The following is a 461373-nucleotide window of genomic DNA, read 5'->3' on the forward strand; positions in this document are numbered from 1 at the left end:
AATGCGCTGCCGCTTGTCAGGGGGCGTCATCACGCAGCAAGCGCGGGTAAAGCACATGGATCGTCGGCTTGTTCGGCAGGCTGCGCAGCGAAACGGTAAGGCTTGTCGCGCCGGTATCCACCACGGCAAAATCGTCCGCCATGCCGGTGACGAAGGCTTGCAATGTCCAGCCTTCGAACCAGTGCATCGGGATGACCACCGAGGATTTCAGCCGTTTGAGAATGGCGATCATGGTGGGCAGATCGACGGTCATGCCGCCATCGACCGCCGCCATCACCACGTCGAGCCGCCCAAGTGCGGCGAATTGTTCGGGCGTTGGTTCGTGATGCAGGTGCCCCAGATGCCCGATGCAAAGTCCGGCGACTTCGAAGATGAAGATCGAATTGCCGGAAGGTTCGACCCCACCCATGCCTGAGCGAATATTGGTCGGCACGTTGCGCACGGCCATGTCGCCGTGTTGCAGGCTGTGCCAGATGCCTTGGCCAAACGTCTCGCCCCAGCCCTTGAGCACATGGGGGATACGTGGATCAGGATCGGCGGTCCAATGGGTGCCGTGGGCGTGGTTCATGGTGACGATGTCGGGGACCAGATCGGTTTTGCCGATGAAGCCGGTGTAGTCGGTCACCGCCGCAATGCCGCCGGGTGACTGGATCAGGAAGGACGCATGGGCGAGGTAGCTGATGCGCACCGTGTGATCAGGCAGGGGATCGCGATAGCTGGCGCGGTGGAGGAAGGTGAGGCCGGGGGCCGCGTCGGCAATGGCAAGACAGTGCGACGCGGTGCGGGTCTGGGCATTGGCGGGGCTGATGCCAAACCCTGTGCTTATGCCGGTCAGCAGCAGGGTGAGGAGAAGGGCAAGACGTATCATGGCCCCAACTATAGCATAAAACGCCGTAGGGTGGGGTTTCACCCCACCCTTGCCCTCCAAACTTGCCCCGCCCACGCTTGGCTGGTCAATTTTCAGCCAACATCCGTGCGGCCGCGCCGATCGCTGCGCAGCGAGGCATAGAGCACATGGGTGCGCCAGCGCCCGTCGATCTGGAGATAGCTCTGCGCGACGCCTTCGTATTTGAAGCCGGTTTTCTCCAACAACCCGCGAGAGGCGGCGTTTTCGGGGAGGCAGGCGGCCTCGATCCGGCTGAGGTCCATGTGGCGGAAGGCGTGGTGCACCACGGCTTCGATGGCTTCGCGCATATAGCCCGCCCGCGCGAAGGGCTGTCCGACCCAGTAGCCCAGCGTGCCGGCCTGTGCCGGGCCGCGGCGGATGTTGTCGAGGGTGATCGCCCCGACCAGAGTGGCATCATCACGCCGCACAAGAAACAACGGCAGCGCCGTATCCGCCGAGATTGAACGCTGTGCCCAGTAGACGCGGTTGGTGAAGGCGCGGCGCGACAGGTGGTCATCGGCCCAGGCCGGTTCCCAAGGTTGGAGGAAATCGCAACTGTCGCGGCGCAGTCCGGTCCAGGCGTGGAAATCCGAATGCAGGGGTGCGCGCAGGGTCAGCCGGTCGGTTTCCAGCCGGATTTTCTTGCGGCCCCGTGACAGTATCACGCCGCGCGCCTTTCGTTGAGCGCCTCGAGGGTAGGCGCACTGGCGACCGGGCCATAGAGCGCGAGCGCCGCGCTTGCGCCGGTGACCATATGACCGGCGAAATCGCGCAGCTCGGACAGAGTCACCGCGTCGATCCGCGCGACGATCTCGTCAATCGAGGGGACGCGGTCCCAGAGCTGGATCATGCGGGCCAGACGTTCGGCCCGGTTCGAGGGGCTTTCCAGCCCCATCAGCAGCCCGGCTTTCATCTGCGCACGGGCGCGGTCAAGCTCGGCCATGCTCATGTCATCGGCGGCGCGGCGCATCTCGTCTATGGTAAGCTCGGCAAGATCGCCGACCTGTTCGCCCGAGGTGCCAGCATAGACAGTCATGAGGCCGGTGTCGGAATAGGCCCCGGCCTGTGCAAAGATCGTATAGCAGAGGCCGCGCTTTTCGCGCACCTCCTGAAACAGGCGCGAGGACATGCCGCCGCCAAGGGCGTTGGCATAGATTTGCGCGGTATAGATCGCCGGGTCGCGCACGTCGGGGGCTTCGAAGGCCAGAGCGAGGTGGGCTTGTTCCAGCGTTTTCTCGTGACGGATCTCTCCGCCGGAAAACCGTGCGGCGGTAAAGCTTGGGGCCGAAGAGGCGGCCATGTCGCCAAACAGTGCCTCGGCCTGTTTGACGATTGCGGCGTGATCAACGGCGCCAGCAGCGGCGAGGATCATCCGGTCGGCGCCATAGTGTTCCCCGATAAAGCCACGTAGGTCGCTTTGATCAAAACCGCGCACCCGGTCGGGCGGGCCGAGGATGGTGCGCCCGATGGGTTGATCGGGGTAGGCGCGTTCCTGCAGCCAGTCAAAGATCACATCGTCGGGCGTATCAAGCGCCTGTCCGATCTCTTGCAGGATCACGTGGCGTTCGACCTCGATCTCGCCCGGCTCTAACAGCGGGTCGCGCAGGATGTCACCGATCACGTCAATCGCAAGGCCCACATCCGCGCCCAGCACGCGGGCGTAATAGGCTGTCGCCTCGCGGCTGGTATAGGCGTTGACGTAGCCGCCAACGTCTTCGATGGCTTCGGCGATTTGCACGGCGCTGCGCCGTGTGGTGCCTTTGAACGCCATATGTTCAAGGAAATGGGCGATGCCATTTTGCTCGACACGCTCGTTGCGCCCACCTGCGGTGACCCAGATGCCGACCGAGGCCGATTGCAGGCCGGGCATATGTTCGGTGACGATGCGAAAGCCGTTGGGCAGGGTGGTGATGGTCTGGCTCAACGCTTTCTGCGCTCCTCGATCAGGGTTTCGATGGCGGTCAGGTCGTTTTCGACGCGGGTCACACGTTCGTCCCTGTCAAACAGGTCGGCCATATGCGGGGGCAGCGGCGGGTGAATGCCGGTGGCCGCTTTGACCGCATCGGGGAATTTCGCCGGATGGGCGGTGGCGAGCGTGATCATCGGCGTGGCCGGGTCGCGCTGTTCTTCGGCGACTTTGACGCCAACGGCGGAGTGCGGGCAGAGCAATTCGCCGGTTGTGTCCTTGAGGTGCGCGATGGTGGCGGAGGTTTCTTCCTCGGAGCAGCGGCCGGAGTCGTAGTTTTCGCGCAGGGCTTGCAAAGCGCCTTGGCTGACCGAGAAGCCGCCTTGTTTCAGCTCGTCCATCAGCTGAGCCACGGCGGATCCGTCACGGCCATAGGACTCGAACAGGGCGCGTTCGAAATTCGAGCTGACCTGAATGTCCATCGACGGGCTGATCGACGGGGTGACGCCATCGGGTTTGTAATCCGAGGTCGAGAGGCAGCGGTGCAGGATGTCGTTCTGGTTTGTGGCCACAACCAGCCGGTCGATCGGCAGGCCCATACGCTTGGCCAGATACCCGGCGAAGATGTCGCCGAAATTGCCGGTGGGCACTGTGAAGCTGACCTTGCGGTCGGGCGAGCCGAGCGAAACGGCAGAGGAGAAGTAATAGACCAGCTGCGCCAGAACGCGGGCGAAGTTGATCGAGTTCACCCCTGCCAGCCCGACGGCATCGCGGAACTCAAAATGGTTGAACATGTCTTTCACGCGCGCCTGACAATCGTCAAAATCGCCGGTGACGGCGAGGGCGTGGACATTGCTTTCCGAGGGGGTGGTCATCTGGCGGCGTTGCACGTCGCTGACCCGGCCATGGGGGTAGAGGATGAACACATCGACATTGTCGAGACCGCGGAACGCCTCGATCGCGGCAGAGCCGGTATCGCCGGAGGTCGCGCCGACGATGGTGACGCGTTTGCCGTTGCGTTCAAGCGCGGCTTGGAACAGCTGGCCGATGAGCTGCATCGCGAAGTCTTTGAACGCCAGCGTCGGCCCGTGGAACAGTTCGAGCAGGAAGTGGCCCGGTGCGAGTTGCACGAGCGGCGCATAGGCGGCGTGGTTGAACCCTTCATAAGCCTTGGCGATGATGGTGCGGAACTCATCATCGCTGAACGTGTCGCCAAGATAGGGGCGCATGATGCGAAAGGCGGTCTCTTGGTAGCTGAGGCCGCCGAGCGCTGCGATCTCATCACGGCTGAGCGTGGGGATGGTTTCGGGCAGGTAGAGCCCACCGTCACGCGCCAGCCCGGTGAGCATGGCGTCTTCAAAGCTGAGCACTGGTGCGGTGCCCCGTGTCGAGATGTATTTCATCCGCTTTTGCCTTTGTTCTGGCTGTCGTCATCAGAGCGGCGACGCCGCAGGAAGTAGGTGGTCATTACCACCCAGGTCAGCGCGAGGCCATACCAGGTGAGCACGTATTCCAAGTGGCGGTTGGGAATAGAGGATGTGTCCACCGGCAAGGGCGCGACGGAGGTGTCTTTGGGCGCGGTTTCGCGGGCGATGAGCAGAACGGGTTCGGTGCCGAGATGCTGGGCGAGGGCAGGCACATCGCGGGCATACCAGATATTGGCGGCGAGGTCTTTTTCGGGCGTGTAGCCATCCGTTTCATCGGGCCAGTGGAGGTTGCCGGTGATGGTCATTCGCGCGCCGGGGCGGGGGTGGATTTGCGGTTTGTCGGGATGAAGCCGCGATCAACGAGGATCTTGCGACCGTCCGTTTCAAACGCCTGAATGATGCGGAACCCGGCGCCGAAGTCGCGGGTGGAGACGAGGATATGCGTCTCAGGGCCGGTCAGTTGTCCGGTGGCGCTTACGGCGAGGAAGCGATCCGTTTCGGGGGCGGGCGTGGCCGGTACGGGCACGGGGGTCGCGCTGAGGCGGGCTTCGATCGCGGCGAGGTAGTCGGCCTTTTCCCCCATGCGCCGGAGTTGCCAATTGCCGAGCGAGACAAGCGCCACGAGGATCGCGGCGGCAAAGATCAAGAAGGGCAGGTTGCGGCGCATAGGGAGGCTCTTTGGTCAGAGTGCAGCGCGTTTGTAGGCGCGATTGCGGGGGAGGGAAGGGGGCGTTGGCTGATGTGATCGGCTTTGCCGCGTAGTCATAAGGTGGCTGCGCTTGCGGTGTAGAAGGCAGCCTTTGCACCAAAGCAAAACGCCCCGCCGGTTGGAGGAGCGTTTGCTTGCGGTTCGCATATCGGGCTGCTTAGCCGCCCCAGATGTAGATCGCGGCAAAGAGGAAGAGCCAGACCACATCAACGAAGTGCCAGTACCACGCCGCCGCCTCAAAGCCGACATGGCTTTGCTGGGTGAAGTGACCGGCCTGAAGCCGGAGCAGGCAGACCAGCAGGAAGATCGTGCCGATCAGAACGTGGAAGCCATGGAAGCCGGTCGCCATGAAGAAGGTCGCGCCATAGATGTTGCCGGCAAAGCCGAACTGCGCGTGGCTGTATTCATAGGCCTGCAGAATGGTGAAGAACACGCCCAGAACGACGGCGAGGATCAGACCCCATTTCATGTCGTTGCGGTTGTTTTCATGGGCCAGCGCGTGGTGCGCCCATGTTGCGGCCATGCCCGAGCACAGCAGGATCAGCGTGTTGATCAGCGGCAGGTGCCACGGGTCAAAGGTTTCGATCCCTGCGGGGGCCAGACGCTATCGACGATCGGGCTTTCCGGGCCCATCGGATACAATGCGTGTTTGAAGAAGGTCCAGAACCAAGCCGAGAAGAACATCACTTCGGAGATGATGAACAGCACAACGCCGTAGCGCAGGCCGATCTTGACCACTTCGGTGTGGTCGCCGGTGTTGGATTCGTGGACCACTTCGGCCCACCAGCCATACATGACGTAGAACACGAAGAGGAAGCCGAGGATCATGACCCATGGCGTTACGTCGTGGAAATAGAGCACCGACCCGAAGAGCAGGATGAACCCGGCCAGAGCGCCCAGCAGGGGCCAGGCCGACGGGGGCAGAATGTGATAGTCGTGATTTTTTTCGTGCGCCATTATTATCCCTCGTTGGAGGCTTGGTTGTTGTCGATTGGTTCGCGATCCTTGCGCTGCGCGGTTTTGTCATCGGCAGGCAGGTCGATTTCGTAGAAAGTATAGCTCAGCGTGATCGTATGCACGAATTTTGCGTCGCGGTCATCGACCATTTCGGGGTCGACATAGAAGGTCACGGGCATTTCGACCCGTTCGCCGGGCTGCAGAACCTGTTCGGTAAAGCAGAAACATTCGATCTTGTTGAAGAAATAGCCCGCCTCGTAGGGGGTCACGTTATAGCTGGCCTGACCGGCGATGGGGCGGTCGGTGGGGTTGTGCGCCTCGTAAAAGGCGAGGCCGGTTTCGCCGATGCGCAGCTCCATTTCCTTCTGCATGGGTTTGAATTCCCAGCCGAAGCCTTTGGCCTGTGAGGCGTCAAAGCGCACCTTGACCGTGCGTTCGAGGATCTTGTCGCTGGCGGAATCGGCGGTTTGCGGCACGCCGCCAAAGCCGGTGACGCGGCAGAACCAGTCGTAGAAGGGCACTGAGGCCCACGCCAGCGCGCCCATGACAAGAACGACACCGACCGTCATCGCGAGGGTCTTTTTCTTGGGGTCCATCTTGGTAGAGTCAGTGTTTTTAGGGTCTGTCGCCATCAGCTGTCTCCCTGTTGCGGTGCGCCCGCTTCGGGTTGGACGTTAAAATCGCCGCGCTTGGTTTTGACCAGCGTCAGGCCAAAGATCAGCGCAACAAAGCCGATCAGCACCAGCGCGAGGCCGACATTGCGGCCAAGGCGGCGTTTGTGAAGCTCGTGTTCGACTTTGATTGTCATGTGCTTACCAGCCTCCCATGCCATAGGTTTTGAGCATGGCCTCGGCCAGAATGGCGAGGAAATGACCGAACAGATAGAGAAGCGACAGGCCGAAGACCTTTTTTTCGGTGCGGTAGTCGTCGGCTTGGGCCTGAACCTCGTCGCGTTTCCAGATCGTCCAAGCGCCGTGCAGGAACAGGGTGTTGAGCACCAGCGCCGTGGCAAGATAGAGCGGCCCGCCGATCGAGGTGGCGGCAATGCCGAGCGCGATCGGGGTCAGCAGGATGGTGTAGACAAGGATATGCGTGCGGGTCGCGCGACGGCCATGGGTCACGGTCAGCATCGGCACGTTGGCTTTTTGATAGTCGGCCTTCATGAACAGCGCCAGCGCCCAGAAATGCGGCGGGGTCCACATGAAGATCAGGGTAAACATCAGCAGCGACTCGGGCGAGATGCCACCGGTGGCCACGGCCCAGCCGATCATTGGCGGGAAGGCCCCTGCGGCCCCACCGATCACGATGTTCTGAGGGGTCGAGCGTTTCAGCCACATCGAGTAGACGACCACGTAAAAGAAGATGGTAAAGGCAAGGATCGCCGCCGCCACCCAGTTGGTGGCAAGCCACAGCATCACCACCGAGAACACCGACAGGAACGTGCCAAAGCCAAGCGCTTCGCCTTCGGTGACGCGGCCCGACGGGATGGGGCGGCTTTGGGTGCGTTTCATCACGCGGTCGATGTCGGCATCCCACCACATGTTGAGCGCACCAGACGCCCCTCCGCCAAGCGCGATGAACAGGATCGCGGTGAAACCGATCAACGGGTGGACGCCTTGGGGGGCAGCAACAAGGCCAACGAAAGCCGTAAACACAACCAACGACATGACGCGCGGCTTCAGCAAGGCAAAGAAATCACGGAAACCTGCGTCGCCGGTGTTTGCCTGTGTTTGAATGCTGCTGTCGGTCATGCTGGTGTCGCTCATGGCTCGGGCTTTCCTGGCAGGTCCGGCCCCGCGTGGTGCAGGGCCGGGTCTTGGGCTTGGGTCAGTTTACGGCCGATACGTCAACGTATTCTTCGGTCGAGACAACTTGTGCGAGCCATTTGTCATAGGCGTCTTGGCTGACCACTTTGACCGTGATCGGCATATAGGCGTGGTCCTTGCCGCAAAGCTCGGAGCACTGACCAAAGTAGATGCCTTCCTTTTCGGCCTTGAACCAAAGCTGGGCCAAACGGCCGGGCACGGCGTCTTGCTTCACGCCAAAGGCGGGGATGGTCCAGGAGTGGATCACATCGTCGGCGGTGACGGTCATCACGACGACCTTGTTCACCGGCACAACAACCGAGGTGGTGGTGGCGAGCAGGAACTCGTCCTTGTTGAAACCGGCATCCACCAGCTTGGCGCGCATGGTGTCATCCAGCACGTAGGGTGTGACCTCGGCGTCCTTGGGGCGAACATCGGTGTCGAGGCTGGCCGGGTTGCCGATCATGTAGCTGTCGAAGCCGAAATCGTTTTCGGTATCGGTATACTCATAGCTCCAGTACCACTGGTGGCCGATGACCTTGATGTTGACTTCGCCCTCTGGGATTTCCTGTTGTTTGAACAGAACCGGAAGCGAGAACGCCCCGATAAACACCAGAATCACAATCGGCGCGAGGGTCCAGATGACCTCGACCGGAGTGTTGTGGGTGAAGGTCGCGGGGGTCGGGTTGGCGCGACGGTTGTAGCGCACGATGATGAACGCGATGAGAGCGAACACGAACACGCAGATGGCTGCGATGATGATGTTCAGCATGTGGTCGAGAAAGTGGATGTCGCGGGCCAGTTCGGTCGCTGCGGGCTGGAAGCCGAGCTTACCGTCTACTGGTTTGCCGATGGTTTCCAAGGCCGTTTGAGCCATGGCAGGCGCAGCAGCAACGGTGGCCAAGAAGGTCAGAAGGTGGGAGAAAAGTCGCATATGTCACCCTGATCGGTTTGAGTGGTCTTCGTTTCATTTGTCCGGGCGGCCCGCGTTTGGCGAATTACCCGTTGTTTTGCCGCGCTTGTGTAACCATATTCCGTGCAACGAAACAAGAATTCCACTTGCGGCAAACGGACGCTTTTTTTGACATAGATCAAATCGCCGGGGCATGGAAGAGAGGATGGAACCCGAATGACAGAGTTATCTTTCCGCCCGTTCGAGCAGGCGTTGGACCTTGAGAAATCCCTGAAGCTGTTGCGGCAGGCCACGGATGGCGCCGATGACGGCGAGATTTTTCTGGAACGTCGCCGGGGGGAATCGCTGGTTTTTGACGATGGTCGGGTGAAAGCGGCCAGCTATGACGCGAGCGAGGGATTCGGCCTGCGGGCGGTCAATGGCGACGTCGCGGGCTATGCTCATTCGACCGAAATTTCCGAGGCGGCACTGAGCCGGGCTGTGGACACCTGCCGCCTTGCCGTGGGGGCCGGCGGAGGCAGTATGGCCGATGGGCCGGCGGCCACGAACCGGCGGCTGTATGGTGATCTGGACCCGATTAGCGACGCGGAATTCCCTGTAAAGATTGAGGTTTTGCGCGAGATCGACGCCTTTGTGCGGGGCCTTGATCCGCGGGTGGTGCAGGTGTCGGCGGTGATCGCGGCCTCGTGCCAAGAGATTGAAATCCTGCGCCCTGATGGGGTTCATCTGCGCGATGTGCGGCCAATGACGCGGGTGAATGTGTCGGTGATTGTCGAACAGGACGGGCGGCGCGAAAGCGGCTCTGCCGGGGGCGGCGGGCGGCTTGGGCTTGCCGGATTGCTTGACCCGGAAGACTGGCAGGCCAAGGCGCGCGAAGCGTTGCGGGTGGCCTTGGTGAACCTTGATGCGGTGCCCGCTCCGGCGGGGGCGATGGACGTGGTTTTGGGGCCGGGATGGCCCGGCATCCTGCTGCATGAGGCGATTGGTCACGGGCTGGAAGGTGATTTCAATCGCAAGGGAAGCTCGGCTTTTGCCGGGCTGATGGGCGAGCGGATCGCCGCGCCGGGGGTGACTGTGCTGGATGACGGAACGATTCCCGACCGGCGCGGATCGCTGTCGTTTGATGACGAGGGCACGCCGAGTTCCAAGACGACCTTGATCGAGGATGGGATCCTCGTTGGCTTCATGCAGGACCGGCAGAACGCGCGGTTGATGGGGGTTGAGCCCACCGGCAACGGGCGGCGCGAGAGTTTTGCCCATGCGCCGATGCCGCGGATGACCAACACCTATATGCTGGGCGGTGAGGCCGAGCCGGGTGATCTTGTTTCGTCAATGAAGGATGGGATTTGGGCCGTGGGATTCGGCGGCGGGCAGGTTGATATCACCAATGGCAAGTTCGTGTTCTCCTGCACCGAGGCTTACCGTGTGGAAAACGGCAAGGTGGGTGCGCCGGTGAAAGGCGCGACGTTGATCGGAGATGGGGCGACCGCGCTGAACAATATTCGCGGGCTTGGCAATGACATGGCGCTTGATCCGGGCATGGGAAATTGCGGTAAGGCGGGACAATGGGTGCCGGTGGGGGTTGGCCAGCCGACCACCTTGATTGGCGGGCTGACTGTTGGCGGCTCGGTCTCGTAAGGATTGCCGTGAGGATAGGCGTGGGGATGTGCGTGTAAGGGGGTGATTGCACGTATAAGCCCCCGCTTTAGCTCCCTGATTTGTTGGTCATGCGAAGTGCTGTCAGCGCGAGATACAGCCCATCGGTCAACCCGCCGGGCGGGTAGGGGCCATAGTGGTTGGCGCCGACTGTAAAGCTGACCCCGATCCGGTTGCCCGGCACATCGCGGAACTTGAACATGAAATAGTCGGTCTGCGCATCAAGTGTTGCGCTGAGCATCTGGCGAAGGCGGTCCCGCGTCATTGCGCCGTCAAAGCCCTGTCCCCAATCAACATCGACACGGATCGCGGCGAGACCGTCGAAGTCATCACCCATTGCGGCGGCGGCGAGCGATTCTTTGGTGATGTGAAGCGGCTGCAGGTATGGATCGTTGGAATAAGTGCTCACCACCTTGAGGGACACGGCGGGCGCGGCGAGAAAGAGAATGACAAGCGCCGGGCGGATGAAGGCGTATTTGTCATTCATTGCAGCCACATCGCGCCAGTTTCGGATGGCACATGAATGGCACAGAGAGGCTTATAAAGGATTAACGCGGCGTGGCACCGGCGGTTGAGCGCCGCGCGCCTTGTATTAGAGCCCTTCGAAGTCGCACAGGGCGAGCACGTCCATTCCCATCGCTTCGAGCCGCTTGCGACCGCCCAATTCGGGCAGGTCGACGATAAAGGACGTGCCGACGATTTCACCGCCCAGACGTTCGATCAGCTTGATCCCGGCCTCGGCGGTGCCGCCGGTGGCCAGAAGGTCATCGACCAGCAGAATTTTCTCGCCCGGTTTGATGGCGTCGTCGTGAATTTCGACCACGGCTTCGCCGTATTCGAGGGTGTATTCTTCGGAAATCACCGGGCCGGGAAGCTTGCCCTTCTTGCGGATCGGGACGAAGCCGGTGGAGAGTTGGTGGGCAATCGCGCCGCCAAGGATGAAGCCGCGAGCCTCAAGCCCGACGACCTTGTCGATCTCGACACCGGCATAGGGGTGCAGCATCTGGTCAATCGCCATGCGAAAGCCGCGCGGGTCAGCAAACAGCGTGGTGACATCGCGGAACATGATGCCTTCGTGCGGGAAATCGACGATGGTGCGGATGTAGTCTTTGACGGTTTTCATATGTCTTCTCAGTTGGTTGCGCGGCGTAGCGTTGCGGTCATGACGCCCATCCCGATCAACGCGACACCGCCCGAGCGGGTCAGCCATGTAATGACATTTGGGCGTTTGATCGTGGCGCGGAGCCGGTCGGCCAGTAGCGCATAAGCCAGCGCGTTGAGCGCGGCAAGGGTGACGAAGGTGGCAATGAGGATGGTGAACTGCGGCAGGATCGGCGCGCCGGGGCGGATGAACTGGGGCACGAAGGCGACGAAGAAGGCGATGGATTTCGGGTTGAGCGCGGTGACGGCGCTGGCGTGCCAGAAGACCGAGCGCGCGCGAATTACATCAGGTGCATCAGGCGGCACGAGCCCTTGGGAGGGGCCGGCGCGCAGCAGTTTCAACCCCATCCAGACCAGATAGGCCGCGCCGATCCATTCCGTGGCCGTAAAGAGCGCGGCCGACGTGAGCACAAGAGCGCCAAGTCCGGCGAGAGAGGCGCTCATCGCGATCAGATCGCCAAGTGCGACGCCGGAAGCCGAGGCCACGGCCACGCGCCGCCCCTGAGAGAGCGCATAGCTGAGCACCAGCAGCACGGTCGGGCCGGGAATGAGCAGAAGGGCGGTCGAGGCGGCCACGAAGGTGAGCCAGAGGTCGAGAGGCATGGTAACTCTCCAATGGTTTCTCAGGAGTTAAGAACCCGTCCGGCGACGGCGTCAAGCTTGGTAACAAGCGCCGCGTCGCGCGCTTCGGGCGCGGTCAGAATGGCGAATTCGAGGGCGCGGTCGCAGCCATGCGGGCAGGGCGCACGATCAGCCCCGAGAAGGGCGGGGAGGCGGCGCACCATGTCGCGGCCCTTGTCGGCGTTGCCCATCAAAGTGGCAATGATTTCAGTCACATCGACTTCGCCATGCTCAGGGTGCCAGCTGTCGTAGTCGGTGACCATGGCGATAGAGGCATAGCAGAGCTCGGCTTCGCGGGCGAGTTTGGCTTCGGGCATGTTGGTCATGCCGATCACATCCGCGCCCCAATGTTCGCGATACATTTTGGATTCGGCCAGTGTGGAAAATTGCGGGCCTTCCATGGCGAGGTAGGTGCCGCCATTGTGCATGGTGATCCCGGCGTCGCGTCCGGCCTCTAGACAGGCGGCGGAGAGGCGCGGGCAGGTCGGGTGGGCGACGCTGACATGGGCGACGCAACCGGGGCCAAAGAAGCTTTTTTCGCGCGCGAAGGTTCGATCAATGAATTGATCTACAACAACAAAATCGCCCGGTGCCATGGCCTCGCGAAAGGAACCGCAGGCCGAAACCGAGATCACGTCAGTGACGCCAATGCGTTTGAGCGCGTCGATATTGGCGCGGTAGGGCACCGAGGTTGGCGTGTGCACATGGCCGCGCCCGTGACGCGGCAGGAAGGCCATTTTGACGCCGCCCAGAACCCCGGTCAGAACCTGATCCGACGGGGCGCCCCAAGGGGTTTCAACGGTGCTCCATTCAGCGCCTTCCAACCCGTCGATGTCATAAATGCCGGAGCCGCCGATCACGGCGATCATCGTTTCTGTCATGCTGCCCTCTTCTGCGCAAACCTAGGCGCATTAGTGCGGCGGGTGGGGGCAAAAGGCAAGGTGGCGTGCGGCGTGTTAACCGGGATGTGAGGGGCGCTGAAGGGGGGTGACTCTCGGCTGACATCCGGCTGACTCCCGGCTGCCGGGGGAGATGGCGTGGCGGGGGCGGCGAATCGTTAACTTTTGGCTGTAGATTTGCGACTTTTCGCGGATTTATTTTTCGGGTGGCTGAGCGCGGCATCCATCATGCGCCGGAAAGAGGGGCATTCGGAATGGCTGGGCGCGGAGCAATTGGCGACATGTTCGAGAATGTCGCTGAGCAGGGACAGCTGTTTGACCTGCGCGCGCAGCTTGTCCGACTGGGCCAGCAGGAGGTCACGGTCAAGGTCGAAGCGATCGTCACCCACAAAGGCGACGGCGATGTCATCGAGCGAGAAACCGGCGCTTTGCCCCATTGTGATGAGGGCGAGGCGGTCGAGGACGTTGGAGTCATATTGCCGCCGCAGACCTTTGCGGGCCAGCGACTCGATCAGCCCGCGCTCTTCATAATAGCGCAAGGTCGAGGCGGCGAAGCCGGAGCGGGCGCTGACTTGGGAAATATCGAGAAGTTTCATCTTGACCTCAAGTTGGCTTGAAGTGGCAGTTTGCGACGGTGAACAGGGCAACGCAAGCTAGGAGAGGCGCATGATCGGAATTTGGCAGAGCATTTGGCAGAGCAACGGGGAAGCAATTGTGCAAGCGGTGGGCGTGGGCATTGGGGCGACCGTGATCCTTGATGTTTTTGGCATGGTTCGGGCGCGGATGATGAAAGAACCGGCGCTTGATTGGGCCATGTTCGGGCGATGGTTGGGGCATGTTGTGCGCGGGCGTTTCGTGCATGAGGCCATTACCGCGTCGGCCCCGGTGCCGTTTGAGCGGCCATTGGGCTGGGCGTTTCATTACCTTGTCGGGATCGGCCTTGCGATTGGGTTTTTGGGGATCGTCGGGGCGGGGTGGTTCGCCGCGCCGGTGCTTTGGCCTGCGTTTACCTATGGGCTTGCCACGGTGATCTTGCCTTGGGTCACGACGCAACCGGGTCTTGGCATGGGGATTGCGGCGTCACGGCTTCCCAATCCGTGGGGGGCGCGGTGGCGCAGCGTAATGACCCACGCGGTCTTCGGGCTTGGCCTCTATCATGGGGCGCTGGTTTGGCGGGCAATACCGCTATAGAGCGGCCATAGAGCGGCCGGTTTCCTGTGCTGCAAGGCGGCTTGGAGCGAAACGCTCTGGTCAAACGCGGCGAGGAGCGCTAGACGCGCCCTTGAAATGCTGCACGCGCCAAGCGCGCGCCGAGCCATATAGCACAGCCACAGGACGCCCCATGAGAACCAGCTTTTTCGCACAGATCGCCAACCGTCTGGACTTTCCCGACTTGCGCCGAATGCCGAAGGAGCCGATGAATGCCACGCGCATCAGGATCGAGGTTTTGGCCGGTTTGACCGTTGCGTTGGCATTGGTGCCCGAGGCGGTGGCCTTTGCGTTTGTCGCGGATGTGCATCCGCTGGTCGGGCTTTATGCAGCGTTTATTGTCGGGCTGATCACGGCGATTTTCGGTGGCCGTCCGGGGATGATTTCGGGCGCGACGGGGGCCTTGGCCGTGGTGATGGTGGCGCTGGTGGCGTCGCATGGGGTTGAGTATCTGTTTGCCACGGTCGTTTTGATGGGCGTGCTACAGATCATTGCCGGGGTCATGCAGTGGGGCAAGTTTATCCGGCTGGTGCCGCATCCGGTGATGCTGGGCTTTGTCAACGGGCTGGCGATTGTGATTTTTCTGGCGCAGATGGGCCAGTTCAAGGTGCCGGGGACCATGGTGAACGACGGTCACGGGATGAGCGGGGGCGTATGGCTTTCGGGCACGCCCTTGGTGCTGATGCTGGGTCTTGTGGCGCTGACCATGCTGGTGATCTGGGTGATGCCGCGGATCACGCGGGCGGTGCCTGCGCCGCTGGCGGGGATTGCGATTGTGGCGCTGGTGGTGATCGTATCGGGGCTGGACGTGCCGCGGGTCAAGGATTTGGCCGAGATTAAGGGCGGTTTCCCGAGCTTTCATAACCCGTTTGGCGAGGGCATGGGGATTTACGGCAGCGCGCTTGCGCCGCTGACGCTTGAGACGTTTTACATCATCCTGCCCTATGCTGTGATCCTTGCGGCGATCGGGCTGATTGAGAGCTTGCTGACGCTGAACCTTGTCGGGGAAATCACCGGTGAGCGCGGCGGGGCGAGCAAGGAGTGCATCGCGCAGGGCGGGGCCAATGTGGTGACCGGATTTTTCGGTGGCATGGGCGGTTGCGCAATGATCGGGCAGTCGATGATCAACGTCAAATCCGGCGGGCGCACGCGGCTGTCGGGGATCGCGGCGGCGTTGTTTTTGCTGGCGTTTATCCTGATCGCGAGCCCGTTGATCGAGCAGATCCCGCTGGCGGCCTTGGTCGGGGTGATGTTCATGGTGGTGATCGGCACATTCGCGTGGCATTCGATCAAGACGCTGGCGCGGGTGCCGTTGAACGATGCGTTTGTGACGCTGTTGGTGACGGTGGTGACCGTGGCCTATGACCTTGCGATTGCCGTGGTGGTCGGGGTGATCGTTTCGGCGCTGTCTTATGCGTGGAACAACGCGCGGCGGATCCATGCCGTGACCCATGAGACCCCCGAAGGCGCGCGGGTTTACCAGATCCAAGGGCCGCTGTTTTTCGGGTCGGCCGAAGGGTTTGGCGAATTGTTCAACGTCAAAGATGACCCGGCGATGGTGATCGTTGATTTTCAGGACAGCCGCGTTGTTGATCAATCGGCGTTGCAGGCGATCGAGGCGATTGCGGGGAAATATGAGGCCGCCGGGAAGCGGCTTCAGCTGCGCCATCTCAGCCGCGATTGTCACCGGCTGCTGTCACGCGCCGGGCATCTGGTGGTGGATAGCGATGACGACCCCGATTACGAATTGGCGGTCAATTATTCGGTGCGCACAGGCATTTTGGGCGGGCATTGAGCCAGGTTTGAGGCGCTTTGTCCGGGTTTTGAGGGCTGGGGTTTTGAGGGCTGTTTTGTTGAGGGCCGGGCGTCCAAAACCCGGTATTTAAACCGTTACAATTGGATTTGTTCAGGTTTTGTAAGGGTTTTGCCGCCATCCTGCGCCCAAGGGCAATGCAGGCGGGCCGGAAACCATGCACGGGCTGATCAACCGAACGATCCAGAGCTTTGTGAGCGATACCTATGGTGACGCCGTATGGGCGCGCATCGGGCTTGCGGCGGATTTGGGCTTTGCCGACTTTGAGGCGATGCTGATCTATGAGGATGCTCTGACGTTTCGGGCGCTGGACGCCGTGAGTTGCGATCTTGGCAAGCCGCGTGATGAGGTGCTTGAGGATATTGGCACCTATCTTGTGAGCCACCCCAATGTAGAGGCGGTGCGGCGGTTGTTGCGCTTTGGCGGCGATGATTTCGTCGAATTCCTGCATTCGCTTGATGATCTTCCTGATTGGGCGCGGCTTGCTGTTTCCGATCTGGACCTGCCACAGCTGGATTTGCGCGAACATGCGCCGGATCGGTTTACCCTGACGGTAAACGCGCGCAGGGCGGGGTATGGGCATGTGTTGATCGGGGTGTTGCGGACGTTGGCGGATGATTACGGCGCGCTTGTTCTGCTGGATCATAATGGCGGGGATGGCGGGCGCGAGGTGATCACGATCACCCTTGTTGAGGCGGGGTTTGCCGAAGGGCGCGATTTTGAGCTGGGCGCGGGGAGCGCGGTGGTTGCGGAGCGAAGATCGGCGATGTCCGGCAAGAGTGCTGCGGCGCGGGGCCGGGCCGCATGAGCCGGGAGATGTCGAATACCGAACCCAAGGGTGGCCGTGTTGCGGAAGTGGAGCCGGAGGGTGGTCATGATGCGGGCGGGGGTGTGCTCCCCGCGGCGCAGATGAGCAGATGTCTTGATGTGATCTGTCCGATGCATGTGATTGTCGAGCCGACGGGGCATATTCGCCATGCGGGGCCGACCTTGCAGAAAATGCGCCCGATGGACCCGTTGGTGGGGCGGCAGTTTTTTGAGCTGTTCGAGCTGCGCCGACCGCGCGACGCGCGCAGCATGGCGGATCTTTTGGCGTCGAGCGGTGTGAAGCTGCGGTTGAAATTTCGCGATTCACCGGCGACCTCATTCAAGGGGGTTTTGGTGCCGTTGCCGGGCGAGGATGGGATGTTGATCAACCTGTCCTTTGGCATTTCGCTGTTGGAGGGTGTGAAGGAATACGCGTTGTCAGGTGCGGATTTTGCGGCGACCGATCTGGCGATCGAAATGCTCTATCTTGTGGAGGCGAAATCGGCGGCGATGGCGGCGTCACGGCAATTGAACGAACAACTGCAAAGCGCCAAGATCGCGGCAGAGGAGCAGGCCTATACCGATACGTTGACAGGGTTGAAGAACCGCCGGGCGATGGACCACATTCTGGGCCAGTTGATCGCGGCGCATCGTCCCTTTGCCTTGATGCATATCGACCTTGATTATTTCAAGGAGGTGAATGACACATTGGGCCATGCTGCGGGTGATTTCGTGTTGCAGAAGGTGGCGAAACTTATGGTCAGCGCAACCCGTCGCGAAGACAGTGTGGCGCGTGTTGGCGGCGACGAATTCGTTCTGATTTTTGACGGGCTGGTGAGGCCTGAACGGCTGGAAGCGGTGGCGTTGCGGATCATCGCAGAGCTGGAAATGCCGATTTCTTTTGGGGATCAGCTCTGTCAGGTTTCGGCCAGCGGCGGGTCTGTTTTGTCGGAAGATTATACGCGGCCGGACGCGGCGCAGATGCTGGCGGATGCGGATCTTGCGCTTTATGCCTCCAAACACAGGGGGCGGGGGTGCCACACGTTTTTCAAGCCGGACATGCGGGCGATGCAGCAAGAGGGTGATGTGGGGCCGGGACCGGAGCGGGGTGTTTCGGGAGTGGCGGCGCGACAGGCGTATGAAGGCGCAGGGGTGTCCAAGCCAGAGGCCGCAGATTTAAGCGTGTCAAAGGCGCAGAGCGCGGCGCATCGCTTGTCCGGGTTCAGGCATTGACCGGGGATTGCTTGGCGCGAGAGCGCCAGACATTGCCCAAGAGCGCCCGCGCGTCAGATTTTGGTGTCGCCGGTGGGGCAGGCGGCGGGTTTGCTCCCCCTCAGAGGTTGACCAGAGATTGTTCGACCACCGCTTCCATTGCGACATAGCTTGAGGTTGCGCTGACGAAGGGCAGGGCCGATATCTTCTCGCCCATGATGTGGCGGTATTCTTCGATATTGCGGGAGCGGACCTTGAGCAGGTAATCGAAACCGCCGGCAATCATATAGCATTCTTCGATCTCGGGGATGTCGCGGACCTTGGCGTTGAAACTGGACAAAGCGGCCTCACGGGTGTCGTTCAGGCGGACCTCGACATAGGTGACATGGGTGAGGCCGAGCTTGATCGGGGAGAGCATGGCGCGGTATCCGGTGATCAGCCCGCTGTCTTCGAGGTGTTTTACCCGTTGCGCCACAGGGGTTTTGGAGAGGCCGACCCGGCGGGCGAGTTCGGCCACGGGAATGCGGGCATCATGCAAGAGTTCGGAGAGAATCTTGCGATCTATTGCGTCGAGGTCTGCGTTCATGGCCTGTTTTCCGTGAAAATTTTAGTCGATTAGACCTATATATTAGGTGTTTAAAGGCGCACCGTCTATTTGCAATCGGGTATTTAGGTGGGAATGCATAAGGAGTGATGCCATGACCGCCGCCGATACCCGCCGTTTCACCCATGCCGCAAAATTCGCGCCCGAGGCCGAGGTTTTGGCTCGGCTAACGAAAGAGGCCGATCTTGGGCCAGAGGATCGGGGCGCGATCACCCAGCGTGCGGCGGAATTGGTGCGGCGTATCAGGGGCGAGGCGAAGCCGTCGCTGATGGAGCATTTTCTGGCGGAATACGGATTGTCGACCCGCGAGGGGGTTGCGTTGATGTGTCTGGCCGAGGCGATGCTGCGGGTGCCGGATGCCGAGACGATGGATGCGTTGATCGAGGACAAGGTGGCGCCGTCGGATTGGGGCAAGCATCTGGGGGAGGCGTCGTCATCGCTGGTGAATGCGTCGACCTGGGCATTGATGCTGACCGGGCGGGTGTTGGACGATCAGAAGCCGGGGATCGCGGGCGTTCTGCGCGGGGCGATCAAGCGGTTGGGCGAGCCGGTGATCCGCGTCGCCGTGGGGCAGGCGATGAAGCAGATGGGCCAGCAATTCGTGCTGGGCGAGAGCATCAGCGCGGCGCTGGAGCGGGCCGCCAAGATGGAGGCCAAGGGCTATACCTATAGCTATGATATGCTGGGTGAGGCGGCGATGACGCAGGCCGACGCGGCGCGCTATGCCAAGGCGTATAAGGATGCGATTGCGGGCATTGCCAAGGCGTGCACCAAGGGGGCGGTTGAGGCCAATCCGGGGATTTCGATCAAGCTGTCGGCGCTGCATCCGCGTTATGAAGTGGCGCAGGAGGCGCGGGTCATGGCGGAGCTGGTGCCGGTGGTGCGCGATCTGGCGCGGCAGGCCAAGGCGGCGGGCATGGGGCTTAACGTCGATGCCGAGGAGCAGGACCGGTTGGTGATATCGCTGAAGGTGATCGAGGCGGTTTTGTCGGACGCGGAGTTGGCCGGATGGGACGGCTTTGGCGTGGTGGTGCAGGCCTATGGCAAGCGCGCGGGCGCGGTGATTGATTGGCTGAATGAAACAGCCGAACGGTTGGACCGCAAGATCATGGTGCGGCTGGTCAAGGGCGCCTATTGGGACACCGAGATGAAGCTGGCGCAGGTTGAGGGGCTGGAGGATTTCACGCTGTTCACCTCGAAGGTGGCGACGGACGTGAGCTATATCGCCAACGCGCGGAAATTGTTGGATTATTCCGACCGGATTTACCCGCAATTTGCCACCCATAACGCGCATACTGTGGCCGCGATCCTTGAGATGGCCGGGGACCGGGCGTTTGAGTTTCAGCGGTTGCACGGGATGGGCGAGCGGCTGCATGACATTGTGCTGAGCGACACCAACGGGCGGTGCCGGATTTATGCGCCGGTGGGCGCGCATCGCGATTTGCTGGCCTATCTGGTGCGGCGGTTGTTGGAGAACGGGGCGAATTCGTCCTTCGTGCATCAGATCGTGGATGAGGGGGTCGACCCGATGGAGGTTGCCTCGGACCCGTTTGCAGAGTTGGAGCGCGCGCGCGCGCCGGAAGGGTTGCGCCACCCGGCGGATATTTTCGGGGGCGGGCGGATCAACGCGAAGGGCTTTGATTTGACCGACGAGGAGACCTTGGCGGCGATTGAAACGGCGCGGGAGGTGGCGCTGCCTGATGCCGCGCCGCTAACTTTGCGCGACGCGAGCGGTGCGGCGCGCGATGTGGTGAACCCGGCGACGGGTGCGCGGGTGGCGCAGGTGACGGAGGCGGACAGCGCCACCGTTGCGCGTGCGATCGAGGATGCCGCGCCGTGGGGCGCAAGCGCGAAAGAGCGGGCAGATGTGTTGCGGCGCGTCGCGGATCTTTACGAGGAAAACTATGGTGTGATCTTTGCGGCGCTGGCGCGAGAGGCGGGGAAATACCTGCCTGATGCGGTGGGTGAAATCCGCGAAGCGGTTGATTTCCTGCGCTATTATGCGGCGCAGGCCGAGGCGGGAGCACTTGAGGCGCGGGGCGTTATTGTGGCGATCAGCCCATGGAACTTCCCCTTGGCGATTTTCACCGGGCAGATCGCGGCGGCTTTGGCGGCGGGCAATGGTGTGTTGGCGAAACCGGCCGAGCAGACGCCGGTGATTTCGGCCATCGCCGTGCGTTTGATGCATGAAGCGGGCGTGCCGGTATCGGCGGTGCAGTTGCTGCCGGGGCGCGGCGAGGTGGTTGGTGCGGCGTTGACCCGTGCGCCGGAGGTGGCGGGCGTGGTCTTTACCGGATCGACCGGCACGGCCAAGCTGGTGCGCCGGTCGATGGCAGAACACATGGCGCCGGGCACGCCGCTGATCGCCGAAACCGGCGGCTTGAACGCGATGATCGTCGACAGCACCGCGTTGCCGGAACAGGCGGTGCGCGACATTGTCGCTTCGGCGTTTCAATCGGCGGGGCAACGGTGTTCGGCGCTGCGCTGTCTCTATGTTCAGGAGGACATTGCGCCGAACCTGATCGAGATGATCAAGGGGGCGATGGACGAGTTGAAGGTAGGCGACCCGTGGTTTTTACAAAATGACATCGGGCCGGTGATTGATGCCGAAGCGCGGGATGCGATTGCAGACTATATCGCCGTGGCGGCAGAGGAGGGGCGGGTCTTGCACCAGCTTGCCGCGCCGGAAACGGGCACGTTTATCGCGCCGGTGATGATTGGTGTCGCCGGGATCGAGGCGATGGAGCGCGAGATTTTCGGCCCCGTTTTGCATGTTGCGACCTATCGGGCCAAGGATTTGGGCAAGGTGATCGCGGCGGTGAATGCGACGGGCTATGGGCTGACCTTTGGTTTGCACACGCGGATTGATGACCGGGTGCAGGAGGTTTCTGACAGTCTTGAGGTTGGCAACCTATATGTGAACCGCAACCAGATTGGCGCGGTTGTGGGCAGCCAACCCTTTGGTGGAGAGGGGCTTTCCGGGACCGGACCGAAGGCGGGCGGGCCGAATTACGTGCCGCGGTTTGCTGTGGCTCCGGCCGGTGGTGCGGCGCAGGCATGGGACAAGGCGGCGGATCTAGAGGAGTTGCGGGCGCGGTTGAGCGCGGCGGCAGAAAAAGAGACGTTGTTGTCGGTCACAGAGATGCCGGGGCCAACCGGGGAGGCCAACACGTTGAGCCTTGTTAGCCGGGGGCCGGTGCTTTGCATGGGGCCGGGGGCAGAGGCGATGGCGGCACAGATCAAGGCGGTCGAGGCGTTGGGCGGTGTGGCCGTGGGCAGCGAGGGCGCGGTTCCGGCGGATGCGTTGAGCGAGTTGGCGCATATTCACGGTGTGGTCTGGTGGGGCGAGGAGGCGCGCGCGCTGGACTGTGCCTTGGCGGCGCGCGATGGGGCGCTCACGCCGTTGATAACCGGGATGCCGGTGCTGAACGACGTGGCGCATGAGCGGCATTTGTGCGTGGACACAACGGCGGCGGGTGGCAACGCGGCGTTGCTGGCGGGGTGAGCCTGCTTTGGGTTTGAGCCTGTTCCGGGGTTTCTGCAGCATCACGCAGAGGGTCCGGGGCGCTCCTGCGATGGGGTGCGCTTGGCTCAGACCGTGCTGAGCAGCAGGCTGGTTTCGCTGTTGGCGATGCCGTCGATCAGGCGGACCTCGTTCAAGACGCGGTCGAAATCGGTAAGGCTTTCGGCAGAAAGCTCGGCGACCAGATCCCATTTGCCATTGGTGGAGTGCAGGCGGCGCAGCTCGGGCAGGCCGCGCAGGCGGCGGATCACGGTGGTGGTGGAATGGCCTGCGACCTCGATCATCATGATGGCGTGAACGCCGTCGGGCCCGTGATCTTCGCGGGCGCGGATGGTGAAGCCGAGCACCGCGCCGCTATCAAGCAGCCGATCAAGCCGGTTTTGCACCGTAGCGCGGGACACGCCGAGGATTTCAGCCAGTTTCGAGATAGGCGCGCGCCCGTCCTCGCGCAGGATGGCGATGAGTCGTTTGTCGAGGTCGTCAAAGATGTGCATGGCGATATGCTAGGTATTCATGGGCAAAATGCCAAGTATTGATTGGTTCATATGGCAATTCTTGAGTGTTCAGTAGCAATCAAGGGCTGATAGTTTTTCCACAGCTAAGGCCGTCCCCCAAGTTGGGGTGAAGTGAAACGAGGGTCGGGCAGATGTGTTTCACGCGATCTTGAAAGGATGCGACCATGACCGAGATTTCCCTATTGGGCGCCCCGATTGAAGAGGGCGCAGGGCGGCGCGGCTGTGCCATGGGGCCGGCGGCCTATCGCACGGCGGGTATTGTCGAGGCGCTGTCGGCGTTGGGCCACGAGGTGCGCGATCTGGGCGATGCGGTGGCGGAAGAGACCGGACCGCTGAAGACAAAGCACGCGCATCTGAAGGCGTTGGAGCAGGTGGCGGGCTGGGCGCGGAGCCTGCATAGCCATGCTTATGAATTGGCCAAGGGATCAGCCCTGCCGATTTACCTTGGCGGCGATCACGCGCTGTCGCTTGGCACTGTGACGGGGCATGCGGCAGCGGCGGCAGAGCTTGGGCGGCCTCAGTTTGTTTTATGGCTGGATGCGCATGCGGATTTCAACACCTTGGCCAGTTCGCCAAGTGGAAATTTGCATGGCACGCCGCTTGCGTTTGCCTGTGGCTTGGAAGGGTTTGACCCGATTTTGGGGCGCAAGTTAGCGCATGCGGTGCGCCCGGAGAATGTGTGCATTCTGGGCCTGCGGTCGGTTGACGGCGAGGAGCGCGATTTGCTGCGGGCCTCAGGCGCAGTGGCGCATGACATGCGTGCGATTGATGAGAGCGGTATCCGGCCCTTGTTGCTCAACTTTATGGATCGGGTGATTGCGGAAAACGGGCTTTTGCACGTCAGTCTGGATGTGGATTTCATCGAGCCGGACATCGCACCCGCCGTGGGGACGACCGTGCCCGGTGGCGCGACCTTTCGCGAGGCGCATCATGTGATGGAATTGCTGCACGATAGCGGGCGGGTGACATCGCTTGATCTGGTGGAGTTGAACCCGTTTTTGGATGAGCGCGGACGCACGGCGCGTCTGATGGTGGAATTGACCGCGAGCCTGTTCGGGCAGCGGGTTCTGGATCGCAAGACGCGGAGTTTTTGAGATGAGCAAGGGAAAAGCCATGGTGTTGAAGCCTTCGGAGTTGGCCTATGTGCCGTTTGTGTCGGTCGAGAATATGATGGGGTTGGTGCATCACATCGGGATCGAGCCGATGTTGCGGGCTTTGGCCGATGAGATTGAGGCGGATTTCAAACGCTGGGAGTTGTTTGACAAGACGCCGCGCGTGGCGAGCCATTCCGAGGTTGGTGTGATCGAGTTGATGCCGACATCGGACGGGGAGATGTATGGGTTCAAATATGTGAACGGCCACCCCAAGAACACGCGCGAGGGGTTGCAGACGGTGACGGCCTTCGGGCTGTTGGCGGATGTGGACACCGGATACCCCAAGCTGCTGTCCGAGATGACATTGCTGACTGCGCTGCGCACGGCGGCGAGTTCGGCGATGGCGGCGAAATACCTTGCGCCCAAGGGGGCCAAGACGATGGCGATGATCGGCAATGGCGCGCAGGCCGAGTTCCAGTGTCTTGCGTTCAAGGCGATCTGCGGGATCGACACTGTGCGGCTGTATGACATTGACCCGGCGGCGACGGCAAAATGTGCGGCCAATCTGACCGGGTACGGTTTGGACATTGTGCCATGCCAGAGCGGCGAGGAGGCGATGGAGGGGGCCGAGATCATCACCACCTGCACCGCCGACAAGCAATATGCGACGATCCTGACCGACAACATGGTGGGCGATGGCGTGCATATCAACGCGATTGGCGGGGATTGTCCGGGTAAGACCGAGCTGCACCGCGATATTTTGCTGCGCTCGGATATTTTCGTGGAATACCCGCCGCAGACGCGGGTGGAGGGCGAAATTCAGCAGTTGGATGCGGATCACGCGGTGACCGAGCTGTGGCAGGTGATTGCCGGGAAGGCGCCGGGGCGGCGCGATGCGCGACAGATCACCCTGTTTGACTCGGTCGGTTTTGCGATCGAGGATTTCAGCGCGTTGCGGTTTGTGTTGAAGGCCATTCAGGGCACGGCGTTTTACACCGATCTGGATATGATCGCAGACCCGGATGACCCGCGCGATTTGTTCGGCATGCTGGGACGGGCGGGGTGACTTGGGCCGTTTGCTGTGCAGGGCTGTCGCCGAGCCGCGGGGGGCGTTCCAGCCCGTTGAGCGTGGCACTTTATCCCCACCAAAGCCTTGTAACCTGAAGAGCATGCGCCAAGCCTGACCAAATCGCCGCCCCGGGGGCGGGTCGGCGACAGCCCGGCACCTGCGGTGCTATTCGGGCTGGGCCCTGAACGGCTGCTACGTGCTTTTGCAGCGCGTAGGGGCGCATGACGCGTTACGGCGTCAGGATTTTTGCAACAGTTTTTGTCGCTGGTGATCACAATGGGCTTGGCCCAGCGAATCACCTTTGTTAACCTATCGTTAATAAAAAAGATAAAAGGCAGGCATACAGGCATGGGAACGGGCTTTAAGGGCACGTTTGTCATCTCCTGGTCGCAGACGGAAGTGGATGGTCTTAAGGCCGCCCCGGTGTTTGCATTGCGGGTTGGGGTCTCATGGCTCTGGCATGGGGACGCAGTGCGGGTTGATGGCCCGGGTGAGTTGTTGCGATTGGACGGGGCAGACGGAGAAAGCAATATCCGCAAGCGTGCGGCGCGTATGGTGCGCCGTTTGGTTGGTGCTGCCGTTTCGGGCACGAAACGGTTGGATGATGTCGAGATGGACTCGATCTTTCAGGACAACAGTTTTGTCGTCACCAATGGCTCGCAGAGTTATACCGTGACGTTGGTTGAAGTGGGGCCGGGGCAGCCGCCGCTTTTGATGTTTGTGGATGAGATACCGCCGAAGGGGCAAGCGCTTTGGGTGGTTCATCAGAGTTTTGAGCACAGTGAAGGCCACCCTCTAGAACCGGACGCGGGCGGGGTGATCTGTTTCACGCCTGGCACGCGTATTGAGACGCCGGACGGGCCGCGCGCGGTGGAGAGCCTTTGTGAAGGCGATATGGTTGCAACCAAGGACAACGGCGCGCAGGAGATCCAGTGGATCGGGGCGCGGCGGATGACCGGGGCGCGATTGTTCGCGATGCCGCGGCTTCGTCCGGTGCGTATTCGGGCCGGAGCGTTGGGTGTGGAACGCCCGGAAGAGGAGCTGATTGTCAGCCCGGAGCACCGGATGCTGGTCAAGGGGCATGTGGCGCGGGCGTTGTTCAACACGGATGAAGTGTTGGTGCGGGCCAAGGATTTGATTAACGATCGCAACGTGGTCGTGGACAGCCAGCTGCGCGAGGTGACTTATGTGCACCTGTTGTTGCCCGCGCATCAGATCGTCTGGGCCAATGGGGTGGAGACCGAGAGTTTTCATCCGGCGAACACCGCTTTGAGCACGTTGAGCGACGATGACCGGGCGAGGCTGCTTGCTGCTTTCCCCGAATTTGGCGCCAATCCGCAGGCTTATGGCGCCTCGGCGCGGCGCAATTTGTCGGCCAGCGAGGCGGCGATTTTCATGCATGATGTGGCGTGAGCGTTTGAAGGATTGAGCGCGGGCGCGCGCTCTCTGCTTGACCCCCAACCTGTCCTTCCCCTTGTGGGGAAGGAAGAATTTCGCGGGCCGACCCCCCAGATTTGCCGAGGGTTGTGCGCGGAGTGTCTGTTGGACCCTCCGGGGGGATATTTGCGGTCAGATGAAGGCGGGCGCTTTGAACGCTAAGCTGCGTCAGGTTGCGCGGTGCTTTGGTGGTTGACAGGGCGGCGCGGGGAGCTATAAGCGCGACTTCATTGGTGTTGGTGGCCCTCGCAAGGGGATGCCTGTCGGGCTTCGGCCAAAGGACAACGCCCTTTACACACGGCACGAGGCTTTCCGCCAACACGCCCCCACGGATTGAAGCGCAGATGCGATTTCAGCCCGAAGAATGGGGACAGGTTTTCGGAGCGAGCTGAAAAGCCACTATAAAGGAGATCAGCCGTGACAAAACGCACGTCTGCCAAGCACAAAATTGACCGCCGGATGGGTGAAAACATCTGGGGTCGTCCGAAATCCCCGGTTAACCGTCGTGAATATGGCCCCGGCCAGCATGGTCAGCGCCGTAAAGGCAAGCTGTCTGACTTTGGTTTGCAGCTGCGCGCCAAGCAGAAGCTGAAAGGCTATTACGGCGATCTGACCGAGAAGCAATTCCGCCGCATTTACGGTGAAGCCGAGCGTGTCAAAGGCGACACCGGTGAAAACCTGATCGGTCTGCTGGAGCGTCGTCTGGACGCCGTTGTTTACCGTGCCAAGTTCGTGGCGACCGTGTTTGCCGCGCGTCAGTTCGTGAACCACGGTCATGTTCTGGTTAACGGCCAGCGCGTGAACATCCCCTCGTACCGTGTGAAAGAGGGTGACGTTGTGGAAGTGCGCGAGAAGTCCAAGCAGATGGCCGTTCTGTTGGAAGCTGTTCAGCTGCCCGAGCGCGATGTGCCTGATTATGTCGAAGTGGACCATTCGAAGATGACCGCACGTTTCGTGCGCACGCCGCAGCTTGGCGATGTGCCGTATCCGGTCATGATGGAACCCAACCTCGTCGTGGAATTCTACGCGAAGAACTAATCTTCGCCAAATCCAATCCGAAAGGGCCGCGACGGGAAACCGCCGCGGCCTTTTTCATTTCTTTTTCATTTTGCGTCCATGGGTTAGAACCCTGCCAAAGGAGACAGGCCGATGTCGAAAATCGAACCGCAACCCGGGATCATGGAGATCGAGCTTTATGTTGGTGGCAAGGCGAGCCTTGCCGGGCATGAGCAGGTTCTGAAGCTGAGCTCGAACGAGAACCCGTTGGGCGCGCCGGCGAGTGCGAAGGCCGCGTTGGCCGAGGCGGCGGGGACGGCGCATCTTTATCCGTCGACCGATCACGCGGCGTTGCGCGAGGCGATTGGCGCGGTGCATGGGCTGGACCCGGAGCGGATCATTTGTGGGGTCGGTTCGGACGAGGTGTTGCAATTCGTGGTGCAGGCCTTTGCTGGCCCCGGCGACGAGGTGATCCATACCGAGCACGGGTTTTCGATGTATCCGATTCTGGCGCATATGGCGGGGGCGGTGCCGGTGTCTGTGCCCGAACGCGAGCGGGTGGTGGATGTGGATGCGATCCTGTCGGCGGTGAGCGAGCGCACGCGGGTGGTGTTCATCGCCAATCCGGGCAACCCGACCGGCACGGTGGTATCCGAGGCGGAGCTGGTGCGGTTGGCAGATGGCTTGCCAGAGCATGTGATTTTGGTGCTGGACGGGGCCTATGTTGAGTTCGCCGAGGGCTATGACGGTGGCGTAGGTTTGGCCAGCGCGCGGCCCAACGTGTTGATGACGCGGACCTTTTCCAAGATTTACGGGTTGGGCGGTTTGCGCATTGGGTGGGGATATGGCCCCAAGGCGATGATTGATGTGATGACGCGGATCCGCCAGCCCTTTAACCTGTCGGTCTTGCAGTTGGCCGCCGCGGAGGCGGCGGTGCGCGATCAGGAATGGGTGCAGGCGTGCGCGCGTTTGAACAGTGAACAGCGGGCGCGGTTGACCGGTGCGCTGCGCCAGTTGGGTGTGGCCTGTGATGACAGTCACGGTAACTTTGTGCTGGCGCGGTTTGGCAGCGAGGATCAGGCACATGCCGCCGATGCCGCCCTGCAGGAGGACGGGATCATTGTGCGGCGGGTCGCGGGCTATGGGTTTGCCGATGGCTTGCGGATTACCGTGGGCGACGCGGCGCAGACGGGCCGGGTGATTGTGGCGCTGACCAAATGGCGGGAGGCCGGAGCATGAGCGTGATTTACGAACGTGTGGCGTTGATCGGTTTGGGGTTGATTGCGGGGTCGATGGCTTTGGCGGCGAGTCGGTCCGGGGTGGTGGGCGAGATCACCGGCTATGCCCGCACCGAAGAGACCCGCGACACGGCGCGGCGGATCGGCTTGGTTGATGTGGTCTGCGATAGCGCGGCGGAGGCGGTCAAAGACGCCGATCTGGTGGTGCTTTGCGTGCCTGTGGGGGCGATGGCGACGGTGGCGGCGGAGATCGCGCCACACCTGAAGCCAGGCGCGACGGTGTCGGATGTCGGCTCGGTCAAGCAGGCGGTGGTCGAGGCGGTCGGCCCGCATTTGCCCGAGGGCGTGCATTTCGTGCCGGCGCACCCGATGGCGGGGACCGAACATTCCGGCCCGGAGGCGGGGTTTGCGGAGTTGTTTGACAACCGCTGGACCTTGATCGTGCCACAGGAGGGCGTTGACGAGGCTGCGGTTGAGCGGTTGGTTGCGTTCTGGCAGGCGCTGGGGGCGAACACCGAGCGGATGGAGGTGGCGCATCATGACCTTGTGTGTGCTGTGGTCAGCCATATTCCACATGCGATTGCCTATACGATGGTGGGGGTTGCGGATGATTTCAGCCGTGTGAGCGAGCAGGAAGTCATCGCATTCTCCGCCGCCGGTTTCCGTGATTTCACGCGCATCGCGGCGAGCGATCCGACCATGTGGCGGGATGTTTTTCTGAACAACAAACAGGCCACTTTGGAAATTCTGGGGCGCTTCACCGAGGAGCTTTTTGCGCTGCAACGTGCCATTCGGACCGGCGATGGCGATCATCTTTTTGATTATTTTACCCGAACGCGCGACATTCGACGTGGAATCATCGAGGCGGGTCAGGACACCGATGCGCCGGACTTTGGACGGGTAAAGGCGAAATAATGGGTAAAACGGTTTGTTTAGCGGGTCTGATTGCGGTGCTGTGGGGCACGTCGGTGGTGGCGCAGGCGCCGGATGCGTCGTTGCGCCCGGTGGCGCGGGGGCAGGGGGCTGTCGGTGTGAGCACGCCGGTTGCGGCTGAGGTTGTGACGCCGGTTGAAACGCAGGGCGCGGGTGCGCAGATCAAGACCGAGGACGGGCGCGCCGTGGTGGTGACCACCGAGACCACCAAAAAGCGCAAAGGCCTGTTTCAGAGCCTGCGCCCCAAGCCGCGCACCGAACGGGTCAGCGTGTTTGCGGGCAAGAAGAAACGCGCCCTGCGCAAGGGGATGGTCTGTGGTGATCTAGCGCTGCAAGGCAGCGTGGTTGGCCGGGTGCCGGGGCGCTTGGGGGGCTGTGGTGTCAAAAGCGCAATCAAGCTGCGTTCGGTCAGCGGCGTCGCGCTGTCGCAGCAATCGGTGATGGATTGCGGCACGGCGAAGGCGTTGAAACGATGGGTCGACAAGGGGTTGAAGCCGTCGATTGGCCGCAAGGGTGGCGGGGTGACCAAGATCCGGGTCGCGGCGCATTACGCCTGTCGTTATCGCAACAACAAGCGGGGCGGCAAAATCTCGGAGCACGGCAAAGGGCGGGCGATTGATATTTCGGCGTTTTACCTCAAGGACGGGTCCGAGGTGTCGGTGCTTAAACACTGGCGCGGGGGCTGGAAGGGCAAGGCGCTGCGCCAGATGCACCGGGCGGCTTGTGGCCCGTTTGGCACCGTGCTTGGCCCCAATGCGAACCGCTATCACCGGGACCACTTTCATTTCGATACAGCGCGCTATCGCTCGGGGTCTTATTGCAAGTGACGCCGCAAATGGGCTGCGACATGGCGTGTCGCGCATGTTAAGCCACCGATCTTTCACCTAGGGTAAGGCCCGAAACGAGGGGAAATGCGCAATGAGCAATGAAATCGCTTTGGCCTTTGACCACCCGGATGCGCGCTCGCGTGCGACGGGAGAGGGGCATCCGCTCGACCGAATTTCCCTGCGGGATCATACGGTTGAGGTTGAGATCGGCGCGTTCCAGAAAGAGCGCGGCACGACGCAGCGGATTTGTTTCAACATCGTGGTCGAGGTGCGTCCGCTGGACACCCGCGTGGACGACGATGTGGATCGCATCCTGAGCTATGACAAGGTCACCGAGGCGATTGCGTTTGAGTTGGCGGCGGAGCGGCTGAACCTGTTGGAGACGCTGGCGGAGCGGGTGGCCGAGCGGATCCTGTTGGAGCCACAGGCCGAGCGGGTGTTTGTACGGATCGAGAAGCTGGATCGTGGCCCCGGTGCCTTGGGCGTTGAGATTGTGCGGGGCAAAGGCGATCCGGTGGTTTTTGCCGCGCCGCCCGATCCGGGCGAAGCGCCGCATCCGCATGTCGTGTTTCTGTCGAACGAGGCGATCCGCTCACCTCTGTTGAGCGGCTGGCTGGATCAGCTGGAGGCGGGGGAGGCGCCGGTGCTGCTCTGTGTTGGGCCGCCGGATGCGGATGCGCCGCAGACGGGGCATGCGATGACCCAACGGCGGGTTGATCTGTTGGCGATTGAGCAAAACGCTTGGATGTTGGCGGCGCAGGACGACCGCTGTGTTGTGGTCGAGACGCGGACCGAGTTTGACTGGGCGATGAAGCATGACCAGATCAGCGTCTGGGCACCATCCAAGATCATTCTGGACGCGGTGGACGGCCCGTCGGTGAAGGCGGGCGATGCGGTCGCCCTTGCGGTTTGGTTTGCCGAGGCCATGGAGGCAGCGCGGTTTGGCGCGATTGGCGCGCCTTTGCCCGAAACCGAGGCGGAGTTTGTCATGCAGCAGGTCGATGTTGGTTGCGCAACGCTGTGAACGCTTGCCAAAACCGGGGGCTTGGCCCAAGGAGCGCTTATGGAAACCTACTATCGTCCGCTTGTTCAGACCGGTCCACGCCGCCCCGATGATGCCTTGCCGCTTGTCGGGGGCGCGTCGTGTTGGTTCAACACGGTTGAGGCAATCCGGCGGGAGGGGCCGTCAGAGTTTCTGAGCGCGGCGGATATTCCCGACGAAACGCGCCGCCGGTTGAGTGCGCCACGCACGCCGATTGCCGGGCTGAGCATGGATCAGGCGCGGATCATGGGCATTTTGAACGTGACGCCTGATAGTTTTTCGGACGGGGGCAAGCATAGCGGTCCGGCGGCGGCCTTGGCCCATGCCAAGCGGATGGTCAGCGAAGGCGCGGATATCATCGACGTGGGCGGCGAAAGCACCCGCCCCGGCGCCCAGACGGTGCCGGAAGAGGCCGAGATCGCCCGCACCGCGCCGGTGATTGCCGCCATCCGCTCAGGGCTGGAAGTGCCGATGTCGATTGACACGCGCAAGGCCGAAGTGGCGCGCGCCGCGCATGAGGCGGGCGCGATGCTGGTCAATGACGTGTCCGGTTTCACCTATGACAAGGCGCTGTCGCAATATTGCGTGGCCAATGATTTGCCGGTCTGTGTGATGCATGCACAGGGTGACCCCGAGACGATGCATCTTGATCCGCGCTATGACGATGTGTTGCTGGATGTGTATGATTTTCTGGCGGCGCAGGTGATTTTCCTGCGCGATCTGGGCATCCCGCGGGAGCGCATTGTGGTTGATCCGGGGATCGGGTTTGGCAAGACGTTAAAGCACAATCTGCGCATTCTGAGCGGGATCAGCCTGTTTCATGGCCTGGGCTGTCCGGTGCTTTTGGGGGCGTCGCGCAAGGGCTTTATTGGCACGCTGAGCGCGGCGTCAAACCCCGCGGAGCGGATGCCCGGTTCGGTTGCTGTGGCGCTGGGAGCGGTGGCGCAGGGGGTGCAGATCGTGCGGGTGCATGATGTCAGGGAAACCCGTCAGGCGTTGGCGCTTTGGACTGCGGTGGCGCGGGCTGGAGCTGCCTGAGAACGTGGTGCGGCGCGCGTGTTGTGGTAACGGGACCGTGAATTCAGGCCGTTTTGTGGCGATGGGCTAGGCGGGTATTCGCCGGTGCCGCGCGAGGCGGGCATTTTGTGTCGTATACTCGTGAAAGAATGTCGTTTACGCGCAGGTTTTATGACGGCGATCCTATAAGGAGACGCATCTAATTTAATTAACCATGCAAGTAATCTGGCCCTCAGAAGCCGTTGTTGTTCTATTGGAGATCGAGTTGAAATGCCGCTGAATGTTGCGCGTGAGATACAACGCGAAATAGCCTCGCTGCCGGTCGATTTTCGACTGGTTCAAATACGCGAGACCTTTGTGAGTGCGTTGGAAGATGCGGGTTATGACCTTGCCCGACAGGTCGACAGCAAGGTGTCTGCAGAGCTGTTCACCCTGATTGCCGAGATCGACCGGAGGCTGGCGTCGATTGATACGGTCGTGCAAAAGCAGCTGTGGCGCGCCCGACCCTGTTGAGCGGCGGCGTGTCATGGCGCGGGTGAGCGGCCAAACAGGCGACGCAGCGCGCCGAGTTGGCTGAGCCCGACACCGCAGAGGATGAACATCATCGCGGTGACGAGCGAGGTGGGCAGGGCATCGCCAAGGAAGCTGGCTCCGAACAGGACGGCAAAAAGCGGCACCAGATAATTCGTGAGGCTCATGAACACCGGCCCCGCGCTTCGGATGACGAGGATGCGCAGGAGGTTGGCCCCGGCTGTTGGCACGAGGCCGAGCAGAGCGAGGATGGCGAGCCCTTGGGGGCCGGGGTTGGGCGGCGCGCCGTGGGCGATGAGCGCTGCGGGCAACACCACGATGGCACCAAAGCCGAGCACCGCGAAGGTTAGCCCGAAGGCATCGACCGGGGGCAGGCGGCGGATCATGATGGATGAGATCGCATAGCAGGCCGCCGCCGCAAGGCAGGCCAGTCGCCCGGCGGCTTCAAGCGGTTCACCGGTTGAGGAGAACGCCTTGGGGCCGATCAGAAGGACGACGCCGACAAAGCCAAGCACGAAGCCTGCGCTGCGCCGCCATGTCATACGCTCGCCGGGGACGAGGAAATGCGCCAGCGGCAAAACGAAAAGCGCCACGGTGGCCATGGACACGCCGGTGTAGGCCGAGGTGACATGGAGTTGTCCCCAGCTGAGAAACATGAACGGCAGGGCAGAGGACAGCACCGACACCGCGATCAGGCGGGGCCAGTCGGTTTGGGCAGTGGTAAAGAGCCGTCCCCCCCGCAAGCGCCAGATTGCAAAGGTCAGCACGCCGGCAAAAACGATGCGGGCCGAGGCCACCCAAAACGGCGGGGTGCTGCGGAGGGCGAGGTTTTGAAACAGGAATGTCCCGCCCCAGACGATGCCGAGCGTCAGCACCATCAGCCAGCTTTTTAGTGTGATTTCAGGCGCGTCGCCCATTTCATGGCTCCTTTGTGCGCAATTGATCTGCCCGGCTTGGCCGGGTCAATCGCAATCGGTTTGGCGCCGATCGAAACATGGATGCGCGGGGTTTGAGAGGTTGCGGGGCGCAGATTGCGTCAATAGGATTTGATCAGCAAAACAGGGAGACGATCTATGAAGACGATACTTCTTTCGGGTGCATTGTTGTTGGCCGGGGCCGGGATGGCGGCGGCGGACATGTCGGTGAGCTTGCAAGGTGGCTGGACCGGGAAGGCCGTGCCCAAGGGCCAGCAATGCACGCTGCATGGGGGCAAGGGCGCGACGCCGCCGATGAAGGTGACGGGGTTGCCCGCCGGGACGGCTGCGATTTTGGTCGAATATGACGACAAATCCTATAGCCCGTTGTCCAGAAACGGTGGTCACGGGTCGTTGATCTATCCGGCGAAGGGGTCGAGCGCGACTTTGCCATCGGTGCCGGGCCTGACCAACAAGTTGCCGCATGGTGTGAAGGTTCACAAGAAGGCGCGCGGCACGGGCAAATACGCCTCGAAAGGGTATTTGCCGCCCTGTTCCGGGGGCAAGGGCAACAAGTATACCGCGACGCTGAAGGCGATTGGCGCCAACGGTAAAACGCTGGAGAAAAAGACGATCACCATCGGGCGGTATTGAGCCGGTCGCGGCGGGTTTTGGCCGCGTTAAGCCGCTGTGAAAAGCACAAGGCCCCGGTGCGATACCGGGGCCTTGTTTTGTTGAGGTAACGGATCGCAAGGGATCAGTTCTTTTCTTTGTCGACCATCTTGCCGGCGGAAATCCACGGCATCATGCCGCGCAGTTTTTCGCCGGTGGCTTCGATGCCGTGCTCGTCATTGATGCGGCGTGTCGCCTTGAAGGACGGCTGACCCACAGCGTTTTCGAGCATGAAATCACGCACGAATTTGCCCGACTGGATGTCTGTCAGAACGGCTTTCATCCGCGCCTTGGTTTCGTCGTAAGGCAGGATGCGCGGGCCGGAGACATATTCGCCGTATTCCGCCGTATTCGAGATCGAGTAGTTCATGTTGGCGATGCCGCCTTCATAGATCAGATCAACGATCAGCTTCACTTCGTGCAGGCATTCGAAATAGGCCATTTCCGGCGCATAGCCCGCTTCGACCAGCGTTTCAAAGCCCATGCGGATCAGCTCAACCAAGCCACCGCAGAGAACGGCCTGTTCACCGAAGAGGTCGGTTTCGCATTCTTCGCGGAAGTTGGTTTCGATGATGCCCGAGCGGCCGCCACCGATGGCGGAGCAATAGGACAGGCCGATTTCCAGCGCCTTACCCGACGCGTCATTGTCAACGGCCACGAGGCAGGGCACGCCGCCCCCTTTGACGTATTCGCCGCGCACGGTGTGACCGGGGCCTTTGGGGGCCATCATGATCACGTCAACGCCTGCTTTGGGTTCGATCAGGCCGAAGTGCACGTTCAGGCCGTGGGCGAAGGCAATCGCGGCGCCTTCGCGCAGGTTGTCGTGGACGTATTTCTTGTAGGTTTCGGCCTGAAGCTCATCGGGCATGGTGAACATGATGAGATCACACCAAGCGGCGGCTTCGGCGATGCCCATAACTTTGAGACCTTCGCCTTCGGCTTTCTTGGCCGAGGCGGAGCCTTCGCGCAGGGCGACGACGACATTCTTGGCACCGGAATCGCGCAGGTTGAGCGCGTGGGCGTGGCCTTGGGAGCCATAGCCGAGAATGGCAACTTTCATGTCTTTGATCAGGTTGATGTCGCAATCACGATCGTAATAAACGCGCATTTTGGCGCTCCTTTGCTTATGGGTGTTCGATTGTGGCCACCATAGCGGGGATGGGCGGAGGATTATTTCTGTTGTTGTTGAATCCTGCGCAAAGGTGAAATAGTTATTCGCCAAATTGAGGTTATCGGGAAAATCATGCTTGATGATGTGGATCGCCGTATCCTGCGCCAGATGCAGGCCGCGCCGGAGCTGAGCAATAGCGAGTTGGCCGAGCGGTGCGGCTTGTCACCGGCGAGCTGTTGGCGGCGGGTGGAGAAGATGCAGGCCGGTGGCGTGATCAAACGCCAAGAGGCGATCATCGACTGGACCGCTTTGGGCTATTCCGTCGAGGTGAGCCTGCGCGTGACGTTGGACAAGACCCAAACGCGGGCGTTTGACGAATTTATTGCGGCGGCGCGTGAGGTGCCGGAGGTGATCGAGATCCAGACCTTCCTTGGCCGGGTCGATGTGCGCCTGTCGGTGATCGCCAAGGACATGCCGCATTATCAGCAGGTGTATCGCGCCCGTATTCTGACCCTTCCGCATATCGCCGATATCGAGGCGTTGATGCATGTCGCGAAGATCAAGAGCGACGAAGTGTTGCCCGTATGAGTCGGGGCAGCATGAGGCGGGCCAGCATGACACGGGCTTATCTGAGGAGGCCAATATGAGCGCAGAAACGTTAACGGAGCTTGATGCGACCGACCGGGCGGTGCTGCGGGCCTTGCAAGAGGACGCAACGCAGAGCGCCGGGGCATTGGGGCGCAAGCTGGGTCTGACGCAACCGGCGACGTGGCGGCGGATCAGGCGGCTGAGCGATACCGGGGTGATCAAGGGGCGGCGACTGGTGCTGGATGCGGAAAAGCTGGGATTTGGGGTGACGGTTTTTCTGGGCGTCAAGCTGGCCACCAAGGGGCGCGTGTCATTGGAGGATTTCGAGCGGGCGGTCTCGGCCATTCCGGAAGTGCAGACGGTGGAGCATATCCTTGGGCTTTATGATTATCGCCTGCGGATCGTGGCGCGGGACATTCCCGATTTTGAGCGGATTTTGCGCCGCCGGATCATGACCTTGCCCGGAGCGGGGGATGTGGAGGCGAATGTGCTCTTGAGCGAAGAACGCTTGCAGGGGCCGATCGGGGGGTGAGGCCCGAGCGGGGGCTGTCAGGCGCGTTCAGGCGCTGCGAAGCAGGGCGCGGGCCTCGTGCTGTTTCAGGGTGTAGCGGCTTGTCGGGCCCATGCAGCGGCTGCTGTCGAGATTGGGAAAGAGATCGAGGATCTCGTCGCGCTCGTGCGGGGCGAGCACGTCGAGGGTCTGTTTGCCGGGAAAGAGGCTTTCTGCGGGGCAGGCCTCGGCGAACACGATGTGATGGGTGTCGAACAGGAAGTGGTAGTAGGTGATCGCGTCTGCGGGGGTGATGCGGATGGTGCTGTCATTGACCAGAAACTTGGCCGGGACGAGCACCTGCGGCTGCCCGAAGAGAAGCTCGGCATGGGGGCCGGTGAGCAGCATCCGGTGGTTTTGCGACACGCGCAGGTCGCGCGTATTGCCAAGCGCTCCGGCCCGGATGTGCACCGGCGCGTTGACGCCCCGGGCGGGCGTGTTGACGCCGCCGATCCAGCGGATCGCCTGTGGCCCGGCATCAAGCGTATTGACCAAATCGCCCGGTTGCAGTGTTTCGATCAGGCGCGGCCCCTGTGGCGTGTCGATCAGCGTGCCGCGGGCGAAGCAGACGGTGGCGAGCACGTTAAGCTCGCTTGAAAACAAGCCGTCGGAGTTTTCAGACCCGGTGATTTGCCCGTCACCATCGAGGTCGATGTCCTCGTTGGTGGGCACGCGGTAGGGGCCATTTTCCGCATTGATCGCGGCGAGCACGTCAATGCCGGCGACGAGGGCAAGTTCGTCCAGCACCGGCGCGCCGCTGTCCGAAGAGGTCAGGCCGGAGGCGTCGAATTCGAGGTAGCGGTCGCCCATGTTGTTGCGCCCGGTGTCGATATCGGCGCTGCCGGAATAGGAATAGAGCGGCACGTCGAGGTAGTAGTCGGACGCATTGGCATAGACCCACCGCCCCGGTGATCACCGAGTTGGCGTTGAGGGTGCCATCGGCGTTGGCGTTTTCCACGTGAAAGGCCACGATGGCGCCAGAGGAAAAGACCGCCTCGCCGTCATGGATCATCAATTCGCTGCCCGCGCGGGCGTTTGAATTTGTATGTGGGTCACCAATAATACTGAAACCGTTTAACAACAGAGTTGTATCGGCCATTTTCCTGCCCGGAGGGGTCGTTGCCCCATGGTTGCCTCGATTGTGCCGATCCTAGCCGCAGTGGCGGGGATTGGGACGCGCAAATGCGGGGCGGCGGTGATTTTGCGCCGGGGCGAGTCGGAAATACCACAGGAAAAGCGGATTGCTTTTGCGGCGCGGGGCTGTGAGAAGAAGGCTCGGTTTTATGAAAAGGAGACCAGCCATGGCCGCACTGCTTGATACCATTGATCCCGAGGGGATGCTGGAGTTTTCGGTGGTGTTCACCGACCGCTCGCTGAACCATATGTCGGCGGCGTTTCAGCAGGTGATGCGCGACATCTCGGGGATGTTGAAAGAGGTTTATAACGCCGATGGTGTGGCGTTGGTGCCGGGGGGCGGGATACCTATGGCATGGAAGCCGTGGCGCGCCAGTTTGGCCGCGATGCCCATGCGATGGTGGTGCGCAACGGGTGGTTCTCTTACCGCTGGAGCCAGATTTTCGATGCGGGCAATTTCACCGCCGAAACGACCGTGTTCAAGGCACGCCAGACCGGCAATGATGCGCGTGCGCCGTTTGCGCCTGCGCCGATTGCCGAGGTGACAGAGGCCATCCGCAGCGCCAAGCCTGACGTGGTGTTCGCGCCGCATGTTGAGACTTCGGCCGGGGTGATCCTGCCTGATGACTACATCACCGCGCTGGCGACAGCGGCGCATGAGGTGGGGGCATTGATGGTGCTGGATTGCATCGCCAGCGGCGCGGTCTGGGTTGATATGAAGGCGACCGGCGTAGATGTGTTGATCTCGGCGCCGCAAAAGGGGTGGTCGGCCTCGCCCTCGGCCGGGTTGGTGATGATGTCGGCGCGGGCGTTGGAGCGGTTGGAGAAGACCAGCTCGGACAGTTTTGCGATTGATCTCAAGAAGTGGCATTCGATCATGGCGGCCTATGAGAATGGCGGTCATGCCTATCACGCGACGATGCCGACAGATGCCTTGCGCGCGTTCCGCGATACAATGCTTGAGACGCGCGAGTATGGCTTTGAGCGCCTCAGCGAGGCGCAATGGGCGTTGGGCAATGGTGTGCGGGCGATGCTGGCGGAAAAGGGTGTTCAGTCGGTCGCCGCCGACGGGTTCGGCGCGCCGGGTGTGGTGGTGAGTTACACCAGCGATCCAGAGATCCAGAACGGCAAGAAATTCGCCGCCGAGGGGATGCAGATTGCCGCCGGTGTGCCGCTGCAATGTGACGAGCCGGAGGGGTTCAGCACGTTCCGGTTGGGGCTGTTTGGGTTGGACAAGCTTTATGATGTGCCCGCGACGCTGGAGCGGCTGAAGGCGGTGCTTGATAAGGTGTTGTGAGGCGGCGGTTGCCAGAGTCTTTCCGGCCCGGATAGCGCTTTGGCGCTGGGTGAGCACACGGCTACGGTCGGGTGCTCGCCCTAGGGGCGCGCCAGTCTAGTTGAGCCAGTCAGCCGAGCCAGTCAGCCGCGTGCGCCGAGGCCGAGTTGCATCATGGTTTTGCGCACTTGCGGCAGCGCGTAGATCGCGTTCAAACCCGCGGCGCGCAAATCACGCAAGGGGCGGCTTTCGATCATTGAGGCGCGGTTGAGGATGTCGATCCCCGTCACCCGCGCGCGCACCTCCATGTGGCGGCGGCGGTGGTAGGTGTCGAGCATCGCGGCATCGCCGAGGCTGTCCGGGTTGGCCTGTGCCAGATCCAGCAGCACCCGCATATCGCCAAGTGACATGTTCAGCCCCTGTGCCCCGATGGGTGGCACCACATGGGCGGCTTCGGCGACAAGGGCGAGGCGTTCGCCCGACATCCGCTCGGCGAGTTGCGAGATGATCGGCCAAGTGGTGCGCCGCGAGGCCAGCGTGAGCGGGCCGAAGAGCTGACAGGAGCGGGTGTTCATCTCGGTCTCGAACGCGGGCGTGTCGAGTGCGGCGAGGCGTTCCACCTCTGGCCCGCGCTCCATCCAGACGACGGCGGACGAGGGCAGCCCGTTATAATCGGGCAGCGGCACGAGGGTGAAGGGGCCGCCGGAGCGATGGATTTCGGTCGAGACATTGGCGTGCGGGATCGGGTGGGTCACGGCAAAGGCCAGCGCCTTTTGCCCGTAGCGGGTGGTTTTGACCGGGATGCCCGCCGCCCTGCGCATGGGCGAGGCGCGGCCATCGGCGGCGACAACAAGGCGGGCGGTTACTTTGGCTCCGTCCGAGAGGGTGACGCGGGCCTCATTCGTGCGGGTAAAGAGCGCGGTGGTGCCGGTGCCGGGGCGGAAGTCGACGTTGGGCAGTTCGGCCAGCCGGGCGACCATTTCACGGCGCAAGAGCCAGTTGGGCAGGTTCCAGCCAAACGGCTTTTCCGAGATGTCGGAGGCGTTGAAATCGCGGGTGGCGCGGGGTTCGGGGCGCTCTCCTCCGGCATCGACGATCCGCATGATTTGCAGGTCGGCGGCATGGGGGGCGAGGCGCTCCCAAAGGCCGGCGAAATCGAGCAATTGCTGTGCCGGTTGCAGGAAGGCGGTGGTGCGCAGGTCGGAGCCTTGCACGTCGCGTTCGGTGATCGGCGGGGTGGGATCGACGCAGAGCACGGAAAAGCCCGCCGTACCAAACACGGCTGCCGCCGTGAGGCCAGCCACGCCGCCGCCGGACACAAGGATATCAACGTCTGTTTTGGTCATGGTCAAAGGCTCCTTGACGCTCAAGGTAGTGCGGCTGTGCGGGGATTGCCAAGCGGCATCCTGTCTCGGGTTTAGCGGGTCAGGCGGGTGATGAATTCGGTGAGGTCGACCGTGTGGTGATGGATATGATCGCCTGTCCCGCGCTCGGGCGCGACATGGACGCAGCGCATGCCCAGATCGTGGGGCACGGCGAGGTTGCGGGCGTCATCCTCGAACATCGCGCCGAGCATCGGTTCAACGCCATCGCGCGCAAACACGGCGGCAAAGGCGCGGGCGTCGGGCTTGGGGTGGAAATCGGCATGTTCGACGCCATAGATCGCATCGAACACCCCGTTGAGCCCGCGCGCGGCGATTACCCGTTCGGCATAGGGCGCAGAGCCGTTGGTGTAGACGATCTTGCGTCCCGGCAGGGCAGAGATGCCGCGGCGCAATTCGGTATCGGGTTCGAGGTGGTCGAGCGAGATTTCGTGAACATGGGTCAGGTAGGGGGTCGGATCGACGTCATGTTCCTGCATCAGACCGGCCAGCGTGGTGCCATAGCGCTGCCAGTAATCCTTGCGCAGAAAATTGGCGTGGGCGCGGTCAACGCCGAGGGCGTCCATCACGTATTGCGTCATCTTGACCTCGATCTGATCGAACAGCCGCGCGTGGGGCGGATAGAGCGTATTATCGAGGTCAAAGACCCAGTGAGCGACATGAGTGAAATGGTGTTTTGGCATGGCCGGACCCTATGCCCGTGTGCCGGGCTGCGCAATGGCGTAAAGCCGGGCGAGGGGTTGATGCGCGGGGCATTTGGCGTTCTAGTCAGCCGGGACGAAAAGGGGACGACATGAAAGAGGCACGATCAGCGCAGAAAGACGCCTATTCGCTGTTGCTGGACGCGATTGACCTTGGCGAATTCAAGCCGGGGGATCGTTTGGTGGAAAGCGATCTGGCCGAGCGGTTCGGGGTGTCGCGCACGCCCATTCGCGAGGCGTTGCAGCGGTTGGAAACGCAGGCGTTGCTGACCCGCGACGGGCGCAGTTTGATCGTGGCGTCGCTGGATCACAATCAGCTGGCCGAGCTTTATGTGGTGCGCGCCGAGCTGGAGGGGCTGGCGGCGCGGTTGGCGGCGAAACATGCCACCGACGAGGAGGTGCGCGTGTTGCGCGACATGGTCGAGGAGGACCGCAAGCTGACCGGTGATCCACAGGCCTTGGCGCAGGCGAACCGGCGGTTCCACCGCCAGTTGCATCTGGCGTCGCACAACCGGTTCCTCAAGCAACAACTTGACCTTGTGCATCAGTCGATGGCGTTGATGGCGACCACATCTTTGGCCGTGGAGGGCCGGGGCAAGACCGCGCTGGGAGAGCATGATGCGATCGTGCGTGCCATTGAGGCCAAGGACGAAGACGGGGCGCAAGCCGCGCTCAAGGCGCATATTTCAAAGGCGTTCGTGACCCGGCTCAAGCTCGACGCGGGTGGTATGGAAAACTAGGCCTTCTGCGGGCGCGGCGGTGGGCGCGGCGGCAATGGCTGTGGCCGCGTTGGCAGGCCCGGTGTTGGGAGGGCCGGTCGCGCGGTTGGCGAGCGAATGGCCGTGCTGGGTCTTGTCCCAATAGAACGGCAGCGCGACCAGTTCGTATAGAGCCTTGTAGGCGGCGATGGCCCCCAGCGGATAATAGAAATGCATCGTCGGCACCCAGAGCAGCAGGTGCCGGTGTTTTGGCCCGGAAACGGCGGTGGCGTTGATCAGGATGCTGATCACTTCGATCATCAGGAAAAGCAGACCGAAGCTCAGCAACAGCTCACGCGGGAACAGCGGGTCGAACGGGTGGGGCAGGCCAAGCAGCACCAGCCAGAAGGACCACAGGAAGGGGGCCAGTATGAACTGCGAAAGGGCGGTGATAAAATGCGCCTGAAACCCCCAGAACCGGAGCGCGCCCATCTGGCGATAAAAGCGCAGCGGATTTCGCATGTGAACGAGGTAGGTCACCATGTAGCCCTTGAGCCATCGCGAGCGTTGGCGGACCCATGGCCAGACGCGGCAGTTGGCCTCTTCACTTGTGGTGGTTGAGATCACCTCGGTGCGATAGCCGTGACGGGCGAGGCGGAAGCCGAGATCGGCGTCTTCGGTGACGTTATGGGCGTCCCAACCGCCCAATTCTTCCAGAGCGGCGCGGCGGAAGAACAGCGTGGTGCCCCCCAGCGGGATCGCCAGCCCAAGGCGCGACATGCCCGGCAGCATGAGGCGGAACCACGCGGCATATTCGATGGTGAAACATCGCGAGAGCCAGTTCTGCTGGCTGTTGTAATAATCAAGCACGCCCTGAAGGCAGACCACGTCATCGGGCACCTGTTGGAACCGCTCGACCATGCGGGTGATCTGATCCGGGTCGGGGGCGTCTTCGGCGTCCCAGATGCCGATGATTTCGCCATCACAGAAGTCGAGGGCGTAGTTCATTGCGCGTGGCTTGGTCTTGGGCGCGCCTTCGGGGACTTTGACCACGCGCATCCACGGCGGCAGGGTGCAGGCGGCGATGGTGTCGCGGGTGAGGTGGTCGTTCTCTTCCAGCACGAGCACCACGTCGAGCAGCGGTTTGGGGTAGGTCAGCCGGGACAGGCGCGCCACGAGGTGACTGGCGATTTCGGTTTCCTTGAACAGCGGCACGAGCATGGAGACGCGCGGCAACGGGAGGGGTTGGGTGCTGCGTGAATGGTTCTGTGGCGGGCCGGTCGCGGGCAAGGGGGCGGGCGCGGGATCAGTCGCCTGTGCGGCGGTAGGATCGGGGGCCGACATATGGGCAAGATAGGCCGACAGGCGCAGTGCGGCGGCGACGATCAGCGTGAAGGTCGCCCAGAGCGCGAGGGCCGCGAACATATAGGCCGGTTGTAGAACCGTCAGCGCCAGAAGGGTCGCGACACCGAGCAGGGTGAGCGCGAGGCGTCGTCGCCCCGACGACTGCCATGTGCGGCAGCTTTCCGCTTCGGGAACGCGGGCGGAGGCCTGTTGGGTGAGCGTGTCACGATGGGTCTGGGCGAGGGCGGCCTGAATTTCGCAGGCCGGGGCGATGGCCAGTTCGGCCTTGGGGGCATCATCGCCCATGATGCTGAGAACATGGGTGAAATCGTCAAGATGCGAGGCGATGATACAGAGCGTGTCACCGCGCATTTTCCACGGCAGAACGCTTCGGTTGAGGCAGAGACGCAAGGGAATGGCGCCAACCAGCGCCGGGTCGGGCGGGTTGTTGAGGAGGTCCGCGCGGGGCAGGCCATGATAGCGCGAGAGGGCGCGGGCCATGTCCTGACTGCTGACGTGGCCTTCGGAGATCAGGATACGATCAAGGGTTCTGCGGCTGCGTGATTGCACCGCGCGGGCGTCGAGCAGATCGGAGGCCGAGACCATGTCGCAAGAGAGCAGATAGCGCGCGAACCCGTCGCCCGGAGTGTCTTCGCCAGAAGGTTGCAGTGCCTGATGCATGGTCATCCCTTCCCCTTGTGAAACGCCAGAGCGGCGGCTTGTCCCAAGGTTCAGGTTTGGTTCACACCAATTAAAATTTCGTTAAAAATCATGCGGTTTGGACGCGAAATTGTGGCGAAAATACGCCTTTTTGGTTAACCGGCGGTTAACAAATGCCTGTCAAAGGCAGGAAACGCGCCATGCGCCAGCAAGAGGGCGCGCGGCGCGTTCAAAGGGATCACCCCGCCCGCTTGGCCATTTCTGCGGCAAAACGCTCGAACAGATAGAAGCTGTCTTGCGGGCCGGGGGAGGCTTCGGGGTGGTATTGCACCGACCAAACCGGGCGGTCGAGCATGCGGATGCCGCAATTGCTACCATCGAAAAGTGAAACATGTGTTTCCTTGACGCCCGCGGGGAGGGATTGGCTGTCAACGGCGAAACCGTGGTTCATCGAGGTGATCTCGACCTTGCCGGTATCGAGATCCTTGACCGGGTGGTTGGCGCCGTGGTGGCCGTGGTTCATCTTGACCGTCTTGGCGCCGAGCGCCCGGGCGAGCATTTGGTGGCCGAGGCAGATGCCGAAAATCGGCAGGTCGGTGTCATCAAGAATGGTTTTGATCATCGGCACGGCATAAGCGCCGGTTGCCGCCGGATCGCCGGGGCCGTTGGAGAGAAACACGCCATCGGGATTATGGGCCAGCACCTCTTCGGCGGTGGCGGTGGCGGGCAATACGGTCACGTCACAGCCAACCGACGCAAGGCAGCGCAGGATGTTGCGTTTGGCGCCGTAATCCAGCGCGACGACCTTGTACTTTGCCGCTGTCTGGCGCGGGTAGCCATCGGCCAGGCCCAACGCATTTCGTCCCAGTTATAGGATTGCGCGCAGGTCACATCCTTGGCGAGATCCATGCCTTCGAGGCCTGCAAAGGCGCGAGCGGCGGCAACGAGGGCTTCGATGTCGAAGTTGCCTTCGGGGTCATGGGCCAGCGCCACATGCGGTGCGCCTTGCTGGCGGATGGCGCGGGTTAAACGCCGCGTATCGACGCCGCCGATCGCGATGCGCCCACGCGCGGCGAGCCATGTGCCGAGCGGTTCGGCGGCGCGCCAGTTTGACGGCTCGGTCGGGTCCATTTCACCACCATGCCATCGGCCACCGGATCGCCGGTTTCATCGTCCTGCGGGTTCACGCCGACATTGCCGATATGGGGGAAAGTGAAGGTGACGACCTGTCCGGCATAGGAGGGATCCGTCATGATTTCCTGATAGCCGGTCATTGCGGTGTTAAAGCAAAGCTCGGCCGTGGTGTGCCCAACCGCGCCAAAACCGTGGCCGTAAAAGACAGTCCCGTCTGCGAGGGCGAGGCAGGCGGTTGGGCGGGCATGGGTGTCGAGCGGCATGCTATTCTCTCCGGGGAAATTTGGCGGAACCTAGTGCCGCGCTTGGGAAGGGTCAAGGGGGCGCTTTGGCCCTTGTTCAATTGCGCCAAAGACTGCGCAAAATGGCGGCGCGGAGGCTTCCGTGGCGTCCGCCGGAGCGAGATTTCTTGCAAGGGGCGGGCGCATTGGCTATTTAACGAAATTCTTGCAAACCATGGGGATGGCAAAGATGGATCTGAGAGAGCGCGTTTCCAGCGCCCTGAAACAGGCGATGAAGGACAAGGCCGCGGATCGGCTTTCGACCTTGCGTTTGATCAATGCCGCGATCAAGGACCGCGATATTGCCGCGCGAGGCGAAGGCAATGAAGCGGGGGTTGATGGCGGTGAAATCCTTGCGATTCTTGGCAAAATGGTCAAGCAGCGGCAAGAGAGCGCGCGCGCCTATGAAGAGGGCAGCCGGCTTGACCTTGCCGAGCGGGAACGCAGCGAGATCAAGGTGATCGAGGAGTTTCTGCCCAAGAAGCTGTCGGATGAGGCCGTGGAAAAAGCCGTCGATGCGGCGATTGCCAAGGTCGAGGCCAGCTCGATCCGGGATATGGGCAAGGTGATGGGCGAGTTGAAATCGCAATACACCGGCCAGATGGATTTTGGCGCGGTTGGGCCGATGGTCAAGGATCGTCTCTGCGCCGGGTGAGGCTGTAGGGCGGTTTGACGTGGTTGATGTGGGGCGCGGGTTCGCAGGCTTGGCTTGAGTGGGGCAGCCCGCTAGGCCGCCGTTATAAATGGGGGGCCAACCCCCCACACCGCTGTAAAGGTGGGGGGCCAGCCCCACACACCCCCCGGGATATTTTCAGTCAGATGAAGCGATGGACGCGGCTTGTTGAGGGGCGGTCTGTGCTGGGTTTCGTGTGCGGCGGGGGGCTTGGGCCGTGGTGGAGCGTGGGCGCGGGTTAACCTTTGGGTTTGGCGTGGCAGATCGGGGGGTGACTCCCGGCTGACATCCGGCTGACTCTCGGCTGTCGGGGGACGCTGCCTATTTGTGGCTGGGGCGTTCGTTAACACAACGCACGCAAGGGCGCCGATGCGGGGCACCGTCACGGTGGTCTCAGACAGCGTTAACATTTGGTTGATACCTCCCTTTCCTGTCCGGGCGACGTGCGCCTTGGGACATGAGTGAATTCAGTCAACCAGCATCCCGGCCCCGTGGCGTGGACCCGTGGCGGATGTGGAAAGGGAACCCGAGATGAACAAGGCAATCACCGATGGCGTGGTCTTTATGCCGCCCGCATTTGCAAATGGGCTTGATGTCTGGTCGAGCCAGGACGGCACAGCGGGGCAGGACACCTATGATGGCGCGCTGAACGCGGCACTTGTGCCGGCGGATCAGGACTTTGGCGGCTGTCTGGAATTGCAAAAGACCGAGGTGACCCAGAAGCTGCGCTATATGGGGGAGACGCCGCTTTTGCCCGGGTGCTATTTGCGCATCACGGCGCGGGTGAAGGCGGTGAGTGGCAACCTGCCCAGCGTGCGTATCGCCGCATGGGCCGGGGGCGCGGGGGACGTGCATGTGGCGGGGCTGAGCGAGGTGGGAGCGAGCACGACGCTGAGCCAATATGGCGAGGTGGTCGAGGTCAGCGCGATTGTCGGCGCGGGGGCGCGTGGCGGGGTCGATATGGTCTGGGGCGCGGCGCCGCTTTATGGGCATTTCGGGTTGGATTTGACCGGGCCGAGCGGCGGCGTGGTGCGGATTGACGATCTTGTCATCGAAGACATCACCAGCGCGTTTTTGCGCGACATGATGCCATGGGTGGATGTGCGCGATTACGGTGCATTGGGTGACGGCGCGACCGACGATCTGGCGGCGTTCGAGGCGGCGGATGCGGATGCCGATGGGCGCATCGTTCTGGTGCCGGAGGGCGAGCATTTTCTAAGCGATTCCATGACCTTTGAGAGCCGTGTTACATTTCAGGGCACGGTGAGCATGCCGGATACGGCGATTTTTTCGATGACGCAGAATTTCGATCTTCCGGCCTATATCGAGGCGTTTGGCGATGAGGTTCTGGCGTTTGAGAAAGCGTTTCAGTCGTTGTTGAACGGCTCGGGGCATGAATCGCTTGATATGGGGGGCGCCGGGTCGAGCTTAAGGGGCCGATAGATTTGAGCGCGGCGGTGCCCAATCGGGTGAGTTATTCGACTCGCCGGGTCATCCGGAACGGGCAGTTTTATGCCAATGACAACGCCGCGTGGGATATCGATGTGGTGACTAGTCAGGCGAGCTATTCTCCGAGCAATGCCAAGGTGTTGAGCGGCGTTGTGAATGTGGCCAACATCGCCATCGGGTCGCTGGTTGAGGGCAGCGGTGTGGAGCGCGAGGTTTATGTGCGGGCCAAGAACGAGGCGACGCAGGAAATCACCCTGAATACCGAGCTTTATGACGCGGATGGGACGCAAACTTTTACCTTTCGCCGGTTCAAATATCTGCTGGATTTCAGCGGGTTCGAGCGAATTGATAAGATTGGGCTGGAAAGCATTGAATTTCAATGTAATTTCCGCTCCAGCGGGATCTGTCTTGCGCCGACCGGCGTGGCGTTTCGGATCAGCGATTGTTTTATCAGCCGGCCGCGGCGTCGCGGGATCACAAGCCCCGGCGAAGGCTGTCAGGGGCTGACGGTGGACCGCTGTCAATTCCTGAGCGAGGAAGGTGGGGTGCTGGCGCAGGATCGCGAGTCGCTCGTGCTGAACGCGCAAGGTAGCGACGTGAAGCTGCGCGATAACCGCTCGACCCGGTTCCGGCATTTTGCCATTCTGGGCGGCACCGGGTCGATCATCACGGGCAACCATTTCTATCAGGGGGACAATGCCGACGACGGGCTGCGCCTTGCCGGGATCGCGTTTACCACGACCAATTGCCGTGCGATTGTGAACGGCAACTATGTCGACAATTGTTTCATCGAGTGGACGAACGAGCATGACAGCGCGCCGGATTACAATTCGGAGCTGTCGTTCAGTCAGCTTAACATCAGCGACAACGTGTTTTTGGTGAGCCACGTTGCGCCGTGGTTTTCGTTCATCATTGTGAAACCTTATGGTGCTAATCATTACGTCAATCAGATGGTGGTGCAGGGCAACCTGTTCCGCACCATTGGCGGCAGCATCGACAAGGTTGAGAAGGTCGACACCAGCTTTGCCGATCTGGATCACGACCGGGCGGTGAATGTCACGTTTAGCGACAATATGTTCAAGCTGATCGAGCATGGGACGTATAATCCGCTTTTGGTGAACCATGAGGAGGCGACGTTGTCGACTGTGTGGACGGTGGATTGCGCGCCGAACCTGCCGTTCGGGGGCTTTGCGCGGAACGTGGAATCGGTGCAGCCGATTGGGCCGTTGAAGAATGCGGCGAATGTGAAACGCTTTGAGCAGCCGTATGTGAACCTGAAGGTCGGGCCGAACAGTGATCAGGTCGAGGTGGTGTTCGATCAGGCGGTCATTGGTGAAGTGGCGGTGAAAGTGCGGATGGATTGAGGGGACGTGGATAAGCGGCGCTTTGGGCCTTTGCGCATTGCCGGTTTGCGGGCGGGCGCTGTGCAGGTCGGGGCTGTGCAGGTGGGCGTTACTCAGGCTGGCGCTGTAAAGGTAGGCGCTGTGCAGGTCCGCGCGTCCCGGCTTTGGCGATTAGAAATCGCGCCAGAAGCCGAATTTCACCCCATAGCTGTCATCGCCGGTCAGCCCGGCGGTGACGCCAAGTTCGACATGCATCGTCGGGGTCACGCGCATTACCATTGAGGGGGCGAGACGGGCAAAGAACGGGTCGCGATGGCTCTTGCCGGTTTGCAGTTGCAGGATCGTCTTGAAGCGGTCGGAATGGGTGAGGCCAAAGGTGAAATCTGCCTTGTAGTCGACCTGTGAGGTGGTGAGGCGGTGTTCGCTGACCGCCTCGATCGAGATCCAGCCCGATCGCCCGTTCTTGCGCGAAAACCCGTGGCCATAAGAGCGGCCAGGGCGCAGCACCAATTCGCCTGCGATCTGTCCGAAGCCGAGCTCTGCGGCGATGAGGTGGCCGGGTGCCGGTTCGCGCAAGGGGGCGCGCAGGAAGACGATGGCCTTGGATTTGCCCGAGACGCCATGCCCGATATCGACCCCGAGTGTGAGGGTCCGGCCCAGCCCGTATTCACCATATGTGCTGGTATAAAGCGCATAAGGCCCGTTGATCGAGGTGCCCGAGACATAGGTTGAGACGGACAGGAAGCCGGTGCCTTTTTCGCGCGGCCATGCGCCGGCATGGGCGGGGGCGCCGGGACAGGCTGTGACGGCGATCAGGGCGGTGATGGCGGTGACGGTGGCGCGGGCCGTCAGGTGCTGCGCCAGGTGCCGCAAAGGGTGCCGCACTGGGCGCAGGGTTGCATTCATGAACTGGTAAAGGCGCTTCATGCCGCACTCTCGTATCGGGCCTTGGGGCCTCAACTATGGGTTAAACTTGGTAAACAACGGGTTAACGCGGGCAAAGTGACCGCGATGTGCCTTGTGGCTGCTTGCGGGAGGTTCCCCAGTGGCGGGTGATCCGCTAGGCTGGCTTTGGAGTTGCGCGGAGTGAAGGAGGTACGACATGCCGACAATAGCCAAGGACAGCCCGGTCCAGACGGTGATCACCACGTTTGAGATGACACCGGGCACGGCGCAGGATTTGATGGATGCGCTGAGTGCGGCCTATGCCGAGTTTATCTCAAAACAGCCGGGGTTCATCGGGGCGGGGCTGCATATCAATGACGCGCAGACGCGGATTGCCAATTATTCGCAATGGCAGCGGCGCGAGGATTTTCAGGCGATGCTGCGCAGTGACGAGATGCGCCAGCGCAACCGCAAGATTGCCGAGCTGTGTAAGAGCTTCGAGCCGGTGATGTATGAGGTGAGCGAGGCGTATGACTGAGCCCTTTGACATGACCTGAATCAAGGCGCGGGGGCGCGTTTTGCGCCATGCTCCTTTGCGAGAAGCGAAGGAGAAACGCGATGTATAAGAATATTCTGGTCCCGATTGCAGCAGATCACGACCCCAACACCGATGCGGCGCTGAAGGTGGCGCGGGCGTTGGCCGGAGAGGGCGCGACGATCACCGCGCTGACCGTGGTCGAGACGATGCCGGGCTATGTGGCGAGCCAGTTGCCCGAGGGGCAGTTTGAAAAGACCATGGCGGCCGTGACGAACGGGTTGAAAGAGGACCTTGCCGGGGCGGGGGATGTGGTGATCAAGGTGATCGAGGGGCATTCGGCCCGCAGCATTCTGGAGTTTGCCGCTAAGGCCAAGATTGACTGCATCGTCATGGCCTCGCATCGCCCGGACATCAGCGACTATTTCCTCGGCTCGACCGCATCGCGCGTGGTGCGCCATGCGCAATGTGCGGTGCATGTGCTGCGTTGATCCAGCAGGGCCGTAGGGCGGGGTGAAACCCCGCCCTACGGCGGCAAAGCGGAGGCCACGGGTTGCGAGACCGCGTGGCCTTTCCCATATCATCGGGGATAAAGCGACAAAGGAGCCGCGCCCGATGAAATGCCCGATTGACGGTGAAACCCTGCGCATGAGCGAACGCCACGGGGTTGAGATTGACTATTGCCCAAGCTGCCGTGGTGTGTGGCTTGACCGGGGTGAATTGGACAAGATCATCGACAAGGCGGTGGGCGATATGGCGTTGCCAGACCCGGAGCCAGTTCCTGAGCCAGAGCCGGTGCCGCAGCCAGCGCCCGAGGCCGCACCGGAGCCGCGCGTTTGGCAGGAACCTTACCGCGAGGCGCGCGCGCCTAAGGGCAAGCGGTACAAGGGCAAATATTCTGATGACGGGACGTATCGCAAGAAGAAGCGGCGCAAGTCTATTCTCGAAGAAATATTCGATTTCGACTGATGCGCCGCAAGTGGCGGCTATGACGCATTCCATTGAGTGAATGAATGGGGCAAGCTGGCGGGTGAACCCCTGTTGCGAAAGGAATGCCCCGATGTTGAGATCCACGCTTGTCTGTGTCGCCATGCTGGCCAGCCCTGTGCTGGCGGATGATCCGGTTCAAATCACCAAAGGGGTGATGTCGGTCACTGTTGAAACCGATGGCGGCGCAGTTGAGATTAGCCGCAATCAGGACACGGGCCATGTCATCAGCGGGGATTTCGCCCGCACATCAAGGCCTTGCCCGAACTTCTGTATTCAGCCGATGGTGCCCGCCGACGGGGTGACGACGATTGGCGAATTGGAGCTTCTGGACGCGCTTAAAGACCCCGATGTGATGGTAATCGACAGCCGCATTCGTCCGAATTTCGAGGGGGGGTCGATTCCCGGTGCGGTCAACATGCCCTATACCGAGATGGCCGACCGGCTGGGCGAGCTTGGCTGTGAGCCGGATTTCGACGGGTTTGAATGCCTGCCCGAGAAGATCAAGACGGTGGCGTTGTTTTGCAACGGGCCGTGGTGCGGGCAGTCACCGACCGCAATTCGGCGGATGATCAAGGCGGGCTTTCCGGCGGAGCGGATCATGTATTACCGGCAAGGGATGCAGGGCTGGCGGATGCTGGGCTTGACCGTGACGGGTGAGTGAAGAGGCGGGCGAGTGAAGACGGGCACTTTGACCGGCGGGATTTGACGGATGGCGCGGGCGGGCTATGGTAAGGGCATGGTGCTGCCGTTGATCTTGTTTTTGGCCTCGCTTCTGGTCGCCGGGTTTGCCTTTGTCACCCAAGGCGGGGTGTTGAGCGACGAGGTGTTGCTTGCGCTGCTCTCGGGCGCGGCGGCGTTGGTCTTGGCGTGGCGGGAATGGCGACGGGTGAGCCGGGGTTACATCGTAATCGACGGGTCGGACGTGATGGGTTGGGGCGATGCGCCGCGGCTTGCAACCGTGCGGCGGGTGGTCAAGGCATTGGAAGTGCAAGGTTTTGTGCCGGTCGTGTGGTTCGACGCCGATGTCGGGCAGAGCGATGCGGGCTTGGCGCGGGCGTTGGGCGTGGCGCGCAGGCAGGTGATGGTGGTGCCGGAGGGGCGCGCCGATGCGGCTTTGCTGGCCGGGGCCGAGGCGCTGGGCGCGCGGGTGGTGAGCAACGCACGCTATGGGGATTACACCGGCCGGTTCGAGTGGCTGGGGACCGAAGGGTTTCTTGTGCCGGGGCAGGTGGACGGGCGCGGGGTTGAACTGCGCTTTGCCTGACTCTGCAGGGCCTTTGACAATTTTAGGGAAATAAGACGCGGCTGGCTGGATTTGGGTGGCTGGCGACCTTGCTGGGGTGACCCTTGGGTATATGTCTGAGGGTGTGCCTTGCTGGGTGGCTGGCGGCCATGTCTGGCTTGCGATGCGTCTTGGGGGATTGATAGCGCGTGTCGGGGCGGGGTGTAAAGCAAAAAATGTAATGGAATCAAGTAGTTGAGTGTTTTTGTCAGGTAGTTTTCCGAGGGGAATACTCGGGTTTTGCTGTGCGGGAGGCGCCGTTGGGCCGCGCCCGACCTGGAGGGCGCATGCGGGCGGTTTGTGGTGGGCGGAGGCTCTGTTTGGGTGTGACGGTGGTTTGGTGGGGGAACGGTGCTAAAGCGCCCTCCTGGGGGAGGTCGGGCGGTGGCTGGCGGCGCCGGGCGGTGGGGGCGGGTCGCCTAAAATTCGAAATTTCTAAACTTCTAAAAAGGGGCGTGGCAAACGTCAGGTTTAGTTTATTAGTGGCTGGCCAAAATTGTGATACGTTGTAAAGATTAGAATTTGAAAGAAAGAGGTGAATGTGTTGGAGAATAGGAAAATTTTTCATATTGGAGAGTTGGCCATCAATGCTAACGACAAGAATAAAATACCTGATGAAGAACTGGCGTTTATCGCCACTCTGAGCTTTGCGGTGGATGAAGCTGCCGTTTTCAAAAAGTTACTTATACAAACATTCACGGATAAGCCCAAAGATGATGATTCCATTCAGCTTTTCATGATAAATCAATTTACTATAATGAGAGCATTGAACGCCAAAATTTTTGAATCTCTCAGAATATTCGAAGACTACAAGACGATACTTACACGATCGGTACAAAAAGACAGGGCCGATTTCTTAAGTAGATTCGATTCTGAGTATCAAAAAATAGTAAATGATAAGGCATACGAATTGGCAAGAACTATAAGAAATAATTCAACAAATCATTATTTGCAATCGATCACTAGATCGAACTTACCGCACGTTTCCGAAAATTCTGTTTTGAAGATGTACCTGCACAAAAGTGTTGGAAACTCTTTTCACCCATTAGGTGAAGAATACGTTTTCATAGCGGGTGTCGCGCGTGAACACGGCGGTAGGAATGAAGTAATTAGTGCTTTGGAGGGCTGGATTGATTGGGGGATTATGGCCAGTAAATTGGTAACGCGTTTGCACCAAGACTATCTGGTTTGGCTGCATAAATCTCATTTTCCAGAATGGAAACTACGAAAGAAAACTCCTTATCTTGACGAGAAGTTTGTTAAGAAAATTGGAACGGCTACTTTGCCTCTAGTTCTGCTAGAAGATTGAGAAAGACTAATCCTTGGGTGAGAGGGTGAGATTACCGCCCCCTCCGCTTCACATTCCCACCTCTTTGCCCCGGCCGTCCGGCCGTTGAGCGGCCTTTGGACTTTACGGCGGCCTCTGAGGCCTTTTCAACCGCATATTGCCGCGCGAGGGGGTCGTCGGCAATCGCCAGATCGACCGCCTCGAGCCGTTTGACCTCGTCGCGCAGGCGGGCGGCTTCTTCGAATTCGAGGTTCTCGGCGGCTTTGCGCATGTCGGTGCGCAGGCCTTCGAGAACGGTTTCGAGATTGGCGCCGTGCAGGGGTTTGTCGATCTTGGCCGTCACGCGGGACATGTCGGTGTCGCCTTGGTAGAGGCCGGACAGCACGTCTTCGACGTTCTTCTTGATCGTCGAGGGGGTGATGCCGTGTTCCTCGTTATAGGCGATCTGTTTGGCGCGGCGGCGGTCGGTTTCGCCAAGGGCGCGTTCCATCGAGCCGGTGATGCGGTCGGCGTACATGATGACGCGGCCTTCGGCGTTTCGCGCGGCGCGACCGATGGTTTGGATCAGCGAGGTTTCCGAGCGCAGGAAGCCTTCTTTGTCCGCATCCAGAATGGCGACGAGGCCGCATTCGGGAATGTCGAGCCCTTCGCGCAGCAGGTTGATGCCGATCAGCACGTCAAACGCGCCGAGGCGTAAATCGCGAAGGATTTCAATGCGTTCCAGCGTGTCGATGTCCGAGTGCATATAGCGCACGCGGATGCCCTGTTCGTGCAGATATTCGGTCAGATCCTCGGCCATGCGTTTGGTCAGCGTGGTGACGAGCACGCGCATGCCCTTTTCCGCGACGATGCGGATTTCGTCGAGGAGGTCATCGACCTGGGTTTCGACCGGGCGGATTTCGACCTGTGGGTCGATCAGGCCGGTGGGGCGGATCACCTGTTCGGCAAAGACGCCGCCGGCCTGTTCAAGCTCCCACGCCGAGGGGGTGGCAGAGACAAAGACGGATTGCGGGCGCATGGCGTCCCACTCCTCGAACTTGAGGGGGCGGTTGTCCATGCAGGACGGCAGGCGGAAGCCGTGTTCGGCCAGCGTGAATTTGCGCCGGTAGTCGCCCTTATACATGCCGCCGATCTGGGGCACGGAGACGTGGCTTTCATCGGCGAAAACGATGGCGTTGTCGGGAATGAATTCGAACAGGGTGGGGGGCGGCTCACCGGGGGCGCGGCCGGTGAGGTAGCGGGAGTAGTTCTCGATCCCGTTGCAGACGCCGGTGGCCTCTAGCATCTCGAGATCGAAATTGGTGCGCTGTTCGAGGCGTTGCGCTTCGAGCAGTTTGCCGTCATTCACCAGCTGGTCGAGGCGCTGTTTGAGCTCGGTCTTGATGTGCTGGATCGCTTGGGTCATCGTCGGTTTCGGGGTGACGTAATGCGAGTTGGCATAGATGCGGATATGCTCCATCGTGCCGGTTTTCTCGCCGGTGAGGGAGTCGAATTCGACAATGGATTCAAGCTCTTCCCCGAAGAAAGACAGCCGCCATGCGCGGTCTTCGAGGTGGGCGGGGAAGATTTCGAGACTGTCGCCGCGCACCCGGAACGAGCCGCGCTGGAAGGCTTGGTCATTGCGGCGGTATTGCTGGGCCACGAGGTCAGCGATGACGGCGCGTTGGTCATACATTGCGCCGACTTTCAAATCCTGTGTCATCGCGCCGTAGGTTTCGACCGAGCCGATGCCGTAGATACACGACACCGAGGCGACGATGATCACGTCGTCGCGTTCCAGAAGCGCACGCGTAGCGGAGTGGCGCATCCTGTCGATCTGTTCGTTGATCTGGCTTTCTTTCTCGATATAGGTGTCGGAGCGCGCGACATAGGCTTCGGGCTGGTAATAGTCATAGAAGCTGACGAAATATTCGACCGAGTTCTCGGGGAAAAAGCTCTTCATCTCGCCGTAAAGCTGGGCGGCGAGGGTTTTATTGGGGGCGAGGATGATGGCCGGGCGTTGGGTTTCTTCGATCACCTTGGCCATGGTGAAGGTTTTGCCCGTGCCGGTCGCGCCCAAGAGCACCTGATTGCGCTCGCCTTCGGTGATGCCTGCTGTCAGTTCGGCAATCGCGGTGGGTTGGTCCCCGGCGGCGGTGAATTCGGTGTGCATCACGATGCGCTTGCCGCCTTCGAGTTTTTCACGCGTTTTCACATCCTCGGCCGGGGCGTGCATCATGGGCATTGAGCTGTCGGTATGGACATGCGGCATGGGCGGACCTTTCGGGCGGTGGTTCAGCGGAGACAAGTCAGCAGGGGCGACTCGGGGGTGGGGTGGCGAGTGTGTCAGATTTGATCACTTTATGTTCCGGTTCAAGGGGGGGCGGGCCAATTGGGCGCGGCATGCTGACAGTAGGGTGTCAGGAGAGCGGCGCGCGGATCATCACGTTTTGCACCCGTTGGTAAAATTCGCTCTGCTCTGGCTTGGCAGGAGGCGATGGTTTGGCTTAACCTGAGGTAAGGATTGGTGAGAAGGGATTTTTTCATGAAGCGCAATTTGATCGGAGCACTGGGGTTGGTTGGGGCGATGATGCTGCCCGGACTGGTGCAGGCGCAGTCATTTATTCCCGACACCCGCTGTACTGTTGTGTTGGCGTCCAAGCCGAGCCGGAAAGAGGCGATTGCCGATGTAAAGCTGCGTTGGAACGACCGGGACACGGTGATTTATCGCAGCCAGAACGGCTGGTATGCGATCACATGGAAGATCATTCCCAAGGCCACGTCGGCGTCGCATTTGCAGCGGTTGAAGACCCGCGGAGAGGTGCCGGCGGATGCGTTGTGTTCCTCTGGCAAGAGCTATCTTGAGCAAGTGGGGCGCTATGCGGCGGAACGCCCGATGGCGGAACCTGTGCCGGGATCGGCGCGGGTGGCCAGCGGGCCAAGCAGCAGCGACGACACGGGCGGGCGCACGCCGCTGATGCCGGGGCGCAACAATTCTGCAGGCTCGCGCGTGCCGCAAGCGAGCGACGACGGCGGTGTGGCGCGCACCCCGAACCGCGCACCAAGGGCGAGCGACGATGGCGGGAGCCTGAATAAGCCAAAACCTGCGCCACGATCCAGCGACGATGGCGGCGGGTATAACAGCGCGCCAAAGCCCGCGCCGCGCGGGCCGGATTCAAGCGACGATATGGGCGGGCTGAACCCAGCCCCGGACCGGCGCGCCCCGACGGGTCGTGCCCCAGTTGCCGGGTCAAAGGATGATGACGGCGGACGGCAATTTGCCGGTGTGCCGCGCCGCACCCCGGAACGCGCCGAGCCGCCACGCCGCAATGGCGACGGCCCCAAGCCCGACTTCTCGCGCAGGAAGTCAACCGGCACGGGGTTTGTCGTTAGCCGGGGTGGGCATATCCTGACCAATGAGCATGTGATCGACAACTGTGGCGCGGTGAAGGTGAAGGGCAAACAGGCCGAAGTTATCGCCGCCAACGCCGAGTGGGATCTTGCGCTGATCAAAGTGTCGCCAAGCGATGTGGCCACGGTGGCAGAGTTCGCGCCGTCTCCGGCGCGGCTTAATTCCGATGTGACGGTTGTTGGCTTCCCGCTGACCGGATTGCTGAGCGGGCTGAACGTGACGCGCGGGGCGGTAAGTTCGGAAAAAGGGCTGCGCGGGGACGACCGGCGGATGCAGATTTCCGCGCCGGTTCAGCCGGGCAATTCGGGCGGGCCGGTGGTGGACCGGACGGGTGCGATTGTCGGCGTGGTGGTGTCCAAGCTGAACGCCAAATCGCTGGCGGACCGCTCGGGCGACATTGCCCAGAACGTCAATTTCGCCATTCGCGGGCGGCTGGCCAAGGAGTTCATGACAAGCAACAACGTACTGCCGCTTCTGAAGCAGGGGCAGGCGACAATGAACCCCGAAGACATCGCGCGCCAGACGTCGAGCTTTACGGTTCTGGTGTCTTGCTACTGATCGGGGCCTATGGGGGCTAGGGGCCTAAAGGCCGGGCAAGGGCCGGAAATTCGGCGCAATGCGGCACATTTGCGCCTTGTCGGCGGGGCGCTCTTGGGGTTAAACCAAGGGCATCAAACGGAGACCAGCCATGCCTGCACGTATCTTTCAGCCCGCACGCACAGCGATGTCCTCGGGCACCGCGAAAACCAAATATTGGGTTTTGGAACATGCGCCCGCCAGCGCGCGCAACATTGATCCGCTGATGGGGTGGACCTCATCCAGCGATACGCAGGCGCAGGTGCGGTTGAAATTCGACAGCAAGGAAGCCGCGTTGGATTATGCGGCTGAGCATGGGATCGAAGCGGTGGTCAGCGAGCCGCACAAGCGCAAGCCCATCATCCGGTCCGGCGGTTATGGTGAGAATTTTGCGACCAACCGGCGTGAGCCATGGTCGCACTAAATCTGACGCTCTAAGACAGTTTTTGCTTGGCCGTTTCGTTAGGTCTGCTGTTGTCGTGCCCGTTTTTGTCCTGCCCGCTTTTTCCTGCTCCGCTTTTGATATGCCCTGTCCCACGTTTTCCTGTGTCATGAGCCGGTCAGGTCGGCGCCTGTGCAGCAGACCGGGTGCAGTGTTCCCTAGCTTGGCGACAAAAACGCAGCTCTGCGGCCTGCTGGCCCTTGCCAAGTCGGGCGGCTTTGCTCAAATAGGGGCGCAAGCGGTCCCTTAGCTCAACTGGATAGAGCAGCTGACTTCTAATCAGCAGGTTGAGGGTTCGAGTCCTTCAGGGATCGCCATTCACAGGTTTGCGCCGGCTCTTTGAGCGTTGTGTCAAAGCAAGCGCCGTGGCGGTGAGCGCGGCGAGGCAGAGCAGCGATTTTGTGGTCGTTTCCATCGTGCCGGTGATCAGCAGCGCGTGGGCGATTGTGCCCGTGACGATCAGCACAGCGAGCGAGAGGTGGATGGCGCGCCAGAGTGCGGGGCGCAGGCGACGGCGGAGGACTGCAAGGGCGCCAGCGGCGAAAACGGCCCACATAGCGGTGACGCCAAACCCCGAGAATGGCGTTGGCGAGCGGAACAGGAGCGCGTCGATCACGTCAGGCGGGCTGGTTCGCCAGAGCGCGGCGACATGGACCACCACCGCAGAGATCAGGCCAGCGCCAGCCCAGCGGTGCACGCGCCGAGCGCGCAGCGGGTGCAGGCCGGGCAATAGCCCCGCCGCGAGCAGCGGTTGCACCACCACAAGCGCCAGCGCGACGATGCCGGCAAAGCCACCGAGGATATAGACCGGCTGACGATAGGCGAGCAGGGGGCTGATCGCGGCGCCGGCAATGGCCGCGGCGATCACGCCGATGAGCAACGCCCAGACAAGCAGGGTGCGCGCAGTTGGTTTGGCGCGGCGCGTCACCCGCGATCAGGCCGGTTTCAGGACGAAATGCGCTTCGAGGCTGGTGTCGCGCGGGCTGGACATCACCGGGCGTAGGAACACCGTTTCGAAGGCATCGCTGTCATAGGCAAGATGCCCGTGTGCTTGGCCGAACGCCGGGACGATCTGGGGCATTTCAAGGCGAAACACGCCGTTTTCGTCGCTAAGCGTGGCGCCGTGGCTGTGTTTGTCGCGCTCGTTGCCTTCGGTGGTATGGGCCCAGATCTGGATCCGCTGACCGGCGAGGGGGCGCCGTCACCTGCGCGGCGCACGGTGCCGCTCATCCAGAAGCCGCCGCTGCCGATCCGCTTCACGATCGGAGCGCCGGGCAGGTAGTTGTTGGCGCCGCCGCGCATGGAGGCCGTGGGTGCGAGGGTTTTGGCGCGGGCCGGGATGCGCAGGCCGGAGGCAAGCGTAACCAACCCGCCAGCGGCCGTTGCAAGCGCGGCGCGGCGGGTGATGTGGGGGCGCTTGGGTGCGGGCGTGATGGGGCGGCGTTGCATTGGCGGCTCTCCTTTGCGGTTGGGCGGCGGTCGGGCTGGTGGTCGGGCGGCGGGTGGGCTGGCGGTCAGGGTGGTGATCGGGCGGTGTTTGCCGTCTTCAAGATAAGCAAAACCGCGCGCTCCATAAAGCACCTGCACGGCTTTGTGATAGGGCCGCGCGGTGTTTGGCCGGTGCGGGGCCGCGCGATTATGCGCAGGGGGTGGCGTTGTTCGCGTCTAGCCCGTCGGGGCCGCAGAACTGTTGATAGAGCAGCGCGATAAGGGTGCGCGTGCAGTCATCCGCGAGGCTGTAATAGACGGTTTTACCGCTCCGCCGGGTGTTCACCAGACGCTTTTCACGCAGGCGGGCGAGCATCTGGCTTACCGCGGCCTGGCGACAATCGAGCAGGGTTTCCAGCTCGCCCACAGATTTCTCGCCGGAGCCGAGATGGCACAAAATCATCAGCCGCCCCTCATGGGCCAGCGTTTTGAGGTATGCGGCGGCTTGTTCCGCATTGCGGGCCATTTCCGCGGGTGGGGCGGCGGTGGTGGTTGCGTCCAACGCGCTGTCCTCGTTTTGATCCATTCCAACTTTAGCATATGGCGCGGGACAAGGCGAGTTCAAGCGTTGAGGCGGGTTTGGCGCTAGTCGGGTATCGCCGGTGCGCCACCTTGGAAGTTGTTGCCGCCTTTATAGTCGCAGGGCGCTTCCTGCATCTCAAGGTGCAGCCCGGTGCCGGTGTAGGGGTGGGCGCGGGCCAAATCCTCGTCAACGTCGATGCCAAGGCCGGGTGTGGTGGGGGGCGTGATGAAGCCATCCTCAACCGTGATCGCGCCTTTGATCAGGTCGTGATGGAAGGGGGTTTCGATGCTTTCGGCCATGAGGATGTTGGGGATCGACGCGGCGAGTTGGATGTTTGCCGCCCACTCCACGGGGCCTGCATAGAGATGCGGGGCCATTTGGGCGTTGAAGGCTTCGGCGATGGCGGCGACTTTCTTCATCTCCCAGATGCCCCCGGCGCGGCCAAGGGCGGGTTGCAGGATCTCAGCGGCACCGGCGCGCAGGACGGCGGCGAATTCGGCCTTGGTGGTCAGCCGTTCGCCGGTGGCGACGGGGATGCGCAGGTTGCGAGCGACACGGGCCATGTCGTCGATATTGTCGGGCGGGGTGGGCTCTTCGAACCAGAGCGGCGAATAGGGCTCAAGCGCCTGTCCCAAGCGGATTGCACCGGCGGTGTTGAACTGTCCGTGGGTGCCAAAGAGCAGATCGGCGCGGTCGCCAACCGCCTCGCGGATCGCTTTGCAAAAGGCAACCGAGGTGGAAATGTCGGACATGGCGGGCATATGGCCACCGCGCATGGTATAGGGGCCGGCGGGGTCGAATTTAACGGCGGTGTAGCCTTTCTCGACCATCGCCAGAGCCGAAACGGCGGCGGCGTCCGGGTCGGTCCAGAACGTAGCCAAATCCTGCCCCGGTTGCGGGTAGAGATAGGTGTAGGCGCGGATACGCTCGTTCATGCGCCCGCCGATCAGGGCATGCACAGGGCGGTCGCGATCCTTGCCCAGAATGTCCCAACAGGCGATCTCAAGGCCGGAAAACGCGCCCATAACGGTGAGATCCGGGCGCTGGGTAAAGCCCGAAGAATAGGCGCGGCGGAACATCAGTTCGATGTCTTCCGGCGATTGGCCCTGCATGTGGCGTGCGAAGACATCTTCGATCACAGCGCGCATCGCTTCGGGGCCGACGGAGGAGGCATAGCATTCGCCCCAGCCGGTGATCCCGGTATCGGTGCCCAGTTTAACGAGGATCCAATAGCGCCCCCCCAGCCGGGCGCAGGCGGCGCAGTGATGATTATGTCAAGATCAGTCAGCTTCATGGCGCAAGGTGCCCCTTACGATGTGTCAGCGCCCACACTCGCCCGCGGGGCAAACGAAACACAAGCCCTCCCGCGTCAGAAGCTGTGCATAAAACGTCACCCCGCCCCCCGGCACACGCCCCACCCACCCACCCGCGTGCGCCGGGGGCTATGCGTTCAGGCTGAGGGGACTTGATGTGCAGCACGGGTTGAGTTCAGTGTTCTTTGGAGAAAGATGAGAGGCCGCATTAGGGCGCAAACCTGTTGTTTCTTTAATGGCTCAAATACCCATATTCTACGCCTGCCTTCCCCGGAACGCTGGCCCATGGCGTATAACAACAGCCAAAACCGGAAGGGCCGAGCGAAGCGAGGCCCCCCCTGGCGACGCACGAAGTGCGGCGCAAAACCTTCTACGGCATCGAACGTAAATTAGAACAGGATCACGTTGCGCCGCGCGGCGCCGGATTTCGTATCGGTGATCGCCTCGTTGATTTGCTCCAAGGTCCAGCGATTTGAGATCAACTCGTCAAGTTTGAGTCGCCCTTGTTGGTAGAGGTCAATCATCCAAGGGATATCGCGCCGGATCACCACGTCGCCCATTTTGGTGCCGATCATACCTTGGCCGACGGCGGCCATCATCACGGGCGAATAGGTGGACATTGCATCCGAATGCGGCATCCCCACCATCAGCACTTTGCCACCGCGACCGAGATAACGGGGCGCTTCGTCATAGGCTTTGATCGCGCCAACGGTGACGAACACAGCATCCGCGCCGCGCCCCATTGCTTTGATCGCATGACGCCACGGGCTTTTCTCGGTGGCGAGCACACCGTCGGTCGCGCCGAATTCCATCGCGTCTGCCAGCTTCTCTTCGGTCATGTCGACGGCGACGATGCGGCGCGCGCCGGCGATGCGGGCGCCTTGGATCGTGTTGAGCCCAACGCCGCCCGCGCCAATCACCACGACGTCTTGGCCGGCGCGCAGCCCGGCGGCATTAACCACCGCACCCACCCCGGTGATGACCCCGCACGACAGCAGAGAAGCCACGTCTTTTTCCATCTCCGAAGGCAGTTTGACCACTTGGCTTTGATCCACCACCACCCGCTCGGCAAAGCCGCCACAGGCCATGGCCTGATGCAGTTTCGAGCCGTCGGGCATGGTCAGCGGCCCCTTGTCGCCATCATAGGGCGTTTCGCAATTCGTCGGTTTGCCGCCCGAGCAGGAGGTGCAAGTGCCGCAAGCGCGGATCAGCGTGACCAGCACGTCGTCGCCGACTGCAAAGTCGCGCACCCCTGTGCCCACCGCCGAGACCCGGCCCGCCGCTTCGTGGCCATAGACCGCAGGGAGCGAGCCGCCCCATGCCCCTTCGGCAAAGGAGATGTCGGAGTGGCAGATGGCCACGGCGTCGAGTGTGATCTCGACCTCGCCCATTTCGGGCGCGCGCAGCTCGACCATTTCGATGCTGAGTGGTGCGCCAAATTCGTGGCAGACGGCGGCTTTGATGGCGGTCATATTGGTGGTTCCCTGTGCGGTCCGTTTGCACAAACCTGCGCCGGAGACTCACCCCCGCGCAAGTCTCAAAAGCGACATTTTATGGCTCTGACGGCGCGGAATTGCGTAAATAAACGAGAACGCAGGCCAGCATCAGCCCTGCGGCCAGCAGGAACGGTGCGCCGGGCAGGTAGAGCGCGGTGTCGGCCTTGGTAAAGAACGCGAAGGTTTGGGTCATGGCCAGCGGCGCGAGGATCATCGCCAGCGAGGTGACCGAGGCGAGCACACCTTGCAATTCACCTTGGGCATCATCGCGCACGGCGCGTGACATGCTGGCCTGCAACGCGGGCAGGGCGAGCGCGCCGAGCGCGGCCACGGGGATGAAGGTGATCAGCAAGAGGCCATTGCCGATAAAGGCGAGGACGACGAGCGAGAAGATTTCGATCCAGAGGCCGAAGATCACGCTGCCGCGTTCGCCCATGCGCGCAATGGCCGGGCGCACGGCAAAGGCCATGACAAGCGCGTAAAAACCGCCATAGACCCCAAGCGAGACACCGATCATTGCCTCGCTCCAGCCGAATTTTTCGGTCAGGAAATAGGCCCAGACCGCCGGATAGACCGCTGTTGCGACCTGAAACAGGAAATAGACCGTGATCAGCCCGCGCAGCCCCGCCAGACGGGTCACGGCAAGAAGCGCGCCAAACGGGTTGGCACGGCGCCATTCAAAGGCGCGGCGGATCTTGTCGGTGACGGTTTCGCTGAGCACAGCGAAGCCCAGCAGCGCATTGGTCAGCGCTAGCGCCCCGGCCGCCCAGAAAGGCGCGCGCGTGCCGTATTCGGCCAGCACCCCGCCCAGCACCGGCCCAAGCACAAAGCCGATCCCGAAGCCGGCCGCGACCAGCCCGAACCGCGCCGCTTTTTCATGCGGGGCAGAGATGTCGGCCATATAGGCATTGGCGGTGGAATGTGTCGCCGCCGTGATGCCGCCGATCATCCGCATCACCAGCAGCAGCCACATCGAGTGCGCCAGCGCCATGACCACATAATCCGCCGCCATAGCCAGCAGCGAGACCAGCAACACCGGCCGCCGTCCGTAGCGGTCTGACAAAGCGCCGAGGATCGGGCCGAACAGGAACTGCATCACCGCAAAAGCGGTGGAGAGCACGCCGCCCCACACCGCCGCCTGCGCAACAGAGCCACCGTCGATTTCCGCGATCAGGGCGGGCATGACCGGCATGATCAGCCCGATCCCCATGGCGTCGATCATCACGGTAAGCACGATAAAGAGGATCGGCAGGCGTTGGGACATAAGCAGGCGATCTTGTGTTGTGAGAAATTCAGTTAAGCAATGAGATAGCCTTGGCCAAGGCTCGGGAAAAGCGCAAGGGTTCTGTGACCTTGGGTCATTTATGACGGGGTGGGGTATGGAAAGGGCGCCGGGCGCAGGAGGCGCGCGTTGCGCGGAGGCGCAATATCAGCCGGTGATCCGGTCCAGAAGTGCGGCCAGCCCGGCGGGGTCGGCAAAGAAGGGTGAATGGCCCGTGGGCATGGAAAACACGTCTTCCTGTGGCCAGTCAGCCGTCATGGTGACCTGATGTTCTGGCGGGATCGTTTGATCATCGGTGCAGCGGATATAGCTGCGCGGCACGGAGCGGTATGCGGCCCCCAGCGGACAGGGTGTTGTCTGGGGCAGGATCGCCTGTGCACAGAGGCGCGTGTTAGCATAGGCGGTCGTGCCGTCGGGGCAATCGTGGTAGAAGGCTTTTTCGGTCTGTGTCGGGTCGATACGAAAGCTGGCGCGGTCTTCGGAGCGGATGATCGCGGGCAAAAGCGGCTGATAGGGGGCCTGTTTGCGCATATCGGCCAGCGTCAGATCGCCGTGGGGCACATAGGCGCAGAGATAGACCAGCCGCGCGATCTTGTCCGGGGCCTGTTCGGCGGCGAGTGAGATCGGATAGCCCGCCATAGAGTGGCCGACCAGAGTGACGGGCGTGTCGATCGCGGCGAGGATCGCATCGGTATAGGACTGCAACGTGATGTCAGAGATCGGGGTGAGGTCTCCGCCATGGCCGGGCAGGTCAATCGCGCGGGCCGAGTGGCCAAGCGCGTCGAGCGCCGGAACAAGGTCGCGCCAGCACCAAGCGCCGTGACAGGAGCCATGAATCAACAGAAAATCGGTCATCTTTTCACTTCGCGATAAACGTTATGCGGGATCATGACGTAAGGTAAACAACTTTGCAACGCGACACATTAGGCGCCGGACGGCGGTGTTTCGGTTGCGCCGATATGGCCGGTATCGCGCAGGAAATCGGTGAGCGCGGCGGCGAAAGCGGCTGGTTGATCGACGCAAGGCAGGTGTCCGGCGCGGCGGATCAGCTGGAAGCGGGAGCCGGGGATCAGGTTTGTGGTTTCGCGCACGAGGTCGGGCGGGGTGGCGCCATCTTCGCTTGCTGCGATGCCGAGCGTTGGCAGGCGCAGGCCCGATGTGGGGGTGTAGAAATCGGTGCCGGAAATGGCGGCCATGGCCCCGCAGTAGCCTTCGGTCGGCTGGCGGGTGAACATGTCGCGCCAATGTTGCAGATCGCCCGAGCGGCGGAAATCACGCGAGAACCAGCGCTCCATCGTGGCGTCGGCAATGGCGTCGATCCCCTTGGCGCGGACGGTGGCGATACGGTCGTCCCACATGCTGGCGAGGCCGATCTTGGCCGCCGTGTTCGACAGCACCAAAGCGCGGATCAGATCGAGCCGTTTGACGGCGAGCCCCTGTGCGATCATGCCGCCAATCGACAGGCCGACAAAGGCGCAATCGGTGATTGCGAGGTGATCGAGGAGCGCTTCGGCGTCGCGCACCAGCGTGCCCATCGCATAGGGGGCAGGCGGACAGGACGAGCCGCCATGCCCGCGCATGTCATAGCGCAGGATGCGCAGCCCTGCCGGTAGCAGCGGCAGAACCGCATCCCAGAGCGAAAGGTCAGTGCCGAGAGAGTTGGAGAAGACGATGGTGGGTCCGCTCTCGGCCCCGTCGAGGCGATAGTGCAGCGTCACATCGGCGAGGTCGAGCAGGGGCATGGGTGGGGGTCCTTGGGGTCGGTTAGGTCAGTCAGTCGGATCAGTCGGATCAGTCGATGGTGCCATGCGGGGCGGGCAGGGGAAAGAGCAGGTCGTAGCCCCAGTTAAACCCCAGTGCATAGAAGAAATAGAAGGCCGTGAAGGAGAGGTCCATCACCAGCGCGTCGATCCATGAAAGGTCAAGTGACCACATGATAAACGGCAGCAGCACCAGCATCAGACCGATTTCAAACAGCGCAGCATGCAGCACACGGATGCGCGGGGTTTTGCGCACGTCGCCGCGAATGCGCAGCATGGCGTGATCAAAGCCTAGGTTGAACTGATAGGTCCAGATCGTCGCCAGAGTGGCGCTGACCAAAGCGACGACGCCGATATCGCCAAGCGGGTGGGCAAACACCCAAGAGGCCAGTGGCGTCACGATCGCGAGGCCGATCAGTTCAAAGGAAATAGCGTGACGAAGGCGGTCGTTGCGGCTGCGCATGGGGCGTCCCTGTTCGTAATGTCGGGTCGTCCCGAGGTGCAGTCCCAAGGCCCGGGGTTCGGGGCTGGGGAAGAAGGCTCTGGGAGAGGTCGTCCTCTCTTGGGGCTCAAGATAGGGCCACAGGCGGGCGGGTCAAGGTGGATGATCGCTCAATGTGCCCGTGCAGCGGGGCTGCGGCGAGTGCGTGGCGGCGTGATGGGGGGGCTTGCCGTGTGTTTGCGCGACCTCAGGCCGCGGCGGTTGCGCGTTTGTGGTCTGCCTTGATCATGTCGGCGCATTTTTCGCCGATCATGATGGTCGGCGCGTTGGTGTTGCCCGAGACCAGCATCGGCATGACCGACGCATCGGCAACGCGCAGCCCGTCCACGCCGCGCACCTTGAGCGCGGGATCGACCACCGCCATATCATCGCCCCCCATTTTGCAGGTGCCGACCGGGTGATAGACCGTGTCGGCGCGATCACGGATGGTGTGTTCCCAGTCGGCATCGCTCATCGCGTCATGCAGGCCAAACAGCTCTTTGTGGATGTATTTTCGCATCGCCGGGGCCTGCATGATCTGCCTTGTTTTCTTGGCCCCTTTGACCATGATATCAAGGTCGCGATCATCCGACAGGAAGCGCGGATCAATGCCCGGATCGGCCAGCGGATCGGCCGAGTGCAAGAACACCTCGCCACGGGAATAGGGGCGCAGGTTGCAGACATGGCAGGAATAGCCGTGACCGAGGTGCAGTTTCCGGGCGTGGTCATCCACCACCGAAATCACGAAGTGGGTTTGCAGATCGGCGCGCGCGACATCGGCGCTGGATTTAAAGAAACTGCCCGCCTCGGCGATGGTGGAGGCCACCATGGAGTTGCCGTGCTTGCGCCATTTGACAATCTCGGAGATCAATTTGCCCGTGGCGCGCAGGCCGATGCCGATGTTGTCTGTGTCCTTGGTTTTATAGCCGAGCACATAGTCGAGGTGGTCCTGTAAGTTTTGCCCGACGCCTTGCAGATCATGCACCACGTCGATCCCGTGGCGTTTGAGGTCATGGGCCCGTCCGATCCCCGAGAGCATGAGCAATTGCGGCGATTGGAACGCGCCGGAGGCGATGATCACCTCATGCGTGGCGCGCACTTGCTGGGTTTCCTTGCCTTGGCGATAGGCGACGCCCACGGCGCGTTTGCCCTCAAACAGGATTTTCGTCGCGCGTGCCTTGGTGATGACGGTGAGGTTGGCGCGGCTTTTCATCACCGGATGAAGGTAGGCCGCCGCCGCCGAGCAGCGTTCGCCGTTCTTTTCGGGCGAATGGAAGATGCTGCTTTGGAACAGCCCCGCGCCTTGGTTGTTGCCGGTGTTGAAATCCTCGGTCTCGCGGATCTGAAGCTGGGTGTTGGCTTCGACAAAGGCGCGCGAGATCGGGCGGGGGGCTTTTTGGTTCGAGACATGCAGCGGGCCGCTGTCGCCGTGAAACGCATCACCGCCGTTAACGTTGTTTTCCGCGCGTTTGAAATAGGGCAGCACATCGTCCCAGCCCCAGCCGGTGCAGCCCGCTTGCGCCCAGCCGTCGTAGTCTTCTTTCTGGCCGCGAATATAGAGCATGGCGTTGATCGCCGAGGACCGCCGAGCGCGCGTCCGCGCGGCTGATAGCCCTGACGCCCGTTTAAGCCGGGTTGCGGCACCGTTTTGAAGGCCCAATTGTTGATTTTGCCATAGCCGGGCAGCATGGCCACCACCCCCAAGGGCGCACGGATCAGGATATCCTTGCTCGCGCCGCCCGCTTCGAGAAGGCAGACCTTGATCTTGGGGTCTTCGGAGAGCCGGGAGGCGATGGTGGCCCCGGCCGATCCGCCGCCGACGATGACATAGTCAAACTGCATGTGTGTTCTCCTCGGATCGGATCGGGGCGGGGCGGATTGGGGCGGTGGCCGGTTTGGCTTAATCCTCGTTGTTCAGCACCATATGCACCATGATCTGTCCGTGATCCGAGGCGAGTTTGTTATAGGGCGCCTCGTCGTGCGATCCGTCTGTCAGGTGGTCATTGAAAACGCTGAAATATTCCATGTCACCGATTTTCTTGTCGTAATCGGGGTGGAAATGGCGCGAGACATAGATTTGGTCGATGCTTTCATAGACGCCGCCAAAGGCCGAGGTATAGACCATGTCGCGCAGGGATTTGCGCACGAAGAGTTTTTCGGTTGAATGCAGGCGGACGCGGTGGACCTGTTCGGTGATATGTTCGTTTTCCTGCCGCGTGTAGCGGTCTTGGGCGTGATTTGCGTCGTGGCGCAACATCCATGAGTAGTTCTTGAACGGCAGCTCACCGGCGATGATTTCCGAGCTGACCGCATGTTCGCCATCGTTGAAATCGCCCATGACCATGACGGGACGCCCGAGATCAAGCTCGGCCAGAATTTCGCGGCGCAGCACCCAAGCTTCGGCCATGCGGCGCAGGGCGGCGCGCAACGAGCCCATGGCGCGGCCCGCCGCGTCATAGGAGACGAGGTTTTCCTCGGGCGCGAAATCGGCGCCTTTGGGGCGGATATGTTCGCCGAGTTTGGATTTCAGGTGGCAGTTGAAGACGGTCACAACCTCGCCGCCCACCGGGATGCGCGCCTTGAGGACGGGGCGCGAGAGGCGGGTGACGGTGTAATGCCCGGCATCGCCGCCGCCGAGTTCCTGCAAGGGGATCGCCAGCGGGGTGTCGAGGTCTTGCAGCACCTCGGGCGGGTCGACAAAGCCGAAGCGCGAGACGATGGCGAGGCCGGGGCGGCGGTGCCCCGGTGCGCCGTCGTTCACATTGGGGGCAAAGGCGAGTGCGGCGTCGCGGTAGCCTTCGTATGCCAATTTGCGAAAGATCGCTTTCTTGCGGTATTTCTTGGTCGCGTCGGGCAGGGTGGCATCATTGAGCGACGCGCCGCGCCGGTCGGCTTCGTCGAGCACATCGCGCAGGGCCTCTTCTTCGAAGATTTCCTGAAAGCCGATGATGTCGGCGTCGAGGGTGATGACCTGCTCGGCCATCCAGTCTTTCTTCCAGGCGTATTCCTCAGGGGTGTAGTGGAGGAATTCGTAGAATTCCTTGTCCGCGCCGATGAGGTTTTTGACGTTGAAAGAGGCGATGGTGAAACGGGTCATTTGGCGGTCTCTTTTGAGGGGCGTGATCTTATGGAGTGCTTCCGCACGCTTTTATTCAGCAAGGGGCGAGGTGACGTTTCCGGTTTTGAGCGTGGCGCGGGTGGTTGGGACGCGGGATTATTGTGCTGAGAGGCACCGCAAGGGTGCCTGTTCGAGGGTAATGTGAGTCTTGATCCTGTCAAGAACAAGCCGCCGGGGGCGGGGCCTGCGGCCTCCTTGACAGGGGCAAGACTCACGCGCTCAGAGTGGTCAGCGCACGGGCGAAGAGCGTGGGGTCGACATTGCCGCCAGTGGCGACGGCAATGACCGTATCCGAGGCGATTTCATCGCCGTGGAACAGCGCGGCGGCGAGGGAGGCCGCGCCACCGGGTTCAAGCACGATCTTGAGGCGCAGGAAGGCCAGCGCCATGGCGCGCAGGAGCTCGTCATCCGTCACAACAAGGCCGGAGCCGCAGAGCTGTTTCATGATGGGAAAGGTGTTTTCGCCCGGAGAGGGCGTGAGGATGGCGTCGGCCATGCCCCCTGCTTCGGCGGCGTTTGTTTCGCGCGTTCCGGAGACCAATGAGCGGGCGACATCGTCAAAGCCTTGGGGTTCGACCGGGCGGACGCGCATCTCTGGCGCATCAGCGGCCAGCGCCAAGGCGACGCCGGAGGTCAGCCCGCCGCCGCCGCAGTTGACCAGCACCTCGGCTTTGCTCACGTTCAGGTCATGCGCCTGTGCTGCGATCTCAAGGCCGCAGGTGCCTTGGCCGGCGATGACCTCGGGCGAGTTGTAGGGGTGGATCAGGGTGAGGCCGCGGGCTTCGGCGAGCGCGGCGCCAATCTCTTCGCGGCTGTCTTTGCCGCGCTCATAGAGCACGACTTCGGCCCCCAAGGCGCGGGTGTTGTCGATTTTGAGCTGTGGCGCGTCCGAGGGCATGACGATCACGGAGGGGGCGTTATGCAGGGTGGCGGCATGGGCGACACCTTGGGCGTGATTGCCCGAGGAAAAGGCGATGACGCCGCGCGCGCGGGTTTCGGGGTCAAGGGCCGAGAGCGCCGACCAGCCGCCGCGAAATTTGAAGCTGCCGGTGTGTTGCAGGCATTCGGGTTTAACGAGGATGCGCTTGCCCGCGATGTCGTCAAGGAAGGGCGAAGAGAGCAGCGGGGTGCGCCGAGCGTGGCCCGGAGCCTGGCGGCGGCGGCGCGGATCATGTCGATATTCATGTCAATTGGTCCAGCCATTGCGTGAGGGCGGCGAGGCTTGCCGCTTCGTCGAGGTAGGGGATATGGCCGCGATCGGGGATGGTGGCGGCGATCATGTCGGGGCGGCGGCGCTGCATTTCCTCAAACGTGCTTGGCATAAGGATGTCGGAGTTTTCACCGCGCAGGGCACAAAGCGGCAGGCCCGCGAGCGCATCAAACAGCGGCCAAAGATCGGGCAGGGGCGCGCCGCGGGTGGCCAGAACGGGCGTGCGCAGGGCGGGGTCATAGGTGATTTTGAGGCCCTCGGGCGTTTCGGTGTAGAGCCGCATCACCTCTTGGCGGTAGCGGTTTGGCGGCACGTTGGCGAAGCCGCGCACCACGTCGGGCCAGACCGCGAGCAGCGCGTCATGGGTTTTATGCGACGGGTTGCGCCCGATATAGTCATAGATGGATTCAAGCCCCTTGGGGTCAATCTCGGGGCCGACATCATTGAGAGCGACGCCGATCAGCCGGTCATGGGCCAGCGCCGCGAGCGTCATGGCGATCATGCCGCCGCGCGAGGTGCCAAGGATGGCCGCTTTTGCAAGTCCGAGGTGGTCGAGCAGTTCGAGCGCATCGCGCGCCTCGGTCGGGACGTCATAGGTGGCGGGGTCGGCGTGATCGGACTGTCCGCGGCCGCGATAATCGAGCCGGATCAGGCGCACACGATCGCCAATATGCGGCGCGAGGAAGTCGAAGTCGCGCCCGTTGCGGGTAAGGCCCGAGAGGCAGAGCAACGGTGCACCGGTGCCCTCGTCTGTAAAATGCAGGGAGATCCCGTCAGAACTGGTAAAACGCGGCAATCTAGCCTCCGATCAGGTCGGGAATAGCAGTGAGGTTTTTCAGGATGTGATGGGGTTTGCCGGGCAGGCGGTCCATCGGGTCGGCGGCGCGGTTGACCCATGCCGTGGTGAAGCCATAGGCCGAAGCGCAAGACGCGTCCCAACCGTTGGAGGAGACAAAGAGGACCTCGTGGCGACCACAGGAAAAGCGTTTGGGCACCATGTCATAGACCGCATCGGCGGGTTTGAAGACGCCGACGCTTTCGACCGAGAGCACATCGTCGAGATCATCGCCGATGCCAGCCGATTTCACCGCGCCGTCAAGCATGTCGGGCGACCCGTTGGAGAGGATCGCGGTGCTGATGCCACGTTCCTTGAGGGTTTTGAGCATTTCGGGACCTCGGGGAAGGCGGTGAGTTCCCAGTAAAGCTGTAGCAGGCGCTCGCGCAGGGCGGTGTCATCGAGGCGGCAGGCCTCCATCGCCCAGTCGAGCGCGTCTTTGGTGACGCTCCAGAAATCGGTGTGATCGCCGGTGACCGCCCTGAGCCAAGTGTATTGCAGCTGTTTGGAGCGCCAATGGGCGGCGAGATCGGGCCAGACGCGCATCAGGGTTTCGGCGCCGGGTTCGGCGGCGGCTTCGCGCGCGGCGGCGGTGACGTCGAACAAGGTGCCATAGGCATCGAATACGGCGGTTTTAATAGGCATGGTGTCCCCCGTGTCCTTCGGATTGTTGCCTGAGCAGCGTGGCACGGGGAGGGCGCGGTGGAAAGGGCAAAACGGGGTGCATTGATGTTTACAGTGTGGCGGAAAAAGCGGCGGTTCGCATCACCGGTTTGCATCACCGGGATGGCACGGTTAGGGTGCGCAGTTTGTCACTTGGGGTGCAGGAGGCACGAACCGGGGCAGGATTGAAAAATGAAAGGCGCAGAGATGGCCGAGATCAAGCAAGGCGACACCGTTCGTATCCACTATACCGGGACACTGGCTGATGGCAGCGTGTTCGACAGTTCCGAGGGGCGCGACCCGCTCGAGTTTACCTATGGCGAGGGTCAGGTGATTCCGGGTCTGGAAAAGGGCATGGAAGGCATGACGCAGGGCGACAAGCGGGTGATCGTGGCGGTTGCAGATGAGGCTTATGGCCCGGTGCATGAAGAAGCGCGCCAGCCGGTGCCGCGCGGTGATCTGCCGGACGAGATTCCGCTTGAGCTTGGCACGCAGGTGCAGGCGCAGGCGCAAGACGGTCAGGTGATGACATTGACCATCGTTGAGGTGAGCGAGAGCCATGTGGTGCTGGACGCCAATCACCCGCTGGCCGGGAAAGACCTTACCTTTGATATCGAGCTTGTCTCGGTCGGGTGATCTGATGGAGACGCCTTGCGGCGTCGCTGGATAAGCTTGTCCCGGCTTTGGCCGGGGCAAGCGGTTTGCTGCGATCAACCGGCGGCGCGGCTATATGCGCTGGCTTTGTGTTGCGGGGTGGTTGGTGTGCGCGTTGGTCCTGACAGCAAGGTTGGGGCCAAGAGCGGGGTTGGGCGTGCTCTGTGCTGGTTGTGAGTGGCGGGGGAACCTGACACGTCGCCGGCAAAGGTGGGGCTAGCTCCCGAGCGCGGGTTGAATTGGGGGCCAGCCCCCAAGCCCCCGGGATACTTCCAGTCAGATGAAAAGCGTGCCGCGTGCTTTAGCTGCAATCGAGCAGGATGGCGCCGTGGCGGCCTGCGGCTTCGACGGCGATGTGGGCTTTGGCACAGTCGGCGAGCGGGTAGGTGGCGTGCAGGCGCGAGATGAGCGCGCCATCGTTGAGGGCGGCGTGGAGTTGCGCGATACGCTTTTGCCGTTCGATCAGCGGCAGGATGTAGATCAGCGTGATATCGAGTTTGAGGGCTTTGAACAGCATCGGGCCAAACGGCATTTCGGGCGCCATATCGACGGCGGAGCCATAGGCGGCGATGGTTGATAGCGGCGCCATGACATCGGCCAAGAGAGCGAAGTTGGCGCCGAGTTCGCATTCGATTGCGCGGTCTATGGGCTTGTCGTTGTTTGCGGCGAGGATGTCGGCGGCGAGGTTGGGGGCGCGGTAGTCGAGCACCGTTTCGGCACCGGCGGCGAGGCTGTCGGATGTGGACTGGCCGGGGGAGGCGGTGGCGATGACCGTTGCGCCGCCCCAGACGGCCAGTTGGATTGCAAGGTGGCCGACCGAGCCGCCGCCACCGGAAACGAGCAGGGTTTTGCCAGCAATGTCACCGCCGCCGAACACCGCCTGTGCGGCGGTGAGGCCGGGGATGCCCAAGGTGGCGCCTGTCTCAAGGCTGGCGATGTCCGGCAGGGGGACCGCTTGCTCCGAGGGCAGGGTGATATGGCTGGCGGCGGTGCCGAAGGGGCGTTGCCATTGGCCGTTCCAGAGCCAGACACGGGTGCCAATGCGCGCGCTGTCGACGCCATCGCCGACGGCTTCGATCACGCCGGCGCCATCGGAATGGGGGATGATCTGGGGGAAGGCCGGTTTGGTGACGCCGGGGCGCGTTCCGGCGCGGGCTTTGACGTCCGAGGGATTCACGCCCGAGAAGGCGAGGCGGACCAGAACCTCGCCCGCGGCGGGGGCGGGGGTGGGCTGCTCCGAGAGGCTCAGCACATCGGCGGCGGGGCCGAAGCGGTCATAGGTTATGGCGCGCATGGGGCGGCTCTCCTCTGGGGGTGGGATGGGGTTTTATGCGTGGCCGAGGGGGTCGGACGTGTGGGCATGAGCGGTGCTTGCAGGGATTAGGTGCGGCGCAGGCGGATGACCACATCGACGCTGGCGATTTCGGCGCCGTTGGGCGCGTCGGGCAGGTTGGTGATTTGCATCCGCTCGGTCGCGGCATCGGTCAGCGTGCCGGTGTCTTCCCAATAGAAGTGGGGATGTTCGGTGGTGTTGGTGTCAAAATAGCTTTTGGTGCCGTCGACCGTAATTTCGCTCAGCAGACCGGCATCGCAGAAGGCGCGCAGGGTGTTGTAGACCGTCGCGAGGGAGACTTTCTCTCCGGCGTCGCGCACCGATTCAAACAGGCTTTCGGCGGTGACGTGGCGGTGTTGGCCATCGCCCACCAGCAGAGCCGCCAAGGTGATCCGTTGCCGGGTCGGGCGCAGGCCTGCGTCGGCCAGCCATGCGCCGCCGCGTGTGTCGGCTGTTTCGGGTGTGGTCACGTCTCTGGTTCCGTTCTGCCTTGGGTGTCGAGTTTGCTTACGACGACTTTCACGGGCCCGCTGTGCGGGTTTGGCTTAATATAAGGGCGATGACGGGGGATTTTCAATTGTTTTCGGTATGATCACTCGATGGGAGCAATTCAGCGTGCTCTTGCAGATTCGCGCGGCGCGATGATAGAGGAGGTCAAACCACCCCAAGGCGAAGGCAAAGGACCGAAAGAACATATGGCCCAATATCCAAGCAGTTTCACCCGTGATGACCTGTTGAAATGCGCCCGTGGCGAGCTTTTTGGCCCCGGAAATGCGCAATTGCCCGAGCCTCCGATGCTGATGATGGACCGGATCACCGATATTTCGGGCGATGGCGGGGCGCATGGCAAGGGGCATATTCTGGCGGAATTCGATATCACGCCGGACCTGTGGTTCTTTGACTGCCACTTTCCCGGCAACCCGATTATGCCCGGTTGTCTTGGCCTTGACGGGCTGTGGCAATTGACCGGTTTCAACCTTGGCTGGCGCGGCTGGACCGGGCGCGGTTATGCGCTGGGTGTGGGCGAGGTCAAGCTGAAGGGCATGGTGCGTCCGGACCGTAAGATGTTGACTTACAAGATTGATTTCACCAAGGCCATTCAAACCCGCCGCCTGACGATGGGCGTTGCGGACGGGATCGTCGAGGCCGACGGCGAGGTGATCTATGAGGTCAAGGACATGAAGGTCGCTCTGAGCGAGAGCTGAGGGCGGCGTCTGACGGTGGATGGGTTTTTGCCCGGCCACAATTCCAACCCCGACCCCGGTGTCAGCGCGGGTGGGGTGAACACCGTTTGAGGTGAGCCGCGGGCCATAGAGATCGGGCCTGCGGTTGCGGAGCCGCCCCCAAGCGGGTGGAGCAGACCATTGGGGCGATGTTGGCTGCGGGATGACCGCGCATCACCGTTTGGCAGTGATCGTGGCACTCTGATCCGATGGCCGAGGGGGAGAGCAGGATGTTCGCCGCTTTGAGCGCCCTCACTCGACCACTTCGGTTGCGATTTTGGTGTCCAAAAGCTCGCCTTCGACCAGAACGTAAATCTGTTCGGGCGGGGTTTTGAGGGAATAGACCATGAGCGCGGGATCAATGCCCATGTCGATCAGGAACTCCATGGTTTTGCCCTGACCAGACTGGATGTTTTCAACGGCGAACATGACCGGCATATAGCCCGGTTGTTCGTAATAGTGCTGGTGCAGGCCGACCGCCCCCTTGCGTGAGACGCGCCGGGTGCTGCCGCCGGCCAGCATATAGGGGCAGGCGGAGGCGCAAAAGCCGCCCTCCATGATGGCGGTGGGGAGGTGGCTTTTCGCGCAGGTGACGGCCGATTTTCTGGGCTTCGCTGACCGCGCCGCCGGGGCTGTGCAGGGCGATGAGGTCGGGTTTGTCTGGCAGCTCGGACAGGTAGCTTTCAAAGCGGGCGGCGTCGCCGTCTTTGATCTGACCGACGAGAAACAGGACGCGGCCATCATCGGGCAGGGTCTTTTCCTCAAAGTTCAGGCGATTGGGGAAGCTTTCGGGCAACTCAAAGCGGGCGGGGCCGTCGCTGGTTAACAGGCCGGGTTCGGGACGGTCGGTGCGATACTCGCGCCGCTGATCCCCGGAGAGATCGGGCCGGAGGGCAGGGTTTGCGTGTTGCGCGACATCGCGGGCAGCATGTCGCAGGCGCGGTTGGTCATCAGCAGCCCGGCTAGCGCAAGCTGAGCGAGGAGGATATAGCGCAGCCCTTTTTGCGCGCCGATATGGGGAAGGCGCGGTTTCACAGGGTGGCGGGGCGGGGTTTGTCGCCATCGCCATCCAAGTCGCCTTTGGCGTGCCCGTCGTTGCTTATGTCCCGCTCGGCGCGCCGGTGGATGGCGGCGTCCGCCACGCCCATGGTCATTTCGACATCCTTCATGGCGTTCATCGCGGCCTTGAGGTCGGCCAGCGTCAGGGTTTGCTCAATGCTCAGCCCGTCGCGTCCCGAGCGGATCGCGGCTTGGGTCACGGCGAGGACAAAGACGAGGATCGCGGGCAGCAGATCAATCGCGATGGCCCCGGCCCATGAGGGCACGAAGTTGCCAGCATAGCGGATCACCGCATCGGCGGCAGAAATCGGGTTATAGGCGGTTTCGATCGGCGGTTCCATCGCGGTGACTTCGGCGGCGGCGCGTTGAAGCGTTGTGCTGCGCTGGTCAAGCGCGTTCAGCACCGAGGTGATGGTGGCGGATTGCGCATCGCGCACCGACGCGCTGCGCCCGTCAAGTTCGGGGAGGACGACCGAGGCAGGCAGATCCACGGCCGCGCGGGTGACAAGCGGGGCCACATTGTATTGGTTGAGCTGTGACAAAACCCCGGCGAGCTTGACGCTTTCCTCGGAAAACTGGACCGAGCGGCGATCAACCGGGCCGGGGGCGACGGTGAGCTCGCGCATCCGCGCAAGGATACGGTTGCCGCCCTCGAAGGCGTCGGCAATCAGAGGCGTCTGCGTGGCGATCTGGCTTTCGAGGTTGCGCAGTTCCTCGGCCTTTTGCGCCAGCACGCGGAACACCGCGCCGCGCCCGGCGGTGCCGGAGAGGTCGCCGGATTTTTCCAGCTCGGCCAGCTCCTCAAAGCTTTGGCGCGCGCGTTCGACCTCGCGGCCCAATGTCTGACCGCTGAGGGCGATGTCATGGGCGCGTTCCAGCGCGGATTGGTAATCGCGCACGGTGTTTTCAAGGTGCTGCTCTACCGCTGCAGAGCCGGCCAAGGCGGCGGCGTTGAGCCAGCTGGACATCGCGATAATGGCGAGCGAGCCAAGCAGGGTCGAGACGGTCAGGCCGATAAAGCCGCTGGCTGTGCGCATCGCTGGCAGCAGGCGCAGCATATAGCTCCAGAACACAAAGATGCCGACCGACACCGCCACCGAATAGGCCACGGCGGCAAAGAACGACACCGCGCCGTTGTCTTCGAGCAGCGACGAGACGCCAAGGAAGGTGTAGATCCCCGACGCAATGGCCAACACGCCAAGCGCCGCCGGGGTGATCGTGTCGAGCCATGCGAGATGGGTTTCGAGCTCTTTGGCGGTTCTGAGGCCCTTGGCCTCTTGTGCCGTCAACCGCGCATTTGGATCTGTCATCTTCGGGGGCGCTCCTTGAGTTGTGCCAAGAGTTTAGACCTGTTCATAAATTCATCGCAATTCGATTTCCCGTGAGGGTCGGTGCCCGGCGCGCGCGACTTGCTGGCGCAATCTGGTTGCGCCATGGGGCGGGGGCAACTATCACAGGGTTTGGAAGCCAAAAGAAGGAGTGCCTCCATGCGGCGTGTCGTTGTTACGGGTCTGGGGATCGTATCCTCAATCGGAGTCAATGCCGAGGAGGTTACGGCCTCGCTCAAGGCGGGAAAGTCGGGGATCAGCGGGAATGAGCCGATGGTCGAGCACGGCTTTCGCAGTCAGGTGGCCGGGGCCATCGATATTGATGTCGCCCAACATGTGGACAAACGCGCATTGCGGTTTATGGGGCCGGGTGCGGCCTATGCCCATATTGCGATGGGTCAGGCGATTGCCGATGCCGGGCTTGAGGAAAGCGACGTGGTGAACCCGCGCACCGGGCTTGTGGCCGGGTCGGGCGGGCCATCAACCAGCGCCATGCTGGTGGCGCATCAGACCGTGTTGGAAAAAGGCGCGCCCAAGCGGATCGGGCCGTTTGCCGTGCCAAAGTGCATGTCCTCGACGATCAGCGCGAACCTGTCGACGGCCTATAAGATCAAGGGCATCAACTATTCCATCACCAGCGCCTGTTCGACCTCGCTGCATTGCATCGGCAACGCGGCAGAGCAGATCATGATGGGCAAGCAGGATGTGATGTTTGCCGGTGGCGGTGAGGAGCTCGACTGGACCCTGTCGTGCCTGTTTGACGCGATGGGCGCGATGTCGTCGAAATATAACGACACGCCAGAGAAGGCGAGCCGTGCCTTTGACGCCAACCGCGACGGGTTCGTGATTTCGGGCGGCGGCGGGATTGTCGTTCTGGAAGATTTGGAACATGCGCTGGCGCGTGGTGCCAAGATTTACGCCGAGGTGACCGGCTTTGCCGCCACATCGGACGGCCACGACATGGTTGCGCCCTCGGGCGAGGGCGGCGAACGGGCGATGCGCCTTGCGCTTCAGACCCTGCCGGAAGGGCGCGAGATCAGCTATATCAACGCCCACGGCACATCGACGCCCGTTGGTGATGTCGGCGAAGTGGAATCCGTGCGCCGTATCTTTGGCGAAGGCCGCGTGCCGCCGATTTCATCGACCAAGTCGATGACGGGCCACGCACAGGGCGCGGCTGGCGCGCTTGAGGCGATCTTCTGCCTTTTGGCGCTGGACGGAGATTTCATCATACCGTCAATCAATGTTGAAACGCTCGATCCCGCGATCAATCCGGGTGAGGTGGCGACCGAATTAAAAGAGAACGCCGGGCTCGACAGTGTGATGACCAATTCCTTTGGGTTTGGTGGCACCAACGGCTCGATGATCCTGTCACGGTACAAGGAGTGAGCGGTATGGGCGATCGGATGAAGGGCAAACGCGGGCTGGTCATGGGGGTCGCGAATGACCGCTCGATCGCATGGGGTATCGCCAAAGCCTTGGCCGCTGAAGGGGCCGAGTTGGCATTTACCTATCAGGGCGAAGCCTTTGGCAAGCGGGTGTTGCCTTTGGCGCAATCGCTGGGGTCGGATTTCATTGTCGACGCGGATGTGACCGATGATGCCTCGCTGGATCGGGCTTTTGCCGAATTGGGAGAGCGCTGGGACCGGCTGGATTTTCTGGTTCACGCGATTGCCTATTCCAACAAGGACGAGTTGACGGGGCGGTTTTTGAACACCAGCCGCGACAACTTTAAAAACTCGCTCGATATCTCCTGCTATTCGCTGATCGAAGTGGCGCGCCGGGCCGAGCCGATGATGAGCGAGGGCGGCACCATCCTGACGCTGACGTATCAGGGCTCAAACCGGGTGGTTCCCAATTACAACGTCATGGGCGTGGCCAAGGCCGCTTTGGAAGCGACTGTGCGCTATCTTGCCAATGACATGGGGCCGCAGGGCATCCGGGTGAACGCAATTTCGCCGGGGCCGATGAAAACGCTGGCCGGTGCCGCGATTGGTGGGGCGCGCAAGACGTTCAAACACACCGAAGGCAATGCGCCGATGCGCGCCAATGCCACGCTTGAGGCGGTGGGCGGCACGGCGGTTTACCTTGCCTCCGACGATGGTGCCTGCACCACGGGCGAGATCGTGCGCGTCGATGGCGGCTTTCACGTTTTGGGCATGCCGCAGCCGGAACATCTCTGAGGCAAGCGGCGTCATTTGCCGGAATGCTGAAAAATCGTTATATCTGGATCAACAGCGCGGTATTTCTTGCTGTTATTGACGCTTTTTGATCCAGTTAACGAGGTTTCATTATGAGTATTCGTTCATTGAAGAGCATTGCCATTGTCGCGGGTGTGAGCCTGTCATTGTCGGTTGGCGCGGCTTTTGCTAATAGCAAATCGACGACATCATCCAATGCGGCGACATCGCAAACCAAACCTGTGAAGGATGGTTTTGCCACTGCCGGGGGCTTGGGAAGCACGCGGGTGACGGACAAGAAGAAGGGCGACTAAGCAGGCGAGGCCGGCAGGGAGTGCTTTGATTTGCCGTAGTCTCTCGTTGGTGTTTCTCGCCGTTGTCTCTCGCCGCAGTCTGCCGCCGATATCTACCATGGCCCGGGTGAGCCGCCGTGGTGGGCGTTACGTCAGCGTTTCACGAATGTCAGGTAGTGCGGCACGCGGTCTTCGCGCAGGGCCTTTTGCTCATAACGTGTTGAAATCCAGTCATCCCATGGGTCGCGCCAATCGGCGGGGCGTTCGGCCAGCCAGTCAAAGCCGTGACCGGGCACCTGTTCGAGGGTTTGGCGCACGTAGTCGGGGATGTCTGTCGCCACGCGAAAGATCGCGCCGGGTTTCAGAACGCGCGCCAATGGGGCGAGGTGCTCTGGCGTGACAAAGCGGCGGCGGTGGTGGCGCTTTTTCGGCCAGGGATCGGGATAGAGCAAGAAGGCGCGCGAGATCGAGGCTTCGGGCAGCACGTCGAACAGATCACGCGCATCGCCGGGGTGAATGCGGATATTGTCACAGGCCGCATTGCGGATTTTACCCAGCAGCATGGCAACGCCGTTGATGTAGGGCTCGGCCCCGATGAATCCGATATCGGGGTTCGAGGCGGCTTGATGCACCATATGCTCGCCCCCGCCAAAGCCGATTTCAAGCCAGATGTCGCGCTCGCCGAACAGCGCGGCAAGGTCGAGCGGGGTGCGATCGGGGTTCACCTCCCAATCGACCGGACCGGGCGAAAGCTTGGCCAGATCCTCATCCAGATAGGATTGTTGGCTGTCGCGCAGGCCTTTGCCTTTGAAGCGACCATAGAAGTTGCGCCAAGGCGCGCCGGAGGGGTGGTTGGTTTTGTTCATGTGGGGCGTCCTATCGCCGGGGCGCGGCGGGATCAACCGGGTTTGTGAAGGGCGGCTTATGTGCACAATCGCACAGAAGGTTTGAGATTATGTGGAATGGTGAAAATTCGCGTGGGCTGGCATCCCTCCGCCAGATGTCCCGGATGGGATCGCGAAACATATGAACAGGACGGAAATACCGATGACGAACCTTCTTAATATTGCAGCGCCTGCCGGACGTGTGCTCTTGGCGCTGATGTTTATCCTTTCGGGTGCGCAGAAAATCACGGGCTATGCGGGCACGCAGGGCTATATGGAAGCGATGGGCGTGCCGGGGGCGTTGTTGCCGCTGGTGATCTTGCTGGAACTGGGCGGCGGGATCGCGTTGTTGGTTGGCTGGAACGCGCGCGTCGCGGCGTTTTTGCTGGCTGGGTTCTGCCTTGTCTCGGGCGTCATTTTCCACTTCCTGCCCGCGCGGGCCATGGAGGGGATGGAGGCACAGATGCAAATGATCTTGTTCCTCAAGAACGTGAGCATCGCGGGCGGCATGTTGATGGTAACGGCGCTCGGCGCGGGGCCATATGCGCTGGATACCCGTGGCAAGCCCGCCGCGGTGAAGGCGGCCTGATCAAGGCGCTGGTTTAAACGTTTAAGCGTTTAAGACATGTAGAAAGCCCGGTTTTGGCCGGGCTTTTTTCGCGTTTTACGGCCGAGGTCGGCTCAGAGCTTGGCGCTTGGCCGTGCAGCCATGCCGTCATACCAGGCGCGGGTGGCGGTATTGGCTTCGGGGATGCGGGTTTTCACCACGCGGGCGAAATCGACAAACACATAGGCGGTGATATCGGCCACGGAGAACTGCGCGCCCCCGACCCATGCGCTGTTTTGCAAACGCTCTTCCAGCAGGTCGAAAAATGCGCCGAGCCGTTGTTGGCCACGCGCGGCCAGCTCTGGGATTTGTTCAAGATCGAGCGGGCCGGGCAGGGCGCGGCCTTTCATCGCCGGGTGAGAATTGCGCAGGGTTTCGGCCACAGGCATGCCGCATTGGCCTTCGGCGATGGCGTTCCACATGGCGATTTCACCGCGTTCATCCGGGGTGGAGCCAAGCAACGGCGGTTCGGGGAAGCGCGCATCGAGATAGGCGGCAATGGCGATGTTTTCGGTCAGGGTGGTGCCGTCATCGGTGACAAGCACCGGCACTGTGGCACGCGGGTTGATGGCAAGGAATGCGTCGGAGAGTTGTTCGGCCTTGGCGAGGCTGATCTCGCGGGTTTCGATGTCCAACCCTTTTTCGGCAATGAACATGCGGGCGCGGCGGGGGCTGGGCGCGGTTGAGCAATCATAGAAAATCATTGGGTGGCTCCGGTTGTGGTGACGTTGAACATGCGGCGCATGATCCAGATGGCGGGCAGGGTGACAAGATACATGGTGATGCCGTAAACCCCCGCAGGCACAGCATATTCCGAGATTCCGGCGCTCTGCGCGACCAGCCCGGCAACGGTGATGCCAAGGGCGGCATTCTGCACGCCCATTTCGACGGAGATACACAGCGCGTCCCCCCCGGAGAGGCCAAGCAGGCGGGCGACGATCATGCCGAGCGCAAGTAGCCCGATGTTGAGCAGGATCAGCAGCGGGCCGAGGGTGGCGATATTGTCGATGAACAGCGCCCAGTTGCTGGCCAGCGCGGCGACAACGATGACCACGAACAGCACAAGTGCGAGGCCCGAGACGATGGGTTCAATCCGCGCGACGCCCTCGGGCGCGATAAAGCGGGTGAGCAGGCCGATCAGCACCGGCACGGCCGTGATGGCGAACATGGCCATGGCGATGCCGGTGACGTTAAGCTCGGGCGCGGCGGCACCGAGAAAGCGCGTCGCGGCCCAGCCGGTCAGCAGCGGCACGGTGATCACCGACAGCAGGCTCACCACCCCTGTCAGGGTGATCGACAGCGCGACGTTGCCGCCACCCAGTTTGGTCAGGATGTTGGAGGTCACGCCGCCGGGGCAAAACGCCAGCAGCATGACGCCAAAGGCGAGAGCCGGGGGCAAATCAAACAGGTAGAGCAGCGCAAAGGCGGCCAGCGGCACGGTGGCCATTTGCATGACAAGCCCGGTCAACACCGCACGCGGCATGGCCAGAACACGCCCGAAATCGGCGAAGGTCAGGCCAAGGCCCAGTGAAAACATGATAATCGCCAGAGATAGCGGCAATCCAACGTCGATAAGCATGGGTTTCTCCCCCCCGTTTGCGCTGTCTTAGAGTGCAGGGAATAATCCTGCGGGCAAGGTATTTATTGCTCTGCTCCTAAAACGGCCCGCCTCCCAACGGGCTTGGTTGTGGCTGTCAGGCGTCTGGTCCGGCCTTGGCAAGGGCGGCTTGAAAGGCGGGGCGGGCTGACATCGCTTGGACAAACCCCGACAGGCGCGGAAAATCTGCGCCGCGATCAAGGCGCAGCGCGATCTGCGCCGGGAAGCTGAGCATGATGTCGGCGGCAGAAAGCTGATCCAGCACAAAATGGCCAGAGGGGCGCAGGCTCTGTTCCATATAGGCGAAATGGCTGGTCAGCTCGTCGTTGATGCGTGGATGGAGCGGGGCTCCGGCCTCGCCCAGCCGCCCGACATAGAGGTTGAGCAGGATCGGCGTCATCACCGAGCCTTCGGCAAAATGCATCGCTTCGAGGTGGGAGATATAGGCGTCGCTGCTGGTCTCGGGGATCATCTGTGGCGCGAAGCGGGCGCAGAGCGTTTCAACGATGGCCGCGGATTCGGCGATCACCCGTCCGTCGAGTTCAAGCAGCGGCGATTTTCCCAGAGGGTGCAGCGCAGAAAGCTCGGGCGGGGCGAGGTTGGTCTTGGCATCCCGGCGATAGCTTTTCAGCTCATACTCCAGCCCCAGTTCCTCAAGCAGCCAGAGAATGCGGAAAGAGCGCGAGCGATTGAGGTGGTGCAGAACGATCATGGCGTGGCCTCCCTAGGGCGTAAAGCGCGGAGGAGGGCGGCCCAAAAAAGGAAAACCCGCCCGGCCCCGGTTGCGCGATAGTGCGATACGGGGCCGGGCGGGCAAGTGTTTTAGCGCGTTGGCGCGGTATTACGGCGCGTCACGCTGCGTTCTTGAGAGCGTCGACCAGATCGGTTTTCTCCCACGAGAAGCCGCCGTCTTCGCTTGGCTGGCGACCAAAGTGGCCATAGGCGGCGGTGCGCTGGAAGATCGGCTTGTTCAGGCCGAGATGCGTGCGGATGCCGCGCGGCGTCAGCGACATGCAGGCGCGCACGGCTTTTTCGATCTCGACATCGGCCAGCTGGCCCGTGCCGTGGGTGTCAACAAAGATCGACTGCGGCTCGGCCACGCCGATGGCATAGGAGAGCTGCAGCGTGCAGCGGTCGGCCATGCCTGCGGCGACAATGTTTTTCGCCAGATAGCGCGCGGCATAGGCGGCCGAGCGGTCAACCTTGGTCGGGTCTTTGCCGGAAAAGGCACCGCCGCCGTGGGGCGCGGCGCCGCCATAGGTGTCAACGATGATCTTGCGCCCGGTCAGGCCCGCGTCGCCATCGGGGCCACCGATGACGAATTTGCCGGTCGGGTTGACGTGCCATTCGGTGCTGGCGGTGATCCAGCCTTCGGGCAGCACGTCGCGGATGTAGGGCTCTACAATGGCGCGCACGTCAGCCGAGCTGAGCGCTTCGTCGAGGTGCTGGGTCGAGAGCACGATCGAGGTTGCCTCGACCGGTTTGCCATCGACATAGCGGATCGAGAGCTGGCTTTTGGCGTCGGGGCCAAGCGCGGGCTCGGCGCCGGATTTACGCACTTCGGCCAGACGGCGCAGGATGGCGTGGGAAAACTGGATCGGCGCGGGCATAAGCGCGTCGGTCTCGTTACAGGCATAGCCGAACATGATGCCTTGGTCGCCGGCGCCTTCGTCCTTGTCCTTGGCCGCGTCAACGCCTTGGGCGATATGGGCCGATTGCTCATGCAGCAGGTTGGTGATTTCGCAAGTGTTCCAGTGGAACTTGTCCTGCTCATAGCCGATGTCGCGGATGCAATCGCGGGCGATGCTGTCGATTTTGCCCATGTATTCGGCCAGCTTGTCCTGATCCGAGAGACCGACTTCGCCGCCGATGACGACACGGTTGGTCGTCGCAAAGGTTTCACAAGCGACGCGGGCTTCGGGTTCCTGTGCGAGAAAGGCGTCAAGAACGGCATCCGAAATGCGGTCGCAGACTTTATCAGGATGGCCCTCGGACACGGATTCCGAGGTAAAGACATAGTTATTACGGGTCATGAAAAATGCTCCATTAGGTTTATCCCTGCCACGCCAGGAAGCCGTTGTGGCGGAAATCCAGCACTGGTTACGCACAGCCCGTCCTAGGGTCAATGAGAAAAGCGAGGTCGCACGCGGGCTGTGACTTACTTGCGCAGGCCGCGGCGCAGCACTGCGGGGATCAAAGACAGCAGCAAAAGCGCGGTGATTGGCCAGTCACCGATGCGCGAATAAAGCGTCGGCGGCAGAGCGGCGGGCAGGGCGGCATCGGCAAATCCGGCCTCTCCCAGCGGCAGGCGCGTCAGGATTTCCCCCTTGGGTCCGATCATTGCCGAGACCCCGGTATTGGCGACGCGCAGCATGGGCAGCCCTTGTTCGATCGCACGCAGCCGGGCCTGTTGCAGGTGTTGGAACGGGCCAGAGAAACGGCCAAACCACGCGTCATTGGTGATTTGCAGCAAGAGGCGCGGGCGGGTCGGCGCGGCGTTGACGTCTTGCGGGAAGACGGCCTCGTAACAGATCAGAGGCAGCGCCGAGCCAATACCGGGAAGGTCAACCAACCGCGCGCCGGGACCGGGGGAAAAGCCGTAGCCTTCGTTCTGGGCAAGGCCGCGAATGCCGAGCCGCGCCGCCAGATTGCCCATGGGCATGTATTCGCCAAACGGCACGAGGTGGTGTTTGTCATACCGCTGGCTCAGCTGACCTTCGGCGTCGAGCACGACCAGAGCGTTATAGAGCCGCCCCTGATCGACGCTGCGCAGGCCAAGCACAACCGGCGTGCCGCCTGCGGTGGCGTGGATCGCACCAAGTGCCTCTTGGGCGTTGGAGAGCATCCACGGGATCGCGGTTTCCGGCCAGACGATCAGGTCGGGTGCACGAGCGGTCTGCGGCGGCTCGGCGGTCAGGGCGAGCTGTCGGTCAAAGAAAGTGAGGACATGGGCGGGCCCCACTTTTGATGTTGGGGCGCGTTGGGTTGCACCATGCGGATGACCGGCGCATCGGGCGCGGGGGCGGTTGGGACGCGCAAATACGCGCCGCTGCCCAGCAGCGCGGCCAATGCAACCAGCGCCGCCACAGAGGTCAGCCGATAGGTGCCCAAGCCCCAAAGCGCCACGCCCGAGACCATGGCAAGAAAGCTGAGCCCGTGAGGGCCGATAAACGCAGCGATCTGGGCCATCGGGCTGGCCGACCAGACATAGCCGATCAACGCCCAAGGGAAGCCCGTCAGCACGTAGGAGCGGGTGAATTCTGCCGCGACCATCGCCGCGATCCAGAGCAGCGCCCGCCGCCCGCCAAGCCAACGGGCAAGGGCAAAAGCGGCGCCCCAAAACAGCGCCAAGCCGCCCGACAGGAAGATCAGCGCGAAAGGCGCCATCCAGCCGTGCCGCGCGAGATCGACAAAGAACGGCTCGACGATCCAGAACAACGCCAGCGCGAAATAGCCCGTGCCACCCGCCCAGCCGAGCCAGAAGGCGTGGCGTGAGCTGTGTGCGATCTGGAAGGCGGCGAACAGCCCGGCAATCCCGAGCGGGCCAAGCGGCCAGAGGTTGAACGGTGCCAGCGCCAGCGCTGCGAGCGCCCCGGCGCAGGCCACCAACAGCATCTGGCGGAGCCGTGACAGCCCTGCGGCCCACGCCTCGGTCCGCTGGGTCATCCCGAGCGGCGGACCCTGCGAGGGGTCGCGGTCAGGCATCGCCGTTGCTGGGCTTGGGTTTGCTGGTCGGTTTGCCGGGTTTGCCCGCTGATGATTTGGGCAAGCGCACGCGCAGGCGTTTGATGCGGCGCGGGTCGGCGTCCATCACCTCGAATTCGGTGCCATCGGGGTGTTTGATCACCTCGCCGCGTACCGGAACCCGGCCTGACAGCATAAAGACCAACCCGCCCAGCGTGTCGATCTCTTCCTCGTCCACGTCGTCGTGCTCGGTCAGGGAGCGGCCGATTTCGGCCTCAAACTCATCCAGCGGGGTCTTGGCCTGCGCCATCCAGCTGCCATCCGGGTTGGCAGTGAACAGGCTGGTTTCCTCCTGATCGTGCTCGTCTTCGATCTCGCCGATGACCTGTTCGATCAGATCCTCGATCGAGACAAGCCCGTCGGTGCCGCCATATTCATCAACCACCAGCGCAAGGTGACGCCGTTCGCTTTGCATCTTGGCAAGCAAAACGCCAATCGGCATCGACGGTGGCACAAACAACAACGGGCGCAGCATTTTCTTGAGCGAAAACCGCCCCTTGGGGCCACCGTTGAAGCCGTGCTGAAGCGCGAGGTCCTTGAGGTGGATCATGCCGATCGGGGTGTCGAGCGTGTCCTGATAGACCGGCAAGCGCGACAGGCCGCTGTCGCGAAACAGCTGCACCAGTTCGTCCTTGGTGATGCTGGCCGGGACCGAGATGATATCGGCCTTGGGCACCATCACATCCTCGACCGCAAGGCGGCGCAGGTTCAACATGCCGGGGGACATCGGCTCTGACGGCCTGTCTGTCGCTTCGCGTTCCGGTTCGTTGTCCGTGTCCGAAGGGCTTAGCGCGTCGATAATGCGGCGGAAAAACCCGGTTTTCGGCGGCATCTCTGCCGCAGTGTCGGTGTCGGTCTCGGTCTTTTGGGGTCTGACCTGCGCGCTTTGCGCTGCATTAGAAGACCCGTCGCTCGTGTCGCCCATCGTTCCTTTCCTGCGGGATCAGCCCGCTTGATTGACCCTATATGGGTCAGCAATACCCAGTTTGCCAAGTATGGCAGTTTCCAGCCCCTCCATCAAAGTGGCATCCTTGTCACGGATATGGTCATAGCCGAGAAGGTGTAAAACCCCGTGAACGGTCAAATGGCTGGTGTGATCTGCCAGTGCAAGGCCGGTCTCTTCAGCCTCGCGGGCGCAGGTGTCAAAGCTGATTGCGATGTCGCCCAGTTCCATATCGCGCGGCGGGGAAGGGGGGCGCCATCCATGTCGGCGCCGCGCTCTTCCGAGGGCCAGCTGAGCACGTTGGTCGGCTGGGGCTTGCCGCGAAAATCGGCATTAAGCACGGCGATGCGCGTGTCGTTGCAGGCAAGAATGCTAATCTCGACCTCGGTCGCATCAATCCCGAGATGCGCCAAGGTGGCCTTGGTCGCGCGGGCGGTCAGAGCCTCAAGCCCGATGGTTTCCCAGCGCGGGTCTTCGATGAGCAGATCGAGTGTCATGCGCCCTTGTACATCAGCCGTCACCATCAGCAAGCAGCATCAGCAAGTGGCTCCGTCAAGTGGTGCCGTCAATCGGCCAGTATCAGCGGCATGATCCCGGCGATCAGCCCGACGCCCGCCACCACCAACAGGATAAGAAACAACCGATTGCGGGTGAGGGCGCGGGTTTTCATGTTCAGCTCTGCGGCGGTATCCGAGGTGACAAACACCTTGTACTGCCCATCAAGCCAGCTTTTATCCAACGCGTTTTCGGCGCCGAGCGGGGCGGTTTCGCGCCGCGGTTTGAGAAAGGGCAAGAGCGCGCGCTCCACGTCGATCTGTCCGCTCACGGCGCCTGCGGTGGTTGTGACATCAAAGCGGATGGTGCGCGCCATGCTGTCGCTGAACAGGTTCAGCACTTCGGTACGCTCGCCGGGTTTTAGCTCAACCTTTGCCATCACGCCCTTTCCTTGGAAACGCGCGCCTTAGGCCGGTTTGGCCGGGTCGGCGGCGTCATAAGCCTCGATAATTGCAGCGACCAGCGGGTGGCGCACCACGTCCTTGGCCGTGAAGTAATTGAAGCTGATGTTCGGAATGGTTTTCAGCAGGCGCTCGGCATCGGCCAAGCCCGACGGCACCCCGCGCGGCAGGTCGATCTGGGTGCGGTCGCCGGTGATCACCATGCGCGAGCCTTCGCCAAGCCGGGTCAGGAACATCTTCATCTGCATGGTCGTGGCGTTCTGCGCCTCGTCCAGCACAACAAAGGCATTGGCGAGCGTGCGCCCGCGCATAAAGGCCAGCGGCGCGATCTCGATGCGTTTCTCTTCGATCAGTTTGGCCAGCTGCTTGGAGGGCAGGAAATCATTCAGCGCATCGTAAAGCGGCTGCATGTACGGGTCGACCTTGTCCTTCATATCGCCGGGCAGATAGCCGAGCTTTTCGCCCGCCTCGACCGCCGGACGCGACAGGATGATGCGATCAACATGGCCTTCGATGAACATGTTCACGCCCACCGCCACCGCCAAATAGGTCTTGCCGGTGCCCGCCGGACCGATGCCAAAGCCGAGCTCGTTGGAAAACAGGCTCTGGACATAGGATTTCTGAGCGTCGGTGCGCGGCTCGACGGTTTTCTTGCGGGTGCGGATTTCGACCCGGCCACCGCGAAACATTTCCATCTGGTCGGTCGCATCCGCGCCGGGGCTCGTATCCATGCGCAATTCGCGGTCAACATCGCCGGGATCAACATGCCGCCCCGATTCGAGCCGTTCATAGAGCGCGCCGAGCACCGAGACGGCCTCGCTCGCCGAGGAGTCATCGCCGATGACCACCAATTGATTGCCCCGGCGCAGGATCTGCACTCCCAATTTTTGCTCTATATCCGCGAGGTTACGGTCATATTCGCCGCAAAGTTCGATCAGCAGGCGATTGTCCGGGAACTCAACCAGATGCTCGCTGAGGGCTTCGGGATCAGAGGGAGGCGGGGGAAGCACGGTGGTGGCCAATCAACTCTCCATTTAGCGGTTCTGTCTATGATGCTGCCAATATGTAGCGCCCGGCGCAAGGCAGCGTTGTGAATTGTCACGAAATTGAGACGAAAAAAGCCGCGGAGGGTGACCTCCGCGGCGATATTTCAGGCAATTTTCCAAGGATCAGAGCGGATCGCCGTGGTTCTTGGTGTCGCCGCCTTTGAACTGGCCGGTGGCTATGGTCGGCGGGGCAGCGCCCGAGCAGACCGGCTTGCCGTATTTGTCGAGCCGTGCCGAGAGATACCCTTCGACACCATCGTCGATGATCCAGTGGTCACAGCCGTTCGGGTCAACCCAGATACCGGCTTTAAGCTGGCTCAGGTGTTTGGCGTCGCGGCCACGGTCATGGGTTTTGTCAGGTCCAACCTTGGGGTGAACGGCTTGCAAGAAGCCTTCGCCACAGCCGGATACAGTCAGGGCCAATGCGGCGGCCGTCAGTGCTTTTACGAGTGTCATTCTATCGCTCCTTCGGCTCAGCGGATGCACATGATTTCAACGCGGCGGTTCTTGGCCATGCCCTTGGCGGAGTTATTCGCCGCCACCGGCATACGTTCGCCATATCCGCGCACGTCAAGAATCTTGGCACCAGCGCCTTGGCCGACTTTGGCCACCGAGGCTGCGCGCCGCATCGAAAGACGGATGTTGTATTCATCCGAGGCACGGCTGTCGGTGTGCCCTGCGATGATGAACGCCCGTGCGTCGGTCTTGGCAAAGAACTCGCGCAGGCGGGCCTTGCCGTTTTTCGAAATCCGCGCGCTGTCGGTTGCGAAATACTGATCCGAGTACATAACGCCACAAAGGTTCCCCTTGCGGCAGACCGGAATGCCCTGACGATTGGTGTGGGGGCTCATGTAGCCTTCGACACCGTCGTCCATCACCCAATGTTCGCATCCGTCCGGGTCAACCCAGATGGTAGGAATATACTCTTCACCCTGAATGACGCGTTTTGTGGTCTCCTGCGCCTCGGCGCTGACCGTCATAACCACACCCAGAGCAGCGGCAGCGATGCCACTCACGAGCGCGTTCACTGTTTTCGAAATCTTTTTCGCCACAGCTTCTGTCCCTTGTTAATGTTTCCCCCACAAGGCGTGGCAAGGTTGCCCCTGCATGCCCCAGACGTTTGATAAGGGCCAGTTTATCAAGTTTGTATGCCGTGTGAAGGTGTTTTGACCAGATATTGTAGGAACAATCCGCAATATGCGGATTTATAGTCGGTCGCTCATGAGTTTAGGGGGATTTGCCGCGTGCAAGACGCGTGTCTGGCGCGCCATGCGCAACCCAGAGGGTCAGATCAACACACCCGAAAGAGAGTTTGCGCCGCTTGCGATGATTCTCACCTGACGCAAATCGCCGGGTTTGGCGGGGCAATCATCGACATGCACCGCGTGCAGGTGATCGGATTTGCCGAGCATCTGGCCGGGGCGTCGGCCGGGTTTTTCAAACAGCACGCCAACTGTTTGGCCAACCATCGCTTCCTGACGGGCGCGTTGTTGTTCGGTGATCAGCGCCTGAAGCGCGCGCAGCCGGGCATCTGCGACCTCGGGGGGCACCTGTCCCTTGCGTTCGGCGGCGGGGGTGCCGGGGCGGGTCGAGTATTTGAACGAAAACGCCTGTCCGTAGTTGACCTGCCGGATCAGATCCATCGTGTCTTCGAAATCGGCGTCGCTCTCTTCCGGGAAGCCGACGATGAAATCGCCCGAAAACAGGATATCGGGGCGCGCCGCGCGGATGCGTTCGATCAGCGCGAGATAGCTGTCGCGGGTGTGGCTGCGGTTCATCCGCTTGAGGATATGGTCGCTGCCCGATTGCACCGGCAAATGCAGATAGGGCATCAGTTTGGCACAGGTGCCAAGGGCTTCGATCAGATCGTCGCTCATGTCATTGGGATGCGAGGTGGTGAAGCGGATACGCTCTAACCCGTCGACCTTGTCGAGCGCCCAGATCAGTTGGGCCAAGGTGTAATCCCCGTTCGGGCCGGCACCGTGATAGGCGTTCACATTCTGCCCCAGCAAGGTGATCTCGCGCACGCCGCGCTCGACCAGATCGCGGGCTTCGGTCAGCACGCGATCAACAGGGCGCGACACTTCGGCGCCGCGGGTATAGGGCACGACGCAGAAGGCGCAGAACTTGTCACAGCCTTCCTGCACAGTCAGAAAGGCGGTCGGCCCGCGTTTGGCCTTGGGGCGGGATTTGAGACGCTCGAATTTGTCTTCCTCGGGGAAGTCGGTGTCGAGCACTTTGGCGCCTGTCTGGGTCTTGGCTTCCATCTCGGGCAGGCGGTGATAGGCCTGCGGCCCGACAACCAGATCAACCAGCGGCTGGCGGCGCATGATCTCTTCGCCCTCGGCCTGTGCGACGCAGCCGGCAACGCCGATCTTGAGATCGGGTTTGGCGTCTTTCAGATCGCGAAAACGGCCCAGCTCGGAATAAACCTTTTCGGCCGCTTTCTCGCGGATGTGGCAGGTGTTGAGCAGGATCATATCCGCCTCTTCGGGCGAGCCGACCTGTGCATAGCCATTGCCGCCGCCGGTGTCGCTCAGGGCCTCGGCCATTCGCTCGCTGTCATAGACATTCATCTGACAGCCATAGGTCTTGATATAGAGCTTTTTCGGGTCGGCCATGGGATTTGTCACCTGTCGCGGAATGAGGCGGCTCAATACAGGGTCACGGGGCGGCTTGCAATGCACCCCGAATTAACCGATTTTGTGCCAAGTCGACAAAACGAGGCGATGATGCAGTATTCCGGGCTTAAAGAGTTCCTGTCCAGCGGTAAGGCGGTTTTGGCCAAAGGGCCGATTGCCTTGGTCTTTGCCGAGGATGAGGTCGAGCTTGATACCACCCTGCGCCATCATCAGCAGTCGGGGTTCAAAGCGGTGGTCGCCTTTATGCCCGATAGCTTTGCGTTGCCCGGTGATCTGGTGAAGACCGTGCATCGCGTGCGCTATGATACGCAGGCGGAAAACGCGGTGATGGAGGCGGTCACAGCGGTCAACAATGTCGCTGCGCCGGGACAGTGGATTTACTACTGCTACAATGCGGAATACCTGTTTTACCCGTTTTGCGAAACGCGTCTGATTGGTGAAATGCTTGCCTTTCACACGGAAGAGCGGCGCGATGCGATGCTGACCTATGTGGTTGATCTTTATGCCGACGACCTGAACCAGAACCCCGACGCGGTATCGCTTGACCGGGCGTTTATGGATAAATCGGGCTACTACGCGCTTGCCCGCCCGGACGAGAGCAAGGAAAACCACCCCAAAGAGCGCCAGCTGGATTTCTTTGGCGGGCTGCGCTGGCGGTTTGAAGAGCATGTGCCGGCGCCGCGTCGAAAGATCGACCGGATTGCGCTTTTTCGTGCGACGCTGGGGGTCAAGCTGCGTGAGGATCACACGTTTTCGGATGAGGAATTCAACACCTACGCCTGCCCGTGGCACAACAACCTCACGGCGGCGATCGTGTCATTTCGCACCGCAAAGGCGCTTAAACGCAATCCCGGGTCTACCTTTGATATCGATACGTTCCACTGGCACAATTCGGTGCCGTTCGAGTGGCATTCGCGCCAGCTTCTTGACCTTGGGTTGATGGAGCCGGGTCAGTGGTTCTGATCCGGGGCTGATCGCTGTGCAGGCAATCCCCCACACCTGATCCAATTGAGCGCCTTGCGGCGCGCAGGGCGCATCGACCCTCCTCCTGTCCTCCTCCGTTGGAGGAGGAAGCATGGCGCCGGCCGACCCAGAGATTTCCAGCACAAGCGCCAATAGATCGGGCGGGACGCTCCGCGGGGGATATTTGAGGTCAGATGAAGCGCAGGAGTCCGTTTCTTCATCTGACCGGAAATATCCCGGGGGGAGTGGGGGGCTGGCCCCCCACCCGGACCTGCGCTATCAGGCGGGGCAGAGAGAATGAAAGGCCGCATGATGTCCGCACATGGTTCCCCGATCCCGATGGTTTCCCATCCTGTCACGGCGTTGTCCGGCGTGGCCGATGTTCCGGGGGACAAGTCGATCTCGCACCGCGCGTTGATCCTCGGGGCGATGTGTGTCGGCGAGACCCGTATCAGCGGTCTGCTGGAAGGGGATGACGTCTTGGCGACGGCGGCTGCGATGCGCAATTTCGGCGCTGATGTGACACGCGACGAGGATGGCGTCTGGCGTGTGCATGGTGTTGGCGTTGGTGGCTTTGCTGAGCCAGAGGGCGTGGTGGATTGCGGCAATGCGGGCACGGGGGTGCGGTTGATCATGGGGGCGATGGCGACCTCGCCGATTACCGCGACGTTCACTGGTGATGCCAGCCTCAATGCGCGGCCGATGGCGCGGGTGACGGATCCGCTGGCATTGTTCGGGGCGCGGGCCGTTGGGCGCGCGCAGGGGCGATTGCCGATGACGATTGTGGGTGCGCGCACGCCGGTGCCGGTGCGCTATGAGGTGCCGATGCCATCGGCACAGGTGAAGTCGGCGGTGCTTCTGGCCGGGCTGAATGCGCCGGGGCAGACGGTGGTGATCGAGAAAGAGGCGACGCGCGATCATACCGAGCGGATGCTGGCAGGGTTTGGCGCCGAGATCGCGGTGAGCGACGAAGAGGGCAAGCGGGTCATTACCCTGACCGGACAGCCGGACTTGAAGCCACAGGTGATCGCCGTGCCGCGCGATCCGTCGTCAGCGGCGTTTCCGGTCTGTGCGGCGTTGATCGTGCCGGGGTCGGATGTGCTGGTGCCGGGGATCGGGCTGAACCCGACGCGGGCAGGGTTGTTTGACACGTTAAAAGACATGGGCGCCGATCTCACTTATGAGAACCAGCGCGAGGAGGGGGGCGAGCCGGTGGCCGATCTGCGCGCACGGTTTTCGCCCGATATGACCGGCATCGAGGTGCCGCCCGAACGCGCCGCCAGCATGATCGACGAATACCCGATCCTGTCGGTTGTCGCGGCCAATGCCACTGGGCGCACCGTGATGCGCGGCGTCAAGGAGCTTAGGGTCAAGGAAAGCGACCGGATTGACGCCATGGCCAAAGGCCTACGTGCCAATGGGGTCGAGGTGGAAGAGGGCGAGGATTGGTGGATCGTCACCGGCTGCGGTGTCGGCAACGTGCCGGGTGGCGGGACATGCGAGACCTTCCTTGACCACCGTATAGCCATGTCGTTCCTGTGCCTTGGGATGGCGGCTGGCGCTCCGGTTGCTCTGGATGATGGCGGGCCGGTGGCCACGTCCTTTCCGGTATTTGAGCCGCTTATGGCGGGGCTGGGCGCTGATATCAGGCGCGGATGAGGCCGCGTGTGATCAGCGGAGCAATGGCTTTTTCATAAGCCGCCGAATCCGCACGAAGGATCGCCGCCTCGACAAGCGTGACACCGTAGCCGCGATTGAGCGCCGCTTCGGCAGTGCGCGCGACGCAGTAGGCGCCGTCCAGCCCGGCAATGTCGAGCGTGCCGATCTCAAGCTTATCCAACAGCCGGTCAAGGGCGCTTGTCTCGAACCCGTCTTGCACCCGCTTGATAAGCACATGATCCGGTAAGCCGTTGAAATCACGCGCGAGCCCGGTGTCGGGGCCGCCTGCCAATGCGGTGCCACCCATTGTGAGCTTTGAGACAAGCCGGCTTCCGGGGTGGACCATTCCTGTTTCAGGGCAATGACAGGCCAGCCGCGGGCGCGGGCGGCGCGTGCTGCGGCGTGAATGGCGCTTTTGGCTCTGTCGCGTGTTTCGGCGGGATAGGTTGCATCACTCCAGAAGGCGTCCTGTAAATCAATCAGCAGCAGGGCGCGCCCGTTTCGCGGAGGAATGCGCGTGCCCTGCGTTGCGCGTGTGATATGGCGCAGCGTCAGAACGCCCCAAACCACAAGCGCGAGCACCAGCAGAGCGATCAAAAGCCAGATCATCTGCGCTCGCCATTCAGGTGTCGAAAGGCAGACAGGACGTGCTGTGCCACCGATAGGGCGGTGTCGATATCCTTGATGCTGAGCCGCTTGGCGATTTGCTCCAGCCGCGCCATTTCTTCGGCCCGGATCGTTGTGATCAGATCCCCGCCCTCACGCGTGAGCACTATCAACGGCGAACGTTTGTGCCGGGGGTTGGGGCGTTTCACGACCATTCCGGCCGCAAGACAGTCGTTCACCATGAGCTGCACGTATTGACGCCCGATCTCAAGCGCATGGGCGAGGTCGGGGACAGACGATGACCCATCGCGCGCCAGCACCTCAAGCACGGCGCGCATCCGCACGGTCAACCCGGAGCCAAGGAGGCCTGTTTCAACCGTTTCTTCGATCTGTTGCACCAATGGGCGGGTCATCCAGATGAAGTCATAAAGGGACTCTGCTTTGCTCATGACATGTAAAATGTCATTTTGACATTAGACATGTCAATATCAATTATTGACAGCTTTGCCGCCAAAGTCGCAGGGTGGCGCAAAGAGGGTTTTATGCGTTTACTGGTTTTTGTGTTTATGGTTGCGACCGCAGGGATTTACCTTGCGATGGTCGTTTGGTCTCTCCCTTATGTTACGGCCGAGGCCGGTGGCTTGATGCCATTTGACCTGCGCCCGTTCGGATATTCGGTGCAACAGGCAGAGGCGTTCCACAACGCTCTTTCGGACGAAGGCAGGTTGTTTTACCTGAATACGCAGCTGTTGCTTGATTTGTTTTTTCCACCGATGCTGGCGCTTTGCTTCATTCTGATTGCCTTTGTGTTTTGGCAAAATTTGGCGCGCTGGGTGATTATTGCATTAGCGTTGCTGACGCTAACCGCCGATTACACCGAGAATGTGTTGCTGGCGCAGATTTTAACGCATTTCGATCCGGATTTGGTTATAGAAGCGAGCTTTTGGACCAAATTGAAATCGGGATCGACCACGCTGACCTTGGGATTGATAATCGTCATGTTGAGCGTCGGAATTTGGCGGCGAAAACGCGCTGAAACGCGGTGCTATCGACGGTTGTAGGTCATCCGAGGAGGATCGGCGGGCGTTCCGTAGAAGCTTGGTCATTTGCCACGCGCTGTCGCTATGGCTTTTCATCGCGGCGGCGGCTTGTTAGAGCTTGGGGCGATTAGAAACCGGCAATAAAACAGGGCGCGGCAATGAGCTTTACCGTGGCAATCGACGGACCGGCAGCAGCGGGAAAAGGCACGCTTTCCAAGGCGGTGGCGGCGCATTTCGGGTTCGGGCATCTGGATACCGGGCTGCTTTATCGCGCGGTGGCGGCCAAGGTTTTGACCGGGGTCGACCCGTTGGTCGCCGCGCGCGCCCTGCAGGCCAAAGACCTGACGGGCGAGTTGCGCACGCAAGCCATCGCGCAGGAGGCCAGCCGCGTTGCCGTGATCCCCGAAGTTCGCGAGGCGCTGGTCGATTTCCAACGCGCATTTGGCGCGCGCGCCGGGGGGCGGTGCTTGACGGGCGCGACATTGGCACGGTGATTTGCCCCGATGCGCGGGTGAAGCTGTTTGTGACCGCCAGCGCCGACGTGCGTGCAGAGCGGCGCTTTCTCGAGCTTGCGGCCAAGGGCGCAGAGGTGACCCGCGCGGGTGTTCTTGCCGATATCAAAGAGCGTGACGCACGCGACAGCGAACGCTCGACCGCACCAATGAAGCCGGCAGAGGACGCCGTCGTCCTCGACACGTCCGAGATGAGCATCGAGCAGGCGCTCGCCGCCGCCATCGCCATGATAAGCAAAGCACAATCAGAGCAGCAGGATTAGCGCAACACCCACGATTGGCGCAAAACAAGGAGACGCGACGTGAACACCCGTAAACTGGGCCAGACCGGACCAGAGATTTCGCCCATGGGCTATGGCGCGATGAGTTTTTCAAACTTTTATGGCCCCACCAGCGAGGCCCAGAGCTTTGCCATTCTGGATGCGATGCGCGACTGGGGCGTGAACCATATCGACACGTCGAATATCTATGGCATGGGCGGCTCGGAAGAGACGATCGGGCGCTATTTTGCCGCCAACAAGGGGGCCGAACAGGAGTTTGTCATCGCCACCAAAGCGGGGATCACACGGGACGCGGACAACAACCGCTGTTTTCGCAATGATCGCGCCCATCTTGAGGCTGAACTGGACAAGAGCCTTGCGCGGATGGGGGTGGAGCATGTTGATCTGTTCTATGTCCACCGGCGGCAAGAGGACATGCCGATCGAAGAGGTGGTCGAGGCGCTGGTGGCGCTGAAACAGACCGGCAAGATCGGCAGCTTCGGATTCTCCGAGATTGCGCCCTCCAGCCTGCGCCGTGCGGCGGCGGTGCATCCGGTGGCGGCGGTGCAATCGGAATACAGCCTGCAAACCCGCAGTCCCGAATTGGGGCTGGTGCAGGCCTGCGCCGAGTTGGGAGCGGCGTTTGTTGCCTTTTCGCCGGTGGGGCGGTCCTTGTTGACCGATCACCCGCTCAGCAAGGAGGCGGTCGAGAGTATCGGCTTTTTCCAAACCAATCCGCGCTTTGTTGAGCCCAACCTGAGCGCCAATATGGCAGCAACCGACAAGTTTCGCGCCCTTGCCGCCGATATGGGCGAACCGGCGGCGGCGCTGGCCAATGCGTGGCTCTTGGCGCAGGGCGAGCATGTGATTCCGATCCCCGGCACGCGGTCGGTCACGCATTTCCGCGAATGTGTGCGCGGAGGGGAGATTACGCTGTCGGCGGATGATCTGGCGCAGATCGAGGCTGTCTTGCCGGTGGGCTGGGCCCATGGGGATCGCTATTCGACCGACCAATGGGTCGGGCCGGAACGGTTTGCCTAAGGGGCGATTTGCAGGACAGCCCTAGGGCGGTCCTGCATGGTGCGGATGCGCAGATACGCAGATGCGCGGCGTTAGGGCTTAACCTTTCGCCGCGTCTTCGCGCAGGATGCGGCGCAAAATCTTGCCTGAGGCCGCCTTGGGGATCGCATCAACCACGCGGATCGCGCGGATCTGTTTGTAATGCGATAGCTCGCCATCCAGATGGGCCTGCAACATTTCAAGCGTTGGCTCGTCAGCGCCCGGCGCGGCCACGACAAAGGCCATCGGGATTTCGCCTGCATCCGCATCGGGAATGCCGATCACCCCCACGTCAGCGATGCCGGGGTGGGTGACAAGGGCCGCTTCCAATTCGGCAGGCGCCACTTGGAACCCTTTGTATTTGATCAGTTCTTTCAACCGGTCGGTGACGAACATATTGCCGTCCTGATCAAAACGCACAATGTCGCCAGTGCGCAGCCAGCCCTCGGAATCAAGGGTTTCTGCTGTTGCCGTGGGGTTGTTCCAATAGCCTTTCATCACCTGCGGCCCGCGCACCCAAAGCTCGCCTTCCGCGCCGGGGGCAACATCCTTGCCGCTTTCCGGATCAACCACGCGGCATTCGGTGTTAGAGACTGTGCGCCCGGATGCGCCGCTGACCGCCTCGTCCTTGGGCGAGGAATGCGAGACCGGCGACAGCTCTGTCATGCCATAGCCTTGGGTCGTGACACAGTTCAGCCGCTTGGCGACATCGTCGGTCACATCGCCGCCCAGAGGGGCCGCGCCGGAGTTGATCTGTTCCACCGTGCTTAGATCGTATTGATCAACCAGCGGATGTTTGGCCAGCGCGATCATCACCGGCGGCACGACATACATGCGCCGCGTGCGGTAGCGCGCGGACAAATCGAGGAACATCTCAAGGTCAAAGCGCGGCATGGTGACGAGCGCACCACCCGCCGCAAGCGCGATATTCATCAGGCATTCCAAGCCGTAAATGTGAAAGAACGGCAAGAAGGCCACCGTCACCTCGTCGGGATAGATCTCGGCCACTGACAGCGTCTGATCCACGTTCGAGCTGAGGTTCCAATGGGTCAGCATCACCCCCTTGGGCAGGCCGGTCGTGCCGCTTGAATAGGGCAGGGCAACGACGTGATCGCGGATGTCCACCGGGGTTTGCGCCTCCTGCGGTGCGCCCATCAGCTCGGTGAGCGGGGTTGCGCCCTCGGCCTCGCCGATGGTCACGATTTCGCTCACCTTGGTGCCCTCTACGGCGGCGCGAGCGGTCTCCATAAACTGTGGAATGGTGATCAGCATTGTCGCGCCGCTGTCATTTAGCTGATGCTGCACCTCATGCGGTGTATAGGTCGGGTTGATCAACGTCACGGTGCCGCCGGCAAAGGCGATGCCATGAAAGGCGATGCAATATTCCGGCAGGTTCGGGGCCATCAGGGCGATCATCGTGTCCTTGCCCGTGCCGCGCGCATTCAGCCCCCCCGCCAGCGATTTCACCGCTTGGACAAAGCCCGCCGCCGTCACTTCGCGCCCGGTCGGCCCGTCGGTTAGGATCACGCGATCGGGGTTATCGCCCAGGCCTTCGAACAGGCGGTCAGTGATGGAAATCTCCCGGAGAGCCACGTCCGGATAGGGGCTCGTGATGATGGTCATAGTTGATGTTCCTCCCTAGGCGCTGACGCTAGGGCAGGGCACGCGGATTCGCCAAGAAGAACGCCCCGTCATTTGAAAAAGGACGCGTGGCGCGGGGCGGCGGGCGGGGATCAGGAGGGCGGTTGCAGCCTGCTAGGGCATGCTTACGGGGTCGCGACCGGACGGCGCCGCCGCACGCTGATCAAAAGCCCGACAGTCAACAAGGCAATCGCCGCAATCGCAATCGTGCTCAGGGTCTCGCCAAGGATAAGCGCGCCTAATATTGCCCCCACGCCCGGCACCGCGGCAAGGATCGTCGAGGTGCCCGCATTGCCAATCGTGCGCGAGGCGTGAGCGATAAACAGCAAGCCGAGAAAGTTGGGAACAAACCCCTGATAGACCGCCTGTAACAGCAGCGGTTTTATCGGCGCATCGGCCAGCCCGGACGGCAGCCACAAAGCCCAGACCGGCAGGTAGATCACGGCATTGATCAGGGTGCCGCAAAAGATGACCTGCATCGCCCCAAGGCCCCAGCGTTCGGAGAGGATGACATATGTGGCAAAGAACAGCGCGCCAAAGGTGAACAGCAGGTCTCCGATCCACGCGTTCGGCCCGCTTGTCGTGGTCCCGTCCCATGCCAGCGCACCGGTCGAGACAAGGATCAGCACAGCGCCCAACACCTGCCGTGCGCCGGGGCGCGTTTGAAACAGAGCGATCCCGGCAAGGATGCTGATCAGCGGCAACAAGCCGTTCATAAAGATGCCGCCATGGGCCGCCGGCGCAAGCCGGAATGCGTGGAACACGCTTAGGATATAGACCGGCCCAAGGATGAAAGAGAGCACCGCCATCTGCCCTAGGCGCATCCCCCGCCACGGTTTGTAATAGAGACACAGCGGCAGCGCGACGAATGAGGCGAGACCATAGCGCATCGCTGCAAGGTCATAGATGGTTAGCCCGCTCCCATTGGCGGCGCGGCTGACGATCAGCCAGAAGGACCAGACAAACACGATGCTCCACGCCGCCGCAAAGCCGGTGATTTGGGAAGGGGGCGATGCCGTCGTCATGCGGTGCTGTTGCCTTTTTGAGGAAACGGTTGCGGGCGGCAATGCCCATGGGGTGTAGCAGTAAGCGTCGGGTGGCGTAGGGGCAAGGGGGGGGGCATGCCGGACCTAAAGAAACCCGCAGGCTTTCTCGTGCAGCAGGATTTCCGCCGCGCTGCACGTCCGGGCGAGCCGCTCGCTCCGCGCTCAGCTTGCGTCTCGTTGGCCCGTCAATAAGGGCCTAGGTGTCTGGATTTATGCGTTAAAACACGCGCTGGGTGATGGTTTTGTTGCTCAGGGCGGCATGGGGCGGCATCTGAAAACTGCTCTGACAAATCGTCATTATTGCGCTCGTCCGTGGGGTGGAAGATTTCACCCGCGCCGGCAATCGCTAAACACGTTTCGCAGTGGCCCCACTTCGTCGGGAGCGAGAGAAACTCGGTGCTGGCCGGGGGCTGGCCAAAATGCTGACCGGAGTGTTGGGCCACGCAGTGTCCGCCAATCCCCGCTCAATCGTGGGCGCGCTGCGTTACACCCCTTGCGCACAAGGCTGAATCGCCCTATAGAGCCTGCGTCGACAAGGCGGAAATCGCCGCGAAACAAGATTGAGATGAGCAGGGTCGGGACTAACCGGCCCTCTTTGTTTTGCGATCACCGTCTGGTTGACAGAGCCGCCCGTATGACACGGGCATCACGGCCCCGCCCTCAAGTAGCGAAGCGGTAGGGCACATATAAAGACCGGCGGAGACAACCGCACGGCCCGAAAAAATGTTTGAAAAGGAACTGAACGCCACATGGCAAACACGATGGAAGAGTTTGAAGCACTCCTTAATGAAAGCTTCGAAATGGACACACCCGAAGAGGGGTCCGTTGTAAAAGCAAGGTCATCGCGATTGAAGCGGGACAAGCCATTATCGACGTCGGCTACAAGATGGAAGGCCGTGTCGAACTCAAAGAATTCGCAGAACCCGGTGAAGCGCCCAAAGTTGACGTTGGCGACGAAGTCGAAGTCTTCCTGCGCTCGGCTGAAAACGCCCGTGGCGAAGCTGTTATCTCGCGTGAGATGGCCCGCCGCGAAGAAGCCTGGGACCGTCTGGAAAAAGCATACGCTGGCGACGCACGCGTCGAAGGCGCGATCTTTGGCCGTGTCAAAGGTGGCTTTACCGTCGATCTCGGCGGCGCCGTGGCCTTCTTGCCAGGTAGCCAAGTTGACGTGCGCCCCGTGCGCGACGCTGGCCCGCTGATGGGTCTCAAGCAGCCGTTCCAGATCCTCAAGATGGACCGTCGCCGTGGCAACATCGTTGTGTCGCGCCGTGCGATCCTCGAAGAGAGCCGCGCCGAACAGCGCGCCGAAGTCATCGGCAACCTCACCGAAGGTCAGGCCGTGGACGGTGTGGTCAAGAACATCACCGAATATGGTGCGTTTGTTGATCTGGGCGGTGTTGACGGGCTTCTGCACGTCACCGACATGGCATGGCGCCGGGTCAACCACCCGAGCGAGATCCTGTCGATCGGTGAAACGATCAAGGTGCAGGTCATCAAGATCAACAAAGAAACCCACCGTATCAGCCTTGGCATGAAGCAGCTTCAGGACGATCCATGGGATCTGGTTGCCGCGAAATACCCGCTGGAAACCACCCACACGGGCCGCGTCACCAACATCACCGACTATGGTGCATTTGTTGAGCTGGAACCCGGTGTTGAAGGGCTTGTTCACGTCTCGGAAATGTCCTGGACCAAGAAGAACGTGCACCCCGGCAAGATCGTTTCCACGTCGCAAGAAGTCGAAGTCATGGTGCTGGAAATCGACGGTGCCAAGCGCCGTGTTTCCCTTGGTCTCAAGCAGACCATGCGCAACCCGTGGGAAGTGTTTGCAGAAACGCACCCCGAGGGCACCGAAGTCGAAGGCGAAGTCAAGAACATCACCGAATTCGGTCTGTTCATTGGCCTCGACGGCGACATCGACGGCATGGTTCACCTTTCGGACCTCAGCTGGGACGAACGTGGCGAAGACGCGATCCAGAACTACCGCAAGGGCGACATGGTCTCGGCCGTCGTCTCGGAAGTGGATGTCGAGAAAGAGCGTATCTCGCTCTCGATCAAGGCACTGGGCGGTGACAAGTTCGCAGAAGCCGTTGGCGGCGTGAAGCGTGGCTCGATCATCACCGTGAACGTGACGTCGATCGAAGATGGCGGCATCGAGGTGGAATACGAAGGCATGAAATCCTTCATCCGCCGCTCGGATCTGTCGCGTGACCGCGCCGAACAGCGCCCTGAGCGTTTCTCGGTTGGTGACAAGGTTGATGTGCGCGTGACCAACGTGGACAGCAAAACCCGCCGTCTGGGTCTGTCGATCAAAGCGCGCGAGATCGCCGAAGAGAAAGAAGCCGTCGAACAGTATGGCTCCTCCGACTCGGGCGCATCGCTGGGCGATATCCTCGGCGCCGCTCTGAAGAGCGACGACGAGTAAGCACGCGACCCCGCGTAAACAAATTGGCCCCGCCGCAGCAATGCGGCGGGGTTTTTCGTTTCCCCGAAGTTGGGGGCGCACGCCCGGCTGGCTTTTGGGTCTGAGCACCGGCGCGAGTGAGGGCGAAACCCACACCGAATCAATGGCTTCGCCGCGCTGCGGCAGAGCGACGTGAAACCGCGACATGCTGCGACAAACGGTGTCTTGTCGGCGGAGAGGCGCGGAAAATCGTCCAGAATCATAGCATTCGGGGGTGATTTGCGCCTAACCCGGCTGCCTTTAATGTTTCTCGCCGCAGAATTTCTTTCTATAGTCGAGGTTATAAATGTCTTCGGAAAACAGAACCTGGGGAGAGTGATTCTATGATCCGATCGGAATTGATTCAGAAGATTGCCGATGAAAATCCGCATCTTTATCAGCGCGATGTCGAGCGGATCGTGAACACCATCTTTGAAGAGATCACCAACGCCATGGCGTTGGGCGATCGGGTGGAGTTGCGAGGCTTTGGCGCGTTCTCGGTCAAGAAGCGGGATGCGCGCGTGGGCCGCAACCCACGCACAGGGGCCGCCGTGCAGGTCGAAGAAAAGCATGTGCCGTTTTTCAAGACGGGCAAGCTCTTGCGCGATCGGCTGAACGGGAAAGGCTAACATGCGCTATATTCGCTATGGTTTCCTCGCCGCCTTGGCTGTGGTGCTTATCTCTGTGGCAATGGCAAACCGCGGGGCGGTGACGTTGCGCCTTTTGCCGGAAGAGCTGGCCGCGCCGCTGGGCTTGGCCTGGTCGGTTGAGTTGCCGCTTTTTGTTGTCATCTTTGCCGCAATCGTGGCCGGGCTTTTGATCGGCTTCGTTTGGGAATGGCTGCGCGAGCACAAGCACCGCGCCGAAGTCGCGCGGAAATCGGGCGAAGGCTGCGTCAGCTCAAGCGGGAAGTGAACCGCTTGAAGGGGGCCGGGAAGTCGGAAGACCCTGACGAGGTTTTGGCGCTTTTGGATGAGGCGAGCTGATCCACCTCTTGCCGGGCGCTATGGCGCGGGCGATGCATTTTGAGTATTTCAGGCAAGATGAAGAGGAAGGGTGGTTTTCATTTAACCGCCCTTGGCGTATTTCGGCCCCATGAACATTCGCGTGAAAATCTGTGGATTGACCAAGCCTGAAGACGTGGCGGCCTGTGCTGCGGCGGGGGCGGCCTATTGCGGGTTCAACTTTTTTGCCAAAAGTCCGCGTTTTGTGACGCCCGAGACGGCGCGCGCGCTGGCGCTGGACGCGCCCGTCGGCTTGGCCAAAGTGGGGCTTGTGGTCGGCGCGAGCGACGCTGAGCTGGACGCGATCACAGGCGCGGTGCCGCTTGATATGTTGCAGCTTCATGGCGGCGAGAGCGCGGCGCGGGTGGCCGAGGTCAAAGCGCGGTATGGCCTGCCGGTGATCAAGGTGGTCGGGGTTTCGGGCGCCGGTGATCTGGCGGCGCTGGACGCGTTCTCTGACGTGGCTGACCAGATATTGGTTGATGCCAAACCACCCAAGGAAGCGGTTTTGCCCGGCGGCAATGGCGTGGCGTTCGACTGGGCGTTGATTGCCGGGCGCGAGTGGCGCGTGCCATGGATGCTGGCCGGTGGGTTGACGCCAAAGAATGTAGGCGAGGCGATCCGTCTGACCGGGGCGCGTCAGGTTGACACCGCATCGGGTGTGGAAAGCGCGCCGGGGGTCAAGGACGCCGATTTGATCCGCGCGTTTGTTTCTGCCGCCGGGTGAGGGCGTCGGCCGCTGGGCGGTTTCGCATTGCCGGGCCGGGGCGCAAGATCAGAAACGTGCGAAAGGTGAAGCGGGCGGGCGCGACTGCGTTGGCTCCTATTGCTCATACCCCCGCTTGCCTTTACACCGGCGCAAGGCAAACCGGAGGCAGGCGCATGGCCGATGATCTTTTCAACAGTTTCATGAACGGACCCGACGAAAAGGGGCGTTTTGGCAATTACGGCGGGCGCTTTGTAAGCGAGACGCTGATGCCGCTGATCCTTGATCTCGAGGCGGAATATGACCGCGCCAAGGATGACCCGGATTTTTGGGCCGAGATGGACGACCTGTGGAAGCACTATGTCGGTCGCCCCAGCCCGCTTTATCATGCCGAGCGGCTGAGCGCGCATCTGGGTGGCGCCAAAATCTATCTCAAGCGGGACGAGTTGAACCATACCGGCGCGCATAAGATCAACAATGTGCTGGGGCAGATTATCCTTGCCCGGCGCATGGGCAAAACCCGGATCATTGCTGAAACCGGCGCGGGGCAGCATGGGGTCGCCACCGCAACCGTCTGTGCCAAATTCGGCCTGAAATGCGTTGTCTATATGGGCAAGCATGATGTCGAACGGCAGGCGCCCAACGTGTTCCGTATGCGCCTTCTTGGGGCCGAGGTGATCCCGGTCACATCGGGCCGTGGCACGCTCAAAGACGCAATGAATGATGCGTTGCGCGATTGGGTCACCAATGTGCGCGACACGTTTTATTGCATCGGCACCGTGGCCGGGCCGCACCCTTATCCGGCGATGGTGCGCGATTTCCAGTCGATCATCGGCAAAGAGGTGCGCTGGCAGTTGGCCGAACAAGAGGGCGAAGGGCGTTTGCCTGACACTCTTGTCGCGGCCATTGGTGGCGGGTCAAATGCGATGGGCCTGTTCTTTCCCTTCCTTGATGACAAGGCTGTGCGCATTATCGGCGTCGAAGCGGGCGGCAAGGGCGTGAATGAGAAGATGGAGCATTGTGCGTCGCTGACCGGCGGGCGGCCGGGCGTTCTGCATGGCAACCGCACCTATCTGTTGCAGGACGACGACGGGCAGATCCTCGAAGGGTTTTCGATCTCGGCAGGGCTCGATTATCCCGGCATCGGGCCAGAGCATTCCTGGCTGCATGACACGGGCCGCGCCGAATATGTCTCGATCACCGACAAGGAGGCGCTCGAGGCGTTTCAACTGTCGTGCTCGACCGAAGGCATCATCCCGGCGCTGGAGCCGAGCCATGCGCTGGCGCATGTGATGAAGATCGCTCCGGAGCTTCCAAGTGATCATATTCTGGTCATGAACATGTGTGGGCGCGGCGATAAAGACGTGCAAACCGTGGCGAAACACCTCGGCTTTGACATGTCCGATACCGAAGGGCGCGAGGCAGAGTAATCACCGCCGAGCGTTAGCGTTTGGATAGGGCGGGCTTCATGGGCCCGCCGCCATCCGCTTTGTCATCAGCTCAGTAATCCGTCGGCAGCCCGCGCAGCGCTTGTTCAAGGGCCTTATGCGGCCAGCTTCCCTTGCCGCCGCGTGCTTCGATCTCGCGCAATTGGCCAAGCGCGGCAACGATGTCGCCCTCGGCAATCAGCCCCTGACCCATGTAGGACCGGGCGAGGTGATAGTCGGGATCAATCCGCAGCGCTGCGTTGTAGAAGCCCATCGCCGTGGCGATATCGCCCTGTTTGCGGGCAATGAAGCCGCGATAGTTTAACATCCGCGGATCGCGCGGGTTGTCGGCGCTGGCGATGACCAGCATTGCCCGGTCGTATTTCCCGGCATAGGCCAAAGCACGCACGGTGCCGTAGCGATCATCGTCGTTGATCAGGTTCGACTCGGCATCGACGCATTTTTTGGTCTTGGTGTCATAGACTTTGCCTTCCTCGCATTTCGGGGCGGCAGGGGCGCTGCCGCTATCGCTGCCGGCGGCAAAGGCCGGGGCGGACAGCAGAAGCGCAAAGCAGAATGCAACTGAAAACTTAGGCATTGGGGAACCTCTCATTCCTAATGAATGAGAAAAGCCTAACCCGAGACGGCGCATTTTCGGTATGACAAACCCGTGACCGGCGGCGACCCGCCCAATGCAGACGCCGCCGAGGTCGGCTGAGGCTTGGGCAAGCCCCCGCTCAGTGTCGGCCCGTCGTCTGCGCGCGGTCAAAGAGCCGCTGCGGTGGCATCGGCGCATTCGCGGCGCTGATCACTTTGGTTTGGGCAGGCTGCGCCGTATCGCCCATTTTGGCGGGCAGTTCGTCTTGAATGAGATCGTCGATAAAGATGCTCAGCAACTGCGGTCGCCCGCTGACCCCTGCTTTGCGATAAATCGCGTTGGTCTGGGCCTTGACCGTGCCACTTGACGTGCCGCGCAGTTCGGCAATCTCGTTTACGGTCATGCCTTTCAGCGAAAACAGCGCCACGTCGCTTTCTGCCGGGGTCAGACCCCATTGATCAAAATGTTCTTGCATCACCTTCATAAAAGCGCTTGAGGCGTCCTTGAGCTTGCGTTCAGTGACCCGCGCAAGATGCATGCTCTGACGCAGTGTGCTCCAGCCCATGATTGTGCCCAGAACCAGCCCGATCGCGGCCAAGAAGCGCACCAAAAGACGAATGTCTTCGTTGATCCATGGCGGTTCAAGGCGGAAAAGATCGGCCAATGTGCTGGAAAAAAACAGCGTGACACAGATCGCTTGGATGACGAAAATTGCCCTAAGGCAACGGATATTGAACCTGTCCACTTCGCATCTCCCGTGCTTTTTTGAAGCGGGGTGGCTGCTCAAATCGGCTCGCTGCCCCATAAAGGGGTAATTAAGGGTTTCCTGCGCTTTTCCAAGGGGCCGGCGCGGGTTTCTTGCGTCACGAAACCGTTACAATCGCCGGTGGCATTTGGCCCGTCCGGCGCACAAGGGGCCGGGCGGGCAAGGCATCGGGCGTGTCGCACGATGCGTATCGTCAATTATTGAGCGTTTGTCGGGCCTTAGCGACCTTGCGAGCCGGTGGCCTGAACAGCGTCGTCTGCGACGAACACGGTGGTCACGGCGGTGCCGGGGATGGCGCGCTCGTTGGTTTGAACTTGGCGTTCAACCGAATTGTCGTTCTCGTGCTTTACGCTGTCATATGCGCTTGCGGGGGCTGCGTTGATAAAGCCACCTTCATCGACATAACCACCTTCGGCGAAGGCTGCGGAACCGGCAAAGAGAGCGGCGAGAGTTGCGGTTGTGACAAATACGTTTTTCATGGCTGAGTTTCCTTTTCTTTCAGCTAGAGTTTCTGCTTAGCGGCCTTGCGAGCCAGCGGCCTGAACGGCGTCGTTTGCGACGAATACGGTGGTCACAGCTGTGCCGGGGATGGCGCGCTCGTTGGTTTGAACCTGACGTTCAACCGAATTGGGGGCTGCGTTGATAAAGCCACCCTCATCGACATAACCACCTTCGGCGAAGGCTGCGGAACCGGCAAAGAGAGCGGCAAGAGTTGCGGTTGTTGCGAATACGTTTTTCATGGCTGAGTTTCCTTTTCTTTCAGCTAGAGTTTCTGCTTAGCGGCCTTGCGAGCCAGCGGCCTGAACAGCGTCGTCTGCGACGAATACGGTGGTCACCGCGGTGCCGGGGATGGCGCGCTCGTTGGTTTGAACTTGACGTTCAACCGAATTGTCGTTCTCGTGCTTTACGCTGTCATATGCGCTTGCGGGGGCTGCGTTGATAAAGCCACCTTCATCGACATAGCCGCCTTCGGCGAAGGCTGCGGAACCGGCAAAGAGAGCGGCGAGAGTTGCGGTTGTGACAAATACGTTTTTCATGACTGAGTTTCCTTTTCTTTCAGCGTTTGTTGTGTGAGCGCCGGATCGAATGTTGATCGCGGCGTTGTGCAGTGAAGAAAAGGCTTGTCGGCAGAAAAGGCTATCGCCAGATCGTTTATTGCCGGTTTCGCAAACGATTGATTGAGCGCCCTAAACCAATGGAATAAATCGCGCTCAGGTTGGCCCTGGCGCGTCTAAACCAAAGTTAGAGAGGGTGGTAAACTTCTCTAACTGCCTGTCACGGCAGCGTGATTCAATGTTTCGGCGCCCTATGTGCCTCCAAAACAGGCATCGGAATAACTTCTAGGGCGCGACCATGCGTGGCCTCAAGATTCACCAATGGGCCGCATCCTTCGTCCGCCGCTTGCATGAATCGCACGGCACAAAGGCACCAATTGTCCCCCGGCTTCAGCCCGGCAAAGTTGAATTCTGGGCGCGGGGTGGACAGGTCATTGCCGACATATTTGGAATAGGCGAGAAATTCGGCCGTCATCACTGCGCATACGGTGTGGTTGCCGGTATCCGCGTCACAGGTGTTGCAATGCCCGTCGCGGAAAAATCCGGTCACCGGGTTCATCGAGCAGGGCGCAAGCGCCCCGCCCAGCACGTTGATTGATTTTTCCGGTTCGGCTTTCATTCCAGCGCCTCTGCTATGCTGCGGAACATGTCGATATTGCCATCGGTCACGCCGTCCTCGCGAAATTTGCGGTCCGCGCTGTTCATCGCAATCACCACGCCGCGGGGCTTGTCGATGTAAATATACTGCCCATAGACGCCAATGGCAAAAAATTCGCCCGCCCGCGCGTCATGGGGCATCCACCACTGATAGCCATACTGCCGCGCGCCGGGCTTGGTCTTGGCCGATGGCGCGGTCGATGCGGCCAGCCAGTCGGCAGGCACCACCTGTTCGCCCTGCCATTGCCCGTCCTGCAGCACCATCTGCCCAAAGCGCGCATAATCGCGCGTGCGCAGGTTCAACCCGCCCAGCACAAAAGCCGTCTCATAGCCGTCGGCCACGTAATAAGGCGCGGCCTCCAGCCCCATTTTGTCGAAAATCTTCTCTTGCATCAGATCGGCAATCCGCCGCCCCGTCGCGCCGCGAATGACCATGCCGATCACATGGGTGTCGATCGACACATATTGCCATGTCTCCCCCGGCGCGGCGAAGGTTTCGCTCAGCCCTTCTGTGAAAGCGTCCAGCGAGGTGCCAAGCGCAACGACACGGCCCATCCTGTTGATATCGCTCCAGAAATCGAGGTAATCCTCGTTAAACGTCACGCCGCTCGACATTTGCAGCACATCCTTGATCGTCGCCTTGTCATAGGCGGTGCCGGCAAGGCCCGGCGCGTATTTCGTGACTTTGTCGTCAATTGAATCGATCGCCCCCTCGGACAGGACTATCCCGAACAAAGCCGAGAGAAAGCTTTTCGCGACGGACCATGAAATGCGCCGGTCTTCGGGGCCGGTGCCAAGATGATAGCTTTCGTGCCGGATTGCTCCGTCTTTCAACACCACCATCGCCGTCATCGCGCGTGTGTCGCGCCATTGGGCGAAACCATCGGGCATTGTCATCTCGTCGCCTTGGGGCAGGGGGCTGACCGGGGCATCGCCGCGGGTCATTGGAATGGTCAGAAAAAGATCATCCATATTGCTGAAATTATTGACTATTTTCTCTTCCGAAAACAGCGTGTTCACCGCCATAACGCGGGTGATCTCTTCTCGCTTCCAAACATAAAGCGCCGCTGCCGCGACAATCAGGACAAGCAACAGCCGTCCAAGCAGTTTACCGAATTTGCGCATGATATTTCCCCAATCCCTTTGCCCAGCAGTCAACCACGCGGGATAAGGCTTGGCAATCATTGGAGCAATCTTCAGGCCATGCCGCTCCAGCGTATCCACCGCCCATGAAAATCGACCCGCGCCAGCGCATGACGCTCATCCCCCGGCCAAAGCCGTAGGGTCAGCGCCGCGCCGATGTTGTCGCCGTCGTTTTCCATCGAAAGCCATGCCAACGGGGCATCCGGCGTTGCCCGCGCTCCGGCTGCTTCGATCAACCCTTGGCCGCGGGCCTGTGCGTCGGGCGGGAAATATTGCCAGGCCACCGTATGATAGACCAGATGCAGCGCGCCTTGTTGCGCGCTGGCCAGCCGCGTTTCAAGCCAGTCTATCGCATCCCCCTTGGTCACTGAAAAATCCTGCGCGGAAATCGCGGCCTTGGTGCGGGCGATCCTGTCGGGCTGATCGGCCCAGAGATAGGCCAAAAGCCGCAAGGCATCTTGCGGGTCGGTCGGGTCAAGCGGGTTCAAATCGACGCCCGCGCGCGCGATGATCTCCGGCGCGGCGTTTGGCGGCATCGGGCCTGTCCAATCGGGCGCGAGGGTCACGACCGCATCCTCTGCGCCCCAGCGTTTTCCATTTATTTCAAGCGCGTAGCGATCCCAGATCAGGTTTAAACCGCCGCTCGCCCCCAATTCCGAGGTGACAAACGGCAAGGCAAAGCGGTCTGCCAGCGCATGCGCCGCCGCAACAAGCGCGACCGAGCGGCGCAGCTCATTGGTTTGCGGTGGGCTGTTGCACCAGTCGCCGAGAAAACCGGCATGCTCGACCATTGCGCGTTCAACTTCGGCCCAAAGGGCGGTGTCGCTGACGGTTTCGGGCGGGTAAACCGCCGCAAGCCGGGGATCGCGCCCCTGTAAGACCAGCGCATGAAGCCCACCAGCCAGCCGCAAAGGCAGCGACGCACCGCCGGGGCCAATATCGCCCTCCCAAGCGGCAAACCGGGCGGCCAAAGGCAAGCCGTCATGCCATTTCGCCGCCATCAAGTTCAGCAATTGCCCCATAAAGGGCGAGCCCAACCCCTCACAGGCGTGCGCCTGAATGCGAAAGGCCTCGGCCAGCGTCATTTGAAACGGTCTACCAGCTTTTGGAGCGGTGAACGCGCATCCTCGGCCGGGGCAGGCGGCTCTTTGGCCTTTTCGGGCGCCGGTGCTGCGGCAGGTTTGGCAGTTTTGCCGGCTTTCTCGGATTTGGCGGATTTATCGGCGTTGGCGCGTTGCGGCGTGACCTGCACCGCCACGGCGTTCATGAACCGCCCGGCGTCGCCATCGGCCAAATCGGGCGCACCTTTTGAGGCGCCGCGCAACACATCGTCAAGCCAAGCTTCGTCAGCGCGGGCAAAATCATGCAACACATAGGCCGCGACCCGATCCTTGTGGCCGGGGTGGCCGATCCCCATCCGCACGCGGGCATAGTCAGCCCCGATATGCCCGTGGATCGAACGCAGCCCGTTGTGCCCGGCATGCCCGCCGCCCTGTTTGACCCGGCATTTACCGGGCGCAAGGTCCAGCTCGTCGTGAAAAACCACCACATCATCGGGGGTTAGCTTGTAAAACCGCATCGCTTCGCCGACCGATTGACCGGACAGGTTCATGAAGGTTTCGGGCTTGAGCAAAAGCACCTTGTCTTTGCCCAGACGGCCTTCGCTTACTTGACCCTGAAACTTGGCGCGCCACGGGGCAAACCCGTGATCTTCGGCGATCCGGTCCAGCACCATGAACCCGATGTTATGGCGGTTGTGCGCATATTTCGCACCGGGATTTCCAAGGCCGACAAAAAGCTGCATTTGGATGGCTCGCTATTGCTGTGTCCGGCACGATTTACGCGCTCTGGCGCGGCAAATCAATCAACCGCCCGCCACAAATGAAAAACGCGGCCCCCGAAAAGGACCGCGTTCTAAATGATTGCGCAAAGAGCGAGAGGGTTACTCGTCGCCACCCTCTGCTGCGGCTTCCGCTTCGCCTGCGGTATCTTCGCCTGCATCTGCATCGGAGTCATCGTCGTCTTCCGAACGCAATGCCGACGGAGCCGAGATGTTGGCGATCACGATGTCGCGGTCCACAGTCGGGCGCGCGCCTTCGGGCAGGGTCACATCCGACAGGTGAACGATGTCGCCCACTTCCAGACCGGTAAGGTCAACGGTGATCTGCTCGGGGATGTCACCAGCCACAACGCTCAGCTCAACTTCCGGGCGCACGACGGTCAAAACACCACCCTGCTTCATGCCGGGGGCTTCTTCCTCGTTGATGAAATCAACGTGGATAAAGATATTGAGACGCGAGGTCCGCTTGAGGCGCAGAAGGTCGATATGCGTCGGCAGGTCTTTGACCACATCACGCTGAACGCTCCGGCAGATGACGCGCACGTCTTCCTGACCGTCAACCTTCAGGTTGAAAAGCGTCGACAGGAAGCGACCCTCTTTCAGCTTCTTGAAAAGCACGTTGAAGGGGATGTTGATCGGCAGCGGGTCTGCCTCACCACCGTAAACAACTCCGGGGACCATGCCATCGCGGCGTGCTTGACGAGCGGCGCCCTTGCCTGTCCCCGTCCGGGCCTCGGCGTGAAGATCTGGGATCTGTCCAGCCATAATAATTCTCCTAAGATTAGTGCGGGGCTCCTCCAAGGCTGTAGCACCCGCGTGAAGCGTGGCGCATAGCTCAGATCAAGCGCTTTGGCAAGAGGGCGCGCGTGCGAAATCCCCCTGCGCGCACGCCGATGTGTGGTTTCGACGTGACGCGCCTGCGATTACGCTTGCCAGTGGCCCTCAAACCCTTCCGGCACCAGCAGGATATCGCGCCCGACCTCATCAATTTTGCGCCGCCCGCACAGGGCCATGGACACGTCCATCTCGCGGTGGATCACCTCAAGCGCTTTGGTGACACCTTCCTCGCCCATCGCGCCAAGACCATAGATAAAGGCCCGCCCGATATAGGTGCCCTTGGCCCCCATTGCGACGGCTTTGAGCACGTCCTGACCTGACCGGATGCCGCTATCAAGATGCACTTCCACCTTGTCGCCCACCGCCTCCAGGATCGAGGGCAACGCGCGGATCGAGCTGAGCGCGCCATCAAGCTGCCGCCCGCCGTGGTTGGACACGATGATCGCATCGGCCCCGACCTTAAGCGCCATTTTCGCGTCCTCTGCGTCAATAATCCCTTTCAGGATCACCGGCCCGCCCCACATCTCCTTGATCTTGGCAATCTTGCTCCAGTCCAGCGAGGGGTCGAATTGCTCTGCCGTCCAAGCGCCAAGATCGGCCGCATCCGAGATCCCGTCGACATGGCCGACGATATTGCCAAACTCGCGGCGTTGCGCCTTGAGCATGCCCAAGCCCCAGTTCCACTTGGTCGCAAGGTTCAGGATGTTCATCACCGTCGGCTTGGGCGGGGCGGACAGGCCGTTCTTCAAATCCTTATGCCGCTGGCCCAGAATTTGCAGATCAAGCGTGATGACCAGAGCCGAACATTTTGCCGCCTTGGCCCGTTCGATCAGGCGGCGTACGAAATCCTCGTCTTTCATTGTATAAAGCTGGAACCAGAACGGCTTGGTCGTTGCGCCCGCCACATCCTCGATCGAGTTGATCGACATGGTCGAGAGGGTGAACGGCACGCCAAATTTTTCCGCCGCCCGCGCCGCCTTGATCTCACCATCGGCGCATTGCATCCCGGTCAAGCCTACAGGTGCCAGCGCAACAGGCATGGCCACATCCTGTCCGATCATCTGGCTCGCGGTCGAGCGGTTGGACATATCCACCGCCACGCGCTGACGGAAATAAATCTCGTCAAAATCAGAAGAGTTCTCGCGAAAGGTCTGCTCCGTCCAACTGCCGCTTTCGCAATAGTCGTAAAACATCTTTGGCGCACGGCGGCGATAGATGCGTTTCAGGTCTTCGATTTCGGTGATGACGGGCATGCTGTGGTCCCCATGCGGATTTGGTTAAGATTTTTTACCAATCGCAGGCGAGTGACGCAACGAACAATTCAGTCTGCCCGCGCGCGGGGTTGAGGCTTTGAGCCGCGTTGCCATAGTGGGGCAACATGAGGAGGAGAAACCATGTTTTTCGACGATCTGCCGGTGGGGGCACAGTTTGAAACCGATCCCGAAACGCTGAGCGAAGAGGCGATCATCACCTTCGCGCGGCAATACGACCCGCAACCGTTTCACACCGATCCCGAAGCCGCGCGCGACACGATCTATGGCGGAGTGATCGCCAGCGGCTTTCAAACGCTGCTTATCGCGTTCAATCAGGTGCTGTCGGCAAACATCTGGGCCGATGCCTCCATGGGCTCGCCCGGATTGGATGAAATACGCTTCCTGCGTCCGGTCCGCCCCGGCGATGCCATTCACGTCAGGGCCACTGTTGCGGCATCCGAGCCGTCAAAATCGCGCCCGGATCGCGGACGCACCAGGTTCTACTATGAAATTCTGAACCAGAATGGCGAGGTGGTGATCTCCTACTACGCCGTGCAATTGCTCAAACGCCGGGCCTGAAACGGGCAGGAATTTTTCAAAAATTCCTGCTAAATTTCTTTCAAAGAAATTTGGTTCCGCGCGATTGTGCCGTTCAGCGTTTGTAAATCACCGGGAACCAATCTTCGCGCAGTTTCTGTCCCGGCACCATCCCGTGATCGGGAAAGGGAGGAGAGGTGGGTCCGGGTCGGTCAACATAGCGCGCGTCATCACCGACCAGTCTGAGCGAGAACGCCCGCCGCCGCGTTGTGCTGGTATTTCCACGTGCACCATGAAGAATGTGATAGTTAAAGGCCACCGCATCGCCCGGCTCCATCTCCCATTCCAGCACATGCATCCCTTCGGCGTCCGGGTCGGGAACGGGCATATAGTCTTCGATGTTGGGGACATAGGAGTCATTGCTGACCCAACGCATCGGCAGCACCGGCTTCTCCCATTTGTGCGAGCCCGCAACCACACGCAGCGTCGCGTCGGTGACCGGATCAAGAGGGGACCAAAAGCTAACGGTTTGTTGGCCTTCGACGAAGTAATACGGCCCGTCCGTGTGCCACGGCGTTGCCATCGAGGTGCCGGGCTCCTTAACCAAAACATGGTCGTGAAACATCTGCACGCTCTGGGATTGCATCAAATCGGCGGCAACCTCTGCCGCCGGGCTCTGATCAATGGCTTGCTCAAACTCGGGGATGCGTTGCCAGTTGCAATAGTCGTCAAAAAACCGTCCCGTTTCGCCGTCTTTTTTGTTTTCTGACGCATAGGGGCCGGGGGCTTCGATGTTGCGCGCCACGCCTGCGCGCAGCAAATCGACCTCGTTGGCAAACAATCCGCGTACGATGGTAATGCCATCGCGCTGGTATTGATCGATCTGGTTCTGGCTCAAAAGTGCGTGCATTGCGACCGTCCTTTGGTGTGATGCTTTTGCTCAAATTAGGGTGCGATTGTTCCATGGTAAAGTCGCAGTTGTGCGGCTAAGAAAATCACACTTTAACAGTCGATTAGCGTGGCACGCTGATGTGCCGCCTCAGCGAATACCGGTTCAGTAGGCTTTGCTTCAGCAGTGTTTATCACTTGGTTCCGGCAGGGATCTTAAATCGACGCCCACTTAAGTCGCGCTATGGCCGTTATGAAGTTTATCCACAAGTTATCCACAAATACATACGCTTATTTTCGTTCAGACCTGTCTAGAAACGGAAGGCAATCAAGGTGAAACCAGTTGACATAAATCGGCATGAAACTTCACTTGAGAGCAGAAAAAGATGAATAACTGTCCTTTTTTGATGTAGCTCGACCTTATCCACATAGTGCCATGCCTTCGCCTCGTCGCGCTTGTGGATAACTTCGGTTTTGTCACCGCATCGCCCCCTAGGAGAATTCTCGCTGGCGTTAACCTTTGTCATAAAGCCGATGGATTGCGCGAAGAACTCAGGAAAAGAACCGGCTCTTCAACCGCTGGCTCGCTTGCTGATTTTTGCTCCAGCGTGCAAGCTCACTTTGGGCAAGAGTGGCCCTTAACGCCATGAAAAAATGTATTTTTTCATGGAAAATCAAAGGGAAGGATGTTGCGCCAAAGGGAGAGTATCAAGACGTGTGTGGCAGAATTTAACGAGTTTCATTGGGTTCTACGGTGGTGCTCGGTGCTTCAGCGCACCCTTTCAGGTGTTAAAACAGTTCGATCGCGCCCTCGGGCGCAGGCACGTTTGTCGGAGCTACAGGCAAGTCGCGCTCGATCGCTGCGGCGGAATCGTCTGTCATGAACATGCGCTGTGCCCGTCCGGTGCTGGGCCAAAAGCGTATTTTCCGCCCTTTGCGCCCGCGAAGACACTCCGTAACAACCGGGATGCCTTCGCTTTTCATAAACCAACGGGCAAAGCCAGCGTTCTTGTCGCCGACATTTACACTGCCCTCAAACATTTTCGCCCCGCCAAAAAGCTTGACCAAAAGCCGATGGCGCGCGGCACCCTGTTTAATCAAGCCATTGACCAGAAGTTCCATTGCATTCACGCCATAACGCGTATTGCCACTCTGGTCGCCAACCTCGCCGGGCAGCAAAAAGTGGTTCATCCCACCAACGCGCGCCTTCGGCCCCACATGCAGGCGGCCACACAAGACCCCAGGATCGTGGTGAGTATCGTGCCCGGCTCGTTGGTAATCTGGCTGTCGCCCTGCAGCACGGTCACAACAGTCATGTGCGCCCCTTCTCCCTCAGGGTGAGGGGCGGCTGTGGATAGGCTTGCATTTGAGGATCGCCGCATAACCTGTGCTCCTGTCTGACTTTGCTGACTGCGGGGTCCGATCACGTTGCCCCGGATGCTGTTAACCTTATCGCCGGTGCTAAAACTCATCCCAACAATCGTTGTCCGAAGCGACGTCTAAAGTATTTGTTCCCGAGCGCACGCCCGCTGCGACTTGTTTCGGTGCGCTGCTCTGATCCGAGCCTGCTGCGGAAAGGTCAGCGGCGCTATGATTTTTCGGCGGAAGCTCCCAAGAGCCTTGGCCAGAACCCCCAACATTCGCTTGTCTTGCCAATGCTGCCTGCGGGTCATCCGGCGTAAAGGTAAAAACCCGCAAGGCGTGCGTCATATGCTCGGCTTCTTCCTTGAGCGCCCGGCTCGCGGCTGATGTTTCTTCAATCACCGCAGCATTTTGTTGCGTCACCCGGTCAAGATCGTCAATTCCGTCTTTAATTTCTGCAAGGTTCTCTGCCTGCTCGCGCGAGCCGGTGGCGATATGCGACACCACTTCGGACACGTGGCTTACCCCTTGAATAATGTCTTTGAGCGCGGCACCGGCTTGATGCGCCAATTGGCTGCCCTCGGCCACATGCTCGCTTGAGTTCAGAATCAGACTTTTGATCTCATTCGCCGACTCTGACGCGCGTTGTGCCAGAGCGCGCACTTCTGATGCGACCACTGCAAACCCGCGCCCAGCATCACCTGCCCGCGCCGCTTCAACTCCGGCGTTCAGCGCCAGAAGATTGGTCTGAAACGCGATATCGTCGATAACGCCAATGATCGCGGTGATCTGCTGAGAGGAGTCCTCAATCTTTTTCATAGCTTCTGTGGTTTGCTCTACCACGTCGCCACCGGCCTCGGCCTGAAGCCGGTTTCGGCGGATCTGCTCGGCCGCATTGGCAGCATGCGACGCGGTGCGCTGCACACTGGTGTTAAGCTCTTCGATCGCGGCCGTGGATTCCTCCAATGTTGCCGCCTGCGCCTCCGAACGTTTGGCCTGATCGCGCGCGACTTTAGAAATCTCGTGCGACCGCCCGCGCACGGTCTCTGCTGTGTTGGTTACAGTGCTCAGAATAGCGCGAAGATCCGCCATAACAGAGTTGAAGTTGCGACAAATGTCTGTGTGTTCTTCGGTCATATCTGCGAAATCGTCGATATCTATTTCGCGATCCAAATTGCCCGCAGCCAGATCCGATAGCCCATCAGACAGCCGTGCGTAAAGCCGCTGACGCGTCATGGCCTCCTGCTCGCGAGCAGCCTGTTCACGCTGTTCGCGTGACAGGACATCGCGAAACATCGCAAGGTGTTCGGCCATAATTCCCATTTCATCCTTGCGGTTTCGCCCGGGTATTTCAGCACCGAAGTCACGTCTGGAAATAGCTTGCATGGCGGTAATGAACGCATTGCATGGGCGCACGACCATGGTCCTGATCCCCAGGCCGATCAGCGCCAGCCCGACAAACCCCACTGCCGCGCCGAGCAGCAAGCCGTTCCAGATCCGCCAAGTGATTGTGGCAATCCCTTGGGTGTGATCAACGATGATCGCGAGCGTGCCAATCTGTGTGACCCCGCCACTTGCGAAAACCGGTGCGGCAGCAACGATCGATGTACCGATATAGACGCTTTGGGCACCGCCGCCGTTCTGTACCGCGCCAACAAGGGAGCTCAGCGCATGGCCATAAGCCGCGCCGTCAAAATCCGGAGAGGTGAAACTTGCCATAATCTCACCGTCTACATGGGTCACACTGGTGTAAAGCGCGGCCACATCGTCGCGCAATAGCAGTCCTGAAACCACTTTGACCTGAGCTTTGTCGCGAAGCTGCACAGGGCCGCTCAGCTGGTTGGCAATCAGGTCCACGATCACCAAATCTGCTTGCCGCACGATGGATTTCGAGGTCCGTTCACCATGGCTGATCTGGACATAGGCTATCACGGCCATCGTGACGCCAAAGCCGATGGTTATGATCACGCTCAACTTGGTTTGAAGGTTGAGCGCCCCGAACAATCCGCCGAACCTGAAAAGTCGCTCTCGCGAAAACATCGTGGTCATGGCTTCGGTTTCCTTAGATTTCGGCGCTCATTTGGTCGATGCACCCTGTTCACACGGGGGCCTGTGCGGTGATGCTGTTCATGTCAAAGCCTGTCGCTACGCTCTGGAAATTGCCTGGCGATAAGCCATTAACCTCAATGTCACCGACCGGACCCGCGCTTGGGAGGAAACGAGCTTTCACAACCACCTCAACCCTGTTCTGTAAGTTCGAAACCACATCGCAATTCACAGGGCTCACGCCGCGCCAACGGCTGCCTAGGCGCGCGGATTTCTCACCCATACTCACCCGTTTCCACGCGACCCAATTATTCGTGACCCGCTCCAGCTTGGCCAAAAGCCATTTGACGACCATAAAAGAGACACTCCTGTTGCGCGTTCCAAGCAGCGACAGCGTGGCGCAGAACCGCTAAGAAAAGCTGAATCTCAGCACCTAAAGTGCCGCAGATTTTGCGGTAATCTGGCTTGCCTTGGCGGCAAGATCGGCCAGAAAGACATCAGTACGCGCGTGAAACTTCTCAAGCCGGGCGATAATCCCTTGCAGCCCACTGTCCGAATTCCCGATCCGCCCGCTTTCGACGCGACAGAGAAGCTTGACCACATCCAACCCGTTGATGCGGCGACGTAACTGGCGACAGAAATCGGTAATCTCCTTGCCAATTGCGGCAATCTCACGGGCGGAGACCTTGGCTTCGGCCGACATTCTCTTGGCGTGGGCGGGCAATATGTTTTCTATGAAGTCTTGGGCGGTTTTATCCTGCGGAACGTCCTGACGCGCTTGCTCAGCAGTTTCGCGCAACAGTCGCGAGACCTGCGCGGCAAAACGCGCGCGTATGGTGGCCGCCTTCATCCGGGTGATTGAGCCGGACTCGCGGCTTTGGATGCGTTCGATGACCTGCTGCATTTTGTCGGCCATAGTGTCGTAATTCTGCGAGATCGTGCCAATCGCGGCGCCCGCGCCGTCAAGTCGCCCCGACAGGATACGCATATTCACCGGCTCGCCACGGATTTTGCGAAACCCGACACCGATCTCGCCAATCAACACTTCGACCTCGTCGATCAACGCCGACAATTCATTCATCAAGGTAATTTCATTTGGCGTTTTGCTGCCGGTGGCTTCATCGCGCAACGACATTTCATCGTTCAGAATGGCATGCATGAAGGTGTCGTAATCGGCGTATCCGGCTTTCTGAACCGCCTGATGTGTGATTATTTCGCTACGCTCCGGGGGCATGCCGCCCCCTCCAATTCAACCAATTTGGCATAGGTCCGCTCGGCTCTCTCCAACAGCGGGCCACTTGGTTTGATCCGAACCGAAATATACCCCTCGGGCAATTGTGTGATCAACGCGAGGGTCCAGTAAAACCCACCTTTAGCGGTCTTGTTCTTGATATAGGCGCAGACCGATTGCCCTGCCTTCAGGCGGTTCCACATCAGCTGAAACACCCCACGTGGCATGTCTGTGTGGCGCACAATTTTGTGCGGTGCACCGGCCAATTGCGCGTTGCTATAGCCGGAAATGTCGCAAAATGCCGGGTTCGCAAATTGAATTGTGCCGCGCGGATCAGTTGCGGTCGCCAAAATGCGCTCGATTGGGAAATGCACCTCACCGCTATCTGTGCCAATCTCCTGCGGAATGGTGCTGTGCGTTTCGATCATCGGGATCGGTCCTTTTTGTGAATGGCCCGGGCGCTTGCGCCCCTTGGTGGCGGGTTAAAACAAATCGATGTGTCCTGAGTTCAGAGATTTTTCATGCCGTTCGCCATCCGCACGCAGGCGCCGGCGGATATAGTCGAGCCGCACCGCGCGCGACAAAAACTCTGTATCCAGCGTGTGTTCATCGTCAAACAAGGGGGCCATTGCTTTTAGAACAAAGGCCACGTCCTCGAGATGCTGAAAAAGGAAATCAATCCGTTGAAGATTGCTCCCGTGCACGCCCAGCGGCTTATCAAGACCAATGGCGAACACCGCATGTTCGATGGATTGCGCAACAGAGGCAAGATCGGCAACCTCATCCGCAAGCACCTCCAAAATTTGGCGGGCAGGGCGATGTGTCATGAACGGGTGCCTCCCTTTGGGGCCAATGCGCGCGGCGGCGTTACAGCCGGCCCACAACCTTTTCGATACAAGCCTTGAGCTGACCGGTTTGAAACGGCTTCTTGATGTAGTTGTTCATGCCAAGCTTGACGCCGCGGTTCAAAAGCTCGGCATCGGCGCGCCCGGTGATCAGGATAAAGCCGGTGCGCGAAATCGCCTTGTGCCGCCGGATCGCTTCAAGAAGCTGCAATCCATCCATCCTTGGCATGTTAAAATCGGAAATCACCAGATGCACGGGCTTCGACACAAGGCTGCGCCAGGCGCTCTCGCCGTCGTCTTCGGTGCGGTAATGAGTGATTCCGATCTCGTCCAGCGCCTGGGTGATTAGACCCCGGCTGGTCGACATGTCGTCAACCACCAGAATGTGCAGTTTGTCCTTAATACTCATGGTCATGTCTCGTTTGAGGGGAGAGGGCGACGCCGGCCTGTGCGCATCCGGTGGGTTCAATGCAGGCAGGGGATGGCGTTTTGCGAAAGATGCTTGGCCCTTCAACGCGATAGCTCCGGGCAATGTCGGGATGCATCGTTTCCGAATGGCCGACATAGAGCATGCCCCCCGGCTGTAACCGTGCGTCAAAACGATGCCAAAGCCGCAATTGCGTGGCTGCATCAAAGTAAATCGTCACATTGCGGCACATGATCACGTCGAACGGCCCGGCAAAGGGCCACTCGGCCTGAAGGTTGAGATGGCGAAACACCACAAGCTTGCGAGCCGCGCCGTGGACCCGTTTTCGCGCGGGCATGGTGGCGCTTTTGCCTGCGCCGCCCGGCGACCTGAAATCCGGCGATCTGAAATGCCGATGCAGATAGGCCGGGGGAATATCTCTCACCACATCCGCATCATATTGGCCGAGCGTAGCCTGTCTAAGCACGTAGCGATTGATGTCGGTGGCCAGAATGCGGCAGTCAAGCTGCGCCGCCTCGGGGCAAACCTCCAACACGCGAAAGGCAAGATCATAGGCTTCTTCGCCGCTGGAACATCCGGCCGACCAAAGTCGCACGCGCGCGCCGCGGCGCAAAGCTTGGCTCAAGGCGGGTAAAACGCTGTGCAACAGATGCTCGAACTGATGTGCTTCTCGATTGAACCGGGTCACGTTGGTGGTCAGGGCGTTGATAAAAACGTCGCGCTCCTGCTGTGCGCCGTCGCTTTGCAATCGTGCAAGAAACGCCCCCAAATCCTGTGCCCCCTGCGCCTTGAGCAATCGCGAAAGGCGGACCGAGGACATGGACCGTTTTGACGCCTTAAGGTCAATGCCGGTGAATTGGCGCAGCAAGTTTGAGACGCAAGCGAACTCCGCCTCCGTCATTAACCCGTCGTCCGGTGATATGCGGGCGGAAACGCTCATGCGGCGGCAACAGCCTCCCGTGGCAGGATTTGATAAACGTCGATGGCGCGGACCAATTTATCTTCGATCGAATAAACCCCCTTGATAAACGCCTGCGTCAGGGCCGAGGCCACATCCGGCGTCGCCTGCATGTCGCTCTCGTTTACCGTGGCAATATCCGAAACATTTTCGACCAGAAAACCGACGGTCTGTTCGTGGATGCGCGCAATAATGATCACGTGACGCGGGCTGGGATCGGTGCGCCCAAGCCCAAGCCGCAAGGACAGATCCACAACCGGCAAAACCGTGCCCCGCAGGTTCATCATCCCGATCACATACTCCGGGGCATGCGGCAAAATCGTCGTTTTGGTCCAGCCGCGAATTTCCAGAACATGTTCAATTTCCATGCAAAACCGTTGCTCCCCAACACTGAAAGAAACGATTTCTCGCGTCGATGCCTGACTGCGGTCCTTTGGCGTATCATGCATTTTGACCGGCTCCTTCGCTGGCATTGGCACCGTGAATGGCGCTGTTGTCGGGGGTGGGTAGGGATGCGGTGATGGCAGCGGCGGACAACAGATCGTTTCCCATGCGTTGCAGGGGCGGGGCGATCATTTGATCGGTATCAACAATCAACGCGATACTGCCATCGCCAAGGATCGTTGCCGCGGCGATGCCGGGGACCTGCCCGTAATTCTGTTCCAGCCCTTTAATGACCACCTCGCGTTGATCCATGATCCGGTCCACGGCAAGGGCGGTCCGGCGCCCTGAGTCACTTTCGATCAACAACAGCGCGCAATCGCCGTAATCCTCTGGCGCGCGGCGGTAGCTGAGCGCCGCGCCGAGATCGATAATCGGGATCAGCTCACCATTCATCGACAAAACCAGATCACCGTCGCACAGATCGTGAATGCTGGCCTGACCCGGCTGCAGCGTCTCGCGCAGGGCCAGTGTCGGCACCACCAACGCCTCCCCCTCAACCATCACAACCATGCCTTCCAACACGGCCAGTGTCAGAGGTAGCGAAATGCTCAGCGTGGTGCCCTGACCGGGGGTGGATTGCAGGTTCACCCGCCCGCCAAGCGCCTGAATTTCGCTGCGCACAACATCCATGCCAACGCCGCGACCCGAGAGGTTCGACACCTCGGTCGCCGTTGAAAAACCTGGGCGAAACAACAGGTTGTCAATCTCTGCATCGCTCAGCTCGTCTTCTGGGCGGATCAATCCCTTGGCCTCGGCGGATTCACGCACCCGTGGCCGGTTGATACCGGCGCCATCGTCACTCAGCGTGATCACCACGCGCCCCGAGCGATGTGCCGCCTTCAAGGTGACATCACCGCGTTCCGGCTTGCCTGCCGCGCGTCGCATTTCGGGCGTCTCAAGCCCGTGGTCAATGGCATTGCGCACCATATGGGTGAGCGGTTCAACAAGGCGTTCGGTCACGGTCTTGTCGACCTCAACCGCGTCGCCGATCGTGACCAGCCGGGCCTGTTTTCCGGCCTCACGCGCGGTTTCGCGCAGGATCCGCGACATGCGCTGAAACAGGCTGCGCACGGGCTGGGCGCGAATGGCCATGACGCTTTCCTGTATGGCGCCGGAGAGCTGTTTGAGCTGGCCCAACGCCTCTTCGATGGCGCTCCCAGAGAATTGCGGCTGTGCAGTCACCGATTGGCGCAGCATTGCCTCGCCAATGACCAGCTCGCCAACAAGGTTAATCAATCTGTCAACGCGTTGTAAATCCACGCGTATTGTGCTGCTTCGCGCTGCCTGTGGCTTTTGGTGCGAGGCGAGCTGGCGCGCGCCATCGGCTCCAGAATCTGACGGACCCGACGCGGCCGCAGCAGGCGCTTCTTGTTGCGGTTCTGCGCCCAATGCGGGGGGCGATATTTGCGCCGATGCGGCCACTGGTTTAACCGCGTCCGTGCTGCCTTCCGGTGATTGCGACACCGATAAAAGCGGCGTCAGCTCCGCCAAATCAGACGGAGACGGCAAATCGGGCAGGGTGGGGAGTTGAGCCATCCCGGCGCCCCCGCCGTCGCGCGCAACAATGGACAGATCGCAATTGCCCTCAACAAACTCAAACACCTCGTGAATGGCCGCTTCGCGCAGCCCGTCGTTCAGATCAAGCGTCAGCGTCCAGCTCAACTGCGGATCGCGCCAGTCGTCTTCGCCCCATGGGTGCAGCAGCGTCAGGTCAGGCTCAACCACAAGCACCCCCAAACCCGACAGCGCCCGAAACAACAAAACCGGATCGTTTCCCGTCGCATAAGTGCTTTCGAACGCCCGAAATCTGATCACGAAACGCTTGCGCTCTCCGGTCAAGGTATTTCCGGCCAAAGCATCTCCGGCATCAGAAACCTCGGCGCAACCGTCCTCACATTCCAACGCCGGCAAATCCCCGCCCAGATCCAGCGTTAACGGGACAAACTCCGGCATGCGTTCTGCCGCCTCATCCGCTGCATCCCCGCCGTTCGCAGTCCGGCTCAGTTGTTTAAGATCGCTCAGCACCGATGCCCCGAACCCTTCGGCCGTCTGCGTCCCGTCCCGTGCCGCCTCCACAAGGTCACACAGATGATCTGCCGCTGAAAACAACAGCGTCACGACAGTCTCTTGCGCCGCCATTTTGCCCGACCGCATGTCATCGAGTGTGTTTTCCATCGCATGGGCAAAGCTGACCACCCCATCGAGACCAAACGCCCCGGCGCCGCCTTTGATCGAATGCACCGACCGGAACATCGCATGGACGGTTTCGTCGTCGCCCGACCCGTTTTCAAGATCGTTCAACCCCGAAGTCAGCCCTTCAAGGAGATCGTCACATTCCTGAAAAAAGGTGTCGAGCAGATCATTCATAGGGCAACCTCAAAAAATTGAACCTCGGGGCAAGGGCGCGTCATCACACCAGCCGGTTGATCACCGTGATCAGCTTTTCTTCGTCAAAAGGCTTTACGATCCAACCGGTTGCCCCCGCCTCGCGGGCGCGTTGTTTGAGCCGATCTCCACTTTCCGTGGTGAGCACAAGAATAGGCACCGAGCGCAAGGCGCTTTCGCGGCGCACCCCTTCGATAAACCCCAACCCGTCAAGGCGCGGCATGTTGATATCAGTGATGACAAGATCGGGCCGGCGGGCATGGATTTTGTCCAGCCCATCCACCCCGTCTTCGGCGAGGTCCACATCAAAGCCGGCATCGCCCAAGGCGCTGGCCAGCATGGCGCGCATGGTGCGCGAATCGTCAACGGCCAGAATACGTGTGCTCATGCGCTGGCCCCGGTTGCACTTTCCCCGGTCTCGAACTGCGCCCGCGTCAGCCCGAGCATGGCAATCCCGGCGTCAAAGGCCTCGGATGTCTGGCCAAGACCAAAACCGCGCCCCTCCGCTTGCCAGCGCAGCCGTGCGCGCAGCAAAAGTTCAACCGGCATTGTCCCAAGCCTGCTCACATCCTGCGCAGCAATCTGCACCGCCTGACCGCGCGCCGCGTCAAGCGCCTCGGCCAAATGTTCACATGCGGCGTAATCAAGCCGCGCAGGAAGCTTGATCAGATGAACGCCCTCGGAGAGGGGCTCTCGAAGCGCCTCCTGAGAAGCCTCATGCGCGCTCACAATGGGAATGGGGTCTGGCGATGGTGCCGTCATCAATTTCGCGTCCGCTGTCATGCATAGGGTCTGATGACGCGATGCTAGTGCTTTCGCCTTAATAACAGGTTACGCAACCCCCATTGCCGCGCCGGAACAGGCAAAGCGTCCGGCGCGGCATGGTTTTTCGTCAGCTAGCGGGTGCCGGACTAAAGGATGCCGGGCAGATCGAGCCCCTGTTCGCGGCCACAATCCAGCGCCTCGTCATAGCCCGCATCGGCGTGCCGCCAAACGCCGCTCGCCGGATCGTTCCACAGCACCCGCTCCAAACGCCGTGCCGCGTCTTCGGTGCCATCGGCACAGATCACCATGCCGGAGTGTTGCGAGAACCCCATGCCGACCCCGCCACCGTGGTGCAGGCTCACCCATGTCGCCCCCGACGCCGTGTTGATCAGCGCATTCAGCAATGGCCAGTCGCTCACCGCGTCCGAGCCGTCTTTCATCGCCTCCGTTTCGCGGTTGGGCGAGGCGACAGAGCCTGAATCCAGATGGTCGCGTCCGATCACAACCGGCGCTTTCAACTCGCCACTCGCCACCATCTCGTTGAACTTCAACCCGGCGCGGTGCCGGTCGCCCAAGCCGATCCAGCAAATCCGTGCTGGCAAGCCCTGAAACGCGATCCGCTCGCGCGCCATATCCAACCAGCGGTGCAGATGCTCGTTTTCGGGAAACAGCTCCTTCATCGCTTGATCGGTCTTGTAAATATCCTCTGGGTCGCCGGACAAAGCACACCAGCGGAACGGCCCAACCCCGCGACAAAACAGCGGCCGGATATACGCCGGCACAAAACCGGGGAATGCGAAGGCATTCTCAAGCCCTTCTTCAAGAGCCACCTGCCTGATATTATTGCCATAATCGAGCGTCGGCACGCCTGCATTCCAGAAATCGACCATCGCGGCCACATGGGTCTTCATCGACGCCCGCGCGGCCCGTTCTACGGCCTTCGGATCGCTCTCTTGTTTGGCGCGCCATTCCGCCACGCTCCACCCCTGCGGCAGATAGCCATGCAACGGGTCATGGGCCGAGGTTTGATCGGTGACCATATCGGGGCGCGCACCTCGCTTCATCAGCTCGGGGAACACATCCGCCGCATTGCCGATCAGCCCCACGGATTTCGCCTCTCCCGCCTTGGTCCAGCGCGCGATCATCTCCAGCGCCTCGTCCAGCGAATGCGCGATCTCATCCAGATAGCGGGTGCGCTTGCGGAACTCGGCGCGAGTCTCGTCGCATTCCACAGCCAGACAACAGGCCCCGGCCATCACGGCGGCCAATGGCTGCGCCCCGCCCATCCCGCCAAGGCCCGCAGTCAAGATCCATTTGCCTGTGAGATCACCACCATAATGCTGCCGCCCGGCCTCGGCAAAGGTCTCATAAGTGCCCTGCACAATCCCCTGCGTGCCGATGTAAATCCACGACCCGGCGGTCATCTGGCCATACATCGCCAGCCCCTTTTTATCGAGCTCGTTAAAATGCTCCCAAGTGGCCCAATGCGGCACGAGGTTCGAGTTGGCGATCAACACCCGCGGCGCGTCCTTGTGGGTGCGCACCACGGCCACGGGTTTGCCCGATTGCACGATCATCGTCTCGTCATCGTCCAACCGTTTAAGCGTGGCGACCATCAGATCGAAATCTTTCCACGTTCGCGCGGCCCGGCCAATGCCGCCATAGACCACCAATTCATGCGGGTTTTCGGCCACATCGGGGTGCAGGTTGTTCATCAACATCCGCATCGGTGCTTCGGTCATCCAGCTTTTGGTGCTGATCTCCGGCCCGGTGGGGGAAAGATGTCGCGGGAATTGTGGCGTGGATCTGTGGTCATGTCATGCCTCCTTAAGCGTGGCCGCAAGCCGGGCCAATGTGTCGAGAATTGTCTTGAGATAGGGGCGCAGGCGCTCTGCCTTATCGGCGTCATAGCCCCAGCCCTCGAATTCATTGTCCAGATGGGTGGATTGCGCCAATTCCATCTGGATCGCGTGGATGCCTTCACCGGGCTGCCCGTAATGCCGCGTGGTCCAACCGCCCTTGAAGCGCCCGTTGAGGATCGAGCTGTACCCCTTTGCTCCATCGCATATTTCCGCCACAGCGCTTTCAATCTGCGGCGCGCAGCTCGCCCCTGAATTGGTGCCGACATTAAAATCCGGCAAAATGCCCTCGAACAGATGCGGAATGCGCGAGCGGATCGAATGGCAATCATAAAGGATCGCCACCCCATGCCGCGCCTTGACGCGTGCAAGCTCGGCCTCAAGTGCCGCGTGATAGGCCGCGTGAAAGATCTGCCGCCGCCGCTCAACTTCGGCGGCATCGGGGGCTGATCCCAGATCGGGGCGCCGTCAAAATCGGTTAGCGGCACAAGCTCGGTGGTGTTCTGCCCCGGATAAAGCGAGGCCCCATCCGGTGCGCGGTTGGCATCCACCACATAGCGGTGGAAATTCGCCCGCACCGTTGTCGCGCCGGGCAGCAACCCGTCATAAAGCCGGTCCACATGCCAATCCGTATCGGGCAGGGCATGCCCGCGCGCGTTCTTCGCCCCGGCCACATCCGCGGGCACCCACGTCCCGCAATGGGGCAGGCCAAGCACAACCGGGCTGTCGCCCTGATGCACGCTCACCGGTTCCATGTCTTCGGGGGTAAAACGTGCCGGACTCATGCGCCCAACTCCGGCAAATCCAGCCCTTGGGTCAAACCACCTCCGGCCACCAACCCTGCCGCCGATTCAATATCAGGGGCAAGGTAGCGGTCCTCGACAATCGCTGGCACCTCGGCTCTGAGCCGCGCCATCACGCCCCGCAACGCCGCGCTGGTGCGCAAGGGCGCGCGGAACTCGACGCCTTGCGCCGCACAAAGCGCCTCAACTCCGATGATCCGCGCAAGGTTCGCGTTCATCCGGTGAAGCCTACGCGCCGCATGGGCGGCCATGCTCACATGGTCCTCTTGGTTGGCTGATGTCGGGGTGGAATCCGTCGTGCAAGGGTTTGCCAAGTGCTTGTTTTCGCTCATCAACGCCGCCGTTGTCACCTCGGCAATCATCAGCCCGGAATTCAACCCCGGCTCCGGCGTCAGAAACGGCGGCAGATCAAAGCTCAGCGTCGGATCAACCATCAGGGCCACGCGCCGCTGCGCAATCGCGCCAATCTCGGCCAGCGCCAGCGCGATCTGATCGGCGGCAAAGCCCACCGGCTCGGCATGGAAATTCCCGCCCGATACGATCCGCCCTTCCTCGGCCAGAACCAGCGGGTTGTCCGTCACGGCATTGGCCTCAATCTCAAGCGTGCGCCCGGCAAAGCGCAACAAATCCAGCGCCGCGCCGGTCACCTGCGGCTGACAGCGGATGCAATAGGGGCCCTGCACGCGGGTGTCCCCCTCGCGGTGGCTCTCGCGGATCTCGCTGCCCTCCATCATGGCGCGCATCGCTGCGGCCACCTCGATCTGCCCCGGCTGGCCGCGCAGGGTGTGGATTTCCGCCACCAAAGGTGCGGTTGAGCCCATAATCGCATCGGTCGAGAGCGCCGAGACAACAATCGCCGCCCGCATATTGGCCCAAGCCCGGAACAACCCGGCCAAGGCGCAAGCGGTCGAAAACTGCGTCCCGTTGATCAGCGCGAGACCTTCCTTCGGCCCCAGCGTGATCGCCTCCAACCCGGCCTTCGCCAGCGCCGCGCCGCCGCCCATCACCACGCCGTCAAACCGCGCTTCTCCTTCACCGATCATCACCGCCGCCATATGCGCCAGCGGCGCCAGATCGCCCGACGCCCCGACCGAGCCTTGATCCGGAATCACCGGCACCACGCCGCGTTCCAGCATCGCCTCGATCAAGCGCACCGTGCCCGGCGCAACCCCCGACGCCCCGCGCCCAAGCGACAGCAGCTTCAGCACCATCATCAACCGCGTTGTCGCCCCGTCCAACGCCGCCCCCACGCCGCAACAATGCGACAGGATCAGGTTGCGCTGAAGGGTTGCCACATCCTCGGCCGCGATCTTGATCGAGGCCAGCTTGCCGAACCCGGTGTTCACCCCGTAAACCGGCTCCGCGCCGCGTGCCGCTTCGGCCACCATCGCATGCGAGGCCGCAATCGCCGCCTCTGCCTCCGGGTCCAAACGAACCGCGCATTCACTGCGCCAGATGTGTTCCAACTCGGCCAAACGCGCCGCATTCGGTGTCAGGATCATGCGTCGAACTCCCCGTTATAAACGCGTGAAAACAGTGGGTTAAACCCTATGCGATAGGCGAGCTCAGCCGGATGTGCCACATCCCAAACCGCCAGATCGGCGCGCTTGCCCGCGGCGATCACCCCGCAATCGTCCCGGCCCAAGGCCGCCGCCGCATGCACCGTCACCCCGCGCAACGCCTCCTCCGGCGTCAGGCGAAACAAGGTGCAGCCCATGTTCAGCGCAAGCAGCGGCGAAAACATCGGTGACGAGCCGGGGTTGCCATCCGTCGCCAGCGCCATCTTCACCCCTGCCGCACGGAACGCCGCCACCGGCGGGGCCTGCTCCTCATGTAGCGTGTAAAACGCGCCAGGCAGCAACACCGCCACCGTCCCGGCGCGGGCCAGCGCCTCTGCATCCGCCGCATCGGCATATTCCACATGATCGGCGGACAGGGCGCCATAGGCCGCCGCCAGCTTGGTTCCGCCAATATTCGACAATTGCTCGGCATGAAGCTTCACCGGCAGGCCCAACGCCTTGGCCGCCTCAAACACCCGCGTGATTTGGGCGGTGTCAAAGGCGATCCCCTCGCAAAACCCGTCGACCGCATCAACCAGCCCCTCGGCGTGGGCCGCGCGCAATGTCGGAATGCAGACCTCATCAATATAGGCATCCGGGCGCGTGGCAAACTCCGGCGGCACCGCATGTGCCCCAAGGAAGGTGGTCACAATCCGCACGGGGCGCATCTCGCCCAACCGCCGCGCCGCGCGCAGCATCCGCAACTCGGTCTCCTGATCCAAGCCATAGCCGGATTTCACCTCGATCAATGCCACCCCTTCGGCGATCATCGCGTCCAGCCGGGGCAGGGCGCTGGCGATCAACTCCGCCTCGCTCGCCGCCCGCGTCGCCTTGACGGTCGAGATTATGCCACCCCCGGCGCGCGCCACCTCTTCATAGCTCGCCCCCTCAAGGCGCATCTCGAACTCGCGTGCGCGGTCGCCGCCGAAGACGATATGCGTGTGGCAATCAATCAACGCAGGCGTAATCAACCGCCCGCCCATGTCGCGCCGCTCCAGATCGCCAAACGCCTCGGGCAGGTCACGCTCTGCCCCGACCCAGTCAATTTCCCCCCCGCGCAGCACCACGGCTCCGTCCTCGATCAACCCATAAGCGGAACCCTCGGTCATCGTGGCGAGGGTGCAATTTCTCAACAACATGTGATTCTGCCTTGTTTAGACGCGACGTATTGCTATTATGTATGCACTTAATGCGGAGTCAAGAAACCAAATGACGATCCTTCACGCTCAAACCGCGCTCACCCCCTCGGGCTGGCAGAACAATGTCACCGTCGAAATCTCGCAAGGCCGCATCGCTCGCGTCTCGACCGAAGCGGCGCCCGCCGATGCCATCCACGTCGGCACGCTGCTGCCTGCGCCGGTCAACGCCCATTCGCATGCCTTCCAACGGGCGATGGCGGGGCTAACCGAACGGCGCGGCCCCGATCCTAGCGACAGCTTTTGGACATGGCGGCGGCTGATGTATCGCTTTCTCGACCGGCTCACCCCGGATCAGGTGCAGGCCATCACCGCCTATGTGCAGATGGAAATGCTCGAGGCTGGCTATGCCACCAACGTCGAATTCCACTACCTGCACCACCAACCCGGTGGCGTTCCTTATGACAATACCGCCGAAATGGCCGACCGCATCACCGCTGCGGCCGAGGAAACTGGCATCGGCCTGACGCTCCTGCCGGTGTTCTATCAATACGGCGGTTGTGACTTGCGCCCGCTTGGCCCCGGCCAAATCCGCTTTGGCAATGACCTCGCGGCGTTCCAGCGTCTGCATGAGCAGGCGGCGCAAACCCTGTCGCGCGGAGCCGCCGACTGGACCATGGGCGTTGCGCCCCATTCCATCCGCGCCGTTGGCCCCGATGACCTCAAGGCGCTCTCTGCCTTGCATCCCTCCGGCCCGATCCACATGCACCTTGCCGAACAAGTGGCCGAGGTCGACGAAGTCGCCGCCCATCTCGGCCAACGCCCCGTCGAATGGGCGCTTGCCAATCTCGCGCCGGACGCGCGCTGGCATATGGTCCACTGCACCCAGATGTTGGCGCATGAAACCACCGGCCTTGCCACCTCCGGCGCCACCGCCGTGCTGTGCCCGCTAACGGAAAGCAGCCTCGGCGACGGCATATTCGATGGCGTCTCATGGCTCGCTCAAAATGGCCGTATCGCCATCGGGTCTGACAGCAACATTCGCATTTCCCTGTCCGAAGAACTGCGCACGCTTGACTATTCCCAACGCCTGCGGGACCGCTCCCGCGCCGCCCTCGCCACGCCGGAGCACTCCACCGGTCGCCGCCTGCTAGAGGCGGCGCTCGAAGGCGGGGCAGGGGCCGCCGACCGTGCCACCGGCGCGCTAAAGACCGGCAACTGGGCCGACCTCATGGCGCTTGATAGCGCGCATCCCGATCTTGCGGGCACAACTGGCGACACCTTGCTTGATGCCTATATCTTTGCCGGGGATGACCGGATGATTTCGCATGTCTGGTCCGCAGGGCGCCATATGGTCCGCGATGGTCACCATATCCACCGCGCCCGTATCACCGCCGCTTATGCCGCCGCCATTGCCCCGCTGCGCGCTGATCTCTAAGAGGCTCCCCATGACGATAGCGCCGCCCACACCCGCAAGCTTCAACACCTGGCAATCCGTTCAGGACGAGGTGCTGCGCCGCATCCATACCCGCATGTGGAAACCGGGCGAGCTGATCCCGAACGAGGCCGACATTGCCGCCGAATTCGGCTGTGCCCGCACGACCGTCAACCGCGCCCTGCGTGCGCTCGCCGAAAGCGGCATCTTGGAGCGTAAGCGCAAATCCGGCACCCGCGTCGCCCTGCATCCGGTGGGCCGCGCGGTGTTCGAAATCCCCGTGATCCGCAAAGAGATCGCGGATCAGGGGCGCCGGTATGACTATACCCTCATGTCCGCCGCGCAAGAGGCCGCGCCCAGCCGGGTTGCCTATGCGCTCAAGCTCTCCGTAGCCGATGCCAGCGCCCTGCATGTGCAAGCGGTGCATCTGGCCGATGGTCTGCCTTATGTGCTCGAAGATCGCTGGATCAACCTTGTCGCCGCGCCGGACGCCGCAAAGGCCGATTTCGCGGCTCAAAGCGCCAATGAATGGCTGCTGGAACATGCGCCTTTCTCCGGCGGTGAAATCGCCATCTCCGCCGCCGGTTGCGGCGACAAAGAGGCGGCCCTCCTTGACCTGCCCATCGGCGCGCCGGTGCTCACGATGGAGCGCACCACATGGGGCCCCGTTCACGCCGTTACCACCGTGCGGCTGTGGTATCGCCCCGAACATCGGCTGGTTTCACCGCTGGTAAGCTGACAAATCCACGGATCGCGGCTCTACCTTGGGAGAGGGGATTCGCAGGACAAACACCAAAACGCCCTCGGCCAAAGCCGCGGTGCCAAAGGGGGAAACCCTCTGTCTTTCAAAGCGTTGTGGGATAAGGCTGGTACCCCGTAGGGGAATCGAACCCCTCTTTCCAGGTTGAAAACCTGGCGTCCTAACCGATAGACGAACGGGGCAAGACCCAGCCGTGAGGCTGCTTCTAGAAAAGCGCGGCAGCGGCGCAAGCAGAAATTCACCCCATTGCGAAAAAATTTTCCGCCCCGCTGTTTGAAGCCCTAGGCGCTGGCCCGCGCTGCATCCTCAAGCCGCAGCTGAACACTCACCCGCCCGCGCCAATGGTTCAACTCAAGCCGCCCGGCAAGATGAAACCGCGCCCCGCCATGCGCCTCAAGCGCCGGGCCAATCGCGCCGTCATAGGCCCCGAAACAGATCGCATCCAGCTTGGCCCCCATGCCGTCCCCGAACGAGATTTTAAGGTGGCTGTCGCCGACCCGCTTGGCGAAAAATATCTGCATGTCGGGAAAGCCGAATCGCGGCGCAGGGGCGCCCGCGCCATATGGCCCCGCCTTTTCCAGTGACTCGACCATCTCGACGCTGGCCGCGCCCGGCATCAATGCCCCGTCCAGCTTCAAGGCCCGTGGCCCCAACGCCCCCGCGCCCTGTTTGTCGAGCAGCTCTGTCAACCGCGCCATCGCGGGGTCCAATGCGTCGCGCGCCACGCTCAGCCCCGCCGCCATCTTGTGCCCGCCGCCCTTCAGCAAGAGTCCCTCGCTCGCCAGTCGCTGGATTGCCGCGCCAAGGTCGATCCCCGAGACCGAGCGCCCCGAGCCTTTGCCCTCATCGCCCTCCAGCCCGATCACCACCGCCGGTCGTCCCGCCGCCTCTTTGAGGCGCGAGGCCACAATCCCGACAACACCGGGGTGCCAGCCCTCTCCGGCGGCCCAGACCAAAGGCGCGTCAAACCCGCGCTCCTCGGCCTGCGCCATCGCGGCGGCGCGCACGGCCTCTTCGATCTCGCGTCGTTCGGTGTTGAGCTGGTCCAACCGCTCGGCCAGCGCCTGCGCCTCGCTGGCATCACGCGTGCTCAGCAACCGCGCGCCAAGGTCGGCCTTGCCGATGCGCCCACCGGCATTCACCCGCGGGCCCATCAAGAACCCAAGGTGATAGGGCGAGGGCGCCGAGTCCATCCGCGCCACATCGCCCAAGGCCACCAGTCCGGGGCGCTCGCGCCGCGCCATCACCTTCAACCCCTGCACCACAAAGGCCCGGTTGACCCCGACAAGCGGCGCCACATCCGCCACTGTGCCCAAAGCCACCAGATCCAGCATCGCCATAAGGTCCGGCCCCGCGCCGCCGCCCGCTTCGCGCCGCTGCCGGTTGGCCTCAACCAGCATCAGAAAGACGACCCCCGCAGCACAGAGATGCGCCAGATCGCCACTCTCGTCCTGCCGGTTCGGGTTCACCACTGCCTGCGCCTCGGGCAAGGTCTCCCCGCCAAGGTGGTGATCCAGCACCACAACATCCGCCCCCTTGGCGCGGGCCGCCGCGATGGGCTCATGCGACAGGGTTCCGCAATCGACGCAGATGATCAGATCATGCGCCCCGGCCAATGCCTCCATCGCCGGCACATTCGGGCCATAGCCTTCATCAATCCGGTCCGGCACATAAAGCGTCGCGCCATGACCCACCTGCGCCAGCCAGTCCAGCAACAAGGCCGCCGAGGTGCCGCCATCCACGTCATAATCCGCAAAAATCGCGACCCTCTGGCGCGCGCTCACCGCTTCCAAAAACCGCTTTGCGGCGGCTTCCATGTCTCTGAGACTGCGCGGATCAGGCAGCAACTCGCGGATGCTCGGGCTCAAAAACGCAGCCACCTCTGCGGCTTCAACGCCGCGCCGTGCCAGAACCTGCGCCACGGCCCGCGCCACGGCGGTCTCCTGCACCAACGCCTCCGCTGCCCGGTCCAGCCCCACGCCCGGCCCAATCCACTCCCGCCCGCTCAGCGATGCCTCAACGTCCAGAAAACTCACACGCCCGCCCCTTGGTTTTTGTCTCCACCCGCATAGCGCGGCACCGGGGCAGGGGGCAAGGACCGCGCGCGCCAACACCGCTCAAACGCAGGCCGCTCTCATAGCCGAACAGCGCGCCGACTTGCTTCTTAAGTTTGAAAATCACTCCGATAAGCATGAGGCACAGACCCGCAGACCCAAACCCACCACAGAAACCGCTCCGCAAACCCGGTGCACAGGGGCGTCCGGTTTGCGTCCTACCAGCCCAAATCTTGGGCCTTCGCGTGGCCTAAACCTGCTCGATCCGCAACGCCACCGGCTCACCAACAAGCACGTCCAGCTTGGCCAGTTCGGACAAGGCCGCATCCAAAGCGGTGCGCGCCGTCTTGTGGGTCACAATCAACACCGGCGCCGAGGTGTCCTCATGGCCGTATTGCCGCATCCGGTCGATCGACACACCGGCCTCGCCCAGAACCGTTGCCACCTTGGCCAACGCGCCGGGCTTGTCCTGCAAGGTCATGCGCAAATAATAGGGCGCGGGGGTTGCGCCCTTGGTCGGGGTCACGGGCTCTAACTCGACGGCGGGCTTGCCAAAGGTCGCAGGGCGAAAGCCGCGCGCAATGTCCATCACGTCGCCCATCACGGCGCTTGCGGTCGGGCCTTCTCCGGCCCCGGCACCGCGCAGCACGATCTGGCCCACGTGATCGCCCTCCAGCACCACCATGTTGGTGCCACCCTCAAGCTGCCCCAGCGGGCTGTCCGCCGGGACGAGACAGGGGCTCATCCGCTGCTCCAACCCGCGCCCGGTGCGTTGTGCCACGCCCAACAGCTTGATGCGATAGCCCATGTCGGCGGCTTGCTGGATATCTTCGATGGTGATCGCCCCGATCCCTTCCAGCTCAACCGCGTCAAAGTTCACCTGACTGCCAAAGGCAATCGCGCTCAGCAACGACAGCTTGTGCCCGGCGTCGATCCCGCCCACATCCAACTGCGGATCGGCCTCGAGATAGCCAAGCCCGTCTGCCTCGGCAAACGCCTCCTCATAGGTCAGCTTCGCGCTCTGCATCCGGGTCAGGATATAGTTGCAGGTGCCGTTCATCACGCCCATTACGCGCTCGATGTCATTGCCGGCCAACCCCTCGGTCAGCGCCTTGATGACCGGAATTCCCCCGGCCACGGCGGCCTCGAAACGGATCACGGTGCCGGCGGCTTCGGCGGCGGCGGCCAAGGCCTGCCCGTGATGCGCCAGCATCGCCTTGTTGGCGGTGATCACATCCTTGCCAGCGGCAATCGCCGCCTCGGTCGCGGCCTTGGCCGGCCCGTCCGAGCCGCCCATCAGCTCGACAAAAACATCCACGTCGTCGCGTTTGGCCAGCACCACGGGGTCATCTTCCCACGCGTAGTCCTTGAGGGTCACACCGCGATCCTTATCGCGCGTGCGCGCCGAAATCGCCGTGATCACCACCGGCCGCCCGGCCCGCGCCGCCAAAAGGTTGGCCTTCTGGCGGATGATTTTCACCACGCCGACACCCACGGTGCCCAATCCTGCAATGCCCAGCCGAAGGGGGCCCTGTTGAGGCAAGTCTGTCATGTCACGGGTCTCCATTCATGGGGGGCATGCGGCGTTGATCTGGCAAGCGATGTAACTTGCACGCGGCGCAGTTGCAACGCGCCAAACCCAAATTTGCCGCCACCACGGGCGCGCATTAGCCCTGCTGCGCAAAAGCCTCCAGCAATGCCTCGAAATCAGCCATCTCGGGAAAGCCTTCGAAACTATGCTGGGCGGGCGTCTCGGCCCAATGCAGCTTCTCGCGCGTCATGGTCTCGATAAAGGGCGTGAACCATGTGCAATCTTCCAAAAGCGTGGGGCGGATATTCACCAAATCGTCCATCCCGGTGACGCGGGTGAACATCCAAGTCATGCAGTCAGGGCAAAAGAAATGCTGCAACTCCGGCGACTTGGCCCCGCCCACGACCACCTCGCCCTGAATGACCTCAAAGGCATCCGCAGGCACCATCGCAGTCAGCGAATACGCACTGGCCGACATTTTCTGACAGCCACGGCAATGGCAGGCCGCCGTCATCCGCGGAGCCGCGCTCAGCCGGACGCGCGTGGCCCCACAGCGGCAGGCGCCCTCAATCGGCAGGGTCTTGGGTCTCATGCGTTAACGTCCTTCAATCGGTTGACCTCACACCCGGCTCAGCACTAGGCCCGCGCCGACCAGAACCACCGCCAGCACCCGTTGCAATGACAACTCGCGCACCGGCAGGCCAAACGCCCCGATCGTGTCCAGCATCAATGCCACCACCATCTGCCCAAGGATCAGCGCCGAAACGGTGGTGACCACGCCCAAAATCGGCACCCCCCATAGCGCGGCCCAGACATAAAAAGCGCCAAACGCCCCGCCGCTCAATTGCCACCACGTCAGCCCGGTGAACTTTGGCAAAACGCTGGTGCCACTGCTGAACAACGTCAGCGCCAGCAAGACAAGAAACCCGACCCCAAAGGAAAACGCCGCCGCGGCGAGCGTATTGTCCACCGCCCGCCCAAGGGCCGAGTTGATCGGAGCCTGCATGCTGGCCGCGGCTCCGGCCAATACGACAACGGGCAGGGCAATCCAGATGGTTGCATTCATGGTCACGGGTCTCCTCGGGCAGGATATCTGCGGGTGTCTGCTGCGCTCTATGGCACAGGCGTCCGCCCAAGTTGCCCTCAAACCGGGCCGGAAAGCAACCAACAGCCCGCCCGCGCGCGCGCTCTGCTCAACCCGCGCCGGTCTTAGCTGTTGTCCTTAGCCGCCGTTGTCTTTAGCCGCTGTCGGATGGAACCGCCGCCACGGGCGCAACCCCGTCCTGCATACGTGCGCGCGTGCCCGTGTCCACCACCCGCCCGCGCAACCGCGCCGCCCGCGCCTTGAGCCGGGCAATGCGCCCGTCGATCCCGGCCATCGACTGCGGCGTGATCTGCACCTCTTCGGTCTGCGCCAACAGTGGCTCAACCGGCACCAATTTCGGAAACGCGGCACTGTCCAAACCCGGCGCAACCGCATCCCCAAGGTCGGGAAAATCGGTGCAGCCCGCAAGACCGCAGAGCACAATCGCCATGGCTGAAACAGAGCGCATAATCATGCGCCTCTCATGCCCCACTCGACGCGCCCGCGCAAGCGCGCGCTGGTGCGTGTGGCGAAAACAGGCTTTGATCTGAACGTTTGTTCAGTTAAACCAAACCCATGGCACGCACCCAAGGTTCGCACTCTGACATCACCGGCCCGCGCATTCGCAGCGCGGCGCTGGCGCTATTCGCCCGGCATGGCTTTGCCGCTGTCTCCATGCGCCAGATCGCGGGCCAGGTCGGCGTGCAGGCGGGCGCGCTCTATAATTACACGCCGGACAAGCAAACGCTGCTTTACCAGCTGATGCGCAGGCATATGGAAGAGCTGCTCGCCGCCCGCAAGGACGCGGCACCAGCCGCCTCGGCAAACCTCGCCACCGCCAGCCCGATCGAACGGCTTGAGAATTTCACCCGCCACCACATCCGCTTCCATATCGAACGCCCCGAGGAGGTGTTCATCGCCTATATGGAACTGCGCAACCTCACGCCCGAAAATTTCGCCGAAATCGAAACCCTGCGCCGCGCGTATGAGACCGAGCTTGAAACCATCCTGCGGGATGGCGTCGCGGCAGGGGCCTTCACGGTCAGCGACCCGCGTGTGGCGACCTATGCGGTGATCGCCATGCTGAACGGGGTCAACACGTGGTATCGCCCCCAAGGCCGCCTGTCGCTGGGCGAGGTTGAAACGCTCTATTGGGATATGGTGCGCCGCACCGTCGGCGCATGATGGCCAAAGCCGGACGCTTGCGCTGGCTGCTTGGCGCAGCACTGCTTGGTGTGGCGCTTGGGGCAGGGGCTCTGGCCTATGCAAACGCGGCGCGCCACATGGCCCCGGCACAGCCACCCGCCATGGCCCCTGCGGGCGAACAGGCGGATGCCATAACGGTCCACAAAGCGGCGCGTAGACTGGTCTTGCTGCGCAATGGTGTGCCGATCCGCAGCTATGCCATCTCGCTTGGGGCTGATCCCAGCGGCCCTAAAGCCCGCGAAGGGGATGAGCGCACGCCCGAAGGCACCTATGTGATCGACTGGCGCAATGCCCGCTCGATTGCGCATCTGAGCCTGCATATCTCATATCCTAACGCCGCGGATGTCGCGGCGGCCAAGGCGGCGGGCGTGTCGGCGGGGGGCGATATCATGATCCACGGGCTGCCCAATGGCTGGGGCGCGATCGGGGCGCTGCACCGGCTCTGGGACTGGACCGATGGCTGCATCGGCCTCACCAATGCGGAAATGTCCGAAGTCTGGTCACTTGTGCCCGACGGGACGCCGATCACGATCTATAACGACTGATTGGCGCGGTCGCACCGCCCGGTCCGCATGACAGGCGTGCATCCCCCTCAGCGCACCATCGCGCGGACCTCATCGGTGCTGGCAAGGGCGCCGCCCGCGGCCTCAATCTCGCGTACGGCGGTTTCGGTCCACTCCATATTGCTCATCGCACTCCCAAACGGCGCATCCTCAAGCCCGACGCGCACATGCCCGCCCCGCGCCACCGCCGCACCGATCAGCGGGCGAATATCCACCTGCAACCCGGCCACCATCCACGCCGCGCCGCTGTCCAGCTCGTCCAGCAGCGCCAGATAGCTCTCCAGCGCATACTCCCGTGGCGGATAGCCAAAGGTGAACCCGTCCGAGAACATGAAGCGATAGACCGGCCTCGGCACGCCGGGATAACACGCCGCCAAAGCCGCCCCCGCGCGCACAAACCCCGGCTCGTAAATCGCATAGCTTGGATGGAACGCGTGACGCTGACCCAGCATCAAACCTTGGCGAATGTCGCCTTCCGGGTTGTCATATAAAAACCCCGGCACGCCCTGCGCTGCGTCCTCATGGCTCAAAAACAATGTGCTGCCCGGGTCTACCACGGTCCATTCCAGCAACCCCGCTTTGGCCAGTTGCTCTACCGCCGCAAACCGCGCCTCCGGCGTCATCTTGGCGGGCGCATCGGCTGATCCGGCCAAAGGCGGGTGGGGTAAACGATCACATCCTTCTCGGCGCGAATGCCTTCGATCACGGCGCGATAGGCGTCGAAATCCTCGAATTGTCGGCCGGTGTTGGGGTTGTAAACATGCACATGGATCACCGCCGCGCCCAGATCGGCACAGGCAATCCCTTCGGCGATCAATGCCTCGGTCGTGATCGGCATCCCCGGTTGCCGCTCTTGCGACCACGGCCCGTTCAAAGCGACTTCCAAACAGGTTTTCGTCATGGTTTCTCCTCGCACCCCGGTCCCTTGTTCCGGTCCCTTGTCCCGGTCGCTTGCACCGTCTCTGTCCTTGCCAAGCAATGAACATCTGCCCATCCTTGTGCAACCGGTGTTCGCGGGTTACCCGATCCAACCCTGCCAAAAGGAGCGTAAAATGCCAACCGACCCAGAGCAGAACAAGGCCAACGCGATGGCCTTTTATGACATGATGTTCAACCAATGCGCGCCCCGCGAAGCCATCACCCAATACGCCGGGGACAGCTATATTCAACACAACCCCCATGTCGGTGATGGGAAAGAGGCCTTCATCGCCTATTTCGAAGAGATGGCCCGCGATTACCCCGGTAAATCGGTGCGCTTTGTCCGCGCCATCGCAGAAAACGACCTTGTCGTGCTGCATTGCCATCAGGTCTGGCCAAACAGCGACGACTACGCCGGCATCGACATCTTCCGCTTTGATGACAACGGCAAGGTGGTCGAACATTGGGACGTGCTGCAGGTGATCACGGGCACCTCGGCCAACGACAACGGACTGTTCTGACAACGCGTCGCCCGGATAGATCGCGCAGACAGTATCCGGGGCAGAGGGGAAAACCCTCCGCCCCGGATTTTGGGCTGAAATCTGAGCCCAAATCGCTTAATGCGCGGGCTTGATGAATGTCCCGTTCTGCAAGTCGCGAAACGCTTGGCGCAGCTCGTCCTTGGTGTTCATCACAATCGGACCGTGCCACGCCACAGGCTCGGCAATCGGCGCGCCGGACACCAGCAGGAAGCGAACTCCTTCTTCGCCCGCCTGCACCGTCACCTCGTCGCCACTGCCAAACCGAACCAAAGTGCGATCGCCGCTCATGTCGCGGATGTTCACCTCCTGACCCATCACCTCTTTTTCCAACAACACGCCCGAAGGCGCGCTGGCATCGGAAAATGCGCCCGAACCTTCGAACACATAGGCAAAGGCACGCCGGTAAGTGTCGACAGGAAAGGTCTTTTTCACGCCCGGTGGCACCGAAATGTCCAAATATTGCGGATCAGCAGCAATGCCATCAACCGGCCCGCGCTTGCCCCAAAATTCGCCAACAACAACCCGCACGCGGGTGCCGTCATCCTCAATGATTTCGGGGATTTCGCCGGAGGTCACATCCTGATAGCGCGGCGCTGTCATCTTGAGATCACCGGGCAGATTTGCCCAAAGCTGAAACCCGTGCATCTGGCCTGCGGCGTTCCCCTTTGGCATTTCCTGATGCATAATCCCGGACCCGGCGGTCATCCATTGCACATCCCCCGCGCCAAGCGCGCCGGTGTTGCCAAGGCTGTCCTGATGCTCGACCTCGCCGGACAGAACATAGGTGATCGTCTCGATCCCGCGATGCGGATGCCACGGAAACCCCGGCGCATAATCCGATGGGTCTTCGTTGCGAAAATCATCGAACAACAGGAACGGGTCGAGCTCGGACGGGCCCTGAAACCCGAACGCCCGGTGCAGATGAACGCCCGCGCCCTCAATGGCGGCGACGGCTTTGCGGGTTTCTATCGTTGGTCGGATCGACATGTGGTGTCTCCTTTATCGCGGCTGTGCTGAGGATATAGGAGGCGCCCCGCCTGCGCCAATTCGCCAGAGGTGAACCCGATCTGTGCAGGAACGCACAGGTGAGGGGAGCGCCAGCCGTCGCCCAAAAGCGGGGGGCCAGCCCCCCGCACCCCCCGGAGTATTTCCAGCAAGATGAAGGGGGCGGGGGGGGGGTGGGTGAATTTGAGCGCGTAGCGTGTCGTTTTGAGGCAGTCAGCGCAGCGCGAATCTGTCAGCCTGTGGCAAACAGGGAAAGGCGAATTCATGGAAATCGGTTTCATTGGGCTTGGCAACGTAGGGGGCAAGCTGTCTGGCAGTTTGCTTAGAAACGGGGTTTCGCTGCATGTGCATGACCTCGACGCGGCGCTGGTTGCGGATTTTGTCGCGCGCGGGGCCAAGGCGGGGGGCAGCGCGGCGGCGCTTATGCAGAGCTGTGACGCGGTGATCACCTGCCTGCCGTCGCCTGCGGCGTCGGCGGCGGTGATGGCGGAGATGCTGCCTCATGTCGGCCCCGGCAAGATCTGGATGGAAATGTCGACCACGGATGAAGCCGAGGTCAAACGCCTTGGGGCAGAGGTCATCGCGCGGGGCGGAGCGGCGGTGGATTGTCCGGTCTCTGGCGGGTGTCACCGTGCGGCGACCGGCAATATCTCGATCTTTGCCGGCTGTGCGCGTGAGACATTTGAGAGCATCCTGCCGCTGCTGACCACCATGGGGCGGCGGGTGCTGCATACCGGGCCGCTTGGCACCGCTTCGGTGCTCAAGGTGATGACCAACTATCTTGCCACTGGCCACCTCTTGATGCTTTGCGAGGCGCTGACCACGATGAAAGCGGCGGGGATGGACCTTGGCGTGACTTACGAAGCGATCAAGGCGTCTTCGGGCAATTCATTCGTGCATGAGACCGAAAGCCAGCTGATCCTGTCGGGCAACCGCTGTGTCGATTTCACCATGGACCTTGTGCTCAAGGACATCGGCCTGTTTCAGCAGATCGCAGAGCGCCATGATGTGCCGCTCGACATATCGCCGCTGTTGATCGACCTGATGCAGGACGGGCAGGCGCGCTATGGCACGCGCGGGCAGTCCGACCGGATGATTGAACGGCTGGAGGAGGCGACGGGGCTTTCGATCACCGCGCCGGGCTTCCCGACCGAGCTGATTGACGATGAACCCGAAGAGCGGGGCTATGAAATGGTGATCCGGCGCTAGGGCGGGCGGCGGCGCGCCGCGTGAGACGGAAAAACCCGGCCCCCTTGGTGGGAGCCGGGCCAATTCTTATTGCCGGGATCGCGTCTTCTCAGCTGCTATAGCGCAGCTGTGGGGCGAAGCGCAGGCGGGTGAAGACGAAGGTGTTCATCACCGTGTCGTCCATGCCGATCTTGAACAGCGGCTTGTAGGTGCTCCAGGTTTCGACCAGAACCATGCGCTCCTGATTGGGCACCTCCGGCAGCTTGGCTTCAAGCGGGACCAGATCGTCATGGGTCAACTTGGTGATGCCATTGCCGCGCACCTTGGACCAGTTCACCCGAAACGCATCGTGGTTTTTGGCCCATTTGATCACCGAGATACGGATCTTGGTGTCGCCATTGGCCTCGGCCAGCATATCGAACAACGCCTTGGTGTTGTCGATATAGGTCGCGTTGATATTGGCCGTTTCACGCGACAGCATATCAGCGATCGTGTTGGCGGCTTTGTGGTTGATCGCGGTCTGGCGGTAGCCCTCGAAGTAGACGAACATCGCCAGAAACGCCCACATCACCATGGGGAAGATTACGGCGGCTTCTACGGCCACGGTGCCTTCGTCATTGTCACGGAACGCGGCGAGGCGGAGTTTCAGAGTGTCGAACATTATTCAGGCTCCTGCACAAAGGCCGACATGGCGACAAGAGCGGCCTGTCCGGCGCCATCAACCTTGAGCTGCTTGCCCAGGCCGCTGGTAGGGAAAATCGGATCGTATTTGACGCAAGCGCGCAGGATCATAAGCTCGTTTTCCTGACCGTTCACGAACGACCGCACCGGCTCTACCTCTTTGGAGGTATCAACACAGTCGACGTCATCGGGCATGGCCACGGCCGTGCGCAGATCAACCTGCACCATCTCAAGGCGCAGCGACGCCGCGCAGTTCGGGATCAGCCCGGCGTATTCACAGATCTCGTCCTTGATATCGTCATGTTGCGGCGCGGTGCCGGTGCCAAGACGGATGTCACGCACAGCAAGGTCAAGCCCGCGTTCCAGCATCGTGTGGCGCAGCGTGATCATGCCAAGCTCCACCGAGCTGAGGAACAGTGAGATAAAGAAGGGAAAGACAATGGCGAATTCAACCGTCGCCGTGCCGTCTTCCCTGTCCCACAGGCGCTTGAAAAAGGGGCGTTTGAGGAATGAAGCCTTCATGGTCATAATCCTTATTGCACCAGCCGCAGTTTCGAGATCGACGCGGCGATGGAAACGAAGGCATCCGAGATTTCAATGCCATCCACATCAAAGAAGTGGGCTTGCGAGCTGGCACAGTCTTCCAGAACACCCTCACCGTGGCTTGGCGCTTCAAAGCCGATGGTAAAGATGATGATCCCGGCGTTCTTGGCGGCGGTGCAGATATCATCCAGACGGTTGTCCTTGGTATAGCCGCTCACGGAGTTATAGGCGTTATACTGCCAGTATTGGTCAGCATAGCTGTTGCTCCAGATGTCCTTGTAAAGGGCATCGGCGACGTATTCGTTCGACGCCTGATGGAACAATTCCGGGAAGGTCAGCCGCTTGGACTGGCCGTCAAGAAACGGCTTGCTGCCATAATATTTGTTGGTGCCGGGATGGTTGATAAAGCTGGCCGAGGTGAAACCGTTATAGCTGTTGCTCCAGCTGGTGGCCTGCTTGTAATAGTATGTCGACCCGGATTTGATCGTGTAGACCCGCTCGACGTAACCGTCGTTGTCATAGTCGCCCTCATAGAACCACACATCCGTGTTGCCCGTGCGATAGCTGTTGCTCGCAAGATAGTACTGCGAGGTGTTCTGACCGTCCGACATCACCACCATCACTTTGAGCGCGTCATCATCATAGGCCACCGGGCGACCGGCAAAGCCGTTGTGCACGTCGCCCTTGGCGATCAAGTCTGTCACGACCGGTTGCATTGCAGGGTCAAGAAGCAGGGTGCCCCATTTGACGCCGATATCGGTCGAGGTGTTCCCATTGGCCGAGAAGCCTTCGATATAGCTGTGCAAGGCGCTCTCGCTCAGCGAGTAAGCCATGATGTCCGAGCTGGCACGCTCCGGGCAAACCGGCAGGCGCAAGTTGGTTTCCACCTGATACCAGGGGTCGAACGGACCCGTCTGTTGCAGCGACGCCGAGGTCGAAACCGAGGTGCTGTTGTAATCCGAAGACGAGAAGTTCACACAGTAGGAGAAGTCGTGCTCGCCCGTCAGGTTGAAATACGAGGACAAAAGCTCACCCGCGTTCACCTGTGTGGCGTAGGGCACGATCGAAATCGACACGTCGCCGACCGGGCCAGAGTTGATCATCGTGGTCACAAAATCCTTGGCCGCAACCTTGAGGTTGGACAGGCGGTTGTTGGAGCCCATCGAGCCGGACATATCGAGCACGAGCGAAATTTCCACACCGTCCACGCTCTCGGCGGCGGTGCCGGCGGCGGGCGCTTTCAACGAGTTGATGCCAAGCATGTGGATCAACTGGGTGTCCATTTCGATCTCGGCGGTGGCCGACACCTCTTTATAGTTCAAACCCTGGTCGACAGTGACCGACGACAGATAGCTGCCCATCGACGACTTGGCGAAATAGTCTTCCACCACCGCCTGCGGGTCGAGCGATTGGTCAAGGTCAGCCGCCGCCAGAACGGCGCGGTCAAGCGTGTTCTGAAGGCTCGTTCGGGTGAACTCAAAGCGCATCAGGTCAACCCCGATACCGCCAATCATTAGAATAATAAGGATGAAGAAGACCCCGAATGCTACCAGAACTCCGCTTTCTTCATCGCGAAAGGCACGGACGCGCCCCTCAAGCTGACGCAGGAAGTTACGGTTCTCACGGCAGTCGCCGTCAAGCAGATCGGTCTTTGTCTGAACGTGTTTCAACATCGTCCCACTCTCGTTTGTTATCTCGCTGAAAATTGAACGCGAGGTGTCCCCAAGGGTTCTTATGCCTTTGGAGCGTGTCGAGACTTGGGCGATAAATGGGTTATTCCGGTCATTTGTGGGTGCTTTTTTGGGGCGGTGCGGCGTCGATGAGGTCGCAACGTGGCGAAATTGGGGCGCAGCGGGGAATCGCCCATCTCTTGCGCTGGGGCAGAGCAAATCCGCCGATCACCGGGGCCACGGGCGCCACGGGCACGCGGTGCTGGGGGCTGGTTAACAGCGCCCTTTATAATGGGGGGCGTTCCATAACCCCGCCCGCCTTACGCCCATCCAGTCGCAATCCCCGGCCTTCTCATGCATAACGCCCATGAAAAACGCCCGTGAAAAACGCCCATGAAAAATGCCCAGTCGTTTCCGACCGGGCACCTTCCCATTTCGTTATTGATCGCACTCACATCGGCTTGCCTGCGCCTTAGGCCGCGCCATCAAACAAAAGCTGTGGAGCAAACCTTGGCCGCGTGAAAACAAAGGTGCTGATCGTCTGGCCATTCAAGCCGACGTTGAACGGCGCATTATAATCGGTCCATGTCTCGACAAGGATGATGCGCTCTTCGTCCACCATCACCGGCAGCCGCGCCTCCCAGCCACCAACCGTTGCGTTGTCCAACGCCCCGATTGCGCGCGCGTCTCCGACCACTCAATGAAATGCTCGTTCTGGTCGAGATCAAAACGCACCACCGAAACCCGCATCCGGCGTTCGGTGTCCGAGCGCGTCAGAAAGCCCAGCATTTCCTGCGCCGAGTCCAGATAGTCGTTGGTCACCGGTGTGGTCTCACGCGACAACATATCCGATAGCGTATAGGCCGCCTTGTGGCTGATCGAGGTCTGCCGGTAGGCGTCAAAAAACGTGAACAACGCGCAAAACGCCCAGAGCAGCAGCGGCAACATCACCAGCGCCTCAACCGTCACCGTGCCACGTGTGTCGTCGCGAAACCCGGCGATCCGCCGAGCCAGCGGGCTGGTCTTCATCATATTCATCATCCGCGTGGCTCCTGAACAAAGGCCGAAGAGGCCGTCATTGCAACATTACCCGCCCCGTCCTTGGGCAATTGATACCCAAGCCCCGACGTCGGGATCACCGGCGAAAACACATAACACGCCCGCAACAGCATCATCTGGTTCGACCCGCCATGCACAAATCCCTGCATCGGGTTCGACTCTTCAGAATGGTCAATGCAATCAGCCGTGCTCGACGGAGCATTGTAATTGCGCGGATCAACCAAGATCATCTCAAGCCGCAGGTTATCACTGCACTCCGGCAAAACCCCGGCAAAGGTGCAAATCGCGTCCTTGATGTCGTCATGGCTCGGGTTCGAGCCGGTGCCAAGCCGAATGTCGCGCACCGCCATGTCCAGCCCGCGCTCCAGCATGGAGTGACGGAAATGGATCATGCCCAACTCGACCGAGGACAAGAACAGCGTGATATAGAACGGGAACATGATGGCGAATTCGACCGTCGCTGTGCCCTTTTCACCCCGTATAAACCGGCGCAGGGCCGCGCGGGGGCTTTTGATAAGACCGATCATTGGGTCAACCTCAATTGTGCGATAGAGGCGGCAATCGCCTGAAACGCGCTGGAAATATCCACCCCGTTCACGTCAAAGAAATGGCTCGGCGTGCTGGCACAGGCGCGCATCTGGTTCTGACCGTTTGTCGTTGCTTCAAAGCCGATGGAATAGATCATCACCTCATTCGCCTTGGCCTGGCTGCAAATCGCCTGAAGCCGCGTGTCTTTGGTGCTGGCGGGAACGTATTGAACGATATCATTGTACCATTCGTTGTTCACCATGCTGTTGCCTGCACTGCCATAAAGGCTGACATAGGCGGGCCGGAAATTGGAATCGCGGTTGCGTCTCAATGTGTTGAACGCAAACAACTCAGGATAGGTCAGACGCTGCGCCGAGCCTGTCTCTGACGGACCATCGCCAAAGGCATGATCGTTCCACGACCCGTTATGGGGCCAGAAATACTCGTTCGGGCTGGTGCCGATACGGATCGAATACCGGTCGGCAGCGGGGTTGTAATACACATCCGAGTCGCCCGCGTGCAGATCATCGCGCAACCGCCACTGCGAGGTGTTCTCGCCATCGGTCATCACCACGATCACCTTCAAAATACCCGGCTCGGTATAGGCCACGGGGCGCCCGGCATTCAGAGCCGAAACATCGCCGTTGCCGATCATGTTTGTGATCACCGGGCGCGTGCCCGGATCTACCAATGCGGTCGCCCATTTCATCGCCACATCAATCGAGGTGTTGCCCCCGGCCTGAAACGAATTGATCTTGTTGTGCAACTGCGTCGCGTTGTTGCTCATCACCATGATTTCCGAGAACGGCGCAGTGGCACAGTTGGGCGTCTGCAAGCCGCCTGCTGACGCCGGACCAACCGGCGGCCATGCGCGCTCTGAATTGTTCGAACGGTCAAAATGCGCGGCACGTTCCAGCGGAGCAGTGGGGCTCAACGCGGCACTGTTGAAATCCGCCGCAGCAAAGTTGACGCAATTGGAATAGCTGTGTTCGGTGCTGGCGTTGTAATTTGACAGCAACGCCGCCCCGGCATTCACCTGCGTGTTGTAGGGCACGATCGACACGGTCACATCGCCGGTCTGCGCCAGCCCAAGAACCGTCGTCACAAACTCGCGCGCCGCCGGTTTGAGATTGACCAGCTTGTTGTTCCACCCCATCGAGCCGGACACATCCAGAACCATCACCACCTCGATGCCCTCAATCGCTTCGCGCGCGGCGGCAGCGGCAGGTGCGGTCAGATGGTCGATCCCCAGCATGTGAATGAACTGCGTCGGCACGTTCAACTCGGCACTGGCCAGAACATCCTTGAAGTTCAGCCCGCTGTTCACGGTCGGCGCGGCGGTCAGCGTCGCATCCAGACCGGCTTTGTCGATGTAATCCTGAACCACGTCGACCGGGTCGAGCGGTTGCTGCAAATCGGCCGCCGCCAGAACGGCACGGTCCATCGTGTTCTGAAGCTGGGTGCGCTTCATCTCGAAATGCATCAGATCAACGCCGATCCCGGCCATGATCAGAATGATAAGGAAGAAAAAGATCGTGAAAGCGATCATCACGCCGCTTTCATCATCGCGAAATTCGCCCGCTTGACGGCCCAGCCGCTGACCCAATGCACCGCAGCGTGCATCGGCCAACCTACGGGCAGTCCCTAGCATCGAGTGACTCGTCATCATCTCACCTTTACCTTCGGCCGTCCCTGGCCTTGGGCCCACACCCATTACAAATCCCCGGCGTTTCTTTTCCATCTCAAAAGTGGCGAAAATTGGGCGAAAAACTGTGTAAAATCAGATATTTGTTGCCGCTTTGCCGCCTAATATGGGGCAGTGGGAGTTTATGTTTCCAATTCGGTTACAATTTGCCGAGAATCGCGTGTGGCACATCTGCCTTATTTCGCCAAAACCGCCTTCAATCTGCCTCAAATGGGATGGGCCCAATATCACCCGTCCAAGAGCCGCATTTGCAAAATTGAAACCAGAGTTTGCCATTCTGAGACAAACTGCGACACTTTGTACCGGGAGAGGGGCGAGTCGCGCCCGGACCTGAATTGCGCGAGGAGGTGCTTACATGGCCAATATCAAGGAACCGAGTTTTCGTGAGAGCGTTGATTTGATGTTCAACCGGGCGGTTGCCATCATGGATCTACCGCCGGGACTCGAACAGAAAATCCGGGTCTGTAACGCCACCTATACCGTGCGGTTTGGTGTGCGTCTGCGGGGACAGTTGGAAACCTTCACCGGCTATCGCTCGGTTCACTCCGAACATATGGAGCCGGTCAAAGGCGGCATTCGCTACTCCATGGCCGTCAATCAGGACGAGGTCGAGGCGCTCGCCGCGCTGATGACCTATAAATGCGCGCTGGTGGAAACGCCCTTCGGTGGGTCCAAGGGCGGGCTTTGCATCGACCCGCGGGCGTGGGACGAACACGAGCTTGAACTGATCACCCGCCGCTTTGCCTATGAACTGGCCAAGCGTGACCTGATCAACCCGTCGCAAAACGTGCCCGCCCCCGATATGGGCACGGGCGAGCGTGAAATGGCGTGGATCGCAGACCAATACGCGCGGATGAACACCACCGACATCAACGCGCGCGCCTGTGTGACCGGCAAACCGCTCAACGCCGGCGGTATCTCTGGCCGGGTCGAGGCGACGGGCAGGGGGTGCAATACGCTCTGCGCGAGTTTTTCCGCCACCCCGAAGACGTCAAGAAAGCCAACCTCACGGGCAAGCTTGATGGCAAACGCGTGATCGTGCAGGGCTTGGGCAATGTGGGGTTCCATGCGGCCAAGTTCCTGCAGGAGGAAGACGGCTGCCGTATCACGGGCATCATCGAACGTGACGGGGCGCTGTTTAACCCCGATGGGCTTGATGTCGGCGCGGTTCATGCCTGGCTGGTCAAACACGGCGGCGTGGCCGACTTCCCCGATGCCACCCATGTCGCGGACGGCAAAGCCGTGCTCGAGGAAGACTGCGACATCCTCATTCCCGCCGCGCTGGAAGGGGTCATCACCCTTGCAAACGCCGACCGGATCAAGGCCCCGCTGATTATCGAAGCCGCCAACGGCCCGATCACTGCGGGTGCCGATGACATCCTGCGCAAGAAAGGCTGCGTCATCATCCCCGACATGTATGCCAATGCCGGCGGTGTGACCGTGTCCTATTTCGAATGGGTCAAGAACCTCAGCCATATCCGCTTTGGCCGGATGCAGCGCCGACAGGAAGAAGCCCGCCACCAGCTTGTCGTCGACGAACTGGAACGGCTCGACCGCTACTTGGGTGAGGCATGGTCGATGACCCCCGACTTTAAGGCGAAATATCTCAAGGGCGCGGATGAGCTTGAACTGGTGCGCTCCGGTCTCGATGACACGATGCGCACGGCCTATCAGTCGATGCGCGAGGTCTGGCACACCCGCGACGATGTCGAGGATCTGCGCATGGCCGCCTACCTCGTCTCAATCGACCGCGTCGCCGCCAGCTATCGCGCCAAGGGGCTGTAAGGGCAAAAACGACCCGCGCCTCTGGTAACGAACCACCTCAGGTGGGTGTGTGTTTCCGGGGGCGCAATCGCGGGCAATGCCGGGTTCGAGGCCATAATCACTGATGCTGCGCGAGGAGCCGAGGTCCGCAAGCGTAGGACAGGCAACACTGGTTTGGTTTTGAAGTGGATAACTAACGCTTCTCCGGTAGCTGGGCCAATAAATCAAGTTAGCGCTCAGTTAGAAGAAAGGCTTTTGACTACTTTCTAGATGGTGATTTATGAATGCTTGATCAGGACGGCTGAAACACGTTTGTGCTATAGGTAATTACACAAAGGTTTAATGATCAGATGTGGACGTTTTGGGGTAGCGGGTTCGCGTGGGGCAAAGGCGGTTTGTCTTTGGATGCTGCTTGGCATGAATTCTTACCGGATATGACCGGCCCTTACCCTGATTTCGAGGTCGATGAGGTTCTGAAGCTGAAGTCCTTAAAACTTTCGATAGACCTTAGTGCTGGTGGCGAAAAGGCGGCTCGTGACGAGCTAAAAGAACAGTATCTATTCTTGGGAAAGAGCTTGGATGAGAGCAACCTGCCTGATTTTCAATCCTTAATTTATGTAAATGAAGATCTTATCAGTCTGCGTGTTTACCTTTCCGACGACGAACTAATCGAACTTATAAATGACTTTAAAGCGTTCGGCGCCCTATCTGGCCCTAAACACTTTTGGGGGCATCTGCGTTCGGATGTCATTGCGGGATCTCTGTCGATCGGTGTTCAGCCTGAGGAGAAGCGCAGCTTCCTCGAAGGCGATATTCCGGGGGTAATACCAAGAAGTGCGCCAAGGATAAGCTTCGTTTCGGGAACGGACCTTCCCGTAGCGTCAGATGAAGGCTCAACTCTCACGGCGATGCGTCATCATTTCTGAGTGCTTTGAGCCCCCTTTGTCCCGCAAAGCGGGCACAATCCCAAGCCACACTCGCCCGGCCAACCACCCCTCGGCACCGGACCCGGGCGCAGCAGATGGGCACATCCGGTCGCCCACGAACAATTCCGCGTCGGGATCACGGGTTTCTGACGCTCCCCCCATTGCTACTCTGGTCTGACTTTGCTTGACTGCGAGCGAGACAATTCTTGGGGGCATCCATGCGCTTCTCCGCGCTGAAAATTCTGACCGAAGGGCTGACCGGCAACAAAGGCTGGACACCACATTGGCGCAACCCCGAACCAAAAGCCGAATATGACGCGATCATCATCGGCGGCGGCGGGCATGGGCTGTCGACGGCCTATTATCTGGCCAAGAACCACGGCTTTACCAATGTCGCGGTGCTGGAAAAGGGCTACCTCGGCGGCGGCAATGTCGGGCGCAACACCACCATCGTGCGCGCCAATTATTACCTGCCCGGCAATTCCGAATTTTACTCCCACTCCCTCAAACTCTGGGAGGGGATGGAAGAAGACCTCAACTATAACGCCATGCATTCACAGCGTGGCATGATCAACCTGTTCCACTCCGATGGTCAGCGCGACGCCTATGTGCGGCGCGGCAATGCGATGGTCAACCAAGGCGACGATGCCGAATTGCTCTCGCGCGAAGAGGTGCGCAAAATCCTGCCCTACCTCAATTACGAACAAGAACGCTTCCCGATCTACGGCGGCTTGTATCATCGGCGCGGCGGCACCGCGCGCCATGATGCGGTGGCTTGGGGCTATGCCCGCGGCGCCGATAAACGCGGCGTTGATCTGATCCAGAACTGCGAAGTCACCGGCATCGACATCGAAAACGGTCAGGTGACGGGCGTGCAAACCACGCGCGGAGCGATCAAGGCCAAACGTGTCGGTATGGTCACCGCCGGACGCTCGGGACAGGTGGCGGCTATGGCGGGCATGCGCTTGCCGATCGAAAGCCATGTGCTGCAAGCATTCGTCAGCGAAGGGCTGAAACCTTGCGTTGATCACGTGGTGACCTTTGGCATGGGGCACTTTTATATCTCGCAATCCGACAAGGGCGGGCTGGTGTTTGGCGGCGACCTCGATTTTTACGCCTCCTACGCGCAACGCGGCAACCTGCCCACGGCGGAACATGTGGTCGAAGCGGGCGTGACCCTGATGCCGATGATCGCCAAGGCCAAGATGCTGCGCTCTTGGGGGGGATCATGGATATGTCGCCCGATGGCTCGCCGATCATTGACCATACCCATGTCGAGGGTTTGTTTCTCAATTGCGGCTGGTGTTACGGCGGGTTCAAGGCGGTGCCGGCCTCTGGCTGGTGCATGGCGCATCTGATGGCCACCAACCGGCCGCACCCCTATGCCGAACGCTTCCGCCTTGACCGGTTTGAAACCGGGCGCGGGTTGCTGGACGAAGAAGGCACCGGCAGCCAACATAATTTACATTAGGAGACGTTTTATATGGTCCGCTTTTCGATGTTTCGCCGCGCGTTGATGGTTGTCTGCGCTCTTGCCCTTGTGGCGTCAACCACGCCCGACAAGGCGCAGGCAGGGCCCAAAGCCTCCTCGGCGCAATTGCAACGCACCATCAATATCGTCGTTTCCCGCGCCAAACGCGGCGAAGGCCGCCCGATCTCTCGTGGCGTCACCCTGCGCAAAGTGCGCCAGCATGGCGATATCGTGATGTTCGATATGACGCTGACAGACCCGGTTCTGATCGCCGCTGGCCGCAAAAACCCGGCCCTGTTGCAACGTGAGTTCATCACCAAAATGGGCGCGAACTTCTGTCGCAAAGGCAAAGGCACGCGGCGCTTTATCGATGCTGGTGGCGAAATTCAGATCATCCTGGCCGATGCGCGCCGCAAAATGCTCGCCGGGGGACGCCTCACCAAATGCTGACAACATCCCGCCCCCTCGCACCGAAGCCGTTTTCTTTGAAAGAAAACGGATCGGAAAATGTCACATTTTCCGACAGTCGAATTCTTCCAAAGAATTCGAACCGGAATTTTCCAAAAATTCCGCTACCCGCCCAATTGCAACGAGGCTCTCATGCGCATTGACTGCCCCCTTTGTGGCGCCCGTGACCGCCGCGAATTCACCTACAAGGGCGCCGCCCTCGCGCTTGACCGCCCCGCACCCGACGCGCCGCTCGAGGCATGGAACGACTACCTGCACATCCGCGACAATCCCGCCGGTGAAACCCGCGAACTCTGGTATCACGAGAGCGGCTGCGCGGCGTGGCTGGTTGTCACCCGCAATGTCTCAACCCATGAAATCACCGCCGTTGAGCTCGCCCGCTCAGTTAAGGAGGTCGCGTCATGAGGCTCCCCTCCGGCGGCCAGATCGACCGCAGCAAGTCCCTCCGCTTCACCTATGATGGCCACAGCTATCATGGCTTTCAGGGCGACACGCTTGCCTCTGCCCTGATTGCCAACGACATCCGCGTCGTCGCGCGCAGCTTCAAATACCACCGCCCGCGCGGCATCATGACCGCTGGCTCCGAAGAGCCCAACGCGCTGGTCACCCTCGGACGCGGCGCCGGGCAGGAGCCAAACCTGCGCGCCACCACGCTCGAGCTATATGACGGCCTCTCGGCACGTTCGCAAAACTGCTGGCCCTCGGTCAATTTCGACGTGATGGCGCTCAATGACCTCGCCGCGCCCTTCTTTGGCGCGGGCTTTTATTACAAGACGTTCATGTGGCCGCGCTCCTTTTGGGAAAAGCTCTATGAACCCGCCATCCGCCGCGCCGCCGGACTTGGGGCGCTCTCTCGCGATCCGGGGGCTGATACCTATGATCGTGGCTTTATCCATTGCGATCTCTTGGTGATCGGCGCGGGGCCAACCGGCCTCATGGCCGCGCTAGAGGCTGCGCGCGCCGGGGCCGATGTGCTGCTGGCTGACGAAGACGCGGTTCTGGGCGGTCGCCTCAATTCCGACGTTACCGAAATTGATGGCCAGCCCGCCGCCGCATGGGCCGCTGGTGTCGCAGAGGAACTGGCCAGCCTGCCCAACGTCCGCCTGATGCCACGCTGCACGATCACTGGCGCTTATGATCACGGCACTTTTTCAGCGATCGAGCGCAGCGCCATGCATCTCGCCGCACCCGGCAAAGCCCCGCGCGAAACCTTCTGGCGCATCGCCGCCACCCGCGCGATCCTTGCCAGCGGCGCGCTTGAACGCCCGGTTGCGTTTCAAAATAACGACCGCCCCGGCATCATGATGGCCTCGGCCTTGCGCAGCTATGTCAACCGCTACGGCGTCAGCCCCGGTCGCGCCGTCACCGTCTTTGGCAACAACGACAGCGCCCATGACACCGCCCAAAGCCTTATCGCCGCCGGGGTCCATGTCGCCGCCCTGATCGACAGTCGCCCCAATGCCAGCACCACTCTGGATGTGCCGTTCTATCGCGGCCATGTCTGCGCCACCGAAGGGCGCAAAGGCGTCGAAGCGATCTCGATCGCCACTCTTACGGGCATCGAAAAGGTGCAAACCGATTGCCTTGGCGTGTCGGGCGGCTGGAACCCCTCGCTGCACCTGACCTGCCATATGAACGGGCGGCCCGAATGGAACGACGCGATTGCGGCCTTCGTGCCCGTGCCCGATATGGTCCCCGGCCTGACCGCAGCAGGTGCCGCCAACGGCGCATTCTCAACCGCCGCCGCGCTGGCCGAGGGGCAGGGTGCAGCACGCGCCGCGCTCGCGGCTCTTGGCCTCAAACCCGCCAATACCCCCTTGCCGCGGGCCGAGGATGGCACATATGACATCGCCCCGCTCTGGTCTGTGCCCGGCAAGGGGCGCGCGTGGCTCGACTTCCAGAACGATGTGACGGTCAAGGACGTGAAGCTCGCAGCACAGGAAAACTTCGCCTCTGTCGAGCATATGAAACGCTACACAACCCAAGGGATGGCGCCCGATCAGGGCAAGAACTCCAACGTGAATGCGCTGGCGATCTTGGCCGATGCCACGGGCCGCTCGATCCCCGGCACCGGCACCACGACCTATCGCCCGCCGTTTGTGCCCACCACCATGGGCGCGATGGCCGCCGGTGCCTCGGGCAAAGGCTTCGCCCCCGAACGCTTCACCACGTCGCATGCGGCCAGCGTTGCCAGCGGCACGCCGATGATCGAAGCGGGCCTGTGGTATCGCCCGTCCTATTTCCCCGCCCCCGGCGAAACCACATGGCGGCAATCTTGTGACCGCGAGGTTGGCTACGTCCGCAACAGCGTCGGCATCTGCGATGTCTCGACCTTGGGCAAAATCGACATTCAAGGGCCGGATGCGGCGGCACTTCTCGACCTTGCCTATACCGGCACCTTCTCGACCCTCAAACCGGGGCGCACGCGCTATGGGTTGATGCTGCGCGAGGATGGCTTTGTGATGGATGACGGCACCACCGCACGGCTTGGCGAACACCACTACCTGATGACGACCACAACCGCCGCCGCGGGCGAGGTGATGCGCCATCTGGAGTTCATTCGCCAAGGGCTGTGCCCCGATCTTGATGTGCAGATCATGTCGGTCACCGAACAATGGGCGCAATTCGCCGTCGCCGGGCCGCAATCGCGCGCGCTTATCAACCAACTGCTGGATAAGCCCGTCGATAACGACAGCTTCCCCTTCATGGGCTGCGGCGCGGTAACTCTGCGCGGGAGCAAAGGGAGCGAAGGGATCGCCGCGCGGCTCTTTCGGATCTCCTTTTCCGGTGAACACGCCTATGAAATCGCCGTGCCGGCCCGCTATGGCGAAAGCCTGTTCCGGTCTCTCAGATCCCGTGCCGAGGCGCTGGGTGGCGGCGCCTACGGGATGGAGGCGCTCAATGTGCTGCGCATCGAAAAAGGCTTCCTCACCCATGCCGAAATCAATGGCACCGTCACCGCCTATGACGCCGGCTTGCAAGCGATGGTCAGCCAAAAGAAAGACTGCATCGGCAAAACCGCCTCCGAACGCCCCGGCCTGTGCGAGCCGACCCGCGAGCGTCTTGTCGGGCTGAAACCGGTTGGCGCGGTCAAACAACTTACCGCTGGCGCGCATCTCTTTAATGCCACGGACGAGGCCATTCGCGAGAATGATCAAGGCTATGTGACCTCGGTCGCCTATTCGCCGACGCTGGGTCACTACATCGGGCTGGCCTTCCTTAAAAACGGCCCCGAAAGGATTGGCGAGAATATCCGCCTCGTCGATCACCTGCGCGGGATTGAAACAACCTGCGAGGTCTGTGACCCGGTTTTCTTTGACAAGGACGGAGGGCGCGCACGTGGGTGAGCTGACAGCGAAAACACCTCTCGACGGCATGGAACCGCGCACCATAGGGGGCGTGACACTGGCCGAAGTGACCCATCAGGCGATCACCTCTCTCGCGCCTTTCGCAGGGCAGGAGGGGGGCGTGTCCGACGCGCTTAAATCGCAAATCGGCGCGGCATTTCCAAAACCCGGTCGCACCACGGGCAAGGCTGGCAACCGCGTGGTCTGGTCCGGCATGGGGCAGGCATTGGTGCTGGGCCCGTCGCTTGCGGCGATTTCGGGCGCGGCGATGACGGATCAATCGGACGCGTGGACGTGTGTTGCGCTCTCGGGCGAAGGCGTGCGCGACGTGTTGGCACGGCTCACCCCGCTCGACGTGAGGGATGGTGCGTTCAAAACCGGCCACGCAGCCCGCACCGAGATCGCGCATATGAGCGGCCTTATCCTGCGCGTCGGCGCGTCACGGTTCGAGGTGATGGTGTTCCGCTCAATGGCGAAAACTCTGTTGCATGATGTTGAACGCGCAATGGGCTTCGTCGCCGCGCGAACCGATTTCTGACACAGAAATCGGCCAAAATTCCGACGCGGAATTTTCCACCGCCCGTTGCTACCGTCGCCACCAAAAATCCGCGACGGATTTTTGGTCGTTTTCTGCGACAGAAAACGACACCACCGTTCGCGTCGTTAACTTAATTTTCGGTTAAGATTTTCTGCGTTGCGGCGGTGCACGGATGTCAGCCGACTGTCAGCCGGACATCACCCCCTCCGCGTTGCTGCATCGCGGCGCGGTTAACCCGCTCACGAAGATTCAAGGTGAAACCCCGTGCAAGGCAGGCTAAACAAGCGCAAACTCTGACCTGCTATCAACGACCGACCGGAGACCGACAATGCGCCCTCTCATCGCCGCCGCCCTGATCCTCGCTATCGCCACACCCGCGCTGGCCGAAACCAAAAGACAACGCGAAAAACGGTGCACAGCCCAAAGCGAACTTGTCGCTCAAGCCGTTGAAATGCGTAGCAAAAGAAAGTCCGAAGCCAAGACCAAAGCCGCCCTGCTTGAAACCGCAGACGAGTCGCTCGCCCCCTCGGTCCCGATCCTTGTCGGCTATGTCTACACGCTCAATCGCAAAGACCTCAAAGCCGACATTCCCAAAGCATTCCGCGAACAATGCTCGGCCTTCAAACCGTGAACGCTTCTCTAGCTGACCTTGTAGAACCGCGCGCCCGACCCCATACTACCCAACATGTCGCTGCCCCCGGATTCCTTGACGAACTGCGCACCCGCACCTCGCTTGTCGATGTGGTCGGACGCAAGGTCATGTGGGACACGCGCAAGTCCAATCAGGGCAAGGGTGACATGTGGGCGCCATGCCCCTTTCACCACGAAAAAACCGCGTCTTTTCATGTGGATGACCGCAAGGGCTATTACTATTGCTTTGGCTGCCACGCCAAGGGGGACGCCATCTCTTTCGTGCGCGAAACCGAGAATGTCAGCTTCATGGAGGCCATCGAAATCCTCGCCGGAGAGGCCGGATTGCCGATGCCCGCCCGCGACCCCAAAGCACAGGAAAAAGCCGACCGCCGGACCGAGCTGGTCGACGTAATGGAGCAAGCCGTCCATTACTTTCGCCTGCAACTCAAAACCGCCGCCGCGGCCCCCGCACGCGACTATATCGACGGGCGCGGTCTCAAGCCTGAAACGCTTGAGAAATTCGAGATCGGCTTCGCCCCGGACGGCTGGCAAAACCTCTGGGATCACTTGAAAAACAAAGGGGTTGAGGATCAGATGATCCTCGACTGCGGCCTTGCCAAACCCTCCACCCGCGAGGGGTCGCGCCCCTATGACACCTTCCGCAACCGCATCATGTTTCCGATCCGTGATCCGCGCGGGCGCTGCATTGCATTCGGTGGCCGGGCGATGGACCCGAACGACAATGCCAAGTATTTGAATTCGCCCGAAACTCTGCTCTTTGACAAATCCCGCACGCTTTATAACCACGCCCCCGCCCGCGAGGCCGCAGGCATGGGCCAGCCGCTCATCGTCGCCGAAGGCTACATGGACGTGATCGCCCTGTCCGAGGCCGGTTTTGGCGCCACTGTCGCCCCCCTCGGCACCGCTGTGACCGAACATCAAATCGCCCACCTCTGGCGCATCACAGACGAGCCGATCATCGCCCTTGACGGCGACACCGCCGGCCTGCGCGCCGCTATGCGGGTGATCGACATCGCGCTACCCTTGTTAGAGGCCGGCAAATCCCTGCGCTTCGCTCTTATGCCCGAAGGCAAAGACCCCGACGATGTGATCCGCGCCGAAGGGGCAGGGGCCATTCAAACCCTGCTCGACACCGCCCAACCGATGGTCACGCTGCTCTGGCAGCGCGAGACCGAAGGCCGTGTCTATGACAGCCCCGAGCGTAAGGCCGCGTTGGATAAAGCCTTGCGCGAAAAGATAAAACTGATCCAGGACCCCTCGGTGCGCCAGCATTACGGCCAAGCCATCAAGGATCTACGCTGGCAGCTTTTCAATCCGCGCCGCCCCTCCACATGGAAGCCGTGGAAGCCCGGTCAGAAACCCGGCCAGACGCCGCAAGTCGAAACCTCCACGCGCCATTCTGCCCTCGCCGGACAGAGCGTGCGGTCGCTGCTGTCTGCCGCTGATGAAGATCAACTCGACCACCTGCGCATCTCGGTCATCCTCGCCGTGCTCATGGCGCATCCCGGCCTTTTGCATATGTTTGAGTCCGATCTCTACGCCCTCGACACGCCCGATGCGACGCTCGCCCGCATCCGCGACGTGCTAATTCAGGCCGCCGCCGAACGCAGCGAAGAGGAGTTGGCAAGTTTTTCCCCCGATATTGACCCGTCAGATATTGAAAAACTGCTTTCGCAACCGCATCTCAGGGTGGTCTCGGCGCTGAACAAGCCCGACGATACCGAAATCGCCACGCAAACGCTGCGCGAAGAAATCGCCAAACTCAAAGCCCGCCGCGCCCGCCGCGCCGAAGTCATGGAGGCCGAAAGCGATATCGGACAGGTCGCGGATGAGACGCTGACATGGCGTCTGGGGCAGGCCGCCGAAGCCCGCAATGCGGCGGAACACGGCGGTCAGGACGACAAGACGCAATACGACACCGGTGCCAACGGCGCGCGAATCAATCGCGAAGAACGTGACGCCTTTGAACAGCTTCTGAGCAAGATCGGCCATCCCAAACCGCCGGGTTAGGCTGATATTAACGCCGCAGAGGCAAAGAAATCAGGGTTAACGGGTGGCCGAATCACTTTCACACCCCCATGATTCGTTATATTGCGAATCACCCGCCGTGTGCAGCTGGCGAATCAGCTGCCCGGAACAGGACTGAGCAGGAGCATTCTATGGCCGCCAAGGACACCGAAGATCGCAAGCCCGACGACGCCGAGCAGGAAACATCCCTCGACATGAGCCAGGCAGCGGTCAAAAAGATGATCGCCGAGGCCCGCGAGAAGGGCTACATCACTTACGATCAGCTAAACCAGGTGCTCCCCCCTGAGCAGGTCTCCTCGGAACAAATCGAAGACGTGATGTCGATGCTCTCCGAAATGGGCATCAACATCATCGAAGATGAAGAGGCCGAGGAAGAAGAGCAGAAAAACACCGAGCTTGTTACCGCTGGCCAAAAGGGCGAGCTGACGCTTGGCTCCGGCACCGCCGAGAAGCTTGACCGCACCGATGATCCGGTGCGCATGTATCTGCGCGAAATGGGCTCTGTCGAATTGCTCTCCCGCGAGGGCGAAATCGCCATCGCCAAGCGGATCGAAGCCGGCAGAAATACAATGATCGCAGGGCTTTGCGAAAGCCCGCTGACCTTTCAGGCGATCACCATCTGGCGTGACGAATTGCTCTCCGAAGACATTCTTCTGCGCGATGTGATCGACCTTGAAACCACCTTTTCGGGTCAACTTGATGACGACGAAGAAGACGACAACACTCCCGTGGTTGAAGCCGCGAACGTCACCTCCGCCCCCAAGAAGGAAGACGATCAGCCCGAGCTTGACGCCGACGGCAACCCGATCGCCAAGGAAGACGACGACGATGACGAGGACGAACAGGCCAACATGTCGCTCGCCGCGATGGAAACGGCCCTCAAGCCCCGCGTGCTCGAAACGCTCGACCGCATTGCCGACGACTACACCATGCTCGCCGAGATGCAGGACAGCCGGATTTCCGCGACCCTGAATGAAGACGACAGCTTTTCCGACAAGGAAGAGAAAACCTATCAAAAACTGCGCGCCGAGATCGTTGAACTGGTCAACGGGTTGCACCTGCACAACAACCGGATCGAAGCCCTGATTGATCAGCTCTACGGCATCAACCGCCGCATCATGCAGATCGACAGCGCCTTCGTAAAACTCGCCGATCAGGCGCGGATCAACCGCCGCGAATTCATCGACGCCTATCGCGGCCGTGAACTTGACCCCAATTGGCTCGAAGAAATGGGCCAAAAGGCCGGTCGCGGCTGGCAGATGTTCTTTGAACGCTCCGCTGACAAAGTCGAAGAACTGCGCGCCGACATGGCGCAGGTCGGGCAATATGTCGGCCTTGATATCCCTGAATTCCGCCGCATCGTAAATCAGGTTCAGAAGGGCGAAAAAGAAGCCCGTCAGGCCAAGAAAGAGATGGTCGAAGCGAACCTCCGCCTCGTCATTTCGATTGCCAAGAAATACACCAACCGCGGGTTGCAATTCCTTGATCTTATTCAAGAAGGCAACATCGGCCTGATGAAGGCCGTGGATAAATTCGAATACCGTCGCGGCTATAAATTCTCGACCTATGCGACATGGTGGATCCGTCAGGCGATTACCCGCTCGATCGCCGATCAGGCCCGCACCATCCGTATCCCGGTCCACATGATCGAAACGATCAACAAGCTGGTCCGCACGGGCCGCCAGATGCTCCACGAAATCGGCCGCGAACCAACGCCCGAGGAACTGGCCGAGAAGCTGCAAATGCCGCTCGAAAAGGTCCGCAAGGTGATGAAAATCGCCAAGGAGCCGATCTCGCTGGAAACCCCCATCGGCGACGAGGAAGATTCACAGCTTGGCGATTTCATCGAGGACAAGAACGCCGTCTTGCCGCTGGATTCCGCCATTCAGGAAAACCTCAAGGAGACCACCACCCGCGTGCTCGCCTCGCTCACCCCGCGTGAGGAACGCGTGCTGCGCATGCGCTTCGGCATCGGCATGAACACCGACCACACCCTCGAAGAGGTCGGCCAGCAGTTCTCCGTGACCCGCGAACGTATCCGTCAGATCGAAGCCAAGGCGCTGCGCAAGTTGAAGCACCCGTCGCGGAGCCGGAAGTTGCGGAGTTTCCTGGATCAGTAGGGTGGGTAACCTGGTAACTTTTGACTGGAATTGCATACTTTCTATTGAAAATGGCGACGCTAATTTCGATTCAATCCAGTTATTGATTGACGCTCATCATTCTGGGGGGATTGAAGTCGGTCTACTTGCAACCTCGGCTTCCGAGAACATGCGCGGTACGAAGGGATTTCCGGGTAGCTATCTCATATTTGAAAAGCGACTTGCCCGTTTGGGCTTGTCTGATTTTCCGATTATACCCGCGCCTGGTGTCATTGGCTTAACGTTCATCGGGCATAGTTATTGGTGCGACGAAGAGACATACGAAAACCTTTCAAATAGCCTTTGGGATGTCATAGCGCCAAGACAAAAGAACTTCGTAGAGGAGTGGGTAGTTGTAAAAGACCGCGCACCCACTGATGACGAGTTTCAAAGTAGTGAGTTTGCTAAGTATAGAAATGCTTGGTGTGATGTTCATTCTGCCTATTGTCATGTGGCTGAGGAGCGAGATTATTTCATTACCTCAAACACAAAAGATTTTCCTCCCGACGGTGCGGCGCTTTCTCAACTTGGTCTTCTTGCTCTTACACCTGAAATGGCGGTTGCTCGGTTACTTTAACAAGACTTAGCTTCGGAAAATTGACCTCCGCCAATCGTGATTTGCCTCTCTCAGCCCACCGGCGGCATACTGCCGCCAAAGGAGAAGGAGCCACCCCATGCACCCCACGCGCCCAATTCTGACAGCGATCTTCGCCGCAACGCTTGCCGCCCCGGCCAGCGCCTATACGGCGAGCAACGGTCTCACCGTCGTGCCCGCGCCCGGTGGGTTCGAGGTGGTCTCGGGCGTCGGTTCTGGCCCGCGTCAATTCTGGTGCGCCGCCGGTGACTATGCCCGCCGGGTCGAGCGTAGCGGCACCAACCGCCGCATCTTCATCGCCGGCCCCCTCGGCCCCAGCAAAACCGCGCCGGGCCGCACCAGCGTGATCTTCACCACTGCGCCCAGTGCCGCCTTGGCAAACGGTCCGCGCCTCGGTGACAATGGCAACTATTCGGTCCTTCTCAAAGCCGCCGGGTTCAGCCTGACCACTGGTCACGCCGAAGGGTTCTGCGCTGACAATTGGGAAGACCTGAGCGAACGTCGCCCCTCCAATTGGTAAGGCTTGAAGCCTGCCGCGCACTGGCCCATTCTGCCTCCTATGCAGAGCGAATTTACCATCCCCACACGCGGGCAGGGGCTTTATGAATTTACCCCCCACGTCACCGACTGGCTAACAGGGCAGGGCGACGGGCTGCTGACGCTTTTTGTGCGTCACACCTCCTGCTCCCTGCTGATACAGGAAAACGCCGACCCTGAGGTGCAAACCGACCTGCGCGCCTTTTTCCACCGTCTTGTGCCGCCTACGTCCGACGCTTCGATGGCTTATCTCACCCACACTTACGAAGGCCCCGACGACATGCCCGCCCATATCAAGGCGGCCATGATGCCGGTCTCGCTGTCTATCCCGGTGCAAAACGGGCGGGCTGTTCTGGGCACATGGCAGGGGATCTACCTTTTCGAACACCGCAACGCGCCGCATCATCGCCACGTCGCAGCGCATTTTTCAAAGGATTGATATGAAACAGATTTTCCTTGGTCGCGCCACCGTTCTTGCCGCCATTCTCGCCACGTCTGCCGCAACCTCTGCCCAGTCCCAATGTGCCTCCGAGGCGCAGACATTCCTGTCCTGCACTCTCGAGAAATCGGGCAAAACCCTCTCCGTCTGTGTCATGGGCAATACCGCAACCTATCGCTTCGGCCCCAAGGGCGCGCCAGAGCTCACCCTGTCCACCCCGCTAGATCGCCTCGACTATCGCCCGTGGAATGGCGTCGGCAGCTCCATTTGGGAGGAGGTCCGCTTTGCCAATAACGATGTGACCTACGCCGTCTACGGCTCGATCCTGCGTATGGCCGCGGACGATGGGGATGGTCCCAATCTGTCCGCTGGTGTCGAGGTGCTGCGCGGAGAGACCAGCCTTGCCAACCTGTCATGCGATCAGAAATCGGTTGTTTTCCCATGGAACGAGACGATCTCTGACGCCAAACGCGCCGCCGGGCTGACGTGGGATCGGCCGAGCCAAAGCTGGCGTGCAGGCGGCGAATGACCCGCCCCGCCGCGCAATGACAACAGTTTTGCAACATTCCCCCTGTCCTTCATCTTGGGGGTCTCTTTGCCCTCTACCCAAACCCTAGAGGCTGCCCTATAGTGCGTGTGGATAACTGGGGCGCAAGACCCCAGTGTTGAGGCAGAGAACAAGAATAGGGGATAGGCCATGCGCTGCCCGTTTTGCGGAAATGTAGATACACAAGTGAAAGATTCCCGGCCCGCCGAGGATCATGTTTCCATTCGTAGGCGGCGGTTTTGCCCGGCCTGCGGCGGGCGTTTTACCACCTATGAGCGTGTGCAACTGCGCGACCTCATCGTGATCAAGAGCAACGGCAAACGTGAAGATTTCGATCGTGACAAGCTGGAACGCTCGATCCGCATTTCGATGCAGAAACGGCCGATCGACCCAGAGCGCATCGACCAGATGATCTCGGGGATAGTGCGCCGTCTTGAAAGCATGGGTGAAACCGACATTCATTCCAAAGCGATCGGTGAGATCGTGATGGAATCTCTGGCGCGGATCGACACCGTCGCTTACGTGCGGTTTGCCAGCGTTTACAAGAATTTCCAGGCGGCTGATGATTTCGACAAATTCGTCAGCGAGCTGCGCCCAGACGTCCAACCGGAAGAGTGAGCCAGACCGCGTGAGCGACGCCGATAAACGCTTCCTCGCCCTTGCGTTATCGCTGGGGCGGCGTGGGATGGGCCGCACATGGCCCAACCCCTCGGTTGGCTGTGTTATCGTCAAGGATGGCCGCATTGTCGGGCGCGGTGTCACCGCGCCGGGCGGGCGCCCTCATGCCGAACCTAGGGCGTTGGATCAGGCGGGCGCGGCGGCACGTGGCGCAACGGCCTATGTCTCGCTTGAACCCTGCGCCCACCAAGGGCACACGCCGCCCTGCGCCCAGACGTTGATCGATGCCGGCATTGCGCGTCTTGTCGCCCCGCTCAAGGACAACGACCCGCGCGTCTCCGGGCAGGGCTTCGCCATGCTGCGCGATGCCGGGGTCACGGTGTCCACCGGTTTGCTGGCCGAAGAAGCGGCGCGCGATCACGCCGGGTTCTTCCTGCGCAGCGCTCATAACCGCCCCTTCGTGACCCTCAAACTCGCGACCAGCTTTGATGGCCGTATCGCAACGGCCACGGGGCAAAGCCAATGGATCACCGGGCCTGAAGCCCGTCGCGCTGTCCATGCGATGCGCGCGCGCCATGATGCGGTGATGGTCGGCGGCGGCACGGCACGCGCCGACGATCCTTCGCTGACCGTGCGTGAATTGGGCATGGCGCAACAGCCCGTGCGCATCGTCGCATCGCGCCGCCTTGATTTGCCATTGATGAGCCGCCTTGCCCGCACCGCCCGCGACATACCGCTGTGGCTGGTGCATGGTCCTGACGCCGATCCGGCGCTGCACAAAGCATGGGAGGGGGTCGGCGCGCGGCTGCTTCCGGCGCGGCTTGCGGGGGGGCAACTTGACCTCACGTCGGTGCTTGGCGCTCTGGCCGATGCCGGTCTGACCCGCGTGTTCTGCGAAGGCGGCGGCGGCATGGCTGCCTCGCTTCTCGCTGCCGATCTGGTGGATGAGCTTGTCGGCTTCACCGCCGGTCTCGCTATTGGTGCCGAAGGTCTGCCCGCCATCGGCGCGCTTGGCCTTGCCGACCTGACCGAAGCACCGCGCTTCAAGCTGTTGGAAACACAGGCCATCGGCCCCGACGTGCTCCACCGCTGGACCCGCGCAAAGACCGAGGGATAAACACCCTAACGCCCGCGTTTTACCCCGCCGTCACACCTGTCGCTAATCCTGCGGTTACCGCCGCCACATCGGCGCAAATCCGGCAAACACCCCCTGTAGCTTTGAGACCAGCCGATTGAGCGCCCCCGGATGCGGGATCTCCCCACTGGCAAGCCGCTCGACAGCCACTTCCACGGGGCAGGGCTGCCCGCTCACCGGGTCAAAATAGCGTGGATAATCAATCAACGCCGCATGCACCAACCCGTGTAATGAAACCTGCCCACGCCGCCGCGCCGGAACATCTCCCAGATCACGTGTCAGCCCCCAACCGGCATAGAACGGCGCGCCGGTACAGGTCACTTTCACGCCCCGCAACAGCGCCTCAAACCCAAGCAGCGAGGTCATCGTCCACACCTCCTCCACCTGATCCAGTAGGGCAACAGGGTCCGCCGCGCTCACCACCATATCCGCCAGATCACCGGCGTCGATCTTGCCGTCGCGCAATCCGGCTTCAACATCCGGGTGGGGTTTGTAAATGATCACGGCATCGGGGTTGTGCGCCCGCGCCGCCTCCAGAAGGGCGCGATTGCCCGCAATCTTGCCGCCCCCCGTCAGGACCGAGGCATCATCCTCAACCTGTCCCGGCACCAATATGCGCCGCCCCGCGGGCAGCGCGGGCGCGTCCCCGCCCAGATTGTATTTGGTAACGCCCAACTCTCGCACCGCGCGGATCAATTGTTCCACCCGCACATCCTGATCCGGGCGCAACTCTGCGCGCTTGGCGATCAGCCGCTCCAACCGGCTTTGCCGCGTCGGGTCGTAATAAATCCCCAGATCGTCACAGACGAGCGATAACGGCGGCACCAATTCCGCCCCCAACCCGCGCGAGCGTAAAAAACCGTCCTCGACCCGGATGATCCCCTCGCGCTCCGGCGCGGCCTTGCTGGCCCAGACCATGCGCCGCCGCCCCTCGGCATCGCGCTGCTCCGTGCCAAAAATCATGCGCTTATGGGCGCCAAACACCTTCTGGAAGGGGGCGCGTTTCCACAGCCTGATCTCTTCCCCGATCCAGCCGCGATGATCCTCGCGCCAGCCCCGCGCCAAGGCCTCCGCCGCATCCAACGCCTCTTCAAAACTGGCCAGCCGGTCACGATAGGGATCATACCACGTCGGGTGCAAAATCATCGCCGCCGCAAAAAGCTGTGCCCGCGTCAGAGCGCGCCCGCGCTGGGGCAGGGGATGCGGGTTGCGATCATCGCTCAACCCCCAACCGGCGTAAAACGGCTGCCCGAACACCACCGGCTTATGCCCCGCCAATATCGCCTCAAACCCCATCTGCGAAGACACGGTATAGACCGCCACCGCCCCCTCAAGCAGCACCCAGGGAGAGATCGGAGTGTCATGAAATTTGACCCGCCCCTTGGCGTGGCTCTCGTCGAAATAGCCACCGCGAAAGCCTTGTGTTGTTTCGGGGTGCGATCGGATCAGGATCTTCGCGCCGGGGTTCTCCTCCTGCGCCCAATACAGGGCCTCAAGAAAGCTGTTCTTGTCCGCCCGCCCATGCGCCACGCTGGCATCGCCCTCGGTCTGATCTATGACCAGAACATAGCCCGGCTTGGGCGCTTCTCCTTCGGGGTCATGTCCGAAATACTTGCTCAGATGCGCGTCCTGCATCCGCGCGATCCCGCCCCGCGCCCGGTTCAACAAAGCGGTGTCATCCAGCGGATGCGTGGCCAAAAGCGTCTCAAGGTCTGAGGGGTTTGCGGCGTCAAAATGCACCCCGGTCTGGTCGATCTGCAACCCCAGCGGCGGCTCACCCGCACGCCCCGGTCTGAGCGAGCGTAGGAACGCATCCTCAATCCGCACAATCCCTGCGCCGGTGGCCTCGGCCACCGCCTCGCCCCGCCCGGCATAGGGCGAATGCCCCCAAACGGCGACGCGGTCCTCGCTGCCGGGCTTGCCAAGGCACAGCTCATACCCGGCCAGCTCAACAATCCGGCGCACGCGCTTCTGGCGCAGAAAGCCTGCGTTGAAATAGTAAAGCCGCCGGGAGGTTTCCCCTCCGGCGGCTTTGTCATTGCCTTGCTCAGCCATCGTTTGACCTGTCACGCATCAGCCACCAAGCGCATCCACGCCCGAGCTGACGGTGCCGACCGCGCCCAAGGTGCCGGTGACGGCGGAAATCGTCTTATTCCACTGGGTGAACGGTGCTTCGGTCACATAAAGCGTGTCATCATCGCGGATCGAAAAATCGCGCGCCATGAACATGCCGTTGGGTTGCGTCAGGTCCAGCACGTAAACCAAGCGCTGTGGCCCGACCAGATCATCGCGCCCCAGAACCCGGTTGGCGATCTCGGCAGGCTCGTTGCGGAACACGAAAACGCCGGTCGGATCGGCGGCGCTCGCGGTCAAACCGCCGACCTGTGCCAGCGCTTCAACCGCGCTCAGGGTCTGGCTGTCAAACTGAACCCGCGTCTGCGTGCCCGTCGCGCCCAGCGCAGTAAAGGTGCGGGCGTCTTCCTCAACCAGAATCTTGTCACCGCCACGCAGCGCAATATCCAATTCAGGGTTGTTGTAGAGATCCTGCAACCAGATCTTCGACCGCTTGTTGCCACGGATCACGGTGATCTGAGTGATCTCCGGCGCGATCGAAATACCACCGGCCCGCGCCAGCATTGTGGTCAACGTCCGGGTCGGGCGTTCGATTGCGTAAACACCTTGGCCACCGACCGAACCGACAAGGCTCACGGTCGAGCCGTCACCGGCAATGCGGCGCACCTCAACCTGCGGGTCAGGGGTCTGCTCAGAAAGCTTGCGGGTGATGATCCGTCGGATCGCTTCGGGGTTGTTGCCCGCTGCGCGAATGCGACCGGCATAGGGGATAAAGATAAAGCCCGAGCCATCGACCTGAATTTCTTCCAATGTGGCTGCCGAAGAGGCGCCTGTCGCCCCCGACGAGCCCAAGAGCGGATCATCCACGTTTTCCCAAACGGTGATCCCCAAGGTGTCGCCCGGCCGGATCGTGTCCGACCCCAAGACGCCTGCGCGCTTGAACTCTTCGCTAAAGCCCAACGCCGGCACAACCGACGTGGCTCGCGTGACCCGGTCATTGACCGCCACAACAAAGGCATCACCTTTTCGCTGCACTGAACCTTCGAAAATTTCTTTTTTGGTCGGCCCGACGCGCGGAAGGCCACAGGACGACACGACCGCCAAAGCGGCGACAAGGGCGACAGTCCGCGCCCAACGGGAGTTTACGGGTTTCACTGCTCGGTCTCCTCGACCTGTTCTTATTCTGCCTCAAGTTCAACGCTTTGCGCGTCTTATTTGAAGCGACGCTACCCGATTTTCTTTTTGAAATCCAGCGTTAGAGATTGCGCGGTCTAATTCACCAGCCGCAACTGTTGCCTCGGAGCCGCGGTCCCCCGTTCAAGCGCCTCATAAGGATCGTCCGCAGAGAGCATCATATCAACCACCATCCGCATCAGCTGTCGCCGGCCCCGCGCCGAATAAAAGCCGCCCGCTATCTGGCTGGTTTCCAACAGATAACGGCGATACTCCTGATAGGCCCGGCTGTCCGGGCGCCCGGCCTGCGCGAAAAACTCGGGCAGGGGCTGGGTTGATACGAACTCTGGCTTGTCAAACACCGCACGGCCAAACACCTTGAGCGGAATTCCGCGCCACAACACTTGCTGCGCGGCGGTTGAATTGACCGTAACCGCGCTTCTTGCATCGTTCAGAAGCTGCGCCAGCTTGCCACCCCGCACATAATGCACCCGCGCCTCAACGCCACAGTCCTTGGCAATGCGACGGATCTCGCGGCGCAGCGGCACGCGCCCGTCTTCCAGTGGGTGCGCCTTGAACACAAGGTGATGATGCCCCGGCGCACCTTGGGCAAACCCGCGGATCACCACATCAAGGAAATCAGGCATGCTTTTGAAGGGGGAGTGCATCTGGAACGAGCTGTCATGCTCAAGCTGCAACAGAGCCAAATGATAGGGAAAGCCGCCCCACCGCACGCGCAACGTCGCCAGCCACCGCTCCGCTGCCTGCGCCGGCATGAGCAACAGGCGCTTGAGGTAAAGTTGGAATTCCTTGGTGACGGGCAGATCGCGATGTGGCCGGAAATTGCGGTAATCGCGATTTCGAAACATCACAAAGAAATGGTAAAGCGCGCCGTAAAACACATGATGGCGCATATCGCCCCAACGTGCCGGGGGCAGGGGGGCATCCATGTCCGAATGGGCCAGAACCTCGCGCATTTGCGCGATGCTCATATCCATCAGCCGCGAATTCCCGTTCGAGCCGCCACGCTCATACGTGACCCAATAGGGCCGCAGATAGCCTTCCTCAAACACATGCACCCGCAGCCCACGTTCGCGCGCCCGCTTAACCGCCTCGTAATGAATGCCGCGGGTGTCGCCGTAAAGCACAATGTCGGTGATGGATTTTTCCTCAACCAAGGCCTCGAAATGCGCGGGCCAGTCGGTTTGCGCACCGGTGTAGGGAATATAACTCTTTGAGTGAAACCAGAACGCCCTGTCACCGGCATTGAACCCGACACGCCACACTTCGGCTCCGGCAAGGCGCAACATCTTGCCCAGCCGGTTGAAAAACGGGCCGTGCGGGCCCTGAAGAAACAGGAAAGCGCGGTTTTTGCCGGTAAGTGCAGCCATGGTTCTCACATACGCAGGAATGGTCGGGCTCCTCTCTACTGCGCCGTTCTGGCAAAAATATGGCTGGTTTGCGGTGCGATGAACAGGGCTTTCTTGCACCGGATCACCCCACGCGCTAAAGCGTTTTGCGAGCGAAAGGAAGCAATCATGTTCACAGGCATCATCACCGATATCGGCACCGTGAAAACGCTTGAACAACGCGGCGACCTGCGCGCGCGTATCGCCACAGGCTATGAAACGTCGGGCATCGACATCGGCGCTTCGATTGCCTGCAATGGCGTTTGCCTGACGGTGATCGCACTTGGCGATGACTGGTTCGACGTTGATATCAGCGCCGAAACCGTGTCGAAAACCAACCTCGATAGCTGGGCCGAGGGCACCCCCCTCAACCTTGAACGCGCACTTAAAGTGGGCGATGAACTGGGCGGCCATATCGTGTCGGGCCATGTCGATGGCGTGGCCGAATTGATCGCGATGCAGAACGAGGGCGACAGCACCCGTCTCACCTTCCACGCACCTGAAACACTGGCCCGCTATATTGCGCCCAAAGGCTCGGTCGCGCTGAACGGCACGTCGCTTACAGTGAACGATGTCGATGGCTGCGACTTCGGCATCAACGTCATTCCGCACACCCAAGAGGTCACCACTTGGGGCCAAGCAAAAACCGGCGATCGGGTGAACCTCGAAATCGACACGCTCGCCCGCTACGTTGCCCGCCTGCGCGACTTCGACTGACCCAAAGGAGCGCCTTGCGGCGCACAGGTTTAGTGGGTTTGGCGCTAGCGTCCGGGTCTGGTTGGAACTAAGGGCAGGCCCCCAAACACAGGTTGAATTGGGGGCCAGCCCCCAAACAGGTTGAATTGGGGGCCAGCCCCCAAACACAGGCTTGATTGGGGGCCAGCCCCCAAACCCCGGGATACTTCCGGTCAGATGAAGCGAGGTGTCCAGAGCTTCATCTGACCGCAAATATCCCCGCCGGAGGCATTAAAACTCTTTATACACCACTGGACACATTCAAAAAACGTGTTGCGTATTGGGCGCTGGCGGCCATACTTCCTCAAACCGAGGGAGGCCACCAATGACACTTTTCAAACCCAGCCGTCGTGACATTCTGAAACTTGCAGCTATAGCGCCCGGATTTGTGCTGCCTGCGGTGGGGCGCGCTTCGCTCGGGGCGCCATTGGGCGAGAACCCGGGGTACTTCCGGTTCACCTTAGGGGAGGCGAAGATGACCGTTCTCTCCGATGGCTATTTCACCACGCCGATCAAAGAGGTGGCGGTCAATGCCGATCGGGACATGGTCGAGGCTGCGTTGAAGCAGCACTTTTTACCTGCCGGGATCAACTATGCGCATACCAATCATCTATATGTTGAGTTGGGAGACACCAAATTGCTTGTCGATGTCGGCTCCGGCTCGCGCTTTTTTGACAGCACGGGACGGCTTGTGGCCAATCTTGAGGCGGCCGGAATCGATCCGGGCAGCATCACCCATGTGTTCATCACTCACGCCCATCCCGATCACATCTGGGGTATCCGCGATGATTTCGACGAGGCGATTTTTCCCGACGCGCAATATGTCATGGGCGAGGTCGAGCATAGCTATTGGATGCAGGACGATCTTGTGAACAAGGTTGCGCCCGAAGAGCAGCAATTCGTCCTTGGCGCCGTCAATTCGATCAATGCCGACGGGGTGGAGTGGACGCTGATCAGGGATGGTGCCGAAATCGCCCCCGGGATCCGTGCCATGAACAGCTTTGGCCATACGGCAGGGCATATGAGCCTGCATGTGTCATCGGGAGATCATCAGCTTATCGCGCTGGGCGATGCCTTTGCCCAAGTTTGGATGAACTTCGCGCATCCCGATTGGGTCAACGGGATTGACGCCGATCCAGTGCAAACCGTTGCCAGCCGGTCGGCTATTCTTGACCGCGCTGCGGCCGACAGGGTTGCGCTTCTGGGCTATCATTTCCCGTTTCCGGGGGTCGGCCATGTGGCGCGCGAGGGGGCGGCCTATCGCTTTGTGCCGGCGCTCTGGCAATTCGGCGGATGAGGAGATGGTTCGGGTGGCTGGATAACACCGCTGGATAACGCCGCGATACTCTGGCGTTCACCCCCGTGCTGCGGTATTGGGCGCCAGTGCCAGCGGAATGCCCAGAGGGAAGCCCATGACCAAAGCCTATGACACGCCCGGCGAGATCGAGAGCAGCCTCAGCGGCGCCATCACGCCGATTGATGAGATCATTGCCGATGCTGCGCGTGGCAAGATGTATATTCTTGTCGATCATGAAGACCGCGAGAATGAAGGTGACCTGATCATTCCGGCGGAATTTGCCGATGCGCAGGCAATCAACTTCATGGCCACCCACGGGCGTGGGCTGATCTGCCTGCCGATGACGGCCGAACGGGTTGACCGGCTTGGCCTGCCGATGATGGCGGTGAATAATTCCTCGCGTATGGAAACCCCCTTCACCGTCTCGATCGAGGCGCGCGAAGGCGTGACCACCGGCATCTCTGCGCCTGACCGGGCCTTGACCGTGGCAACGGCGATCAATGAGCAAAACACCATGGCACAGCTTGCAACGCCGGGGCATGTCTTTCCCTTGCGCGCCCGCAATGGCGGCGTCTTGGTGCGGGCCGGTCATACCGAGGCGTCGGTGGATATCTCGCGGCTTGCCGGGCTCAACCCATCGGCGGTGATCTGTGAGATCATGAAGGAAGACGGCGAGATGGCCCGCCTGCCGGACCTTGTGGAGTTTGCCAAGGCGCATGACCTCAAGATCGGGACGATCTCTGATCTGATCGCCTATCGCCACAAGCATGACAACCTCGTGCGTGAGACCCGCTCGCGGGTGGTGAACTCCGAACATGGCGGCGAATGGTTGATGCGCGTGTTCGCTGACGAGATCACAGGCACCGAGCATATCGCATTGATAAAAGGCGATATTTCCGGCCCCGAAGCGGTGCTTGTGCGCGCCCACGCGCTGAGCGAACTTGAAGATGTGCTCGGGCTTGGCAGCAATAGCACGGACACGCTGCCCGCCGCGATGAACATCATTGCCGACGAAGGGCGCGGCGCCGTGCTGCTCTTTCGCGAACCCCACCCAAAGCTCGACTTCGGCGAGGATGACGATGCGCCGAAGATCGTCAAACGCACCGGGCTCGGCTCGCAAATCATGGCCACTTTGGGCATGTCAGAGCTGATCCTTTTGACCGACTCACCCAGCACGCGCTATCTCGGGATCGACGCTTACGGGCTGTCCATCACCGGAACCCGCCCCATTCACAAGAAAGGCTGAGCCATGGCCATTTCCCATTACACCCTGCCGGCTGCGACGCTCGACAAACCGGCCAAGCTTTTGATCGTTGCCGCACCGTTCTACCGCGAGATCATTGATAACCTGATCGCCGGTGCCAAAGCCGAGATCGAGGCCGCCGGCGCAACATGTGACGTGATCGAAGTGCCCGGAGCGCTCGAAGTGCCCACCGCCATCGGCATCGCCGAACGCCTGTCGAATTTCGACGGCTATGTGGCGCTGGGTTGTGTTATCCGCGGTGAAACCACCCATTACGAAACCGTCTGCAATGACAGCTCCCGCGCGATCCAGATGCTGGGCCTTCAGGGGCTGTGCATCGGCAATGGCATCCTGACGGTCGAGAACGAAGACCAAGCGATTGTGCGCGCCGATCCGGCCCAGATGAACAAAGGTGCTGGTGCTGCCGCTGCGGCCTTGCATCTTATCGCGCTCACCCGTAAGTGGGGCGGCGCGCGCAAAGGGGTGGGGTTTCTGCCCGAACGCGAAGAATACCAGATCGCTGGTGAGTTGAAGGACAATCCAACCGCATGACCCTCTCGGGCAACGCCAAACGCAAGATGAAATCCGCCGCCCGGCTCTATGCCGTGCAGGCGCTGTTTCAGATGGAGCATTCCGGCCAAACCGTTGAATCGGTTATGGCGGAATTCGAAGATCACCGCTTTGGGGCGACCTATGATGGTGACGAAATGGCCGAGGGCGACCCGACATTGTTCCGCCGCTTGATGGGCGATGCCGTGAATTATCAGGCACCGATTGACCAATTGACCGACCGCGCATTGGTGGCGAAATGGCCGATCAACCGGATCGACCCGACCTTGCGGGCGCTGTTCCGCGCGGCGGGGGCGGAGCTGACACAGTCAAACACGCCGCCCAAAGTGGTCATTACCGAGTTTGTCGATGTGGCGCGCGCTTTCTTCCCGGATGGTAAAGAGACTCAATTCGTCAACGCCGTGCTCGACCACATGGCGCATGAGGCCAAGCCAGACGCATTCTAACGAAGAATGCGGTCAAAAATCCGTCACGGATTTTTTCAGCGCAAAACGCCGCCCGGTCACATAATGCCGCCCGGTCACAGCTGTTCGGAACGTGTTTTCCGCGACGGAAAACAGACCGAATTTCGCGACGAAATTCGTGACCCTTTACGAAATCCGCGCCACCACGTAATCGGCAATGTCGCTCAGCATATCGCGCACCGCATGCGCGGGCAGGGTGGCCAGCGCCGATTTCGCCTTCTCGGCCCATTCCAGCGCATCGCGGCGCGTTGCCTCGATCGCCCCGTGTTTGTCGAGCAACGCCATGGCATGCTCAAGGTCGCCGTCCCGCTGCACACCCTTCTCGATGGTGCGCGACCAGAACGCCCGCTCTTCGGCGTCCGCCAATGCCACCGCCTTGATCACCGGCAGGGTCAGCTTGCGCTCGCGAAAATCATCGCCAAGGTTCTTGCCCGTGGCGCTGGTGTCGCCGGCATAATCCAGCAGGTCATCAACGATCTGGAACGCAATCCCAAGCGCATCGCCATAATCGTAAAGCGCCTGCACATGCGGTTCCGGCGCTTCGGCAATCACCCCGCCAACCTGCGTCGCGGCGCTAAACAACGCCGCCGTCTTGCCGCGCACCACTTGCAGGTACACCGCCTCATCCGTGCGCAAATCCTGCGCCGCGGTCAATTGAAGCACTTCGCCCTCGGCAATCGTGGCCGATGCGTTGGACAGGATCTTGAGAACCCGCAAGTTCCCAGTCTCAACCATCACCTGAAAGCTGCGCGAAAACAGGTAGTCGCCGACCAGAACGCTGGATTTATTGTCCCACAAAAGGTTCGCCGTCGGTCGCCCGCGCCGCTGGGCGCTTTCATCGACCACGTCATCATGCAAAAGCGTCGCGGTGTGGATAAACTCAACCGTCGCCGCCAGATGCACGTCATAGGGGCCGCCATAGCCACAGATCTCTGCCGCCGCCAAGGTCAGCATCGGGCGCAGCCGCTTGCCCCCGGCATTCACCAAATGCGCGGTCACTTCGGGGATGCGCGGCGCATGTTCTGATGCCATCCGCTCGGCAATCAATGTGTTCACCGCCTCCATGCCGCGCTGCAAATGCGCGGCCAATCTCTCGTGCGGTTTCTGGGTGACCTGGTCCAAGCTCATCACACTCCCGTTCCCAAGCCTCGACATTTGCCGCGACCTGGCCTTATCTCATCCCCATGAAACAGCTAATGCGCACAAACGACCCTACCCAGATCGCCTTCGCCAAAGCACTGCTTCAGGGCGAGGGTATAACGGCCTTTGAATTGGACGTAAATATGAGCAATCTTGATGGCTCCATTGGCATATTGCCACGCCGCATCATGGTCGCGGACGCCGATTTTACCGCCGCCGCCCGCGCCCTGCGCGATAATGGCCTGCCGGTCGAGGACTGACGCGCCGATGCCTCATCCGCCGCCCAGTCCACCGCCGCCCAGCCCGCCGTCGTCAAGTCCGCCGCCAACTGACACCGTCAGCCGCGATCTTTTTCTCGGTGGCAAGCTCACCCTGACACAGCCGCGCTCGGGGTATCGCGCTGGCGTTGATCCCGTGCTGCTGGCCGCCTCGGTTCCGGCACGCGCCGGGCAAAGCGTGCTGGACCTCGGCTGCGGGGCAGGGGCCGCTGCGCTCTGCCTCGGGGCGCGGGTGGCGGGGCTAACGCTCACCGGGCTAGAGCTTCAACCGCAGTACGCCGCTCTGGCCCGGCGCAATGCCAGCGATAACGCCATCCCCTTTGAGGTGGTCGAAGGCGACATCACCGCCATCCCCGCCACGCTCAAATCGCGCCAGTTTGATCACGTCATCATCAACCCGCCGTATTACGACCGCACCCGTGGAAGCGCCGCGCCCGACCCGGCCCGCGAAACCGCTCTCGGTGGGGGGGCTGTCACCCTCGCACAGTGGATCGAGGCCGCCGCAAAACGTCTCGCCCCCAAAGGTTACCTCAGCGTGATCCAAAGGGCCGAGCGTCTGCCGGACCTTGTTTCCGCCGCGTCGGCAAATCTCGGCTCATTGCAACTTCTCCCACTCTGGCCCCGTCCGGGGCGCGACAGCCAGCTCGTCATCCTGCGCGCGCGAAAATCCGGCCGAGCCGAATTTCGCCTGCATTCCGGCATACTTATGCATGACGCCCCAACGCATGAGAGCGATCAGGAAAGCTATTCCCCGACCATCCGCGCGGTGCTGCGCGATGGTGCTCCCCTGCCATTTCCCGCTTAAGTTGCAGGCGGGATTAACCCTTCGTTCATCAAATATGAGCAATGATAGGTGACAGGTGGCGATTTTTGTGCTGCACTTGTCACATGGCTTTTACATTCAGAGGAGGACGCCTATGAGCTTGAGTTCGCATGTTGAGGAACTGAAGAAGAAACACCTAAGCCTCTCTGAGCAGGTTGAGCAGATTCAGCGCTCACCCGGTTCTCACGATGTTGAGATTGCCGAGCTGAAGAAGCAGAAACTGCGGCTCAAGGAAGAAATTTCCCGGCTCGAAGCGCCAGTTGAATAACTGCCGAGCAAACACAGCGCAGCAAACCACCACTCACTGACAACAAGACGCGCCCGTTTTGTGGCGCGTCTTCGCTGCGAGCCCCCTATTTCGGCGGCACATCCTCCACCGGAACAAGCGTCAACGCCTCGGTCACATCCAGCGTTTTAAGCGTTTCCGCCTTCATCCAAGCCAGCAACGATGCGATCTGCGGGCGTTTCTCATGTCCGTCACGGCATAGAAACCGGAACTCTGCTTGGGTGACAATTGCCACTTGATAGGGCGCGACAAGCCGCCCCTCGGTGATCTCTTTCACCACCATCGCGCGCCGCCCAAGCACGATTCCCGTGCCCGCTACCGCCGCATCCACCGCATGATCCGCTTGGCTGAAATGCGGCCCGTGGGTCGGGGTGAAATCCATGCCCACCGCCCGAAACCACGTGGGCCAATCGAGCGGCGGGTCAAGAAAATCAATCGAATTGTCAAACATCAGCGGTGCGTCACGCAGGCTCTCTGGCGTTGGATATTGCGCTGCCAATTCGGGCGTCATCACCGGCGTCACCCACTCCTGCGCAAAGGCTTCTGCAAATAAACCCGGATCTGGCCCAAGCCCAAAGCGAATCGCCACATCCACTTCATCGCGGTCAAAATTCATCCGCCGCAGGCTGGCGGTAAAGCGCAGGTCGATCTCGGGGTGCGCCCGCACGAACTCGAAAATCCTCGGGGCCAGCCATTTGGCCGTAAACGCCGGGCCCGCGGTCACCACAAGCGTGTTGCTGTCCAACACCCGCCGCGCCGCCCGCCATGCGGCGCCCAACCGCTCAAATCCCTCCTGCGCGCCGGGGGCCAATGCGCGCCCCGCCTCGGTCAACTCCACCGCCCGTGTCAAACGGCGAAACACCGGCGCGCCCAGATGCTCTTCAAGCGATTTGATCTGAAAGGACAGAGCCGCAGGCGTCACATGCAATTCTTCGGCCGCTTTGGCGAAGGACATATGCCGCGCCGCCGCATCAAACGCCCGCAGCGCCGTAAGGGGAGGGGGTTATCACTCATACGCTCAAGTAAAACTTAATCATAGCGGGAAAAACTCTCATTTGTAGGCGGGATAACCTTTCCTATATCAGTGACACATCGAAATTACTTATGCAAACGAGGTGCCCCATGTTGGAAACAGCCGCCCCCCAAGAGATGCAGGCCCACTACGCTCGCGCCCATTCCCTGCGCGCCGAAGCCTTTGCCGGCCTCTTCGCCGCCATTGCCGCGCTCTTTCGCGTCAAAGAAAAGGGCCGCGCCTTTCGGCACGACCCCAAGCCTGCTGATCTGGCGTTTGATCAGACGAAGAACTGCGCCCCATTGGCCGAGATCGTCGAGCCATTGATGAAGCCCGCATCATCCGCAGCGAGGAACGACACGCAGCGCGCAATCTCTTCCGGTTCGCCCAAACGGCCCGTCGGGATGCCCGCAACGATCGAATCGCGCACTTTCTCGGGGATCGCCATCACCATTTCCGTGGCGATATAGCCGGGGCAAATCGCATTTGCCGTGATCCCTGCGCGCGCGCCTTCCTGTGCCAGCGATTTCACGATGCCAAGGTCTCCCGCCTTGGTCGCGGCATAGTTGACCTGCGCGAATTGACCCTTTTGGCCGTTGATCGACGAGATCACGATCACCCGCCCGAATTTCCGCTCACGCATGCCCGGCCATACCGGATGCACCGTGTTGAACACGCCTGTCAGGTTGGTGTCGATCACTTGCGACCACTGCTCCGGTGTCATCTTGTGGAACGGCGCGTCGCGGGTGATGCCGGCGTTGGCCACCACCACGTCGATCGGGCCCAAATCAGCCTCGACCTGTGCAATCCCGGCCGCGCTTTCCTCATAGCTGGCCACGTTCCACTTGTAGGTTTTGATGCCGGTTTCGGCGGTAAACTTGGCCGCGGCCTCGTCATTGCCGGCATAGGTCGCGGCAACCTCGAAGCCATCCGCTTTCAACCGCTTTGAAATCGCTTCGCCAATCCCACGTGATCCGCCGGTGACCAGTGCAACTCTTCCCATTTTTTCCTCCTAATTTTAGCTGTGCTTGTAACTCTGTTACCCAACTCGAAATGTCCGCGCAACAATCTTGCGCAATTTATTGCCGAAATACGAGGATTATTTCCTAACCCTCGGCAATTCCTGCTAAAACCTAAAAAAAGAGGCGCCCGAAAGCGCCTCGATTTAATCCATGGCGCCGCGTGATTAGTCGCGCTCAAGGCACATCGCAACGCCCATGCCACCACCGATGCAGAGCGTGGCAAGACCCTTCTTGGCATCGCGGCGCTGCATCTCGAACAACAGCGTGTTCAGGATCCGCGCGCCCGAGGCACCAATCGGGTGGCCGATGGCAATTGCGCCGCCGTTGACGTTCACAATCTCAGGGTTCCATCCCATGTCCTTGTTCACCGCACAGGCCTGTGCAGCAAAGGCTTCGTTCGCCTCCACAAGGTCAAGCTCATCCGCCGACCAACCGGCTTTTTCCAACGCTTTGCGGCTGGCATAAATCGGCCCCGCGCCCATGATCGACGGGTCAAGACCCACCGTGGCATAGGACGCAATCCGCGCCAGCGGCTGGATGCCGCGCTTTTCGGCGTTCGCCGCGCTCATCAACAACGCACCCGCCGCGCCATCGTTCAGCCCCGAGGCATTCGCCGCCGTGACCGATCCGTCCTTGGTAAAGGCCGGGCGCAGCTTCTGCATCGCTTCCATGGTTGCGCCATGGCGGATGTATTCATCCGCATCGACCGTGATCTCACCTTTGCGGGTTTTCACGATGAACGGCACAATCTCGTCGGCGAATTTGCCCGCCTTCTGCGCCGCTTCGGCCTTGTTCTGGCTGGCCACGGCGAACTCATCTTGCTGCTCGCGGTTGATCTGCCATTTCTCGGCAACATTTTCGGCCGTTTGGCCCATGTGATAGCCGTTAAAGGCGTCCCACAAACCGTCGCGGATCATCGAATCGATGTATTTCACATCGCCCATCTTGGTCCCCGCCCGCAGATGCGCCACATGGGGGCTCAGCGACATGTTCTCTTGTCCGCCCGCAGCCACGATATCGGCGTCGCCCAACTGGATATGTTGCGCCGCCAGCGCCACAGCACGAAGCCCCGAGCCGCACACCTGGTTGATTCCCCAAGCCGCGCTTTCGATCGGCAGACCTGCATTCACATGCGCCTGACGCGCCGGGTTTTGGCCCTGACCACCGGTCAATACCTGCCCAAGGATGGTTTCGCTGACTTCGCTCGCGTCGATCCCGGCGCGGGCAACCAGTTCTTTCAAAACAGCAGCGCCAAGGTCATGTGCGGGGGTATTGGCAAAAGAGCCGGTGAACGACCCGACAGGGGTGCGCGCGGCGGAGGCGATTACAACATTGGTCATGGGTGAATCCTCTTCCCGGAATTGGGGCAGGGGAGTATCACCTGTCTGACGCTTCGGCGTATCTGCCCGCGCCAGACCACCCCCCAGAGCCCGGTTCTGCGCCTGAATAGCGGATTTGCCGCGTTGCGGCAACTGTCCCGATGATGTGCCCCATGGTGTAAAGGTGTCGCAGGGTCAATTGCGCGACAGCTTCCCACCGCTTTACCGCTTTAGGCGCGCACCTTTTCCGGCATGCCCCAGCCGGGCGTCACCGTTGGCGCGCCGTAATAATAGCCCTGAAGGCAATCGACGCCGTTATCGGCAAGAAACTTCGCATCCGGGGCATTCTCGACAAATTCGGCCACGGTGAACATGTCAAACTGCTGTGCGATGCTGATTAACGCCCGCGTCAGCACCTGATTATCCGGGTTGGCGTGGATGCCGCGAATAAACTGACCGTCAATCTTGATCACATCGAACATGAAATCGCGCAGATGCCGGAACGACGTGTATCCAGCCCCGAAATCATCCAGCGCAAAGCTGATTCCCTTGACCTGCAAGACCGACATGAAATTCGCCACCAGCTCCGGCACCAACATGGCCGAGCTTTCGGTGATTTCCAGGATCAGCCGCTCCGCCATGGTCGCATCCCGCTGCAAGCCCCGGCGCAGGGTGCGCATCCACCGCTCATAGCCGATCGAACGGGCCGACATATTGATCGACAAACGCAGATCCGGCGTCTCGTGCAGCGCCTTCAGCCCAAGCTCGAGCGCAAGGCAATCGAGCATGCGCCCGGTCTCCGTCTCCTCGATCTCAAGGATAAACTCCGCCGCCGGAATGATCCGCCCGGTCGGGTCCTGAACCCGCGCAAGCCCCTCATAAAACGCGACTTTCTCGGGGTTTCGCGCCTGCACAATCGGTTGATAAGCCAGCAAAACCTGCTTGTGGCGCACCGCGTCCCGCACGGTATCAAGCACCGACGCATTGCGCGTGCTCACAGCATAGCTTAGCGGATCATCATGGCCCGGCGGCACCTTCGCCCATTTCCCTCTGTGTCCGCGTATCATACAGCCCTCCATCACACGCTTTGAACAGATGCGCCGCGCCCATCCCCCGATCAGCAGGGGGCAGGCAAACCGCATAAGCATTCGCTGTGATAATGACCGCAAAATCGCTAATATTCGGTGAAGACGCCTGTTTCTGGCCAGCCTACCGGCAGAGCAAACCTTCGCCCGTTGGCTCAATCATCTGGCCGGATCATCTGGCCGGGCCAGCGTGAATGCCTCGCGCACCACCGTATAATCGCGATAGCCCAGCCGCGACAGGGGCTGCACCTTGGTGATGTCAAACATCCCGTCCGTCATGCAATCATCGCGCAAATGGATCCCCGTGACCGTCCCCAGACAGATAAAATTCGCCTCGCCTTCCAGCTTCACAATCTGGTTCATCCGGCATTCCAAAGCCGCCGGTGCGCCCTCGACTCGTGCACAATCAATGGTTTCACAGGCCACGCGGGTCAATCCCGCCGCGTCGAACTCCGATTCGCCGGCCCCCAGAGTGGCCGAGCTGGTGTTCATGGCGTCTGTCATCGTTTCGGACACCATGTTTACGCAAAACACCCCGCTCTCGCGAATATTTGACAGGCTGTCCTTGGTGTCCTCGCGGTCCGCCTTGGTCCCGGTCGAGGCAAACATCACCTGCGGCGGCACATATGCGGTGCCGTTGAAGAAGGAATAGGGCGCAAGATTGTCCACACCGTCGCTGCTGCGGGTCGAAATCCAGCCAATAGGGCGCGGAACAATCAACGCGTTGAACGGGTTATGGGGCAGGCCGTGGCCATCCTCTGGGCGATAAAACATGTTGTGCGCTTTCCTTTCTCGGTTTGAACCGGTTTTAGGCCCGTGCTAGGGGCAAAACCACCCCTAATGCCGCCGCGCATCCGTTGCGGCCTCACGAAAAGGACAACAGCAGGTGTTCAATTTTGCACCGGAAACCGATGCTGACTGGTGGGAGGTCGAAGCCCTCTTCGATCTCTGCTTTGCACCGGGCCGCAGCGCGCTCAGCTCCTATCGTCTGCGCGACGGGGTGGCGCCTTTGAAAAACCTGTCCCTCGTGGCGCGTGATCCCGATGGCATTGCCGCCGGGGCGATCCGGTTCTGGCCGGTGCGCATCGGCGCGCATCGCGCTCTCCTGCTTGGCCCCATCGCGGTCCACCCCACCCACCAAGGCGAAGGGCTGGGGCGGCTCTTGATCCTCGAAAGCCTTGAATTGGCTGCAGAAAGCGGCTGGTCTCGGGTGATGCTCGTGGGCGACGAACCCTATTACGGGCGCTTCGGTTTTGCTCGGCTAAGCGGTGTCGACATGCCGCCTCCCACCAACCCTGAGCGCGTGCTCGGGCTCGACCTTGCCCCCGGCGGCTGGGCCGATGTTCGCGGCAAAGTCACGCGCGACGCTTGAAAATCGCGGCCAAACTGCCAATCTCTTACCTATGGAGATACTTGAAACGCCCCCCGCCACGCTGGATGTCGACGCCGAGCTTGACGCCCTCGCCAAACGCTATCGCGGTGCTTCCGGGGCGGGGATACAGCTCCTCAATCTGATCGGCGGGCAAACCGAAAACCTGCTTGAGAAACTGCCCGAAGGCATCCGCACCCGCCTTTCCGGTCAAACCGAAGCGGCCCTGCGGGTGGCGCTCAAAGCGGCCCAAGGCTCGCGCCGCGCTCTGCCGGATCAGCCGGGATGGCTCAACACGGCGGTCACCACGGCGATGGGGGCGGCGGGGGGCATGGGCGGTCTGCCCTCGGCTCTGGCGGAACTTCCGGTCACCACCACGGTGCTCTTGCGCTCGATCCAAGGGATCGCTGCGGAACATGGCTTTGATCCAGAGGAAGAGGGCGTGCAGTTTGATTGCATTCAGGTCTTCGCCGCCGCCGGTCCGCTTGAACATGACGATGGCTCCGACCTCGCCTTTATCACCACCCGCGTGCTGATCACCGGCAATGCGCTGCAATCGCTGATCGCCCGCGTCGCGCCCCGCCTTGGCGTGGTGCTGGGGCAGAAACTCGCGGCCCAAACCGTGCCCGTTCTTGGCGCGGTGGCAGGGGCGGCGACGAACTATGCCTACACCAGCTACTATCAAGACATGGCGCATGTCCATTTCGGCCTGCGCCGCCTCGCCATCGCCTCTGACAGCGACCATGGCGACCTGATCGAAAGCCTGCGCACCAAGGTGCGCACGCCCGTCATCAAACGCGCGTCCTAAGCTTTCATCGTCCTAAAACACGCGCCGTGGGCCGATCCGTGGCTTAATCCACCGCCCAGCCCTGCGCCTTCAACTCGCCCATCACCGCCGGGCGCACCGATTGGTCGCCCCGGTCACGCGCTTCACAGATCACCTCGTAAAGCTTGCCCAGATGCACCTGTCGCAACATGTTCTTCACCGGCCCGATCGACGCGGGTCGCATCGACAGCGTTTCCAAGCCCAATGCCGCGAAACACGCCGCTTCCACAGGCCGCCCCGCATCTTCGCCACAAAACGACAGTGGCGTGCCGCTGGCTTTGCAACGTGTCACGATCTGTTCGATCAGGCTCAAAAACGAGGTGTTGAGCGTGTCATACCGCTTGCGCACCCGCTCGTTTTCCCGGTCGGCGGCATAAAAGAACTGCTTCAGATCATTGCCCCCGATCGACAGGAACCCGACCTCCTCGAAAAACCGGTCCGGCGCAAAAGCAATCGACGGCGTCTCCAACATCGCCCCCACGTTCAGCGTCTCGGGCAGGGGGTGGCCAAGGATCTTCTCGCGGGCAATCGCCTTGTCCATCTCGGCCTTTGCGGCGCGATATTCATCAAACTGCGCGATAAACGGAAACATCACCGACAGGGGGCGCCCGTTGGCGGCGCGCAACAGCGCCTGCAATTGCATCCTCAACACGCCGGGCTTGTCCAGCCCGACCCGGATCGCACGCCAGCCCATCGCCGGGTTCGGCTCATCCTGTGGCGCCATATAGGGCAGCACTTTGTCCGACCCGATATCAAGCGTGCGAAAAATCACCCGCTTGCCCCGCGCCGCATCCAGAACACTGGCATAAAGCGCCGAAAGCTCGCTGCGCTTGGGCAGGCGCGAGCGGGTCAGGAATTGCAACTCGGTGCGAAACAGCCCCACCCCCTCGGCACCCGACCCGGCGAGCGAGGGCAGATCGGCCATCAACCCGGCATTCATATGCAGCGCAATCACCCGCCCGTCGCGGGTCTGCGCCGGCTTGTCGCGGATCGAGGCATAGCGCTCCAGCGCCTGCGTGTGCATCGCCATCTTGTCGCGAAACGCGCTCACCACGCTCTCGTCGGGGCGCAGATGCACGACCCCCTGATCGCCATCCACCATGATGTGGTCGCCGTTCAGCGCCTCGGTGGTGATCTTGGCGGCATGAATGATCAAAGGGATCGCCAAAGCCCGCGCCACAATCGCCGCATGCGAGCCGACCGAGCCTTCCTCAAGGATGATCCCCTTCAGCGACCGGCCATAATCCAGCAACTCGGCAGGGCCGATGTTGCGGGCCACCAAAACCGGATCGGCGGGCATTTCGGCGCCGGTCTGCGCGCCTTGGCCGGTCAAAATGCGCAACAAGCGATTGCTCAGATCATCCAGATCATGCAGCCGGTCGCGCAGATATTGATCCGTTGCCCGCTCCATCCGGGCGCGGGCGGTGGATTGCTCTTTCTCGACGGCGGCCTCGGCGCTCAGCCCACGGCTGATGTCCTCTTCCATACGTCGCATCCAACCCTTGGAGTTGGCAAACATGCGATAGGCTTCCAGCACCTGAACCTGATCGGCATCGCCACCGCGTGCGCCGTCCAGCATCTGATCGACACTCACCCGCAATTCGTCGACCGATTCCTGCAAGCGTTCCAACTCGCGATGCGGATCATCGGCGATCGGGTTGGTGACCACCACGCGCGGCTCATGCAGCCAGACATGCCCCTCGGCCGCGCCTTCCTGTCCGGTCAACCCCTTGAAAAGGGAAGGGCGCGTGTGCCGCGCACTCAACGCCGCCCCTTCGCCGACAAAGGCACCCAGCTCGGCCATCTCGGCCAGAACCATGGCGACAACTTCCATCGTCTCAATCTCGATATCCGAGAATTTGCGCGCGTCCTTGGATTGTACGACCAATACGCCAAGGTTCTCGCCCAACCGCTGGATCGGCAGGCCAAGGAAACTCGAATAGATTTCCTCGCCCGTCTCGGGCATATAGCGGAAGCCTTTTTCCGAAGGCGCATCGGCGGTGTTCACCCCATGGCCAGACTTGGCCACGCGCCCCACCAGACCCTCACCCAACCGCATCCCGTCTGGTGAACCGAGTCGGGGTTCAACCCCTCGGTCGCGCAAAGCTCAAGCGTTTCCTTGTCACGGAACAGATAAACCGAGCAGACCTCACAATGGGTTTCCTCGGCAATCAGTTGGGTGATCTGGTCAAGCCGGTCTTGCCCGGCCCGATCCTCTTCGGCCATCACGCCGCGCAGCCGCCCAAGAAGCTTGCGGCTGTCTGTCTTGTGGTTTCCCTGACCCGTCAGCACCCGCTGCGCTCCCATCCTTTGGCAAACCGCCCCGGAACGCTCCTCGCTCTACGCGCAAGAATCTTTCAGACGGCCTTCTCCAACTCAAACGCATCATGCAGCGCCTGAACGGCGAGTTCCATGTATTTCCGATCAATCAGAACGGAAATCTTGATCTCTGATGTGGCGATGACCTTGATGTTGATGCCTTCGTCGCGCAGCGTCTGGAACATTTTCGCGGCCACGCCCGATTGGCTCCGCATCCCGATGCCCACCGCCGAAACCTTGGCCACCTCTATATCCGCGATCAGATCGTGATAGTTGATGTCACCCGCCGCCTTGGCCTCGCTCAGCGCCTTTTCCGCGCGTTTCACCTGATCAATCGGGCACGAGAACGTCATATCCGTGCGCCCCTCTTCCGAGATGTTCTGAATGATCATGTCGACATTCACGCCAGCCTCGCTCAGCGGAACGAAAATGGCAGCGGCGATGCCGGGGCGGTCGGCCACGCTCACAAGCGTCATCTTGGCTTCGTCACGGCTATAGGCAATGCCTGAAACGGGTCGGTTTTCCATCACGTCCTCCTCGTCGCACACCAGCGTCCCGGCGTCGTCGGATTGTTCCTCGAAACTGCTCAAAACCCGCAGCTTCACCTTGTATCTCATAGCAAGCTCGACCGAGCGCGTCTGAAGCACCTTCGCCCCCAGACTGGCCAGTTCAAGCATTTCCTCAAAGGCGATCTTGTCAAGCTTGCGCGCCTTCGTGGCGATGCGCGGGTCGGTGGTGTAAACCCCATCGACATCGGTATAAATGTCGCAACGCTCGGCGCCAAAGGCGGCGGCAAAGGCCACCGCTGTGGTGTCGCTCCCGCCACGGCCAAGCGTGGTGATCCGCCCCTCCGGGCTGACCCCCTGAAAGCCCGCCACAACGGCGACCCGCATGCCTTCGCCAAACTTGGCGTTGATGTTGTCGGTCGGGATTTCCTCGATCCGCGCGGCGCTATGCGCGTCGGTGGTTTTGACCGGCACTTGCCAGCCCTGCCAACTGCGCGCCGGCACGTCCATCTCCTGAAGGGTCAGGGCCATCAACCCGGCGGTCACATTCTCGCCGCTACTGACAACCGCATCATACTCGCGGGCGTCATAAAGCGGGCTGACTTCATCGACATAGCCGACCATCTTGTTGGTTTCACCCGACATGGCGCTGACAATGACGATCACGTCATAGCCTTTGGCCACTTCAACGCCAACGCGTTTCGCTGCGCGGCGGATACGGTCGATATTGGCGACCGACGTGCCGCCGAATTTCATCACGAGAACAGGCATGTATTCTTCCTGCGAAAAAGGTTCCGCGCGGTGTAATGGCCTTTGCGCTCAAGGGCAAGATGGCAAAAGCGGCCCGCAACACCTTGCGCGACCTGCCTGCTCTCTCGATGCCTTGCCTATTGGCTCAATAGGGGTGCGGCGTGCCGTCCCATGTCTCAAAGCACCCGGTGCTGTCCAGTGACAGCGCGTCAAACCGCTTGGTCAGACCGCCTGCGGCCTGATCCACGCTAATATCTGCGCTGTCGCCGCCCATGTCGGTGCGCACCCAACCCGGATGATAAATACCCACGGCAATGCCAAGACCTTTCAGGTCAACCGACAGGTTCCGCCCAAGGTTCAGCGCCGCCGCCTTGGACGCGCGATAAATATACGACCCGCCCGGCGCCCGCTCATCACTGGCCATCTGGCTGGAAATAATGGCAATTTTCGCCGCCCTAGCCGCCTGCAATTGCGGCAGAAGCGTCTGAATGGTCAGAAAGACACCGGTCACATTGGTGGCAAAGCTCTGCGCCCACATCTCCGGCGGATAGCCATCGGCAAGGCTCTGCCCCTTGTCAACGTAAACCCCGGCGTTGCAGATCAGCAAATCCACGGCCCGCCCGCTTAGGGCGCGCGCCATGTCGGCCTGTTGGCCCACGTCGGTCACATCCAGAACCTGACCCGCCGAGCCATCCCGCGAGGTGCCGGTCACCGTGTCACCGCGCTCTGCGTAAATCTCTGCCAAACGTGCGCCGATCCCGCGATTGGCCCCCGTAATCACCACATGCTGCGCCATTCGACCTCTCCCGTAAGGTGCGTTTCAAACGCACCTTGGCACTGCTTGGCAGTCACAACAAGGATCAGTTGGCCTTGCGCCCCGGACGAAACGGCAATGGGGCCACCGGCACCCCGTCCTCGATCAGCTTTTTGGCTTCGTCCAGCCGCGCTTCGCCATAAATTGGCCGTTCGGGCGCGTCGCCGTCATGCATCGCGCGCGCCTCTTGGGCGAATTCCATGCCGACATAATCGGAATTGGCCTCGACATGCGCCTTCAACTTGGCCAGCGCCTGCTCTGCCGGGCTCGCCGGCGCACTCAGCGGTCCAGCGTCCTTGGCCCCCGCGTCCTGCGTTTTACGCGCAGTGCTCACCCGTGGGGCCATGATCGCCTTCTCAACATCGGCACTGCCGCAAACAGCACAGGCCACATGCCCCGCTTTCTTAAGCGAGTCATAGGCTTCGGTCGATTGGAACCAGCTTTCAAACTGATGCCCTTCGCTACATTTGAGAGTAAAGCAGATCATATCCTCTCGCCTTTTCACATATCTCAGACTTTTGCGACATCTCGGGTGGGGTCATCGGTTCGGGTTCAGCCTGCGGATCCCTCGAAGATATGCACCCCGGCGTCCCAGACAAGGGCTTTTTCCAAACCCCGCCCGCGCTGCTCACCCTCGCCACCGCTACAAAAGCCTCGGATCAAAGGTCTTTATTATCTGCGCCAACTCCGGTTCCTTCACCAGCTTCGCGGCCTTCTTGGGCGACACCCATTTGCGCTTGCGCTGTCCGGCTTCGGGGAAATCCTTGGCCAGTTTTGACACTTTCACCGCATAAACCATCGCCACACAGGGGAGAGAGGTCCGCTTGTCGAGCTTCTTGTGATAGGAAAACAGCCCCAGACATTGCTCCGACGCCTTGCCCTTCACACCGGCCTCTTCCCAGGCCTCGATCAACGCCCCGTCACCCGGCGTCTTGCCGCCCATGGGCCAGCCCTTGGGAATGATCCACCGATTGGTGCCGCGCGAAGTGATCAGCAAAATCTGAGGCTTGCCATTGACCAATCGCCAACACAGGGCGGCGAATTGGGTCCGCATATCGGTCTTGCGGACCGGCGAAACCGATATCGGCAATTGTTTCGTGCCAAGCAGCGTCATGCGTCGTCGCGCCTTCCCCTTCGTCGCTCGTGTCTTCATCTCTGTTGCAACAAGATTAGCCATCATGCGCTATTCAATGCCAGATATTTCGCCCATCGGGCAGTGAAAAACGCCCAGATGTGCCAAACTAACGGCATGCGAACCGATATGTGGTGATTTGCGCGCTCAAGCAAACCAATCAAGACGTGCCCTATGACGTGCCCCAAGACGGCCCCCAAGACGGGCCATTCCCGCGCACACCCATCGCCCGACAAGCGCGAGTCCAGACAGAGCAAGACTGCCCGCCAATCATGACGATTTGGTTAAAATCCGGCTTCTGCGGTCTCGGTCACGCGAAGATCGCCCGCGAAAGGCCCATTTAAGCCCGGTGCGCGCCGTCCGCCAGCGATTTGACAAAGCCCAGCACATCGGCAACCGGCTCCCCGGCGGCGATCTTGCTGACAATCGCGCTGCCGACGACCGCGCCATCGGCGACCTTGGCGATCGCTTCGGCCTTGTCCGGCGTGTTGATGCCAAAGCCCACAATCACCGGCAGGTTTCCGGCCTTCTGGATCCGCGCCACTTCGGGGGCCACATCAACCGCTTCGGCCTCGGCCGAGCCGGTGATCCCGGTGATCGACACGTAATAGACAAAGCCCGAGGTGTTCTGCATCACCTTAGGCAGGCGCTTTTCATCCGTTGTCGGCGTTGCCAGCCGGATAAAGTTAAGCCCCGCCGCCTGCGCTGGCAGACACAGCTCGTCGTCCTCTTCCGGCGGTAGGTCGACCACGATCAACCCGTCAATCCCTGCGGCCTTGGCATCGGCCAAGAATTTACCCACGCCGCGGCTATAGATCGGGTTGTAATAGCCCATCAAGACAATCGGCGTTTCGTTGTCGTCCTTGCGGAACTCGGTGGCCAGCGCCAGAGTTTTCTCCAGCGTCATACCGGCCTCCAACGCGCGTTGCCCGGCCAGCTGGATTGTCGGGCCATCCGCCATTGGATCGCTGAAGGGCAGGCCAAGCTCGATCACATCGACGCCTGCGCCCGGCAATCCCTTGACCACCTCCAGCGAGCGTTCGTAATCCGGGTCGCCCGCCATGACATAGGCGACAAAGGCTTTCTTGCCCTCGGATTTCAACTTGGCGAACGTCGCGTCGATGCGTGTCATTGGGTGGCTCTCCCCGGAACTGACCTGAATTGACCTGAACTGGCCTGACTTGGCCTGAATTGGCCTTTAGCGGGGTTTGCAGAAAATTGGCCCGGAAATCAACGCTGAAATCCCGGCAGGTTTGCTGGCGCCGGGAAGGTGGACGGGCAGGGGGTCGGGTCGTGGGTCGGGCAGGAGGGCGGGCAGGGGCACCGACCGTTGCGTTAACCTTTGCCCTTAACTTTTTGGCAAGCTTTCCCCGGCAGCCGGGAGTCAGCCGAATGTCAGCCGGATGTCACCCCCCTGTTTTCGCGCCAAACGCGCTCATTAACCTTTGCGCTGCCCGCTTGCACTCACCAGGGCTTGACCGCGCCCCGTTCCCTCCCATACATGCCTCCCGCACCCTTGCAAAAAAGGAACGTCACATGGGTTTTAAAATGGGCATCGTTGGTCTGCCAAATGTCGGCAAGTCCACGCTTTTCAACGCGCTCACCCGCACCGCAGCCGCGCAGGCCGCGAACTTCCCTTTTTGCACGATCGAACCTAACGTGGGAGAGGTCGGCGTTCCCGATGAACGCCTTGAAAAGCTTGCAGAAATTGCGACATCGAAACAGATCATTCCGACCCGGATGACCTTTGTCGACATCGCCGGATTGGTCAAGGGCGCCTCCAAAGGCGAGGGGCTCGGCAACCAGTTTCTCGCCAACATCCGCGAGGTCGACGCCATCGCCCATGTGCTGCGTTGCTTTGAAGACGGTGACGTGACCCACGTCGAAGGCCGTGTTGATCCGGTCGCCGATGCTGAAACGATCGACACCGAATTGATGCTCGCCGACATTGAAAGCATCGAAAAGCGCCTCACCGGTCTCACCCGCAAGGTGCGCGGTGGCGACAAGGAAGCAGTGCAGCAGGAACGCCTTCTAAAACAAGCACTTGCCGTGCTCGAAGAGGGGCAGCCCGCCCGCGTTGTCGAGGTCGATGAAGACGACGCACGCGCTTGGAAAAACCTGCAACTGCTGACCACCAAGCCCGTGCTCTATGTCTGCAACGTCGCCGAATCCGAAGCCGCCGAGGGCAACGCCCATTCCACCGCCGTCGCCGCCATGGCCGCCGAGCAGGGCAACTCCCACGTCATCATCTCGGCCCAGATCGAAGAAGAGATCAGCCAGCTCGAAGATGACGAAGCCGCCATGTTTCTTGAGGAAATGGGCCTGTCCGAGGCCGGTCTCGACCGTCTGATACGGGCGGGTTACGAACTCTTAAACCTTTCGACGTATTTTACAGTTGGCCCGAAAGAGGCGCGTGCCTGGACGATCAAGCGCGGCACAGCAGCCCCGCAAGCGGCCGGGGTCATTCACGGCGATTTTGAACGCGGTTTTATCCGCGCCGAAACGATCGCCTATGACGATTACATCAGCCTTGGTGGCGAACAACCCGCCAAGGAAGCAGGCAAAATGCGTGCCGAAGGCAAAAGCTATGTGGTGCAGGATGGCGACGTTCTGCATTTTCTCTTCAACGCCTAAGCGGCGCTGATTTGCTTTTTGCGCTGGCATGCCGCATGCTGATGGCATGAAAACCGCGATGTAAGCCTATGATTTCCATCACCTGTTTGCCGGATGCGCAAACAGGGGTATGGCGGCGTGCTTGGCTTTAACCCTCCAAACAGGCAACCGGTTTCGGCCCCAAACGGCCCGCTTCTCCATATCTCGCGACACAGCAAACGGCACCTCGAGTGCCGGACAATAGCAAGGAGCAGTATTATGGCTATGGCCCTGAAAAAGAACGAAGAACCAAACTCTGAGGCGCAGGAAACTGACGAACTCGATCCCAAAACTGTGCGCGAGAAAGCCGGCCTCACGGCCGATGAGATGGCCAGCCTGATGGCAATGAGCGGCTTTGGCTATACCGCGTGGGAAAACGGCACCCGCCGCCCCGGCGGCCCCGCCTATCAGCTATTGCGCCTGCTCGACGAGAACCCCCAAACCGTCGCCAAAGCACTCCTCCCCTAAGTTTTTGCCACAACCCCTGTCAAATTCGCATTTTTCGCCCTTGTCCCTGCCGCCTCACATCATTAAACGGGTCGGCGGAGACGTGGCCGAGTGGTCGAAGGCGCTCCCCTGCTAAGGGAGTAGGCGAGGAATCGTCTCGAGGGTTCGAATCCCTTCGTCTCCGCCACCATACAATTTGGATGGTTTTGAATGGGTCGCCTTTGGCGGCTTTTTTCGTTGATTTCCATAAGCTTGGTAGATTTCTCGTTTGTGTTGGATTTCTTTCGATTTGCCTCATATGCTTTCCTTGAGTGGTATGAATTGTGGTATTTATCATGGCGGTGCTGTCCGGAAAACTCACGAAGAAACTTGTTGAGAACCTTGGTCCAGGGCGCCACGGCGACGGGAGCGGATTATATCTCGTTGTCGATCCCAGCGGTGCGCGGCGCTGGATTGTCCGAGTGACGGTCAAAGGACAAAGAAACAAAAGAGGCGGCCCGTTTCGGACCGATTTCGGTCTGGGTGGTGCAGATGTTGTCACGCTGAACCAAGCGCGTGAGCGAGCCTTGGAATATCGTAGGATGGCCAAGCAAGGCTTAAATCCGCGATACAATGCGCAACGTGAGATCCCGACCTTCGCGGAAATCGCTCAGCAGGTTCATATTGATCGTTTGCCGACCTGGAAGAACGCCAAGCATGGCCAACAATGGATCAATACCTTGCGTGATTACGCATTTCCAAAGCTCGGGCGTATGCCTATCGACAGCATTGGTCAGCCGGAGATCCTTATGTGCCTTATGCCGATTTGGACGGAAAAGCACGAGACGGCACGTCGTTTGTTACAGAGGCTAAAGATCGTTTTGGATGTTGCTAAGTCCAAAGGTTTTCGCATGGGTGAAAACCCCGTGACCGCGATCAAGGATGCGGGTGTTTTGCCGAAGGTGGTCAAAAAGCCTAAGCATCATCAAGCGATGCGTTGGCAGGATGTCCCGGCCTTTTTTGCTGATCTGAATGGGAGAAAGGCAATGGCTGCAAAAGCACTGATGTTTACGTGCCTGAGTGGGGCTCGAACAGGTGAAGTTCTTGGAATGCGCTGGGCAGAATTGGATTTTGTTGATTGGCTTTGGACGTGTCCTTCTGAGCGGATGAAGACGGGAGAGGCCCATCGGGTGCCCCTCACGGATGAAATGATCGAGATTCTAACGCCACTGAAAGGGTTGCAGTCTGAGTATGTGTTTGAGGGGCAAAGGCGGCATGAGCCGCTCTCGAATATGGCGATGCTCATGTTGATGCGACGCATGGGGCAAGAGGGTGTCACCGTCCATGGGTTTCGTTCGACCTTCCGCGATTGGGCGTCCGAGGCGGCCAATGCTCCGCGTGAGGTTGCAGAAATGAGCTTGGCGCATAAAGTCGGTTCTGATGTCGAACGCGCCTATGCGCGTTCGGATCTTCTGGAAAAGCGGCGCACTCTGATGGCGCGGTGGTCGCAGTTCGTCGCATCTGGATGCAACAAAAAGGAATATGCTTAGGATGTTTAGCCCTACTAATTATGTATCGCTGGCTGAGCTTTGGAAAGAGTTCTTTCAAAAATTCCGTGCTCCCTTGGCGCGAATTGCGTTCGAGAAATACGGTGGCGATGATTTTGCGCTGGGTGACAAGTTCGGCTCACCGGATGATTTTTGCGAGGACGCCTTTCTTTCAACACTCACTGAAGTGCCTGTATTCGCGACAGATTCTGATGGTCAGGTCATGCGGCTTGAGGTTGAACTGGGTGGAGGGCGTTCCAAGCTATTTCAGAAGATGTCAGCGTTTGAGAGCTTTAGTGCAGCGAGCAATCCAAAAGAAGCGGGGGAAGGAAACTACTGGCTAAGGAAGTTTGGGTCAGATGACTTCGTGCCATGGGATGCATCGACACAGACTATTGCTGATTGGAAGGCGAAAAATCTCGGATCGGATGAGCAAATCGACTCTCCGGTCCGCTTTCACACTTTGCCCTTCGTTTTCGAGCGCGGACGTTACGTGATTGCCGACGAGGCCCCGCCTTGGCTTTTTGATGTGTTGGACGAGCATTTTCTTCCCGATGTGGCTGAGCACTTTGGAGGACGGTCTCTTTGTATGGACATTCCAAGTGCGAAGGCATGGCGTTTCAATGTGATGCAAAAACAGAGTGTCCTGAGAAATCTTGAAGGCGAGGTAAGCTTGAACCCCAAGCGAGGGCGGCCATCGAAGAAAGAGAGGATCAAGCCGATCTACCGAGCGCTCTACCCTGAAGGGCACAGAGAGAGCTTGAAGAAGGTGCGAAATCTGATCGAGACTCATTCAGGCCTAGAATTTTCCGAAAAGACTCTGTCTCGCGCCATATCTGAGGTCAAAGGCGAAAGAGACAATAAGACAAAATATTCAGGACAAAAATAGGGACAAAAATCATCCGGCATTTTTGTCCTTTTTGTCCGTCTTCATGAACAAGAATAGCTGGGCGCAATTCTGAACCGCTGAACCGTCACATAGGTCATTCAGAGGAACAGAGTATGGACTATCTATTCGAGCAAGATCGCAACTACGTGTTGGGCGATCCCGAACTTGAAATCATCGGGGATCATCAAAAGCTGGCGCAGTGGCGCCACAAAGGCACGGGGCCTGCATACTACAAGCTGGGTCGCAAAATCATCTATCGCGGCGCGGACCTGAACGCTTGGGCCGAGGCGAACCGCGTCGAGCCGACATGCGGAGATATGAGCTAATGTCCGTGTATGTTGAAATCAGCGCAGTTCTCGTAGGCTTTGCATATTTTGAAATGGCCTATGTGCGCCAGCTTCTGACCATCTGTGCCGTTGGGAGCTGGACGCATGGGTAATCGGAAAGACAAGCAGCAGCCCGATCTGTTCAATATGGAGGGGGTTGAAACTTTTCCACAAAAGAAGCGCGTCGCAAGCAAGACTAAAGCGACCTGTACAAAGTGCCATGAAGTGTTCGTGTCGGTTCACGATGTGGCGGCACGCTACAATGTGCTCCCGTCAACGATTTGGCGTTGGTTGAAAAAGGCCCCTGAGTTCCCGGCACCTGTGAAGCTTACACCTGGGACGACGCGTTGGCGCCTCAGTGATCTTGTGTCCTATGAGGCGAAGCGTGCCCGTTCTAATGGCAAATGCCAGACGGGGAGAAAGTAAGTGGCCCGGTCTTACAAGGGGGTGTTCGTAAAGTCGCATCGTGTCTACACGGTTGAGGACATCAAGACGCTTTTCAAGGTAAACAACAATACTGTGTCAAACTGGGTGGGCGAGGGGCTGACTACATCTGACGGGAAGCGCCCCCATGTTTTCCGCGGGAGCATGATCAAGCATTTCCATGCGCAGCGGACAGCTCGTTCGAAGATTGATCTGCGGCCGGGCGAGTTCAAATGTACTGGCTGCAAGGCAGCGGTGTTCCCAGATATTGCAAAGGTCCAGGACGTTTGGACGAAGCCGAAGAAGCTCATGTACCGTGCGGTCTGCCCAGACTGTGAAGCCGTTGTTTGCAAGCTACCGTCTGCGGCTGATTGCGACATCATTGAAGATTGTCGCAATCCCAATACGACCCGGCAACGCCTATACGAAGAAAAAGATCAAAAGCCAGGTGGTATTGGGATTAACAAGAGTGTCGCGCTGCCGAACGCCTTCCTAGAGAATGACCGGATCATTGCGAGGTGGCAGACCTTTGCCGGGCGATTCGACGAAAAGACCGTTGATGCCTACCTCGCTACCCTTCGCTATTGCGAGGAGGTGACTGAAGGAAAGCGCTTTGATCGCTTTACGGTCGCAGATGCGGCAAAGTTGCGAGACGATCTAAAGCGCCGCGTACGCAAAGACGCTGAAGATCCTCTCTCGACCTCCACGGTCAAGCACCGGGCGTCCCACCTGAAGTCTTTTTTCGAGTGGCTTTTGAAGCAAAGAGAGGGCGCTCGTCTGGCAAAAGATCTTCCTGATTATTTGGAATTGCCAAAGGCGGCTTTTGCACAGGCCCTGCCGAAGGACGTCAAAGACTTCCCGAAGATCGATGAGGCGGAAGAGATGTTGCGGGCTATGCCGTCAAAATCTCTCGTTGATCAGCGTGCTCGCGCGATTTTTGCGATAGCGTTTCTCGGTGCACTTAGGGCCGATACAGTCATCTCATTGCAGATAAAGCACGTTGATGTCGCTGGACGACGTATTGTTCAGGATGGTGCCGCGGTCCGCTCAAAGAACGGAAAGAGCGAGCACATCTTTTGGTTCCCGATCCCAACATCCTTCGAGGAGGAAGTTATTGGGTGGATTGGAACCCTCAAAGCGCGAGGTTTCTGTGAAGATGACGCGTTGTTCCCAAGCTCGGATTGGCTCGAGGCGCCTCGGAAACTGATGAACCGGGGTGAGCAACCCGTTCCCGTTATGGCGACGAAACATGCCGTGAGTGCGTCCTTCGCAGTGGCTTCAAAGCACTGCTCGACCAAGTATTCGCCCCATAGTGCAAAGCATACGATTGGGGCCCTGCGAGATCAGAAGCGCATGACGCATGAGCAGCGCCGAGCTTGGTCGGAAAACATGGGGCACGAAAGTGAGCGGACCACGGAAATCCATTACGCCAAGTTCTCTGATGAACAGCGGTTAGAGGTTTTGGAAAGCATTGGAAACGGTGAAGAGGAGCATGCTTCTGATCTTTCGGATGAAGAGAAAGTGGCAATGTTTAATAAATTTCTCGCGCTGTGTAGGCGACTCTGAACGGGAGCAGTTCAGGACCTAAACACAGGATAAACCGAACCCTTTCCGCTCCCTAAATCAAATTATCAAAGCCTACAGGCACCTCTCGCTCGCCTGTTTTAAAAGCCTTAATGGCCATGTTTCCATGATAGCCCGATCTGAGACTAGATAGGACATTCGCCGAGAGCAAGTTGAACATACTTGGAATGATAGAAGCAGTTTAGTCAGTCGCGACACACGTCAACTTTTCGCCATTTTTGTCGAGGTTGCCCCTTCCGGCCCATTGCCGCCTTTGAGCGTGAGGATTGAATGCTGCAATTGCAACCCGCTTAGCGGACATTGGCGTCCATGACTTTGTTGCGGCTGGACCGCGAATTTTGAACAGCTACAATCCGCGCGTCGATCACAAACCAGACGTAAGGGTTGCGGCTGGACCGCGAATTTTGAACAGCTACAATTCGCGGCGGAAACAGCGTGTGGCGGAGTTGTTGCGGCTGGACCGCGAATTTTGAACAGCTACAATAGCCGGAAGAATTCGGCGCGCTTTTGGTTAGTTGCGGCTGGACCGCGAATTTTGAACAGCTACAATAAGCACCAACGCTGGCAACGGCTCGCCCTGGTTGCGGCTGGACCGCGAATTTTGAACAGCTACAATCTTCGGCAACGTGGGGGCCACCCGCTACTTGTTGCGGCTGGACCGCGAATTTTGAACAGCTACAATATGTCCCAAAAGGTGTGGACCGGCACGTTGTTGCGGCTGGACCGCGAATTTTGAACAGCTACAATGCGGCGAAGTCTTGGAAGTCCGCCGACTTGGTTGCGGCTGGACCGCGAATTTTGAACAGCTATAATGCATGGCTGCGCGGCTGCGGGCGGCACTTTGTTGCGGCTGGACCGCGAATTTTGAACAGCTATAATTTATGCAATGAGTGCAAGGGAGGACTACCTGTTGCGGCTGGACCGCGAATTTTGAACAGCTATAATGGCACGCGAACACTTCGCCGTCCTTTGTCTGTTGCGGCTGGACCGCGAATTTTGAACAGCTATAATCTTGATGCTCTCCACCTGCTTGCGCTGTTCGTTGCGGCTGGACCGCGAATTTTGAACAGCTATAATCGGCTGGTATTCGTATCAGCAGGCGACCAAGTTGCGGCTGGACCGCGAATTTTGAACAGCTATAATCCAGAGAAGAAACGGGTTCTTTGGTCGCTCGTTGCGGCTGGACCGCGAATTTTGAACAGCTATAATGGAACGATTGAGGGTTACGGCTCCGTTTACGTTGCGGCTGGACCGCGAATTTTGAACAGCTATAATGTTCTTTTGCCCCATGCCAGCGGAAAATCCGTTGCGGCTGGACCGCGAATTTTGAACAGCTATAATTCGGCTGGAATAACCGGGTGCGCATCACGCGTTGCGGCTGGACCGCGAATTTTGAACAGCTATAATCCAAGCCGCGACATAAACTTTGATACAGGTGTTGCGGCTGGACCGCGAATTTTGAACAGCTATAATCTTTGCCGCCGCTATCTCCCTGCGCTGATCGTTGCGGCTGGACCGCGAATTTTGAACAGCTATAATCTCATACAGCAGCGCTCCAAGCTTCTCGTGGTTGCGGCTGGACCGCGAATTTTGAACAGCTATAATGACGAGTTCGAGCGGTTGGCGCATAGCGCGGTTGCGGCTGGACCGCGAATTTTGAACAGCTATAATATCCCGTCAATGTATGCCTTGAGGCTTGCGTTGCGGCTGGACCGCGAATTTTGAACAGCTATAATAAATGGCTGAAATGGCAAAGGCTGGCGGTGGTTGCGGCTGGACCGCGAATTTTGAACAGCTATAATAGTTGCTTGAACGCCTCAAAGGCGCGTTCGTTGCGGCTGGACCGCGAATTTTGAACAGCTATAATACGGATCCGGCTGTTCCGCCAGTGTTTCATGTTGCGGCTGGACCGCGAATTTTGAACAGCTATAATTTCACGACCGCGAATGGCTCCTGAACGCATGTTGCGGCTGGACCGCGAATTTTGAACAGCTATAATACGTGGCGGAATCCACCGCCGAGCGCAGCGGTTGCGGCTGGACCGCGAATTTTGAACAGCTATAATATCCAGCCATTCGATATGGCCTTCGCTTTTGTTGCGGCTGGACCGCGAATTTTGAACAGCTATAATACGGCGAGGTCAAAACCGATGGGGCCAGCAGTTGCGGCTGGACCGCGAATTTTGAACAGCTATAATATACATCATCATTCAATTATCGTCACTTCGGTTGCGGCTGGACCGCGAATTTTGAACAGCTATAATCCAATGTCCATTAGGCCATTTCCCATTTGGTTGCGGCTGGACCGCGAATTTTGAACAGCTATAATAAGCGCGTTGCGTGAGTGCAAATCGCGCCAGTTGCGGCTGGACCGCGAATTTTGAACAGCTATAATGCGTTCTCAGAATGCGCGTTGTCATCAGAAGTTGCGGCTGGACCGCGAATTTTGAACAGCTATAATCGTGATCCAGCACAAGCAAATCCTCGGTGCGTTGCGGCTGGACCGCGAATTTTGAACAGCTATAATTCGATGATTGACAGAAACCCTCACGCCGCAGTTGCGGCTGGACCGCGAATTTTGAACAGCTATAATGTTGATGATGATCGGTCCTACGAAGAGCTGGTTGCGGCTGGACCGCGAATTTTGAACAGCTATAATAGATTGCCTGTTAAACCTTTGTAAATAAAAAGGTTTAACGGGTCTCTGTTTGTTTTTTCCACATCGAATCGCATCAAAACATCACCAGCTGCTCAGGATTTCTACGGGCGCGTTTGCGTCCCTGGTCCGAGAAATGAACAATATCACGATATTGGCGGTCGGTGAAGTTCAGGATTTGGACGTCCCCTGCATTGGGCAAATGCCGTTCGATCCGGTTGACCCTTGTCGCAAAGGCTTCCTTACCGTTAACGAACCGCGCATATACAGAAAACTGGCTCCGCTCAAAGCCCTCGTCCAGCAAGAAGTTACGGAATGCCGTCGCGGCCTTGCGCTGCGGCTTGGTGTCGGTCGGCAAATCGAACATCACAAGTATCCACATCAATCTGTATCCTGACAAATAAGTAACGGTATGGGTCATGCGCCAAGCCCTGCCAGCGTCAACGCATCGGGCGGGCGCGGCAGCGCAAGGTTAAGCTTGCCGGCCTCGAAACTCTGCCCCAGCGAAGTGGCCAATTTGATCATTGCCACCGACACTGGTGTCACACTATCCCCCAGGGGCAGGTCGGTCGCGATCAGGCGCGCGAGCGTTTGCTTGGCGTTGGTGTCGACTTGAACACCGGCGCGGTCGACGAGCGTTCTGACGGTGCAATCCACGAGCGGGCGGAACGGCTCCATCAGGTCGTCGGCCAGCGCGAAGGCGTTACTACGATTGGCGTGAAACAACCCGATGGTGGGATGCAGGCCAGTGGCAACTACAGCCCGTGCTGTGGCCGCCCGTAAGACCGTATACCCGTAATTCAGAAGCGCATTTTCATCCCCGTGCCCCGCATCGCGACGAAAGTCCGGACCCATCATACGCGGCCAATAATACCGCGCGGCTTGGGCTTCGATGTTGCTTCTGTCGCCCGAAGTGATCCTGCGGATCATCATAGACAAAGGAGCAGGCGCCTCGCCAACTGCATCCAGCGCAGCGGCCTGCATGGCTACCTTTGCGGTAACGACCTGTTTCCAAGCTTGTTTGATAAGCGGCGCTTTCGCCTGCCATTGCGCGCGCATCCGGGCGCCCTGAGCATGATGTCCTTCCAGCGGCAGCAGAACAGATTTCGGAGCGTGGTTGGCGGAACACAAGACGACCGGTGCCCCCCGCTCGGCCAGTTCCGTCAACAGCGATGTCGACCAAGTTGTGCCGTGCGCATGCACGATCACGCCCGCGATCTGATCCAGCGGCGTGCGGCCAATCTCTGCCCCGTTCTGAGAAACCTTCAGAAATCCACGGTCGCGCGACAGGTGCCGCCCGTCAGTCGCAATATCAATGATCTGGTCCACACGTTACCTCTCACGCCCCCACGCGAATCGTTAACGCATTGATTGTATTGCAACTCTACCTTTTCACCAAATCCGGGAGCCTATGCAGGCGGTCCCGGATCCCGCAGGCGGCCCATTTCATCCACAACAACCCGACGTGCTTTGGCCTTGACCAGTGAGCCCGCGCCCAACTGAATTAGTTTGAAATCCTCTTTAGGGTCTCTGTCCCTCGCATCGGCGTTTGCTTCGGTATGAGGCGCGACGAAGATGCTCCCGTTCTGTTTCATTTTCTGCACATAGCCAACAATGGTCTTACCATCCCGCTCCAGCACCACCATGTCCCGCTTGAAGATGCGCATCAGCCGTTTCGCGGCCGGATGAGGTTTCTTTTCGGCACCCGATTGATGTGCCTCAAAGGTGGTCACGACCTGCGGCTTGATCTTACCATCGGGCAGTCGCCAGATTTCGTAGCAATGGTTACTATCGCCCTTGTACGCCTTGTAAGGCCGTCCCTCTTTATCCTTGACCTCGACCCGCGCGACTTCCCGCAAGGTTTCTTCAAGCCTGACGCGGCGCAGGCCAAAATAGGGGTTATCAGTGTCGTCCGGCAGTCTTGGCGAGGCGGCAAAAGCTAGCAGCGCAGCTTCGAATTCCTTGCCTTCCAGCCCACGGGTCACGCGCGAGAGGTGCTTTTGCAGATCGACATCACGGATATTTGCACCCCGTTTGGCGGTAGCAATGTCGTTCGGGCCGAGCGACGCGAGAGGTTTGCGGCTCACGACGGTGTCATCCTGTCCGATCCCATAGGCGGTGTCGTTGTGCAGTTGGCCAGACGTGCTGTCTCGTCCGAATTTGCGCGCGGCTGGGTCGATCCGCCCGTGATCGGCGCGGTGGCTAACGATGATCCGCGCGATCTGAGCGCCAATGTCGTCGCGAAACCCCTCCCACGGGGGCGGCACAGAGCGTGCGACCTCTTCGGCGCCGTTCAACTCGTCTCGTTGAGCCATGTCGGCAACCCGCTTGATCAGCCCACGATCGGTGGCGGCCACCACAGCGGCATCGATCGCGTGATGGCGGTGGTCGGTACGGTTTTTGGCCTTGACGGTTTGTGCGTCGCTGTCCGTCAGCTCGGTCAACCCATTCAATCCCCAGTGCCGCCGCAGCATCTCTGTCAGACGGCCCGGCACGACCCAGACGTGGCTCTTGCCATCACTCCCGTCATACAACACATCGAGATAGGCGCGCGCGATACGGGATAGGTACTGCGTGTCCTTCAGGGCGCGGGCAGAAAATTCATTCTCGCCCTCGAACCGTACCATCGCGTCGGGCGCAAAACGCCAGGCCTTGTTGGCTGGCAGGTTCTTGAGATTGGCGGTAATCGTCCCCCACTGTTCTGTCTCGCCCCATGTTTCCCACGGGGTCTTGTTAGTTTTCTGGCGGTTCGCTTCTTTAAGGCAAAGCGTGCGATTGGCAAAGCTGTCGTCCAGAGTACGCGAAAACGGCAGGATATGGTCCACATCTACGTCGGGTGTAAAGATCATGGCAGCAGAGATCGGCTTGCCTGTGTAGGGGCAGCACCTCGGACCAATTGCAGGGCCAAGATCTTCCCAAAGGCGGTACTTCATCCGGTTGGCACCGGTGTTCGGAACGCCTATTTCTTCCAGCTTCTTGCCCCGCGCAATCGCCGCTTCGGTGTTCTTCTTAATGTCGCGCTGCACGTCCTTCTTCTGATCCTCGGACAACTTCAAGTCACGGGCCAGTTCCACGACGATCTCGTTTGGCTTACCGTAAACCGTGACGATCCGGTTCACCAACCGGCGCAGCTGGTTAAGCCCGATATGCACCGTAGGGTTGGTGATCCGCCCATAGCGTTTCACGTCGTCATCTTTTGGATCACCCGTTCCGGGGATCACGTGGCGTTCAAGAACTTCCCCGTAGTATGGCAGATTCTCCAACACTTCCCCCGTGCGGCCATCCGAGTGATGCCACCCGCAGGCCGACACCGCGGCACTGTAAGTCAAGACATCCGAGTCCAATGCCTCCAGAATCCGCGTAGTTGCTGTCAGGCCCAAACGCCCGAAGCCTTCTGGCAAGGGCGCGTTGGCCGTTGCCACTGCATGGTCTCGGCTCAGCTCATAATTGTCCACAAGCCAACCAACTAGGCCGGTGTGCTCGGCATCACTCTGCACGGCACGAATGCGCTTTACCACATCCCATTGGCAGCCCCAGTCAAGCGTCGACCAGCGCACACCAAACCTGTCAGGATGGGACATACTCGCGCGCACTGGGTCGCAAGCAATGGCATCTCGGTTGGCGGTCTCAAGCGTAAAGCTCTGCTCGGGCCGCAGGTTGATCAACTTACCAAGTGCCTTCAACTTCATCGTCATACCCGAGAGGGATTTTGTGTGTTTCTTGTTGTCCAAGGCATGCACAATCTGGTCCCGTTCTTCGCGAGTCAACGGGCGCGACGGCTCGCCTCGTGCCGCAATCTTCAGGTTGTTTACCGTTTCCATCAGAACCCGTCGCTGGTTCAACGGGTGGGCACTTGGAATGCGCTTGTCTTGCTCTGGAACGCCATGCTGCCCGGTAAACAGACATAGCCCGACCTCCGGTGTCTTAAGGGGGCGTTGGTGAAAGATGATCGTTGCAATCTCGTCGCGCAAATCGTCCGTCAGGGAATCCGGCGCGTGAAGGGCCTGCGCCGCCCACAGTTTTTCAAACTCCTCAGACAGGTGTTTGCGGTCGGGATAGAAATCATACCCAGCCTCTTCCTTTTCCGCGTTATCCCGTCGCGCAACGGTCAACCGCGTGCGCACGCTGGGTATGTTTTTGGGGTCGGGTGCCGCAGCGCGGCGCATATGCAGGAATTCGCCATAGGTGCGCGCACCCTTGGCCAACATCGCCTGGTCCAGTCGCGCGGTCGCATCCTTGATCTTGCCACTTGCGTTGTCGCCCCGATCCGTCTTGCGGTTGGACTTGAACCCCCGACGCTGGTTGAGATGGAACAACGCCCGCCCAAAGTGGGTGAGCGGCAGCGGGCCATCCAACCCTTTTGCCCGCAGTTCATATGGGTCCAACACCTCAAGCACCTTGGCTTCGGACGGGTCAGGGGGCATCAGTCCCACCTGCGCCATCCGTTTCATCAACGCCGCCTTGCGACGCAAATACCTGTCACGCCGCCGCCTTTGCGCTCGGGCGGCTCTGCGATCCACCGCCAACGACGCCTTGGATTTGGTATCCCGCCCGTCAGAAAAAATGCGCACGCCACCGTCTACCACTTCGGAGATCCTGTCCCCATCCGTGTCATAAAGCCACCAACCAATGGAATTCGTGCCAATATCAAGACCGAGCCGCATAGAAATCCCCTCTCAATAATACAAAGAAAACTTTGCACTTGCACAAGGGATACTCAATCTAAAAGTGTACTTGACCCCCGACGGAAGTCGCGAAATACTAAAAGGGTTCAAAATTCGCGGTCGAGCCGTTAACAAGCATTCGATTGCACCACATTGAAGCGCAGGCTACGGCCTGCGCTTTCTTTTTTGCGTTGAGTGGATGTCCGCTTTTGAAACATCGATCAAGGATGTCGCATCTGCGGCGAACGACTTGTGTGGATGGCTCCTGCATAGCAAGTCCTTTTTGATCTGATTTGTGCGTTTGTCAGAAGCAGTCATGTGTCCGGCCTGTTTGCGCGGTTGTGACCGCTGGCCCTGATGGGTTCCGCAAACCAAGTCCCTAACAGCTTAGCGGGCTATGACGCCCGGGACATTCGGCGGGGTGTCCTGGTTTTGGCGGCTGACTTATGCACCATCATATCGCAGGTCTTGCTAACTCGTTGTTCCTTTCTTCTCAGGCTGCTACGCGGGGGTTGTAGGGTTCATCGCGTGTCAGGACAGCCCAGACGATACGAGCGGTCTTATTGGCCATGGCGACAGTTGCGACGCGAGCGGGTTTGCGTTCGAGCAGTGATGTCAGCCACTTGCTGGCGCGTTCGGGGTGCGACCGTGTTTGCCGGACCAGCGATGTCATCCCAACAACAAGCAGTTGCCTGAGATACTGGTCGCCCATTTTGGTGATCCGCCCCAGTTTTTCTTTCCCTCCGCTGGACTTATTCGCAGGCGTCAAGCCCAGCCAGGCGGCGAACTCCCGGCCATTACGGAACTGACGCCCGTCGCCGATGCTGGCGATGATCGCGGAGGCCGTCACCGCGCCGACACCAGGTATCGTGCGCAACAAACGGACACGCGCATCTTCTTTGGCCACTTGCTTGAGGCGTTCTTCATACCATCGGACCCGCTTATGCAAAGCCATCAGCTGTTCTGATAGGTTGCGGATCACTTCGTTGGCGATGTCAGGCAGGTCGAGCACTTCACCAAATGTGACATCCTCAGCAAACCCAAGCACGCGGGCCAATCCTCTTGGAATGTAAACGCCAAACTCGGCTACCAGGCCACGTAGGCCGTTTATCAGTTGCGTCCTTTGACGGACCAAAAGGTCGCGAGCCCGATGCAGCGATAGCAAGGCTTGTTGCTCAACCGTTTTGATCGCAACAAAGCGCATCGTGGGTCGTGTCACGGCTTCACAGATTGCCTCAGCGTCGATTGCGTCTGACTTCCCTCGCTTGACGTAGGGCTTCACATACATCGGCGGGATCAAACGCACCTCGTGGCCCAAGGCCGTCAACTCGCGGGCCCAATGATGGGCGCTGCTGCAAGACTCCATGCCGATCAAACAGGGTTCTAACTTAGCAAAGAACGGCAGAAACTGAGCCCGTCTCAAGGGCTTGTTGAACAACACATCGTCGTCCTCTGCGATACCATGGACTTGGAAAAGGTTCTTGGCCAGGTCAACGCCGATTGTGGTAACTTGCATGGGGCGGCTCCTCTCAAAGCAGATTTAGACACCTGCATTATGGCGCATTGCGACGCCGGTTGGAGCAGGAGCCATCCAACCCATCAGCTTTCCGCCCATTCTGTTGAAAAACTCTTTGCTGCATCTGCAAATTTCGTAAAAGTGGGAAATCGTTACCTCGCAACCTGATTGCTCCCACTGGCGCTGGCAAAATTTTAGTAAATCAGAACTTTGTTCTGCCAAATTCGGAGCCAACGCGCTGCATCAGAGTTTTTCAACGCAATCGGCCGTGAACGATAGCGGCGAGCGTTCACTCAGCTCAATTGATTCCACGGCCGCGGCCCGCCCAGAATTTGTTTCTAATGTCGCGCTTGAGCACCTTGCCGACTGTACTTCGCGGAAGGTCTTCCCATATCTCGATAGTTTTCGGGGTCTTTACGCTTCCTAGCAGAGATTTAGCGTGTTTGACTAAGTCGCTCTCAGTAGCGGCAGTGCCGGCTCTCAATTGTACGATCGCTTTCACCGCCTCGCCCCATTTGTCGTCCGGCACACCGATCACTGCGCAATCCTGAACCGCTTCGTGGGATAGCACCGCTTGTTCTACTTCAGTTGAAAACACGTTGAAGCCGCCGGTGATGATCATATCCTTCTTGCGATCCACTAAGTGAAAATAGCCTTCTGTGTCCTTGACCGCAATATCGCCAGTCAGATGCCATCCCCTGACACTAGCTTCTGCCGTGGCCTCGGGGTTCTTGTAATACCCCATCATTACCAAATCAGATCGCACGGCGAGTTCGCCGCGCTCCCCATCGGGCATCGGGTCGCCGTTTTCATCTAAAACTGCAAGTTCGACATAGGGCGTCGCGCGGCCACAACTTGATAGCACGGAGTCAGGTGCTGGCGTGCCATTAAGTAAATGTTCGGCGGGCGAAAGATGGCAGCAGGTGCACGGCGCTTCGGATTGACCGAAGAACTGGGTCATGACCGGTCCGAATACTTCCAGTGCCTCCTTGAGTTTGGTCACCGACATCGGCGCCGCGCCATAGATGAAATATCTCAACGAAGAATAATCAAACTCCCGCACCCTGGGGTGAGCCAGCATCATGTAGATTACGGTGGGCGGTAAGAAGAGATCGGTTACTTGATGTTTGTCGACCAGTTCCATTAGGTTCAGTGGGTCCGGAGAGGCCGTGATAACGGTGGTTCCCCCTTTGGCCATTATCGGAAAGGCGATCAGGCCTGCCGCATGTGTAAGCGGTGCCGCGGCAAGGTAGACCGGTGGCTCGTCATGCGGGCAAAGTTCAAGCATGGTGCGGTTGAACACAGACAGGCTCTTACGGCTCAACATGGCACCCTTGGGCATTCCGGTCGTGCCTCCGGTGGGGAGGATCATGCACATACCCTCAGGGTCTTGCTTTGTGTTGGCAACTACATCGGTTATATCACCCAGCCAGCTTTCGAGGCTTGGGCCCCCAGCTATCTGTCGATCCAGACAAATGAAGTTTTCCACTTTGGGCAAAGCGGGGCGGATTTCCTTGATCATCTCTGACATGCTAGAGTGGTAAAACACGATCCGCGCATCGAAGGCGTCACAGAGGTATCGGTTATTGTCAGCTGTGTTTTTGGCATTCAGCGGAACCCAAGACATTCCTGCCTTTAGGATACCGAACACGCAAGTAAACGCGATCGCGTCATTCGGGCTGAGCACAGCGCCTTGCGCCCCTTCGCCAAGGTCTTCGGTTGCGAGCCTGTTCGCCACTCGTTGGATCAGGCTGCCAGTTTCACGGTAGCTCCAGGATTGTTCGCCCATTACAAAGCAGGCGCGATCAGGAAAAGCTGCCAATCCTTGTCCAAATGCGGAAATAACGTCCATTTTCTTGCCTCTTACTCTGTTCCGAGAATAGTCACGCAGGCGCTGGCCTCTTCTACGCCGAGAAGGCCGCCACCGTTTTCTGCAATGGCGAATCTCGCGTTTTCTACTTGTCGCGCCCCGGCTTGCCCGCGCAGTTGCTTCGTCAGCTCATAGATCTGGCCGAGCCCCGTCGCGCCAATTGGATGCCCTTTGCTTTCCAACCCACCTGACGGGTTGATAGGAATTCGCCCGCCGAGTCGTGTCGCGCCGCTTTCAGCAAGCGGACCACCTTCACCGATGGCGGCAAAGCCAAGGCATTCTGATTGGATAATTTCGCCAAAGGCCGCAGCGTCGTGAACTTCGGCCACGCTCATCTCTCCGGGGCCAACACCGGCCTGCTCGTAAGCTTCTTTTGCCGCCATTGCAGTGATGTGGTTCGCATAGTCGCGGGCATCGCGCGCAGTGCTGGAGCGTAGAACCGCAGCAAGAATTCTAACCGGTTTACCCTTAAACCGGTGCAGTTGGTCGCCGCTTACCACCACCGCCGCTGCCGCGCCATCGCTGATTGGCGAGCACATTGGGACAGTCAATGGGCCTGTGACGGCCGGGGCGCCAAGGATCTCTTCGATGCTCATTTCCTTCTGATACTGGGATTTCGGGTTCATTGTTGAATGGTAGTGGTTCTTAGCCGAGACAATGGCCATCTGGTGCTGTGTCGTGCCGTAAGCTTCCATGTGGTGGCGGGCCATGTGGCTGTAGAGATCCATGAACATCGACCGTGGCCGGCCGTCATCGGCTGCGCAATTTGGCGAAAAATAACCACCGGTTAGCGTCTCGATGTTCTGCTCCGGATTTTCTACGTCCCAAGCGGTGCCAAATATCTCAAAGCTCTTGGCTCGGTCGTCAGACAGCAATTTCTCGGCGCCAACGGCTAGCACGACATCCGCCGCGCCGCTACGTACATGGTTGATTGCCATGTGAAGCGCGGTGCTGGCCGTGGCGCAGGCGTTTTCTACATTGACCACGGGTATGCCGCGGACTCCCATCGCTCCAAGCGCTACTTGTCCAGCAACAAGGTACTGCCCCTGCATCATGCCCTGTGCTGTGTTGCCGAAGTAGGCGGCTTGAAAGTCGTTCACTAATGCGCCGGCATCTTCCATGGCCTCGGCTACCGCCATTTGGGTCAATGATTTTACGCTTCGGTCCAGATGGCGGCCGAACTTGGTCATCCCGGCACCGACGATGTAGACGTCTCTCATTTTTTCACTCCTGTTGTATTGTCAGGTTGCTGATAGAACCGGCGACATATTCCTCAGAAAAGCAGCGCTGGTAGCCAGAGAATAATTTGTGGGAAAACGGTGAACAGAACGACCGCCCCTAGCATGATTAGAAAGAAGGGCACCGTAGCGCGGGCGATTTCACCAATTGACGCGCCCGAAATCGACTGAATGATAAATAGGTTGAAGCCGACAGGCGGTGTCATCAACCCCAACTCGATCATCAGAACGAGGAATACCCCGAACCAGATCGGATCAATCCCGGCAGCCAAAACGATGGGCATAATGAGCGGTAGCGACACTACCATGATAGAAATGCCATCGAGAAACAGGCCTAGGAAGATGTAGAAAATCGCAATTGCAACGAGCAGCATGGTGGTGTTCAGGTTCAAGCCGAGAACCCAGTTGGCCAGCCCTTGTGGAATTCCAACAATACTCGCCGCGGCGGACATGAGCGACGCCGCGACAACGACCGCCCCCATAACACAGGTCAGCCTTGTTGCCGCCACCAAGGACTCGCGTATTAATTCCCATGTCATACGACGTTCGATCAGGATGAGCACGGCCGCACCCGCTACGCCAACTGCCGCTGCCTCGGTTGGCGATGCTATGCCACCATAGATGCTACCCAGAACTGCGAACACGAGTACAAGGATGGGGAGAAGGCCGAGAAGCGCCCGCAGGTTTGTGGGCTTTGAATCACGTGTGACCGGACCACCACGCATGGCGATATAAGCAGAATACAGCAACGCCAGCACAAGTCCGGGGATCAAGCCGGCGGCAAACAGGCGAACAATCGAGACATCCCCAATTACGCCGTAAACGATCATCGCGATCGACGGCGGAATGAGAAGGCCGAAAGAACCCGACCCGGCGAGGGAGCCCAGCACCAGCCGACGATCATACCCACGCCCCAGCAATTCAGGCACGCTGATCCGTCCGATGGTCGCCGTCGTGGCGGCAGAAGAACCGGACACGGCGGCGAAGGTTGTGCAGCCCGCGACGTTCACATGTAACAAACCGCCCGGCAGATGCCGGAAGATAGGCACTAGGCCCTCAAACAGCCGTTTTGACAAGTTGGCACGGAACAGCATTTCCCCCATCAACAGGAAGAGCGGAATTGCCGATAACTCCCAGGATCGCGATGCGCGAACAGAAACCTTGGCTGCGAGAATGCCGGCCTTTGCAAAGCTGAAATCCCCTCCCAAAACCATGGTCAGGATCGCGACAATAAAGAGCGTCATGAAGGCCCAGAGGCCAAGCGCCAGCGCGCCGATGAAAAAGCACAGCAGGATAAGAGCGATTTCAAACTCCATGATCATTACTCCCTTCGCCAGTATCCAATCCTTGGGTGAGCAACTGCAAACTGTGGGCCAGCAGCACTAGAGCCAGCGACGCTACGCCGAACAGCGCGATGGCTTCGGGCAGCCAAAGCGGGAAAGCAATAACGCCGGAAGAGCTTGAACCGCGATCAAAAAGTTTGAGCACGGAACGCAAAATGTATCGGGCCCAGTACAGTGCGACTACTAGGGCAACCAACGTGAGAATGAGTTCTAGAATTCTTTGCGGTCCCGCCCGCAGACGGCTGCTGATTAGGGTCAACCGGATCATTGCGCCGTCGTGGAACGTGGGCGCAAGAGCCAGGGTAATCGCGGCCGAAACGAGGTAACCGGCAAGCTCTTCTGTGACAAGCATTGAGCTGCTAAACACCGATCGCAGGATGATTTCTGTGAGGATCAGGACTGTCAGACCTGCCACAGCTACGGCTGCTACAAACATACACAGCGCGCAAACATGGCGCGTGAGGCGGTGAACTAGTGCCATATCATTTTCCCTGCGATCGGAAGGTGGGGCAGGCGGCGAGCTTTTGCAGCGACGCCTGCATCAATCTTCGAAAAGAGCTTGAGTCATTTGTCCTGAATCGCTTTGAAGAGCACCTCGCCCTTTGGTCCAGCTTCCTTGATCCAGTCGGCAGCAGCCGCGCGCGAGATTCCCGCGAAACGTGCGGTCAGCTTTGCATCGGCCGCTTCATGGATGGTGATGCCGTTCTCTCGGAAGGTTTTCTTGAATCCCTCAATCGCTGCAAGCGCCTCTTTCCAGTTTGTTTCGGTATAGACCTCTGCCGCTGTTAGCAGGGCTTCCTGATATTCTGGTGACAGATCGTCGAAGGCATCTTTGGACACGTGCAACAGAGTGATGGGAGTCGAATAACCGATGTCGCTGAAATCAGTGATGCCGAGATCCCATGCCTTGATGGCAAAGCCGCCGAAAGACGACGTTAGAACCGAGTCGATCACGCCTGAGGAGAGAGACGAGACCACATCGCTCCATGCAAGCTGTACCGGTGCAGCGCTCAATTCCTTGAAGGCGCTAGCCGAGAACGAGTCGTAGGTGCGGATTTTGACGCCTGCGAAGTCCTCGATACTAGTCATTTTGTGTTTGCCGAAAATTCCCACGGCTGGAAAGGTGCCCCAGCCAATCATTTTCTGGTCGTTGCGCTCGAATGCTGCTTCGAATTCAGGGCGCACGATTTTCATCATGCGCTGAATGTCGGCGTTGGTGGGCGCAATAAAGGGCAGCCCCACGACACCGAACACCTGCTCGAAGCCTATCAGGTCGGGCGCACCGGTTTCGGCCATCTCGACAACTCCGTCGCCAACAACCTCGAAATTGTCACCACCTTTGAACCCGAGCGCACCATCAAGGTTGAGTTCTAGAATAAATCCACCGTCGGTCAGGCGCGAAAGCTCTTTGGCCATAGCATCAAAGGACGCGCCGACATGAGATTTTGATGGATAGGTCGATGTCACGCGCCATGTAACATCCTGTGCGGCCAGGCTGCTGGCCAGCAACGTGGCGGCAATGCCTGCAATTAGTACGGTTTTCATGCTGTCTCCTCCTTAAAAACTCCCCCGCCGAATCCGGCGGCTTAATGAAGGATAGATAATGCATGATATATATGCAATCCATATATATCATGCATAGCATAGTTGCATACTTGTGATGGATCCGGCAATGAGGCGTAAACAGGAGTGAGCGATGAAATGTAACATGACGAATTGGGCTGAACATCCGGATGCTGTGCATATATGCGCTTCGGAACTTGCATTCTGGGGGCCGCGTTTTGCCATGGTTTCCGCAAACGAGAAGCTTGCAGAACTAGGGATGACTCGCTCGCACTTCCGGGTCATGTATTTCGTGCGCTTTCGCAGTGGGATCAGCACAAACGAACTTCAAGAACTATTGATGATCAACGCGGCGAGCTTAAATCGCGTGATGAAGGAGTTGGTTCGCGACGGAAGTATCGAGCAGGTCACGGACGCAAATGACCGCCGCATACGGCATCACTACATCACGAATAAGGGGCTTGAGGTGCTGGAGGCCGCCTTCGATGAACAGAAAGCCAGTTTGAACAAGGCCTTTGCTGAAGTAGGCGAAACCGCAGTGCAGAATTTCCTGGAAGTGCTTTACCACCTGGTTCCACCGGAAAGGCGTGCGTATCTGACTATCAAACCAGACGACCTTCCAGATTGAACGACGCTCGTTTGGTTGTTGATCCGTACATATCTACATCTGTGTTCGCTTAGAGATCGCCGACGGGCGTGGCTACAAGCTGCGCAACCGCCCCGCTCGTGACATTGCTGCGCAATGCACTGCCGGGCAGTGATCGAGATCATGTTCGGCAAGCTCAAGGACTCACGCTGCGTTGTGACCAGCTACTTTGGAAACTAACGAGTCTGGAGCCTAACGATCGTCAGCGCTAAAATTACGCCGAGCTATCGCGTCCGCGACTTTTTTCATTCTGTCGATACAGTCTTTGAGTTCTTGTTCATTTAGGCTGGAGGAGATGAACGCTGAACTTAGGGCTGCGAACGGCTTTCTGCCGCCATCGCGCAGAGCCACGCCGACGCCGCTTACGCCATTCGTGAACATCCCGTGGTGGATCGCGTGGTCGGAGGCAACGGTTCGGGCGACGGTATCTTTGAGAAGTTCCATCTCGATACCGGGGCGTGCACGGAAACGCTGTATGTTCCGCTCGAAGATATGTTGACGTTCATCGGAGGGCAGCGCTGCAAGAAGCGCCATGCTTCCGGCTCCCAGGCCAAGCGGCTGACGCGAACCAACATCCATTACGAGGGTGCGTATTTTGATGTCCGGCTCTATGCGTGCAACGCAGACCGCGTCGTCGCCTGAACGAACGCTAATATAGATCGTCTGCTCAAGATCGTGACTGAGTTGTTTCAGTAGGTCGCCTGCCATCTGTTCGATTGTGTGGCGCTGCGCGGCTTGCAGGTTGAGAAGTGCCAGTTCGGCGCCGAGAGTAATTTTGCGGGTTCGCGGGTCGCGTTCGATCCACTCAAGCTCCTGGAGGGTTTGCAGGATACGGTAAACGGTCGGTCGTGGAAGGTCAGTGGCGTTCACGATAGCTGCGACCGACATCCCGAGTTCACCGGCGTTTCCGATGTGTTTCAGTATCTCGGCCCCCCTGACAAGGCTTCCACGTGGACTGCCCTCTTGTCGCGTAAGCGCTTGACGCCCTGGCGTCATGACTGCGTCTTCGGTGGAGCTGTTATCGTTCATCATACTGATCCTATATTATCACTTATCGGACGTTGTTATCTGCTTTATAAACATGTTAAGTTTATCATGTATAGGGGCCTTCAACAGCTTCTAAAATGGCTTTTTTCACCAAGAGAAAGGACGACATCTTATGTCCAAGTTGGCTGGCGCCCAAAACCGCAGATCCACTATTATCAATAAACGGTCATCTGATCATCCTTTTTTCGCCAAAGGTGTGGCTGGAGGGACGATTCATGGCTGAACTTGATAAGACGCAGGTGCTTGTGATCGGGGCAGGTCCGTTGGGCTGACGCTTGCGCTGGACCTGGCGTCACGCGGAATTGACGTGACGGTTGTGGAGCTCCGCAGTTTTGGGGAAGCGCCAAGCGTGAAGTGCAATCATGTGTCCGCGCGCTCGATGGAGGTATTTCGACGCCTCGGTTTCGCTGAGACGGTTCGCGCCGCTGGCTTGCCTGACGACTTTCCACATGATGTTTCCTACCGGACGGCTGCGACCGGGGTTGAATTGACCCGAATTCCGATCCCTTCGCGCAATGGTCGCAAATCTGGGGCCCCGGGGCCGGACACGTCGTGGCCAACGCCAGAGCCACCACACCGGATCAACCAGATTTTTCTGGAGCCGATACTGAGTGATCAGGCTGCTGCTGACCCCAGAATACGTCTGCTTAACCGAACGCGTGTCATTGCTTTTGATCAAGCGGACGACCATGTGCTGGTGACGGCCGAAAGCTTGGACAGCGGTGAGGTGATTCGGATTTCGTGCGATTACATGGTTGGGTGTGACGGTGGGCGTTCCATGGTGCGAAAGGCGATTGGTTCGGAATTTGTCGGCGACGCGGTCATTCAGAGGGTTCAATCGACCTATATTCGTGCGCCGCGTCTCTTGGAGATGCTGGACGCTGGACCGGCTTGGGCGATGTTTACGCTCAATCCCCAGAGAAGCGGGAACGTTTATGCCATCGACGGCAGGGAAAACTGGCTGGTGCACAACTACCTGCGCGATGACGAGCCTGATTTCGACTCTGTCGACCGAGACTGGGCAATCAGGAAGATTCTCGGCGTCGGAAATGATTTTTCCTATGACGTCCTTAGCAAGGAAGACTGGTTCGGTCGTCGATTGGTCGCGGACAAGTTCCGTGACCGTAGAGTATTTATCTGTGGCGACGCGGCGCACCTATGGGTGCCCTATGCCGGCTATGGAATGAACGCGGGGATTGCTGATGCGGCGAACCTTGCATGGCTCATGGCCGCGACATTGCAGGGTTGGGCGCCTGAGCGGATACTCGACGCGCACGAGGCCGAGCGACAACCAATTACCGAGCAAGTGTCGCGTTTCGCGATGAATCACGCGCACGCGATGGCAAAGCAACGTGGCGCGGTGCCGGACAATATCGATGGTCAAGGTCCGGAGGCCGAGGCCTTGCGGAAAGAGATCGGCTCTAAGGCATACGAATTGAATGTGCAGCAGTACTGTTGTGGCGGTTTGAACTTTGGTTACTTCTACGACAATTCCCCTATCATTTGTTACGATGGGGTCGAGCAGCCAGCCTATTCGATGGGCGATTTCGTGTCTTCGACGGTCCCTGGTTGTCGGGCTCCGCATTTTTGGCGGCATGGAGGGGAATCTGTATATGATCAGTTTGGGCCGGGGTATACCCTAATCTCCTTGGAGGAGGGCGCAGATGTAAGCGCTCTCGAAAATGCCGCGTCGGCACGCGGCGTTCCCCTTGCCGTCCTGAATGTGGAGGCAGAAGAGGCGGGCGACGCTTATGACCACCAGTTCACTCTCGTTCGACACGATCAGCATGTTGTATGGCGCGGCAACCAGCTGCATGCTGATCCTGAGCGGTTGATCGATACGATACGCGGCGCTTCCGCCTGACAGAAAACGGCGCTTTAGAGTGGGCGGTTCAATGCTGGTGGCCACGCCCCAAAAGCGCCAAAAACTAGCTTGTGTATGAGGGATCTCCATAATGCAAACCAAAACATCCAATACTCTCACCGGTGGTGAAGCCTTGTGCCAAGCATTGGTTGCCAACGGCGCCGACACGCTGTTCGCAATTCCGGGTATTCAATTAGACTGGGCTGTGGACGCACTTGCCGCGCGCCCAGAGATTTCTGTTTACGTTCCCCGTCACGAACAATCTGTCAGCTACATGGCAGACGGTTTTGCGAGAGTGACGGGAAAACCGGGGGTTGGCATGGTTGTGCCTGGGCCGGGCATGCTTAATGCGACAGCCGGACTGAGTACGGCTTACGCATGCAACTCGCCAATGGTCTTTCTTGTCGGACAAATCCATTCGCAAGCGGTTGGAAAAGGCTTCGGCAACTTGCATGAGATCCCTGATCAACCGGGGGTGCTGCGTGGCCTTTCAAAGTCGCATGCCCTAGTAATGGATACGGCGCAAATTCCGGGGGCCGTGAATTCCGCCTTTGCGTCGGCGATGGAGGGTCGCCGTCGCCCGGCGACGGTAGAGATCCCGTTCGACCACTTGATGTCCAAGACGACATACGATGCGGGTGATCCAACCGTTGCACAACCTACGCAGATTGACACGAAGGCCATCGAACAGGCGGCCCAGCTCCTCGATGATGCTGATTTCCCCGTGATTTACATCGGAGGCGGCGCGGTGGACGCGGGGGGCGAAATCATGGCGCTGGCTGATCGTCTTGGTGCACCGATTGTCGCTAGCGACAATGGCCGCGGTGCGACTCCGGATAGCCACTCATTGACGTTCAACGCTCTTGCTGGTCGGCCGCTGATTTCCGTGGCGGACGTCGTGCTGGTGATCGGGTCGCGTTTCATGGATGTTCTAGCGCCTGAGCCGAGTTGGCCGCAGGACGGCAAGACGTTTATTTTCCTGAATATTGACCCTCAAGACATGAAAGAACCGCGAGAGGCCGCTATAGCGATCGAGGGCGATGCGGCCGAAGGGGCGCAGGCTCTCTCAGATGCGGTCTCTCCGCGTGAGGTGCTATCGCCCGAGACGGCCTTGAAGATCAAACGATGGGCGCGGGATCAGATCGAACAGACCGGCACTTTATGGCGATATGTCGAGGCTATTCGCAGTGCGCTGCCTGATGACGGAATCTTCGTGAACGAACTAACTCAAGTTGGCTATCTTGCGCGCATCGCATTCGAATGCAGGCAACCACGCACGCTCATCGGCCCAGGTTATCAGGGGACGCTCGGGTATGGTTTTCCCACTGCCTTGGGCGCTTCCGTCGGTGGAGGCGGGCGCCGAGTGTTTTCGATCACCGGTGACGGGGGATTCGGGTGGTCGATTCAAGAGCTGGCGACCGCGAAGCGGTACAACCTGCCCGTCACCTTGATCGTCTTCAATGACGGCCACTACGGCAACGTCCGAAGTATCCAGTCTGCAACCTTCGGGCGCAACTATCTTACCGAACTTAGCAATCCCGATTTCGCCACGCTTGCTGCCGCCTTCGGTCTGGAATTCGCAAACGTTTCGAACCCTCAGGACCTGCAAAAGGTGCTCACGGAGAGCGTTGAGAATGATGGGCCTATGATGGTCGAGGTCAGGGTTGGTTCCATGGCGAGTCCTTGGCCATTGTTACGCCTCCGGCCAATGGGCGGTGGTTCCGAATCCTCATACGATCACCTATTCTAAGGTAAGGAGAGTGCCTATGTCCCTGGATCAGGACAGCATCGATATTCTTAGCAAGAGCCAAATTGGCGACAAAGCGAATTTCGTCGATGGTGACTGGATGTCGCCGCGCACGGATGAGCGGCTCGTTGTAGTGAGCCCCGGTAGTGGAGAAGCTATCGCTACGATCGTTGATAGTTCAGAAGCGGATGTTGACTTGGCAGTCGCTGCAGCACGGCGAAGCTTTGCTTCCGGCGTTTGGTCACGGCTTATGCCGGCGCGCCGCAAGGCCATTCTGTTTAGGTTGGCGGGTCTAATCGAGCGGGATGCGCTAGAGCTTGCGGTCTTAGGTGTCCGGGACAACGGCACCGAGATTTCCATGGCAATCGCGGCCGAGCCGGGTAGCGCAGCAGCGACCTTTCGCTTCTATGCCGAAGCTTTGGACAAGGTGAACGGTGACATCACACCCACCGCCCCGGGTACGCTCAGCCTTATCCATCGGGAGCCGGTCGGTGTGGTTGGTGCAATCGTTCCGTGGAACTTCCCGATGATGATTGCTGCCTGGAAGGTCGCGCCCGCTCTTGCTGCAGGTAATTCGGTTGTACTCAAACCCTCCGAGGCGGCATCTCTCACGCTATTGAAGCTCGCTGAGTTGGCCGCTGAAGCGGGGGTGCCGGACGGCGTGTTCAATGTGGTAACCGGCCGGGCCCGTGCCGGCCGTGCGTTGGCGGTGAGCGACGATGTAGATGTTCTCGCTTTCACCGGGTCGGGCGGGGTGGGTCGGCAATTGTTGCGTCACGCAGCCGAGTCAAACCTTAAGCCGGTGCATCTTGAACTGGGCGGCAAGTCGCCGAACATCGTGTTCGCGGATTGTGGAGATATTGCAGGAGTGGCGCGGCAGTCTGCCCGTGCGATCTTTGCAAACTCCGGTCAGGTTTGCGTTGCCGCGAGCCGACTGCTAATTGAGGACACGATCTATGAAGAGTTCCTGAGCCACGTTATCGATGCGGCAAAAGCTGAACGAGTCGGCAATCCGTTGAAGATTGACACAACAGCAGGAGCGATCGGCACGGCGGAACAGATTCAAAAGAATGAGGGGTTTGTTCAGCGCGCCGTTCGTTCTGGGGAAAAAGTGCTTGTTGGCGGTGCGCGGATGGACCTACCTGGCTTCTTTTTCAGCCCCACCGTTATCGAAGTGGCGGAAATGCAAAGCGCCACCGTGCAGGAGGAAGCTTTCGGTCCGATACTCTCAGTTCAACGGTTTTCCGGTGAAGATGAGGCTCTTCGTTTGGCAAATGGAACGCGTTTCGGTCTGGCGTCGGGTGTTTGGACAGAAAACCTCTCCCGGGCGCATCGCATGGTTGAGCGACTGCAGGCCGGGGTAGTTCATGTCAATTGCTACGGAGGCGCTGACATCACGGCACCGCTGGTTGGCCAAAAGCAATCCGGAAATGGATTTGATCGCTCGCTCGCGGCAATTGAGAAGTACCAAGTACGCAAGACAGCTTGGTTGCGAACGGCTTGAAATGGGTCGCCTATGACTACCGAAAGGTGAGGATGGGACTGCCATCTTCGGGCGCTACAATCGAATTTGAAGTGCGTGGATGTCGATTATTAATAATCGGACAATAAATTGAAGAAGCGCAAGGTGATTTGTGCAAATGTTATTCAGGAAGCCAAGTATTGCTTGAAAACAATGGCATGAATCATTAACATGTTTACATGAATTGTCCGATATGTGGGACGCGAATGCTGTCAGGGCTTACTGCTCTAATGAGTGAGTGGCGCCGTGGCTGATGTTTCCCGTGCTCGAAATTCGGACGATTGCAGGGATGGAGGTTTGCGATGCAGGCTGTGCTTTTGCTCGGAGGCTCTTTCTGAAGAGGGATTTGGTCTTTGACCACATTTGACGGCGCAGTGCGCCGAAGCGATTAAAATGGGAGTGAGGAATGAAACATTTCATAAAACGGGTCGCCGTCATGTTTTCGGTGGCGGGACTTGTGGCGTCGCCAGCGATTGGGCAGGAGGAAGTTGCAATTCCTGACACGATGATCTGGACGACGCTTGATGTCGGGTCTAGCGGTCACGCAGAGGCGTCCGCGCTTGCCGATGCCCTGATGAAAGAAAACAAGACGCGGATCCGGATCCGGCCTGCTGGATCGGCGCCGGCGAGGCTTTTGCCGATGAAGTCGGGCCAGGCGACCCATGGCATGCTGGCGAACGAGGCCTATTTCGCCTCCGAAGGCATTCAGGGGTTTGAAGACAGGGCCTGGGGGCCACAGAACCTGCGCGTCATCATGGCTCGTCCGGCAGTGTATGGTTTGGTGACGACGAAAGAGAGCGGCATCAAAAATCTTGCTGATATTCGCGGCAAACGTTTCGCTTATGTCGTCGGTCAACCCGGCATCAACGTGAAGAACGACGCGCTTCTGGCGTATGCCGGGTTGACCCGTGATGATGTCCAGGTGCTGGAGATGCCGAACTACTCGTCGAGCATTCGCGCATTGGCGGAGGGTCGCGCCGATGTTGCGGGTTCCGTTCCGACTGCCGGTGTTCTTCGTGAGTTGGAAGCATCGCCTGATGGTCTTGCGTGGGTCCGCTTCGGAGACGGAAATTGGGATGAGCTTCAGCGAATCGTACCGTTCTTTACGCGGCAATCTTGGGGTGTCGGTCCCGGCCTGTCGGAGGAAGTGCCGGGGGATATGGTCGGCTACCGTTACCCCATTATTGCTACCTATGCGAACGCTAATGCGGACGAGGTTTATGCGCTGACCAAAGCAATCATGGGTGGTGTCGATGGTTTCGCATCGGCTCTGGCCGGAATGGAGAACTACACGCCTGAGAAGGCTGGCACACCTCCCGTCGACGTGCCGTTTCACGAGGGGGCGATCCGGTTCTACAAGGAAACCGGCGCATGGACCGAAGAGCACGATGCCTGGAACGAAGGGCGTCTAACCCGGCTTCGGGCGTTGCGCGCAGCTTGGGACAAATTGGTCGACGGACGTGGCGCCGGCATGAGGGAAGCCGATTTTTCGGCGGCTTGGTTGGAAGCGCGCGATAGCGTGCTCAACGAGCTCAAATAGCGGGAAATTGGCTGAGGGGAGGTGCGTGCGCACTTCCCCTCAGCCCCAGTCGTTTCAAGAGGTTACAATCGATGTCCCGTTCAGCGGCGCGCGCGCAACCCGCGCGTATATCTCATAGCGAAATCGCGGTTTCATACTGGATCCGCTCATTGCTCACCTCAGCGGGTGTGCTGATAAGCATCAATCACATCTTTTCGGTTGCGGCATTCGGCTACAGGCCGTCCGCGAACGAGTATTATTACCTCGTCATTGCTTTCTTCCTCCCTTTGGTATTCCTGAACGAGCGTCAGCACATGCAAAGGGGTGTGCCGGGTAAGGTTATCAACGCACTGCTCGCGATCGCTTCATTCTGCACGGCGATCTACCTTGCGATGAATGCGAACCAGATCGTCCGCCTCGGATGGGACCTTCAAGCGCCACCGTTGCCGACGATGGCTGCTGGCGTGCTGTGTTGCGTTGCTCTTGAAGCCTTAAGGCGCTGTGCCGGATACCTCCTGTTTGCAATTTGTTTGATTGGCGGTGTTTTTCCGATGTTCGCGGATGGTATGCCAGGGTTTCTCTGGGGCTCCGAATACAGCTTCGCCGAAACCATTCGCGCGCACGCCTTAGGCAGCGAAGGTATCATCGGAGTGCCGCTTAGGGTGCTTGCTGATACGCTGATCGGATACTTGATTTTCGGTGTTGTTCTGGTCGCGACTGGGGGAGGGGCTTTCTTCATGAAGTTCGCCGAAGCCCTTATGGGTGGGCGCCGTGGCGGACCGGCAAAGGTGTCGGTCATCGCCAGTGGGCTCTTTGGAAGCTTGAGCGGGAGCGTTGTTTCCAACATCGTTTCAACCGGCGCGGTGACCATTCCGGCCATGAAGAAGGCGGGTTATTCGCGGACTTATGCTGGCGCAGTCGAGGCTTGCGCTTCCACGGGCGGGTCGCTCATGCCGCCGGTGATGGGGGCGGTGGCCTTTATCATGGCCGCTTTTCTGAATGTGTCCTATGTAGAGGTGATGATTGCGGCGACGATTCCGTCGTTCCTGTTTTTCCTGACGCTCTACCTACAGGTCGATAGCTATGCGGCGAAGAACGGGCTGAAGGGCCTAGAAGATCACGAACGTGAGGCAGTTGGCAAAGTCCTCAAGGAAGGGTGGGTTCACCTCCTTGGCTTGGCCACGCTCATGTACTTCATCCTTGCGATGCGGCTTGAAGCACAGGCGCCATACTACGCAAGCCTTGTGCTGCTCATTGGCCATATGATTCAGGTCCGTCCGAACCTTGGCGCACTTGTGCGATCTCTCATCGACCACGCGGCAGACAACATCGTGTCGATCCTCGGCATCTTGGTGGGTGTGGGCCTGATTATCGGCGGATTGTCGATTACAGGCGTCGGCACAGCCTTTTCTCGCGAGTTGATCCAGTATTCCGGTGGCAACATCTACTTGCTCCTTCTGCTCGGCGCTGTGACCAGTTTCATTCTCGGCATGGGGATGACTGCCACCGCTTGTTACATCTTTTTGGCTGTTGTGCTCGGGCCCGCCTTGATCGACGGTGGACTGAACCCGCTCGCTAGTCATCTTTTCATTCTCTACTATGGTATGTTGTCCTTCATTACGCCTCCCGTTGCGCTCGGCGCTGTGGCAGCGGCAGGCATCAGTGGGGCAGGGATTATGGCAACGGCGTTCAGTACATTCAGAATCGGAATCGTGCTCTATATCCTGCCGTTCATCTTCGTCCTCCATCCGCCCCTGATCTTACAGGGCGATTGGATTGAAGTATCGCTTAGTGTCGTAACGGCGCTTGTTGCCGTCTGGGCCTTGGTCGGCGCTGCCGAAGGCTACCTGCTTGGCGCAGGACGCGTGTCGAAAATCGAACGTGTCGTATTGGCAGTGATGTGCCTGCTCTTCTTCATTCCAGGCACTTTCGCTAACTCGGCCGGGGTTGGGGCTTTGCTTTTATTCGCAGTTGTCCGAAGTACACTCGTGGGATTGCATTCGAAATCGAAGCAAGACTCGAACTGGCTCAATCGCCGCAATCAGTGAGGAAATCAATGAAAGACGAAGTCATTTTGATCACCGGATCGGGAAAAGGTATCGGTCGAGAAGCTGCGCTTCTGGCCGCGTCACAGGGCGCCGCCGTGGCCGTGGCCGATATTGATGAAGCCGCTGCCGCCGCGACCTGTGCGGAGATCGGGGAGGCGCAAGGTCGGGCGATTGGACTTACCTTCGACGTAACCGATGAGGATAGCGTCAAATCCGGGTTCGACTCCGTTATCGGTGCCTTCGGGCGTCTGACTGGACTTGTCAATAATGCGGGAGGATCGAGCTTGCATGATGGTCCCGTCACCGAGGTTCCGGTCGATGAGTTCCGCCGGGCGATCGAACTTGATCTGGTCGGTACGTTTCTTTGCTGTCGACACGGCATCCCGCTTATTTCTGCAGCTGGAGGCGGTTCGGTTGTCAATATGGCATCGCTGCTCGGGCTACGTGGTACTGCTGGACGTGATGCCTATACGGCGGCCAAAGGAGGGGTGGTCTCCCTGACGCGCTCGATGGCTGTAGAATTTGCGGCCGATAAGATTCGCGTCAACGCCATCGCGCCGGGTGCGGTCCTGACAGAACGCATGCAAACCTTCATTGAGAAAGATCCACGCGTACAGGCGAACGTTGCCAAGCATCTCTTGGGGCTACCGGGCCCTCGCGAAATCGCCGAAGCGATTGTCTACTTGCTGGGACCAACTACCCGACACATGACTGGTGCGATCATTCCGATTGATGGCGGACGTGGGGTATCTGCCTAAGCGTTCAGTCCCGGGATCTGGTGGATGGGATTGGCTTTGTTGCACAAATCCCGTCAGGGATTCACTGTGTGAATCCAGCATGATAGCTGGGAAGCGTTAGTAGTTGGGCCCCTACGAAGTACAAGACCACGAACTGGTCGGCTTACAATGACGCGCTGAGGCAGCGGGGATCTTTGTCACTTTGGTTTGATCCAGAGATGATCTGGGTTCCTCGCCCGACCGGGAGGCGCGGTCGGAAGCAGCAGTTCAGCGATGCCGCGATCCAGACTTGCCTGACCTTGCAGGTGCTGTTTGGCCTGCCATTGAGGCAGACAACCGGGTTCGTGCAAAGCCTGTTTCGATTGGTCGGGTTGGATTGGGCCGTACCAGATTTTAGCACCCTTTACCGCCGTCAAAAGACGCTGAACGTAAGCCTGCCATATCGTAGTGGAATCGGCCCGCTGAACCTTCTTGTCGATAGCACAGGCATCAAGTTCGAAGGTGAAGGGGAGTGGAACGCCCGCAAGCACGGTGGTTCTAAACGGCGCATATGGCGCAAGATACACTTAGGAATTGATGAAGAAACGCTGGAGGTGCGGGCAGTCGAGGTAACTACCAGCAATGTCGGAGATGCCCCGATGCTGCCGGAATTGCTTGCGCAGAGCCCACACGATCAGAACATCGGCAGCGTCACTGCAGACGGAGCCTACGACACTCGCAAATGCCACGACGCGATTGCTGCTCGCGATGCCCACGCCGTCATTCCACCGCGCAAGAACGCCAAGCCCTGGAAACCCACGAGCGCCGGGGCCATCGCCAGAAACGAGGCGGTCAATGCTTCGAAATACCTGGGCCGTTCCCTATGGAAGCAATGGAGCAGATACCACCGCAGAAGCCGAGTCGAAACCAAGATGCATTGCGTGAAGCTGATGGGCCAAAGCCTCATGGGAAGGGACTTCGACCGACAGGTTGCGGAAATCCAGGTCCGCATCGCAGTGTTGAACCGCTACACCGCTCTGGGCATTCCTGTCACAGAGGTCATAGGGTAAGTCCGTTCTGGGAAAGGGCTAGCACGTAGTTCAAACGATTTGTGCAACAAAGCCGAGATTTTGTCACAATCCGGGGTTGTTGCCAGTCGTCGAGCTTTCGCGGAATCGGTTTAGGTGTGTGTTCCCGTGAAGTCATGCCCCCGAGCCGTCCGCAACTCTTGTGTGGTGTTTTATGTGGTATGTTTCTCAATACTATATGTTTTTCTGTTTGTATTCTGTAGGTTGTTGTATTTGAATGGCGGACTTCGTCTCCGCCATTACATATTGATTTTATTAAATTAAACTGACTACGGGCCGTTCTACCCATGAACTACCCACGGGACTTTCAAGGCTTTCCAGCACGAAAAGGGGGCCATCTTTCGACGGCCCCCAAATATGTTCCCCGACCGGGCTTACCGTCGATCACTTCTTCCAACGGGTGGTCGAAACGTGCTTGTCGAAGAAAACGCCCGGCTTGGTAGTGGTGGATCGGCCCGAACCGTCGGAATATCGTGTCGTCCGGGTCGTGCTCCCGTCACCGTTGCTCTTCGTTGTTCGGCTTTTGATAGACATGGCATAAACTCCTTCCTTTTTGTTGCCATGCTTTACACTTTACCAGCGCGGCGCTTGGTATCATCCTTTGGAAAGAAGAAAGCTATTGAGTCATGTCCAGAAAAAGACCCCTGTTTCTAGACAAATCAAACGTCTTAGATCTGTCTACCATCATGTGGCCATCGCGCCCAAGAGGTATCGACGGCCTGGTTGGCGATTGGGCCGCTCGTTGCGAACACGATGCCAAGTTTCCTAGCGCGCGAACCCGCTCGGCAGTCTACGCGTGGCTGGACAAAGGCGCGCCCCCGGAGACTGACGCTGTTCTTGGACTTGCCGCCATGCTCGACGCAGACCCGCTAACTATTTTCGACTTTGAGCGCAACGGGTACTTTAAGAGCTTTAGCAAGCTGCGTGAACAAATCTATTTTCATATCGTCGGCGGCGGACGTTTTCGGTCAATCCTTGATCTAATGGCCCCTCGCACTGTCTGGCCGAACGATGGTCTTGCAAGAAAGTTCTACGGACGCCCTTGGTACTCTGTGGAGTTTGAACATCGCGCGGACGGGGTAATAAACGACTATGCAGATGTTCGGATTAGCTTCCCTCAATCAACCCGTTTTGCGCCGCGCTGTGTTCACATTGCTTACCGGCGCGCAAACTCGCGCGATAAACTATGGAGATACTACGGCACCGTTCAGAAATTTAGGGGTAAGACACGGCTGTTTTCCGAAAGTGGAGCCTACGTTGAGAAAATCGAAGCGCAACCTTCGGACGATGGTTTTGCATTCAAGACATACTATGGTGCCACGCACGTTGAATTTCGGGTCGCCTCGTTACACGCGTTTGAGTGCAACCAAGTTTTTCCCTCCGAAACGGGGAGTGATTTTCTTTTTGAACCGGACCCCCGCCACTGAAAAGAACCCCGGCTGCGTCGGTGGGCTTTGTTGCACAAATCGATTGAGGGACTCACTGCGTGAATCCAGCATGATAGTTGGAGTGTATGAGCAGTTGGTCACCCACGAAATACAAAACGAAGAATTGGCCGTCGTATAACATAGCGTTGAAGCAGCGCGGTTCGCTGACGATCCATTATCCGGCAGTCGCTGCTTGCAGCGATGAGAGGGTGGTTTGATCCAGCGATGATCTGGGTGCCGCCGCCGAGCGGTAAGCGTGGTCGGCAGCAGAGCTTCAGTAATGCGGCGATCCAGGCGTGCCTGACGTTGAAGGTTCTGTTTGGTTTGCCACTCCGCCAGACGACGGGCTTTGTCGACAGCCTCCTGCGTCTGATCGGGCTGGACTGGGCCGTGCCCGACTACAGCACGTTGAGCCGCCGCCAGAAGACGCTGCATGTCAGCCTTCCTTATCGCGGCGGCAGTGGCCCCCTGGAGCTTCTGATCGATAGTACAGGCATCAAATCCGAGGGCGAAGGCGAGTGGAACGCCCGCAAGCATGGCGGCTCCAAGCGACGTATCTGGCGCAAGATTCACATCGGTGTTGATGAAGAAACATTGGAGGTTCGAGCCGTCGAGGTGACAACCAGCAATATCGGCGACGCGCCGATGCTGCCGGAATTGCTCAACCAAATTCCACCCGATCAGGACATCGGATCAGTGACCGCCGATGGGGCGTACGATACGCGCAAATGCCACGACGCGATTGCCGATCGCCATGCTTACGCCGTCATACCACCGCGAAAGAATGCCAAACCGTGGAAGCCCACGACCCCGGGGGCCATGGCCCGCAACGACGCGGTCAACGCGCCGCGCTATCTCGGTCGAACCATCTGGAAACGATGGAGTGGATACCATCGCCGAAGCCGCTTCGAGACAAAACCTTTCGGGATCATGCTACGCATAACCCTGTCGGTCAGTGGATGCAATGTGTGAAACTGCTGGGCCAATCCTTGATGGCGCGGGCCTTCGACCGGCAGGTCGCGGAAATCCAAGTCCGCATTGCCGTCCTTAACCGCTACACCGCTCTTGGCATTCCCACAACCGAGCCCGTAGGATAAGTCCGTCCGCGGAAAGGGGAACTGCGTTCACCCCCTGATTTGCGCAACAAAGCCAAGCTGAGGCGCGACTGTTCTTTGATATGAGCCAGCGTGATCAGGTCAGATCGTTGTCTACGACTGGCTGGGCGGCTGCGGAAGGCACGTAAACCGCGTGCGCTGACGCCAACGACCTCGCACAACCGGGCGGCTGGAAAGTTGGCCCTATGTTCTTCAACAAACCTAAATCTCATTGCTTTAGGCCCGCAAAAAAACTGGGTGACCTTTATTAGGATTTCCCTCTCCTCCTTGAGGAGCCGGTTCTCGCGTCGAAGACGGTCATTCTCTTCGGCGAGGCTCAAATCCTCTTTCGACAACACATCAGTATCTCTGTGCGCGGTGATCCATTTGTAGCCTGGACGGAGCTGCAGGACACTTGCGGTGTTACTGTAGCTTGTCTTTGCGCCGCGCGCGGCATTCATTTCTCAAGCGCGTTACTGGTTGATCCACAAGGGTGAATAATGTTAACGCGCTGAGCAACTAGCCGTAGCCACGCGCGGGCTGTTCTTGCTAGGTGTCAAAAAGCCTGATGTTCCAGAGTTCTCTACAGAAAGTGACTAACTCAGCGGCCAGGCTTGTCCTGGATGAGATGAGCGTGTCGTTTGAGGCCTATGAGGCGCTCAGTGGGCTAACGCTTGATCTGTCATTTAATCGCCTAGGCATCGTCGGGCGCAACGGATCAGGGAAATCCACCCTTGCACGTGTCATTGCCGGGCTGGTTGGGCCTTCTGCGGGGACAATTCGGCTTAACAATCTTGATCTATTTGCCGATCGCCATGCGGCCTTGCGAGAAGTCGGGATTCTGTTCCAAAATCCCGACAATCAAATTATTTTTCCAACCGTGCTCGAAGAACTCGCCTTCGGACTTGCGCAACTCGGGCTAAGTAAAAGCGATGCACAGCACGAGGCTCACAATACGCTCGCCAAGTTTTCGAAACAAGCCTGGTCAGATGTGTCTATTGCGACGCTGTCGCAAGGCCAGAAGCATCTCGTCTGCCTTATGGCTATTGTGGCGATGAACCCGCGTTGCCTGATACTGGATGAACCCTTTGCCGGGCTGGATATTCCCACTAAGGCACAGTTACGACGCTATTTGGCGCTTTTTCCGGGTGCGGTAATTCACGTGTCGCATGATCCTGCCGATCTGGTTGATAGCGACCAGATGCTTTGGCTAGATAAAGGCCGTATTGCTGCGTCGGGCGATCAGGAGCAAGTCAATGCGTCCTACCTTGCCGAAATGAACCGACAAGGAGAGCGCGATGATATCTCTAACCTCCCCGGTTAAAACCCGCGCCCATGATCTCCCGGCAGGGCTAAAGCTAGGCGCACTGGTATGTGCGACCGTGGTATTGGCCAGCACAGATAACGTTGTTTTTCACCCATGTGCTTTGTTGGGCGCGTTTCTGCTCTATGCGCTGCCGGGTCGGGCCTTCTTTGTTGGAGGGCTAAAGCGGCTCAGACCCCTGTGGCCCTTTGCGGTTTTGGTTTTGGTCTGGCATCTCGTGACACGCGACATCGAAGCAGGCTTCGTCATCGCCTTGCGCATGGTCACGGCGGTTGCCTTGGCCAATCTGGTTACGATGACGACGCGTCTCACGGATATCATGGCGGTGCTGCGCTGGATCGGGCAACCTGCCGAGCGGTTAGGGCTGAATATGCGGGTCATCGAAATCGCGATCGGCTTGATGATCCGCATGGTGCCCGTTCTGCGCGAAAAAGGACACTATCTCGCTGAAAGCTGGCGGGCTCGCGCATGTCGGCGGGCTCGCTGGAACCTCGTTCTTCCGCTCACTGTCCTCGCCCTCGATGATGCTGAAAAAGTCAGCGAGGCTCTACGCGCGCGGGGCGGGTTATCAAAAATGACAAAGGAGTAAGTTGTGGAAAAAAATATCGCGTATGTCGCGCTTTTCGCTGCTGTGATCGCAGCATTGGGTGTTCTCCCTAAACTTTCATTGGGCTTTGGTGTGCCGATCACCGCGCAAAGCCTTGGAGTGATGTTGGCCGGCGCGGTGCTAGGCTCGCGGCTCGGTGCGTTGTCGGTTCTCTTGTTGTTGCTCGTCACAGCGCTCGGCCTGCCGCTCCTTGCTGGCGGCCGCGGCGGTTTAGGTGTTTTTGTTGGCCCCACAGCAGGTTTCCTCGCAGGATGGGTTGCCGCCGCTTTCATGACCGGGTTGATTGTTGAACATTGGCGCAACGCCCCCTTGGCTTTGGTTGCAAGTGTCGCCTCGGTGATTGGTGGAATCGTTGTTCTTTATGCATTTGGCATCGTTGGCATGGCCATTGCACTCAAGAAATCGCTGATCGAAGCGACAGGCCTCGTTGTGGCATTTATTCCTGGCGACATCGCCAAGGCCATAATTGCCGGGCTCTTGACGGCTGCGCTTTACCGTGCGCGTCCCGCTAGCATCCTGTCTCGGCGCTCAGATGGTGCAGTCTAGAAGTCGCAAACAGATCTGAACGCGGGTGGCGCCTCCTTTACAAGAGAAGGCGCCACCCCGTGTCTTTTCTGAAACCTTCTCAGAGTTTTGCGAGCAACGCGTCAACCCGCGCACGGACCGATGCTGTCGCGTCTTCTCGCACCGGCCCATAGCCACGAATATCCATTGGAGCCACGAGAATGCTGGCGCAAAGCTCGGCCTTTGCCGGGCGCGCTTTGTGTCCGACCTCTCTAAGAGTTTCCTTGAACCAACTAAGGGTTTCGAGGTCGAGTTTGCGATCTGCACCGAACCGGAACGGATCTAGCAGGGTTCCGCGAAGCGTTTTCATCCGTGCCAACCCTTTAAGAACCGGCGTCATCCATGCGCCGAATTGGCGTTTTCGTGGGCGCCCTCGGCTGTCTCTTTTCGAAGGCAGAAAGGGAGGGGCAAGATGATATTTAACTTTGAAATCGCCCTCAAAGTCGCGGGACAGCGTTTCAGAAAAAACCTGTTGAGTGTGCAACCGCGCCACTTCGTATTCGTCCTTGATCGCCATTAGCTTAAAGAGCGATTTTGCAGCGGTGCCGAGAAGGGTGTTTTCAAGCTCTGGCGAGAGAGTATTTCTGAAGTTGGTAAGCAATTCGACATAATGATCCGCGTAATTTCCGTTTTGATATCCCTCCAGAAATGCGGCCCTCTGCGCAATGATCTCATCACAGGATGGCTCTTCGTTGGGGGCATCAGTTAAAACATCACGCAGGGCTTTTGGGGGTGCAATCAATAAGCGGCCAAGGTCGAAAGCATTTGAGTTTTGCTCTACTGCGACACCGTTGAGCAGAATGGCTTGCTTCATTGCGGCCTCACTTACCGGGACCATGCCGCGCTGCCATGCCGCGCCCAAGAGGATGATGTTGGCAAATACCGTATCGCCCATCACCTGCTCAGAGATTTTATTCGCGTCAAAAGCAGTTACAACGTCATCACCAACCGTTTTGCGGATTTCGGCTTCGCGTTGATCGATCTTGAGGCTGGCATCACGGTTCAACACGAGATCGCCCGTGGGCATTTCTGCCCGGTTCAGAACAAATTGGCTTCCTTTTCGGTAATGCGCCGATGCTTTGGGAGAGGAGCAAACCACAGCGTCGCAGCCGATAACGGCGTCGGCTGCGCTTGTTTCAATTCTGACCTGATGGATGGCATCGGGGGTATTGGCCAGCCGAACATACCCCAAAACCGTCCCAAATTTCTGCGCAAACCCTGTGAAATCTAGAACGCTCGCACCTTTGCCCTCGAGATGCGCCGCCATGGTGATCAGGGCGCCTACTGTGACAACGCCGGTGCCGCCTACACCTGCAACCAATAGGTCATAAGGTTCTGTCAGGGGGGCAAATTCTGGCGGCGGTAGGTCTTGTAGTAACTGGGAAAAGTCAACGTTGATCGCGCTTTTTTTGCGTCGCGTGGCCCCTTCAACGGTTACAAAACTTGGGCAAAACCCTTCAAGACAAGAGTAATCCTTGTTGCAGCTCGACTGGTTGATTTGCCGTTTCACCCCGAAATCCGACTGTTTCGGTTCGACGCTTAGACAATTGCTTGCAACCGAACAATCGCCGCAGCCCTCACAAACCAATTCATTGATGACAACGAATTTCTTGGGGTCGGGCAGTTTGCCGCGCTTGCGGCGGCGGCGTTTTTCCGTGGCGCATGTTTGTTCGTAGATCAGAACGGTAACTCCGGGGATGTCGCGTAATTCACGCTGAATCTTTTCCAGATCGGCTCGGTCGGAAAAACTTGTTCCGATGGGGAAATCCGACTGGTTGAATTTTGCGACGTTGTCCGACACGACGGCGATCCGCTCCACGCCCTCTCCATGGCATACGTGCGCGATTCCGTCGACGCTGATTGGTCCGTCAACTGGTTGACCGCCCGTCATCGCAACGGCATCGTTGTAAAGTATTTTATAGGTAATGTTGGTTTTGGCGGCGACCGCCTGGCGAATGGCAAGCGAGCCGGAGTGATACCAAGTTCCTTCTCCAAGGTTTTGAAAAATATGTTTGTTCCCAGAAAACTTTGAAGCTGCCACCCATGGCACGCCTTCGCCGCCCATCTGCGCATAGCCTACGGTTTGGCGATCCATCCAGCTTGCCATGACGTGGCACCCGATACCGGATGCGGCGGTGCTACCCCCGGGACTTTGGTGGAGGTATTGTGGGGGCAGCCCGAGCAGAAATAGGGCGTTCGCGTCGCGCCGGGCACGCTCAGCATCGGAGGAGGTGTTTTGGTCAATGCACCGGCGCGCTCAAGCAGGCCTTCGTTGGGGAAGAAGGCGTTTAAGCGTTCTGCTAATATAGGGACCAGCTTTAGCGGGCTCAGCTCTCCGGTCCATGGAATGAGCGGGTCGCCGATCGCTCGGTGCTTTCCGACCATTTTTTCGGGCTTGTCGCCGGGCCAGTCATAGAAATATTCTTTGAACTGACTCTCGATGATCCCGCGTTTTTCTTCGACAACGAGAACTTCCTTCTTGCCCCGCACAAAGGCCAACGCATCGCGCCGTGCCAATGGCCAGACCATGCCAACCTTGTAAATGTCGATCCCAAGCTGGCGGCATTTGGCCTCATCAAGTCCAAGCAGGCGAAGGGCTTCCATTAAATCAAGATGTGCTTTGCCGGTCGTGACGATTCCAAAGGCCGCGTCTTCAAGGTCGTAAATGCGTCGGTCAATTGGATTCGCTTCCACAAAGGCTTCTACGGCAGCAAGCTTGTGACCGATCCGGGTTTCAATTTCGGCGCTGGGCAGGTCAGACGTGCGCACATGCACGCCACCCGATGGGAAGGTAAAGTCCGGTGCGACGAACTGTCGGGAAGGGCAAAGCTCTACCGATTGCCCGGCTTCAACAGTTTCTGAAATCGCTTTGAAGCCAACCCACGCACCGGAAAACCGCGAAAGCGCGTAGCCATACTCACCAAAGGTCAGATATTCGCCGATTGTCGAAGGATTTAGCGTTGGCATGAACCAAGCCATAAAAGCAACGTCAGATTGATGCGGCATGGAAGAGGAGACGCAACCATGATCATCACCAGCAACGACCAGCACACCACCCTTGGGGGCCGACCCATAAGCATTGCCATGTTTGAGAGCGTCGCCGGAGCGATCTACGCCGGGGCCTTTACCATACCACATCGAAAAAACGCCTTCGACCTCGCATCCGGGATCAAGCGAGGCTTGCTGCGCCCCCAGAACGGCCGTCGCGCCCAGATCTTCATTAACCGCTGGAAGGAACTTGATCTTGTCATCTGACACCTGTTTGCGTGAGCGCCAAAGCTCAAGGTCGACGCCACCCAGTGGAGAACCACGATAACCTGAAACGAAACCAGCAGTGCTCAGGCCTGCTTCGCGATCGCGTCGGGCTTGATCAAAGAGGATACGTACAAGCGCCTGAGTGCCCGTCAAGAAAACGCGGCCATCACGGCGGGAGTAGCGATCACTAAGCTGGTATGTCTCGAAGTTAGGTTGGGCTATCGACATGTCTGGCTCCATTTTGGTGCAAGAATTGATGTGATAATGCTACTCTTTCACGCCTGAAAAATCTGATCAATTTTGGGCGCAATTGATACATCTTGGAAAATTTGGTTCACTGAGAGAGGAAATTTGAAAGGAATTAGTCGGTGAGCGAAGTTGATGCGGTGGATTTGAAGATTATCGAGTGGCTCGAAAACGACTCGCGTATTTCGGTCGCGGCTCTCGCAGAGAAGGTCGGACTGTCGCAGTCAACGTGTTGGCGCAGGGTCAGTGGCTTGGAAAAACGCGGCGTAATCCGCAAGTTCAGTATCGTGACTGATCCAGAAGCGATTGGCTTAGTCTTTAAGGCGATCGTTCATGTTCAATTGGCGCGCCACGACCGGACGCAAATACAGGCCTTTTTCAAAGCGATCCGCCTAAAATCCGAGATCAAGGAGTGTTATGCGACCACGGGGCAATCCGATTGCCATCTGCTCGTTCAGTGTGAAAATCTGGCGGCGTATAATCAGTTTTTAGATGAATTCCTCTATGACATGCCAGCAGTTGCCAATGCGCAGACCAATGTCGTGCTGCAAACGATCAAGCATTGATGAGAGCAAAACAGCTATGAGTTTTGCTTATTGAAACTTTCGAAAAAACCGTGTGCGATCAAACATTTCCTCTAGGTTGGCCATGCGCTGTCGTGAGCCGTCCCAATCGCGTTGTTGAAGTTCTGCGAGCAGCGTTTCGAGCAGGAGAAGCAAGGTCACATTAGAGTCCCAAGCCGAGGGTGCTTCAATTCTGGCGCAGATCGTACAGTCTGAATGGGCATGGATCGGGGAGCGCCATTGATCAGTGAAGAGGAGGATCTTGGCGCCTTTTGCGGCTGCGGTTTCGGCAAGCTTGAGGGTGGTGTTTTCGTAGCGCCGCACATCAAAGACGACCAGAACATCGTCCTTTTCAACATCAAGCAGGTAATGTGGCCATGTGTTGGCGTTAGAGGGGATAAAGATGACATCGCGGCGCATCACTTGCAGGTGCAAGAATAGGTAGTCAGCCAAGGTCCGGGTGATGCGCCCCCCGACAATGTGAACCTTGCGGGATTTGTCGCCCAAAAGCGTGCAAAACTGTTCGAAGTCCTCAAGCTTGATCTGATCTAATGTACTGCGGATATTGTCGAATACTGCGTCGGTGAAGCGGTTCAGAATGTGTTCTTGCGGCGCGGCGCTGGTCCAATTGTCGTGTTTGGCGATGGGCGTGCTGACAATCGCTTCGAGTTCTTCTCGCAGACGCTGTTGGAAATCAGGAAAGCCAGAGAAGCCCAGTTTCTTCACCATCCGGACCACTGTCGGCGTGGAAACATTGGCGTCTTGCGCAACCTTGGTGATCGACCCAAGCCCGGAAAAGGGGAAGTTTCCCAGTAAGAACTGGGAAAGCTGCCGCTCGGCGCGGGTCAAGTTATTGTCCAGCCGGGCCAGTTTTTCCGGTATGGTTTCTGAAGGTGCACTCATTTTAGAAACAATACTGTCTGCTTTGATCCTTGTGAACCAAAACTTTCAAAATGTCATTGACAGCATTGGACAGCTTGCACCAATCTTCGGTTAATTTTGTGAATCGCTGTGTCGTTGAAAAGGCGCGGTGCAGATAGGCTTGAGGCTCCGAAGGGGATGCGCGTGACAGGTGAGGGACAGGATCGTGTGTTTGCTTTGGAAGGCGAGGCCAAAACAGGTGCATTCGTTCTAGTCTGCGAACATGCGAGCTGGTTTATCCCAAGTGGTTTCAAGGGATTGGGCCTTTCGGAAACTCTGAAAGATGCCCACATCTCATGGGATCCGGGGGCGCTTGAATTGGCGCGGGCGCTGGCGGAAAGGCTGGAATCGCCGTTGTTTTCGGGGACCGTTTCCAGGCTGGTTTATGACTGCAATCGTCCGCCGGAGGCTGATGATGCGGTGCCGCAGAGAAGCGAAGTTTATGATGTGCCCGGGAACATCGACCTTGATCGAGAGGCGAAGGCGGGCCGTGCAAAGCAGGTGTATTATCCGTTTCACGCAGCACTTGAGGCGCTATTGTCTTCGCGTGAAACGCTGCCGGTTCTGGTGACCGTTCATAGCTTCACGCCGGTGTACCGCGGTCAAAGCAGAGCGGTGGAAATTGGTATTTTGCATGACGAGGACAAGCGTTTAGCCGATGCGATGTTGGTAGACGAAAATCTTACAAGTCTCTGGAAAACAGAAAGAAATAGCCCTTATGGCCCGGAAGATGGCGTGACGCATACGCTTAAGAAGCACGCGTTGCCGCGTGGGATGCTGAATGTCATGCTGGAAATCCGCAACGACCTTATCACGACACCAGCCGCCTGTGCGGAGATGGCGGATCAACTTGCCGAGTGCCTGCTTGCATCGCTTGCGCGGTGCCGCGCGGCGGAGGATGCGCGATGAGGGGGATGCGCGGGTTCATCCGGGCGGTAGACGCGATGAACCACCGGCTGGGTCGGATCACCATGTATGGCATCTTTGTCATGATCGCGGTTCTTCTTTGGTCGTCGGTGTCCAAGACATTCTTCCTGCCGTCGTTCTGGACGTTGGAAGTGGCGCAGTTCCTGATGGTCGCCTACTACATGCTGGGCGGGCCCTATTCGATCCAGATGGGGGCCAACGTGCGGATGGACTTGTTTTACCACGAGTGGTCAGACCGCAAGAAGGCTTGGGTGGATGCCTTTACCGTGTTGTTTTTATTATTTTTTCTCTGCGTTCTGTTCTATGGCGCGGTGGGGTCTGCGGCCTATTCTCTGGGCTATTTCGGTGACCAGCCCTTTGCGTTCTGGCGCGATCTTCTGGTTGGGTTTCTGACCGGGGGCAGTGAGGGGGCGAAAGAGGTGCTGGGCTATCTTGAGCGCAGTCCGACCGCGTGGCGGCCGCTTCTTTGGCCGATCAAGTCGATCATGTGCATCGGCATTTTTCTGATGCTGTTGCAGGCAATTTCAGAGCTGATGAAGGACATTCTTCGCCTTCGGGGAGAAGAGATCTGATGTCGTATGAAATGATTGCCATCTTCATGTTCGCGTCGATGATGCTGATGCTGTTTACCGGGCAGCGGGTGTTTGGCGCGATTGGCGGGGTGGCGGCGGCGGCGGCGCTTTTGCTTTGGGGCACAGGGGGGAGCGACATTCCCTTCGCTGCGGCGATGAAGCTGATGAAATGGTATCCGCTTTTAACGCTGCCGATGTTCATTTTCATGGGCTATGTCCTGAGCGAGAGCCGGATTGCCGACGATCTCTATAAGATGTTCCACGTCTGGATGGGGCCGGTGAGCGGCGGGTTGGCGATTGGCACGATCGGGTTGATGGTGCTGATTTCTGCGATGAACGGGCTTTCGGTGGCGGGCATGGCGATCGGGGCGACGATTGCGCTGCCTGAATTGCTAAAGCGCGGCTATGACAAGCGGATGGTGACGGGGGTCATTCAGGCGGGGTCGAGCCTCGGGATTCTTGTGCCGCCCTCTGTTGTTCTGGTGCTTTATGCGATGATCGCGCGCCAGCCGGTAGGGCAATTGTGGCTGGCCGGAATTGTGCCGGGGCTGATGATGGCGGGGATGTTCATCCTCTATATCTATGTCCGCTGCCGGATTAACCCGGAATTGGGGCCAGTTTTGCCGCCCGAAGAGCGCGAGGACGTTAGCACCGCCGAAAAGTTAAAGCTGTTGCAGGCCGGGCTTCTGCCGCTGGTGATTTTCGCGGCGATGATGGTGCCGTTTGTGCGCGGCTGGACCTCGCTGGTGGAAAGTTCGGCCATCGGGGCGATGACGGCTTTTGGTGCGGCAGTGATCAAGGGGCGGATGACGCGCGCGGTGTTTGAGACATCGGTGCGCCAGACGCTGGCGATCTCTTGCATGTTCATGTGGATCATCGTTGCGGCCTTGGGCTTTGGTGCGGTGTTTGACGGGCTGGGCGCGGTTAAGGCGATTGAGGATTTGTTCACCGAGCGGCTTGGGCTTGATCCTTGGATGATCCTGATCCTGATGCAGTTGAGCTTCTTGCTGATGGGCACTTTCCTTGATGACACGGCGATGCTGGTGATTGTCGCGCCGCTTTATATTCCGCTGGTGAATGCGCTTGGCTTTGATCTGATCTGGTATGGCGTGCTTTATACGATCACCACGCAGATCGCTTATATGACGCCTCCTTTCGGGTATAACCTTTTCCTGATGCGGGCGATGGCGCCGCCTTCGATCACCTTGCGCGATATTTATGCGTCTATCACGCCTTTCGTTCTGGTCATGGTTCTGGCGCTCTCGCTTATCATGATCTTCCCGCAAATCGCGCTTTGGTTGCCGGAGTATGTTTACGGAAAATAATCAAGAGATCCCTAACGCAGGGGACGGACCCAATGTTCATTGAAACCAACAAGGAGTGAAGTGATGACCTCAAGACGTAAGTTTCTGAAAGGTGCCGCCGTTGCCGGACCGGCAGCGTTGGCAACGCCCGCGCTGGCGCAATCCAAGATCAAATGGCGTTTGCAGACCTATGCCGGTGCGGCATTGGCCGAACATGTGATCAAGCCGCAGATTGACCAGTTCAACAAGATCGCGGGCGACGAGATGGAGATCGAGCTCTACTTTGCCGATCAGCTGGTCCCCACGGGCGAGCTTTTCCGTGCGGTGCAGAAGGGCACGATCGACGCGGTGCAATCGGATGACGACTCGATGGCGTCGCCGACTGAAGTGACCGTCTTTGGCGGCTATTTCCCGTTTGCGCTGCGCTATTCGCTGGATGTGCCGGTGCTGTTCAATCAATACGGGCTCAAGGAAATCTGGGAAGAGGAATACGCCAAGGTCGGGGTCAAGCATATCTCGGCCGGATCGTGGGACCCTTGCCATTTTGCCACCAAGGATCCGGTCAACTCGCTGGCTGATCTCAAAGGCAAGCGGATCTTTACCTTCCCCACCGCGGGGCGGTTCCTGTCGAAATTCGGCGTGGTGCCGGTGACGTTGCCTTGGGAAGATATCGAGGTTGCGGTGCAAACCGGCGAGCTGGACGGTATCGCGTGGTCGGGCATCACCGAAGACTATACCGTTGGCTGGGCGGATGTGACCAACTACTTCCTGACCAACAATATCTCGGGCGCGTGGATCGGGCATTTCTTTGCCAATATGGATCGCTACAAGGAGCTTCCCGAGCATCTTCAGACGCTGTTGACCGTGTGCACGGATGCCAGCCACTATTACCGCCAGTGGTGGTATTGGGGCGGCGAAGCGGCGCTTCGTGTGAACGGACCGAAGATGGAGCTGACAGCGATCCCGGACGAAGAATGGGGTCAGGTCGAAACCGCGGCGATGGAGTTCTGGGACGAGATCGCAGCCGAGTCCGAGACCAAGGCCAAAGTGGTCAGCAAGATCAAGGAATACAACGCCGTTATGGCCAAGGCGGGTCGCCCGTATCGCTATGGCTAAGGCCTTGTGACTGGGGCGTAAGTGCCCCATGACGACATGCCCGCCTCCGGGGGATCATCGGGGGCGGGCGCAAATTTTTCTGAACGGATGGAGAGGGCGGATAATGGCCGGCGCAATGACATTTGAAGAGCTGAAGGCGGCGGTTGGCGACGGGTCGATTGACACGGTTCTGGCCTGCCTGGTGGATATGCAGGGGCGCTTGATGGGCAAGCGTTTTGTGGCGCAGCATTTTGTGGATAGCGCCTGGGAAGAGACCCATTGCTGCAACTATCTTCTGGCGACCGATCTGGAGATGGCGACGCCGGAGGGCTATGCCTCGACCAGTTGGGAGTCGGGCTATGGCGACTATGTGATGAAGCCGGATCTTGGCACGATCCGCCCGATGCCGTGGCTTGAGGGGACGGCGATGGTGCTCTGCGATGTGCTGGACCATCACACCCATGAAGAGGTGGCGCATTCGCCGCGGGCGATCCTGAAGAAACAGGTGGCGCGGGCGGCGGCGATGGGGCTGACACCGATGATGGCGACCGAGCTTGAGTTCTTTTTGTTCGAAAAGACCTATGAGGAAAACAGCCGCGCAGGGTTTCGCGATCTGACCCCGATCAGCGCCTATAACGAGGATTACCATATCCTTCAGACCACCAAGGAAGAGCGGGTGATGCGCCCCTTGCGCAACCATCTCTATGCCGCTGGAATTCCTGTGGAAAATACCAAGGGGGAGGCCGAGGCAGGGCAGGAGGAGTTGAACATCAAATACGGGCCCGCGCTGGACTGTGCCGATTTTCATACGATCGCCAAACACGCGACCAAAGAAATCGCATGGCAGCAGGGGGTGTCGGCGACGTTCTTGCCCAAGTGGCATCAGGATAGGGTTGGCTCATCCAGCCACGTGCATCAGTCGCTCTGGAAGGATGGGAGCAACGTGTTTCAGGACGCCTCAGGCGCGCATGGGATGTCGGATGTGATGGCGTCCTATATGGCCGGTTTGATCAAGTATGCGCCTGATTTCACGTTCTTTTTGGCGCCCTATGTGAACAGCTACAAGCGCTTCATGAAGGGCACGTTTGCGCCGACGAAGACGGTTTGGTCAGTGGACAATCGCACGGCGGGTTTCCGGCTTTGTGGGGCGGGAACCAAAGCGGTGCGGGTTGAGTGCCGGATCGGTGGGTCGGATTTGAACCCCTATCTTGCCCTAGCGACGCAGTTGGCTGCGGGCTTGGCGGGGATGGAAGAGGGGTTGGAGCTTGCGCCGCCTACGGGGGGCGATGTTTACGCGGCGACGCAGGCGCAGGAGATACCGACGTCGCTGCGCGAGGCGGCGGAAACATTGAAGAATTCCAAGATGTTGCGGGCGGCCTTTGGGGATGATGTGGTTGATCACTACACCCGCTGCGCGACTTGGGAGCTGGAAGAGTTTGACCGTGTGGTGACCGATTGGGAAATCGCGCGCGGGTTTGAAAGGGCGTAGGAATGAGCCAGACAATCACTTGTATTTCGCCGGTCGACGGGTCGGTTTATGCCGAGCGCCCTGTGCTTGGGCACGACGAAGCAACGGCGATGGTTGCGCGGGCGAAGGCGGCGCAAAAGGAATGGGCCAAGCGTCCTTTGAGCGAACGGATCGCGTTGGTGCGCAAGGGCGTTGAAAACGTCGGCGTGATGAACGAGGCGATCGTGCCGGAGTTGGCTTGGCAGATGGGGCGGCCGGTGCGCTATGGCGGCGAATTTGGCGGGTTTAACGAGCGCGCGTCCTATATGGCGGATATTGCGCAAAGCGCGCTGGCCCCGATTGAGATCGAGGATTCTGGCGATTTCAAGCGCTATATCGCACGCGAGGCGCATGGGCTTGTGCTGGTCGTGGCGCCTTGGAATTACCCGTTCATGACCGCGATCAACACGGTTGCACCGGCTTTGATCGCCGGAAATGCGGTGATTTTGAAACATGCGAGCCAAACGCCGCTTGTTGGAGAGCGCATGGCCGAGGCATTTTACGCCGCTGGCATACCCGAAGACATTTTTTCGAATGTTTTCCTTTCTCACGACTTAACATCGCAGATGATTGCACAGGGAAGTTTCGGGTTCGTTAACTTCACGGGCTCTGTCGGCGGGGGCCGCGCGATTGAGCGGGCTGCGGCGGGGACGTTCACCGGTGTCGGGCTTGAGCTTGGCGGTAAGGGCCCGGGTATGTGATGGAGGACGCGGACCTTGATGCGGCGGTTGATACGCTGATCGACGGGGCGATGTTCAACTCGGGGCAATGTTGTTGCGGGATCGAACGGATTTACGTGGCCGAAAGCCTGTTCGATGCCTTTGTAAACAAGGCGGTTGAGATCGTTTCAAGCTATAAGCTGGGCAATCCTTTGGACCCGGAAACCACCCTTGGGCCAATGGCGCAGGCGCGGTTTGCCGAAGAGGTCCGCAGCCAGACGCGAGAGGCGGTGGACGCGGGGGCGAAGGCGCTGATTGATCCGGCGCTTTTTCCGGCGGATGGCGGGGCCTATCTGATGCCGCAGATCCTTGTGAATGTGGATCATTCGATGCGGGTGATGCGCGAGGAGAGCTTTGGGCCGGTTGTTGGGATCATGCCGGTGAAAGACGAAGCCGAGGCGATTAGCCTGATGAATGACAGCGAATTCGGGCTGACCGCATCGCTTTGGACCAGTGACATTGCGCGGGCCGAGCGGATCGGACAAGCCCTTGAAACCGGGACGGTTTTTATGAACCGTGCCGATTATCTTGATCCGGCTTTGTGCTGGACCGGGTGCAAGAATACGGGCCGGGGCGGGGGCTTTCCGTGATCGGCTATCACAACCTGACACGGGTTAAATCCTATCATCTGAGGACACTGAAATGAGTTTGACGGCAAATTGGTCATACCCCACGGCAATTCGATTTGGCGCGGGACGTATCGCAGAGATTGCAGAGGCCTGTGCGGCGCTGGGGATGGCGCGTCCGTTGTTGGTGACGGATCGCGGTTTGGCGGACCTGCCGATCACCGTTAAGACGCTTGATTTGCTGGAGGCTGCGGGCCTTGGGCGGGCGATGTTTTCCGAGGTTGATCCGAACCCGAACGAGAAGAATTTGGAAGCCGGTGTAAGGGTTTACCGGGACGGTGGCCACGACGGTGTGATTGCGTTTGGCGGTGGCTCCGGCCTTGATCTGGGCAAGATGGTGGCGTTCATGGCGGGGCAGTCGCGGCCGGTCTGGGATTTCGAGGATGTAGATGATTGGTGGACGCGGGCGGATGCGGCGGCGATTGCGCCGATCATCGCGGTGCCGACCACGGCAGGCACCGGATCGGAAGTGGGGCGAGCCAGCGTCATCACCAATTCCGAGAGCCACGAAAAGAAAATTATCTTTCATCCCAAGGTGTTGCCGGGGATTGTGATCAGCGATCCCGAGTTGAGCGTGGGCATGCCGAAAGCGATCACCGCGGGAACAGGGATGGACGCGTTTGCGCATTGCCTTGAAGCCTATTGCAGCCCGCATTTTCACCCGATGAGTCAGGGGATTGCGATTGAGGGGATGCGCTTGGTTAAGACTTATCTTCCAAGGGCTTACGCCGACGGGAGCGACATCGAAGCGCGCGCCAATATGCTGGCGGCGGCGGCGATGGGCGCGGTGGCGTTTCAAAAGGGGCTCGGGGCGATCCATGCCGTGTCCCATCCGATCGGCGCGGTGCATGGCACGCACCATGGCACGACCAACGCGGTGGTCATGGCGCAGGTGTTGGCATTCAACCGTCCCGCGATTGAGGAGCGGATCGAGGAGCTGGCGAATTTCCTAGGAATATCAGGGGGTTTTGACGGGTTTGTCGGTTTTGTGACGGCGTTGAATGACGGTTTGGGCATCCCGAAAACCTTGACGGAATTGGGGGTTGAAGCGCCTGATTTGGACGGGTTGGTGGCCTCGGCTTTGGTTGATCCGAGCGTTGGCGGCAACCCTGTTGAAATGACTGCCGAAAACACCCGTGCGTTGATCGAAGCCTGTCTCTGAGGCGGGTCTTTTTCGGACGAAGGGTTAACGCCGGGATTTTGGCGGGAATCGGGGGTGACTCCCGGCTGACATTCGGCTGACTCCCGGCTGCCGGGCGGTGCGGAGGTGTTAACCGGCGTTAAGGTTAATGGGGCGTTCGGTGTGGGGGGAGATTGGCGGGCGGCTGGCTGCCGGGTTGTGCGGCATTGACGTGTTTTGTGGCCGGGTGGAGTGGGGGCCAGACCCCACGCGCTGTTGTAAGTGGGGGCCAGCCCCCACGCCCCCGAGGTATTTGGCGAACAGAAGAAGTTCGGGGGGCGGGTGTTGGTTGTTGGGGGCGCTGTTTTGAGCGCCGCGGGGGTGGTTGGGCAGAGTGTACGGTGAAGGGGGTGGCGTGGCTCACTTGCCGTAGTAGAGGCGCACGACGTGGGCGGCTTCGGCGAAGAACAGCCAGCGGGCGGCGAGCAGGCCAAGGATGTGGCAGAGCACCGCGATGAGAGCGATCGTATGGGTGACGGGCAGGGCCAGCAACAACACGGCGGGCAGGGCCGCGCCGAGGGTGAGGGCGATCAGGCGCAGTTTGAGGCTGTGCTTGCGACCCACGCTATAGGCCATTTCGTTTAGCAGATAGTTCTGGCCGGTGTGGGGCGGTTCGAGCAGGCGGGTTTTGCCAATCGCGCCGAGGCCGGTGGCGGTTTCCAGCGTGGTCGCGCCGGTCGCTCCTTGTTTGTCGCCGTGGAGCCATGCCGCGATCTGGGTGAGGCCGAGCAGGATCAGCAAGGCGGCGGCGGGGCGGGTTTGACCGGCGAGCAGCGCGCCGCCCGCCAGCGCATAGAGCAGGAAAAGCGCGGGGGTGAAGGGGGTGTTCCAACGCGCCACGGTTTTGAGTTGGGTGTAGATCATCGACGTGGTGAAGACGGTGGCGAGGCAGAGGGCTGCGCCGAGCGCACCGAGCGGGCGGAAGGCGGTGTCGAGGAAGATCTGCATGACGGCATGCGGGGCCATGGTGAGCAGGGCGGCGATTGCGATGATGCCTTCGCGGCTGAGCCATGAGGAGCGCCATTGCGAGAAGGCTTTGATTGCGTTTTTCGGGTTGGCGAGGTGGAAGACGGAGGCCAGCAGCCCGCCGACCGCCATCGCGTAGGCGATGAAATAGAAGGTGAAGGCGACCCAGCCGTGCACCGGGGGCAGGCCGATGCCGAGCCACGCCAGAAGGCCAAAGCCGAGGCCGGAGAAGGCCGTAAAGAAGATGACGGAAGGAGCGGGGTGCATGTGTTCAGAGCGCCTCCAGCGCCTTGTCGAGCCATTTGAGGAAGCCGGTGGGTTCGCTGTGCTGTTCGCTCAGGCGTTCGGTTGAGGGTTGGTCTTTGAGCCGCGGGGGCAGGTATTTATTGACCGGTTTGGTGCCTTGTTCGGGCATCAGGTCAAAGCCGCCACGTTCGGCGGTGAGGCGCGAGACGTTGCTGTCGGGGTCGGCGAAGTCGCCAAAGTGGCGCGCCCCGGCGGGGCAGGTGCGCACGCAGGCGGGGGTGCGGTCTTCCTCGGGGATGTTGTCGTTGTAGATGCGATCAACGCAGAGGGTGCATTTCTTCATCACGCCGGCGAGCTGATCAAGTTCGCGCGCGCCGTAGGGGCAGGCCCATGCGCAGAGGCCGCAGCCCATGCAATCGGTCTCGTTTACCAGCACGATGCCGTCTTCGACGCGCTTGTAGCTGGCGCCGGTGGGGCAGACGGTGACGCAGGGGGCGTCCTCGCAATGGAGGCAGGATTTGGGGAAATGCACGGTTTGGGCGCAGCCGCGCCGCTATCGGGCGTGGCCTCGAACGTATGGACGCGGTTGAGGAAGGTGCCGGAGGGTTCGGCGCCATAGGCGTCTTGGTCAGAGAGGGGCGCGCCGTGGCCGGTGGTGTTCCATTCCTTGCAACTGACCACACAGGCGTGACAGCCGACGCAAGTGTCGAGGTCGATCACGAGGCCGAGCTTTTTGTCGGTGGAGGTGGGGAGGGTGGTCATGCGGTGCCTCCTTTGGCGTAGGAGGGGAGGGCCATGCCCGCACCGCACGGGGCGGCGTGACACAAGCGAAACCGGGATGTGGCGTGCCACTGGGAGGTTTGCGCGGCGTTGCCGAAATGCCCGCCCCGTGGGGGGGCGGTGCGGGCATGGCCCGGCGTGACCGCCGGGCGGAGGGTTTCAGATGTGGTCATCAGAATTCCTCCCCATAGGCGATGTCTTTGGGTCCGGTGCCGACGGGCGACTTAGAAGCCATATGCGCCGGTTCGGAGGGGCCGCCGGGGGGCGCTTTTTCAAGCCGCACGCGCAGGTCGAACCACGCCGCCTGTCCCGTGACGGGATCGGAGTTGGACCAGCGCAGCCCATCGCCCTTGGGCGGGAGCAGTTCGTTGATGAGGTGGTTGAGGAGGAAGCCGGTGGTGGCTTCCTGCGCGTCTTCGGACAGCGCCCAAGCGCCGCGTTTCTTGCCGATGGCGTTCAGGTCCAGACGGTGTTGTCATTGAGCGCGTCCATCCGCGCGACCCGGCATTTGATGCGGCCATGCGGCGAGGTGAGATAGGCCCAGTCGTCATCTTCGGCAAAGCCGTGCGCCTCCCACTCCTTGCCCGGAATAAAGAGTTTGTTGACGCCGGTGATCTGGCGCAGCCATGCGTTTTGCGACCCCCATGAGTGATACATGTGCATCGGGCGCTGGGTGAGCGCGTGCAGCGGGTAGTCGGCGGGATCGGTGGCCGCGTCCTCGAGCGGTTGATACCAGTCGGGCAGGGGCGTCATGGTTTTGCTGATCTGGTCGCGCAGGTGATCGGGGGGCTGAATATCGCCATGCCCTTCGGCGGCGCGTTGCAGTTTGCGCATCGGTTCAAGGTAGAGGTTGAAGACATAGGGCGCGGGGGCGTCGAACAGGCCGATCTCGACCGCCCAGTCCTGATAATGCTGGTTCCACGGCTTCATGAATTGGGCGTTTTCGGGGATGTGGTTGATCCAGAAGCCGCCGTTTTCGATGTATTTCTCGATCTGATTTGGATTGGGCTCACCGCGCCCGTTCTTATCGCCATCAGGTCCGCGAAATCCGGCGAGGGGGCCGACGCCGGGGCGGCGTTCGTGGCTGACCATATAGTCGGCGTAATCGGCGTATTTCTGGCTTCCGTCCTCGTTAACGAAACCGGGCAGGCCGAGGCGCGCGCCGAGATCGCAGAGCGCGGATTGGAAGCCTTTTACGTCGCGGTCAGGCTCGACCACGGGCCAGCGGATGCTGTCGGCGGCGGCTTCGGCCTCGCAAATGGGGCGATCCAGAAGCGAGATACAGTCGTGACGTTCCAAGTAGGTGGTGTCGGGCAGGATCAGGTCGGCATAGGCGACGGTTTCCGAGGAGTAGGCATCGGAATAGATGAAATGCGGGATGACATAGTCGCCGTTTTCATCGGTGTCGGTGAGCATCTCGATCACGCGGGAGGTGTTCATCGAGGAGTTCCACGCCATGTTCGCCATATACATGAACAGCGTGTCGATCTTGTAGGGATCGCCCGCGTGGGCGTTGGAAATCACCATATGCATGAGGCCGTGCGCGGAGAAGGGGTTCTCCCATGTGAAGGCCTTGTCGATGCGTTTGGCGCTGCCGTCGTCGTTGATCAGCAGGTGTTCGGGGCCAAGCGGATAGCCGAGGTGTGGCCCGTCGAGCGGCTTGCCGGGGTGCGCACCGGCGTGGGGTTTGGGGTGGCTTTCGGGCGGCTTGGGGTAGGGCGGTTTGAAGCGGAAGCCGCCGGGGACCTCGACGCTGCCCAGCAGGATTTGCAGGATGTGCAGGGCGCGGCAGGTTTGAAAGCCGTTGGAATGGGCCGAGATGCCGCGCATGGCGTGGAAGGAGACCGGGCGGCCCGTCATGGTCTGGTGCTTTTCGCCTTTCCAGTCGGTCCATGGGATGTCGAGGGTGATTTCCTCGTCAAAGGCGACGCGGGCGAGCTCGGCAGCGGTGGCGCGGATTTTTTCGGGCGTGAGGCCGCAGGTTTCGGCGATCGCTTCGGGGGCATATTGCGGGTCGAGGTATTTCTCGGCCAGCAGTTGGAAGGCGGGTTTCCACGTGGCCCCGGCGCGGCGGAGGTGGCCTGCGAGGTCGGGGGTGATGCCGGGGGTGTCAAAGGCGACGGGTTTGCCGGTGGCGCGGTCGAGCACTTGGGCCTTGCCATCATCGTCGCGCATAAACAGGCCGAAATCGGGGCTGGTGTCATCGGTGTTCACAAGGAACCCGGCGTTGGTGTAGCGGGTGAGATAGGCGAGGTCGACTTTGCCGGCCTTGAGCAACTCGTGGATCATCGACAGGATAAAGAGCCCGTCGGTGCCCGGTGTGATGCCGATCCAGTCATCGGCGACGGCGTTATAGCCCGAGCGGATGGGATTGACGCCGATGATCTTGCCGCCATTGGCCTTGAGCTTGCCAATGCCGATCTTGATCGGGTTGCTGTCGTGATCCTCGGCCACGCCGAAGATCATGAAGAGGCGGGTGCGCTCCCAATCGGGTTGGCCGAACTCCCAAAAGGCGCCGCCCATGGTATAGATCCCGGCGGCGGCCATGTTGACGGAGCAAAAGCCGCCGTGGGCGGCGTAATTGGGGGTGCCGAAGGCCTGCGCCCAGAGCGACGTGAAGCTTTGCGATTGATCGCGGCCAGTGAAAAAGGCGAGCTTTTCCGGCGCGGTTTCGCGCAGCGGTTTGAGCCAGCCTTCGGCGATGGAATAGGCCTCGTCCCAGCTTATTTCCTCAAACTCGCCCGAGCCGCGTGGGCCGGTGCGTTTGAGCGGCGCGCGCAGGCGGGAGGGGGCGTAGTGCTGCATGATGCCCGCAGAGCCCTTGGCGCAGAGCACGCCCTTGTTGACCGGGTGGTCGCGGTTGCCTTCGATGTATTTCACGCGCCCGTCTTGGAGGTGGACGTTGATGCCGCAGCGACAGGCGCACATGTAGCAGGTGGTTTTGCGGATCTCGTCCGACACCTTGGGAGAGGGGCGGGAGCCGAGTTTGGTGTCTGTCATGAAACCGTCCCTGTTATACGGATGTCAGGGATGGTCCTGACGTATCTTGGTTTTTTTATATGTTAGGCTTTGCCATCGTGGATTGGCAAACAGTTAGAGGGGGAGGGCGGCGTGTGGCTATCCCCGATGTGTTCTGGACCTATGATGCTTGGCTCTCTGGACTTATTGGCGGGGCGGGGCGCGATGGTTGGTAAAATTTGAAGATGATTCGTGGCGATTTGCTAAATATTGCCACAATTGGCCGGTGCGACAGCGTGTCAGCGGCGGAATTTCAGGCGGCGAGCGGTGCTGAGTGCGAAGTTTTTTCGCCCGCTCACTCGCTTTCTGCGTGTTGACGCGCGGGGCGCTTGCAGGGGGTGATCTGTGCTTTGCGGAGAATCGCCGCTGGCCCGGTGGGGGGTGTCATGGCGGCGGGCAGGTGTGGTTGCCTGTTGCGGGCGGTGGCGCGCGCGGGCGTGGCGGCGATGGTTGGGCGAATATTGGATTTTGGCACGTTTAGCGTGTGTTTCGCGAACAATTGTTTCGCATTCCGGGGGCACTTGTCCGAAGTGGCGTGAATTGTTTCGGCTGTCATAACAAACGCAGCGCACAATCGGGTTTGGCGCAGGTTTGCGCAGGGGCGGCGAGGCGCGGTTTTTCGGGCGATGCCGTTGATAACAGGCCGAGTTTTAGGCCGGGCGCAGCGCGGGATTTGGGGTGGAAAAGGGCGTTGTCGAGGGGGGAATACACAGCGGGTGACGTAGCGGAAGGGGGCGGTTTTCAAGAAAACTCCCCTAAACCATAGGTTGTATTTGCAAAGTCTTCGTTTGACGCGACCCATGTGTGCGCCCTATTTTTGCCATAAGTTTTTCACCGCGAGGCTGGAAACCCGTATCGTCTTTGGGGCTGTTAGACGATTGGGGGCCGAGGGGCGGAATAGCTGTGTGATGTGAGTATTGTCTTGGGGACACGTACCGGGACGGAAGAACAGACAAGGCCCTCTAACTGCCACTACGGGTCATTTTGCGGAAGGTTCGACACGGCGCGTGTTTTTGCGCGGGGTCATTCCTCTGGCTGTTTTACCGGATCGGACGTGTTCCACCACTTGGGGAAGTGTTGTGAACGAACGTGCCGGAACCAGATTTGATGCCGACAGGCTGCAAAGCCTGATTGACGCAGAGCGACCACGTCGAATTGGCGCTGTGGCGTATCGGCGTGTGGTCAAGCGCGTTCTGGATGTGGCGATTGTGCTGCTTGTGGCGGTTCCGACGCTGGCGCTTTTGGTTCCGCTGATGGCGATTATCGCGCTTGACGGGCGGTCACCGATTTATGTGCAGAATCGGCTGGGCAAGGATGGCCGGGTGTTTCGCATGTTCAAGCTGCGCTCGATGGTGGCGGGGGCGGATGAAATTCTTGATGCCTATCTGAGCCGCAACCCGGAGGCGCGTGCCGAGTGGGACCGGACCCAGAAGTTGAAATCCGATCCGCGCATCACGGTGTTTGGCGCGTTTATCCGCAAATCATCGCTGGATGAATTGCCGCAGCTGTTGAATGTGCTGCTTGGCAGCATGTCGATTGTTGGGCCGCGTCCGATGATGGTGGAACAGAAAGACATGTATCCCGGCGCGGCCTATTACGACATGCGCCCCGGCATCACCGGGTTCTGGCAGGTGAGCGAGCGCAACGAGACCAGCTTTGCCGAGCGGGCCTATTATGACACGGCCTATTTCCGGCAGATGTCGCTTTGGACCGATATGCGGGTGGTGTTGCAGACCGTGAAAGTGGTTGTGCGCGGCACCGGTTATTAAGACTGCTTATTAAGACCGGTTATGAAGACCGCCCGATCAGAGCGCGTTTTTCCTGAATGAGAGTGATTGCGGCGTCGGCCCATGCGTCCCAGTTGAGATCGCTTTCGTAAGCTGCACGGGCGCTTTGGCGCAATGCGATATAGGCATCGGGGCGGGCAAAGTATTCCATGATCTTATCAGCGAAATCATCCGGTTGTGACCCGGCGGGCAGGGGGTGTCCGGTGATGCCGTCACGCACGGGAATGCCGCCGAGATCGAGGCAAAGCGAGGGCAGGCCATAGGCCGCCGCCTCGCAAAAGGCAAAACCGTAGCTTTCGATACTGGGCTGGAGCAGGAAATGCGCGTGGCGTAAGGCGTTGGTGAATTGCGCGGCCTCGGTCGGGTTGGTTTTGTCGAGCGGGCCAAGGGCGGTGACATATTCGTTGCGGTGAAAGTCGGGCGGGGTGGTTCCGATCACGGTGAGGCGGGCATCAACGCCGCGCGCGCGCAGCGCTTGTAGGGTGTCAAAAGCCAGCGGGCCGCCTTTGGCGAACCAGTCGCGCCCGAGAAGCACGAGGTTGAGCGGGGTATCGCGGGTTGGCGGCTCTGGCGGGGCGGTGGTGGGGCCGGGATCGTCGATATTCGCGCCCCACGGCAGGGTGTGGGCGGTGTTTGGGGGCAGGTTATAGAGCGCCTCGGCCTCGGATCTGAGCCAGTGAGATGGGCAGAGCATCAGGTCAAGCGCGCCGTAAATGCGCCGTTCGGCGCGCAACGTGAGCGGGTCGATCAATCTGCGTCCGACCCATGATGCGCTATAGCTTTGCCCGATAACCGAGCGTTTGTAGACGGTTGGCGTGGCGTCGGAGGTAAAGGCCAGCAGGCCGCCTTTGGGCCGCGTGATGCCTGCGAGCGATTGGAAGGAATACGCGCAGAACACCACATCAAAGCCGCCTGTGCGCAGGGCACGATTGAGCGGTCTGGCGATCAGTCGCGCGAGCAGCAAGTGCGCCCGCCATCTAAGCCGCAGTTGCGGGCCATCGGGCAGCGCATAGATGGCGTGGCGCAAAGGTTCGGCCATGCCCCAGGTTTGCGGCAGCACGGTCACATCGGCGCGGGCGGACAGGGCCTTGAAAATACGCGCGTTGCCGCCGGAATAGGGCGCGGCGTGCTCGGGCGATATATCGCAGAGGTAGGCGATTTTCAGGCGGGTCATTGGCGGGCCTTTGTGCGGCGGGTTTTGCGGCGGGTTAATGTGGTTGGGCGGTGAGCGCATCGTGGAGATAGCATAGGTGGGCGAGCAAACCGCGACCAGTGGCCCGAAATCAGAAGGATTGTAGACCATTCTGTGACAAAACCGAAAGGCAGGTGAGGACAGGCCGCGATGGGCCTGCTAAACAGGGGCAAGCCGCTGACGCTTCAGCCACAAAAGAGCAGAACAGACCCGACGACAGATGCCCAATTCGCTTGCATATCTCGCGCTGACGCTATGGCCGCTGGTGTCGATTGCGCTGTTTCGCCGGTTTGACACCGGGCGGGCGGTGATATGGTCGTTGCTGTTGGCTTATCTGTTCCTGCCGCCGCCGCCGGCGGTGTTTGATTTTCCGCTGATGCCGCCGTTGTCAAAGCAAACATTGCCGCCGGTGGTTGCGTTTTTGGTGGCTTGGGCGATGCGCGGGCGTGAATTGCGCCTGTTTCCGCAGTCGCGCGTGGCGCGGGTGTTGATGGTTGTGTTCGTGGGCAGCCCGCTGGCCACGGTTTTGACCAACGGCGAGCCGGTGTTTTTCGGGGTCGTGGGCCTGCCGGCGTTGCGGATGGTCGAGGCCTTTGCGTTGATGGTGCAGAACGGCATGTTGCTGTTGCCCTTCATCCTTGGCTTCAACTTTCTTGATAAAACGCAGGATCAGCGCGATTTGCTGTTTGCGCTGGTGGCGGCGGGGTTGGTGTATTCCGTTCTGATGCTGATCGAGGTGCGGTTGAGCCCGCAGATCAACGTCTGGGTTTACGGCTATTTCCAGCATTCCTTTGCACAGATGGTGCGGTTTGGTGGGTTCCGGCCCATCGTGTTTTTGTATCACGGGCTGTGGGTGGCGTTTTTCGCGCTGACTGTTGTGGTGGCGGCGGCGGCCTTGTTTCGCGGCAGCGAGGGGCGGGCGCGCACGCATTACTTTATGATCACCGGCTATATGTGGGCGGTTCTGGTGCTGTGTAAATCGGTGGCGTCGCTGGCGTATTCGTTGATTTTGCTGCCGCTCGTTTTGTTTATGGGCACGGTTTTACAGCTTAGGGTGGCGGTGTTGGTGGCGATGGTGGCGGTTGCCTATCCGGCGATGCGCGGGCTTGATCTTGTGCCGACCGATTGGCTGGTCGAGCAGGCGGCGTCGATTGATCGCGACCGTGCGGCCTCGCTCGATTTTCGGTTTGATAACGAGCAGGTTCTGATGGAGCGCGCCCGGATAAAGCCGGTGTTTGGCTGGGGCAGTTGGGGGCGCAATCATATCCTTGATCCGGTGTCGGGGCGGATTTTGACCGTGACGGACGGGCGTTGGATCATCACGATCGGGGTGTTTGGCTGGGTCGGCTTTATTGCCGAGTTCGGCTTGCTGACCTGGCCATTGTTGCTTTTGGCGGGGCGCAGTCGCGGGCTTGGGGGGAACACCGAGGTGTCGCCGTGGTTGGGGCCGGTGGCGCTTATACTGGCGTTCAACCTGTTTGATTTGCTGCCGAATGCGACGATCACGACGCTGACGTTTTTGCTATCAGGCATGATGTTGGGCCACGCAGAGCGGCGATTGCCGCGCCCTGCGCGTCAGCAGCAGAAGTTGCGGAGTGTGATGTGAGCAGGCGGGTGCGGGTTCTTGTGATTGCCGAGGCGGCCAACCCTGAGTGGGTGTCGGTGCCGCTGATCGGCTGGTCTCTGGCGACGGCGCTGCGCGAGGTGGCGGATGTGCATATCGTCACCCATGTGCGCAACCGAGAAGCATTTGAGCGGGCGGGCGAGGTTGAGGGGCGCGATTTCACCGCCATCGACAGCGAGGCGCTGGCCCGACCGTTGTGGAAGCTGGGCGAGGCGCTGCGCATGGGGCAAGGCAAGGGGTGGACCGCGCTTCAGGCGGTCTCGGCGCTGAGCTATCCTTATTTCGAGCGGCTGGTCTGGAAGCGCTTTGGCGGTGAGATTGCGCGGGGGGAATTCGACATTGTGCATCGGGTAACGCCTTTGTCGCCGACCATCGCCTCGCCGCTGGCGGGGCGCTGTGCGAAAGCCGGGGTGCCGTTCATCCTTGGGCCGCTGAACGGTGGGGTGCCTTGGCCGAAAGGGTTTGAGGCCGAGCGGCGGCGCGAGCGCGAGTTCCTGTCTTATGTGCGCGGGGCCTACAAGGCGCTGCCCGGTCGCAAGGCCACCCTGCGCCATGCGGCGGCGGTGATTGTCGGCTCGCGCCACACCCAGAGCGAGATACCCGCCAAGTGGCAGGACAAGACGGTATACATCCCGGAAAACGCAATTGATCCAGCGCGGTTTTCGACGCGGGCGGCGCCCACGGAGCCGGTGTTGCGGGCCGGGTTTGTCGGGCGGATGGTGCCCTATAAGGGGCCGGATATGTTGATCGAGGCGGCGCTGCCGCTGCTGAAATCCGGCGCGCTTGTGCTTGATATGATCGGCGATGGGCCGATGCTGGACGCGCTTAAGGCGCAGGTGGCGGCGGAAGGGATGGGCGCGCAGGTGCGCTTTCACGGCTGGCTGGCGCATGAGGCGGTGCAAGAGGTCTTGGCGCGCTGTCATGTGCTGAGCTTCCCGTCGGTGCGCGAATTCGGCGGCGGCGTGGTGCTTGAGGCGATGGCGCTGGGCGTGGTACCGATGGTGGTGGATTACGCCGGTCCGGGTGAATTGGTCGATGCCGAGGTGGGCCTGAAGGTGCCGCTTGGCCCGCGCGAGGAGATCATCGCCGGGTTTCGTGCGGCCCTGACGGAATGTGCCGCAGACCCGGCCTCGCTGAAGGCGCAAAGCCAAGCAAGCCGGCAGCGTGTCACAGAGTATTTCACTTGGTCGCGCAAAGCCGCGCAGATCGCGGAAATTTATGACTGGGTGCAGGGGCGTGGCGCAAAACCGGCACGGTTCGAGCGGGAGCGCCCGGCTGACCACCCCCTTTGACGAAAGCCCACCCACCCACCCCTTTCGCCAAAGGGGGTGGGCTTGGACTTGCGGGCGGTGGTGGGTGTGGCGTCGTTGGAATTGAGTATTTGGGGCAAGATGAAAGGCTGACTTGGCTTTCTTTAATGGGAGAAATACCCAAATTCCGACCTATGTTAAGATCGCCAAGCCGGGTTAGGGCGCGTGGTCTTTCGCCTAGGTGATGGGGCCGAGCGAAGCGAGGCCCCCCTCTGGCGACGCGCGTAGCGCGGCGCAACACCTATTTTCTTCGTGGCACGTCAGGGTGAGGAGATCACGCGCGCAGGAATTCCGGCCACCGTAGCACCAGCGGGCACATCGCGTGTGACCACTGCGTTTGCGCCGATTACAGCGTGATCGCCAACGCCTAAGGGACCGATCAGTTTGGCGCCTGCGCCGATATCGACGTGACCGCCGAGCACGACCGGCCCGGCCAGCGTTACTTGGTGAAAGATCATGCAGTTCACGCCGATTTTTGCATCCGGGTGAATGATAATTCCCGTCGGGTGCGTCAAACGCAAGCCGCCGCCGATGTCGCAATTCAGGTGAATTTCACTCTGGCAGGCGAGCGACCAGAACCAGTGGACCAGCACCCAATAGCGCGTCTGAAAACGCGCGATCATGCCGCCACGCGCACGCGCCGCTTGGTAGCGGCGGATCGCGCGCAGCAGTTTGCGCCCCGGATCCCAGAAGCCTTGTATGGTTTCACGAGACCAGTCGGGCGTGTCCGCTGAGATGGTGTGATCGAGTGTCATGAATGTGTTTGGTCAGTTGTTTAAGCAATGAAAGGTCAATCAATTCCGCGTGCTAGCGGCGGTTCGTTTGGCGATGAACCTTGCAAGAAAACGCCAAAGGCGCAACAGTCTCGGGCATGCGGGAAGAGCCGGAGAACGGAAATTATGAGATATGTCGCCTTTTTGTTGTTTGTCATTGTTTTGGCGATTGCCGCTGTCGGGCCGCGCCCGGCCGAGGCGTTGGAGCGCAAGGTTTACTTTTTCGGCAATTCGTTGATCCATCATTTGAGCGACAGTGACGAAACCACCGTGCCGCATTGGCTTGCTCTGATGGCGCGCGAAGGGGGCATCGGTTTGGGGCGGACGGGCAGTGGGGGTTCATGCGCGATTTCGCCCGCCCAGGCAAGCCGCTGGCGAATTGGTCGCTGCGCCGTGTGCAGGGCGTTTGGGATCGTGATCGCCGCCCGTTTGCCAAGGCGGGCTGGGATGCGATCGTGGTTAACCCGGCGAATTTCATTCAATATCAATCTCCTAGCGCAGCCTATGATGGGGATAATCCCGACGGTGCTTCGCCGTTAACCGCGCTTTTGGGGGTGATTGATGCGCATGGGGTTGCGCCGATTTACCTTTATGAAGGTTGGGCCGAGATGTCGTCAGGCTTCCCCCTTCCAAGCGCCAGTTCCGCAGGTACAACGCATTTAACGCGGGCGATTATCATGCTTGGTATGAGGCGCTTGTATCAGAGGTTCGCCGCGCACGGCCAGAGGTAGAGATCACCTTGATCCCGGTCGCCAAGATCCTGTCGGAGCTTTTCAGTGAGGGGCCGATTGCCGGGATTGATCCACGGCTTCTTTATGTCGATGGCGACCCGCACGGCACGGCGACGCTTTATCTGTTGGCCGGGATGGTGACCTATTCGGCGCTTTATGGCGAGCCCGCGCCGGTTGGGCTTGATCTTGGCGAGAGCATCGCGCCCGACGTACGCCGGGCTTATCCATTGTTGGCGCAAGAGATCTGGAAAAAGCTCGAGGGCGAGAAGCGCGCCGAGGCGCCGTCTGCGGCGCCGGTCGCGCCGGTGGCAGCCTCATCAGCTCCAGCAGTCCCGGCAGCCCCGGCGGCGGCTGTGGCGGCGAATGCGTCAGCGAAGCCAGCGGCAGCCACTGCAGGTTTGAGCGATACCGGGCTTGCCAATCCGTCACTTGCGATGGGGCTTAACGGGGTGGCCGACTGGACCACCCAGCAGCCCTTTGTTGACATCATGAAGACCGCCCGCCCGTGGCAGGGCCACGAGGGCCCCAAGTGGGGCGCGTGGGATGCGGCGCGGCTTGAGCGTGAGGGGTATCTGGACGATGCGGGGTGGCCCAAGGCGTTGCCGCCCAAGGTGGACCGGATCGAGAGTTTCATCCTCACCGATCAGAACGAGGGCGCCACGAAGATGGCCGGGCGCTATCGCGTGACATGGCAGGGCGAGGGGCGGTTGCGTGTTGGCGGGCGGCTGCGCAACGTCGCGCGCATCAAGGGCAAGAAAGAGCTGTGGTTTGACTATACCCCCGGTTCGGGCGAAGTGGCGCTGAGCATTCTGAGCACCGACCCGGACAAGAGCGGCGATCATATCCGCGAGATCCGTGTTTTGCGCGAGGATCAGATCGCGCTTTATGATTTGGGGGTGACGTTTAATCCCGATTGGATTGCCCGGATTGCCGATATCCGGGTGCTGCGCTTCATGGACTGGATGTTGACCAACGGGTCGCCTGTCAATCGCTGGGAGGGGCGGCCGCAGCTTGATGATTTCTCTTACGGTTGGCGCGGTGTTCCGATCGAGGTGATGGTGGAGCTGTCCAACTTTATTGGTGCAGACCCGTGGTTCAACATGCCCCACGCCGCCGATGACGTCTATGCCGAACGTTTTGCCGAGATGGTGTTAGAGCGGCTTGACCCGCGGTTGCATGTCTATGTCGAGTATTCCAACGAGGTTTGGAACCACGGATTTCCGCAAGCTGTTTGGCTGGGGGAAGAGGCGCGTAAACGCTGGGGGCGCAAGGCGGGGGACGACGCGTGGATGCAATTCGCCGGGATGCGCGGGGCCGAGATGATGCGCGTCTGGGGCGCGGTTTTCAGCGGCCCCGAGGCGGCACGGTTGCACCGGGTTGTGGCGGTGCATACCGGCTGGATGGGCCTAGAAGAGCCGCTTTTGGAGGCGCCGCTCTGGCAGGCGGAACAGGGCAACGGGGCGGTCTCTCCGGCGGCGCATTTTGATGCCTATGCGGTGTCGGGGTATTTCGGCTTTGAGCTGGGCACCGAGGAGGAGGGGCGCTTGGCCGATCTGCGGCGCTGGATTGCGCAGAGCCGGGAGTTGGCGGAACAATCCGATGCGGCGCAAGGGTTGCAGCGCCGCGCGCTGGACGCGGCGATTGAGCCGATCCGGTTTGACGCGGCGATCCCTAAAGCGGCCGAGGCGATCCGGGAGGGGTCGCTCAAGGAGTTGACGCAAACGCTCTGGCCCTATCACGCGGGCGTGGCAAAGCGCTATGGCTTTGCGCTGATCATGTATGAGGGGGGCAGCCATGCGGTCGGCCATGGTGCGGCGAGCAATGACGAAGAATTGACGGCGTTCTTTCACGCCTTCAGCTATTCCGAGGCGATGGCAGCGCTGTATCGCGAAGAGCTTGAGGCGTGGCGTGGGGTCGGCGGGACGCTGTTCAATGCGTTTGTCGATGTGGCGCGCCCGTCGCAATTTGGCAGCTGGGGTGGGTTGCGGCATTTGCAGGACGACAATCCGCGCTGGCGTGCGCTGATGGCTCAAAACGCGCGCGCGCCACAGGCCTTGGACAGCCGTATGGAAAGCGCTTTCCTGCATGGGCTGATGCTGCGCGCGGATCCGGGGGGGACGGTTCTGACGGGGAGTGCACAGTCGGACATTCTTTTGGGGGATGTGGGCGATGATACGCTGATCAGCAACGGGGCGGGAGATTTCCTTGATGGCGGTCCCGGTGATGACCTTGCCCGGTTTCCCGGCGCGCGCGAGGATTATCGCTTTGCCATTCAGGGCCCGCGTCTTTTGGCGACGCGCAATGGTGTCAGCACACGTTTGCTCAGGATTGAACGCTTGTCTTTTGCGGCGGATCCGGAGCGCATCTATCGCCTTGAACTTGCGCAATAATTGCAAGCGTTGCGCCGCCCCCTTTGGCGAAAGCCCACCCACCCACCCCTTTCGCCAAAGGGGGGGGTGAAATTGGGCAGGATGGCGTGTTTGGCCCGGTTGAGATTGAGTATTTGGAGCAAGATGAAGGGCTGACTTGGCTTTCTTTAATGGGAGAAATACCCAAATCCCGACATATGCTCAGATCGCCAAGCCGGGTTAGGGCGCGTTGCCCTTGGTCAAGGTGATGGGGCCGAGCGAAGCGAGGCCCCCTGTCGACGCGCGTAGCGCGGCGCAACACCTTCTATCTGATGACCTGCCCTGATTGCGCAAACGGTGTAACAAGGGCTGCGCTCTCAGGCTGTGCATCCCTTAAGCAAGGTCGCCGCACCGTGTGCTGATGTAAACGTGCCGGTGATCCGTTCACGACCAGCATGGGAGAGGGATTGGCAGCGGTCGGGGTCGGCTGCGAGGGCGGCGATGGTATCGGCCAGAAGCGCCGGGCTCTTGGGCGGCACCAGAAGCCCGTCGCGGCCTGAGGTGATCAATTCGGGCACGCCGCCTGTTGTTGTGCCGATCGTTGGCACGCCCATCGACATGGCTTCCATATAGGCCACACCCAGAGGTTCGTGCCAGCTTGCCAGCACAAAGAGATGTGCCGCGTCGAGCCGGGCGCGCACATCTTCGGCGTCGATTGCGCCGAGCAGGGTGGCGTGCTCTTCGAGCCCCAAGCGGGCGATGTCGGCGGCGAGTTCGGTGTGGAACCCCGATCCGCCCGCGTCATCCTCGCCCGCGATTTCAAGGGTTGCGTTGATGCCGCGTGCGCGCAGCAGGGCCAAGGCCTGAAGCAGGCCCTGATGTCCTTTGACGACGTTGAGCCGCCCGCAGGAAAACAGCCGCAAGGGTTTGCCCGGTTTTGGCGGCTGGTAGGGGGCGGAGCGGCGCAGGACCGCCGGGTCGACGCCCATTGGTTGCAGATAGAGCGTCTTGGGCAAATCGGGGCCAAGTGTTTGTTCCAGCTCACGTGTCAGCTTGCGGGTGATCACCGTGCCAAAGCGGGCGTGGCGCCATTTGAAGCCTTGACCCGGCCCATAATCGGACAGCGGGCCATGCAGTGTGAGCGAGTAGGACAGCCCCCAGATCCGGTTCGCCAGCGCACAGATCAGCGCCGTTCGGCCACAGGAGTGGGCGTGGACATGGGCAATACCCGCTGCGCGGCAATCAACGGCGAGACGCCGCGCGGCGGGCAGGCAGATGAGCGCGTCGCGCAGAAACTCGGCCCCTTCGCGGCGCAAATCGCGCCAGAGCGCGCGCAGCGGCAGACGGGGCAGGGCCAGCGCCGTGTTGAGCGGATTGAGCATGCCGAGATAAGTGGTGCGCGCCATCGCCTCGTCGGACCAATCATGCGCAATAAGGCCAAGAGGAGGGCGGCGTGTGCTGAAAAGGGCCACACTCGCGCCTAAATTTTCCAGTTCAAGTATCTCACGCCAAAAGAAGATATGGGTTTGCCCCGGAAACTGCGGTATCAGGATGCCGATTGAGCTGGGGAAGGATGCGTGATCTGGCACGGGCGCGCTTTCGAATTGAGCAGAGATTTGAGTGGAATGAATACACTAAAGCAGGCTACGGGGCGACATTGCACCGAACGGGTGGCTGTAGGCAAGGCTGACAGAACCGGTACAAAAGGACGCAACCGATGCCGGGGATGAGTGTGATAATCCCCGCCAATAACGAAGCGGCGTTGATCGGGCGATGCCTTGAGGCGGTTCTTGGGTCGGACCCCAAGCCCGGTGCCGGGTCTGGGTCGTTGCCGTTGCCGATGCCGATTGAGGTGATCGTGGCGGCCAACGGATGCAGCGACGACACCGCCGCAATTGCGCGCAGCTATACGCCGCATTTCCAGCGCATGGGCTGGGATTTCAAGGTTATGGAAATGGGCCCGGTCGGCAAGACCGGGGCGTTGAATGCCGCCGACAAGGCGGCGAAATTCGGCTCGCGGGCCTATCTGGATGCGGATGTGGTGGTCTCTGCGCCGATGCTGGATCAGGTTGGGCGGGCGTTGGAAATACGTCGCCCCGCCTATGTCAGCGGGCAGGTGCGGATCGTGTCGCCCAAGGACCGGGCGAGCCGGTTATATGCCAGCGTTTACAGGCGCGTGCCCTTTATGACGCAGGGCGTGCCGGGCTGCGGGTTTTTCGCGGTCAATCAGGCCGGGCGCCAAAGGTGGCGGGCGTGGCCCAAGATCATATCCGATGACACATTTGTGCGGCTGTTGTTCACACCGCAGGAGCGGATTGGCGTTGGCGCGACCTATGATTGGCCATTGGTCGAAGGCTTTGACAATCTGGTCAAGGTGCGGGCGCGTCAGGATGAGGGCGTGCGCGAGGTTTTGAAGGCCTTTCCGCAGCTGAAACAGAACGACGACAAGCGCGGTTTGGGCCTGTTTGGGAAGCTGGGTCTGGTTCTGAGCAATCCGGCGGGGTTTGCGGTTTATACGGCGGTGCGGATCAAGGCGCGCGCCTTGGGTGACAGCAAAGAATGGAGCCGGGGCAGATGAGCGCCCTTGCACGGTTTATGGGCGAGCAGAGTGTGCTTGCGCGGGCTGTGCGCTCGGCCGGGCTGACCATTGTTGGATTTGGCACCAGTCAGGGTTTGCGGCTGATTTCGAACCTGATCCTGACGCGGCTGTTGTTTCCCGAGGCCTTTGGGATGATGGCGCTGATCACTGTTTTCCTGATGGGGTTGAACATGTTTTCGGATGTCGGGGTGACACCGGCGATCATGCAATCCGAGCGCGGCGACGAGGAAGATTTTCTGAACACAGCTTGGACCATTCAGGTGATCCGGGGCCTGTGTTTGTTTGTGGTGGCCTGTGGCATCGCGTGGCCGGTGGCATGGTTCTATGGCGAGGCTGATTTGGCGTTGATGCTGCCGGTGTCGGCGTTGTCGCTGGTGATTGCGGGGTTCAACCCGACGCGGTTGGATCAGGCGAACCGGCACTTGCGGCTGGGTCGGGTGACGGCGCTTGATATGTTCAATCAGGCGGTGGGGATCGGGGCGGCGATTTTGCTGGCGTGGCTGTGGCAATCGGTTTGGGCGTTGGTGATTTCCGGCGTGATCGGGGCGTTGGTTCAGCTGGTTGTTTACAGCATGTTTTTGCCGGGCGCGGCAAACCGGTTCCGGTGGGAAAAACCCGCAGCACAGGAGTTGATCGGTTTCGGTAAGTGGATTTTTCTGAGCACGGTCGCGGGGTTTTTCCTGTCGCAGGCCGACAAGTTGCTGATCGGTAAATACCTGCCTCTGGACCAGTTCGGGGTGTATAATATCGGCTATTTCCTAGCCTCGTTTCCGTTGCTTATGGGCGGGGTTCTGGTGCGGCGCATTTTGATCCCGATTTACCGCGAATGGCCACCGACGGCGGCGCGGGAGAATTTTATGCGTCTGCGCAAGATGCGGTTTATCGTGTCGGGCGCGCTGCTGGTTATCCTTGCGGTGCTGGCGGTTGGGGGCGTTTGGATTGTCGATTGGCTGTATGATCCGCGCTATGCCATGGCCGGGGCGGTGACGGTGGTGATTGCCTGTATGCAAATCCCGCAGGTGATTGCGTTGACCTATGATCAGGCGGCATTGGCGGCGGGGGACAGCAAGCGATTTTTCGTGCTGGCGGGCAGCAAGGCGGCGATGATGGTGGCGTGCCTGTTGATCGGGCTGGAGGTTGGCGGGCTGTTTGGGGCGCTGATCGGGCAGGGCGTTGCGATGCTGTTGGTCTATCCGGTGGTGATCTGGCTGTCGCGCGCGACGGGGGCGTGGGACCGGCTGCATGACATGGGGTTGGCGCTGGCGGGGGTGATGCTTGTCTTGCTGGCGCTATGGGTGAATGGGGCGGAGATCAGGGCGCTGGTGGCGCTGTCGTAAAGACCGGGCACAGAGCGGGGCACAGACAGGGCACAGAGCGGGGTTTCGACGCAAAGATTAGCCATTGCGCGATTCTGCAATTATAAGGCGAGTTAGGCGAATGTGGCGGAAATATGGTTGAGTTCCCCGCCTCTAAAGCCCTCAAAAACCGTTAAAACTTGGCGAAAAGTTGCAATAGCGCCCTAAAATTACCTTATTTTGATGAGAGAAATACGCTTGCCTGCCTGCCACTTGGGATAGTTTTCCGATTATGACGCATTTTAGCGACCGAGCCGCGCGAGATACTGCTTTGACCCATTCTGATCTGCCTGATGAGACACTCTCTGGCGAGGATGATATTGCGATCGTCGGGATGGCGGCGCATTTGCCGGGGGCGTCCTCGGTTGCGCAATATTGGCAGAATTTGGCGGGCGGCGTTGAATCAATCCGCCGGTTGAGCGAGGCGGAATTGCGCGAGGCAGGGGTGCCGGAGGCGATGATTGCGCGGGCGGATTACGTGCCTTTTGCCGCGCCTCTGGATGATTTCGAAATGTTTGACGGCGAGTTTTTCGGGTTTTCCCCGAAGGAGAGCGCCATTCTGGACCCGCAGCACCGGCATTTCCTTGAGGTGGCGTGGGAAGCGATGGAAAACGCGGGCCATATGCCGGAAAACGCGACAGGGCCGATCGGCGTGTTCGCGGGCTGTGGCATGGGCAGCTATTTCTATTTCAACATCTGCTCGAACCCCGATCTGGTGGCGGATACGGGGATGTTTTTGTTGCGCCACACCGGCAACGACAAGGATTTCATGGCGACGCGGGTGAGCCATGTGTTTGACATGAAAGGCCCGTCGATTTCCTTGCAGACGGCGTGTTCGACATCGCTTGTGGCGACGCATTATGCGGCGCAGGCGCTGCTCAATGGGGAGTGCGATATGGCGCTTGCCGGGGGGGTGACTATCGAGCTGCCGCAGGGGCATGGTTATGTCTTTAAGGAGGGAGAGATCCTGTCGCCGGATGGGCATTGTCACGCGTTTGATGCGCGCGCCGAAGGCACGGTCTTCGGCTCAGGCGCGGGGTGTGTGGTGCTCAAACGGATGGCGGATGCGCTGCGCGATGGCGATCACATCTGGGCAGTGATCAAGGGCTCGGCGGTGAACAACGATGGCGCGGCCAAGGCCGGTTATCTGGCCCCCAGCGTGGACGGGCAGGCGGCGGCGATTGCCGAAGCGCAGGCCATAGCCGGGGTGCCGGCGGAGAGCGTTGATTACGTGGAGTGCCACGGGACCGGCACATACCTTGGCGATCCGATTGAGGTGGCCGCGCTGACCGAGGCGTTTCGCAAGACCACGCAGGCGAACGGGTTCTGCCGGATTGGCAGCGTGAAGACCAACATCGGCCATTTGGACACCGCCGCCGGGGTGGCGAGCCTGATCAAGGCCTCGCTGGCGTTGAACAACAAGGCGATGCCGCCGTCGTTGGGGTTTGAGACGCCCAACCCGACGATTGATTTCGAGCATTCGCCGTTTGTGGTGAACGACCGGTTGACCCCGTGGGAGCGGCGGGGCGGGCCGCGCCGGGCGGGGGTGAATTCGCTGGGTGTTGGCGGGACGAACGCGCATGTGGTGTTGGAAGAAGCCCCGGAGCGCATGGCCAGTGAGGAGAGCGATTGGCCCTTCCAGATGCTGGTTGTGTCGGGGCGCACGAAGGCGGCGCTGGACGCGAATGCGCGCGCCTTGGCGGCGCATCTGCGCAGTTGCGAGGAGCCGCTCGCGGATGTGGCGTGGACCCTGAAAGAGGGGCGGCGCGCATTTGAGAAACGCCGTGTTCTGGTCGCGGAAAGCGCCGAGCAAGCCACTGATATGCTTGAGAAAAATGACCCGCGGCGGGTGTTTGAACATAGCGTTGTCGGGGACGATCCCGACGTGGTGTTCATGTTCCCCGGTGGCGGCGCGCAATATGCGGGCATGGCGCGGGATTTATACGAGACCGAGCCGGTCTTTGCCGAGTGGATGGACCGGGGATTGGCCGTATTGCAGCCGCGTCTTGAGTATGACCTCAAGGCGATCTGGTTGCCGCAAGCGGGGCAAGAGGCCGCCGCCGAGGAGGCGTTGACGCGCCCGTCGGTGCAATTGCCGCTGATCATGATGGTGGAATATGCGCTGGCGCAATTGTGGATCAGCTGGGGCGTGAAACCCGATGTGTTGGTCGGGCATTCCATGGGCGAGAACACGGCGGCCTGTTTGGCGGGCGTGATGAGCTTTGAGGACTGTATCGGGCTGGTTCACCTGCGCGGCAGCCTGTTTGACGAGGTGCCGGAGGGCGGGATGCTGTCGGTGTCCTTGCCCGCCGAGGAGTTGCGCGGATGGTTGGGCGAAGAGCTCGACCTTGCCGGGGTGAATGCGCCGGGGTTGAGCGTGGCGTCGGGGCCGCAAGGCGCGCTGGATGCGCTGCAGGCGCGGCTGGAAGCGGCGGATATTGATTGCCAGCGGATCGCGATTGATATCGCGGCCCATAGCCGGATGCTGGAGCCGATTTTGGGGCGGTTCGGCGACTACCTTCGTGCGGTCGCGTTGAAGGCGCCGGGCATTCCGATCATTTCGAACCGCTCGGGCGGGGTGCTGAGCGATGCCGAGGCCTGTGACCCGGAGTATTGGGTGCAGCATCTGCGCGGGACCGTGCGGTTTGCCGATTGCATTGACCATCTGAGCGGCGCGCGCGAGCGGATTTATGTTGAAATGGGGCCGGGGCGGGCGTTGTCGTCATTGGCGGCGCAACATGCGGATGTGGCGCGGGATCAGGTGATTTCGGCGCTGCGCCATATGGATGAGGCTGTGCCGGATGACGAGTATTTCATGGCGCAGTTGGGGCGGATCTGGGCGATGGGCGGGTCGTTCGATTGGTCGCAAATCTGGGGCGAGGCGCGGCGCAATCGGGTGGTTCTGCCGAGCTATGCGTTTCAGCGAAAGCCATATTTCATCGCGCCGGGAGAGAGCCGGGAGGCACCGGTGCCGAGCCATTTGATGCGCCAAGGCGCGTTGGAGGATTGGGGGTACACGCCGCAGTGGCGGCATGTGGCGGCGGGGTTTGACCAAGCGGTTGATGATCCGGGAGCAGAGCCGCAACGGTGGTTGGTGTTTGAGGATCAGACCGGGTTGAGCGCGAGCGCGGCGCAGAGCCTGCGCGCGGCGGGTCACGAGGTGATCTCGGTCATTGCGGGGGATGCGTTTGGCCGCTTGGACGAAGGGGTTTATTCGCTGTCGCCAGAGCGCGGGCGCGAGGGCTATGACCAGTTGGTTGCCGCCTTGGGCGAGGCCGGGCAGGTGCCCGACCGGATCGCGCATTTCTGGTTGGTGACAAAAGACGAGAGCCACAGGCCGGGGTCATCGTTTTTCCATCGCAATCAGGAACAGGGGTTCTATTCGCTGATGTTTCTGGCCCAAGCCATGGGCGAGGCGGATTGGCCGGGGCTGCATGTGAATGTGTTCACGACGGGCGCGGCGCAGGTGGCGGATGAGACGCTGGCCTATCCAGAGAAGCTTACGGTGCGGGGGCCGGTGAAGGTTCTGGGCAAGGAGCTGCCGGGGATGAGTGCTTCGGTTCTGGATGTGGAGATGGAGGCGCCGGTCAAAGGGCGGTTGGGGCCGTCGCAGACGCCCGCGCCCGCGCCGATGGCGGCGGCGGTTCTGGAAGAGTTGCTGAGCGCGCCGAGTGAGAGCATTGCGGCGCTGCGCCATGGGCGGCGATACGAGCAGGGCCTGCGCGAGATTGCGCTTGAGGCGGGCGCCGAGGGCCCTGTTTTGCTGCGGGATGAGGGGGTTTACCTGATCACGGGCGGGTTTGGCGGGATTGGCCTGACGCTGGCCGAGAGGTTGATCCGGGATCACAAGGCGCGGGTGGTGTTGATGGCGCGACGTGCCTTGCCGCCGCGTGATGATTGGGCCGATTACGTTCTGAGGCACGGGCGGCATGATGCCACCGCGCAGCGGATCGCCGCGGTCGAGCGGCTGGAGGCGCTGGGCGGGCAGGTGATGGTGCTGGCGGCGGATGTGTCCAACGTCGAGGACATGCGCGGCGCGCTGGAACAGGTGCAGATGCGGTTTGGCGCGGTGAACGGCGTGATCCACGGCGCCGGTGTGATCGCGGATGAGCCGCTGATGACCAAGAGCCCGGCGACGGTGGAGGATGTGTTCACGCCGAAAATCCATGGGGTTCAGGTTCTGGACGAGCTGTTCGAGGATGGGGCGCTGGATTTCATGGTGCTGTTTTCGTCGACGTCAACCGTGACGGGACCGGCGGGGCAGATCGACTATATCGCCGCCAATGAATACCTGAACGCTTATGCGCGTGCGCGGGCCGGGGGCGAGACGCGGGTTTTGGCGCTGAACTGGGGCATTTGGGCCGAGGTGGGCATGGCCGCAGAGGCGCTGGGCGTGGCGCAGGCGGAGCCGGACCGGAGCGAGGTTGCGGTGGCGCAGCCGTTGCTGGGTGTGGCGAGTTTCGATCGCGCGGGAAACCGGATGTTCCGGCGTGATTTGTTCGTGGGCGATTGGATCGTGGGCGAGCATCGCACGCTGGAGGGCAAGGCATTGTTGCCCGGCACCGGATACCTTGAGATCGCCGCGCAAGCGCTTGAAGCGCAGGGAGAAACCGGGGGGGAACCGGGGGGGAAACCGGCGGATTTGAAATCCGGGACCTGTATTTCCTGCGCCCGTTTGACGTGTCGGAGCACGGCGCGCGTGAGATGCGCGTGACGCTGGAACGCAGCGATCTGGGCTATGACATGAGCGTGCGGGGCACACGCGAGATCGACGGGCGCCAAGGGTTTGAAACCAATGCGCAGGCGGTTTTGTCGCTGTTGCCGATGGGCGCGCCGGAGGCGGTTGATCTGGCGGCATTGGAGGCGCGTTGCGCGCGGGTTGAGACGGCGCAAGAGGGGCGTTCGCTCCGCTCGCCGCAAGAGGCACATTTGCGGTTTGGAGCGCATTGGCGCGTGCTGCGCCGGGCGGCATATGGCGCGGGTGAGGGTGTTGCGCGGCTTAAGCTGGCCGAGGGTTTGGACGAGGCGGGCTATCGCCTGCATCCCGGTTTGCTGGACCTTGCGACCGGCTGGGCGATGGAGTTGATCGAGGGCTATGACGGCGCGCATTTGTGGGTGCCGGTGTCCTATGGCGCGGTGCGGGTGTACCGCGATTTGCCGGGCGAGGTGGTCTCGTGGGTGCGCAATGCGGGCGAAAACCGGGCCAGCGCGGGCGCGGCGAGCTTTGACGTGACGATCTGTGACACCCAAGGCAATGTCTGTGTTGAGGTGCATAATTTCTCGATCCGGCAGATGGAGGCGGGCGCGGCGTTGTTCGCAGAACCGCAGGTGCGGGATTTGGAATTCCCCGACGCCGAGGCGAACCGCCCCTTGTCCCCCGCAGAGGAACGGTTGCGCCACAACCTGTCGCAGGGCATCCGCCCCGAGGAAGGCGCGGAGGCGTTCATGCGGGCGCTGGCGATGGACCGCGCGCAGGTGATTGTGTCGTCACTGTCGCTGCCCGATCTGGTGCGGCAGGCGGCCGCGGAAAGCGGTGAGGAGCGCGAGGCGCAGACCTTCCAGCGGCCCGATCTTGAGACCGAATTCGTGGCACCGGAAGGGGCCATCGAGCAGCGGCTGGCGCAGTTCTGGGGCGGATTGCTGGGCGTTGAGCAGATCGGGGCGGAGGACAATTTCTTTGATCTTGGTGGTCATTCGTTGATCGCGGTGCGGCTGTTTGCGATGGTCAAAAAGGAATGGTCTGTGGATTTCCCGATCTCGGTTCTGTTTGAGGCACCGACCATTCGCGCCTGTGCAAAAATGATTGCATCTGAGGGTGTTAGCGAAGAAACCTCAGGTGATGGTTCAGTTGAGGTTGCGCGGAAGACGCCGGAGCGGAGGTTTACCCATCTGGTGCCGATGCATCAGGGCGAAGGCGGGCCGCGGCGGCCGTTCTTCCTTGTTGCGGGGATGTTTGGCAATGTCTTGAACCTGCGCCATCTGGCGCATCTTCTGGGGGCGGACAGACCATTTTATGGCTTACAGGCCAAGGGGTTGCTGGGCGAAGATGAACCACATCGCAGCATTGTAGATGCGGCGAAAGACTACCTTGGGGAGATGCGTCAGGTGCAGCCCAAGGGGCCATATATGCTGGGCGGTTTTTCGGGCGGTGGGATCATCGCATATGAGATTGCGCAGCAGTTGAAGGCAGCGGGTGATGAGGTCGCAATGCTGGTCATGCTGGACACCCCCTTGCCACAGCGCAGGCCGCTGAGCGGGCGGGACCGGGTGGTGATCCAGCTTCAGGAGCTTAAGGCGGGTGGCTTTGCTTATCCGTTCAAATGGGCGGCGCGGCGGATCGCATGGGAGTTTGAAAAGCGCGCGAACAAAGACCCGCAGGGCTTTGAAAACGCAGAAGTTTCATTCCATAATTCGGCCATTGAAGAGGCGTTCTTGGCGGCGGTTGCACAGTATGAGTTGCAGCCTTGGGACGGGCCGTTGGCGTTGTTCCGCCCGCCGCTTCAGGGCAAGTGGGAAGTTGCGCCGGGGCGTTGGGTCAATTCCGAGCGGGCCTATGTGACATCCGACAACGACTGGACGCCCAAAGCGCCATTGGTTGAGGTGGTGGAAGTGCCGGGCGATCATGACAGCATGGTGTTGGAGCCGAATGTGCGGGTTTTGGCGGCGCGGATGAAGCGGCTGATTGAAGACGCGGAAAATCCGGGTGCGCGGGCCGCACGGGTGGCGGCGCTGCCGACTGCGAAAGCGGCGGGGTGACGGGAATGGCACGTGTTCTGACGATCATTTTGAACTATCGCACGCCGGAGATGACCCTTGCCGCGGTTGAGGCGGCCTTGCGCGAGATGGCGGATATTGAGGGCGAGGTTCTGGTTGTTGATAACGACAGCGCAGATGGTTCGTTCGAGGCATTGCAGGCCGGGGTGGCCGAGAGAGGCTGGCCTGTGCGGGTGCTGCAATCGGGGCGCAATGGCGGCTTTGGCGCGGGCAATAATTTCGGGATGCGTGCGGGGCTGAGCGATGGCAGCAGGCCGGATTATTTCTATATCCTGAATTCGGATGCCTTTCCCGATGCGGGGGCGATTGGCGCGTTGCTGCGCCATTTGGAGGCGACGCCGGAGGCCGGGTTTGCCGGCAGTTATATTCACGGGCCGGAGCGCGACGCGCATGTAACCGCATTCCGCTTTCCGTCGATCAAAAGCGAATTTGAGGGGGCCGCGCGGTTTGGCCCTGTGACCCGGATGCTCAGCGATCATGTGGTGCCTTTGCCGGTGCCGCAGGCCACGCAGGCGGTTGAGTGGCTGGCCGGGGCGAGCCTTATGATGCGGGCCGAGGTGTTGGAGGACATCGGGCTCTTTGATGAGGCGTTTTTCCTTTATTATGAAGAAACGGACCTGTGCCGCAGGGCCATGTTGGCCGGGTGGGAGACGCATTATGTGCGCGAGAGCGAGGTCACGCATATCGGGTCGGTGTCGACGGGCATGAAGGATTGGGCGCGGGTGCCGGACTACTGGTTCAACTCGCGTTGGTATTATTTCTGCAAGAACCACGGGCGCGGTTATGCCGTGGCGGCGACGCTGGCGCATGTGGCGGGGGGGTGATCCACCGCTTGAGGGTGCTGGTTCAGCGCAAGGACCGGAGCGATCCGCCGGGGTTTTTGCGCCATCTGCTGCGCCATGATGCAGGGGCATTGTTCAGCGCAGGTTCGCGGGGGCGCGATGAAGGGCTTAACCAAGTGGGGCTTGGGGAAGGATAACGGAAATGAGTGTTCAGAGTTATGTGATTATCGGCAACGAGAGCCTTGCCATTCAATGCGCCGAGAAGGTGTTGGCAAGCGGTGGGACGCTGGCCGCGATGGTGACGCGCAACCCGGATGTGGCGGCATGGGCGGTGAAATCCGGTCTGTCGGTGATCCAGCCGGGCGCGGGTTTGGAGCAGCGGTTGAGCGGTGTCGCGCATGACTGGCTGTTGTCGATTGCCAATCTGGACATGTTGCCCGAGGCGGTTTTGGCCTTGCCCAAGCGGGGCGCGGTGAATTTCCATGATGGGCCGCTGCCCGCCTATGCCGGGTTGAATGCGCCGGTCTGGGCGATGCTGGAAGGGCAGGCTCGTCACGGTATCACCTGGCACATTACGGAGGCGCGGGCCGATACCGGCGCGATCATTGAGCAGGTGATGTTTGACATCACAGAGAATGACACGGCGTTGACGTTGAACACCAAGGCCTATGAGGCGGCGATCGGGTCGTTCGGGGCTGTGTTGGACAAGCTGGCGCTGGACCCGGTGCCGGTGGTGGCGCAACCGGGCGAGGGGCGCAGTTATTACGGCAAGGCCAAGCGCCCGGCGGCGGCGGGGCGGCTGGATTTCACCGCGTCGGCGCAGGATGTGGCGCGGATGGTGCGTGCGTTGGATCATGGGCCCTATTGGAACCCGCTGGCCGTGGCCAAGATCGAGGCGGGCGGCGTGGTTATGGCCGTAGAGGGCGCGGCGATCCCGCGCGAGCCGATGGCGGCTGCCGCGCCGGGAACCGTGCTGGAGGTCGACGGCGAGGCGGTTTGCGTCGCCTGTGGCGAGGGGGCGGTGGTGCTGTCCGGGATCACGACGCTGGATGGTGGCGCGGTGGATCTACCGGCGGCGATGGCGAAGGGGGATGTGTTGCCCTCGCTGGTGGCCGGGCCGGATGTGGCCGCAGTGGATGCGGAGATGGCGCGCGCAGCGGCGGGTGAAGCGCGGTGGCGCGGGCGTTTGAAGGTGATGGTTCCGGCGGAATTGGCCGGGATCGGCGCGGGCGCGGTGGCAGAGCCGCGCGAGATTGCGCTTGATCTGGGTGTTGAGGGCGATGCTGTTTTGTCGCTGGCGGCGGGGCTTGTTGCGGCTTTGTCCGAGCATGGGGTTGCCGATCTGGCCTTTGCTGAGGACGCGGACGCCGCCAACACCGCAAGCGCTTATGTCAGCGGCTGGGTGCCGCTGCGGTTTGGCGATGATGTAAGCGTGGCGCGCAAGGCGCCGTGTTTCGCCTTGGACCTTCAGCTTCGAGATCGCGAGATCGGGCGGATTGGTCAACCGATGATCGGATTGTCGGAGGGCGGATTGGTTGACGGAACGGCGATGACGTTTGCGCCGGACCGGTTGGTGTATGATGCCACCCGGGTGAGCGAGACGCTGGCGCAGATATGGGCGCGGCGGTTGGAGCATCTGAGCCGGGTTGGGGGCCTTGAGGCGATTGCGCCGGATGCATGGCCGGTGCTGCCCGACAGCGAGCGCGAGATGCTGGTGAGCCAGTGGAACGCGACCGAAGTGGCGTTTGACGCCGAGCTTTGCGTGCATCAGGCGTTTGAGCGGCAGGTGGCGCAGTCGCCGCAGGCCGAGGCGTTGGTTTGCGAGGGGGAGAGCCTGAGCTATGGCGCATTGAATGCGCGGGCCAACAAGGTGGCGCATGTGCTGCGCGAGATGGGCGTAAAGCCCGGCACGCTGGTTGGTTTGGCGAGCGAGCGCAGCGTGAACCTGTTGATCGGGGCGTTGGGGATTTTGAAGGCGGGGGGGCCTATGTGCCGTTGGACCCGGCCTATCCGGCGGACCGGATCGCGCTTTATATCGAGGACAGCGCCGCGCCGGTGATTGTGACGACAGAGGCGACGCAGAGCGTGCTGCCGGCGTCACAGGCCGAGGTGTTGGTGATTGATACCGACCCGAGGGTGGCGGACGCGCCCGAAAGCACCGTGGAAAGCGGGGCGGCGGGCAGTGATCTGGCTTATATGATCTACACCAGCGGCTCGACCGGTAGGCCCAAGGGGGTGATGGTTGAGCATCGCAATGTCGCGAACTTCTTTGCCGGGATGGACGCGCGGATTGACCATGCGGCGGGCTCGGTCTGGCTTGCGGTAACGAGCCTGAGCTTTGATATTTCGGTGCTTGAGCTGTTCTGGACGTTGGCGCGGGGGTTCAAGCTGGTCCTGTCGGGGGACGAGAGCCGCACCTTGGTGAGCCAGGGGCGGATTGCCGTGACCGGTAAGGGCATGGAGTTTGGCCTGTTTTATTGGGGCAATGACGACGGGCCGGGCAAGCAGAAATACCGGATGCTGCTGGAAGGGGCGAAGTTTGCCGATGCCAACGGGTTTTCCGCCGTGTGGACGCCGGAGCGGCATTTCCATGCCTTTGGCGGGCCTTATCCGAACCCGGCGGTGACGGGCGCGGCGGTGGCGGCGGTGACAGAAAATATCGCGGTGCGATCGGGCTCTTGCGTGGCGCCGTTGCACCATCCGCTGCGCGTGGCCGAGGAATGGGCGGTGATCGACAACCTGACCAACGGGCGCGCAGGCATGGGGATTGCGAGCGGCTGGCAGCCGGATGATTTTGTGCTGCGCCCCGAAAATGCGCCGCCCAACAACAAGGCCGCGATGTTTGAGAGCATCGACACCCTGCGCAAGCTGTGGCGGGGCGAAGAGGTGGCGTTTCCCAATGGCTCGGGCAAGGAGGTTGCGGTGCTGACCCAGCCGCGGCCGGTGTCCAAGGAATTGCCGGTGTGGATCACCACGGCGGGCAACCCGGAGACGTGGAAAGAGGCGGGATCGGTGGGGGCGAATGTGCTCACCCACCTGCTGGGCCAGAGCATTGAAGAGGTGCGCGGCAAGATCGAGATTTACCACGCGGCGTTGCGCGAGGCGGGGTATGACCCCGAGAACTTCACCGTGACGATGATGCTGCACACCTATGTCGCCGACAGCCGTGCGCGGGCGCGGGAGGTGGCACGCGGGCCGATGAAGGATTACCTGCGCGCGGCGGCGGGGCTGATCAAGCAATATGCCTGGGCGTTTCCGGCGTTCAAGAAGCCCAAGGGCGTGGAAAACCCGTTTCAGCTCGACCTTGGCGAGCTGACCGGGGATGAGATGGACGGTATCCTTGAATTCGCGTTTGAGCGGTATTTCGAGGATAGCGGGCTGTTTGGCACGGTTGAGGATTGTCTTGACCGGGTGGAGCAGTTGAAGCGCATCGGGGTGGGTGAAATTGCCTGTCTGATTGATTACGGCATCGCGCCGGACATGGTGTTGGAGGGCTTGCGCCCCTTGGCCGAGGTGCATGCGCGGGCGAATGAAGCGAGCGGCGTGGCGGAGGAGGATTTCTCGATCGCGGCGCAGATTGTGCGGCATGGGGTGACGCATCTGCAATGCACGCCGAGCCTTGCGCGGATGATTGCGATGAACGAAGAGGCGCGGATGGCGCTGGGCCGGGTGAAGCATTTGATGATCGGCGGCGAGGCCTTGCCCGGTGCGCTGGTCGAGGAGTTCGGCCAGATCACGCGTGCCAGCATCGAGAATATGTACGGGCCGACCGAGACGACGATTTGGTCGACCACCGAAACCGCCAGCGCGGGCGAAGGCGTGGTGAACATCGGCGCACCGATTGCCAATACGCAGGTCTATGTGCTGAACGAGGCTGGCGAGGTTTGCCCCGTCGGCGTGGCCGGAGAGCTGTTGATCGGCGGTGCAGGCGTGACGCGCGGCTATTGGCAGCGCGAGGATTTGACGGCGGAGCGGTTCGTAGACAACCCGTTCCACGGCCAGCGGATGTATCGCACCGGTGATCTGGTGCGCTGGCGGGCCGATGGCAAGCTCGACTTCCTTGGGCGGGCGGATCATCAGGTGAAGCTGCGCGGGTACCGCATTGAATTGGGCGAGATCGAAGCGCAGTTGGCCGCGCAGGCGGGCATCCGTCAGGCGGTGGTGATGGCCCGCGAGGACAGCCCCGGCGATGTGCGTCTGGTGGCCTATATGCTGAGCGATGCGGTGCTGGATGAGGCGGCGTTGAAGGCGGCCTTGGGGCAGGACTTGCCGGAATTTATGGTGCCGGCGCATTTTGTGCGGCTTGATGCGTTTCCGCTGACCCCGAACAAGAAGGTGGACCGCAAGGCGCTGCCTGCGCCCGGGCGCGGGGGGCGAGTGCCAACACCGGTGGCGCGGCGCGGCCAGAGGCGGCGGGCGCGGCAGAGGTCGCTTCGCCGGATGCAGGCACAATCGAGGCGGATATCGCGGCGATCTGGTGCCGGGTGCTGGGTGTTGAGCGGGTTGGAGCGAAGGACAGTTTCTTTGACCTTGGCGGGCATTCCCTTTTGGCGGTGCAGGCGCATCGCGAAATTCGCGAGACGTGCGGCGCGCCGAGGCTGGCGATCACCGACATTTTCCGGTTTCCCACGCTGGGCGGCTTGTCAGAACGGGTGCGCGCGTTGAGCGATGGTGGCGGGACGCCAGCAGAGATACCCGCAGCCGTTGCGCCACCGGTTGAGACTCCCGACGGGACCATGTCCAAGCGCCGCGAAATGCGTGCGCGCCGACGTATGGCGCGGGCGTGAGGCGGGGCGTTGGGCGAGCCGCGGACTGACCAAATTGAAACCGCTTTGAGGGCGGTTTTGCCCGCTGGTGTCGCTTGTGCAGTGATCCGGCCCGAGATCCGGCCCGAGGGCGAGGCGGCGGGCGGAGATCTGGCGGGCGCGTTTAGTGTCGAAGCCGAAGCGATGCGCGCGGCGGTGCCGAAACGGCGGGCAGAGTTTTTCGCAGGGCGGGCGGCGGCGCGCCGGGCGATGGCTCAGTTGGGTATGCCCCCCGCGCCGGTGCCGATGGGCGACGACCGCGCACCGGTTTGGCCCGATGGCGTGGTCGGCTCAATCTCGCATTGCGAGGGGGTTTGCGTGGCGTTGATCGCGCGATCCGAGACGTGGCGGAGCCTGTCGGTGGATGTGGAACCGTTAGAGGATTTGCCGCGTGACCTTTGGGACAGTGTGATGGGCGCGCAGGAGCGGGCGCGTTTGGCAGAGCTGCCGGAGGCGGCGCGCGGGCGGTGCGGGCGATTGATTTTTTCGGCCAAGGAGGCGGTTTACAAATTGCAGTATCCGATCACCGCCGAATGGATGGAGTTTAGCGATCTTGACGTTGTTGTTGACGCGCAGGAGGCGGGTTTTGATGCGCGGTTTTGCGGCAGAAATGTGCCGGAATTTGCCCGTGGCGGTTTGAGGGGCCAGATTTTGAAGCTATCTGGCGTGATGTTGTGCATGATGTTTTTGCGATAGGATTTTGTTTTTGTTGAGTTATGTCGCAGCCAACAGGATGAGGTCGTTGCCCCGTGGGAAACACTGTGTTTCTGGCAAAATCGTGAAAATAGTGGCGAAATCTGGGCAGATAGCCTAAGTTAGTCTGGCTTGAGCATGAGGGGGTGGAAAGGTGTTCTTTCCCCGGTGACGCGCAGGCGTATTTTTTTCAGCTGAATTCCTGCGGGGGCAGGGAATTTCGCACCAGATATGGAGTTTGGACAATGGGCCAGATTCAGTCGGTTGGGGATTTCCTGAACATGATGCGGCGGCGCATCGTGTTGATCATTGCTGTTGTGCTGGCTGGCACCGCATTTTCGATCTGGTGGACATTGGGCCAACCAGTGACCTTTGAGGCGACGGCGGTGGCACAGATCGAAAGCCCGGCGGTGGCCGACCCTGCGGCGGCGGGGACGACGGCGAATAACACGGTGGATCACCGGCTGCGGATTCTTGAACAAAAGCTGATGGCGCGTGACAATCTGAGCGCGATGGTGGCGCGGTACGGGCTGTATGAGGGAACGGGGTTCTCGGAAGGTCTCAAGATTGCGACCCTGCGGGAAAGCGTGCGGATCACCCAGATCACCGACCCGAATGCGCAATGGGGGGCGGCGCGAATTCCGACCGGGATGATTATTTCGGTCAATGATTCCGATGCGGCGACAGCCGCCGCGATGGCCAATGATTTCCTTGAGCAACTGGTGACGTTGAACCGGCAGCGCCGCTCGACTGCGGCGCTTCAGAATCTTGAGTTTTTCAAGACCGAAGCGACGCGGCTTGAGGCGGAGATGGCAACGCTGGAAGGGCAGATTGCCGCGTTCAAGGAAAAGAACGGCCGGTATTTGCCCGCGGGCGTTGCGGCGCAGCGCGATGAGTTGGGGACGTTGAAAGCAACCTTGCTGGACATCGAGCAGCGGCTGATCGAGTTGGATGCGAGCCGGACGCGCCAGCGCGAGGAAGTGATCGAGCGGCAGAGCGGATTGCTGCGCGAGCAGCAAGCGTTGATCCAACAGCGCATCGACCAGATCGAGGCCGCCATCGCCAGCGCGCCCGAAGTGGACCGCCAGTTTGGTATCCTGACCCGCAAACTGGACCAGTTGAGCGAACAATATGCGGTGATCACGCGCGGCGCGACCGAGGCCGAGATGGGCCAGCTTTTGACCAGTCAGGAGCAGTTCGAGCGGATCGAGGTGCTGGAAAATGCGCTGGTGCCGGAGAACCCGGTGTCGGGTTCGCGCAAGAAGAAAGTGGCGCTTGGCGCGATGCTGAGTGCGGTGCTTGGGGTTGGCTTGGCGTTTGTGCTTGAGATGATGAACCCGGTGATCCGCACCCCTGCGCAGTTGGAGCGGCAACTGAACGTCAAGGCCGTGATCGCCATTCCGAACCTGACAAGCCCCGGTGAGCAGCGACGCAAGAAACTGATCTGGATCGCTGTGCTGGCTGGTTTGGCTGCGCTGCTGTGGAGTTTTGCGGGGCTGGTGAAAGAGGGGATTGGCCAATTGGTCAACCTGTTGTCGAGCCGCGCGAGCAAGGCTTAACGCCCGCGGTTCAATAGCCGTAGCTATAGCCCATGCGCGTTTCACCTTCGGCCTGATTGAGCACAACGCCAAGTAACGGCACATCATCGCCCAAACGGCGCATGGATTCCTGAATCTCGGCGCTTTTGGTGGTGCCGCCGCCGATGACCATCAAGATACCGTCAAAGTGCCGTTTGAAGGCGATGACGTCATCAAAGGCGAGGGCCGGGGGCAGGTCATAGAGCACGACATCCGGGTCAAGCTGATCCATCATGCGCGCGAGGGCGGCATCGGTGAGCGGATCTTGCAGCAGTTCGGAGGCATAGGGCTCGACCCGATTGTTGAGGCCCACGGCGAGGTTGCTTCCGATGTTGAGCGCGTTGCGGCCAAGGCGTCTGAAGAAGCTGGCGGGGGCATCGCGCCCTTGTAGGAAATCGCCCATGCTGGCCGGGTCGTTCGCGCCGATGACATTGGCAACCGAGGGGTTGCGCATGTCCATGTCCATCAAAACGGTGCGATTTGTTTCATAGCGCGACAGGGAAATGGCGAGGTTCACGGCGGTGAACGTCTTGCCGCAATCGCGGGTGGGCGAGGTGATGCCGACGCGCTTCCAGTCGTTTTCAAACAGGGTTTGCACCAGCCGCGTGCGCAACACATCAAACGCGCCATGGGCCGGGTCGTGCCGGCCAGCGGTGATGATCAGGTTGCGTTCAAGGTGTTTCGGGTCAACGGGAATCGCGCCGAGGGAGCTCCAGATCGTCTCGGGAGAGGCGAGTTCGGGGGCGGGTTCCGGTTCCGGTTCTGGTTCCGGCGCTGGTTCCGGTTCCGGCTCTGGGGCGGGTGCTTGCTCTGCGGCAATCTCGGGGGGGGCGACCTTGGGCGCAACGTCCTTTGCGCCTTCTGGCGCGGCGGGGGGCGCATCGGCAGGCATAACGTCGGGCAGATCGGCGTCATCCGCGACGTCATCCACATAGGGCAGATCGAAGGTCTCGGGCGCGGGATCGTTTGACAGCGCGGCAAATTCGGAGATCAGGCGCGCGCGGTCCTTTGGGTTAAGGCGGGCGCGCGATTTGCGGGTGAATGTGGGGCGCTCATCAGACATGGTCGCGCCCTTCGGGCTGGCCCGGCAATATCGGATTGGCAAGTGTCTGCTCTCTGCCCGTCACGTCTCAAATTCCAATTATTCTTCCCGTTGGGAAGTGCCATGCGAGTTTACTTGTGGTTTTCGCATATGGCAAAGTGCCTGTTGTTTTGTGCATCCAACTCTAAAACTTGGGCGAAATTATGCTCGTAGCCAAATTTTTCCGGTAATTTGGCTCTGGGCCGCCAAAATTGCTAGAAGCCCAGAAGATTGGCGCGAGTGATGGCCGCTTTGATGAAAGCGGTGCGGTCGGTTTCGGGCTGCCAGCCGAGAACGCTTTTGGCTTTGGCATTGTCAAAGGGCGAGAAATGCGCGCGGCTTTTCCAATCGGTCAGCGAGGGGCGGGTTTGGCCCTTGCGGCGCAGGATCTTGGTCTTGAGGAAGAATTTGATCGCATCGGCGGCGTAATAGAGCGTGAGCGGGCCAGAGGAGACCTTGATCCGGGCGCCAAGTTCGCTGTGAATCGCATCGAAATAGTCACGCGCGGAGAGCATCGGCTCGCCGGAGAGATTGAAGCTTTGACCGACGGCTTCGGGCGTTTCGATTATGCGCACAAGGGCGTCGGCGCAATCGTCGATCAGCACGAAGGGCAGGATATGGCGGCCATTGCCCCAGAGTTTGACCGCGCCAGCGCCGTGCCAGCGGCCAATGCCCCAATGTTGCAGCGGCCCGCCTTCGCCGACCACGATGGCGGGGCGCGCGATGACCAGCGGCAAGCCGTCGTCGCGGTGCATTTGCATCAGGCGGCGTTCGCATTCGGCCTTGGAGCGGGCATAGATGTTGCGCGCCTCTAGCGGGCCGAAATCGGTGTTTTCGGTGATGGTCTGGGCCGGGTCGGACATGTCGTAGGAGGCGATGGTGCCGGTATAGACCAGCCGCTCGACCCCGGCGGATTGCGCCGCACGGGCGATGCGCAGAGCGGTGGCGACATCGTTTTTGAGCGCCGCCTCCCATGTGTCATCAAGCGAACGAGCGAGGTTGTAGACGTATTTGATGCCCTGCATCGCATCGGTGAGCGCGGTCTCGTCCGAGAGGGATACTCCGACGGTTTCGACATGATTGGCGATGTCGGTAAAGGGGCCGGTTTGCCCGCGTGAGAGCACGCGCACATCGTGGCCGCGTTCCACCAATTTGCGGGTGAGCGCGCGGCCGATAAAGCCGGTGCCGCCGATCACCATCGTGTCGGGCTTGGGTTTGCCCCGCGGTTTGCGCAGCTTTGGTTCGGGCGGAAGCAGAGCGATCGCGGCGTCGATGGCTTGCATCGTGTCGGTGGCATTATCGGCGGAAAAACAGCCGGTTATGGCGCGTTTCTCAAGCAGGCTTGCGTAGAATTCAGCGCAGAGGCCACGGAAGGAAAGCCCATAGGGGGATTTCTGATTAAGTGAGGTCAGCTGGCGGGCGGCGTTGCGGGTGCCTTCGCGCAGGTGGGCCCAAGATTGAGCGAGCTCGGCGCGGAGCGGGTTGACCACGAGGTCAGAGGTATTGGGCGCCGCGATGGTGAGCGTGTCATTGGCGTAATCGAGCCGCGCCATGCCTGACGAGCCGCGCAGGGTGAGGGAGCGGTCGTCATGGGTTTCCACAAGGCTGAGCGTGAGGAGCAGTTCGACATCACCGGCGCGGGCCATGATGCGAAAGGATTGCGGACGGGTGCCGCCTCCGGGCAAGTCGACGGGTTTGGCGGTTTCGAGGTGCAGCACCTCGACCGGGCCAAAGAGGTCGCGGGCAAAGGCGAAGAGATGCGGCCCGAGTTCGAGCAGGAGGTTCTTTGTCTCGCGCATGAGCCAGATGCCATAGGGGCCAGCGCGCAGCGGGCCGAGAGGAAAGGCCCAGGTGATTTCGGCAGTGGAAACGCGCCCCAAGCGCCCCTCGGCAATGGCGGATTTGAGGCGGCCATAGGCTGGAATGCCGAGAAAGTTGTGACCGGGGGTGAAGGTGACACCTTTGGCGGCCGCAGCGGCGGCGATTTCGGCGGTTTCGGTGCCGGACATGGCGACGGGTTTCTCGACCAGAACATGCACGCCAGCGGCAATGCATTGCAGCGCGATGGCGTGGTGCAGGTTGGGGGGCGTGGTGATGTGGACGGCGTCAACCACACCGGCGGCGAGCATCCCCTCAAGGCTGCTATAGGCGGTGAGCCCATAGGCGGCGGCGAAGCCGTCTGCCGCGCTGGCCGAGGTGTCGCAGACCGCGACGAGACGGGTGCCGCGTGTGGCGCGGATCGCATCGGCGTGCCACGTAGAGATATAGCCCGCGCCGATGATGCCAACCCTGATTTCACCTGACATTTTACGTGTAACCCTTCATTTATACTCGATAATTTCCATGTCCCAGCCACGGCGCTTCCGCTTCCAATAGCGGGTCATGCCGATGAGGTTGGGGAACTTTGACAAAAACAGCAAGGCCCCGTGATGGAGCGCCGTTTTAAGCGGCAGGTCGGCTTTGCGCAGCCCTTCGACGGTGCGAATATAGGAGGTGAGATAGGCCAGCAGAACCAGAAAGAACAGCCATTTGAACAAGACCAGCCCGACCAGCCCAAGGAACGGCAGCACCGCGCCAAACAGCCAGACGCGGCGGCGTTCGTTAACGAAATGGGTGGGGTGCAGATCACCCACCTGGGCAAAGCCGTGACCGGAGCGGATGGCGCGTTGCCACCATTGGGTAAACCGGTGCATGGCGGCGTCGTGGTGGGTCATCGGGATGGGCAGGCGGTGGACGCGCGCGCCGGATTTGCGCACGCGGTTGCAGAATTCATCATCCTCGGCGGCGATGACGCGGGGGTTGAAACCTTGGAGGGTTTCAAACAGCTCCCGGCGGACCATCATATCGCCGCCGCAGGCGGTGATGTCGCCCGGTGGGCGGTGCCATTCGAAATCGCACATCGCGTTATAAACCGAGGCTTTGGGGTGAATTTCGGCGCGCCATCCGGTGATGATGCCAATGTCGGGTTGGTTATCAAGCGCGGTGGCAGCGTGGGTGAGCCAGCCGGGTTCGAGGGTGCAGTCACCATCGACAAATTGCACGTAGTCGGGCGGGTTGGGGCCGGTGGCAAGCGCCTCAAACCCGGCGTTTCGCGCGCGCGCGGCGGTGAAGGGTTCGGAGGTGTCGAGAAGGACCACTTCGGCACCGGCGGCGCGGGCCTCTGCCACGGAATTGTCGGTGGAGCCGCTGTCAACATAGACAAGGCGTGTGGCTTCGCCCTGCATCGAGGTAAGGCAATTGATCAGGCGCTGGCCCTCGTTGCGCCCGATGATCACGGCGCCGATTGTTGCACGGGTCATGGTGTCACCTCTGGTCGGATTGGCGGGGTGTGTTCCGTCCGGTTTTCGGTGTGATAGGCAGTGAAAAGCTGGGCGAGGCGGTTGGCCTCGTCTGTGCTGTTGAAGTCGGCGATGACCTTGGCGCGGCCTGCTTGGCCCATCTTGGTGGATGTATCGTGGTTTTTCAGAATTTCTTCAATCGCTTCTGCGAGTTTCTTCATGTTGCCCGGAGGCACCAGAAGGCCGGATTTTCCGTGCTCGACCAGCTCGGGGATGCCAGCGATTTGGGTGGTGACGACGGGCACTTCGCCGGCCATCGCCTCCATCAGGACAACCGGAACGCCTTCGGCAAAGCTGGGCAGGGTGAGAAGGTCGGTGTCGGCGAGCATGGCGGCAACTTCGGCTTGGGAGCGGTAGCCCATGAAATCAACCTTGTCGGCGAGGCCAAGCTGTTGTGCTTGGCGTTCGAGCGCGGCGCGATCGGGGCCATCGCCGATGATGGCGAGGGACAGGCCGGGGTGGTTGATCTGGCTGAGGGCATCAAACAGCACGGGCAGCCCTTTGACCGCGGCGAGGCGACCCACGAAGAGCAGCTGGGCGCCGCGTTTGCGCGGCTTGGGCGCATAGCGAGCGGGGTCAACGCCGCAATGGATGATGTGCAGTTTGGACCAGTCGGCAGGGCGCGAGAAGCTCATCGCCTGAGAGCGGCAGAAATCGGAGATGCAGGCCACGAAGCTGGCGCGTTTGATCTTTTCATCAAGGCGCCAGTGGATCGGTTCAAAGAAGATATCGGGGCCGTGCAGCGTGAAGCTGTAGGGGATGCCGGACAGCGCAGAGGCGAGCATGGCCACGGTGCAGGAGCTTTTGGCGATATGGTTGTGCAAATGCTCGGCACCGCTGTCACGCAGGTGGCGGGCGAGGATTGCGGCCTCGGCAAAGTAGATCAGTTGGTAGAGGGTTGGTTTGATCCCGCCGGGCGAGGTTTTCAACGCCAGAGAAAGGGCTTTGAAATAACTTGAGGGAGAGCGCAGAAGTGTTTGAAAATGCGTTGAAATCAGGTGGAGCGGTTTGCGGGTCTCTTCGAGCACATGAAAGGTGCGCGCGGCTTCTTGGCGTTGTTCTTCTCCGACGTGGTGTTCTGGGCCGGTGCGGCGCATGGAACAGGTTTCAACGGCGAGCCCGTGAGCGCGCAGGGCCGCGACCTCGCGTTGGATAAACGTGTCGGTGGCGCGGGGGTATTCCCCGGTGAGATAGGCGATGCGAAGCGTCATAGCGGCGGCTCCAATGCGGCGCGCATGGCGTTTTCAAAGGGTTGGCCAGCGCGCCAGCCTAGCGCGGACTGGGCGCGGGCGTTGCTATAGGTTTTTGCACCGAAGCGCGCGCGCAGGGTGCGCGGGCGCAGCAGACCCGGCAAGCGGATGGGCAGGGGTGACAGAAGGGTGCCGACGAGGGCGAGCAGCGTCCAAGGGAACGGCAAGCTGAGGCGCGGGGCGTGTGGGCCGAGCGCGGCGAGGAAGCGGGCGCGGGTCGGCAGGTCGTCCGCAACAAGGTTGAGCGGGTGATGGCCACCGCCGGGCACGGGGGTTTCGGCGGCTTTGATCAGCGCTTCGGCGCAGCTTTCGCGGGTGAGGAGCGGGAGTTCCCCAGCCGAGCCGAGACGCAGCAGGAGCGGGCCGAAGGTGGGGCCGAGGTGGGCGTTCCAGATGCGACCGGGGCCAAAGACCGCGCCGGGCCGGGCGATCCACGTCTCGATTGGCGTGCCTGCGAGGGCGGCTTCCTGAGCGAGTTTGGCCTGTGCGTAGGTGTCGCGGCGGGTTGGGTGCGGGTCGAGCGGGGTGTCTTCGGTGATTGTGGTGGCGGTGGCGTCATAAACGGTGATCGAGCTGAGCAGAACGAGGCGGGCGCGAGGGGCGGTTTGCTGCATCGCGGTGAGCAGGTTTTGCGTGGCGGTGAGCGTGTCACGGGCGGTGCGGGCGGGATCGCCGCTCATCGAGGCGGCGGCATGGATCACCACGTCGGCCTGATCAAGCGCGTGGTCGAGCGTGTCGGTTGGCTCGGCAAGGTCGAGGGCGATGGTTTCAACCGGATTGGGGAAGAGATCGGTCGGGCGGCGGGTGATGGCGCGCACGTGATGGCCGTGGCGCAGGGCGGCGGCAACGGTGGCTTGGCCGATGAAGCCGGCGGCGCCGGTGATCACGATGGTCAGACCCATGGCATCGGCTCCATCGCGGCACAGGTCGAGCGGATGTCCGTCGCGCCCGAGTGGCCGGCGTTTTGAATGGCGAGCGTAACCTCGGTCAGGTGCAGGGCGAAATCTCCGGCGAGGCGGCTGGGACGGCCCGATGCGATGGCGTCGAGCATTTCGGCGGGGCCGAGGGCGAAATTCATTGCCGCCGCGCCGGTGCGTTTGACCTTGGGGTGGGTTTTTCCATTTGGTTTCAGGCGTTTGCCCAAAGGGTGTTCAAGCAGGCGGCGGCGCAGGCGGAAGCGGCGGTGGAATTTGACCGGAGCGGCGTTGTTCCATGCTTCTTTGACCGCGAGCACGCCGTCATCGCCGATCACGCGGATGCGGTGATCGTGGGGGCGGCGATAGAACAGGTGAGCCGCGCCACCGGGCCGGAGGCGAAAAACAGCGTTGCCACCGAGAAATCAGGCGTGCCGGTGATGCCACGTTTGTCTGGCAGCACTTCGGCAGAGGCGGCGACAACGCGGGTCACGGGGCCAAACATGGCGATCAGCCAGCTGAGGTAATAGCCCGCGTGTTCCAACGTGCAGCCGGTTTCGAATTCGTCGACATAGGGCCAAGGCGCACCGGAGGCGGAGCGCCAGTCCTCGACCGGGGCTTGAGGGATGAAGCCGTCGTCAAGCTCGGCATAGACCAGCCGGGGCGTTCCGGCGATGCCGGTCCGGGTGGCGTGGATCAAAAGCTGTGCCGCTTCGCCCAATACCGAAGAGGGCGCGGAGGCGAGTTGCAGGTTTTTGGCGGCGGCATCGGCGATCAGGGTTTCGGCCTCGGCAAGGTCGAGCGCGAGGGGTTTTTCGCAAAACACATGGCGGTTCGCGTCAAGTGCTACGCGGTTGATCACGCCATGCGATGCCGGGTTGGTGAGGTTCAGCACAAGCCCGTCAGGGGGCAGCGCGGCGAGCGCGCTTTGCAGGGTGTCAAAGGCGGGGATTGACCAGTGCTCGCAAAAGGCGGCGCGGCGCGGTGCATCACGATCAAACGCGCCAAGCACGCGGATATGGGGGAAGGTGGCAAGCCCGCCCATATAGAGATCGGCGACAAACCCGCATCCGACAAGTACGACCGCGCTCATGCTTGTGTCCTGTTGCCAAGGAGAGGTGCCCGGCGCAAGCGTGGGCGCAGGTGCGGGCGGCGATTGGCCGAGATGATCATCAGCTGTGCTCGTCTCTTGTTTGATTGCGGGCCATATGGCCCCAAAAACTGGTCGATAAAATGGGCGATACTGCGGCGAAAGGTCGGTAAACCCTTGAAGTTAATCCGATTGGGGCGTTGCTTCTTTTGGGTTGTGCCATGAAAAGAGGGCATGATCCAGTATGACCGGGCCAAAGGGGTGCCGGAGAAGAAGGGCAGCGCCATGGAATTCAGCTTTGGGGAGACGCGGATTGAAGTGAACCTGCGCAACAAGCGCGCGCTTTTGGACGAGGTGCAGGCGCGGTTTGCCGATGGGCGCGGGTTTGCTTTGGCGACGATCAATTTGGATCATCTTGTGAAGCTGCGCGACTCGGACGTGTTTCGCGCGGCCTATGCGGCGCAGGATCTGGTGGTGGCGGATGGCAATCCGATTGTTTGGTTGTCGCGATTGGCAAAGCGCAATGTCTCGCTGGTGCCCGGATCGGACATGGTTTTGCCGCTGGCCGAGGAGGCAGCGCGGGCGGGGGTGACCGTGGCTTTGGTCGGTTCGACCGAGGAGAGCCTTGGCGCGGCGGCGGAAGAGATGTGCCGATTGGTGCCGGGTTTGGAGATTGCCACGAAGATTGCACCGCCGATGGGGTTTGATGCAGCCGGGCCGGGGGCGGAGCCTGTGTTTGCCGGGATCGAGGCATCGGGGGCGGGGTTGGTGTTTATCGCGCTGGGCGCGCCGAAACAGGAGCTGTTTGCTGCGGCGGGGCGGGGGCGGTTGCCGGGTGTTGGATTTGCCTCGATCGGGGCGGGGTTGGATTTTCTGTCAGGCTCGCAATCGCGCGCGCCAGCTTGGGTGCGCGCAATTGCGATGGAGTGGTTTTGGCGGATGATGAGCGCGCCAAAGCGGATGGCGGGGCGCTATGCCCAATGCGCGGCGATCCTGCCCGGAGAGGTTTTCAAGGCCTTGCGATTGCGCCGGCAGCGGTAGGCGGGATCAACCCGCCACCCACGCCCCACCCGCCCGCCCGCGCGGGTGGCGGGTTGATCCCGCGCGAATGTTTGGGTGAAGAGCTGAGCGACCAGACGTGTTGTGGTGCCGTCGGGCGCTGGGTGATTGCAAGGCTGTGGGGGCTGTGCATGATAAGCGAAACTGTTGGAGGGCCTGTGGATGGCGGCATCGGTATTTGAAACGGCGGCGGGGCGGCGGCTGGCCTATCACAAAAGTGAGGGGGTGGGGCCGTGCATCGTGTTTCTGGGCGGTTTGAAGTCAGACATGGAGGGCACCAAGGCGGTGCATCTTGAGGCTTGGGCCAAGGCGAATGGGCGTGCCTTTCTGCGGTTTGATTATTCCGGCCATGGCGAGAGTTCGGGCACGTTTGAGGGCGGTTCGATTGGGGATTGGCACGAGGATACGCTCGCAATTGTCGAAGCGCTTTGTGACGGGAAGATCGTGCCCGTCGGCTCGTCCATGGGCGGTTGGCAGGCCTTGTTGCTGGCACGGGCCGCGCCGGAGCGGGTGGCCGGGATGGTGACGATCGCGGCGGCCCCGGATTTCACCGAGGACGGCTATTGGGAGAGTTTCAGCGCAGAGCAGAAGCGGGCGTTGGAGGAGGTCGGCCATGTGGAATTGCCGAGCGACTACATGGAGCCATATATCATCACCAAGCGGATGATCGAGGACGGGCGCAGGCGGCTGGTGTTGCGCTCGCCCTTGGCGTTGCGCTTTCCGGTGCGGTTTTTGCAGGGCACGGCGGATACGGCGGTGTCGGTGGCGACGGCCGTGCGGTTGCTGGAGCATGCGGAGGGGCCGGATATGCGGCTTGAACTGGTCAAGGACGCGGATCACCGGTTTTCGGATGAGCGGTGTTTGGGGCTGATTGAACGCGCGCTGGAGGAGGTTCTGGCGCTGGTAGGATAGCGCCGCCGACGGGAGGGGAGCCTATGCGGGTATTTGGAAAATGGGTCGGGCGCGTCTTGCTGTTGCTGATCGCGGTGGGAATGATTGCGTGGCAGTTCGGCCCGTATGAGCCAGTCGACGTCAGCGTGGAGCGGTTTGAGCCGCGCCGGTTTGGCGAGGGGGTTCAAGTCTACCTTGAAAGCGTTGAGGCGGGGATTAAGGACCTGACCGAGGGGGTCGAAAAGCGCGTGGTTTGGGCCGGGCAGAGCGAGCGGCGCACGCCGGTTTCGGTGCTGTATATTCACGGGTTTTCCGCCACGTCAGAGGAAATTCGCCCGGTGCCGGACCGGGTGGCGCAGGCATTAGGCGCGAATTTGGTGTTCACGCGGTTAACCGGGCACGGGCGGCCCGGCGCGGCATTGAGCGAGGCGACGGTGCGCGACTGGATGGCCGACATGGAGGAGGGGCTCGCCGTGGCGCGCGCGGTGGGTGATGAGGTGGTGGTGATTGCCACATCGACGGGGGCGACTTTGGCGGCGGAGGCGGCGGTGCAGCCCGAGATGGTCAAGGGCGTGAGGGCAATGATTTTCGTCTCGCCCAATTTCGGGATCAACGATCCGCGGGCCGCGTTGTTGACCATGCCGGGCGCGCGATATGTGCTGCCGTTGATCGCGGGGAGTGAGCGCAGCTGGGAGCCGCAGAACGACGCGCACGCGACATTCTGGACCACGCGATACCCGTCTGCTGCGGTGTTTCCGATGGCGGCTTTGGTCAAGCATGCCGTCGCGCTGGATTATTCGGGGGTGGATATTCCGGCGCTGTTTTACCTATCGCCGCAGGACAAGGTGGTGACAGCGGATGTCAGCAGATCGGTTGCCGAACGCTGGGGCGGGGGCGCAGAGTTGGTTATGGTGCCAGATGGCGCGGCGGTGGAGCCGTCGCATCACGTGATCGCGGGTGACATCCTGTCACCGGGCAACACCGAGGCCACGGTGGCCATCATGTTGGACTGGTTAGCAAAGGTGGAGTAATGGAACAGCGGATTTCCCTTGTGACCTTGGGGGTTGCGGATATGGCGACGGCGCAGGCGTTTTACCGCGCGATGGGGTGGCGCGAGGTTGAAAGCCCGGATGGGGTGATTGCCTTTGATCTGATCGGGCAGACGCTTGGGCTTTATGAGCGCGCGAAGCTGGCTGAGGATTTGGGTTTGCCGGAAGAGGCGCTGGGCCACGGGGCGATGACGCTGTCTTATAATGTGCGCGAGAAAGAAGAGGTGGCGCGGGTTCTAACGGCAGCAAAAGCGGCGGGCGGGCGCGTGTTGAAAGAGGCGAGCGATGTGTTCTGGGGCGGGCATCACGGGTATTTTGCCGACCCGGAGGGGCATATCTGGGAAGTGGCGCATAACCCGTTTTCGGCATTGCGCGAGGATGGCGCGTTTCGCTGGAACGGGTATTGAGGGGGTGGTGGGGTGAAACCCCACCCTACGGGGAGATGCGATGCGCAGGCCGGGGAGCATGTGGAGCCTTGAGACGCTGGGGCGGGTGCGGCTGAGCCGGTATTTTTACATGCGCGAGTTTCTGTATTCGGAGATCGCGAATTTTCACGGGATGCAGAATATTCCGGATGATCCCGATCTGGCGATTGAGAACGGGCGGGCGTTTTGCGCCACTCTGCTGGATCCGATGGAGGAGACATTCGGGCGGGTGGCTGTGCGGTCGGGGTATCGCTCGGCCACGTTGAACCGGTTTGGCAATGAGAACGGGCTGAACTGTGCGCGAAATGAGTACCCACAGGAGTGCCATATCTGGGACCGGGGGCGCGGGGCGGAGGCGATTGCGGGGGCGAGCATCGTGATCCCGTGGTTTGCGGATCACTACGCGGCCGGGCGGGATTGGCGTGACTTGGCGTGGTGGCTGCATGACCATCTGCCCTATTCCGAGATGTGGTTTTTTCCCAAGCTCTGCGCGTTCAACATCGCGTGGCGGCCGGACCCTTGGGGGATGATCTCAAGCTATATCGCGCCGCGCGGGACGTTGTTGAAACGCGGAGATGCGCCGGCGGAAAGCCGCGTTGTGAGGCAGGCGCGCTATGCCGATTTTCCGGCGTTCCGAGGGCTGGCTTTGGGATGAGTTTGCGCGGGGTGTATGAGCACAATGCGGTGCAGTTTGACCGCGACCGGACCCGCGATTTGCATGAGCGCGGGTGGCTGGAGCGGTTTTGCGCCGAGATGCCGCGTGGGGGGCGGGTTCTGGATCTGGGCTGTGGCGCGGGCGAGCCGATGGCGGGGTATCTGATCGGGCGGGGCTTGGCCGTGACGGGAGTTGATTTCGCGCCTGCGATGCTGGAATTGGCGCGGGCGCGGTTTCCCGATGGGCGTTGGATAGAGGGGGATATGCGGGCGCTGGACTTGGGCGAGGTGTTTGACGGGGTTTTGGCGTGGAATTCGTTTTTCCATCTGACGGCGGAGGAGCAGCGCGGGGTTATTCCGCGTCTTGCGGCGCATCTTTGCCCCGGTGGGGCGTTGATGATGAGCGTCGGACCGGAGGCGGGCGACGTCTGGGGGACGGTCGCGGGTGAGGCGGTCTATCACGCGAGCCTTTCGCCGGACGACTATGCGGCAGAGTTGGCAAATTGCGGCTGTGAGGTGGCGGCGTTTTGCGCTGAAGATGCCGATTGTAACGGGCATTCCGTTTTGTTGGCGAGGAAAGGCTGACGCTGCGCAATTTGAAGAGTTCGCGGTTGACGCCACGCGGGTTCCTGCGAAGTTGGGGCCGAAATTGACCCCGACCCAAGGAGCGAAGATTCCGTTATGAAAGAGCCATTGGTTCTCGTGCCCGGCATGATGTGTGATGCGCGGCTTTATGGCCCGCAAGTCGAGGCGTTGAGCCGCGAGCGTTCGGTCATGGTGGCCTGTGCGACGCAGGGCGAGCGGATAGAGGAGATCGCATCAGATATCCTGATGGCGAGCCCGCAGAAATTCGCGTTGGCCGGGTTGAGCATGGGTGGAATCATCGCGATGGAAATCATGCGGCGTGCGCCCGAACGGGTGACGCGGATCGCTCTGATGGATACCAATGCGCAGGCCGAAACGCCCCAGACATCGGCGGGTTATGAGCCGATGATCGTGGGGGTCAAGGCGGGCAAGCTGGACGAGGTGATGCGCGGCTTTATGAAGCCTGACTATCTTGCGCCGGGGCCGGGGCGGATCGAGGTTTTGAACCTGATGTCCGAGATGGCGCGCGCGCTGGGGCCGGAGGTGTTTATCCGGCAGGTGCGGGCGTTGCAGCGGCGGCGCGATCAGCAGGCGACATTGCGCAAATGCAAGGTGCCCGCGTTGATCATGTGCGGGGCGCATGACCGGCTGACCCCCGTAAAGCGGCATGAGTTCATGGCCGAGTTGATCCCCTATGCCAAGTTGCAGGTGATCGAAGAGGCGGGGCATGTGCCGACGCTGGAGGCGCCCGAGCAGGTCACGCAGGCGCTGCGGGATTGGATGGAGCAGCCATTCGTGTTGCAATAGGCGGCATGGCGGGTGTCGTTCAAAAATCAAAGCGTTTGATCAAGCGGGCACAGGTGTGGAGCCGGAAGCATTTGCCACCGGGGATGCGGCTTGTGGCCGGGCTGTGCCTGATGGTGGGGGGCGTGTTGGGCTTCTTGCCGGTGCTGGGATTTTGGATGATCCCGCTGGGCGTGGCGGTGGCGGCGTTGGACGTGGTGCCGTTTTGGCGGTGGTTGCGCGGGCGCGGGAAGTGACGGCGGGCTCGGGGCCGTTTGGTGGGGCGGTGGGGTGAAACCCCACCCTACGGCGTGGCGGCTTTGCGTTCTTCGCGGGTGAGGGTGCGCGGCGTGCGGATGGGCTTGCCGGTGTCATCGAAAAACGGATTCTCGCGCCAGCTTCCCGAGAGATTGGCCGAAAGCATGAGTTGCGCGACGCGCCATGCCAAGTGGCCCATACCCTTGTGGCGGTATTTGCCGTTGGCTTGTTTCTTGAACACATAAGCGCCGCGCGGCGGCAGGGCCGAGGTGTCAGATAAGCGCGCGGCGATAAACCCACCGACGTTCAACCGCGGGCCACGCAGGGTCGATGTGATCGGCGTATTGCAGCAATCGGCATACCAGCGGAACATCCCGCGCGGCGACAGGCGCATGGCGGACAGGTGGTCTGTTCCGGCGGTGAAATGCACATGCTCGGGCAGGGTTTGCCAAATGTCGATGCCATCGGGGGCCGGGTCGGGCTGATTAAGGTGGATCATCGCGGCGCGGCAATCGGCGCAATGACAGGTGACGCGGTTACCGGATTTTGCCGATGGCACGCTGACATAGCCCTGAACGGTGCCGCAGGTGCAGGAAAAGGGAATGTCGGTCATCTGCGTCGCCCCCGGCAAACAGTTGTGGGAGGAGAGTGGGCCTTGCAACCGGGGGCGTCAAGGGACGCGCAAAGCAAAGCGCACCCCTTTTGGAAAGAGGTGCGCGATACCCTGCGGAGCAGGTGGCATTTGCGTTGCTGAGGGCGCCGCGGCGCGGGATCAGGCGGCGTTTTTGTTTGCGGCTTTGCCCGGCTTGGTCTTTTTCGCGGCTGTTTTCTTGGGGGCCGCTTTTTTGGGCGCATCCGAGTTGGCGTCGATGAACTCAATCACCAGCGGGCGGATGTTGTTGCGCCAGCTTGAGCCGGCAAAGATGCCGTAGTGGCCTGCGCCGGGTTCGACGTGGCTCGCTTTTTTCTCATCCGGGAGGCCGGTGCAGAGATCAAGTGCTGCGATACATTGGCCGGGGGCCGAGATGTCATCTTTTTCGCCTTCGACGGTTTTGACCGCGACAGTGGTGATTTTGCCGATGTCGACTTTGTGGCCATCAACGACGAATTCGTTTTTGGCGATCTCACCGTTTTTGAAGATACGTTCCACGGTCGAGAGGTAGAATTCGGCCGTCATATCCATCACGGCGAGATATTCGTCGTAAAAGCGGTTGTGCGGGTCATGATCGCTGGCTTCGCCGCGCATGACGCGCATGATCTGATCCTGGAACGCTTTTGAGTGACGCTCGGCGTTCATCGACATGAAGGAGGTGAGCTGAAGCAGGCCGGGATAGACCTGACGGCCGACGCCGGGGTATTTGAAGCCGACACGCTGGATCATGGCATGCTCGAGCTGACCCATGGTGACGCGGGCGCCGAAGTCGGTCACATCGGTGGCGGCGGCATCGGGGTCAATCGGGCCACCAATCAGGGTGAGCGAGCTTGGCTGCGCATCAGGGCCCTGTTCAGCCAGATAGGCGGTGGCCGCAAGGGTCAGCGGCGCGGGCTGGCACACGGCGATCACATGGGTGTCGGGGCCGAGCTCTTTCATGAAATCGACAAGGTAGAGGGTGTAATCCTCGATATCGAACTTGCCTTCGGAAACGGGAATGTCGCGCGCGTTATGCCAATCAGTGATGTAGACTTCGCAATCGGTCATCAGCGAGATAACGGTGGAGCGCAGCAGCGTGGCGTAATGCCCGGACATAGGTGCGACAAGAAGCACTTTGCGCTTGAGGGGTTCGCGACCTACGACGTTGAAGTGGATGAGGTCACCAAAGGGGCGGGAGACAACAGTTTCGATGTTGACGAGGTGGTCCCTGCCGTCTTCGCAAGTGTGCGAGCGGATGCCCCAGCCGGGTTTGACCAGCATACGTTGAAACGAGCGTTCGGTCACTTCGCCCCAAGCAGCGAGCCATTGCAGCGCAGGGTTTGGCACCATCGAGAAGATCGGGTAGGATGCAAGAGCAAGGGTGGAGGCCCCCAACCATTGATTAGTATTACGGACGGTTTCCATAAGGTCGTAGCTTGCCATGTTGCGCATGTGCGTATCCTTTGTTTTGCTCGGGGCCGTCCCGATGTCGTGAGCTCGGTCCCTCCAACCGGCTGCACGATGCTGCATAGCAGCGAAGATAGGGAAAAAGTATTAAGATGACAACAAAAGACAGCATAGCCCCGGAAACCTTGGACCGGATGAACGAAAACCTGGCGCGGGTTGAGGCGCTGTCGCAACGATTAATCAACGTGATGAGTCATCGAAAACCGCCCAATGCACAGTTGAACGGGCCGGATCAGGAGCTGTTCGTGCGTGCCGCGGGTGCCTATTGGCAAGAGTGGATGCAGAATCCGGCGAAGATTTTCGAGCATCAGCTGGAATACTGGGGTAAAACGGTCAGTCACTTCATGGAAGCGCAGAGCCAGTTCATGAAGGGTGAAATTGCCGCACCCGAAGATGACGGGCCGGAAGATATCCGTTTTGCCAACCCATTGTGGAAAACCAACCCCTATTTCAACTTCGTCAAGCGCCAGTACCAGCAGAACGCCGAGGCGATTCGTCAGGCGGTGGAGGATGTCGATGACCTTGAAGAGACCGACCGCAGGCGGTTGAAGTTCTTTTCGACGCAGATCATCGACATGATGGCGCCGACCAATTTCCTTGGCACCAACCCTGATGCGTTGGAGCGGGCGGTGGAGACCGAGGGCGAGTCTCTTGTGCAGGGGTTGGAAAACCTTGTTGCCGATCTTGAGCGGAACGACGGCGAAATGTTGGTGCGGCTGGCGGATGAGGATGCTTTCGAGTTGGGCCGGAACGTGGCGACCACCGAGGGCGAGGTGATCTTTCGCAACCGGATGATGGAGCTGATCCAGTATAGTCCGCAGACCGACGAGGTGCATGCCACGCCGCTGATCATCTTTCCGCCGTGGATCAACAAGTTTTATATCCTTGACCTGAAGCCGCAAAATTCGCTGATCAAGTGGATTGTCGAGCAGGGGTATACGTTGTTTGTGGTCTCGTGGGTCAATCCGGGGTCGGCCTATCGCGATGTCGGCATGGAGGCCTATGTCGAGGAGGGGATGCTGGAAGCGATCCGGGTGGTGAAGGAGATCACCGGCGAGAAACAGGTCAACACCGTTGGCTATTGTATTGCGGGCACGACGCTGAACATGACGCTGGCGCTGTTGAACAAGCGCGGCGACAAGTCGGTGAAGTCGGCCACCTTCTTTACCGCGCTCACCGATTTTTCCGATCAGGGGGAGTTCGTGCCCTTCCTGCAGGATGATTTCATCAACGGGATTGTCGAGGAGGTCGACGAGGTTGGTGTGCTGCGCAGTTTTATCATGTCGCGCACGATGTCGTTCCTGCGATCCAATGATCTTGTCTACAAACCGGCGATCAAGAGCTACATGCTGGGCGAGACGCCGCCGGCGTTTGATTTGCTGTTCTGGAATGGCGACAGCACCAATTTGCCGGGGCGGATGACGCGCGAGTATCTGCAATGGCTGTGCCAGCACAACAAGTTCTGTGATGGCGGGCTGCAAATCCTAGATCAAAAGGTGCATATCAGCGATGTCGATGTGCCGTTCTGCGCCGTCACCTGCGAGACCGATCATATTGCCGCGTGGAAGGATTGCTATCGCGGGATGCGGCAGGCGGGATCGAAACAGAAGCTGTTTATCCTGTCACAGTCGGGCCATATCGCCGGGATCGTTAATCCGCCGTCCAAGAAGAAGTACGGCCATTATACGAATGGTGACACGGATCAGGATCACGCCGCATGGTATGAAGGTGCAACCTTTCACGAAGGGTCATGGTGGCCACGCTGGGAAAGCTGGCTGCGCAAGCGTTCGGGCAAGATGATCCCGGCGCGCGTACCGGGCGATTCGGGCTATACACCGCTTGCTCCGGCGCCGGTAGGGACCTATGTGGTGGCGAAACCTTTGCTTGATTTACAGTAGGTTAGGCGATTTATTCTGCACTGCAGCAAAAAACCTTGCAATGCTGCAGTGCAGAAACTATGTTCTTTGCAGACGCAGAAAAGCGGGATGGCCCGCACCGTTAATGTAAGGAACTTTGAAATGACCAAGACACAAGATTTTTCCGCAATCATGAAAGACATGATGGGCGCATTCCCGGTAGACACCGCTGCTTTTGAAAAATCCTTCAAAAGCCAAGCAAGCCTGAACGAAAAGCTGACTTCGGTTGCTCTTTCGGCTGCTGAGAAATCCAACGAGATTTCGAGCAAATGGACCAAAGACACTTTGGCCAAACTGTCGGACATCGCCAAAGTCAAAGCAGAGCCTGCTGACTATGCAAAAGCCGTAACCGATTTCGCATCGGCCAGCGCCGAAGTTGCTGCTGAAAACATGGCTGCTTTCGCTGAGATCGCCAAAAAAGTCCAAATGGACACCGTTGAGCTGCTTATGGCTGCTGGCAAAGACGTTTCGGAAGAAGCAACTGCCGCCATGAAAAAGGCCACCGACGATGTGACCACCGCAGCCAAAAAAGCGACTGCGAAATAAGAACGTCAGGTTCCGCACCCCACTCTCCCTCTCCTCCCATAGGGGTGCGTTCCGCGTGAAGAGCGAGCCGGTCACGGCTCGCTCTTTTCTTTTATGCTGCAAGGGCGTAAGCTTTGCTGCAATGCTGCATTTGCTGGGGAGGTAAACACGTGGCCACGAGTGACAAACCGCTTCTTATCAAGCGCTACGCGAGCCGTAGGCTCTATAATACCGAGACCAGTGATTATGTGACGCTTGACGATATCGCCGGGTTCATCCGCGATGGGCGTGAAGTTCAGATTGTCGATTTGAAGACCGGCGATGACCTGACGCGGCAGTATCTTTTGCAGATCATCGCAGAGCATGAAAGCCGGGGCGAGAACGTGCTGCCGGTATCGGTTCTGAACGATCTGGTGCGCAGCTATACGACGCAGGCAACCAGCGTGGTGCCACAGTTTCTGGCGGCCAGTTTCGAGATGCTGCGCGACGGGCAATCCAAGATGATGGAGAACATCGGGTCGATGAACCCGATGGCCAAGATGCCGGGCATGGAAGCGATGCAAGCGCAGCAGGACGCCTTTATCAAGGCGATGACCGGCGCGTGGACAGCCGCACCGTCGGCAACCAGCAGCCCAAAGAAAGACGACAAGGAAGAGGGTGGCGAAGAGCTTGATGCGATCAAGCAGCAGCTTGCCGATCTTCAGTCGAAGCTTTCTAAGTTCGGCAAGTAAGCCCGGTTATGGCGGGCGGCCCCGGCAAGATAACCTTGTGGGGGATCGAGGTGTTTATCGCTACGGCCGAGGAGCGGTCGATCTCGGCTGCGGCGCGCCGATTGGGGGCGTCGCCGTCGGCGGTGTCGCAACAGCTGACCAATCTTGAGACCGCGATGGGCGTCACGCTTTTGCTGCGCAATGAGCGGCCTGTGCGATTGACGCCAGCCGGGGGATTTTCCGGCGGCGGGCGCAGATCATCCTGAGCGAGGCGGCGCAGGCGCGGGCGGAATTGGCGAGCGGCGACATGAGTGCGCTGACCGGGTTTCGGCTGGGCATGATCGAGGATTTCGAGGCGGATGTGACGCCGCAGCTTTTGAGCCATATGGCGGGAGAGTTGCAGGGCTGCCAGTTTCTGCTCGACACCGGGGCGAGCCATTTTCTCTATGATCAGCTTGATGCGCAAGCCTTGGACGTGATTGTCGCGGCCGAGATGGGGGCGGCGGCAGATTGGATGGAGGTTCATCCGATTTTGGAGGATGGCTTTGTGGTGGCCGCGCCCAAGGGGGCGGTTGATCCGGGCGGCAATGTGTTGAAACAGCTGCAGGATCTGCCATTGGTGCAATATACCTCGCGCCACTATATGGGCCGGTTGATTGCCGCGCATTTGGCGCGTCAGTACCTGACGCTGGCGCATCAGTTCGAGTTGGACAGCTATCACGCGATCCTTTCCTTGGTCGGGCAGGGCGCGGGGTGGACGATTCTGACGCCGCTTGCCTTGATGCGGGCGCGGCGGTTTGCTGGCGAGATTGACGTTCTGGAGCTTCCTTTTGCGCCGCTGTCGCGGCGGATCAACCTGACAGCGCGGGTTGGGGTGTTGCAGCATATGCCGGGGCAGGTGGCCGATGCATTGAAACCCATCGTGCAAGCAGCGGTGATTGATCCAGCCGTGAAAGCACATCCGTTCGTGGCGGATGTTGTGAAGGTGTTGTGACAGTGTAGTGATGGGCGGTGACGCGAATTCTTTCAAAGAATTCGGGCAAAAATTCTTGAAGAATTTTTGGTGGGCGGGTCGCTTTTTGCGTGATGCATAAAGGGGCGTATTGGGCGGTGAATTGCGAAGATTTTAGCGCGGCATGGGATTGCGCGCCTTGTTATAGGCTGACCAATCGGTGATTTCAGGATAATACATCGCCCGCCATTTGCGCACGCGCGGGTTCATCACGCGCCGCCAGACGGGGGGCATCATCGCCGCCATGGTCATGATCGGATAGCCGTAGGGCAGCTGGGGCGCTTGATCCTCACCATAGTTTTGCAGGAGCGGAAAGCGGCGGTTGGGTTTGTAGTGGTGATCGGAGTGGCGTTGCAGGTTGATCAGCAGCCAGTTTGACGCCTTGTGCGCTGCGTTCCAGCTGTGATGCGGCATAACGTGTTCATATTTGCCATCGCCCAGGTGTTTGCGGGTCAACCCATAGTGTTCGACGTAATTGACCAATTCGAGCTGCCAGATCGCAACGCCCGCCTGAAACAGGAAGAGAAACAGCCCGGACCAGCCGCCAAGCAGCAACGCAAGGAGGAGCATCGCACCTTGCAGCCCCCAGTAACGCCAGAAGGGGTTCGAAGGGGCGGTCCAGGAGAGGTCTTTCTTGGCCAGTTTCTCGCGCTCTGCCCGGAAGGCGGATTTCAGGGACGAGACGAGGACACGCGGGTAAAAGCGGTGGAAGCCTTCGTTATAGCGCGCGGTGACCGGATCGCGCGGGGTGCCGACATAGCGGTGATGCACCAGCAGGTGTTCCGAGCGGAAATGCGAATAGAGCACCATCGCGAGGAGAATGTCGCCGAGCCAGCGTTCGGTATTGTTTTTCTGGTGCATCAGCTCGTGCGAGTAGTTGATTCCGACAGTGCCGGTGATGACGCCAACGCCAAAGAACAGGCCGATTTTCTCAATCGTGGAGAGATGTCCGCTGTGGGTCGCATACCAGATTAGACCAAACAGGGTCAGGAATTGCAGCGGCACCCAAGCCGTTGTAATTGCTTTGTAAAGGGTGAGTTTGTCTTCATCGGTGTCAAGGTCGGCGTTCTCGAGGTTGAGGCCGAGCAGCGCGTCGAGGGCCGAGAAGAGATACCACGTTACGACCGGCAAGAGCAGCACATACCAACCGCCCAGAACGGCCCCGACCCAAGCGATCGGGATCAGCAGAAGCGAGAGCCAGAAGGGCAGCGCGTTTTGCGGGCGGGCGAGGTCTTGGGCGGTGATCATTTGGGTCTCCGAAACGTCAGAAAGTCGGCGTGCGTTCACTTGCGTCAGGATGCGCCGGGCGGTGGCAGGGCGCTTTGAGCGAGATCATATACCTTTCGCATGACGGTTGGCAGGTCGGATCGCCGGAATTCACGGTTTTCGATGAACTGCCCGGTGCTCGGGGAGGCATCAAGCGGCAGGCGGGCCACGCGGATGGCAAGGCGCAGGTGAAAATGGGTGAAGGTGTGGCGGGCTTCTTCGCTGAGGTTCACCCAGTCGGCAGTTATGGGGGGCAGGTCGGCGGGTGTGTCGCCCCATGTGCCACCGGGCCAGCCGAGCATGCCGCCCAAGAGGCCCTTGTCCGGGCGGCGCTCCATCAGCCACGCGCCATCGGCGCGGCGGGCGACATAGGCGATGCCGAGCCTTGTGGGTTTGGGTTTTTTCGGCGTCTTGCGCGGGAGGACGGGGGCCGTGCCACGGGTGCGGGCGAGGCAGGGAGCGGACCACGGGCAGATACCGCAGGCAGGATTTTTCGGCGTGCAGATGGTGGCGCCGAGGTCCATCACGGCCTGCGCGTAATCACCGGGGCGTTGATCAGGCGTGAGGTCAGCGGCCAGCGCCGTGAGCTCGGGCTTGGCGGCGGGCAGGGGTGTTTCGATGTCATGGAGGCGGGCCATGACCCGTTCGACATTGCCATCAACCACGGTTTCGGCACGATCAAACGCAATCGCCGAGATGGCGGCGGCGGTATAGGGGCCGATGCCGGGAAGTTTTAACAGGTCATCGCGGGTGTCGGGAAACCCGCCAAGGGCTGCGACCTCGCGCGCACATTTCAACAGGTTACGCGCACGGGCGTAATAGCCAAGCCCGGCCCATTCGGCCATGACATCCTCATCACGGGCGGAGGCGAGGGCGTGCACGTCGGGCCAGAGGTAGGTGAACCGCTCGAAATAGGTTTTAACGGCGGCCACGGTGGTTTGTTGCAGCATCACTTCGGAGAGCCAGACGGCATAAGGATCGGGGCGGAGTCCGCGCGCTTGATCAGCCGGGCTTAGCCGCCAGGGCAGGGTGCGGGCGTGGACATCATACCAGCCCAGAAGCGTGGCGGCGTGATCCGACGGTTGGCTGCGTTTGCCTCTCACAGATGTGTTATCCTTTTTTAACTGATTGCCCTGTTCGCCGGGTCTTCCTGCCACTAAACTGCGCCGGAACCAAGGGAGTGAGGCATGGCGCCGCGCAAGGGCAGCAAAAACGCAAAGACGTCGGTAGCGGGCAAACCCGGTGCCGGGACGCCAGCGTTTTCGCGGTCGCGCAAGGGGTTCACGCGCGCGGCGAGCCTTCTGAACCGTCAAATCCGCCAAGCGGGCGAGACGCGCGGCTTTGCCGTGACGCGCTTGCTGACCCATTGGAGCGAGATTGCAGGCGAAGAGATTGCCGCGATTTCGCGCCCTGTCGAAGTGTCTTATGGCCGCGGAGGGTTTGGCGCGACGCTGTCGTTGCTGACCACCGGGGCGAATGCGCCGATGTTGGAAATGCAAAAGGAAACGCTGCGCGAGCGGGTGAATTCGGTCTACGGATACACCGCGATTTCGCGGGTGCGTGTGACCCAGACCCACGCCACCGGCTTTGCCGAGGGGCGCGCGGATTTCACCCATCGCAAGGCGAAACCGACAGAAGCCGCCCCCGACCCCGTTATACAAGGGCAGGTGGCCGAAGTTGCCGCCCCCGTGGGAGACGCGGATTTGCGCCGCGCGCTTGAAGCGCTGGGACAGAATGTTTTATCGAAATCAAAACGCCAGAAAAGGGCCAATTGAATGAACTTTAGCAAACTCACTCTTCCTGCCGTCGCCTGTGTTGCGCTTGCCAGCGGTGGTGCGCTGTTGATGGGGGCAGGGCCGTCTTGGGGCGAAAGCCAAAGTGGGGCGGTGAAGACCGAGGCTCCGGCGGCTGATGCGAAAAAGCCCGAGGCCGGTGACAAGAAGGCCGAAGCGGCGGCTCCGGCGCCTGTTGAAACGCCAAAGACCGATTGGACGCCCGACGACATCACCGAGATGGTTTTGGGCAACCCGGATGCGCCGGTAACGGTGACGGAATATGCGTCATTTACCTGCCCGCATTGTGCGAGTTTTCACCAAAATCAGTTCAAAGAACTGAAGCGGGATTACATCGACACGGGCAAGGTCAAGCTTGTTTACCGCGACGTTTACTTTGACCGGATTGGTCTTTGGGCGGCGATGGTGGCGCGTTGCGACACGGACAAGTTTTTTGGCATTGCGGACCTGATCTATTCCAAGAAAGATGAGTGGCTGAACTCGCGCGATCCGGTGGTTTTGGCCGCGAACCTGCGCAAGTTGGGCGTGGTTGCGGGGCTGGCGCCGGAGAAGGTGGATGCCTGTATGCAGGATGCCAGTAAGGCGAAAGCGCTTTATGACTGGTTCGAAATCAATGCGAACAAGGATCAGATCGAGTCGACGCCGAGCCTTTTGATCAATGGCAAGCTCCATTCCAACATGGCTTATGGCGAGCTTAAGGATTTGATCGAAGCAGAGTTGGGAAGCTGATGTCTGCGCCTCTTGAAGGAGTGAAGGTCGTCGAATTGGCGCGCATTCTGGCTGGCCCTTGGGCCGGTCAGACGCTGAGCGATTTGGGGGCCGAGGTGATCAAGGTTGAGGCGCCCGCAGGCGATGATACGCGCCAGTGGGGCCCCCCTTTATCGAGCGGGAAGAGGACCGAACGGCGGCTTATTTCCATTCGTGCAACCGGGGCAAGGCTTCGATCACGGTGGATTTTCGCAATGAGGCTGATCTGGAACGGCTGCGGGCATTGATTGCCGAGGCGGATGTTTTGATCGAGAACTTCAAGGTTGGTGGTCTGAAGAAATACGGGCTGGATTACGAGAGCGTGAAGGCGCTCAATCCGGGGCTGATTTATTGTTCGATCACTGGCTTTGGGCAGACCGGGCCTTATGCGCATCGCGCGGGGTATGATTACATCATTCAGGGCATGTCCGGTCTGATGTCGATCACCGGTGAGCCGGACGGCCAGCCGCAGCGCGTGGGCGTGGCGGTGACAGATCTGTTTACCGGGCTGTATGCGGTGAGCGGGGTTTTGGCCGCGTTGCATCAGCGTGAGCGGACGGGCAAGGGCCAGCAGGTTGACATGGCCTTGCTGGATTGCGCCGTATCCGTGACGGCCAATCAGGCGATGAATTACCTGGCCACCGGCACGCCGCCGGGGCGGACGGGGAATTACCATCCGAACCTGACGCCCTATCAAGTGTTTGACTGTTCAGACGGGCATATCATCATCGCGACGGGCAATGACGCGCAATACCAGCGGCTGTGCCGGATGCTTGGGCTGGACTGGATGGCCGAGGATGCGAAGTTCCTGAAGAACGCCGATCGGGTGCAGAACCGGCCCGAGATGATCGACTTGCTGATGGGCGAAACCGCCAAGCGGACCAAGGCAGATGTTCTGGCGGCCTGTGAGGCCGAGGGCATCCCGGCGGGGCCGATCAATGACATGGCCGATGTGTTCGACCGCAGGTTCAAGCGCGGGGGCTTCGGGTGGAGCTGGACGGGGTGCCGGGTGTGCGTTCGCCGTTCCAATTCAGCGATGCGGAATTGAAGCTGGACAGGCCCAGCCCGAAGTTGGGGCAAGATCAGGACTAGGTATTTGGTAACGGCCCGGAATCAAGGCGCTTGCGCCGCCGGGCCATCGTCAGCCCCTCCCACGGGCTGACGATTGGTTGGGCTCATGCGCCACTGCATCTGTGGGAAGACTTGGCGGGCATAAAGCGACTTGCAGCGGGTGCTGGATCGTCATCCCGAGGCTGACGAAGGCCCGGCTTCTCGCTCTCAACCTTTGATCCGGTCCTTCCACTTGCCGCTGAGTGCGCGGGCGGATTGCACAAGCAGGATGACGTCCATGCCAACGGCGAGGAATTGTGCCCCCCATTTCAGGTAGTTCTGGGCGACGTCATCGTTCAGCGCGAGGATGCCTGCTGCCTTGTCAGAGGCCGCGATTTTGCCAAGGCCGGTGCGGATCGCCTCGACCACATCGGGGTGGCCGGGGTTGCCGGGGTGGCCCATGTCGGCGGAGAGATCAGCCGGGCCGATAAAGACGCCATCGACGCCGTCAACCTTGAGAATGTCGTCAAGGTTGTCCATCGCGGCGGCGGTTTCGACCTGCACCAGCAGGCAGACCTGATCATTGGCGGTGGTGACATAATCGGGGATCGCATTGAAGCCGGTGGCGCGGGCACCAGAGCCGCCCATACCGCGGATGCCATAGGGCGGGTAGCGCATGGCGCGCGCAAGATGCGCCGCCTGTTCAGCGGTTTCGACCAGCGGCACGAGCACGGTTTGGCATCCGGCATCGAGCACCTGCTTCATCAACCATTCGTTGCCGATGGGCAGGCGGACCACTGCCTCGGTATCGGTATGTTTGAGCGCGCCGATCTGCTGGCTGATGGTTTGCAGGTCGTTGGGGGCGTGTTCCCCGTCGATCACAAGCCAGTCAAAACCGGTGGTGGCCATGATTTCGGCGGCGTAACCATCGGCAAAGGCCGCCCAGCAGCCGATTTGCACTTTGCCGTCCGAGAGGGCGTGTTTGAAGCGGTTGATGGGGGCTGGCATGGCGTTAGTCCTTTAGGGTTGCGGCGATTTCGAAGATCACCTCTTTGGCGGTTTCGATGTCGGCTTGGGTGGCGTCAAACTGACCAGCGGTGAAGCGGATGACGAATTTGTCGTCGGTGCGGGTTTGGGTCAGGTAGATGCGGCCGTCATCGTTGATTTTATTGATCAGATCAAGGTTGAGCGCGTCAAGGTCGGCGGCGCCGTCGGGCGCGAAGCGGAAGGTGAAAAGGGCGAGAACAGGCTCGGTCACGATTTCAAAATCAGGGTGGGCGCGGATGTTTTCAGCGAGCGCATGGGTCCAGTTTACATGGTTGCGCAGCATGCTGCGCAGCCCGTCGAGCCCGTAGGCGCGCATCAGGAACCAGAGTTTCAGTGCGCGGAAGCGGCGGCCAAGCGGGATCGACCATTCGGAATAGTTAATGATGCCATCCGCCCCGTGGGTTTTGAGGTATTCCGGCTGGATCGCCAGCGTGCGGGTCAGATCCTCGGGCGAGCGGATGAAGTGGGCGGAGAGGTCGAATTGGGTGCCGAGCCATTTATGCGGGTTCAGCACGACGCTGTCGGCGCGCTCGACCCCGGCCCAAAGCGTGCGGTATTCCGGGCAGATCATCGCCGAGCCAGCCCAAGCGGCATCGACATGGGTGTAGAGGTCATGCGCCTCGGCCACGTCCATCACGGCGGCGATGTCATCACAAGCGCCGGTGCCGGTGCCGCCGGTACAGGCGATGATCCCGGCGGGGATAAATCCGGCGGCGAGGTCACGTTCGATCGCTTCGTTAAGAGCGCGGGGGTCCATGCCACGGGTTGGGCCGGTGGTGGGGATGCGCACGAGGTTGTCGGCGCCGATCCCGGAAATCCAGATGGCGCGGTCGATGGAGGTGTGCACTTCGGCGCTGGCATAGACGCGCAAGGTCAGTTGCCCCGGCAGGCCCGCTGTGTTGCCGTCCCAATTGAGCGCGCGTTCGCGCATTGTCAGAACGGCGGCAAGGGTGGCGGAGGAGGCGCTGTCTTGGATAACGCCGTGGAAGCCCGTTGGCAGGCCGAGGCCTTGGCGCAGCCAGTCCATCATGCGGGTTTCCATTTCGGTGGCCGCCGGGGACGTTTGCCAGAGCATACATTGCGCCGCCGTGGCCGCGATCAGGTTATCGGCCAGCACCGCCGCAGGCGAGGCGTTGGACGGGAAATAGGCAAAGAAGCGCGGGTGCTGCCAATGGGTCATGCCGGGCATGACGATGTTTTCGAAGTCTTTGAGGATGTCTTCGATCGGCTGGGGCGCGTCGGGCGGGGCGAGGGGCAATTGGGCGGCGATCTCGCCCGGTTTGGTTTGAGCGCGCACGGGCCGGTCACGCAGGGTGGCGTGATAGTTTGCGGCCCAGTCGGCGGCCCATTTGCCCCATTTCGGAAAATCGCTCCAGCGCATGTTTACCCCTCCCGCAAGTAAATTAACATGTTAATTATATCCACCCAAGAGGGGATTGCAAGTCATCGGCCATGAGACGGCGCGATGAGATTGTATCTGGCCTCATGTGCCGCCTGTGTTGCCTGTGCCACTCATGCTGCCAGCGCGGATACGCTCCATTTCCGCGTTCAGATCGTCGCCCCAAGTGTCGAGCACTTCGCGCACTTTGGCGACGTATTCGGGGTTCTCGTGCGGCGGGACGCCGGGTTTGTGGACATCGGCGACGGCGACCATGGCGCGGCGGTCTGTTTCATTGAAGGCGGCGATCATGCGTTCGGCGGTGTCATGGTCGGTGCCGAGCGCCTCGAACAGCGACCGCCCCATACGCAGGGCGCTGTCATAAGTCTCGCGAATGATATCGCGGCAGCCAGCGGACCAGAGGTCATAGACATGATCGCGGTCCCGCGCACGGGCAATGATATGCACCGACGGGTAATTGGCCGACACATAGCGCACCAGTTCGGTGGTTTTCTCGCGGTCGTCGATGGCGATGACGAGGACCGCGGCCTCGGCAATGCCAGCGGCGTGCAACAGGTCGGGGCGGGTGGCGTCCCCATAGTAGTGTTTGACCCCGAAGGTTTGCAGGATGTCGAGTTGACGCGAGTTGAAGTCGATCACCGTGGTCGAGATACCGGCGGCACGCATGATCCTGTCGATCAGCGCGCCGACGCGGCCTGCACCGGCGATAATGATCTTGCTGCCGTCGGGCATCTCGTCGGCGTCGCGCTCATCTGCGCCCGAATAAAGCGGGGCGAGGACGCGGTCGTAGAGGATAAACAGCGCAGGCGTGAGCAGCATCGACAGGGCCACGACAAGCAGGAGGCGGTCGGCCAGTTCGCCGGGAATGACACCGTTGGCGACGGTGAAGCTGAGCAGGACAAAGCCGAATTCACCGGCTTGGGCGAGGCCGAGGGCGAAGAGCCATTTGTCAGCGCCGCGTAGTTTGAAGGTATAGGCGAGCAGGAGCAGAACAAGCGTTTTGAGGAGCATGAGGCCGATTGTCAGCCCGATGATAAGGCCGAGGTTCTCGCCCAGCAGGGTAAAGTTGATACCGGCGCCAACGGTCATAAAGAAAAGGCCGAGCAGCAGGCCTTTGAACGGGTCAATATCGCTTTCCAGTTCGTGCCGATAGGCCGAGTTGGCCAGCACCACCCCGGCGAGGAAGGTGCCAAGGGCGGGAGAGAGGCCGACAAGCGTCATGAGAAGGGCGATCCCGATCACCATCATCAAGGCGGCGGCGGTAAAGAGTTCACGCAGATTGGCGGCCGAGATGAAGCGGAAAATCGGTGACGTCAGGAACGACCCACCAATCACTACAAACGCAATGGCCGCGAGGGTGACGAGCGCGGTTTGCCAGCCGTTGAGGCCATCGACGAGCGAGAGGGAGGCGCCGTGACCGCCGCCATCGGAATGGCCGGCGTCTGTGTGCCCAGTGCGCGGCGTGACCCGCTTCGGTGGTATGGGCTGCGGCAGAGGCGGGGGCGGTGTGATCGACCACTGTTTGGGCGCTGTCCATAAGTTCGGGCAGGGCCAAAAGCGGGATGAAGGCGAGCATGGGGATAACGGCGATGTCCTGCGTGAGCAGGACAGAGAAGCTCGACTGGCCGCCATCGGATTTCATCAGCCCTTTTTCATTGAGAGTTTGCAGAACAATGGCGGTGGAGGAGAGCGCAAAAACGAGGCCAATAGCAAGGGCAACGGACCAAGGTTGCCCCATGGCCATGGCAATGCCCATCACGGCCAAAGTGGTGATCCCGACCTGACCGCCGCCAAGCCCAAGAAGGCGCATGCGCATCTCCCAAAGCAGCTTGGGTTCAAGTTCGAGGCCAACAAGGAAGAGCATCATCACCACGCCGAATTCGGCGAAATGTTGGATTGAGACAATATCAACATTGAGCAGGACGAGAACCGGCGAGATCACGATCCCGGCGATGAGGTAACCAAGCACCGAGCCGAGGCCGAGCCGGGTGGCGATGGGCACGGCAACCACGCCTGCGATCAGGAAAACGAAGGCGAGGAGGAGGAAATCGGTCATGGTGTGCGTGTCCTGTTGCCGGGGCCGTGCGCGGTGAGCAGAGTGAAGCGCGGATCAGGGGGCTTGGCAAGGGGGCGCGGCGGGCGCGCAGGTTGAGGACCCGCGCGCAATGGTGCCCTATGGACCGCAGGGCATCGCCAGGTTGCGACCCAGTCTTGGTTGCGCCCTGTTGGTCCGGTGTTTTGACTGTGGCCTGCGCAGAACTTTTAAGGAGCGCGGTTCAGGCAGGGATGTCGTGGCCAACTCGTGGCCCACTCAAGGGGCATAAAGCACGCATCGTTTGGCATGGCCTGTTGATGCGTGCAGCTTGGTCCTGATGTATTGGTCCCGACGCGTTAGCGCCGGCTTAGACCCGCCTTAGGCCCGACAAATTAGGCCCGACACATTAGGCCTGACGTTTCGCCGCTTCGATAGCGGCGGACAGCACGCTGCGGTCGCCGATATGGTTGGCCAGCACAAGCAGGAGCCGGGCGTTGAAGGCATCGCTTTCCTCTTTGCTCAGCTCTTCATGAGCGGCGAGAAGGTCGGCGTAGAAGTCATCGGGTTTGTCGATGTTCGGCGTAAGGGTGAGGGTGCTCATGTCGGTTACTCCTTGCCCGTGGCGCGGCGCAGGGCGGCGCGGAAGAGGCTTTCGTTCCAAGTGTCGCGGCGGGCGGCTACGTGCTGATCCGGGCGAATGAGGTAGACGCCGGAGGTGGCGCTGCCGAGGTAGCGGTCCTTGAGCGCGAGGGTTTTGTCATCCTTGAGCGAAAGCGCAAGGCGGGTGACTTCGATGCCGTCTTCCTCGAACCGGTCGGGCGCGTCGGCGTCGATTGTCAGCAGGGTGAAGCGGTTGGCGAGCTTTGGCAGCAGGAACCCATCGGCCAACGGGGCGTCGATAGCTGGTGCGCCCGGACGGGTGCGTTGGGGGGCGCCTTCGAGCGCGTCAGCCGAATTCAGCGGCGAGCCGTCATAGACGCAAGGCACCGAGAGGCGTCCGGAGTTGACGAGGGGGCGGGCGAATTCATGCATCTCGGAGAGGTCAAGCACCGCATCGCGCAGGATACGCGACATCGCGGATTTCGGGGTGATGAAATCGGTCGAGCGGGTGGAGTTGAGGATGTTCTCTTCGGCGCCGTGGATGCGCTCGACATCATAGCTTTCGAGCAGCGATTCCGGGGCTTTGCCGTCCATCACCAGTTTGAGTTTCCAGATCAGGTTGTCGGTGTCCTGCACCCCGGAATTGGCACCGCGCGCCCCGAAGGGCGAGACCTGATGTGCGCTGTCGCCAGCAAAGAGCACGCGGCCATGGCGGAATTTCTCCATCCGGCGGCATTGGAAGGTATAGATCGAGGACCATTCCAGTTGATACTCGATATCCTCGCCGAGCATGGCGCGCAGGCGTTTGTCGATGTTCTGGGGCTCGAGTTCCTTGTCCTTGTCAATGTCCCAGCCGAGTTGGAAGTCGATGCGCCAGACATTGTCGGGCTGCTTGTGCAGGAGGGCGGATTGGCCGCGGTTGAAGGGCGGGTCGAACCAGAACCAGCGCTCGGTCGGGAAATCGGCGTCCATCACCACATCGGCGATCAGGAAGTTATCCTCAAACACGCGACCGACAAAATCGAGGCCAAGCATCCGCCGGGTGGGGGAGCCGGCCCCGTCGCAGGCGATGAGCCAGTCGGCTTCGAGCATATAGGGGCCTTCGGGCGTGCCGATTTCGAGGCGGGCGTGATCGTCGTGATTGCCGATCGCCTCGACCCGGTTTTTGCCGCGAATTTCGATGGGGGCGCCTTGGGCCTGCAACTCGCGGGCGCGCTTCACGAGGTATTCTTCGAAGTAATATTGCTGGAGGTTGATAAAGGCAGGGAATTCGTGGCCCTTCTCCGGCAGGAGGTTGAAGTCATAGACTTCGCGTTCGTCAAAGAAGACTTTGCCCACGTCCCATTTGACGCCTTTTTCCACCATCTCGTGGCCACAGCCGAGCCGGTCCATGATTTCGAGCGGGCGTTTGGCAAAACAGATGGCGCGGGAGCCGAAGGAAACCTTGTCATTGTCGTCAAGCACCACGACCGGGACGCCGTTTTGGGCGAGGTCGATGGCGGCGGCGAGACCGATTGGGCCGGCGCCGATGATGACCACAGGGTGGCGCACGATCGCGGCGGAATCCTGATCGGGAGAACGCTCATAGGGATAAATCGGAACTTCGAAAATCTTGTTCATGGTGGTCTCCTCCGAAGGGCAACTGTGCGGCGGGATGGGGTCAGGGTCTCACAGCTTGGCGCGATGGCCCTTGATCTAGGTCAGGCCGGTAATTTGGCCGCCGGTGCGGGTGGCCCCGCCATATCTGGCGAGGCGCAGCCCGCACCGGCGTGGTGTGCTTAGCTTTGCAGGGCTTCCCACATCTCGATATCGCGCTGGGCGGTCCAGATGCGGGGCGTGTCGATGCCGCGGGCTTCGTCATAGGCGCGGGCCACGTTGAATGGCAGGCAATGCTCGTAAATTGCGTAGTCCTTGAACTTGGGGTCACAGGTTTCGCGCACCGCGTCCCATGCTTCTTTGAGCGAACCGCCACGGGCGGCGACACGGGCGGCGGGTTTGTAGGTGCTTTCGACAAAGTCGCGGGTGTTTTCGATCGCGGCGTTGACCATTTCACGACCCATAAGCGCATCGCCCCGGCCCGGCGCGATGGCGTCGACGTCGAACCATTTGATGTTGTCGAGCGTGTCGCCCCAATCGGCGAAATGCCCGTCGCCGCAATAGCAGGCGGAGTGGTATTCAACGATGTCGCCGGTGAACATGACGTTCTGGTCCGGCACGTGGATCACCGCATCGCCCGCCGTGTGGGCGCGACCAAGGTGCATGATGTCAACGCGGCGGTTGCCGAGATAGACGGTCATCGCATCCGAGAAGGTGGTGGTGGGGTAGGTCAGGCCGGGGATGCTTTCGTGGCCTTCAAACAGGCGCGGGAAGCGTTGGAATTCGCTGTCCCAGTCTTCCTGACCGCGTTCGACGACCATGGAACGGGCGGTGTCGGACATGATGATCTGATCGGCGCCAAAGGCCGAGGCGCCCAGCACGCGCACGGCGTGGTAATGGGTGAGCACGACATGCGAGATCGGCTTGTCGGTCACGCTGCGCACGCAGTCGATGACTTTTTGCGCGAGGCGCGGGGTGGCTTGGGCTTCGACGATCATGACGCTTTCGTCGCCGATGATCACGCCGGAGTTCGGGTCGCCTTCGGCGGTGAAAGCGTAGAGACCTTCGCCGACTTCGGTGAAGGAGATTTCTTTTTCGGTCATGTCGCCTTGGGATGCGAATGCTTTGGCCATGGTGTATTTCCTTTTTCGAGTGTCGCGAGAGGTGGGGTGAAACCCCACCCTACGGAGTAGGTTGTAGGGTGGGGTTTCACCCCACCTGTCTCTTATCGTGCGTAGGGGTCTTCCAGCGCTGGCAGGACGGTGCCTGTGCATTCACCAAAGCCGATGGTGTAGCCATCGCCATGGGCCGCGCCCGAGAGGGTGAGCGTGTCGCCGTCTTCGAGGAAGGTGCGTGTGTCGCCGGTGTCGAGTGTGAGGGGCTCCTTGCCGCCCCAGCTCAGCTCTAACAGGGAGCCGCGTTCCGGTTTGGTGGGGCCGGAGATGGTGCCGGAGCCGAGCAGGTCGCCCGGTGTCATCGGGCAGCCGGATGTGGTGTGATGGGCCAGTTGCTGAGCCGCAGAAAAATACATCTGGTTATAGTTGGTGCGCGCGATGGTGGAGGCATCTTTGCCTTCGGGTGCCAGCGTGACCGAGAGGTCGATGTCATAGAGCATCGGGCCGGTGTCCTTGAGGTGCGGCAACAGTTCAAATTCACGTTCCGGCGTGTTGCAGCGGAAGGGCGCGAGGGCGGCGGATGTCACGATCCACGGGCTGATTGATGTGGCGGTCGCCTTGGCCTGAAACGGGCCGAGGGGCTGGTATTCCCAAGCCTGGATGTCGCGCGCGGACCAGTCGTTGAGCAGCACGTAGCCGAAGATGTTGGCATCGGCTTCGTCAACGGTGATCGGGCCGTCTGAGGCCTGACCGACGATGGCGCCCATTTCGAGTTCGAGATCGAAGCGGCGGCACGGCAGGAAGGCGGGCAGGTCGTGATCGGGCGATTTGAGCTGCCCCCACGGGCGGCGCACATCGGTGCCGGAGACCACCACAGACGACGCGCGACCGTTGTAGCCGATCGGGATGTGCAACCAGTTCGGCGGCAGCGCGTTTTCAGCGCCGCGGAACATGGTGCCGACGTTGACGGCGTGGTTTTTACCGGCATAGAAATCGGTGTATTCCGCCACCAGGCAGGGCAGGTGCATTTCTGCGTCAGCCTGAGCGATTAGCAGTGGTTCGGCGGCGGCCTGATCTGCGGAGCTTTCGGCGAGGATCTCGGTCAGGCGGGCGCGCAGGGCGTCCCAGAGCGCGGGGCCTTCTTCCATCACCTCGTTCCAGAACGGCACGTCAAAGAGCGGCACGTCAGCGAGGGTGATCAGCCCGGCCTCTTCTGCGGCGGCCATGTCGAGGATCATGTCACCGATGGCGACACCGCAGCGCGGATCGAGCGTATCGGTTGAAAACACGCCATAGGGCAAGTTGTTGAGGGGGAACGGGTGTTTCGGGTCATTGGCCGAAGTTACCCAAGATTTCGATAGGGTCATTTGGTATTCCTTGATTTGGAAAAGGTGGGTTGGCACCCACCTTACGGTGTGCGGCAGGGCGGGTGAAACCCACCGATCTGCGACACGCTATTTCTTGCCCGGTGTGCCGTCGAACTTTTTCTCGATGTCTGTCCAGCAGTCGATGTAATCGTCCTGCAGGGGCGCCTCGTTGGCGGCAAAGCCTGTGAGGTGCTGCGGGAAGCGGGTTTCAAACATGAACGACATGGTATTGTCGAGCTTGTCCGGGCCGAGATTGGCGTTGGACGCGCCCTCAAAAGCGTTCTTGTCCGGGCCGTGGGGCAGCATCATGTTGTGCAGCGACATGCCGCCGGGGATGAACCCCTGTGGCTTGGCGTCATACTGGCCATAGATGTTGCCCATCAGCTCGGACATGATGTTCTTGTGATACCACGGCGGGCGGAAGGTATCTTCGGCCACCATCCAGCGTTCGCGGAACAGCACAAAGTCGATATTCGCGGTGCCCGGCTGACCGGAGGGCGCGGTGAGCACGGTGAAGATCGACGGGTCCGGGTGGTCGAACAGGATCGAGCCGACCGGGCAATAGGTGCGCAGGTCGTATTTCACCGGCGCGTAGTTGCCGTGCCACGCGACCACATCGAGCGGCGAGTGGCCGATTTTGGTTTCATGAAACTGGCCGCACCATTTGATGGTGACGGTCGAGGGCGTTTCGCGGTCCTCAAACGCGGCAACCGGCGCTTTGAAGTCGCGCGGGTTGGCCATGCAGTTGGCGCCAATCGGGCCGCGACCGGGGAGTTCGAATTTCTGGCCGTAGTTTTCGCAGACAAAACCACGCGCCGGACCGTCGAGCACTTCGACGCGATAGAGCAGCCCGCGCGGAAGGATGGCGATTTCCTGAGGCTCGAGGTCGATGATGCCGAGTTCGGTGCAAAAACGCAGGCGGCCTTCTTGGGGCACCACCAGCAATTCGGAATCGGCGGAATAGAAGTAGGCGTCCTTCATCGAGGCGGTCACGAGATAGATGTGCGACGCCATGCCGACTTGGGTGTTTACGTCGCCGGCGGTGGTCATGGTGCGCATGCCGGTGAGCCAGGTCAACTGCTCTTCGGAGTGGGGCACGGGCCCCAGCGGTATTGGCCGAGCGAGACCACGTCGGGGTCAACATGCGGGGCCGATTTCCACAAGGGCAGGTCAATTTTCGTATAGCGGTGCGAGTGTTTGACCGACGGGCGGATGCGGTAGCACCATGTGCGCTCGTTCTGGTGGGATGGCGCGGTGAAGGCGGTGCCGGAGAGCTGCTCGCCGTAAAGGCCGTAGTTGCATTTCTGCGGCGAGTTCATGCCTTGGGGCAGCGCGCCTGGCAGGGCTTCGGTTTCGTAGTCATTGCCAAAGCCGGGCATATAGCCCTCATGCGGGCCGGGCAGAGAGGGGGCCTGTGTCATGTCATGGGGGAAGGTATGTGTGTTCATCGCGCGAGTCTCCTTTCGGGTCGTTGCGGAGTTAACGGTTGAATTTGTAACTAACAACCATCAAACTGTGTTCTATGAGCATATCAGATGATTTCGATTTACAGAACTTCTTGCCGTATTTGTTGAATCAGGCGGCAGAGGAAAGCAGTTTGGCGTTCCAGCAGGTCTATAAGGGGCGCTATGGCATGTTGCGCACCGAGTGGCGGGTTCTGTTTCACCTTGGCATTTATGGTCGGATGACTGCGCGCGAGATCGGGCATCGCTCGAAAATGCACAAGACCAAGATCAGCCGGGCCGTGGCGAAGCTTGCCGAGCGGCGATTCGTGACGCGCGAGCGCGACGAAGACGACCGGCGGCTTGAGCTTTTGGAGCTTACGCAGGCGGGGCAGCGGGCGTATCGGGATTTGCGTCAGGTCGCGATGGCTTACGACGCAAAGCTGTCGGCGCGGTTCAGCGACGAGGAAAACGCTTTGTTGCGCCGATTGCTGCGGCAATTGGGCGAGAGCGGAGCGGGCTAGGCTTGGCCGTTTAGCCATGCGATGGGGCTGGACATTGCGCCCGCCTTGGTCATTGTCCGGCACCATGACAGATCAGACCAAAGGATTGCTGTTCACGCTGATGGGCGTGTTGTTCGTTGTGCCGGATTCGCTTTTTGTGCGGCTGATCGCGGCGGATGCGCTTGTTATTGCGTTTTGGCGCGGGGCGATTTCGGGCGGGGCGATTTTGGTGTGGCTGGTTTTGACGCGCGGGTTTGAGCCGTTTCGCGCGCTTTTAGGCACCGGGTTTTACGGTCTGTTTTATTCGCTGATCACTGGCGCGGCGGGGATTTTCTTTGTCTCGGCGGTGAGCCTGACGTCGGTGGCGAATGTGGTGTTGATCCTCGCTTCTATGCCGGTGTTTGCAGCGATCTATAGCTGGCTGTTTTTGGGAGAGCGGGTGTCGCGGCGGATGGTGCGCACGATGATCGCGGTGGCGATTGGGATCGCTGTGATCGCCTATGGCTCGGGCGAGACCGAAGGGGCGCATTGGTCAGGGGATTTGATCGCGCTGAGCCTGTCGGCGCTGTTTGCGGCGGGGCTAACGGCGGCGCGGCGGGTGAGGCATGTGTCGATGGTTCCGGGCGCGGCGCTGGGCTATGTGTTCTGGTCGCTGGTGCTGTTGGCGTTTGTCGCACCGATGCAGGTGCCAGAGGGGCAATGGGGGCTGGTGGCGTTACACGGCTTGCTGATCTCGGTCAGCGGGATCGGGCTGGCGTTGGGGCCGCGATACATCCCAAGCGCAGAGGTGGGATTGTTGATCTTGCTGGAATCGGTGCTGGCGCCGCTGTTGGTCTGGGCGATGGTCGGAGAGGCACCGGGAGGCTATGCGCTGGTGGGCGGGGCCATCGTGATCGGGGCTTTGGCGGTGTACAATTTAAGCGCGTTGAGGCGGGGGTGAGGGGTTGGCAAGGTCGGATTAGAGACCATGCGGGACATTTGCTGTGCTCGGCTGTCGCCGAGCCGCGGGGTGGCGTTCCAGCCCGTTGAGCATGGCACTTTATCTCGGCCAAAGCCTCGTAACCTGAATACTATGCGCCAAGCCTAACCAAATCGCCGCCCCGGGGGCGGGTCGGCGATAGCCCGGCACCTGCGGTGCTGTTCGGGCTGGGCACTCAGCGGCTGTTTCGTCTGTAAATCTGCCGAAGGCCTTCGCTCAGAAATCCACGCTCACACCCGGCAGGTTTAGAGATTTCATAAGGTCGCGAAGCTCTTGGCGGGCGGCAACATTCGAGATGTTGAGCTGCTTGACGCCGATGTCCTTGAGGTCGAGCAGGGTCAGGCCACGGGGGAAAAGTTCGCGGAAGATCACCCGTTCGTTAAAGCCCGGCGCGACACGGAATCCGATGCGCTTGGAGAGCTTTTCCAGTGCGTGCTCCATCTTTTCCTTGTTGACCATACGTTGCGCCCCAAGCCGGTTGCGCAAAACGATCCAGTCGATCGGTTTGAGGCCGGCCTGAGCGCGCAATTGGCGGGCGGACCAGACCATTTCGGAATAGACCGAGGGGCCGAGGATGGTGTCGCCGTCGCTGTCGACATGGGCGAGCAGGTCGAAATCGACGAAGCTGTCGTTCAGCGGCGTGATGAGCGTGTCGGCGAGGCTGTGCGCCACTTGCGACAGGCGGGTGTGCGAGCCGGGGCAGTCGATCAGGATGAAGTCGTTATCCGGGTCGAGCGCAGCCACGGCGGCAGAAAGGCGGTGGTCATAGATATTCTCACCGGGCTTGAGTTGCGATTTATCAATCTCGGGCAGATCATGGTATTCGGCGCCGGGCAGGGACAGGCCGGATTTATCCATGAAACGACGCCGATTTTCGGAGTAACGGCCAAAGGTTTTTTGTCTGAGGTCAAGATCAAGCGCCGAGATCGAATGACCAAGCCGCGCCAAGGCGGTGGCGACATGCATGGAGACAGTGGATTTACCTGCTCCGCCTTTTTCATTTCCCACGACGATAATATGCGCCATTGCCCGTATGCCCCCGAATTTCTGCCGGTTTTTCGCCTGTGAGCCGATTGCGGCCCGATTTTATCGCGATCTGCGCCTGCCTGCGCGATGCGTGAATTGGACACACTATATGTTGTGTCACAGCGTTTGCAAAGCGGAACTGGCGGGTGAAACGCTTAAATCCCAGGCAAGAGTGTTGTGGTGATACTTGTGGGCTTGGCAGGGGCGACGGGGCAAGTTAGGCTTGCCACCAAGCGGTCCGGGGAGTGGCCGCAACAATGGGAGAAACACTTATGAATTTGTGGAAATCCGCCGCAGTTGCGGCGTTGGCCTTTGGGTTTGCGAGCGAAGCTGTCGCGACCGAATGGAATGTTTCGGTCTGGGGCAAGCGCCGGGCCTTTACGGAGCATGTTGAAAAGCTGGCCGAACTGGTGAGCGAAAAGACCAATGGCGAGTTCACGATGAACGTGAGCTATGGTGGTCTGTCCAAGAACCGCGAGAACCTTGACGGGATCTCGATCGGGGCGTTTGAGATGGCGCAGTTTTGTGCCGGATATCACCCGGACAAGAACCGTCTTATCACCGTGCTTGAGCTGCCGTTCCTTGGCGTTGAGAACCTTGCGCAGGAAGTGCATGTAAGCCATGCGGTTTACGCCCATCCCGCGGTTCAGGAAGAGATGGCGCAGTGGAATGCCAAGCTTTTGATGACCTCGCCCATGCCGCAATACAACATTGTCGGCACCGGAGAGCCGCGCGACAAGCTGGCCGATTTTGAAGGCATGCGGGTGCGTGCGACTGGTGGGCTTGGCAAAGCGTTTACCGCTGTTGGCGCTGTGCCGACGTCGGTCACGTCGTCCGAAGCCTATCAGGCGATGGAATCGGGTGTTGTTGACACGGTTGCCTTTGCCCAACACGCGCATTTGTCGTTTGGCACGATCAATCAGGCGACATGGTGGACTGCGAACCTCAACCCCGGCACGGTAAACTGCCCGGTGGTGGTGAACATCGACGCCTATAATGCGCTTTCGGACAAGGAGCGCGCGGCGCTGGACAGCTCGGTTGATGAGGCGATTGCATATTACCTCGAAAATTACGGCAAGCTGCTTGCCAAGTGGGACACCGTTCTTGAGGAGAAAAACGTCAAGAAGGTTATGCTGAGCGAAGAGGAGCTGGCAGCGTTCCGCGCCAAGGCGGCGGACCCGATTTCGGCGGCCTGGATCAAGGATATCGAAGCGCAGGGCCTTCCGGGTCAAGAGCTTTATGACCTTGTGGTTGCGGAGCTGAAAAAAGCCAAAGGCATGTAAACATTGGGAGCGGGCGCGGGGAAACCTGCGCCCGTTTGCCGTCATCACGAGGGCCGCGCCGGTAGGGGATGCGGCCCCGCATGGCACCTGTGACCCAACAGGTGAAGGGGAAGTGACATGGCCGGATCCGCCGCAGTTTTAGAAGACAGCAGCCTTTTGAGCAGGCTAGATCGTGCGCTTTTACCGGTTGAGCGATTTTGTGCGCTGCTCAGCGGGTTGGCGATTTTCTCGCTGATGTTTTTGGCCGCCTATTCGGTGATTGGACGCAAGTTCTTTGGCTCGCCGTTGCTGGGGTATATTGATTATATCGAAGCGGCGATGCCGATCATTGCAATCATGGGCATTTCCTTTGTTCAGCGCGATGGCACGCATGTGCGGATGGATATGCTTGTTGGGGCGCTCAAGGGGCGGATGCTCTGGTTGTTCGAGTTGGTCTCGGTGGTTTTGATCCTGCTGTTGATCCTCGCGTTGACGTGGGGCGCGTGGGAACATTTTCTGCGCTCGTTTGACTGCGCGCGTCCGCTGTGCAGCCGGGACAGTTCGATTGATATCGGTTTGCCGACCTGGCCGTCCAAGCTGGTTGTGCCGATTGCCTTTGTGGTGCTTGTTTTGCGGCTGTTGATACAGATCGCAGGCTATGGGCGGGCGCTTTTCCTTGGGTTGGAGAACCCGGTTGCCGTGCCATTGACCATGAGCGCGGCCGAGCAGGCCATGCATGAGGCCGAAATTCTGGAAGGGCATGATTGATGGAACCGATTGAAATCGGCCTTTGGGTCAGCGCGGGCATGTTGGTTCTGGTGCTGGCCGGTATGCGGGTGGCATTTGCGGCGGCTCTGGCGGGGCTTGTGGGGCTTATCCTGATCTTCTGGGCCAAGCGGAATTTTGGGGTTGAGCATCTTGGCTGGGCGCTGACTGTGGCGATCAAGACCGCGGGGCAGGTGCCGCATTCCAAAGTGTCGGCACAGGTATTAAGCCTGATCCCGGTGTTTATCCTGATCGGATATCTGGCGTATTACGCGAACCTGACCAAGGCGCTGTTTGAAGCGGCGAAACGCTGGATTGCGTGGGTTCCGGGCGGCTTGGCCGTGTCGACCGTGTTTGCCACGGCGGGGTTCGCGGCGGTGAGCGGGGCCAGTGTGGCGACGGCAGCGGTGTTCGCACGGATTGCCATCCCCGAGATGCTCAAGATCGGGTATAACAAGCAATTCGCCGCCGGGGTTGTGGCGGCGGGGGGCACCTTGGCGAGCCTGATCCCGCCCTCGGCGATCCTTGTGATCTATGCGATTATCGTGGAGCAGGACGTGGGCAAGCTGTTGCTGGCGGGCTTTATTCCCGGTGCGTTTTCGGCGATTGTCTATGCGGCTTTGATCATTGGGATTGCGACGATTTTCAAGAACGTCGGCCCGCCTGTGCGCGGCTTTACCTGGGGCGAGCGGTTTGCCTCGCTTCCGGCGGCGCTGCCCATTGTTGCAGTGGTCGTGATCATCATCTTTTTCGTCTACAACCCGTTTGGTGATGCCTGGGGCACGCCGACCGAGGGGGGCGCCGTGGGGGCGTTTATCGTGTTCTTGATGGCGCTCTATCGTGGGATGCGTTGGGGCGAGTTGAAATCGGCGCTGCTTGAGACTGCGAAGCTGACTGTGATGATTTTTTCGATCATCTGGGGCGTGTTGATTTATGTGCGCTTCCTTGGGTTTGCTGAACTGCCCGAAGCGTTTGCCGATTGGATCACATCGCTTGAGATGTCGCCGATGCTTATTCTGGTCTGCATTCTGTTGGCTTATGCGGTGTTGGGCATGTTCATGGATGCGATTGGCATGCTGCTGTTGACCCTACCCGTGGTTTACCCGGCGGTCATGGCGTTGAACGGCGGTGAGACGGTCAGCGCGGCGGAGAGTGCCTTTGGCATGTCGGGGACGATGTGCGCGATCTGGTTCGGGATATTGGTGGTCAAGATGGCGGAGTTCTGTCTTATCACGCCGCCGATCGGGCTGAATTGTTTCGTGGTGGCCGGGGTGCGCGATGACCTGAGTGTGCAGGACGTGTTCAAGGGCGTGATGCCGTTCTTTGTGGCGGATGCGCTGACCATTGCGGGGCTGGTGGCCTTTCCGCAAATCGTGCTTTGGTTGCCGTCTCTGGCGAGCTGACATTAGGAGAGCGTTGAATGAGCGGGTTTACGTTTAACACGTCGAAATCCATTCGCTTTGGCGCGGGTGCGCTTGGCCAAATCGGCGAGATGACACGCGCGGAGATTGGCGAACGGGTGATGCTTGTGACCGATCCGGGGATGATGAGCACCGGGATTGTCGAGCGGGCGTTGGATGCGTTGGCCGCCGCAGGGGTGCATGTTGAGGTGTTCAGCGATGTGGCGGCGGACCCGCCAGAGGCGGTGATCCTGAGCGCGGTTGAGCGGGCGCAAGACGCAGAAGTTGCGGGCGTGATCGGGCTTGGCGGGGGCTCATCGCTTGATGTTGCCAAGCTGGTGGCGTTGTTGGCGCCGGGGCGCGAAGCGTTGCAGGATGTCTATGGTGTGGGCATGGCCAAGGGGCCGCGGCTGCCGCTGATTTTGGTGCCGACAACTTCCGGGACGGGATCGGAAGTGACGCCGATTTCGATCGTCACGACCGGCACGAACGAGAAAGTGGGCGTGGTGTCGCCCGTTCTATTGCCCGATATTGCCTTGCTTGATCCAGAGCTGACCTATGGGTTGCCGGCGCATATCACGGCGGCGACGGGGATTGACGCGATGGTGCATGCGATCGAGGCGTTTGCTTCGGCCTCGGCCAATAACAACCCGGTGTCAAAGTCGCTGGCCAAGGAGGCGTTGCGTCTGATGGGGGCGGCGATTTTGACGGCGGTTCAGGATGGAAGCAACGCGCAGGCGCGCGGTGATATGTTGCTGGGATCAATGCTGGCCGGGCAGGCGTTTGCCAATTCGCCGGTGGCGGCTGTGCATGCGCTGGCCTATCCGCTGGGCGGGCATTTCCATATCCCACATGGGTTGTCGAATGCGTTGGTCCTGCCTCATGTCTTGAGGTTCAACATCGCGACGGCGCCGCAGCCTTATGCCGAGCTGGCGCCTTATGCGTTTCCCGATCTGGGCAAGCTGGAAGGGCAGGCACGTGCGGCGGCGTTTTGTGACCGGCTGGCGGAATTGTCGGCGGAATGCGGGTTGCAGACCAACCTGAGGGCGATGAATATCCCCGAGGAGATATTGCCGAAACTGGCGCAGGACGCGATGAACCAAACGCGGCTTTTGGTCAACAACCCACGGGAATTGACCGAGGCAGACGCGCTTGCGATTTACCGCGCCGCGTATTGAGGCAGAATACACAAGCACATGAAAGTGAAGGGTGAATTGCGATGACACGGCATGGCGGGCAGCTTCTTGTAGACAGTCTTGTGGCGCTTGGGGCGAGCAAGGCTTTTGGCGTGCCGGGCGAGAGTTATCTTGCGGTGTTGGATGCGTTGCATGACACGCAAGGGCAGCTTGATTTCGTCAATTGCCGCAATGAGGGCGGCGCGGGGTTCATGGCCGCCGCATGGGGCAAGTTGACCGGGACACCGGGGATTTGCTTGGTCACGCGCGGACCCGGTGCGACGAACGCCTCAATAGGGGTGCATACGGCGATGCAGGACAGCGCGCCGATGATCCTGTTTGTGGGGCAGATCGGCACCGACATGCGCGGGCGCGAAGCCTTTCAGGAAGTCGATTACAAGGCCGTCTATGGCACGATGGCGAAATGGGCGGTTGAGATCGACAATATTGATCGCATCCCTGAAATCCTTGCGCGCGCATGGAAAACCGCGCTGAGCGGGCGGCCCGGCCCTGTGGTTGTGGCGCTGCCCGAGGATATGCTGAGCGGTTTGAGTGATAAAGAACCGTTGCGCGGTGCGGCAGAGTATCACGCGCCGGTGCCTGGGCCAGAGGCCATTGCGCGAACGCGCGAAATCTTGGCGCAGGCCAAACGGCCGCTGATCCTTTATGGCGGGTGCAATTGGTCGAAAGAGGGGATGGGCGCGCTTCAGGCTTTTGCCGAAGGCTCCGACATTCCGGTGGTTTCGGTGTTTCGCTATCAGGACCAGTTTGACAATTATTCAACCTGTTTTTGTGGCGAAGCGGGTGTGGGGATGACGCCGGGTGTGCGCGAGTTGATCACCCGCGCGGATGTTATCTTGGCGGTGAACAACCGTTTTGGTGAGAATTCAACAGATGCCTGGACCCTGTTGGATGTGCCGGTGCCAAAGCAGCGGTTGATCCATGTGCATGGGTCTGAGGGCGAACTGGGCAAAGTGTATCAACCGGAGTTGGGCATTCAAAGCGGGCCGGATGCCTTTGCGCAGGCGCTGGCGGCGGAAATAGTCACCGGAGGTTGGGCCGAGTGGCGCCGCGAGGCGCGCGCAACGTGGGAGGCGGGTTTCGAGCTGGATGATTTGCCGAGCCCGGTGGATATGGGCAAGGTCACGGCGCATTTGAATGCGGTTTTGCCGGGGGATGCGATCCTGACCAATGGGGCGGGGAATTTCGCGGTTTGGCCCAATAAGTTTTACAAGTTTGGCCCTGATGCACGGTTATTGGCGCCGCAGTCCGGGGCGATGGGATATGGCGTGCCGGCGGCGATTGCGGCCAAGCTGGCCGAGCCCGAGAAGGTTGTGGTGTGTTTTGCCGGCGACGGCGATTTTCAGATGACCTCGCAAGAGTTGGCGACAGCGGCGCAGGTCGGAGCGCAACCGATCATTTTGATCCTGAATAACGGCGTTTACGGCACGATCCGCGCCCATCAGGAGCGCCATTACCCGGCGCGGGTGAGCGGGACGGATATGAGCGGGAACCCCGACTTTGTCGCGCTGGCACAGGCCTATGGGTTTCATAGCGAGCGCGTTGAAGAGACTGCTGCGTTTGCGGACGCGTTCAAGAGAGCGTTGGCGTCAGACACCGGCGCGGTATTGGACCTTTGCATTTCTGCCGAAGCGGTCACACCGCGCGTGACGCTGAGCCAAATGCGCGCGGCGGCGTTGGAGGCCAAGAAAGCCTAAGCGTCAGTTCTGCGCAATGGAGGTGCAACGGCGATTGCCGAGGTTCTTTAAGGGCGGCCACTGATACTGGGCATTGACCCGGTCGCGGTCGCGGGTCAGAAATCACATGAAAATCCCAAGGCGTTCTTATGTCAAAACCGTTCAGGAAAATTCTGCTTACCGGAGCCGCAGGGCGGCTTGGAACCGAGCTTCGCCGAGGGCTGGCGCCGCTGGCTGATAGCCTTCGCATTGCCGATCGGGTGGCATGTGAAGATGTGCGACCACATGAGGACATGGTGATTTTCGACCTTGCCGATGAGGCGGCGACCATGGCGGCCACAGAAGGGTGTGATGCGATTGTCCACATGGGCGGAGCGCCGACAGAAAAGCCGTGGGAAGAGGTGTTGGACAGCAATATCCGTGGGTCGTACCACATATATGAAGGTGCGCGGAAACACGGGGTGCGGCGGGTGGTTTATGCCTCTTCGGTGCATGCTATTGGCTATTATGGGATTGATGACGCGATTGCCTGCGATGCGCCGCCCCGCCCGGACGGGCTTTACGGGGTGTCAAAGGCGTTTGTTGAGTCGCTGTCCTCGCTCTATTGGGACAAATTCGGGATTGAGAGTGCGTGTATTCGCATATTCTCGTCCTTTCCCGAACCGCGCGACCGGCGAATGCTATGGTCTTGGCTGAGTTTCGATGATCTTAACCGTCTGGTTTCGGCCTGTCTGACGGCGCCGTATCTGGGGCATACGATTACGGTGGGCATGTCAGACAATGCCGTGAAACCGGTGAATTTAGAGAGAGCCGGGCATTTGGGGTTTGTGGCGCAGGATAACACCGAGCCATTTCGTGCGAAGGTTGAGGCGGCCAGTGATGTGGCCGATCCCAGCGACCCGGCCACGCAGCGCATTGGTGGGTATTTCATCAACATGGGTCACCCGAACGACGAAGAGGCGACATGAAGCAGAGCTATGACGTGGTGATCGTAGGCGGGGGCGTGATTGGCTCGGCTGTGGCGTATTATCTGAGCGCCAATGCGGATTTCAACGGCAGCGTGCTGGTGGTTGAGCGCGACCCGACTTATGCGCAGTCTTCGACCGCGCTTTCTGCGGCGTCGATCCGAACGCAGTTTTCCAACGCGATCAACGTGAAGATTTCGCAATACGGGTATGAGGTCATCCGTGATTTCGGCGCGTTGATGGAGGTTGAAGGCGACCGGCCAGAGCTTAATTTTCACGCGGGCGGGTATCTTTATCTGGCGCGTAATGCGGCGCAGGCAGCGATCTTGCGAGAAAATCATGAGGTGCAGCGTGCCTGTGGAGCGGATGTGGTTCTGTGGTCGCGAGATGCGCTTTCGGATGCGTTTCCGCATTTGAATGTGGAGGACATTGAGCTGGCTTCCTACGGGCGCTCGGGCGAGGGGTGGTTTAACAACACCGGTTTGATGGCTGGGTTTCGCAACAAGGCGAGGTCGCTGGGCGCAGAGGTTGTTAAAGACGAAGTTGTCGCGATTACGCGCGACGGTGACAGGGTCACAGGGGTCACGCTTGGCTCGGGCGCTGAGATCAGCGCGGGCACCATCGTAAACGCCGCCGGGCCGCGAGCAGCGCAGGCGGCGCGGTTGGCGGGGTTGGATGTTCCGGTGGAGCCGCGCAAACGCACGATGTTCGTGTTTGATTGCGCCAAGTCGCCCGAAGGCACGGCGCGGGTCAACGAGGGCAGATTGCCCTTGATGATTGATCCGAGCGGGGTGTGGTGTCGCCCTGAAGGTAAATACTTCTTGACCGGAGCACCCCCAATCCCGACCCGGCGGTTGATTGGGACGATTTCGATCCACGCTATGGCGAGTTTGAAGAGGTCGTCTGGCCCGCGCTTGCAGAGCGTTCGCGCGCGTTTGAGGCGATCAAGGTGGTGAACCAATGGGCCGGGCATTATGCGTTTAACACGCTTGATCATAACCTTATCGTCGGGCCGCATACCGAGGTGCGTAATTTCATCTTTGCGAACGGATTTTCCGGGCATGGATTGCAGCAGGGGCCCGCGGCGGGGCGCGGGGTGTCTGAGCTGATCACCTATGGCGGGTTTCGCACGTTTGATCTGAGCGAGGTTGGCTATGAGCGGGTTGCCGAAAACCGGCCGTTTTTAGAGAAGGCGATCATCTGATCCGGTTGTGGTGTTGTGTGACGGATTAGCCCTTGGTTCTTTCGGAGCGAGGGTCATAGAGCGGTTTGAGAGAGGCTTGGGCGGCAACGCGCGTGCCGGCGATTTCAATCTCGTAGGTTGACGACAGCACGCTTGCCGCGTCTTCACCGGCGCAGGGGACATAGCCAAGGCCGATAGAACCGCCGAGCGTGTGGCCATAGTTGCCAGAGGTCAGGTGCCCCACCAGCGCGCCATCACGCAAAATGGGTTCGGCGTGATAGAGCAGCGGTTCGGGGTCGGTGAGGCGGAACTGTAGCATCCGGTTGGCGAGGCCGGTCTCCTTTTTGCGCAACACCGCGTCGCGCCCGATAAAGTCGGGTTTTGCGGTTTTGACGGCAAAGCCGAGGCCTGCTTCGAGAACGTGGTCTTCTTGGGTGATGTCATGGCCGAAATGGCGGAAGCCTTTTTCGATGCGGCAGGAGTCCATAGCGTGCAAGCCGCAGAGTTTGAGGGTCTGCGCTTCGCCCGCCTTGAGCACAGTTTCCAGCACATGGGCGCATTGATCGGACGGGATGTAGAGTTCCCAGCCCAACTCTCCCACATAAGAAACGCGGTGGGCGCGGGCGTGTCCCAGCCCGATTTCAATCTCGCGTGCGGTGCCAAAGGGGTGTGCGGTGTTTGACCAATCCTGCCACGGGGCGACGATCTGTAGTAAAGCGCGTGCGTTGGGGCCCATGATGGCCAGCACCCCTTCGGAGGCGGTTGTGTCGAGGATCGAGACTGCGAAATCGCCGCGGTGGCGCTGCAACCAAGACATGTCACGGACCACGGTTGCGGCGGGGGTGACGACAAGAAAGCGGGTTTCGGAGAGGCGGGTGACGGTTACGTCAGCTTCGATCCCGGCGTTGGCGTTGAGGAACTGGGTATAGACGATTTTGCCGGTGGGCACGGACATGTCTGCGCCGCAGATGTAGTTCAAGAAGGCTTCGGCGTCGCGACCGTCAACGATGATTTTGCCAAAGGACGTCATATCATAGAGCCCGACATTCTCGCGGATCGCGCGGTGTTCTGCGGCGGAGTTGTCGAACCAGTTCTGCCGTTTCCATGAGTAGTCATAGGCGGGCGTTTGGCCGGGGCTTGCGAACCAGTTGGGCCGCTCCCAGCCGGCAGTTTCGCCAAAGACCGCGCCACGGGCGAGGAATTGGTCGTGGAAAGGCGCACGGCGCACGCCCCGCGCCGTGGCTTTTTGCCGGTAGGGGAAGTGATCGGCGTAAAGCAGGCCGAGAGATTCCGTGGCCCGTTCTACGAGGTAGGAGCGGTTGCCCATAAACGGCTGCATCCGGCGGATATCAACGTCAGAGAGATCGAACGGAGGGTAGCCGTGCTCCATCCAATGCGCCAGCGCCATGCCGGCCCCGCCGGAGGATTGAATGCCGACCGAGTTAAACCCGGCGGCGACGAAATAGCCGCGCAGTTCGGGCGCTTCGCCAAGGTGATAAGCGTCATCGGGTGTGAAGCTTTCGGGGCCGTTGAAGAAGGTGTGAATGCCAGTTTTGGCGAGCATCGGCATGCGGTTGACCGCCTGTTCGAGGATTGGTTCGAAATGGTCGAAGTCTTCGGGCAGCTGATCAAAGCAGAAATCGTCGGGGATGCCATGCATACCCCATGGTTTTGCGACCGGTTCGAACGCACCGAGAAGCATTTTTCCGGCGTCTTCCTTGTAATAGGCGCATTCGTCAGGCACGCGCAGGACCGGAAGTTGGCTGAGGTCGGGAATGTTTTCGGTCACGATATAGAAGTGTTCGCAGGCCTGTAGCGGCACGTTGACGCCATTCATGCGACCCAGTTCAGCGGCCCACATGCCCGCGCAATTGACCACATAGTCGGCCTTGATCGTGCCGGTTTCGCCAGTTTCGTCGCGTTGCCATGCCACGCCGGAGACGGCTTTTTGTCCGCTAAGGGTGGTTTCGTGGATTGCGGTGACTTTGACGTGTTCGTGGATCTGCGCGCCGTGCATCCGTGCGCCTTTGGCGAGGGCCAGAGCGATGTTGGCCGGGTCGCCTTGGCCGTCCTTGGGGAGATAGACCGCGCCGGTAAAACCATCTGCATTCAGGTGGGGATAGAGGGCTTCAAGCTCACCTTGGCCGAGGTGTTCGACCTCAACACCAAAGGCGCGTGCCATCGAGGCTTGGCGATAGATTTCTTCGCGGCGTTCTTCGGTCAGGGCGAGAGTGATCGAGCCGTTGCGGCGAAAGCCGGTTTCGACGCCGGTTTCGGCCGCGAGATCGCCGTAGAGTTCCTGCGAATATTTGCTGAGGCGGGTCATATTTTTGGTCGCGCGCAGCTGTGCGATGAGACCGGCGGCGTGCCATGTCGTGCCGCTTGTCAGTTGCTTGCGTTCAAGCAGAACGATGTCTTTCCAACCCAGTTTAGCGAGATGGTAGGCAACCGAGCAGCCCGCTATGCCGCCGCCAATGATTACGGCGCGGGCGTGGGAGGGGATGGGCTTTGGCATGGTTATTCTCCTTCGCCGCGACGGGCGGTCGAATTATTGGACAGGTCTAGGGGGCGGGCTGGCGGTGCACGCGGCTAGCCAGAGGGGGCGCCCGCAATAAGTGCTGCGCCCGCTTGCAAAACCTCTGGATCGTCGGCGCGGTGACAGGCGACGGCGTGGCTATTGCCATGCCCGGTTTCGCGCAGGGGCGGGCTTGTCTGGTGGCAGCGGTCTTGCGCAAAGGCGCAGCGCCCGGCGAAGCGGCAACCATCGGGCGGCGAAATGGGGCTTGGCGGGTCCCCTTGGAGGCGGATGCGCGCCGTTGTGGCGCCGATCCGTTCGGCCGAGGGGACAGCAGAGATCAGCGCGTGCGTGTAAGGGTGGCGCGGGTGTGTGAAAAGATCGCGGCGCGAGCCGGTTTCAACGATCTGCCCCAGATACATCACCGCGATATGGTCGCAGAGGTATTGGACCACAGCGAGATCATGGCTGATGAAGAGGTAAGAGAGCCCGAGGTCGCGTTTGAGACCCGCCAGAAGGTTCAGGATTTGCGCCTGAATGGCCACGTCGAGCGCCGAGACGGGTTCGTCACAGACCAGCAGTTTGGGATTGGTCGCCAAGGCGCGAGCGATGCCGATACGCTGACGCTGACCGCCGGAAAACTGGTGCGGAAAGAGGTTTTTCTGATCCGGGCGCAGGCCAACGAGGGCGAAGAGTTCGTCAACGCGGGTTTCGCGCTCTTCAGGCGTGGCGATGTCCAGAAGCTCCATCGGGCGGCGCACAATCGAGGCCGCGCGTTCCCGCGGGTTGAGCGAGGCGTAGGGGTCTTGAAACACCACCTGAACGTCACGGCGCGCAGCCTTGAGTGCGGCGCCTTGAATGGTGGTGATGTCGCGCCCGTTCAGGACCACTTGGCCCGCCGTGATGTGATTCAGGCGCGCACAGGCGAGGGCGGCAGTGGTTTTGCCTGATCCGCTTTCCCCGACGAGGCCGAAAGCGACCCCTTGGGGAACGGTAAAGGAGAGGCCATCAACGGCATGGACCACGCCACCATCGGGCAGCGGGAAGTGAACCTTGAGCCCCTTCACATCCAGTGCATTTTGCAGCTCGCTCATCAGGCGTCCTCGCTTTCCAGCCAGCAGGCAACGGTGCGGTCCTGCGTGAGTTTGCCGAGTGGCGGGGTTTTCCCGTGGCAGTGTTCCATTGCCTGAGCGCAGCGCGGTGCGAAGGCGCATCCGGCACGGTTCAGTTCGCTCGGGGCGGGCACGACGCCGGGGATTTCAAACAGTGGCGCGGGTGTGTCTGGAGGCGGCATGCTGAGACGCGGGATGCAGGAAATGAGGCCGCGAGTGTAGGGGTGACGCGGATCGCGAATGAATTCGGCAACGGGGCCTTCTTCGATCTTGCGCCCGGCATACATGACCATCACGCGGTCGGTCATCTGTGCCACAACGCCAATGTCATGGGTGATCAGGATGATTGCGGCGTCGATCTTTTGCTGAAGTTCCTGAAACAGATCGAAAATCTGCGCCTGCACGGTCACGTCGAGCGCCGTTGTGGGTTCATCTGCGATCAGGATTTTCGGCTCGCAGACGAGGGCGATGGCGATCATCACGCGCTGGCGCATCCCGCCCGAAAGCTGGTGCGGATAGTCGCGGGCGCGGGTCTTGGGCGAGGGGATGCCGACCAGATCAAGCATTTCGACCGCGCGGTCCCAAGCGGCGGCGGGTGAGAGGGCGAAATGGGCACGCGCAGTTTCGGCGATTTGCTCGCCAATCGTATAGACCGGATTGAGCGAGGTCATCGGCTCTTGAAAGACCATCGAGATTTCATTTCCGCGCAGCTGATTGAGGCGCTTTTCGCTGGCGGTGACCAGATCTTGGCCCTGAAACAGGATTTGTCCGGCAGAGACGCGCCCCGGTGGGTTTGGCACAAGTCCCAGCAGCGAGAGCGCGGTTATGCTTTTGCCGCAACCGGATTCACCGACGATGCCAAGCGTTTCACCGCGTGCGAGATCGAAAGACAGGTCACGGACCACAGGGATGTCTGTGCCACCCGTTTCGAAGGAGATTTCGAGATCGCGGACAGAGAGGAGTGGGGCGTTCATTAACGTTGCCTCAGTTTGGGGTTGAAGGCGTCGTTTAGCCCATCTCCAACGAGGCTTATTGCGAGGACCGTCAGGAAGATGCAGAGGCCCGGAAAGGTGACGCCCCATGAGCTGTCGAGGATGTAGGGGCGGTTGTCGCCGATCATGCGGCCCCAGCTGGTGGCGTTGGGGTCGGACAGGCCAAGGAAAGACAGGCCGGCCTCGAACAGGATGGCGGAGCCGATAGAGAGAGCCGCGACCACGATCAGGGGCGGTGCAGCATTGGGCAGGATCACTTTCCAGATCAGGCGGGCGTTGCTTGCGCCGATAGAGCGCTCGGCTTTGACGAATTCGGTTTCGCGCAGGCGCAGGAATTCGGCCCGTGTCAGGCGGGCGGTTGCGGGCCATGAGACCACGCCGATCGCCACGGAAATATTGATAAGCGACGGGCCGAAGAGCATGACGACGACCATCGCGAACAAGAGCTGCGGGAGAACCTGAAAGAATTCGGTGATGCGCATCAACAGGTTATCGACCCAGCCGCCAAAGAACCCGGCAAGCGCCCCAACGGTCACACCGATCAGCACAGTCAAAAACGCAGCTGCAAGCCCGACGGTTATCGTCACTCGCCCGCCGTTGATCAGCCCGGCCAGCAGGTCGCGGCCAAGATAGTCGGTGCCGAGGATGTACTCGGATTCTGCCCGGAGGGGTCATCGGCATCCAGACCATCTCACGCGGGGGGACGGTATAGATCAGCGGCCCAAAGAGCGAAATCAGCAGGATGCTCAGCAGGATGAAAAGGCCAAGCATGGCGGCATGGTTTTGGCGAAACATTTGCCAAGCCTGACGGCCCGGAGAAACCGGCTTGGGTTTGGGCGTGGTCGAAGCGGCGGTGGCGTCGGTCATCGGGTTTTGATCCTCGGGTCGATGCGGCGATAGATGACATCGGTCAGCAGGTTCATCACGACGACCATCAGAGCCGAGAAAAACAGGATGCCAAGCAATGTCGGCGTGTCGCGCCGCAGAATGGAATCGAAAGCGAGCGTGCCAAGGCCGGGCCACGCAAAGACGGTTTCAACCAGCACCGCGCCGGAAATCACCTGACCGAACTGTAGCCCGGCAAAGGTTACGACCGGCAGGATGGCGTTGCGCAAAGCGTGTTTGTAGATCACCAGCCGGCGGGTCAGCCCCTTGGCGCGGGCCGTGCGCACATAATCAGACCCCAGCACTTCGAGCATCGAAGCGCGTGACAGGCGGCTATAGAACGCAAGATAGATCAGCGCCAGTGACAGAGCCGGTAGGATCAGGTGGTGGAGGACTTCGAGCACGTAAGCGATGCCCGTTGTCGCGCCTTGGGCGTTGGACATGCCCGAAATTGGCAGAAGTGGAATTGATACCGAGAACATCAGTATCAGCATGATGCCAACCCAGAAAACCGGCGCAGAAAACCCGGCCAGAGAAATGACGGTGACGAGATGGCTCAGCGCGGAGCGGCGTTTCTGGGCCGAAAAGACGCCAAGCATCGTGCCAATGATGACCGCGCTGAGCAATGCGGTTGTCACCAGCAAAAGGGTCGGGCCGATCCGCCCTGCGATAAGCTGTGTCACGGGTTGATCATAGTAAAGCGAATGGCCCAGATCGCCGCGCAGCACGTTGCCAAGATAGGTCCCGATCTGCACGTAGAGGGGCTGATCGAGGCCGAATTGTTTGCGCAGGTCCTCGATCATTTCGGGGGTGGCGCCGCCCATTTCACCGACCAGCACTTCGACCGGATCGCCGGGGGCGGCGTGAACCAGAACAAAGTTGAGAACCAATACGGCCAGCAACAAGAGGGCGGCGTTCAGCAACTTTTTGAGCGTTCCCTTGAGCACGTCAGATCCTTTCAAGCGCCAGCTTTGGAGAGGCAGCGGCGGGACGGGGATATTCACCCGCCCCGCCGGATTGATTACTCGTCGAGATAGACGTCAGAGAAAGGTGCCAGCGCGCCGAAGGGCGAGTTGGGCAGACCTTTCACCGTGTCATTGTAGACGGTGACCGAGAAATCCTGCGGCATGTAGATGAAGGCGAGGTCTTCTTGGGTCTTCTTCTGGATCGCGGCATAGATCGCTGCGCGCTTGTCAAAGTCGGATTCTACGGCCGCTGCATCCAGCATCTTGTCCATTTCCGGGTCACAGTAGGCTTGGGTGTTGGACCAGATCACGTTCTTGATATTGTCGCAGTCGAAATGCCGGTGCACGCCGATGGTGGGATCGGGATAGTTGAACGACCCATTGACGGTGGCTTCATACTCCCAGCTTGAAATCCGCTTGACCCATGTGCCGAAATCGGGGGCTTTGCGCAGCTCGACCTTGATGTTGAGCTTGGCCAGTTGGGCCTGTGTGTATTCGGCCATGGGAACATGCGCGGCAGGGGCCCAGCTTGGAACGTCGAGCGTAAAGCTAAAACGTGTGCCGTCGTCGCCAACGGGGTATCCCGCCTCGTCCAAAAGGGCGGCGGCCTTGTCCAGATCAGGGGCATAGATCGGGACGTCGGCGGAGTAGAACGGGTTTCCTGTGTGCAGCGGCCCGGTGCCGGGAACGGTGCGCCCGCCAAAGATCACCTTGGAAAGGAAGTTGGTGTCGACCGCGCGGGCGATTGCTTCGCGGACCTTGTGGTCGCTGAACGGTTTGTCGCGCAGATTGAGTTCGAGATAGTGGATATAGCCAATCGCGCCGTAGCCATCGGTGGTCACCGTCACGCCGTCGACCTTTTCCAGCCGTTTTGCATCATTGGGGCGGATGCCAGAAAAGCCGGCATAGGCGATTTCGCCTTTTTCCAGCATCAAGACGCGCGTCAAAGGGTCTTTGACGAGGGGGAAGGCGATCCGGTCGAGATGCGGTTTGCCTTCGATAAAGAAATCGTCGTTCTTGACCAGCACGAGCCGCTCGGCCGGGTTGTTTTCAAGCACTTTGAACGGGCCGGAACCGACCACGTTTTCCATGTTGCGCGGGTGGGTTTTAAGCGGTTGGCCGTCGCCGTAGATGTGTTTTGGAATGATCGGCATCAACAGGGGCTGAAGCGACACCATGAGGCCCGGCACCGGTTTGGACAGAGTCAGGACCACTGTATCCGCAGCAGGGGTTTCGATGTTTGCGACGCTGCCGAACATTGCGCGTCCAAAGGGGTGGTTTTCGCGCACGCCCTCCATTGAGAATTTGACGTCTTCGCTGGTGATTGGCTGGCCGTCATGGAAGCGGGCGTTGTCGACAAGTTTGAACGTTACGGTCAGGAAATCATCCGAGATCGTCCAGCTTTTTGCGAGATATGGCTGGATCTCGTAGTCTGCTCCGACCGAAACCAGACCGGCGAAGATTTGCGATCCGGGCATGCCGGTGGCCGCGCCGGATTGAACGGCAGGGTTCAATGTGCGGTAGCCGGTTGTGAACGTGGTCAGCGTGCCGCCGTCTTTGGGGTCTGCAAAGGCAGGCGTTGTGAGCGCAAGCGTGCCAGCAAGCGCGATTGGCACCGCGCTTCTTATGGATTTGGTCAATTTATCTAACATTTTTATCTTCCCTATCGTTGGACTGGTGTCGAGTATTCTTGTCTCGATTGTTTGGTTTCTGAAAATTGCACCACATTTTTTCACAAAGGTTGCGCCATAAGTGAAAAAATGCAACAAAAATTTCAGAACAGAGAAAAATGCGGGGATTTCAACGATGACAGCGAAACCGGAGAGGGGGCAGGAACAGGCCAGACAGCTATCGGCTGAAAATTCCAGTGCTCCGGTTGGGCGCCAGATTCGTGAGCTGCGCCGCTCGCGAGGATTGACCTTGACCGCGCTGGCGGCAGAGATTGGCCGGTCTGTTGGCCATTTGAGCGAGCTGGAACGCGGCATTAGCCCAATCACGCTGGATACGCTGGATAAAATTGCGGTGTGTCTGGACGTCTCGATCAGTTGGTTTTTCTCGTCGGGCAGTCTTGAAGAGACGCCGGAGAGCGGATTGGTCGTGCGCCGGGGCAATCGGCGGGAACTGAGGCTCAGCCGGGCGGGCATTCGTGAGGAACTGCTTTCGCCGCATCTGGCGGGAGAGTTGGAGATGATCCTGACGACGTTTAAGCCGGGTGCGCAAACCGGCGAAGACGGACGCCAGCGCAAAGGCGAGGAATGTGGTTTCGTTGTCTCGGGGCAATTGGAGCTGACCATCGACGGGAAAGAAATCCTGCTTGAGGAAGGGGACAGTTTTCAGCTTCCCAAGACGGGGCGACATTGGTGCCGCAACCCGGGGGATGTCGAAACCAGAATTGTTTGGGTCTTTGGCAGCGCCCACTTTTAAGCGTTTTCAGCAGGGGAGCAAAATCATGTCAGAGATAACCGTCTTCACGGCCCGCAAGATCATCACCATGAATGAGTCCAACCCAGAGGCGCGCGCAGTTGCGGTGCGTGACGGGCAAATTATCGAGGTTGGCACGCTTGAAACGATGGCGCCGTGGCTGGACCAGCACCCGCACGCAATAGACCGACAGTTTGAGGATCGCGTGTTGATGCCCGGCTTCATTGATCCGCATCTACATCCGACACTTGGGGCGATCCTGTTGCCCTGTCATTTTATCACTGCCATGGAGTGGGTTCTTCCCGATCGGACCTGTGCACCGGTGACAAATCACGACGATTATCTGGCACGATTGTCTGACATCGTTGAAAACGAATCCGAGGGCGAGGAGATTGTCGTTACCTGGGGGTTTCATCGCATTTGGCATGGCAACGTCGACAGGGAAGCCTTGAACCGTGTTTCGGCCACCAAGCCGATTTTTGTTTGGCAACGCTCGTTTCATGAAATCATCGCCAATGATGCCGCAATTGAATGGATTGGCACGCCGCGAGACGATTTGGAACGGCACCCGCAGATTGATCTGGAAACGGGGCGGTTTTTTGAGACGGGCATGCAGATTACCGCGCAGGCGATGAACCGGGTTTTACTGGCGCCGGAGCGCTATATGAGGGGACTGGAGCTTGTAAAACAGACCGTGCATCTTGGCGGTCACACGACGATCGGGGAGTTGGCCTATCCGCTGATGGACGATGCGTTGGAGTGGGAGGTATTGACCCGCGCGCTTGATAACGACCAGACGCCATTTCGGATGAAGATCGTGCCGCGCGGCCTGTTGCGTGGCGGTTTCGATGGCGATGCCGCAGAGGACGTAACACGGGTGAACGGCTATGCGACGCGCAGCACGGACAAGCTGTTTTTCGGGAACAACGTAAAGCTGTTCACCGATGGCGGTTTTTTTGCCGAGCTGATGCAAATGCAGGAGCCGGGTTTTATTGACGGGCATCATGGAGAGTGGCTGATGGCGCCAGAAGCCTTTGAAACCCACGCGCGTGCATTCTGGTTAGAGGGCAAGCAGATCCACGTGCATTGCACCGGCGATATGGGGCTGGAGCTTGCGCTGGATACGCTTCAGAAATTGCAGGATGAAAAGCCGCGTTTCAATCACCGCTTTACCATCGAGCATTTCGGGGTATCGACGCCGGAGCAGGTGCGGCGGATCCAGGATTTGTGTGCGATCGTTTCCGCCAATGTTTACTATCTGCATGAGTTGGGCGAGGCGTATTGGCTGAATTCTATCGGCCACGAACGGGCGTCAAGCATGGCGCGATTGGGTGCGGTTGAGCGCGCAGGCGTGCCTTTTGCTCTGCATTCGGATTTCACCATGGCCCCGGCGAAACCGCTCAATTCCGCATGGGTTGCCGTTAACCGGTTTGCGGAATCGGGCGCGGTGATGGGCGCCGAGGAGCGGGTGACGCTTGATGCGGCGCTGCGTGCAATCACCATTGACGCCGCCTATATCATCGGGATGGAAGATCAGGTCGGTTCGATCCGTGCGGGCAAGAAGGCGGATTTCACGGTGCTTGAACAAGATCCGTATGAGATTGCCCCCGAAAAGCTGTGCGATATTGAGATCTGGGGCACGGTGTTTGAAGGCACTCCATTTCCGATTGCCAAATGAGCGGGCGTATCCCTGTCACTGTTTTGTCAGGCTACTTGGGAGCGGGCAAAACCACGATCATCAACCGGCTTCTAGGCGGAACCCATGGGGTGCGGCTGGGTGTTTTGGTCAATGATTTCGGGCCGGTCAATATTGATGCCAAGTTGATTGCGGCGGAAGGTGACGATCTTATCGAGCTTTCGAATGGTTGCGTTTGTTGTTCGATTGGGGACGACCTTGGCGAGGTGCTTAGCAAAATTGCCGCGCGCCCCGACAAACCAGAGCGGCTATTGCTGGAAGCGAGCGGTGTGGCCGATCCGGCAAGGATCGCGATGTTGGCCGGGCATTGGCCGGGTTTTGAGCTGGATTGCGTGATCGTGGCGGTGGATGGCGAAACTGTTCAGGCGCGGGCGCGGGACAAGTTTGTCGGCCGTTTGATCCACACGCAATTTCAGGCGGCAGATATGATCGTGCTGACCAAGGGCGATCTGATCGGACCAGAGGCGGAAGGAGCGGTTCGACAGTGGTTGCGCACGCTGCGGTCCGAAACGAGGGTTTTTTCGGCGGTAAACGGTGAGGTTCCGGTGGAAATTCTACTGGGCGAAGGGAGGCGGTGCGCACCGCCGGAGGTGCAAAGCGAGGGGCATGTGCATTTCACGACAGGTGTTTGGCACCCAAGCGGGCCGGTTGATTGTGCCTTGCTGGGCCAAGTTTTGAGCGCGTTGCCCCCGACTATTCACCGCGTAAAAGGCTTTGTTACGGATGCCGAGACCGGCGCGAGCATGTTAATACAGGTGGTCGGGGCGCGCTGTCGCCTTACGCGCGTGGATCCGGTGGCTGATCCCTGCCTTGTTCTGATTGGGTCAGGGGCGGGCAAGGATTTGGATGTTCTTTACCGCCGCTTCGATGAGTGTCTTGGCCAAGGGGGCGGCTAAAGGCCTGAGTGGACGTTCTTGGCGGGAAGGTCACGCCGCGAGAGAGCCGGAAAAGAGCGCTCTGGTCCAGGCAATTTCCATGCGATAAACGTTGGCCATGAACCGCGATACGCAACATACCCAACCTTGGCGTCTCTCCGTCGCGCCTATGATGGATTGGACGGACCGGCATTGCCGGTATCTGCACCGATTGTTGAGCCGAAACACGTTGCTTTATACCGAGATGGTGACGTCTCCGGCGTTGGTGCGGGGCGGCGCATTACATCTGTTGCGGTTTTCGCCCGAAGAGCATCCGGTGGCGTTGCAACTGGGTGGGTCTGATCCGAATGAGCTTGCCGAGGCTGCGCGGATGGGGGCGGATGCAGGGTATGACGAGATCAACCTGAATGTGGGCTGTCCGAGTGACAGGGTTCAGTCGGGCACCTTCGGGGCGGTTCTGATGCGCGAACCAGACCTTGTTGCGCGGTGTTGCGAGGCGATGCGCAAAGCCGTGGATGTTGATGTGACGGTGAAGTGCCGGATTGGTGTGGATGAGCAGGAGCCAAGCGAGGTTCTACCCGATTTTCTGAACCGTGTTGCGGATGCGGGGGTGGGCCGCTTTGCGATCCATGCGCGCAAAGCATGGTTGCAGGGGCTGAGCCCAAAGGAAAACCGTGATGTGCCGCCGCTGGATTATGATCTGGTGCATGAGATGAAAGCACGATTCCCGGACCTTAATCTGTCGGTGAATGGCGGGATTGAGACGCTTGAGCAGGCCAAGTCGTTTTTGGATGCCGGTCTGGATGGGGTGATGGTGGGGCGTGCGGCCTATCATCAGCCGACTGATATTCTGGCGCGTGCGGACAGCGAGATTTATGGGGCAGCCAGCGCCCCTGCTGACCCGGTGAACATCGCTTTGGCAATGCTGCCTTATATCGAACGGCATTTGGGTGAAGGCGGGAAGTTGGGTCAGGTGACGCGGCATATGCTGGGCCTTTTTGCCGGGCGACCGGGCGCGCGGGCGTGGCGGAGGGTGTTGTCTGAGGGCGCGCACAAGCCGGATGCCGGGCCGGAATTGGTGGAAAAGGCTCTCGGCTATATTACTGCGGCGCGCGACGCGGCTTAGCTTGCACGATCGCTTGCCTTTGCTCGCAATGAGTGCAGGGTAGGCGGGCGCAAAATACTTGAAGGAAAACCTAAATGCCGGAACTGTCGCTTTTGATCGCCATGGGCGTTCTATTGGTCGTAATTGGCGGGGTTGCTGGCGTGCTTGCCGGTTTGTTGGGCGTGGGCGGTGGGATTGTTCTTGTCCCGGCGTTTTTCTACGCGTTTCAAACGCTTGGCTATGACGGGCCGCAGTTGATGCAGGTCTGTCTGGCGACGTCATTGGCGACGATCATCGTTACATCTGTGCGATCCGTTTTGAGCCATAACAAGAAGGGCGCGGTGGATTGGGACATCTTGCGCGGCTGGGCTCCGGGGATTGTTGTCGGGGCGGTGTTAGGCATGATGGTGGCAGCGAACCTGCGGTCATCGACCTTGCAGGGAATTTTCGGCGTTTTGGGGCTGGTTGTCGCTATTTACCTTGGCTTCGGGCGGCAGCATTGGCGGTTGGGTGAAGAAATGCCCAAAGGCGCGGCGCGGGCGGGCATGTCGCCCGGTGTTGGCTTTCTTTCGGTTTTGATGGGCATTGGTGGGGGCAGTTTCGGCGTTCCAATCATGACCCTATATGGCACCGCGATACACCGAGCGGTGGCGACGGCAGCGGGGTTTGGGGTGATCATTGCCGTGCCGTCTGTTATTGGCTTTTTGTTCCTTGAAATTGATCCGGCAACACGTCCGCCGCTGACCATCGGGGCGGTGAACCTTGTGGCGTTCGGTATTGTCATTGTGATGACTTTGATCACTGCGCCTTTGGGTGTGAAGCTGGCGCATTCGATGGATCCGAAACCGTTGAAGCGTGTGTTTGCAGCGTTCTTGGCCTTGGTCGCAGTCAACATGCTGCGCAAAGCGTTGGGGTGGTAGAGGGCTTCTACGATAAAGGTTTTGCGCGGTTCGGCCGTGATTCTGCGCTTGTTGAGTGGGGCCGTGCCGCGCGCGAGGCTGCGCGAGCAGCCGTTGAAGACCCTGAGATGCGTGCGCGGTGGCTGATTTGTGAAGGGACGTGGTTTGTCGGTGTTGATGCCCTGCCCAATGGGGCGGACGGGGCTTTGGCCGGAACCGCCTTGAGTGGTGAAGCGGTTCGATTTGCGCAATCCCTGTTTGGAAGACTGCCATTACACCGGGGGCAGGCGTCGGTCGTTTGGCCCGGCTATCCCAAACCGCGAGACGCAGAGAGCGACGGCGCGTTTCGCTATCGTCTCAAGCGGGACGGGGCGCATGTGGACGGGGTAAAGGCCGATAGCCATGGCCAGCGCAGACTTGAAGAGCCGCATGCTTGGGTTCTGGGGATCCCACTGAACGAGGTTGAGGCCGGGGCGAGCCCGATGGTCGCCTGGGAAGGAAGCCACAAGATCATGCAGCGCGGTTTGTTGCATGCGCTGCAAGGCGTTGAGGCTGCGCGTTGGGGTGAGGTGGACGTAACCGAAGCCTATCAAGCGGCGCGGCGAGAGGTGTTTGAGACCTGTCGCAGGGTGACCCTGCCTGCGGTGCCGGGTGAGGCTTATGTTGTTCACCGGCTTTGTCTGCATGGGGTGGCGCCGTGGCAAAGCGACGTGGAAGCCGGAGCGGACGGGCGCATGGTGGCCTATTTCCGGCCGGAAATACCGGGGGGTGCCGAAGCTTGGCTAAAAGCGGATTAGACGCGCGGCAGTAAGGTATCTATGCGGCGAGCGATGGCCAGTTCGGGAAAATGAGTTTCTTTACTAAGAAAGAAAGCTGCTCAGCTTCGCGATAGGCGGGCAGCACGCCCGCCGCGGCGTTTGCGAAGGAGAGCTGTGCGGGCGTCGAGTTCGTCCATGATGGTGCGACGTTCTTCAGGTGTCATGCGCGACCAGCGGGCGATTTCATCGCCGGTGCGATGACAGCCAGTGCAGATCCGCGCCTCGGGATGGATCACGCAAATTTGCACGCAAGGGCTTTCGATTTCGTTGCGTTCCCAGAGGGTGTCGTCAGTCATTATTGATATGCCTTAACCGGTCGAGCAGCCCTTGTAGGATATAGGAGGCCGCGACATGGTCGATCACCTCGGCGCGACGTTTTCGTGACGTATCCGCCTCAAGCAGGGCGCGTTCAGCCGCGACTGTGGACAGGCGTTCATCCCAAAAGGTGATTGGCAGTTCGGTTAGACGCGCAAGGTTGCGCGCAAAGGCGCGGGTGGATTGGCAGCGTGGGCCTTCGGAGCCGTCCATGTTGCGGGGCAGACCAAGGACAATGCCGGTGAGGGCGCGGTCAGCGATGATTTCGGCCAAGCGGGCGGCATCAAGGGTAAACTTGCGCCGCCGGATCGTTTCAAGCGGGGTCGCGACCGAGCGCAGCCCGTCTGACACCGCCACGCCGATGGTCTTGTCGCCAAGGTCGAGCCCGGCGAGAGCACCGGCGCGGGGCAGGGTGGCGGCAAATTCTGCTGTGTCCTCGATGATCATTCGGCGAGACCGGCGGATTTGGCGGCGGCGCGGATGGTTTCCAACGCAGCAGGGTCGTCCGCAAGCGCGGCTTTGGCCAGGGTGAGCGCCTCCTTCGCGGCAGGCATGTCACCGAGGGTGGCGTGAGAAGTGATCAGCCGCGCCCATTCATTGGCGGTTCCGCCATCGCTTTGGAGGCGGTCGGAGAGGTTTGCCACCATTCCTTTGATCATTTCCTTACGCTCTGCCGCGCTCAGCTCGGCGGCGTTTTTAACGTCTTCGGCGCTGGGACCGGGGAGGCCGGGAACGGCAGGGGCGGGGACGGCGATTGACGGTTTGCCCGCATTCGGTTTGTTCGGATCGGGCACGAGACCGGCGCGGATGGCGCCTTGTTGGACAATTGCAAGCTGGTCGGCTTTTTCGGCGAATACCTTTTGCGCTTCGCCCCAGATGTCGGCGGCGCGTTTTTGCTCGCCGATGACAGAGAGCGCCGCAATCAATTTGCCCCAGTCTTCGGCGCTGCCCCCTTGGCTGGCAAGGCGTTCAGAGAGACCTTGGACCATGCCGCGCACCATTTCCATCCGCTGCGCCGCCGAGAGATTAGCCGCGTTGGCGATATCTGCGCTGCTTGGCCCGCGGGTGGCGGGTTTTGCTTCGGGGAGCTGGTAGCGCACGCCAGCCCGCCAAGCGAGTTCTTCGATTTGACCGCGGATCGCGGGAACCCAAGGCGCCTCAGGGCGGCTTTCCTGAAGCAAGCGGTCCATCAGGCGGAAGGCCATGTCCGGGCGGTCATTCTGGGCATACATCAACGCGGTGAAATAGCGGGCGGGTTGATTGCGCGGATCGCGGGTCAGGGCCTGTTTGAGGGCTTCTTCTGCTTGCGGGGAGACATAGCCGCCCGTGGCGCGGATCATCATTTCGGCCTGAGAAGAGAAGTCAGCGGCGCTTGCTGTGTCGCCCTTGAGGCGGATTACGTCCTGTTGCGCGGTGTAAGAGGCCGTATAGTTGCCAAGGGAGGCTTCGTTGCGCGCAAGAAGCTGCTGACCTTGAAGGTCATTGGGGTTGTCGGCCACGGCTTTGCGAAGCTTGGTCATAAGCTCGGCGAATTGCGGGTCGGGGGGAGGTTGCTTTCTGTCGCCTTGCTCCTCTCGCACCTTGGCTTCGTAGTCTGATTGCGACATGCGGGTGGCGCGGAGCTGATCCGAGGCGGCAATACGGGCTTGTTGTGGCTGGTCGCGTTTGCCGGGCGTCCCAAGGACGGGATAGAGTGCAGCCGTGCCGACAAGCACTGCAAGGGCAACGAGCGCGGCGAGCGCACGGGTCGGACCCTTGGGTTGGGCCGCTCCATTCGCGCTGTCGCGCAGCTTCGCATCAGCGGTCAGGACGCGGCGACCGACTTCGGTGCGGATCCGTTCGGCATCGGCCTCATTGATGATACCGCGGGCGAGGTCGCGTTCGACTTCGCGCAGTTGGTCGCGATAGACGCGCAGATCATATTCAGCGGGGTGTTCGGCAGCCGGTTTTGCCCTGAGCAGCGTGAGCACGAAGACGGCTGTCACGACGAGGGCGATAGCGACGGCGGTGATCCAGAAAATCATCGAAACTCCCGTATGCATGCTTTTTGGGCAGCGGTTTGCCAGCTTGTCGGGCTTATCTAATCACCGAGTGGCCTACAGGGAAGGGGAAATGGCGGTGAAGTGCATAGATGTCGCATTCGTGCGGAATTGCGACGGATCGGTGCGGGGCTATAATCGGGCGACAAGGCAGTAATCTGCCAGAGCACAACCACCCAAGGAATCGGGGGGCCGATGAGACGTTATTCAGCCTTTGCCGTGGCCCGTGAGGCCGCACGGTATCATAGCGGATGGGGGCGTGCATGGCGTTCGCCCCAACCCAAGAAAAAGTATGACGTAATTATCGTCGGTGCCGGGGGGCATGGGCTGGCGACGGCGTTTTACCTCGGCAAGAACTTCGGGATCACCAATGTGGCGATCATCGAGAAAGGTTGGCTTGGCGGCGGGAATACCGGGCGGAACACGACGATCATCCGTTCGAATTACCTTCAGGACGCGAGTGCCGCGATTTATGAAAAAGCACGCTCGCTTTACGAGACGATGAGTCAGGACCTGAACTATAACGTGATGTTCAGCCCGCGTGGCGTGTTGATGCTGGCCCAGACCGAACATGAGGTGCGCGGTTACAAGCGCACGGCGCATGCCAATATGCTGCAAGGGGTGACGACCGAGTTTGTCGGACCGGAGCGGGTGAAAGAACTGGTGCCGATCATTTCGCTTGATGGGCCGCGATACCCTGTTTTGGGCGGGCTGTGGCAGGCACGTGGCGGCACCGGGCGGCATGACGCTGTGGCTTGGGGCTATGCACGGGCCTGTTCGGATATGGGGATGGACATTATCCAGCAATGCGAAGTGACCGGCGTGCGCCAAGACGGCGGCAAGGTGATCGGTGTGGACACCACCAAAGGTGCGATTGATTGCGACAAGCTGGGCATGGTTGTGGCCGGGCACGCAGGGGTTCTGGCCGAGAAAGCCGGGTTCCGCCTGCCGCTGGAGAGCGTGGCCTTGCAGGCGCTGGTAAGTGAGCCGATCAAGCCGTGCATGGATATCGTCGTTATGGCCAATACGGTGCATGGATACATGTCACAGTCCGACAAGGGCGAGATGGTGATTGGCGGCGGCACGGATGGCTATAACAACTATACCCAACGCGGCAGTTTCCATCACATCGAAGAGACGGTGCGTGCGCTGATCGAAACCTTTCCCATGATCTCGCGGTTGAAAATGCTGCGGCAATGGGGCGGAATCGTCGATGTGACGGGGGATCGCTCTCCGATCTTGTCCAAGGCGCCGGTTGAAGGGGTTTTTGTTAACTGCGGCTGGGGCACGGGCGGGTTCAAGTCAATCCCCGGCTCGGGCTGGGGCTTTGCGGAACTGATGGCCAAGGGGCATTCACCCCTTACGGAAGAATTTGGCTTGAACCGCTTCCACGAGGGGCGGTTCATTGACGAAAGCGTCGCGGCGGGGGTGGCGCATTGATGCAGGCTGGCTTCAACATGTTGCCCAGCGGGCGCGCCAAGACGGGGCCGACCCGGGCCGTTTCGGCAAGGCTTGGCCGACTGCAGACGCAGAAAAACGCGGGGTTTGGCGCAATTTGTCCGGGGATTTCCGCCGATATTGGCTTGGACCGGGGTGAGGCGCGAGCATGGTTGCATTCTCGAAAGGAGGATGAGCTATGTCTAACTTTGACTATAACACCAACATTGCAAAGCCGCGTGCAGCGGGTGAAGGGAACGGGTTTGGATTGCTGCTTGTCGTGGCAATCGTGGTCGCGTTGCTTGCGCTGTTCAGCATCATTGGCGGCGGCACGACCCCAGCTGGGCCGGACGGCGCTGGGGACGTTGCGCCGGTCACGGATGCACCGGCGACAAGTGCTCCGGCGGCAAGTGCTCCGGCAGCTGGCGACTGAGTTCAAGACAGAACGTAACCTTGACACTTCGGGTGGGCGCGATGGCGTGCCTGCCCGTTTTTCGTGTTTCAAGACGATAACGCAGGACCGTTGGAGTATGACGACATGCTGATCCTGGAATGCCCCTATTGCGGCGTCAAATCAGAAGAATCCGAATTTCATGGTGGTGGTGAGGCGCATATCAAGCGGTTTGGCCCCGGATCGAATGATGACGAGTTTCATGATTACCTATTTGCCAAGGAAAACCCAAAAGGCGTGCATTTTGAGCGTTGGCGGCATGTAAACGGCTGTGGCAATTGGTTTCATGTGGCGCGCTGCACGGCCACGCTTGAGGTGTTTGGCAGCTATAGTGCGCAGACAACCGAGCCGCCCAAAGACATCAGAGACAAGATAACGGCCAAGCGGCCGGGATGGCGCTGGAGGGATTTTGCATGAGCACGCGTCTTGCAAACGGGGGGCGGCGGATCGACCGCGCCAAGCGGGTCAGCTTCAGCTTTAACGGCACCGAGATGAACGGGTTTGCGGGCGACACCCTTGCGGCGGCGCTTTTGGCGAATGATCAGATGATGATGGGCCGGTCGTTCAAATATCACCGTCCGCGCGGCGTGGTGGCGAGCGGGGCCGAAGAGCCGAATGCCTTGATGGGTGTGGGCGAGGGGGGCCGGTTTGAGCCGAACCAACGTGCCACAACAACGGAGCTGTTCAACGGATTGAGCGCGAGTAGCCAGAATCACTGGCCCAGTCTCAATTTCGATGTGGGTGCGATCAACAACCGGCTGGCGCGGTTCTTCCCGGCTGGTTTTTATTACAAGACGTTCATGTTTCCGCGCGTGGCGTGGAAGCATATTTACGAGCCGATCGTGCGCCAATCTGCCGGGCTGGGCCGGGTGCCGAAGGATCGCGATGTTGACACCTATGAACACACCTATGCGTTCTACGACGTTGTGGTGATTGGCGGCGGGGTGGCCGGGCTTCTGGCAGCGAAAGCGGCTGGCGAGGCCGGCGCCAAAGTGTTGCTGATGGAGCAGACCGCCCATTGGGGCGGGCGGGCGCCGGTGGATGGTGGCGAGGTTGACGGCAAACCCGTGGCGGAATGCGTTGACGCTTTGGTGGCTGAGCTTGGTGCGATGGGGAATGTCACGCTTCGCACCCGGATGATGGGGGCGGGAGTTTACGACCATGGCTATGTGCTTGGCTATGAGCGGCTGCGCGACCATTGCCCGGAGGAGGCAGGCCCGCGCCACCGCTTGTGGCGCATTCGCGCCGGGCGGATCGTGACGACGACAGGGGCGATTGAGCGTCCTTTGAGCTTTGCCGGGAATGACATTCCGGGGGTGATGCTGGCCTCTGCTCTGCGCGATTACATCGTGGACTATGGCGTAAGCGCGGGCGACCGTGTGGTCGTTGTAACCATCAATGACGATGCCTATCGCACGGCGATAGCGGTGAAGAAAGCCGGGCTTGCCGTGCCGGTGATTTTGGATGCGCGGGCGGCGGGTGGTGGGGCCTTGGCCGATGCTGCGCGCGCGCTTGGTATTCGCGTGGAAAATGGCAAAGGGATTGCCAAGGTTCTGGGCAAAAAGCGCGTCACCGGCGTGGCGATCTGTGCGCAGGCGGGCGAGGGCGCGGTTCTTGAAGAAATCGCCTGTGACGCGGTGGCGATGTCGGGCGGATGGTCGCCGGTTGTGCATTTGTGGTCGCATTGCGGGGGCAAGCTGAATTGGGACGAGACCCAAGCGCATTTCCGCCCCGATGGTGGCAGGCCGCCGTTGGGCGCGGATGGTGAAGGTTTCGTCTTGGCGGCAGGGGCGGCAAATGGTGAGCTGACGCTGGGTGCGATTGTCAGCGATGCGGTCGAAGTTGGCGCACGCGCGGCATGGGAGACGGGTCACAAAACCAAGGGCAGCGCGGCACCTGTGGCGGAAGCGGAGTCCGAGGCGGTGATGGAGCCTGTATGGCTTATGCCGCAGGGTGCGGGGCCGAAGCTGCGCATGAAAGCGTGGCTGGATTACCAGAACGACGTTAAAGTAAGCGATGTGCAGTTGGCCGCGAAAGAGGGCTATGAAAGCGTAGAGCACACCAAGCGGTATACGACACTTGGGATGGCAACAGATCAGGGCAAGTTGAGTAATATCAATGGCCTGGCGATTCTTTCTGATGCGTTGGGTCAACCTATTCCGCAAACAGGCACAACGACCTTTCGACCGCCATACACACCGATCTCCATGGGGGCGATTGGAGGTGAGGCACGCGGCGAGATATTCCAGCCGTTGCGGCGCACACCGATGCAAGACTGGCACGAAGAGGCCGGTGCCCATTGGGAACCCGTTGGCCATTGGCGGCGGCCTTATTGCTATCCCAAGACCGGTGAAAGCCATGGCGATGCAGTGGCCCGCGAAGTGCGCGCCACGCGCGAGAGCCTTGGGTTGCTCGACGCGTCCACGCTCGGCAAATTGATTGTGAAAGGGCCGGACGCGGGCAAGTTCCTCGACATGCTCTACACCAATATGATGAGCACCTTGAAACCGGGCAAATGCCGTTATGGGCTGATGTGTAGTGAAAACGGGTTCTTGATGGATGATGGTGTTGTTGCGCGGCTGGATGAAGAGACGTTCCTGTGTCACACCACCACCGGCGGGGCCGAGCGCATTCATGCCCATATGGAAGAATGGCTTCAGACCGAATGGTGGGACTGGAAGGTTTATGCCGCGAATGTAACCGAGCAATGGGCGCAGATTGCCCTTGTCGGCCCGAATGCCCGCAAGGCTCTGGAACAGATGACAGATGAGGATCTGAGTGCTGAGGCGCTGCCGTTTATGGCGTGGAAAGATATAAAGCTAAGCGGCGTTCAAGCGCGGGTGTTCCGAATTTCATTCTCGGGAGAGTTAAGTTACGAAATCGCTGTGCCTGCCAGCCAAGGCCGCGCTTTGTGGGGAATGTTGCTTGCCGTAGGAGGTGAGTATGGCGTGACCCCATACGGGACCGAAGCCTTGCATGTGATGCGGGCCGAAAAGGGCTTCATCATGATCGGTGATGAGACCGATGGCACAGTGATCCCGCAGGACCTTGGACTGCACTGGGCGCTTTCAAAGAAAAAAGAGGACTATTTGGGCAAGCGCGCGCAGGCACGTTCCCACATGACGGACCCTGATCGCTGGCGGCTTGTCGGTTTGGAAACCGTGGACGGGTCGGTCTTGCCTGATGGTGCCTATGCCGTTGCAGAAGGTGAAAACGCCAACGGGCAGCGCAAGATGCAAGGGCGTGTGACTTCGACCTATTTTAGTCCGACGCTCAACAAAGGCATCGCGATGGGGTTGGTGCTGCATGGGCCGGAGCGGATGGGCGAAGTGATCGATTTCCCCGGTACGGATGGCAAGACCTATTCTGCCCGGATCGTGGACCCGGTGTTCTATGACAAAGATGGGGAGAAGCAGAATGTCTGATCCTAAGAGTGCAGTCGCGGGTGCCCGGTTTGACGGGATTGCCAAGGTTGAAGAGGTTGGGTTGATTGGCATGATCACCCTGCGTGGCAACGCAGACGAAAAAACCTTTGCCACAGCGGTCAAGAAGGTCTGTGGTATGGGTTTGCCCGGCCAGCGCGCGATTAATCGCAAGGGAGGCAAGGCGCTGATCTGGATGTCGCCGGATGAGTTTCTGCTGGCCTTGCCACATGAGGAGGCGGATGCAGAGGTTGCAGCTTTGGATAAGGCGTTAACCGGCGTGCATTCGCTTGCTGTGAATGTGTCGGACGCACGGGCGGTGTTTGAAGTGAGCGGGTCGCAGGCGCGCGATGTGCTGGCCAAGCTTTTCCCTGTCGATCTGTCGAAAGATGCGTTTGGCGAGGGGGCGGTCCGTCGCTCGCGCATTGCGCAGGTTCCGGCGGCTCTCTGGATGGAGGGGGCGGAGGGGTTTCGCGTGATGTGCTTCCGGTCGGTTGGGCAATATGTTTTTGATTTGCTTTGCGCGGCTGCGGCGGATGGAAGCGAGGTCGGGCATCTGGCGTGAGCCAGACCGGATCGACCGCCCGCGTGCTTCCATGGTCATATGGCCATAGACATGTCTCCTGCTTTAAGGGGATAGTCAGCTATGATCTGATGGTTGAAACGGAAAGGGCGCGTGATGCTTGACGCAATCAAGGCAGCAAAGAGAATCGCGGCAGTGGGTTTGTTCACTGTTGGAGTCGCGGCCCCGTTGCATGCAGCGGATTTGTCGCTCCGCTGTGACTTAGCGCAGGTGCAGGATGGCGCGGCGCTCTCTAAGAGTTATGTCATCAGATACAAGGACGGCGCGGCGAATGTGTCGATCTATGACAGCTGGATCAAACGGTTTGTTGGCGAGCCACTTCTGGCGCGGGTGACGCGCGACGATGCCAACAGTCTCGTTTTTAAGTGGGAGCTGCATGGGGTGTCGGGCGCAATTGACCAAAGCGCAAGCTATCTGCGGTATCGTGGAACCTACCTGCGCAAGAGTGGGCAGTTCGATGTACGCGCGCAGCCCGGCGGGCATGACCCGCTTCCCGGCGCGCGAGGGCGGTGCCGTCAGGTGAAGTAGCCTGTGTCGGTTGTCAGCTTGTTCGGCGAAATTCCGGGAAACCCTGTGACCTGCCCTTGACCTTTCCCCGCCGAGACCCCCATTTGTGTGGTGAGTAAACACTGCGAACAAAAAGGGGGCCTACCCATGGCATTCGAACTTCCTGATCTTCCTTACGCCCACGACGCGCTGGCCGCGAAAGGCATGAGCGCCGAGACGCTGGAATACCACCACGACCTGCACCACAACGCCTATGTCACAAACGGCAACAAGGCGATTGAGGGCACCGAATGGGACGGCAAGAGCCTCGAAGAGATCATTGTCGGCACTTATGACAAATCCGCCGTGGCGCAGAACGGAATTTTCAACAACATCAGCCAGTTGTGGAACCACAACCAGTTCTGGGAGATGATGGGCCCGGGCGATACCGGCATGCCTGGTGCGCTGGAAAAGGCGCTGAGCGAGAGCTTCGGCTCGGTTGATGAGTTTAAATCGCAATTTGCCGCTGCTGGTGCGGGGCAGTTTGGCTCGGGCTGGGCATGGTTGGTTCAGAACAGCGACGGGTCGCTGGCGGTGACCAAAACCGAAAATGGCGTGAACCCGCTCTGCTTTGGCCAGACCGCGCTTTTGGGTTGCGATGTGTGGGAGCATTCCTACTACATCGATTTCCGCAACAAGCGTCCAGCATATTTGGACAATTTCCTGAACAATTTGGTGAATTGGGAAAACGTTGCTGGTCGGATGAAGTAATCTGACTGCAAAGAAGTTAATGTTGACGGCCGCTCCTGTATTGGGGCGGCCGTTTGCGTTTTCGGAAGTGTTGGCAGGGGAGGACGTGTGGATAGCCCTCATACACAATCAGTGATGGGGGCCAGCCCCCATACCCCCGGAGTATTTAGGGCAAGATGAAGCGGTTGAAGGCTTAGGTTGAAGGGGATTGGAAGGCGGTTTCCAGTGTTGCGAAAGCGGCGGCGGGGGTGTCTGCGACCGAGAAAAGCTTGCGCAGGGAAGGATCGGCGAAACCTTGGGTGATGGTGTGATCAATCAGCGTGACCAGCGGGCCCCAATAGCCTTCGATGTTGATCAGGATGATCGGTTTGTCGTGCAAGCCGAGTTGCGCCCAGGTCAGGATTTCAAAAAACTCATCAAGCGAGCCAGCACCGCCGGGCAAAACAACAACGGCGTTGGCGTTCATATACATGACCTTTTTGCGCTCATGCATGTTTTCGGTCACGATGAAGCTGGTGAGGTCGCGTTTGCCGACTTCGAGCTGCAACAGGTGGGTCGGGATGACGCCAAATGTATCGCCGCCAGCCGCCTGCGCTGCGCGCGCGACTGCGCCCATCAGGCCGACATCGCCTGCGCCATAGACCAATCGCCAGTGGCGGTTGGCAAGGCCTTGACCGAAGCTTGTGGCGGCTTCCAAATAAGAAGGGGAAGCGCCGGCGCGTGAGCCGCAATAGACACAAATGGAAGGTGTGGGTTGGTGGGGGGGCATGGGCAGGCTCCGCATTTTGGGGGACGACGTGTTTTGACCGGTGTTATCCTTGTTGATAAGTAGGCTCAACCGTGCGGGGATGCGATGGCGCGGAGGGAAAGGTGACAGATGAACACATCGAATGGTCTGACGGCGGTGCAAGCATGGGGTTTGAGGCTTGTCGCGGCGTTTGTAGTGGTTGTAGGCGGAGCGTGGATTGCCGGGGTGTTTGACGGTAAGCCGGAGCCGGGGAATGGCAATCTGCCTGAGGCGGAGGCGCCAGCCCCGAAGGCTTCGGTTGGATCGAAAGTTGAGAAACCGATCGTGCAGGAGCCAAAACCGCAGCAACCGAAGGCTGAAATTAAGGCATCGGGTGAGAGTGAAAAAGCGGCTGTTGTGCCTCCGGTGTCAAAGCCCGCGATTTCGGCACCAACCGAACCATCCGACAGCAAGGTGGTCGTGATGACTCCGCCGCGGATCGACCTTGTGCGCGTAGAGCCGGGCGGTAGCGTCACTGTCGCAGGAAAGGCGGAGCCGGGGGCGGAAGTCATTGTCGAAATAGACAAGAAAAACGTTGGACGTCATGCCGTAGAGGCCGATGGCAGTTTCGCCTATTTCTTTGAGGTGGCGCCGTCGGAAGCCCCCAGAATGATCCGGCTTAAAGCTGCGATGAACGGGGAGAACTGGGTCTATTCTGAAGAGAGCGCGATCCTTTCGCCGGTTCGACCGGTTGTTCGAGAAATCGCGAAAGCGCCGGTGTCGAAAACATCCGAGCCTGCAAGTGATACTATGCGTGCGCCGGTGACGAGTTTGCCAGAAGAGAAACAACAGCCAGCGGCCGTCCAACCGAAGACAGCAAAAGCCGAGGCCAGCACACAGAATAAGGCGCCGGCACCAGACATTGCAGGCGCACCAGCAAAAGTGCCAGCGCCCGTGGTGCAGGTTGATGTCGCGCCGTTGGTTGCGGCGCCGTCCAAGCCGGACCAGCAACCGGCGCAACCGCAGCAACAATTGCCGCCAAAACCAGTGACCCAGCCGGTCCCTGCGGTTGTTATCGCAAGCAACGAGGGTTTGCGTGTGATTCAACCGCCCGCCGCTGCGCCCGACGTTATGAGCGCCGTTGCGTTGGACACGATCAGCTATTCTGATGCGGGAGAGGTCGAGTTGGCAGGGCGCGCGAAGGGCAGCGGTTTCGTTCGTATTTACATTAACAACAAGCCAGTCACCACGTCGCGTATTGCGGCGGACGGCAATTGGCGCACGGGTCTGCCGAATGTTGATACCGGGGTTTACACGCTTCGTGTGGATGAGCTTGATACCGAGGGCAATGTCACAAGCCGGGTGGAAACACCGTTCAAGCGCGAGGCGCAGGAGGTCGTCGTCAAGGCCGGGCAAGTGACGGCAATCACGGTGCAGCCGGGTAATACACTTTGGGCGCTGGCCAAGGACACCTATGGTGATGGGGTGCTCTATGTGCGCTTGTATGAAGCCAATCGCGACCGTATCCGCGATCCGGACCTGATTTTTCCGGGGCAGGTGTTTGATCTTCCAAAGGAGTGAGTTGGAAAGGGACGGAACGTAACGGCGCATCTGTTGTACCAAACCCAAGATTGTCGTGCATAGTCAGGCGACAATGGGAGAAGGAGACGCCAGATGGTCGAACGCGTTCTTGTGAGCCAAGCCGATATTACCAAGGCAGTTATCAACAATTGCGACGAAGCGGAGTTGGCCGACGGAGAGGTACGGCTGAAGCTGGAGAGCTTTGCGCTGACAACGAACAACGTTACCTATGCCGTGACCGGGTTCCAGATAGGCTATTGGCAGTTCTTTCCGGCCGGGCGCGAAGGGCAGGGGATTGTGCCGGTTTGGGGCGTGGCGCGTGTTGTCGAGAGCCGAAGTGAGGCCGTGAGCGAGGGTGTGCGGCTATATGGGTTCTATCCCATGGCCGAGACGCTGGTCATCGCGCCCGCAGCACAGAGCGAAGGTGTGTTCATAGACATGGCAGCGCATCGCTCGGATTTGCCAGTGGTTTACAACACCTATGTCACCGTGCGCGATGGCACAGAGAAAGACGATTATCTGCGCGCCCTGTTGCAGCCGCTTTTGGCGACGTCATATCTTTTGTTTGACTGGCTGTCGGACAATTCATGGTTTGGTGCAGAACAGATTATCATAGGCAGCGCGTCGTCAAAGACCGGATTGGGCCTGTGCAAGTTTCTGGCCGAGCCTGAGGAGCGGCCTTATCAGATCGTTGGGCTGACCTCTAAGGGGAACCGTGACTTTGTCGCGGCGTTGGGGGCCTGCGATGCGGTCAAAACCTATGACGAGATTGATGATCTGGAGCAGGTGCCATCGGTTTATGTGGATATGGCGGGCAATTCGGAGGTCAAGATGGCGCTGCACACGCGGCTTGCCGATCACCTGAAATACTCCACTGCTGTAGGCATGAGCCACTGGGACAAGTTCACCGGGGTTGAGGGTCTTCCGGGGCCGAAACCACAGTTTTTCTTTGCACCATCGCAGATCGTTAAGCGGCGCGAGGATTGGGGGGCGGGCGTTATCGAACAGCAGATCACCGCCGCATGGAAGCGGGTTGCACAGGACGCCGAAAGCTGGCTCGATTTACGGGTGCATGATGGGTTGGAGGCGGCAATGGCGGTCTATTCCGATTTGTCACAAGGGCGGGCCGATCCGCGTGAAGGGCATGTGATCCGGTTGAAGAATTGACGGTTGTATCTGGCAATCCCGGCGATGGCGGCTTATCTCTGACGACTTGAGCAGTCAGAGGACGATGCCAGAATGCGGCGAGCCGGATCTTACAGCGATGCCAATCTAAAGAATGAGCGTATTTCCGGCTGGCGCACGATCCGCCGGGTGGCGCCTTATCTTTGGCCACAAGAGCACCCTTGGGTGAAACGCCGTGTGGTGTTTGCGATGCTGGCGCTGTTGCTGGCCAAGATAGTCGCGGTAGGCACGCCTATTCTCTACAAATGGGCGGTTGATGCCTTGGCCGATAACGGGGTGAGCGAGCTTGCGCTGGGCGCGGTCGGGCTGACTGTTGCTTATGGGTTGGCGCGGTTGATGGCGAACGGTTTCCAGCAGCTGCGTGACGCGATTTTCGCAGCCGTAGGTCAGCGTGCCCTGCGCAAGCTTGCGTTGGAAACGTTCCGCCATATTCACGCGCTTTCGATGCGATATCACATCACCCGCAAGACCGGCGGTTTGAGCCGGGTGATCGAGCGTGGCGTCAAAGGGGTCGAGTTCCTGCTGCGGTTCTTGCTGTTTAGCATCGGGCCTCTGGTGCTGGAACTTCTGATGATAGCGGGGATTTTGTTCTGGCTGTTTGATGCGTGGTATCTGGCGGCTGTTGCTTTGACCATTGCGCTTTATGTCTGGTTCACTTTTGCCGTTACGGAATGGCGGGTGAAGCTGCGACGCGAAATGAACGATCAGGACACTGATGCCAACCAGAAGGCCATCGACAGCCTGCTTAATTTCGAAACGGTCAAGTATTTTGGCGCCGAAGAGCGGGAGGCAAAACGCTATGACGGGGCGATGGAGAAATACGCCAACGCTGCGCTAAAGACCGCGTATTCGCTGGCGTTTCTGAATTTCGGCCAGTCGTTCTTGATCACCAGCGGTTTGGTCGCTGTCATGGTGTTGGCGGCCATCGGGGTTGAGCAAGGGCAACTGACGGTGGGCGATTTCGTGATGGTGAACGCCTACATGATCCAGATCACCTTGCCGCTCAATTTTCTGGGCACCGTGTATCGGGAAATCCGGCAGGCATTGGTCGATATGGGCGAGATGTTTGATCTTTTGGAGCAGCCTTCGGAAGTGGCAGACAAAGCCGGAGCCAAGCCGCTGCGCGTTGAGGGTGGCACAGTGCGTCTTGACGAGGTGCGCTTTGGGTATGAGGCCGACCGCGCCATTCTGAAAGGTGTATCGCTTGAGGTGCCTGCGGGGCAGACGGTGGCGATTGTCGGCTCGTCAGGGTCGGGGAAATCGACCATTGGGCGGTTGTTGTTTCGCTTCTATGATGTGCAGGGCGGGTCGCTGAGCATTGACGGTCAGGATGTACGCGATGTGACGCAGCAGAGCCTTCATGAGTCCATCGGCGTGGTGCCGCAGGACACGGTGCTGTTCAATGATACGATCCGCTATAACATTGCCTATGGCCGCGCGGGCGCAAGCGATGAGGACATCGTCGAGGCGGCCCGGGCTGCGCAGATTCACGAGTTCATCGAAGGGCTGCCTGATGGTTATGACACCACGGTGGGAGAGCGCGGACTAAAGCTTTCCGGGGGGAGAAGCAGCGTGTGGGGATTGCCCGCACCTTGTTGAAAGACCCGCCGATCTTGCTTTTGGATGAGGCGACAAGCGCGCTTGATACCGAGACAGAACAGGAGATTCAGGGCGCATTGGCGCGTGCAGGGCAGGGGCGCACGGTCATCACCATCGCGCATCGGCTAAGCACGATTGCGGATGCTGACCGGATTATCGTGTTAGAGAAGGGTGAAATCGTGGAAGAGGGGACGCATAGCGACCTGCTGACGCGTGAAGGGCGTTATGCAAACTTGTGGCAGCGTCAAGCGGCGGAGCAGGAAGAGGCGGCCTGAACCCAATCAAGGGAGTGAGCGAGATGAATGTGACAGTGCGCCCGGTGGGGCCGCAAGATTGGGATGACTGGCGGCGGCTTTGGCAGCTTTACCTGGAATTTTACGAGACCAGCCGATCAGAAGATGTGCAGCGCCAAACATGGGCGCGGATCATAGCCGGAGATCGTGGCATGTTCGCCGCGATTGCCCATGACGGTGACGGCAAGGCCGTGGGGATCGTGAATTTTCTCTATCATGCCGGCTTCTGGATGGTGGAGGATCAGGTTTACCTTAACGATCTATATGTGCTGCCTGAGACGCGTGGCACAGGAGCGGGGCGGGCCTTGATCGAGCATGTCGGCGCCCATGCTCAAGCGCGCGGGGTGAGCAAAGTTTACTGGCTGACCGCCGAAAATAACGCACCGGCGAGGGCTCTTTATGATAAGCTGGCAAGCAAGACGCCATTTGTACATTACGTGTTGGCGCCCAGCGGTTAAGCCGGGCTAAGGGCACAGCCTTCTATTGTGACGCGATGCATCTCGCGGCGGTGGCCGTGGTAGTCGTTGATCGCTTTGTGCCATGTCGCGCGGTTGTCCCACATCGTGACGTCGCCCTTTTGCCATCGCACGCGGGCTTGAAACTCGGGTTTTTGGCAATGGGCGTATATCGCCCCGAGGATGGCGTCGGACTCGATCGAGGTAAGTCCGTCGATGTGTGTGGTAAACTGTGGGTTCACAAAGAGCGACTTGCGCCCGGACAGCGGGTGACAGATGACAACCGGGTGCAGCACGTCTTGTGTCGCCTTTTCGGCGTTGCCCAGGCGACCGCTGCGAGAGCTGTCGGCGGCGGCTGCTTCGGCCCCGAAAACATGGCGGGAGCTGTGCCAGGCATAGAGCCCCTCAAGCATGTGCTTGAACCGGTCGGAAAGTGCGTCATAGGCAGCAGTGGTGGAGCAAAAGACGGTGTCGCCGCCATAGGGCGGGATGTCGATGGCATGCAGGATTGAGCCGGTGGCAGGCTCAAGGTCATAGGCGTGATCGGTGTGCCATTCTTCGCCAATTGCACCGGTTTGATCGGCTTCTTTCAAAACGAGGGCAACTTCCGGGTGACTGTTGAGGGCTTTGAAGAAACGGTTGACGTTGATAGGGCCAAAGCGGCGGGCAAAGGCGAGGTGCTCATCCGGGGTGATGCTCTGATTGCGGATGGTGATGACAGAATGTTCGGCGAAGGCAGCGCGCAACGCGTCGAATTGGGTGGGGTCGCGGATGTCGGCGTCGAATATCTCGGCTCCAAAAAGGCCGGTCAAACGCTTGATTTGCATGTGCATACCTTTGCTGATGCGGTGGACGCCGCAAGCTTAGGCTCGGATTTGGCATACAGGCAAGGGGCGGTGGCGCCGAGCGGTGCGCGCTTATTCGGCGGCGCGCACCGTGTCTTCACCCGGTTCGTTACTATCCGGGCCCTCTTTGCCAGTTCCGGCTTGGGGCGCGTCTATGTTCGAAGCGGGGTCTTGCTCAGCTGCTTTTGGTCCCAATTCTTCCGTGACGGGCGATGGCCGTGGGGTGCCGTTGTCGGCTGTATCTTTGGGATCCAGTTTGCCTGCCCGCGTGAGAACGCCTTTCACATCCGCAAGTTCGGGAGCGGCGTCTTCATCGGCTTCGGGTTGGAAGGCGAGGGCGTCTGCGTCCCAATCCTCGGGCCAGAGGAGTTCGGGCGCACGGATGCGGCGCGCGGCGCGACGCAGCGCCCAATCCTGAGCCGCTCTGCTGGCGCGGCCCATGGATAGGACTTTGAGCAAGCGGGCAAGCCAGCCAACATAAGTCGCGAACCAGACCCGCAGCGCAAGCATGGAAGGGGTAAAGACCAGCGTAAGCACCGTGGCGATCCCAAGCCCAAACACAACGGCTGTGGCGAGCTGTTTCCACCAGAGCGCAGTTGGGCTGTCGATGGAGTATCCGCCACCCAGAAAGTCGAGCGAGAGACCGAACATCATCGGGGCAAGCCCCGCCATGGTGGTGATCGTGGTCAGGAGCACAGGGCGGATGCGGTCTTCGGCGGTGCGGATGATCGCTTCAATCCGAGGCATATAGCCGGAATATTCCTGATAGGTGTCGATCAGCACAATGTTGTTGTTCACCACAATCCCGGCCAGAGCAACAATCCCGGTGCCGGTCATGATGATCGAGAACGTCTGATCCATGACCAGCATCCCGATCAGCACGCCAGTGGTCGAAAGCACCACGGCCAATAGAACCAGCACAGAGTTATAGATGCTGTTGAACTGTGCCAGCAGGATGATGAACATCAGGCCAAGCGCCCCGGCAAAGGCAGACATGAGGAAGGCTTGGGATTCGGCCTGATCGTCCTGATCGCCGGTCCATTCCCATTCGACATCCGCAGGGAAGGGCGAGGTTTCGAGCCATTCCGTGAGTGTGGCAATCCGTTCATTTGCGGTCATTGGTGTGGTGCCAATGGTCGCGCCATTGTCCATCAGCGTTTGCATAGCAGCCGTATTTGGCACGTCGCCGGGAGATTGAAACTTAAAATACCGTGTCGTGTAGGTGTACCCGAACAAGCCGAAAAATTTGGGCGTTGTGAAGTTCAATGCAAGGTCGTAGGGCGCGCCCTCTTTGACGCTTTGCGGGGTCACTTCGCTGCCAAAGCCGAGCTTTATTGGAAAGACCTCGAGCGCGACAGGGTCGGTGCCGGTCTTGGCAGCAAGGGAATCTGCGGCCTGTTGCTGGCGTCGCGCCTCGTCTTCGAAGCCGCTGTTTTCGACCAATTCGGCGGGCAGAGTGAGCTGCACGAACATGCGGCTGGCCTCGACCCCGGCTTTGACGTCGAAATAACGCAGTTGATCGGTGCGGTTGATTTCGGCCAGCTTGGGGACGGGTTTGCGCGAAATAAAGTTCGACAGGGGCACCAAGCCTTCGGTGGTGCGCAGTTTCAGGCTGTCGAGCGTAGAGAGCACGCGGTCTGCCTCGGGGAGGCGAACGCGAATCTCGATCTCTTCGTCCGAACTGTCGACGCGCATGGTGTCGAGCAGGATGCCGCGCGTGACGAGTTGCACCATACCGCCGACGGTCGCGACATTCGCACCGTAGCGTCCGGCCTGTTCGACGTTGACGTCGATTTGCCAGTCGATGCCGGGCAGGGGAAGCGTGTCTTCGATCAGGGTCAGCCCAGCCGTTGCGTCAAATTTGGCGCGGGCGGTGGCGACGGCGGGAAGAAGCGTGTCCCAACGATCGCCTTTCAGACGTAGATGCACCGGTTTGGCCGATGCCGGGCCGCGCGCCTGAGCGAGGATTTCGACCTTGATGCCGGGAATTTGTTCAAGCTGAGCCGTCAGTTGGTCGATGATCAGGTCGCCGTCATAATCGGGCGATTTGATTTGGCGCATGACCGTGTAGTTGATCAGCGGGATCGTAAACCAAGGTTCCTTAGCGTCCGGGCGGTCCACCCACGCGATGGTTTCAAGCTGCACCTGACCGATGGTGTCCTTGGGGGTTGAGAGCCGCCGGTGTTATTGTTCAGCCCGCTTTCGCCGGCGAAGGCGAAGGCGTTTTTAATGCCGGGATGGGCGAGAACGATTTTTTCGGCCTGAGCGACAAGCGCGTCTTTTTGCGCGATGGAAAGGTTGCCGCGCGCGCGCACGTAAACGATGGCTTGTTCGGGCTCTGACTCGACGAAAAACTCGGTGCCTTTGTTGTTTTCACCAAAATAGGCAAACACCTGCATCACCACAAAGATGACCGTGACGATGGAGACGATCGGCATAATGGGATTGCCTGCGACGAATTTGATCAGCAGGCCGAATGGCGTGCGTTTGCGTCGCTCTGACGGGAGCTTGCGCCTTTCGTATTTGGCCGCTCCGACGGTAATCGAGCTGAGCATTGAGCCGATAAGGAAAATGAGCAGGCCGGGCAGATACGCCAAGACACCTTCGGCCGGTGGGGTGCCACCAAAGAGGTGACCCGGGCTGAGGGTTTGACGTGCGCCGAGGTAGAGCAGGTAGAGCGAAGGCACCACAAGCAACAAGCGTAGCGTCCAGTGGAGGTTGCGACGCAGCCAGACCGAACCATAGCTAAAGCTGCGGGTGATCCGGCCCGATACGCCCCCCATGACCGGCAAATAGATCAATGCCACGATCAGCGATGCGGACAACACAAAGATCAGCGTGACCGGCAGCATGCCCATGAACTGTCCCGGAACGCCGGGCCAAAACAGCATGGGAAGGAATGCGCAAAGCGTCGTCGCCGTAGAGGAGATGACCGGCCAGAACATGCGTTTGGCCGCCTCGACATAGGCGTGCATAGGGCCGACCCCGTCCGAGATGCGTTTGTCGGCGTATTCGACCACAACGATGGCCCCATCGACCAGCATCCCAACCGCAAGGATCAGGCCGAACATGACGATGTTTGAGACGCTAACCCCCATGAGCGCCAGCAGCACGAAGCACAGTAGGAAGGAGGTGGGAATGGCAAAACCGACAAGAAGCGCCGGGCGCACGCCAAGCGCGCTGAGCACGACAATCATAACCAGCGCGATAGCGGTCAGAACCGACCCTTCGAGTTGGTCAATCATCGAGCCAACCACGTGGGATTGATCGTTAGACGTTCCCAGATGCACAGCGGCTTGCAGTTCTTTCGGCCAAGCGGTGTGGGCATTGCCCACGATCTTGCGGACTTCTTCGGCCATGTCGAGCAGGTTGAAACCCTTGCGTTTGACCACTTGCAGCGCAACGGTGTTTTCGCCGTTGAACCGCGCGGTCGAGCTGCGATCTTCGAAGGTGAGCCGGATTTCAGCCAGATCGCCCAGCGTGACGACACGATCACCATTCGTCTTGACCGGAAGGGAATAGACATCCTGTGGCTTGGTAAAGCTTGACGGAATTTTTACCGAGAAGGAGCCATTCGCGGTTTCAACCTCACCTGCGGGAATGAGTTGGTTGTTGTTTTGCACAACGTTGATCAATTCGCCCGCGGTGACGTTGTAGGATTCAAGTCGCAGCGGGTCGATCACCACTTCGAGCATTTCATCGCGGTTGCCGACGATCCCTGCCTCAAGCACCGCGTCGAGCGATTCCAGCTTGTCCTGCAAGTCTTTGGCGATGCGGTTCATGGTGCGTTCGGGCACTTCGCCGGTAAGGTTCACGATGAGCACCGGGAATTCGGAGAAGTTGATCTCGTTGATCGTGTATTTTTCGAATCCTTCGGGGAATTTGCCCTCGGCCGTGTTCATGGCCTCGCGGACGTCGGCCATGGTCGCGGATTTGTTCCAGCCAAATTCGAATTCGAGAAAGACCCCGGCATAGTTTTCTGCCGCAGTGGCGACCATCCGGTCGAGCCCGTCGAGATCGGCCAGTTCGGTTTCCATGACTTTGACGAGCAGAGTTTCGCTGTCGGCAGCCGAAATGCCGGGAAAGGGGACCGAAACGAAGAGACCGGGGATCTGGATGTCCGGCTCACCTTCTTTGGGGAGGGTCACATAGGCAAAAGCTCCCACCAAGAGTGAGAGCACGATAAATGCCATGACCATCCGCGCACGGGAGGCGGCATAATCGACGATGCCGATCATTTGGTGGCCTCCTGGAACGATGCTTTGACGGGGACACCGTCGACCACATATTCTTGGCCGATGACGATCACGTCGGCGGCGTTTTCAAGCCCGGTGATCCAGACGCCTTCGGCGCTGTCTCGTAAAAGCGTGACGGGTTGGAATTTTGCCATGCTGTCACCGGTTACGACCCGCACGCCAAGAACGCCGTCATCGTTCAGCGTAAGCGAGGATTGCGGGACGAGGTGGGCATCTGCACCTTCGGACGAGATGATGATTTCGACCGTTTGGCCATCACGGACCGAAAGGGCAGGGTTGGGAACGGCGATTTCGACGCGGAAGGTGCGGGTCAGAGGATCGGCGGACCGCGACAGGAAGCTGACGCGGCCAACAAGCTCTTCGCCGGTGGTCAGGCGCGCGCCGGCGAGTGAGCCGACAGAGACGCGGTGGATTTCGGTCTCCGGCACAAAGCCGACAAGCTTGATCGGGTCAAGCTGGATCACGGTGGCGCAGACCGAACCGGGTTGCATCAGCGCGCCCAGTTCGGCGGTGTCTGTTTCAAGCAGGCCTTCGAAGGGGGCACGGATTTCGAGGCGCTCGATCTCTTTTTGCGCAGCGGCCACGGCGGCTTCTGCGGCTTGGATGCTGGCCTTGGCGCTCAGGATGCCGGATTGCGCGGTTTTCGTGCCTGCCTCGGCTGATTTAACCCCGGCCAGTGCCGAGGCGATGCCCGCGTCTGCTCCGCTCATGGCGGCTTGTGCTGATGCGACGCGGGTGTCTGAGGCGTAGCCACCTTCAGAAAGCTTAAGCGCGGCGTTGAGATTGATTTCGGCCTCGGTACGTTGGGCGCGGGCGGTGATGAGCTGGGCGCGGGCATTCTGCAAGTCGGCCTCGGAGCGGGGCAACTGCGCCTCGGCTTCGGGCACGCGGGCCTGCGCTTCGGAAAGGCGCGCTTTGGCTTCGGCGAGGGCGGATTCACGCGTGCCGGGATCGAGCCGGCAGAGAACTTGCCCCTCTTCAACAAATGAGCCTTTGCGTAGGGGCGTGGAGACAATCAAACCACTGGTTTCCGCACGCATGTCGATCTGGCGCGCGGCTTCGGTCTGGCCGCGCAAAATAACGGCGCTGTCGATAGACTTGGCTTCGGAATGGATGGCAACGACGTTGATCGTCGTGGGGGCGGGCTGTTTGGCGGTCGCCGTGTTGGCCGGAGTATCGGCGGGAGGGGGCGTATCAGAGCCCGCAGCTGCGCCTTCTGTGGCCCCGTCTTTTCCAGCCCCGTCTTGGACGTCGCCATTCGCCCATGAGAGCAGCGTCTCGCGTTCAATGATTAGGAAATAGAGAAACACGCTGACCAAAACGGCGGTGAGAATCGGCAAGATGCGCATGTATTATCCTTTTGACGACTCTCGGGCCGTGGGAAGCACATGGGGGCGCAGACGTTCGCGCAAGACCCAGCCCATGGAAGGGAAGCTATGAATGGTGTCTCAAAGCCTGTTTTAACGTGGTTTTCCGAGGTCGCAAGTCAAACTGAACTCTGCGGTTCAGTTTAGGGGCGTTTCGCATTGAATTCAAGCAATGGCGCGGCGCTTTAGGGGTGGTGAAAGGGGGCGCAGCGGGTCGATGAGCGGGCTTTGCGCCAACATTGCCTTAGCGGGGTGTGTCACAGGGGGGTGTCATGGGGAAGGCGATGGGCAGCGATGGCGTGAAATAGGCCGTGTTGCGGCTCTTGGCAGCGCGGGGGGGACAGGGTAAGAGGGGGCAATCACGCAACAAGGGGCGTTCCGGGTGAGCAATAGCGACAGTTTTATCGAAGAAGTTTCCGAAGAGGTGCGCCGCGACAGGCTGTTTGCGTTGATGAAACGCTATGGCTGGATTGCTGTTCTTATCGTGATCCTTTTGGTTGGCGGGGCGGCGTATAACGAATACCGCAAGGCCAGCACCCAAGCCAATGCCGAAGCGACAGGCGATGCAATGATCGCGGCGTTGAAGAACGATGACCCGATCAAACGCGCCGCGGCTCTGTCCGCGGTTGAGCCGTCAACGGCGGGGGCGCAAGCGATTGCGCTTATGCTGGAGGCCGCTGAGCAAGTCACCAACGGTGAATTCGACGCCGCGGTTGCCGCGTTGAAGAAGGTGGAAAGCAATGCTGAGCTGCCTTTGGTCTATCGTCAGGTGGCGGCGTTCAAATTGCTGGCGGTTCAGGGCGAGAGCCTGTCTGTTGAGGACCGGCGTGCCGGTTATGAAGCTCTGATCGCTCCGGGGTCGGCGTTGCGCCTGTTGGCGGAAGAACAGCTTGCCCTGATCGAGATTGAAACAGGCAAGCCAGAGGCGGCCACGAAGCGGTTGCAGACCATTGCCAGCGACGCACAGGCCACCGCGGGCTTGCGTCAACGCGTTTCACAGTTGATTGTGGCGTTGGGCGTGACGCCTGAGCCGACGGGCGCAGACTAGCCCCAAGCAAGCGAATAACGGCGGCGACAGGCAAAACCAGCCGTCGAGGAAGACAGACAAGGGTGAGGCCATGACAGAGGCACTTGGTATGCAGGCACTGGACATTCGGGCACATAGGCCGAAGCGGAGCGGTTTGGCCGTTGGGCTTTGGGTTGGACTGGGGCTGGTGATTGCGGTGTCGGGCTGCACCAAGCGCGAGGAAATCCTTCCCGGTCAACGCGAAGACCTGCGCGCGATCCTGACCGAGGATGTTCCGGTTGCGAATGATGTTATCCCTGTGAACCGCACGCTTGCCCTTAGAGCCGGGAAAACCACAGCGAATGCCAGTTGGACACAGCGCCACGGGTCACCGAAGACACGGGTGAGCCACCCCGCCTTTGGTGGCGCGATGCAAGCGATCTGGAGCACCAAGATTGGCGCGGGCGATGGCCGCAAAGGCCGCATCACCGCCGATCCGGTGATTGCGGGCGGGCGTATCTATACGCTGGATTCCGAAGCGCGCGTGAGCGCCACAGCGACCAACGGCGAGGCGGTGTGGAGTGTGAGCCTTCTTCCGTCGCGCGACGGGTCGAATGATGCGACCGGCGGCGGCTTGGCTTATGCCAACGGAACCCTGTTTGTGACCACCGGCTTTGGCGTGTTGACCGCGCTGGATGCGGCGACCGGACAGGAGCAATGGAAACAAGAGCTGGGCGCGACCGCGTCGGGCGCGCCGAGTGTCAAGAACGGCCTTGTCTTCTTGGCCGCTGGTGACAACACCGCCTGGGCGGTTGAGGCGAGCACCGGGCGTATTCGCTGGCAATTGGATGCGACGCCGAGCCGCAACAACGTGCTAGGCGCACCGGCACCGGCGGTGAACGATCAGGTGGCGATCTTTGGTTTTGGCTCTGGCGAGGTCATGGCGGCCTTTGCCAGCGGCGGTTTGCGGGTTTGGGACGGGGTGATCTCAGGGCAACGCTTTGCTCTGGCGCGCACCCGCGTATCGGACATCACCGGCGACCCGGTGATCGTGGGCGACACGGTTTATGTGGGCAGCCATTCGGGCCGGTTGGTTGCGATGAAAGCCAGCACAGGCGAACGCCAGTGGACCGCAAACGAAGGCGCTTTGAACCCTGTGTGGGTTGCGGGCGGATCGGTTTTCCTTGTCTCTGACCGCAATGAGCTTGTCCGGCTAAGTGCAGAAGACGGCACGAGAATTTGGGGCACGAAGCTTCCCTTTTTCGTCAAGGACCGGCCGCGTCGCCAGAAGGAAATCTTTGCCCACTATGGCCCGGTATTGGCCGGTGGCAAGCTGATCGTGGCATCGAACGACGGCAAGATCCGCGCGTTTGATCCGGCCTCGGGGACGCTTGTTGGGACCGCGGATATTCCGGGCGGGGCGACGACAAACCCGGTGTTTGCGGGCGGCGTGATGTACGTCGTGTCGTCCAACGGCGAGCTTTACGCTTTCCGTTGAGCCAAGGGTAGTGTAACGCGGCGGCTTGATCGTCGCTTGGAGCAAGACATGAGTTTCACCCTCGCCATAGTGGGGCGCCCGAATGTGGGCAAATCCACCCTGTTCAACCGTCTGGTGGGCAAGCGGCTTGCGCTTGTCGATGATCAGCCCGGCGTGACGCGGGATTTGCGTGAGGGGGCTGCGCGGCTTGGGGATCTGCGCTTTACCGTGATCGACACGGCGGGGCTTGAAGAGGCCACCGATGACTCGCTTCAGGGGCGGATGCGGCGGCTGACCGAGCGGGCCGTGGATATGGCCGACATTTGCCTGTTTATGATCGACGCGCGGGCCGGGGTGACGCCGGCGGATGAGGTGTTTGCCGATATCCTGCGCAAACGGTCGGCGCATGTGATTTTGGCGGCCAACAAGGCCGAAGGGTCGGCCGCAGATGCCGGGGTTTACGAGGCGTTCGGGCTGGGGCTGGGCGAGCCGGTGCGGCTCTCGGCTGAGCATGGTGAGGGGCTGAACGAGCTTTACTCGATGTTGATGCCGCTGGCGGATGAATTTGACAAACGGGCGGCATTGGATGCGCCCGAAACCGAGGTTGAGCTGTCCGAAGAAGAGGCCGAGGAAGGCGCGGAGGAGGCGGTGCCGGTTCCGACCAAATCCAAGCCCTTGCAGATGGCCGTTGTCGGGCGGCCCAACGCGGGAAAATCGACGCTTATCAATCAGATGCTCGGCGAAGACCGGTTGTTGACCGGGCCGGAAGCGGGGATCACGCGGGACGCGATTTCGCTGTCGGTGGACTGGGGCGGATTGCCGGTGCGGGTGTTTGACACGGCCGGTATGCGCAAGAAGGCCAAGGTGCAGGACAAGCTGGAAAAGCTGAGTGTGTCTGATGGCTTGCGGGCGGTAAAATTTGCCGAAGTGGTGGTTGTTCTGCTGGATGCGGCGATCCCGTTTGAGCAGCAGGATTTGCGGATTGCCGACCTTGCCGAGCGCGAAGGGCGCGCGGTGGTTGTGGCGGTCAACAAATGGGACATCGAGGACGAAAAACAACAGAAACTCAGGGACTTGAAGGAAGCTTTTGATAGGTTGCTTCCACAGTTGCGCGGCGCGCCTTTGATCACTGTTTCGGCCAAGACGGGGCGCGGGATGGACCGGCTTCGCGAGGCGGTTTTGCGCGCCTATGAGGTGTGGAACCGCCGGGTGAGCACGGCCCAGCTTAACAGATGGTTAACCGGGATGGTCGAAGCCCATCCGCCGCCCGCACCGCAAGGCAAGCGCATCAAGCTGCGTTATATGACCCAAGCCAAGACCCGGCCGCCGGGGTTTGTTGTTATGTGCTCGCATCCCGATAAAATGCCGGACAGTTACACCCGCTATTTGGTTAACGGGCTGCGCGAGAGTTTCGACATGCCGGGCGCGCCGATCCGGCTTTATATGCGCTCGCAGAATGACAAGAACCCCTATAAGGGCCGCAAGAAAGCGGTCCCTCAAAGCTTAGAAAACACACGCAGGGGCGCCGCAGTTAGCGCATAGTCCCGATATTGGACAAAATTAGTTTACAAAGCCCTTCTTTTGCGTGCGAAATGGGGGGCGCGGGCCGTATTTCCGCGGCAAGCAGGGTTGCTGGTTAAGCGTATGTAATTTAGCATTTTCTGACGGACGAATGATCGCCTGCTGGGGAATTAACCAGGCGTGGACCGGAAATTTGGAACGGTTAGAAAAATGAATATTCGACAATTTACAAGGGGTTACACCCAGAAGAACGATGCCGTCGCGTGGTGGCATCTGGCGGTCACGATGCTTGGCTATGGGCTGAGTATTTCGCTGGCGATAACCTATGCAACGGTGTGGTGGGCGGTTGTGCCGCTGACGGTTGTGGCGGGGCTGTTTGGGGTCCGGGTTTACATGATCCAGCATGATTGCATGCACCGGGCGTTTTTTGCGTCGCGGCGGATGAATGATGTGCTGGGAGAGGCGCTCTCTCCGATCTCGCTCAGCCCTTATGTGGCGACGCGGTATAACCACAATCTGCACCATGCGCATGTTGGTGATCTGGACCATCGCGAGGCGTTCGAGATCGACATCATGACGGTCGAGGAATTTCGCGCAGCGCCGCTGTTGCGCCAGCTTTGGTATCGGTTTTATCGCAGCCCCTTTACGCTTTTGGTGGTGGGGCCTTTTGTGCTCTATCTGGTGCTGCGGCGCTTTCCGAGAAATGGAATAAAAACAGGCGTTTACTGGGTTATCCTACATGATGCGATGGTGCTGGGATATGTCGCGATGCTCTATGCTCTGGCCGGTTGGGCCGGGGTTTTTGTGCTGCTCGGCTCGATCTATGTAGGGGCAACTTTTGGCGCGATCATCCCCTATGTGGTGCATAATTTCGAGCAGGTGTATTGGGGGCGCAAGCCGGACTACACCTATGAAAAAGGCGCGCTTGAGGGCTCGTCAGTGCTGCGGTTTGGCGGGGTTTTCGACTGGCTCACGCTGAACATTGCTTACCACGATCTGCATCATCTGAACGCCAATATCCCGTGCTATAACCTTAAGCGGTGTTTTGAGGAATCCGGCGATTTGCTGGAGAGTTACGAGATCGGATTTCGCGAAGCGATGAGCTGTTACGGTTGGAAGCTTTATGACGAGCAGAAGGGCCGGATGGTGGGGTTCGCTGCGGCGCGGCGGGACGTCAGGCAAATGGTTAACACGCCCGCAGAATGAATGCGTTTTTCGCATGGATTAACCTTAACACTTCGGCGGATGCGGGGGTGACATCCGGCTGACTCTCGGCTGACATCCGGCTGCCGTTGAAAAGGTTAACGCTGTTTGAGCGAGTCGGAGGCGGTTTATGACCGCAGCGCGCGCAGGGTTAAGCCAGCGGTAAGCACTGCGCCCAAGGATGCGAGTGTCAAAACCGGTGTGTTCATCGGCGCGGAATTGGCGACGATGACACCGATCAGTGCCCAGAGAACGCCGCCGAGGTAAGCCGCGCTATTGGGGCGCAGCAGGTGGATCGACACCGTAATAGTGAGAGCGAGCGCCAGCGCGAGGAGCGCGGCAGTGGTGGCCCCGGTCACGCCGTAGCCCGCCAACATCAGCCCGACCGAGACCGAAGAGGCCGCGGTGAGCCAACCGGCATAAAGCCCGATCGGTTCGCGCAGCCAGAGGCGCTCGTCATTGCCCGCGCGCAGAAGCGCGGCGAGGGCGGTGGCGAGCATGAAGAAGATCAGAGCGGTCGCCCAAGGCACCGAGACCTGTGCAATGGCGAGCCAGAAGATGCCCGAGCCGAGGCTGAGGATCAGGGCAGGGCGCATCGCCTGCCAATCCGGTGAGGCGGGGTGTTTGACGAGGCCGATGGCCGCGCCGACGATAAGCCACAGATAGATCAGCCCCCAGATCGAGAAGGCATAGCCCGCAGGTTGCACCGGTGGGTCGTCTTGGGGGATGGGGAATTGCCCCGCTTCGAACCCGTTGAAGCCGGACGACAGGAAGGGAGAAAGCGCAAAGCCGACGGCCACGAGAAGGGTGAGGAGGGGCAGCGGTTTCGTCATCGGGAATCCTTTGATTGGACATCGGCCAGAAGGTGCCGATTTGAGGGCTAACGCCTTGGGGGCATGCAAAGTTCCCTTGCGCGGATCATTGGTTTCGTCAATATCGCCTGCGAAGGTAATATCGCCTTTGGTGAGTCGGCGTAAGGCTGGCTTTGGAGTTCTTCTTAAAATGAAAAAAGCTATCGTGTTGCTTGGTGCTTCGGCGCTGGTGGCGTCTTTTGCTGTGGCTGCTGTTGCGGCCACGCCGGAAGATGTGGACGGGAACGGCGTGTTCTCGATGGAAGAAATGGTGGCGGCCTATCCGGGGCTGACCGAGGATCAGTTTCTTGAGATCGACCTTGATGAAAGCGGCGACATTGACGAGGGTGAGTTGATCGCGGCGATCGAGGAAGGCGTGCTCGAAGAGTAAGCGTTTCCTGATGGGGTCTATGCCCTATTTGGACCAGTCGTAAGGTGGCCCCCGGTTTAGCGCCGGGGGCTTTTTGTTTGAGGGCGACTGGCTTTGAGTGTGACTGGCTTTAAAGGCGACGGGCCCGGAACAAGGCCGGAGGCCGCCGGGCCATCGTCAGCCCCTCCCATGGGCTGACGATTGGGTTGGGTCGGTGCGCCACTGCTTCTGTGGGAAGACTTGGCAGGGATAAAGCGCTTTGACACCGGTGTTGGGTCGTCATCCCAGGGGCTGCCGATGGCCCGGCTTTGCGCCTAGACCAGCGATCCCTCTGCCGAGAGCGTTGCCTTGCCGCCGAGATAGGGGTGCAGCACCTCGGGCAAGACGACCGAGCCATCGGCCTGTTGCCCGTTCTCAAGCACGGCAATCAGGCAGCGGCCCACGGCGAGGCCGGAGCCGTTGAGGGTGTGGACGAATTCGGGCTTGCCGCCATCGGCGGGTTTGAAGCGGGCGTTCATGCGCCGCGCTTGGAAATCGCCACAGACCGAGACGGACGAAATTTCGCGATAGGCGTTTTGACCGGGCAGCCAGACTTCGATGTCGTGGGTGCGGCGCGCGCCAAAGCCCATGTCGCCGGTGCAGAGCACCACGGTGCGATAGGGCAGGCCGAGGCGTTCCAAGATGCCTTGGGCGCAGCCGGTCATGCGGTCAAGCTCCTCGCGGCTTTTGTCGGGGTGGGTGACCGAGACCATTTCGACCTTCTCGAACTGGTGTTGGCGCAGCATGCCGGCGGTGTCGCGCCCGGCGCTGCCCGCTTCGGAGCGGAAGCATTGCGAATGGGCGACGTAGCGGCGGGGCAGGTAGCCCTCGTCGATGGTCATGCCGTTGACGATATTGGTCAGCGTCACCTCGGAGGTGGGGATCAGCCAAAGCTCCTCTTCGGTGGGGGCCCGCTCGTAGATATTTTCAACGGTCTCTTCTAATGTCGCTGAGCCGTCACAGAGCTTTTCCAAGTCTTCCGCCTTCTGGAATTGGACTAGCGCTTCTCGACCGAGCTTAGACCTGCCGCCAATTGTAGCGCCGAAATAGGAGTCCTCTGCGAACTTAGGGAGTTGACCGGTGCCATACATCATTTCGTTTTTAACGAGCACGGGTGTCCATGTTTCAGTAAGGCCGTTTTCGTCGATATGGGTGTTGAGCATGAATTGCGCCAGCGCCCGGTGGATGCGCGCGACGCTGCCCGAGAGCACCACAAAGCGGCTGCCCGAAAGCTTGGCGGCGGTTTCGAAATCCATGCCGGGTTTGACGCCGGTGATTTCAAAATGCTCGGCCGGGGAGAAGTCGAAGGTGGCGGGGGTGCCCCAGCGGTGGATTTCGACGTTGTCCTCTTCGTCCGCGCCTTGGGGGGTGTCCTCATAGGCGAGGTTGGGGATGGTGGCGAGCAGGTCGGTCAGCTGTTGGTCGAGGGCTTTGGCCTCGGCCTGCATCGCTGCAACGGCGGCTTTCTTCTCGGCCACTTCGGCGCGCAGGCGGTTGAATTCCTCGTCGTTGCCGGCGGCCTTGGCTGCGCCGATGGCCTTGGCGGCCTTGTTCTGATCGGCTTGGGCGGTTTCGGCGGCGAGGATTTTGGCGCGGCGGGCCTCGTCCAGCTTAAGAATGGACGACGAGACCGGCGCATCCCCACGGCGGGCAATAGCTGCGTCAAAGGCAGCGGGGTTTTCGCGGATGGCACGAATGTCATGCATCGGTCTTGATCCTTCTTTGAATCGGTTTCAGGTGCGGGCCTTATGACCGATTTAGGGGGGATGGTAAACGGGCGATTGATGGCGGGGAGATTAGGCGGGTGGGGTGTAGCCGATGGAGCGCTGGAAGGCGCGCCATTGGGTGTGGTAGTCGTATGCGTTGAGGTCTTCCTTGGGCCAGTGGTCGGGCCATGGGGTGCCTTCGGGTAAAGTGACCGAGCCATCGCCGAAGATGTCGTCGAGATGCTTGACGATTTGTGGAATGTTGCTGCAATCGACGGCCTTCCAGCTTGCACCTCGAAGAGTAGCAAGCTGGAAGGTCGTTTTTCCAGAGAAACGCGCCCAGGATAAATCTGCCCCCTCCATCCGCGCGTCAAAGAGGTTTGCCCCCTTCATCCGCGCGTCAAAGAGAAATGCCCCCTCCATCCGCGCCTCGTAGAGATTTGCCCCCTCCATCCGCGCCTCGGCGAAGTTTGCCCCCTCCATCCGCGCGCCTTGTAACAGAGCTTTGTCCAAGATTGAGGACGTCAGATCAAAGCCTTGGAGATTGGCCCCGCGCAAATCGATGGGAACGTCATCAAACTCGTCGCCCCGCACGGTTTTGAGGCGACCCAGAGTTTGGGCGGCTTTTTCCATGTCGGAGCGGATGGGGTCGAGGCCTCGTGCCCAAGATTTGAGGGCGTCGATGGAAACATCATCGGGCGAAAGGCCGAGGTGATGTAGCGCCTGAGTGTCGCTCATTGGTTCGGTGCCGTCCCCTGGCGCGATGAGGCGTTGCCATTCGTGACGCGGATGCTCCTTGGCCGGAAATTCGCGCGATAGTTCGCGCACATAGACCGACAGCATGCGGGCGATGCGTGGGGTTTCGTCGGGGCGTTCTTGGGCGAGGCCTTCGAGCCGGTCGATGGCGGCGGCGCGGGTGACGAGGTCGTCCTGCCATTCGGTGAGGATGGTTTTGGTGGCGTCGTTATTTACTTCGCGGGTGGTCTGGCGGCGGGCGGAGAGATCGCGGGAGGCGGCGTTGATCTTGTCGTTGAAGAGGGCTTCATCCTGAATGCGGGCTTGTTTGGCGGCGACGTAGCTGCGCCAGATGACGAAGGGCGCGCCGAGGAGGGCGGCGAGGACGAGGCCGATGTTGCGGATGGCGCTGCCGTCGCCGTCATTCGCATAAGGTCCGAGCCGCAGGCCAGCGCGTAGAAAATCGTAGAGCGTGATGAAGGCGGCGCAGATAAGGATAAGCGCAAGCGCCATGAGCAGCCAGCCAAGGAAACCGCCGAAGTCTTGCACCTTTCTGATCTCGCTCCAGCGTTTGTAGCCGAGCCATTCCAAATTGGTTTGCTTGTTATCATTCGAACTCAAAACAAAGGCGCCTTTCAACTTGTGCCTGCATTCTGCCGTGGAGTTGTAAGGATTGGAAGCGCGAGGTTGAGGGGCCGGGAGGGGTGGGGGGGAACCCCACCCTACGGGGGATGGTTGGGTGGCTCTTTGCCGGGGGCGGGCGGAGAGTGTGGGCCTAGACCGGGCTGCATCCCGGCCCGCCCCCCGATCCGCACCCCGGCAGAGCGCATTGGCGCTGTCGGGCACGGGATTGAAGGCAAGGCGATTGGCGTGGGCGGCGCTGGAAAACGCCGTGGCGGATGCGCCCGCCCGAGGCGGGGCGCGGCCCTAGGTGCTCTAATCCGCTGGGTGGTTTGAAAACCCGCCCCAAGGGATTGCAAACGCGCGGTTCAAAGAATAGGTAACGCTCAAACGCGCGCGGGGGGTGCCGGGCGCGAAAAACGTTGAAAGGAATTCCCCATGGACGGTGGCGCTATTGCCCAGTTTCTCCCGCTTATTCTGATCTTTGCGATCATGTATTTCCTGTTGATCCGACCGCAGCAGAAGAAGATGAAAGAGCATCAGGCGATGATCGAAGCGGTGCGCCGGGGCGATCAGGTGATCACGCAGGGCGGCATCATCGGCAAGGTCACCAAGGTCAAGGACGATGGCGAGCTTGAAGTTGAAATCGCGGACGGTGTGAAGGTGCGCGTGATCAAGTCGACATTGGCGCAGGTTCTGAGCAAGACCGAGCCGGCGGCGAATTCCTAAACCCGCCAGAGGGCTTCTCAGACGGCTTGAAGGGTCTCAACGTGCAATTTCTACGGCTATCATGGCATGCCTGCGTGTTTGCTTTTGCGACGGGGATTTCCGTTGCGGGGGCTGTGGCGGCGGATGCGGCTTGTGGGGATCGCTTCAAGATGATCGCGTGGCCGGGTGGGAGCCTTCCCAATGAGGCGCTGGTGCTGGAGCATTTTGCCGGTGGTGACGTGATCCTGACCGGGGCGCAGGTGATCAAGGCGCAGCCGTCAACCGATCAGCACAACAGGCCGGTTGTCGCCTTTCGCATGTCCGCGGAGGGCGCGCGGCTTTTTGGCGAGTATACCGCCGCGCATATTGGCGAGCCGATTGCGATTGTATTTGACGACAGGCTTTATTCTACGCCGTTCATCCGCGAGGCGATTTTTGGCGGCAGCGGCATGGTGAGCGGGTTGAAATCGGTCGCTGAGGCCCAAGACATGGCGGTGGCGATTGCCAGTCAGGCCTGTGCAGACGCACCGAAAAAAGACCCGGCAACGGGATCATAGGAGACATCTGAATGCTTCAGATTGATATGTGGAAGCGCGTTCTGATTTGGCTGACCGTTGTGGTTGGCCTTTTGCTGGCGCTGCCGAATGGGTTTTACACGCGGGTCGAGACGCGCAACGACGCGGTCAAGGCGATCGCCGAGGGCGGCGCGGGCAACGGTTTGGAAGAGCAGGCCGGGATGTGGCCGAGCTGGCTTCCGAGCGGGTTGGTGAACCTTGGGCTTGATCTGCGTGGCGGGGCGCATTTGCTGGCCGAGGTGCGGACGGCGGATGTTTACAAGACGCGGATCAATAGCATGTGGCCGGAAATTCGCGATATGCTGCGCGAGGAGCGCGCGACTATCGGCACGATCCGGTTGCAGCCGGGGCCGGAGGATCAGCTGCGCATTCGGGTGTCGAACGCGGATCAGGTCGAGCGTGCGGCGAGCCTTGTGCGCGGGTTGGCACGGCCAGTAACGAGCCTGACGGCGGCGGGGGCCAATGACATCGCGGTCAGCGTCGAGGGCGACGTGATCACGGTGCAATTGAGCGCGGCAGAAAAGGCGGCGACGGACAATCGCACAGTGCTTCAGGCGTTGGAGATTATCCGCAACCGGATTGACGAAGTGGGCACGCGAGAGCCGACCATTCAGCGTCAGGGCGCCGACCGGATCCTGATTCAGGTGCCGGGGATCGGCAGCGCCGCCGAGTTGAAGCGCATTATCGGGACCACGGCGCAGTTGACCTTTCAGCCGGTGATTTCACGCACGGCTGACAAGACGGCAAGCGTGGGGGGCGGCGAACAGCTTCTTCCGGCCAAGGAAAACAACGACCGCAAGGACGACACGAGCGACGACATCTATTATGTTTTGGAAGCCGCACCAGTGGTGACGGGTGAGGACCTTGTTGATGCGCAGCCGAGCTTCGACCAGAACGGCCAACCGGCGGTGACCTTCCGGTTTGATGCCAGCGGCGGGCGGCGGTTTGGTGATTACACTGCGCAGAATATCGGCAACCCGTTTGCCATTGTTCTGGACGGGGAAGTCATTAGCGCGCCGACCATTCAGGCGCATATTTCGGGCGGATCGGGGATTATCACGGGGCGCTTTTCTCTGGAGGAAAGCACCGAGCTGGCTGTGTTGTTGCGCGCCGGGGCCTTGCCTGCGGGGTTGAATTTCCTTGAAGAGCGGACAATCGGGCCAGAGCTGGGTGCGGACAGCATCGAGGCGGGCAAGATCGCCTGTATCGTGGCGTTCATTGCCGTGCTGGTGTTCATGTTCCTCAGCTATGGCATGTTCGGGATGTTTGCCAATATCGCGCTGATTATCAATGTGGGGCTGATCTTTGGTTTGCTCTCGCTGATCGGTGCGACGCTGACCCTTCCGGGGATTGCGGGGATCGTTTTGACCATCGGGATGGCGGTTGACGCCAATGTGCTGGTGTTTGAGCGCATCCGCGAGGAGCTTAAGACCGCGAAGGGGCCAGCGCGGGCGATTGATCTGGGCTATGAGAAGGCGTTGAGCGCGATTGTGGACGCCAATATCACGACATTCATCACAGCGGTGATCCTTTATGCGGTGGGCTCGGGCCCGGTGCGGGGGTTCGCGATTACGCTGGGCATGGGGATTTTGACCTCGGTCTTTACGGCGATCTTTGTCACCCGCTTGCTTGTGGTGATCTGGTTTGAACGCCGCCGACCTAAAACGCTGGAGGTGTAAGATGCGCCTGAGACTTGTTCCGACAGATACCAAGTGGGATTTCTTTGGCCGCTCCAAGCTTTGGCTGGGGATTTCGGCGGTCATGATGGTGGTGGCCTTTGCGTCGTTCATGATGCAGGGGTTGAACTATGGCATCGACTTTCGCGGCGGCACGACGATCCGCACGCAGAGCGCCGAGGCGGTCGACATCGGGGTTTACCGCGATGCGATTGACGCGTTGGGCTTGGGCGATGTGACCATCACCGAGGTGTTCGACCCGACCTTTGGCGATGACCAGAACGTCGCGATGGTGCGTATTCAGGCGCAGGACGGACAGGAGAGCGTGACCGCCGACCTGATCGCGAGCGTCGAGGCCGCGCTTGTGGGGGTGGTGCCCGACATTCAGTTTGTCAGCGTGGAAAGCGTTGGTCCGAAGGTTTCGGGCGAGCTGATCCAGACCGCGGTGATTGCCGTGGCGCTCGCCATTGGGGCGGTGCTGGTTTACATCTGGCTGCGGTTTGAATGGCAGTTTGCTGTGGGGGCTGTGGTGGCTCTGGTCCATGACGTGCTGCTGACGATCGGGGTGTTTTCCGAGCTTCAGATTCGTTTTGATCTGGCGATTATCGCCGCTTTGCTGACCATCGTGGGTTATTCGTTGAACGATACGGTTGTTGTGTTTGACCGGGTTCGCGAGAACCTGCGCAAATACAAGAAGATGGAGCTTAAAGAGGTTCTGAACATGTCGATCAACGAGACGTTGAGCCGGACGGTGATGACCTCTGTTACCACTTTGTTGGCGCTGATTTCGCTTTATGTGCTGGGCGGGGATGTGATCCGCGGCTTCGTGTTTGCGATGATCTGGGGCGTGATCGTGGGGACATACAGCTCGATCTTTGTGGCCTCGACCATATTGCTGCGTCTTGGGGTCAAGCGCGATTGGTCCAAGCCGGAAGCGGGTGCGGGCACGCAATATGCCAACATAGATGCCTGACCTTCTGGTCGCGGCGCTGGCGATACCCGGCATTGTCTGGGTATTTGCCGCAGCGTTTGTGGGCGGGGTGGTGCGGGGCTTTGCAGGCTTTGGCACGGCGATGGTTTTCCTGCCCGTGGCGGCGCAGGTTCTTGAGCCGGTTTGGGCGATCATTGTGTTGATCGTGATGGATGTGATCGGGCCGTTGCCCGCCATGCCCAAAGCCTTTCGCGAGGGCCATCCCAAGGATCTGATCCGGCTGATCGCTGGAACGCTTGTGGCGTTGCCGCTGGGCCTTGCGGTGTTGTTTGCGGTTGATCCCAGCGTCTTCAAGATTGCGGTGTCGCTGGTGACGCTGATCCTGTTGGTGATCCTGATGGCGGGGCTGCGGTATCGCGGTGCGATGCGCCCGCCGCTGATTTATGGGACCGGGGCGTTGGCCGGGTTCATGGGCGGCGCGGTGGCGGTGCCGGGGCCGCCGGTGATCATGCTTTATATGGCGAGCCCACATGGGGCGAAGGTGATCCGCGCCAATATCACCGCCTACCTCTTTTGCTATGACATGATGATGTTGATCGGGTTTCTGGTGATGGGGCGGATGAGCGGCGTGCCGGTGGTGCTTGGGTTTGCGGTGGCGGTGCCGTATCTTCTGGGCAACCTTGCGGGGGGCTGGATGTTTCGCCCGGAGTTTGAGCGGCTGTATCGCTGGGCCGCCTATGGGATAATCGCGGTGTCGGCCCTGTCGGGGCTGCGACCGCTTGTGACAGGAGGCTGAGGCCGGTGCAGATCAACGAGATGGATATGGGCGATTTGCGCCCGATTGACGGCTATGGTCCGGGGTATTTCCGTATCGGCGGGGAGCGCTATGAGGGCGCGATCCTGTTGGTGGGCGGAGAGGTCACGCCCTGGGAGGGGTTGGCGGCGCGTGAGGCGCTGTTGGCGCTGGCGGGGGAGGTGGATGTGATCCTGTTCGGGATGGGGGCGGAGATTGCCCATCTGCCGGGTGATTTGCGTGCCGAGATCGAGGGTGCCGGGATGGGGGCCGAGGTGATGAATTCGCCCGCCGCCTGCCGGACGTGGAACATTCTGGCCGCCGAGGGGCGGCGCGTGGCGATGGCGGCATTGCCGATGTGAGGCGCGCTTTGGCCGGGCTTGCGGATGTCTCCCGCCCGGCCGCTGATATGGGCCCGCCCAGTGCCGTGACCTGTGCCGTGACCAGTGCCGTGAGTGGGCAGCGCAGGGCTGTTTCGCGGCCATATTGGGCGGTGCTGTCGCGGGCATGGTGGGGCGGGCATGGTAGGGCGGGCATGGTGGGGCGGCCGTGGGCTTTGCTCTGATCCTGCGCGGCGATTTCCGGCGGCGGCGGTCGCGTTTTCGGCAACTCTAAATACCGCTCAAGCCAAGCCAAGCCGGTAAATCCGGCATAGTCTTGTGAGACATAGTCGCACTTAAGAGCATGTTTATGAGACGTTTCAGCACCAAATTGTTTGCTGCGGTTATTGGATGTGCGGCTATGCCCTTTGCGGCATGGGCAGACGCGCAGCATTGCAAGCTTGTTCCCAAAGGTGGCCTCATCGCTGACAGCTATGAGATTGTTGGCGATGAGGCGTGCAAGCAGGCCTGTGAGGAAACCCAAGGCTGCACTGCGTGGTCCTATACCCCGCATAATTTCAATCCCAAAACCGGGCCGGGATGGTGCCGGATGCTGGGGGAGGTGGCCGGAGAGATTGACGACAAGCGCGACTATTGCGGGCGCTTGTGACGCCTTGCTGGCCGCCTGAGATGATCAAGACGAGAAAGACGATGCCCGATAGATTTTTGCACAAGAAAACCTACCTGTGGTCGATGAGAAGCTTGGGGTCGCGCACGTTGCGCTCGACCGCCGATTGTGAGGTTTCAGCCAGCCACAGGTCTGTAGGACGTCCCGCTCTCTGGCTGAGACCGCTGTATTAAATTGAACATTCAACGAAGGAATACCCTCATGAAATTATCGTGGATCGCCGTTCTCGCCCTTGGGTTGGCAACCCCTGCCTTTGCGCAAGAGCACGAAAAATGTTCGATCACGCCGGTGGATCAAGTCGGCTTTGTTGACACGTTCACCACGGTTGAAGAGTGCATCGCGGCGTGTAAGGCAACCGAAGGCTGCGACAGCTGGTCGTATCGGCCGCACAGCTTTGACAAGGACAAGCCGGGTCAATGCAAGCTGATCAAGGGTATCTTCAAAAAGGAAGACTCGGCCAAGACGTTTTGCGGCAAGATCTGAGCCTGAAGGGTTTTATGGCGCAGCTGCGCTGAGCTTTTGCCACCCCTCGCGGTATCACGGGGGGTGGTTTTTTGGTGCTTGGTCGGCGCGATTGGCCGGGCTTTGCGCGGCTGCGCGATTTAGGACGGCACCTCGGCGATGCGCCAGCCATCGCCCTCGCGTTTGACGGTGAAATCATCCGTCCCGGTTTTCTTCTCGCCCGCAATTGTCAGATCGAGCCAAACGCTGACATAGCCCCGGTTTGCACCGCGCATCTTGCGCGATTGGATTTGAGCCGCGTTCAGCCGCCAGCTCTTCCATGTTTTCAGGCCTTTCTTGGCCTTGCGACCGGGCGACGACACTATGGCCTGTTGCCAGGCCCGATCGCCGCGGATGCGGCTGGCGAGGAAGCGAACGACCGCGGCTTCGGGCGTATTCGGGGCGGGGTTCAGCCCGGCCACAGTGGTTTTGTCGAGCATCATTGGGCCGATGTAGGATTCCCAACCGTTTTCACCTTGGGCGATTTCGGGCGGGGAATAAGATGTCTCGGCCAATGCCACAGAGGGCAGGCAAAGCATGGCGCAGAGTGTGAGAGTCCTGAGGCAACGAGTCATTTGACGCTCCTGATGGGTCGGTTTTGATCGCTTGAAGAGTAGTGGACTACTCGGTCTGCGACTTGGACTGAGAAGGACAGCGGATGGGCGCCAAAGGGACGCGCGGCGGAATACCCGACCTTGACGCATGGCAGTTTCCACGCAAACTTTGGTGTTAGCTTATATCATCAAGTCCCTTTTTGCATAAGCAAAGCGAGGTTTTTGACGTGATTGAGGAGTGCAAGCCCGCCCAAACCGCCAGCCCGTTGATGCGGTTTTCAACCGAATGGTTGCCCGAACGGGACCGCTTGGACATCTGGCGCGAAGAATTCGCGCGGCGTGTCGTGCGGTTGGAGGTCGCGCAGCTTGACGACACGCCGCTGCTCTATGATGCAAGTTTTCAGACGTGTGGCGACGTGTCGGTTGGAGCGGGTGATGTGAGCGCGATTTCATGCACCCGCAGCCGTGAAATGGTGAGCGACGGCAATGGTGATATTGTCATGCTGATCCCGCTGTCGGGCCTAATTCAGGCCGAGCAGGGGATGGTTGAGGAGACCATTGCACCGGGAGGCTGTCTGGTCAGGCGCTCGAGCGAAGTTGGAACGACGCGCTCGCATGCCGGGCAATTTCTGACGCTGAACCTGCCGGTTGAGCGATTGACGGAGCGGGTTGCGGATATTGACCGGTTGGGGATGACGGTTGTGCCGCGCGACACCGAGGTTTTGCCGCTGTTACAGGCCTATTGCCGTGCGCTTTGCGCGCCGGATGCCACCTTGCGAGCGCCTGCGAATATAAATGTCGTGGCCGATCATCTGCTTGATCTGGCGTCTTTGGTTATCGGCGCCCGCCGGGACGCTTGGCATTTGGCACGGGGCGGCGGGTTGCGCGCGGCGCGGCGCCTGTCTGCCGAGGCGGCGATCCGACGCAATGCTGCCGACCCCGGATACCGGATTGCCCATTTGGCCAGCGAATTGAACGCCTCTGAGAGTTATGTGCGCAAGCTTCTGGCCGAGGGGGGCAGCGTTTTTCCGCCATTCTGTTGCAAGCACGGTTGGAGCTTGTGCGTGCCAAGCTGATGGACCCGCGTTTTGACGCGATGATGATTGGTCAGATCGCGCTGAACTGTGGCTTCAATGACATTTCATACTTTAACAGGTCATTCGCGCGTCATTATGAAATGACCCCATCGGCGATGAGAGCCGCGCGGTGACGTGAAGGCGGGCCGATGCGGTGCCTGAGACAGGACAACAGACCGGGCAAGAGACGAGCCCCGAGTATTTATCCCGAGCAAGAGAAGGGTTTTGTCGCTTGGCGGCTTGGGGTAGAGCAAGAGCATGGAATTGAGGGTCACTGATCTTGCTGTGGCGCGCGGGGGCATTCCCGTGCTTGAGGGGCTGAGCTTTGTGCTGCGCCCCGGCAAGGCGTTGATTTTGCGCGGCCCCAATGGGGTGGGCAAGACCACGCTGCTGCGCACGATTGCCGGGTTGCAACCGCCCTTGCGCGGTGAGGTTGGGTTGGATCGTGAGGCGATGGCCTATGCCGCCCACGCCGATGGGATCAAATCGGTTTTGAGCGTTGAGGAAAACCTTGTTTTTTGGGCGCGGGTGTTTGGCACGGACCGGGTGGCGGCGGCGCTGGCGGGGTTTGCATTGGAGCCATTGCGCAATCGCCCGGCGGGAGCCTTGTCAGCCGGGCAGAAGCGGCGGCTGGGGTTGGCGCGTCTGTTGGTCACGGGGCGACCGGTTTGGGTGTTAGACGAGCCGACCGTATCGCTCGACACCGAGGCGGTGGCGATGTTTGGCGCAGCCATTCGCGCGCATTTGGCAACCGGGGGGATGGCGTTGATCGCGACGCATATCGACCTTGGGCTGGAGGAGGCCGCGCTGTTTGATGTGGGGCCATACCGCGCCAAGGCTCCGGCGGGCGATGATTTTGACGAGGTGTTTTTGTGATTGCCTTGTTGCTCAGGGACTTGCGCTTGGCGGTGCGGGCCGGGGGCGGGTTTGGCCTTGGCTTGGCGTTTTTCCTGATCGTTGTGGTCTTGGTGCCCTTCGGCGTAGGCCCGGAGACCGGCCTGTTGGGGCGGATCGCGCCGGGGATCTTGTGGCTGGGCGCTTTGTTGGCGTGTTTGCTATCGCTCGACCGGATATTTGCGCTCGACTGGGAGGATGGCTCGCTTGATTTGCTGGCGACTTCGCCCTTGCCGATGGAGGGGATCGTGTCGCTCAAAGCGCTAGCGCATTGGCTGACCACCGGGGTGCCGTTGGTTTTGGCCTCGCCCTTGTTTGGCCTGTTGTTGAGCCTGCCGGCTCAGGGCTATGCGCCGATGATCCTGTCGCTTTTGATCGGCACGCCCGCGCTGAGCGTGATTGGCACGTTTGGTGCGGCGCTGACTGTGGGGCTCAAGCGGGGCGGGTTGTTGTTGAGCCTGCTGGTGTTGCCGCTTTATGTGCCGACGTTGATCTTTGGCGCGGAAATGGCGCGGCGCGGCGCAGAAGGCTTGGCAGTGCAGGTGCCGATGTTGATGCTGGCCGGGATCAGCCTAGGGGTGATCGCCTTGCTGCCACTTGCCAGCGCCGCCGTTTTGCGCGTCAATTTGCGCTAGCTCACTTGAGCGAATGTGATTGGCGGGGGCTGGAAAATTGCGGCGATTTAAGGCAGATCAAGGTGATTGGGTTTTGTGCGGCTGAAAAGCGGCGCAAAGCCGGGAGAGGAAAGCACACGCGATGAACCTGAACGCACTTTGGGAATATGCCAATCCGCTAAAATTCATGCGGACGACAGAGCGGGTGTTGCCGTATTTCGCGGTGGCGTCGTTTGTGTGTCTTGTGGCGGGATTGGTGTGGGGGTTCTTCTTTACGCCCGAGGATTACCGGCAAGGCTCGACCGTCAAGATTTTCTATCTGCATGTGCCGAGCGCGATGATGGCGATCAACGTGTGGGTGATGATGCTGATCACCTCTTTGGTATGGATCGTGCGGCGCCATCATGTGAGCGCGCTGGCGGCGCGTGCGGCGGCACCGATTGGCGCGGTGATGACGCTTATTGCGCTTTTGACCGGGGCGATCTGGGGGCAGCCGATGTGGGGCACTTGGTGGGCATGGGACCCGCGGCTGACGTCTTTTTTGGTCCTGTTCTTGTTCTATCTCGGCTATATGGCGCTTTGGGCGGCGATTGAGAATGACGATACGGCGGCGGATCTGACCAGCGTTCTGTGCCTTGTGGGGTCGGTTTTCGCGCTGCTGAGCCGCTATGCGGTCAACTTCTGGAACCAGGGGTTGCATCAGGGGGCGTCGCTGTCTTTGGACAAGAAAGAAAACGTGGCGGATGTGTTTTGGTATCCGGCGCTGGTGTGTATTGCGGGGTTTGTGTTGTTGTTCATCACGCTGGTGATCATCCGCACGAACACGGAAATCCGGGCGCGGCGGATGCGCGCGCTTTTGGCGCGGGAGCGGTTGGGATGATGCCGGATTTGGGGAAATACGCCTTTGCGGTGTTGTCGTCTTATGGGCTGTCGATTGGCTTGATCATTGTGCTGGTTCTGGCGTCGATCGGCCGGTCGCGGCGGGTCAAAGCCGCCTTGGAAGACGTTGAGAAGCGGAGAAAGACCGATGGCTAAGCTGAGCCCGATGATGGCGGCACCACCGATTGTGTTTGCGGCGCTCGCAGGCTTGTTCCTGTGGGGGATGCTGCGCGAGAACCCTGACGAGCTTAAATCGACGCTGATTGGCAAGCCTGCACCGGGGGTTTCGCTTGAAAAGCTGGGCGAGACGCCGCTTCTGAGCGATGCGGTGCTGGCGGAGCCGGGGGTGAAGCTGGTCAACTTCTGGGGCGCGTGGTGCGTGGCCTGCCGGGCAGAGCATCCGACGTTGCTCTGGATGCGCGACAACCTTGATGTGCCGCTGCACGGCGTAAATTTTGACGACACGACCGAGCGCGCGCTGGCCTATCTTGAACGTGACGGCAACCCGTTCGCAACGCTGGGAGAGGCCAAAACGGCGCGCACCAAGATTGATTGGGGCGTCTACGGCGCGCCCGAGACCTTTATCATCGGAGCCGATGGCACGGTCTTGATGCGCTATGCCGGGCCGATCACCAAGCGAGTCTATGAAGAGACTATCGGACCGGCGATTGAGAAGGCCAAAGCCGGGCTGCCTCTCGACAACTGATTTCTCTGGCGCTTGGCTTAACCTGTTACTGTCTGGTTTGCGTCCCCTGTCGGCGGCTCTGCCGGAGGTATTTTAGAACAGAAGAAGACAGGGTGTTCCGCGTCTTCATCTGACTGGAAATATCCCGGGGGGTTGGGGGGCTGGCCCCCCATTTATAACGGCGGTTTGGGGGCTGGCCCCCATTCTTAACAGTGGATTTAGCGGATCAGGTTTGGGCGGATCCGCAGTTTGCGGCGGCTTTCCTGTGGCAGGTGGCGATTGAGGCGGCGGTTGATCAGACCGAAAATGCCTATGATGCACAGGGTCAGCAGGATGAAATACCCCGCGAGGATCGGATAGGGGATGAACGGGTTGAACGTTTTATCCGCGAAATAGCTGGCATAATAGAGCGCATCGCCGCGTTGTTGCCACGCCGGGAAGGCCGAGAAAAACACCAGCGTCGTGGCGTGGAAGAGAAAGATCGCCTCGTTCGTATAGGCCGGCCAGGCCAGCCGCATGGCCGTGGGCCAGACGATCCGGCGAAAGCGCGGCCAACCCGAAAAGCCGTAGGCATCGGCGGCTTCGACGTCGCCTTTGGGAACGGAGCGCAGGGCGCCGTAGAAGATCTCGGCGGAATAGGCCGCCGTATTGAAAAACAGCACAATCAGCGCACCGAGCCAAGCAGCGGTGAAGTTGTCAAACAGCGGATTGGTTTTCTTGAGGCTGAGGAACAGCGCGTAGAAAAAGAAGAACTGGATGAACAGCGGCGAGCCACGGAAGATGAAGATGAACCATTCCGCCGGTTTACGCAGGGCCGGGTTTTTCGCCCCCTTCGCGACAGCGAGCGCATTGGCGAAAAAGAACCCCGCGATCAGCGCCAGCACGCCGAAATAGATATTCCAGAGCAGCCCCGAGCCGATCAGCGTGAATTGCTGGCAGAGGGTGAAATCCTCTTTTGGCAGCAGGCGTTCGCCGATGCCCAGAGAGCGCAGCCCGTAGTCTTGAATCGTTTGCCAGCAGCTCATGTGGTGGCCTTTCTGAGGGCTTCGCCGCCGGTTGTGGCCTGTCCGTGCGACAGGCGGCGGGTGAGCCGTTCGATCACCAGTTCAGAGACCCGCGTAAAGCAGAGGTAGAACACCAGCAGCGCGAGGAAATACCACACCCGCCAGTCGCCATGCGGGTAGTCGGTGAAGCGCGAGGTTTTGGTGCCGCCAAGTTCGCGCGCCCAATAGACGATGTCTTCGATCCCGAGCAGAAACAGCAGCGGTGTGGCCTTGATCAGCACCATCCAGAGGTTGCCGAGGCCGGGCAGGGCATAGACCCACATTTGCGGCACCAGCACCCGCCAGAAGCTTTGCCGGCGCGACATGCCATAGGCTTCGGCAGTTTCCATCTGGGCGCGGGGCACGGCGCGCATGGCGCCGAACAGCACATTCGCCGCGAAGGCCCCGAAGACCAGCGCAAAGGTCAGCACCGCAAGCGCGAAGCCATACATTTCATGGACCCATTCCGGGCTGTTTCCCAAGGGCAGTTTGGCCGCGGTGCAGACAATGAAATCGGAGCCTTGGCGCACCGGTTGGTCCCAATCGGGGCACAGCACGCGGTGGCGGGCGTATTCGAACATCTGATCGAGGGCGATCACGAAGAAGAGGAAGAAGGCGATATCGGGCACGCCGCGCACGACGGCGATATAGCCTTTGCCGAGCCAGCCCACCGGCGCGACATGCGAGCGTGCGGCCATGGCCCCGAAGAACCCAAAAGCCAGTGCCACGGGCGCGGTCACGGCCAGCAGGCCGAGCACCTTAAAGAAGGAAAGGTAGAAGGACATATGCACGCCATTGGTCAGAAAACAGCTGAGCCAGCGGATCTGGTCGAGCGTGTCGGGATCAGAGCAATAGGTGAACATATGGGGGCGCTGCCGGATTGGGTCAGGCCCGCCGCGTTAGGAGGCGGGCCTGACGGTTCGGTTTGAGTTATTCGTAGACGGTTGCGTCTTCGCCGAACCACTTTTTGATCATCGCGTTCAGAGTGCCGTCGGCCTTCATTTCAGCGATTGCTGTGTCGAACTTCTTGCGCAGTTCGGCATCGGATTCACGCAGGCCCATGCCGACACCACCGCCGAGCTGCACGTCGGCTGCGACGAATTTCAGGTCGCCGCCGGATTCCTCGACGATCGGGACGAGGTAGTCCTTGTCAGCGAAGACCGCATCGGCTTCGCCGTTACGCACAGCGGCGATGGTTTCTTCGGGGGTTGCGAATTCAACCAGCGTGGCGCCGCTTTCAGCGACATAGCCGGCCTGAATCGTGCCGGTTTGGGCGGCAATAACGGCTGTTTTGACGTCAACGCCATCGGCGAGAGCGACATAGGACGACGCGGCGGGCGGGATGTAGTTTTGGGTGAAGTCGATCACCTTGTCGCGTTCGTCGGTGATCGACATGCCCGCGATGATGGTGTCGTAGTTGCCCGAAACGAGGTTGGGGATGATCGAATCCCAGTCGTTTTTAACCCACTCGCAGGTCAGCTTGGCGCGTTTGCAAAGCTCGTCGCCGAGTTCACGTTCAAAGCCGTCCACTTCGCCCGCGTCGTTGATGAAGTTATACGGAGGGTAGGCGCCTTCGGTGCCCATGCGCACGGTTTTGCCGTGGCTTTCGGCAAAAGCCATGGTGGCCGATACGGCCAGCGCCGCCGTTGTCAGGATTAGTTTTTTCATTGTGATACTCCCTTTTTTATAGTCGATTCTGTGTGCTCGTCTCGGTGCGACCGATCGTTTAGATGTCGGTCGATTTTGCGAACCACTTCTTGCGAAGGCGTTCGATTGTGCCATCTGACTCGAGCGAGTCGAGGGCGGCATTGAAGCCGCGGCGCAGTTTGTCACGACCTTTGGGCACGGCGACGGCGGCACCGCCGGCTTGGATGTCCATCGTGCCGATGACCGAGAGCGCGCGGCCGGTGCGATAGAGGCGTTGGTCGAGATAGTCGGGGCTGCCGAAGGTCAGATCACAGCGCCCGGCGAGCACAGCGTCAAGCGCGGCACCGGCGGTGGCGAAGCTGGCGGTGCGAAAGCCGAGGCTTTTGAGGTGCTCTTCGTGAATGGTGTCTTCTTGCACTGCAATCAGGGAATGGGCCGGGTCGAGAAAGTTGTGAATGCCCACGAACATGCCCTTGGGCTGATTGGCGGTGAGGAAATATTCACGAGTGAAATCAATGTCTTTCAGCCGTGAGGGCGTTATCGACATGCCTGCCATGATGGCGTCGTAGTCGCCCCCGGTAAGGCCGCCAATGATGCCGGACCATTCATGCAGCACCCAATCGCATGTCCAGCCCTGATGGGCGCAAACCGCATTGCCGAGGTCGATCTCAAAGCCGATGGGCGCGCCGGCGGCGTTGAGCGAATTGAACGGCGGAAAGGCGCCTTCGGTGGCGATACGCACGGTTTGACCGGCTGTGGGGCCAGTGATCTTACCGGTAGCCGTATCGGCACGCGCCATGGCTGGCAGGCTGAGCGCGAGACAGAGCGAGAGGCAGTGTGAGAGACGGGCGAAGAGAAGCGGTTTCATGCGTGCACCGTGGAGGAGAGAAAGCCCTTGAGCCGTTCGGATTTGGGCGCGCCGAACAGGGTCGCGGGTGCGCCTTCTTCTTCGATCAACCCTTCGTGCAGGAAAATCACATGATCCGAGACGTCATGGGCCATTTTCATATCATGTGTCACGATCATCATGGTGCGACCTTCTGCGGCGAGGTCTTTGATAACTTTGACAACTTCTTGTTCCAGCTCGGGGTCGAGCGCCGAGGTGGGTTCGTCAAAGAGCAACGCCTGAGGCTCCATCGCCAAGGCGCGGGCAATGGCGGCGCGTTGTTGCTGACCACCCGAAAGTTGGGCTGGCCAAGCGTCGCATTTGTCACCGATCCCGACTTTGGCGAGGTATTTGCGCGCGGCGTCTTCGACCTCGGACCGGGGGCGGCCAAGCACGGTGAGCGGTGCCTCCATCACGTTTTGCAGGATGGTCATATGGGACCACAGGTTGAACTGTTGAAACACCATCGACAGGTTGGTGCGGATGCGCAGCACCTGTTTGCTGTCAGCGGGGCGGCGGTTGTGGCCGGTGCCTTTCCATAAGAGCGGCTCTCCCTGAAAGAGAATGTCGCCTTGCTGGCTGTCTTCGAGCAGGTTGGCGCAGCGCAGAAGCGTCGATTTGCCCGACCCGGAGGAGCCGATCAGCGAGACGACATCGCCCTTGTTCGCGGTGATGTTGACGCCTTTGATCACCTCGAGCGTGCCGTAAGCCTTGTGCAGGTTACGGATTTCGATAACCGGTGTGGCGACGTTGTTGGCTTCGGTTTTCACTATGTTTTGCTTGGATTTGCTTGTGTTGCGAGCAGTTCAGGGGAGTAGGACGCAAATTTAGGCATTTTGCAACGCGGAATACGCCCATTCCGTAGGGGAAAGCGGCGAAATGCCGAGATTTTCAGCGGATTTACCTGTTTGAGGGAGAGGCCGGTGGCGGCGGTGTCGGCATGGCGAGGTAGTCCTGTTCCGAAATGGTGGTGAGGCCGCGCAGGTGGAGGGCGCTGCGGTGCGCGTCGGGCAGGGTGTTGATGGCGGTTGTGATGGCGGCGCGAAGCGGGGCGGGATCACGCCCGAGCGCGGTGATAAAGGGCAGGCCGGGCGTGGGCGCTGTGGCGTCGATGACGTGGAGATCGGCGGCAAACGGGTCATGGGCGCGGATCATCGCCCAGCTGAGCGCGTCGAGCGCTGCGAAATCGGCGTGGCCCTCGGCCACCGCGCGGGCGGAGGCGCGATGCGCACCGGTTTGCGAGAACGCGCCGGGGGTGATGCCAAGCGCCTGCATATGCAGCGCGGGGGCGGCCCAGCCGGATTGCGAGAGCGGCTCGTTATAGGCGAAACGCTGACCCTTGCGGGCGGTGAGCGGAGTGTCGTCGCGGGCGACAAAGACCGAGTTGTAATAGCCGGGGGCGCAGCCGGGCAGGCCATAGTCGGGCGTGCCGACGAGGGTGACGTGGCCGTGCAAGCGGGCGCGAAAGGGCAGGCCGCAGGTTTGCCCCAAGAGCAGGTCGGGCGATTGCCAAAGCGCCCAGAGGTCATCACCGCGGGTGAGCGCGGCGGGGCCGTCGCCAAGGGCGGCGCGGATGGCAGACCAGAAGGCATCATTGGCGGGCGCGGTTTCGGCCCGGTCATACATTGCCAGCGTGGCAATGAGGTCGCGGCTCATGACCCGGCGCGTTGGCGGGCGATGGCGCTGTCGCGGTCGGAAATGCCCAACAGGTTGGCGATCATCCGCATGTTGGCGTCTTCAAGCTCGTCACGGTCGCCATCGGCCAGAACCACCGACCACATGGCGGTGATCAGGGCGAGGCGGTCGTCATGCGGGACCGTGTCCTTGAGCGCGCGGGTAAAGCGGACCGTGTCGGGGGCTTCGCCTTCGAGAACTTCAGCTTCGCCGCGTAAGGTGCTGGCTTCGTTATCGGAAAGGCCGTATTGCGCGGCGAGGACGCGGTCGATCTGGGCGATCTCGACGCGTGCATAGTCGCCATCGGCGCGCGCCAAACGCACCAGCAATGCTGCGAGCGCAAGGCGGGCTTCCTCGTGATCCAAGGGAGCGGGTTCAGTGGCCGTGAGCCGACGCAGGAAGCTGGCGAACATGCGGGGTTATCCGTTTTGGGCCGCAGCGCGGGCGGCGGTGTTTTCGTCTTGGGTGAGGCCGAGGGCGGTGCAGGTTGCGGTGATAACGCTCAGCTCTTCGGGGCGTTCAAGACCATCGGCGAGCAGCACCTGCCAAAGGGCGCGCAGCGTGTCGAGGCGGCCTTCGCGGGACACCGTTTCACGGATCAGCGCGGCGAATTCGGCGGTGTCATCGGGCGCGGCGGCTTCGAGTTTCTCGCAGGTGGCGCGCATCTTGGCCGCCTCGATTGGGCCGATGTCATTGGCGCGTGCAAGGGTGCGGTCGATGCGCTGAATTTCCTCGACCCGGTAGCTGTCGTCCGATTTGGCCACCCGCACCATGAGCGCGCCGAGCGCCAGCTTGGCGTCGGGTTCAGGCAGGGGCGCGGGTTCGGGGTGGGAAAACGCGGAGAGGATACGTTGAACGATTGGCATCTGTGTGTGTTACCCGTCATAGCCTTCGATGATTACGATATCGCCGCTTGATACCGGATCGCGCAGCGCCTTGGCGGCCTGATAGCCGTCGGAATGGTAACAGGCAAGCGCGGCTTTGTAGGAAGGGAATTCAATCACGACATTGCGGCTTCGCGAGGTGCCTTCGGGGGTTTCAAACTGCCCGCCGCGTACCAGAAAACGCGCGCCGTATTCGGCAAAGGGCGCGGCATTGGCGGCGACGTATTTCATATATTGGTCGATATCATCCACATCGACGCGGCCGATCCAGTAGCCTTTTGGCATGTCATGTCCCCCTGAGGCAATTTTGCTGACGCATTTTTCACAATGCTGCGCGGTGTTGGGGGGTGGGTCAAGAGCGGATTAGCCGGTCAGCTGAGCGATGTCGAAAGCGAGGTTGTCGATGGCGATGCCTTGGGGGTCGTCATTCAGGATCAGAATGCCAGCGATGTCGGCCTGACCGCTGCTGCGCAGGAAGCCGTAGTTCTCTTCGGAGAGGTCGGACAGGCGCAGGCGGGCGATTTCCGAGCCGTCGCGGCGCAGGAAGATCACGGTCATAGTGCCGTCTTCTCCGCCGCGCAGATCAAAGGCGAACGCGCCCTGATCGGTGTCAAACTCGACCGCGATGGCGCCTTCGCCGACCGCTTCGGCGCGTGGGAAGCGGGCCGGACCATGGCCCTGAAGCACGGTGGTGCCGGGCAGGCGCATGGCCCCTAGCGTGGCGCCCGGCTCTCCGGGACGGCCTTGAGGGGGGCGAGGGCGGGGCCGCTGATAAGGTCAAAGTCACCATTGGTTTCAATGATTTGCCCGGCAAAGCGTTCGCCAAAGCGGGCGCCGGGGCGGACCAAAAGCTCGTCGATCGGATGGCCAAGGCCAAGCGCGCTTCGGACATCGTCAAAGGTGATGACATGGGCGAGGGCGAGGCTGTCGCGGGAGACGAGGCAAACAGGCAGGCCGCAATCGCGCGGCTCTGCGTGGGTGGGGCCGGCCAGCCCGGCCAACCCGGTGAGGAGCGCGAGGCCAGCCCCGCAAATAAGGCGGGGCAAGGTGGTGAACGGCAGGGCAAAGGGCGCGATCATGACCGGCAGCATAGCATTTTTTCGCCAATCGGGCGAGGCATTGATGAACAGGGCGAAACGCATTGGTGCTCAATGCGAAACGGCTTTCCGTTTTCCGGTCACATTTGCTCCGCAGTTTGGGCAATTTACGCCGCTAGGTTGCACAACGTGAGGTGGAAAATAGACGCTTTAGCGAGCCCGCAGAGATGGGCGTACAGGAAACGACCAAGGACGGTAGAGTATGGAAGATTTCAACGCGTTCGACTGGTCTGGGGCCAGCGAATTCGAGCAAAGACGTCAGATCCGCAAGGCGGGAGCCGCGGAGTTGAATGCGGTCATGCGGCATTATGACTGGGCGCATCATCCGCAGACGGTGATCGGCTGGGCTGCGGCGCAGAAAGAGGTTGAGTTGGGCGCGGCGCTGGCGGCGTTTTTCAACGGCGATCCGATGCGCTTTAACTATGTTCCGAAGCGCGATGTGAGCGATGATTACGCCGCAACGATGCGCTTGCTGGACACGATTTTCCAGCGGATCAATGCCGGGTTTTACCTGCCGGACCCAGTGTTCTGCGAGGAAAAGCTTGCGATGTTGGAACGCTGGATGACCTATCAGCGCGAAGATGCGCGGTCGCGCACCTGTTGCGGGCGTTGGGTGTTTGACACCGAGATGCTGGAGCCGGTTCTGGGGCCGCAGGTGATCGGGTTTGACCTGAGCCCGCGCGAGTCAGGCGATGAGGCGGGGTCCGGGTTTTCGGTGATGAAACTGCTCAAGCCGCTGGTCGGCTGAAAGTGACGTGGGGGGGCACCCTCCCCACGGCAACGCGGGCGTTTGACAGTTAGACCAGTCGCGAGGTTTCCACCGCGGCGCGCACGAAATCGGCGAACAGCGGGTGCGGCGCGAAGGGTTTGGATTTTAGTTCCGGGTGGAACTGAACGCCGATGAACCACGGGTGGTCCTCCCATTCGACGATTTCGGGCAGGCGGCCATCAGGGGACATGCCCGAGAAGGTGAGTCCGCATTTTTCCAGCTTTTCACGGTATTGGATATCGACCTCATACCGGTGGCGGTGGCGTTCTTCGATCTCGCTTGCGCCATAGATCGAGGCCACATGCGAGCCGTCCTTGAGCGCGGCGTCATAAGCGCCAAGGCGCATGGTGCCGCCTTTGTCGTCAGAGGTTTTGCGGGTCACGGTATAGTTGCCCTGCACCCATTCCTTGAGGTGGTAAACCACCGGAGTAAAACGCTTTTTCCCGGCTTCATGGTCGAATTCTTCGGAGCCGGCGTCTTTTATACCGGCGACGTTGCGGGCGGCTTCGATCACCGCCATTTGCATGCCGAGACAGATGCCCAAATAGGGCAGTTTACGTTCGCGGGCGAATTGCGCGGCCTTGATCTTGCCTTCGGTGCCGCGTTCGCCAAAGCCGCCGGGGACGAGAATAGCGTGGTAGCCTTCGAGGAAGGGCGCGGCGTCTTTCTTGTCGAACACCTCGGCGTCGACCCAGTTAACGTTGACCTTGACCCGGTTGGCCATGCCGCCGTGGGTGAGCGCCTCTTTGATGGATTTATAGGCGTCTTCGAGCTGGGTGTATTTGCCGACAATGGCGACGTTCACCTCGCCATCCGTTTTATGGATGCGGTCGTAGACGTCCTCCCAGACGGTGAGGTCGGGGCGTGGGGCGGGGGCGATCTGGAAGGCATCCAGAACGGCCTGATCGAGGCCGACGCGGTGATAGGCCAGCGGCGCCTCGTAGATGGATTTGAGATCGTAGGCGGGGATCACCGCTTCGGGGCGGACATTACAGAAGAGCGCGATCTTGCCGCGTTCCTTCTCGGGGATCGGCTGTTCGGAGCGGCAGACGAGCACGTCTGGCTGGAGGCCGATGGAGCGCAGCTCTTTGACGCTGTGCTGGGTCGGTTTGGTTTTCAGCTCACCAGAGGCGGCAAGCCACGGCAGCAGGGTGAGGTGCATGAAGATACACTGGCCACGCGGGCGTTCTTGGGCGAACTGGCGGATCGCCTCGAAGAAGGGGAGGCCTTCGATATCGCCCACGGTGCCGCCGATCTCGCAAAGCATGAAGTCGACCTCATCATCGCCGATTTCGATGAAGTCTTTGATTTCATTGGTGACATGCGGGATGACTTGGATGGTTTTCCCCAAGTAGTCGCCGCGGCGTTCGTTTTCGAGCACGTTGGTATAGATGCGGCCCGAGCTGACGCTGTCGGTCTTGCGGGCGGGCACGCCGGTGAAGCGTTCGTAGTGGCCAAGGTCAAGGTCGGTTTCCGCGCCATCATCGGTGACGAAGACTTCGCCATGTTCAAACGGTGACATGGTGCCGGGATCGACGTTGAGGTAGGGGTCAAGTTTTCGCAGCCGGACAGAGAAGCCTCGCGCTTGCAAGAGCGCGCCGAGTGCGGCAGAGGCAAGACCCTTGCCGAGTGAAGACACAACACCGCCGGTGATGAAAACGTAACGCGCCATGTGGTTGCTGACCCCCGTGTAAGCGATTGAACCGCCCAAAAACCTAAATCATGCCGCCGGACAGGAGGCATGTATCACGGGATTTGAGCCATACAGGATCGCGGAGGTTTGGCAACCGGACCGCAAGATGATGTTGTCGCTTTTTTCAAAGCCTCAACAGGTTGTAGGTGGTGGTGAAGGCGTTTGGCAGGGGGACGTGGCCCCCTGTTGTTTGCCTTTTGCGGTGTGGTCCCGGTTTGGCCTTAGTCGGCTTTGGGAACCAGCGGTGTGTTGTCGCCCGGTGTCGGGGGCAAGAGCGCGCCGCCGTCGAGTTTGGGCAATTCGGTTTCGGCAGGTGCCGGGGCGGAGCCGCCGACACGGTCGAGCACCGAGGTGTCAGCCGATTTCTGTGCCGCGATGATCGTCAGGGAGATCGAGGTGCAGATGAATGCAATCGCGAGAATCCATGTGAGTTTGCCCATCGCCGTGGCCGCCGAGCGCGAGGAGACCGCGCCGCCGCCGCCACCGCCCATACCAAGCCCGCCCCCTTCGGAGCGCTGCAACAGCACCACGCCAATGAGGCCAAGGGCCAGAAGAAGGTGGATGATGAGAACGACATTTTCCATGGGTGGGCGGCCTTCGCGGGGTTAACTCTGCCGGGCTATGTAGGCGAAAGGGGCGCGGGGCGCAAGGCGTAGTGGGCGGGGTTTTTGAGGCGGTGGCTGGGGAACGCAAGTGTGATGGTGCCATGCCACGGTTTGGCGCGCGCAGGGCCTAGCGCGGCTGGGCCGGGTTGCCGACCACCGTGGCCCCGGCGGGCACATCGCGGGTGACGACGCTGCCTGCGCCGATGATTGCGCCGTCGCCGACAGTGACGCCTGCAAGCAGGATCGCGCCGCCGCCGATCCAGACGTGATTGCCGACGGTGACGGGGCGGGCGATTTCGAGGCCAGCGGCGCGTTTGTCGGCGTCTTGGTGGTGTTCGGCGCAATAAATCTGCACCGAGGGGCCAAGCAAGGTGCGCGCCCCGATATGCACCGGTGCGGTGTCGAGGATGGTGCAGCCGGCGTTGAGAAAAACGCCCGCCGCCAGATGGATGTTGAACCCATAGGCGCAGTGGAAGGGGGCTTCGATCATGGCATCGGGCGCAACCGCGCCGAACAGGGCCGCGAGCGGCGGCGCAATCAACCCGCGTTCATCGGGGGGAAGCGTGTTGTGGGCATGGAGCGCGGCGCGCACCGGTTGGCGCAGGGCGTCAAGCTCGGCGTCGAGGCAGGAGTACCAGTCGCCTGCCTTCATTTTCTCGCGTTCGGTGCGGGGTGTATCAGCCATAGCCATGGGGCGCAGCGGCAGGCGCTGCGCCCGGATGTCTTATTCGGCGGTGTCGGCAGAATCGGCGTTCAATTGGCCGTAGTTCTGCACCCCGATTTCGTCGAGCAGACCGATTTGAGTCTCGAGGAAGTCGATATGGCCTTGCTCGTCGAGAATCAGCTCTTCGAACAGGTGCATCGAGGCGTAATCGCCAACTTCGTTACAATATTTGCGGGCTTCGCTATAGAGCGCGACGGCCTCCATCTCGGCGTCGAGATCGCAGGTCAGGGTTTCGCGCAGGTTTTCACCGATGCGCAGCGCGTCGAGGGTTTGCAGGTTGGGGTGGCCTTCGAGGAAGATGATCCGGTCGATCAGCTTGTCTGCGTGCTCCATCTCTTCGATGCTCTCTTCGCGCATCTTCTTGGCCAGTTTGCCATAGCCCCAGTCGGCCTGAAGCCGGTAGTGCAGCCAAAACTGGCTCACCGCGGTCAGTTCGACGCGCAGGGCCTTGTTGAGATATTCAATGACCTTCTTGTCACCTTTCATGGCGTTTCCTTTGTTTTTAACAGTGTTAGACGCGGGCATGTTCGCTTGATGAATTTATATTAAACGCGGCGGCGCGGCGCGCAAGGCAATTTTGAATCATTCTAAATTGAGAGTGAGTCGCAGCGGAACGCACGGCGTTGGCAGCGCCAAAAGCGGTGTTTTGAGGGGCTGTGAAAGGGGAGGCCACGCGGAATGAAAGCCGTTTGGGCGGGACACAGCGCCGCTTATTCAGCGGCGATTGCCATGCGCAGATTGCGCAGTTCGGCGGGCACGCCGACCTTGGGGTTCGAGCGCATGGTCGACACGAAGAGTTTCATGCAGCCGCCGCAATCGGCCTGTTTTCCAAGGGCGTGATAGATGCGACCGGGGGTGATGACGGTTTGCGGATCAGAGCTGCGCATCCAGTCGATGGCGGCATGAATGTCATGGTCCGAGATCTTCTGACAGCTACAAATGATCATGGGTATCCCCCCAAAGGCATGGTCATGGGGAAAGTTATTGACAAAAACACTCAGGTTGTCAATTCCGATGGAAACACTTGGAAATAAAAACTGCGCGGGACCGCGATGCAAAGGGGGCGATCCGGGTGTTTCGGGTCGCCTTTGCCGCGCTTTTAGCTGTCAGCCTATTCGTCGATGTCATCCATGTCGGCCTGTCCCGAGAGCTTGCGGCGCACGTGGCTCCAGCTGAGGCCGACGCCGAGCACGAGGGAGAGCGAAACAAGGCCGATCCAGGTGTTTTGCGTTGCGTCTTCGAGGTTCAGCCAGCCGAGATCGTAAAGCACCCAGAGCAGGGCGGCGACAACGGCGAGCACCAGCCCCATGCCAAACGCCCCGATCGAACGCAGCGTGGCGCGCAGGTAAATGATGTAGCCGACGAGCAGCAAGAGGGCGAACAGCACCGTGAGCGACATTTGCGAGGCATAGTTGCTGCGTGCCCATTGGACAAAGTTCCAATCGGTCGGGTTGAAGGTGGCGGCAAGAAGAATGAAGGCGAAGGCCCAACGCAGTAGGAATCCCATGGCGGTCTCTTTTCAAGGTGTCTTGGTTCGTGGTGTCGTTGTGTTCGATTTTGGCGTGGCGGAGTGGTGCGGTAAATTACCGTGGCGGAGTTGAGCGGGTTGTCCGCGGTTTGTCCAGTGCTGCGGTGAATTTGCCGAATGCGCGGATAAGAGGTTTTCCCCGGAGCGATGGGGCGATATACCGACGCGGGTTTGATCCAAGAAAAGAGGACCATCATGGCCAATGTTGTCGTAGTCGGCGCCCAATGGGGTGACGAGGGAAAAGGCAAGATCGTAGACTGGCTGAGCGAGCGGGCGGATGTGATCTGTCGCTTTCAAGGCGGGCATAATGCGGGCCATACATTGGTCATTGATGGCAAGGTTTACAAGCTGCATGCGCTGCCCAGTGGTGTGGTGCGGGGCGGCAAGCTGTCGGTGATTGGCAACGGTGTTGTGCTGGATCCGTGGAACCTGTTGCAGGAGATCGAGACGATCACCGGGCAAGGGGTCGAGATTTCGCCCGACACGTTGATGATTGCCGAGAACACGCCGCTTATCCTGCCGTTTCATGGTGAGTTGGACCGGGCGCGCGAGGAAGCGGCGAGCAAGGGCACCAAGATCGGCACCACCGGGCGCGGGATTGGCCCGTGTTATGAGGACAAGGTGGGGCGCCGGGCGATCCGGGTTGCGGATCTGGCTGACAAGGCGACGTTGGAGGCGCGGGTGGACCGCGCGTTGCAGCATCACGATCCGCTGCGCAAGGGCCGGGGATCGAGCCGATTGATCGCGATGCTTTGGTGGCGTTGCTGAGCGAGGTTGCACCCAAGATTTTGAAGTTTGCGGCACCGGTTTGGAAGGTTCTGGCCGAGAAGCGCAAGGCCGGGAAACGGATATTGTTTGAGGGGGCGCAGGGCGCTCTTTTGGATATTGATTTCGGGACTTATCCGTTTGTGACCTCGTCCAATGTGATTGCCGGACAGGCGGCGACCGGCGTGGGCGTTGGCCCCGGCGCGATTGATTTCGTGTTGGGGATCGTCAAAGCCTATACCACCCGTGTGGGTGAGGGGCCGTTCCCGACCGAGTTAGAAGATGCCGATGGGCAGATGCTGGGCGAGCGGGGCCATGAATTTGGCACCACCACCGGGCGCAAGCGGCGCTGTGGCTGGTTTGATGCCTGTCTGGTGCGCCAGACCTGTGCGACCAGCGGTGTGAACGGGATTTCGCTGACCAAGCTGGATGTTCTGGATGGGTTTGAGACGTTGAAAATCTGTGTTGGCTATGAGCTGGATGGGAAGCGGTTGGATTACCTGCCCACGGCAGCAGAGAGCCAGGCGCGGTGCAAGCCGATCTATGAGGAGATGCCGGGGTGGAGTGAGTCGACCGAAGGCGCGCGCTCTTGGGCGGATCTGCCGGCGGAGGCGATCAAATATGTGCGCCGGGTGGAAGAGTTGATCGAATGTCCGGTTGCGTTGCTGTCGACCAGCCCGGAACGGGAAGACACGATTCTGGTGACTGATCCCTTCGCGGATTGAGGTGGCTTAGAATTCTTTCGAAGAATTCTATCAAAAATCCTTGGAGGATTTTTGGGCGGTCAAGGTGCAGGTGGCGCGCTTTTTGTGACAAAAAGCGGGCCGAATTCTTTGAAAGAATTCGTGCTGGGAAGGGAAAGCGATGTTTGAAAACTTGTCCTATAAGGCACGCCGGCGGTGGGCGCTGGTGGTTTTGCTGATCTGGTTGCCGTTTTACGTGGTTTTGGCGGTGACGATCCTGAACCGGATTGGTGTCATGCCGATTTACTTGTCTGTGCCGGTCTATCTTGCGGTGGGTGTGGCGTGGATTTTGCCGTTCAAGGGCGTTTTCAAGGGGATCGGTCAGCCCGACCCGGATGAGCAGGGCTGAGCGATGCGGGCGCGCCTCTCTGGCTTGCCCGGAGGTACGTGGGCTGTTAAGCCTCGGCGAAACCCGATGGTTTTCATCGGTTAATGCGAGGCCTACCGGTTGAACATCACGACACGACATGCGGCGCCCCCACGGCTTGAGATTCGCAATCTGCGGCGCGTTTATGATGGGCGCGCGGTGGTGGATGACGTTTCGCTGCAGGTCGAAGCGGGGCGGGTGACGTGCCTTTTGGGGCCATCGGGCTGTGGGAAGTCGACCACGCTGCGGATGATTGCCGGGGTCGACATGCAGGATTCGGGCGAAATTTTCGCCGATGGCACGTTGATCTGCGACACGGTGTTCCGGGTGCCGCCGGAGCGGCGCAACATCGGGTTGATGTTTCAGGATTTCGCGTTGTTTCCGCATTTGAGCGTGGCGCAGAATGTGGCCTTTGGGTTGCGGATGGATGCCGAGGCCAAGCGGGCGCGGGTTGAAGAGCTGTTGGCGGCGGTGGAGTTGGGCCGCTTTATTGATGCCTATCCGCATGAGTTGTCGGGCGGTGAGCAGCAGCGGGTGGCGTTGGCGCGGGCGCTTGCGCCAAGGCCGAAAATCATGCTGATGGATGAGCCGTTTTCCGGGCTGGACAACCGGCTGCGCGATGACATTCGCGATCTGACGCTGGAGGTGTTGAAGCGCGAGGATGCCGCCGTTCTGTTGGTCACCCATGAGCCGGAAGAGGCGATGCGTATGGCCGATGAGATCGCCTTGATGCGCGGTGGGCGGATTGTTCAGCAGGGCGCGCCCTATAACATCTACAACGCGCCGGTTGACAAGGCGGCGGTTGCCTTTTTTAGCGATATCAATGTGATAGGCGGTGTTGTTCAAGGAGCGCTGACCGATACAGCCTTTGGTCAGTTTCTGGCCCCCGGTGTGCCGGACGGGCAAGCGGTGGAGATCGTGATCCGCCCGCAGCATGTCAAGATTGACTTTGATCGCAACGGCCGTGGTCCGGACCCGACGCCTCAGGATGGGGTGCCGGCGCGCGGCGTGGTTGAACGGGCGCGTTTTATGGGGTCGGAGAGCCTTGTGGAGTTTCGGCTGGATTTTGACGGCTCGATGTTCAAGGCGACGGTGCCGAATGTGTTTTTGCCGAGTCCGGGCAAGCCTTTGTGGCTGACCATCCGGCGGGACCGGTGTTTTGTGTTTCCGGTGTTGGGCTGACGGAACGGCAGGGCCGTTCATGGCGGATGGCGCGCGCGCTTTCCGAGGTATTTTCCCAACAGAAGACTCAGGGTGTTTGCGGATGGTTTGGGGCTGCTTATAGTTGCAATGGATGAGCGATGAGCGAGCAGAATTGCGCCGGGGGTGGACCACGGGTGCCTGTGCGACGGCGGCGACGCGGGCGGCGTTGATGGCGCTGTGGGGGGAGGGGTTTCCCGAACGTGTGCGGATTACCCTACCCAAGGGCGAGCGGCCGGAATTTGACGTGGCATTCCAAGATATTGGCGAGGGTTGGGCCGAGGCGGGCATCGTCAAGGATGCGGGCGATGACCCGGATGTGACCCATGGCGCGTTGATCCGGGTGCGGGTGTCGTCTTCGGACGGCGGCGTGGTGTTCGAGGCCGGTGAGGGCGTTGGCGTTGTCACCAAACCGGGCCTGCCTGTGGCTGTGGGGGGCCGGCGATCAACCCGGTGCCCAGAGCGATGATGCGCGCGACCGTTGAAGAGATGGCGGCGCGGTTGGGACAGCTGGGCGATATCACAATTCGCGTCAGTGTTCCGGGCGGCGAGGCGCTGGCGCAGAAGACGTGGAACCCGAGGTTGGGGATCAAGGGGGGCTTGTCGATTCTGGGGACGACCGGGATTGTGCGGCCGTTTTCCTGTGCGGCTTGGATCGCCTCGATCCATCGCGGGATTGATGTGGCACGTGCCGAAGGGTTGGGCCATGTGGCGGGCTGCACCGGCGCAACCAGCGAGCGGGTGGTTCAGGGGCTTTACGGGCTGAGCGACGGGGCGATGCTGGACATGGGCGATTTCGTGGGCGGGATGTTGAAATACCTTGCGAAACACCCTGTGGCGCGGGTGACGGTTGGTGGCGGGATTGGCAAGATCACCAAGCTGGCGCAGGGGCATTGGGATTTGCATTCAAAGCGCGGGCAGGTGGATTTTGACGCATTGGCCGACATCGCAGGCGATGCGCGGGTGGCGGGTGCGAACACCGCGTTGCAGGCTTATGAGATCGCGGGCGCGCCTTTGGCAGAGGCGGTGGCGCGGCGGGCCTTGGCACAGGTTGAGGCGCGGTTTGGTGGTGAAATGCGCTTTGACGTTGTGGTGATTGACCGGGGTGGCGAGATTATCGCGAGGGCGGGCGCGTGAAGCTGTTGTTGCTAGCCGGAACCGGCGAGGCGCGGGAGCTCGCCCAAGCTTTGGCCGGCATGGCGGGCGTTGAGGCGGTGGCCTCGCTCGCCGGGGAGACACGGCGGCCTGCGCAATTGGCCTTGCCCACGCGGGTGGGCGGGTTTGGTGGGGATGCGGGTTTTCGCGCCTATTTGCAACGTGAGGGGATCGGTGCGGTGTTGGATGCGACCCATCCGTTCGCGGACCGGGTGAGCGCTCGGACGGCGCGGATTTGCAGAGATTTGGATGTGGCGCATTGCCTGTTTCAGCGCCCTGCCGGGCCGCGGGGCCGGGGGATGATTGGGTTGCGTTGCAAGACGGAGTAGAGGCGGCGGCGCATGTGGCGGCAGGTTCGGTCGTGTTTCTGGCCACTGGGCGCAAGACCTTGGCGGAGTTCCAGAATTTGACGGGGCGGCGGGTGTTTGCGCGGGTGATTGATGCGCCATCAACGGCGTTTCCCTTTGCCGGAGGAGAGTGGGTGCAGGGGCGGCCACCGTTTTCTGTTGCCGAGGAGGAGGCGTTGTTTCGCCGCTTGGGGGTGGATTGGTTAATCGTGAAGAACGCGGGCGGGGCGGCGTCGCAAACCAAGCTGATTGCGGCGCGAAACTTGGGCGTTCGCGTGGGGATGATTGAGCGGCCCGATCTGCCCGATGGGGTAGTGCCTGTGCGGTCGGTTGAGGCGGCGTTGGGCTGGGTCGAAGGGCTGTTGGGATGAGCGGTTATGTGGCGCATAGGGCCGGGATGGCGATGAGATGAGCGTGGGGCGTGTCATCACCGGGCCGGAATGTGTGCGCGAAGGGGCCGAGTGGTTGGCGGTGCGGGATGCGGGCATGGCAGAGGCGTTTGCCGCCGTGGATGAGGTGCCGCTGCGCCTCAAGCCCGACGGGTTTGGCGCGGTGTTGAGCGCGATCGTGAGCCAGCAGGTAAGCGTGGCCTCGGCGCAAGCGATCTGGGGGCGGTGTTGCGATGCCGGGTTGACCGAGGAAGCGGCGGTTTTGGCGGCGGGGGAAGAGGGGCTGCGCGCAGTTGGGCTGAGCCGCCCCAAGCAACGCTATGCATTGGCGCTGGCGGGGGCGGGGATTGATTATGCCGCATTGCGCGAGCGATCCAGCGATGAGGTGATAGCCACGCTGGTCGCGGTTCCGGGGATCGGCGCGTGGACGGCGGAAATTTACGCGATGTTCAGCCTTGGGCGGGCGGATGTGTTTGCGCCCGGCGATCTTGCTTTGCAGGAGGCGGCGCGGTTGCTCTACGGCTTGGAGGCGCGGCCCAAGGAGCGGGCGTTTCGCGAGATGGCCGAAATCTGGGCGCCGTGGCGATCGGTTGCGGCGCGATTGCTCTGGGCCTATTACCGGGTGGCAAAGGCGAGGGAAGGTATCAGATGACACGGGTTTTGAAGGCAGGCCGCAAGGGGCCGGAATCGGGGACGACGCGGTCTGTCGTGGTGTTCCTGCATGGGTATGGCGCGAATGGCGCGGATTTGCTGGGCTTGGCGGATCCGCTGGGCGAGCATTTGCCGGACACATTGTTTGTGGCCCCGGATGCGCCGGAGAACTGCCCCGGCGCGCCGATGGGATACCAGTGGTTTCCGATTCCGTGGATAGACGGGTCGAGCGAAGAAGAATCAGAGCGCAGCATGCAGGCGGCGGTCGAGGATTTGAACGCATTCCTTGACGCGCTGTTGGTGGACGAGGATCTGTTGCCCGAGCAGATGGTGCTGTTCGGGTTCAGCCAAGGCACGATGATGAGCCTGCATGTGGCGCCGCGCCGCGAGGACGAGATCGCCGGGATTGTCGCGTTTTCGGGGCGGGTGTTGTCGCCCGAATTGCTGGTGGATGAGGCGGTGTCGAAACCGCCCGTTCTGCTGGTGCATGGCGATGCGGATGATGTGGTGCCGCCGCAGTCTTTGCCCGAGGCCGCCGATGCCTTGCAAGCGGCGGGGTTCAAGGAGGTCTATGCCCATGTCATGAAGGGCACCGGCCATGGGATCGCGCCGGATGGGCTGTCTGTGGCGCTGGCGTTTATGCGCGACAAGCTGGGCCTTTAGGCCGGGGGTATCGCAGCGTTGAAGAGATTGAAGGGGGGCGGCTTTGGCTGCCCCCTTTGGCGTTCTTGAGGGGTGGGTTTTGGGCCGTTTGGGGCGCGGTTACCGCAGGGGCGTCGGAGGGGTCCGGAGCCGGGGCGGTGTTTGATTGGTGCCTTGTAAGGTGCTGACAAATATTAATTTTTCATGAACTGGGCGCACGGAGAGCGCCGTGCTCAATTTGACTTTTGGCGCAATTTAGCCTAGGGTCATTGCCATGCTGGAAGGCAAATCAGGGCGGGTTTGGGTGTAGGTTCAAAGCGGTTTTGAGGCGTCTCTCGTGAGGGCGGAGGATGCACCGCATGAGGCAGGCATACCTATGAATGATAACCAAAGCTCAACCGCTGAGCGCCATTTGAAGCGCGCGATTGCCACGGTTGAAATACAGTTAAGAGCATTGGCGCGGGATCTGGCGCTTTTGCACGAGCAGACCAAACAGGGCGATTTCACTGACTTGCTCAATTCAGGGCGCACCGCCAAGCGGGCGCGCCAATGGATTGATATTGCTTACGAACTGGAGAAGAGACTTGAAACAATCAACACAACACCACGCGACGGAGACGCCGTGCAGCCCCTCGACCTTGACGACGCACGATCTCGGATCGGCTGCCGCTTGGATCGCCTCAGAAGGGCGAGATGTTCAGGAAGAGTTCCTGAACGGGTTGAGTGAGGGCGAGCTTTTGGCGCTGCCTTTTCTGTTTGAGTTTTGGGCGATGGAGCATCAGGTGCCGCCCGAAGGCGAGGCGTGGCGCACATGGGTCATCATGGGCGGGCGCGGGGCGGGCAAGACCCGCGCCGGTGCAGAATGGGTGCGTGCGCAGGTCGAGGGGGCGCGGCCGCAGGATGCGGGGCGCTGTCGGCGGATCGCGCTTGTCGGGGAAACGGTGGAGCAGGTGCGCGAGGTGATGGTGTTTGGCGAGAGCGGCTTGCTGGCCTGTTCGCCGCCCGACCGGAGGCCGGAGTGGCAGGCCTCTCGCGGGCGATTGCTTTGGCCCAATGGGGCGGTGGCGCAGGTGTTTTCGGCGTTCGACCCAGAGCGGCTGCGCGGGCCACAGTTTGACGGGGCATGGGTTGATGAGTTGGGGTGCGCCGCGATCGACAAGGGCACCAACCAGCCGAACAAGTTTCTGGATCCGAAGTCATCCGAATCTGCGCTGCCGTATTTTTCCAGCGGGTTCCGCGATGAGGTCATGCAGATGCAATATCTGCGGGCGATGTTCCAATATTGGGCGGATGCGGCGGTGAACCCGGTCTCATCGGTTTATGCCGGGCCGATGGTTGATATGAGCCGCGCGCATGTTTGGGCCTGGGATGCGCGCCCCTATCCGTTTTTCCCCGGCAATTCGGCGCTTTGGAGTGATGCGGCGAATTATGCCAAGGGGCATTGGATCACCGGGCGGGCCTCGTCCCGTGCGCTGGCCTCTGTTGTGGCCGAGATTTGCACGCGTGCCGGTGAGACGCATTTCGACGTCTCCGGCCTTTATGGTGTGGTGCGTGGATATAGTGTGGGCGATGTGAGCGAGGCGCGCGCGGCGTTGCAGCCTTTGATGCTGCGCTATGGGTTTGACGCGGTGGAGCGGGACGGGGTTTTGACCTTTGTGATGCGCGACGGGCTTGAGGATGGCGCGATCGGGGTTGAGACACTTGCCGTGCATGACGAGATCGACGGGCAGGTGGAGCGCCTGCGCGCGTCAGAGGCCGATTTGGTGGGCCGGGTGCGGCTGCGGTTTGTGCAGGCGGACGGGAGTTTCGAGGTGCTGTCCGAGGAGGCGGTTTTGCCGGATGAGGCCACCCATTCGGTGGCGACCAGCGAAATGCCTATTGCGCTGACCCGTGGTGAGGGGCGGCAGGTGGTGGAACGCTGGCTGTCTGAGGCGCGGGTGGGGCGCGACACTGTGCGCTTTGCGTTGCCGCCGTCACGGCTGGACCTTGCGGCGGGGGATGTTGTTGCGCTTGAAGACGAGGAGCGGCGCGATCTTTACCGGATTGACCGCATTGAGATGGGCGTGTCGCAGATGGTTGAAGCGGTGCGGATCGAGCCGGAAACATATCGCCCGGTTGAGATCGAGGAAGACGGTGTCACGCTTGGCGCTTTTGTTGCCCCTGCGCCGGTGTTTCCGCTGTTTCTTGATCTGCCGTTGCTGACGGGCGAGGAAGTGCCGCATGCGCCGCATCTGGCGATCACGGCTGATCCTTGGCCGGGGTCGGTTGCGGCCTATAGTTCGAGCAGCGATTCCAATTACACGCTGAACCGACTGGTGGCGACGCGCGCGACGGTTGGGGTGACGCAGAATGATTTGATTGCCGCGCCGCCGGGGTTGATTGACCGGGGGGAGGGGCTTTTGGTTGAGCTGACCTCAGGGGCGATGGAAAGCGTTGAAGCGGCAGCGTTCCTGAACGGCGGGAACCTAGCGGCGATCGGGGATGGCACGCCGGGGGGCTGGGAGGTGTTTCAGTTTCGCGATGCCGAGCTTGTGGGGGAGAACACCTATTTGCTCAGTCACCGGCTGCGAGGGCAACAGGGCAGCGATGCGTGGATGCCTGCGATTTGGCCTGAAGGGTCGTATTTTGTGCTGCTCAACGGTGTGCCGGAGCAGATCGCATTGAGCGTCGCGCAACGCAATATTGCGCGCCACTACCGGATCGGGCCTGCAAGACGCGGCTATGATGATCCGTCTTATGTGCATGAAATTCATGCGTTTGAAGGGATCGGATTAAAGCCTCTTTCACCTGTGCATCTGGTGAGCGACATCGACGGGGCGGGCGATTTAACGCTTCGCTGGGTCCGCCGGACGCGGATCGGCGGGGATAGCTGGGACGGTACAGAGGTGCCATTGGGCGAAGAAAGCGAGAGCTATCTTGTGCGGGTGCTCAAAGCGGGCTCGGTGCTGCGCGAAGAGCAGGTGAGCGCGCCGGAGTGGAGCTATGCGCAGTCAGATCAGATTGGCGATGGGGCAACGGGAGCGGTTGAAGTGCAGGTCGCCCAGTTGTCGGCGCTGTTTGGGGCGGGGGCCGTTGGGGTGCGGGCGCTCACGCTTTAGGGTGTGGCGGTTTTGATCTTGAGCGGCGTTGCAGGACAGCGCGGCTTGGGGCCGGATTATCCCGACAGGCAGGACACGCAGCGCGTGGCGGCGGGATCAAGCCGCAAGCGCCCGTCTGGGATTTTGTCGCCGCAGTCTTCGCAAAAGCCGAACTCGCCCTCGTCCATCCGGGCGAGGGCCGCGGCGAGGCGCGCGCGTTCGAGGTCGCGGCGGGCTTGTGTTGCCTTGGCCATGGCCTGATTTTGCAGAGCGTCCATGCGCGACAGGCGGCCAACCGATTGTTGATCAAGCGTCACGGTTTGCTGCCCATCGGCGCCTAGCGCGTCTTCGGCGTCGATTTCGGCAAGACGGGCGGCGATCAGGGCGCGGAAATCCTCGACGCTTTGGTCATGCACGATTGTTATCCCCCTCATCACAGGTTTGCGTTTTGTTTTTCAATCCTATCTAACGTAGAGTGGCGCGAGATAAGGACGGATGCAAATGGCTGAAACACGCGAAAAACTAGCCGAGCTTGACCCGGTCTGGGCACAGCTCGTGAAAGAGGCCGAAGCGGCCGTGAAGGATGAGCCGCTTTTGGGCGGGCTGGTGCATTCCAGCGTGCTCTACCATGGCTCACTTGAGCGGGCGTTGTCGTATCGGATTTCGATGAAGCTGGCCTCTAGCGAGATGCCGGAGCAGTTGATCCGCGAGATTTGCGATGAAGCGCATCAGAGCGATGCGTCGATTGCCACGGATGCGCGGGCCGATATTGCCGCAGTGTATGACCGTGATCCCGCGTGCCACCGGTTCTTACAACCCTTGTTGTTTTTCAAGGGGTTCCAAGCGGTTCAAGCCTATCGCGTGGCGCATTGGCTGTGGGCAACCGGGCGCAAGGATTTGGCGTATTTCTTTCAGATGCGGGTGTCGGAGGTGTTTGGCATCGACATTCACCCGGCGGCAACGATCGGAAAGGGGATCATGATTGATCACGCCCATTCCATTGTGATCGGCGAAACCGCCGTTGTTGGTGACAACGTGTCGTTGCTGCATTCCGTAACGCTGGGCGGGACTGGCAAGGAGGACGAGGACCGTCACCCCAAGATTGGCGATGGTGTTCTGATCGGAGCCGGGGCGAAGGTTTTGGGCAATATCTCGGTGGGCAATTGCTCACGTATTGCTGCGGGGTCGGTGGTGTTGACCGATGTGCCGCCGTGCAAAACGGTGGCCGGAGTTCCGGCGCGGATTGTGGGCGAGGCTGGCTGTGCACAGCCATCTGTGACCATGGACCAGTTGTTGAAGAGCGGCGCGTAAGGCGCTGAAAATTATCTAAAAGGCCGACGTTCCATATCGGGAACGCCGGCCTTTTTTCTATTTGGACAATGCGTCCAGAATGCGTGCCCAGCTACGGGTGCCTTTGTGGAAGCTTTCGAGATTGTATTTCTCGTTCGGGGAATGAATCTGGTCATCGTCGCGGCCAAAACCGATCAGCATGGCATCCATATCGAGAATATCCTGAAAATACCCGGCGATTGGGATGGAGCCGCCACAGCCGATATAGGAGGCGGGGTCGGGCCATTCGTCAGTGAGCGCGAGGCGGGCCTTTTCGAACGCCGGATCGTTGATCGACATTTGCGAGGCGGGCGCGCCCTTGTCCGTGCGGTATTCGACGGTGAAGCCTTCGGGCAGGTGGCTTTCAAGATAGCTTCGGAAAGTCTTGCGAATGGCGTCGGGGTCTTGTGTGCCGACGAGGCGGAAGCTGACCTTGGCGCTGGCTTGACTGGGCAGGACGGTTTTGAAGCCATCTCCGGTATAGCCGCCCCATATGCCGTTTACATCGCAGGTCGGGCGCGACCAGATTTGTTCGAGCGGGGTGCGGTCGGACTCGCCCGCGGGGCCGGACAGGCCGACATCGCCGAGAAATTTGGCGTGGTCAAAGTTCAGCCCCTGCCATTGAGCCCGAATTTCGTCGGGAAGTTCGGGCACGCCGTCGTAAAAGCCATCAAGGGTGATCGCGCCGGTGTCGTCATGCAGACCGGCGAGGATTTTGGTGAGAACCCGAATCGGGTTCATTGCGAGGCCGCCATACATGCCGGAATGCAGGTCACGCGTGGGGCCGGTGATAGTGAAATCTTCGCCCAGAAGGCCACGCAACATGGTGGTGATGGCCGGAACGCGGCTTTCGAACAGGCCGGTGTCACAAATTAGCGCGATGTCAGCTTTCAATTCGTCCGCGTGTTCCTTCATGTAAGGCACAAGGGAGGGGGAGCCGCTTTCTTCCTCGCCTTCAAAGAAAAAGGTGATCTTGCACGGCAGGCTATCGTGTTCGGCTTTCCAAGCGCGGCAGGCCTCGACGAAGGTCATCAGCTGGCCCTTGTCATCAGAAGAGCCGCGGCCGCGGATAACCTGTCCATCGGCGGTGTCTTCGATCGCGGGATCAAACGGGTCGCGGTCCCAAAGCTCCATCGGATCAATGGGTTGCACGTCATAGTGGCCATAAAACAGAAGATGCGGGCCGGGTCCGTCAATATGGCCGACGACCATCGGGTGGCCGGGTGTGGGGTGTTTTTCGGCCTGTGCGCCAAGGCTTTGCAGGTCAGCAACAAGCCAGTCGGCGGCGCGGTCGCAGTCGGCCTTATAGGCCGGATCGGTGGACACCGAAGGGATGCGCAATAGGTCGAGCAGCCGCGCGGTTGCGGCGGGAAGGTCATGATCAATACGGTTGAGAACGTCGGTTAACGACATAGTAAGCCCCTTTGGTGCCTAGTGGTTTTGTGCGCAGAGTATCAGGCCGTTAACCAGTGTCCAGACGGTCACGCGCAAGGGCAGGTTTGGCTAGACTTGGCGCGGCTTGATCTCAAATCGCCGGGTCGGATAAATTGATCGAGGTCAATGAAAAGGATCGCGGCAAAATGTAGCCTGTCTTAAGGAAACGAGACTGGATATACCGGTTTGAACTGCGAACAGGGCCGTGGCCCAAGACGGAACTCAAACACCCAGCGAGCGGTGTTTTGGGGCCGGAACTAGATAAAGGGGATGCCGCGTGGATTATACCGCACAGCTGGACAAGGCGATCAGTGATCTGCACGAGGAAGGGCGCTATCGCACTTTCATCGACATTGAGCGCAAGAATGGGAATTTCCCGCACGCCACATGGAAGCGTCCAGATGGGAGCGAGCAACCGATCACGGTATGGTGCGGCAATGACTATCTTGGGATGGGGCAGCATCCAGACGTATTGAACGCAATGCATGAGGCGATTGACGCCACTGGTGCGGGCTCGGGCGGAACGCGCAATATTTCCGGCACGACGGTCTATCACAAGGCACTTGAGGCGGAATTGGCTGATTTGCACGGCAAAGAGGCGGCTTTGGTCTTTACCTCGGCCTATATCGCCAATGACGCAACGCTTTCGACGTTGCCCAAGCTGTTTCCCGGTCTCATCATCTATTCGGATGCTTTGAACCATGCCTCAATGATCGAGGGGGTGCGGCGCAATGGCGGTGCCAAGCGGATTTTCCGGCACAATGACGTGGAACACCTGCGTGAATTGCTGGCAGCCGATGACCCGAAGGCGCCCAAGCTGATCGCCTTTGAATCGGTGTATTCGATGGATGGCGATTTTGGCCCGATTGAAGAGATTTGCGACCTTGCCGATGAGTTTGGTGCGCTGACCTATATCGACGAGGTGCATGCGGTGGGCATGTATGGCCCGCGTGGCGCAGGTGTGGCCGAGCGTGATCGGCTGATGCACCGTCTCGATATTATCAATGGCACGCTGGCCAAGGCGTTTGGCGTCATGGGGGGCTATATCGCCGCGTCTGCCAAGATGTGCGATGCGGTGCGGTCCTATGCGCCGGGCTTCATCTTTTCGACCTCGCTTGCGCCGGCAATTGCTGCGGGGGCGCAGGCGAGTGTGCGCCACATGAAGAGCGATACGGCGCTGCGAGAGCGCCATCAGGAGCAGGCGAAAATCCTGAAAACCCGGCTCAAGGGGCTCGGTTTGCCGATCATTGATCATGGCTCGCATATTGTGCCGGTGATCGTGGGCGATCCGGTGCATACCAAAAAGCTGTCGGATATGCTGCTTGAGCAGTTTGGAATTTACGTTCAGCCGATCAACTTCCCCACGGTGCCGCGCGGCACCGAGCGTCTGCGCTTTACCCCATCGCCGGTGCATGGCCCGGATGAGATTGATGCATTGGTCAATGCAATGGATAATCTTTGGGCGCAGTGTGCGCTGAATCGTGCCGAAATGGCCGGTTAGAAAATTGCTGCATGTGCAAATAACCTTGTATTATGCTATGGATATGGCATGAGAAAACGCGAGTCGCGCCGGGGATGGGGAAGCGATTCGATAACGTAACCTGGGGCAGATATATGATCGGGCGCAGAAACAAGCGCGAGACCGAGAAAGAAGAGGTCGATCCGAAATGGTTCGACGACTTCGATTTGCGGCTCGGGGACCTGATGCGAGGCGAACGCGCCACGCTGGGGAAGTCCCTGCTTGATGTGCAGCGTGAACTTCGGATCAAGGCGGCCTATATCGCGGCGATTGAAAACGCTGATCCTTCTGCATTTGACACGCCCGGTTTCATTGCCGGCTATGTGCGCTCCTATGCGCGCTATCTTAACATGGACCCGGATCGGGCCTTTGCCGCCTTCTGTAAGGAAAGCGGATTTTCGACGGCGCATGGCATGTCGGCTGCGGCTTCGACCATTCGCAAGCCGATCGAAAAAGAGATGAAGGGGAGCGCCCTTGGGCGCACGGATACCGATCCGTTTGGGCGCTCAAAAATCGGCTATTCGCCGGTGAGCGACAGTTTCCTGTCGCGGGTCGAGCCGCGTGCGGTCGGCTCGCTTTTGGTATTGGTTGCGCTTGTCGGCGCGTTGGGTTTTGGCGGTTGGACCGTTTTGAACGAAGTGCAGCGCGTGCAGGTCGCCCCGGTGGACCACACGCCCAATGTTTTGGCCGAGCTGGACCCGCTTGAAGCTGCAGCGCCCAAGCGTGATGTGGTTGCTGGCTTGGGCGATGGTGGCGCGATTGCCAGCGGCGTTTTTGCACCGCCATCGGATTCACTGGACAAGCTTTACCGCCCGCAAGCTCTTGATGTGCCGGTAATGGTGGCGCGGGATGCGCCGATTTCGACGCTGGATCCCGCGTCTATCGGGACATTCGCGCAAGTCGAAGGCACCAGCAATCCGGTGGCCGCAGCGCCAGCGGGTGTCACGAGCCCGATTGCGACGCCGCAAGTGGTGACGCAACAGCCGGAAGGTGTGGTTTTGTTTGCGGTGCGCCCGGCGTGGGTTCGTATCCGCGCGGTGGACGGCACGGTGATTTTCGAAGGCACGCTGGACGCGGGCGGTGAATACACCCTTCCGGTCGATGTTGAAGCGCCGACGTTGCAGGCGGGCATGTCAGGGTCGCTTTATGTCGAGATCGACGGCGAATTGTTTGGCCCGGTGGGGCAGGGGACGGCGACGGTGCGCAACCTCTCGATGGCGCGGGCCGATCTTTTGGCCGACCAACAGCCGGCCGATTTCACCCAAGATCCCGAGCTGAGCAAGGTCATCGCATTGGCCGAGGCACAATCATTGCAGCCAGAGCCGCAAGACTGATCCATGCTGCATTGAAGGTTGATGCCTAGAAGGTTATCTACCCCCTGACCTAACGCAGTTTTTCGCAGCACAGTGGAAGCTCTCCCATGTCGATCAACCATGTCCGTCCGTGGCGCAATATTGAACGCCGCAAGAGTCGCCAGATTTTCGTAGGCAACGTGCCGGTGGGCGGGGATGCGCCGATTGCGGTGCAAACCATGACCAACACGCCAACCACAGATGTCGCGGCGACGGTGGCACAGGTGCAGGCCGCAGCCGAGGCAGGGGCGGATTTGGTTCGGGTGTCAGTGCCGGATGAGCCTTCGGCGAAGGCGCTGAAAGAGATTGTCGCAGAAAGCCCGGTGCCGATCATCGCCGACATCCATTTCCATTACCGCCGCGGGATTGAAGCGGCCGAGGCTGGGGCAGCCTGTCTTCGGATCAATCCGGGCAATATTGGCAGCGAAGAGCGTGTGCGCGAGGTGATCGCGGCCGCACGGGATCACGGGTGTTCCATGCGGATCGGGGTGAACGCGGGCAGTTTGGAAAAGCACCTGCTTGAAAAATACGGTGAGCCGTGCCCCGATGCGATGGTCGAAAGCGGCTTGGAACATATCCGCATTTTGCAGGATCACGATTTCCACGATTTCAAGATCAGTGTCAAAGCGTCGGATGTGTTCATGTCGGCGACGGCCTATCAGATGCTGGCCGAGGCGACGGACGCGCCTATTCACCTTGGCATCACCGAGGCCGGTGGTTTCGTGTCGGGCACGATCAAGAGTGCGATCGGGTTGGGCAACCTGCTTTGGATGGGGATTGGCGATACGTTGCGCGTGTCGCTGTCTGCCGATCCGGTTGAAGAGGTGAAGGTTGGCTTTGAAATTCTCAAATCCTTGGGGCTGCGCCACCGGGGGGTGAACATTATTTCCTGTCCGTCCTGTGCGCGGCAGGGATTTGACGTGATCAAAACCGTTGAGGCGCTGGAGCACCGGTTGGCGCATATCCACACGCCGATGAGCCTGTCGATCATCGGCTGTGTGGTGAACGGGCCGGGTGAGGCGCTTATGACCGATGTTGGGTTCACTGGTGGTGGGGCCGGGTCGGGTATGGTCTATCTTGCCGGGAAACAGGATCACAAGATGGACAACGAGAAGATGGTCGATCACATTGTCGGTCTGGTCGAAAAACGCGCAGCAGAGATTGACGCAGCCGAAGCCGAAGCGGCGGAAGCCGCCGAATAGCGACAGCGCGCGCGCTTATTGCCCAGTCGCGTTTTGCAGATACCGGTCAAGCACCGGGCGGGGCATATGGCCGCGCAACATCATGCGCGGCATCACGTAAAACGGAAGCGTGTCCGCACCGAGCGCCTTGGCGAGGTTGGGATGGCTGCGCGTATCAACCAAGAAAAGCCGCAGGTCATAGGTTTTGGCGAGGTCGCGTAAATCGGCTTCGGCGCGCGCGCAGGCGGGGCAATTCGGGCCGATCAGCAGGGCGATGCGCAGTGCCGCGTCTGGTTTACCCACTCCCGGAAGGGTCGGTGCAAAAAGCGCGTCTTGGTGTGTGTTGATGAGCGCGTGATCATCAGAGATCTCGGCGTCATACCCCGGTGCCAGATCGGCGGTGGCTTTGGGAGCGGGGCCTTGCAAAACCTCAGGCGACGCCAGTAGCACTGCGCGAATTTCGGCCTGCAAGATGCGGCGTTCTTCGGCATCAAGAGCGTCAAAACGCGTATCGCAAAAGGCCGTGATGGGCAGCACCATCAAAAACGCTGCTGCCCAGTGGCGTATCATCCTTTGGCGCGGAGCTCGGCTGCGAGGGCGCGCATCCCCTGCAGTGGCAGGTAGCCACGCAGCATTTCATCATTCATGACAAATGTCGGCGTGCCGTTGATCTGTAGTTTCTGGCCAAGCGCGTGATTGGCGGCGATCACGGCGCTGACCTCATCGGAGGACATGCGTGCAATCACGGCTTTTGCATCAAGCCCAAGCGTTTCAGCCAGACGCGATAGCGCGGGTTCGCTTGGCTGCCCCTTGAGGCGGATCAGAGCTTCGCCAGCGGCGTGATAGGCGTCATCCCCGGCGAGTTGGCGCACGGCAATGGCAAAGCGTGCCGATTGGGTCGAAGCCTCGCCCAGAATGGGGAAGTCTTTTACAATCATGCGGATGTTGCCATCGGATTTGAGCAAAGCGGCGACTTCGTCATGGGCTTTGCGGCAATAGCCACAGCGGTAGTCGACGAATTCAACCAGCGTGATGTCGCCTTCGGGATTGCCACCGACCCATGAGTTGGGGTCGTTAAAGAGCGCATCGGCATTCGCAGCGACAAGCGCCTTGTCCAATTGGCCTTTTTGTTCGGCCTCGCGTTTTTCCAGAACGGCGACCGCTTCCATGATGACTTCTGGGTTTTGCAGAAGATAGGCGCGGATCTCGGCATGAAGCGCGTCGCGTTCGGCCGCGTTCATGGATTTGAGATCAAAGCTTGCTGCCGGGCTGGTCAAAGCTAGCGAAAGCGCAAGAGCGGCGGTGAGGTGACGTATCATAAGGGGAGGCTCCAATTCAGTTGGCGGCGGCAGCTTCGGCAGCAGAAAGCACATCCTGCGCACGTTGCCAACCAGATGATCCGCGCGGCAAAAGTCCTACCGCGCGTTTGGCGAGAATGCCGGCGTCTTTCATCCGGCCTTTGAGGGCATGACGCTCGGCTGTGAGAAGCGCGGCCATACCGGGCTTGTTAATCTTCGCATATGATTGCGCGAGGTCGCGCAGGACGCGGGCGTCCTGACCATCGCGGGCGTGGGCTTTTTCAAGGATGGGCAGCGCGGATTTAGCCTGGCCGGTGACAAGCAGAGCGCGGCCGTAGCTTCCGAGGATAAGGGCGTTTCGCGGGGCGAGGTTAACCGCGTTACGATAGGCTTTGAGCGCGGCGTTCGTCTTGCGGCTTTCCAAAAGGATTTGGCCGTAAAGTTCGTGATAGAACGGGTCTTTTGGCTTGCGAGCCAGCAACGCCTGCATGGTTTTGATGGCTTTGGCGGTATTGCTGTCCCGGTGATAGCTGACCGCGATGCGCATCAGGCGGATGTCTTCGGCAGCTGACTCCTTGGCCCGTTGGCGGGTCCATTTCGGGGCGCGCAAAAAGCCGGTGAGCTTGCCCTTGGCGCGATCAAACCAGTAATCGGCGGTGGCGCTGTTCCTGACTTTGCCGCTGTGGCTGTTGGCGAGGGCTTTGACATGGCGCAGGCGGTCGCGCGACATCGGGTGTGAGCGGGCATAGGGGTCTTGGCGGTTGGCCGAAACAAGCTCTTGGCCGTTGAAGATTTCCATGACGCGCACGGCCCCTTGGGGATCAACCCCGGCACGGACCATATAGCGCACGGCGGATTGATCGGCCGAGGCCTCTTCGGCACGGGTGTGAGAGAAAAACACGCGGCTCGCAGAGCTGCCCACCCCGATGCCAATAGCGGCGGCGGCTTGTGAATTGCCCCCGGCGGCGGCTGCTGCGGCCAAGGCAAGGCCGAGCCCCGCGATATTCTTGGCCGAACGCGCATTAAGCGTGCGCCGCGCGATGTGCCCGTGGGCGATATGGGCGGCCTCATGGGCAATGACGGCTTGCAGTTCGGCGGCGGTTTTGAGCCGGGAGATCATGCCCGAGTGAATGAAAATGTGGTTGGCATCAATCACAAAGGCGTTGAGGTTGCGATCCTTTACCACGAGGATTTTCACCCGCAGCGGCGACAGGCCAGCCGCCGTCAAAATCGGCTTGGCCAATTGTGCCAGCGCATGTTCGACATCGGGGTCGCGCAGCAGGGTTATAGCGCGGGCAGGCAGGCTTAGCGCGCCCAGAAAGGCGAGAATGGCGCACATGCTGACGAGACGCTGCATTGACGGCGGGCTCCGATCCTTGTGTAAAGCCGATGCAGCATTGATAGGAAGAAAACCATGCGAAACTCAAGGCGCGGTGCGGTCGATCCCTTTATTGTGATGGATGTGATGGAGGCTGCGCGGCGGGCCGAAGAGGCGGGGCGCCACATTATTCATATGGAAGTGGGGCAGCCGGGAACACCAGCGCCGAAAGCCGCGCGCAGTGCCTTGGCCAAAGCGATGGAAGAAGACCCGCTGGGATATTCCGTGGCGCTTGGCCTGCCGGCGTTGCGGGCACGAATCGCTCGGCACTATGGTGAGCGGTACGGTGTTGCGCTTGGCCCTGAGCGGGTGATTGTCACGCCGGGGTCGTCTGGCGCGTTTATTTTGGCGTTTACGGCGTTGTTTGATGCGGGGAACCGGGTTGGCATTGGTCAGCCGGGGTATCCATCCTACCGCCAAATCCTCAAGGCGCTGGATGTGGAGCCGGTGAGCATCGCAACACGGCCCGAGAACCGATTGCAACCGGTTGCAAGCGAACTGGAGGGTTTGGACTTGCAAGGGTTGATGGTGGCATCACCGGCGAACCCGTCGGGCACAATGCTTGACCGCGCGGCGATGGAGGCCTTGATTTCAGCGTGCGCAGCGCAGGGTGCTGCGTTTATCAGCGACGAAATTTATCACGGTATCGAATATGAGGCGAAAGCGGTGACCGCGTTGGAAATCACCGATGAGTGCTATGTGATCAATTCGTTTTCCAAGTATTTTTCGATGACCGGCTGGCGTGTGGGCTGGATGGTTGTGCCGCCGGATCATGTGCGCATCATTGAACGGCTGGCGCAGAACATGTTTATTTGCGCGCCTCATGCGGCGCAGGTCGTGGCATTGGCGGCGATGGATTGTGACGATGAGTTGGACGGGAACCTTGAGGTTTATGCCAAGAACCGCGCTATGATGATGGCGGGGTTGCCGAAAGCCAAGTTTGACCGGATCGCGCCGCCGGATGGCGCGTTTTACGTTTACGCCGATGTCTCGCACATGACGGATGACAGCAGGGCGTTTGCGGCGGAATTGCTTGAACATGCCGGGGTTGCGGTGACGCCGGGATTGGATTTTGATCCTGAACGGGGCGGCGGCACCTTGCGGTTTTCCTATGCCAGATCGAGCGAAGACATCGAGGAAGGTTTGACCCGCTTGCAACGCTACATGGCGCAACGCGGATGATTTTCATCCCCGCCGTTTTGCTTTAGTGTCGGGGCAACAAACCCGGAGCGGGACATGAGCAGGCTGGCCAGAGTATTGATTGTTTTCGTGCTGTCGTTTTGCGGTGCGGGCCTTGCGGCGCAAGGGTTTTCCGGCCTTGCGCGGGTGGATGGGGCTGCCAGCGGTGTCGCGGACTTGCGCGGCGGGGCGCAGCTTGAAATCGGGCTTACTCAGGGCATTCCTTATCGGCTTTACACCCTACCAAAACCTGATCGGCTGGTGATTGATTTCCGCGAGGTGGATTGGACAGGGTTTGAAGCCGACAGTTTTGATCAGGCCGAAAAGATCAAGGCCGTGCGCGTTGGCGCGGTGCGACCGGGGTGGTCGCGTATGGTTGTTGACCTCGTCCAGCCGATGTTGGTGAACCTTGTTGAGATGCAGGTGGACCCGGATACCGGCGGGGCGCATCTGTCGATCAATCTGCGCGACGCAACGCGAGAGGCGTTCAACGCAGCACCTTTGCCGACCGACCTTATGGCATGGGGGCAAAGCGGGAAGGCGGCGCCAAAGCAGGGGCGGTCAGATCGACTGACTGTGTTGATTGATCCGGGGCATGGCGGGATTGACCCAGGGGCAGAGCGTCACGGTCACACGGAAAAGCACCTGATGCTGATGTTCGCCTTTGATCTGCGTGATGCGTTGTTGCGGGTGGATGGTGTTGACGTGGTGCTGACCCGCGTGGATGACCGTTTTGTTTCGCTTGAGCAGCGGGTTGCGATTGCCCATCAGGTTGGGGCCGATGTGCTTGTCTCGCTTCATGCGGATGCTTTGTCCGAAGGCCGGGCGCGGGGTGCGGTTGTGTATACCCTGTCAAAAGAAGCGAGCGATCAGGCCAGCGCCTTGATGGCAGAGCGCCACGAGCGGGGTGATCTGTTGGCCGGTGTCGATCTGACCGGCGCGGATGACGTGGTGGCGGATGTTTTGCTTGATCTGGCGCGGGCCGAGACACAACCGCGCACCGATGCTTTGGCGCGGGAATTTGTGACTTCGCTCAAGAAGGCCGGGGTGCCGCTCAATCGTAGGCCAAACCGATCGGCCGCATTTTCGGTGCTGAAAGCGGCGGACATTCCGTCTATCCTGTTGGAAATAGGGTTTTTGTCGAGTGACCGGGCCTGGCTAATCTGGCCGATCCGTTGTGGCGCAGAAAAGCGGCGGCGGCGTTGCGGGATGGGTTGCAGGCGTGGATCATCGCGGATGAAGCGGCGCGTGCCCTTGTTCGCCAATGAGCGACGGCATGAAGAAGGCAGAAAACAGCCGATTTATCATGCGGATGTGTTTTGACGCGGCGAGGTCCGTTCCCTATATAGGCCGAACCAGCAGCAGGGGAAAAAAGTGCTGAAATTTGTTCTTTCAACGCTAGGCGGCTTGTTCACCTTTATCACCCTGGGGCTGATGATGGTTGCGCTGACCTTGGGGGCTATTTTCTGGGTGTATGGTCGCGACCTGCCCAGCCACCAGAGTCTTGCGCAATATACGCCGCCCACCATCAGCCGGATTTATTCGAGCGAAGGGCGTATCATTGATGAATTCGCCAATGAACGGCGCCTGTTTGTCCCTGCCAGCGATATTCCCGACCTGGTTAAACAGGCGTTTATCAGCGCCGAGGACAAGAATTTCTATTCCCACAAGGGCTATGACGCACGCGGCATCCTGTCGGCGGCGTATGAGGCGGTTGCGACGCGCGGGCAAAGCGTGCGCGGGGCGTCGACGATCACGCAGCAGGTGATGAAGAACTTCCTGCTGTCGGGCGACCGGCGGATCGAGCGTAAGATCAAGGAGATCATCCTTGCGACGCGGCTGGAAGGGACGCTGAGCAAGGATCGCATTCTTGAGCTTTATCTCAACGAGATTTTCCTTGGGCAGAACTCTTATGGTGTGGCCGCCGCAGCGCAGACCTATTTCAACAAGACCCTGTCAGAGCTTGCCCCGCATGAGGCGGCGTTCCTTGCCTCGCTTCCCAAGGCCCCGTCGCAATTCCATCCGGTGCGGCGCAAAGAGCGGCTGCTTTCGCGGCGCAATTTTGTGCTGAAGGAAATGATGGAAAACGGGTTTTTGACGCGCGAGGTGTACGAACAGGAAGTGGCGCAGCCGCTGCGCTCGGTCCAAAACGGGGACTTTGAAAGCTATCGCGTCGCGCTTCCGCCGCGGGACTATTTCACCGATGAAATTCGCCGCCAGTTGAGTGGAACATTTGGCGAGGACGAGTTCTTTTCCGGCGGGATGAGCGTGCGGGCGACGATTGACCCTGAAATGCAAACCAAAGCAGCCCATGCGCTTCAGCGCCAGTTGGAACGCTATGACCGGAGCCGGGGCCTTTGGCGCGGAACAGGCAAGACAATTCCGGCTGAGCAGTTGACCAGCGAAGAAAGCTGGCGCGCAGCGCTGGCCGAGGTCGAGGTGTCGCGCGATGTGACGCTTGAAAATCCTTGGCATCCGGCCGTTGTGCTTGAGATCGGCGCAAAAGACGCGCGGATCGGCATTGAAGGCGTTGAAAACGATGACGATGGCCACTGGATCCCGGCCAAGGATGTGCAATGGGCGCGTAAGGTTTTTGAAGATGGCAAACGCGGCAAGAAGGCCCGCGTTGCCGGTGATCTGCTTGAGGTTGGCGACGTGGTACTTGTGCGCAAGATGACTGCGGACAAAGACGGCAGCTTTATCCGCTGGACCTTGCGACAGGTTCCAGAAGTGCAGGGCGGTTTCATGGTGATGGACGTGAATTCCGGCCGTGTGATCGCGATGCAAGGCGGCTTTTCGTATCAGAATTCGGTGTTTAACCGCGCCACGCAGGCGCGCCGACAGCCCGGCTCATCGTTCAAGCCGTTCGTTTATGCCAGCGCGCTGGACAGCGGCTATACCCCTGCGACGATCATCGTGGACGCCCCGATCGAGATCAACACGCCACAGGGCGTGTGGCGGCCCAAGAACGCCTCGCATCAGTTTTACGGACCGACGCCGCTGCGCACCGGGATTGAACGCTCGCGTAACCTGATGACCATTCGACTGGCGCAGGAGGTCGGCATGGACGTGGTCGCCGATTATGCCGAACGGTTTGGCGTTTACGAGCGGATGGGGCCGTTTTTGGCCAACGCGCTTGGTTCAGAAGAGACCACCTTGTTCAAGATGGTGTCGGCCTATGCGATGTTTGCCAATGGCGGCGAGCGGGTTGAGCCGACCTTGGTGGACCGTGTGCAGGACCGCTATGGCCATACCGTGTTTCAACACGACAACCGCAAATGCGTTAACTGTGGCGACCCGACCATTCCGCGTGGCAACGGCCCGAAGATCACATCAAGTCGTGAGCGGGTGATGAACGCGGTCACGGCCTATCAGCTTACGTCTATGATGCAGGGTGTGGTGCAGCGCGGCACGGCGTCCAAAGCCGTTAATCTGCCCGTGCCGGTGGCCGGCAAGACCGGCACAACCAACGACGCCAAGGATGTGTGGTTCATCGGCTTTACCTCGAACATCGTGGCGGGCTGTTATATCGGCTATGATACGCCGCGCAGCCTTGGGCGCGGGGCGTCTGGCGGTGGCATGTGTGGACCGGTGTTCCAGGAGTTTATGGGGCAAGCGATCAAGAAATACGGCGGCGGAAAGTTCCGTGCACCGGATGAATGTATGTTCATCAAGATCGACCGGATCACCGGCGCAAAGCTCTCCTCTGATGCCAGCGGACCGGGTGTGGTTTCAGAGTGTTTCCGCGAAGGCGAAGAGCCGATCTTTGGCATCACCTTTGATGGTGGTTTCGCAATGGGCTCTAACTTGCCACTGTTCCAAGAGGCCGAGGCCAATTCGAAACAGGTGACGACCTCGACTGGTAAAAAAGCGGTTGTGGGGCCCAAGGCAAGCTTTGGCACGCTGAGCTCGGGCGGGCTTTACTGAGCCATTGAATGCGCAGTCGCCTTGCCGAGGCAGGGCGGCTGGTTTATCACGCTGGTTCAAGCCTTTTTAGCGAGATCACACATGCGCGCCGAAACTCAGAATATCGTGGCCAAAATCGAAAAATCCCTGACGCTTTTGCAGCAGCGGATGGATTGGGACACCGCCGAACACCGGCTTGAGGAATTCAACGCGCGGGTGGAGCACCCCAACCTGTGGGATGATCCGGCCAAGGCGCAAAAGCTGATGCGGGACCGGCAAGCACTGGTCGATGCGATCGACACCTACAAGAGCATCCGTCAGGACCTTGACGATAATGTCGAGTTGATCGAGCTGGGCGAGATGGAAGAGGACGAAGAAGTCGTCCAAGATGCCGAAGAGGCGCTTAAATCGCTGGAAAGCAAGGCCGCGGCGAAAGAGCTTGAGGCGCTTTTGAACGGCGAAGCGGACAGCAACGACACTTTCCTTGAGATCAACGCCGGAGCCGGGGGCACGGAGAGCTGTGACTGGGCGTCGATGCTGGCGCGGATGTACGTGCGTTGGGCCGAAAAGAAAGGCTATTCGGTCGAGCTTCAGTCGCAGTCGGCAGGGGACGAGGCCGGGATCAAATCCGTCGCTTATAAGATTTCCGGCAACAACGCCTATGGCTGGTTGAAGTCCGAAAGCGGGGTGCATCGCTTGGTGCGGATTTCACCCTTTGACAGCGCGGCCAAACGTCATACGTCGTTCAGCTCGGTTTGGGTTTATCCGGTGGTCGATGATGACATCGATATCGACGTGAACCCGGCTGACATTCGGATCGACACCTACCGGTCGTCTGGCGCGGGTGGGCAGCACGTGAACACCACGGATTCGGCTGTACGGATCACCCACGCGCCGACTGGCATTGTCGTGACCAGTTCGGAAAAATCACAGCACCAGAACCGCGACATTGCCATGAAGGCGTTGAAATCGCGGCTCTATCAGCTGGAGTTGGACAAGCGGAACGAGGCGATCAACGCCGCGCATGAGGCCAAGGGCGATGCGGGCTGGGGCAACCAAATCCGGTCTTATGTTTTGCAGCCCTACCAGATGGTCAAAGACCTGCGCACGAATGTCGAAACCTCGGACACGCAAGGTGTGCTTGATGGCGATCTCGACAAGTTCATGGCAGCGACGCTGGCTCTTGATCTGAGCGGGAAAAGCCGGGGCGAAGCACAGGCTGAGGACTGATCCGGGATTGTATCGGCTGAGCACTGCCGTAACTTGTGCGAAACATGCGGGGAGTGACACATGAGCGATATTCTGGATCTGGACGCGTTGGAGCAGGCGGCCCTTGTTGAGAAGGGCGAGATCGGCGTTGAAGAGCTGATGCGGCTGACGCTTGATCGCATTAACGCGGTTAATGGCGATGTGAACGCGATCGTCTCGCTGCGCGATGAGGATGACATTCTGGCCGAGGCGCGCGCGGCAGATAATGGCGCACGCTCAGGCTGGATGCACGGGCTGCCACTGGCGGTGAAAGACCTGTCCAATGCCAAGGGGCTGCCAACGTCGATGGGCTCACCCATTTTCGAAGGGCAGGTGGCCGAGGCGGATGACATCATGGTGGAGCGAATGCGCGCCGCCGGTGCGATTATCATCGGCAAGACCAACACGCCGGAATTCGGCCTAGGCTCGCACACTTTCAATCCGGTGCACGGCGCGACGCATAACCCTTATGACCTTGGGCGTTCAGCCGGGGGCTCATCCGGAGGCGCGGCGGCGGCCTTGGCGTGCCGGATGCTGCCTGTGGCAGATGGATCAGACATGATGGGGTCGCTGCGAAACCCGGCAGCGTGGAACAACGTGTATGGGTTTCGCCCAAGTTGGGCGCGCGTTCCGTCCGAGGCGATTGGCGACAATTTCCTGCATCAATTGTCCACTGCTGGCCCGATGGGGCGTAGTCCGCGTGATGTTGCGGCGCTTCTTGATGTACAGTCAGGACCAGATGCGCGTCAGCCGCATGGGTTCACGGCGCCACCAACCCTGCCGGAAATCGACAAGCCGACAGGCGCGTTGCGCATCGGCTGGTTGGGCGATTGGGACGGGGCGTACCCAATGGAGGAGGGCTTGCTGGAGCAATGTGCTTCGGCCTTGCCAGTGCTTGAGACGCTTGGCGCAAAGGTAGAAGCCGTTGCAGCCCCCTTTGACGCGGCCCAAATTTGGGAGTCATGGATAACGCTTCGGTCGTGGACCGTGGCCGGGGGATCAGCGGCGCTCTATGAGAACGCCAAGACACGCGACATGCTCAAGCCCGAGGCGGTCTGGGAGATTGAACGCGGCTTGAACCTGTCGGCGATGGATGTGCATCGCGCCAGCGTCTTGCGCTCAAACTGGTTCAAGCGCGCAGCTGAGCTTTTCGAAACCTATGACGCCTTGATCCTGCCGAGTTCGCAGGTGTGGCCGTTTCCGGTTGAGTGGCGTTCGCCTGAGACTGTGGCTGGTGTTGCGATGGACACCTATCACCGCTGGATGGAGATAGTGATCCCGATCGGGCTTCTGGGCTTGCCGTGTCTCAATCTTCCGGTTGGGTTTGGCGCGAATGGTTTGCCTGCGGGGGTTCAGCTTTTCGGGCCACGCGGTAGCGATGCGCGCTTGCTTCAGGTGGGGCAGCTTTGGCATGAGGCGACGCAATTCACCAAGACCCGGCCAGAGATCATTGGCAGCGCTTGATTTCGCCGCTATTTCACGGTGTTATGCATAAACGCGCATGTGATCGTGGAGGAGCCTATGCAAGAACCCCTTGAGATGGGTGTCCCTGATCTGCGTGAGGTCAAGGTGGCGATGCTGAAAGAGGCGCTTCGCCGCGCTTGGGGCGACATGAAGCGCTCGCCGTTTTATGGGTTTGTCTTTTCTAGCGTTTATGTGCTGGTTGGGTTGCTCTTCCTCGGTATTACGTGGCTGACGGGGCAAAGCTATTGGTTGGTGTTTGCAGCGGTTGGCTTTCCGCTTGTTGGGCCATTTGCGGCGGTGGGACTTTATGAGGTCTCGCGACGGCTGGAGCGGGGTGAGCCGCTTGCCGCGGACAAGGTTTTCGGCGTGGTGGCGCATCAGAGACGGCGGCAATTGCCGTCGATCTGTGCCATTGTTGTCATCATATTCCTGTTCTGGTTTTTCCTTTCGCATATGATTTTCGCCCTGTTTTTAGGGCTTTCCACGATGACAAATGTATCGAGCAGCTTTGAGGTTTACCTAACCGGGAATGGTTTGATGATGCTTGGCGTTGGCACGGCAATCGGTGCGGTTTTCGCCGCATTGCTTTACATGATTACCGTGATTTCGATGCCATTGCTGCTTGATCGCGAGGTGGATTTTGTCACCGCGATGATCGCCAGTTTTCAGACCGTGACGCATAATCCGGCAGTCATGTTCGGCTGGGCGGCGTTCATTGCGGTTGTTACGTTTCTGGCCATGCTGCCTGCTTTTCTAGGGCTGTATCTGGTCCTGCCGCTGCTGGGGCATGCCAGTTGGCATCTCTATGACCAGATTGCGATCCGCGACTAGGGGCGCACTATTTGAAGTCCATGTCGAGGTTCAAAAGCTTGGCATGGAAGGGGTGCAGCTCTTCGCGGCGCTTCATGCCACAGGTGCGGGCCGTTTCGAAAATGGCCTTTTGGTTGAGTTGAATATGTTCATAAACCATCCGGGCGGCGCGTCGGCTGTTGTGGCTCTCGCGGACGGTGCGCGTGGCGTAGCCTTCCCAGAAGTTGTTTTCATAGGATGATACCCGCGACAGGAAGTTAAATGAGCAGGTGAGCGCCCTGTTGCGGGCAATAAGGGCCGCAACACCTTGTTCCTGACGAATAAAGATCCCACGAAATTCGCGGCTAGACGGGTCGGCGCTTAGCCCTTGTTGGGCCATGGCTTCGCGAGGTTCATAGCCACGCACTAGGCAAAACCCGTCTTTGCGGTAGACATAGACCAATCCGATGACGAACAGGTCGCGCTCAACAAAGCTTGGCCGACTAAAGCGGTAAAAGCCGGAGGGGAAGGTTTCTTCATCAATGCGTGCCGATCCGTTACCGAGAAAATTTGAGATGTCCGGATGAGCAAAGAGTTCCGCAGTTGCGGGCTTGATGCTGTCGACGGGCTCTAACAGAATGCGGGCGTCGACGTTGAAGAAAACGCAGACCCGATGCAGCACGTCGGGGCGTGGAAAACTTTCGCCCGAGAGATAGCGGTTGAACTGTGTTCGGTTGATCCCCAATTCGCGACAAAGCCCAGCAACAGAGGCGTAGTTTTTCGCGAGTTGGCGTAGGTTAGCACCAAAAATTCCCCGCAGTTCCGCAGGGTCAGTCGGGTTGGTGCCAATGTCTGCGCTGTCCTGCAAGTCGCGTTCTCCATCCGTGTCGGCTTGCACCGAACTTGTTCTTTTCACCCCTAGAATGCGCGATTTTTTCCCGACAGAACAGACGTGAATTGGAAGAAATGACGCATTTTCGCATCTATTCTGTTGCTAGTTGGCGTCAAACAATGGGCAACCTGTCTCAATTCCGGGCAGGTGCGACACGTTTTCGGGAATGTTCAACATGGTTAAATCGTCAGCAAGATTGAAGGAGCTATGGGAAGTGAAAAACGGGGATTGAAATGTACGGAGTCGTGCTTTGGAGTGACAAGAAAGACCAGAAGGCCGTGATTTGGTGCGAAGATCATGGCGACCTCGCGTTTTACAGCGCGAGCAGAGAAAGTGTCTTTGATGGTCTGACGCTGGACACGGGCGATTTTATTGAATTTGAGCTTGCCGGTGACCAAGATCTTCGTGTTGTACGTGCGCCTCAGCTTATTGCGCAGAACCAGTATTTGGGGTTGGCCGATAACCTGAAGTCTAAAGGGCTCGCCTTGGCCGAGAAGGCTGCTCCCGCGACCAAAGCCGCGGGAAACGTTATTGATTTTGTCCCGCGCAGAGGGCGGGCGCTGCTTGCCTGCTAGGCCAGCGCTACGATGGTGAGCCTAAACGCCGCGTGAGAGCGCGGCGACGCCTGTGCGGGCAACCTCACAAAGGCCAAGAGGGCGCATAAGGTCGGCGAATGCGTCGATCTTCTCTGGTGTGCCGGTGATTTCGAACACAAAGCTCTCCAGCGTGCTATCGACCACATTGGCGCGGAAGATGTCGGCAAGGCGCAGCGCTTCGACGCGTTTGTCGCCATCGCCGTTCACCTTCAAAAGCGCCAGCTCGCGTTCGACGGCAGCCCCTTCGACGGTGAGGTCGTGAACTTTGTGCACCGGGACGATCCGCCCAAGCTGGGCTTTGATCTGTTCAATCACCTGCGGCGTGCCGTTGGTGACGACGGTGATCTGGCTGGTGTGGCCGGTGTGATCCACCTCGGCCACGGTCAGGCTGTCGATGTTGTAGCCGCGACCGGAAAACAGGCCGATGACACGCGCCAGAACGCCGGGTTCGTTATCAACCACCACCGCGAGCGTGTGGCTTTCGATGACGTCGCTGAACGACGGGCGTAGATTGTATGCCGAATGCTTATTCGACCCTTTTTTGATTTTTAGAGCAGACATGTGAACAAATCCTTTCGCCTGCGGTCCGGTTACACCAGAACCGCGCCGCTTGTGCTGATTGCGTCCTGGGTTGAGGCCTGACCGAGCAGCATTTTGTTGTGAGGTTCGCCCGACGGAATCATGGGGAAGCAATTCTCGTGCTTTTCGACACGGCAATCGACAATCACCGGCCCATCATAGGCCAGCATTTCCTTGATTGCGTCGTCCAGATCATCGGCATGATCGACACGGATCCCCTTGCAGCCGAAGGCCTCGGCGAGCTTGACGAAATCGGGTAGCGCTTCGGACCAGCTGTGGGAATAGCGCTCTCCGTGCAGCAGCTCCTGCCACTGGCGGACCATGCCAAGGCGTTCATTGTTCAGGATAAATTGCTTGACCGGCAGGCGATATTGCACGGCGGTGCCCATCTCCTGCATGTTCATCAGCCAGCTTGCTTCGCCCGCAACATTGATGACCAGCGCATCGGGATGCGCCACCTGAACGCCCACGGAAGAGGGCAGGCCATAGCCCATTGTGCCAAGGCCACCGGAGGTCATCCAGCGATTGGGATCATTAAAGGTCAGGAACTGTGCCGCCCACATCTGGTGCTGGCCGACCTCGGTGGTGATATAGCGATCCATGTCGCGGGTCAGCGCTTCGAGCCGGTCCAGAGCCTGTTGCGGCTTGATAGTTTTGGCGCCGGGTTCGAATTTGAGACAGTCAACCGCACGCCATTCGTTGATGGTGTCCCACCAGCTTGTGAGGCTGTCTTTCTGGGTTTTGCGACCGCGTGATTTCCAGACTTTCAGAATGTCTTCAAGCACATGCGCCACGTCACCGACGATTGGGATGTCGGCCTTGATCACCTTGTTGATCGAGCTTGGGTCGATGTCGATATGGGCCTTGGTCGAACCGGGGCTGAAGGCGCTGACGAGGCCGGTGATGCGGTCATCGAATCGCGCGCCGATGTTGATCATCAGATCGCAGTCGTGCATCGCCATGTTGGCCTCGTAAAGACCGTGCATGCCAAGCATTCCGAGCCAATTGTCGCCGGTGCCGGGATAGGCGCCAAGACCCATCAAGGTGGAGGTGACGGGGAAGTTCGTGGCCTGCACCAGCTCACGCAGCAGCTGGCTTGCTGCGGGGCCAGAGTTGATCACGCCGCCGCCAGTGTAAATGATTGGTTTCTTGGCCTTTTCCATGGCCTCGACCAGTTCGGTGATCACATCCATATCGCCCTTGATCTGGGGCTGGTAATGCGAGGTGCGGGCCTTTTTCGGCGGGGTATATTCGGCCGAGGCGAATTGCACATCCTTGGGAATATCGACCAGAACCGGGCCGGGGCGGCCGGTGGTGGCGACGTGGAAGGCCTCGTGTATGGTGCCCGACAATTTGCCCGGTTCTTTGACCAGCCAGTTGTGTTTGGTGCAGGCGCGAGTGATGCCAACGGTGTCGGCTTCTTGGAACGCATCATTGCCGATCAGGAAGGTCGGAACCTGCCCGGAGAGCACCACAAGCGGGATCGAATCCAGCAAGGCATCCGTAAGGCCGGTTACGGCATTTGTTGCGCCAGGGCCAGAGGTTACGAGGACAACGCCGGGTTTTCCGGTGCTGCGGGCGTAGCCTTCGGCGGCGTGGACGGCGCCTTGTTCGTGGCGGACGAGAATGTGGCGAATATCGTTCTGTTGAAAGATCTCGTCATAGATGGGTAGGACGGCGCCACCGGGGTATCCGAACACGACGCTCACGCCCTGATCCTTGAGGGCCTGAACCAACATTTTCGCTCCGGTCATCTGACGTGTCATCTTGTTCTCGCTCCGTTCAACGTCTTGTTCTTACACATAAAAAAGCCCCCGATTTTCGGGGGCGCATGGGGAGGTAGTAAGGTTCCGTTACCGGCCCATGCGCGTTCTTCCTACAATGACGACTAGTGCGGTCATAGAAATTACCCTTCTTTGCGTGGCGAGACATTAAGTGGGGCAAAACCGGGCGTCAACCGCAAAGCGGCAGAAAAACATGTCGCGAGGGGGTGGTTTTGCGACATTATGTTACGTTTTTGGCGAACCGCACGAATGAAACGTAAAAATTTGCACGCTGGAACCGGAAAAATGCGCCGTGAAGAGCCAAAAGTTAACGGGTGATTTTGGCCGGGTTCGCCGGGGGGTGACATTCGGCTGACATCCGGCTGACTCCCGGCTGCCGTCGGCGGCGCGCAGATTAAGGGTTGGTAAAGGTTAACGCAGCGCACGCAGGGAGGCGGGCGACGTGAAAGGGAGCGGGCCAAAGAGACGCGCGCGGGCCGAGGGATAAGAGGACAGGTGCGGGCCGAGGTGAGGGGGGCTGTCGGGCGGCGCCGGGCGCGATTAGCGGCGCAGGTCGGGCAGGGAGATATTGGCGACCTGTTCGGCAATCGGATCGGTGCTGAGCGGGTGGCTTTCTGCGGCGTGATCCTGTGGGTCGCCAAGCGGCGTCCATTGACCGGCTTTGTAAATCTCAAGCCCGGAGAATTTTGCCTTGTAGCCCATCTTGGGCGATCCGGGCACCCAATAGCCGAGATAGACGAAGGGCAGGCCGGCCTCGCGGGCGATTTCGATGTGATCGAGAATGAGGTAGGTGCCAAGCGAGTTGCGCGCCATGTCGGGTTCGAAGAACGAATAGACCATCGACAACCCATCATCGAGCACATCGGTGAGGCAGACAGCGGTGAGCGCGTCGCTGTTGTCGCGGTCGGTATATTCGATAACGCGGCTGCGGATCGGGGTCTCTTCGATCATGGCGGCGAATTCGAACACATCCATATCGGCCATGCCGCCATCGGCGTGGCGGCTATCAAGGTAGCGGCGAAAGAGGTCGTATTGTGTTTCGGTTGCCCAAGGCGAGGTGGCGCGGCGGTCGAGGGCGCGATTGCGGCGGGTGACGCGCTTTTGGCTTTTGGACGGGGCGAAGTCGGCGACGCGGATGCGGGCGGACATGCAGGCAGAGCAATCGGCGCAAGACGGGCGGTAGAGCACGTTTTGCGAGCGCCGGAAGCCTTGTTTGGAGAGTGAATCGTTCAGTTTTGTTGCGCTCTCGCCCTGGAGTGCGGTGAACAGTTTCCGCTCCATCCGGCCCTCGAGATAGGGGCAGGGTTGCGGGGCGGTCACGTAAAACTGTGGGGCGATGGGTAAGGTGTGGCGCATGGACTATTTTATCTGGGTTTCAGGGGGAGGTTATCAAGCAGGGGCGCGATGTCAAAGACTTGATGAAAATTAGAGTTAATGTGGGGGGGCTTTCGGGCGGGCTTTGGCGGAGCCAAAGGCGCAGTGGCTATGCGCCGGCGGGCCGATAGAGGCCGGGGATCAAGCTTTCGGCGAGGTCTTGGAGGACATCGGGCGCGGTGCCGGGGGGCTGAACAGGGCCGTAGTGCACATCATAGCTGCCGCCGAGTTTTGCGAGTAATTCAGAGGCATAACGCAGCGAGGCCACGGTGCGGCCGATATCGTCGTTGCCGCCGCTGAGCAGGCGGGCAAGGGTGCGGGTGCGATAATAGTGCCGCGAATTGCGCAAGTTGGCCGAGGCGGGAACGATCGGCGCATCGGTGAGGGCGGAGATGCGGGTGATGCCGGGGCGCCAAGGCGGTTCGACCAGCAGGCCCTTTTTGCGGCCCGGCACGCGGCCAGAGCCGAACACCAGCAAAGCGCCGCCGCTTGCGAGGTGCGCGTGCATCCCGTCGCGGGTGGCGCGGGCCGACAGCACGTTGTCCTTGCGATCAAGATCAACGGGGATGGTGCGGTCGGGGCCGACAAAGCGTTCGCCCTCGCGGTTGGCGACCACTTTGAGATCGGGGCGATGGTCGAGCAGCACACCGGCGTGGGTGATAAAGTCGAACGTGCCGGTGGGGTGGGTGGCACCGATGATGACCGGCCCGGAGGCCGGCACATGGTGCAGCCCATGCGGCGTGACCGTGGTGCCGCCGTTCATTGCCAACAGGGCGCGCACGAGGTCGGGGCCGGTGCGCCCGTCAAGTTCGATCAGGGTGGCTTCGGTCTCGCGCAGGGCAAAGAAGGCTTGCCCGGTGACGCCACGGTTGAACGCATCAACCGCCGACATGAGGACCCGCAGCGCCTTGAGCCGGAAATCCGCGCCTTCGGGAATGCGCAGGCGGGCGCGCAGGAGGGCGTCCATCGGGTTGGGTTTATCGGTCTGGCGCAAGGTGAGCAGGGCCCGTGACAGTGACGTTTTGGCGTTACTATCACGAGCGCGGGCGCATTGCACAGGTTGGTTGCGGGGAAAATGCCCCCGCAGATCAGCCCGCCGCGCGGCGGTTGATGGCGACGGTGCCGAGGACATGATCCGAGAGCCCCTGACCGCGGGCGGAGGTGGCCATGAGGATCATCGAGACGAGTTGCACCGGGAAGAAGGTAAACGACAGCATAAAGCCGAGCGTGTGCAGGAAGGCGTCGGACTGATCAAAGCGCGCGCCACGGGCGTTGCGAAATTCGATCGCAAAGAGGCGCATCCCCGGCGTGGCCGAGCCATTGGCCAGCGTGATGGTGCGATAGGCGAAGTTCAGCATCCACCAGACCGGCACGATAAAGATCGCCGCGATACCAAGGGTGAGGATCACGATCACCACCGCGAGAAGCAGCATCAAGAGCGTGTCGACCAGAAACGCAAGCAGGCGTTTGAGCGGCACATCGGCGTAGAAATCTGCCTGATGATGGGGGTCGGGCTGATGCCAGGACGGGTCGGACGGGTCGTCGGTATGGGTGTCGAAGTAGCGCATGGCTCTCACATAGGGCGTTTTGGTGAAAAAACGAGGGACGCCCGGCCGGGGGAAGGGCCGGGCGTTTGGGACGAGCGGTCAGGCGCGGTTAGGCGCGGGCAGGCTCGTCTTTGTCGTTGCCAGCGTTTTCGCCGGTGTCGCGGCCAGTATCGGCATCCGCTTCGGCGGCGGCGCGAAAGGCGCGGTCTTCCATGAACTGGTCAAACTCGGTCTTGTCCTTGGCTTCGCGCAGGCGCTGGAGGAAGGCTTCGAATTGGTCCTGTTCGTCCTCGAGACGGCGCAGGGTGTCTTCTTTGTAGGCGTCGAACGCGGTGTTGCCGGAGGAGCCATGCCGACGCATGTGGTGCGCGTGACCGGAATGACGGGCGTGGCGGCGGGATTTGCGGCAGGAACCGTTGAACATACGTTTGCTCCAGATCATGTAGAAGAGAAGGGCGAGGCCGACGGGCCAGAAGAAGACGAACCCGAGAACCATCGCGGCTATCCAGGCACCTTTCCCTTTGTCGTCGAGCCACGCCTCGGTTTTGGTAAACCAACCCTGATGGGCGGTTCCGGGGGCGTTTGTGGCTGCGGTTGTCATATCTCTCTCCGTTTTAGAATGTGAACTGTGAGGGCGTAATGTAAATGCCTTTCACATTGATAAGATTGGGGTTGGGGAGAGGTTTGACAAGGGTGTATGTAAATGTTTTTTACATTAATTTGAAAACTGATTTATAATCAGCGTATTAGCTGGTGGCTGTGTTGATCTGAGGTGGTGCGGTTATGTGGTGAAATCGGCCACGCTTGCCCCGGAAAGCTGTTCTAGATCGCCGGGCGCAACCGAAAACACATGCCGCGGCGTGCCGGCGGCGGCCCAGACGAGGGTGAACTCCATCAGGCGCGGATCAAGAAAGGCGCGGATCGGGGTGAGGTGGCCGACGGGCGACACACCGCCAATGGCAAAGCCGGTCTGGCTACGGATCAGCGCGGCGTCAGCCTTGCCCAAGGGTTCACCGGCCAGAGCGGAGGCTTTGCCAAGGTCGACCTGATTGCCGCCCGCGGTGATGAAGAGGATCGCGGCGCCGGAGGTTTCGCCGCGAAAGATGATTGATTTGGCGATCTGGTCCACCTCGACCCCGAGTTCGTCGGCGGCCATTTGGGCGGTACGTGCCTCGCCCGTTTCAAGAACGATGGCCGAGATGTTTTCAAGGGCGGCGCGCACGCGGGTGAGGGATTTCGACATGAAGCTGGTCTTTCGTCTTGGACAGAGAGCGGCGATCGGGGCTAGGGTTTGGGCATGAAGGTTAATGCAGAATATGTAGCCCCGACAATTGAAGAAATGCTGAAGCTGGAAACCCGCGTCTGGCAGGCGTTGGTTACGGGCGATGCGACGGCGGATGCGGCGTTGCTGTTGCCGGAGTTTCTGGGGGTGTATCCAGACGGGTTTGCCGGGATTGAGGATCACGCGGGTCAGTTGGATGATGGGCCGACGGTGGAGGCGTTCACGTTGAGCGAGGCGCGGGTGCTGCCGGTGGGGGAGGCGTATGCGATGCTGTGCTATCACGCGGCGTTCCGGCGGGTGGGGCGCGAGGCGTGGGAGGCGATGTATGTCTCTTCGTTGTGGCAGAGGGACGGCGCGGGGTGGCGCAACCTCTTTAGTCAGGACACGCCGGTTGGGGCGGGGGTGCCATAGGCGCTGTGCGTGGTGCCACGGCGGCGGGCGCGTCGTGTAGGCCGTAGGAGTAGGGGATAGGGCGCGGTCCCTGATGCGATGTGCGCCGGTTCGCGACGGGCTTATTCACCAGGCTTATTCACCACGCTTATCGAGCAAACTTATTGACCTCGCCCGACCTGCAGGCCATCACCGGACTATGCAATTTCAAACCCGTATCACCCGCTTGCCACATGTGTTTGACGCCGACCGAGGGGCCGAGGCGCGGGCTTTGTTGCCCGACGCCGATGGCGACCTTGGCGCTTTGATTGCGGGGATGGGCGGCGGTAGCCCGTATCTGAGCGGATTGCTGGCCAAGGAGGCCGCGTGGCTATGGCCCGCGCTGGAGGCACCGGAAGACGCGATCGAGGCGGAGTTTGCCCGGCTGGAGGTGGTCGCGCTTGACGGGCAGGCCGGGGCTTTGGCGGATGAGTTGCGGCGCGGCAAGCGGCGGGTGGCCTTGTTGCTGGCGCTGGCTGATCTGGGCGGTGTTTGGGCGCTGGAACAGGTGACGGGCACCTTGACCCGCTTTGCCGATCTGGCCGTGCGTCTGGCGATGCGGGTGGCGTTGGTGCCCGAGATCAAGCGCCGCAAGCTGCCGGGCGCGACGGAAGATGATCTGGAGACGCTGGGCGGCTGGTTCGCGCTGGCCATGGGCAAGATGGGGGCGGGGGAGCTGAACTATAGCTCGGATATCGACCTGATCTGCCTGTTCGACGAGAGCCGGTTCGAGCGTGATGATTTCCACGAGGCGCGGGCGAGTTTCGTGCGCGCGACGCGCAAGATGTCGGCGATGCTGAATGATCTAACGGGCGAGGGGTATGTCTTTCGCACCGATCTGAGGCTGCGCCCCGATCCGGCGGTGACGCCGGTCTGCATGGCGATGGAGGCGGCGGAGCGGTATTATGAGAGCCTTGGGCGGACGTGGGAGCGGGCGGCCTATATCAAGGCGCGCCCCTGTGCGGGGGATATTGCGGCGGGGGACGGGTTTCTCAAGACGCTGACGCCGTTTGTGTGGCGCAAGCATCTGGATTTTGCGGCCATTCGCGACGCCCATGACATGCGGCTGCGCATTCGCGAGCACAAGGGGCTGGGCGGCACGATCAGCCTGCCGGGGCACAACATGAAGCTGGGGCGCGGCGGCATTCGCGAGATCGAGTTTTTCACCCAGACGCGGCAGATCATTGCCGGTGGGCGTGATGTTGATCTGCGGGTGCGCGGCACGGTTGAGGGGTTGCGGGTGCTGGCCGAGAAGGACTGGCTTCCGCAGGAGGCGGCAGAGGTGTTGAGCCGCCATTACCGCCACCACCGCGAGGTCGAGCACCGCATCCAGATGGTGAATGACGCGCAGACCCATTTGTTACCCAACTCGGACGAGGGGATCGCGCGGATTGCCGCTTTGATGGGGATGGAGCGGGCCGCGTTCGAGGCGGATTTGCGGGCGCGATTGGAAGAGGTTCACGAGGTCACCGAAGGGTTCTTTGCCCCCGATGCCACGCCGGAGGAGCCCGAAGATGCGCCGCCCTTGGAGACGTTCGACAAGGACATTCTGGCGCGTTGGCCCAGCTATGCGGCGTTACGCTCGGAGCGGGCGGTCGAGATTTTCGACCGATTGCGCCCGGAGTTCTTGCGGCGCCTGAGCGAGAGTGCGGACCCGCATGCGGCCTTGCTGGCCTGTGACGGTTTCCTTGCCGGTCTGCCAGCGGGGGTGCAGTTGTTTTCGCTGTTCGAGGCGAACCCGCCGCTGGTGGACCTGTTGATCGACATTGTTGCGACGTCGCCCGCGCTGGCAAAATACCTGTCGCGCAATTCAGGCGTGTTTGACGCGGTGATCGGCGGGGATTTCTTTGCCGACTGGCCGGGGGTCGAAGCCTTAAGCGCGGCGCTTGCGGAGGTGTTGGCGAAGGAGCCCGATTACGAGCGCAAGCTCGATCTTGCGCGGCGCTGGGCCAAAGAATGGCACTTTCGGATTGGGGTGCATCATTTGCGCGGCTTGATCGAGGCCGAGGAGGCGGGGGCGAGCTATGCCGATCTGGCCGAGGCGTCATTGAGGGCGTTGTGGCCCGAGGTGGTGGCGCATTTTGCCGCCAAGCACGGGCCGCCGCCGGGGCGGGGTGCTTGTGTGTTGGGCATGGGGAGCCTTGGGGCGGGGCGGTTGAATGCGACCTCTGATCTGGATCTGATCGTGATTTATGACCCGGACGGCGCGGAGATGTCCGAGGGGCGCAGGCCCTTGGCGGTGCGGCCCTATTACGCGCGACTGACGCAGGCGATGATCACGGCCGTGACGGCGCAGATGTCGGAGGGGCGGCTTTATGAGGTGGACATGCGGCTGCGCCCGTCCGGCACGCAGGGGCCGGTGGCGACGAGTTGGCAGAGCTTTCAGAATTACCAATCGGGGGAGGCTTGGGTTTGGGAGCATCTTGCCCTGACGCGGGCGCGGGTTGTGGCGGGGGACATGGGGCTGGGCGCTGACATAGAGGCGTTTCGTGCGGGGCTACTGCCCGAGAAGGGGGCCGACCGGGGCGAGGTGTTGAAGCAGCTGGGCGAGATGCGCGCCCGGATTGCGGCGGCCAAAGCGCCGGACGGGCCGTGGGACGCCAAGATCGGCCCCGGCCGGATGCAGGATATCGAGTTGATTGCGCAGGCCGGCGCGTTGATGGGCGGGGTTCCGGGGCGCAGCACGCAAGCGGGGCTGGAGGCCGGTGTCGCGATTGGATGGCTGAGTGACGGAGACAGCGCAGCGCTTGTCGCGTCCTATACGCTTTGCTGGAAAGTGCAGGCGGTGGCGCGTTTGCTGAGTGAAAAGCCGCTGTCGCCGGAGGGTGTTGGCGGTGGGGGACGGGCGATGGTGCACCGTGAAACCGGGGTCGAGAGCTTTGAAGCGCTGGGCGAAATGTTGGCGGAGCGGGCAAATGAGGCGCGCGCGGTGATAGAGGCGGCGTTGACGCGGCTGCCGGAGGGAGATGCATGAAGGGGGATGAATTGGATCCGAAAGCATTGATCCGCGAGGCCTATCGCATGGATATCGGCATAGAAGAATGCCGGGTGATTTTTCTCGACTGGGCCTTGAGCCTGCCCGATGGGATGGACCCCAAAGGCACGATCGCGCAGTTGTTGCAGCGCTATGGCACAGAAGCGGATCACCCGATGACCGGTGTGTTGCGCGAGGGGCTGAGCCGGGCCGCAAAAACCGGACGGCGCGGTGGTCGGCGTGGTCGGCTGAACTGAGCGGGCGGAATTTTTCAAAAATTCCGGGTCGTTTTCTTTGAAAGAAAACGGGTGCGTTGCGGGGCGGGCGGAGTGGCGCTTTCAGGTCTCGGAGTCGTCGAAGAACAGCGGGCTGGCACCTTGGGTTGCGGGGCTGGCGTTGCGGCGGAACAGCTCGAACAATTCACGCCCTGTGCCGGAATGGCGCGCCGAGAGGTCGGCGTGATCGACGGGGCGTTCCGCGAAGGCCTCTGACAGGTTGTCGAGCGTTCCGGCCTTGGCGTCGAGGCGGATGATATCGCCATCGCGCACGCGCGCGAGCGGGCCGGCGGCGGCGGCTTCGGGCGAGAGGTGGATCGCGGCAGGGATGCGGCCCGACGCGCCGGACATCCGCCCATCGGTCACAAGAGCGACCTGTTGACCGCGGTCCTGCATCACTGACAACGTCGGTGTTAGCGCGTGCAATTCGGGCATTCCGTTGGCTTGGGGGCCATGAAAGCGCAGCACGACGACCACGTCGCCGTCCAGCTCGCCCGCTTTGAAGGCGTCGATCACCGCTTGCTGGCCATCAAACACGCGGGCGGGTGCTTGGATCACGTGATGTTCGGGGGCGACGGCGGAGATTTTGATGATGCCTTCGCCGAGGTTGCCAAGCAGGCGTTGCAGCCCGCCGGAGGGTTGGAACGGGTCGGCGGCGGGGCGCAGGATTTTGGTGTTCTCGGACTGCGCCGCACCGGGGGCATAGCTTAGCGCGTTGTCCGCGCCGATCTGTGGCTCGCGGGTGTAGTCTTCGAGACGACCGCCGACGGTGGTGACATCCTCGTGGACAAGGCCCGCGTCGAGCAGCTGCGCGATGAGATAGCCAAGGCCACCCGCCGCATGGAAGTGGTTCACGTCCGCCAGCCCGTTGGGATAGACCCGCGCCAGCAGTGGGGTAATCGCCGAGAGGTCAGCGAAATCTTCGAGCGTCAGCAGGATGCCGAAAGCGCGCGCCATGGCCGGCAAATGCAGCACAAGGTTGGTTGAGCCACCCGTCGCCATCAGCCCGACGATGCCGTTCACAAAGGCGCGTTCGTCGAGCACCTCGCACACGGGGCGATAGCTGTCGCCCAAGGCGGTTTGGCCGAGGATCGTTTCAACCCCTGCATCGGTGATCGCGCGGCGCAGATCGGTGCCGGGGTTGATAAAGGCCGCGCCGGGCATGTGAAGCCCCATGATCTCCATCAGCATCTGGTTGGAGTTGGCGGTGCCATAAAACGTACAGGTGCCGGGGCCGTGGTAGGCGGCCATTTCGGCCTGCATCAGCTCGGCGCGGTCGATCTCGCCCTTGGCGAAGCGTTTGCGCACCGCCGATTTTTCATCGTTGGAGAGGCCGGATGTCATTGGACCGGCGGGCAGCAGCATGGTGGGCAGGTGGCCAAAGGCGCCGGCGGCGATCACGAGGCCGGGCACGATCTTGTCACAGATGCCCAGCATCACCACCGCGTCGAACGTATTGTGCGAGAGCGCCACCGAGGCGGCGAGCGCGATCACGTCACGCGAGAACAGCGAGAGCTCCATGCCGCTTTGCCCTTGGGTCACGCCATCGCACATGGCGGGCACGCCGCCTGCGACCTGGGCCGTGGCGCCGAGGCGGCGGGCGGTGTTGCGGATCTGTTCGGGGTAGGTTTCGAACGGCTGATGCGCCGAGAGCATATCGTTATAGGCGGTGATGATCCCGAGGTTGGGCGCAGGCGCGGTGGCGAGCGCGGTTTGGTCCTGTCCCATTGCGGCATAGGCGTGGGCCTGATTGGAGCAGGAGAGATGGGCGCGCGATGGCCCCTGTGACGCCGCATCACGCATCGACGCAAGATACCGCGACCGCCCCGCACGCGAGCGGGAGATGATCCGGTCTGTCACGCGGGCAACTGTGGGATGGAGTGTCATATGCTATGTCCTGTGTCTTTTGCGGCGGATGCAAGCCCTGCGCTGCGCCGCCTAGAAAGCGGGGGCGACGCGCGGTTGGGGCGTGTTGCGGTCGTATCGTCGCTGTTTTGTGGTCGTTGTCTTGATGTAGCAGAGCATATTAGCGCTAACAACTCCACGATCTGTTGCGCGAAAGACTCAAAACCCAGCCAAACCAAGACTTTGCCGCGCGAAAACCCCGTGATTACCGCGGGGGTGCCTAAAATTTGTCTAATTTCTTGATGATCTTCGGTCGAGATTAAATTCAGGGCTTGAGACCCGAAGGAGGATGAACATGAAACGTGTTCGTATGGTTGCATTGGTCGTTTTGGGAATGGCCGTTTCTGGTTGCGCAGGCGTAGAAGCGCCGTCGCGGAACGCGCCGTTTGAAGCGCCGAGTGTCGCTGCTGTGGCCCCGTCGATGAAAATGGTCGGTTTTGAGGTTCGCGTGCCGAACGCGTTGAAGGTTTCGGAAGCGAACTCTTATTATCCGACAGGTGATATCGTCTGGCGGGGGGAACCTTTGGGCGACCGCCACGCTCAGGTGAAGAAGATTTTCGACGAGAGCTTGGCTCAAGTCTCGAAAACCAGCAACGGCAAGGTGCCGGTTCTGGTTGAGATCGAAGTGACCCGCTTTCACGCGTTGACCGAAAAGACGCGCTATACCGTTGGTGGCCGTCACGAGATTCAGTTCGTGATGCATCTGTTGAACCCCGAAACCCGTCAGCCGGTCGCCGAGCCGCGCCCGATTGACGCGACGTTCAAAGCGTTTGGCGGCGCACGTGCCATCGCGGCAGAGCGCAACGGTGTGACACAGCGCAAGCGGATCGCCGGGCGTTTGATTTCGGTTGTTCAGAAAGAATTGGGCAAAACCTCGGGCGTGGCGGCGCAGGGCGGCGATGTTGTGTCGCGCAATGTGACCGAGACCCCGGTTGTCAAAAAGCCGCGCAAAACCGCGCTTAAAGCATCGGGCAAGGCGCTTGTCGCCGGTGACCGGACGAACAGCTTGTTCTAAGCCCCCTTTCACAGGGACAGCGAAACATGTAAGGGGACGGCCATGCAGCCGTCCCCTTATCCATTTGTCCGCCTGAAACCGAAATCTGATGCACGGCGTTTGCGCCATGGGCATCCTTGGGTCTTTGCCAATGATATGGTGAGCGACCGGAGGACCAAGGCGATTGCGCCCGGTGGCATTGCCGTTTTGCAGGACGCCGAGCGGCGCGACATCGGTTTGGTGGCGGTGAACCCGAATTCCAAGATTTTCTGCCGGATGCTGTCACGCGATGTCGAGACAGTGATTGATCGCGCGTGGTTTGCCGACAAGCTGCGCCGGGCTTTGGCGTTGCGCGAGCGGGCTTATGATGCGCCGTTTTACCGGTTGATCCATGCCGAGGGCGACGGTTTACCCGGTGTGGTGATCGACCGGTTCGGCGATGTGGCGGTGATTCAGCCCAATGCCGCATGGGCCGAAGTGCGCTTGGATGAGTTGAGCGCGGCGCTGGCCGAGGTGACGGGGGTGAGTTGCATCCTCAAAAACGCCAGCGGGCGGGCGCGTGGCCTTGAAGGATTGGACGAAGATCAGGCGGTTTTGTTGGGCGAGGCGCCGGGGGCGCCGGTGCCGGTGGTGATGAATGGGGCCACCTATATGGCCGATCTGATGGGCGGGCAGAAGACGGGGCTGTTTTTCGATCAGCGCGAGAATCAGGGCTTTGCCGCGCGGCTGTCGCGCGGGGCGCGGGTGTTGGATGTGTTCAGCCATGTTGGCGGTTTTGGCTTGGCCGCATTGGCAGGCGGTGCGGAAAGCGCCTTGGCGGTTGATGGATCGGCCCCGGCGCTGGCGCTGGCCGAGGAGGGCGCGCGCGCATCGGGGTTTGAGGGGCAGTTTGCCACCCGCAAGGGCGACGCGTTTGACACGATGAACGCATTGGCCGAGGCCGGAGAGCGGTTTGACGTGGTGATCTGTGATCCGCCCGCATTCGCGCCGAGCAAGCAGGCGTTGGAGCCGGGGTTGCGGGCCTATGAGAAGGTCGCGCGGATTGCGGCGGGGCTGGTCGCCGAAGGCGGCATTCTGGCTCTGTGTTCGTGTTCGCACGCGGCGGATTTGGCGAAGTTTCGCGGTGCCTCTATTCGCGGGATTGGCCGGGCCGGGCGCGAGGGCAGTTTGATCCACACCGGCTTTGCCGGGCCGGACCATCCGATGCACCCGCAGCTGGCCGAGAGCGGTTACCTCAAGGCGTTGTTTTTCCGGCTAAACGGTCACGCGTTACCTTCGGGGCGCGATTGAGGCGGGGCGCGGCGCGATATTCAAGCGTTTCGCGCGCATTGCTCAAAACCTGTGAGTCGGGTTTGGCGAGGAACGCTTTATGAGAGCGGTTCTGGACGCCTGTGTGATCTATCCGACAGTGATGCGGGAGGTCTTGCTTGGCGTGGCCGGGTTGGACGCCTACGAGCCGCGCTGGTCGGATCGGATCATGGAAGAATGGGCGCGTGCGGCGCGCAAGCTTGGCCCCGAGGGCGAGGCACAGGCGCGCGGCGAGGTGGCGATGCTCAAGGCGCGTTGGCCGGAGGCGGCGGTGTCGTGGCCCGAGTCGCTGGAGAACCGGCTGTGGTTGCCCGATCCGGCGGATGTGCATGTGTTGGCGGCGGCGATTGCCGGGTCTGCAGATGTGATCGTGACGATGAATGCCAAAGATTTCCCACGCCAGATTTTGGCCGAAGAGGGGGTGAGCCGGGTCGATCCGGATGCGTTTCTGCTCGGCTTTTGGCAGGGGTACGCGGAGGGCGTTGAGGGCGTTGTTGCGCGGATTGTGCAAGAGGCGCGGCGCTTGTCCGGAGAGGATTGGAGCGCGCGGGCGCTGTTGAAAAAGGCGCGGTTGCCGAGGCTGGGCAAGGCGGTGCGTGCGCGGCTCGATTGAGGCGGGGAGGCCCGGAATCAAGGCCGCAGGCCGCCGGGCCATCGTCAGCCCCTCCCGTGGGCTGACGATTGGCTGAGGGCAGAGCGCCATTGGTTCTCTTGGGAAGACTGAGCCGGTATAAAGCGCTTTGCCATTCACGTTGGGTCGTCATCCCAGGGGCTGACGCTGGCCGGGCTTGGCGCTCAAAGCAAAGCGCCCCGACCGAATGGCCGGGGCGCTTCCCTATCGGATTTGCGAACGTCTTACGACTTGGCGAGGTTGCGCAGCACGTAGTGCAGCACGCCGCCGTGTTCGATATATTCGATCTCGATCGCGGTATCGATGCGGCACTTGAGGGTGATCTCTTTCACCGAGCCATCGGTGAAGGTGATCGCGCAGGGCACTTCCTGAAGCGGTTCGATGGTGTCGAGGCCGGAAATCGCCACAGTCTCTTCGCCGGTCAGGCCAAGGGATTTGCGCGAGTCGCCGCCGGTGAATTCGAACGGGATCACGCCCATGCCAACGAGGTTAGAGCGGTGGATACGCTCGAAGCTTTCGGCGATCACGGCTTTGACGCCCAGAAGCGCTGTGCCTTTGGCGGCCCAGTCACGCGAGGAGCCCGCGCCGTATTGCTCGCCACCAAACACAACCAGCGGCGTGCCGGCGTCCTGATAGGCCATGGCGGCATCAAAGATCGAGGTTTCCTTGCCGCTTGGCCCTTTGGTGTAGCCGCCTTCGACGCCATCCAGCATCTCGTTCCGGATACGGATGTTGGCGAAGGTGCCGCGCATCATGACTTCGTGGTTACCACGGCGCGAGCCATAGGAGTTGAACTCACGCACCGGCACCTGATGCTCGGTCAGGTATTGACCGGCGGGGGTTTCAGGCTTGAACGACCCGGCAGGCGAGATGTGGTCCGTGGTGACCATATCGCCCAGAACCGCAAGGATGCGCGCGCCGCTGAGGTTCGAGATCTTGCCCGGCTCTTTGCTCATCCCCTGGAAGTAGGGCGGGTTCTGGATATAGGTCGAGGTCGGCGGCCAGTCATAGGTCTCGTCGCCAGTGGTTTCGACGCCCTGCCATTTTTCGTCGCCTTTGAAGACGTCGGCATATTTCGACTGGAATGCCTCGCGGGTGACGGTCTGTTCGACCAGCTCTGCAACCTCTTGCGTGGTTGGCCAGATGTCCTTGAGGAAGACGTCGTTGCCGTCTTTGTCCTGACCGAGCGGGTCATTGGTGAGGTCGATGTTCATGTCACCGGCCAGCGCATAGGCCACAACGAGCGGCGGCGAGGCGAGGTAGTTGGCACGCACATCCGGCGAAATCCGGCCTTCGAAGTTACGGTTGCCCGAGAGCACCGATGTGGCGACGAGGTCAGCCTCGGCAATCGCTTCGGAGAGCTCTTTCTGGATCGGGCCGGAGTTGCCGATACAGGTGGTGCAGCCATAGCCAACGAGGTTGAAGCCGATGGCGTCGAGGTCTTCCTGAAGCCCGGCGGCTTCGAGATAGGCCGACACAACCTGGCTACCCGGTGCAAGCGAGGTTTTGACCCAAGGTTTGCGGTCAAGCCCAAGGGCGCGCGCCTTGCGGGCAACGAGGCCCGCACCGATCATCACGTAAGGGTTCGACGTGTTGGTGCACGACGTGATCGAGGCGATCACGACCGAGCCGTCGCGGATTTCATAGTCTTCGCCCGCAACCTTGATGGATTTGCGCGGATCGGCGGGCGCGGTCGGGGTCGGGCCTTCGGCTGCCATGTCAGAGGCGGCGTCTTCCGAGTCGGTTCCGCGATACTCGTTCACCACATCGAGGAACGCCGCGGCGGCGTGATCGAGCGTGGTGTAATCCTGTGGGCGTTTCGGGCCGGAGATGGCCGGAACGATGGTGCCCATATCGAGGCTGAGCGTGTCGGTATAGATCGGCGCATAGTTTTCGTCGCGCCAGAAGCCGTTTTCCTTGGCGTAGGCTTCGACCAGCGCGATGCGGTCGTCGTCGCGCCCGGTGGTGCGCATGTAGCGCAGGGTTTCGCCGTCGATCGGGAAGAAGCCACAGGTCGCGCCATATTCGGGCGCCATGTTGGCGATCGTGGCCCGGTCGGCGAGCGGCAGGCTGTCGAGGCCAGCGCCGTAGAATTCGACGAATTTGCCAACAACGCCTTTGGCGCGCAGCATTTCGACCACTTTGAGCACGAGGTCGGTGCCGGTGGTGCCTTCCATCATCGCGCCGGTCAGCTCAAAGCCGACCACTTCGGGGATCAGCATCGAGATCGGCTGACCCAGCATCGCGGCTTCGGCTTCGATCCCGCCAACACCCCAGCCCAACACGGCAAGGCCGTTGACCATGGTGGTGTGGCTGTCGGTGCCAACGAGCGTGTCGGGGTAGGCGACTTCGTCACCGTTCTGGTCCGTATCGGTCCAGACGGTCTGTGCAAGGTATTCGAGGTTCACCTGGTGGCAGATGCCGGTGCCCGGCGGCACAACGCGGAAGTTGTTAAACGCCGACTGGCCCCATTTGAGGAACTGATACCGCTCCATGTTGCGTTCATATTCGCGGTCGACGTTCATCTGGAACGCGCGCGGGTTGCCGAATTCGTCGATCATGACCGAGTGGTCGATGACAAGGTCAACCGGGTTGAGCGGGTTGATCTTTTGCGCGTCACCGCCGAGGGCCTTGATGCCGTCACGCATGGCGGCGAGGTCAACCACGGCGGGAACGCCGGTGAAATCCTGCATCAGCACGCGGGCCGGACGATAGGCGATTTCGCGGGGGTTCTTGCCGCCTTTGGCGCCCCATTCGGCGAAGGCCTTGATGTCATCGACCGAGACGGTCTTGCCGTCTTCAAAGCGAAGCATGTTTTCCAGCACCACCTTGAGCGCGGCGGGAAGGCGAGAAAAGTCGCCCAAGCCCGCAGCTTCGGCGGCGGGGATCGAGTAGAAAGCAACCGATTGGTTGCCGACGCTCAATGTTTTGCGGGTTTTGGCGGTGTCCTGTCCAACTGTGATTGGCATTTGGCTGTCTCCGGCAGATGAGGAATGTCGTCGCGCCCGCTTTTGACGCATCATAGGAGTCGGATCAAGGGGGCGTTCGGCTTTTTTGTATACTATTGCACACAAAAGCGCGGATTTGGCCGGTATTCTGCCTGACGTCTGCGGTTTCTGGCGTGCAGCGGGGCGTTGACAGGGGCGTGGACAGGGGCGGGTGTTCGCACCGCTGCACCTGGCGCGCGGAATTCCGTGACGGAATTCGGGCCGGAATTCGCGACGAATTCCGGTTTGGAGGCGGTGGCTCACCTCTTACTCGCAAAACCTTGATTGGTTATTTCAATCGTGGCTGCATAAGGAAGAGAGGGGACGGACATGCATCAGCAAATAGGGACACATCGGTCATGACGCGACTAATCGCATGGGCGGCAGCAATCTGGGTGGTTTTGGCGGCGAGCGTTTCGGCGCAACCGGCGGGCAAGCCGTTGATCGTGGTCGAGCTTTACACCAGTCAGGGCTGTTCAAGCTGCCCTCCGGCGGATGCGTTTCTGCACAAGCTGGCCAAGCGGGCGGATGTGGTCGCGCTGTCTATGCATGTCGATTACTGGGATTATATCGGCTGGAAAGATGTTTTCGCCGACCACAAGTTCACCCTGCGCCAGCATGGTTATGCGCGGGCCGGGCAACGACGCTCGGTCTATACGCCGCAGATGATTATTCACGGGCAGGACCATGTTGTTGGCAACCACCCGATGGATGTGAGCGAGATTATCAAACGCTATCAGGCGCGCACTCAGAGTATTGTGCTTAAGGCCAGCCGCGAGGGTGGGCAGGTGATGATCCGCGCCAGTGGCGGGCAGGGTGCCGGGCCGATGGTGGTTCAACTGGTGCAGTATGAGCCGGAGGTGAAGGTTGATATTCGCCGCGGCGAAAACGCTGGCAAGACGATTTCATACGCAAACGTGGTGCGCGAGTGGCAGGTGATCGGCGAGTGGAACGGCGCCAAGCCCGTGGCGTTGAGCGCAAAGGCGGCGGGCAAATTGCCGATGGCCGTGATCGTGCAGCAAAAAGGCTTTGGCCCGATTGTTGCCGCCGCGCGGGTCGAATGAGGCTTCGGCCAGTATTTCAGCTTTGATCGGAAGATATTTGCCGGCGTTCAGGCGCGGGCGGCCCGTTGGGCGGTCGCGGAGCGCCTAGGTGCGCAGAGCATGCCCCAAGCGGGCCTATGGTCGGTGGTAAGGGCGGGGCGCAGGACGAAGGGGTCTCTGCGCCCCGATTGCTTTAGCGGCTTTGCGAGCGGGCCATGAAGGCCAGACGTTCAAAGAGATGCACGTCCTGTTCATTCTTCAAGAGCGCGCCGTGCAGTTTTGGCAGGGCGTTGGCCCCGTCGCGTTTGAGATCCTCGGCAGAGAGATCCTCGGCCAGCAGCAGTTTGAGCCAGTCGAGCACTTCGGAGGTTGAGGGCTTTTTCTTCAAGCCCGGCGTTTCGCGCACCTCGTAGAATTGCGTCAGGGCGGTTGTCAAAAGCTGCTCCTTGATCCCCGGATGGTGCACATCGACGATGGCGCGCATGGTGTCGGCCTCGGGGAAGCGGATGTAGTGGAAGAAGCAGCGGCGCAGGAAGGCGTCGGGCAGCTCTTTTTCATTGTTGGAGGTGATGATCATCACCGGGCGGTGCTTGGCCTTGATGGTTTCGCCGGTCTCGTAGACGTGGAATTCCATCTTATCGAGTTCCTGCAACAGGTCGTTGGGGAATTCGATGTCGGCCTTGTCGATCTCGTCAATCAGCAGGACGACTTTTTCATCCGCATCGAAGGCTTCCCAGAGCTTGCCGCGCTTGATGTAGTTCTTGACGTCATGCACGCGCTCTTCGCCGAGCTGGCTGTCGCGCAGGCGGCTGACGGCGTCGTATTCATAGAGGCCCTGTTGCGCCTTGGTGGTGGATTTGATGTTCCATTCGATCATTCGCAGACCGAGGGCATCCGCCACCTGACGCGCCAATTCGGTTTTGCCGGTGCCGGGTTCGCCCTTGACCAAAAGGGGGCGTTCGAGGGTTACGGCGGCGTTGACCGCGACTTTGAGATCCTCGGTTGCCACATAGCTTGAGGTGCCTTCGAATTTCATCTGCGCTTCCAGTCTTTGTCAATTGTCGAGCGGCACCCTAAAGCAACCAAATTTTCACCGCAATGCGATGCTAGGTCGTTTCGAGGGAAACCTGAAAGACGGTGTTTATGTAGCGCAGGCCATCGTTTAGGCGTGTTGCAAGCAAGGGTTGAAACCGGGGTTCAAGGTTTTTAACGAAACGCCTTAAGGGTAGTGACAATCCTTTTTCAGGAGAGTAAGACGCAGGCGCATGGAAGGGGTGCCAATGAACGATTTTGGCCAAACTGAGGGAAAAAGCATGAAAGCTGAAACCTTTCTGCCGGATGATTACCGTCCGGCTGAAAATGAGCCGTTCATGAACGATCGCCAGCTCGAATATTTTCGTCGCAAGCTGATGAACTGGAGAGAAGAGCTTCTTGATGGAAGCCGGGACACAATTGAGGGTTTGCAAGAACACACCCGCAATATTCCCGACGTCGCCGACCGCGCCAGCGAGGAAACCGACCGCGCATTGGAATTGCGGACACGGGACCGGCAGCGCAAATTGGTTGCTAAAATCGACAGTGCATTGCGCCGGATCGAAGAGGGCGAATACGGCTATTGCGAAGTGACCGGTGAGCCGATCTCGCTCAAGCGGCTGGATGCGCGGCCCATCGCCACGATGAGCCTTGAAGCGCAAGAGCGGCACGAGCGGCGCGAGAAGGTGCATCGGGACGACTGACCGGTACATGAACACGCGGTAAGACAGATAAGAACGCCGGGGTGGTTTGCCCCGGCGTTTTTTATGGGCGAAAGGGGTTTTGGCGATGCTGGACGGATTGCGGGCGACGATTGTTGGCGGTGGTGTTGGCGGGCTTGCCGTGGCGCGGGCGCTGGCGCTGAGGGGGGCGCGGGTGACCCTGCTGGAGCAATCCAAGGATATTCGCGAGGTTGGCGCCGGGCTTCAGGTGAGTCCGAACGCGATGGCGGTGCTGCGGGCGCTTGGGCTGGATGCGGCGTTGCGCGCGGGTGGCGCAGTCAGGGCCGAGCGGGTTGTGATGAACGATTATCGCAGCGGACCGGTGGCGGAGCTGGACCTTAAGCGGCTGAAAGATCAAGAATATTACTTTGTTCACCGCGCCGATTTGATTTCGGTTCTGGAAGCGGGGGCGCGTGATGCGGGTGTCGAGATCGCGTTGGGCGAGACCGTTGAGCGGGTCAGCGACGCGCAGGGAGACGACGGGCCGGTGGTGCATCTTGAAAGCGGCGGCGAGCGTCGCTGTGATCTTGTGGTCGGGGCGGACGGGCTTCATTCGCGGGTGCGGGGCCTGTTGAACGGGGCGGAGGAGCCGTTTTTCACCGGGCAGGTGGCGTGGCGCGCGTTGATCCCGAACACGGCGGGGCGCGGGCCGGAGGCGCATGTCCACATGGGACCGGGGCGGCATATGGTGAGTTACCCGCTGCGCGACAGTCGGCTGCTGAATATCGTCGCGGTGCAGGAGCGGCGCGGTTGGGTCGCCGAGGGGTGGAATTTTCGCGATGACCCCAAGAACCTGCGGGCGGCGTTTGCCAGTTTCGGGGCCGAGGTTCAGGCGATGCTGAGCGCGGTCGAGGAGGTGCATCTGTGGGGGTTGTTCCGTCACAAGGTGGCGCGATGCTGGCACGGGCAGGGGGTTGCCTTGCTTGGCGATGCGGCGCATCCGACGTTGCCGTTTATGGCGCAGGGCGCGGCGATGGCGTTGGAGGACGCTTGGGTTTTGGGCGCATCATTGGACGGGGCAGACACTATTGCCGCCGGGTTAGCCGACTATCAGGCGCGGCGGCACGCACGGGTGGAGCGGGCCGTGGCCGCGGCGGAGGGCAATGCGTGGAAGTATCATTTGAAATTCCCGCCATTGCGATTTGCCGCGCGGGCCGTTTTGCGCAGCGGCTCGGCGCTTTTCCCTGAGCGGATGGTGCGGCAGTTTGATTGGCTTTATGCCCATGACGTGACGCGCGATTAGGGAATGTCAAAACCCGGCGCGGCGAGCGTGAAGTGGTCGAACAAGAACCCCGGTGAGACGGTGCAGCCGACCAGCGTATAGGCGCCCGTGCTGCGCGCCATTTGCCAGAAATTAGGTGGAACGATCTGTTGCGGGTGTTGGCCGCTGCTCAGATCGGGGCCGAGGGTGAGTCCTGACGCGGACCTTGGTCGGATGCGCTGATCGACAGGATCAGCGGGCTGCCGGCGTAGAAGTGCCAGATTTCGGTGGCGTCGACCTTGTGCCAGTGGCTTTGTTCGCCCGCTTTGAGCAGAAAATAGATGCAGGTGCCTGATGCGCGTCCGGTGGCGGGGTCTTCGATCCAGGTTTGGCGATAGTGGCCGCCTTCGGGGTGGGGCGCGAGGGCGAGGTGCTGGATGATGGCGTCAGGGTCGGTCATGCGGTGATACGGGTTGCGAGGTCGGTGAAATCGCTTGCGATGATGTCCCAGTCGGCTTCGGGCGCGAGGTCGGTGGTTTGGTCGGGGCCGTATTCCGTAAGGCGCGGGACGAAGGCGGTTTGCAGTCCGGCGTCGCGGGCGGCGTGAAGGTCATTGTTGTGGGCGGCAACCATCATGACGTCGCAGGGGTCCAGCCGCAGGGCGGCGCAGGAGGCGAGATAGACCGCGGGTTTGGGTTTATAATCGCGGGCGATCTCGGCGCCGAGAATGCAATCCCAAGGCAGTTTGGCGTAGCGGGCGAGGTGGGTCATCAGCGCGATAGAGCCGTTGGAGCAGGGCGCGATAAGCGCAGTTTTTCGCATGATTGCAAGGGCTTGGGTGGTGTCGGGCCACGGCGACAACCTCTCCCATGCGCGAGCGAGGGTGACGGGGTCGGCGGGTGTGAGGCCAAAGCGCGCGGCGACGGTGTCGTGGTTTTCGCGGTGCAGATCGTCAAGCGGGACATAGCCGCGCGTGCCGTTGCGAACCCGCGCCATCGCGGGATCATATTCGCCGCGCCACGCGTCGGCGAAGGCGAGGGCCTCTTGCGCGGAGAGCGGCGTGGTGAAGGCGGTTGCCACCTCGCGGGCGATGGAGGTTCGCCAGTCAACGCAGGTTCCGAAAACGTCGAACAGGAGGGCTTTGGCCGTCATAGGTCACGTCCGTAAAAGAGGATGTAGTCGGCCCATTGAGGCTGCGGCTGGTAAAACGGCTCGATCGGTTCAAAGCCGAGGGTTTCGTAGAGCCGACAGGCGGATGTGAGCGGGCGCATCGTGTCGAGCACCATGCGGGTTGCGCCGGAGTCGCGGGCGTGATCCATCGCAGCCTGCATGATCGCGCGGCCAAGGCCGAGGCCGCGGGCGGGGGGCGCGGTATAGACGCGCTTGATCTCGGCCACGCCGGGGGCGATGTGATGCGTCATGCCACAACCGAGCGGGGTGCCATCGACCAGCCCGAGAAACACCCCGCCGGGCGGGGCATGCAGCGCCGCGAGTTCGCCGAGCAGCGTTTCGAAATCACTGGGATCATAGTAGCGCTCAACGATGCCGGGCTGGTCCTTTGTCGCCTCGCAGAGCGCGATTCGATAGCCGCGGCAAAGGGCGCGCAGGGCGTCGAAGTCATCCTTGGACTCGGGTGGGCGGATTGCGATGTCTACCATTCATAAAGTGTTAACGAGAAAATCGGACCGCGCAATTCCTGAGTTACGGTCAGGTTGAAAATGCCGCATGACGCTGCGTTTGTCGCGGTAAGGGCGGTCAAGTGGGCAGGCGGTCGGGCGGCTGCGTGGAGGGCGGACACGGAAAAGGCGCGAAAGGGGGAGCCTTTCGCGCCTTGGTCTGGTGGTCTTGACCTGCTGAGGCGGGCTTAGCCGCGCAGGATCGAGCGGCCCGCGTATTCGGCGACTTCGCCGAGGGTTTCTTCAATGCGGATCAGTTGGTTGTATTTGGCCAACCGGTCGGAGCGCGCTAGCGAGCCGGTTTTGATCTGACCGCAGTTGGTGGCAACGGCGAGGTCGGCGATGGTGGCGTCTTCGGTTTCGCCGGAGCGGTGGGACATGACGTTTGTCATGCCAGCGCGGTGGGCCATATCAACCGCTTTGAGCGTTTCGGTGAGCGTGCCGATCTGGTTCACTTTGACCAGCATAGAGTTGGCCGAGCCTTTTTCGATGCCCATGGCGAGACGTTCGGGGTTGGTGACAAAGAGGTCGTCGCCAACCAGCTGTATCTTGTCGCCAAGCGCGTCGGTCAGGGCTTTCCACCCGTCCCAGTCATCCTCGGAACAGCCGTCTTCGATCGAGATGATCGGATAGTCTGCGCAGAGGGCTTCGAGGTAGGCGACATTTTCGTCCGGGGAGAGAGTTTTCTCTTCTCCGGCAAAGACATAGTTGCCATCCTTAAAGTATTCTGTCGCGGCGCAATCGAGGGCGAGGTGGATGTCATCACCGGGTTTATAGCCGGCCTTTTCGATGGATTTCAGGACGAAATCGAGCGCATCGCGGGTTGAGGCGATGTTGGGGGCAAAGCCGCCTTCGTCACCGATGCCGGTGGAGAGACCGGCGGCGGAGAGCTCTTTCTTGAGCGTGTGGAAGACTTCGGCCCCCATGCGGACGGCGTCGCGGATGGTTGGCGCGCTGACCGGCATGATCATGAATTCCTGAATGTCGATCGGGTTGTCGGCATGTTCGCCGCCATTGATGATGTTCATCATCGGCACAGGCAGGATCCGTGCCGAGGTGCCGCCGACATAGCGGAACAGCGGTTGGGTGGTGAAATCGGCGGCCGCTTTGGCCACGGCGAGCGAGACGCCGAGGATGGCGTTGGCGCCGAGGCGGGCTTTGTTGGGGGTGCCGTCCATGTCGATCATGGCGCTGTCGATGGTGACCTGTTCGGTGGCGTCATAGCCGACGAGTTCATCTGCGATTTCGCCGTTCACGGCGGCGCAGGCTTCGAGCACGCCTTTGCCCATGTAGCGGCTCTTGTCGCCATCGCGGCGCTCGACGGCTTCGTAAGCGCCGGTGGAGGCGCCCGACGGCACGGCGGCGCGTCCCATGGTGCCGTCTTCGAGGATCACGTCGACTTCGACGGTGGGGTTGCCCCGGCTGTCGAGGATTTCGCGGGCGTGGATGTCGATGATCGTGCTCATGTGGGTCGGTCCCTTATGTGGCAAACGGTGGCTAGATGGCAGGCTTGGGCGGCTTTTAGAACGCCAGTGCCGCAAGGGGAAGGGGCGCGCGCGGTGTTTGCGCAAACGCGGCGGAAATTGTCATATGGGCGCTTGGCTCGCGGGGTCAGGCGGGCAGGGCGAGCGGCTCACGGCGGGGCAGGGAGAGCACCAGCGCAAGCCCGAGGGCGGCGCATGTGGCGAGCATGGCGAAGGCGAGTTGATAGCTTTGCGTGGTGTCAAAGATCCAGCCGACAGCGATGGGGCCGGCGGCGCCACCCAGCGTGCCAAAGAACAGGATGGTGCCAAAGATCGCGCCATGGGCACGCATGCCGAAGTATTCCGCGACCAGCAGGGTGACGACGGTAAAGAGCCCTCCGTGGCTGAAGCCATAGATCGCGACGATCGCAAAGAGCGGCGTATGTGCGGTGATGAGGGTGAAGCCGATCAGGCTGCTGGTGAGGATGGCAAAACACAGCAGGAAGGCGCGTTTGCCGCCGATACGGTCAGAGATCGTGCCGACAGAGAGGCGCCCGGCGATGCTGGACGCGCCAAGGACCGAGAGCAGGGTGGCGGCGGTTGGCGTGCTCATCCCGAGGTCGGTGCCATGCACGGCGAGGTGCATCGGCACGGCCATCATTGTGGGAAAGAACAGAAGCTGGATCGCGCAGAGGGTCCAGAAGGTGCGGGTCTGGCGCGCCTCGGCGAAGGTGTTGCCGGGGGTGGGGTGGTGTGGCCGGTGGCCGTATCGGGCGCGCTTGCGGGGGCGGGCGGGCTTTCCATCGACAGGGCAGCGATCAGCAAGAGCACCAGCCCGACCGCGCCCATGATGAGCAGCGTGTGTCGCCAGCCATAGGCAAGGAGGAGAGCGGCCACCACCGGCGGCATGGCGATTTGCCCCAAGGCCGTTCCGGTTTTGACGACGCCGGACATGAGGCCACGTTTGGCCTCGAACCAGCGCGCAATGGTGCCGAGGGTGACGACATCATGCGTGCCCATGCCCAAGGCCATGAAGGTTCCGAAGATCGCGAACATTTGCCAAGCGGTGGTGATCTGAGACAGCAGCAGAAAGCCGATGGCATAGGCGGTGCCGGTGAAGGACAGCACGATGCGCGGGCCAAAGCGGTCATTGAGCCGCCCACCGGGGATCGCAAGCACGCCCATCATCAGGAACGACAGCGAAGAGGCGCTTGAGATCAAGGTGCGCGACCAGCCGAATTCTTCCTTGAGCGGGGTAAAGAACAGGCCGAAGGCGAACAGCAGGCCAATGATTGAAAACTGGGTCAGGCAGGCGCCGAACACCACCCTGTAGCGTGTTTCTATTACTGGCATTTTACGGCTCCCCCGATTGCGGCAAGGTGAGCATGGAGCGGGGCAAGGGGCAAGCGCGACGTTCCGGCATTTGGGGCGGCGCTTGCTTTGGCCCGGAACAAGGCCGCAGGCCGCCGGGCCTCGTCATGCTGGATGCATGCCTTTGGCATGACCCGCCCCCCGGGGCGGCGATTTGGCAAACGGGGCGCGTCATATGGAGCAAGTTCGGACTTGGCCAAAATAAAGCGGCATGTAGTGGCGTTGCATCGCCACCCCGCGGCTCGGCGAGGCCCGGCTTTATCCTTCGATCACCTCGCGTTCATGGGTGAATTAGGAGCTGGTAGGCATCATGGCAGGGGCGGAGCCGTGTTTTCGATCAAGAGGCTCATGGCGCGCGCCACACGGAGCATGTTCGGAAGTGGCCGGAATAAAGCGGCATGGAGCGGCGTTGCCTCGCCACCTCGCGGGGCGGCGAGGCGTGGCTTTAGCCTTCGACCACCTCGAAATCATGGGTCAGCTCGGCGCTGGCGGCCATCATGGCCGAGGCGGAGCAGTATTTCTCGATCGAGAGGTTCACGGCGCGTGCGACTTTGTCGTGGTTCAGCCCCTTGCCGGTGACGACAAAATGCATGTGGATTTTTGTATAGACCTTGGGGTCGGTATCGGCGCGGGTGGCGTCGAGGTCGACCTCGACATTGGTGACGGATTCGCGGCCGCGTTCAAGGATATGCACCACGTCATAGGCCGAGCAGCCGCCCGTGCCGAGCAGCAAAAGCTCCATCGGGGAGGGGCCGGGCTTTTTGCCATCCTCTCCGTGGGCCGCGCCAAAAGCAATGGCATGGCCGCTTTCGGCGGTGCCGATAAAGCTGCGCTCGCCGGTCCATTTCACGTTGGCTTTCATGCGGTGGTCTCCTTTGTGCGCCGGGTGGGCGGGGCTGATCGTGGTGGGTGTTAGATTTGCGTGTGTTATAGAGCCGGTGATTTGCGAGCAACCCGGCCCTCGCGCAGGAAGGCGTAGATGCCGGCGCCGACCGTGATGCTGGCCCCGACATAGGTGAGTGTATCGGGGTTTTCATCAAAGATCAGATAGCCGATCGCGAGGGCGAATAGAATGCGGGAATAGCGGAATGGCGCGACCACCGAAATTTCGCCCGTGCGCATGGCCTGCACGATGCAGAAATAGCCCAGAGCGCCCAGAGACGCGGCCCCGAGCATCAACAGCGAGGCAGAGAGATCCATCGCGACCGGCCCGCCTTGGAACATCAGGAGGATCGCGCCGAAGGGCAGCAGGCTTCCCATGCCATAGGCCGCAATGCGCGAGGAGGGCGTGGTGGCGGGCATCAGACGGGTCGACACATCGCGCACCGACAAGAGCATCATCCCGGCCACCGCCCAGAGCGCATTGGGGTCAAACCCCTCCATCCCCGGACGCAGGATGACGAGCACGCCGAACAGCCCGACCAGAATCGCGCCCCAGCGGCGCCAGCCAACCTTTTCGCCCAAGAGCACCACGGCGAGGCCGGTCACGACCAGCGGTGTGGCCTGAAGAATGGCGGAGGGCAGGGCGATGCCAACAGTGGCAAGCGCGGTCATGAAGCAAAAGGTGCCGGCCACATCAGAGCCGTTGCGCAGCATCATCGGCCATGTGGCAAAGTCGCGGGCAATCACCTTGTGCCCCTTGAAATAGGTGAGCAGCGAGAAGATCACCGCCCCGCCCAGCCCAAGGAAGAACAAGACCTGTCCTTTTGGCATGGCTTCGGCCCCGAGTTTCACACAGGCATCGGTGAGGGCGAAGAACCCCATGGCAATGACCATCAACGCGATGCCGCGCCCATTGTCGGACTGCATTTTGGATGAACCTTTTGAACCGGCGCGCAGAATCGCGCCCGGCGTCATTTTGCAGGCTTTTTCAGGGGGACGCCATAGAGTTCGAGTTTGTGCCCTTTGAGGGTGTAGCCCAGCTTCTCGGCTATTTTTTCTTGAAGCGCCTCGATTTCGGGGTCGACGAATTCGATCACCTCGCCCGAGTTCATGTCGATCAGGTGATCGTGGTGTTCACGCTCGGCGTCCTCATAGCGGGCGCGGCCATCGCCAAATTCGAGCTTGTCGAGGATCTGCGCCTCCTCGAACAGTTTCACCGTGCGATAGACCGTGGCAATCGAGATTGCTGCGTCGCGCGCGGCGGCGCGGGTGTAGAGTTCTTCGACATCGGGGTGGTCGTCGGCCTCTTCCAGCACAGAGGCGATGATGCGGCGTTGGCCGGTCATGCGCAGGCCTTTGGCCTCGCAACGCTCAATAATCGTGTCAGTCATCGCCCGTGATCCCGGTGGTCGTCATGTTGCGGTGGTTTAGCGTCACACGCGCATGATTTCTACCCGCAATGCTGCGCTGCATTGACTTCGCGGCGCAAAAGCCCCATGTGGTGCCTCAAGCGATGTCTTCTGCCGCGTGAGCAGCCAGGCAACATCCGGGGAAACCGGAGTGAACCAGAGACATCCGAATTGATCCCAAAATCACGCGTGGGGCCAGACGCCAGAGCGGCTTGACGGGCAATCGGTCCGTTTAGTCAGCGTCATGGCGGAACCGCGACGGGCCAGCTGATAGGGCGTGGCCTTGGACATTCATGTGGTGCGTTTTGCCGTGAGGGCAGGCGTGCCCGAGAGGATAATATGACTGAATTTAACGAACTGGGCCTTCCCAAGGCTTTGCTGAACCGGGTTGCCGAAATGGGGCTGAGCACGCCCACGCCGATCCAGCAAAAGGCGATTCCGCTGGCTCTTGAGGGGCGCGACGTGATGGGTTTGGCCCAGACCGGGACCGGCAAGACTTTTGCGTTCGGGCTGCCCTTGGTGGCGCGGATGCAGGAGGCGGGCGGACGCCCCGCGCCGAAGGGTGTTGGCGGGCTGGTGCTTGCGCCGACGCGCGAGTTGGCCAAGCAGATCAGCGAGAGCCTGAAAGAGTTGATCAAGGGCACGCCGATGAAGGTGCAGCTGATTGTGGGCGGTGCCGGGATAAACGGGCAGATCAAGCGGCTTGAGCGCGGTGTTGATCTGTTGGTGGCCACGCCGGGGCGGTTGATTGACCTGATGGACCGCCGGGCGTTGTCGCTTAAAGACACCAAGTTTCTGGTGCTGGACGAGGCCGATCAGATGCTGGATATGGGCTTTATCCATGATCTGCGCAAAATCGCCGCCGTGATCCCGCGCGACCGCCAGACGATGCTGTTTTCTGCGACCATGCCCAAGCTGATGGCGGAGCTGGCGCAGAGTTACCTTGATAACCCGGAGCGGGTGCAGGTTTCGCCCCCCGGCAAGGCTGCGGACAAGATCGAGCAGGAGGTGCATTTCGTCGCCAAGGCCGAGAAGCTGAGCCTGTTGATCGAATTGCTGGACAAGCACCGCGACGAGTTGGCGTTGGTGTTTGGCCGCACCAAGCATGGGTCGGAAAAGATCAAGAAACAGCTTGAAAAGGCCGGTTTTGCCGCCGGGTCGATCCACGGCAACAAGAGCCAAGGCCAGCGTGATCGCGCCTTGGCGGCGTTCAAATCAGGCGAGATCCGGGTTCTTGTGGCGACCGATGTGGCGGCGCGGGGGCTGGATATTCCGCAGGTGCGCCATGTTTACAATTATGATTTGCCCAACGTGCCGGAGAACTATGTTCACCGGATTGGCCGAACGGCGCGGGCCGGGGCAGAAGGTGCGGCGGTCGCGTTTTGCTCACCCGAGGAGATGGGCGAGTTGAAGGCGATTCAGAAGGTTCTGAAAATGTCGGTGCCGGTGGCGTCGGGCCGTCCTTGGGAAAACATTGAGCCGCCGAAGGGCGGCGGCGGTGGCAATGGCCGTCCGGGTGGCGCGGGCCGTGGACGGCGCAAGCCGCAAGGCGGTGGCGGACAGGGGCATGGCCAAGGCAAGCCGCAGGGCAATGCGGCAGGCAAGCCCGGTGGCGGGCGTCGTCGGCGTCGCAGTGGCGGCGGCGGTGGCGGTGGTCAAAACGCGTCGAGCGCCGCGTAACACCGTCTGAGGTATCAGACCTATGAGTTTGGCGCGGGCCGGATCGCATGGCGACCGGCCCGCCCGCCCACCCCCGATCGCCATGCGATCCTTATGCGTAATCATTTCAAGTGATTAACGGGGGTGTTGGCGAACTGGCCGCGCGGCCGGTTCATGATCGACAGGACCGTTCAGGGTCTGCCATCTTTGGGTGCGACCACCTTAGACGGCGAACTGAAACTCACCTTCCATCATCACGCAAGCGCTGCCTGAAACGCTTATGGCCGGGCCAAGGTTTTCGCGACTTTGCGTTGTCAGGGTGATGCGAGAGGGGCGGCCCATGTCTTCGCCTTGCATCAACGTAATGTTCTGATCAGTGCCGGTAAGCTTTGCCAAGAGCGCTGTGAGCGTGGCGGCGGCGGACCCTGTGGCGGGGTCTTCTGGGATATTGTCGAGCGGCGCGAACATGCGGGCGTGCAGCATCTTTTCACCGCGCCAATAGACAAACTGCGCAAAATCGAGCGCGCCGGGATAGGCGGCATTGCCGGCCCGGAAGGCGGCGATGTCAGGCTGGCAGGCGGCGAGAGCGTCGCGGCGTGTCAGTTCGGTGATCGTGAAGGGCAGGCCGAGCGTGGCCATGACCGGCGCGTGGTTTGCGGTTTCGATCAGTTCGGGCGCGAGGGTGAGCGCGGCTGAAACCTCGGCGATGGTCGGCTGGGCGAGGGTTTCGAGCGGGGCCGTTGTGGTAAAGCGCGCGGTTTGTGCCGTGGCATGCACGTCGAGCGGGCCGACGCCCAGTTCCAGCACCATATCAGGCCCGTGCCCCATGCGGGCAAGCGCCACGGCGGTGCCGATTGTCGGGTGGCCTGCGAAAGGCACCTCCATCGTGGGCGTAAAGATGCGCACGCGGGCGGTGTTTGCCGGGTCTTTTGGCGGGTAGACAAAGGTGGTTTCCGAATAGTTGAACTCGGCCGCGATGTTTTGCAGGGCCGCTTCGGGGAGCGCGGTGGCGTCGGGAATGACGGCGAGCGGGTTGCCTCCGAAGGGGGTGTCGCTGAACACATCGAGGGTGAGGTATCTGGTCATTTGGCGCGCCTTTTGCGGTTCGGGGTCGCGCAACGATAGGGCGCGAGTGCGGGGCGTGTCGAATGAAACCCGGTGATGGGCGGGATCGCCGGGGGTGATGGTATGCCGCGTGTCAGGGGTCTTAGACGAGGTCCGGTTCACGCCCGACGCGATTTGCAAGGCGGGCGACGGTCAGCCCTTGCACGATGATCGAGAAGATCACGATGCCATAGGTCACCGTCAGGATCAGCGGCTTCCATTCGCCTTCGGGCAAGGACAGCGCCAAAGCGACCGAGATGCCGCCCTTGAGCCCCCCCATGTCATGATCGGGATCACGCCGGGAGAGAAGCTTCGGAAGGGGCGCAGGATGAGCACGGGCACGGCTACCGCCGCGAGCCGCGCGAAAAGCGCAAGGGCGAGCGAGCCGATCATGGTGAGGAGGAAGTCGGCCTCGAAGGCGACGGCAAAGACCTCGAACCCGATCAGCAGGAAGAGAACGGCGTTGAGGATTTCGTCTACCATCTCCCAGAAGGCATTGACGTAGTTGCGGGTCTCTTCGCTCATCCCGTGTTTGGCCCCGATGTCGCCGATCAAAAGCCCGGCACAGACCGCCATGATGGGGGCGGAAATATGCAGGTAGACCGAGAGCGAATAGCCGCCAAAGGCAAGGCCAAGCGTGATCAGCACCTCAAGCGCGTAGTCGTCGATGAGCCGCATGACGCGAAAGACCAGCCAGCCGAGCACGATGCCCATAACGGCGCCGCCGACGGCTTCTTGTACGAAGAGCATAACCGCATCCATCAGCGCGTCATCGCTATGCCCTGCGCCGTGGCCCGATACCGCCGGAAAGGCCAGCCCGACGAGGACGAGGAAGACGACATAGCCGACGCCATCATTAAAGAGCGATTCCCCGGCGATCTTGGTTTCCAGAGATTTGCGCAGATTGGCCGCGCGCAGGACACCGAGAACCGCGACCGGGTCGGTGGGCGAAATCAGCGCGCCAAACACCAGCGCGATCAGGATCGGCGCCCCGGTGAGCCATGAAAACCCGACGCCGACGATCACGGTCGAAAGCGCCACACCCATGGTTGCCATCAGGAAGACAAGCCGCCATTGCGCCTTGAGATCGGAGAGCTTCACATGCAGCGCCCCGGCAAAAAGCAACAGCCCCAGCATCCCTTCGAGCAGCGCATCCGAGAAGTCGATCCCGGTGATCACGCCACGCATCGTTTCGGCGATGGTCAGGCTGGGCCAGATAAAGTCGGTGATTAATACGCCAAAGGAGGCAAACAACGCCACAACAAGAATGCCGATCGCCGAAGGCAAGCGTAGGACGAGGTAATTGATGGTGCCAAAGGCCCCGGCCAGAACAATAAGAAGCGATGTGATCTGAAGAAGGGTCATGCGGATGCATCCATGTTATCAACTGCTTACCGTCAGTGCCGAACGCCTTTCGAAATAAACCTGTGGTCCAAGTTCGTTTCGAAGCGCGCATGACATCGAGACGTTTCGCGTATTCCGTCTAAACCCAAGTATAGGTTTTTCACGAAACGCTTTAGCATGGGTGTTGCGCTCGGGAAAGGTGTCTTGGGCGCGGCCACGCTCCCCCCATGACCGTTGCGAATTTTCGATCTGCGCACAGCTTGCCCACCCGCTCCGCGTGGCCGGGCTGCGCCCCTTTCCTAGGTGGGGCGCGAGGAGGCGAGGGTCAGATTGCGTATCGCTGGAAAGATGACCGCCCGACAAGAGACGCGCATTCTGAGCCCATGTTTCTTTAATGGTGAAAATACCCAATCCACAACTGGTCGGTTTGGCGCGACGCGACTGGTAACAGAATTGCGGTTGGATGTGTTCCGCGCCGAGCGAAGCGAGGCGCCCCCCGGCGACGCCGAAGGCGGCGCAACCCTATGAGGCGTGCTCAAGCCCGAAATCGAGCCAGATAGGTAAGTGGTCCGAAGCGATATGCGCCGGGCGGGCTTGGTGGGTGCCGTGGTGCTGCGGGCGCAATTCTGCGCTGAGGGCGAAGCGGTCGAGCGCTGCGATAGGGCGGGGCGACGGGAAGCTGGGCCGCGCCGGGAGGATCGACAGGCCCGGTGTTGCCGTGTCGAGCGCGCGGGGGCTGCCCCATTCATTGAAGTCGCCGGCCAAAATCGTGGGGCAAGCCGGAAGCGCAGACAGGTGGCGCATGATGGCGTGGAGTTGTTTGAGGCGGTATCGGCGCAAAAGCCCGAGGTGCAGGCCGACCACACGCAGGGGGCCGAGCGGTGTCGACAGGTCAGCGCGGATCGCGCCGCGCGGCTCAAGCCCTGGCAGGTTGATATGGGCCGTGGCAATCACGTCGATGTCTGCGGCCAGCAGCATTGCGTTTCCGTGCCAGCCGAGCGAGCCGCCCGGCTCTCCGAAATGCGCCACCTTCCAGCCATCCGCTTCGGCCATTTCGTGGGGAAGGGCCGCCGGGCGCGGGGGCAGGCGTTTGTCGGCCTCTTGCAAGACCACCACCGATGCGCCGAGTGCATTGATCACCGAAAGCGCGCGGTCGGGTCGGCGCCGCAGATCGAGGCCGACGCATTTTTGCAGGTTATAACTTGCAATTCTGAGGGTGGCTGACTTCATGTTACGATACATGCCTTAAACCAATCGGGATTGTCACGTCATGTTGCACGATCAGAGTCTTGTCACCAAGCTCGTCTGGGCCAGTTTGCTTGTTGTGGCGGTTGGCGCGTTGATCGAGTTGCGGTTTTCGCTGGCTTTTGTGGCAAGCGCGACCTTGGTTTTGTCGCTGGCGCCAGCGCTTGTTGCGGGCTGGGCCGACATTCGGGTGCCGCCGTCGTTCATGCTGGCGGTGGTTTTGTTTGTCGGGGCGACCTTGTTTCTGGGCGAGGTGTTTGATTTTTACGAGCGTTTCTGGTGGTGGGACATACTGCTACATGGTGGCAGCGCCGTTGGGTTCGGGCTGATCGGGTTCATCCTTGTTTTCATGATGTTTCAGGGCGATCGTTTCGCCGCGCCCGCAGGTGCGATTGCGTTTTTCGCCTTTTGTTTCGCGATTGCCATCGGCGCGTCGTGGGAGGTGTTCGAGTTCGCCATGGATCAGCTTTTTGGCTTCAACATGCAGAAATCCGGGTTGATGGACACGATGGGGGATCTGATCGTGGATATGGTCGGGGCGGTGCTGGGCGCGGGGGCGGGTTGGCTTTACCTCAAGGGGCGAGAGCACGCTGGTCTACCGCGCCTGATCGGCGACTTTGTGGAGCGCAATCCGCGCTTCTTTCGTCGCTTGCGAAAACAGGCGCGACGTCACGGAGAGGATTGACGCGGCGCGGGAATGTCCTCTTGATGCGCGCCATGGAGAGACGTGAGCGCATTGATCTGGCCGGAGCCGGGGCATTGGTGGCATTTGCCCTGATCCTTGGCTTTAATCAGGTTGTTATCAAAGTGGCGACCGATGGGTTTCAGCCGGTTTTCATGGCGGCTTTACGCTCGGTTGCGGCCTGTGGCGTCATGCTCGTCTGGATGAAGGCGCGGGGGATTTCCTTTGCCTTGCCCAAGGAAGCACGCGCCGGGGCGGTGGCCTTGGGGCTGTTGTTCACCGTCGAGTTCATATTCCTCTACCTTGCGTTGGATCGCACCGGCGTTGGCCGGGCGTCGGTCATTTTCTATTCGATGCCGGTGTTTGTCGCTTTGGCGGCGCATTGGTTGATCCCCGGAGAGCGGATGAATGGCATGCGGGCCTTGGGGCTTGGGCTGGCCGTTGTTGGCGTGGCTTGGGTTATGTCGGACAGGGGGAGCGGCGAGGCGAGCCTGTCGGGGGATGTGATGGCTCTTTTGGCGGCGATTGCATGGTCCGGAATTGCCATTGTGGTGCGCATCACGCCGCTGGACCGGGTGTCTTCGGAAATGCAGTTGATGAGCCAGCTGGCGATTTCAGCCGTTTTGTTGATGCTTGTGGCGCCATTTTTCGGGCCGTTGGTGCGGGAGTTGGGGCCGATCCATTGGGCTGCGTTTGCGTTCCAGACCTTTGCCGTGGCGAGCTTTGGCTATTTGTTCTGGTTTTTCCTGTTGAAGCGGTATCCGGCCTCGGCAGTGGCGTCGTTTTCGTTTTTGTCACCTGTGTTCGGGGTCGGCTTGGGCTGGCTCTTGTTGGGTGAGGAGATCGGGATTGAGGTGGTTGGCGGGCTGGTGTTTGTCGCCGTTGGTATCACGCTGATCAATCGCCGTTAGGCGGGCGGTGCCGGGGGCTTTTACCGCACGGGCGCGCCGGGGTTTTGGCCGCGGCGCGGCGCGGGGGTTGCCGCGCCTGTCAGGTGCCACAGAAGGTTTGTGAGACGCGTTCGGCCGGAGACGGCGGGCGCGTGAGGTCGGCGGCCTCTGCTTGATCCGAGAACGGCGTGGCGAGCGCCGAGGACAGGCGTTTGAAGGGGGCGTAGTCTCCCGCAACGGCGGCTTTTATCATCTCTTCGACACGGTGGTTGCGCGGGATCAGGTAAGGGTTGGATGCACGCATGAGGGTTTGCGGGTCGGGCTCGGTCGCGATGCGGCTTTGCCAGCGGCTCTCCCATGCATCAAAACCTGCACGGTTGGTGAAGTGATCGCGGGCGGTGGGCGTGCCGAGGGCGCGGAAGGTGTTGGTGAAATCGGCGCCATCCGTGGCCATCAGCGTAAGGAGATCGTTGATGAGCGTGTCGTCGTCCACGGTCGGGGTGGAGATGCCGAGTTTTGCCGCAAAACGGGTGCGCCATTCAGCGGTGATCACGTCGGGCATGGCGTGGACGAGAGCGGTGAATTCGGTGACAGCCTTGTCCATGTCATCGCAGAGCGGCACCAGAGATGTGGCGAGCTGGGCCATGTTCCAGACGATGATTTTCGGCTGATTATCATAGGCATAGCGCCCGAACTGATCAATCGAGGAAAACACTGTTTGAGGGTGGTATTCATCCAGAAAAGCGCAGGGGCCGTAGTCGATGGTTTCACCGGACAGCGTGGTGTTGTCGGTGTTCATCACGCCATGGATAAAGCCGACCGAGGCCCAAGCCGCAACCAGGCGGGCTTGGTTCGATATGACGGCTGAGAGCAGGTCGGCGGGGGTTTCGGCCTGTGGGTAGTGGCGGGCTTTTGTATAGTCAAACAGGGCGCGCAGGGCGTCGGTATCGCCGCGGGCGGCGAAATATTGAAAGGTGCCGACGCGGATATGGCTGGCAGCGACGCGGGTGAGGATTGCGCCGGGCAGGGCCCTTTCGCGTTGCACCCGCTCACCGGTTTCGACGGCGGCCAGCGCGCGGGTGGTGGGGATGCCGAGGGCGTGCATCGCTTCGGAGACCACATATTCGCGCAGCACAGGGCCAAGCCACGCGCGGCCATCGCCGTTGCGCGAATAGGGCGTGCGCCCGGAGCCTTTGAGCTGGATATCGAACTGTTGCCCGGATGGCGTTTTGATGTCGCCCAGAAGCAGCGCGCGGCCATCGCCGAGTTGCGGGTTGAAGCCGCCAAATTGATGCCCGGCATAGACCTGTGCCATCGGGTCGGCGCCATCGGGAAGGGTGTTGCCAGAGAAAAGGCTGGCCAGCGCGTCGTCGGAGTCGGGCAGGGCGGTGATGCCGAGGTCCTCGGCCAGCGCGTGGTTGAAGGCGATGAGACGCGGCGCGGCGACCGGATTGGCCGATTGGCGGGTGTAAAACCGCGGTGGCAGGCTGGCGTAGGTGTTTGCGAAGGGGATGCTGAGGGTCATGGGGGGACTATAGGCATTGTTGCGGCGGGTTGCGAGGGCAGGAGTGGGGGCCAGCCCCCACGCCCCCGGGATATTTTCGGTCAGATGAAGGGGGGCGGTTTAGGCGGTGCGGGTCATCAGGTGGTAGGCCGCGCGCGGTTCGAAGCCGGAGCGTTGGTAGAGGCGTTTGGCAGCGTCGTTGTCATGGGCGACTTCCAAATGGAGCGCTTTGACGCCGTGCTGAGAGAGAGCGGGCAGCAGCGTCATCAACACTTCGCTGCCCATGCCGCGACCGCGCACTTTTTCACGGATGAAGAATTCGTCGATGAAGCCATCAATGCCGCCGAGTTCGACCGAGTAGCCGAAAGACACCACGATATAGCCCACCGGTGCGAGTTTGGGGCCGATGAGATAGGCGACGCCGTGGGGCGTTCCGTCTAGGAGTGGCGCGAGAGCGGCGCGGCGGTGGGTTTCATCGCTCTCGATCCCTTCGAACGCGTGATAGGCGGCGACCAACCGTTCGAGCCGGTCGAGATCGGCGGGGTTGGCGAGGTGCAGGAGGTTCATAGGGGGGCTTTCCGGGTGGGGGCTGTGCGCCACTAGAGGCGGGCGAGGCGTTCGGTGAGCAGGGCGAAGAAGCCGTCTGCGTCAATGTCGCCCATGAAGGTGGCATTGGGGGCGCGGTCGGTTACGCCCCACCAGTCCGCCACGGTCATGCCGAGGGTGAGGTCGGAGCGGGTTTCGATTTCAACATTGATATGGCGACCGGTGAAAAGATCGGGGCGGATCAGATAGGCGGTGACGCAGGGGTCATGCAGGGGCGCGCCGTCGGAGCCGTATTTCTCCTTGTCGAAACGCTCAAAAAAATCTGTCATCTGGGCGACGGCAATGCCAACCGGCGTGGCGAGGGCGCGAAAGGCATCATTGCGCGGGGCGGTGACGAGGGCTTTGTGTGTAACATCGAGCGGCATGACCGTGATGGGTGCGCCGGATTTGAATACAATATCAGCCGCTTGCGGGTCGACGTAAATGTTAAATTCCGCCGCCGGGGTAATGTTGCCAACCTCGAAATAGGCGCCGCCCATGAGGACGATTTCGGCGACGCGCGAAGTGATGTCCGGGGCTTTTTCAAACGCCTTAGCGATATTGGTCAGCGGACCGAGGGGGCAGAGTGTGACCGAGCCGGCGGGATGGCTGCGCAGGGTGTCGATAATATAGTCGACGGCGTGCTGTTGTTGCAGCGGCATTTTCGGGTCGGGCAGGTCCGGGCCGTCGAGGCCGGTTTTGCCGTGGACATGTTCGGCCGTGACCAAGTCGCGCCCCAGTGGGCGGTCGCATCCGGCGTAGATTTTCACATCAGGTTTGCCTGCTAACTCGCAGACAATGCGTGCATTTTTAGATGTCAAGTCGAGCGGAACATTGCCAGCAACGCAGGTGATGGCGAGCACCTCGATCTCCTCAGGGCTGGCGAGGGCGAGGAGGATGGCGACGGCGTCGTCCTGACCGGGGTCGGTGTCGATGATGATCTTGCGCGGGGGCATGGCGGTTCCTGACAGATGTGCTGGGAAAATATTTGGCCGGATTTGGCGGTATTTTGCGCCGGGCTGCAACCCCCCAAGAGGCGTGGCGGGAAGGTCACGGGCGAAAACCGGCTTGCCAGTGGCGCGAGGTGGTGCTGTGCAAGGCCACGGATCGCGCCTATGTTGGCGGCAACAATCCCGGCGCAATAAGACCGAGGAAGGGCAGAGCGGTGAGCAAGATGACGAATGTGGCCAAGGAGCCCGTTGCCAGCAAGGCGATGGATGAGAAACTGCGCGAGATTTGGGGCAAATTTGAGAACAAGGGGTGGATCAGGCGCGCGTTGCGCGACAGTCTGCCGCCGACGAAGGTGAGCGCGATGGGGGTTAAGTTTATCGTGCACCCTCGTGATAATTTTACAGAATTTCGTATTTGGGAGCTGGGGCGGCCACCGGAATATGAGGCAACCGAAATGATTGCCGAGATGCTTGAAGGGCAAGATGCCGTGATCGTCGATGTGGGCGCAAACGC

General features: G+C 60.5%; 399 protein-coding genes, 3 tRNA genes, 45 pseudogenes, 1 CRISPR repeat array and 1 riboswitch (1 of these 449 only partly in view). Of the genes and pseudogenes, 221 read left to right on the top strand and 226 right to left on the bottom strand.

All coding sequences use genetic code 11. The features are described 5' to 3' along the window. Positions 1-16 precede the first annotated feature (16 nt). The 10 genes and pseudogenes from N4R57_05405 to coxB all read right to left on the bottom strand — a co-directional run bounded on the left by N4R57_05405 (position 17) and on the right by coxB (position 8624). Entirely contained in the window at positions 17-868 is an 852-nt protein-coding gene (locus tag N4R57_05405; protein UYV38509.1) for an MBL fold metallo-hydrolase, read from the bottom strand. Between the two features lie 92 nt (positions 869-960). Next, entirely contained in the window at positions 961-1545 is a 585-nt protein-coding gene (locus N4R57_05410; GenBank protein UYV39512.1) for a GNAT family N-acetyltransferase, read from the bottom strand. Between the two features lie 2 nt (positions 1546-1547). Next, a complete protein-coding gene (locus N4R57_05415; GenBank protein ID UYV38510.1) occupies positions 1548-2810 on the bottom strand; it encodes an insulinase family protein in 1263 nt (420 codons plus the stop codon). After that, the gene (thrC, locus tag N4R57_05420) at positions 2807-4195 is read right to left on the bottom strand and encodes a threonine synthase (protein ID UYV38511.1); all 1389 of its coding nucleotides are present in this window, start codon (positions 4193-4195) and stop codon (positions 2807-2809) included. Before thrC ends, N4R57_05415 begins: the two co-directional genes overlap by 4 nt. After that, positions 4192-4886 (bottom strand): annotated as a pseudogene (locus tag N4R57_05425) (SURF1 family protein). The gene thrC and the pseudogene N4R57_05425 overlap by 4 nt, the downstream one beginning before the upstream one ends. A gap of 199 nt (positions 4887-5085) precedes the next feature. After that, a pseudogene (locus tag N4R57_05430) lies at positions 5086-5885 on the bottom strand (cytochrome c oxidase subunit 3). 2 nt (positions 5886-5887) lie between these two features. Then, the gene (locus tag N4R57_05435) at positions 5888-6517 is read right to left on the bottom strand and encodes a cytochrome c oxidase assembly protein (GenBank protein UYV38512.1); all 630 of its coding nucleotides are present in this window, start codon (positions 6515-6517) and stop codon (positions 5888-5890) included. Beyond that, the gene (locus N4R57_05440; GenBank protein ID UYV38513.1) at positions 6517-6693 is read right to left on the bottom strand and encodes a hypothetical protein; all 177 of its coding nucleotides are present in this window, start codon (positions 6691-6693) and stop codon (positions 6517-6519) included. The genes N4R57_05435 and N4R57_05440 overlap by 1 nt, the downstream gene beginning before the upstream one ends. A 4-nt stretch (positions 6694-6697) precedes the next feature. Beyond that, complete coding sequence (gene cyoE / locus N4R57_05445) at positions 6698-7651, bottom strand: heme o synthase (protein ID UYV38514.1); 954 nt, start codon at positions 7649-7651, stop codon at positions 6698-6700. A 61-nt stretch (positions 7652-7712) separates the two neighbouring features. Next, a complete protein-coding gene (coxB, locus tag N4R57_05450) occupies positions 7713-8624 on the bottom strand; it encodes a cytochrome c oxidase subunit II (protein UYV38515.1) in 912 nt (303 codons plus the stop codon). Positions 8625-8819: 195 nt separating this feature from the next. On the opposite strand from coxB, the gene tldD reads away from it, so the two are divergent. Further along, positions 8820-10241, top strand: a complete 1422-nt coding sequence (gene tldD, locus N4R57_05455) for a metalloprotease TldD (protein UYV38516.1) — start codon at positions 8820-8822, stop codon at positions 10239-10241. A 67-nt stretch (positions 10242-10308) separates the two neighbouring features. Here the strand turns inward: tldD and N4R57_05460 are convergent, their stop codons facing one another. The 5 genes from N4R57_05460 to N4R57_05480 all read right to left on the bottom strand — a co-directional run bounded on the left by N4R57_05460 (position 10309) and on the right by N4R57_05480 (position 13536). Next, complete coding sequence (locus tag N4R57_05460; GenBank protein ID UYV38517.1) at positions 10309-10746, bottom strand: hypothetical protein; 438 nt, start codon at positions 10744-10746, stop codon at positions 10309-10311. A 105-nt stretch (positions 10747-10851) separates the two neighbouring features. Continuing rightward, positions 10852-11382, bottom strand: a complete 531-nt coding sequence (locus N4R57_05465; protein ID UYV38518.1) for an adenine phosphoribosyltransferase — start codon at positions 11380-11382, stop codon at positions 10852-10854. An 8-nt stretch (positions 11383-11390) separates the two neighbouring features. Then, positions 11391-12023, bottom strand: coding sequence for a LysE family translocator (locus N4R57_05470; GenBank protein ID UYV38519.1), 633 nt, complete (start codon positions 12021-12023; stop codon positions 11391-11393). Positions 12024-12043: 20 nt separating this feature from the next. Continuing rightward, a complete protein-coding gene (locus tag N4R57_05475; GenBank protein ID UYV38520.1) occupies positions 12044-12922 on the bottom strand; it encodes an S-methyl-5'-thioadenosine phosphorylase in 879 nt (292 codons plus the stop codon). Positions 12923-13098: 176 nt separating this feature from the next. Beyond that, on the bottom strand, positions 13099-13536 hold the full coding sequence (locus N4R57_05480; protein UYV38521.1) for a MerR family transcriptional regulator: 438 nt from the start codon (positions 13534-13536) through the stop codon (positions 13099-13101). Between the two features lie 70 nt (positions 13537-13606). Between N4R57_05480 and N4R57_05485 the strand changes: the two genes are divergently transcribed. The 4 genes from N4R57_05485 (at position 13607) to N4R57_05500 (ending at position 18002) form a co-directional block, all read left to right on the top strand. Next, positions 13607-14131, top strand: a complete 525-nt coding sequence (locus tag N4R57_05485; protein ID UYV38522.1) for a DUF2938 domain-containing protein — start codon at positions 13607-13609, stop codon at positions 14129-14131. Positions 14132-14282: 151 nt separating this feature from the next. Continuing rightward, complete coding sequence (locus N4R57_05490; GenBank protein ID UYV38523.1) at positions 14283-15944, top strand: SulP family inorganic anion transporter; 1662 nt, start codon at positions 14283-14285, stop codon at positions 15942-15944. 175 nt (positions 15945-16119) lie between these two features. Then, entirely contained in the window at positions 16120-16770 is a 651-nt protein-coding gene (locus tag N4R57_05495; protein ID UYV38524.1) for a heme NO-binding domain-containing protein, read from the top strand. 101 nt (positions 16771-16871) lie between these two features. Continuing rightward, a complete protein-coding gene (locus tag N4R57_05500) occupies positions 16872-18002 on the top strand; it encodes a GGDEF domain-containing protein (GenBank protein UYV39513.1) in 1131 nt (376 codons plus the stop codon). 100 nt (positions 18003-18102) lie between these two features. Here N4R57_05500 and N4R57_05505 read toward each other — a convergent pair whose 3' ends face one another. Continuing rightward, positions 18103-18567: an Lrp/AsnC ligand binding domain-containing protein gene (locus N4R57_05505; GenBank protein UYV38525.1), complete on the bottom strand. Its 465-nt coding sequence runs from the start codon at positions 18565-18567 to the stop codon at positions 18103-18105. Between the two features lie 112 nt (positions 18568-18679). Here N4R57_05505 and putA point away from each other — a divergent pair, with 112 nt between their 5' ends. Next, positions 18680-22090 (top strand): bifunctional proline dehydrogenase/L-glutamate gamma-semialdehyde dehydrogenase PutA, encoded by a 3411-nt coding sequence (gene putA, locus N4R57_05510; protein UYV38526.1) that lies wholly within the window; start codon positions 18680-18682, stop codon positions 22088-22090. A gap of 86 nt (positions 22091-22176) precedes the next feature. Here putA and N4R57_05515 read toward each other — a convergent pair whose 3' ends face one another. Next, on the bottom strand, positions 22177-22602 hold the full coding sequence (locus N4R57_05515) for an Lrp/AsnC family transcriptional regulator (GenBank protein UYV38527.1): 426 nt from the start codon (positions 22600-22602) through the stop codon (positions 22177-22179). 185 nt (positions 22603-22787) lie between these two features. On the opposite strand from N4R57_05515, the gene rocF reads away from it, so the two are divergent. The 10 genes from rocF (at position 22788) to N4R57_05565 (ending at position 32789) form a co-directional block, all read left to right on the top strand. Further along, on the top strand, positions 22788-23717 hold the full coding sequence (rocF, locus tag N4R57_05520) for an arginase (GenBank protein UYV38528.1): 930 nt from the start codon (positions 22788-22790) through the stop codon (positions 23715-23717). Between the two features lie 19 nt (positions 23718-23736). After that, positions 23737-24783, top strand: a complete 1047-nt coding sequence (locus N4R57_05525; protein UYV39514.1) for an ornithine cyclodeaminase — start codon at positions 23737-23739, stop codon at positions 24781-24783. Positions 24784-25134: 351 nt separating this feature from the next. Beyond that, complete coding sequence (locus N4R57_05530; protein ID UYV38529.1) at positions 25135-26199, top strand: Hint domain-containing protein; 1065 nt, start codon at positions 25135-25137, stop codon at positions 26197-26199. Between the two features lie 441 nt (positions 26200-26640). After that, the gene (gene rpsD / locus N4R57_05535) at positions 26641-27261 is read left to right on the top strand and encodes a 30S ribosomal protein S4 (GenBank protein UYV38530.1); all 621 of its coding nucleotides are present in this window, start codon (positions 26641-26643) and stop codon (positions 27259-27261) included. Positions 27262-27372: 111 nt separating this feature from the next. Continuing rightward, positions 27373-28458: a histidinol-phosphate transaminase gene (gene hisC / locus N4R57_05540; protein ID UYV38531.1), complete on the top strand. Its 1086-nt coding sequence runs from the start codon at positions 27373-27375 to the stop codon at positions 28456-28458. Next, positions 28455-29372, top strand: a complete 918-nt coding sequence (locus tag N4R57_05545) for a prephenate/arogenate dehydrogenase family protein (GenBank protein ID UYV38532.1) — start codon at positions 28455-28457, stop codon at positions 29370-29372. Before hisC ends, N4R57_05545 begins: the two co-directional genes overlap by 4 nt. Beyond that, positions 29372-30217 carry an extensin family protein gene (locus N4R57_05550; GenBank protein UYV38533.1) on the top strand — a complete coding sequence of 282 codons (846 nt, stop codon included), beginning with the start codon at positions 29372-29374 and terminating at the stop codon, positions 30215-30217. The genes N4R57_05545 and N4R57_05550 overlap by 1 nt, the downstream gene beginning before the upstream one ends. 91 nt (positions 30218-30308) lie before the next feature. Then, on the top strand, positions 30309-31241 hold the full coding sequence (locus N4R57_05555) for a dihydroneopterin aldolase (protein ID UYV38534.1): 933 nt from the start codon (positions 30309-30311) through the stop codon (positions 31239-31241). A 39-nt stretch (positions 31242-31280) separates the two neighbouring features. Continuing rightward, positions 31281-32297, top strand: coding sequence for a dihydropteroate synthase (gene folP / locus N4R57_05560; protein ID UYV38535.1), 1017 nt, complete (start codon positions 31281-31283; stop codon positions 32295-32297). Positions 32298-32546: 249 nt separating this feature from the next. Beyond that, complete coding sequence (locus tag N4R57_05565) at positions 32547-32789, top strand: hypothetical protein (protein UYV38536.1); 243 nt, start codon at positions 32547-32549, stop codon at positions 32787-32789. A gap of 11 nt (positions 32790-32800) precedes the next feature. On the opposite strand, the gene N4R57_05570 is transcribed toward N4R57_05565, so the two are convergent. Then, positions 32801-33724 carry a DMT family transporter gene (locus N4R57_05570; GenBank protein UYV38537.1) on the bottom strand — a complete coding sequence of 308 codons (924 nt, stop codon included), beginning with the start codon at positions 33722-33724 and terminating at the stop codon, positions 32801-32803. A gap of 156 nt (positions 33725-33880) precedes the next feature. Here N4R57_05570 and N4R57_05575 point away from each other — a divergent pair, with 156 nt between their 5' ends. Beyond that, a complete protein-coding gene (locus N4R57_05575; protein UYV38538.1) occupies positions 33881-34375 on the top strand; it encodes a hypothetical protein in 495 nt (164 codons plus the stop codon). Between the two features lie 103 nt (positions 34376-34478). On the opposite strand, the gene ilvC is transcribed toward N4R57_05575, so the two are convergent. Then, positions 34479-35501: a ketol-acid reductoisomerase gene (gene ilvC / locus N4R57_05580; protein UYV38539.1), complete on the bottom strand. Its 1023-nt coding sequence runs from the start codon at positions 35499-35501 to the stop codon at positions 34479-34481. Positions 35502-35636: 135 nt separating this feature from the next. Here ilvC and N4R57_05585 point away from each other — a divergent pair, with 135 nt between their 5' ends. Beyond that, the gene (locus N4R57_05585; GenBank protein ID UYV38540.1) at positions 35637-36092 is read left to right on the top strand and encodes an Lrp/AsnC family transcriptional regulator; all 456 of its coding nucleotides are present in this window, start codon (positions 35637-35639) and stop codon (positions 36090-36092) included. Between the two features lie 55 nt (positions 36093-36147). Then, positions 36148-36624 carry an Lrp/AsnC family transcriptional regulator gene (locus tag N4R57_05590; GenBank protein ID UYV38541.1) on the top strand — a complete coding sequence of 159 codons (477 nt, stop codon included), beginning with the start codon at positions 36148-36150 and terminating at the stop codon, positions 36622-36624. Between the two features lie 27 nt (positions 36625-36651). On the opposite strand, the gene N4R57_05595 is transcribed toward N4R57_05590, so the two are convergent. Continuing rightward, positions 36652-37506, bottom strand: coding sequence for a Hint domain-containing protein (locus N4R57_05595; protein UYV38542.1), 855 nt, complete (start codon positions 37504-37506; stop codon positions 36652-36654). 262 nt (positions 37507-37768) lie between these two features. On the opposite strand from N4R57_05595, the gene N4R57_05600 reads away from it, so the two are divergent. Together N4R57_05600 and N4R57_05605 are read left to right on the top strand one after the other, a co-directional pair. Beyond that, positions 37769-37960, top strand: coding sequence for a hypothetical protein (locus N4R57_05600; GenBank protein UYV38543.1), 192 nt, complete (start codon positions 37769-37771; stop codon positions 37958-37960). Beyond that, positions 37944-39073: pseudogene (locus N4R57_05605) on the top strand (aminotransferase class V-fold PLP-dependent enzyme). The gene N4R57_05600 and the pseudogene N4R57_05605 overlap by 17 nt, the downstream one beginning before the upstream one ends. Before the next feature lie 122 nt (positions 39074-39195). On the opposite strand, the gene N4R57_05610 reads toward N4R57_05605, so the two are convergent. Both N4R57_05610 and N4R57_05615 read right to left on the bottom strand, forming a co-directional pair. Beyond that, on the bottom strand, positions 39196-40398 hold the full coding sequence (locus tag N4R57_05610) for a UbiH/UbiF family hydroxylase (GenBank protein ID UYV38544.1): 1203 nt from the start codon (positions 40396-40398) through the stop codon (positions 39196-39198). Positions 40399-40469: 71 nt separating this feature from the next. Further along, positions 40470-41117, bottom strand: coding sequence for a pyrimidine 5'-nucleotidase (locus N4R57_05615; GenBank protein ID UYV38545.1), 648 nt, complete (start codon positions 41115-41117; stop codon positions 40470-40472). 110 nt (positions 41118-41227) lie between these two features. Here N4R57_05615 and N4R57_05620 point away from each other — a divergent pair, with 110 nt between their 5' ends. Beyond that, positions 41228-41875 (top strand): GntR family transcriptional regulator, encoded by a 648-nt coding sequence (locus N4R57_05620; GenBank protein UYV38546.1) that lies wholly within the window; start codon positions 41228-41230, stop codon positions 41873-41875. Here N4R57_05620 and N4R57_05625 read toward each other — a convergent pair. Beyond that, a complete protein-coding gene (locus tag N4R57_05625; protein ID UYV38547.1) occupies positions 41822-43864 on the bottom strand; it encodes a glycosyltransferase in 2043 nt (680 codons plus the stop codon). The two genes, N4R57_05620 and N4R57_05625, sit on opposite strands and share 54 nt — an antisense overlap. Before the next feature lie 211 nt (positions 43865-44075). Further along, positions 44076-45234: pseudogene (gene carA / locus N4R57_05630) on the bottom strand (glutamine-hydrolyzing carbamoyl-phosphate synthase small subunit). Positions 45235-45442: 208 nt separating this feature from the next. Here carA and N4R57_05635 point away from each other — a divergent pair. After that, positions 45443-45907, top strand: a complete 465-nt coding sequence (locus N4R57_05635; GenBank protein ID UYV38548.1) for a GatB/YqeY domain-containing protein — start codon at positions 45443-45445, stop codon at positions 45905-45907. 549 nt (positions 45908-46456) lie between these two features. Further along, positions 46457-48738 (top strand): annotated as a pseudogene (locus tag N4R57_05640) (right-handed parallel beta-helix repeat-containing protein). Between the two features lie 150 nt (positions 48739-48888). Here N4R57_05640 and N4R57_05645 read toward each other — a convergent pair. Beyond that, positions 48889-49644 (bottom strand): hypothetical protein, encoded by a 756-nt coding sequence (locus N4R57_05645; protein UYV38549.1) that lies wholly within the window; start codon positions 49642-49644, stop codon positions 48889-48891. A 175-nt stretch (positions 49645-49819) separates the two neighbouring features. Here N4R57_05645 and N4R57_05650 point away from each other — a divergent pair, with 175 nt between their 5' ends. The 6 genes from N4R57_05650 (at position 49820) to N4R57_05675 (ending at position 53718) form a co-directional block, all read left to right on the top strand. Further along, positions 49820-50140: an antibiotic biosynthesis monooxygenase gene (locus N4R57_05650; GenBank protein ID UYV38550.1), complete on the top strand. Its 321-nt coding sequence runs from the start codon at positions 49820-49822 to the stop codon at positions 50138-50140. Positions 50141-50220: 80 nt separating this feature from the next. Beyond that, positions 50221-50628: a universal stress protein gene (locus N4R57_05655; protein UYV38551.1), complete on the top strand. Its 408-nt coding sequence runs from the start codon at positions 50221-50223 to the stop codon at positions 50626-50628. Between the two features lie 124 nt (positions 50629-50752). Continuing rightward, positions 50753-51106 carry a zf-TFIIB domain-containing protein gene (locus N4R57_05660; GenBank protein UYV38552.1) on the top strand — a complete coding sequence of 118 codons (354 nt, stop codon included), beginning with the start codon at positions 50753-50755 and terminating at the stop codon, positions 51104-51106. Between the two features lie 91 nt (positions 51107-51197). Further along, positions 51198-51788 (top strand): rhodanese-like domain-containing protein, encoded by a 591-nt coding sequence (locus N4R57_05665; GenBank protein ID UYV38553.1) that lies wholly within the window; start codon positions 51198-51200, stop codon positions 51786-51788. A gap of 48 nt (positions 51789-51836) precedes the next feature. Continuing rightward, complete coding sequence (locus N4R57_05670; protein UYV38554.1) at positions 51837-52391, top strand: hypothetical protein; 555 nt, start codon at positions 51837-51839, stop codon at positions 52389-52391. Positions 52392-52953: 562 nt separating this feature from the next. Then, positions 52954-53718 carry a hypothetical protein gene (locus N4R57_05675; protein UYV38555.1) on the top strand — a complete coding sequence of 255 codons (765 nt, stop codon included), beginning with the start codon at positions 52954-52956 and terminating at the stop codon, positions 53716-53718. A gap of 31 nt (positions 53719-53749) precedes the next feature. On the opposite strand, the gene uvrB is transcribed toward N4R57_05675, so the two are convergent. Next, positions 53750-55915 carry an excinuclease ABC subunit UvrB gene (uvrB, locus tag N4R57_05680; GenBank protein ID UYV39515.1) on the bottom strand — a complete coding sequence of 722 codons (2166 nt, stop codon included), beginning with the start codon at positions 55913-55915 and terminating at the stop codon, positions 53750-53752. A gap of 306 nt (positions 55916-56221) precedes the next feature. Here uvrB and N4R57_05685 point away from each other — a divergent pair, with 306 nt between their 5' ends. From N4R57_05685 to N4R57_05695, 3 genes are all read left to right on the top strand, one after another. Next, a complete protein-coding gene (locus N4R57_05685; protein UYV38556.1) occupies positions 56222-57646 on the top strand; it encodes a trypsin-like peptidase domain-containing protein in 1425 nt (474 codons plus the stop codon). A 130-nt stretch (positions 57647-57776) separates the two neighbouring features. Then, complete coding sequence (locus tag N4R57_05690) at positions 57777-58088, top strand: ETC complex I subunit (protein UYV38557.1); 312 nt, start codon at positions 57777-57779, stop codon at positions 58086-58088. A gap of 258 nt (positions 58089-58346) precedes the next feature. Then, positions 58347-58423, top strand: a tRNA-Arg gene (locus tag N4R57_05695). On the opposite strand, the gene N4R57_05700 is transcribed toward N4R57_05695, so the two are convergent. Together N4R57_05700 and N4R57_05705 are read right to left on the bottom strand one after the other, a co-directional pair. Then, positions 58411-59034, bottom strand: coding sequence for a ferric reductase-like transmembrane domain-containing protein (locus N4R57_05700; protein ID UYV38558.1), 624 nt, complete (start codon positions 59032-59034; stop codon positions 58411-58413). The two genes, N4R57_05695 and N4R57_05700, sit on opposite strands and share 13 nt — an antisense overlap. Positions 59035-59040: 6 nt before the next feature. Beyond that, positions 59041-59408: pseudogene (locus tag N4R57_05705) on the bottom strand (twin-arginine translocation pathway signal). Between N4R57_05705 and N4R57_05710 the strand changes: the two are divergent. Next, positions 59407-59661 carry a hypothetical protein gene (locus N4R57_05710; protein UYV39656.1) on the top strand — a complete coding sequence of 85 codons (255 nt, stop codon included), beginning with the start codon at positions 59407-59409 and terminating at the stop codon, positions 59659-59661. The pseudogene N4R57_05705 and the gene N4R57_05710 sit on opposite strands and share 2 nt — an antisense overlap. Positions 59662-59742: 81 nt before the next feature. Here the strand turns inward: N4R57_05710 and N4R57_05715 are convergent, their stop codons facing one another. The 12 genes and pseudogenes from N4R57_05715 to N4R57_05770 all read right to left on the bottom strand — a co-directional run bounded on the left by N4R57_05715 (position 59743) and on the right by N4R57_05770 (position 72257). Then, positions 59743-60060 (bottom strand): metalloregulator ArsR/SmtB family transcription factor, encoded by a 318-nt coding sequence (locus N4R57_05715; GenBank protein UYV39516.1) that lies wholly within the window; start codon positions 60058-60060, stop codon positions 59743-59745. A 119-nt stretch (positions 60061-60179) separates the two neighbouring features. After that, a pseudogene (locus N4R57_05720) lies at positions 60180-61411 on the bottom strand (mandelate racemase/muconate lactonizing enzyme family protein). Between the two features lie 408 nt (positions 61412-61819). Then, entirely contained in the window at positions 61820-62902 is a 1083-nt protein-coding gene (locus tag N4R57_05725) for an alcohol dehydrogenase catalytic domain-containing protein (protein UYV38559.1), read from the bottom strand. A gap of 79 nt (positions 62903-62981) precedes the next feature. Then, positions 62982-64190, bottom strand: coding sequence for a TCR/Tet family MFS transporter (locus tag N4R57_05730; protein UYV38560.1), 1209 nt, complete (start codon positions 64188-64190; stop codon positions 62982-62984). Between the two features lie 165 nt (positions 64191-64355). Further along, positions 64356-65063: an alpha/beta fold hydrolase gene (locus tag N4R57_05735; protein UYV38561.1), complete on the bottom strand. Its 708-nt coding sequence runs from the start codon at positions 65061-65063 to the stop codon at positions 64356-64358. A 68-nt stretch (positions 65064-65131) separates the two neighbouring features. Continuing rightward, positions 65132-65950 carry a 3-oxoadipate enol-lactonase gene (gene pcaD, locus N4R57_05740; protein ID UYV38562.1) on the bottom strand — a complete coding sequence of 273 codons (819 nt, stop codon included), beginning with the start codon at positions 65948-65950 and terminating at the stop codon, positions 65132-65134. Positions 65951-65999: 49 nt separating this feature from the next. Continuing rightward, positions 66000-66431, bottom strand: coding sequence for a PACE efflux transporter (locus N4R57_05745; protein UYV38563.1), 432 nt, complete (start codon positions 66429-66431; stop codon positions 66000-66002). A gap of 226 nt (positions 66432-66657) precedes the next feature. Then, positions 66658-68291: pseudogene (locus tag N4R57_05750) on the bottom strand (GMC family oxidoreductase N-terminal domain-containing protein). A 58-nt stretch (positions 68292-68349) separates the two neighbouring features. After that, a complete protein-coding gene (locus N4R57_05755; GenBank protein ID UYV38564.1) occupies positions 68350-69546 on the bottom strand; it encodes an endonuclease/exonuclease/phosphatase family protein in 1197 nt (398 codons plus the stop codon). 232 nt (positions 69547-69778) lie between these two features. After that, positions 69779-70752: pseudogene (locus N4R57_05760) on the bottom strand (threonine/serine dehydratase). Continuing rightward, complete coding sequence (locus N4R57_05765) at positions 70749-71573, bottom strand: alpha/beta hydrolase (GenBank protein ID UYV38565.1); 825 nt, start codon at positions 71571-71573, stop codon at positions 70749-70751. The pseudogene N4R57_05760 and the gene N4R57_05765 overlap by 4 nt, the downstream one beginning before the upstream one ends. A gap of 1 nt (position 71574) precedes the next feature. After that, positions 71575-72257 (bottom strand): annotated as a pseudogene (locus N4R57_05770) (haloacid dehalogenase type II). 225 nt (positions 72258-72482) lie between these two features. Between N4R57_05770 and N4R57_05775 the strand changes: the two are divergent. Then, a complete protein-coding gene (locus N4R57_05775; protein UYV39517.1) occupies positions 72483-72911 on the top strand; it encodes a peptidylprolyl isomerase in 429 nt (142 codons plus the stop codon). Between the two features lie 319 nt (positions 72912-73230). Here the strand turns inward: N4R57_05775 and N4R57_05780 are convergent, their stop codons facing one another. Beyond that, complete coding sequence (locus N4R57_05780) at positions 73231-74223, bottom strand: NADPH:quinone reductase (GenBank protein ID UYV38566.1); 993 nt, start codon at positions 74221-74223, stop codon at positions 73231-73233. A gap of 86 nt (positions 74224-74309) precedes the next feature. Continuing rightward, positions 74310-74732 (bottom strand): transcriptional repressor, encoded by a 423-nt coding sequence (locus N4R57_05785; GenBank protein ID UYV38567.1) that lies wholly within the window; start codon positions 74730-74732, stop codon positions 74310-74312. Positions 74733-74957: 225 nt separating this feature from the next. Here N4R57_05785 and fabA point away from each other — a divergent pair, with 225 nt between their 5' ends. Beyond that, entirely contained in the window at positions 74958-75467 is a 510-nt protein-coding gene (fabA, locus tag N4R57_05790) for a bifunctional 3-hydroxydecanoyl-ACP dehydratase/trans-2-decenoyl-ACP isomerase (GenBank protein ID UYV39518.1), read from the top strand. A gap of 270 nt (positions 75468-75737) precedes the next feature. On the opposite strand, the gene N4R57_05795 is transcribed toward fabA, so the two are convergent. After that, positions 75738-76043 carry a hypothetical protein gene (locus N4R57_05795; protein UYV38568.1) on the bottom strand — a complete coding sequence of 102 codons (306 nt, stop codon included), beginning with the start codon at positions 76041-76043 and terminating at the stop codon, positions 75738-75740. On the opposite strand from N4R57_05795, the gene N4R57_05800 reads away from it, so the two are divergent. Then, a complete protein-coding gene (locus N4R57_05800; GenBank protein UYV38569.1) occupies positions 76042-76311 on the top strand; it encodes a hypothetical protein in 270 nt (89 codons plus the stop codon). The genes N4R57_05795 and N4R57_05800 overlap by 2 nt on opposite strands. Here N4R57_05800 and N4R57_05805 read toward each other — a convergent pair. Together N4R57_05805 and N4R57_05810 are read right to left on the bottom strand one after the other, a co-directional pair. After that, positions 76308-76520, bottom strand: coding sequence for a hypothetical protein (locus N4R57_05805; protein UYV38570.1), 213 nt, complete (start codon positions 76518-76520; stop codon positions 76308-76310). The two genes, N4R57_05800 and N4R57_05805, sit on opposite strands and share 4 nt — an antisense overlap. Then, the gene (locus tag N4R57_05810; protein UYV38571.1) at positions 76517-77854 is read right to left on the bottom strand and encodes a hypothetical protein; all 1338 of its coding nucleotides are present in this window, start codon (positions 77852-77854) and stop codon (positions 76517-76519) included. The genes N4R57_05805 and N4R57_05810 overlap by 4 nt, the downstream gene beginning before the upstream one ends. A gap of 177 nt (positions 77855-78031) precedes the next feature. Between N4R57_05810 and fabB the strand changes: the two genes are divergently transcribed. From fabB to N4R57_05825, 3 genes are all read left to right on the top strand, one after another. Beyond that, positions 78032-79261: a beta-ketoacyl-ACP synthase I gene (gene fabB, locus N4R57_05815; protein ID UYV38572.1), complete on the top strand. Its 1230-nt coding sequence runs from the start codon at positions 78032-78034 to the stop codon at positions 79259-79261. A 5-nt stretch (positions 79262-79266) separates the two neighbouring features. Beyond that, entirely contained in the window at positions 79267-80055 is a 789-nt protein-coding gene (locus tag N4R57_05820) for an enoyl-ACP reductase (GenBank protein ID UYV38573.1), read from the top strand. A 110-nt stretch (positions 80056-80165) separates the two neighbouring features. Further along, on the top strand, positions 80166-80366 hold the full coding sequence (locus N4R57_05825; protein UYV38574.1) for a hypothetical protein: 201 nt from the start codon (positions 80166-80168) through the stop codon (positions 80364-80366). Between the two features lie 131 nt (positions 80367-80497). Here the strand turns inward: N4R57_05825 and N4R57_05830 are convergent, their stop codons facing one another. After that, the gene (locus N4R57_05830) at positions 80498-81211 is read right to left on the bottom strand and encodes a tRNA (guanine(46)-N(7))-methyltransferase TrmB (GenBank protein UYV38575.1); all 714 of its coding nucleotides are present in this window, start codon (positions 81209-81211) and stop codon (positions 80498-80500) included. Between the two features lie 181 nt (positions 81212-81392). Here N4R57_05830 and N4R57_05835 point away from each other — a divergent pair, with 181 nt between their 5' ends. Continuing rightward, complete coding sequence (locus N4R57_05835) at positions 81393-81818, top strand: DoxX family protein (protein ID UYV38576.1); 426 nt, start codon at positions 81393-81395, stop codon at positions 81816-81818. Between the two features lie 92 nt (positions 81819-81910). Here the strand turns inward: N4R57_05835 and N4R57_05840 are convergent, their stop codons facing one another. The 12 genes and pseudogenes from N4R57_05840 to miaB all read right to left on the bottom strand — a co-directional run bounded on the left by N4R57_05840 (position 81911) and on the right by miaB (position 92743). Further along, positions 81911-82540: a glutathione S-transferase gene (locus tag N4R57_05840; protein UYV38577.1), complete on the bottom strand. Its 630-nt coding sequence runs from the start codon at positions 82538-82540 to the stop codon at positions 81911-81913. Continuing rightward, positions 82537-83415, bottom strand: a complete 879-nt coding sequence (locus tag N4R57_05845) for a bile acid:sodium symporter family protein (GenBank protein UYV38578.1) — start codon at positions 83413-83415, stop codon at positions 82537-82539. The genes N4R57_05840 and N4R57_05845 overlap by 4 nt, the downstream gene beginning before the upstream one ends. Positions 83416-83530: 115 nt before the next feature. After that, positions 83531-84145: a glutathione S-transferase gene (locus N4R57_05850; GenBank protein UYV38579.1), complete on the bottom strand. Its 615-nt coding sequence runs from the start codon at positions 84143-84145 to the stop codon at positions 83531-83533. 139 nt (positions 84146-84284) lie between these two features. Further along, on the bottom strand, positions 84285-85466 hold the full coding sequence (metK, locus tag N4R57_05855; GenBank protein ID UYV38580.1) for a methionine adenosyltransferase: 1182 nt from the start codon (positions 85464-85466) through the stop codon (positions 84285-84287). Between the two features lie 6 nt (positions 85467-85472). After that, positions 85473-85522: riboswitch (SAM-SAH riboswitch) on the bottom strand. A 69-nt stretch (positions 85523-85591) separates the two neighbouring features. Beyond that, positions 85592-87099 (bottom strand): annotated as a pseudogene (lnt, locus tag N4R57_05860) (apolipoprotein N-acyltransferase). A 31-nt stretch (positions 87100-87130) separates the two neighbouring features. After that, entirely contained in the window at positions 87131-88102 is a 972-nt protein-coding gene (locus N4R57_05865; protein UYV38581.1) for a hemolysin family protein, read from the bottom strand. Between the two features lie 18 nt (positions 88103-88120). Next, positions 88121-88617, bottom strand: a pseudogene (gene ybeY / locus N4R57_05870) (rRNA maturation RNase YbeY). Positions 88618-88685: 68 nt separating this feature from the next. Continuing rightward, entirely contained in the window at positions 88686-89054 is a 369-nt protein-coding gene (locus N4R57_05875) for a hypothetical protein (GenBank protein UYV38582.1), read from the bottom strand. Positions 89055-89081: 27 nt separating this feature from the next. Further along, the gene (locus tag N4R57_05880; GenBank protein ID UYV38583.1) at positions 89082-90098 is read right to left on the bottom strand and encodes a PhoH family protein; all 1017 of its coding nucleotides are present in this window, start codon (positions 90096-90098) and stop codon (positions 89082-89084) included. Between the two features lie 147 nt (positions 90099-90245). Then, positions 90246-90578 (bottom strand): hypothetical protein, encoded by a 333-nt coding sequence (locus tag N4R57_05885; GenBank protein ID UYV38584.1) that lies wholly within the window; start codon positions 90576-90578, stop codon positions 90246-90248. Between the two features lie 17 nt (positions 90579-90595). Further along, on the bottom strand, positions 90596-91174 hold the full coding sequence (locus N4R57_05890) for an OmpA family protein (GenBank protein UYV38585.1): 579 nt from the start codon (positions 91172-91174) through the stop codon (positions 90596-90598). A gap of 234 nt (positions 91175-91408) precedes the next feature. Further along, positions 91409-92743 carry a tRNA (N6-isopentenyl adenosine(37)-C2)-methylthiotransferase MiaB gene (miaB, locus tag N4R57_05895; protein ID UYV38586.1) on the bottom strand — a complete coding sequence of 445 codons (1335 nt, stop codon included), beginning with the start codon at positions 92741-92743 and terminating at the stop codon, positions 91409-91411. 111 nt (positions 92744-92854) lie between these two features. Between miaB and N4R57_05900 the strand changes: the two genes are divergently transcribed. After that, entirely contained in the window at positions 92855-93727 is an 873-nt protein-coding gene (locus tag N4R57_05900) for a glycosyltransferase family 2 protein (GenBank protein ID UYV39519.1), read from the top strand. A gap of 312 nt (positions 93728-94039) precedes the next feature. After that, positions 94040-95386 (top strand): 3-phosphoshikimate 1-carboxyvinyltransferase, encoded by a 1347-nt coding sequence (aroA, locus tag N4R57_05905; protein ID UYV39520.1) that lies wholly within the window; start codon positions 94040-94042, stop codon positions 95384-95386. On the opposite strand, the gene N4R57_05910 is transcribed toward aroA, so the two are convergent. Together N4R57_05910 and N4R57_05915 are read right to left on the bottom strand one after the other, a co-directional pair. Continuing rightward, complete coding sequence (locus tag N4R57_05910; protein UYV38587.1) at positions 95373-95732, bottom strand: isochorismatase family protein; 360 nt, start codon at positions 95730-95732, stop codon at positions 95373-95375. The two genes, aroA and N4R57_05910, sit on opposite strands and share 14 nt — an antisense overlap. 259 nt (positions 95733-95991) lie before the next feature. Continuing rightward, positions 95992-96441 (bottom strand): MarR family winged helix-turn-helix transcriptional regulator, encoded by a 450-nt coding sequence (locus N4R57_05915; protein UYV38588.1) that lies wholly within the window; start codon positions 96439-96441, stop codon positions 95992-95994. Positions 96442-96534: 93 nt separating this feature from the next. On the opposite strand from N4R57_05915, the gene N4R57_05920 reads away from it, so the two are divergent. The 3 genes and pseudogenes from N4R57_05920 (at position 96535) to N4R57_05930 (ending at position 98845) form a co-directional block, all read left to right on the top strand. Then, entirely contained in the window at positions 96535-97053 is a 519-nt protein-coding gene (locus N4R57_05920; GenBank protein ID UYV38589.1) for a hypothetical protein, read from the top strand. A 137-nt stretch (positions 97054-97190) separates the two neighbouring features. After that, positions 97191-97807 (top strand): annotated as a pseudogene (cmk, locus tag N4R57_05925) ((d)CMP kinase). A 39-nt stretch (positions 97808-97846) separates the two neighbouring features. Continuing rightward, positions 97847-98845, top strand: coding sequence for an aldo/keto reductase (locus tag N4R57_05930; protein UYV38590.1), 999 nt, complete (start codon positions 97847-97849; stop codon positions 98843-98845). Positions 98846-98923: 78 nt separating this feature from the next. Here N4R57_05930 and N4R57_05935 read toward each other — a convergent pair whose 3' ends face one another. Beyond that, entirely contained in the window at positions 98924-100486 is a 1563-nt protein-coding gene (locus tag N4R57_05935; GenBank protein ID UYV38591.1) for an AMP-binding protein, read from the bottom strand. 143 nt (positions 100487-100629) lie between these two features. Continuing rightward, positions 100630-101529 (bottom strand): DMT family transporter, encoded by a 900-nt coding sequence (locus N4R57_05940; protein ID UYV38592.1) that lies wholly within the window; start codon positions 101527-101529, stop codon positions 100630-100632. A gap of 770 nt (positions 101530-102299) precedes the next feature. Between N4R57_05940 and rpsA the strand changes: the two are divergent. The 5 genes and pseudogenes from rpsA (at position 102300) to trpB (ending at position 107133) form a co-directional block, all read left to right on the top strand. Continuing rightward, positions 102300-103975 (top strand): annotated as a pseudogene (rpsA, locus tag N4R57_05945) (30S ribosomal protein S1). 362 nt (positions 103976-104337) lie between these two features. After that, complete coding sequence (ihfB, locus tag N4R57_05950; GenBank protein UYV38593.1) at positions 104338-104622, top strand: integration host factor subunit beta; 285 nt, start codon at positions 104338-104340, stop codon at positions 104620-104622. A gap of 1 nt (position 104623) precedes the next feature. Further along, positions 104624-104979 (top strand): annotated as a pseudogene (locus N4R57_05955) (LapA family protein). A 109-nt stretch (positions 104980-105088) separates the two neighbouring features. Further along, complete coding sequence (locus N4R57_05960; GenBank protein ID UYV38594.1) at positions 105089-105724, top strand: phosphoribosylanthranilate isomerase; 636 nt, start codon at positions 105089-105091, stop codon at positions 105722-105724. A gap of 155 nt (positions 105725-105879) precedes the next feature. Then, entirely contained in the window at positions 105880-107133 is a 1254-nt protein-coding gene (gene trpB / locus N4R57_05965) for a tryptophan synthase subunit beta (GenBank protein ID UYV38595.1), read from the top strand. A gap of 70 nt (positions 107134-107203) precedes the next feature. On the opposite strand, the gene N4R57_05970 is transcribed toward trpB, so the two are convergent. From N4R57_05970 to N4R57_06020, 11 genes are all read right to left on the bottom strand, one after another. Then, entirely contained in the window at positions 107204-107728 is a 525-nt protein-coding gene (locus tag N4R57_05970; GenBank protein ID UYV38596.1) for a hypothetical protein, read from the bottom strand. A gap of 139 nt (positions 107729-107867) precedes the next feature. Beyond that, positions 107868-108473, bottom strand: a complete 606-nt coding sequence (locus N4R57_05975) for a helix-turn-helix transcriptional regulator (GenBank protein ID UYV38597.1) — start codon at positions 108471-108473, stop codon at positions 107868-107870. A 239-nt stretch (positions 108474-108712) separates the two neighbouring features. Then, on the bottom strand, positions 108713-108973 hold the full coding sequence (locus tag N4R57_05980; GenBank protein ID UYV38598.1) for a hypothetical protein: 261 nt from the start codon (positions 108971-108973) through the stop codon (positions 108713-108715). Between the two features lie 36 nt (positions 108974-109009). Further along, positions 109010-109234 (bottom strand): hypothetical protein, encoded by a 225-nt coding sequence (locus tag N4R57_05985; GenBank protein UYV38599.1) that lies wholly within the window; start codon positions 109232-109234, stop codon positions 109010-109012. A gap of 36 nt (positions 109235-109270) precedes the next feature. Next, on the bottom strand, positions 109271-109531 hold the full coding sequence (locus N4R57_05990) for a hypothetical protein (GenBank protein ID UYV38600.1): 261 nt from the start codon (positions 109529-109531) through the stop codon (positions 109271-109273). Positions 109532-109784: 253 nt separating this feature from the next. Beyond that, a complete protein-coding gene (locus tag N4R57_05995; protein UYV38601.1) occupies positions 109785-110168 on the bottom strand; it encodes a DUF2237 domain-containing protein in 384 nt (127 codons plus the stop codon). Beyond that, complete coding sequence (locus N4R57_06000) at positions 110165-111331, bottom strand: beta-lactamase family protein (protein UYV38602.1); 1167 nt, start codon at positions 111329-111331, stop codon at positions 110165-110167. The genes N4R57_05995 and N4R57_06000 overlap by 4 nt, the downstream gene beginning before the upstream one ends. A gap of 71 nt (positions 111332-111402) precedes the next feature. Beyond that, positions 111403-112434, bottom strand: a complete 1032-nt coding sequence (locus N4R57_06005; GenBank protein ID UYV38603.1) for a DUF2332 family protein — start codon at positions 112432-112434, stop codon at positions 111403-111405. Then, the gene (gene pth / locus N4R57_06010) at positions 112431-113153 is read right to left on the bottom strand and encodes an aminoacyl-tRNA hydrolase (protein UYV38604.1); all 723 of its coding nucleotides are present in this window, start codon (positions 113151-113153) and stop codon (positions 112431-112433) included. The genes N4R57_06005 and pth overlap by 4 nt, the downstream gene beginning before the upstream one ends. 138 nt (positions 113154-113291) lie before the next feature. Further along, complete coding sequence (locus N4R57_06015) at positions 113292-113954, bottom strand: 50S ribosomal protein L25/general stress protein Ctc (GenBank protein UYV38605.1); 663 nt, start codon at positions 113952-113954, stop codon at positions 113292-113294. A 158-nt stretch (positions 113955-114112) separates the two neighbouring features. Beyond that, positions 114113-115279 carry an alpha-hydroxy-acid oxidizing protein gene (locus N4R57_06020; GenBank protein ID UYV38606.1) on the bottom strand — a complete coding sequence of 389 codons (1167 nt, stop codon included), beginning with the start codon at positions 115277-115279 and terminating at the stop codon, positions 114113-114115. Between the two features lie 141 nt (positions 115280-115420). On the opposite strand from N4R57_06020, the gene N4R57_06025 reads away from it, so the two are divergent. Then, positions 115421-115858, top strand: a complete 438-nt coding sequence (locus N4R57_06025) for a MaoC family dehydratase (protein UYV38607.1) — start codon at positions 115421-115423, stop codon at positions 115856-115858. Positions 115859-115931: 73 nt separating this feature from the next. Here N4R57_06025 and N4R57_06030 read toward each other — a convergent pair whose 3' ends face one another. The 16 genes and pseudogenes from N4R57_06030 to hutI all read right to left on the bottom strand — a co-directional run bounded on the left by N4R57_06030 (position 115932) and on the right by hutI (position 132527). Continuing rightward, positions 115932-116726 (bottom strand): phytanoyl-CoA dioxygenase family protein, encoded by a 795-nt coding sequence (locus N4R57_06030; GenBank protein UYV38608.1) that lies wholly within the window; start codon positions 116724-116726, stop codon positions 115932-115934. Between the two features lie 767 nt (positions 116727-117493). Next, on the bottom strand, positions 117494-117895 hold the full coding sequence (locus N4R57_06035) for a chemotaxis protein CheD (GenBank protein ID UYV38609.1): 402 nt from the start codon (positions 117893-117895) through the stop codon (positions 117494-117496). Between the two features lie 270 nt (positions 117896-118165). Beyond that, a complete protein-coding gene (locus tag N4R57_06040) occupies positions 118166-120115 on the bottom strand; it encodes a methyl-accepting chemotaxis protein (protein UYV38610.1) in 1950 nt (649 codons plus the stop codon). A gap of 430 nt (positions 120116-120545) precedes the next feature. Beyond that, positions 120546-121346, bottom strand: a complete 801-nt coding sequence (locus N4R57_06045; GenBank protein ID UYV38611.1) for a hypothetical protein — start codon at positions 121344-121346, stop codon at positions 120546-120548. Beyond that, on the bottom strand, positions 121322-121771 hold the full coding sequence (locus N4R57_06050) for a PAS domain-containing protein (protein UYV38612.1): 450 nt from the start codon (positions 121769-121771) through the stop codon (positions 121322-121324). Before N4R57_06050 ends, N4R57_06045 begins: the two co-directional genes overlap by 25 nt. A 54-nt stretch (positions 121772-121825) precedes the next feature. Next, complete coding sequence (locus N4R57_06055; GenBank protein ID UYV38613.1) at positions 121826-122137, bottom strand: hypothetical protein; 312 nt, start codon at positions 122135-122137, stop codon at positions 121826-121828. Between the two features lie 73 nt (positions 122138-122210). Beyond that, positions 122211-122597, bottom strand: a complete 387-nt coding sequence (locus N4R57_06060) for a response regulator (protein UYV38614.1) — start codon at positions 122595-122597, stop codon at positions 122211-122213. Then, complete coding sequence (locus N4R57_06065) at positions 122587-123555, bottom strand: protein-glutamate O-methyltransferase CheR (protein UYV38615.1); 969 nt, start codon at positions 123553-123555, stop codon at positions 122587-122589. Before N4R57_06065 ends, N4R57_06060 begins: the two co-directional genes overlap by 11 nt. Continuing rightward, entirely contained in the window at positions 123552-124022 is a 471-nt protein-coding gene (locus N4R57_06070) for a chemotaxis protein CheW (protein UYV38616.1), read from the bottom strand. The genes N4R57_06065 and N4R57_06070 overlap by 4 nt, the downstream gene beginning before the upstream one ends. Beyond that, complete coding sequence (locus N4R57_06075) at positions 124015-126384, bottom strand: chemotaxis protein CheA (protein ID UYV38617.1); 2370 nt, start codon at positions 126382-126384, stop codon at positions 124015-124017. The genes N4R57_06070 and N4R57_06075 overlap by 8 nt, the downstream gene beginning before the upstream one ends. A gap of 43 nt (positions 126385-126427) precedes the next feature. Continuing rightward, on the bottom strand, positions 126428-126790 hold the full coding sequence (locus N4R57_06080; GenBank protein ID UYV38618.1) for a response regulator: 363 nt from the start codon (positions 126788-126790) through the stop codon (positions 126428-126430). Then, on the bottom strand, positions 126787-127164 hold the full coding sequence (locus tag N4R57_06085; GenBank protein UYV38619.1) for an STAS domain-containing protein: 378 nt from the start codon (positions 127162-127164) through the stop codon (positions 126787-126789). The genes N4R57_06080 and N4R57_06085 overlap by 4 nt, the downstream gene beginning before the upstream one ends. Positions 127165-127313: 149 nt before the next feature. Next, positions 127314-128983, bottom strand: a pseudogene (locus N4R57_06090) (urocanate hydratase). Between the two features lies 1 nt (position 128984). Next, positions 128985-129781 (bottom strand): annotated as a pseudogene (hutG, locus tag N4R57_06095) (N-formylglutamate deformylase). A gap of 26 nt (positions 129782-129807) precedes the next feature. Continuing rightward, positions 129808-131331 carry a histidine ammonia-lyase gene (gene hutH / locus N4R57_06100; GenBank protein ID UYV38620.1) on the bottom strand — a complete coding sequence of 508 codons (1524 nt, stop codon included), beginning with the start codon at positions 131329-131331 and terminating at the stop codon, positions 129808-129810. Further along, entirely contained in the window at positions 131328-132527 is a 1200-nt protein-coding gene (hutI, locus tag N4R57_06105) for an imidazolonepropionase (GenBank protein ID UYV38621.1), read from the bottom strand. Before hutI ends, hutH begins: the two co-directional genes overlap by 4 nt. A 70-nt stretch (positions 132528-132597) precedes the next feature. Between hutI and N4R57_06110 the strand changes: the two genes are divergently transcribed. Together N4R57_06110 and N4R57_06115 are read left to right on the top strand one after the other, a co-directional pair. Then, on the top strand, positions 132598-133962 hold the full coding sequence (locus N4R57_06110; GenBank protein ID UYV38622.1) for a formimidoylglutamate deiminase: 1365 nt from the start codon (positions 132598-132600) through the stop codon (positions 133960-133962). Positions 133963-133972: 10 nt separating this feature from the next. Beyond that, positions 133973-134698 (top strand): GntR family transcriptional regulator, encoded by a 726-nt coding sequence (locus N4R57_06115; GenBank protein ID UYV38623.1) that lies wholly within the window; start codon positions 133973-133975, stop codon positions 134696-134698. 128 nt (positions 134699-134826) lie between these two features. Here N4R57_06115 and N4R57_06120 read toward each other — a convergent pair. The 6 genes from N4R57_06120 to N4R57_06145 all read right to left on the bottom strand — a co-directional run bounded on the left by N4R57_06120 (position 134827) and on the right by N4R57_06145 (position 139857). Next, positions 134827-134901 (bottom strand) — tRNA-Glu (locus N4R57_06120). Positions 134902-135000: 99 nt separating this feature from the next. Continuing rightward, the gene (gene recJ / locus N4R57_06125; protein UYV38624.1) at positions 135001-136755 is read right to left on the bottom strand and encodes a single-stranded-DNA-specific exonuclease RecJ; all 1755 of its coding nucleotides are present in this window, start codon (positions 136753-136755) and stop codon (positions 135001-135003) included. Positions 136756-137023: 268 nt separating this feature from the next. Beyond that, positions 137024-138325 (bottom strand): homoserine dehydrogenase, encoded by a 1302-nt coding sequence (locus tag N4R57_06130; protein ID UYV38625.1) that lies wholly within the window; start codon positions 138323-138325, stop codon positions 137024-137026. Positions 138326-138440: 115 nt separating this feature from the next. Continuing rightward, complete coding sequence (locus tag N4R57_06135; GenBank protein UYV38626.1) at positions 138441-138896, bottom strand: GFA family protein; 456 nt, start codon at positions 138894-138896, stop codon at positions 138441-138443. 27 nt (positions 138897-138923) lie between these two features. After that, a complete protein-coding gene (locus N4R57_06140; GenBank protein UYV38627.1) occupies positions 138924-139370 on the bottom strand; it encodes a DMT family transporter in 447 nt (148 codons plus the stop codon). Positions 139371-139542: 172 nt separating this feature from the next. Next, the gene (locus N4R57_06145; protein UYV38628.1) at positions 139543-139857 is read right to left on the bottom strand and encodes a hypothetical protein; all 315 of its coding nucleotides are present in this window, start codon (positions 139855-139857) and stop codon (positions 139543-139545) included. Positions 139858-139964: 107 nt separating this feature from the next. On the opposite strand from N4R57_06145, the gene N4R57_06150 reads away from it, so the two are divergent. Continuing rightward, positions 139965-140573, top strand: coding sequence for a TetR/AcrR family transcriptional regulator (locus N4R57_06150; protein ID UYV38629.1), 609 nt, complete (start codon positions 139965-139967; stop codon positions 140571-140573). 17 nt (positions 140574-140590) lie between these two features. Then, a complete protein-coding gene (locus N4R57_06155) occupies positions 140591-141139 on the top strand; it encodes a L,D-transpeptidase family protein (protein UYV38630.1) in 549 nt (182 codons plus the stop codon). A gap of 47 nt (positions 141140-141186) precedes the next feature. On the opposite strand, the gene N4R57_06160 is transcribed toward N4R57_06155, so the two are convergent. Next, positions 141187-141780, bottom strand: coding sequence for a 3-keto-5-aminohexanoate cleavage protein (locus N4R57_06160; protein ID UYV38631.1), 594 nt, complete (start codon positions 141778-141780; stop codon positions 141187-141189). Beyond that, positions 141777-142058: a 3-keto-5-aminohexanoate cleavage protein gene (locus tag N4R57_06165; protein UYV38632.1), complete on the bottom strand. Its 282-nt coding sequence runs from the start codon at positions 142056-142058 to the stop codon at positions 141777-141779. The genes N4R57_06160 and N4R57_06165 overlap by 4 nt, the downstream gene beginning before the upstream one ends. Before the next feature lie 151 nt (positions 142059-142209). Here N4R57_06165 and N4R57_06170 point away from each other — a divergent pair, with 151 nt between their 5' ends. Beyond that, positions 142210-142596 (top strand): ester cyclase, encoded by a 387-nt coding sequence (locus tag N4R57_06170; protein UYV38633.1) that lies wholly within the window; start codon positions 142210-142212, stop codon positions 142594-142596. Positions 142597-142692: 96 nt separating this feature from the next. On the opposite strand, the gene N4R57_06175 is transcribed toward N4R57_06170, so the two are convergent. Further along, positions 142693-143604: a pirin family protein gene (locus tag N4R57_06175; protein ID UYV38634.1), complete on the bottom strand. Its 912-nt coding sequence runs from the start codon at positions 143602-143604 to the stop codon at positions 142693-142695. Positions 143605-143886: 282 nt separating this feature from the next. On the opposite strand from N4R57_06175, the gene N4R57_06180 reads away from it, so the two are divergent. Continuing rightward, positions 143887-144831 carry an NAD(P)-dependent oxidoreductase gene (locus tag N4R57_06180; GenBank protein UYV38635.1) on the top strand — a complete coding sequence of 315 codons (945 nt, stop codon included), beginning with the start codon at positions 143887-143889 and terminating at the stop codon, positions 144829-144831. Positions 144832-144919: 88 nt separating this feature from the next. On the opposite strand, the gene N4R57_06185 is transcribed toward N4R57_06180, so the two are convergent. The 7 genes from N4R57_06185 to N4R57_06215 form a co-directional block, all read right to left on the bottom strand. After that, positions 144920-145471: a pilus assembly protein gene (locus N4R57_06185; GenBank protein UYV38636.1), complete on the bottom strand. Its 552-nt coding sequence runs from the start codon at positions 145469-145471 to the stop codon at positions 144920-144922. After that, positions 145471-146013: a pilus assembly protein gene (locus N4R57_06190; GenBank protein UYV38637.1), complete on the bottom strand. Its 543-nt coding sequence runs from the start codon at positions 146011-146013 to the stop codon at positions 145471-145473. Before N4R57_06190 ends, N4R57_06185 begins: the two co-directional genes overlap by 1 nt. An 11-nt stretch (positions 146014-146024) precedes the next feature. Beyond that, positions 146025-147707, bottom strand: a complete 1683-nt coding sequence (locus N4R57_06195; protein UYV38638.1) for a VWA domain-containing protein — start codon at positions 147705-147707, stop codon at positions 146025-146027. Positions 147708-148176: 469 nt separating this feature from the next. After that, the gene (locus N4R57_06200) at positions 148177-148329 is read right to left on the bottom strand and encodes a hypothetical protein (protein ID UYV38639.1); all 153 of its coding nucleotides are present in this window, start codon (positions 148327-148329) and stop codon (positions 148177-148179) included. Beyond that, positions 148326-148745, bottom strand: a complete 420-nt coding sequence (locus tag N4R57_06205) for a hypothetical protein (GenBank protein ID UYV38640.1) — start codon at positions 148743-148745, stop codon at positions 148326-148328. Before N4R57_06205 ends, N4R57_06200 begins: the two co-directional genes overlap by 4 nt. Continuing rightward, positions 148742-149290 (bottom strand): pilus assembly protein, encoded by a 549-nt coding sequence (locus N4R57_06210; GenBank protein ID UYV38641.1) that lies wholly within the window; start codon positions 149288-149290, stop codon positions 148742-148744. Before N4R57_06210 ends, N4R57_06205 begins: the two co-directional genes overlap by 4 nt. Further along, complete coding sequence (locus N4R57_06215; GenBank protein UYV38642.1) at positions 149287-150960, bottom strand: pilus assembly protein TadG-related protein; 1674 nt, start codon at positions 150958-150960, stop codon at positions 149287-149289. Before N4R57_06215 ends, N4R57_06210 begins: the two co-directional genes overlap by 4 nt. A gap of 391 nt (positions 150961-151351) precedes the next feature. Here N4R57_06215 and N4R57_06220 point away from each other — a divergent pair. The 16 genes and pseudogenes from N4R57_06220 to ribD all read left to right on the top strand — a co-directional run bounded on the left by N4R57_06220 (position 151352) and on the right by ribD (position 168183). Next, positions 151352-152781: pseudogene (locus N4R57_06220) on the top strand (Glu/Leu/Phe/Val dehydrogenase). 380 nt (positions 152782-153161) lie between these two features. After that, positions 153162-153686 (top strand): hypothetical protein, encoded by a 525-nt coding sequence (locus N4R57_06225; GenBank protein ID UYV38643.1) that lies wholly within the window; start codon positions 153162-153164, stop codon positions 153684-153686. 218 nt (positions 153687-153904) lie between these two features. After that, a pseudogene (locus N4R57_06230) lies at positions 153905-155157 on the top strand (sarcosine oxidase subunit beta family protein). A gap of 12 nt (positions 155158-155169) precedes the next feature. Then, a complete protein-coding gene (locus N4R57_06235) occupies positions 155170-155607 on the top strand; it encodes a hypothetical protein (GenBank protein ID UYV38644.1) in 438 nt (145 codons plus the stop codon). Between the two features lie 150 nt (positions 155608-155757). After that, entirely contained in the window at positions 155758-156030 is a 273-nt protein-coding gene (locus tag N4R57_06240) for a sarcosine oxidase subunit delta (protein ID UYV38645.1), read from the top strand. Next, positions 156027-158972, top strand: coding sequence for a sarcosine oxidase subunit alpha family protein (locus tag N4R57_06245; protein UYV38646.1), 2946 nt, complete (start codon positions 156027-156029; stop codon positions 158970-158972). Before N4R57_06240 ends, N4R57_06245 begins: the two co-directional genes overlap by 4 nt. Next, entirely contained in the window at positions 158965-159510 is a 546-nt protein-coding gene (locus N4R57_06250; GenBank protein ID UYV38647.1) for a sarcosine oxidase subunit gamma, read from the top strand. Before N4R57_06245 ends, N4R57_06250 begins: the two co-directional genes overlap by 8 nt. A 328-nt stretch (positions 159511-159838) precedes the next feature. Then, a complete protein-coding gene (locus N4R57_06255) occupies positions 159839-160141 on the top strand; it encodes a hypothetical protein (protein UYV38648.1) in 303 nt (100 codons plus the stop codon). 83 nt (positions 160142-160224) lie between these two features. Continuing rightward, on the top strand, positions 160225-162174 hold the full coding sequence (dnaG, locus tag N4R57_06260) for a DNA primase (GenBank protein UYV39521.1): 1950 nt from the start codon (positions 160225-160227) through the stop codon (positions 162172-162174). 149 nt (positions 162175-162323) lie between these two features. Then, positions 162324-164312: an RNA polymerase sigma factor RpoD gene (gene rpoD, locus N4R57_06265; protein UYV38649.1), complete on the top strand. Its 1989-nt coding sequence runs from the start codon at positions 162324-162326 to the stop codon at positions 164310-164312. A gap of 1 nt (position 164313) precedes the next feature. Next, on the top strand, positions 164314-164907 hold the full coding sequence (locus N4R57_06270) for a hypothetical protein (GenBank protein UYV38650.1): 594 nt from the start codon (positions 164314-164316) through the stop codon (positions 164905-164907). Between the two features lie 97 nt (positions 164908-165004). Continuing rightward, positions 165005-165445, top strand: a complete 441-nt coding sequence (locus N4R57_06275) for a hypothetical protein (GenBank protein UYV38651.1) — start codon at positions 165005-165007, stop codon at positions 165443-165445. Positions 165446-165484: 39 nt separating this feature from the next. Next, positions 165485-165901, top strand: a complete 417-nt coding sequence (locus tag N4R57_06280; protein UYV38652.1) for a secondary thiamine-phosphate synthase enzyme YjbQ — start codon at positions 165485-165487, stop codon at positions 165899-165901. Between the two features lies 1 nt (position 165902). Beyond that, positions 165903-166430, top strand: coding sequence for a hypothetical protein (locus N4R57_06285; GenBank protein UYV38653.1), 528 nt, complete (start codon positions 165903-165905; stop codon positions 166428-166430). Positions 166431-166598: 168 nt separating this feature from the next. Further along, positions 166599-167066: a transcriptional regulator NrdR gene (nrdR, locus tag N4R57_06290; protein ID UYV38654.1), complete on the top strand. Its 468-nt coding sequence runs from the start codon at positions 166599-166601 to the stop codon at positions 167064-167066. 10 nt (positions 167067-167076) lie between these two features. Beyond that, entirely contained in the window at positions 167077-168183 is a 1107-nt protein-coding gene (gene ribD / locus N4R57_06295; GenBank protein ID UYV38655.1) for a bifunctional diaminohydroxyphosphoribosylaminopyrimidine deaminase/5-amino-6-(5-phosphoribosylamino)uracil reductase RibD, read from the top strand. Positions 168184-168237: 54 nt separating this feature from the next. On the opposite strand, the gene N4R57_06300 is transcribed toward ribD, so the two are convergent. The 3 genes from N4R57_06300 to N4R57_06310 all read right to left on the bottom strand — a co-directional run bounded on the left by N4R57_06300 (position 168238) and on the right by N4R57_06310 (position 172838). Beyond that, positions 168238-170256, bottom strand: a complete 2019-nt coding sequence (locus tag N4R57_06300; protein UYV38656.1) for a capsular polysaccharide biosynthesis protein — start codon at positions 170254-170256, stop codon at positions 168238-168240. Between the two features lie 18 nt (positions 170257-170274). Next, complete coding sequence (locus N4R57_06305; protein UYV38657.1) at positions 170275-171429, bottom strand: polysaccharide biosynthesis/export family protein; 1155 nt, start codon at positions 171427-171429, stop codon at positions 170275-170277. 116 nt (positions 171430-171545) lie between these two features. Continuing rightward, entirely contained in the window at positions 171546-172838 is a 1293-nt protein-coding gene (locus tag N4R57_06310) for a capsular biosynthesis protein (protein UYV38658.1), read from the bottom strand. A gap of 147 nt (positions 172839-172985) precedes the next feature. Here N4R57_06310 and N4R57_06315 point away from each other — a divergent pair, with 147 nt between their 5' ends. The 5 genes from N4R57_06315 to nusB all read left to right on the top strand — a co-directional run bounded on the left by N4R57_06315 (position 172986) and on the right by nusB (position 177147). Then, positions 172986-173573, top strand: coding sequence for a riboflavin synthase (locus tag N4R57_06315; protein UYV38659.1), 588 nt, complete (start codon positions 172986-172988; stop codon positions 173571-173573). A gap of 343 nt (positions 173574-173916) precedes the next feature. Continuing rightward, positions 173917-174888: an MBL fold metallo-hydrolase gene (locus N4R57_06320; protein UYV38660.1), complete on the top strand. Its 972-nt coding sequence runs from the start codon at positions 173917-173919 to the stop codon at positions 174886-174888. Positions 174889-175003: 115 nt separating this feature from the next. Further along, positions 175004-176134 carry a 3,4-dihydroxy-2-butanone-4-phosphate synthase gene (gene ribB / locus N4R57_06325; GenBank protein UYV38661.1) on the top strand — a complete coding sequence of 377 codons (1131 nt, stop codon included), beginning with the start codon at positions 175004-175006 and terminating at the stop codon, positions 176132-176134. 3 nt (positions 176135-176137) lie between these two features. Beyond that, positions 176138-176683 carry a 6,7-dimethyl-8-ribityllumazine synthase gene (locus tag N4R57_06330; protein ID UYV38662.1) on the top strand — a complete coding sequence of 182 codons (546 nt, stop codon included), beginning with the start codon at positions 176138-176140 and terminating at the stop codon, positions 176681-176683. Continuing rightward, the gene (gene nusB, locus N4R57_06335) at positions 176680-177147 is read left to right on the top strand and encodes a transcription antitermination factor NusB (protein UYV38663.1); all 468 of its coding nucleotides are present in this window, start codon (positions 176680-176682) and stop codon (positions 177145-177147) included. Before N4R57_06330 ends, nusB begins: the two co-directional genes overlap by 4 nt. A 144-nt stretch (positions 177148-177291) precedes the next feature. Here the strand turns inward: nusB and N4R57_06340 are convergent, their stop codons facing one another. Continuing rightward, on the bottom strand, positions 177292-178293 hold the full coding sequence (locus N4R57_06340; protein ID UYV38664.1) for a polyprenyl synthetase family protein: 1002 nt from the start codon (positions 178291-178293) through the stop codon (positions 177292-177294). Positions 178294-178349: 56 nt separating this feature from the next. Between N4R57_06340 and N4R57_06345 the strand changes: the two genes are divergently transcribed. The 3 genes from N4R57_06345 (at position 178350) to N4R57_06355 (ending at position 179674) form a co-directional block, all read left to right on the top strand. Beyond that, the gene (locus N4R57_06345; protein ID UYV38665.1) at positions 178350-178565 is read left to right on the top strand and encodes a DUF2007 domain-containing protein; all 216 of its coding nucleotides are present in this window, start codon (positions 178350-178352) and stop codon (positions 178563-178565) included. 7 nt (positions 178566-178572) lie between these two features. Beyond that, positions 178573-179388: a methyltransferase gene (locus N4R57_06350; protein UYV38666.1), complete on the top strand. Its 816-nt coding sequence runs from the start codon at positions 178573-178575 to the stop codon at positions 179386-179388. Between the two features lie 112 nt (positions 179389-179500). Beyond that, entirely contained in the window at positions 179501-179674 is a 174-nt protein-coding gene (locus tag N4R57_06355) for a DUF465 domain-containing protein (protein UYV38667.1), read from the top strand. Positions 179675-179759: 85 nt separating this feature from the next. On the opposite strand, the pseudogene gcvA reads toward N4R57_06355, so the two are convergent. From gcvA to N4R57_06380, 5 genes and pseudogenes are all read right to left on the bottom strand, one after another. Next, positions 179760-180692: pseudogene (gcvA, locus tag N4R57_06360) on the bottom strand (transcriptional regulator GcvA). Between the two features lie 292 nt (positions 180693-180984). Next, entirely contained in the window at positions 180985-181707 is a 723-nt protein-coding gene (gene phbB / locus N4R57_06365; GenBank protein ID UYV38668.1) for an acetoacetyl-CoA reductase, read from the bottom strand. A gap of 183 nt (positions 181708-181890) precedes the next feature. Beyond that, on the bottom strand, positions 181891-183066 hold the full coding sequence (locus N4R57_06370; GenBank protein UYV38669.1) for an acetyl-CoA C-acetyltransferase: 1176 nt from the start codon (positions 183064-183066) through the stop codon (positions 181891-181893). 209 nt (positions 183067-183275) lie between these two features. Beyond that, the gene (locus tag N4R57_06375; GenBank protein ID UYV38670.1) at positions 183276-184112 is read right to left on the bottom strand and encodes an EAL domain-containing protein; all 837 of its coding nucleotides are present in this window, start codon (positions 184110-184112) and stop codon (positions 183276-183278) included. 177 nt (positions 184113-184289) lie between these two features. Next, a complete protein-coding gene (locus N4R57_06380) occupies positions 184290-184904 on the bottom strand; it encodes a flavin reductase family protein (protein ID UYV38671.1) in 615 nt (204 codons plus the stop codon). A gap of 112 nt (positions 184905-185016) precedes the next feature. On the opposite strand from N4R57_06380, the gene N4R57_06385 reads away from it, so the two are divergent. Beyond that, on the top strand, positions 185017-185502 hold the full coding sequence (locus N4R57_06385; protein UYV38672.1) for an N-acetyltransferase: 486 nt from the start codon (positions 185017-185019) through the stop codon (positions 185500-185502). Between the two features lie 31 nt (positions 185503-185533). Continuing rightward, on the top strand, positions 185534-186307 hold the full coding sequence (locus N4R57_06390; GenBank protein ID UYV38673.1) for an EcsC family protein: 774 nt from the start codon (positions 185534-185536) through the stop codon (positions 186305-186307). 43 nt (positions 186308-186350) lie between these two features. On the opposite strand, the pseudogene ptsP reads toward N4R57_06390, so the two are convergent. The 6 genes and pseudogenes from ptsP to trpA all read right to left on the bottom strand — a co-directional run bounded on the left by ptsP (position 186351) and on the right by trpA (position 192978). Next, a pseudogene (gene ptsP / locus N4R57_06395) lies at positions 186351-188632 on the bottom strand (phosphoenolpyruvate--protein phosphotransferase). 50 nt (positions 188633-188682) lie between these two features. Then, positions 188683-189921, bottom strand: coding sequence for an aspartate kinase (locus tag N4R57_06400; GenBank protein ID UYV38674.1), 1239 nt, complete (start codon positions 189919-189921; stop codon positions 188683-188685). 124 nt (positions 189922-190045) lie between these two features. Further along, on the bottom strand, positions 190046-190696 hold the full coding sequence (locus N4R57_06405; GenBank protein ID UYV38675.1) for an SDR family NAD(P)-dependent oxidoreductase: 651 nt from the start codon (positions 190694-190696) through the stop codon (positions 190046-190048). Positions 190697-190760: 64 nt separating this feature from the next. Beyond that, positions 190761-191201: a DUF1178 family protein gene (locus tag N4R57_06410; GenBank protein UYV38676.1), complete on the bottom strand. Its 441-nt coding sequence runs from the start codon at positions 191199-191201 to the stop codon at positions 190761-190763. A gap of 156 nt (positions 191202-191357) precedes the next feature. Continuing rightward, positions 191358-191828: an NUDIX hydrolase gene (locus N4R57_06415; protein UYV38677.1), complete on the bottom strand. Its 471-nt coding sequence runs from the start codon at positions 191826-191828 to the stop codon at positions 191358-191360. Positions 191829-192186: 358 nt separating this feature from the next. Then, complete coding sequence (trpA, locus tag N4R57_06420; protein ID UYV38678.1) at positions 192187-192978, bottom strand: tryptophan synthase subunit alpha; 792 nt, start codon at positions 192976-192978, stop codon at positions 192187-192189. Positions 192979-193382: 404 nt separating this feature from the next. Between trpA and ychF the strand changes: the two genes are divergently transcribed. The 8 genes from ychF (at position 193383) to N4R57_06460 (ending at position 199675) form a co-directional block, all read left to right on the top strand. Next, complete coding sequence (gene ychF / locus N4R57_06425) at positions 193383-194480, top strand: redox-regulated ATPase YchF (protein ID UYV38679.1); 1098 nt, start codon at positions 193383-193385, stop codon at positions 194478-194480. A gap of 237 nt (positions 194481-194717) precedes the next feature. Next, positions 194718-194966: a transcriptional regulator gene (locus tag N4R57_06430; GenBank protein UYV38680.1), complete on the top strand. Its 249-nt coding sequence runs from the start codon at positions 194718-194720 to the stop codon at positions 194964-194966. 76 nt (positions 194967-195042) lie between these two features. After that, a tRNA-Ser gene (locus tag N4R57_06435) sits at positions 195043-195132 on the top strand. A 148-nt stretch (positions 195133-195280) separates the two neighbouring features. After that, positions 195281-196474, top strand: a complete 1194-nt coding sequence (locus N4R57_06440) for an integrase arm-type DNA-binding domain-containing protein (protein ID UYV38681.1) — start codon at positions 195281-195283, stop codon at positions 196472-196474. A gap of 1 nt (position 196475) precedes the next feature. Then, positions 196476-197360: a hypothetical protein gene (locus N4R57_06445; protein ID UYV38682.1), complete on the top strand. Its 885-nt coding sequence runs from the start codon at positions 196476-196478 to the stop codon at positions 197358-197360. 113 nt (positions 197361-197473) lie between these two features. Next, positions 197474-197686: a helix-turn-helix domain-containing protein gene (locus tag N4R57_06450; GenBank protein UYV38683.1), complete on the top strand. Its 213-nt coding sequence runs from the start codon at positions 197474-197476 to the stop codon at positions 197684-197686. Positions 197687-197791: 105 nt separating this feature from the next. Further along, positions 197792-198112 carry a hypothetical protein gene (locus tag N4R57_06455; GenBank protein UYV38684.1) on the top strand — a complete coding sequence of 107 codons (321 nt, stop codon included), beginning with the start codon at positions 197792-197794 and terminating at the stop codon, positions 198110-198112. Further along, positions 198113-199675 (top strand): site-specific integrase, encoded by a 1563-nt coding sequence (locus N4R57_06460; GenBank protein ID UYV38685.1) that lies wholly within the window; start codon positions 198113-198115, stop codon positions 199673-199675. Positions 199676-200010: 335 nt separating this feature from the next. Then, positions 200011-202351: a CRISPR direct-repeat array (repeat unit 36 nt; unit sequence GTTGCGGCTGGACCGCGAATTTTGAACAGCTATAAT). Between the two features lie 73 nt (positions 202352-202424). On the opposite strand, the gene cas2 is transcribed toward N4R57_06460, so the two are convergent. The 9 genes from cas2 to dctP form a co-directional block, all read right to left on the bottom strand. Further along, positions 202425-202769, bottom strand: a complete 345-nt coding sequence (cas2, locus tag N4R57_06465) for a CRISPR-associated endonuclease Cas2 (GenBank protein ID UYV38686.1) — start codon at positions 202767-202769, stop codon at positions 202425-202427. Further along, complete coding sequence (cas1, locus tag N4R57_06470) at positions 202766-203677, bottom strand: type II CRISPR-associated endonuclease Cas1 (protein UYV38687.1); 912 nt, start codon at positions 203675-203677, stop codon at positions 202766-202768. Before cas1 ends, cas2 begins: the two co-directional genes overlap by 4 nt. Before the next feature lie 80 nt (positions 203678-203757). Next, positions 203758-207012, bottom strand: coding sequence for a type II CRISPR RNA-guided endonuclease Cas9 (cas9, locus tag N4R57_06475; protein UYV38688.1), 3255 nt, complete (start codon positions 207010-207012; stop codon positions 203758-203760). A gap of 493 nt (positions 207013-207505) precedes the next feature. After that, positions 207506-208528 carry an IS110 family transposase gene (locus N4R57_06480; protein ID UYV38689.1) on the bottom strand — a complete coding sequence of 341 codons (1023 nt, stop codon included), beginning with the start codon at positions 208526-208528 and terminating at the stop codon, positions 207506-207508. Positions 208529-208826: 298 nt separating this feature from the next. Beyond that, positions 208827-210380: an AMP-binding protein gene (locus N4R57_06485; GenBank protein UYV38690.1), complete on the bottom strand. Its 1554-nt coding sequence runs from the start codon at positions 210378-210380 to the stop codon at positions 208827-208829. Positions 210381-210391: 11 nt separating this feature from the next. Further along, positions 210392-211618 carry a thiolase family protein gene (locus N4R57_06490; protein ID UYV38691.1) on the bottom strand — a complete coding sequence of 409 codons (1227 nt, stop codon included), beginning with the start codon at positions 211616-211618 and terminating at the stop codon, positions 210392-210394. 53 nt (positions 211619-211671) lie between these two features. Next, complete coding sequence (locus tag N4R57_06495; GenBank protein ID UYV38692.1) at positions 211672-212952, bottom strand: TRAP transporter large permease subunit; 1281 nt, start codon at positions 212950-212952, stop codon at positions 211672-211674. After that, complete coding sequence (locus N4R57_06500; GenBank protein UYV38693.1) at positions 212942-213460, bottom strand: TRAP transporter small permease; 519 nt, start codon at positions 213458-213460, stop codon at positions 212942-212944. The genes N4R57_06495 and N4R57_06500 overlap by 11 nt, the downstream gene beginning before the upstream one ends. 83 nt (positions 213461-213543) lie before the next feature. Then, on the bottom strand, positions 213544-214524 hold the full coding sequence (dctP, locus tag N4R57_06505) for a TRAP transporter substrate-binding protein DctP (GenBank protein UYV38694.1): 981 nt from the start codon (positions 214522-214524) through the stop codon (positions 213544-213546). 163 nt (positions 214525-214687) lie between these two features. Here dctP and N4R57_06510 point away from each other — a divergent pair, with 163 nt between their 5' ends. Next, positions 214688-215170, top strand: a complete 483-nt coding sequence (locus N4R57_06510; protein ID UYV38695.1) for a MarR family winged helix-turn-helix transcriptional regulator — start codon at positions 214688-214690, stop codon at positions 215168-215170. Between the two features lie 210 nt (positions 215171-215380). On the opposite strand, the gene N4R57_06515 is transcribed toward N4R57_06510, so the two are convergent. Next, positions 215381-216217, bottom strand: a complete 837-nt coding sequence (locus N4R57_06515; protein UYV38696.1) for an IclR family transcriptional regulator — start codon at positions 216215-216217, stop codon at positions 215381-215383. A 325-nt stretch (positions 216218-216542) separates the two neighbouring features. Between N4R57_06515 and N4R57_06520 the strand changes: the two genes are divergently transcribed. The 9 genes and pseudogenes from N4R57_06520 to N4R57_06560 all read left to right on the top strand — a co-directional run bounded on the left by N4R57_06520 (position 216543) and on the right by N4R57_06560 (position 229263). Further along, complete coding sequence (locus tag N4R57_06520) at positions 216543-218099, top strand: FAD-dependent oxidoreductase (GenBank protein UYV38697.1); 1557 nt, start codon at positions 216543-216545, stop codon at positions 218097-218099. A 91-nt stretch (positions 218100-218190) separates the two neighbouring features. After that, entirely contained in the window at positions 218191-219849 is a 1659-nt protein-coding gene (locus tag N4R57_06525) for a thiamine pyrophosphate-binding protein (protein UYV38698.1), read from the top strand. 16 nt (positions 219850-219865) lie between these two features. After that, a complete protein-coding gene (locus N4R57_06530; protein UYV38699.1) occupies positions 219866-221350 on the top strand; it encodes an aldehyde dehydrogenase family protein in 1485 nt (494 codons plus the stop codon). Positions 221351-221774: 424 nt separating this feature from the next. Next, positions 221775-222908, top strand: coding sequence for a TAXI family TRAP transporter solute-binding subunit (locus tag N4R57_06535; protein UYV38700.1), 1134 nt, complete (start codon positions 221775-221777; stop codon positions 222906-222908). A gap of 71 nt (positions 222909-222979) precedes the next feature. After that, positions 222980-224935: a TRAP transporter fused permease subunit gene (locus N4R57_06540; GenBank protein UYV38701.1), complete on the top strand. Its 1956-nt coding sequence runs from the start codon at positions 222980-222982 to the stop codon at positions 224933-224935. Between the two features lie 8 nt (positions 224936-224943). Continuing rightward, the gene (locus N4R57_06545; GenBank protein ID UYV38702.1) at positions 224944-225693 is read left to right on the top strand and encodes an SDR family oxidoreductase; all 750 of its coding nucleotides are present in this window, start codon (positions 224944-224946) and stop codon (positions 225691-225693) included. Positions 225694-225779: 86 nt separating this feature from the next. After that, entirely contained in the window at positions 225780-226721 is a 942-nt protein-coding gene (locus N4R57_06550) for an IS5 family transposase (protein UYV39522.1), read from the top strand. 869 nt (positions 226722-227590) lie between these two features. Further along, a complete protein-coding gene (locus N4R57_06555) occupies positions 227591-228166 on the top strand; it encodes a hypothetical protein (GenBank protein UYV38703.1) in 576 nt (191 codons plus the stop codon). An 86-nt stretch (positions 228167-228252) separates the two neighbouring features. Further along, positions 228253-229263: pseudogene (locus tag N4R57_06560) on the top strand (IS5 family transposase). Positions 229264-229316: 53 nt separating this feature from the next. Here N4R57_06560 and N4R57_06565 read toward each other — a convergent pair. After that, positions 229317-229649, bottom strand: a pseudogene (locus N4R57_06565) (IS3 family transposase). Positions 229650-229828: 179 nt separating this feature from the next. Here N4R57_06565 and N4R57_06570 point away from each other — a divergent pair. From N4R57_06570 to N4R57_06580, 3 genes are read left to right on the top strand one after another with little or no spacing between them, the layout of a single operon-like run. Beyond that, complete coding sequence (locus tag N4R57_06570; protein ID UYV38704.1) at positions 229829-230584, top strand: energy-coupling factor ABC transporter ATP-binding protein; 756 nt, start codon at positions 229829-229831, stop codon at positions 230582-230584. Next, a complete protein-coding gene (locus N4R57_06575; GenBank protein UYV38705.1) occupies positions 230559-231173 on the top strand; it encodes an energy-coupling factor transporter transmembrane protein EcfT in 615 nt (204 codons plus the stop codon). Before N4R57_06570 ends, N4R57_06575 begins: the two co-directional genes overlap by 26 nt. Before the next feature lie 3 nt (positions 231174-231176). Further along, complete coding sequence (locus N4R57_06580) at positions 231177-231737, top strand: biotin transporter BioY (GenBank protein ID UYV38706.1); 561 nt, start codon at positions 231177-231179, stop codon at positions 231735-231737. 79 nt (positions 231738-231816) lie between these two features. Here the strand turns inward: N4R57_06580 and N4R57_06585 are convergent, their stop codons facing one another. After that, positions 231817-233931 (bottom strand): indolepyruvate ferredoxin oxidoreductase family protein, encoded by a 2115-nt coding sequence (locus N4R57_06585; GenBank protein ID UYV39523.1) that lies wholly within the window; start codon positions 233929-233931, stop codon positions 231817-231819. After that, positions 233832-235238, bottom strand: a complete 1407-nt coding sequence (locus tag N4R57_06590) for a hypothetical protein (protein UYV38707.1) — start codon at positions 235236-235238, stop codon at positions 233832-233834. Before N4R57_06590 ends, N4R57_06585 begins: the two co-directional genes overlap by 100 nt. A 140-nt stretch (positions 235239-235378) precedes the next feature. Between N4R57_06590 and N4R57_06595 the strand changes: the two genes are divergently transcribed. Next, positions 235379-235822: an Lrp/AsnC family transcriptional regulator gene (locus tag N4R57_06595; protein ID UYV38708.1), complete on the top strand. Its 444-nt coding sequence runs from the start codon at positions 235379-235381 to the stop codon at positions 235820-235822. 27 nt (positions 235823-235849) lie between these two features. Here the strand turns inward: N4R57_06595 and N4R57_06600 are convergent, their stop codons facing one another. Continuing rightward, entirely contained in the window at positions 235850-236722 is an 873-nt protein-coding gene (locus tag N4R57_06600) for a MurR/RpiR family transcriptional regulator (GenBank protein UYV38709.1), read from the bottom strand. A 162-nt stretch (positions 236723-236884) separates the two neighbouring features. On the opposite strand from N4R57_06600, the gene N4R57_06605 reads away from it, so the two are divergent. The 7 genes and pseudogenes from N4R57_06605 to N4R57_06635 all read left to right on the top strand — a co-directional run bounded on the left by N4R57_06605 (position 236885) and on the right by N4R57_06635 (position 244652). Continuing rightward, on the top strand, positions 236885-237649 hold the full coding sequence (locus N4R57_06605) for an N-formylglutamate amidohydrolase (protein ID UYV38710.1): 765 nt from the start codon (positions 236885-236887) through the stop codon (positions 237647-237649). Then, a complete protein-coding gene (locus N4R57_06610) occupies positions 237646-238239 on the top strand; it encodes a TRAP transporter small permease subunit (GenBank protein ID UYV38711.1) in 594 nt (197 codons plus the stop codon). Before N4R57_06605 ends, N4R57_06610 begins: the two co-directional genes overlap by 4 nt. Further along, positions 238239-239564 (top strand): TRAP transporter large permease subunit, encoded by a 1326-nt coding sequence (locus N4R57_06615; GenBank protein ID UYV38712.1) that lies wholly within the window; start codon positions 238239-238241, stop codon positions 239562-239564. The genes N4R57_06610 and N4R57_06615 overlap by 1 nt, the downstream gene beginning before the upstream one ends. 63 nt (positions 239565-239627) lie before the next feature. After that, a complete protein-coding gene (locus N4R57_06620) occupies positions 239628-240659 on the top strand; it encodes a TRAP transporter substrate-binding protein (GenBank protein ID UYV38713.1) in 1032 nt (343 codons plus the stop codon). A 103-nt stretch (positions 240660-240762) separates the two neighbouring features. Then, positions 240763-242127 carry a glutamine synthetase family protein gene (locus N4R57_06625; GenBank protein UYV38714.1) on the top strand — a complete coding sequence of 455 codons (1365 nt, stop codon included), beginning with the start codon at positions 240763-240765 and terminating at the stop codon, positions 242125-242127. A 2-nt stretch (positions 242128-242129) separates the two neighbouring features. Beyond that, positions 242130-243510 (top strand): annotated as a pseudogene (locus N4R57_06630) (aldehyde dehydrogenase family protein). Further along, positions 243507-244652: an iron-containing alcohol dehydrogenase gene (locus tag N4R57_06635; GenBank protein ID UYV38715.1), complete on the top strand. Its 1146-nt coding sequence runs from the start codon at positions 243507-243509 to the stop codon at positions 244650-244652. The pseudogene N4R57_06630 and the gene N4R57_06635 overlap by 4 nt, the downstream one beginning before the upstream one ends. A 378-nt stretch (positions 244653-245030) precedes the next feature. Here N4R57_06635 and N4R57_06640 read toward each other — a convergent pair whose 3' ends face one another. The 4 genes and pseudogenes from N4R57_06640 to N4R57_06655 all read right to left on the bottom strand — a co-directional run bounded on the left by N4R57_06640 (position 245031) and on the right by N4R57_06655 (position 249590). Next, positions 245031-245903, bottom strand: a complete 873-nt coding sequence (locus N4R57_06640) for a dimethyl sulfoxide reductase anchor subunit (GenBank protein ID UYV38716.1) — start codon at positions 245901-245903, stop codon at positions 245031-245033. 4 nt (positions 245904-245907) lie between these two features. Further along, positions 245908-246644, bottom strand: a pseudogene (locus N4R57_06645) (4Fe-4S dicluster domain-containing protein). After that, on the bottom strand, positions 246641-246835 hold the full coding sequence (locus N4R57_06650) for a hypothetical protein (GenBank protein UYV38717.1): 195 nt from the start codon (positions 246833-246835) through the stop codon (positions 246641-246643). The pseudogene N4R57_06645 and the gene N4R57_06650 overlap by 4 nt, the downstream one beginning before the upstream one ends. Next, positions 246835-249590 (bottom strand): annotated as a pseudogene (locus N4R57_06655) (molybdopterin oxidoreductase family protein). The gene N4R57_06650 and the pseudogene N4R57_06655 overlap by 1 nt, the downstream one beginning before the upstream one ends. Before the next feature lie 1217 nt (positions 249591-250807). Between N4R57_06655 and N4R57_06660 the strand changes: the two are divergent. Continuing rightward, complete coding sequence (locus N4R57_06660; GenBank protein ID UYV39524.1) at positions 250808-251449, top strand: sugar transferase; 642 nt, start codon at positions 250808-250810, stop codon at positions 251447-251449. Between the two features lie 19 nt (positions 251450-251468). On the opposite strand, the gene N4R57_06665 is transcribed toward N4R57_06660, so the two are convergent. Further along, positions 251469-252641 carry a glycosyltransferase family 4 protein gene (locus N4R57_06665; protein UYV38718.1) on the bottom strand — a complete coding sequence of 391 codons (1173 nt, stop codon included), beginning with the start codon at positions 252639-252641 and terminating at the stop codon, positions 251469-251471. A 238-nt stretch (positions 252642-252879) separates the two neighbouring features. Between N4R57_06665 and N4R57_06670 the strand changes: the two genes are divergently transcribed. Both N4R57_06670 and N4R57_06675 read left to right on the top strand, forming a co-directional pair. After that, the gene (locus tag N4R57_06670) at positions 252880-254265 is read left to right on the top strand and encodes a hypothetical protein (GenBank protein ID UYV38719.1); all 1386 of its coding nucleotides are present in this window, start codon (positions 252880-252882) and stop codon (positions 254263-254265) included. Continuing rightward, positions 254262-255575, top strand: a complete 1314-nt coding sequence (locus N4R57_06675; protein ID UYV38720.1) for a glycosyltransferase family 4 protein — start codon at positions 254262-254264, stop codon at positions 255573-255575. The genes N4R57_06670 and N4R57_06675 overlap by 4 nt, the downstream gene beginning before the upstream one ends. A gap of 278 nt (positions 255576-255853) precedes the next feature. Here the strand turns inward: N4R57_06675 and N4R57_06680 are convergent, their stop codons facing one another. Continuing rightward, positions 255854-256348: a serine acetyltransferase gene (locus N4R57_06680; GenBank protein UYV38721.1), complete on the bottom strand. Its 495-nt coding sequence runs from the start codon at positions 256346-256348 to the stop codon at positions 255854-255856. A gap of 359 nt (positions 256349-256707) precedes the next feature. On the opposite strand from N4R57_06680, the gene N4R57_06685 reads away from it, so the two are divergent. Together N4R57_06685 and N4R57_06690 are read left to right on the top strand one after the other, a co-directional pair. Continuing rightward, positions 256708-257097, top strand: a complete 390-nt coding sequence (locus N4R57_06685; protein UYV38722.1) for a hypothetical protein — start codon at positions 256708-256710, stop codon at positions 257095-257097. Positions 257098-257105: 8 nt separating this feature from the next. Beyond that, on the top strand, positions 257106-259487 hold the full coding sequence (locus N4R57_06690; protein ID UYV38723.1) for a calcium-binding protein: 2382 nt from the start codon (positions 257106-257108) through the stop codon (positions 259485-259487). A 335-nt stretch (positions 259488-259822) separates the two neighbouring features. Here N4R57_06690 and N4R57_06695 read toward each other — a convergent pair whose 3' ends face one another. Continuing rightward, on the bottom strand, positions 259823-261034 hold the full coding sequence (locus N4R57_06695; GenBank protein UYV38724.1) for a glycosyltransferase family 4 protein: 1212 nt from the start codon (positions 261032-261034) through the stop codon (positions 259823-259825). Between the two features lie 137 nt (positions 261035-261171). Between N4R57_06695 and N4R57_06700 the strand changes: the two genes are divergently transcribed. The 7 genes and pseudogenes from N4R57_06700 (at position 261172) to N4R57_06730 (ending at position 278012) form a co-directional block, all read left to right on the top strand. Then, entirely contained in the window at positions 261172-262023 is an 852-nt protein-coding gene (locus N4R57_06700; GenBank protein ID UYV38725.1) for a glycosyltransferase, read from the top strand. Beyond that, positions 262020-263381 (top strand): oligosaccharide flippase family protein, encoded by a 1362-nt coding sequence (locus N4R57_06705; GenBank protein ID UYV38726.1) that lies wholly within the window; start codon positions 262020-262022, stop codon positions 263379-263381. Before N4R57_06700 ends, N4R57_06705 begins: the two co-directional genes overlap by 4 nt. A gap of 352 nt (positions 263382-263733) precedes the next feature. Continuing rightward, positions 263734-270155, top strand: a pseudogene (locus N4R57_06710) (SDR family NAD(P)-dependent oxidoreductase). Between the two features lie 5 nt (positions 270156-270160). Beyond that, positions 270161-271152 (top strand): annotated as a pseudogene (locus N4R57_06715) (glycosyltransferase family 2 protein). Positions 271153-271157: 5 nt separating this feature from the next. Further along, positions 271158-275742 (top strand): annotated as a pseudogene (locus N4R57_06720) (LLM class flavin-dependent oxidoreductase). A gap of 9 nt (positions 275743-275751) precedes the next feature. Next, positions 275752-276456, top strand: coding sequence for a 4'-phosphopantetheinyl transferase superfamily protein (locus N4R57_06725; protein UYV38727.1), 705 nt, complete (start codon positions 275752-275754; stop codon positions 276454-276456). 242 nt (positions 276457-276698) lie between these two features. Then, positions 276699-278012: a chain-length determining protein gene (locus tag N4R57_06730; GenBank protein ID UYV38728.1), complete on the top strand. Its 1314-nt coding sequence runs from the start codon at positions 276699-276701 to the stop codon at positions 278010-278012. Positions 278013-278022: 10 nt separating this feature from the next. Here the strand turns inward: N4R57_06730 and N4R57_06735 are convergent, their stop codons facing one another. From N4R57_06735 to N4R57_06760, 6 genes and pseudogenes are all read right to left on the bottom strand, one after another. Further along, entirely contained in the window at positions 278023-279093 is a 1071-nt protein-coding gene (locus tag N4R57_06735) for a CpsD/CapB family tyrosine-protein kinase (GenBank protein UYV38729.1), read from the bottom strand. Positions 279094-279326: 233 nt separating this feature from the next. After that, positions 279327-281417 carry an NAD-dependent epimerase/dehydratase family protein gene (locus N4R57_06740; GenBank protein UYV38730.1) on the bottom strand — a complete coding sequence of 697 codons (2091 nt, stop codon included), beginning with the start codon at positions 281415-281417 and terminating at the stop codon, positions 279327-279329. 15 nt (positions 281418-281432) lie between these two features. Next, positions 281433-282410, bottom strand: a complete 978-nt coding sequence (locus N4R57_06745; protein ID UYV38731.1) for a glycosyltransferase — start codon at positions 282408-282410, stop codon at positions 281433-281435. Continuing rightward, positions 282407-283660: a glycosyltransferase gene (locus N4R57_06750; protein UYV38732.1), complete on the bottom strand. Its 1254-nt coding sequence runs from the start codon at positions 283658-283660 to the stop codon at positions 282407-282409. Before N4R57_06750 ends, N4R57_06745 begins: the two co-directional genes overlap by 4 nt. Beyond that, the gene (locus N4R57_06755; protein ID UYV38733.1) at positions 283657-284601 is read right to left on the bottom strand and encodes an NAD(P)-dependent oxidoreductase; all 945 of its coding nucleotides are present in this window, start codon (positions 284599-284601) and stop codon (positions 283657-283659) included. Before N4R57_06755 ends, N4R57_06750 begins: the two co-directional genes overlap by 4 nt. Further along, positions 284592-285706, bottom strand: a pseudogene (locus N4R57_06760) (Gfo/Idh/MocA family oxidoreductase). The gene N4R57_06755 and the pseudogene N4R57_06760 overlap by 10 nt, the downstream one beginning before the upstream one ends. A 282-nt stretch (positions 285707-285988) precedes the next feature. Here N4R57_06760 and N4R57_06765 point away from each other — a divergent pair. The 8 genes from N4R57_06765 (at position 285989) to N4R57_06800 (ending at position 291406) form a co-directional block, all read left to right on the top strand. Continuing rightward, a complete protein-coding gene (locus N4R57_06765) occupies positions 285989-286744 on the top strand; it encodes a WecB/TagA/CpsF family glycosyltransferase (GenBank protein UYV39525.1) in 756 nt (251 codons plus the stop codon). A 180-nt stretch (positions 286745-286924) separates the two neighbouring features. Continuing rightward, positions 286925-287674: an alpha/beta hydrolase gene (locus N4R57_06770; GenBank protein ID UYV38734.1), complete on the top strand. Its 750-nt coding sequence runs from the start codon at positions 286925-286927 to the stop codon at positions 287672-287674. 23 nt (positions 287675-287697) lie between these two features. Then, positions 287698-288684 carry an alpha/beta fold hydrolase gene (locus N4R57_06775; GenBank protein ID UYV38735.1) on the top strand — a complete coding sequence of 329 codons (987 nt, stop codon included), beginning with the start codon at positions 287698-287700 and terminating at the stop codon, positions 288682-288684. Continuing rightward, a complete protein-coding gene (locus tag N4R57_06780; GenBank protein ID UYV38736.1) occupies positions 288684-289109 on the top strand; it encodes a VOC family protein in 426 nt (141 codons plus the stop codon). The genes N4R57_06775 and N4R57_06780 overlap by 1 nt, the downstream gene beginning before the upstream one ends. A gap of 58 nt (positions 289110-289167) precedes the next feature. After that, positions 289168-289782 (top strand): hypothetical protein, encoded by a 615-nt coding sequence (locus tag N4R57_06785; GenBank protein ID UYV39526.1) that lies wholly within the window; start codon positions 289168-289170, stop codon positions 289780-289782. Then, on the top strand, positions 289779-290366 hold the full coding sequence (locus N4R57_06790; protein UYV38737.1) for a class I SAM-dependent methyltransferase: 588 nt from the start codon (positions 289779-289781) through the stop codon (positions 290364-290366). Before N4R57_06785 ends, N4R57_06790 begins: the two co-directional genes overlap by 4 nt. 96 nt (positions 290367-290462) lie before the next feature. Further along, positions 290463-291173 carry an alpha/beta hydrolase gene (locus tag N4R57_06795; GenBank protein ID UYV38738.1) on the top strand — a complete coding sequence of 237 codons (711 nt, stop codon included), beginning with the start codon at positions 290463-290465 and terminating at the stop codon, positions 291171-291173. 5 nt (positions 291174-291178) lie between these two features. Continuing rightward, positions 291179-291406, top strand: a complete 228-nt coding sequence (locus N4R57_06800) for a hypothetical protein (GenBank protein ID UYV38739.1) — start codon at positions 291179-291181, stop codon at positions 291404-291406. 47 nt (positions 291407-291453) lie between these two features. Here the strand turns inward: N4R57_06800 and N4R57_06805 are convergent, their stop codons facing one another. Both N4R57_06805 and phaZ read right to left on the bottom strand, forming a co-directional pair. Beyond that, complete coding sequence (locus tag N4R57_06805) at positions 291454-292020, bottom strand: DUF6151 family protein (protein ID UYV38740.1); 567 nt, start codon at positions 292018-292020, stop codon at positions 291454-291456. Positions 292021-292179: 159 nt separating this feature from the next. Next, positions 292180-293490, bottom strand: a complete 1311-nt coding sequence (gene phaZ, locus N4R57_06810) for a polyhydroxyalkanoate depolymerase (protein ID UYV38741.1) — start codon at positions 293488-293490, stop codon at positions 292180-292182. 107 nt (positions 293491-293597) lie between these two features. Here phaZ and phaC point away from each other — a divergent pair, with 107 nt between their 5' ends. The 4 genes and pseudogenes from phaC to N4R57_06830 all read left to right on the top strand — a co-directional run bounded on the left by phaC (position 293598) and on the right by N4R57_06830 (position 297650). After that, positions 293598-295403, top strand: coding sequence for a class I poly(R)-hydroxyalkanoic acid synthase (gene phaC, locus N4R57_06815; GenBank protein UYV38742.1), 1806 nt, complete (start codon positions 293598-293600; stop codon positions 295401-295403). 120 nt (positions 295404-295523) lie between these two features. Continuing rightward, positions 295524-295967: a phasin, PhaP gene (locus N4R57_06820; protein ID UYV38743.1), complete on the top strand. Its 444-nt coding sequence runs from the start codon at positions 295524-295526 to the stop codon at positions 295965-295967. A gap of 149 nt (positions 295968-296116) precedes the next feature. Further along, positions 296117-296677: a polyhydroxyalkanoate synthesis repressor PhaR gene (gene phaR, locus N4R57_06825; GenBank protein UYV38744.1), complete on the top strand. Its 561-nt coding sequence runs from the start codon at positions 296117-296119 to the stop codon at positions 296675-296677. Positions 296678-296685: 8 nt separating this feature from the next. Further along, positions 296686-297650: pseudogene (locus N4R57_06830) on the top strand (LysR family transcriptional regulator). A gap of 132 nt (positions 297651-297782) precedes the next feature. Here N4R57_06830 and N4R57_06835 read toward each other — a convergent pair. Then, on the bottom strand, positions 297783-298916 hold the full coding sequence (locus N4R57_06835; protein UYV38745.1) for an alkane 1-monooxygenase: 1134 nt from the start codon (positions 298914-298916) through the stop codon (positions 297783-297785). A gap of 44 nt (positions 298917-298960) precedes the next feature. Then, on the bottom strand, positions 298961-300037 hold the full coding sequence (locus tag N4R57_06840) for an A/G-specific adenine glycosylase (GenBank protein UYV38746.1): 1077 nt from the start codon (positions 300035-300037) through the stop codon (positions 298961-298963). Between the two features lie 84 nt (positions 300038-300121). On the opposite strand from N4R57_06840, the gene N4R57_06845 reads away from it, so the two are divergent. The 3 genes and pseudogenes from N4R57_06845 to N4R57_06855 all read left to right on the top strand — a co-directional run bounded on the left by N4R57_06845 (position 300122) and on the right by N4R57_06855 (position 302566). Next, positions 300122-300709, top strand: coding sequence for a DUF721 domain-containing protein (locus N4R57_06845; GenBank protein ID UYV38747.1), 588 nt, complete (start codon positions 300122-300124; stop codon positions 300707-300709). After that, positions 300710-301456 carry a DsbA family protein gene (locus tag N4R57_06850; GenBank protein ID UYV38748.1) on the top strand — a complete coding sequence of 249 codons (747 nt, stop codon included), beginning with the start codon at positions 300710-300712 and terminating at the stop codon, positions 301454-301456. It abuts the gene before it with no gap. Next, a pseudogene (locus N4R57_06855) lies at positions 301456-302566 on the top strand (CoA transferase). The gene N4R57_06850 and the pseudogene N4R57_06855 overlap by 1 nt, the downstream one beginning before the upstream one ends. A 186-nt stretch (positions 302567-302752) precedes the next feature. Here the strand turns inward: N4R57_06855 and N4R57_06860 are convergent. From N4R57_06860 to hmgA, 8 genes and pseudogenes are all read right to left on the bottom strand, one after another. Next, positions 302753-303532 (bottom strand): HpcH/HpaI aldolase/citrate lyase family protein, encoded by a 780-nt coding sequence (locus N4R57_06860; GenBank protein ID UYV38749.1) that lies wholly within the window; start codon positions 303530-303532, stop codon positions 302753-302755. A gap of 4 nt (positions 303533-303536) precedes the next feature. Then, positions 303537-304952 carry a pyridoxal-dependent decarboxylase gene (locus N4R57_06865; GenBank protein ID UYV38750.1) on the bottom strand — a complete coding sequence of 472 codons (1416 nt, stop codon included), beginning with the start codon at positions 304950-304952 and terminating at the stop codon, positions 303537-303539. 102 nt (positions 304953-305054) lie between these two features. Further along, positions 305055-307026: pseudogene (locus tag N4R57_06870) on the bottom strand (cation:proton antiporter). A 385-nt stretch (positions 307027-307411) separates the two neighbouring features. Then, positions 307412-307606: a DUF2783 domain-containing protein gene (locus tag N4R57_06875; protein ID UYV38751.1), complete on the bottom strand. Its 195-nt coding sequence runs from the start codon at positions 307604-307606 to the stop codon at positions 307412-307414. Positions 307607-307611: 5 nt separating this feature from the next. Continuing rightward, entirely contained in the window at positions 307612-309225 is a 1614-nt protein-coding gene (locus N4R57_06880; GenBank protein ID UYV38752.1) for an FAD-dependent oxidoreductase, read from the bottom strand. 158 nt (positions 309226-309383) lie between these two features. Continuing rightward, positions 309384-310334: an MBL fold metallo-hydrolase gene (locus tag N4R57_06885; protein UYV38753.1), complete on the bottom strand. Its 951-nt coding sequence runs from the start codon at positions 310332-310334 to the stop codon at positions 309384-309386. Between the two features lie 92 nt (positions 310335-310426). Next, on the bottom strand, positions 310427-311683 hold the full coding sequence (fahA, locus tag N4R57_06890; protein ID UYV38754.1) for a fumarylacetoacetase: 1257 nt from the start codon (positions 311681-311683) through the stop codon (positions 310427-310429). Positions 311684-311770: 87 nt separating this feature from the next. After that, positions 311771-313131 (bottom strand): annotated as a pseudogene (hmgA, locus tag N4R57_06895) (homogentisate 1,2-dioxygenase). Positions 313132-313205: 74 nt separating this feature from the next. Between hmgA and N4R57_06900 the strand changes: the two are divergent. Continuing rightward, positions 313206-313649: a MarR family transcriptional regulator gene (locus tag N4R57_06900; GenBank protein ID UYV38755.1), complete on the top strand. Its 444-nt coding sequence runs from the start codon at positions 313206-313208 to the stop codon at positions 313647-313649. 64 nt (positions 313650-313713) lie between these two features. Continuing rightward, entirely contained in the window at positions 313714-314568 is an 855-nt protein-coding gene (locus N4R57_06905) for a DMT family transporter (GenBank protein ID UYV38756.1), read from the top strand. Positions 314569-314823: 255 nt separating this feature from the next. On the opposite strand, the gene N4R57_06910 is transcribed toward N4R57_06905, so the two are convergent. Next, complete coding sequence (locus tag N4R57_06910) at positions 314824-315633, bottom strand: division plane positioning ATPase MipZ (GenBank protein ID UYV38757.1); 810 nt, start codon at positions 315631-315633, stop codon at positions 314824-314826. Between the two features lie 272 nt (positions 315634-315905). On the opposite strand from N4R57_06910, the gene N4R57_06915 reads away from it, so the two are divergent. From N4R57_06915 to N4R57_06945, 7 genes and pseudogenes are all read left to right on the top strand, one after another. Continuing rightward, positions 315906-316916, top strand: coding sequence for a C4-dicarboxylate TRAP transporter substrate-binding protein (locus N4R57_06915; GenBank protein UYV39527.1), 1011 nt, complete (start codon positions 315906-315908; stop codon positions 316914-316916). Between the two features lie 117 nt (positions 316917-317033). Beyond that, positions 317034-317663 (top strand): TRAP transporter small permease, encoded by a 630-nt coding sequence (locus N4R57_06920; protein UYV38758.1) that lies wholly within the window; start codon positions 317034-317036, stop codon positions 317661-317663. Then, positions 317663-319063, top strand: a complete 1401-nt coding sequence (locus N4R57_06925) for a TRAP transporter large permease (protein UYV38759.1) — start codon at positions 317663-317665, stop codon at positions 319061-319063. Before N4R57_06920 ends, N4R57_06925 begins: the two co-directional genes overlap by 1 nt. A gap of 17 nt (positions 319064-319080) precedes the next feature. Then, positions 319081-320238: an iron-containing alcohol dehydrogenase gene (locus N4R57_06930; GenBank protein ID UYV38760.1), complete on the top strand. Its 1158-nt coding sequence runs from the start codon at positions 319081-319083 to the stop codon at positions 320236-320238. Between the two features lie 41 nt (positions 320239-320279). Next, positions 320280-321953, top strand: coding sequence for a thiamine pyrophosphate-binding protein (locus tag N4R57_06935; GenBank protein UYV38761.1), 1674 nt, complete (start codon positions 320280-320282; stop codon positions 321951-321953). 128 nt (positions 321954-322081) lie between these two features. Further along, entirely contained in the window at positions 322082-322900 is an 819-nt protein-coding gene (locus N4R57_06940; protein UYV38762.1) for an NAD(P)-dependent oxidoreductase, read from the top strand. Continuing rightward, positions 322897-324101: pseudogene (locus N4R57_06945) on the top strand (FAD-binding oxidoreductase). The gene N4R57_06940 and the pseudogene N4R57_06945 overlap by 4 nt, the downstream one beginning before the upstream one ends. A gap of 25 nt (positions 324102-324126) precedes the next feature. On the opposite strand, the gene N4R57_06950 reads toward N4R57_06945, so the two are convergent. The 7 genes from N4R57_06950 to N4R57_06980 form a co-directional block, all read right to left on the bottom strand. Beyond that, complete coding sequence (locus N4R57_06950; protein UYV38763.1) at positions 324127-326595, bottom strand: FAD-dependent oxidoreductase; 2469 nt, start codon at positions 326593-326595, stop codon at positions 324127-324129. Positions 326596-326669: 74 nt separating this feature from the next. Beyond that, positions 326670-327689: an ABC transporter ATP-binding protein gene (locus N4R57_06955; GenBank protein ID UYV38764.1), complete on the bottom strand. Its 1020-nt coding sequence runs from the start codon at positions 327687-327689 to the stop codon at positions 326670-326672. Then, positions 327689-328681 carry an ABC transporter ATP-binding protein gene (locus N4R57_06960; GenBank protein ID UYV38765.1) on the bottom strand — a complete coding sequence of 331 codons (993 nt, stop codon included), beginning with the start codon at positions 328679-328681 and terminating at the stop codon, positions 327689-327691. The genes N4R57_06955 and N4R57_06960 overlap by 1 nt, the downstream gene beginning before the upstream one ends. After that, complete coding sequence (locus N4R57_06965; GenBank protein UYV38766.1) at positions 328681-329286, bottom strand: ABC transporter permease; 606 nt, start codon at positions 329284-329286, stop codon at positions 328681-328683. The genes N4R57_06960 and N4R57_06965 overlap by 1 nt, the downstream gene beginning before the upstream one ends. Continuing rightward, positions 329189-329470 carry a hypothetical protein gene (locus tag N4R57_06970; protein UYV39528.1) on the bottom strand — a complete coding sequence of 94 codons (282 nt, stop codon included), beginning with the start codon at positions 329468-329470 and terminating at the stop codon, positions 329189-329191. The genes N4R57_06965 and N4R57_06970 overlap by 98 nt, the downstream gene beginning before the upstream one ends. Positions 329471-329562: 92 nt before the next feature. Then, positions 329563-330546: an ABC transporter permease gene (locus tag N4R57_06975; GenBank protein UYV38767.1), complete on the bottom strand. Its 984-nt coding sequence runs from the start codon at positions 330544-330546 to the stop codon at positions 329563-329565. Between the two features lie 59 nt (positions 330547-330605). Beyond that, entirely contained in the window at positions 330606-332201 is a 1596-nt protein-coding gene (locus N4R57_06980) for an ABC transporter substrate-binding protein (GenBank protein ID UYV38768.1), read from the bottom strand. Positions 332202-332355: 154 nt separating this feature from the next. Here N4R57_06980 and N4R57_06985 point away from each other — a divergent pair, with 154 nt between their 5' ends. The 6 genes from N4R57_06985 (at position 332356) to N4R57_07010 (ending at position 338342) form a co-directional block, all read left to right on the top strand. After that, positions 332356-332973: a cupin domain-containing protein gene (locus N4R57_06985; GenBank protein UYV38769.1), complete on the top strand. Its 618-nt coding sequence runs from the start codon at positions 332356-332358 to the stop codon at positions 332971-332973. Between the two features lie 25 nt (positions 332974-332998). Then, complete coding sequence (locus N4R57_06990) at positions 332999-334648, top strand: amidohydrolase (GenBank protein ID UYV38770.1); 1650 nt, start codon at positions 332999-333001, stop codon at positions 334646-334648. Next, entirely contained in the window at positions 334645-335562 is a 918-nt protein-coding gene (locus tag N4R57_06995; GenBank protein UYV38771.1) for a GTP-binding protein, read from the top strand. The genes N4R57_06990 and N4R57_06995 overlap by 4 nt, the downstream gene beginning before the upstream one ends. Positions 335563-335659: 97 nt before the next feature. Continuing rightward, positions 335660-336667, top strand: coding sequence for a tRNA dihydrouridine(20/20a) synthase DusA (gene dusA, locus N4R57_07000; protein ID UYV38772.1), 1008 nt, complete (start codon positions 335660-335662; stop codon positions 336665-336667). A gap of 74 nt (positions 336668-336741) precedes the next feature. Next, the gene (locus N4R57_07005) at positions 336742-337566 is read left to right on the top strand and encodes a sulfite exporter TauE/SafE family protein (protein ID UYV38773.1); all 825 of its coding nucleotides are present in this window, start codon (positions 336742-336744) and stop codon (positions 337564-337566) included. A gap of 107 nt (positions 337567-337673) precedes the next feature. Continuing rightward, a complete protein-coding gene (locus N4R57_07010) occupies positions 337674-338342 on the top strand; it encodes a hypothetical protein (GenBank protein UYV38774.1) in 669 nt (222 codons plus the stop codon). Between the two features lie 80 nt (positions 338343-338422). Here N4R57_07010 and N4R57_07015 read toward each other — a convergent pair whose 3' ends face one another. Genes N4R57_07015 through ccmI form a run of 3 tightly spaced genes read right to left on the bottom strand, consistent with a single transcriptional unit; the run spans position 338423 to position 340702 of the window. Then, positions 338423-338659: a DUF1289 domain-containing protein gene (locus tag N4R57_07015; GenBank protein UYV38775.1), complete on the bottom strand. Its 237-nt coding sequence runs from the start codon at positions 338657-338659 to the stop codon at positions 338423-338425. Then, positions 338652-339125 (bottom strand): Holliday junction resolvase RuvX, encoded by a 474-nt coding sequence (gene ruvX / locus N4R57_07020; GenBank protein ID UYV38776.1) that lies wholly within the window; start codon positions 339123-339125, stop codon positions 338652-338654. The genes N4R57_07015 and ruvX overlap by 8 nt, the downstream gene beginning before the upstream one ends. Beyond that, positions 339122-340702 carry a c-type cytochrome biogenesis protein CcmI gene (ccmI, locus tag N4R57_07025; GenBank protein ID UYV38777.1) on the bottom strand — a complete coding sequence of 527 codons (1581 nt, stop codon included), beginning with the start codon at positions 340700-340702 and terminating at the stop codon, positions 339122-339124. The genes ruvX and ccmI overlap by 4 nt, the downstream gene beginning before the upstream one ends. Before the next feature lie 210 nt (positions 340703-340912). On the opposite strand from ccmI, the gene N4R57_07030 reads away from it, so the two are divergent. The 7 genes from N4R57_07030 (at position 340913) to N4R57_07060 (ending at position 347867) form a co-directional block, all read left to right on the top strand. Further along, on the top strand, positions 340913-342157 hold the full coding sequence (locus N4R57_07030) for a sarcosine oxidase subunit beta family protein (GenBank protein UYV38778.1): 1245 nt from the start codon (positions 340913-340915) through the stop codon (positions 342155-342157). Positions 342158-342353: 196 nt separating this feature from the next. Then, positions 342354-342587: a hypothetical protein gene (locus N4R57_07035; protein ID UYV38779.1), complete on the top strand. Its 234-nt coding sequence runs from the start codon at positions 342354-342356 to the stop codon at positions 342585-342587. Between the two features lie 105 nt (positions 342588-342692). Beyond that, positions 342693-343022 (top strand): sarcosine oxidase subunit delta, encoded by a 330-nt coding sequence (locus N4R57_07040; GenBank protein UYV38780.1) that lies wholly within the window; start codon positions 342693-342695, stop codon positions 343020-343022. Further along, positions 343019-346030, top strand: a complete 3012-nt coding sequence (locus tag N4R57_07045) for a sarcosine oxidase subunit alpha family protein (GenBank protein UYV38781.1) — start codon at positions 343019-343021, stop codon at positions 346028-346030. Before N4R57_07040 ends, N4R57_07045 begins: the two co-directional genes overlap by 4 nt. After that, positions 346023-346592, top strand: coding sequence for a sarcosine oxidase subunit gamma (locus tag N4R57_07050; protein UYV38782.1), 570 nt, complete (start codon positions 346023-346025; stop codon positions 346590-346592). Before N4R57_07045 ends, N4R57_07050 begins: the two co-directional genes overlap by 8 nt. Before the next feature lie 114 nt (positions 346593-346706). Beyond that, positions 346707-347138 (top strand): hypothetical protein, encoded by a 432-nt coding sequence (locus N4R57_07055; protein UYV38783.1) that lies wholly within the window; start codon positions 346707-346709, stop codon positions 347136-347138. 126 nt (positions 347139-347264) lie between these two features. Next, positions 347265-347867 (top strand): superoxide dismutase, encoded by a 603-nt coding sequence (locus N4R57_07060; protein ID UYV38784.1) that lies wholly within the window; start codon positions 347265-347267, stop codon positions 347865-347867. Positions 347868-348039: 172 nt separating this feature from the next. Here N4R57_07060 and N4R57_07065 read toward each other — a convergent pair whose 3' ends face one another. Next, positions 348040-348615 (bottom strand): TIGR00730 family Rossman fold protein, encoded by a 576-nt coding sequence (locus tag N4R57_07065; protein ID UYV38785.1) that lies wholly within the window; start codon positions 348613-348615, stop codon positions 348040-348042. 108 nt (positions 348616-348723) lie between these two features. Here N4R57_07065 and N4R57_07070 point away from each other — a divergent pair, with 108 nt between their 5' ends. The 4 genes and pseudogenes from N4R57_07070 to N4R57_07085 all read left to right on the top strand — a co-directional run bounded on the left by N4R57_07070 (position 348724) and on the right by N4R57_07085 (position 353689). Beyond that, on the top strand, positions 348724-350154 hold the full coding sequence (locus N4R57_07070; protein UYV38786.1) for a LysM peptidoglycan-binding domain-containing protein: 1431 nt from the start codon (positions 348724-348726) through the stop codon (positions 350152-350154). Positions 350155-350247: 93 nt separating this feature from the next. Then, entirely contained in the window at positions 350248-351321 is a 1074-nt protein-coding gene (locus tag N4R57_07075) for a DUF2855 family protein (GenBank protein UYV38787.1), read from the top strand. A 72-nt stretch (positions 351322-351393) separates the two neighbouring features. After that, positions 351394-353213, top strand: a pseudogene (locus tag N4R57_07080) (ABC transporter ATP-binding protein/permease). 23 nt (positions 353214-353236) lie between these two features. After that, on the top strand, positions 353237-353689 hold the full coding sequence (locus N4R57_07085) for a GNAT family N-acetyltransferase (protein ID UYV38788.1): 453 nt from the start codon (positions 353237-353239) through the stop codon (positions 353687-353689). Here N4R57_07085 and N4R57_07090 read toward each other — a convergent pair. From N4R57_07090 to N4R57_07100, 3 genes and pseudogenes are all read right to left on the bottom strand, one after another. Next, entirely contained in the window at positions 353686-354513 is an 828-nt protein-coding gene (locus N4R57_07090; GenBank protein UYV38789.1) for a TauD/TfdA family dioxygenase, read from the bottom strand. The genes N4R57_07085 and N4R57_07090 overlap by 4 nt on opposite strands. 90 nt (positions 354514-354603) lie before the next feature. Next, positions 354604-358769, bottom strand: a pseudogene (locus tag N4R57_07095) (efflux RND transporter permease subunit). Continuing rightward, positions 358766-360136, bottom strand: coding sequence for an efflux RND transporter periplasmic adaptor subunit (locus N4R57_07100; GenBank protein ID UYV38790.1), 1371 nt, complete (start codon positions 360134-360136; stop codon positions 358766-358768). Before N4R57_07100 ends, N4R57_07095 begins: the two are co-directional and overlap by 4 nt. Positions 360137-360536: 400 nt before the next feature. On the opposite strand from N4R57_07100, the gene N4R57_07105 reads away from it, so the two are divergent. The 4 genes from N4R57_07105 (at position 360537) to N4R57_07120 (ending at position 365364) form a co-directional block, all read left to right on the top strand. Next, on the top strand, positions 360537-361202 hold the full coding sequence (locus tag N4R57_07105; protein UYV38791.1) for a tetratricopeptide repeat protein: 666 nt from the start codon (positions 360537-360539) through the stop codon (positions 361200-361202). A gap of 70 nt (positions 361203-361272) precedes the next feature. After that, a complete protein-coding gene (locus N4R57_07110) occupies positions 361273-362658 on the top strand; it encodes a PQQ-like beta-propeller repeat protein (GenBank protein ID UYV38792.1) in 1386 nt (461 codons plus the stop codon). Positions 362659-362706: 48 nt separating this feature from the next. Next, positions 362707-364179: a ribosome biogenesis GTPase Der gene (gene der, locus N4R57_07115; protein UYV38793.1), complete on the top strand. Its 1473-nt coding sequence runs from the start codon at positions 362707-362709 to the stop codon at positions 364177-364179. Positions 364180-364368: 189 nt separating this feature from the next. Continuing rightward, on the top strand, positions 364369-365364 hold the full coding sequence (locus N4R57_07120; GenBank protein UYV38794.1) for a fatty acid desaturase: 996 nt from the start codon (positions 364369-364371) through the stop codon (positions 365362-365364). A gap of 125 nt (positions 365365-365489) precedes the next feature. Here N4R57_07120 and N4R57_07125 read toward each other — a convergent pair whose 3' ends face one another. After that, entirely contained in the window at positions 365490-366194 is a 705-nt protein-coding gene (locus N4R57_07125; protein UYV38795.1) for a hypothetical protein, read from the bottom strand. Between the two features lie 169 nt (positions 366195-366363). On the opposite strand from N4R57_07125, the gene N4R57_07130 reads away from it, so the two are divergent. Beyond that, entirely contained in the window at positions 366364-366603 is a 240-nt protein-coding gene (locus N4R57_07130) for an EF-hand domain-containing protein (GenBank protein UYV38796.1), read from the top strand. Between the two features lie 293 nt (positions 366604-366896). Here the strand turns inward: N4R57_07130 and serS are convergent, their stop codons facing one another. Beyond that, positions 366897-368327, bottom strand: a complete 1431-nt coding sequence (gene serS / locus N4R57_07135; protein UYV38797.1) for a serine--tRNA ligase — start codon at positions 368325-368327, stop codon at positions 366897-366899. A gap of 90 nt (positions 368328-368417) precedes the next feature. Then, positions 368418-369683 carry a pentapeptide repeat-containing protein gene (locus N4R57_07140; GenBank protein ID UYV38798.1) on the bottom strand — a complete coding sequence of 422 codons (1266 nt, stop codon included), beginning with the start codon at positions 369681-369683 and terminating at the stop codon, positions 368418-368420. A 438-nt stretch (positions 369684-370121) separates the two neighbouring features. Between N4R57_07140 and yajC the strand changes: the two genes are divergently transcribed. From yajC to N4R57_07180, 8 genes are all read left to right on the top strand, one after another. Then, complete coding sequence (gene yajC / locus N4R57_07145) at positions 370122-370412, top strand: preprotein translocase subunit YajC (GenBank protein ID UYV38799.1); 291 nt, start codon at positions 370122-370124, stop codon at positions 370410-370412. A 41-nt stretch (positions 370413-370453) separates the two neighbouring features. Then, on the top strand, positions 370454-370948 hold the full coding sequence (locus tag N4R57_07150) for a hypothetical protein (GenBank protein UYV38800.1): 495 nt from the start codon (positions 370454-370456) through the stop codon (positions 370946-370948). 11 nt (positions 370949-370959) lie between these two features. Beyond that, the gene (gene secD, locus N4R57_07155) at positions 370960-372645 is read left to right on the top strand and encodes a protein translocase subunit SecD (GenBank protein ID UYV38801.1); all 1686 of its coding nucleotides are present in this window, start codon (positions 370960-370962) and stop codon (positions 372643-372645) included. A gap of 1 nt (position 372646) precedes the next feature. Then, entirely contained in the window at positions 372647-373615 is a 969-nt protein-coding gene (gene secF / locus N4R57_07160; protein ID UYV38802.1) for a protein translocase subunit SecF, read from the top strand. Further along, positions 373608-374369, top strand: coding sequence for a sulfite exporter TauE/SafE family protein (locus N4R57_07165; GenBank protein UYV38803.1), 762 nt, complete (start codon positions 373608-373610; stop codon positions 374367-374369). Before secF ends, N4R57_07165 begins: the two co-directional genes overlap by 8 nt. A 5-nt stretch (positions 374370-374374) precedes the next feature. Next, on the top strand, positions 374375-374728 hold the full coding sequence (locus tag N4R57_07170) for an Mth938-like domain-containing protein (protein ID UYV38804.1): 354 nt from the start codon (positions 374375-374377) through the stop codon (positions 374726-374728). Between the two features lie 328 nt (positions 374729-375056). Continuing rightward, complete coding sequence (locus N4R57_07175; GenBank protein ID UYV38805.1) at positions 375057-375356, top strand: PAN domain-containing protein; 300 nt, start codon at positions 375057-375059, stop codon at positions 375354-375356. A gap of 219 nt (positions 375357-375575) precedes the next feature. Further along, entirely contained in the window at positions 375576-375857 is a 282-nt protein-coding gene (locus tag N4R57_07180; GenBank protein UYV38806.1) for a PAN domain-containing protein, read from the top strand. Positions 375858-375976: 119 nt separating this feature from the next. Here N4R57_07180 and N4R57_07185 read toward each other — a convergent pair whose 3' ends face one another. After that, complete coding sequence (locus N4R57_07185) at positions 375977-376450, bottom strand: hypothetical protein (GenBank protein ID UYV38807.1); 474 nt, start codon at positions 376448-376450, stop codon at positions 375977-375979. A 179-nt stretch (positions 376451-376629) separates the two neighbouring features. Between N4R57_07185 and N4R57_07190 the strand changes: the two genes are divergently transcribed. From N4R57_07190 to N4R57_07215, 6 genes are all read left to right on the top strand, one after another. Beyond that, complete coding sequence (locus tag N4R57_07190; protein UYV38808.1) at positions 376630-377505, top strand: hypothetical protein; 876 nt, start codon at positions 376630-376632, stop codon at positions 377503-377505. Between the two features lie 258 nt (positions 377506-377763). Then, positions 377764-378381, top strand: a complete 618-nt coding sequence (ccmA, locus tag N4R57_07195; protein ID UYV38809.1) for a heme ABC exporter ATP-binding protein CcmA — start codon at positions 377764-377766, stop codon at positions 378379-378381. After that, a complete protein-coding gene (gene ccmB, locus N4R57_07200; GenBank protein ID UYV38810.1) occupies positions 378378-379034 on the top strand; it encodes a heme exporter protein CcmB in 657 nt (218 codons plus the stop codon). The genes ccmA and ccmB overlap by 4 nt, the downstream gene beginning before the upstream one ends. A gap of 121 nt (positions 379035-379155) precedes the next feature. Then, positions 379156-379893, top strand: coding sequence for a heme ABC transporter permease (locus N4R57_07205; protein ID UYV38811.1), 738 nt, complete (start codon positions 379156-379158; stop codon positions 379891-379893). Continuing rightward, the gene (ccmD, locus tag N4R57_07210; GenBank protein UYV38812.1) at positions 379890-380048 is read left to right on the top strand and encodes a heme exporter protein CcmD; all 159 of its coding nucleotides are present in this window, start codon (positions 379890-379892) and stop codon (positions 380046-380048) included. Before N4R57_07205 ends, ccmD begins: the two co-directional genes overlap by 4 nt. After that, positions 380041-380598 (top strand): DsbE family thiol:disulfide interchange protein, encoded by a 558-nt coding sequence (locus tag N4R57_07215; GenBank protein ID UYV38813.1) that lies wholly within the window; start codon positions 380041-380043, stop codon positions 380596-380598. Before ccmD ends, N4R57_07215 begins: the two co-directional genes overlap by 8 nt. Positions 380599-380795: 197 nt before the next feature. On the opposite strand, the gene N4R57_07220 is transcribed toward N4R57_07215, so the two are convergent. The 11 genes from N4R57_07220 to N4R57_07270 form a co-directional block, all read right to left on the bottom strand. After that, positions 380796-381602 (bottom strand): ABC transporter permease subunit, encoded by an 807-nt coding sequence (locus N4R57_07220; GenBank protein UYV38814.1) that lies wholly within the window; start codon positions 381600-381602, stop codon positions 380796-380798. Further along, positions 381599-382483, bottom strand: coding sequence for an ABC transporter permease subunit (locus tag N4R57_07225; GenBank protein UYV38815.1), 885 nt, complete (start codon positions 382481-382483; stop codon positions 381599-381601). Before N4R57_07225 ends, N4R57_07220 begins: the two co-directional genes overlap by 4 nt. Before the next feature lie 67 nt (positions 382484-382550). Beyond that, positions 382551-383288: a transporter substrate-binding domain-containing protein gene (locus N4R57_07230; protein UYV38816.1), complete on the bottom strand. Its 738-nt coding sequence runs from the start codon at positions 383286-383288 to the stop codon at positions 382551-382553. A gap of 58 nt (positions 383289-383346) precedes the next feature. Then, positions 383347-384135: a transporter substrate-binding domain-containing protein gene (locus N4R57_07235; GenBank protein ID UYV38817.1), complete on the bottom strand. Its 789-nt coding sequence runs from the start codon at positions 384133-384135 to the stop codon at positions 383347-383349. Continuing rightward, positions 384132-384887 (bottom strand): ATP-binding cassette domain-containing protein, encoded by a 756-nt coding sequence (locus N4R57_07240; protein ID UYV39529.1) that lies wholly within the window; start codon positions 384885-384887, stop codon positions 384132-384134. The genes N4R57_07235 and N4R57_07240 overlap by 4 nt, the downstream gene beginning before the upstream one ends. 166 nt (positions 384888-385053) lie before the next feature. Then, positions 385054-385809 carry a PhnD/SsuA/transferrin family substrate-binding protein gene (locus N4R57_07245; protein ID UYV38818.1) on the bottom strand — a complete coding sequence of 252 codons (756 nt, stop codon included), beginning with the start codon at positions 385807-385809 and terminating at the stop codon, positions 385054-385056. Next, entirely contained in the window at positions 385806-386240 is a 435-nt protein-coding gene (locus tag N4R57_07250) for a TerB family tellurite resistance protein (GenBank protein ID UYV38819.1), read from the bottom strand. The genes N4R57_07245 and N4R57_07250 overlap by 4 nt, the downstream gene beginning before the upstream one ends. Before the next feature lie 6 nt (positions 386241-386246). Next, positions 386247-386693, bottom strand: coding sequence for a TerB family tellurite resistance protein (locus N4R57_07255; GenBank protein UYV38820.1), 447 nt, complete (start codon positions 386691-386693; stop codon positions 386247-386249). 9 nt (positions 386694-386702) lie between these two features. Then, positions 386703-386996, bottom strand: coding sequence for a DUF1330 domain-containing protein (locus N4R57_07260; protein ID UYV38821.1), 294 nt, complete (start codon positions 386994-386996; stop codon positions 386703-386705). A gap of 78 nt (positions 386997-387074) precedes the next feature. Further along, positions 387075-387419, bottom strand: coding sequence for a hypothetical protein (locus N4R57_07265; GenBank protein UYV38822.1), 345 nt, complete (start codon positions 387417-387419; stop codon positions 387075-387077). Positions 387420-387424: 5 nt separating this feature from the next. Next, complete coding sequence (locus N4R57_07270; protein ID UYV38823.1) at positions 387425-387853, bottom strand: hypothetical protein; 429 nt, start codon at positions 387851-387853, stop codon at positions 387425-387427. 157 nt (positions 387854-388010) lie between these two features. On the opposite strand from N4R57_07270, the gene N4R57_07275 reads away from it, so the two are divergent. Continuing rightward, entirely contained in the window at positions 388011-388556 is a 546-nt protein-coding gene (locus N4R57_07275) for a hypothetical protein (GenBank protein ID UYV38824.1), read from the top strand. A gap of 49 nt (positions 388557-388605) precedes the next feature. On the opposite strand, the gene N4R57_07280 is transcribed toward N4R57_07275, so the two are convergent. The 6 genes from N4R57_07280 to N4R57_07305 form a co-directional block, all read right to left on the bottom strand. Continuing rightward, positions 388606-390249 (bottom strand): CTP synthase, encoded by a 1644-nt coding sequence (locus N4R57_07280; protein ID UYV38825.1) that lies wholly within the window; start codon positions 390247-390249, stop codon positions 388606-388608. Positions 390250-390491: 242 nt separating this feature from the next. Beyond that, complete coding sequence (secG, locus tag N4R57_07285; protein ID UYV38826.1) at positions 390492-390854, bottom strand: preprotein translocase subunit SecG; 363 nt, start codon at positions 390852-390854, stop codon at positions 390492-390494. A 148-nt stretch (positions 390855-391002) separates the two neighbouring features. Further along, the gene (locus N4R57_07290; GenBank protein UYV38827.1) at positions 391003-391560 is read right to left on the bottom strand and encodes a sugar O-acetyltransferase; all 558 of its coding nucleotides are present in this window, start codon (positions 391558-391560) and stop codon (positions 391003-391005) included. 39 nt (positions 391561-391599) lie between these two features. Continuing rightward, entirely contained in the window at positions 391600-392085 is a 486-nt protein-coding gene (gene bfr / locus N4R57_07295) for a bacterioferritin (protein ID UYV38828.1), read from the bottom strand. A gap of 224 nt (positions 392086-392309) precedes the next feature. Beyond that, a complete protein-coding gene (locus N4R57_07300; GenBank protein UYV38829.1) occupies positions 392310-392546 on the bottom strand; it encodes a (2Fe-2S)-binding protein in 237 nt (78 codons plus the stop codon). Positions 392547-392710: 164 nt separating this feature from the next. After that, positions 392711-393106 carry a DUF6524 family protein gene (locus tag N4R57_07305; protein UYV38830.1) on the bottom strand — a complete coding sequence of 132 codons (396 nt, stop codon included), beginning with the start codon at positions 393104-393106 and terminating at the stop codon, positions 392711-392713. A 216-nt stretch (positions 393107-393322) separates the two neighbouring features. Between N4R57_07305 and N4R57_07310 the strand changes: the two are divergent. From N4R57_07310 to N4R57_07355, 10 genes and pseudogenes are all read left to right on the top strand, one after another. After that, a pseudogene (locus tag N4R57_07310) lies at positions 393323-394617 on the top strand (adenylosuccinate synthase). Positions 394618-394756: 139 nt separating this feature from the next. Next, entirely contained in the window at positions 394757-394984 is a 228-nt protein-coding gene (locus N4R57_07315; protein ID UYV38831.1) for a DUF2842 domain-containing protein, read from the top strand. A 99-nt stretch (positions 394985-395083) separates the two neighbouring features. Continuing rightward, positions 395084-396184 (top strand): ABC transporter ATP-binding protein, encoded by a 1101-nt coding sequence (locus tag N4R57_07320; protein ID UYV38832.1) that lies wholly within the window; start codon positions 395084-395086, stop codon positions 396182-396184. 112 nt (positions 396185-396296) lie between these two features. Then, positions 396297-397339 (top strand): annotated as a pseudogene (locus N4R57_07325) (cobalt-precorrin-5B (C(1))-methyltransferase). Beyond that, positions 397336-398075, top strand: a pseudogene (locus N4R57_07330) (cobalt-precorrin-6A reductase). The pseudogenes N4R57_07325 and N4R57_07330 overlap by 4 nt, the downstream one beginning before the upstream one ends. Positions 398076-398112: 37 nt before the next feature. Continuing rightward, positions 398113-398745, top strand: a complete 633-nt coding sequence (locus tag N4R57_07335; protein UYV38833.1) for a DNA-3-methyladenine glycosylase 2 family protein — start codon at positions 398113-398115, stop codon at positions 398743-398745. Beyond that, positions 398742-399407 carry an alpha/beta fold hydrolase gene (locus tag N4R57_07340; GenBank protein ID UYV38834.1) on the top strand — a complete coding sequence of 222 codons (666 nt, stop codon included), beginning with the start codon at positions 398742-398744 and terminating at the stop codon, positions 399405-399407. The genes N4R57_07335 and N4R57_07340 overlap by 4 nt, the downstream gene beginning before the upstream one ends. Before the next feature lie 355 nt (positions 399408-399762). Next, complete coding sequence (locus tag N4R57_07345) at positions 399763-400113, top strand: hypothetical protein (GenBank protein ID UYV38835.1); 351 nt, start codon at positions 399763-399765, stop codon at positions 400111-400113. 94 nt (positions 400114-400207) lie between these two features. Continuing rightward, positions 400208-400513 (top strand): annotated as a pseudogene (locus N4R57_07350) (terminase family protein). A 3-nt stretch (positions 400514-400516) separates the two neighbouring features. Next, positions 400517-402484 (top strand): annotated as a pseudogene (locus N4R57_07355) (glycoside hydrolase TIM-barrel-like domain-containing protein). 56 nt (positions 402485-402540) lie between these two features. On the opposite strand, the gene N4R57_07360 reads toward N4R57_07355, so the two are convergent. After that, positions 402541-402879 (bottom strand): TraR/DksA C4-type zinc finger protein, encoded by a 339-nt coding sequence (locus N4R57_07360; GenBank protein ID UYV38836.1) that lies wholly within the window; start codon positions 402877-402879, stop codon positions 402541-402543. Between the two features lie 85 nt (positions 402880-402964). Here N4R57_07360 and cysE point away from each other — a divergent pair, with 85 nt between their 5' ends. Further along, positions 402965-403774, top strand: coding sequence for a serine O-acetyltransferase (gene cysE / locus N4R57_07365; protein UYV38837.1), 810 nt, complete (start codon positions 402965-402967; stop codon positions 403772-403774). A gap of 57 nt (positions 403775-403831) precedes the next feature. Here the strand turns inward: cysE and N4R57_07370 are convergent, their stop codons facing one another. After that, positions 403832-405205 carry a M20/M25/M40 family metallo-hydrolase gene (locus N4R57_07370; protein ID UYV38838.1) on the bottom strand — a complete coding sequence of 458 codons (1374 nt, stop codon included), beginning with the start codon at positions 405203-405205 and terminating at the stop codon, positions 403832-403834. Positions 405206-405503: 298 nt separating this feature from the next. On the opposite strand from N4R57_07370, the gene hemA reads away from it, so the two are divergent. The 3 genes from hemA (at position 405504) to ispG (ending at position 409299) form a co-directional block, all read left to right on the top strand. Then, positions 405504-406727 carry a 5-aminolevulinate synthase gene (gene hemA, locus N4R57_07375; protein UYV38839.1) on the top strand — a complete coding sequence of 408 codons (1224 nt, stop codon included), beginning with the start codon at positions 405504-405506 and terminating at the stop codon, positions 406725-406727. Between the two features lie 113 nt (positions 406728-406840). Then, on the top strand, positions 406841-408079 hold the full coding sequence (locus N4R57_07380) for a DUF4115 domain-containing protein (GenBank protein ID UYV38840.1): 1239 nt from the start codon (positions 406841-406843) through the stop codon (positions 408077-408079). 86 nt (positions 408080-408165) lie between these two features. Continuing rightward, entirely contained in the window at positions 408166-409299 is a 1134-nt protein-coding gene (gene ispG / locus N4R57_07385; GenBank protein ID UYV38841.1) for a flavodoxin-dependent (E)-4-hydroxy-3-methylbut-2-enyl-diphosphate synthase, read from the top strand. A 15-nt stretch (positions 409300-409314) separates the two neighbouring features. On the opposite strand, the gene N4R57_07390 is transcribed toward ispG, so the two are convergent. Genes N4R57_07390 through N4R57_07400 form a run of 3 tightly spaced genes read right to left on the bottom strand, consistent with a single transcriptional unit; the run spans position 409315 to position 411933 of the window. Next, positions 409315-409818, bottom strand: coding sequence for a hypothetical protein (locus N4R57_07390; GenBank protein UYV38842.1), 504 nt, complete (start codon positions 409816-409818; stop codon positions 409315-409317). 26 nt (positions 409819-409844) lie between these two features. After that, a complete protein-coding gene (locus N4R57_07395; protein UYV38843.1) occupies positions 409845-410597 on the bottom strand; it encodes a DsbA family protein in 753 nt (250 codons plus the stop codon). Positions 410598-410613: 16 nt separating this feature from the next. Beyond that, entirely contained in the window at positions 410614-411933 is a 1320-nt protein-coding gene (locus N4R57_07400) for a M48 family metalloprotease (protein ID UYV38844.1), read from the bottom strand. 57 nt (positions 411934-411990) lie between these two features. Here N4R57_07400 and N4R57_07405 point away from each other — a divergent pair, with 57 nt between their 5' ends. The 6 genes and pseudogenes from N4R57_07405 (at position 411991) to N4R57_07430 (ending at position 420582) form a co-directional block, all read left to right on the top strand. Continuing rightward, entirely contained in the window at positions 411991-413136 is a 1146-nt protein-coding gene (locus N4R57_07405) for an aminotransferase class I/II-fold pyridoxal phosphate-dependent enzyme (GenBank protein ID UYV38845.1), read from the top strand. A 54-nt stretch (positions 413137-413190) separates the two neighbouring features. After that, positions 413191-414401: pseudogene (locus N4R57_07410) on the top strand (N-acetylmuramoyl-L-alanine amidase). 106 nt (positions 414402-414507) lie between these two features. Then, complete coding sequence (locus tag N4R57_07415) at positions 414508-417060, top strand: PBP1A family penicillin-binding protein (protein ID UYV38846.1); 2553 nt, start codon at positions 414508-414510, stop codon at positions 417058-417060. Positions 417061-417141: 81 nt separating this feature from the next. Next, positions 417142-418269, top strand: a complete 1128-nt coding sequence (gene prfB, locus N4R57_07420; GenBank protein UYV38847.1) for a peptide chain release factor 2 — start codon at positions 417142-417144, stop codon at positions 418267-418269. Between the two features lie 60 nt (positions 418270-418329). After that, on the top strand, positions 418330-419751 hold the full coding sequence (locus N4R57_07425; protein ID UYV38848.1) for an amidase: 1422 nt from the start codon (positions 418330-418332) through the stop codon (positions 419749-419751). Between the two features lie 57 nt (positions 419752-419808). After that, positions 419809-420582 (top strand): DUF2189 domain-containing protein, encoded by a 774-nt coding sequence (locus N4R57_07430; GenBank protein UYV38849.1) that lies wholly within the window; start codon positions 419809-419811, stop codon positions 420580-420582. Between the two features lie 7 nt (positions 420583-420589). Here the strand turns inward: N4R57_07430 and N4R57_07435 are convergent, their stop codons facing one another. Beyond that, entirely contained in the window at positions 420590-421438 is an 849-nt protein-coding gene (locus N4R57_07435; GenBank protein UYV38850.1) for a helix-turn-helix domain-containing protein, read from the bottom strand. Between the two features lie 227 nt (positions 421439-421665). On the opposite strand from N4R57_07435, the gene N4R57_07440 reads away from it, so the two are divergent. After that, on the top strand, positions 421666-422007 hold the full coding sequence (locus N4R57_07440) for a hypothetical protein (GenBank protein ID UYV38851.1): 342 nt from the start codon (positions 421666-421668) through the stop codon (positions 422005-422007). Between the two features lie 21 nt (positions 422008-422028). On the opposite strand, the gene ilvN is transcribed toward N4R57_07440, so the two are convergent. The 7 genes from ilvN to N4R57_07475 all read right to left on the bottom strand — a co-directional run bounded on the left by ilvN (position 422029) and on the right by N4R57_07475 (position 428555). Further along, positions 422029-422589 carry an acetolactate synthase small subunit gene (gene ilvN, locus N4R57_07445; GenBank protein ID UYV38852.1) on the bottom strand — a complete coding sequence of 187 codons (561 nt, stop codon included), beginning with the start codon at positions 422587-422589 and terminating at the stop codon, positions 422029-422031. A 29-nt stretch (positions 422590-422618) separates the two neighbouring features. After that, positions 422619-424373, bottom strand: coding sequence for an acetolactate synthase 3 large subunit (locus N4R57_07450; GenBank protein UYV38853.1), 1755 nt, complete (start codon positions 424371-424373; stop codon positions 422619-422621). Between the two features lie 558 nt (positions 424374-424931). After that, positions 424932-425747, bottom strand: coding sequence for an arginyltransferase (locus tag N4R57_07455; protein UYV38854.1), 816 nt, complete (start codon positions 425745-425747; stop codon positions 424932-424934). 127 nt (positions 425748-425874) lie between these two features. Continuing rightward, on the bottom strand, positions 425875-426759 hold the full coding sequence (locus N4R57_07460; protein UYV38855.1) for a hypothetical protein: 885 nt from the start codon (positions 426757-426759) through the stop codon (positions 425875-425877). A gap of 94 nt (positions 426760-426853) precedes the next feature. Next, positions 426854-427333 carry an RDD family protein gene (locus N4R57_07465; protein UYV38856.1) on the bottom strand — a complete coding sequence of 160 codons (480 nt, stop codon included), beginning with the start codon at positions 427331-427333 and terminating at the stop codon, positions 426854-426856. 88 nt (positions 427334-427421) lie between these two features. After that, on the bottom strand, positions 427422-427913 hold the full coding sequence (locus N4R57_07470) for a DUF2852 domain-containing protein (GenBank protein UYV38857.1): 492 nt from the start codon (positions 427911-427913) through the stop codon (positions 427422-427424). Between the two features lie 180 nt (positions 427914-428093). After that, complete coding sequence (locus N4R57_07475; protein ID UYV38858.1) at positions 428094-428555, bottom strand: YbaK/EbsC family protein; 462 nt, start codon at positions 428553-428555, stop codon at positions 428094-428096. Between the two features lie 54 nt (positions 428556-428609). Here N4R57_07475 and N4R57_07480 point away from each other — a divergent pair, with 54 nt between their 5' ends. From N4R57_07480 to N4R57_07490, 3 genes are all read left to right on the top strand, one after another. After that, positions 428610-429005 (top strand): nuclear transport factor 2 family protein, encoded by a 396-nt coding sequence (locus tag N4R57_07480; protein ID UYV38859.1) that lies wholly within the window; start codon positions 428610-428612, stop codon positions 429003-429005. A gap of 178 nt (positions 429006-429183) precedes the next feature. Beyond that, positions 429184-431997: a glutamine-synthetase adenylyltransferase gene (locus tag N4R57_07485; GenBank protein ID UYV38860.1), complete on the top strand. Its 2814-nt coding sequence runs from the start codon at positions 429184-429186 to the stop codon at positions 431995-431997. Further along, positions 431994-432254, top strand: a complete 261-nt coding sequence (locus N4R57_07490; GenBank protein UYV38861.1) for a hypothetical protein — start codon at positions 431994-431996, stop codon at positions 432252-432254. Before N4R57_07485 ends, N4R57_07490 begins: the two co-directional genes overlap by 4 nt. Positions 432255-432335: 81 nt before the next feature. Here N4R57_07490 and edd read toward each other — a convergent pair whose 3' ends face one another. Next, positions 432336-434159: a phosphogluconate dehydratase gene (gene edd, locus N4R57_07495; protein UYV38862.1), complete on the bottom strand. Its 1824-nt coding sequence runs from the start codon at positions 434157-434159 to the stop codon at positions 432336-432338. Positions 434160-434472: 313 nt separating this feature from the next. On the opposite strand from edd, the gene N4R57_07500 reads away from it, so the two are divergent. The 3 genes from N4R57_07500 to N4R57_07510 all read left to right on the top strand — a co-directional run bounded on the left by N4R57_07500 (position 434473) and on the right by N4R57_07510 (position 437092). Further along, positions 434473-435192 carry a hypothetical protein gene (locus tag N4R57_07500; GenBank protein UYV38863.1) on the top strand — a complete coding sequence of 240 codons (720 nt, stop codon included), beginning with the start codon at positions 434473-434475 and terminating at the stop codon, positions 435190-435192. A 42-nt stretch (positions 435193-435234) separates the two neighbouring features. Further along, complete coding sequence (locus N4R57_07505) at positions 435235-436461, top strand: class I SAM-dependent rRNA methyltransferase (protein ID UYV38864.1); 1227 nt, start codon at positions 435235-435237, stop codon at positions 436459-436461. Between the two features lie 79 nt (positions 436462-436540). Continuing rightward, positions 436541-437092, top strand: coding sequence for a PIN domain-containing protein (locus N4R57_07510; protein UYV38865.1), 552 nt, complete (start codon positions 436541-436543; stop codon positions 437090-437092). Between the two features lie 242 nt (positions 437093-437334). On the opposite strand, the gene acnA is transcribed toward N4R57_07510, so the two are convergent. Next, a complete protein-coding gene (acnA, locus tag N4R57_07515) occupies positions 437335-440079 on the bottom strand; it encodes an aconitate hydratase AcnA (protein ID UYV38866.1) in 2745 nt (914 codons plus the stop codon). A 377-nt stretch (positions 440080-440456) separates the two neighbouring features. On the opposite strand from acnA, the gene N4R57_07520 reads away from it, so the two are divergent. Next, positions 440457-441161: a DUF1223 domain-containing protein gene (locus N4R57_07520; GenBank protein UYV38867.1), complete on the top strand. Its 705-nt coding sequence runs from the start codon at positions 440457-440459 to the stop codon at positions 441159-441161. A gap of 172 nt (positions 441162-441333) precedes the next feature. On the opposite strand, the gene N4R57_07525 is transcribed toward N4R57_07520, so the two are convergent. After that, a complete protein-coding gene (locus N4R57_07525) occupies positions 441334-442176 on the bottom strand; it encodes a MoxR family ATPase (protein UYV38868.1) in 843 nt (280 codons plus the stop codon). Between the two features lie 277 nt (positions 442177-442453). Here N4R57_07525 and dksA point away from each other — a divergent pair, with 277 nt between their 5' ends. Both dksA and N4R57_07535 read left to right on the top strand, forming a co-directional pair. Beyond that, positions 442454-442876 (top strand): RNA polymerase-binding protein DksA, encoded by a 423-nt coding sequence (gene dksA / locus N4R57_07530; protein UYV38869.1) that lies wholly within the window; start codon positions 442454-442456, stop codon positions 442874-442876. Between the two features lie 85 nt (positions 442877-442961). Then, positions 442962-444137, top strand: coding sequence for an FAD-dependent monooxygenase (locus N4R57_07535; protein ID UYV38870.1), 1176 nt, complete (start codon positions 442962-442964; stop codon positions 444135-444137). Here the strand turns inward: N4R57_07535 and N4R57_07540 are convergent. The 9 genes and pseudogenes from N4R57_07540 to N4R57_07580 all read right to left on the bottom strand — a co-directional run bounded on the left by N4R57_07540 (position 444134) and on the right by N4R57_07580 (position 450878). Continuing rightward, positions 444134-444555 (bottom strand): annotated as a pseudogene (locus tag N4R57_07540) (cupin domain-containing protein). The gene N4R57_07535 and the pseudogene N4R57_07540 overlap by 4 nt on opposite strands. Beyond that, positions 444552-445247 carry a haloacid dehalogenase type II gene (locus N4R57_07545; GenBank protein UYV38871.1) on the bottom strand — a complete coding sequence of 232 codons (696 nt, stop codon included), beginning with the start codon at positions 445245-445247 and terminating at the stop codon, positions 444552-444554. Before N4R57_07545 ends, N4R57_07540 begins: the two are co-directional and overlap by 4 nt. After that, positions 445244-445753 carry a GNAT family N-acetyltransferase gene (locus N4R57_07550; protein UYV38872.1) on the bottom strand — a complete coding sequence of 170 codons (510 nt, stop codon included), beginning with the start codon at positions 445751-445753 and terminating at the stop codon, positions 445244-445246. Before N4R57_07550 ends, N4R57_07545 begins: the two co-directional genes overlap by 4 nt. A 206-nt stretch (positions 445754-445959) precedes the next feature. Beyond that, complete coding sequence (gene eno / locus N4R57_07555) at positions 445960-447237, bottom strand: phosphopyruvate hydratase (GenBank protein UYV38873.1); 1278 nt, start codon at positions 447235-447237, stop codon at positions 445960-445962. A 145-nt stretch (positions 447238-447382) separates the two neighbouring features. Next, positions 447383-447910 carry an MFS transporter gene (locus tag N4R57_07560; protein ID UYV39530.1) on the bottom strand — a complete coding sequence of 176 codons (528 nt, stop codon included), beginning with the start codon at positions 447908-447910 and terminating at the stop codon, positions 447383-447385. Further along, positions 447892-448587, bottom strand: coding sequence for an MFS transporter (locus tag N4R57_07565; GenBank protein UYV38874.1), 696 nt, complete (start codon positions 448585-448587; stop codon positions 447892-447894). The genes N4R57_07560 and N4R57_07565 overlap by 19 nt, the downstream gene beginning before the upstream one ends. A gap of 463 nt (positions 448588-449050) precedes the next feature. Next, the gene (locus N4R57_07570) at positions 449051-449467 is read right to left on the bottom strand and encodes an OsmC family protein (protein UYV38875.1); all 417 of its coding nucleotides are present in this window, start codon (positions 449465-449467) and stop codon (positions 449051-449053) included. Positions 449468-449532: 65 nt separating this feature from the next. Then, positions 449533-450414 (bottom strand): DMT family transporter, encoded by an 882-nt coding sequence (locus N4R57_07575; protein ID UYV38876.1) that lies wholly within the window; start codon positions 450412-450414, stop codon positions 449533-449535. Positions 450415-450458: 44 nt separating this feature from the next. Next, the gene (locus tag N4R57_07580) at positions 450459-450878 is read right to left on the bottom strand and encodes a transcriptional repressor (GenBank protein UYV38877.1); all 420 of its coding nucleotides are present in this window, start codon (positions 450876-450878) and stop codon (positions 450459-450461) included. Positions 450879-451235: 357 nt separating this feature from the next. Here N4R57_07580 and N4R57_07585 point away from each other — a divergent pair, with 357 nt between their 5' ends. Continuing rightward, the gene (locus tag N4R57_07585) at positions 451236-452576 is read left to right on the top strand and encodes a DEAD/DEAH box helicase (GenBank protein UYV38878.1); all 1341 of its coding nucleotides are present in this window, start codon (positions 451236-451238) and stop codon (positions 452574-452576) included. Between the two features lie 201 nt (positions 452577-452777). On the opposite strand, the gene N4R57_07590 is transcribed toward N4R57_07585, so the two are convergent. Both N4R57_07590 and N4R57_07595 read right to left on the bottom strand, forming a co-directional pair. Continuing rightward, entirely contained in the window at positions 452778-453641 is an 864-nt protein-coding gene (locus tag N4R57_07590) for a PhzF family phenazine biosynthesis protein (protein UYV38879.1), read from the bottom strand. A 121-nt stretch (positions 453642-453762) separates the two neighbouring features. Continuing rightward, a pseudogene (locus N4R57_07595) lies at positions 453763-455024 on the bottom strand (sodium:proton antiporter). 309 nt (positions 455025-455333) lie between these two features. On the opposite strand from N4R57_07595, the gene N4R57_07600 reads away from it, so the two are divergent. Then, the gene (locus tag N4R57_07600) at positions 455334-455531 is read left to right on the top strand and encodes a hypothetical protein (GenBank protein UYV38880.1); all 198 of its coding nucleotides are present in this window, start codon (positions 455334-455336) and stop codon (positions 455529-455531) included. On the opposite strand, the gene N4R57_07605 is transcribed toward N4R57_07600, so the two are convergent. Then, a complete protein-coding gene (locus N4R57_07605) occupies positions 455526-456233 on the bottom strand; it encodes an endonuclease/exonuclease/phosphatase family protein (GenBank protein UYV38881.1) in 708 nt (235 codons plus the stop codon). The genes N4R57_07600 and N4R57_07605 overlap by 6 nt on opposite strands. Positions 456234-456273: 40 nt before the next feature. Here N4R57_07605 and N4R57_07610 point away from each other — a divergent pair, with 40 nt between their 5' ends. Both N4R57_07610 and N4R57_07615 read left to right on the top strand, forming a co-directional pair. Further along, complete coding sequence (locus N4R57_07610) at positions 456274-456933, top strand: hypothetical protein (protein UYV38882.1); 660 nt, start codon at positions 456274-456276, stop codon at positions 456931-456933. Positions 456934-456965: 32 nt separating this feature from the next. After that, positions 456966-457841: a DMT family transporter gene (locus tag N4R57_07615; GenBank protein UYV38883.1), complete on the top strand. Its 876-nt coding sequence runs from the start codon at positions 456966-456968 to the stop codon at positions 457839-457841. 79 nt (positions 457842-457920) lie between these two features. On the opposite strand, the gene N4R57_07620 is transcribed toward N4R57_07615, so the two are convergent. The 3 genes from N4R57_07620 to N4R57_07630 all read right to left on the bottom strand — a co-directional run bounded on the left by N4R57_07620 (position 457921) and on the right by N4R57_07630 (position 460865). Then, entirely contained in the window at positions 457921-459345 is a 1425-nt protein-coding gene (locus N4R57_07620; protein UYV38884.1) for a YdiU family protein, read from the bottom strand. 99 nt (positions 459346-459444) lie between these two features. Continuing rightward, positions 459445-459891, bottom strand: coding sequence for a GNAT family N-acetyltransferase (locus N4R57_07625; GenBank protein UYV38885.1), 447 nt, complete (start codon positions 459889-459891; stop codon positions 459445-459447). A 32-nt stretch (positions 459892-459923) separates the two neighbouring features. Then, a complete protein-coding gene (locus N4R57_07630; protein ID UYV38886.1) occupies positions 459924-460865 on the bottom strand; it encodes a nucleoside hydrolase in 942 nt (313 codons plus the stop codon). Positions 460866-461083: 218 nt separating this feature from the next. Here N4R57_07630 and N4R57_07635 point away from each other — a divergent pair, with 218 nt between their 5' ends. Further along, positions 461084-461373 carry the start of an FkbM family methyltransferase gene (locus tag N4R57_07635; GenBank protein UYV39531.1) on the top strand. It continues 520 nt past the right edge of the window, so 290 of the gene's 810 nt are visible here — the first part of the coding sequence; the start codon lies at positions 461084-461086; the stop codon falls past the right edge of the window.

It is taken from the genome of Rhodobacteraceae bacterium D3-12 (assembly GCA_025916135.1).
Classification (GTDB): domain Bacteria; phylum Pseudomonadota; class Alphaproteobacteria; order Rhodobacterales; family Rhodobacteraceae; genus JAKGBX01.

Coding starts and splice junctions, on each gene's coding strand:
- bfr (UYV38828.1), bottom strand. CDS start 392,085: ATGAAAGGTGACAAGAAGGTCATTGAATATCTCAACAAGGCCCTGCGC.
- N4R57_07585 (UYV38878.1), top strand. CDS start 451,236: ATGACTGAATTTAACGAACTGGGCCTTCCCAAGGCTTTGCTGAACCGG.
- N4R57_07565 (UYV38874.1), bottom strand. CDS start 448,587: ATGCCAGTAATAGAAACACGCTACAGGGTGGTGTTCGGCGCCTGCCTG.
- N4R57_05715 (UYV39516.1), bottom strand. CDS start 60,060: ATGGCCCGCAATGCGGAACAAGCCGCCGCATACCTCAAAACGCTGGCC.
- N4R57_06350 (UYV38666.1), top strand. CDS start 178,573: ATGCCTCATCCGCCGCCCAGTCCACCGCCGCCCAGCCCGCCGTCGTCA.
- N4R57_05980 (UYV38598.1), bottom strand. CDS start 108,973: ATGAAAAACGTATTTGTCACAACCGCAACTCTCGCCGCTCTCTTTGCC.
- N4R57_05850 (UYV38579.1), bottom strand. CDS start 84,145: ATGATCGTTCTGCACCACCTCAATCGCTCGCGCTCTTTCCGCATTCTC.
- fabB (UYV38572.1), top strand. CDS start 78,032: ATGCGGCGTGTCGTTGTTACGGGTCTGGGGATCGTATCCTCAATCGGA.
- N4R57_06310 (UYV38658.1), bottom strand. CDS start 172,838: ATGGCTGCACTTACCGGCAAAAACCGCGCTTTCCTGTTTCTTCAGGGC.
- N4R57_05620 (UYV38546.1), top strand. CDS start 41,228: ATGAAAGAGGCACGATCAGCGCAGAAAGACGCCTATTCGCTGTTGCTG.
- N4R57_05475 (UYV38520.1), bottom strand. CDS start 12,922: ATGACAGAAACGATGATCGCCGTGATCGGCGGCTCCGGCATTTATGAC.
- N4R57_05685 (UYV38556.1), top strand. CDS start 56,222: ATGAAGCGCAATTTGATCGGAGCACTGGGGTTGGTTGGGGCGATGATG.
- N4R57_05875 (UYV38582.1), bottom strand. CDS start 89,054: ATGGCAAAGGTTGAGCTAAAACCCGGCGAGCGTACCGAAGTGCTGAAC.
- N4R57_05995 (UYV38601.1), bottom strand. CDS start 110,168: ATGAAAGCCGAACCGGAAAAATCAATCAACGTGCTGGGCGGGGCGCTT.
- N4R57_06755 (UYV38733.1), bottom strand. CDS start 284,601: ATGGGTCTGACCATCGTGATCACCGGCGCCGCCGGCTTCATCGGCCAA.
- N4R57_06535 (UYV38700.1), top strand. CDS start 221,775: ATGAAACATTTCATAAAACGGGTCGCCGTCATGTTTTCGGTGGCGGGA.
- edd (UYV38862.1), bottom strand. CDS start 434,159: ATGACACTCCATCCCACAGTTGCCCGCGTGACAGACCGGATCATCTCC.
- N4R57_06370 (UYV38669.1), bottom strand. CDS start 183,066: ATGACCAATGTTGTAATCGCCTCCGCCGCGCGCACCCCTGTCGGGTCG.
- N4R57_05800 (UYV38569.1), top strand. CDS start 76,042: ATGATGGCGGTGGGGAGGTGGCTTTTCGCGCAGGTGACGGCCGATTTT.
- N4R57_06930 (UYV38760.1), top strand. CDS start 319,081: ATGAGCGGGTTTACGTTTAACACGTCGAAATCCATTCGCTTTGGCGCG.
- secD (UYV38801.1), top strand. CDS start 370,960: ATGCTTCAGATTGATATGTGGAAGCGCGTTCTGATTTGGCTGACCGTT.
- N4R57_06730 (UYV38728.1), top strand. CDS start 276,699: ATGGGCCAGATTCAGTCGGTTGGGGATTTCCTGAACATGATGCGGCGG.
- N4R57_06625 (UYV38714.1), top strand. CDS start 240,763: ATGGCCGGCGCAATGACATTTGAAGAGCTGAAGGCGGCGGTTGGCGAC.
- N4R57_07475 (UYV38858.1), bottom strand. CDS start 428,555: ATGTCGAAATCCCTCACCCGCGTGCGCGCCGCCCTTGAAAACATCTCG.
- N4R57_07625 (UYV38885.1), bottom strand. CDS start 459,891: ATGAACCTCCTGCACCTCGCCAACCCCGCCGATCTCGACCGGCTCGAA.
- N4R57_06880 (UYV38752.1), bottom strand. CDS start 309,225: ATGAACAAGATTTTCGAAGTTCCGATTTATCCCTATGAGCGTTCTCCC.
- N4R57_07505 (UYV38864.1), top strand. CDS start 435,235: ATGCAGCCGTCCCCTTATCCATTTGTCCGCCTGAAACCGAAATCTGAT.
- N4R57_05495 (UYV38524.1), top strand. CDS start 16,120: ATGCACGGGCTGATCAACCGAACGATCCAGAGCTTTGTGAGCGATACC.
- N4R57_05690 (UYV38557.1), top strand. CDS start 57,777: ATGCCTGCACGTATCTTTCAGCCCGCACGCACAGCGATGTCCTCGGGC.
- N4R57_06455 (UYV38684.1), top strand. CDS start 197,792: ATGGGTAATCGGAAAGACAAGCAGCAGCCCGATCTGTTCAATATGGAG.
- N4R57_06075 (UYV38617.1), bottom strand. CDS start 126,384: ATGAATGATCTGCTCGACACCTTTTTTCAGGAATGTGACGATCTCCTT.
- N4R57_06020 (UYV38606.1), bottom strand. CDS start 115,279: ATGCCCGTCATCACCGAAATCGAAGACCTGAAACGCATCTATCGCCGC.
- N4R57_07405 (UYV38845.1), top strand. CDS start 411,991: ATGCGAAACTCAAGGCGCGGTGCGGTCGATCCCTTTATTGTGATGGAT.
- N4R57_06940 (UYV38762.1), top strand. CDS start 322,082: ATGTCAAAACCGTTCAGGAAAATTCTGCTTACCGGAGCCGCAGGGCGG.
- N4R57_06145 (UYV38628.1), bottom strand. CDS start 139,857: ATGCGCTCTGTTTCAGCCATGGCGATTGTGCTCTGCGGTCTTGCGGGC.
- N4R57_06680 (UYV38721.1), bottom strand. CDS start 256,348: ATGACACTCGATCACACCATCTCAGCGGACACGCCCGACTGGTCTCGT.
- N4R57_07075 (UYV38787.1), top strand. CDS start 350,248: ATGGTCGAACGCGTTCTTGTGAGCCAAGCCGATATTACCAAGGCAGTT.
- metK (UYV38580.1), bottom strand. CDS start 85,466: ATGACCCGTAATAACTATGTCTTTACCTCGGAATCCGTGTCCGAGGGC.
- N4R57_07430 (UYV38849.1), top strand. CDS start 419,809: ATGCAAGAACCCCTTGAGATGGGTGTCCCTGATCTGCGTGAGGTCAAG.
- N4R57_05625 (UYV38547.1), bottom strand. CDS start 43,864: ATGACCATGCATCAGGCACTGCAACCTTCTGGCGAAGACACTCCGGGC.
- N4R57_06740 (UYV38730.1), bottom strand. CDS start 281,417: ATGTCAGGTGAAATCAGGGTTGGCATCATCGGCGCGGGCTATATCTCT.
- N4R57_07225 (UYV38815.1), bottom strand. CDS start 382,483: ATGTTCACCTATTGCTCTGATCCCGACACGCTCGACCAGATCCGCTGG.
- N4R57_07610 (UYV38882.1), top strand. CDS start 456,274: ATGTTGCACGATCAGAGTCTTGTCACCAAGCTCGTCTGGGCCAGTTTG.
- N4R57_06875 (UYV38751.1), bottom strand. CDS start 307,606: ATGAGCACCCTCACCCTTACGCCGAACATCGACAAACCCGATGACTTC.
- N4R57_06440 (UYV38681.1), top strand. CDS start 195,281: ATGGCGGTGCTGTCCGGAAAACTCACGAAGAAACTTGTTGAGAACCTT.
- N4R57_07005 (UYV38773.1), top strand. CDS start 336,742: ATGCCGGAACTGTCGCTTTTGATCGCCATGGGCGTTCTATTGGTCGTA.
- N4R57_06570 (UYV38704.1), top strand. CDS start 229,829: ATGTTCCAGAGTTCTCTACAGAAAGTGACTAACTCAGCGGCCAGGCTT.
- N4R57_06540 (UYV38701.1), top strand. CDS start 222,980: ATGTCCCGTTCAGCGGCGCGCGCGCAACCCGCGCGTATATCTCATAGC.
- N4R57_07390 (UYV38842.1), bottom strand. CDS start 409,818: ATGGTGCTGCCCATCACGGCCTTTTGCGATACGCGTTTTGACGCTCTT.
- N4R57_06195 (UYV38638.1), bottom strand. CDS start 147,707: ATGTTGAAACACGTTCAGACAAAGACCGATCTGCTTGACGGCGACTGC.
- N4R57_06620 (UYV38713.1), top strand. CDS start 239,628: ATGACCTCAAGACGTAAGTTTCTGAAAGGTGCCGCCGTTGCCGGACCG.
- N4R57_06190 (UYV38637.1), bottom strand. CDS start 146,013: ATGAAGGCTTCATTCCTCAAACGCCCCTTTTTCAAGCGCCTGTGGGAC.
- N4R57_06235 (UYV38644.1), top strand. CDS start 155,170: ATGGTCCGCTTTTCGATGTTTCGCCGCGCGTTGATGGTTGTCTGCGCT.
- N4R57_05775 (UYV39517.1), top strand. CDS start 72,483: ATGGCCGAGATCAAGCAAGGCGACACCGTTCGTATCCACTATACCGGG.
- N4R57_06555 (UYV38703.1), top strand. CDS start 227,591: ATGCTCGACGCAGACCCGCTAACTATTTTCGACTTTGAGCGCAACGGG.
- N4R57_06990 (UYV38770.1), top strand. CDS start 332,999: ATGTCAGAGATAACCGTCTTCACGGCCCGCAAGATCATCACCATGAAT.
- dctP (UYV38694.1), bottom strand. CDS start 214,524: ATGAAAACCGTACTAATTGCAGGCATTGCCGCCACGTTGCTGGCCAGC.
- N4R57_06960 (UYV38765.1), bottom strand. CDS start 328,681: ATGAACGCCCCACTCCTCTCTGTCCGCGATCTCGAAATCTCCTTCGAA.
- N4R57_06525 (UYV38698.1), top strand. CDS start 218,191: ATGCAAACCAAAACATCCAATACTCTCACCGGTGGTGAAGCCTTGTGC.
- N4R57_06415 (UYV38677.1), bottom strand. CDS start 191,828: ATGACGCTGCTTGGCACGAAACAATTGCCGATATCGGTTTCGCCGGTC.
- N4R57_05550 (UYV38533.1), top strand. CDS start 29,372: ATGGGTAAAACGGTTTGTTTAGCGGGTCTGATTGCGGTGCTGTGGGGC.
- N4R57_06410 (UYV38676.1), bottom strand. CDS start 191,201: ATGATCTGCTTTACTCTCAAATGTAGCGAAGGGCATCAGTTTGAAAGC.
- N4R57_05730 (UYV38560.1), bottom strand. CDS start 64,190: ATGTCCCAACGCCTGCCGATCCTCTTTATCGTGCTTACCGTGATGATC.
- N4R57_06485 (UYV38690.1), bottom strand. CDS start 210,380: ATGGACGTTATTTCCGCATTTGGACAAGGATTGGCAGCTTTTCCTGAT.
- N4R57_06615 (UYV38712.1), top strand. CDS start 238,239: ATGTCGTATGAAATGATTGCCATCTTCATGTTCGCGTCGATGATGCTG.
- N4R57_05935 (UYV38591.1), bottom strand. CDS start 100,486: ATGACCATCATCACGAGCCCCTATCCGGACGTGGCTCTCCGGGAGATT.
- rpoD (UYV38649.1), top strand. CDS start 162,324: ATGGCCGCCAAGGACACCGAAGATCGCAAGCCCGACGACGCCGAGCAG.
- N4R57_05500 (UYV39513.1), top strand. CDS start 16,872: ATGAGCAGATGTCTTGATGTGATCTGTCCGATGCATGTGATTGTCGAG.
- N4R57_07510 (UYV38865.1), top strand. CDS start 436,541: ATGAGAGCGGTTCTGGACGCCTGTGTGATCTATCCGACAGTGATGCGG.
- N4R57_07335 (UYV38833.1), top strand. CDS start 398,113: ATGAGCGTGGGGCGTGTCATCACCGGGCCGGAATGTGTGCGCGAAGGG.
- ribB (UYV38661.1), top strand. CDS start 175,004: ATGACCAAAGCCTATGACACGCCCGGCGAGATCGAGAGCAGCCTCAGC.
- N4R57_07575 (UYV38876.1), bottom strand. CDS start 450,414: ATGCAGTCCGACAATGGGCGCGGCATCGCGTTGATGGTCATTGCCATG.
- aroA (UYV39520.1), top strand. CDS start 94,040: ATGTCCGCACATGGTTCCCCGATCCCGATGGTTTCCCATCCTGTCACG.
- N4R57_05835 (UYV38576.1), top strand. CDS start 81,393: ATGACGAACCTTCTTAATATTGCAGCGCCTGCCGGACGTGTGCTCTTG.
- N4R57_07040 (UYV38780.1), top strand. CDS start 342,693: ATGCTGATCCTGGAATGCCCCTATTGCGGCGTCAAATCAGAAGAATCC.
- N4R57_06530 (UYV38699.1), top strand. CDS start 219,866: ATGTCCCTGGATCAGGACAGCATCGATATTCTTAGCAAGAGCCAAATT.
- N4R57_06850 (UYV38748.1), top strand. CDS start 300,710: ATGAACTTTAGCAAACTCACTCTTCCTGCCGTCGCCTGTGTTGCGCTT.
- N4R57_07165 (UYV38803.1), top strand. CDS start 373,608: ATGCCTGACCTTCTGGTCGCGGCGCTGGCGATACCCGGCATTGTCTGG.
- N4R57_06500 (UYV38693.1), bottom strand. CDS start 213,460: ATGGCACTAGTTCACCGCCTCACGCGCCATGTTTGCGCGCTGTGTATG.
- trpA (UYV38678.1), bottom strand. CDS start 192,978: ATGACACGCATCGACGCGACGTTCGCCAAGTTGAAATCCGAGGGCAAG.
- N4R57_06240 (UYV38645.1), top strand. CDS start 155,758: ATGCGCATTGACTGCCCCCTTTGTGGCGCCCGTGACCGCCGCGAATTC.
- N4R57_07525 (UYV38868.1), bottom strand. CDS start 442,176: ATGAAATTCGAAGGCACCTCAAGCTATGTGGCAACCGAGGATCTCAAA.
- N4R57_06735 (UYV38729.1), bottom strand. CDS start 279,093: ATGTCTGATGAGCGCCCCACATTCACCCGCAAATCGCGCGCCCGCCTT.
- N4R57_07070 (UYV38786.1), top strand. CDS start 348,724: ATGAACACATCGAATGGTCTGACGGCGGTGCAAGCATGGGGTTTGAGG.
- cyoE (UYV38514.1), bottom strand. CDS start 7,651: ATGAGCGACACCAGCATGACCGACAGCAGCATTCAAACACAGGCAAAC.
- N4R57_07030 (UYV38778.1), top strand. CDS start 340,913: ATGAGACGTTATTCAGCCTTTGCCGTGGCCCGTGAGGCCGCACGGTAT.
- N4R57_07060 (UYV38784.1), top strand. CDS start 347,265: ATGGCATTCGAACTTCCTGATCTTCCTTACGCCCACGACGCGCTGGCC.
- N4R57_06670 (UYV38719.1), top strand. CDS start 252,880: ATGCCCAATTCGCTTGCATATCTCGCGCTGACGCTATGGCCGCTGGTG.
- N4R57_06330 (UYV38662.1), top strand. CDS start 176,138: ATGGCCATTTCCCATTACACCCTGCCGGCTGCGACGCTCGACAAACCG.
- N4R57_06285 (UYV38653.1), top strand. CDS start 165,903: ATGAAACAGATTTTCCTTGGTCGCGCCACCGTTCTTGCCGCCATTCTC.
- N4R57_06935 (UYV38761.1), top strand. CDS start 320,280: ATGACACGGCATGGCGGGCAGCTTCTTGTAGACAGTCTTGTGGCGCTT.
- N4R57_07370 (UYV38838.1), bottom strand. CDS start 405,205: ATGTCGTTAACCGACGTTCTCAACCGTATTGATCATGACCTTCCCGCC.
- N4R57_05465 (UYV38518.1), bottom strand. CDS start 11,382: ATGAAAACCGTCAAAGACTACATCCGCACCATCGTCGATTTCCCGCAC.
- N4R57_06800 (UYV38739.1), top strand. CDS start 291,179: ATGGCGGGTGTCGTTCAAAAATCAAAGCGTTTGATCAAGCGGGCACAG.
- N4R57_07290 (UYV38827.1), bottom strand. CDS start 391,560: ATGGCTGATACACCCCGCACCGAACGCGAGAAAATGAAGGCAGGCGAC.
- N4R57_06900 (UYV38755.1), top strand. CDS start 313,206: ATGAGCATATCAGATGATTTCGATTTACAGAACTTCTTGCCGTATTTG.
- ihfB (UYV38593.1), top strand. CDS start 104,338: ATGATCCGATCGGAATTGATTCAGAAGATTGCCGATGAAAATCCGCAT.
- N4R57_06995 (UYV38771.1), top strand. CDS start 334,645: ATGAGCGGGCGTATCCCTGTCACTGTTTTGTCAGGCTACTTGGGAGCG.
- N4R57_06775 (UYV38735.1), top strand. CDS start 287,698: ATGCGGGTATTTGGAAAATGGGTCGGGCGCGTCTTGCTGTTGCTGATC.
- N4R57_06650 (UYV38717.1), bottom strand. CDS start 246,835: ATGACCACATCTGAAACCCTCCGCCCGGCGGTCACGCCGGGCCATGCC.
- N4R57_05755 (UYV38564.1), bottom strand. CDS start 69,546: ATGACCCGTTTCACCATCGCCTCTTTCAACGTCAAAAACCTCATCGGC.
- N4R57_07340 (UYV38834.1), top strand. CDS start 398,742: ATGACACGGGTTTTGAAGGCAGGCCGCAAGGGGCCGGAATCGGGGACG.
- N4R57_06050 (UYV38612.1), bottom strand. CDS start 121,771: ATGATCGAAACGCACAGCACCATTCCGCAGGAGATTGGCACAGATAGC.
- ccmD (UYV38812.1), top strand. CDS start 379,890: ATGATGCCGGATTTGGGGAAATACGCCTTTGCGGTGTTGTCGTCTTAT.
- N4R57_07570 (UYV38875.1), bottom strand. CDS start 449,467: ATGAAAGCCAACGTGAAATGGACCGGCGAGCGCAGCTTTATCGGCACC.
- N4R57_07485 (UYV38860.1), top strand. CDS start 429,184: ATGCAATTTCAAACCCGTATCACCCGCTTGCCACATGTGTTTGACGCC.
- N4R57_06210 (UYV38641.1), bottom strand. CDS start 149,290: ATGATCGGTCTTATCAAAAGCCCCCGCGCGGCCCTGCGCCGGTTTATA.
- N4R57_05845 (UYV38578.1), bottom strand. CDS start 83,415: ATGCTTATCGACGTTGGATTGCCGCTATCTCTGGCGATTATCATGTTT.
- N4R57_05590 (UYV38541.1), top strand. CDS start 36,148: ATGAGCGCAGAAACGTTAACGGAGCTTGATGCGACCGACCGGGCGGTG.
- N4R57_05735 (UYV38561.1), bottom strand. CDS start 65,063: ATGACCGATTTTCTGTTGATTCATGGCTCCTGTCACGGCGCTTGGTGC.
- N4R57_07550 (UYV38872.1), bottom strand. CDS start 445,753: ATGGTAGACATCGCAATCCGCCCACCCGAGTCCAAGGATGACTTCGAC.
- N4R57_07265 (UYV38822.1), bottom strand. CDS start 387,419: ATGCGCCTGCCCGGCACCACCGTGCTTCAGGGCCATGGTCCGGCCCGC.
- N4R57_06405 (UYV38675.1), bottom strand. CDS start 190,696: ATGGCGCAGCATGTGGTGATTACGGGGGCCAATCGCGGGATCGGCGCA.
- N4R57_06355 (UYV38667.1), top strand. CDS start 179,501: ATGAGCTTGAGTTCGCATGTTGAGGAACTGAAGAAGAAACACCTAAGC.
- N4R57_06115 (UYV38623.1), top strand. CDS start 133,973: ATGACGATAGCGCCGCCCACACCCGCAAGCTTCAACACCTGGCAATCC.
- N4R57_06035 (UYV38609.1), bottom strand. CDS start 117,895: ATGAACCACTTTTTGCTGCCCGGCGAGGTTGGCGACCAGAGTGGCAAT.
- N4R57_07270 (UYV38823.1), bottom strand. CDS start 387,853: ATGCGTTTCGCCCTGTTCATCAATGCCTCGCCCGATTGGCGAAAAAAT.
- N4R57_07245 (UYV38818.1), bottom strand. CDS start 385,809: ATGAGCCGCGACCTCATTGCCACGCTGGCAATGTATGACCGGGCCGAA.
- N4R57_07620 (UYV38884.1), bottom strand. CDS start 459,345: ATGACCCTCAGCATCCCCTTCGCAAACACCTACGCCAGCCTGCCACCG.
- serS (UYV38797.1), bottom strand. CDS start 368,327: ATGCATGACATTCGTGCCATCCGCGAAAACCCCGCTGCCTTTGACGCA.
- N4R57_07235 (UYV38817.1), bottom strand. CDS start 384,135: ATGAAACCGCTTCTCTTCGCCCGTCTCTCACACTGCCTCTCGCTCTGT.
- N4R57_05505 (UYV38525.1), bottom strand. CDS start 18,567: ATGAACGCAGACCTCGACGCAATAGATCGCAAGATTCTCTCCGAACTC.
- N4R57_07615 (UYV38883.1), top strand. CDS start 456,966: ATGGAGAGACGTGAGCGCATTGATCTGGCCGGAGCCGGGGCATTGGTG.
- N4R57_05670 (UYV38554.1), top strand. CDS start 51,837: ATGGCGCGGGCGGGCTATGGTAAGGGCATGGTGCTGCCGTTGATCTTG.
- N4R57_05405 (UYV38509.1), bottom strand. CDS start 868: ATGATACGTCTTGCCCTTCTCCTCACCCTGCTGCTGACCGGCATAAGC.
- phbB (UYV38668.1), bottom strand. CDS start 181,707: ATGGGAAGAGTTGCACTGGTCACCGGCGGATCACGTGGGATTGGCGAA.
- fahA (UYV38754.1), bottom strand. CDS start 311,683: ATGACCCTATCGAAATCTTGGGTAACTTCGGCCAATGACCCGAAACAC.
- N4R57_06750 (UYV38732.1), bottom strand. CDS start 283,660: ATGACGCTTCGCATCGCCTATCTCACCGGGGAATACCCCCGCGCCACC.
- N4R57_07205 (UYV38811.1), top strand. CDS start 379,156: ATGAACCTGAACGCACTTTGGGAATATGCCAATCCGCTAAAATTCATG.
- N4R57_06765 (UYV39525.1), top strand. CDS start 285,989: ATGGAATTCAGCTTTGGGGAGACGCGGATTGAAGTGAACCTGCGCAAC.
- miaB (UYV38586.1), bottom strand. CDS start 92,743: ATGGCCGACCCGAAAAAGCTCTATATCAAGACCTATGGCTGTCAGATG.
- N4R57_07590 (UYV38879.1), bottom strand. CDS start 453,641: ATGACCAGATACCTCACCCTCGATGTGTTCAGCGACACCCCCTTCGGA.
- N4R57_06080 (UYV38618.1), bottom strand. CDS start 126,790: ATGAGCACACGTATTCTGGCCGTTGACGATTCGCGCACCATGCGCGCC.
- N4R57_07180 (UYV38806.1), top strand. CDS start 375,576: ATGAAATTATCGTGGATCGCCGTTCTCGCCCTTGGGTTGGCAACCCCT.
- hutI (UYV38621.1), bottom strand. CDS start 132,527: ATGTTGTTGAGAAATTGCACCCTCGCCACGATGACCGAGGGTTCCGCT.
- eno (UYV38873.1), bottom strand. CDS start 447,237: ATGAGCACGATCATCGACATCCACGCCCGCGAAATCCTCGACAGCCGG.
- cas2 (UYV38686.1), bottom strand. CDS start 202,769: ATGACCCATACCGTTACTTATTTGTCAGGATACAGATTGATGTGGATA.
- N4R57_07275 (UYV38824.1), top strand. CDS start 388,011: ATGGAAGATTTCAACGCGTTCGACTGGTCTGGGGCCAGCGAATTCGAG.
- N4R57_06445 (UYV38682.1), top strand. CDS start 196,476: ATGTTTAGCCCTACTAATTATGTATCGCTGGCTGAGCTTTGGAAAGAG.
- N4R57_06865 (UYV38750.1), bottom strand. CDS start 304,952: ATGCGCTGGAGCGATTTTCCGAAATGGGGCAAATGGGCCGCCGACTGG.
- N4R57_07455 (UYV38854.1), bottom strand. CDS start 425,747: ATGCGCCACACCTTACCCATCGCCCCACAGTTTTACGTGACCGCCCCG.
- N4R57_07085 (UYV38788.1), top strand. CDS start 353,237: ATGAATGTGACAGTGCGCCCGGTGGGGCCGCAAGATTGGGATGACTGG.
- ilvN (UYV38852.1), bottom strand. CDS start 422,589: ATGTCTGCTCTAAAAATCAAAAAAGGGTCGAATAAGCATTCGGCATAC.
- N4R57_07345 (UYV38835.1), top strand. CDS start 399,763: ATGAATGATAACCAAAGCTCAACCGCTGAGCGCCATTTGAAGCGCGCG.
- trpB (UYV38595.1), top strand. CDS start 105,880: ATGGCCGATGATCTTTTCAACAGTTTCATGAACGGACCCGACGAAAAG.
- N4R57_05530 (UYV38529.1), top strand. CDS start 25,135: ATGGGAACGGGCTTTAAGGGCACGTTTGTCATCTCCTGGTCGCAGACG.
- N4R57_06150 (UYV38629.1), top strand. CDS start 139,965: ATGGCACGCACCCAAGGTTCGCACTCTGACATCACCGGCCCGCGCATT.
- N4R57_06950 (UYV38763.1), bottom strand. CDS start 326,595: ATGCCAAAGCCCATCCCCTCCCACGCCCGCGCCGTAATCATTGGCGGC.
- N4R57_05795 (UYV38568.1), bottom strand. CDS start 76,043: ATGGAGGGCGGCTTTTGCGCCTCCGCCTGCCCCTATATGCTGGCCGGC.
- N4R57_06480 (UYV38689.1), bottom strand. CDS start 208,528: ATGCAAGTTACCACAATCGGCGTTGACCTGGCCAAGAACCTTTTCCAA.
- ccmI (UYV38777.1), bottom strand. CDS start 340,702: ATGATTTTCTGGATCACCGCCGTCGCTATCGCCCTCGTCGTGACAGCC.
- N4R57_06575 (UYV38705.1), top strand. CDS start 230,559: ATGATATCTCTAACCTCCCCGGTTAAAACCCGCGCCCATGATCTCCCG.
- N4R57_05655 (UYV38551.1), top strand. CDS start 50,221: ATGTATAAGAATATTCTGGTCCCGATTGCAGCAGATCACGACCCCAAC.
- phaZ (UYV38741.1), bottom strand. CDS start 293,490: ATGCGCAACATGGCAAGCTACGACCTTATGGAAACCGTCCGTAATACT.
- N4R57_06790 (UYV38737.1), top strand. CDS start 289,779: ATGAGTTTGCGCGGGGTGTATGAGCACAATGCGGTGCAGTTTGACCGC.
- N4R57_05570 (UYV38537.1), bottom strand. CDS start 33,724: ATGGGCGACGCGCCTGAAATCACACTAAAAAGCTGGCTGATGGTGCTG.
- putA (UYV38526.1), top strand. CDS start 18,680: ATGACCGCCGCCGATACCCGCCGTTTCACCCATGCCGCAAAATTCGCG.
- N4R57_06610 (UYV38711.1), top strand. CDS start 237,646: ATGAGGGGGATGCGCGGGTTCATCCGGGCGGTAGACGCGATGAACCAC.
- N4R57_07440 (UYV38851.1), top strand. CDS start 421,666: ATGTACGGAGTCGTGCTTTGGAGTGACAAGAAAGACCAGAAGGCCGTG.
- N4R57_05820 (UYV38573.1), top strand. CDS start 79,267: ATGGGCGATCGGATGAAGGGCAAACGCGGGCTGGTCATGGGGGTCGCG.
- N4R57_06130 (UYV38625.1), bottom strand. CDS start 138,325: ATGACAGACTTGCCTCAACAGGGCCCCCTTCGGCTGGGCATTGCAGGA.
- N4R57_07480 (UYV38859.1), top strand. CDS start 428,610: ATGAAGGTTAATGCAGAATATGTAGCCCCGACAATTGAAGAAATGCTG.
- N4R57_06795 (UYV38738.1), top strand. CDS start 290,463: ATGAAAGAGCCATTGGTTCTCGTGCCCGGCATGATGTGTGATGCGCGG.
- N4R57_06745 (UYV38731.1), bottom strand. CDS start 282,410: ATGACCCGTGCAACAATCGGCGCCGTGATCATCGGGCGCAACGAGGGC.
- ruvX (UYV38776.1), bottom strand. CDS start 339,125: ATGATCATCGAGGACACAGCAGAATTTGCCGCCACCCTGCCCCGCGCC.
- N4R57_06510 (UYV38695.1), top strand. CDS start 214,688: ATGACGAATTGGGCTGAACATCCGGATGCTGTGCATATATGCGCTTCG.
- N4R57_06845 (UYV38747.1), top strand. CDS start 300,122: ATGGCGCCGCGCAAGGGCAGCAAAAACGCAAAGACGTCGGTAGCGGGC.
- N4R57_05485 (UYV38522.1), top strand. CDS start 13,607: ATGATCGGAATTTGGCAGAGCATTTGGCAGAGCAACGGGGAAGCAATT.
- N4R57_06860 (UYV38749.1), bottom strand. CDS start 303,532: ATGCCAGCCCCCATCAACCGCTTCAAACACGCCCTCTCGGACGGCAAA.
- N4R57_06315 (UYV38659.1), top strand. CDS start 172,986: ATGTTCACAGGCATCATCACCGATATCGGCACCGTGAAAACGCTTGAA.
- N4R57_06280 (UYV38652.1), top strand. CDS start 165,485: ATGCAGAGCGAATTTACCATCCCCACACGCGGGCAGGGGCTTTATGAA.
- N4R57_06430 (UYV38680.1), top strand. CDS start 194,718: ATGGCTATGGCCCTGAAAAAGAACGAAGAACCAAACTCTGAGGCGCAG.
- N4R57_05470 (UYV38519.1), bottom strand. CDS start 12,023: ATGCCTCTCGACCTCTGGCTCACCTTCGTGGCCGCCTCGACCGCCCTT.
- N4R57_07280 (UYV38825.1), bottom strand. CDS start 390,249: ATGGCGCGTTACGTTTTCATCACCGGCGGTGTTGTGTCTTCACTCGGC.
- N4R57_07010 (UYV38774.1), top strand. CDS start 337,674: ATGCGTGCGCGGTGGCTGATTTGTGAAGGGACGTGGTTTGTCGGTGTT.
- N4R57_06970 (UYV39528.1), bottom strand. CDS start 329,470: ATGCTTGGCCTTTTCATCCTGCTGAGCATCCTGCTGATTTCGCTCTTT.
- N4R57_07130 (UYV38796.1), top strand. CDS start 366,364: ATGAAAAAAGCTATCGTGTTGCTTGGTGCTTCGGCGCTGGTGGCGTCT.
- N4R57_05600 (UYV38543.1), top strand. CDS start 37,769: ATGGTTGCCTCGATTGTGCCGATCCTAGCCGCAGTGGCGGGGATTGGG.
- N4R57_06985 (UYV38769.1), top strand. CDS start 332,356: ATGACAGCGAAACCGGAGAGGGGGCAGGAACAGGCCAGACAGCTATCG.
- N4R57_06030 (UYV38608.1), bottom strand. CDS start 116,726: ATGCACGCACTTTTGAGCCAGAACCAGATCGATCAATACCAGCGCGAT.
- N4R57_07090 (UYV38789.1), bottom strand. CDS start 354,513: ATGCAAATCAAGCGTTTGACCGGCCTTTTTGGAGCCGAGATATTCGAC.
- N4R57_07465 (UYV38856.1), bottom strand. CDS start 427,333: ATGCGCTACTTCGACACCCATACCGACGACCCGTCCGACCCGTCCTGG.
- N4R57_06820 (UYV38743.1), top strand. CDS start 295,524: ATGACCAAGACACAAGATTTTTCCGCAATCATGAAAGACATGATGGGC.
- N4R57_07035 (UYV38779.1), top strand. CDS start 342,354: ATGTCTAACTTTGACTATAACACCAACATTGCAAAGCCGCGTGCAGCG.
- N4R57_05650 (UYV38550.1), top strand. CDS start 49,820: ATGCCGACAATAGCCAAGGACAGCCCGGTCCAGACGGTGATCACCACG.
- N4R57_06005 (UYV38603.1), bottom strand. CDS start 112,434: ATGACGCTGGCCGAGGCCTTTCGCATTCAGGCGCACGCCTGTGAGGGG.
- pth (UYV38604.1), bottom strand. CDS start 113,153: ATGCAGCTTTTTGTCGGCCTTGGAAATCCCGGTGCGAAATATGCGCAC.
- N4R57_06045 (UYV38611.1), bottom strand. CDS start 121,346: ATGCCCCCGGAGCGTAGCGAAATAATCACACATCAGGCGGTTCAGAAA.
- N4R57_06070 (UYV38616.1), bottom strand. CDS start 124,022: ATGCATGATACGCCAAAGGACCGCAGTCAGGCATCGACGCGAGAAATC.
- N4R57_06375 (UYV38670.1), bottom strand. CDS start 184,112: ATGATACGCGGACACAGAGGGAAATGGGCGAAGGTGCCGCCGGGCCAT.
- N4R57_06400 (UYV38674.1), bottom strand. CDS start 189,921: ATGCCTGTTCTCGTGATGAAATTCGGCGGCACGTCGGTCGCCAATATC.
- N4R57_06170 (UYV38633.1), top strand. CDS start 142,210: ATGCCAACCGACCCAGAGCAGAACAAGGCCAACGCGATGGCCTTTTAT.
- N4R57_06635 (UYV38715.1), top strand. CDS start 243,507: ATGAGTTTGACGGCAAATTGGTCATACCCCACGGCAATTCGATTTGGC.
- cas9 (UYV38688.1), bottom strand. CDS start 207,012: ATGCGGCTCGGTCTTGATATTGGCACGAATTCCATTGGTTGGTGGCTT.
- N4R57_06000 (UYV38602.1), bottom strand. CDS start 111,331: ATGCGCAAATTCGGTAAACTGCTTGGACGGCTGTTGCTTGTCCTGATT.
- N4R57_06025 (UYV38607.1), top strand. CDS start 115,421: ATGTTTTTCGACGATCTGCCGGTGGGGGCACAGTTTGAAACCGATCCC.
- N4R57_06245 (UYV38646.1), top strand. CDS start 156,027: ATGAGGCTCCCCTCCGGCGGCCAGATCGACCGCAGCAAGTCCCTCCGC.
- N4R57_07215 (UYV38813.1), top strand. CDS start 380,041: ATGGCTAAGCTGAGCCCGATGATGGCGGCACCACCGATTGTGTTTGCG.
- N4R57_06040 (UYV38610.1), bottom strand. CDS start 120,115: ATGACCACGATGTTTTCGCGAGAGCGACTTTTCAGGTTCGGCGGATTG.
- N4R57_05565 (UYV38536.1), top strand. CDS start 32,547: ATGCCGCTGAATGTTGCGCGTGAGATACAACGCGAAATAGCCTCGCTG.
- N4R57_05810 (UYV38571.1), bottom strand. CDS start 77,854: ATGACAGATCCAAATGCGCGGTTGACGGCACAAGAGGCCAAGGGCCTC.
- N4R57_07450 (UYV38853.1), bottom strand. CDS start 424,373: ATGACACGTCAGATGACCGGAGCGAAAATGTTGGTTCAGGCCCTCAAG.
- N4R57_05575 (UYV38538.1), top strand. CDS start 33,881: ATGAAGACGATACTTCTTTCGGGTGCATTGTTGTTGGCCGGGGCCGGG.
- N4R57_05660 (UYV38552.1), top strand. CDS start 50,753: ATGAAATGCCCGATTGACGGTGAAACCCTGCGCATGAGCGAACGCCAC.
- N4R57_05990 (UYV38600.1), bottom strand. CDS start 109,531: ATGAAAAACGTATTTGTCACAACCGCAACTCTCGCCGCTCTCTTTGCC.
- N4R57_07065 (UYV38785.1), bottom strand. CDS start 348,615: ATGCCCCCCCACCAACCCACACCTTCCATTTGTGTCTATTGCGGCTCA.
- N4R57_06380 (UYV38671.1), bottom strand. CDS start 184,904: ATGTTTTATCGCCCAGAGGATGGCCACGGCCTGCCCCATAACCCGTTC.
- ilvC (UYV38539.1), bottom strand. CDS start 35,501: ATGCGCGTTTATTACGATCGTGATTGCGACATCAACCTGATCAAAGAC.
- N4R57_07120 (UYV38794.1), top strand. CDS start 364,369: ATGAATATTCGACAATTTACAAGGGGTTACACCCAGAAGAACGATGCC.
- N4R57_05865 (UYV38581.1), bottom strand. CDS start 88,102: ATGGGCGACACGAGCGACGGGTCTTCTAATGCAGCGCAAAGCGCGCAG.
- N4R57_06165 (UYV38632.1), bottom strand. CDS start 142,058: ATGACGAAAACCTGTTTGGAAGTCGCTTTGAACGGGCCGTGGTCGCAA.
- N4R57_05490 (UYV38523.1), top strand. CDS start 14,283: ATGAGAACCAGCTTTTTCGCACAGATCGCCAACCGTCTGGACTTTCCC.
- N4R57_07500 (UYV38863.1), top strand. CDS start 434,473: ATGAAACGTGTTCGTATGGTTGCATTGGTCGTTTTGGGAATGGCCGTT.
- N4R57_07400 (UYV38844.1), bottom strand. CDS start 411,933: ATGCAGCGTCTCGTCAGCATGTGCGCCATTCTCGCCTTTCTGGGCGCG.
- N4R57_07110 (UYV38792.1), top strand. CDS start 361,273: ATGACAGAGGCACTTGGTATGCAGGCACTGGACATTCGGGCACATAGG.
- N4R57_07580 (UYV38877.1), bottom strand. CDS start 450,878: ATGACTGACACGATTATTGAGCGTTGCGAGGCCAAAGGCCTGCGCATG.
- N4R57_07260 (UYV38821.1), bottom strand. CDS start 386,996: ATGCCAAAAGGCTACTGGATCGGCCGCGTCGATGTGGATGATATCGAC.
- N4R57_06920 (UYV38758.1), top strand. CDS start 317,034: ATGGCCGGATCCGCCGCAGTTTTAGAAGACAGCAGCCTTTTGAGCAGG.
- N4R57_06785 (UYV39526.1), top strand. CDS start 289,168: ATGTGGAGCCTTGAGACGCTGGGGCGGGTGCGGCTGAGCCGGTATTTT.
- N4R57_07490 (UYV38861.1), top strand. CDS start 431,994: ATGAAGGGGGATGAATTGGATCCGAAAGCATTGATCCGCGAGGCCTAT.
- nrdR (UYV38654.1), top strand. CDS start 166,599: ATGCGCTGCCCGTTTTGCGGAAATGTAGATACACAAGTGAAAGATTCC.
- dusA (UYV38772.1), top strand. CDS start 335,660: ATGAACCGCGATACGCAACATACCCAACCTTGGCGTCTCTCCGTCGCG.
- cysE (UYV38837.1), top strand. CDS start 402,965: ATGGCTGAAACACGCGAAAAACTAGCCGAGCTTGACCCGGTCTGGGCA.
- N4R57_06215 (UYV38642.1), bottom strand. CDS start 150,960: ATGATGACGAGTCACTCGATGCTAGGGACTGCCCGTAGGTTGGCCGAT.
- N4R57_05825 (UYV38574.1), top strand. CDS start 80,166: ATGAGTATTCGTTCATTGAAGAGCATTGCCATTGTCGCGGGTGTGAGC.
- N4R57_07185 (UYV38807.1), bottom strand. CDS start 376,450: ATGACTCGTTGCCTCAGGACTCTCACACTCTGCGCCATGCTTTGCCTG.
- N4R57_07470 (UYV38857.1), bottom strand. CDS start 427,913: ATGACAACCGCAGCCACAAACGCCCCCGGAACCGCCCATCAGGGTTGG.
- N4R57_05920 (UYV38589.1), top strand. CDS start 96,535: ATGCGTTTACTGGTTTTTGTGTTTATGGTTGCGACCGCAGGGATTTAC.
- N4R57_07315 (UYV38831.1), top strand. CDS start 394,757: ATGTTTGAAAACTTGTCCTATAAGGCACGCCGGCGGTGGGCGCTGGTG.
- N4R57_06515 (UYV38696.1), bottom strand. CDS start 216,217: ATGAACGATAACAGCTCCACCGAAGACGCAGTCATGACGCCAGGGCGT.
- N4R57_05830 (UYV38575.1), bottom strand. CDS start 81,211: ATGAACAAAACCAACCACCCCTCCGGCGCGCCTTGGCGCAACTTCTAT.
- N4R57_05780 (UYV38566.1), bottom strand. CDS start 74,223: ATGCGCGCCATAACCTATGACCGCTTCGGCCCCGCCGCCGATGTGCTG.
- N4R57_07395 (UYV38843.1), bottom strand. CDS start 410,597: ATGATACGTCACCTCACCGCCGCTCTTGCGCTTTCGCTAGCTTTGACC.
- N4R57_06065 (UYV38615.1), bottom strand. CDS start 123,555: ATGAGCGTTTCCGCCCGCATATCACCGGACGACGGGTTAATGACGGAG.
- ccmA (UYV38809.1), top strand. CDS start 377,764: ATGGAATTGAGGGTCACTGATCTTGCTGTGGCGCGCGGGGGCATTCCC.
- N4R57_07015 (UYV38775.1), bottom strand. CDS start 338,659: ATGACTGACGACACCCTCTGGGAACGCAACGAAATCGAAAGCCCTTGC.
- folP (UYV38535.1), top strand. CDS start 31,281: ATGGAAACCTACTATCGTCCGCTTGTTCAGACCGGTCCACGCCGCCCC.
- N4R57_07230 (UYV38816.1), bottom strand. CDS start 383,288: ATGAAAAAACTAATCCTGACAACGGCGGCGCTGGCCGTATCGGCCACC.
- N4R57_07220 (UYV38814.1), bottom strand. CDS start 381,602: ATGAGCTGCTGGCAAACGATTCAAGACTACGGGCTGCGCTCTCTGGGC.
- N4R57_07050 (UYV38782.1), top strand. CDS start 346,023: ATGTCTGATCCTAAGAGTGCAGTCGCGGGTGCCCGGTTTGACGGGATT.
- N4R57_06915 (UYV39527.1), top strand. CDS start 315,906: ATGAATTTGTGGAAATCCGCCGCAGTTGCGGCGTTGGCCTTTGGGTTT.
- N4R57_06110 (UYV38622.1), top strand. CDS start 132,598: ATGACGATCCTTCACGCTCAAACCGCGCTCACCCCCTCGGGCTGGCAG.
- N4R57_06665 (UYV38718.1), bottom strand. CDS start 252,641: ATGACCCGCCTGAAAATCGCCTACCTCTGCGATATATCGCCCGAGCAC.
- N4R57_07545 (UYV38871.1), bottom strand. CDS start 445,247: ATGACGGCCAAAGCCCTCCTGTTCGACGTTTTCGGAACCTGCGTTGAC.
- N4R57_06340 (UYV38664.1), bottom strand. CDS start 178,293: ATGAGCTTGGACCAGGTCACCCAGAAACCGCACGAGAGATTGGCCGCG.
- N4R57_06780 (UYV38736.1), top strand. CDS start 288,684: ATGGAACAGCGGATTTCCCTTGTGACCTTGGGGGTTGCGGATATGGCG.
- ychF (UYV38679.1), top strand. CDS start 193,383: ATGGGTTTTAAAATGGGCATCGTTGGTCTGCCAAATGTCGGCAAGTCC.
- N4R57_05545 (UYV38532.1), top strand. CDS start 28,455: ATGAGCGTGATTTACGAACGTGTGGCGTTGATCGGTTTGGGGTTGATT.
- N4R57_06700 (UYV38725.1), top strand. CDS start 261,172: ATGAGTGTGATAATCCCCGCCAATAACGAAGCGGCGTTGATCGGGCGA.
- N4R57_05665 (UYV38553.1), top strand. CDS start 51,198: ATGTTGAGATCCACGCTTGTCTGTGTCGCCATGCTGGCCAGCCCTGTG.
- N4R57_06490 (UYV38691.1), bottom strand. CDS start 211,618: ATGAGAGACGTCTACATCGTCGGTGCCGGGATGACCAAGTTCGGCCGC.
- N4R57_06600 (UYV38709.1), bottom strand. CDS start 236,722: ATGAGTGCACCTTCAGAAACCATACCGGAAAAACTGGCCCGGCTGGAC.
- ispG (UYV38841.1), top strand. CDS start 408,166: ATGTCGATCAACCATGTCCGTCCGTGGCGCAATATTGAACGCCGCAAG.
- nusB (UYV38663.1), top strand. CDS start 176,680: ATGACCCTCTCGGGCAACGCCAAACGCAAGATGAAATCCGCCGCCCGG.
- pcaD (UYV38562.1), bottom strand. CDS start 65,950: ATGCCCCTGCTCGACCTCGCCGATGTGACGCTGCACTATCGCCTCGAC.
- N4R57_06015 (UYV38605.1), bottom strand. CDS start 113,954: ATGGCTGGACAGATCCCAGATCTTCACGCCGAGGCCCGGACGGGGACA.
- N4R57_05615 (UYV38545.1), bottom strand. CDS start 41,117: ATGCCAAAACACCATTTCACTCATGTCGCTCACTGGGTCTTTGACCTC.
- N4R57_07520 (UYV38867.1), top strand. CDS start 440,457: ATGACGCGACTAATCGCATGGGCGGCAGCAATCTGGGTGGTTTTGGCG.
- N4R57_05940 (UYV38592.1), bottom strand. CDS start 101,529: ATGACGACGGCATCGCCCCCTTCCCAAATCACCGGCTTTGCGGCGGCG.
- N4R57_07250 (UYV38819.1), bottom strand. CDS start 386,240: ATGTTCGCCAGCTTCCTGCGTCGGCTCACGGCCACTGAACCCGCTCCC.
- N4R57_06390 (UYV38673.1), top strand. CDS start 185,534: ATGGAGATACTTGAAACGCCCCCCGCCACGCTGGATGTCGACGCCGAG.
- N4R57_06140 (UYV38627.1), bottom strand. CDS start 139,370: ATGAATGCAACCATCTGGATTGCCCTGCCCGTTGTCGTATTGGCCGGA.
- N4R57_07175 (UYV38805.1), top strand. CDS start 375,057: ATGAGACGTTTCAGCACCAAATTGTTTGCTGCGGTTATTGGATGTGCG.
- secF (UYV38802.1), top strand. CDS start 372,647: ATGCGCCTGAGACTTGTTCCGACAGATACCAAGTGGGATTTCTTTGGC.
- N4R57_06770 (UYV38734.1), top strand. CDS start 286,925: ATGGCGGCATCGGTATTTGAAACGGCGGCGGGGCGGCGGCTGGCCTAT.
- secG (UYV38826.1), bottom strand. CDS start 390,854: ATGGAAAATGTCGTTCTCATCATCCACCTTCTTCTGGCCCTTGGCCTC.
- N4R57_06955 (UYV38764.1), bottom strand. CDS start 327,689: ATGAGCGAGCTGCAAAATGCACTGGATGTGAAGGGGCTCAAGGTTCAC.
- N4R57_06135 (UYV38626.1), bottom strand. CDS start 138,896: ATGAGACCCAAGACCCTGCCGATTGAGGGCGCCTGCCGCTGTGGGGCC.
- N4R57_05440 (UYV38513.1), bottom strand. CDS start 6,693: ATGACAATCAAAGTCGAACACGAGCTTCACAAACGCCGCCTTGGCCGC.
- N4R57_06450 (UYV38683.1), top strand. CDS start 197,474: ATGGACTATCTATTCGAGCAAGATCGCAACTACGTGTTGGGCGATCCC.
- N4R57_06345 (UYV38665.1), top strand. CDS start 178,350: ATGAAACAGCTAATGCGCACAAACGACCCTACCCAGATCGCCTTCGCC.
- N4R57_05710 (UYV39656.1), top strand. CDS start 59,407: ATGGAGGCCGTGGGTGCGAGGGTTTTGGCGCGGGCCGGGATGCGCAGG.
- N4R57_07605 (UYV38881.1), bottom strand. CDS start 456,233: ATGAAGTCAGCCACCCTCAGAATTGCAAGTTATAACCTGCAAAAATGC.
- N4R57_06205 (UYV38640.1), bottom strand. CDS start 148,745: ATGATGAATATGATGAAGACCAGCCCGCTGGCTCGGCGGATCGCCGGG.
- N4R57_07125 (UYV38795.1), bottom strand. CDS start 366,194: ATGACGAAACCGCTGCCCCTCCTCACCCTTCTCGTGGCCGTCGGCTTT.
- N4R57_06175 (UYV38634.1), bottom strand. CDS start 143,604: ATGTCGATCCGACCAACGATAGAAACCCGCAAAGCCGTCGCCGCCATT.
- N4R57_07300 (UYV38829.1), bottom strand. CDS start 392,546: ATGATCATTTGTAGCTGTCAGAAGATCTCGGACCATGACATTCATGCC.
- fabA (UYV39518.1), top strand. CDS start 74,958: ATGGCCCAATATCCAAGCAGTTTCACCCGTGATGACCTGTTGAAATGC.
- N4R57_06160 (UYV38631.1), bottom strand. CDS start 141,780: ATGACGCCGGAGGCGCGGTTTGCGGCGGTAGAGCAACTGGCCAAAGCG.
- N4R57_05515 (UYV38527.1), bottom strand. CDS start 22,602: ATGCACATCTTTGACGACCTCGACAAACGACTCATCGCCATCCTGCGC.
- N4R57_06255 (UYV38648.1), top strand. CDS start 159,839: ATGCGCCCTCTCATCGCCGCCGCCCTGATCCTCGCTATCGCCACACCC.
- N4R57_07305 (UYV38830.1), bottom strand. CDS start 393,106: ATGGGATTCCTACTGCGTTGGGCCTTCGCCTTCATTCTTCTTGCCGCC.
- N4R57_06320 (UYV38660.1), top strand. CDS start 173,917: ATGACACTTTTCAAACCCAGCCGTCGTGACATTCTGAAACTTGCAGCT.
- N4R57_05970 (UYV38596.1), bottom strand. CDS start 107,728: ATGCCTAAGTTTTCAGTTGCATTCTGCTTTGCGCTTCTGCTGTCCGCC.
- N4R57_06185 (UYV38636.1), bottom strand. CDS start 145,471: ATGTTCGACACTCTGAAACTCCGCCTCGCCGCGTTCCGTGACAATGAC.
- N4R57_07535 (UYV38870.1), top strand. CDS start 442,962: ATGCTGGACGGATTGCGGGCGACGATTGTTGGCGGTGGTGTTGGCGGG.
- N4R57_06085 (UYV38619.1), bottom strand. CDS start 127,164: ATGACGGCACCATCGCCAGACCCCATTCCCATTGTGAGCGCGCATGAG.
- uvrB (UYV39515.1), bottom strand. CDS start 55,915: ATGATGCACGCCCCGGCCGAGGATGTGAAAACGCGTGAAAAACTCGAA.
- N4R57_07425 (UYV38848.1), top strand. CDS start 418,330: ATGAGCGATATTCTGGATCTGGACGCGTTGGAGCAGGCGGCCCTTGTT.
- N4R57_05555 (UYV38534.1), top strand. CDS start 30,309: ATGAGCAATGAAATCGCTTTGGCCTTTGACCACCCGGATGCGCGCTCG.
- N4R57_05960 (UYV38594.1), top strand. CDS start 105,089: ATGAACATTCGCGTGAAAATCTGTGGATTGACCAAGCCTGAAGACGTG.
- tldD (UYV38516.1), top strand. CDS start 8,820: ATGACAGAGTTATCTTTCCGCCCGTTCGAGCAGGCGTTGGACCTTGAG.
- N4R57_05985 (UYV38599.1), bottom strand. CDS start 109,234: ATGAAAAACGTATTCGCAACAACCGCAACTCTTGCCGCTCTCTTTGCC.
- thrC (UYV38511.1), bottom strand. CDS start 4,195: ATGAAATACATCTCGACACGGGGCACCGCACCAGTGCTCAGCTTTGAA.
- N4R57_06640 (UYV38716.1), bottom strand. CDS start 245,903: ATGCACCCCGCTCCTTCCGTCATCTTCTTTACGGCCTTCTCCGGCCTC.
- N4R57_05645 (UYV38549.1), bottom strand. CDS start 49,644: ATGAAGCGCCTTTACCAGTTCATGAATGCAACCCTGCGCCCAGTGCGG.
- acnA (UYV38866.1), bottom strand. CDS start 440,079: ATGCCAATCACAGTTGGACAGGACACCGCCAAAACCCGCAAAACATTG.
- N4R57_07630 (UYV38886.1), bottom strand. CDS start 460,865: ATGCCCCCGCGCAAGATCATCATCGACACCGACCCCGGTCAGGACGAC.
- N4R57_06685 (UYV38722.1), top strand. CDS start 256,708: ATGCGCGATTTCGCCCGCCCAGGCAAGCCGCTGGCGAATTGGTCGCTG.
- N4R57_06180 (UYV38635.1), top strand. CDS start 143,887: ATGGAAATCGGTTTCATTGGGCTTGGCAACGTAGGGGGCAAGCTGTCT.
- N4R57_05840 (UYV38577.1), bottom strand. CDS start 82,540: ATGATTTTCTATGATTGCTCAACCGCGCCCAGCCCCCGCCGCGCCCGC.
- N4R57_06495 (UYV38692.1), bottom strand. CDS start 212,952: ATGGAGTTTGAAATCGCTCTTATCCTGCTGTGCTTTTTCATCGGCGCG.
- N4R57_06545 (UYV38702.1), top strand. CDS start 224,944: ATGAAAGACGAAGTCATTTTGATCACCGGATCGGGAAAAGGTATCGGT.
- N4R57_06885 (UYV38753.1), bottom strand. CDS start 310,334: ATGGCCAAAGCATTCGCATCCCAAGGCGACATGACCGAAAAAGAAATC.
- N4R57_05915 (UYV38588.1), bottom strand. CDS start 96,441: ATGAGCAAAGCAGAGTCCCTTTATGACTTCATCTGGATGACCCGCCCA.
- N4R57_06590 (UYV38707.1), bottom strand. CDS start 235,238: ATGTCGATAGCCCAACCTAACTTCGAGACATACCAGCTTAGTGATCGC.
- N4R57_06300 (UYV38656.1), bottom strand. CDS start 170,256: ATGGCTGAGCAAGGCAATGACAAAGCCGCCGGAGGGGAAACCTCCCGG.
- N4R57_07100 (UYV38790.1), bottom strand. CDS start 360,136: ATGCGCATCTTGCCGATTCTCACCGCCGTTTTGGTCAGCGTGTTTCTC.
- N4R57_07045 (UYV38781.1), top strand. CDS start 343,019: ATGAGCACGCGTCTTGCAAACGGGGGGCGGCGGATCGACCGCGCCAAG.
- N4R57_05585 (UYV38540.1), top strand. CDS start 35,637: ATGCTTGATGATGTGGATCGCCGTATCCTGCGCCAGATGCAGGCCGCG.
- N4R57_07055 (UYV38783.1), top strand. CDS start 346,707: ATGCTTGACGCAATCAAGGCAGCAAAGAGAATCGCGGCAGTGGGTTTG.
- N4R57_05745 (UYV38563.1), bottom strand. CDS start 66,431: ATGCGCAGCCGCAACGACCGCCTTCGTCACGCTATTTCCTTTGAACTG.
- N4R57_06910 (UYV38757.1), bottom strand. CDS start 315,633: ATGGCGCATATTATCGTCGTGGGAAATGAAAAAGGCGGAGCAGGTAAA.
- rocF (UYV38528.1), top strand. CDS start 22,788: ATGACCGAGATTTCCCTATTGGGCGCCCCGATTGAAGAGGGCGCAGGG.
- N4R57_07255 (UYV38820.1), bottom strand. CDS start 386,693: ATGCCAATCGTTCAACGTATCCTCTCCGCGTTTTCCCACCCCGAACCC.
- N4R57_06905 (UYV38756.1), top strand. CDS start 313,714: ATGACAGATCAGACCAAAGGATTGCTGTTCACGCTGATGGGCGTGTTG.
- N4R57_05525 (UYV39514.1), top strand. CDS start 23,737: ATGGTGTTGAAGCCTTCGGAGTTGGCCTATGTGCCGTTTGTGTCGGTC.
- N4R57_06925 (UYV38759.1), top strand. CDS start 317,663: ATGGAACCGATTGAAATCGGCCTTTGGGTCAGCGCGGGCATGTTGGTT.
- dksA (UYV38869.1), top strand. CDS start 442,454: ATGAAAGCTGAAACCTTTCTGCCGGATGATTACCGTCCGGCTGAAAAT.
- N4R57_05610 (UYV38544.1), bottom strand. CDS start 40,398: ATGACCAAAACAGACGTTGATATCCTTGTGTCCGGCGGCGGCGTGGCT.
- N4R57_05635 (UYV38548.1), top strand. CDS start 45,443: ATGGATCTGAGAGAGCGCGTTTCCAGCGCCCTGAAACAGGCGATGAAG.
- N4R57_07380 (UYV38840.1), top strand. CDS start 406,841: ATGATCGGGCGCAGAAACAAGCGCGAGACCGAGAAAGAAGAGGTCGAT.
- N4R57_06980 (UYV38768.1), bottom strand. CDS start 332,201: ATGTTAGATAAATTGACCAAATCCATAAGAAGCGCGGTGCCAATCGCG.
- N4R57_05435 (UYV38512.1), bottom strand. CDS start 6,517: ATGGCGACAGACCCTAAAAACACTGACTCTACCAAGATGGACCCCAAG.
- hisC (UYV38531.1), top strand. CDS start 27,373: ATGTCGAAAATCGAACCGCAACCCGGGATCATGGAGATCGAGCTTTAT.
- N4R57_06805 (UYV38740.1), bottom strand. CDS start 292,020: ATGACCGACATTCCCTTTTCCTGCACCTGCGGCACCGTTCAGGGCTAT.
- prfB (UYV38847.1), top strand. CDS start 417,142: ATGCGCGCCGAAACTCAGAATATCGTGGCCAAAATCGAAAAATCCCTG.
- N4R57_05725 (UYV38559.1), bottom strand. CDS start 62,902: ATGACCGCCATCAAAGCCGCCGTCTGCCACGAATTTGGCGCACCACTC.
- yajC (UYV38799.1), top strand. CDS start 370,122: ATGGACGGTGGCGCTATTGCCCAGTTTCTCCCGCTTATTCTGATCTTT.
- phaC (UYV38742.1), top strand. CDS start 293,598: ATGACAACAAAAGACAGCATAGCCCCGGAAACCTTGGACCGGATGAAC.
- N4R57_06060 (UYV38614.1), bottom strand. CDS start 122,597: ATGAGTATTAAGGACAAACTGCACATTCTGGTGGTTGACGACATGTCG.
- N4R57_06835 (UYV38745.1), bottom strand. CDS start 298,916: ATGATCACCGCCCAAGACCTCGCCCGCCCGCAAAACGCGCTGCCCTTC.
- N4R57_05900 (UYV39519.1), top strand. CDS start 92,855: ATGCAGTATTCCGGGCTTAAAGAGTTCCTGTCCAGCGGTAAGGCGGTT.
- coxB (UYV38515.1), bottom strand. CDS start 8,624: ATGCGACTTTTCTCCCACCTTCTGACCTTCTTGGCCACCGTTGCTGCT.
- der (UYV38793.1), top strand. CDS start 362,707: ATGAGTTTCACCCTCGCCATAGTGGGGCGCCCGAATGTGGGCAAATCC.
- N4R57_06705 (UYV38726.1), top strand. CDS start 262,020: ATGAGCGCCCTTGCACGGTTTATGGGCGAGCAGAGTGTGCTTGCGCGG.
- N4R57_05910 (UYV38587.1), bottom strand. CDS start 95,732: ATGGTCCACCCCGGAAGCCGGCTTGTCTCAAAGCTCACAATGGGTGGC.
- N4R57_05885 (UYV38584.1), bottom strand. CDS start 90,578: ATGACACTCGTAAAAGCACTGACGGCCGCCGCATTGGCCCTGACTGTA.
- N4R57_05460 (UYV38517.1), bottom strand. CDS start 10,746: ATGAATGACAAATACGCCTTCATCCGCCCGGCGCTTGTCATTCTCTTT.
- N4R57_05480 (UYV38521.1), bottom strand. CDS start 13,536: ATGAAACTTCTCGATATTTCCCAAGTCAGCGCCCGCTCCGGCTTCGCC.
- hutH (UYV38620.1), bottom strand. CDS start 131,331: ATGATCCTGACACCGAATGCGGCGCGTTTGGCCGAGTTGGAACACATC.
- N4R57_06275 (UYV38651.1), top strand. CDS start 165,005: ATGCACCCCACGCGCCCAATTCTGACAGCGATCTTCGCCGCAACGCTT.